Origin of the sequence: Amycolatopsis alba DSM 44262, from assembly GCF_000384215.1 — a bacterium.
Taxonomy (GTDB): Bacteria; Actinomycetota; Actinomycetes; order Mycobacteriales; family Pseudonocardiaceae; genus Amycolatopsis; species Amycolatopsis alba.
This window is the reverse complement of sequence record NZ_KB913032.1, coordinates 1,420,238-1,878,598: the sequence shown is the minus strand read 5'-3', so window position 1 is coordinate 1,878,598 and position 458,361 is coordinate 1,420,238. Positions and strand designations below refer to the sequence as shown.

General features: G+C 69.4%; 415 protein-coding genes, 2 tRNA genes, 2 pseudogenes and 1 riboswitch (3 of these 420 cut by a window edge). Of the genes and pseudogenes, 262 read left to right on the top strand and 157 right to left on the bottom strand.

Going from position 1 to position 458,361, the window contains the following annotated elements:
• Together AMYAL_RS0108610 and mnmA are read left to right on the top strand one after the other, a co-directional pair.
• Positions 1-586, top strand: the final stretch of a protein-coding gene (locus tag AMYAL_RS0108610) for a cysteine desulfurase family protein (protein WP_020630898.1). It extends 611 nt beyond the left edge of the window; only the last 586 of its 1,197 coding nucleotides appear in the window; its start codon lies beyond the left edge, outside the window; the stop codon is at positions 584-586.
• Between the two features lie 5 nt (positions 587-591).
• Positions 592-1,683, top strand: coding sequence for a tRNA 2-thiouridine(34) synthase MnmA (gene mnmA, locus AMYAL_RS0108605; RefSeq protein ID WP_026466868.1), 1,092 nt, complete (start codon positions 592-594; stop codon positions 1,681-1,683).
• 164 nt (positions 1,684-1,847) lie between these two features.
• Here mnmA and AMYAL_RS0108595 read toward each other — a convergent pair whose 3' ends face one another.
• From AMYAL_RS0108595 to AMYAL_RS0108585, 3 genes are all read right to left on the bottom strand, one after another.
• Positions 1,848-2,291, bottom strand: coding sequence for a GNAT family N-acetyltransferase (locus tag AMYAL_RS0108595; protein WP_020630895.1), 444 nt, complete (start codon positions 2,289-2,291; stop codon positions 1,848-1,850).
• A complete protein-coding gene (locus tag AMYAL_RS0108590) occupies positions 2,288-3,325 on the bottom strand; it encodes an MBL fold metallo-hydrolase (RefSeq protein WP_020630894.1) in 1,038 nt (345 codons plus the stop codon). Before AMYAL_RS0108590 ends, AMYAL_RS0108595 begins: the two co-directional genes overlap by 4 nt.
• Positions 3,326-3,445: 120 nt before the next feature.
• Complete coding sequence (locus AMYAL_RS0108585) at positions 3,446-4,255, bottom strand: LURP-one-related family protein (RefSeq protein WP_026466867.1); 810 nt, start codon at positions 4,253-4,255, stop codon at positions 3,446-3,448.
• Between the two features lie 120 nt (positions 4,256-4,375).
• On the opposite strand from AMYAL_RS0108585, the gene AMYAL_RS0108580 reads away from it, so the two are divergent.
• Genes AMYAL_RS0108580 through AMYAL_RS0108565 form a run of 4 tightly spaced genes read left to right on the top strand, consistent with a single transcriptional unit; the run spans position 4,376 to position 8,773 of the window.
• Positions 4,376-5,413, top strand: a complete 1,038-nt coding sequence (locus AMYAL_RS0108580) for a methionine synthase (RefSeq protein WP_020630892.1) — start codon at positions 4,376-4,378, stop codon at positions 5,411-5,413.
• Positions 5,414-5,435: 22 nt separating this feature from the next.
• Complete coding sequence (locus tag AMYAL_RS0108575; protein ID WP_020630891.1) at positions 5,436-6,140, top strand: hypothetical protein; 705 nt, start codon at positions 5,436-5,438, stop codon at positions 6,138-6,140.
• Between the two features lie 10 nt (positions 6,141-6,150).
• On the top strand, positions 6,151-8,283 hold the full coding sequence (ligA, locus tag AMYAL_RS0108570; RefSeq protein ID WP_020630890.1) for an NAD-dependent DNA ligase LigA: 2,133 nt from the start codon (positions 6,151-6,153) through the stop codon (positions 8,281-8,283).
• Positions 8,276-8,773, top strand: a complete 498-nt coding sequence (locus AMYAL_RS0108565; RefSeq protein WP_020630889.1) for a GNAT family N-acetyltransferase — start codon at positions 8,276-8,278, stop codon at positions 8,771-8,773. The genes ligA and AMYAL_RS0108565 overlap by 8 nt, the downstream gene beginning before the upstream one ends.
• Positions 8,774-8,863: 90 nt before the next feature.
• Here AMYAL_RS0108565 and AMYAL_RS0108560 read toward each other — a convergent pair whose 3' ends face one another.
• Positions 8,864-9,517: an ACT domain-containing protein gene (locus tag AMYAL_RS0108560; RefSeq protein ID WP_020630888.1), complete on the bottom strand. Its 654-nt coding sequence runs from the start codon at positions 9,515-9,517 to the stop codon at positions 8,864-8,866.
• A 234-nt stretch (positions 9,518-9,751) separates the two neighbouring features.
• Here AMYAL_RS0108560 and gatC point away from each other — a divergent pair, with 234 nt between their 5' ends.
• The 7 genes from gatC to AMYAL_RS0108525 all read left to right on the top strand — a co-directional run bounded on the left by gatC (position 9,752) and on the right by AMYAL_RS0108525 (position 16,439).
• Positions 9,752-10,051, top strand: coding sequence for an Asp-tRNA(Asn)/Glu-tRNA(Gln) amidotransferase subunit GatC (gene gatC, locus AMYAL_RS0108555; protein WP_005162012.1), 300 nt, complete (start codon positions 9,752-9,754; stop codon positions 10,049-10,051).
• Positions 10,048-11,565 (top strand): Asp-tRNA(Asn)/Glu-tRNA(Gln) amidotransferase subunit GatA, encoded by a 1,518-nt coding sequence (gatA, locus tag AMYAL_RS0108550; RefSeq protein WP_020630887.1) that lies wholly within the window; start codon positions 10,048-10,050, stop codon positions 11,563-11,565. The genes gatC and gatA overlap by 4 nt, the downstream gene beginning before the upstream one ends.
• Entirely contained in the window at positions 11,562-13,067 is a 1,506-nt protein-coding gene (gene gatB, locus AMYAL_RS0108545) for an Asp-tRNA(Asn)/Glu-tRNA(Gln) amidotransferase subunit GatB (protein WP_020630886.1), read from the top strand. The genes gatA and gatB overlap by 4 nt, the downstream gene beginning before the upstream one ends.
• Positions 13,060-13,560, top strand: a complete 501-nt coding sequence (locus AMYAL_RS0108540; RefSeq protein WP_020630885.1) for a hypothetical protein — start codon at positions 13,060-13,062, stop codon at positions 13,558-13,560. Before gatB ends, AMYAL_RS0108540 begins: the two co-directional genes overlap by 8 nt.
• Before the next feature lie 197 nt (positions 13,561-13,757).
• Positions 13,758-14,819, top strand: coding sequence for a Gfo/Idh/MocA family protein (locus tag AMYAL_RS0108535; RefSeq protein WP_020630884.1), 1,062 nt, complete (start codon positions 13,758-13,760; stop codon positions 14,817-14,819).
• Positions 14,816-15,733 carry a DUF6807 domain-containing protein gene (locus AMYAL_RS0108530; RefSeq protein ID WP_020630883.1) on the top strand — a complete coding sequence of 306 codons (918 nt, stop codon included), beginning with the start codon at positions 14,816-14,818 and terminating at the stop codon, positions 15,731-15,733. The genes AMYAL_RS0108535 and AMYAL_RS0108530 overlap by 4 nt, the downstream gene beginning before the upstream one ends.
• 10 nt (positions 15,734-15,743) lie before the next feature.
• Positions 15,744-16,439 (top strand): cupin domain-containing protein, encoded by a 696-nt coding sequence (locus AMYAL_RS0108525; protein ID WP_020630882.1) that lies wholly within the window; start codon positions 15,744-15,746, stop codon positions 16,437-16,439.
• Here AMYAL_RS0108525 and AMYAL_RS0108520 read toward each other — a convergent pair.
• Positions 16,436-17,668 carry a PQQ-dependent sugar dehydrogenase gene (locus AMYAL_RS0108520; protein WP_026466865.1) on the bottom strand — a complete coding sequence of 411 codons (1,233 nt, stop codon included), beginning with the start codon at positions 17,666-17,668 and terminating at the stop codon, positions 16,436-16,438. The two genes, AMYAL_RS0108525 and AMYAL_RS0108520, sit on opposite strands and share 4 nt — an antisense overlap.
• Before the next feature lie 63 nt (positions 17,669-17,731).
• Between AMYAL_RS0108520 and AMYAL_RS0108515 the strand changes: the two genes are divergently transcribed.
• The 3 genes from AMYAL_RS0108515 (at position 17,732) to AMYAL_RS0108505 (ending at position 20,114) form a co-directional block, all read left to right on the top strand.
• The gene (locus tag AMYAL_RS0108515; RefSeq protein ID WP_026466864.1) at positions 17,732-18,637 is read left to right on the top strand and encodes a 2-hydroxyacid dehydrogenase; all 906 of its coding nucleotides are present in this window, start codon (positions 17,732-17,734) and stop codon (positions 18,635-18,637) included.
• A 32-nt stretch (positions 18,638-18,669) separates the two neighbouring features.
• On the top strand, positions 18,670-19,494 hold the full coding sequence (locus AMYAL_RS0108510) for a DUF72 domain-containing protein (protein ID WP_020630879.1): 825 nt from the start codon (positions 18,670-18,672) through the stop codon (positions 19,492-19,494).
• Positions 19,495-19,571: 77 nt separating this feature from the next.
• On the top strand, positions 19,572-20,114 hold the full coding sequence (locus AMYAL_RS0108505) for a DoxX family protein (RefSeq protein ID WP_020630878.1): 543 nt from the start codon (positions 19,572-19,574) through the stop codon (positions 20,112-20,114).
• 118 nt (positions 20,115-20,232) lie between these two features.
• On the opposite strand, the gene ilvD is transcribed toward AMYAL_RS0108505, so the two are convergent.
• Both ilvD and AMYAL_RS0108495 read right to left on the bottom strand, forming a co-directional pair.
• Entirely contained in the window at positions 20,233-22,077 is a 1,845-nt protein-coding gene (gene ilvD / locus AMYAL_RS0108500; protein ID WP_020630877.1) for a dihydroxy-acid dehydratase, read from the bottom strand.
• Between the two features lie 73 nt (positions 22,078-22,150).
• The gene (locus AMYAL_RS0108495) at positions 22,151-22,621 is read right to left on the bottom strand and encodes a PH domain-containing protein (protein ID WP_020630876.1); all 471 of its coding nucleotides are present in this window, start codon (positions 22,619-22,621) and stop codon (positions 22,151-22,153) included.
• 320 nt (positions 22,622-22,941) lie between these two features.
• Here AMYAL_RS0108495 and AMYAL_RS0108490 point away from each other — a divergent pair, with 320 nt between their 5' ends.
• The 4 genes from AMYAL_RS0108490 to AMYAL_RS0108475 all read left to right on the top strand — a co-directional run bounded on the left by AMYAL_RS0108490 (position 22,942) and on the right by AMYAL_RS0108475 (position 26,776).
• On the top strand, positions 22,942-24,810 hold the full coding sequence (locus AMYAL_RS0108490; RefSeq protein WP_039793889.1) for an acetolactate synthase large subunit: 1,869 nt from the start codon (positions 22,942-22,944) through the stop codon (positions 24,808-24,810).
• Positions 24,807-25,313, top strand: coding sequence for an acetolactate synthase small subunit (gene ilvN, locus AMYAL_RS0108485; protein WP_005162051.1), 507 nt, complete (start codon positions 24,807-24,809; stop codon positions 25,311-25,313). Before AMYAL_RS0108490 ends, ilvN begins: the two co-directional genes overlap by 4 nt.
• Before the next feature lie 97 nt (positions 25,314-25,410).
• Entirely contained in the window at positions 25,411-26,424 is a 1,014-nt protein-coding gene (gene ilvC / locus AMYAL_RS0108480; protein ID WP_026466863.1) for a ketol-acid reductoisomerase, read from the top strand.
• Positions 26,425-26,512: 88 nt separating this feature from the next.
• Positions 26,513-26,776 (top strand): DUF397 domain-containing protein, encoded by a 264-nt coding sequence (locus AMYAL_RS0108475; protein WP_026466862.1) that lies wholly within the window; start codon positions 26,513-26,515, stop codon positions 26,774-26,776.
• Here AMYAL_RS0108475 and AMYAL_RS0108470 read toward each other — a convergent pair.
• From AMYAL_RS0108470 to AMYAL_RS0108455, 4 genes are all read right to left on the bottom strand, one after another.
• A complete protein-coding gene (locus AMYAL_RS0108470; RefSeq protein ID WP_020630872.1) occupies positions 26,773-27,666 on the bottom strand; it encodes a nuclear transport factor 2 family protein in 894 nt (297 codons plus the stop codon). The genes AMYAL_RS0108475 and AMYAL_RS0108470 overlap by 4 nt on opposite strands.
• A gap of 319 nt (positions 27,667-27,985) precedes the next feature.
• Entirely contained in the window at positions 27,986-28,942 is a 957-nt protein-coding gene (locus AMYAL_RS0108465) for an ankyrin repeat domain-containing protein (protein ID WP_020630871.1), read from the bottom strand.
• Positions 28,926-29,762: a TIGR03620 family F420-dependent LLM class oxidoreductase gene (locus AMYAL_RS0108460; protein ID WP_020630870.1), complete on the bottom strand. Its 837-nt coding sequence runs from the start codon at positions 29,760-29,762 to the stop codon at positions 28,926-28,928. Before AMYAL_RS0108460 ends, AMYAL_RS0108465 begins: the two co-directional genes overlap by 17 nt.
• Positions 29,759-30,667, bottom strand: coding sequence for a TIGR03620 family F420-dependent LLM class oxidoreductase (locus AMYAL_RS0108455; protein WP_020630869.1), 909 nt, complete (start codon positions 30,665-30,667; stop codon positions 29,759-29,761). The genes AMYAL_RS0108460 and AMYAL_RS0108455 overlap by 4 nt, the downstream gene beginning before the upstream one ends.
• Positions 30,668-30,765: 98 nt before the next feature.
• Between AMYAL_RS0108455 and AMYAL_RS0108450 the strand changes: the two genes are divergently transcribed.
• From AMYAL_RS0108450 to AMYAL_RS0108425, 6 genes are all read left to right on the top strand, one after another.
• Positions 30,766-31,332, top strand: a complete 567-nt coding sequence (locus AMYAL_RS0108450; protein ID WP_020630868.1) for a TetR/AcrR family transcriptional regulator — start codon at positions 30,766-30,768, stop codon at positions 31,330-31,332.
• A gap of 139 nt (positions 31,333-31,471) precedes the next feature.
• Positions 31,472-33,070, top strand: coding sequence for a phosphoglycerate dehydrogenase (gene serA, locus AMYAL_RS0108445; protein WP_020630867.1), 1,599 nt, complete (start codon positions 31,472-31,474; stop codon positions 33,068-33,070).
• A 294-nt stretch (positions 33,071-33,364) separates the two neighbouring features.
• Positions 33,365-36,769, top strand: coding sequence for a S8 family serine peptidase (locus AMYAL_RS0108440; RefSeq protein WP_020630866.1), 3,405 nt, complete (start codon positions 33,365-33,367; stop codon positions 36,767-36,769).
• A gap of 236 nt (positions 36,770-37,005) precedes the next feature.
• Positions 37,006-38,049: a 3-isopropylmalate dehydrogenase gene (locus AMYAL_RS0108435; RefSeq protein ID WP_020630865.1), complete on the top strand. Its 1,044-nt coding sequence runs from the start codon at positions 37,006-37,008 to the stop codon at positions 38,047-38,049.
• A 283-nt stretch (positions 38,050-38,332) separates the two neighbouring features.
• Complete coding sequence (cimA, locus tag AMYAL_RS0108430; protein ID WP_020630864.1) at positions 38,333-39,958, top strand: citramalate synthase; 1,626 nt, start codon at positions 38,333-38,335, stop codon at positions 39,956-39,958.
• 19 nt (positions 39,959-39,977) lie between these two features.
• Positions 39,978-40,751, top strand: coding sequence for a fumarylacetoacetate hydrolase family protein (locus AMYAL_RS0108425; RefSeq protein WP_020630863.1), 774 nt, complete (start codon positions 39,978-39,980; stop codon positions 40,749-40,751).
• Between the two features lie 56 nt (positions 40,752-40,807).
• On the opposite strand, the gene AMYAL_RS0108420 is transcribed toward AMYAL_RS0108425, so the two are convergent.
• Complete coding sequence (locus AMYAL_RS0108420; protein WP_020630862.1) at positions 40,808-42,046, bottom strand: FAD-dependent oxidoreductase; 1,239 nt, start codon at positions 42,044-42,046, stop codon at positions 40,808-40,810.
• Positions 42,047-42,599: 553 nt separating this feature from the next.
• On the opposite strand from AMYAL_RS0108420, the gene AMYAL_RS0108415 reads away from it, so the two are divergent.
• From AMYAL_RS0108415 to AMYAL_RS0108405, 3 genes are all read left to right on the top strand, one after another.
• Positions 42,600-43,334 carry an HAD family hydrolase gene (locus tag AMYAL_RS0108415; protein WP_020630861.1) on the top strand — a complete coding sequence of 245 codons (735 nt, stop codon included), beginning with the start codon at positions 42,600-42,602 and terminating at the stop codon, positions 43,332-43,334.
• Between the two features lie 67 nt (positions 43,335-43,401).
• Positions 43,402-43,473: transfer RNA gene (locus AMYAL_RS0108410), tRNA-Gln, on the top strand.
• Positions 43,474-43,604: 131 nt separating this feature from the next.
• Positions 43,605-43,677 (top strand) — tRNA-Glu (locus AMYAL_RS0108405).
• A 563-nt stretch (positions 43,678-44,240) separates the two neighbouring features.
• Here AMYAL_RS0108405 and AMYAL_RS0108400 read toward each other — a convergent pair.
• The gene (locus AMYAL_RS0108400; RefSeq protein ID WP_026466861.1) at positions 44,241-45,344 is read right to left on the bottom strand and encodes a serine hydrolase domain-containing protein; all 1,104 of its coding nucleotides are present in this window, start codon (positions 45,342-45,344) and stop codon (positions 44,241-44,243) included.
• A gap of 200 nt (positions 45,345-45,544) precedes the next feature.
• On the opposite strand from AMYAL_RS0108400, the gene AMYAL_RS0108395 reads away from it, so the two are divergent.
• A complete protein-coding gene (locus AMYAL_RS0108395; RefSeq protein ID WP_020630859.1) occupies positions 45,545-46,822 on the top strand; it encodes an erythromycin esterase family protein in 1,278 nt (425 codons plus the stop codon).
• Positions 46,823-47,109: 287 nt separating this feature from the next.
• Here AMYAL_RS0108395 and AMYAL_RS0108390 read toward each other — a convergent pair whose 3' ends face one another.
• Positions 47,110-48,555, bottom strand: coding sequence for an alpha/beta hydrolase family protein (locus AMYAL_RS0108390; RefSeq protein ID WP_245192835.1), 1,446 nt, complete (start codon positions 48,553-48,555; stop codon positions 47,110-47,112).
• A gap of 287 nt (positions 48,556-48,842) precedes the next feature.
• Here AMYAL_RS0108390 and AMYAL_RS0108385 point away from each other — a divergent pair, with 287 nt between their 5' ends.
• The 5 genes from AMYAL_RS0108385 to AMYAL_RS45765 all read left to right on the top strand — a co-directional run bounded on the left by AMYAL_RS0108385 (position 48,843) and on the right by AMYAL_RS45765 (position 52,776).
• Positions 48,843-50,078 carry a sensor histidine kinase gene (locus tag AMYAL_RS0108385; RefSeq protein WP_026466860.1) on the top strand — a complete coding sequence of 412 codons (1,236 nt, stop codon included), beginning with the start codon at positions 48,843-48,845 and terminating at the stop codon, positions 50,076-50,078.
• Positions 50,075-50,734 (top strand): response regulator transcription factor, encoded by a 660-nt coding sequence (locus AMYAL_RS0108380; RefSeq protein WP_020630856.1) that lies wholly within the window; start codon positions 50,075-50,077, stop codon positions 50,732-50,734. Before AMYAL_RS0108385 ends, AMYAL_RS0108380 begins: the two co-directional genes overlap by 4 nt.
• 228 nt (positions 50,735-50,962) lie before the next feature.
• Positions 50,963-51,766, top strand: coding sequence for an alpha/beta fold hydrolase (locus AMYAL_RS0108375; RefSeq protein WP_039793880.1), 804 nt, complete (start codon positions 50,963-50,965; stop codon positions 51,764-51,766).
• An 84-nt stretch (positions 51,767-51,850) separates the two neighbouring features.
• Complete coding sequence (locus AMYAL_RS0108370) at positions 51,851-52,366, top strand: hypothetical protein (protein ID WP_020630854.1); 516 nt, start codon at positions 51,851-51,853, stop codon at positions 52,364-52,366.
• Positions 52,363-52,776, top strand: a complete 414-nt coding sequence (locus AMYAL_RS45765; protein WP_039793879.1) for a hypothetical protein — start codon at positions 52,363-52,365, stop codon at positions 52,774-52,776. Before AMYAL_RS0108370 ends, AMYAL_RS45765 begins: the two co-directional genes overlap by 4 nt.
• Positions 52,777-52,779: 3 nt before the next feature.
• On the opposite strand, the pseudogene AMYAL_RS45760 reads toward AMYAL_RS45765, so the two are convergent.
• Together AMYAL_RS45760 and AMYAL_RS0108350 are read right to left on the bottom strand one after the other, a co-directional pair.
• Positions 52,780-53,808: pseudogene (locus AMYAL_RS45760) on the bottom strand (NsdA family TPR-like regulatory protein); the annotation flags it as partial.
• A 180-nt stretch (positions 53,809-53,988) separates the two neighbouring features.
• Positions 53,989-57,228: a CHAT domain-containing protein gene (locus AMYAL_RS0108350; protein WP_143267677.1), complete on the bottom strand. Its 3,240-nt coding sequence runs from the start codon at positions 57,226-57,228 to the stop codon at positions 53,989-53,991.
• Between the two features lie 41 nt (positions 57,229-57,269).
• Between AMYAL_RS0108350 and AMYAL_RS0108345 the strand changes: the two genes are divergently transcribed.
• Entirely contained in the window at positions 57,270-57,620 is a 351-nt protein-coding gene (locus AMYAL_RS0108345) for a hypothetical protein (protein ID WP_020630850.1), read from the top strand.
• Entirely contained in the window at positions 57,617-58,510 is an 894-nt protein-coding gene (locus AMYAL_RS0108340) for a hypothetical protein (RefSeq protein ID WP_020630849.1), read from the top strand. Before AMYAL_RS0108345 ends, AMYAL_RS0108340 begins: the two co-directional genes overlap by 4 nt.
• 281 nt (positions 58,511-58,791) lie before the next feature.
• On the opposite strand, the gene AMYAL_RS0108335 is transcribed toward AMYAL_RS0108340, so the two are convergent.
• Positions 58,792-59,331, bottom strand: coding sequence for a cysteine dioxygenase family protein (locus tag AMYAL_RS0108335; RefSeq protein WP_020630848.1), 540 nt, complete (start codon positions 59,329-59,331; stop codon positions 58,792-58,794).
• A 94-nt stretch (positions 59,332-59,425) separates the two neighbouring features.
• Here AMYAL_RS0108335 and AMYAL_RS0108330 point away from each other — a divergent pair, with 94 nt between their 5' ends.
• The gene (locus tag AMYAL_RS0108330) at positions 59,426-60,295 is read left to right on the top strand and encodes a LysR family transcriptional regulator (RefSeq protein ID WP_020630847.1); all 870 of its coding nucleotides are present in this window, start codon (positions 59,426-59,428) and stop codon (positions 60,293-60,295) included.
• Here the strand turns inward: AMYAL_RS0108330 and AMYAL_RS45755 are convergent.
• Positions 60,258-61,568, bottom strand: coding sequence for an amidase family protein (locus AMYAL_RS45755; RefSeq protein WP_020630846.1), 1,311 nt, complete (start codon positions 61,566-61,568; stop codon positions 60,258-60,260). The two genes, AMYAL_RS0108330 and AMYAL_RS45755, sit on opposite strands and share 38 nt — an antisense overlap.
• Positions 61,569-61,685: 117 nt before the next feature.
• Here AMYAL_RS45755 and AMYAL_RS0108320 point away from each other — a divergent pair, with 117 nt between their 5' ends.
• Genes AMYAL_RS0108320 through AMYAL_RS0108305 form a run of 4 tightly spaced genes read left to right on the top strand, consistent with a single transcriptional unit; the run spans position 61,686 to position 66,431 of the window.
• Complete coding sequence (locus AMYAL_RS0108320; protein ID WP_020630845.1) at positions 61,686-62,669, top strand: ornithine cyclodeaminase; 984 nt, start codon at positions 61,686-61,688, stop codon at positions 62,667-62,669.
• Positions 62,660-64,006, top strand: coding sequence for a type III PLP-dependent enzyme domain-containing protein (locus AMYAL_RS0108315; RefSeq protein ID WP_020630844.1), 1,347 nt, complete (start codon positions 62,660-62,662; stop codon positions 64,004-64,006). Before AMYAL_RS0108320 ends, AMYAL_RS0108315 begins: the two co-directional genes overlap by 10 nt.
• Positions 64,003-65,052: a cysteine synthase family protein gene (locus tag AMYAL_RS0108310; RefSeq protein WP_020630843.1), complete on the top strand. Its 1,050-nt coding sequence runs from the start codon at positions 64,003-64,005 to the stop codon at positions 65,050-65,052. Before AMYAL_RS0108315 ends, AMYAL_RS0108310 begins: the two co-directional genes overlap by 4 nt.
• 5 nt (positions 65,053-65,057) lie before the next feature.
• The gene (locus tag AMYAL_RS0108305; RefSeq protein WP_245193379.1) at positions 65,058-66,431 is read left to right on the top strand and encodes an MATE family efflux transporter; all 1,374 of its coding nucleotides are present in this window, start codon (positions 65,058-65,060) and stop codon (positions 66,429-66,431) included.
• Here AMYAL_RS0108305 and AMYAL_RS0108300 read toward each other — a convergent pair.
• The gene (locus AMYAL_RS0108300; RefSeq protein ID WP_483413473.1) at positions 66,407-67,474 is read right to left on the bottom strand and encodes an NsdA family TPR-like regulatory protein; all 1,068 of its coding nucleotides are present in this window, start codon (positions 67,472-67,474) and stop codon (positions 66,407-66,409) included. The two genes, AMYAL_RS0108305 and AMYAL_RS0108300, sit on opposite strands and share 25 nt — an antisense overlap.
• A 165-nt stretch (positions 67,475-67,639) precedes the next feature.
• Here AMYAL_RS0108300 and AMYAL_RS0108295 point away from each other — a divergent pair, with 165 nt between their 5' ends.
• Both AMYAL_RS0108295 and katG read left to right on the top strand, forming a co-directional pair.
• Positions 67,640-68,065 (top strand): Fur family transcriptional regulator, encoded by a 426-nt coding sequence (locus AMYAL_RS0108295; RefSeq protein WP_020630840.1) that lies wholly within the window; start codon positions 67,640-67,642, stop codon positions 68,063-68,065.
• Between the two features lie 23 nt (positions 68,066-68,088).
• Positions 68,089-70,323, top strand: coding sequence for a catalase/peroxidase HPI (katG, locus tag AMYAL_RS0108290; RefSeq protein WP_020630839.1), 2,235 nt, complete (start codon positions 68,089-68,091; stop codon positions 70,321-70,323).
• A 78-nt stretch (positions 70,324-70,401) separates the two neighbouring features.
• Here katG and AMYAL_RS0108285 read toward each other — a convergent pair whose 3' ends face one another.
• The gene (locus AMYAL_RS0108285) at positions 70,402-71,562 is read right to left on the bottom strand and encodes a helix-turn-helix domain-containing protein (RefSeq protein ID WP_143267676.1); all 1,161 of its coding nucleotides are present in this window, start codon (positions 71,560-71,562) and stop codon (positions 70,402-70,404) included.
• A 268-nt stretch (positions 71,563-71,830) separates the two neighbouring features.
• Here AMYAL_RS0108285 and AMYAL_RS0108280 point away from each other — a divergent pair, with 268 nt between their 5' ends.
• Both AMYAL_RS0108280 and AMYAL_RS0108275 read left to right on the top strand, forming a co-directional pair.
• Entirely contained in the window at positions 71,831-72,322 is a 492-nt protein-coding gene (locus AMYAL_RS0108280; RefSeq protein ID WP_020630837.1) for a glycine-rich domain-containing protein, read from the top strand.
• Complete coding sequence (locus AMYAL_RS0108275) at positions 72,322-73,200, top strand: phosphotransferase (RefSeq protein ID WP_020630836.1); 879 nt, start codon at positions 72,322-72,324, stop codon at positions 73,198-73,200. The genes AMYAL_RS0108280 and AMYAL_RS0108275 overlap by 1 nt, the downstream gene beginning before the upstream one ends.
• 21 nt (positions 73,201-73,221) lie before the next feature.
• Here the strand turns inward: AMYAL_RS0108275 and AMYAL_RS0108270 are convergent, their stop codons facing one another.
• The gene (locus AMYAL_RS0108270; RefSeq protein WP_020630835.1) at positions 73,222-73,599 is read right to left on the bottom strand and encodes a VOC family protein; all 378 of its coding nucleotides are present in this window, start codon (positions 73,597-73,599) and stop codon (positions 73,222-73,224) included.
• Positions 73,600-73,707: 108 nt separating this feature from the next.
• Between AMYAL_RS0108270 and AMYAL_RS0108265 the strand changes: the two genes are divergently transcribed.
• The gene (locus AMYAL_RS0108265; RefSeq protein WP_020630834.1) at positions 73,708-74,496 is read left to right on the top strand and encodes a SigB/SigF/SigG family RNA polymerase sigma factor; all 789 of its coding nucleotides are present in this window, start codon (positions 73,708-73,710) and stop codon (positions 74,494-74,496) included.
• A gap of 56 nt (positions 74,497-74,552) precedes the next feature.
• Here the strand turns inward: AMYAL_RS0108265 and AMYAL_RS50785 are convergent, their stop codons facing one another.
• The 3 genes from AMYAL_RS50785 to AMYAL_RS0108250 all read right to left on the bottom strand — a co-directional run bounded on the left by AMYAL_RS50785 (position 74,553) and on the right by AMYAL_RS0108250 (position 76,202).
• Positions 74,553-74,678, bottom strand: coding sequence for a hypothetical protein (locus tag AMYAL_RS50785; RefSeq protein ID WP_007031507.1), 126 nt, complete (start codon positions 74,676-74,678; stop codon positions 74,553-74,555).
• An 85-nt stretch (positions 74,679-74,763) separates the two neighbouring features.
• Complete coding sequence (locus AMYAL_RS0108255) at positions 74,764-75,195, bottom strand: pyridoxamine 5'-phosphate oxidase family protein (protein ID WP_020630833.1); 432 nt, start codon at positions 75,193-75,195, stop codon at positions 74,764-74,766.
• A 245-nt stretch (positions 75,196-75,440) separates the two neighbouring features.
• Positions 75,441-76,202 carry a nucleotidyltransferase domain-containing protein gene (locus tag AMYAL_RS0108250; RefSeq protein WP_020630832.1) on the bottom strand — a complete coding sequence of 254 codons (762 nt, stop codon included), beginning with the start codon at positions 76,200-76,202 and terminating at the stop codon, positions 75,441-75,443.
• Positions 76,203-76,270: 68 nt separating this feature from the next.
• Here AMYAL_RS0108250 and AMYAL_RS0108245 point away from each other — a divergent pair, with 68 nt between their 5' ends.
• Positions 76,271-76,747 carry a TspO/MBR family protein gene (locus tag AMYAL_RS0108245; RefSeq protein ID WP_020630831.1) on the top strand — a complete coding sequence of 159 codons (477 nt, stop codon included), beginning with the start codon at positions 76,271-76,273 and terminating at the stop codon, positions 76,745-76,747.
• On the opposite strand, the gene AMYAL_RS0108240 is transcribed toward AMYAL_RS0108245, so the two are convergent.
• On the bottom strand, positions 76,740-78,050 hold the full coding sequence (locus AMYAL_RS0108240) for a type VII secretion protein EccE (RefSeq protein ID WP_245192830.1): 1,311 nt from the start codon (positions 78,048-78,050) through the stop codon (positions 76,740-76,742). The two genes, AMYAL_RS0108245 and AMYAL_RS0108240, sit on opposite strands and share 8 nt — an antisense overlap.
• A gap of 129 nt (positions 78,051-78,179) precedes the next feature.
• Between AMYAL_RS0108240 and AMYAL_RS0108235 the strand changes: the two genes are divergently transcribed.
• From AMYAL_RS0108235 to AMYAL_RS0108220, 4 genes are read left to right on the top strand one after another with little or no spacing between them, the layout of a single operon-like run.
• Positions 78,180-80,375: a fibronectin type III domain-containing protein gene (locus tag AMYAL_RS0108235; RefSeq protein WP_026466858.1), complete on the top strand. Its 2,196-nt coding sequence runs from the start codon at positions 78,180-78,182 to the stop codon at positions 80,373-80,375.
• Complete coding sequence (locus AMYAL_RS0108230) at positions 80,372-81,325, top strand: AAA family ATPase (protein WP_020630829.1); 954 nt, start codon at positions 80,372-80,374, stop codon at positions 81,323-81,325. Before AMYAL_RS0108235 ends, AMYAL_RS0108230 begins: the two co-directional genes overlap by 4 nt.
• 3 nt (positions 81,326-81,328) lie before the next feature.
• Positions 81,329-82,456 (top strand): DUF58 domain-containing protein, encoded by a 1,128-nt coding sequence (locus AMYAL_RS0108225; RefSeq protein WP_020630828.1) that lies wholly within the window; start codon positions 81,329-81,331, stop codon positions 82,454-82,456.
• On the top strand, positions 82,453-84,633 hold the full coding sequence (locus tag AMYAL_RS0108220; protein ID WP_020630827.1) for a transglutaminase TgpA family protein: 2,181 nt from the start codon (positions 82,453-82,455) through the stop codon (positions 84,631-84,633). Before AMYAL_RS0108225 ends, AMYAL_RS0108220 begins: the two co-directional genes overlap by 4 nt.
• Positions 84,634-84,825: 192 nt before the next feature.
• Here AMYAL_RS0108220 and AMYAL_RS0108215 read toward each other — a convergent pair whose 3' ends face one another.
• Positions 84,826-86,250 (bottom strand): serine/threonine protein kinase, encoded by a 1,425-nt coding sequence (locus AMYAL_RS0108215; protein ID WP_026466857.1) that lies wholly within the window; start codon positions 86,248-86,250, stop codon positions 84,826-84,828.
• 102 nt (positions 86,251-86,352) lie between these two features.
• Between AMYAL_RS0108215 and eccD the strand changes: the two genes are divergently transcribed.
• Complete coding sequence (gene eccD / locus AMYAL_RS0108210; protein ID WP_020630826.1) at positions 86,353-87,735, top strand: type VII secretion integral membrane protein EccD; 1,383 nt, start codon at positions 86,353-86,355, stop codon at positions 87,733-87,735.
• A 4-nt stretch (positions 87,736-87,739) separates the two neighbouring features.
• On the top strand, positions 87,740-89,173 hold the full coding sequence (gene eccB, locus AMYAL_RS0108205; RefSeq protein ID WP_020630825.1) for a type VII secretion protein EccB: 1,434 nt from the start codon (positions 87,740-87,742) through the stop codon (positions 89,171-89,173).
• A 95-nt stretch (positions 89,174-89,268) separates the two neighbouring features.
• Here the strand turns inward: eccB and AMYAL_RS0108200 are convergent, their stop codons facing one another.
• Genes AMYAL_RS0108200 through AMYAL_RS0108180 form a run of 5 tightly spaced genes read right to left on the bottom strand, consistent with a single transcriptional unit; the run spans position 89,269 to position 96,742 of the window.
• Positions 89,269-90,483, bottom strand: coding sequence for a hypothetical protein (locus tag AMYAL_RS0108200; protein ID WP_026466856.1), 1,215 nt, complete (start codon positions 90,481-90,483; stop codon positions 89,269-89,271).
• 10 nt (positions 90,484-90,493) lie between these two features.
• Positions 90,494-90,910: a hypothetical protein gene (locus tag AMYAL_RS0108195; RefSeq protein WP_020630824.1), complete on the bottom strand. Its 417-nt coding sequence runs from the start codon at positions 90,908-90,910 to the stop codon at positions 90,494-90,496.
• 12 nt (positions 90,911-90,922) lie between these two features.
• Positions 90,923-92,344 (bottom strand): hypothetical protein, encoded by a 1,422-nt coding sequence (locus tag AMYAL_RS47770; RefSeq protein ID WP_026466855.1) that lies wholly within the window; start codon positions 92,342-92,344, stop codon positions 90,923-90,925.
• Positions 92,345-92,353: 9 nt separating this feature from the next.
• Complete coding sequence (locus tag AMYAL_RS0108185) at positions 92,354-92,731, bottom strand: hypothetical protein (RefSeq protein WP_020630823.1); 378 nt, start codon at positions 92,729-92,731, stop codon at positions 92,354-92,356.
• A gap of 36 nt (positions 92,732-92,767) precedes the next feature.
• Complete coding sequence (locus AMYAL_RS0108180) at positions 92,768-96,742, bottom strand: type VII secretion protein EccC (protein WP_026466854.1); 3,975 nt, start codon at positions 96,740-96,742, stop codon at positions 92,768-92,770.
• Between the two features lie 130 nt (positions 96,743-96,872).
• Here AMYAL_RS0108180 and AMYAL_RS0108175 point away from each other — a divergent pair, with 130 nt between their 5' ends.
• Complete coding sequence (locus AMYAL_RS0108175) at positions 96,873-97,202, top strand: hypothetical protein (RefSeq protein WP_020630821.1); 330 nt, start codon at positions 96,873-96,875, stop codon at positions 97,200-97,202.
• A gap of 19 nt (positions 97,203-97,221) precedes the next feature.
• A complete protein-coding gene (locus AMYAL_RS0108170; RefSeq protein ID WP_020630820.1) occupies positions 97,222-97,530 on the top strand; it encodes a hypothetical protein in 309 nt (102 codons plus the stop codon).
• Positions 97,531-97,830: 300 nt separating this feature from the next.
• Here AMYAL_RS0108170 and mycP read toward each other — a convergent pair whose 3' ends face one another.
• A complete protein-coding gene (mycP, locus tag AMYAL_RS0108165) occupies positions 97,831-99,090 on the bottom strand; it encodes a type VII secretion-associated serine protease mycosin (protein WP_020630819.1) in 1,260 nt (419 codons plus the stop codon).
• A 120-nt stretch (positions 99,091-99,210) separates the two neighbouring features.
• Here mycP and AMYAL_RS0108160 point away from each other — a divergent pair, with 120 nt between their 5' ends.
• From AMYAL_RS0108160 to AMYAL_RS0108145, 4 genes are read left to right on the top strand one after another with little or no spacing between them, the layout of a single operon-like run.
• Positions 99,211-99,588, top strand: coding sequence for a YbaB/EbfC family nucleoid-associated protein (locus tag AMYAL_RS0108160; protein WP_020630818.1), 378 nt, complete (start codon positions 99,211-99,213; stop codon positions 99,586-99,588).
• A complete protein-coding gene (locus AMYAL_RS0108155; RefSeq protein WP_020630817.1) occupies positions 99,585-99,959 on the top strand; it encodes a hypothetical protein in 375 nt (124 codons plus the stop codon). Before AMYAL_RS0108160 ends, AMYAL_RS0108155 begins: the two co-directional genes overlap by 4 nt.
• Positions 99,960-99,974: 15 nt before the next feature.
• Positions 99,975-111,647: a WXG100-like domain-containing protein gene (locus tag AMYAL_RS45745; protein ID WP_039793873.1), complete on the top strand. Its 11,673-nt coding sequence runs from the start codon at positions 99,975-99,977 to the stop codon at positions 111,645-111,647.
• Positions 111,648-111,670: 23 nt separating this feature from the next.
• The gene (locus tag AMYAL_RS0108145) at positions 111,671-113,836 is read left to right on the top strand and encodes an ADP-ribosylglycohydrolase family protein (RefSeq protein WP_020630816.1); all 2,166 of its coding nucleotides are present in this window, start codon (positions 111,671-111,673) and stop codon (positions 113,834-113,836) included.
• Positions 113,837-114,232: 396 nt separating this feature from the next.
• Here AMYAL_RS0108145 and AMYAL_RS0108140 read toward each other — a convergent pair whose 3' ends face one another.
• From AMYAL_RS0108140 to AMYAL_RS0108125, 4 genes are read right to left on the bottom strand one after another with little or no spacing between them, the layout of a single operon-like run.
• On the bottom strand, positions 114,233-115,171 hold the full coding sequence (locus AMYAL_RS0108140; protein ID WP_026466852.1) for a DUF6177 family protein: 939 nt from the start codon (positions 115,169-115,171) through the stop codon (positions 114,233-114,235).
• Complete coding sequence (locus AMYAL_RS0108135; protein ID WP_026466851.1) at positions 115,156-115,512, bottom strand: hypothetical protein; 357 nt, start codon at positions 115,510-115,512, stop codon at positions 115,156-115,158. Before AMYAL_RS0108135 ends, AMYAL_RS0108140 begins: the two co-directional genes overlap by 16 nt.
• Before the next feature lie 15 nt (positions 115,513-115,527).
• Positions 115,528-116,781, bottom strand: coding sequence for a sensor histidine kinase (locus AMYAL_RS0108130; RefSeq protein ID WP_020630815.1), 1,254 nt, complete (start codon positions 116,779-116,781; stop codon positions 115,528-115,530).
• The gene (locus tag AMYAL_RS0108125; protein ID WP_026466850.1) at positions 116,778-117,443 is read right to left on the bottom strand and encodes a response regulator transcription factor; all 666 of its coding nucleotides are present in this window, start codon (positions 117,441-117,443) and stop codon (positions 116,778-116,780) included. Before AMYAL_RS0108125 ends, AMYAL_RS0108130 begins: the two co-directional genes overlap by 4 nt.
• Positions 117,444-117,603: 160 nt before the next feature.
• On the opposite strand from AMYAL_RS0108125, the gene AMYAL_RS0108120 reads away from it, so the two are divergent.
• From AMYAL_RS0108120 to AMYAL_RS0108105, 4 genes are all read left to right on the top strand, one after another.
• Entirely contained in the window at positions 117,604-118,257 is a 654-nt protein-coding gene (locus AMYAL_RS0108120; protein ID WP_020630813.1) for a helix-turn-helix transcriptional regulator, read from the top strand.
• A complete protein-coding gene (locus AMYAL_RS0108115; protein WP_020630812.1) occupies positions 118,257-119,906 on the top strand; it encodes a right-handed parallel beta-helix repeat-containing protein in 1,650 nt (549 codons plus the stop codon). Before AMYAL_RS0108120 ends, AMYAL_RS0108115 begins: the two co-directional genes overlap by 1 nt.
• A gap of 9 nt (positions 119,907-119,915) precedes the next feature.
• Entirely contained in the window at positions 119,916-120,599 is a 684-nt protein-coding gene (locus tag AMYAL_RS0108110) for a winged helix-turn-helix domain-containing protein (protein WP_020630811.1), read from the top strand.
• Positions 120,600-120,924: 325 nt separating this feature from the next.
• Positions 120,925-121,317 (top strand): hypothetical protein, encoded by a 393-nt coding sequence (locus AMYAL_RS0108105; protein WP_020630810.1) that lies wholly within the window; start codon positions 120,925-120,927, stop codon positions 121,315-121,317.
• A gap of 81 nt (positions 121,318-121,398) precedes the next feature.
• On the opposite strand, the gene AMYAL_RS0108100 is transcribed toward AMYAL_RS0108105, so the two are convergent.
• Positions 121,399-122,100: an IclR family transcriptional regulator gene (locus AMYAL_RS0108100; protein ID WP_005158149.1), complete on the bottom strand. Its 702-nt coding sequence runs from the start codon at positions 122,098-122,100 to the stop codon at positions 121,399-121,401.
• Between the two features lie 79 nt (positions 122,101-122,179).
• Here AMYAL_RS0108100 and leuC point away from each other — a divergent pair, with 79 nt between their 5' ends.
• The 3 genes from leuC to AMYAL_RS0108085 all read left to right on the top strand — a co-directional run bounded on the left by leuC (position 122,180) and on the right by AMYAL_RS0108085 (position 125,163).
• Positions 122,180-123,598, top strand: a complete 1,419-nt coding sequence (gene leuC, locus AMYAL_RS0108095; protein WP_020630809.1) for a 3-isopropylmalate dehydratase large subunit — start codon at positions 122,180-122,182, stop codon at positions 123,596-123,598.
• Positions 123,599-123,638: 40 nt separating this feature from the next.
• A complete protein-coding gene (leuD, locus tag AMYAL_RS0108090; protein ID WP_020630808.1) occupies positions 123,639-124,241 on the top strand; it encodes a 3-isopropylmalate dehydratase small subunit in 603 nt (200 codons plus the stop codon).
• Between the two features lie 253 nt (positions 124,242-124,494).
• Positions 124,495-125,163 (top strand): HU family DNA-binding protein, encoded by a 669-nt coding sequence (locus tag AMYAL_RS0108085; protein ID WP_020630807.1) that lies wholly within the window; start codon positions 124,495-124,497, stop codon positions 125,161-125,163.
• A 700-nt stretch (positions 125,164-125,863) separates the two neighbouring features.
• On the opposite strand, the gene AMYAL_RS0108080 is transcribed toward AMYAL_RS0108085, so the two are convergent.
• Genes AMYAL_RS0108080 through cofC form a run of 3 tightly spaced genes read right to left on the bottom strand, consistent with a single transcriptional unit; the run spans position 125,864 to position 129,799 of the window.
• A complete protein-coding gene (locus AMYAL_RS0108080; protein ID WP_020630806.1) occupies positions 125,864-126,799 on the bottom strand; it encodes an NUDIX hydrolase in 936 nt (311 codons plus the stop codon).
• The gene (locus tag AMYAL_RS0108075; protein ID WP_020630805.1) at positions 126,796-129,114 is read right to left on the bottom strand and encodes an RNA degradosome polyphosphate kinase; all 2,319 of its coding nucleotides are present in this window, start codon (positions 129,112-129,114) and stop codon (positions 126,796-126,798) included. The genes AMYAL_RS0108080 and AMYAL_RS0108075 overlap by 4 nt, the downstream gene beginning before the upstream one ends.
• A 58-nt stretch (positions 129,115-129,172) precedes the next feature.
• Positions 129,173-129,799, bottom strand: coding sequence for a 2-phospho-L-lactate guanylyltransferase (gene cofC / locus AMYAL_RS0108070; protein WP_026466848.1), 627 nt, complete (start codon positions 129,797-129,799; stop codon positions 129,173-129,175).
• Positions 129,800-129,865: 66 nt separating this feature from the next.
• Between cofC and AMYAL_RS0108065 the strand changes: the two genes are divergently transcribed.
• From AMYAL_RS0108065 to AMYAL_RS0108055, 3 genes are all read left to right on the top strand, one after another.
• A complete protein-coding gene (locus tag AMYAL_RS0108065; RefSeq protein WP_020630803.1) occupies positions 129,866-130,609 on the top strand; it encodes a lysophospholipid acyltransferase family protein in 744 nt (247 codons plus the stop codon).
• Positions 130,609-131,622, top strand: coding sequence for an NAD(P)H-dependent glycerol-3-phosphate dehydrogenase (locus AMYAL_RS0108060; RefSeq protein ID WP_020630802.1), 1,014 nt, complete (start codon positions 130,609-130,611; stop codon positions 131,620-131,622). The genes AMYAL_RS0108065 and AMYAL_RS0108060 overlap by 1 nt, the downstream gene beginning before the upstream one ends.
• Positions 131,623-131,884: 262 nt before the next feature.
• Complete coding sequence (locus AMYAL_RS0108055) at positions 131,885-132,364, top strand: cysteine dioxygenase (protein WP_020630801.1); 480 nt, start codon at positions 131,885-131,887, stop codon at positions 132,362-132,364.
• Positions 132,365-132,505: 141 nt separating this feature from the next.
• Here AMYAL_RS0108055 and AMYAL_RS0108050 read toward each other — a convergent pair whose 3' ends face one another.
• The 6 genes from AMYAL_RS0108050 to AMYAL_RS0108025 all read right to left on the bottom strand — a co-directional run bounded on the left by AMYAL_RS0108050 (position 132,506) and on the right by AMYAL_RS0108025 (position 137,390).
• The gene (locus tag AMYAL_RS0108050) at positions 132,506-133,516 is read right to left on the bottom strand and encodes an asparaginase (protein WP_020630800.1); all 1,011 of its coding nucleotides are present in this window, start codon (positions 133,514-133,516) and stop codon (positions 132,506-132,508) included.
• A gap of 67 nt (positions 133,517-133,583) precedes the next feature.
• Positions 133,584-134,408 (bottom strand): class I SAM-dependent methyltransferase, encoded by an 825-nt coding sequence (locus AMYAL_RS0108045; protein WP_020630799.1) that lies wholly within the window; start codon positions 134,406-134,408, stop codon positions 133,584-133,586.
• Positions 134,405-134,785, bottom strand: a complete 381-nt coding sequence (locus tag AMYAL_RS0108040) for a VOC family protein (RefSeq protein WP_020630798.1) — start codon at positions 134,783-134,785, stop codon at positions 134,405-134,407. Before AMYAL_RS0108040 ends, AMYAL_RS0108045 begins: the two co-directional genes overlap by 4 nt.
• 84 nt (positions 134,786-134,869) lie before the next feature.
• Complete coding sequence (locus tag AMYAL_RS0108035; protein WP_020630797.1) at positions 134,870-135,607, bottom strand: FAD:protein FMN transferase; 738 nt, start codon at positions 135,605-135,607, stop codon at positions 134,870-134,872.
• The gene (locus AMYAL_RS0108030; RefSeq protein ID WP_020630796.1) at positions 135,604-136,017 is read right to left on the bottom strand and encodes an FMN-binding protein; all 414 of its coding nucleotides are present in this window, start codon (positions 136,015-136,017) and stop codon (positions 135,604-135,606) included. The genes AMYAL_RS0108035 and AMYAL_RS0108030 overlap by 4 nt, the downstream gene beginning before the upstream one ends.
• Positions 136,018-136,034: 17 nt before the next feature.
• On the bottom strand, positions 136,035-137,390 hold the full coding sequence (locus tag AMYAL_RS0108025) for a ferredoxin reductase family protein (RefSeq protein WP_020630795.1): 1,356 nt from the start codon (positions 137,388-137,390) through the stop codon (positions 136,035-136,037).
• 137 nt (positions 137,391-137,527) lie between these two features.
• On the opposite strand from AMYAL_RS0108025, the gene AMYAL_RS0108020 reads away from it, so the two are divergent.
• Positions 137,528-138,226, top strand: coding sequence for a response regulator transcription factor (locus AMYAL_RS0108020; RefSeq protein ID WP_020630794.1), 699 nt, complete (start codon positions 137,528-137,530; stop codon positions 138,224-138,226).
• A complete protein-coding gene (locus tag AMYAL_RS0108015; protein WP_020630793.1) occupies positions 138,223-139,656 on the top strand; it encodes a sensor histidine kinase in 1,434 nt (477 codons plus the stop codon). The genes AMYAL_RS0108020 and AMYAL_RS0108015 overlap by 4 nt, the downstream gene beginning before the upstream one ends.
• A 54-nt stretch (positions 139,657-139,710) precedes the next feature.
• Here AMYAL_RS0108015 and AMYAL_RS0108010 read toward each other — a convergent pair whose 3' ends face one another.
• Complete coding sequence (locus tag AMYAL_RS0108010) at positions 139,711-140,382, bottom strand: pyridoxamine 5'-phosphate oxidase family protein (protein ID WP_020630792.1); 672 nt, start codon at positions 140,380-140,382, stop codon at positions 139,711-139,713.
• Between the two features lie 90 nt (positions 140,383-140,472).
• On the opposite strand from AMYAL_RS0108010, the gene pdxR (AMYAL_RS0108005) reads away from it, so the two are divergent.
• On the top strand, positions 140,473-141,831 hold the full coding sequence (gene pdxR, locus AMYAL_RS0108005; RefSeq protein ID WP_020630791.1) for a MocR-like pyridoxine biosynthesis transcription factor PdxR: 1,359 nt from the start codon (positions 140,473-140,475) through the stop codon (positions 141,829-141,831).
• Positions 141,832-141,864: 33 nt separating this feature from the next.
• On the top strand, positions 141,865-142,836 hold the full coding sequence (locus tag AMYAL_RS0108000) for a zinc-binding dehydrogenase (protein ID WP_020630790.1): 972 nt from the start codon (positions 141,865-141,867) through the stop codon (positions 142,834-142,836).
• A gap of 48 nt (positions 142,837-142,884) precedes the next feature.
• On the opposite strand, the gene AMYAL_RS0107995 is transcribed toward AMYAL_RS0108000, so the two are convergent.
• Positions 142,885-143,427, bottom strand: a complete 543-nt coding sequence (locus tag AMYAL_RS0107995) for a DUF3515 domain-containing protein (protein WP_020630789.1) — start codon at positions 143,425-143,427, stop codon at positions 142,885-142,887.
• 19 nt (positions 143,428-143,446) lie between these two features.
• Positions 143,447-143,680 carry an Lrp/AsnC ligand binding domain-containing protein gene (locus AMYAL_RS0107990; protein WP_020630788.1) on the bottom strand — a complete coding sequence of 78 codons (234 nt, stop codon included), beginning with the start codon at positions 143,678-143,680 and terminating at the stop codon, positions 143,447-143,449.
• A gap of 133 nt (positions 143,681-143,813) precedes the next feature.
• Between AMYAL_RS0107990 and AMYAL_RS0107985 the strand changes: the two genes are divergently transcribed.
• Positions 143,814-144,770 (top strand): thiamine-phosphate kinase, encoded by a 957-nt coding sequence (locus AMYAL_RS0107985; protein WP_020630787.1) that lies wholly within the window; start codon positions 143,814-143,816, stop codon positions 144,768-144,770.
• Here AMYAL_RS0107985 and AMYAL_RS0107980 read toward each other — a convergent pair.
• Positions 144,767-145,498, bottom strand: coding sequence for a GNAT family N-acetyltransferase (locus AMYAL_RS0107980; protein WP_026466845.1), 732 nt, complete (start codon positions 145,496-145,498; stop codon positions 144,767-144,769). The two genes, AMYAL_RS0107985 and AMYAL_RS0107980, sit on opposite strands and share 4 nt — an antisense overlap.
• 108 nt (positions 145,499-145,606) lie before the next feature.
• Between AMYAL_RS0107980 and AMYAL_RS0107975 the strand changes: the two genes are divergently transcribed.
• From AMYAL_RS0107975 to AMYAL_RS0107965, 3 genes are read left to right on the top strand one after another with little or no spacing between them, the layout of a single operon-like run.
• Positions 145,607-146,077 carry a GNAT family N-acetyltransferase gene (locus AMYAL_RS0107975; protein ID WP_020630785.1) on the top strand — a complete coding sequence of 157 codons (471 nt, stop codon included), beginning with the start codon at positions 145,607-145,609 and terminating at the stop codon, positions 146,075-146,077.
• Positions 146,078-146,085: 8 nt separating this feature from the next.
• Positions 146,086-146,622: a gamma carbonic anhydrase family protein gene (locus AMYAL_RS0107970; RefSeq protein WP_020630784.1), complete on the top strand. Its 537-nt coding sequence runs from the start codon at positions 146,086-146,088 to the stop codon at positions 146,620-146,622.
• A 20-nt stretch (positions 146,623-146,642) separates the two neighbouring features.
• Positions 146,643-147,320: a uracil-DNA glycosylase gene (locus tag AMYAL_RS0107965; protein WP_020630783.1), complete on the top strand. Its 678-nt coding sequence runs from the start codon at positions 146,643-146,645 to the stop codon at positions 147,318-147,320.
• A 545-nt stretch (positions 147,321-147,865) separates the two neighbouring features.
• Here AMYAL_RS0107965 and rpmB read toward each other — a convergent pair.
• Complete coding sequence (rpmB, locus tag AMYAL_RS0107960) at positions 147,866-148,057, bottom strand: 50S ribosomal protein L28 (protein WP_007031450.1); 192 nt, start codon at positions 148,055-148,057, stop codon at positions 147,866-147,868.
• Positions 148,058-148,190: 133 nt separating this feature from the next.
• Between rpmB and AMYAL_RS0107955 the strand changes: the two genes are divergently transcribed.
• The 5 genes from AMYAL_RS0107955 to AMYAL_RS0107935 all read left to right on the top strand — a co-directional run bounded on the left by AMYAL_RS0107955 (position 148,191) and on the right by AMYAL_RS0107935 (position 154,977).
• Positions 148,191-149,774 carry a DAK2 domain-containing protein gene (locus tag AMYAL_RS0107955; protein ID WP_020630781.1) on the top strand — a complete coding sequence of 528 codons (1,584 nt, stop codon included), beginning with the start codon at positions 148,191-148,193 and terminating at the stop codon, positions 149,772-149,774.
• 4 nt (positions 149,775-149,778) lie between these two features.
• Positions 149,779-151,932, top strand: coding sequence for an ATP-dependent DNA helicase RecG (recG, locus tag AMYAL_RS0107950; protein WP_020630780.1), 2,154 nt, complete (start codon positions 149,779-149,781; stop codon positions 151,930-151,932).
• Positions 151,933-152,015: 83 nt separating this feature from the next.
• Positions 152,016-152,396, top strand: a complete 381-nt coding sequence (locus AMYAL_RS0107945; RefSeq protein WP_063712231.1) for a hypothetical protein — start codon at positions 152,016-152,018, stop codon at positions 152,394-152,396.
• On the top strand, positions 152,393-154,468 hold the full coding sequence (locus AMYAL_RS0107940; RefSeq protein ID WP_026466844.1) for a caspase family protein: 2,076 nt from the start codon (positions 152,393-152,395) through the stop codon (positions 154,466-154,468). Before AMYAL_RS0107945 ends, AMYAL_RS0107940 begins: the two co-directional genes overlap by 4 nt.
• A 2-nt stretch (positions 154,469-154,470) precedes the next feature.
• Positions 154,471-154,977, top strand: coding sequence for a GNAT family N-acetyltransferase (locus AMYAL_RS0107935; protein WP_020630778.1), 507 nt, complete (start codon positions 154,471-154,473; stop codon positions 154,975-154,977).
• 194 nt (positions 154,978-155,171) lie between these two features.
• Here the strand turns inward: AMYAL_RS0107935 and AMYAL_RS0107930 are convergent, their stop codons facing one another.
• The gene (locus AMYAL_RS0107930) at positions 155,172-155,579 is read right to left on the bottom strand and encodes a hypothetical protein (protein WP_020630777.1); all 408 of its coding nucleotides are present in this window, start codon (positions 155,577-155,579) and stop codon (positions 155,172-155,174) included.
• Between the two features lie 272 nt (positions 155,580-155,851).
• Positions 155,852-156,466 carry a TetR/AcrR family transcriptional regulator gene (locus AMYAL_RS0107925; protein ID WP_020630776.1) on the bottom strand — a complete coding sequence of 205 codons (615 nt, stop codon included), beginning with the start codon at positions 156,464-156,466 and terminating at the stop codon, positions 155,852-155,854.
• A gap of 31 nt (positions 156,467-156,497) precedes the next feature.
• Here AMYAL_RS0107925 and AMYAL_RS0107920 point away from each other — a divergent pair, with 31 nt between their 5' ends.
• From AMYAL_RS0107920 to AMYAL_RS0107900, 5 genes are all read left to right on the top strand, one after another.
• Complete coding sequence (locus AMYAL_RS0107920; RefSeq protein ID WP_020630775.1) at positions 156,498-157,682, top strand: erythromycin esterase family protein; 1,185 nt, start codon at positions 156,498-156,500, stop codon at positions 157,680-157,682.
• An 18-nt stretch (positions 157,683-157,700) separates the two neighbouring features.
• Positions 157,701-158,624 (top strand): S8 family peptidase, encoded by a 924-nt coding sequence (locus AMYAL_RS0107915; protein WP_425332175.1) that lies wholly within the window; start codon positions 157,701-157,703, stop codon positions 158,622-158,624.
• Between the two features lie 88 nt (positions 158,625-158,712).
• Positions 158,713-162,090 (top strand): pyruvate carboxylase, encoded by a 3,378-nt coding sequence (locus tag AMYAL_RS0107910; protein WP_020630773.1) that lies wholly within the window; start codon positions 158,713-158,715, stop codon positions 162,088-162,090.
• Positions 162,091-162,403: 313 nt separating this feature from the next.
• Positions 162,404-163,198, top strand: coding sequence for an arginase family protein (locus AMYAL_RS0107905; protein ID WP_020630772.1), 795 nt, complete (start codon positions 162,404-162,406; stop codon positions 163,196-163,198).
• 231 nt (positions 163,199-163,429) lie between these two features.
• Positions 163,430-164,713, top strand: coding sequence for a PucR family transcriptional regulator (locus AMYAL_RS0107900; RefSeq protein ID WP_020630771.1), 1,284 nt, complete (start codon positions 163,430-163,432; stop codon positions 164,711-164,713).
• A gap of 91 nt (positions 164,714-164,804) precedes the next feature.
• Here the strand turns inward: AMYAL_RS0107900 and AMYAL_RS0107895 are convergent, their stop codons facing one another.
• Positions 164,805-166,181, bottom strand: coding sequence for a DUF6801 domain-containing protein (locus tag AMYAL_RS0107895; RefSeq protein WP_026466843.1), 1,377 nt, complete (start codon positions 166,179-166,181; stop codon positions 164,805-164,807).
• An 81-nt stretch (positions 166,182-166,262) separates the two neighbouring features.
• Complete coding sequence (locus AMYAL_RS0107890; RefSeq protein ID WP_020630769.1) at positions 166,263-166,889, bottom strand: DUF6801 domain-containing protein; 627 nt, start codon at positions 166,887-166,889, stop codon at positions 166,263-166,265.
• Between the two features lie 345 nt (positions 166,890-167,234).
• Between AMYAL_RS0107890 and AMYAL_RS0107885 the strand changes: the two genes are divergently transcribed.
• Positions 167,235-168,149, top strand: coding sequence for an RCC1 domain-containing protein (locus AMYAL_RS0107885; protein WP_020630768.1), 915 nt, complete (start codon positions 167,235-167,237; stop codon positions 168,147-168,149).
• Positions 168,150-168,725: 576 nt separating this feature from the next.
• Here AMYAL_RS0107885 and AMYAL_RS0107880 read toward each other — a convergent pair.
• The 12 genes from AMYAL_RS0107880 to AMYAL_RS0107825 form a co-directional block, all read right to left on the bottom strand.
• Positions 168,726-169,385, bottom strand: a complete 660-nt coding sequence (locus tag AMYAL_RS0107880; RefSeq protein ID WP_020630767.1) for a hypothetical protein — start codon at positions 169,383-169,385, stop codon at positions 168,726-168,728.
• A gap of 62 nt (positions 169,386-169,447) precedes the next feature.
• Complete coding sequence (locus tag AMYAL_RS0107875; RefSeq protein WP_020630766.1) at positions 169,448-170,056, bottom strand: hypothetical protein; 609 nt, start codon at positions 170,054-170,056, stop codon at positions 169,448-169,450.
• Positions 170,053-170,556, bottom strand: a complete 504-nt coding sequence (locus tag AMYAL_RS0107870) for a hypothetical protein (protein WP_020630765.1) — start codon at positions 170,554-170,556, stop codon at positions 170,053-170,055. Before AMYAL_RS0107870 ends, AMYAL_RS0107875 begins: the two co-directional genes overlap by 4 nt.
• A complete protein-coding gene (locus tag AMYAL_RS0107865; protein WP_020630764.1) occupies positions 170,541-171,734 on the bottom strand; it encodes an MCE family protein in 1,194 nt (397 codons plus the stop codon). The genes AMYAL_RS0107870 and AMYAL_RS0107865 overlap by 16 nt, the downstream gene beginning before the upstream one ends.
• Positions 171,734-172,789, bottom strand: a complete 1,056-nt coding sequence (locus tag AMYAL_RS0107860; RefSeq protein WP_020630763.1) for an MCE family protein — start codon at positions 172,787-172,789, stop codon at positions 171,734-171,736. Before AMYAL_RS0107860 ends, AMYAL_RS0107865 begins: the two co-directional genes overlap by 1 nt.
• Complete coding sequence (locus AMYAL_RS0107855) at positions 172,789-173,781, bottom strand: MCE family protein (RefSeq protein ID WP_020630762.1); 993 nt, start codon at positions 173,779-173,781, stop codon at positions 172,789-172,791. Before AMYAL_RS0107855 ends, AMYAL_RS0107860 begins: the two co-directional genes overlap by 1 nt.
• Positions 173,778-174,767, bottom strand: a complete 990-nt coding sequence (locus AMYAL_RS0107850) for an MCE family protein (protein ID WP_026466842.1) — start codon at positions 174,765-174,767, stop codon at positions 173,778-173,780. Before AMYAL_RS0107850 ends, AMYAL_RS0107855 begins: the two co-directional genes overlap by 4 nt.
• On the bottom strand, positions 174,764-175,771 hold the full coding sequence (locus AMYAL_RS0107845) for an MCE family protein (RefSeq protein WP_020630760.1): 1,008 nt from the start codon (positions 175,769-175,771) through the stop codon (positions 174,764-174,766). The genes AMYAL_RS0107850 and AMYAL_RS0107845 overlap by 4 nt, the downstream gene beginning before the upstream one ends.
• A complete protein-coding gene (locus AMYAL_RS0107840; protein WP_020630759.1) occupies positions 175,768-177,033 on the bottom strand; it encodes an MCE family protein in 1,266 nt (421 codons plus the stop codon). Before AMYAL_RS0107840 ends, AMYAL_RS0107845 begins: the two co-directional genes overlap by 4 nt.
• Positions 177,030-177,881, bottom strand: coding sequence for an MlaE family ABC transporter permease (locus AMYAL_RS0107835; protein WP_020630758.1), 852 nt, complete (start codon positions 177,879-177,881; stop codon positions 177,030-177,032). Before AMYAL_RS0107835 ends, AMYAL_RS0107840 begins: the two co-directional genes overlap by 4 nt.
• On the bottom strand, positions 177,881-178,675 hold the full coding sequence (locus AMYAL_RS0107830; RefSeq protein ID WP_020630757.1) for an MlaE family ABC transporter permease: 795 nt from the start codon (positions 178,673-178,675) through the stop codon (positions 177,881-177,883). Before AMYAL_RS0107830 ends, AMYAL_RS0107835 begins: the two co-directional genes overlap by 1 nt.
• 478 nt (positions 178,676-179,153) lie before the next feature.
• On the bottom strand, positions 179,154-180,149 hold the full coding sequence (locus AMYAL_RS0107825; protein ID WP_020630756.1) for an LLM class flavin-dependent oxidoreductase: 996 nt from the start codon (positions 180,147-180,149) through the stop codon (positions 179,154-179,156).
• Positions 180,150-180,324: 175 nt separating this feature from the next.
• Between AMYAL_RS0107825 and AMYAL_RS0107820 the strand changes: the two genes are divergently transcribed.
• Positions 180,325-184,140: an nSTAND1 domain-containing NTPase gene (locus tag AMYAL_RS0107820; protein WP_483413471.1), complete on the top strand. Its 3,816-nt coding sequence runs from the start codon at positions 180,325-180,327 to the stop codon at positions 184,138-184,140.
• A gap of 199 nt (positions 184,141-184,339) precedes the next feature.
• Here AMYAL_RS0107820 and AMYAL_RS0107815 read toward each other — a convergent pair whose 3' ends face one another.
• Positions 184,340-186,454 carry a HelD family protein gene (locus AMYAL_RS0107815; protein WP_020630754.1) on the bottom strand — a complete coding sequence of 705 codons (2,115 nt, stop codon included), beginning with the start codon at positions 186,452-186,454 and terminating at the stop codon, positions 184,340-184,342.
• Positions 186,455-186,558: 104 nt separating this feature from the next.
• On the opposite strand from AMYAL_RS0107815, the gene rsmD reads away from it, so the two are divergent.
• The 14 genes from rsmD to AMYAL_RS0107745 all read left to right on the top strand — a co-directional run bounded on the left by rsmD (position 186,559) and on the right by AMYAL_RS0107745 (position 197,152).
• Positions 186,559-187,131, top strand: coding sequence for a 16S rRNA (guanine(966)-N(2))-methyltransferase RsmD (rsmD, locus tag AMYAL_RS0107810; RefSeq protein WP_280632803.1), 573 nt, complete (start codon positions 186,559-186,561; stop codon positions 187,129-187,131).
• Between the two features lie 62 nt (positions 187,132-187,193).
• Positions 187,194-187,676 (top strand): pantetheine-phosphate adenylyltransferase, encoded by a 483-nt coding sequence (gene coaD, locus AMYAL_RS0107805; protein ID WP_020630752.1) that lies wholly within the window; start codon positions 187,194-187,196, stop codon positions 187,674-187,676.
• A 99-nt stretch (positions 187,677-187,775) separates the two neighbouring features.
• On the top strand, positions 187,776-188,465 hold the full coding sequence (locus tag AMYAL_RS0107800; RefSeq protein ID WP_020630751.1) for a ribonuclease domain-containing protein: 690 nt from the start codon (positions 187,776-187,778) through the stop codon (positions 188,463-188,465).
• Between the two features lie 67 nt (positions 188,466-188,532).
• Positions 188,533-189,048 (top strand): SigE family RNA polymerase sigma factor, encoded by a 516-nt coding sequence (locus AMYAL_RS0107795; RefSeq protein WP_020630750.1) that lies wholly within the window; start codon positions 188,533-188,535, stop codon positions 189,046-189,048.
• Entirely contained in the window at positions 189,048-189,836 is a 789-nt protein-coding gene (locus tag AMYAL_RS0107790; protein ID WP_020630749.1) for a hypothetical protein, read from the top strand. The genes AMYAL_RS0107795 and AMYAL_RS0107790 overlap by 1 nt, the downstream gene beginning before the upstream one ends.
• Before the next feature lie 119 nt (positions 189,837-189,955).
• A complete protein-coding gene (locus tag AMYAL_RS0107785; protein ID WP_026466839.1) occupies positions 189,956-190,681 on the top strand; it encodes a DivIVA domain-containing protein in 726 nt (241 codons plus the stop codon).
• A gap of 51 nt (positions 190,682-190,732) precedes the next feature.
• Positions 190,733-191,350, top strand: a complete 618-nt coding sequence (locus AMYAL_RS0107780; protein WP_020630747.1) for a YceD family protein — start codon at positions 190,733-190,735, stop codon at positions 191,348-191,350.
• A 72-nt stretch (positions 191,351-191,422) separates the two neighbouring features.
• Positions 191,423-191,605, top strand: a complete 183-nt coding sequence (gene rpmF, locus AMYAL_RS0107775) for a 50S ribosomal protein L32 (protein ID WP_005160412.1) — start codon at positions 191,423-191,425, stop codon at positions 191,603-191,605.
• Between the two features lie 16 nt (positions 191,606-191,621).
• On the top strand, positions 191,622-192,368 hold the full coding sequence (gene rnc, locus AMYAL_RS0107770) for a ribonuclease III (protein WP_020630746.1): 747 nt from the start codon (positions 191,622-191,624) through the stop codon (positions 192,366-192,368).
• A 111-nt stretch (positions 192,369-192,479) separates the two neighbouring features.
• The gene (locus AMYAL_RS0107765) at positions 192,480-193,832 is read left to right on the top strand and encodes a polysaccharide lyase 6 family protein (protein ID WP_026466838.1); all 1,353 of its coding nucleotides are present in this window, start codon (positions 192,480-192,482) and stop codon (positions 193,830-193,832) included.
• Between the two features lie 199 nt (positions 193,833-194,031).
• Positions 194,032-194,892, top strand: a complete 861-nt coding sequence (gene mutM / locus AMYAL_RS0107760; RefSeq protein ID WP_020630744.1) for a bifunctional DNA-formamidopyrimidine glycosylase/DNA-(apurinic or apyrimidinic site) lyase — start codon at positions 194,032-194,034, stop codon at positions 194,890-194,892.
• Positions 194,893-194,960: 68 nt separating this feature from the next.
• Positions 194,961-195,401: a helix-turn-helix domain-containing protein gene (locus AMYAL_RS0107755; RefSeq protein ID WP_020630743.1), complete on the top strand. Its 441-nt coding sequence runs from the start codon at positions 194,961-194,963 to the stop codon at positions 195,399-195,401.
• Positions 195,402-195,965, top strand: a complete 564-nt coding sequence (locus AMYAL_RS0107750; protein WP_020630742.1) for an ImmA/IrrE family metallo-endopeptidase — start codon at positions 195,402-195,404, stop codon at positions 195,963-195,965.
• Positions 195,962-197,152 (top strand): MAB_1171c family putative transporter, encoded by a 1,191-nt coding sequence (locus AMYAL_RS0107745; RefSeq protein WP_020630741.1) that lies wholly within the window; start codon positions 195,962-195,964, stop codon positions 197,150-197,152. Before AMYAL_RS0107750 ends, AMYAL_RS0107745 begins: the two co-directional genes overlap by 4 nt.
• A gap of 137 nt (positions 197,153-197,289) precedes the next feature.
• On the opposite strand, the pseudogene AMYAL_RS50290 reads toward AMYAL_RS0107745, so the two are convergent.
• The 4 genes and pseudogenes from AMYAL_RS50290 to AMYAL_RS0107720 all read right to left on the bottom strand — a co-directional run.
• Positions 197,290-197,520, bottom strand: a pseudogene (locus AMYAL_RS50290) (DoxX family protein); the annotation flags it as partial.
• Positions 197,521-197,546: 26 nt separating this feature from the next.
• On the bottom strand, positions 197,547-198,236 hold the full coding sequence (locus AMYAL_RS0107730) for a hypothetical protein (protein ID WP_020630739.1): 690 nt from the start codon (positions 198,234-198,236) through the stop codon (positions 197,547-197,549).
• A complete protein-coding gene (locus AMYAL_RS0107725) occupies positions 198,233-199,120 on the bottom strand; it encodes an ABC transporter ATP-binding protein (protein ID WP_020630738.1) in 888 nt (295 codons plus the stop codon). The genes AMYAL_RS0107730 and AMYAL_RS0107725 overlap by 4 nt, the downstream gene beginning before the upstream one ends.
• Positions 199,117-199,494, bottom strand: a complete 378-nt coding sequence (locus tag AMYAL_RS0107720) for a GntR family transcriptional regulator (protein ID WP_005160428.1) — start codon at positions 199,492-199,494, stop codon at positions 199,117-199,119. The genes AMYAL_RS0107725 and AMYAL_RS0107720 overlap by 4 nt, the downstream gene beginning before the upstream one ends.
• 163 nt (positions 199,495-199,657) lie before the next feature.
• Between AMYAL_RS0107720 and AMYAL_RS0107715 the strand changes: the two genes are divergently transcribed.
• The 4 genes from AMYAL_RS0107715 to aspS all read left to right on the top strand — a co-directional run bounded on the left by AMYAL_RS0107715 (position 199,658) and on the right by aspS (position 205,727).
• The gene (locus AMYAL_RS0107715; RefSeq protein WP_005160429.1) at positions 199,658-199,981 is read left to right on the top strand and encodes a PadR family transcriptional regulator; all 324 of its coding nucleotides are present in this window, start codon (positions 199,658-199,660) and stop codon (positions 199,979-199,981) included.
• Complete coding sequence (locus tag AMYAL_RS0107710; RefSeq protein WP_020630736.1) at positions 199,978-201,222, top strand: DUF1700 domain-containing protein; 1,245 nt, start codon at positions 199,978-199,980, stop codon at positions 201,220-201,222. Before AMYAL_RS0107715 ends, AMYAL_RS0107710 begins: the two co-directional genes overlap by 4 nt.
• Before the next feature lie 179 nt (positions 201,223-201,401).
• Positions 201,402-204,194: a helix-turn-helix transcriptional regulator gene (locus tag AMYAL_RS0107705; RefSeq protein ID WP_020630735.1), complete on the top strand. Its 2,793-nt coding sequence runs from the start codon at positions 201,402-201,404 to the stop codon at positions 204,192-204,194.
• Positions 204,195-204,473: 279 nt separating this feature from the next.
• Positions 204,474-205,727 carry an aspartate--tRNA(Asn) ligase gene (gene aspS / locus AMYAL_RS0107700; RefSeq protein ID WP_020630734.1) on the top strand — a complete coding sequence of 418 codons (1,254 nt, stop codon included), beginning with the start codon at positions 204,474-204,476 and terminating at the stop codon, positions 205,725-205,727.
• Positions 205,728-205,781: 54 nt separating this feature from the next.
• Here the strand turns inward: aspS and AMYAL_RS0107695 are convergent, their stop codons facing one another.
• Positions 205,782-206,306, bottom strand: coding sequence for a YflT domain-containing protein (locus AMYAL_RS0107695; protein WP_020630733.1), 525 nt, complete (start codon positions 206,304-206,306; stop codon positions 205,782-205,784).
• 228 nt (positions 206,307-206,534) lie between these two features.
• Here AMYAL_RS0107695 and AMYAL_RS0107690 point away from each other — a divergent pair, with 228 nt between their 5' ends.
• The 10 genes from AMYAL_RS0107690 to AMYAL_RS0107645 all read left to right on the top strand — a co-directional run bounded on the left by AMYAL_RS0107690 (position 206,535) and on the right by AMYAL_RS0107645 (position 219,292).
• Positions 206,535-207,899, top strand: coding sequence for a glutamine synthetase family protein (locus AMYAL_RS0107690; RefSeq protein WP_084702312.1), 1,365 nt, complete (start codon positions 206,535-206,537; stop codon positions 207,897-207,899).
• Entirely contained in the window at positions 207,880-208,593 is a 714-nt protein-coding gene (locus tag AMYAL_RS0107685) for a gamma-glutamyl-gamma-aminobutyrate hydrolase family protein (RefSeq protein ID WP_020630731.1), read from the top strand. The genes AMYAL_RS0107690 and AMYAL_RS0107685 overlap by 20 nt, the downstream gene beginning before the upstream one ends.
• Entirely contained in the window at positions 208,590-209,951 is a 1,362-nt protein-coding gene (locus AMYAL_RS0107680) for an aldehyde dehydrogenase family protein (RefSeq protein ID WP_020630730.1), read from the top strand. The genes AMYAL_RS0107685 and AMYAL_RS0107680 overlap by 4 nt, the downstream gene beginning before the upstream one ends.
• 43 nt (positions 209,952-209,994) lie before the next feature.
• Entirely contained in the window at positions 209,995-210,762 is a 768-nt protein-coding gene (locus AMYAL_RS0107675) for a 3-oxoacyl-ACP reductase (RefSeq protein WP_020630729.1), read from the top strand.
• Between the two features lie 397 nt (positions 210,763-211,159).
• Positions 211,160-211,264, top strand: a riboswitch (glycine riboswitch).
• A 43-nt stretch (positions 211,265-211,307) separates the two neighbouring features.
• Positions 211,308-214,139 (top strand): aminomethyl-transferring glycine dehydrogenase, encoded by a 2,832-nt coding sequence (gene gcvP / locus AMYAL_RS0107670; protein ID WP_020630728.1) that lies wholly within the window; start codon positions 211,308-211,310, stop codon positions 214,137-214,139.
• 8 nt (positions 214,140-214,147) lie between these two features.
• Positions 214,148-215,239: a glycine cleavage system aminomethyltransferase GcvT gene (gene gcvT, locus AMYAL_RS0107665; protein ID WP_020630727.1), complete on the top strand. Its 1,092-nt coding sequence runs from the start codon at positions 214,148-214,150 to the stop codon at positions 215,237-215,239.
• 17 nt (positions 215,240-215,256) lie between these two features.
• Positions 215,257-215,634 (top strand): glycine cleavage system protein GcvH, encoded by a 378-nt coding sequence (gcvH, locus tag AMYAL_RS0107660; protein ID WP_020630726.1) that lies wholly within the window; start codon positions 215,257-215,259, stop codon positions 215,632-215,634.
• Between the two features lies 1 nt (position 215,635).
• Complete coding sequence (gene glyA, locus AMYAL_RS0107655) at positions 215,636-216,904, top strand: serine hydroxymethyltransferase (protein ID WP_020630725.1); 1,269 nt, start codon at positions 215,636-215,638, stop codon at positions 216,902-216,904.
• The gene (lipA, locus tag AMYAL_RS0107650; protein WP_020630724.1) at positions 216,901-217,902 is read left to right on the top strand and encodes a lipoyl synthase; all 1,002 of its coding nucleotides are present in this window, start codon (positions 216,901-216,903) and stop codon (positions 217,900-217,902) included. Before glyA ends, lipA begins: the two co-directional genes overlap by 4 nt.
• A gap of 16 nt (positions 217,903-217,918) precedes the next feature.
• On the top strand, positions 217,919-219,292 hold the full coding sequence (locus AMYAL_RS0107645; protein WP_020630723.1) for an L-serine ammonia-lyase: 1,374 nt from the start codon (positions 217,919-217,921) through the stop codon (positions 219,290-219,292).
• A 30-nt stretch (positions 219,293-219,322) separates the two neighbouring features.
• On the opposite strand, the gene AMYAL_RS49850 is transcribed toward AMYAL_RS0107645, so the two are convergent.
• Entirely contained in the window at positions 219,323-219,697 is a 375-nt protein-coding gene (locus AMYAL_RS49850; protein WP_167336144.1) for a PIN-like domain-containing protein, read from the bottom strand.
• 22 nt (positions 219,698-219,719) lie between these two features.
• Positions 219,720-220,388 carry a DUF433 domain-containing protein gene (locus tag AMYAL_RS0107635; protein ID WP_026466837.1) on the bottom strand — a complete coding sequence of 223 codons (669 nt, stop codon included), beginning with the start codon at positions 220,386-220,388 and terminating at the stop codon, positions 219,720-219,722.
• Between the two features lie 130 nt (positions 220,389-220,518).
• Here AMYAL_RS0107635 and AMYAL_RS0107630 point away from each other — a divergent pair, with 130 nt between their 5' ends.
• Both AMYAL_RS0107630 and AMYAL_RS0107625 read left to right on the top strand, forming a co-directional pair.
• Positions 220,519-221,241, top strand: a complete 723-nt coding sequence (locus AMYAL_RS0107630) for a FadR/GntR family transcriptional regulator (protein ID WP_020630720.1) — start codon at positions 220,519-220,521, stop codon at positions 221,239-221,241.
• 82 nt (positions 221,242-221,323) lie between these two features.
• Positions 221,324-223,216 (top strand): transglycosylase domain-containing protein, encoded by a 1,893-nt coding sequence (locus tag AMYAL_RS0107625; RefSeq protein WP_020630719.1) that lies wholly within the window; start codon positions 221,324-221,326, stop codon positions 223,214-223,216.
• 1 nt (position 223,217) lies between these two features.
• Here the strand turns inward: AMYAL_RS0107625 and AMYAL_RS0107620 are convergent, their stop codons facing one another.
• Together AMYAL_RS0107620 and AMYAL_RS0107615 are read right to left on the bottom strand one after the other, a co-directional pair.
• Entirely contained in the window at positions 223,218-223,874 is a 657-nt protein-coding gene (locus AMYAL_RS0107620; protein WP_020630718.1) for an O-methyltransferase, read from the bottom strand.
• 53 nt (positions 223,875-223,927) lie between these two features.
• Complete coding sequence (locus tag AMYAL_RS0107615; RefSeq protein WP_020630717.1) at positions 223,928-224,746, bottom strand: ABC transporter ATP-binding protein; 819 nt, start codon at positions 224,744-224,746, stop codon at positions 223,928-223,930.
• Positions 224,747-224,888: 142 nt separating this feature from the next.
• Between AMYAL_RS0107615 and AMYAL_RS0107610 the strand changes: the two genes are divergently transcribed.
• Both AMYAL_RS0107610 and AMYAL_RS0107605 read left to right on the top strand, forming a co-directional pair.
• Positions 224,889-226,205 (top strand): aminotransferase-like domain-containing protein, encoded by a 1,317-nt coding sequence (locus tag AMYAL_RS0107610; RefSeq protein ID WP_020630716.1) that lies wholly within the window; start codon positions 224,889-224,891, stop codon positions 226,203-226,205.
• A 36-nt stretch (positions 226,206-226,241) separates the two neighbouring features.
• Positions 226,242-226,745 (top strand): cupin domain-containing protein, encoded by a 504-nt coding sequence (locus tag AMYAL_RS0107605; protein ID WP_020630715.1) that lies wholly within the window; start codon positions 226,242-226,244, stop codon positions 226,743-226,745.
• A 3-nt stretch (positions 226,746-226,748) separates the two neighbouring features.
• Here AMYAL_RS0107605 and AMYAL_RS0107600 read toward each other — a convergent pair whose 3' ends face one another.
• From AMYAL_RS0107600 to AMYAL_RS0107590, 3 genes are all read right to left on the bottom strand, one after another.
• Positions 226,749-228,554: a hypothetical protein gene (locus AMYAL_RS0107600; protein ID WP_026466836.1), complete on the bottom strand. Its 1,806-nt coding sequence runs from the start codon at positions 228,552-228,554 to the stop codon at positions 226,749-226,751.
• A gap of 113 nt (positions 228,555-228,667) precedes the next feature.
• A complete protein-coding gene (locus AMYAL_RS0107595) occupies positions 228,668-230,641 on the bottom strand; it encodes an SDR family oxidoreductase (RefSeq protein ID WP_020630713.1) in 1,974 nt (657 codons plus the stop codon).
• Positions 230,642-230,699: 58 nt separating this feature from the next.
• The gene (locus AMYAL_RS0107590) at positions 230,700-230,918 is read right to left on the bottom strand and encodes a hypothetical protein (RefSeq protein ID WP_039922712.1); all 219 of its coding nucleotides are present in this window, start codon (positions 230,916-230,918) and stop codon (positions 230,700-230,702) included.
• 195 nt (positions 230,919-231,113) lie between these two features.
• Between AMYAL_RS0107590 and AMYAL_RS0107585 the strand changes: the two genes are divergently transcribed.
• A complete protein-coding gene (locus AMYAL_RS0107585) occupies positions 231,114-232,337 on the top strand; it encodes an NAD(P)/FAD-dependent oxidoreductase (protein ID WP_020630711.1) in 1,224 nt (407 codons plus the stop codon).
• A gap of 425 nt (positions 232,338-232,762) precedes the next feature.
• Here AMYAL_RS0107585 and AMYAL_RS0107580 read toward each other — a convergent pair whose 3' ends face one another.
• Positions 232,763-234,013, bottom strand: coding sequence for a Bcr/CflA family multidrug efflux MFS transporter (locus AMYAL_RS0107580; RefSeq protein WP_020630710.1), 1,251 nt, complete (start codon positions 234,011-234,013; stop codon positions 232,763-232,765).
• Between the two features lie 230 nt (positions 234,014-234,243).
• Between AMYAL_RS0107580 and AMYAL_RS0107575 the strand changes: the two genes are divergently transcribed.
• The 6 genes from AMYAL_RS0107575 to AMYAL_RS0107550 are packed head-to-tail and all read left to right on the top strand — an operon-like array spanning position 234,244 to position 240,760.
• Positions 234,244-235,104 (top strand): fumarylacetoacetate hydrolase family protein, encoded by an 861-nt coding sequence (locus AMYAL_RS0107575; RefSeq protein ID WP_020630709.1) that lies wholly within the window; start codon positions 234,244-234,246, stop codon positions 235,102-235,104.
• Positions 235,104-236,408, top strand: a complete 1,305-nt coding sequence (locus AMYAL_RS0107570) for an enolase C-terminal domain-like protein (RefSeq protein ID WP_020630708.1) — start codon at positions 235,104-235,106, stop codon at positions 236,406-236,408. The genes AMYAL_RS0107575 and AMYAL_RS0107570 overlap by 1 nt, the downstream gene beginning before the upstream one ends.
• Positions 236,401-237,159, top strand: coding sequence for an SDR family NAD(P)-dependent oxidoreductase (locus tag AMYAL_RS0107565; protein ID WP_020630707.1), 759 nt, complete (start codon positions 236,401-236,403; stop codon positions 237,157-237,159). Before AMYAL_RS0107570 ends, AMYAL_RS0107565 begins: the two co-directional genes overlap by 8 nt.
• Positions 237,160-237,186: 27 nt before the next feature.
• On the top strand, positions 237,187-238,230 hold the full coding sequence (locus AMYAL_RS0107560; protein WP_039793859.1) for a sugar ABC transporter substrate-binding protein: 1,044 nt from the start codon (positions 237,187-237,189) through the stop codon (positions 238,228-238,230).
• A complete protein-coding gene (locus AMYAL_RS0107555; protein WP_020630705.1) occupies positions 238,227-239,747 on the top strand; it encodes a sugar ABC transporter ATP-binding protein in 1,521 nt (506 codons plus the stop codon). The genes AMYAL_RS0107560 and AMYAL_RS0107555 overlap by 4 nt, the downstream gene beginning before the upstream one ends.
• The gene (locus AMYAL_RS0107550; RefSeq protein WP_020630704.1) at positions 239,744-240,760 is read left to right on the top strand and encodes an ABC transporter permease; all 1,017 of its coding nucleotides are present in this window, start codon (positions 239,744-239,746) and stop codon (positions 240,758-240,760) included. The genes AMYAL_RS0107555 and AMYAL_RS0107550 overlap by 4 nt, the downstream gene beginning before the upstream one ends.
• Before the next feature lie 82 nt (positions 240,761-240,842).
• On the opposite strand, the gene AMYAL_RS0107545 is transcribed toward AMYAL_RS0107550, so the two are convergent.
• Positions 240,843-241,553, bottom strand: coding sequence for a FadR/GntR family transcriptional regulator (locus AMYAL_RS0107545; protein ID WP_020630703.1), 711 nt, complete (start codon positions 241,551-241,553; stop codon positions 240,843-240,845).
• A 106-nt stretch (positions 241,554-241,659) separates the two neighbouring features.
• On the opposite strand from AMYAL_RS0107545, the gene AMYAL_RS0107540 reads away from it, so the two are divergent.
• From AMYAL_RS0107540 to AMYAL_RS0107530, 3 genes are read left to right on the top strand one after another with little or no spacing between them, the layout of a single operon-like run.
• Positions 241,660-241,962: an L-rhamnose mutarotase gene (locus AMYAL_RS0107540; RefSeq protein ID WP_020630702.1), complete on the top strand. Its 303-nt coding sequence runs from the start codon at positions 241,660-241,662 to the stop codon at positions 241,960-241,962.
• On the top strand, positions 241,959-242,930 hold the full coding sequence (locus tag AMYAL_RS0107535) for an aldo/keto reductase (RefSeq protein ID WP_026466835.1): 972 nt from the start codon (positions 241,959-241,961) through the stop codon (positions 242,928-242,930). The genes AMYAL_RS0107540 and AMYAL_RS0107535 overlap by 4 nt, the downstream gene beginning before the upstream one ends.
• The gene (locus tag AMYAL_RS0107530; protein WP_020630700.1) at positions 242,927-243,751 is read left to right on the top strand and encodes an amidohydrolase family protein; all 825 of its coding nucleotides are present in this window, start codon (positions 242,927-242,929) and stop codon (positions 243,749-243,751) included. The genes AMYAL_RS0107535 and AMYAL_RS0107530 overlap by 4 nt, the downstream gene beginning before the upstream one ends.
• 133 nt (positions 243,752-243,884) lie before the next feature.
• On the opposite strand, the gene shbA is transcribed toward AMYAL_RS0107530, so the two are convergent.
• The 4 genes from shbA to AMYAL_RS0107515 all read right to left on the bottom strand — a co-directional run bounded on the left by shbA (position 243,885) and on the right by AMYAL_RS0107515 (position 245,907).
• Positions 243,885-244,541 carry an RNA polymerase sigma factor ShbA gene (gene shbA, locus AMYAL_RS0107525; protein WP_020630699.1) on the bottom strand — a complete coding sequence of 219 codons (657 nt, stop codon included), beginning with the start codon at positions 244,539-244,541 and terminating at the stop codon, positions 243,885-243,887.
• A gap of 250 nt (positions 244,542-244,791) precedes the next feature.
• On the bottom strand, positions 244,792-245,094 hold the full coding sequence (locus tag AMYAL_RS50945; protein ID WP_084702102.1) for a DUF202 domain-containing protein: 303 nt from the start codon (positions 245,092-245,094) through the stop codon (positions 244,792-244,794).
• Positions 245,091-245,441: a YidH family protein gene (locus AMYAL_RS0107520; protein WP_020630698.1), complete on the bottom strand. Its 351-nt coding sequence runs from the start codon at positions 245,439-245,441 to the stop codon at positions 245,091-245,093. The genes AMYAL_RS50945 and AMYAL_RS0107520 overlap by 4 nt, the downstream gene beginning before the upstream one ends.
• Positions 245,442-245,451: 10 nt before the next feature.
• Positions 245,452-245,907 (bottom strand): GtrA family protein, encoded by a 456-nt coding sequence (locus AMYAL_RS0107515; protein WP_020630697.1) that lies wholly within the window; start codon positions 245,905-245,907, stop codon positions 245,452-245,454.
• A gap of 289 nt (positions 245,908-246,196) precedes the next feature.
• Between AMYAL_RS0107515 and AMYAL_RS0107510 the strand changes: the two genes are divergently transcribed.
• Complete coding sequence (locus AMYAL_RS0107510) at positions 246,197-246,508, top strand: hypothetical protein (RefSeq protein ID WP_020630696.1); 312 nt, start codon at positions 246,197-246,199, stop codon at positions 246,506-246,508.
• Positions 246,509-246,526: 18 nt separating this feature from the next.
• On the opposite strand, the gene AMYAL_RS0107505 is transcribed toward AMYAL_RS0107510, so the two are convergent.
• Together AMYAL_RS0107505 and AMYAL_RS0107500 are read right to left on the bottom strand one after the other, a co-directional pair.
• Entirely contained in the window at positions 246,527-247,651 is a 1,125-nt protein-coding gene (locus AMYAL_RS0107505) for a glycerate kinase (protein ID WP_026466834.1), read from the bottom strand.
• Complete coding sequence (locus AMYAL_RS0107500) at positions 247,648-248,613, bottom strand: 2-hydroxyacid dehydrogenase (protein WP_020630694.1); 966 nt, start codon at positions 248,611-248,613, stop codon at positions 247,648-247,650. The genes AMYAL_RS0107505 and AMYAL_RS0107500 overlap by 4 nt, the downstream gene beginning before the upstream one ends.
• 157 nt (positions 248,614-248,770) lie before the next feature.
• On the opposite strand from AMYAL_RS0107500, the gene AMYAL_RS0107495 reads away from it, so the two are divergent.
• Positions 248,771-249,289, top strand: coding sequence for a hypothetical protein (locus AMYAL_RS0107495; protein WP_020630693.1), 519 nt, complete (start codon positions 248,771-248,773; stop codon positions 249,287-249,289).
• 50 nt (positions 249,290-249,339) lie between these two features.
• On the opposite strand, the gene AMYAL_RS0107490 is transcribed toward AMYAL_RS0107495, so the two are convergent.
• On the bottom strand, positions 249,340-250,275 hold the full coding sequence (locus tag AMYAL_RS0107490) for an acetoacetate decarboxylase family protein (RefSeq protein ID WP_020630692.1): 936 nt from the start codon (positions 250,273-250,275) through the stop codon (positions 249,340-249,342).
• 171 nt (positions 250,276-250,446) lie between these two features.
• Here AMYAL_RS0107490 and AMYAL_RS0107485 point away from each other — a divergent pair, with 171 nt between their 5' ends.
• Genes AMYAL_RS0107485 through AMYAL_RS0107440 form a run of 10 tightly spaced genes read left to right on the top strand, consistent with a single transcriptional unit; the run spans position 250,447 to position 257,979 of the window.
• Positions 250,447-251,256, top strand: a complete 810-nt coding sequence (locus AMYAL_RS0107485; RefSeq protein WP_026466833.1) for a CoA transferase subunit A — start codon at positions 250,447-250,449, stop codon at positions 251,254-251,256.
• A complete protein-coding gene (locus AMYAL_RS0107480) occupies positions 251,253-252,008 on the top strand; it encodes a CoA-transferase subunit beta (protein ID WP_020630690.1) in 756 nt (251 codons plus the stop codon). Before AMYAL_RS0107485 ends, AMYAL_RS0107480 begins: the two co-directional genes overlap by 4 nt.
• Positions 252,005-253,183, top strand: coding sequence for a thiolase family protein (locus AMYAL_RS0107475; protein WP_020630689.1), 1,179 nt, complete (start codon positions 252,005-252,007; stop codon positions 253,181-253,183). Before AMYAL_RS0107480 ends, AMYAL_RS0107475 begins: the two co-directional genes overlap by 4 nt.
• A gap of 28 nt (positions 253,184-253,211) precedes the next feature.
• On the top strand, positions 253,212-253,946 hold the full coding sequence (gene pcaH, locus AMYAL_RS0107470; RefSeq protein WP_020630688.1) for a protocatechuate 3,4-dioxygenase subunit beta: 735 nt from the start codon (positions 253,212-253,214) through the stop codon (positions 253,944-253,946).
• The gene (pcaG, locus tag AMYAL_RS0107465) at positions 253,946-254,494 is read left to right on the top strand and encodes a protocatechuate 3,4-dioxygenase subunit alpha (protein WP_020630687.1); all 549 of its coding nucleotides are present in this window, start codon (positions 253,946-253,948) and stop codon (positions 254,492-254,494) included. The genes pcaH and pcaG overlap by 1 nt, the downstream gene beginning before the upstream one ends.
• A 7-nt stretch (positions 254,495-254,501) precedes the next feature.
• Complete coding sequence (pcaD, locus tag AMYAL_RS0107460; RefSeq protein WP_020630686.1) at positions 254,502-255,281, top strand: 3-oxoadipate enol-lactonase; 780 nt, start codon at positions 254,502-254,504, stop codon at positions 255,279-255,281.
• Positions 255,278-255,682, top strand: coding sequence for a 4-carboxymuconolactone decarboxylase (gene pcaC / locus AMYAL_RS0107455; RefSeq protein WP_020630685.1), 405 nt, complete (start codon positions 255,278-255,280; stop codon positions 255,680-255,682). The genes pcaD and pcaC overlap by 4 nt, the downstream gene beginning before the upstream one ends.
• Positions 255,683-255,691: 9 nt before the next feature.
• Positions 255,692-256,513, top strand: coding sequence for an IclR family transcriptional regulator domain-containing protein (locus AMYAL_RS0107450; RefSeq protein WP_020630684.1), 822 nt, complete (start codon positions 255,692-255,694; stop codon positions 256,511-256,513).
• Positions 256,506-257,075 carry a nucleotidyltransferase family protein gene (locus tag AMYAL_RS0107445; protein WP_020630683.1) on the top strand — a complete coding sequence of 190 codons (570 nt, stop codon included), beginning with the start codon at positions 256,506-256,508 and terminating at the stop codon, positions 257,073-257,075. The genes AMYAL_RS0107450 and AMYAL_RS0107445 overlap by 8 nt, the downstream gene beginning before the upstream one ends.
• 31 nt (positions 257,076-257,106) lie before the next feature.
• Positions 257,107-257,979 carry an AAA family ATPase gene (locus tag AMYAL_RS0107440; RefSeq protein ID WP_020630682.1) on the top strand — a complete coding sequence of 291 codons (873 nt, stop codon included), beginning with the start codon at positions 257,107-257,109 and terminating at the stop codon, positions 257,977-257,979.
• Positions 257,980-257,982: 3 nt separating this feature from the next.
• On the opposite strand, the gene AMYAL_RS0107435 is transcribed toward AMYAL_RS0107440, so the two are convergent.
• Positions 257,983-259,002, bottom strand: a complete 1,020-nt coding sequence (locus tag AMYAL_RS0107435; protein WP_026466832.1) for an aldo/keto reductase — start codon at positions 259,000-259,002, stop codon at positions 257,983-257,985.
• A 102-nt stretch (positions 259,003-259,104) separates the two neighbouring features.
• On the opposite strand from AMYAL_RS0107435, the gene AMYAL_RS0107430 reads away from it, so the two are divergent.
• Positions 259,105-259,671 carry a TetR/AcrR family transcriptional regulator gene (locus tag AMYAL_RS0107430; RefSeq protein WP_020630680.1) on the top strand — a complete coding sequence of 189 codons (567 nt, stop codon included), beginning with the start codon at positions 259,105-259,107 and terminating at the stop codon, positions 259,669-259,671.
• Here AMYAL_RS0107430 and AMYAL_RS0107425 read toward each other — a convergent pair.
• On the bottom strand, positions 259,668-260,726 hold the full coding sequence (locus AMYAL_RS0107425; RefSeq protein ID WP_245192823.1) for a nucleoside hydrolase: 1,059 nt from the start codon (positions 260,724-260,726) through the stop codon (positions 259,668-259,670). The two genes, AMYAL_RS0107430 and AMYAL_RS0107425, sit on opposite strands and share 4 nt — an antisense overlap.
• Positions 260,727-260,795: 69 nt before the next feature.
• Here AMYAL_RS0107425 and AMYAL_RS0107420 point away from each other — a divergent pair, with 69 nt between their 5' ends.
• Genes AMYAL_RS0107420 through AMYAL_RS0107410 form a run of 3 tightly spaced genes read left to right on the top strand, consistent with a single transcriptional unit; the run spans position 260,796 to position 264,237 of the window.
• A complete protein-coding gene (locus AMYAL_RS0107420; protein ID WP_084702101.1) occupies positions 260,796-262,007 on the top strand; it encodes an FAD-dependent oxidoreductase in 1,212 nt (403 codons plus the stop codon).
• A gap of 21 nt (positions 262,008-262,028) precedes the next feature.
• On the top strand, positions 262,029-263,132 hold the full coding sequence (locus AMYAL_RS0107415) for a vWA domain-containing protein (RefSeq protein WP_020630677.1): 1,104 nt from the start codon (positions 262,029-262,031) through the stop codon (positions 263,130-263,132).
• Entirely contained in the window at positions 263,125-264,237 is a 1,113-nt protein-coding gene (locus AMYAL_RS0107410; protein ID WP_020630676.1) for an XdhC family protein, read from the top strand. Before AMYAL_RS0107415 ends, AMYAL_RS0107410 begins: the two co-directional genes overlap by 8 nt.
• Here the strand turns inward: AMYAL_RS0107410 and AMYAL_RS0107405 are convergent.
• Positions 264,215-264,694, bottom strand: coding sequence for an Lrp/AsnC family transcriptional regulator (locus tag AMYAL_RS0107405; RefSeq protein WP_020630675.1), 480 nt, complete (start codon positions 264,692-264,694; stop codon positions 264,215-264,217). The genes AMYAL_RS0107410 and AMYAL_RS0107405 overlap by 23 nt on opposite strands.
• Positions 264,695-264,764: 70 nt before the next feature.
• On the opposite strand from AMYAL_RS0107405, the gene AMYAL_RS0107400 reads away from it, so the two are divergent.
• The 6 genes from AMYAL_RS0107400 (at position 264,765) to AMYAL_RS0107375 (ending at position 271,889) form a co-directional block, all read left to right on the top strand.
• A complete protein-coding gene (locus tag AMYAL_RS0107400) occupies positions 264,765-265,691 on the top strand; it encodes a threonine ammonia-lyase (protein ID WP_039793855.1) in 927 nt (308 codons plus the stop codon).
• 646 nt (positions 265,692-266,337) lie between these two features.
• Complete coding sequence (locus AMYAL_RS0107395; RefSeq protein WP_020630673.1) at positions 266,338-266,868, top strand: (2Fe-2S)-binding protein; 531 nt, start codon at positions 266,338-266,340, stop codon at positions 266,866-266,868.
• Complete coding sequence (locus tag AMYAL_RS0107390) at positions 266,868-269,306, top strand: xanthine dehydrogenase family protein molybdopterin-binding subunit (RefSeq protein ID WP_020630672.1); 2,439 nt, start codon at positions 266,868-266,870, stop codon at positions 269,304-269,306. The genes AMYAL_RS0107395 and AMYAL_RS0107390 overlap by 1 nt, the downstream gene beginning before the upstream one ends.
• The gene (locus tag AMYAL_RS0107385) at positions 269,303-270,157 is read left to right on the top strand and encodes an FAD binding domain-containing protein (RefSeq protein ID WP_020630671.1); all 855 of its coding nucleotides are present in this window, start codon (positions 269,303-269,305) and stop codon (positions 270,155-270,157) included. Before AMYAL_RS0107390 ends, AMYAL_RS0107385 begins: the two co-directional genes overlap by 4 nt.
• A 19-nt stretch (positions 270,158-270,176) precedes the next feature.
• Positions 270,177-270,803, top strand: coding sequence for an SRPBCC domain-containing protein (locus AMYAL_RS0107380; RefSeq protein WP_020630670.1), 627 nt, complete (start codon positions 270,177-270,179; stop codon positions 270,801-270,803).
• A gap of 27 nt (positions 270,804-270,830) precedes the next feature.
• Complete coding sequence (locus AMYAL_RS0107375; protein WP_020630669.1) at positions 270,831-271,889, top strand: NAD(P)-binding domain-containing protein; 1,059 nt, start codon at positions 270,831-270,833, stop codon at positions 271,887-271,889.
• Here AMYAL_RS0107375 and AMYAL_RS0107370 read toward each other — a convergent pair.
• Entirely contained in the window at positions 271,858-272,724 is an 867-nt protein-coding gene (locus AMYAL_RS0107370; RefSeq protein ID WP_020630668.1) for an alpha/beta hydrolase, read from the bottom strand. The genes AMYAL_RS0107375 and AMYAL_RS0107370 overlap by 32 nt on opposite strands.
• A 284-nt stretch (positions 272,725-273,008) precedes the next feature.
• Here AMYAL_RS0107370 and AMYAL_RS0107365 point away from each other — a divergent pair, with 284 nt between their 5' ends.
• The 4 genes from AMYAL_RS0107365 to AMYAL_RS0107350 all read left to right on the top strand — a co-directional run bounded on the left by AMYAL_RS0107365 (position 273,009) and on the right by AMYAL_RS0107350 (position 279,178).
• A complete protein-coding gene (locus tag AMYAL_RS0107365) occupies positions 273,009-276,827 on the top strand; it encodes a non-ribosomal peptide synthetase family protein (RefSeq protein WP_245192821.1) in 3,819 nt (1,272 codons plus the stop codon).
• A gap of 17 nt (positions 276,828-276,844) precedes the next feature.
• Positions 276,845-277,591: a maleate cis-trans isomerase family protein gene (locus tag AMYAL_RS0107360; protein WP_020630666.1), complete on the top strand. Its 747-nt coding sequence runs from the start codon at positions 276,845-276,847 to the stop codon at positions 277,589-277,591.
• A 45-nt stretch (positions 277,592-277,636) separates the two neighbouring features.
• Positions 277,637-278,215, top strand: coding sequence for a TetR/AcrR family transcriptional regulator (locus AMYAL_RS0107355; RefSeq protein WP_020630665.1), 579 nt, complete (start codon positions 277,637-277,639; stop codon positions 278,213-278,215).
• 102 nt (positions 278,216-278,317) lie between these two features.
• Positions 278,318-279,178, top strand: a complete 861-nt coding sequence (locus AMYAL_RS0107350) for an NAD(P)-dependent oxidoreductase (RefSeq protein WP_020630664.1) — start codon at positions 278,318-278,320, stop codon at positions 279,176-279,178.
• Positions 279,179-279,226: 48 nt separating this feature from the next.
• Here AMYAL_RS0107350 and iolD read toward each other — a convergent pair whose 3' ends face one another.
• From iolD to AMYAL_RS0107315, 7 genes are read right to left on the bottom strand one after another with little or no spacing between them, the layout of a single operon-like run.
• Positions 279,227-281,065: a 3D-(3,5/4)-trihydroxycyclohexane-1,2-dione acylhydrolase (decyclizing) gene (gene iolD, locus AMYAL_RS0107345; protein WP_020630663.1), complete on the bottom strand. Its 1,839-nt coding sequence runs from the start codon at positions 281,063-281,065 to the stop codon at positions 279,227-279,229.
• On the bottom strand, positions 281,062-281,952 hold the full coding sequence (gene iolB / locus AMYAL_RS0107340; RefSeq protein WP_020630662.1) for a 5-deoxy-glucuronate isomerase: 891 nt from the start codon (positions 281,950-281,952) through the stop codon (positions 281,062-281,064). The genes iolD and iolB overlap by 4 nt, the downstream gene beginning before the upstream one ends.
• Entirely contained in the window at positions 281,949-282,881 is a 933-nt protein-coding gene (gene iolC, locus AMYAL_RS0107335; RefSeq protein WP_020630661.1) for a 5-dehydro-2-deoxygluconokinase, read from the bottom strand. Before iolC ends, iolB begins: the two co-directional genes overlap by 4 nt.
• Entirely contained in the window at positions 282,878-283,663 is a 786-nt protein-coding gene (locus AMYAL_RS0107330) for an ATP-binding cassette domain-containing protein (protein ID WP_020630660.1), read from the bottom strand. Before AMYAL_RS0107330 ends, iolC begins: the two co-directional genes overlap by 4 nt.
• Positions 283,660-284,694 carry an ABC transporter permease gene (locus AMYAL_RS0107325; RefSeq protein ID WP_020630659.1) on the bottom strand — a complete coding sequence of 345 codons (1,035 nt, stop codon included), beginning with the start codon at positions 284,692-284,694 and terminating at the stop codon, positions 283,660-283,662. Before AMYAL_RS0107325 ends, AMYAL_RS0107330 begins: the two co-directional genes overlap by 4 nt.
• Positions 284,691-285,677, bottom strand: coding sequence for a sugar ABC transporter substrate-binding protein (locus tag AMYAL_RS0107320; RefSeq protein ID WP_026466831.1), 987 nt, complete (start codon positions 285,675-285,677; stop codon positions 284,691-284,693). The genes AMYAL_RS0107325 and AMYAL_RS0107320 overlap by 4 nt, the downstream gene beginning before the upstream one ends.
• A gap of 24 nt (positions 285,678-285,701) precedes the next feature.
• Positions 285,702-286,601 carry a sugar phosphate isomerase/epimerase family protein gene (locus tag AMYAL_RS0107315; protein ID WP_026466830.1) on the bottom strand — a complete coding sequence of 300 codons (900 nt, stop codon included), beginning with the start codon at positions 286,599-286,601 and terminating at the stop codon, positions 285,702-285,704.
• Positions 286,602-286,719: 118 nt separating this feature from the next.
• Between AMYAL_RS0107315 and AMYAL_RS0107310 the strand changes: the two genes are divergently transcribed.
• The 3 genes from AMYAL_RS0107310 (at position 286,720) to AMYAL_RS0107300 (ending at position 289,614) form a co-directional block, all read left to right on the top strand.
• Positions 286,720-287,724 (top strand): LacI family DNA-binding transcriptional regulator, encoded by a 1,005-nt coding sequence (locus AMYAL_RS0107310; protein WP_026466829.1) that lies wholly within the window; start codon positions 286,720-286,722, stop codon positions 287,722-287,724.
• A 4-nt stretch (positions 287,725-287,728) separates the two neighbouring features.
• A complete protein-coding gene (locus tag AMYAL_RS0107305; RefSeq protein ID WP_020630655.1) occupies positions 287,729-288,730 on the top strand; it encodes a Gfo/Idh/MocA family protein in 1,002 nt (333 codons plus the stop codon).
• Positions 288,731-289,119: 389 nt separating this feature from the next.
• On the top strand, positions 289,120-289,614 hold the full coding sequence (locus AMYAL_RS0107300) for a hypothetical protein (protein WP_020630654.1): 495 nt from the start codon (positions 289,120-289,122) through the stop codon (positions 289,612-289,614).
• Here the strand turns inward: AMYAL_RS0107300 and AMYAL_RS0107295 are convergent.
• The gene (locus tag AMYAL_RS0107295; RefSeq protein WP_020630653.1) at positions 289,611-292,598 is read right to left on the bottom strand and encodes an AfsR/SARP family transcriptional regulator; all 2,988 of its coding nucleotides are present in this window, start codon (positions 292,596-292,598) and stop codon (positions 289,611-289,613) included. The two genes, AMYAL_RS0107300 and AMYAL_RS0107295, sit on opposite strands and share 4 nt — an antisense overlap.
• Before the next feature lie 408 nt (positions 292,599-293,006).
• Between AMYAL_RS0107295 and AMYAL_RS0107290 the strand changes: the two genes are divergently transcribed.
• From AMYAL_RS0107290 to AMYAL_RS0107275, 4 genes are read left to right on the top strand one after another with little or no spacing between them, the layout of a single operon-like run.
• Positions 293,007-293,402: a GntR family transcriptional regulator gene (locus AMYAL_RS0107290; RefSeq protein ID WP_020630652.1), complete on the top strand. Its 396-nt coding sequence runs from the start codon at positions 293,007-293,009 to the stop codon at positions 293,400-293,402.
• Positions 293,399-294,262 carry an ABC transporter ATP-binding protein gene (locus AMYAL_RS0107285; protein WP_020630651.1) on the top strand — a complete coding sequence of 288 codons (864 nt, stop codon included), beginning with the start codon at positions 293,399-293,401 and terminating at the stop codon, positions 294,260-294,262. Before AMYAL_RS0107290 ends, AMYAL_RS0107285 begins: the two co-directional genes overlap by 4 nt.
• A 10-nt stretch (positions 294,263-294,272) precedes the next feature.
• The gene (locus tag AMYAL_RS0107280; protein WP_020630650.1) at positions 294,273-295,061 is read left to right on the top strand and encodes an ABC transporter permease; all 789 of its coding nucleotides are present in this window, start codon (positions 294,273-294,275) and stop codon (positions 295,059-295,061) included.
• Positions 295,062-295,075: 14 nt separating this feature from the next.
• The gene (locus tag AMYAL_RS0107275) at positions 295,076-295,996 is read left to right on the top strand and encodes an ABC transporter permease subunit (protein ID WP_020630649.1); all 921 of its coding nucleotides are present in this window, start codon (positions 295,076-295,078) and stop codon (positions 295,994-295,996) included.
• A 20-nt stretch (positions 295,997-296,016) separates the two neighbouring features.
• Here AMYAL_RS0107275 and asnB read toward each other — a convergent pair whose 3' ends face one another.
• A complete protein-coding gene (asnB, locus tag AMYAL_RS0107270) occupies positions 296,017-297,849 on the bottom strand; it encodes an asparagine synthase (glutamine-hydrolyzing) (protein WP_020630648.1) in 1,833 nt (610 codons plus the stop codon).
• A 344-nt stretch (positions 297,850-298,193) separates the two neighbouring features.
• Between asnB and kdpF the strand changes: the two genes are divergently transcribed.
• The 9 genes from kdpF (at position 298,194) to smc (ending at position 310,986) form a co-directional block, all read left to right on the top strand.
• Positions 298,194-298,295 carry a K(+)-transporting ATPase subunit F gene (kdpF, locus tag AMYAL_RS0107260; RefSeq protein WP_020630647.1) on the top strand — a complete coding sequence of 34 codons (102 nt, stop codon included), beginning with the start codon at positions 298,194-298,196 and terminating at the stop codon, positions 298,293-298,295.
• Positions 298,295-299,956, top strand: coding sequence for a potassium-transporting ATPase subunit KdpA (kdpA, locus tag AMYAL_RS0107255; protein WP_020630646.1), 1,662 nt, complete (start codon positions 298,295-298,297; stop codon positions 299,954-299,956). The genes kdpF and kdpA overlap by 1 nt, the downstream gene beginning before the upstream one ends.
• Entirely contained in the window at positions 299,953-302,046 is a 2,094-nt protein-coding gene (gene kdpB, locus AMYAL_RS0107250; protein WP_026466828.1) for a potassium-transporting ATPase subunit KdpB, read from the top strand. The genes kdpA and kdpB overlap by 4 nt, the downstream gene beginning before the upstream one ends.
• Positions 302,047-302,050: 4 nt before the next feature.
• On the top strand, positions 302,051-302,662 hold the full coding sequence (locus AMYAL_RS0107245) for a potassium-transporting ATPase subunit C (RefSeq protein WP_020630644.1): 612 nt from the start codon (positions 302,051-302,053) through the stop codon (positions 302,660-302,662).
• A 5-nt stretch (positions 302,663-302,667) separates the two neighbouring features.
• Positions 302,668-305,253: a sensor histidine kinase gene (locus AMYAL_RS45740; protein ID WP_020630643.1), complete on the top strand. Its 2,586-nt coding sequence runs from the start codon at positions 302,668-302,670 to the stop codon at positions 305,251-305,253.
• Positions 305,250-305,951 carry a response regulator gene (locus AMYAL_RS0107235; protein ID WP_005154857.1) on the top strand — a complete coding sequence of 234 codons (702 nt, stop codon included), beginning with the start codon at positions 305,250-305,252 and terminating at the stop codon, positions 305,949-305,951. The genes AMYAL_RS45740 and AMYAL_RS0107235 overlap by 4 nt, the downstream gene beginning before the upstream one ends.
• A 163-nt stretch (positions 305,952-306,114) precedes the next feature.
• Positions 306,115-306,726 carry a hypothetical protein gene (locus AMYAL_RS0107230; protein ID WP_245192819.1) on the top strand — a complete coding sequence of 204 codons (612 nt, stop codon included), beginning with the start codon at positions 306,115-306,117 and terminating at the stop codon, positions 306,724-306,726.
• Positions 306,727-307,009: 283 nt separating this feature from the next.
• Positions 307,010-307,297: an acylphosphatase gene (locus tag AMYAL_RS48345; protein ID WP_026466826.1), complete on the top strand. Its 288-nt coding sequence runs from the start codon at positions 307,010-307,012 to the stop codon at positions 307,295-307,297.
• An 89-nt stretch (positions 307,298-307,386) separates the two neighbouring features.
• Entirely contained in the window at positions 307,387-310,986 is a 3,600-nt protein-coding gene (smc, locus tag AMYAL_RS0107220) for a chromosome segregation protein SMC (protein WP_020630641.1), read from the top strand.
• A 196-nt stretch (positions 310,987-311,182) separates the two neighbouring features.
• Here smc and AMYAL_RS0107215 read toward each other — a convergent pair whose 3' ends face one another.
• From AMYAL_RS0107215 to AMYAL_RS0107205, 3 genes are all read right to left on the bottom strand, one after another.
• The gene (locus tag AMYAL_RS0107215) at positions 311,183-311,686 is read right to left on the bottom strand and encodes a DUF3455 domain-containing protein (RefSeq protein ID WP_020630640.1); all 504 of its coding nucleotides are present in this window, start codon (positions 311,684-311,686) and stop codon (positions 311,183-311,185) included.
• Positions 311,687-311,802: 116 nt separating this feature from the next.
• Positions 311,803-313,386: a sodium:solute symporter gene (locus AMYAL_RS0107210; protein ID WP_020630639.1), complete on the bottom strand. Its 1,584-nt coding sequence runs from the start codon at positions 313,384-313,386 to the stop codon at positions 311,803-311,805.
• A gap of 9 nt (positions 313,387-313,395) precedes the next feature.
• Positions 313,396-314,604: an anhydro-N-acetylmuramic acid kinase gene (locus AMYAL_RS0107205; RefSeq protein ID WP_026466825.1), complete on the bottom strand. Its 1,209-nt coding sequence runs from the start codon at positions 314,602-314,604 to the stop codon at positions 313,396-313,398.
• 153 nt (positions 314,605-314,757) lie between these two features.
• On the opposite strand from AMYAL_RS0107205, the gene ftsY reads away from it, so the two are divergent.
• Entirely contained in the window at positions 314,758-316,065 is a 1,308-nt protein-coding gene (ftsY, locus tag AMYAL_RS0107200) for a signal recognition particle-docking protein FtsY (protein WP_020630637.1), read from the top strand.
• On the opposite strand, the gene AMYAL_RS0107195 is transcribed toward ftsY, so the two are convergent.
• Entirely contained in the window at positions 316,055-317,536 is a 1,482-nt protein-coding gene (locus AMYAL_RS0107195; protein WP_020630636.1) for an MFS transporter, read from the bottom strand. The genes ftsY and AMYAL_RS0107195 overlap by 11 nt on opposite strands.
• 107 nt (positions 317,537-317,643) lie before the next feature.
• Between AMYAL_RS0107195 and AMYAL_RS0107190 the strand changes: the two genes are divergently transcribed.
• Positions 317,644-318,375, top strand: a complete 732-nt coding sequence (locus AMYAL_RS0107190; protein ID WP_020630635.1) for a TetR/AcrR family transcriptional regulator C-terminal domain-containing protein — start codon at positions 317,644-317,646, stop codon at positions 318,373-318,375.
• Here the strand turns inward: AMYAL_RS0107190 and AMYAL_RS0107185 are convergent.
• Entirely contained in the window at positions 318,365-319,141 is a 777-nt protein-coding gene (locus AMYAL_RS0107185) for an IclR family transcriptional regulator (RefSeq protein WP_020630634.1), read from the bottom strand. The two genes, AMYAL_RS0107190 and AMYAL_RS0107185, sit on opposite strands and share 11 nt — an antisense overlap.
• A gap of 103 nt (positions 319,142-319,244) precedes the next feature.
• Between AMYAL_RS0107185 and aceB the strand changes: the two genes are divergently transcribed.
• Together aceB and AMYAL_RS0107175 are read left to right on the top strand one after the other, a co-directional pair.
• Entirely contained in the window at positions 319,245-320,822 is a 1,578-nt protein-coding gene (gene aceB, locus AMYAL_RS0107180) for a malate synthase A (protein WP_026466824.1), read from the top strand.
• Positions 320,823-320,826: 4 nt separating this feature from the next.
• Positions 320,827-322,023, top strand: a complete 1,197-nt coding sequence (locus tag AMYAL_RS0107175; RefSeq protein WP_020630632.1) for a DUF6986 family protein — start codon at positions 320,827-320,829, stop codon at positions 322,021-322,023.
• Between the two features lie 65 nt (positions 322,024-322,088).
• Here AMYAL_RS0107175 and AMYAL_RS0107170 read toward each other — a convergent pair whose 3' ends face one another.
• Positions 322,089-322,430 carry a hypothetical protein gene (locus tag AMYAL_RS0107170; protein ID WP_020630631.1) on the bottom strand — a complete coding sequence of 114 codons (342 nt, stop codon included), beginning with the start codon at positions 322,428-322,430 and terminating at the stop codon, positions 322,089-322,091.
• Between the two features lie 368 nt (positions 322,431-322,798).
• Between AMYAL_RS0107170 and AMYAL_RS0107165 the strand changes: the two genes are divergently transcribed.
• Positions 322,799-323,044, top strand: coding sequence for a hypothetical protein (locus AMYAL_RS0107165; protein WP_020630630.1), 246 nt, complete (start codon positions 322,799-322,801; stop codon positions 323,042-323,044).
• On the opposite strand, the gene wzt is transcribed toward AMYAL_RS0107165, so the two are convergent.
• The gene (gene wzt, locus AMYAL_RS0107160) at positions 323,020-323,778 is read right to left on the bottom strand and encodes a galactan export ABC transporter ATP-binding subunit Wzt/RfbE (protein WP_039795344.1); all 759 of its coding nucleotides are present in this window, start codon (positions 323,776-323,778) and stop codon (positions 323,020-323,022) included. The two genes, AMYAL_RS0107165 and wzt, sit on opposite strands and share 25 nt — an antisense overlap.
• Positions 323,779-323,852: 74 nt before the next feature.
• Here wzt and AMYAL_RS0107155 point away from each other — a divergent pair, with 74 nt between their 5' ends.
• Positions 323,853-324,482 (top strand): TetR/AcrR family transcriptional regulator, encoded by a 630-nt coding sequence (locus AMYAL_RS0107155; RefSeq protein ID WP_026466823.1) that lies wholly within the window; start codon positions 323,853-323,855, stop codon positions 324,480-324,482.
• 301 nt (positions 324,483-324,783) lie between these two features.
• On the opposite strand, the gene AMYAL_RS0107150 is transcribed toward AMYAL_RS0107155, so the two are convergent.
• From AMYAL_RS0107150 to AMYAL_RS0107135, 4 genes are read right to left on the bottom strand one after another with little or no spacing between them, the layout of a single operon-like run.
• Complete coding sequence (locus tag AMYAL_RS0107150) at positions 324,784-325,260, bottom strand: GNAT family N-acetyltransferase (protein ID WP_020630627.1); 477 nt, start codon at positions 325,258-325,260, stop codon at positions 324,784-324,786.
• A 10-nt stretch (positions 325,261-325,270) separates the two neighbouring features.
• The gene (locus tag AMYAL_RS0107145; protein WP_020630626.1) at positions 325,271-325,873 is read right to left on the bottom strand and encodes a DsbA family protein; all 603 of its coding nucleotides are present in this window, start codon (positions 325,871-325,873) and stop codon (positions 325,271-325,273) included.
• Positions 325,874-325,909: 36 nt separating this feature from the next.
• On the bottom strand, positions 325,910-326,392 hold the full coding sequence (locus tag AMYAL_RS0107140; RefSeq protein WP_020630625.1) for a MarR family winged helix-turn-helix transcriptional regulator: 483 nt from the start codon (positions 326,390-326,392) through the stop codon (positions 325,910-325,912).
• 1 nt (position 326,393) lies between these two features.
• Positions 326,394-327,815, bottom strand: a complete 1,422-nt coding sequence (locus AMYAL_RS0107135; protein ID WP_026466822.1) for a PucR family transcriptional regulator — start codon at positions 327,813-327,815, stop codon at positions 326,394-326,396.
• A gap of 136 nt (positions 327,816-327,951) precedes the next feature.
• Here AMYAL_RS0107135 and AMYAL_RS0107130 point away from each other — a divergent pair, with 136 nt between their 5' ends.
• From AMYAL_RS0107130 to AMYAL_RS0107100, 7 genes are read left to right on the top strand one after another with little or no spacing between them, the layout of a single operon-like run.
• Positions 327,952-328,821, top strand: coding sequence for an FAD binding domain-containing protein (locus AMYAL_RS0107130; RefSeq protein WP_020630623.1), 870 nt, complete (start codon positions 327,952-327,954; stop codon positions 328,819-328,821).
• A complete protein-coding gene (locus AMYAL_RS0107125) occupies positions 328,812-329,282 on the top strand; it encodes a (2Fe-2S)-binding protein (protein ID WP_020630622.1) in 471 nt (156 codons plus the stop codon). Before AMYAL_RS0107130 ends, AMYAL_RS0107125 begins: the two co-directional genes overlap by 10 nt.
• A complete protein-coding gene (locus AMYAL_RS0107120) occupies positions 329,279-330,628 on the top strand; it encodes an 8-oxoguanine deaminase (RefSeq protein WP_020630621.1) in 1,350 nt (449 codons plus the stop codon). The genes AMYAL_RS0107125 and AMYAL_RS0107120 overlap by 4 nt, the downstream gene beginning before the upstream one ends.
• The gene (gene pucD / locus AMYAL_RS0107115; RefSeq protein WP_020630620.1) at positions 330,625-332,907 is read left to right on the top strand and encodes a xanthine dehydrogenase subunit D; all 2,283 of its coding nucleotides are present in this window, start codon (positions 330,625-330,627) and stop codon (positions 332,905-332,907) included. The genes AMYAL_RS0107120 and pucD overlap by 4 nt, the downstream gene beginning before the upstream one ends.
• A 32-nt stretch (positions 332,908-332,939) precedes the next feature.
• Positions 332,940-333,434 carry a nucleoside deaminase gene (locus AMYAL_RS0107110; protein WP_020630619.1) on the top strand — a complete coding sequence of 165 codons (495 nt, stop codon included), beginning with the start codon at positions 332,940-332,942 and terminating at the stop codon, positions 333,432-333,434.
• Between the two features lie 33 nt (positions 333,435-333,467).
• Positions 333,468-334,910 carry an NCS2 family permease gene (locus AMYAL_RS0107105; protein ID WP_020630618.1) on the top strand — a complete coding sequence of 481 codons (1,443 nt, stop codon included), beginning with the start codon at positions 333,468-333,470 and terminating at the stop codon, positions 334,908-334,910.
• Positions 334,901-335,272 (top strand): allophanate hydrolase-related protein, encoded by a 372-nt coding sequence (locus AMYAL_RS0107100; protein ID WP_020630617.1) that lies wholly within the window; start codon positions 334,901-334,903, stop codon positions 335,270-335,272. Before AMYAL_RS0107105 ends, AMYAL_RS0107100 begins: the two co-directional genes overlap by 10 nt.
• A 60-nt stretch (positions 335,273-335,332) precedes the next feature.
• Here AMYAL_RS0107100 and AMYAL_RS0107095 read toward each other — a convergent pair whose 3' ends face one another.
• Together AMYAL_RS0107095 and AMYAL_RS0107090 are read right to left on the bottom strand one after the other, a co-directional pair.
• The gene (locus AMYAL_RS0107095; RefSeq protein WP_020630616.1) at positions 335,333-336,022 is read right to left on the bottom strand and encodes a hypothetical protein; all 690 of its coding nucleotides are present in this window, start codon (positions 336,020-336,022) and stop codon (positions 335,333-335,335) included.
• A gap of 102 nt (positions 336,023-336,124) precedes the next feature.
• Complete coding sequence (locus AMYAL_RS0107090; protein WP_483413470.1) at positions 336,125-336,700, bottom strand: TetR/AcrR family transcriptional regulator; 576 nt, start codon at positions 336,698-336,700, stop codon at positions 336,125-336,127.
• A 123-nt stretch (positions 336,701-336,823) separates the two neighbouring features.
• On the opposite strand from AMYAL_RS0107090, the gene AMYAL_RS0107085 reads away from it, so the two are divergent.
• Together AMYAL_RS0107085 and AMYAL_RS0107080 are read left to right on the top strand one after the other, a co-directional pair.
• On the top strand, positions 336,824-337,822 hold the full coding sequence (locus tag AMYAL_RS0107085; RefSeq protein ID WP_020630614.1) for an SGNH/GDSL hydrolase family protein: 999 nt from the start codon (positions 336,824-336,826) through the stop codon (positions 337,820-337,822).
• A gap of 113 nt (positions 337,823-337,935) precedes the next feature.
• Positions 337,936-339,474 (top strand): alpha/beta hydrolase, encoded by a 1,539-nt coding sequence (locus tag AMYAL_RS0107080; RefSeq protein ID WP_020630613.1) that lies wholly within the window; start codon positions 337,936-337,938, stop codon positions 339,472-339,474.
• Positions 339,475-339,625: 151 nt separating this feature from the next.
• Here the strand turns inward: AMYAL_RS0107080 and pucL are convergent, their stop codons facing one another.
• The 4 genes from pucL to AMYAL_RS0107060 are packed head-to-tail and all read right to left on the bottom strand — an operon-like array spanning position 339,626 to position 341,851.
• On the bottom strand, positions 339,626-340,504 hold the full coding sequence (gene pucL, locus AMYAL_RS0107075) for a factor-independent urate hydroxylase (protein WP_020630612.1): 879 nt from the start codon (positions 340,502-340,504) through the stop codon (positions 339,626-339,628).
• A gap of 6 nt (positions 340,505-340,510) precedes the next feature.
• Complete coding sequence (gene uraH / locus AMYAL_RS0107070; protein ID WP_020630611.1) at positions 340,511-340,828, bottom strand: hydroxyisourate hydrolase; 318 nt, start codon at positions 340,826-340,828, stop codon at positions 340,511-340,513.
• Positions 340,825-341,316: a 2-oxo-4-hydroxy-4-carboxy-5-ureidoimidazoline decarboxylase gene (gene uraD, locus AMYAL_RS0107065; protein WP_020630610.1), complete on the bottom strand. Its 492-nt coding sequence runs from the start codon at positions 341,314-341,316 to the stop codon at positions 340,825-340,827. Before uraD ends, uraH begins: the two co-directional genes overlap by 4 nt.
• 58 nt (positions 341,317-341,374) lie before the next feature.
• A complete protein-coding gene (locus AMYAL_RS0107060; protein WP_026466820.1) occupies positions 341,375-341,851 on the bottom strand; it encodes a helix-turn-helix domain-containing protein in 477 nt (158 codons plus the stop codon).
• A gap of 103 nt (positions 341,852-341,954) precedes the next feature.
• Between AMYAL_RS0107060 and allB the strand changes: the two genes are divergently transcribed.
• Positions 341,955-343,283 carry an allantoinase AllB gene (gene allB / locus AMYAL_RS0107055; protein ID WP_020630608.1) on the top strand — a complete coding sequence of 443 codons (1,329 nt, stop codon included), beginning with the start codon at positions 341,955-341,957 and terminating at the stop codon, positions 343,281-343,283.
• Position 343,284: 1 nt separating this feature from the next.
• Complete coding sequence (gene alc, locus AMYAL_RS0107050; RefSeq protein WP_020630607.1) at positions 343,285-344,301, top strand: allantoicase; 1,017 nt, start codon at positions 343,285-343,287, stop codon at positions 344,299-344,301.
• On the opposite strand, the gene AMYAL_RS49845 is transcribed toward alc, so the two are convergent.
• From AMYAL_RS49845 to AMYAL_RS0107035, 3 genes are read right to left on the bottom strand one after another with little or no spacing between them, the layout of a single operon-like run.
• Positions 344,292-344,468 (bottom strand): hypothetical protein, encoded by a 177-nt coding sequence (locus AMYAL_RS49845; protein WP_020630606.1) that lies wholly within the window; start codon positions 344,466-344,468, stop codon positions 344,292-344,294. The two genes, alc and AMYAL_RS49845, sit on opposite strands and share 10 nt — an antisense overlap.
• A gap of 57 nt (positions 344,469-344,525) precedes the next feature.
• Complete coding sequence (locus AMYAL_RS0107040) at positions 344,526-345,143, bottom strand: (2Fe-2S)-binding protein (RefSeq protein WP_020630605.1); 618 nt, start codon at positions 345,141-345,143, stop codon at positions 344,526-344,528.
• Positions 345,143-346,003, bottom strand: a complete 861-nt coding sequence (locus tag AMYAL_RS0107035) for a putative RNA methyltransferase (protein WP_020630604.1) — start codon at positions 346,001-346,003, stop codon at positions 345,143-345,145. Before AMYAL_RS0107035 ends, AMYAL_RS0107040 begins: the two co-directional genes overlap by 1 nt.
• A gap of 175 nt (positions 346,004-346,178) precedes the next feature.
• On the opposite strand from AMYAL_RS0107035, the gene AMYAL_RS0107030 reads away from it, so the two are divergent.
• The 5 genes from AMYAL_RS0107030 to ku are packed head-to-tail and all read left to right on the top strand — an operon-like array spanning position 346,179 to position 351,631.
• A complete protein-coding gene (locus AMYAL_RS0107030; RefSeq protein WP_020630603.1) occupies positions 346,179-347,573 on the top strand; it encodes an ammonium transporter in 1,395 nt (464 codons plus the stop codon).
• Positions 347,570-347,908, top strand: a complete 339-nt coding sequence (locus tag AMYAL_RS0107025) for a P-II family nitrogen regulator (protein ID WP_020630602.1) — start codon at positions 347,570-347,572, stop codon at positions 347,906-347,908. Before AMYAL_RS0107030 ends, AMYAL_RS0107025 begins: the two co-directional genes overlap by 4 nt.
• Positions 347,909-347,917: 9 nt before the next feature.
• Entirely contained in the window at positions 347,918-350,227 is a 2,310-nt protein-coding gene (locus AMYAL_RS0107020; RefSeq protein ID WP_020630601.1) for a [protein-PII] uridylyltransferase, read from the top strand.
• 58 nt (positions 350,228-350,285) lie between these two features.
• Positions 350,286-350,720 (top strand): hypothetical protein, encoded by a 435-nt coding sequence (locus AMYAL_RS0107015; RefSeq protein WP_020630600.1) that lies wholly within the window; start codon positions 350,286-350,288, stop codon positions 350,718-350,720.
• A 50-nt stretch (positions 350,721-350,770) separates the two neighbouring features.
• On the top strand, positions 350,771-351,631 hold the full coding sequence (gene ku / locus AMYAL_RS0107010) for a non-homologous end joining protein Ku (RefSeq protein WP_020630599.1): 861 nt from the start codon (positions 350,771-350,773) through the stop codon (positions 351,629-351,631).
• Positions 351,632-351,876: 245 nt separating this feature from the next.
• Here the strand turns inward: ku and AMYAL_RS0107005 are convergent, their stop codons facing one another.
• Positions 351,877-352,758 carry an NAD(P)H-binding protein gene (locus AMYAL_RS0107005; protein ID WP_020630598.1) on the bottom strand — a complete coding sequence of 294 codons (882 nt, stop codon included), beginning with the start codon at positions 352,756-352,758 and terminating at the stop codon, positions 351,877-351,879.
• Between the two features lie 45 nt (positions 352,759-352,803).
• On the opposite strand from AMYAL_RS0107005, the gene AMYAL_RS0107000 reads away from it, so the two are divergent.
• The 18 genes from AMYAL_RS0107000 to AMYAL_RS0106915 all read left to right on the top strand — a co-directional run bounded on the left by AMYAL_RS0107000 (position 352,804) and on the right by AMYAL_RS0106915 (position 367,781).
• Entirely contained in the window at positions 352,804-353,295 is a 492-nt protein-coding gene (locus AMYAL_RS0107000) for a MarR family winged helix-turn-helix transcriptional regulator (protein ID WP_026466816.1), read from the top strand.
• A 110-nt stretch (positions 353,296-353,405) separates the two neighbouring features.
• Positions 353,406-354,947 (top strand): signal recognition particle protein, encoded by a 1,542-nt coding sequence (gene ffh / locus AMYAL_RS0106995; protein WP_020630596.1) that lies wholly within the window; start codon positions 353,406-353,408, stop codon positions 354,945-354,947.
• Positions 354,948-354,949: 2 nt separating this feature from the next.
• Complete coding sequence (locus AMYAL_RS0106990) at positions 354,950-356,023, top strand: amidohydrolase family protein (protein WP_020630595.1); 1,074 nt, start codon at positions 354,950-354,952, stop codon at positions 356,021-356,023.
• Positions 356,024-356,068: 45 nt separating this feature from the next.
• Positions 356,069-356,818, top strand: a complete 750-nt coding sequence (locus tag AMYAL_RS0106985) for a CPBP family intramembrane glutamic endopeptidase (protein WP_020630594.1) — start codon at positions 356,069-356,071, stop codon at positions 356,816-356,818.
• A gap of 57 nt (positions 356,819-356,875) precedes the next feature.
• Positions 356,876-357,682 (top strand): CPBP family intramembrane glutamic endopeptidase, encoded by an 807-nt coding sequence (locus AMYAL_RS0106980; protein ID WP_020630593.1) that lies wholly within the window; start codon positions 356,876-356,878, stop codon positions 357,680-357,682.
• 158 nt (positions 357,683-357,840) lie between these two features.
• Entirely contained in the window at positions 357,841-358,287 is a 447-nt protein-coding gene (gene rpsP, locus AMYAL_RS0106975; RefSeq protein WP_005154724.1) for a 30S ribosomal protein S16, read from the top strand.
• Positions 358,284-358,523, top strand: a complete 240-nt coding sequence (locus AMYAL_RS0106970; protein ID WP_003103110.1) for an RNA-binding protein — start codon at positions 358,284-358,286, stop codon at positions 358,521-358,523. The genes rpsP and AMYAL_RS0106970 overlap by 4 nt, the downstream gene beginning before the upstream one ends.
• A gap of 23 nt (positions 358,524-358,546) precedes the next feature.
• Positions 358,547-359,059, top strand: coding sequence for a ribosome maturation factor RimM (gene rimM / locus AMYAL_RS0106965; protein ID WP_020630592.1), 513 nt, complete (start codon positions 358,547-358,549; stop codon positions 359,057-359,059).
• The gene (gene trmD, locus AMYAL_RS0106960) at positions 359,059-359,823 is read left to right on the top strand and encodes a tRNA (guanosine(37)-N1)-methyltransferase TrmD (protein ID WP_020630591.1); all 765 of its coding nucleotides are present in this window, start codon (positions 359,059-359,061) and stop codon (positions 359,821-359,823) included. Before rimM ends, trmD begins: the two co-directional genes overlap by 1 nt.
• 184 nt (positions 359,824-360,007) lie before the next feature.
• Complete coding sequence (rplS, locus tag AMYAL_RS0106955) at positions 360,008-360,376, top strand: 50S ribosomal protein L19 (protein WP_020630590.1); 369 nt, start codon at positions 360,008-360,010, stop codon at positions 360,374-360,376.
• Positions 360,377-360,407: 31 nt separating this feature from the next.
• Positions 360,408-361,337, top strand: coding sequence for a signal peptidase I (lepB, locus tag AMYAL_RS0106950; protein WP_020630589.1), 930 nt, complete (start codon positions 360,408-360,410; stop codon positions 361,335-361,337).
• A gap of 58 nt (positions 361,338-361,395) precedes the next feature.
• The gene (locus AMYAL_RS0106945) at positions 361,396-362,175 is read left to right on the top strand and encodes a ribonuclease HII (RefSeq protein ID WP_020630588.1); all 780 of its coding nucleotides are present in this window, start codon (positions 361,396-361,398) and stop codon (positions 362,173-362,175) included.
• Positions 362,172-362,495 (top strand): DUF2469 domain-containing protein, encoded by a 324-nt coding sequence (locus AMYAL_RS0106940; protein WP_003096226.1) that lies wholly within the window; start codon positions 362,172-362,174, stop codon positions 362,493-362,495. Before AMYAL_RS0106945 ends, AMYAL_RS0106940 begins: the two co-directional genes overlap by 4 nt.
• A 194-nt stretch (positions 362,496-362,689) precedes the next feature.
• Entirely contained in the window at positions 362,690-363,076 is a 387-nt protein-coding gene (locus AMYAL_RS0106935; RefSeq protein WP_020630587.1) for a YraN family protein, read from the top strand.
• Positions 363,077-364,588 carry a YifB family Mg chelatase-like AAA ATPase gene (locus tag AMYAL_RS0106930; protein ID WP_020630586.1) on the top strand — a complete coding sequence of 504 codons (1,512 nt, stop codon included), beginning with the start codon at positions 363,077-363,079 and terminating at the stop codon, positions 364,586-364,588. It abuts the gene before it with no gap.
• Positions 364,585-365,724 carry a DNA-processing protein DprA gene (gene dprA / locus AMYAL_RS0106925; protein WP_020630585.1) on the top strand — a complete coding sequence of 380 codons (1,140 nt, stop codon included), beginning with the start codon at positions 364,585-364,587 and terminating at the stop codon, positions 365,722-365,724. Before AMYAL_RS0106930 ends, dprA begins: the two co-directional genes overlap by 4 nt.
• A gap of 105 nt (positions 365,725-365,829) precedes the next feature.
• Positions 365,830-366,825, top strand: a complete 996-nt coding sequence (locus tag AMYAL_RS0106920) for a tyrosine recombinase XerC (protein ID WP_051137648.1) — start codon at positions 365,830-365,832, stop codon at positions 366,823-366,825.
• Positions 366,826-366,845: 20 nt separating this feature from the next.
• Positions 366,846-367,781: a FliA/WhiG family RNA polymerase sigma factor gene (locus AMYAL_RS0106915; protein WP_020630583.1), complete on the top strand. Its 936-nt coding sequence runs from the start codon at positions 366,846-366,848 to the stop codon at positions 367,779-367,781.
• Positions 367,782-368,065: 284 nt separating this feature from the next.
• Here the strand turns inward: AMYAL_RS0106915 and AMYAL_RS0106910 are convergent, their stop codons facing one another.
• Positions 368,066-368,671, bottom strand: coding sequence for a murein hydrolase activator EnvC family protein (locus AMYAL_RS0106910; protein ID WP_020630582.1), 606 nt, complete (start codon positions 368,669-368,671; stop codon positions 368,066-368,068).
• 382 nt (positions 368,672-369,053) lie between these two features.
• Between AMYAL_RS0106910 and rpsB the strand changes: the two genes are divergently transcribed.
• From rpsB to AMYAL_RS0106880, 6 genes are all read left to right on the top strand, one after another.
• Positions 369,054-369,926 (top strand): 30S ribosomal protein S2, encoded by an 873-nt coding sequence (gene rpsB / locus AMYAL_RS0106905; protein WP_020630581.1) that lies wholly within the window; start codon positions 369,054-369,056, stop codon positions 369,924-369,926.
• Positions 369,927-370,016: 90 nt separating this feature from the next.
• Positions 370,017-370,841, top strand: a complete 825-nt coding sequence (gene tsf, locus AMYAL_RS0106900) for a translation elongation factor Ts (protein WP_020630580.1) — start codon at positions 370,017-370,019, stop codon at positions 370,839-370,841.
• 94 nt (positions 370,842-370,935) lie between these two features.
• Positions 370,936-371,679, top strand: coding sequence for a UMP kinase (gene pyrH, locus AMYAL_RS0106895; protein WP_020630579.1), 744 nt, complete (start codon positions 370,936-370,938; stop codon positions 371,677-371,679).
• A 51-nt stretch (positions 371,680-371,730) separates the two neighbouring features.
• Entirely contained in the window at positions 371,731-372,288 is a 558-nt protein-coding gene (gene frr / locus AMYAL_RS0106890) for a ribosome recycling factor (RefSeq protein WP_020630578.1), read from the top strand.
• Positions 372,288-373,202 carry a phosphatidate cytidylyltransferase gene (locus AMYAL_RS0106885; protein WP_020630577.1) on the top strand — a complete coding sequence of 305 codons (915 nt, stop codon included), beginning with the start codon at positions 372,288-372,290 and terminating at the stop codon, positions 373,200-373,202. Before frr ends, AMYAL_RS0106885 begins: the two co-directional genes overlap by 1 nt.
• A 47-nt stretch (positions 373,203-373,249) precedes the next feature.
• Positions 373,250-374,797, top strand: a complete 1,548-nt coding sequence (locus AMYAL_RS0106880; RefSeq protein ID WP_280632801.1) for a carboxylesterase/lipase family protein — start codon at positions 373,250-373,252, stop codon at positions 374,795-374,797.
• A 34-nt stretch (positions 374,798-374,831) separates the two neighbouring features.
• Here AMYAL_RS0106880 and AMYAL_RS0106875 read toward each other — a convergent pair whose 3' ends face one another.
• Positions 374,832-375,677, bottom strand: coding sequence for a VOC family protein (locus tag AMYAL_RS0106875; RefSeq protein WP_020630575.1), 846 nt, complete (start codon positions 375,675-375,677; stop codon positions 374,832-374,834).
• Between the two features lie 117 nt (positions 375,678-375,794).
• Here AMYAL_RS0106875 and AMYAL_RS0106870 point away from each other — a divergent pair, with 117 nt between their 5' ends.
• The gene (locus tag AMYAL_RS0106870) at positions 375,795-376,646 is read left to right on the top strand and encodes a class I SAM-dependent methyltransferase (protein WP_039793847.1); all 852 of its coding nucleotides are present in this window, start codon (positions 375,795-375,797) and stop codon (positions 376,644-376,646) included.
• Here AMYAL_RS0106870 and AMYAL_RS0106865 read toward each other — a convergent pair.
• Together AMYAL_RS0106865 and AMYAL_RS0106860 are read right to left on the bottom strand one after the other, a co-directional pair.
• The gene (locus AMYAL_RS0106865; RefSeq protein WP_026466812.1) at positions 376,580-377,215 is read right to left on the bottom strand and encodes a PadR family transcriptional regulator; all 636 of its coding nucleotides are present in this window, start codon (positions 377,213-377,215) and stop codon (positions 376,580-376,582) included. The genes AMYAL_RS0106870 and AMYAL_RS0106865 overlap by 67 nt on opposite strands.
• Before the next feature lie 105 nt (positions 377,216-377,320).
• Positions 377,321-379,183 carry a YcaO-like family protein gene (locus AMYAL_RS0106860; RefSeq protein WP_020630572.1) on the bottom strand — a complete coding sequence of 621 codons (1,863 nt, stop codon included), beginning with the start codon at positions 379,181-379,183 and terminating at the stop codon, positions 377,321-377,323.
• A 127-nt stretch (positions 379,184-379,310) separates the two neighbouring features.
• Between AMYAL_RS0106860 and rlmN the strand changes: the two genes are divergently transcribed.
• Positions 379,311-380,420, top strand: a complete 1,110-nt coding sequence (rlmN, locus tag AMYAL_RS0106855; RefSeq protein WP_020630571.1) for a dual-specificity RNA methyltransferase RlmN — start codon at positions 379,311-379,313, stop codon at positions 380,418-380,420.
• 140 nt (positions 380,421-380,560) lie between these two features.
• Here the strand turns inward: rlmN and AMYAL_RS45735 are convergent, their stop codons facing one another.
• The 3 genes from AMYAL_RS45735 to AMYAL_RS0106840 all read right to left on the bottom strand — a co-directional run bounded on the left by AMYAL_RS45735 (position 380,561) and on the right by AMYAL_RS0106840 (position 383,559).
• Positions 380,561-381,409, bottom strand: a complete 849-nt coding sequence (locus tag AMYAL_RS45735) for a DUF5829 family protein (protein ID WP_084702099.1) — start codon at positions 381,407-381,409, stop codon at positions 380,561-380,563.
• Positions 381,406-382,254: an NAD(P)-dependent oxidoreductase gene (locus tag AMYAL_RS0106845; RefSeq protein ID WP_026466811.1), complete on the bottom strand. Its 849-nt coding sequence runs from the start codon at positions 382,252-382,254 to the stop codon at positions 381,406-381,408. The genes AMYAL_RS45735 and AMYAL_RS0106845 overlap by 4 nt, the downstream gene beginning before the upstream one ends.
• A gap of 87 nt (positions 382,255-382,341) precedes the next feature.
• The gene (locus AMYAL_RS0106840; protein WP_020630568.1) at positions 382,342-383,559 is read right to left on the bottom strand and encodes an aminopeptidase; all 1,218 of its coding nucleotides are present in this window, start codon (positions 383,557-383,559) and stop codon (positions 382,342-382,344) included.
• Between the two features lie 553 nt (positions 383,560-384,112).
• On the opposite strand from AMYAL_RS0106840, the gene AMYAL_RS0106835 reads away from it, so the two are divergent.
• The 9 genes from AMYAL_RS0106835 to AMYAL_RS0106795 all read left to right on the top strand — a co-directional run bounded on the left by AMYAL_RS0106835 (position 384,113) and on the right by AMYAL_RS0106795 (position 393,934).
• Positions 384,113-385,336, top strand: coding sequence for a YcaO-like family protein (locus tag AMYAL_RS0106835; RefSeq protein ID WP_143267758.1), 1,224 nt, complete (start codon positions 384,113-384,115; stop codon positions 385,334-385,336).
• A gap of 18 nt (positions 385,337-385,354) precedes the next feature.
• On the top strand, positions 385,355-386,596 hold the full coding sequence (locus tag AMYAL_RS0106830) for a hypothetical protein (protein ID WP_020630566.1): 1,242 nt from the start codon (positions 385,355-385,357) through the stop codon (positions 386,594-386,596).
• 4 nt (positions 386,597-386,600) lie between these two features.
• Positions 386,601-388,217: an alpha/beta hydrolase family protein gene (locus tag AMYAL_RS0106825; protein WP_020630565.1), complete on the top strand. Its 1,617-nt coding sequence runs from the start codon at positions 386,601-386,603 to the stop codon at positions 388,215-388,217.
• Positions 388,202-388,801 (top strand): O-methyltransferase, encoded by a 600-nt coding sequence (locus tag AMYAL_RS45730; protein ID WP_020630564.1) that lies wholly within the window; start codon positions 388,202-388,204, stop codon positions 388,799-388,801. Before AMYAL_RS0106825 ends, AMYAL_RS45730 begins: the two co-directional genes overlap by 16 nt.
• Positions 388,788-390,167: an FAD-binding oxidoreductase gene (locus AMYAL_RS0106815; RefSeq protein ID WP_020630563.1), complete on the top strand. Its 1,380-nt coding sequence runs from the start codon at positions 388,788-388,790 to the stop codon at positions 390,165-390,167. The genes AMYAL_RS45730 and AMYAL_RS0106815 overlap by 14 nt, the downstream gene beginning before the upstream one ends.
• Positions 390,164-391,102: an alpha/beta fold hydrolase gene (locus AMYAL_RS0106810; RefSeq protein ID WP_143267759.1), complete on the top strand. Its 939-nt coding sequence runs from the start codon at positions 390,164-390,166 to the stop codon at positions 391,100-391,102. Before AMYAL_RS0106815 ends, AMYAL_RS0106810 begins: the two co-directional genes overlap by 4 nt.
• A 9-nt stretch (positions 391,103-391,111) precedes the next feature.
• Positions 391,112-392,374 (top strand): MFS transporter, encoded by a 1,263-nt coding sequence (locus AMYAL_RS0106805; RefSeq protein ID WP_020630561.1) that lies wholly within the window; start codon positions 391,112-391,114, stop codon positions 392,372-392,374.
• Positions 392,371-393,000: a VOC family protein gene (locus AMYAL_RS0106800; protein ID WP_020630560.1), complete on the top strand. Its 630-nt coding sequence runs from the start codon at positions 392,371-392,373 to the stop codon at positions 392,998-393,000. Before AMYAL_RS0106805 ends, AMYAL_RS0106800 begins: the two co-directional genes overlap by 4 nt.
• Positions 393,001-393,118: 118 nt before the next feature.
• Complete coding sequence (locus tag AMYAL_RS0106795) at positions 393,119-393,934, top strand: DUF1206 domain-containing protein (RefSeq protein ID WP_084702311.1); 816 nt, start codon at positions 393,119-393,121, stop codon at positions 393,932-393,934.
• A gap of 42 nt (positions 393,935-393,976) precedes the next feature.
• Here the strand turns inward: AMYAL_RS0106795 and AMYAL_RS0106790 are convergent, their stop codons facing one another.
• Positions 393,977-394,300, bottom strand: a complete 324-nt coding sequence (locus tag AMYAL_RS0106790) for a putative quinol monooxygenase (RefSeq protein ID WP_020630558.1) — start codon at positions 394,298-394,300, stop codon at positions 393,977-393,979.
• 71 nt (positions 394,301-394,371) lie between these two features.
• Positions 394,372-395,145: an AraC family transcriptional regulator gene (locus AMYAL_RS0106785; protein ID WP_020630557.1), complete on the bottom strand. Its 774-nt coding sequence runs from the start codon at positions 395,143-395,145 to the stop codon at positions 394,372-394,374.
• Between the two features lie 91 nt (positions 395,146-395,236).
• Between AMYAL_RS0106785 and AMYAL_RS0106780 the strand changes: the two genes are divergently transcribed.
• The 6 genes from AMYAL_RS0106780 (at position 395,237) to AMYAL_RS0106755 (ending at position 401,622) form a co-directional block, all read left to right on the top strand.
• Entirely contained in the window at positions 395,237-396,040 is an 804-nt protein-coding gene (locus tag AMYAL_RS0106780; protein WP_020630556.1) for a sulfite exporter TauE/SafE family protein, read from the top strand.
• Between the two features lie 115 nt (positions 396,041-396,155).
• The gene (locus AMYAL_RS0106775; protein WP_020630555.1) at positions 396,156-398,141 is read left to right on the top strand and encodes a beta propeller repeat protein; all 1,986 of its coding nucleotides are present in this window, start codon (positions 396,156-396,158) and stop codon (positions 398,139-398,141) included.
• A gap of 81 nt (positions 398,142-398,222) precedes the next feature.
• Entirely contained in the window at positions 398,223-399,404 is a 1,182-nt protein-coding gene (locus tag AMYAL_RS0106770) for a cysteine desulfurase-like protein (RefSeq protein WP_020630554.1), read from the top strand.
• Positions 399,405-399,481: 77 nt separating this feature from the next.
• Complete coding sequence (locus AMYAL_RS0106765; RefSeq protein WP_020630553.1) at positions 399,482-400,033, top strand: hypothetical protein; 552 nt, start codon at positions 399,482-399,484, stop codon at positions 400,031-400,033.
• Positions 400,034-400,170: 137 nt separating this feature from the next.
• On the top strand, positions 400,171-400,998 hold the full coding sequence (locus tag AMYAL_RS0106760) for a poly(ethylene terephthalate) hydrolase family protein (RefSeq protein WP_020630552.1): 828 nt from the start codon (positions 400,171-400,173) through the stop codon (positions 400,996-400,998).
• A 69-nt stretch (positions 400,999-401,067) separates the two neighbouring features.
• Entirely contained in the window at positions 401,068-401,622 is a 555-nt protein-coding gene (locus AMYAL_RS0106755; RefSeq protein ID WP_020630551.1) for an isochorismatase family protein, read from the top strand.
• 6 nt (positions 401,623-401,628) lie between these two features.
• On the opposite strand, the gene AMYAL_RS0106750 is transcribed toward AMYAL_RS0106755, so the two are convergent.
• Positions 401,629-403,065, bottom strand: a complete 1,437-nt coding sequence (locus tag AMYAL_RS0106750) for a PP2C family protein-serine/threonine phosphatase (protein WP_020630550.1) — start codon at positions 403,063-403,065, stop codon at positions 401,629-401,631.
• Between the two features lie 472 nt (positions 403,066-403,537).
• Between AMYAL_RS0106750 and AMYAL_RS0106745 the strand changes: the two genes are divergently transcribed.
• Together AMYAL_RS0106745 and AMYAL_RS0106740 are read left to right on the top strand one after the other, a co-directional pair.
• Positions 403,538-404,362, top strand: coding sequence for a GAF and ANTAR domain-containing protein (locus tag AMYAL_RS0106745; RefSeq protein ID WP_425332173.1), 825 nt, complete (start codon positions 403,538-403,540; stop codon positions 404,360-404,362).
• Positions 404,363-404,382: 20 nt separating this feature from the next.
• Complete coding sequence (locus AMYAL_RS0106740; protein ID WP_039793844.1) at positions 404,383-405,246, top strand: alpha/beta fold hydrolase; 864 nt, start codon at positions 404,383-404,385, stop codon at positions 405,244-405,246.
• Between the two features lie 37 nt (positions 405,247-405,283).
• Here the strand turns inward: AMYAL_RS0106740 and AMYAL_RS0106735 are convergent, their stop codons facing one another.
• The 6 genes from AMYAL_RS0106735 to AMYAL_RS0106710 form a co-directional block, all read right to left on the bottom strand.
• Positions 405,284-405,625, bottom strand: a complete 342-nt coding sequence (locus AMYAL_RS0106735) for a hypothetical protein (RefSeq protein WP_020630547.1) — start codon at positions 405,623-405,625, stop codon at positions 405,284-405,286.
• 164 nt (positions 405,626-405,789) lie between these two features.
• Entirely contained in the window at positions 405,790-407,322 is a 1,533-nt protein-coding gene (locus AMYAL_RS0106730; RefSeq protein WP_020630546.1) for an alkaline phosphatase D family protein, read from the bottom strand.
• Between the two features lie 81 nt (positions 407,323-407,403).
• Positions 407,404-408,366, bottom strand: a complete 963-nt coding sequence (locus AMYAL_RS0106725) for an NAD(P)-dependent alcohol dehydrogenase (RefSeq protein ID WP_020630545.1) — start codon at positions 408,364-408,366, stop codon at positions 407,404-407,406.
• On the bottom strand, positions 408,363-408,596 hold the full coding sequence (locus AMYAL_RS0106720) for a helix-turn-helix transcriptional regulator (protein WP_020630544.1): 234 nt from the start codon (positions 408,594-408,596) through the stop codon (positions 408,363-408,365). Before AMYAL_RS0106720 ends, AMYAL_RS0106725 begins: the two co-directional genes overlap by 4 nt.
• Positions 408,590-409,018, bottom strand: coding sequence for a hypothetical protein (locus AMYAL_RS0106715; RefSeq protein ID WP_026466807.1), 429 nt, complete (start codon positions 409,016-409,018; stop codon positions 408,590-408,592). The genes AMYAL_RS0106720 and AMYAL_RS0106715 overlap by 7 nt, the downstream gene beginning before the upstream one ends.
• A 96-nt stretch (positions 409,019-409,114) precedes the next feature.
• Entirely contained in the window at positions 409,115-409,498 is a 384-nt protein-coding gene (locus AMYAL_RS0106710) for a MarR family winged helix-turn-helix transcriptional regulator (RefSeq protein ID WP_020630542.1), read from the bottom strand.
• 86 nt (positions 409,499-409,584) lie between these two features.
• On the opposite strand from AMYAL_RS0106710, the gene AMYAL_RS0106705 reads away from it, so the two are divergent.
• Both AMYAL_RS0106705 and AMYAL_RS47765 read left to right on the top strand, forming a co-directional pair.
• The gene (locus AMYAL_RS0106705; RefSeq protein WP_020630541.1) at positions 409,585-411,042 is read left to right on the top strand and encodes an MFS transporter; all 1,458 of its coding nucleotides are present in this window, start codon (positions 409,585-409,587) and stop codon (positions 411,040-411,042) included.
• Between the two features lie 157 nt (positions 411,043-411,199).
• Complete coding sequence (locus AMYAL_RS47765; protein ID WP_084702097.1) at positions 411,200-411,952, top strand: LamG domain-containing protein; 753 nt, start codon at positions 411,200-411,202, stop codon at positions 411,950-411,952.
• A gap of 1 nt (position 411,953) precedes the next feature.
• Here the strand turns inward: AMYAL_RS47765 and AMYAL_RS0106695 are convergent, their stop codons facing one another.
• Entirely contained in the window at positions 411,954-413,204 is a 1,251-nt protein-coding gene (locus AMYAL_RS0106695) for a cytochrome P450 (protein WP_026466805.1), read from the bottom strand.
• Positions 413,205-413,253: 49 nt separating this feature from the next.
• On the opposite strand from AMYAL_RS0106695, the gene AMYAL_RS0106690 reads away from it, so the two are divergent.
• Positions 413,254-413,982, top strand: coding sequence for an alpha/beta fold hydrolase (locus tag AMYAL_RS0106690; RefSeq protein WP_020630538.1), 729 nt, complete (start codon positions 413,254-413,256; stop codon positions 413,980-413,982).
• Here AMYAL_RS0106690 and pdxR (AMYAL_RS0106685) read toward each other — a convergent pair.
• The 3 genes from pdxR (AMYAL_RS0106685) to AMYAL_RS0106675 form a co-directional block, all read right to left on the bottom strand.
• The gene (pdxR, locus tag AMYAL_RS0106685; RefSeq protein WP_020630537.1) at positions 413,979-415,415 is read right to left on the bottom strand and encodes a MocR-like pyridoxine biosynthesis transcription factor PdxR; all 1,437 of its coding nucleotides are present in this window, start codon (positions 415,413-415,415) and stop codon (positions 413,979-413,981) included. The two genes, AMYAL_RS0106690 and pdxR (AMYAL_RS0106685), sit on opposite strands and share 4 nt — an antisense overlap.
• 12 nt (positions 415,416-415,427) lie before the next feature.
• Complete coding sequence (metH, locus tag AMYAL_RS0106680) at positions 415,428-419,075, bottom strand: methionine synthase (RefSeq protein ID WP_020630536.1); 3,648 nt, start codon at positions 419,073-419,075, stop codon at positions 415,428-415,430.
• 382 nt (positions 419,076-419,457) lie between these two features.
• Positions 419,458-420,138: a peptidylprolyl isomerase gene (locus AMYAL_RS0106675; RefSeq protein WP_020630535.1), complete on the bottom strand. Its 681-nt coding sequence runs from the start codon at positions 420,136-420,138 to the stop codon at positions 419,458-419,460.
• A gap of 242 nt (positions 420,139-420,380) precedes the next feature.
• On the opposite strand from AMYAL_RS0106675, the gene AMYAL_RS0106670 reads away from it, so the two are divergent.
• Positions 420,381-420,998 (top strand): hypothetical protein, encoded by a 618-nt coding sequence (locus AMYAL_RS0106670; RefSeq protein WP_020630534.1) that lies wholly within the window; start codon positions 420,381-420,383, stop codon positions 420,996-420,998.
• Positions 420,999-421,010: 12 nt separating this feature from the next.
• On the opposite strand, the gene AMYAL_RS0106665 is transcribed toward AMYAL_RS0106670, so the two are convergent.
• Positions 421,011-421,280: a DUF2631 domain-containing protein gene (locus AMYAL_RS0106665; RefSeq protein ID WP_026466804.1), complete on the bottom strand. Its 270-nt coding sequence runs from the start codon at positions 421,278-421,280 to the stop codon at positions 421,011-421,013.
• A 95-nt stretch (positions 421,281-421,375) separates the two neighbouring features.
• Here AMYAL_RS0106665 and dxr point away from each other — a divergent pair, with 95 nt between their 5' ends.
• The 6 genes from dxr (at position 421,376) to map (ending at position 428,837) form a co-directional block, all read left to right on the top strand.
• The gene (dxr, locus tag AMYAL_RS0106660) at positions 421,376-422,581 is read left to right on the top strand and encodes a 1-deoxy-D-xylulose-5-phosphate reductoisomerase (RefSeq protein ID WP_026466803.1); all 1,206 of its coding nucleotides are present in this window, start codon (positions 421,376-421,378) and stop codon (positions 422,579-422,581) included.
• Positions 422,582-422,584: 3 nt separating this feature from the next.
• Positions 422,585-423,820, top strand: coding sequence for a M50 family metallopeptidase (locus tag AMYAL_RS0106655; protein WP_020630531.1), 1,236 nt, complete (start codon positions 422,585-422,587; stop codon positions 423,818-423,820).
• 118 nt (positions 423,821-423,938) lie between these two features.
• On the top strand, positions 423,939-425,090 hold the full coding sequence (gene ispG / locus AMYAL_RS0106650) for a flavodoxin-dependent (E)-4-hydroxy-3-methylbut-2-enyl-diphosphate synthase (RefSeq protein ID WP_026466802.1): 1,152 nt from the start codon (positions 423,939-423,941) through the stop codon (positions 425,088-425,090).
• A 154-nt stretch (positions 425,091-425,244) separates the two neighbouring features.
• Positions 425,245-426,099: a GNAT family N-acetyltransferase gene (locus AMYAL_RS0106645; RefSeq protein WP_026466801.1), complete on the top strand. Its 855-nt coding sequence runs from the start codon at positions 425,245-425,247 to the stop codon at positions 426,097-426,099.
• A gap of 51 nt (positions 426,100-426,150) precedes the next feature.
• On the top strand, positions 426,151-427,956 hold the full coding sequence (locus tag AMYAL_RS0106640) for a penicillin-binding transpeptidase domain-containing protein (protein ID WP_020630528.1): 1,806 nt from the start codon (positions 426,151-426,153) through the stop codon (positions 427,954-427,956).
• A gap of 23 nt (positions 427,957-427,979) precedes the next feature.
• Complete coding sequence (map, locus tag AMYAL_RS0106635; RefSeq protein ID WP_026466800.1) at positions 427,980-428,837, top strand: type I methionyl aminopeptidase; 858 nt, start codon at positions 427,980-427,982, stop codon at positions 428,835-428,837.
• Positions 428,838-428,903: 66 nt separating this feature from the next.
• On the opposite strand, the gene AMYAL_RS0106630 is transcribed toward map, so the two are convergent.
• On the bottom strand, positions 428,904-429,593 hold the full coding sequence (locus AMYAL_RS0106630) for a FadR/GntR family transcriptional regulator (RefSeq protein ID WP_026466799.1): 690 nt from the start codon (positions 429,591-429,593) through the stop codon (positions 428,904-428,906).
• 48 nt (positions 429,594-429,641) lie between these two features.
• Here AMYAL_RS0106630 and AMYAL_RS0106625 point away from each other — a divergent pair, with 48 nt between their 5' ends.
• The gene (locus AMYAL_RS0106625) at positions 429,642-430,889 is read left to right on the top strand and encodes a CynX/NimT family MFS transporter (RefSeq protein ID WP_020630525.1); all 1,248 of its coding nucleotides are present in this window, start codon (positions 429,642-429,644) and stop codon (positions 430,887-430,889) included.
• A gap of 90 nt (positions 430,890-430,979) precedes the next feature.
• The gene (locus AMYAL_RS0106620) at positions 430,980-431,456 is read left to right on the top strand and encodes a hypothetical protein (protein ID WP_020630524.1); all 477 of its coding nucleotides are present in this window, start codon (positions 430,980-430,982) and stop codon (positions 431,454-431,456) included.
• Positions 431,457-431,683: 227 nt separating this feature from the next.
• On the opposite strand, the gene AMYAL_RS0106615 is transcribed toward AMYAL_RS0106620, so the two are convergent.
• The 3 genes from AMYAL_RS0106615 to AMYAL_RS51045 all read right to left on the bottom strand — a co-directional run bounded on the left by AMYAL_RS0106615 (position 431,684) and on the right by AMYAL_RS51045 (position 433,977).
• Entirely contained in the window at positions 431,684-433,078 is a 1,395-nt protein-coding gene (locus AMYAL_RS0106615) for a mycothione reductase (RefSeq protein WP_020630523.1), read from the bottom strand.
• A 76-nt stretch (positions 433,079-433,154) separates the two neighbouring features.
• Positions 433,155-433,817, bottom strand: coding sequence for a M15 family metallopeptidase (locus tag AMYAL_RS0106610; RefSeq protein ID WP_020630522.1), 663 nt, complete (start codon positions 433,815-433,817; stop codon positions 433,155-433,157).
• Entirely contained in the window at positions 433,807-433,977 is a 171-nt protein-coding gene (locus AMYAL_RS51045) for a hypothetical protein (protein WP_020630521.1), read from the bottom strand. Before AMYAL_RS51045 ends, AMYAL_RS0106610 begins: the two co-directional genes overlap by 11 nt.
• 216 nt (positions 433,978-434,193) lie before the next feature.
• Between AMYAL_RS51045 and AMYAL_RS0106600 the strand changes: the two genes are divergently transcribed.
• Both AMYAL_RS0106600 and AMYAL_RS0106595 read left to right on the top strand, forming a co-directional pair.
• Positions 434,194-435,027 carry a S1 family peptidase gene (locus AMYAL_RS0106600; RefSeq protein ID WP_020630520.1) on the top strand — a complete coding sequence of 278 codons (834 nt, stop codon included), beginning with the start codon at positions 434,194-434,196 and terminating at the stop codon, positions 435,025-435,027.
• Between the two features lie 33 nt (positions 435,028-435,060).
• Positions 435,061-435,543 (top strand): GNAT family N-acetyltransferase, encoded by a 483-nt coding sequence (locus AMYAL_RS0106595; protein WP_020630519.1) that lies wholly within the window; start codon positions 435,061-435,063, stop codon positions 435,541-435,543.
• Here AMYAL_RS0106595 and AMYAL_RS0106590 read toward each other — a convergent pair.
• From AMYAL_RS0106590 to AMYAL_RS0106580, 3 genes are all read right to left on the bottom strand, one after another.
• Positions 435,509-436,696, bottom strand: a complete 1,188-nt coding sequence (locus AMYAL_RS0106590; RefSeq protein WP_020630518.1) for an 8-amino-7-oxononanoate synthase — start codon at positions 436,694-436,696, stop codon at positions 435,509-435,511. The two genes, AMYAL_RS0106595 and AMYAL_RS0106590, sit on opposite strands and share 35 nt — an antisense overlap.
• A 102-nt stretch (positions 436,697-436,798) precedes the next feature.
• A complete protein-coding gene (locus tag AMYAL_RS0106585; RefSeq protein WP_026466798.1) occupies positions 436,799-438,304 on the bottom strand; it encodes a DEAD/DEAH box helicase in 1,506 nt (501 codons plus the stop codon).
• A 367-nt stretch (positions 438,305-438,671) separates the two neighbouring features.
• Entirely contained in the window at positions 438,672-439,613 is a 942-nt protein-coding gene (locus AMYAL_RS0106580; protein WP_020630516.1) for a serine protein kinase RIO, read from the bottom strand.
• An 858-nt stretch (positions 439,614-440,471) separates the two neighbouring features.
• Here AMYAL_RS0106580 and AMYAL_RS0106575 point away from each other — a divergent pair.
• Positions 440,472-441,488, top strand: a complete 1,017-nt coding sequence (locus AMYAL_RS0106575; protein ID WP_020630515.1) for an alpha/beta fold hydrolase — start codon at positions 440,472-440,474, stop codon at positions 441,486-441,488.
• On the opposite strand, the gene AMYAL_RS0106570 is transcribed toward AMYAL_RS0106575, so the two are convergent.
• The gene (locus AMYAL_RS0106570; RefSeq protein WP_020630514.1) at positions 441,485-444,310 is read right to left on the bottom strand and encodes an ATP-binding protein; all 2,826 of its coding nucleotides are present in this window, start codon (positions 444,308-444,310) and stop codon (positions 441,485-441,487) included. The two genes, AMYAL_RS0106575 and AMYAL_RS0106570, sit on opposite strands and share 4 nt — an antisense overlap.
• A 309-nt stretch (positions 444,311-444,619) precedes the next feature.
• Here AMYAL_RS0106570 and AMYAL_RS0106565 point away from each other — a divergent pair, with 309 nt between their 5' ends.
• The 3 genes from AMYAL_RS0106565 to AMYAL_RS0106555 all read left to right on the top strand — a co-directional run bounded on the left by AMYAL_RS0106565 (position 444,620) and on the right by AMYAL_RS0106555 (position 448,926).
• On the top strand, positions 444,620-445,783 hold the full coding sequence (locus tag AMYAL_RS0106565) for a S8 family peptidase (protein WP_020630513.1): 1,164 nt from the start codon (positions 444,620-444,622) through the stop codon (positions 445,781-445,783).
• Positions 445,783-447,330: a S8 family peptidase gene (locus AMYAL_RS0106560; RefSeq protein WP_020630512.1), complete on the top strand. Its 1,548-nt coding sequence runs from the start codon at positions 445,783-445,785 to the stop codon at positions 447,328-447,330. The genes AMYAL_RS0106565 and AMYAL_RS0106560 overlap by 1 nt, the downstream gene beginning before the upstream one ends.
• Before the next feature lie 72 nt (positions 447,331-447,402).
• Complete coding sequence (locus AMYAL_RS0106555) at positions 447,403-448,926, top strand: phytoene desaturase family protein (protein ID WP_020630511.1); 1,524 nt, start codon at positions 447,403-447,405, stop codon at positions 448,924-448,926.
• A 64-nt stretch (positions 448,927-448,990) separates the two neighbouring features.
• Here the strand turns inward: AMYAL_RS0106555 and AMYAL_RS0106550 are convergent, their stop codons facing one another.
• Together AMYAL_RS0106550 and yaaA are read right to left on the bottom strand one after the other, a co-directional pair.
• On the bottom strand, positions 448,991-450,442 hold the full coding sequence (locus AMYAL_RS0106550) for a trypsin-like serine protease (protein WP_020630510.1): 1,452 nt from the start codon (positions 450,440-450,442) through the stop codon (positions 448,991-448,993).
• Between the two features lie 87 nt (positions 450,443-450,529).
• Positions 450,530-451,285, bottom strand: coding sequence for a peroxide stress protein YaaA (gene yaaA / locus AMYAL_RS0106545; RefSeq protein ID WP_026466797.1), 756 nt, complete (start codon positions 451,283-451,285; stop codon positions 450,530-450,532).
• Between the two features lie 59 nt (positions 451,286-451,344).
• Between yaaA and AMYAL_RS0106540 the strand changes: the two genes are divergently transcribed.
• Both AMYAL_RS0106540 and AMYAL_RS0106535 read left to right on the top strand, forming a co-directional pair.
• Positions 451,345-452,313, top strand: a complete 969-nt coding sequence (locus AMYAL_RS0106540) for a GNAT family N-acetyltransferase (RefSeq protein WP_020630508.1) — start codon at positions 451,345-451,347, stop codon at positions 452,311-452,313.
• Between the two features lie 73 nt (positions 452,314-452,386).
• Positions 452,387-453,322 carry a phosphotransferase family protein gene (locus AMYAL_RS0106535; RefSeq protein WP_020630507.1) on the top strand — a complete coding sequence of 312 codons (936 nt, stop codon included), beginning with the start codon at positions 452,387-452,389 and terminating at the stop codon, positions 453,320-453,322.
• A gap of 266 nt (positions 453,323-453,588) precedes the next feature.
• Here AMYAL_RS0106535 and AMYAL_RS0106530 read toward each other — a convergent pair whose 3' ends face one another.
• A complete protein-coding gene (locus AMYAL_RS0106530; RefSeq protein WP_020630506.1) occupies positions 453,589-454,491 on the bottom strand; it encodes a 2-hydroxyacid dehydrogenase in 903 nt (300 codons plus the stop codon).
• Between the two features lie 101 nt (positions 454,492-454,592).
• On the opposite strand from AMYAL_RS0106530, the gene AMYAL_RS0106525 reads away from it, so the two are divergent.
• Positions 454,593-454,937 carry a YciI family protein gene (locus tag AMYAL_RS0106525; RefSeq protein WP_020630505.1) on the top strand — a complete coding sequence of 115 codons (345 nt, stop codon included), beginning with the start codon at positions 454,593-454,595 and terminating at the stop codon, positions 454,935-454,937.
• Positions 454,938-455,243: 306 nt separating this feature from the next.
• Here AMYAL_RS0106525 and AMYAL_RS0106520 read toward each other — a convergent pair whose 3' ends face one another.
• On the bottom strand, positions 455,244-455,597 hold the full coding sequence (locus AMYAL_RS0106520; protein WP_020630504.1) for a VOC family protein: 354 nt from the start codon (positions 455,595-455,597) through the stop codon (positions 455,244-455,246).
• 126 nt (positions 455,598-455,723) lie between these two features.
• Here AMYAL_RS0106520 and AMYAL_RS0106515 point away from each other — a divergent pair, with 126 nt between their 5' ends.
• Both AMYAL_RS0106515 and AMYAL_RS0106510 read left to right on the top strand, forming a co-directional pair.
• Complete coding sequence (locus AMYAL_RS0106515) at positions 455,724-457,472, top strand: proline--tRNA ligase (RefSeq protein ID WP_020630503.1); 1,749 nt, start codon at positions 455,724-455,726, stop codon at positions 457,470-457,472.
• Positions 457,472-458,361 carry the 5' portion of a DUF8017 domain-containing protein gene (locus AMYAL_RS0106510; protein ID WP_020630502.1) on the top strand. It continues 28 nt past the right edge of the window, so the window shows 890 of its 918 coding nt (coding positions 1-890); its start codon is at positions 457,472-457,474; its stop codon lies off the right edge, out of view. The genes AMYAL_RS0106515 and AMYAL_RS0106510 overlap by 1 nt, the downstream gene beginning before the upstream one ends.
• On the bottom strand, positions 458,326-458,361 hold the 3' portion of the coding sequence (locus AMYAL_RS0106505) for a bifunctional lysylphosphatidylglycerol flippase/synthetase MprF (RefSeq protein WP_093976687.1). Its footprint extends 2,142 nt past the window's final position; 36 of the gene's 2,178 nt are visible here — the last part of the coding sequence; its start codon lies beyond the right edge, outside the window; its stop codon occupies positions 458,326-458,328. The two genes, AMYAL_RS0106510 and AMYAL_RS0106505, sit on opposite strands and share 64 nt — an antisense overlap.

The window sequence follows — 458,361 nt, the reverse complement described above, 5'->3', positions numbered from 1 at the left end:
GCACAAACTGGGCGGCCCGTACGGCGTCGGAGCGCTGCTGCTCGGGCGGGACACCGCGTGCGTGCCGGTGCTGCACGGTGGTGGCCAGGAGCGCAGTGTGCGTTCGGGCACCCTCGACGTGCCCGCGGTGATCGCGTTCGCGACGGCGGTGAAGGCCACGGTCGAAGGCCGCGAGGAGTACGCCAAACGCGTCGCCGAACTGCGGGACGACCTGATCGAAGCGGTCCGGCGCGAGGTGCCGGACGTCGTGCTCAACGGCGGCGAGGGCGAGCGCCTGCCGACGCACGCCCACTTCACTTTCCCCGGTTGCGCGGGTGACAGCCTGTTGATGCTTTTGGACGCCAAGGGCATCGAGTGTTCCACTGGATCGGCGTGCACGGCGGGTGTCGCGCAGCCGAGCCACGTGCTGCTGGCCATGGGTGCCGAACCCGCGGCCGCGCGCGGGTCGCTGCGGTTCTCGTTCGGGCATACCTCGGCGGCGGAAGACGTTGAAGCGGTTTCGAAGGAGATCGCGGGCGTCGTCGACAGGGCGAGGCAGGCGGGACTCGCCGGAATGCGCAAGCAGACGCAGAAGCAAGAGGTGTGAGGAAGATGCGCGTACTGGCCGCGATGAGCGGGGGAGTGGACTCGGCGGTGGCCGCCGCGCGCGCCGTGGACGCCGGGCACGAGGTCGTCGGCGTGCACCTGGCTCTGTCGGCGAAGCCCGGCACGCTGCGCACCGGCTCCCGCGGCTGCTGCACGATCGAGGACTCGGGTGACGCGCGACGCGCCGCCGACATCCTCGGCATCCCCTTCTACATCTGGGACTTCGCCGAGCGGTTCACCGAAGAGGTCATCGAAACCTTCGTCGGCGAGTACGCCGCCGGGCGGACGCCGAACCCGTGCGTCACCTGCAACGAGAAGATCAAGTTCGAGGCGTTGCTGGACAAGGCGATGGCACTCGGCTTCGACGCCGTCGCCACCGGGCATTACGCGCGACTGTCCCTTGTGGACGGTGTCCCGGAGCTGCGGCGCAGCGTCGACTCGGGCAAGGACCAGTCCTACGTCCTGGCTTCGCTGACGCCGGAGCAGCTGCGGCATTCGCTGTTCCCGCTGGGTGATTCGTGGAAGACCGACGTGCGCGCCGAGGCCGAGAGCCGTGGCCTGTCGGTGGCGAACAAGCCGGACAGCCACGACATCTGCTTCATCCCGGACGGGGACACGAAGAGCTTCCTGGAGAAGCGGCTCGGCCAGCGTCCGGGGCAGCTCGTCGACGCCGAGACCGGCGCCGTGCTCGGGGAGCACACCGGCGTGCACGGCTTCACCGTCGGCCAGCGCAAGGGGCTCGGCATCGAGGCGCCCGCGCCGGACGGGCGGCCGCGCTACGTGCTTTCGCTGGAGCCGGTTTCGGGCACCGTGAAGGTCGGTTCCGCGCGGGACCTCGGCGTGAACGTGATCGAGGCGGACCGCCCGATCTGGCCGAGCGAACGGCCGCTGGACGGGCCCACCGAATGCGTCGTCCAGGTGCGCGCGCACGGCGGGATCGTCGAGGCCGTCGCGGAGGTTTCGGGCGACTCGGTGACTGTCCAGCTGCGGGAGCCGCTGCGCGGGGTCGCGCCGGGCCAGGTTGTCGTGCTGTACCGCACCGACGCGGCCGAAGGCGATCTCGTGCTGGGAAGCGCGAAGATCTCGGGAACCCGCTAGCAGCGGACGAAACGCGGCAGTGGGCGGTCGGTCCAGGGTGTCGCGAAAGCCACTTTCGCGACGTCTGGTGTCCCGAAAGTGGCTTTCGCGACACGGCCGGTGGTCTCCACAGCCGCCCCGGCACCTCGAACTACCGCATTCAGACGACAAGACGCGGCAGCGGGTCAGAACTTCAGCTTGAAGCCGGTGTGCGTGGCCTCGAAACCGAGGCGCTCGTAGAACCGGTGCGCGTCCTCGCGTTTCACGTCCGACGTCAGCTGCACGAGAGCGCAGCCCCGGCGCCGGGATTCGTCGACGGCCCACGTCATCAGCTCGCCGCCGAGCCCGGAGCCTCGATGGCTCGCCCGCACCCGGACGGCCTCGATCTGCCCGCGCAGCGCGCCTTTCCTGGCCAGGCCGGGAATGATCGACAGCTGGAGCGTGCCGACGGCCTCGCCGTCGTCGTCGGCGACGATCAGCAGCTGCGCCGGGTCGGCGTCGATCTCCTCGAAGGCCTTGAGGTACGGCGTGAGGTCGTCGGCGGAATCACGGGTGCTGCCGATCTGGTCGTCGGCGAGCATCCCGACGATCGCGGCGACGTCTTCCCGGCGGGCTCGGCGGATGATCATGAGGCGTAGTGTCGCACCCCGTCGGTCTCGGCGGCGGTGAGTTTCCCCTGGGCCACCAGCAGATCCAGATGCGAACCGGTCTCGAGGACGGCGAGCATCTGGTTGAACGGGTCCATCTCGTCGAGTTTGCGCTTCCGGCGCGTCCAGCCCAGCCGCAGCGCGACCTCGTACGCCGTCGTGACGTCCGCGGTGATCTCGGCGCCCATGACCTCCAGCCGGTCGCGGTGGTGCTCCAGGAGTTCGTCCACGCGGGCGTGGACGCTGTCGGTGACGCGGCCGTGCGCGGGCAGCATGCGCCGGTCCGGCATCTCGCGCACCAGGCGCAGCGAGTCGAGGTAGTCGCTCAGCGGCAGGTCTGCGGGCACCGGCTGGAACCCGATGGACGGCGTGATGTGCGGCAGCACGTGGTCGCCGGAGAACACCAGCCCCGCCTCGTCGTCGACGAAGACGACGTGCCCGGCCGTGTGGCCCGGCGTGTGCACGATGTCGAACTCGCGGCCGGGCACGATCGTGCGCTTGCCGGGGGTGAGCCATTCGTCGGGCTGCTCCCACAGATGCGCCTCGGTGTGCCGGACGCCGCCGAAAGCCTTGGCGAGCACCTCGAGGACGGGGCCCGCGCCGCACCGCTCCAGCAGGCCGACCTGCGCCTCCATCGGGAAGCGGTCCGGATCGCCGGAGCGGGTCAGCGACGGCTCTTCCAGCTTCCCGAGCCCGACCTTGCCGCCGAACTCGCGGCGCAGTTCCACGGCCATCGTGTAGTGATCGCGATGCACGTGGGTGATGAGGAATTCGTCGATGTCGCCGAGTCCGGCGCCGAGCGCCTTCAACCCGTGCGAAAGCCGCTCGCGCGCCGATTCCAGCGCCCAGCCCGAGTCGACGAGGACCAGCCGGGTGCCGTCGGTGACGACGTAGACGTTGACCGCGCGCAGCGCGTCGTGCGGCAGGGGCAGCGGGATCCGGTGGACCCCCGGCGAAACCGTGTAGACGCCCGGCTCGGCCCAGTCCCGTTCGCCGTCTTCGGGTAGCGGCTCCATGGTGATCTCCGTCCCGGACGCACTCCAGCGTGCCGCCCCAGTTCCTCCCACTTTGTGCCGCCGGAAGCCGAGTGTCCACTTGAGCGGGGTGAGACCCCGGTCACTTGCCGGGGCGAGCGCTCAGTTCCTGTCGTCCTGCTTCAGCGCGGTGTCGATGGTCAGCGCCGAGGCGACCACCATCGACGCCAGCGGATCCCGCAGCGGCCGGTGGATCTCGACGACGTAGTTGTCCGCGGTGGTGAACGCGGCCTTCACGAAACCGCCCCAGGTCTTGGTGATCCGCGCGATCTCGACGTCGGCGTGGTCCTTGATCACGAAGTTCCACGCCCGCCAGTTCTCCGCGAAGATCCCGCCGACCTTCTGGCCGTTGACCAGGAAACCGAGCCGGATCTTGCCGAAGACGTTCTCCTGCACGATTTCCCCGATCGGGGAGTCGTCGGCCTTCGTCACCAGGAAGCGGGATTTGAACACCTTCGCCGGCCGCGTCACCTTCAGCACGGTGCTGTGGTTCGCGTCGCGGATTTCGAAGCGGTGGGTCAGGTACTGGTCGTAATTCGTGAGCAGCCGGATGGCCTTCTTGAACGTGCTCTGCCCGACCTGGACGACGCCGCCGAGGCGGTTGCCGTTCTGGTCGAACACCCCGAACTCATTGGACATTTCGATGAGTTTCGCGCGCTGGTTGACCACCAGCACGGGTTCGGAGAACAGGGTCCCGCCGCCGGTGACCGCGCCGCCCCGGCCTTGGGTCCCCCTCGCCACCTGCGCCCGGATCTTGTCCGGGTCGTGCGCGCCTTCGATGTCCAGCTCGATCATCTCGGCGTCGTGGGAGGGCCGCGTGTTGGCGGTCCAGGCCTGTCCGTCCCACCACCGGTACATCCGGGGGTTCTGCTGGTCGGGATACCAGCCGGCGGGCTGTGGAGAGCTCGTCATGGCAGGTCAGCGTAATGCGCCCGGTGCCGCCACGGGCTCGTCGACGGCAATTGCGTCGAATGTCCGTGTCCTCCCCGGCCCCGCCGCCTGGCGCACTCGGACCAAGGGGAGAATCCGGGTGTGAACGAACGACCTTGGTCTCTAGGCGCGGCGACCGCGATCGGTTCCCTGCCCGGCACCGACCCGGTCGAGGCCGCTTCGATCGTGTTCGGCGAATTGCCCGAATTCCCCTGTCTGCCCGAACTTCCCGCGCGCGGAGTCGGCGCCGACATGATCGGCCGGACGGCGGCGCTGCTGGTCGACCTGGCCGTCGAAGTGGTGCCGAGCGGCTATCGGGTCGCCGCCCGCCCCGGTCACGACCACCGTCGCGCCCTCGATCTGATGAGCTGGGACCTCGACGCCGTCCAGGAGGCGCGCGAAAAGGCCGGTGCCGCGCCGCCGGTGTTCAAGGCGCAGGTCGCGGGGCCGTGGACGCTCGCCGCGAACGTCGAACTCCCGCGCGGGCACCGGATCCTCACCGACCGGGGCGCGCTGCGCGATTTCTCCGCGTCGTTGCTCGACGGCCTGGCCGCCCATGTCGCGGAGCTGAAATCGCGTATCGGCGCGCCCGTGGTGCTCCAGTTCGACGAACCGTCGCTGCCCGCGGTCCTCGACGGAGACCTCCCGACGGCGTCCGGCTACGGCACGGTTCCCGCCGTGCCCGCGCCGGAAGCCCGCGAACTGCTGTCGACGGTGATCTCCGGCGCGGAACGCATCACCGGGCAGCCGGTCGCGGTGCACTGCTGTGCCGCGAAGCCGCCGATCTCGTTGCTGCGCGCGGCCGGGGCGAAAGCGATCGCCTTCGACTTCGCCCTGCTGAAGGGCGCTTCGCCCGCGCTGCTCGACGAGATCGGCGAGACGCTGGACTCCGGCACGACGCTGATGCTCGGACTCGTCCCCACGACCGATCCCGGCGTGCCGGTGGAATTGCGTGACGTGGTCGCGCCCGTGTTCAAACTCGTCGACAGGCTCGGCTTCCGCCGCGAGATCCTCGCCGAACGGGTCGTGCCGACCCCGGCGTGCGGTCTCGCGGGCGCCACGCCCGAGTGGATGCGCCGCGCGCTCACGCTCAGCCGGGAGGCGGGCAAGGCTTTCACCGAACCGCCTGAAGGCTGGTGACCGGCGCGGTAGCGTGCCCCTCATGCGTCTGTTCCGCCGATCCCGCAAAACCGAGGACGTTCCCGACCCCCGTACCGCCTGGCCGGAACAGCCGGTCCCCGAGGACGCGGCCGCCGCGGCGGTGACGTTCTGGGAGGCGTGGTTCGCGCTCCTGCCCGAGGTCAGCGCCGCGCTCGGCGACCGCGAACCGCATCGCGTGGAACACGACCTCTGCACCATCGTCGAGGCGCTGCACCCCCGGCTGCACTTCTCCCTCGATCGTGGCCACCGGGCGATCTACTCGCTGGTGCTCACCGGCCAGGAGGATCCGGAACTGCGCCCGTACACCGACGCGTGGAAGGCCGCCGCGCCGCCGGAGGACGCGATCTGGGAGTACCACGATTCGGTGCCGCCGGTCCCCGATCCGAGTGAGGTCACCGTCAACCTCGGCGAGACCCGTATCGCGCTCGCCGACGTCCGGGTGACCGCGAAGGTGGACGAATCAGCCGGGCGGGTCGACGTCACCGTGTTCCATCCGCAGATCGCGGAACTCCGCCCGGAGACCCGGACGACCATGACCTTCCTGCCGCTCGACGCCACGCTGGGTGAGCGCGTCGCGGCCGAAAGGCTCGGCAAGGTCGAGCTGGTGACCGAGGCACCGGACGGGCAGCTGACCCTCCTGGAACTGCGCGAAGTGGTCGGCCGACTCGGCTCGCCGACGGCCGGAAATGTCGGTACCCCCGACTAGGGTTACCCCCGTGAGCAGCGAACTTCCCGAAAACCTCGAGTCCGCGCAGGACATCACCGACGTGCCGGCCGCGGTCCGTGAAAGGCACGCCGAACTGGCGGAGGAGATCCGCGGGCACCAGTTCCGGTACTACGTGCTGGATTCACCCATCGTGTCCGACGGCCAGTTCGACGAGCTGCTCAACGAACTGCAGGCCATCGAGGACGAGCATCCGGGGCTGGTGACGCCGGAGTCGCCGACGCAGAACGTCGGCGGCACGTTCTCCACCGAGTTCGTCGCGTACGACCACCTGGAGCGCATGCTCAGCCTGGACAACGTCTTCGACGGCGAAGAGTTCGAGACCTGGGTCGAGCGGGTCCAGAAGGAGATCGGCGCGACGAAGTACCTCGCCGAGCTGAAGATCGACGGCCTCGCGATCAACCTGCTGTACGAGAACGGCCGCCTGACCCGCGCGCTGACCAGGGGCGACGGCCGCACCGGCGAGGACGTCACGCTCAACGTCCGCACGCTGGAGCAGGTGCCGGACAGGCTGACCGGGACGGACGAGTTCCCGGTGCCCGCGCTGGTCGAGGTCCGCGGCGAGGTGTTCTTCCGCGTCGAGGATTTCCTCGCGCTCAACGCGAAGATGGTCGAGGCGGGCAAGGACCCGTACGCGAACCCGCGCAACACCGCCGCCGGTTCGTTGCGGCAGAAGGATCCCAAGATCACGAAGTTCCGCAACCTGCGGCTGATCTGCCACGGGCTCGGGAAACGCGAAGGGTTCGAGCCGAAGCGCCAGTCCGAGGCGTACGACGCGCTCGCCGCGTGGGGCCTGCCGGTCTCGCCGCACAGCAAGGTGCTGGGTTCGGACAAGGAACTGCTGGCGCATATCAAGTACTGGGGTGAGCACCGCCACGACGCCGAGCACGAGATCGACGGCGTCGTCATCAAGGTCGACGAGGTCGCGCTGCAACGCCGTCTCGGCACGACCTCGCGCGCGCCGCGCTGGGCGATCGCCTACAAGTACCCGCCGGAAGAGGCCATCACCACCCTGCTGGACATCCAGGTCAACGTCGGCCGCACCGGCCGGGTCACCCCGTTCGCGGTGATGGAGCCGGTGAAGGTGGCCGGGTCCACGGTCGCGATGGCGACCCTGCACAACCAGGAAGAGGTCAAGCGCAAGGGCGTGCTGATCGGGGACAAGGTCGTCATCCGCAAGGCGGGCGACGTCATCCCCGAGGTACTCGGCCCGGTGGCCGACGCGCGCACCGGTGACGAGCGCGAGTTCGTCATGCCGTTGCGCTGCCCCAACTGCGACACCGAACTGGCGTACCAGAAGGAGGGCGACATCGACATCCGTTGCCCGAACGCCCAGTTCTGCCCGGCGCAGCGGCGGGAGCGGCTGTTCCACCTGGCGAGCCGGAACGTCTTCGACATCGAGGTGGTCGGATACGAGGCCGCCGTCGCGCTGCTGGATGCCGGTGTCGTGCACGACGAAGGCGACATCTTCGACCTGGACGAGGAGAAGCTGCTCGAAGTCGAACTGTTCCGCACCAAGGCGGGGGAGCTGTCGGCCAATGGACGCAAACTGCTGGACAACCTCGAAACCGTCAAGGACCGTCCACTGTGGAAGGTCGTCGTCGGGCTCTCGATCCGGCACGTCGGCCCGACGGCCGCGCAGGCCCTCGCGAGGGAATTCGGTTCGCTGGAACGGATCGAGAACGCCTCCGAAGAGGAGCTCGCCGCCGTCGACGGGGTCGGCCCGACCATCGTGCGGGCCGCGAAGGAGTGGTTCGAGGTCGATTGGCACCGCGAGATCGTCGAGAAATGGCGTGCGGCGGGGGTGCGGATGGAAGAGGAGCGCGACGAGTCCATCCCGCGCAACCTCGAAGGACTGTCGATCGTCGTCACCGGTTCGCTGAACGACTACTCTCGCGACGAGGCCAAGGAGTTCATCATGGCCCGCGGCGGGAAGGCGGCCGGTTCGGTGTCGAAGAAGACCGCGTTCGTCGTCGTCGGCGACGCGCCGGGGACGAAGTACGACAAGGCCGTCCAGCTGAAAGTGCCGGTGCTCGACGAGAACGGCTTCCGCGTGCTGCTGGAAGCCGGCCCCGAGGCCGCCGCCGAGCTGGCGCTGCCGACCGAGGAGGAGCCTGATGAGTGATCTGGAGATCCGGCCTGCCCGTGCCGAGGAGCTGACGGCGGTCGGGGAACTGACCCTGGCCGCGTATTCGGCGGAACAGAACCTCGTGGAAGGCGTCGGTTATGCCGCCGAGCTCGTCAACGCCGCCAAGCGGGCGGAGCAGGCCGAGCTCCTGGTCGGGGTGGACGGTGACGGCACCCTCGTCGGCACCGTCACCATCGCGCGGCCGGGAACGCCGTTCGCCGAGCTGTCCCGCGAAGGCGAACTGGAGTTCCGGATGCTCGGCGTGGCACCTTCGGCGACCGGGCGTGGCATCGGCGAGGCGCTGACCAGGGCGGTCATCGCGCGGGCACGGGAGCTGGCCGTGGACCGGGTGGTGCTGTGCAGCCTGGTCACGATGGAGCGGGCACACCGGCTGTACGAGCGGCTCGGCTTCGTGCGGCTGCCCGAGCGGGACTGGGAGCCGCACCCCGGCGTGACCTTGGTCGCCTACCGGTTGGACCTAGCCTGACCGTCTCGCCAATGCTATGAACGGTCCGTTCCTTGCAAAATTTGCAAGGAACGGACCGTTCATAGCGCGCATAAGGGGCGAAGGAGCGGGTCAGCTGTCCAGCACGACGGCGACGATGCCCGCGAAGTGCGCCAGGCGCGCCACCTCGGCGGCCCGGAAGTTCGGCCCGCCCGGCCGTGCGACCAGCAGCGCCTTCCCCGGTTTCCCCAGCGGTGTGGCCGCGAGTTCGGTCCCCAGTTCCTTCCACGTCTCCGGGACCCACGCTTCCTCGGCGTCGAGGATGGTGGCGCGTTCCAGCGGCAGCCACGGCAGGTCGGTGATCGGCGTCTCGGGCGCGGCGCTGGACGACGCCAGCCGCAGCGCGCCGGGCTCCGAGTACTCGACGACGACGGCCCACCCCGCCCGGATGATCCGCGGCACACCCTCGGCGAGGATCTCCAGCCCCGAAGCGGGCTTCGCGGCGATCTCCTCGACCAGTTCGAGTTCACGGTGGGTGTCCAGGACCCCGGCGTACGGGCGGACGGCGTCGACCTCGACACCGTCGACGCTTTCGGCCGCGGTGATCAGCGCGTCCGGCAGCCTGCCGGAGGGGATTTCCACGACGAGGTCGTCGATGGCGAGACCGCCGCTTCGTTCGACCACGTCCACACTCAGGATGTCGGCGCCGACGGTGCCGAGCGCGGTGGCGACCGCGCCGAGGGTCCCCGGAGTGTCCGGTAACTGGACCCGGATCAGGAACGACACACGCGCCCCTCTCGCCTCAGGCGTTCCAGCCTCGCCGTGGAACGCGCTACGCCGGGCGCCGATTGTGACAGACCGGACGGTGTAATGGGGCCCGCCATCCGGCCTTCGGGATAACGAACCAGGCAATCCGCGGCCGGAGTGCCCTGGCGTAACCCAGTCGAGTCCGCCGACACCGCCACCATAGACTTGCAGCTTCCGACAGAACCCGCACAGCACACCTCGGGAGTCACCCGCGTGCCCAACATTTCCCGCGACGAGGTCGCACACCTCGCCAAGCTGGCCAGGCTTGCCGTCACCGAGGAGGAGCTGGACGTCTTCGCAGGCCAGCTCGACCAGATTCTGGACTCGGTGGCCAAGGTGAGTGAGGTCGCAGGCGAGGACGTCCCGCCCACATCGCACGCCGTGCCGCTGACCAACGTGTTCCGCGAGGACACGGTCCGACCGGGGCTGACCCAGCAGCAGGCGCTGGCCGGTGCGCCTGCCAGCGAAGAGGGTCGTTTCCGGGTGCCGCGGATTCTGGGAGAAGAACAGTGACCGAAATCGTCAAGCTGACCGCCGCCGAGCTGGCGGAGAAGATCCAGTCCCGTGAGGTCTCGGCCGTCGAGGTCACCCAGGCTCACCTGGACCGGATCGCCGAGGTCGACGACCACATCCACGCGTTCCTGCACGTCGACACCGAGGGCGCGCTCGACGCGGCCCGCGCGGTGGACGCCGACGTCGCCGAGGGCAAGGCGCCGAAGTCGTCGCTCGCCGGGGTGCCGCTGGCGCTCAAGGACGTGCTGACCACCAAGGGCATCCCGACCACCGTCGGTTCGAAGACGCTGGAGAACTGGATCCCGCCGTACGACGCCACCGTGACGCGCAAGCTGCGCGAGGCCGGTGTCGTGGTGCTCGGCAAGACCAACATGGACGAGTTCGCGATGGGCTCCTCCACGGAGAACTCCGCGTTCGGCCCGACGCACAACCCGTGGGACCACGCCCGCATCCCCGGCGGCTCCGGCGGTGGCTCCTCGGCGTCCATCGCGGCGTTCGAGGCCGCGATCGCGATCGGCACCGACACCGGCGGCTCGATCCGCCAGCCCGGCGCGGTCACCGGCACCGTCGGCGTGAAGCCGACGTACGGCGGTGTCTCCCGCTACGGTCTCGTCGCCTTCTCCTCGTCGCTCGACCAGGCAGGTCCCTGCGCGCGGACGGTGCTCGACGCCGCCCTGCTGCACGAGGTCATCGCCGGGTACGACCCGATGGACTCGACCTCGATCGACGCGCCGGTCCCGCCGGTGGTCGCCGCGGCCCGCCAGGGCCTGACCGGCGACCTCAAGGGCGTCCGCGTCGGCGTGGTGAAGGAATTCGCCGGCGACGGCTACCAGCCGGGCGTGTTGCGGTCGTTCGAGGCCGCCGTCGAGCAGCTGCGCGCGCTCGGCGCCGAGGTCGTCGAGGTCTCGTGCCCGAACTTCACCTACGCGCTGCCCGCGTACTACCTGATCGCGCCGAGCGAGTGCTCGTCGAACCTCGCCAGGTTCGACGCCATGCGCTACGGCCTGCGCGTGTCCGACGACGGCGCGCACAGCGCCGAAGAGGTCATGTCGCTGACCCGCGAGAAGGGCTTCGGCCCCGAGGTCAAACGCCGCATCATGCTCGGCACGTACGCCCTGTCGTCGGGCTACTACGACGCGTACTACGGCTCGGCGCAGAAGGTCCGCACGCTCATCACGCGGGACTTCGAGGCCGCGTACGAAAAGGTGGACGTGCTGGTCTCGCCGACCACGCCGACCACCGCGTTCAAGATCGGCGAGCGCGTCGACGACCCGATGGCGATGTACCTGGCGGACCTCTGCACCATTCCGTCGAACCTCGCGGGCAACGCCGCGATGAGCGTCCCGAGTGGACTGTCGCACGAGGACGGCCTGCCGGTCGGCCTGCAGATCATGGCCCCCGCGATGGCCGACGACCGGCTGTACCGCGTCGGCGCCGCCTACGAGGTCGCGCGCGACGCCGCCAACGGTGGCTCGCTGGTGCACGAGGTTCCGGAGCTGGGAGGAAAGAAGTGACCGCCGTGGTTGAGTTGATGGACTACGCCGACGTCATCGAGCGGTTCGACCCGGTGCTGGGCCTCGAGGTGCACGTCGAGCTGAACACGAACACCAAGATGTTCTGCGGCTGCGCCAACGAGTTCGGCGGCGAGCCCAACACCAAGGTGTGCCCGACCTGTCTCGGCCTGCCCGGTGCGCTGCCCGTCGTGAACGCCAAGGCGATCGAGGGCGCGATCCGTATCGGCCTCGCGCTCAACTGCGAGATCGCCGAGTGGTGCCGGTTCGCCCGGAAGAACTACTTCTACCCGGACATGCCGAAGAACTTCCAGACCTCGCAATACGACGAGCCGATCGCCTTCAACGGCTACCTCGACGTGACACTGGACGACGGCGAGGTCGTGCGCGTCGAGATCGAGCGCGCGCACATGGAGGAGGACACCGGCAAGTCGCTGCACGTCGGTGGCGCCACCGGCCGGATCCACGGCGCCGAGCACTCGCTGCTCGACTACAACCGTGCGGGTGTGCCGCTGATCGAGATCGTCACCAAGACGATCGAGCACACCGGCGAGCGCGCCCCCGAGGTCGCCCGCGCGTACGTGAGCGCCCTGCGGGATCTGCTCAGCGCGCTGGACGTCTCCGACGTCCGCATGGACCAGGGCTCCCTGCGCTGCGACGCGAACGTTTCGCTGATGGCCAAGGACGCGACCGAATTCGGCACGCGCACCGAGACCAAGAACGTCAACTCGCTGCGCAGCGTCGAGCGCGCCGTGCGCTACGAGATGACCCGCCAGGCGGCGATCCTCGCCGAGGGCGGCTCGATCAAGCAGGAGACGCGGCACTTCCAGGAGGCCGACGGCACCACGGCGGCCGGCCGCACCAAGGAGACCGCCGAGGACTACCGGTACTTCCCGGAGCCCGACCTGGTCCCGATCGCGCCGTCGCGCGAATGGGTCGAGGAGCTGCGCAAGACGCTGCCGGAGATGCCGTCGGAGCGCCGCAAGCGCATCCAGAACGAGTGGAACCTGACCGACGAGGCGCTGCGCGACCTGCTCAACGTCGGCGCGGTCGACCTGGTCGCCGCGACCGTCGAAGCGGGCGCGACGCCGGACGAGGCCCGCAGCTGGTGGGTCAACACGCTGGCGCAGGAAGCCAACTCCCGCGAGATCGAACTGGCGGAGCTGGCGATCACCCCGGCGCAGCTGGCCGAGGTCATCGCGCTGGTCAACGCCGGTGAGCTGACCAACAAGTTGGCCAAGGAAGTCGTGCAGGGCGTCCTCGCCGGCGAGGGTTCGCCCGCCGAGGTCGTCGAGAAGCGCGGTCTGAAGGTCGTTTCCGACGACTCCGCGCTCATCGCGGCTGTCGACGAGGCGCTGGCCGCGCAGCCGGACGTCGCCGAGAAGATCCGCGGCGGCAAGGTGGCCGCGGCCGGGGCGATCGTCGGCGCGGTCATGAAGGCCACCAAGGGCCAGGCCGACGCCAAGCGCGTGCGCGAACTGATCATCGAGCGAGTCGGTGCCTGAACTCGCTTTGAAGAAGGTCACCTGGCGTGAGTGGCTCGGCTTCGCGGCCGGGCTGCTCGCGCTGGTGGCCTTGTTCCTGCCGTGGACGACGCTGACCGCGTCGCGCCCGGAGATCGAGGACGCGCTGACGACGCTGCCCGCCGCCGACGTCACGCGTGACGCCTGGCACGCGGGTTTCCTCGCCTGGGCGCCGCTTTTCCTGGTGTTCCTGCCCGGTCTCGCCGTCGTGCTGTTCGGCCGCGTGGACGCCGTCCGCCGCGCGGGCCTGCCGCATCTGTGGCTGATGGCGGTCGTCGGCGCGGTGCTGCTGATGGTGCTCGGCTGGGTGACCTTCGACGGGCAGTTCGACGCCGACCAGCGCGGGATCTTCACCGCAGCCGGCATCGAGCTCGGTACGGGCCTCGGCCGCTACCTCGGCATGGCCGCCGCTGTGGTCTCCGTCGTCGCCGCGTTCTTCGACGTCCGGCACCTGCGCGCCGAAACCCGCAAGTAGTCACCTGCTTGCGCGACACACACGGGGAAGTTCCTCTTCGCGTCGGGCCTGCTGGTCCGCAGTGCCGCTTCGGCCCCGTACAGCGATTCGGGCGCCGCCGGCATCCCCGCAAGTAGTCACCTACTGCGCAGGGGTTGCGCTAGAAAGCGCTTTCTGCCTACCGTATGAGGGCCTCATACGGACGGTGGAGGTCACGGGTGACGACCGGGAATCCCCTCCGGGCGGCCATCATCGGCACCGGAGCGATCGCCAAAAGCCATCTAGCCGCTTACGAAGCCCATCCGTCGGAAGTGACCGTGGTCGCCGCGGCCGACGTCGACGAAGCCAGGGTCGCCGGATTCAGCACCGGCGATATCAAGCCGTACACCGAAATCGAGCGGCTTCTCGCCGAGGAGAAGCCCGACATCGTCTCGCTCTGCACCCCGCCCGCGCTGCACGTCGGGCAGGCCGTGCGTTCGCTGACCGCCGGAGCGTGGGTGTGGTGCGAGAAGCCGCCCTGCCTGTCCCTGTCCGAGTACGACGAGATCACCGCGGCAGAGTCCGAGGGCGGGCCGTACGCGGGTTTCGTTTTCCAGCACCGGTTCGGCTCCGCCGCCGGGCATTTCCGCGAGCTGCTGGCCGCGGGCGGACTCGGGCGGCCGCTGGTCGCGCACTGTCAGACGACGTGGTTCCGCGACGCGGAGTACTACGCCGTCCCCTGGCGTGGTGACTGGGCGACCGAGGGCGGCGGGCCCGCGATGGGCCAGGGAATCCACCAGATCGACCTGCTCCTGCACCTGCTCGGTGACTGGGCCGAGATCCGCGCGATGACCGGCAGGCTCGTGCACGACGTCCGCACCGACGACGTCTCGACGGCGTTGGCACGCTTCGAATCCGGCGCGCTGGCCACCGTGGTCAACAGCGTCCTTTCACCCGATGAGGTCAGCAGGATCCGCATCGACTGTTCCGGCGCGACGGTCGAACTGACCCATCTCTACGGCTACGACAACGACGACTGGACCTGCACGCCCGCACCGCACGGGGACAAGGAATGGCGCCCGCCGGAGGCGAACATCCCCAGCTCGCACACCGCCCAGCTGACCCACGTCCTCGCCGCGATCAGGGCGGGGGAACGCCCGCCGTGCAGCGGCGCCGACGGGCGAAGGGCGCTCGAATTCATCGCCGCGCTGTACAAATCCGCGTTCACCGGGCGCACCGTCCACGCGGGCGAGATCACCTCCGAGGATCCCTTCCACTTCGCCATGAACGGGGAATCGTGAGCGCACCCATCACCGTCACCCACCGGCACGGCGAACGCGTCACCGTCGAGGCCGCGGGCGTCGAACTCCTGTCCTATGTGTACAAACCCGATGCCGCCGCCTACGAGTCGCGCAAGCCGTACACGCATCCCTTGCGGACGCTGGCCGGACGTCAGGTCAGCGCGTACCGGCCCTCGGATCACCGCTGGCACAAGGGACTCCAGATGACGTCGAGTCATCTGTCCGGCCAGAACTTCTGGGGCGGCTGGACCTACGTGCCCGGCGATCGGTACCAGGATCTGCCCGGCCTCGTCGGCTCGATGCGGCACGACGGGTTCGAGGAGTTCGCCGTCGAGGACGAAAGCCTGACACTGGGCGAGAAGCTGACCTGGGTCGAGAACGGCGGCGCGGAATGGGCCCGTGAACGGCGTGACCTCGTCGTCCATTCCGTGGCGCCGGACGAGGGCAGCTGGGCTCTCGACTGGGCGATCACCTTGACCAACATCCACGACGCGCCACTGGAATTCGGCAGCCCGACGACGGCAGGGCGCGAAATGGCAGGCTACACCGGGCTGCACTGGCGCGGGCCCCGCGAGTTCAGCGGCGGCGAAGTGCTCGGCCCCGGCGAACTGGGCGGCGAGAAGATGATGGGACGCCAGGCGCCGTGGCTGGCGTTCGTCGGCGAACACGACGAGGTCGACGCGAAGTCGACGCTGGTCTTCGCGCACGCGCCGGAGAACGACCACGCGATCCACGAGTCGCACTGGTTCGTCCGGTCGCACGACATCCCGACGGTGGCGATCTCCTGGGCGTTCTTCGACGAGTTCACCGTGGCGCCCGGCGAGAGTTTCCACTACCGCTATCGCGTGGTGGTCGCGGACGGCGACTGGGACCGCGACCGCGTCGGGCACTACCTGAAGACCCACGAATTCTGAGGAGGTCACCGTGTTCCCGCTTCCCGGAGGCATCGGCCTTTCTCATTTGCGGGCCTACGAATGGGCGGCCTCGGACGGGGTGTGCGGCGGCGGCCCGCATCTGCACCTGGCCTGCACCGAGGCCTACGTCGTCACCGGTGGCCGCGGCGCGGTGCAGACGCTCGATGTCGGCGGCTACACCGAGACCGCCCTCGAAGCCGGTGTCGTCGCGTGGTTCGCGCCCGGCACGGTCCACCGGATGGTGCAGCGCGACGACCTGCGGATCACCGTGCTCATGCAGAACAGCAGCCTGCCCGAAGCGGGCGACGCGGTCTTCACCTTCCCGCCGCCGATCCTCGCCGACCCGGATGCGTACGCCGAGGCCGCCGCGATGCCCACCGGCGACGCCGAGGCGCGCCGTCGCCGGGATCTCGCGATCGAGGGCTACCTGCCGATCCGGGAAGCTCTCGTCTCGGGAGACCCCGCCCCGCTGCGGGACTTCCACCGCGCGGCCGCCGCGCTGGTCGCGCCGAAGATCGACGCCTGGATCCAGTGCTGGCGATCCGGCGCGCTGGCCGCCGCCGAACTGACCGGAGAACACCTGAAGGCCCTGGCGAACGGCGACGCGAGCCATCTCGAACAGTCCGGTGTCCGGGTCGAGACGCCGTCCGGAAAGGACGGATACGGGATGTGCGGGCGACGGGACGAGTATCGCCTCGACCGCTAGTCCTTGCCGTTCACTCCGGCGCCTGCCGACGGTGTGACGATGACAACGCGGTCGTCGCTCGACACCGGTGCTCCGCCGTCCTTGTTGAGCGTCCCGGTCACCGCCATCTGCGGGTTGACCATGCTCATCGCGGAGAGCCTGCCGAAGGTCTTCGGCGGCTTGCCGACCTTGCCGTCCATGACCACATTGGGTTTACCGGTCACCGCGCCGTCCGGGGTGACCGGCAGGTTCTGCAGGTTGCCCGCGATCGACGTCGTGAGGGTGAGGTAGCCGGTGGCACCGACGAAGTCCGCGCAGCCCGCCACACCGGGCTTGTCGGTCCAGCTCCACGCCGGGGTGGCCAGCGGCTGACCCCCGCGAAGCCGGTACAGGACGTCCTTGTCGGCCAGCCTGTCCGTCAGCCAAAGCCGTGAACCGGTCTGGTCACGGCACATCCCGCCGGGGGAGTGCACGCCGGTCGCGAAGACCGCCGAGCCCGCCGTGGGGTTACCCGGCGCCGGTTTGCCGGAGGTGTCGATACGCAGCACCTTCCCGGCGAGCGATCCGGGATCGGCCGCGAGCCCGGCGTTGCCCGCGTCGCCGGTGGCGACCAGGAGCGCGCCCTTGGCGTCGGTGCCGATCACGCCCCGGTTGCCGGTGGTGCCCTTGGGGATGCCGGTCAGCACCGGTTTCGGCGCCTGGCCCTTCGCGAGGCGGACGACCCGGTTGTCGGACTGGGTGGTGATATAGGCGAAGACGAGCTGGTCTTCGGCGAAACCGGGGGAAAGGGCGAGCGAGCTGAGGCCGCCGTCGCTCGAGCCGTCCACGGGGATGGTCGCCCAGTCGGCCGGGTCCTTCCCGGCGGCGGCGAGCATGATCCGGCCGCTCTTGCGTTCGCCCGCGAGCGCGCTGGGCGAGGTGCCGTCGCCGGGGATCGCGGCCACGGCGGCGACGGTGTCCAGGCAGGTCGCGATGACGGCCTTGTCGAAGTCCTTGCAGCCCTGTGGCGGCGGGATCGGCGTCTGGGACTGGTTCGGCCCGTTCCCGCGGCCAGGGCCGCCGGGGCCCGAGTCGCCGGCGTCACCACCGGGCCCGACCTGCGGCGGGACCTCCGGGGACGGCGGATTGACCGGGGTGAAGTTCTGCCCGGCGGCCGTGTTGTCGAAGTCGGCGCAGCCGGAGAGCATCAGCGCGCTGCAGGCCAGCATGGCCAGCGGCGCGGTCCATTTCCGCCGGTACCGGGTACGCACGAACCCCAGCGTAGGTGGGCGTACGTGAGCCACAGGTAAGCGGCACTGGATACCGTTGCGATCATGACGGTAACCGTGCTCGTACCCGACGAAGAGGGAGTGGCCGCGCTTTCGGAGATCGAGGGCGTGCGTCCGGTGGTGTACCGCCGCGGGGAGTCAGTGCCCGCCGAGGCCGCTCAGGCCGAGGTCCTCGTGACCGGCGACCAGCCCAGCGAGGAACTCTGGCGCGAACTGCCGAACGTCAAACTCGTGCAGCTGCTGGTGGCGGGGGCGGAGGACTGGGTCGGCAAGGTGCCGGACGGCGTCCTGCTCTCCACCTGCCGCGGCGCGCACGGCGGGAGCTCGGCCGAATGGGTGGTCGCGGTCCTCCTGACGATCTACCGCGGTCTCGACGGATTCGCCGACCACCACCGGCGGAAGCACTGGGAACGCCGGATCACCGACACCCTCCAGGGCAAGAAGGCCCTCATCATCGGCGCGGGCGACCTCGGCAGGCATCTGCGCCGCCGGCTGGAGACGTTCGACGTGCGCTGCACGATGGTCGGCACGACCGCCCGCGAAGGCGTGCACGGCGTCGGCGAGCTGCCCGAGCTGCTGCCCGAACACGACATCACGGTGCTGATGGTGCCGCTCACCCCGCATACCCGCGGCCTGGTCGACGCCGGTTTCCTCGCCGCGATGCCGGACGACGCGATCCTGGTCAACGTCTCGCGGGGGCCGGTCGTGGTCACCGACGCGCTCGTCGCGGAACTCGCGTCGGGACGGCTGCGCGCCGCCCTCGACGTCACCGACCCCGAGCCGCTGCCCGACGGGCATCCGCTGTGGGAGGTGCCGGGGCTGCTGCTGACGCCGCACGTCGCGGGCGCGGTGAGCGGGAGACGGCAGCGCGCCTACGCGGTGGCTGTCCGGGAGCTGAGCCACTATATGAGCGGGGAGCTGCCGAAGAACCTGGTCCACGGCGAATACTGAGCACCGTGGCGACTCTTCATATCGGCTGCGCGATGTGGACGCACAAGGCGTGGGCCGGGCGGTTCCTGCCGCGATCGCAGCCCGCGGGGGAGCGTCTGCGGGCCTACTCCGGCTGGTGCAACGCGGTCGAAGGCAACACGACCTTCTACGCGACCCCCGCCAGGGACACCGTCGAGACGTGGGCGAAGCAGACCGGCCCCGGCTTCCGGTTCGTGCTCAAGCTGCCCAAGGTCGTCACGCACGAGCGACGGCTCACCGGCGTCGAAGTCGAGATGCGGGCGTTCCTGGACGCGATCGAACCTCTCGGCGACCGGGCGGTCCTGTGGACCCAGCTGCCCGGCTCGTTCGGCCCGACGGACGTCGACACTCTCGTCCGTTTCCTGCGCCGTCTCCCCGTCGGTCTCCGGCGCGCCGTGGAAGTGCGCCATCCCGAATTCCACACCGATGCCCGCTCGACGTCGCTGCTGGAGCGGGCGCTCATCGACGTGGACGCCGAATGGGTGCCGTTCGACACCGAGGTCTTCTTCCGGAGCCCGCCGATCAGCGAGGCCGAGCAGGACGCGTGGGGCAAGAAACCGCGGCTGCCGAGGCGGACGCGGGCGCTGACCGACCGGCCGATCGTCCGCTACCTCGGCCGGGATTCGACCAAGGAGACCGTCGAGGGGTGGCGGCCGTGGGCGGAGGTGGTCGCCGATTGGCTGCGCGCGGGCCGGTCGCCGACGGTCTTCGTGCACACTCCGGACAACGACGACGCGCCGGCGCTCGCCCGCCGCTTCCACGATGACGTGCGCGCCCTGGTGCCCGGCCTCGGCCCGCTGCCCGAACCCGAACCGGTCGAGCCGGCGACCCTGTTCTGAGCGGCTTCGGCGGTTCGGTCGCCTGACGGGCCCGTTTCGCCTACCCTTCGCGCGTGAGCGATGACTACCAGACCAGCATGATCTCGGATGTGGCCGACTCCGACAGCGGCCCCGGCCCGGCGGAGACCAGGGGTGGGATCGATCTCGGTCTGCTCGTCCTGCGGGTGGTGCTCGGCGTGACCATGGGCGCGCACGGGCTCCAGCACCTCTTCGGCGCTTTCGGCGGGCCTGGGGTCGGCGGCTTCACCAGGGTGCTCGGCAGCCTCGGCTACACCAGCCAGACCACGCTGCTTTCGTGGATCACCGGGATCAGCGAGGTGCTCGGCGGCGCGCTCGTGCTGGTGGGCCTGTTCACCCCGATCGGTGCCGCCGCGCTGCTCGGGGTCTGCGCGAACATCGTGTTCGTGAAGTTCGGCGGCGGGTTCTTCCAGAAGGACGGCCAGGGCTTCGAGTTCGAGCTCCTGCTGGGCGCCGCTTCGCTGACCGTGCTGCTCGCGGGCTCCGGGCGCCTCGCGCTGGACGCCAACACCCCGTGGCGGAAGCGGCCGCTCTCGTTCGGGCTGATCGGACTGCTGCTGGCGGCGGCCGCCTCGGTCGTGGTGATCGTTTTGTGCCGGTAGGCGTTGCGGCTCGACCCGTATTTGCCTGCCCACTGGTGGTCGGGTGTGGAGCCGACAGGCGCGGAATCGCCACCCTCGCGCAGGTCAGGCGTGGGTAGGCAAATACGGGTCCGCGCTATTACTTGTTCGGGTCGCGCACGGCGCCGGTGTCGGCCGAAGTCGCCATCCGCGCGTAGGCACGCAGAGCGGCGGTGACCTTCCGGTCCCGCGAGACCGGCTGCCATGGCCGCTCGCTCGCCTCCATCTTCGCGCGGCGCTCGGCCAGCACGTCCTCGTCGACGAGCAGTTCGAGACGGCGCTCGTGGACGTCGAGCAGGATCCGGTCGCCGTTCTGGACCAGGCCGATCGCCCCGCCCGCGGCGGCCTCGGGCGAGATGTGCCCGACCGAGATGCCCGACGAGCCGCCGGAGAACCGGCCGTCGGTGATCAGCGCGCACTTCTTGCCCAGCCCCGAGCCCTTGAGGAACGCCGTCGGGTGCAGCATCTCCTGCATTCCCGGCCCGCCCGCCGGGCCTTCGTAGCGGATCACCAGCACCTCGCCGGGCTGGATCTCCTTCTTGAGGATGGCCGAAACCGCCTCTTCCTGGCTTTCCAGCACCCGTGCCGGGCCTTCGAAGCGCCAGAGTTCCTCGTCGATGCCCGCCGACTTGATGACGGCGCCGTTCTCGGCGAGGTTGCCGCGCAGGATCGCGAGCCCGCCGTCCTTGGTGTAGGCGTGCTCGACGTCGTGGATGCAGCCGTCCGAAGCGTCGGTGTCCAAAGAGGACCAGCGGTTCTCGGTGGAGAACGCCTCCGTGGTCCGGACCCCGCCCGGCGCGGCGTGGAACAGTTCGACAGCCCGCTCCGACGGCTCCTTCGCGCGGATGTCCCAAGTGGACAGCCACGACTCCAGATCCGGCGAGTGCACGGAGTGGACGTCGGTGTTCAGGAGCCCGCCGCGGTAAAGCTCGCCGAGGATGGCCGGGATTCCGCCCGCGCGGTGAACGTCCTCCATGTGGTAGTCCGAGTTCGGCGCGACCTTCGACAGGCACGGCACGCGGCGGCCGATGGCATCGATGTCGTCGATGGTGAAGTCGACCTCGCCTTCCTGCGCGGCGGCGAGGATGTGCAGCACCGTGTTGGTCGAACCACCCATCGCCATGTCGAGGGCCATCGCGTTCTCGAAGGCCTTCTTCGACGCGATCGAGCGCGGGAGCGCGGACTCGTCATCCTGCTCGTACCAGCGCTTGCACAGCTCGACGACCGTGCGTCCGGCGTCCTCGAACAGCGTCTTGCGGGCGGCGTGCGTGGCGAGGGTGGAGCCGTTGCCCGGCAGGGAGAGCCCGAGCGCCTCGGTGAGGCAGTTCATCGAGTTCGCGGTGAACATGCCCGAGCACGAACCGCAGGTCGGGCAGGCCGAACGCTCCACAATGGACAGGCCTTCTTCGTCGACCTCGCTGCTGGCCGACGCGGCGATCGCGGTGATCAGGTCGGTCGGCGCCTGCGCGACCCCGCCGACGACCACGGCCTTGCCCGCTTCCATCGGCCCGCCGGAGACGAACACCACCGGGATGTTCAGCCGCATGGCGGCGTTCAGCATGCCGGGGGTGATCTTGTCGCAGTTGGAGATGCAGACCAGCGCGTCGGCCTGGTGCGCGTTCACCATGTACTCGACGGAGTCCGCGATGATCTCGCGCGAGGGCAGCGAGTAGAGCATTCCGCTGTGCCCCATGGCGATCCCGTCGTCGACGGCGATCGTGTGGAACTCGCGGGCGACGCCGCCCGCCTCCTTCACCGCGCCCGCGACGATCTCGCCGAGGTCCTTGAGGTGCACGTGCCCCGGCACGAACTGGGTGTAGGAGTTCGCGATGGCGACGATCGGCTTGCCGAAGTCGCTGTCGGTCATTCCCGTGGCGCGCCAGAGCGAGCGGGCGCCCGCCGCGTTGCGGCCGTGGGTGGTGGTCCGGGAACGGAGTTGAGGCACGGCTTACTCCAAGGTTCGGGATGGGGACCAGGGCCTTGCCGGGCGAACCGGCGCCAAACTGGTCCTACCAATCCTACTCCCCGGAGGCTTCGTCCTTTTCCGGAGCCGTCTCCTCGGCCTTGGCGACGTCGTCGGTCAGTCCGGAAGGGTCGGCCATGCGGCCCGCGCTGACCAGCGAGATCACCGGAAGATGACGGGTGCGCACGGCGGGGAGGGCGATCTTGGACTCGTCCTTCAGCACCGCCTGCACCTTCGCCTTGTCGGTGATGGCGAGGCCCTTGAGGGAGGTCCACGGCAGGTCCCGGTGCCCGAACATCGTGCGGACTTCCAGTCCCGCGGCGGTCGCCGTCGTGCGGGTCCGGATGACGAACACCGCCAGCGCGATCGGGAAAAGGTACAGCCACTGGAGGTACGGCACGTCGCCGAACGCGACAGGCGTCACACAGACGACGAGGAAAGCGATCGCCAGCAGTGCCGTGTTCGGAATCTTGAAGACGGCTTTGGGAGCCTCGTTCGCCTGTTCTTGCTGCTTTTCTTCGGCCACGTCAAAGATGGTGCACCGCCGCCTTCCGGGCCTCGAACGCGGGTCGCGCGATGCGCCGAAGGTGTCCAGCATGCGGAATCGCCGTCCCGCAGAGTTGACACTCTTGACGGCGACCGGCTAGCTTCACTCTCGTGACAACGCAGACCGGCCTCGTACTTCCCAAGCGCGTCGACGCTTAGGGAAGTCTCCGCTGCGTCGACGCGCGACCCTCGTGCGACCACTCCGGTCGGCGGGGGTTTTTTGTTGCCTGGAACAATTTCAACCGCCGAACCAGCAATGAATACCCGAACGAGTGACTAGACAAGACGAGGCAAACAGCGATGACTAGTGCCACCTCGCGAGCTGAAGCGAACACCCCTGGAGCGCGTCCCAAGCCGGCGCCGCCGGCCGGGACCCCGGTGCGGGTCACGGGCGCGCAGTCGCTCGTCCGCTCACTCGAGGCGGTGGGCGCGGAAGTCGTGTTCGGTATTCCCGGCGGCACCATTCTCCCGGCGTACGACCCGTTGCTCGACTCGACGAAGGTCCGCCACGTCCTGGTCCGCCACGAACAGGGCGCGGGCCACGCCGCCACCGGGTACGCGCAGGCGACCGGCAAGGTCGGTGTGTGCATGGCCACGTCGGGTCCCGGCGCGACCAACCTGGTCACCCCGCTGGCCGACGCGAACATGGACTCGGTCCCGGTGGTCGCCATCACCGGTCAGCAGTCCCGCGCGCTGATCGGCACCGACGCCTTCCAGGAAGCCGACATCTGCGGCATCACGATGCCGATCACCAAGCACAACTTCCTGGTCACCGACCCGGTGGACATCCCGCGCACCATCGCGGAGGCCTTCCACCTCGCCTCGACCGGCCGCCCCGGCCCGGTCCTGGTGGACATCCCCAAGGACGTCCTGCAGGAGATGACCTCCTTCTCCTGGCCGACGGAGCTGCGGCTGCCGGGCTACCGGCCCACGCTGCGCCCGCACGGCAAGCAGGTCCGCGAAGCCGCCCGGCTGATCAGCAAGTCACGGCGGCCGGTCCTCTACGTCGGCGGTGGCGTGGTCAAGGCCGACGCCTCGAGCCAACTGATGGAACTGGCCGAACTGACCGGGATCCCGGTCGTCACCACGCTGATGGCCCGCGGCGCGTTCCCCGACTCGCACCCGCAGCACCTCGGCATGCCGGGGATGCACGGCACGGTCGCCGCGGTCGCCGCGATGCAGCGGTCGGATCTGCTGATCGCCCTCGGCGCCCGCTTCGACGACCGTGTCACCGGGCAGCTGTCCTCGTTCGCGCCGGACGCCGCGATCGTCCACGCCGACATCGACCCGGCCGAGATCTCCAAGAACCGCAAGGCGGACGTGCCGATCGTCGGCGACTGCGCGGAGATCATCACCGAGCTGATCGAGGCCGTCCGCGCCGAGACCGACAAGTCCGCGAAGCCGGATCTGAAGGACTGGTGGACGCAGGCGAGCGCCTGGCGCGACGACTACCCGGCCGGTTACGAATGGCCCGAGGACGGGACGCTTTCCCCGCAGTACGTCATCGAGCGCATCGGTTCGCTCGTCGGCCCGGACGCGGTCTACACCGCGGGCGTCGGCCAGCACCAGATGTGGGCCGCGCAGTTCGTGAAGTACGAGAACCCGCGCACCTGGATCAACTCCGGCGGTCTCGGCACGATGGGCTTCGCCGTCCCCGCCGCGATGGGCGCCAAGTTCGGTGTCCCGGACAAGCAGGTCTGGGCCATCGACGGTGACGGCTGTTTCCAGATGACGAACCAGGAACTGGCCACCTGCGCCATCGAAGGCGCGCCGATCAAGGTCGCCGTCATCAACAACGGCAACCTGGGCATGGTCCGCCAGTGGCAGAACCTCTTCTACTCGGAGCGGTACTCCAACACCGATCTCGGTACTCACAAACACCGCATCCCCGACTTCACCCTGCTCGCGGAGGCGCTCGGCTGTGCCGGGCTCCGCTGTGAGACCAAGGAGGACGTCGACGCCACCATCCGGCGCGCCATGGAGATCAACGACCGCCCCGTCGTGATCGATTTCGTGGTGGGGAAGGATGCCCAGGTGTGGCCCATGGTGGCCGCGGGCACCGGTAACGACGAGATCATGGCCGTGCGCGGGATCCGCCCGCTCTTCGACGACGACGAAGTCGCCGCCGAGGCGGAGATCAACGCGGCAGCGGAAGGAGACGCCCGATGAGCGTGCACACCCTGAGCGTTCTGGTCGAGAACAAGCCCGGTGTCCTCGCGCGGGTTTCCGGACTGTTCTCCCGGCGTGGTTTCAACATCGAATCCCTCGCCGTCGGGCCCACGGAGAATCCCGAGGTGTCCCGGATGACGATCGTGGTCGCCGTCGAAGAGCTACCGCTCGAACAGGTGACCAAACAGCTCAACAAGCTGGTCAACGTCATCAAGATCGTGGAATTGGAAAAGTCCACAGCCGTGCAGCGCGAACTGCTGCTCGTGAAGGTCCGGGCCGACAACACCGTGCGCAGCCAGGTCCTCGAAACAGTGCAGTTGTTCCGCGCGAAGGTGGTGGACGTGTCTCCCGAGGCGCTCACCGTCGAAGCCACCGGGACCTCGGACAAGATCGGTGCCCTGCTCCGGATGCTGGAGCCCTATGGCATCCGTGAACTGGTCCAGTCCGGAATGGTCGCGGTCGGCCGGGGCTCTCGCTCGATCACCGCCACCTCCGCCCGATAATCCATCCATGCCCCCGCCACCACCCTCAACGGAGAAGCCTCGCTTCGCTGAGCCCAATCTTTAATTCAGTAAGTCAGGAAAGGAAGTAGTACCCCTCATGGCAGTGGAAATCTTTTACGACGACGACGCGGACCTTTCGATCATCCAGGGTCGCAAGGTCGCCGTGATCGGCTACGGCAGCCAGGGTCACGCGCACTCGCTGAGCCTGCGCGACTCCGGCGTCGATGTCCGCATCGGTCTGCCCGAGGGCTCGAAGTCGCGGGCCAAGGCCGAGGAGCAGGGTCTCCGCGTGCTCACGCCCGCCGAGGCCAGCGCCGAAGCCGACCTGATCATGATCCTCGCGCCCGACACCAAGCAGCGCGCGATCTACGAGAAGGACATCGAGCCGCACCTCAAGGACGGCGACGCGCTGTTCTTCGGTCACGGCTTCAACATCCGCTACGACCTGATCAAGCCGCCGTCGAATGTGGACGTCGCCATGGTCGCGCCGAAGGGCCCCGGCCACCTGGTCCGCCGCCAGTTCGTCGACGGCAAGGGCGTCCCGGCGCTCATCGCGGTCGAGCAGGACGCCTCCGGCAACGCGCAGGCGCTCGCACTGTCCTACGCGGCCGCCATCGGTGGCGCCCGCGCCGGTGTCATCAAGACGACCTTCACCGAAGAGACCGAGACCGACCTCTTCGGCGAGCAGGCCGTTCTCTGCGGTGGCGCTTCCGCGCTGGTGCAGACCGGTTTCGAGGTGCTCACCGAGGCCGGTTACGCCCCGGAGATCGCCTACTTCGAGGTGCTGCACGAGCTGAAGCTGATCGTCGACCTCATGTACGAGGGCGGTATCGCGCGTCAGCGTTACTCGATCTCCGACACCGCCGAGTACGGCGACCTGACCCGCGGTCCGCGCGTCATCTCGCCGGCGGTCAAGGAAGAGATGAAGAAGATCCTGGGCGAGATCCAGGACGGCACCTTCGCTCGCGAGTGGGTCGCCGAGGACGAGGCCGGACGGCCGAACTTCACCAAGCTCGAGAAGCAGGGTGACGAGCACCCGATCGAGGCGACCGGCAAGAAGCTGCGCGACCTGATGTCGTGGGTGGACCGGCCGATCACCGAGACCGCCTGATTTCAGACCCGAAGGGGCCCTTCGCCACGTTTTCACGCGGCGAAGGGCCCCTTCGGTTTGCACGCCGGAAAGCGATAGCGTGGGCACCATGAGTGAGCAGCCGGTGGACGACAAGGCCCACATCCGGCACGAACTGGACCTGAGCGACGCGCAGTGGATCCGGGCGGAACCGGACGGCGCGAATCTCGAAGACTGCGTCGAGTACGCGCTGGTGCCGCATACGGACGGCGTCACCTACACCGCGATGCGCCAGGCGTCGCGTCCGGAGGGCGACGTCCTCGTTTTCACGCCGTCGGAATGGGACGCGTTCGTGAAAGGCGTCCAAGACGGCGAATTCGACCTGCCGGGTTAGGCGCTGTCTTGGACGCGCGCGAGCAGGTCGTCGAGCCGTCCGGTCGCGGCCGCGAGGGCGAGATGGTCGGCGTAGTCGCGGGATTCGACGATCAGCCCGTCGCGGACACGCAGCACGAAGATGTTGGAGACACGGAATTCCGCGCTGTCCCCGACCGTGCCCTGGTAGTCGAACTCGCCGATCACGACCTCGGGGTCGAGGGTTTCGTGGATCACCAGGTCGCGGACCTGGAACCGGACCTTGCCCCGCTCGCCGAACTTGAAGTGCTCACGCAGGTCCTCCCGGCTCTTCAGGGTTTCCGCTCCCGGCAGGAACGGGTGCGTGACATGGGTTTCCTCGGCGTAGAGCTCCGGTAGCCCGGCCCAGTCGCCGTCCGCGACGCCGTAGGCGAGCCGCTCGAACACGCCGCGCGGGCTCTTCGGATCCGCCGTCGACGCGGGGCGCGGCGGAACCGGAGTGATCTCCCGTTCCGCGGTCTCGTAGCTCTTTTTCAGTGCTTCCAGGCCATCGCGCGCCGCGGTGAGGCGCAGGTAGTCGTGGTAGTCGCGCGAGTGGGCGATGAGCCCGTCGCGGACCCGGAGAAGCTGGATGTTGGCGATGTCGAAGGATTTCCCGGTGTCCAGAGCCTCGCCGACGTTGCGGTACTCGGCGATGATCACTTCCGGGTCGGTTGTCCCGTGAATCAGGACATCCGCCCTGCTCATGCGCACGTTGATTCCTCCGCTGAAGTTCTTGCGGAGCGTCTCGCGGCCCTCGAAGCGGGCCGGCACGGGCGGGCGTTGCGGGTTTTCGACGACGGCGTCTTCCGCGTAGAGGTCGAAGATCGCTTCCCAGTTTCGGGCGGTGATCTCGTCGGAAAGTGTGCCGAAGACGTCGTGGGGTGTGGTCATGAAGGTCTCCCAGTAGGACAGAAACGGAGTCTGTAGTCCGCCTCTGACGATACGGACTACAGACTCCACTTGTCCACCTGTCGGGCGGCCGTGCAGGCGTTGTGAAAGCCACTTTCGCAACGTTGAAGGTTGTGAAAGTGGCTTTCGCAACGCGGGGTACTGCCTTGCCCGCGTGCCGGCTTCGGGTGTCGCGAAAGCCACTTTCAGGACGTCTGATGCCCCGAAAGTGGCTTTCGCAACGCTTTCCGCATGGCCGCACGCCTGGCGGACCACGGGATCGGGAGCGAGCGGGGGCGGGAAGCGGGAAGGTGCCGCGGGCTCAGGCCGCCCGCAGCATCGCCAAGATCTCCGCCTGCTCGAAATGCTCGGCCCACCCCAAAGCCGACGACGAGTACAAGGAATCCTCCAGCGAAGGATCCGCCCCCGCCGCCAGCAAAGCCCGCACCGCGTCCACGTGCCCGCCCTGTACGGCCAGGTGCAGCGCCGTGACGCCGTTCCCGTGCGAAAGGCCGCCGAACGTCCCTTGGTGGTTCACCGAAGCGCCCAGTTCGGCCAAGGTGCTGATCACCGAAGCCTTCCCCTGGGCGGCGGCCCAGGTCAGCGCCGTGCCCCGGTAGACGTCGGCGTCCACGTCCGCGCCGCGCGCCACCAGGCTCCGCACCGCGGACGACCGGTCGTTCCGCGCGGCCCACGAGAGCGCCTCGTCGCGGATTTCGGCCGGATCATCGCTCGGCCGCCAGACCGGGAAACCGCTGTGCGGCCGATGGAACTCGCGATGCGCGCCCGCCGCGGGGGAGAGCGTGCCGTCCGGCGCTAGCAGTTCGTCGAGCAGGTCGGCCCGGCCGAGTCCCGCCGCCACCCGGAGATTGCCGGGGGCGAGGTCACGGGCGGCCAGGACCTCGGCGGCCTCGCGATGGCCCCAGAACAGCGCGACCACCAGCGGTGTCCCGCCGTCGCCGCGGGCGGGAACGCCGACCGGGGCGCCAGCGTCGAGCAGCATCGTGACCAGCAGTGGCAGCCCGACGTACCCGGCCTGGTGCAACGCCGTCCAGCCGTGCACGTTGGCCGACGCCGGATCGGCCCCGTGGTCGAGCAGGATCCGGCACAGCCGCTCGTCGCGGGTGGCGGCGGCCATGCCGAGCAGGTCGTTCCCGTTCTTCCCGTGCGCGTGGACGAGCGTGGGCAGGTCGCCGATCAGGCGCGCGAGTCCGGCGAGGTCCCGCGCGTCGATCAATTCCCGTGCCTGCTCGAAAGCGAGTTCAGCCGGTGACGTCACGCTTCCGCACGCTACCCCCCACCTCCGACAAAACCCGCCATTCGGCCAGCGGGATCCGCTCGTCCACGGTCAGGACCTGGAGGCAGACATGGTCCGCGCCCGCGTCCAGATGTGCCTGCACCCGCGAAGAAATCGCGTCTTCCCCGACGGCGACCAACGCGTCCACGAGCCTGTCGGAGCCGTAATCCTCTTCGGTGAACCCGAATCGCCGCAGATTTGCCCGGTGATGAGCCGCCAGTTCCAGGTACGACGACACGTGCTGCCGCGCGATCTCCCGATCCGAACCCAGCACGACCGCCTGCTCGACGGCGAGGAAAGCCTCGGGCCCCATGACCTCCCGCGCCTGCGCGGTGTGCTCGACAGGGACGAAGTACGGATGCGCCCCGTCGGCGCGCTCCGCGGCCAAAGAGAGCATCTTCGGCCCCAGGGCGGCCAGCAGCCTTCGATGCGGGGAGTCCGGTGTGGACAGTTCCGCCGCGTCCATGGCGTCGAGGTACCCGCGCATCGCTTCCAGCGGTTTCGCCCCCGGCCGGTGCCCGCCGAGCCCGAGGACGAACCGGCCGGGATAGGCCTCCGCGAGGGTCCGCCCGGCGGCCGCGGCGGTGGCCGGTTCCCGCTGGTCGAACCGCGCGATGCCGGTGGCGACGGTCAGCCGGGACGTCGCCGCCAGCAGCAGTCCCGCCTGCGTGAACGCCTCCCTGCCCAGATACTCCCCGAACCACAACGTGTCGAACCCCAGCTCTTCGACTTCCGAAGCGGCATCGCGGACTTCGCCGATTTCCTTGCCGTCGAACGAGAATGTCCAGATCCCGAGGCTCATCGGGTCACCTCCGCCAGCGCCGGGGCCAGCCGCCCCAGCCGGGTCACCAGGGTATCGAGGTCGTCGCCCACCGGGCTGACGAGAACGGTGTCCGCCCCGGCGTCGACGAGTTCCTTGATCCGCCCGGCGATCCGCTCCTCGTCGCCCCACGCGATCAGCCCGTCCACGAGCCGGTCGCTGACGCCGTCGATGTCGGCCTCGGTGTAGCCGAGCCGTTTCCAGCCCTTCAGGTAGTGCTGGATCCCGAACTGCTTCATCACGCGGACGGTCTTCGCGACGTCCGCCCGAGCCTCCTCGCGGTCGCCGAGCAGCACCGAATGGGTGGGAATGAGCAGTTTGTCCTTGCCGAGGATCTCGCGGGAATACGGCGTGTGCTCGAAAGGCTGGGCGAACGGGTGCGCACCGTCCGTCAGGTCTCGTGCGAGTTCGAGCATCTTCGGGCCCACGGCGGCGAGAATCGTCGGAAACGGGACGGGTGAAGGGAATTCCGCCGCGGCGGCCGACATGGCCGTGAGGTACTCCCTGGTCTGTTCGAGTGGCCGGTAGGCCGACCCGGACTTCGCCGCCTGGCTCTCGTGGCCGATGCCGACGCCGAGGACGAACCGGCCGGGGAAGGCGTGCGCGAGCGTCCGGCCGCCGCTCTGGGTGGTGTAGGCCGGTCGCGACCAGATGTTGGCGATCCCGGTGCCGACCACCAGCCGATCGGTGGAAGCGAGCGTGATGGCGCTGTGCGCGTACAGATCCCGGCTGCCAGGGCCTTCGCCGCTCCACACCGTGCGGTACCCCAGTTCCTCCAGCCGCCGCATCGCGCGCAGTTCCGCGTCGGGTGGCGGGGCCAAGGGCGCGAGCGGCAGCCAGACCCCCACCGGTCCCAGCCGGTCGCGAGTCTCTTCGATCAGGTTCATTATCAGTTCTCCCCAGCTAACATGAGGCAGCCTCCGGTTACCTCGCACGACTATACGGAGGCTACCTCCGATTTGTCGAGACTAGGCTCTGGAGCGCGATGGACACCGACAAGAAGCCGCTGCGGGCGGACGCCCGGCGCAACTACGAGCGCCTCCTCGAAGAGGCGAGGCTCGCCTTCGCCGCGCACGGGGTCGACGCCTCGCTGGAGGAGATCGCCCGCCGGGCAGGCGTCGGTATCGGAACGCTCTACCGGCACTTCCCGACACGGGAGGCGTTGGTCGAGACGGTGCTCCGCGAGAGGTTCGACGGGCAGGCCGAGGGGGCGCGCGAACTCCTGGACTCGCCGGAGCCGATGAGTGCGCTGAAGACCTGGCTCGCCGGGATGGGCGATCAGTCGGCGAGCTACCGCGGCCTGCCTGAACTGATGGTCGACGTCCTCGACGACGAAACCTCGCCGCTGTACGCGTCATGTCACGCCATGCGGGACGGTGTATCCCATCTGGTGGAACGGGCGAAGGCCTCGGGTGAGCTCCGGGCGGACGTCACAGCGCACGAACTGCTGGTGCTGTTGCACGCGCTTTCCTGGGCCAGTGAACATCTTTCGGGTGACAAGGGCCTCGAACGGCTCCTCGATCTCGTTTTCGCGGGATTACGGGCGAGTTAACAATCCACTGTCACCGGGTCTAAACTGCGGCGCACCGGGCACAACGGCGTGACCGTCAACCGCTTCGAAGCACTTTTTCCCGCCGAGAAGCCAATCAGCCCCGAGTCGCAGGCACAGACCAGATAGTGGGAGCCGTATCGTGACCAAGCCGAACAAGCCCGTCGTCCTCATCGCCGAGAAGCTCGCTCCTTCCGTGCTGAGCGTCTTCTCCGACGAGGTCGAGGTCCAGCATGTGGACGGTACCGACCGTCCCGCGCTGCTCGAAGCCGTGAAGACGGCGGACGCGCTGCTCGTGCGGTCCGCGACGAAGGTCGACGTCGAGGTCCTCGCCGCCACGACCTCGCTCAAGGTGGTCGCCCGCGCCGGCGTCGGACTGGACAACGTCGAGGTCCCCGCCGCCACCGAACGCGGTGTCCTGGTGGTCAACGCGCCGACGTCGAACATCGTCTCCGCCGCCGAACACGCCGTCGCGCTGCTGCTCGCGGTCGCCCGCCGGGTCCCGGCCGCGGACCAGAGCCTCCAGGGCGGCGCGTGGAAGCGCAGCAGCTACTCCGGCATCGAGATCCAGGGCAAGACCGTCGGTGTGGTCGGCCTCGGCAAGATCGGCCAGCTGTTCGCGCAGCGGCTCGCCGCTTTCGACACCAAGCTCATCGCCTACGACCCCTACGTCTCGGCCGCCCGCGCCGCGCAGCTCGGCATCGAGCTGGTCACGCTGGACGAGCTGCTGGAGCGCGCCGACGCGATCTCCATCCACCTGCCGAAGACCCCGGAGACCAAGGGCCTGATCGGCGCCGAGGCGCTCAAGAAGACCAAGCAGGGCGTCATCATCGTCAACGCCGCGCGCGGCGGCCTGATCGACGAGCAGGCGCTGGCGGACGCGGTGAGCTCCGGCCACGTCGGCGGCGCGGGCATCGACGTGTTCGTCACCGAGCCCACCACCGAGAGCCCGCTGTTCGGCCTGCCGAACGTCGTCGTCACCCCGCACCTCGGCGCGTCGACCGCCGAGGCGCAGGACCGCGCGGGCACCGACGTCGCGAAGTCCGTGCTGCTCGCGCTGCGCGGCGACTTCGTGCCGGACGCGGTGAACGTCGCCGGTGGCGGCACGGTCGGCGAGCACGTCCGGCCGTACCTCTCGCTCACCCAGAAGCTCGGCACCGTGCTGACCGCGCTCAACCCGAAGGCGCCCGCCTCGGTCACCGTCGTGGTCAAGGGCGAGCTGGCTGCCGAGGACGTCAGCGTGCTGCCGCTCGCGGCCGAACGCGGCGTTTTCGCCGGCGTCGTCGAAGACCAGGTCACCTTCGTGAACGCGCCGCGCGTGGCGGAGCAGCTGGGTGTCCAGGTCGATCTGGTCACCGAGTCCGAAAGCCCCAAATTCCGCAGCCTGGTCACCGTTCGCGCGGTCCACGGCGACGGCACGGTTCTTTCGGTGTCCGGTTCGGTCACCGGCAAGGACGAGGTCGAGAAGCTGGTCGAGGTCAACGGCCGCCACTTCGACCTGCGCGCCGAGGGCGACGTGCTGCTGCTGGAGTACCCGGACCGCCCCGGCATCATGGGCCGCGTCGGCACGCTGCTCGGCGAGGCGGGCATCAACATCGAGGCCGCGCAGATCAGCCAGACCACTGACGGAGCGGACGCGGTCATGCTGTTGCGTGTTGACCGTTCGGTGGACTCGCACCTGCTGGAGCCGATCGGCGCGACCGTCGGCGCGCACACGATCCGGGCGGTCAACTTCGGCTGATCTGAAAGCCATCTGACGAAAGCCGCGTCCCCGGACGCGGCTTTCGTTATGTGGCAACACGTTGCTCGCGTTACAGGAATACTTTTCCCCGGTAGTCAGAGCGTTGCGAAGAGCAAGATTCAATAACGGTGAAAAATGCCTACTGAAGTCGGGCTGGTCCCCGGATAGGTTCTTCCGGCGAGGCCGAACCATCGCGCCGTCAAGGGCACGGCGCGGCGCCGGGGCTCACCGTCGGGGGTGTGTTCGAGCGGCAGGCAGGTTCCGAGTCGAGGCCTCGAGTGAGGGCACATACTCATGAACAGATCCCGCGTACCCCGATGGGCCATCCGCTCATCGGCCGCGGTCTTCGCCGCGTTGCTCGCGACGTCCGTGACCGGGGCGACCGCGGCCGCACAGGATGTCCCCCTCGCGGACGGCATCACGCCGGCGAAGATCGACCGTAACGCGTTCCAGGGCAAGGTCGAGCCGAAGCTCAAGGCCGCCCAAGGCCAGATCACCGCCTTCGTCGAGCTGGCCAAGCAGCCCGCCGTCGACGCCTTCAACGCCGAGCAGAACAAGGGTGCCGGCAAGGAGAAGGCCAAGAAGGCCGCGAAGGACGCCAAGGCGAACGCCGCCGCGACGGTGAACTCCGTCGTCGGCCAGCTCAAGGCCGCCGACGCGGGCACCCAGCTGGTCACCCAGACCGCCAACGCGGTCGCGGGTGCGGTCGTCACGGCCGACGCGGCGAAGATCCGCGACCTGGCGAAGCGGCCGGACGTCGTCTCGGTCAAGACGGTCGTGCCGAAGACCCGCACCAACTCCAGCGCGGTCCAGCTGACCAACACGCTCGCGTCGTGGCAGCAGACCGGCCGCTACGGCGACGGCATCCGCGTCGGCGTGATCGACGACGGCATCGACTACACCCACGCCGACTTCGGCGGTCCGGGCACGGTCGAGGCGTACAAGGCGATCAACCGCGACCAGGCCACCCCGGCCTTCCCGACGGACAAGGTCGTCGGCGGTGTCGACCTGGTCGGCGACGCTTACGACTCGGGCAGCAGCGACCCGGCCCTCAAGACCCCGAAGCCCGACCCCAACCCGCTCGCCTGTGGCCACCACGGCACGCACGTCGCGGGCACGGTCGCCGGGTTCGGTGTGGACGAAGCGGGCAAGACGTTCACGGGCGACTACAAGAAGCTGAACAAGAAGAAGCTCGAAGCGATGCAGATCGGGCCTGGCACCGCGCCCAAGGCCCTGCTGTACGCGATCAAGGTCTTCGGCTGCGCCGGTTCGACCAACGTCACCTCGCAGGCGCTCGACTGGTCGCTCGACCCGGACGGCGACGGCGACTTCACCGACCACCTCGACGTGGTCAACCTGTCGCTGGGCGGGGACTTCGCCACCCCGGACGACCCGGACTCGCTGTTCGTGCGCAAGATCGCCGCGAACAACGTCGTCCCGGTGTTCTCCGCGGGCAACGGCGGTGACCTCAACGACGTCGGCGGCGCGCCGGGCAACACGCCCGAGGCGCTGACCGTCGCCAGCAGCCGTGACGCTTCCGTCCTGCGCGACGCCGTCGAGGCCGTGGCACCCGAAGGGGTCAAGGGCTCGAAGACCGGTCAGTTCAGCCAGAACTACGAGGCCTACGACACGCTCGACGTCACCGCGCCGGTCGTCGCACTGTCCGCGGCCAACGCGGCGGGCTGCAACCCGTACTCCGACGCCGACAAGGCCAAGGTCGCGGGCAAGATCGTCTGGCTCGAATGGGACGACAACGACGCGACCCGTGCCTGCGGTTCGGGCGCCCGCTCGAACAACGCGCAGGCCGCCGGTGCCAAGGGCGCGCTGTTCTCGTCCACGCTGGAGCACTTCTCGGCGGGCATCGCGGGCAACGCGGCCACGCCGACGTTCCAGCTGACCGGCAGCGCGACCGCCTCGCTGCGCCCGGCGCTGACCGCCGGCACGCTGCAGGTCCGGATGACCGGCAAGGGTCGCGTGTCCGTGCCGACCTCCGACCAGTCCATTGTGGACACCCCGAGCTCGTTCACCTCGCGTGGCGGGCGCGGACCGGCCGTCAAACCGGACGTCTCGGCGCCCGGTGACACGATCTCGTCCGCGCTGGCGGGCAGCGGAGCGGGCCGTCTGGTCATCTCCGGGACGTCGATGGCGGCTCCGCACACCTCGGGTATCACCGCCCTGATCCGGCAGGCGCACCCGGACTGGTCGGTCGAGGAGGTCAAGGCCTCGGTCATCAACACCGCCGGGCACGACATCCACGACGCGTCGGGCCGTACCTACGCGCCGCAGCGTGTCGGAAGCGGCCGGATCGACGCGAAGGCCGCGCTGGACAACCAGGTCCTGGCCTACGTCGTCGACAACCCCGGCGCCGTCACGGTCAACTTCGGCGTCGTCGAAGCGGGCGGCCCGGTCACCCTGACCAAGACGGTCAAGGTGGTCAACAAGGGCATCAAGCCGGTCGAGTACTCGGTGGGCTACGAAGCCGTGAACGCGCTCCCCGGTGTCGAGTACACAGTGGACAAGCCGACCGTCAAGCTGAGCCCGCGCGGTATCGCGACGGTGAAGGTGACCCTGAAGATCGCCGACCCCAAGGCGCTCCGCAAGGTCATCGACCCGACCATGGCGACCACGCAGGTCGGCCTTGCCCGGCAGTTCGTGGCGGACGCCTCCGGCCGGATCGCGTTCACCCCGAAGAGCGGCACGACCGTGCCGCTGCGGCTCTCGGTGTACTCCGCGCCGAAGCCCGTCTCGTCCATCAACACCCCTGGCAACGTCAACTTCGGCGCGGGCCAGAACCAGGCCGTGCTGAACCTGACCGGCAAGGGCGTGGACCAGGGCACCGGTTCGCAGCGGTACCGCTCGCTGATCAGCGTGCTCGAGCTGCAGGCGGAATCCCCCCAGCTGCCCGAGTGCGAAGCCGGTGTCACCACCGACTGCACGCTGAACCAGACCGCCAAGGGCGCCGACCTGCGCTACATCGGCGCGGCGTCCACGGCTCCGCTGGCCAAGGCACAGGGTGAACCGGAGAACGCGCTGCTGGCCTTCGGTCTCACCACCTGGAGCGACCTGGCCAACCTGGGCAGCAACACCTCGCCGTTCGTGGACATCGACACCACGGGCGACGGGCAGCCGGACTTCGAGACCTATGTCACCAAGGTGACGGCGACCGACGTCCTGGTCGCGGTCACGGTGGCGCTGAAGCCGGGCTTCCCGCAGGTGGACATCCAGCCGGTCAACGGCCAGCTCGGCGACGTCGACACGAACGTGTTCGACACCAACGCCGTCGTGCTGCCGGTGAGCATCGCCGCGCTGGGCATCGACCCGAACGCCGCGTCGCACAAGATCAGCTACACGGTCGGGACCTCCGGGTTCTACGCGGCTCCGGGTGCGGGCTCGTCGACGATCGACTACGTCGGCACGCCGCTCGCGTTCGACGCCCTTGCTCCCGCGTACTCGGTCCAGGGCGGCGGCGACTCCGCGCTGGGCTACGTCGCGAAGCCGGGCACGGCGCTGGTGGTCAACCGCAACGCGGCCGCCCAGGACACCGTCCTCGGCCTGCTGGCGATCGATCACCACAACGCCTCGGGCAACCGGGCGAACGTGGTGAAGATCCAGACGAACAACGGCAACGGCGAATCGGGTGTCGACCGGGCGGGTAACGGCGGGCGGCACACCGGACGTCAGCCGATCGGTGTCGGCTGACGCGATCGTGCGATGACCTGCGTTCGATGAGGTGAGGGACGCCCTGGCGACATGCTTCACGCCAGGGCGTCCCTTCTTGTATTCACTCTTTTGGCTGTCTCGCTCTGTGGGAGGCTCCGGCATAAGGGTGGTGCGGCTACGGCTACCGGGCTACAGCCGGTAACCTTCCGCTGCTGGCGTTTTCTTGCGGATGGGCCATCCGGACTGCCGGTGGCCTGGTCTACGGAGGTGTGTGGATGCGGCTCGCGGTGATCCCAGGAGACGGGATCGGGCCCGAAGTGGTCTCCGAGGCGCTCAAAGTGCTCGGTGAGGTCGTACCGACGGCGGAGACCACGAACTACGACCTCGGCGCCGCCCGGTGGCACTCCACCGGTGAGCTGCTGCCGGAGTCGGTACTCGGTGAACTCCGTCAGCACGATGCGATCCTGCTGGGCGCGGTGGGCGACCCGACGGTGCCGAGCGGCATTCTGGAGCGTGGCCTGCTGCTGCGTCTCCGGTTCGAGCTCGACCACCACGTGAACCTGCGCCCCGCCCGGTTGTATCCGGGTGTGCGCGGCCCGCTCGCCGAGGGTGGCGAGATCGACATGGTCGTCGTACGTGAGGGCACCGAAGGCCCTTACGCCGGCAACGGTGGCCTGCTGCGCAAGGACACCGACCACGAGATCGCGACGGAGGTCAGCGTCAACACGGCGTTCGGCGTCCGGCGGGTGGTGACCGACGCGTTCAACCGCGCCGAGGCGCGGCCGCGCAAGCACCTGACGCTCCTGCACAAGACGAACGTGCTGGAGTACGCGGGTTCGCTGTGGTCGCGGATCGTCGAAGAGGTCTCGCTGGAGCACCCGGAGGTGACCGTCGCGTATTCCCATGTGGACGCGGCGATGATCCACCTGGTGACCGACCCGTCCCGGTTCGACGTCATCGTGACCGACAACCTGTTCGGCGACATCGTCACCGACCTCTCGGCGGCGGTGACCGGCGGCATCGGGCTGGCGGCGAGCGGGAACCTCGACATCACGCGACGGAACCCGAGCATGTTCGAGCCGGTGCACGGCAGCGCGCCGGACATCGCGGGCCAGGGTCTCGCCGACCCGACCGCCGCGGTGCTGTCGGTCTCGCTGCTGCTGGACCACTTGGGACAGAAGGAAGCGGCGCGGCGGATCGAGGCCTCGGTCGCCTTCGATCTGGCGACCCGCGACCAGGCGTCGCCCGGTGCGACGCACGCGATCGGTGACCGGCTCGCGGCGCTTGTTTCGTCGAACGTGCGCCCGGTCACACAGTAGTTCTCTCGTAAGTACATGAAGGCCCCCTTCCTTGCACCCAGGTGCGGGAAGGGGGCCTTCATGTACTTGGGGGCGGTCTCAGCGGATGGGAAGTATCGCCCGGCTTGTGGACGCCCGGTGAGACCGTGTGCCATGATGCGTTCGTGACCTCCTGCACCATCATTATCGCCGAGCGCGCCGGATAACCGCTCCACAAGAGCCCCCGGCGCGCAACCTCTCGCACCCATGCGGGAGGTTTTTTTGTTGCCTGAACCAGTTTCACCACCACCACGAGGAGTTCCCCGTGACTCGCAAGGAGCCCGCCGATACACCGCTCGGCGACGCTTTCCACCTGTACGACACGACGTTGCGCGACGGCGCGCAGCGCGAGGGGATCTCCTACTCCGTCACGGACAAACTGGCGGTGGCGAGGCTGCTCGACGATCTCGGGGTCGGGTTCATCGAAGGCGGATGGCCGGGCGCGCTGCCCAAGGACACGGAATTCTTCGCCCGCGCCGCTTCGGGTGAAGTGAAACTGAACCACGCCGCCCTCGTCGCCTTCGGTGCGACGAGGAAGGCCGGAGCCAAAGCGGAGCAGGACGCGCAGGTGCGGGCCCTGCTCGATTCCCAGGCCCCGGTGATCACGCTGGTGGCCAAGTCGGACCTTCGGCACATCGAGCGCGCGCTGCGGGTCGACGTCGACGAAGCCTGCGCGATGGTGCGGGACACCGTCGCCTTCCTCGTCGGCGAAGGACGTCGCGTCTTCCTTGACGCGGAACACTTTTTCGACGGCTACGCGTTCTCCCCGGACACCGCCCTGAAGGTGCTCGACGCGGGAATGAACGCCGGTGCCGACGTCGCCGTGCTGTGCGACACCAACGGCGGCCAGTTGCCGCTCGGTCTCGCGGAAACCGTCCGCGAGGTCAAGGAAAGGACCGGATTCCGGCTCGGAATCCATTGTCAGGACGACACTTCCTGCGCGGTGGCGAACTCCGTCGCCGCCGTGCAGGCCGGCGTGACGCACGTCCAGTGCACCGCCAATGGTTACGGCGAACGGGCGGGTAACGCCGATCTGTTCGCCGTGACCGGGAATCTGGTGACCAAGCTCGGCATGGAGGTCCTCCCGACCGGAGGCGCCGCCGAGCTCACCCGTGTCTCCCATGCCCTTGCCGAAATCGCCAACCTCGCCCCCTACACCCACCAGGCTTACGTAGGGGCGTCGGCCTTCGCCCACAAGGCGGGACTGCACGCGAGCGCGATCAAGGTGGATCCGTTGCTGTACAACCACATCGATCCATCTTCTGTCGGCAATGACATGCGGGTACTGGTCACCGAGATGGCCGGCAGGGCCAGCCTGGAGCTCAAGGGACGTGAGCTCGGGGTCGACCTTGCCGGCCAGCCCGAGGCGCTGACGAGCGCCGTACGCAAGGTGAAGAAACTCGAATCCGAAGGCTGGTCCTTCGAAGCCGCGGACGCTTCACTGGAACTGCTGCTGCGGCGGGAGGTCGACGGCCCCCAGAGCGACGTCCTCGACGAGCCGCCGTTCGAACTCGAGTCGTACCGTGTCGTCCTGGACCACCGCTCCGACGGCGAGGTCGTCTCGGAGGCGACGGTGAAGGTGCACGTCGCCGGGCAGCGCGTGATCGCGACCGCCGAGGGCAACGGCCCCGTGCACGCGCTCGACGCCGCCCTGCGCGAGGCGCTCAGCCCGCATCTGTCCTGGTTGGACAGTGTCGAGCTGGCCGACTACAAGGTGCGCATCCTGCCCGGTCACCCCGGCACCGACGCCGTCACGCGCGTGCTCGTCGAGACCAGTGACGGAGAGCGGGAATGGACCACCGTCGGCGTGCACGGCAACATCGTCGAAGCGAGCTGGCTCGCGCTGTGCGACGCGCTCGTCCACAAGTCCCTCAGCGAGGGCCCGGCGTGAGGAGTCGTACAGTGGGGGAGTGCGTCTAGCCCGAATTGCTCATCCCGGTGGTGTCGCGTTCGCTTCGATCGAAGGGGACGGCGACGACGCCCAGGTACTGGAAATCGCCGAGCACCCCTTCGGCAACAAACCCAACTTCACCGGCAAACGCTGGCCGCTCGCCGACGTCCGGCTGCTCGCGCCGATCCTGCCGTCGAAGGTGATCGCGGTCGGCCGGAACTACGCCAAGCACGCGGCCGAGTTCGGCAACGAGATCCCCAAGGACCCGATGCTGTTCATCAAGCCGTCGACCACGGTGATCGGCCCGAACGTGCCCATCCGCCGTCCGCGCGGTGTCGGCCGCGTCGACTTCGAGGGTGAGCTGGCGATCGTCATCGGCCAGCCGGTCAAGAACGTGCCCGCCGCCCGCGCGGCGAGCGCGATCCTCGGCTACACCGTGGCGAACGACGTCAGCGCGCGTGACCTGCAGAAGTCCGACGGCCAGTGGGGCCGGGCGAAGGGTTTCGACACCTTCTGCCCGCTGGGCCCGTGGATCGAGACCTCGCTCGACGCGGCCGACCTGGCGCTCAAGTCCGAGGTGGACGGTGAGCTCAAGCAGGACGGCCGGACGTCGGACCTGGTGCACAAGGTCCCCGAGCTGATCGAGTTCGTGTCCGGGGTGATGACCCTGCTGCCCGGCGACGTCATCCTGACCGGCACGCCCGAGGGCGTCGGCCCGATCGAGGACGGCCAGTCGGTCTCGATCACCATCGAAGGCATCGGCACCCTGACCAACTCGGTCCAGGACGTCTAGCCCGCTCTGAACGGCCCGTTCCTCGCAAGGGACGGGCCGTTCATGGCGTTCAGGAGCTAATCACCGGCCGGTTCCATCGCCCGCCGCGCGAAGGCCGGGGCGTGCTCGGGTCGCAGCCCCAGGCCCAGCAGCCGCGCGGGGACGTAGGACAGCACCGGGAAGCGGCTGAACAGCTTCACCATCACCGCGGGCGGGCCGTTGCGCCTGCCCTCCATCACCGGTCGCATGACGTTCTTGTGCAACAGCCGTTGCAGCCCCTGAACCAGCATCGTGGGCGCCAGGCGGCGTTTACGGACCTTCGCCAGGTCCGTCACCGACGGCCTGCCCCGGCGCAAAGGTTCGGCGAGCAGGGTGGCGGCCGCGACGGCGTCCTGCACCGCGAGGTTGATGCCGACCCCGCCGACCGGTGACATCGCGTGCGCGGCGTCACCGATGCACAGCAGCCCGTCGAGGTGCCACTTCCGCAGCAGGTTCATCTTGACGTCGAGGAACCTGACGTCGTCGGTCGTCTTGAGCTCGTCCACGCGGTCGGCGAATTCGGGGCAGACCTCGGCGACGTTCTCCCGGAACCATTCGATGCCCTTGGTCCGCAGGTCTTCGCCCTTCGGGCCCAGGTAGGCGACCTGGAAGTAGCCCTTGCGCGGCAGCGGCACGGCGAACCGGCGGTTGCGCATCTTCGGGGTCAGCCTGCCCTCCAGTTCGCCGTCCTTGCGCGAGATCCGGAACCACCACGCGTCGAACGGGGTGTCGTACTCCTTCGAGATCAGCCCGGCCTCGCGCCGGGCCAGCGACCAGCGACCGTCGGCGGCGATCACCAGGTCGGCGCGCAGTTCGCCGGTGACGCCCTCGGAGGTGCGGTAGCGGATCCCGCTCACCCGGCCCTGCTCCATGACCAGCCCGGTCATCTCGGTGCTCTGCCGCAGCGTGAACGTGGGTTCCTTCGCGCCGGCGTCGGCGAGCAGGTCCAGGAAGTCCCACTGCGGGACCATCGCGATGTACGGATGCGCCACCTTCAGCCTGGTCAGGTCGGCCAGGCGCATCATCGTGCCGTCCTCGGCGGGGAAACCGGCGTAGGAGATCTCGCTGTGCGGCAGGCTGAGGAACTTCTCGCCGAGGCCCAGTTCGTCGAGCAATGTCAACGTCGACGGGTGCACGGTGTCGCCGCGGAAGTCCCTCAGGAAGTCCGCGTGCTTCTCCAGCACCGTGACCTCGACCCCGGCCCTGGCCAGCAGCAATCCGGCGACCATGCCCGCGGGGCCACCGCCGACGACCACGCAGTTCGTGCGTTCGTTCATCCGTCCCACCCCTTCGAAACCCTTATTCATCACCTGTTGAATAAACTCAGGATGCACCCGTCCGACCGGCGCGTCAAGCGCCATCCGGCGGATACGCTGATCGGGCTATGGCCTGGGTTTCACCGGTTCGCGTGCTCTCGCCGATGATCGAGACGACTGTCCAAAAAGGATTCGATGGTGGGTGCACGGTCCTCGAAGGACGGCGATCGCGGTAATGCCCTTGTGGACGGTCCGCACTTCAAGTCACGCAAGGATTTCCGGTGTCGTCACTGCGTGTGTGCACTCTGGATCGGACCGGAGGCCGGGTATCGGCATTTCACCCGGCTGGTCGCGTTAGCCGTTGTCCGGTAACTAAAACACGTCATCTCACCAACTGGGAGTAGAGTGCCCGCGCCGGAACAGAGCAGTCTTAATCACCTCATCGGCAGAGTCGCGATCGCGCTGGGTGCCCTAGCCTCACTTGGTGGATTTCGCTCTCGTGCCCCGGACCTCGTCACGAACCACGCCGGACGCTCCGGAGGGAGCCCCCTGGGAGCCGCCGGAGTTACGCTTGGTGTGTCTGGACATCGATGACACGCTGATCGACTGCACGGCCGCGATCCGGGTCAGCCTGCGCGCGCTCACCGGCCGGAACGATCTTTGGCCACTGTGGGATCTCATCACCGAAGAGCATGTCGCGCTGGTGGTCGCCGGCGAAATCGATTACACGACCATGCATCACACGCGTACTGAATGTTTCCTCGCCGAGATCGGCATTCTCGCCGACGAAGAGCAGGTCAGCGGCTTCGAAAGACGCCGCCGTGAAATCCTCACCCGTTCGTGGCAATTGTTTGAAGATGTCCTCCCGTGCCTGGAATGGCTGCGGGCCGCCGGCGTACTCGTCGCGGCCGTCACGAACGCCTCGGGCACCCATCAGCGCAAGAAGATCGCCGATCTCGGCCTCGCCCGGTTCTTCGACCACGTGGCCATCGCCGGTGAACTCGGAGTAGCCAAACCGGACGCGGCGATGTTCCACTCGGTCTGCCTCGGCCTCGGCTGCGACCCGGCGCAAGCCGTCCATGTCGGCGACAAGCTCGACACCGACGCCATCGGCGCCCGCGACGCCGGCCTGGGGGCCGTGTGGCTCGACCGGGACGGCATCGCCGAGCGTGCCCCGGCGGGCGTGCACACGATCTCCGGCCTCGATGAGCTCCCTGAGCTGCTCGTTTCCGAGTTCGCGAAGCTCGGCGTCCCGGCCCAGCGCGCCACGGAGACCCCCGCTTTCACGGTGCGGAACAGCGTGCTCTAGTATTTCCTCTCGTGCGGTGCTGAGCCGGTCAAGACCGGCAGTGTTGGTTTACTGACCAGCACCTCACTGGGGTATGGTGTAATTGGCAGCACGACTGGTTCTGGTCCAGTTAGTCTAGGTTCGAGTCCTGGTACCCCAGCTGGAGAACTCTCCGGAGTGAAACACAGAGTGACCCCCCTGCAAAGGCGGGAAACCCGGTCTGGTAAGTTTCTCCACAGCAACACAGCAGGTGAACAACTGAAAAACCTCCTCTTAGAGGAGAAATTCCTAGCCCCCGTCGTCTAGCGGCCTAGGACGCCGGCCTCTCACGCCGGTAGCGTGGGTTCGAATCCCATCGGGGGTACGTACAGCTTCCACCCAAAAAGTCCCGACCGTTTCGGTCGGGACTTTTTGCATTTCGGCGGAAGTCATCGCGTCGCTGATCCTTTCTGCGGCCGCAGCGGTTTCCGGTACCTGGTCGACCGGCAGTTTGGTGGTAACGGTCACTTGGTCCGCTGCATCATGCATCTTCACGGTGAGCCGGGGGAGCGCTTCGAGAAGGTTCAGATCAGACGAAGTGGGTTTCGCCGTCTGCTTCTTGTCTTTTGCGTCGAGGTGCGCCGTGGCGCTGTCGTCCACTGTGGCCTGCCCGGCTTCGATATTCCGGCAAAGGAGACATGTCGAGTTCAGCGGCTCCGGGGTGTGTCAACCGACACCCCCGATGGCACGGTGACCCTCACCGCTGCCCTCGACGCCACGGGCACCGCCATCCTCGCCGTCGCCGACCGGGGACACCGGCGCGAACGCCCCGACCCCGCCAGCCCTGAATACCTGGTCCTCCTGGTTCTCTGTCGTTGCGGGACAGAGAACCAGGAGGGAGGCGCGTGGCATCCCGGCGCGAAGCGACGTCCTTTGCGCTTGCGGGCTTTAGCGTGATCGGCAGATCGCGTTGTCGACCAAGCGCGTCTTGGCTGCCATCTGGTCCTTGATTTTGCCGTCGTTCGACAGCGACACGATCACGCTGGTCCGGCCATCGTCGGTGACGGCGCCACCGGTGGCGAAGCCGGGGGTGCCGCCGTCGTGGAACCAGGTGACGATGCCACAGTTCGTCACGTGGCGGAGCACACCGAGTCCGTAGCCGTCATAGAGCCCGCGCGGGTCCGTGGTCTTCATTTCGGCCAGCTGGGCGGCTGGGAGCAGTTTGCCGCCGAGCAGCGCGCGCCAGAACTTGCCGAGGTCCTTGGTGGTCGACACGATCTCTGCCGCCGCGCCGCCCCATCCGAGACTGACCTCGGTGCTGCGGAACGCTCCGGTGCCGGTCAGCGTGTATCCCTCGGCGTGCGGCCACGGCAGGAAGGGGGAGTCGCCGGGCAAGGTCGTGTCGTGCATGCCGAGCGGCCTGATGATGCGGTCCCGTACTTCGTCACGCCACGACCGGCCGGTGACCTTTTCGATGATCATGCCGGCGATGATGTAGTTGACGTTCGAGTACTCCCACTTGCTGCCGGGTGCGAAGACCGGCGGATGCGCGACGCTCAGTTCCACGACCTTTTCGGGGGCCATCCGCTTGAATTGGTGCTTGCGGAAACCGGCTTCGGTCTGCATTTCGATTTCCGCGGTGTGCGGGTAGTCGTAGATGCCGCTCGTGTGCTGGAGCAGGTTGCGTACCGTGATCAGGTTGCCGTCGTTGCCGTTCCCTTGCACGAGATTCGGCAGCCATTTCTCGACGCTGTCGTCCAGTGAAATACGGCCTTGCGCGACAAGTTGCAGCAGCACGGTCGCGGCGAAGGTCTTGGTGTCGCTGCCGATCCGGAAGTGGCCGTTGGTCGGCACCGGCACGTGGTGGCCGCGCACGGAAGTGCCGCTGCTGCCAACACTTTCCTTACCTGGCGACACCAGGCGTGCCTGGACGCCCACGGCGCCGGAATCCCGGATGGCGTCCAGGTCACGCTGCAGATCACTGGGCGATGCCTGCGCCACACCCGCCGTCAAAACAGTTGCCGCTATCGCGACTACAAGAGCTTTTCGCATGCGGCGAGAATACTGACTTCGAAGTCTGTCGACGATCTACTGAACGCTACTTTCCAAGGTAGCGCAGGCACCACCCTGTCGTGCAGAACTCCGCTGTGGACGGTGGTGCCTACGCTACCACGGATGTGGATGCTGGCGCCATCACGCTGCCGGGCGTGACTTGCGAGGATTTCTTCATGGAGCTTAAGAGGAGAACAGTAATGGCGGCGGCGTTGGCGGCGTCGTTTTTCATTCCGGCGGTCGCGCAGGCGGCACCGGCCGACCGGCAGACTGACCCGGTTCGCGCGTTGGAGCAGATGGCCCGTCCGTTGCTGTGGACCGAGCCTGGCCGTCCGACGGTCGATTTGCGTGCGCTGGGGCAGATGATCGGTGATGCGAAGGTGGTCGGGCTCGGCGAGGCGACACATGGTTCGCACGAGTTCTTCGCGATGAAGGAGCGGGTGTTCCGGTATTTGGTCGAGCAGAAGGGATTCACCGCGTTCGCGCTGGAGGTGAGCTGGTCGGCAGGTGTGAATATCGATGAGTACCTGCAGACCGGGAAGGGTGACGTCCGCGAGGTCGTCGCCAAGAACCTGGCGGGCAGCCCGTGGGATCGTGAAGAATTCGTGAGCCTGCTGCAGTGGATGCGTGCCTACAACCGCGATCATCCCGGCCGTACCGTGCACTTCCTGGGGCACGACATCGGTGCGCCCGCGGTGGACGACGCGTTCTTCGAGCGGGTCACCGGGTACGTGCGCAGGGAGCATCCGGAGAAGCTGCCGCAGCTCACGGAGCTCTACTCCGGACTGCGCCCGATCGACGCGTTCACGTACCTGAACAAGCCGTTGGCGGAACGACGACAGCTCGCAGCCAAGGCCAAGCAAGCACTCGATCTGGTCAGCGGTATGAGTGATCCGTGGGTCGTGCAGCACGCGCGCAATATCGCCTGGACGGCTGAATTCCTCAGCGTCGACGCGGCCGACGAGGCCACAGTGCCGGAGTTCACGCGTCTGCGTGACCGGGTGATGGCGGAGAACGTCGAGTGGTGGCAGCGGCGGCTCGGGGGCAAGATCCTCACGTCGGCGCACAACAACCACGTCGGGTACCTCGCGGCCGACTACCCGGTACACCCGAAGACGCAAGGTGCCTTCCTGCGTGACGCTTTCGGCAGCGACTATGTTCCGATCGGCTTCACCTTCGAGCGTGGCTCGTTCCTGTCGACGAGCGAGTCGGTCGGCGGCGGCGACTGGCAGAAGTTCACGGTGGGCGCCGCCGCGCCGGACACGGCGGAGGCCACGCTCGACCGGGTCGCCTACGAGGACTTCTACCTCGACCTCCGCACCGCGCCCACGCGGGCACGGGCTTGGCTGGCGGCTTCGCATCCGACCCGGTTCATCGGCACCCAGTATCCGACCAAGATCCAGAACGTCAAACTGACCCAGTCGTTCGACGTCGTGATCCATCTCCACGACGTCACTGCGGCCGCCAAGCGCTCGTGACGGTTCGTCCGGCCGTACGGAGCGGTGGGTACCGCGAACGTGTGCGCGGAGAAACTGGTGCGTTATCGGCAAACCGGTGACCCGACGACGGTCAGGCCGTGAACCGCGGACAGAACTCGGGAGATCACCGATTCCCCAGACCCGTTCGTCACCACGGTGCGGGCCTGTTTCACCGGAGCAGGAAGGTGTTGACGGCAGGCGACACCTTGCCAGTGCGTGGCATTGCGCCCGCTGGACCTTGCGGGGGTTGGCGCCGACGTCGCGTGCTTTCCGCGGTGCCGTGCCGGTCAGCGGGCGGTGTCCGGGTGGTGGACTCTGAGGTCGCCGTAGGCGGGTAGCGCGACGGCCAGGTCGGTGGGAGCGCCTCGGAGAACGGTGTCGAGGAAGGCGAGAGTGGCCGCGGCGACGACCCGCGGGCTTTCGGTGCGGCCCAGTGAGCCGACTATCGAGGGCACCGGCGGCAGGTACAGGGGGCCGTCGGTGAAGGTGAGGTGGGCCGCGCCGGGGATGGTGAGCCGGTAGCTCGTCGCGGTGCCGCGTTCGAGCGCCTCGGTGAGGCGGGGCAGGTAGCGCGGGTCGGTTTCCGGGGTGATGGCTTGGGTGAGCACGAGCGCGGGCCGGTCGAGGGCGGGCGATACTGGGCCGTGCGGGTAGCCGTCGAGATCGATGACGGCCGCGAACCGGTGGTCGTTCCGGACGGCCTGCAGGGCGGCGGCGCCTCCCAGGGAGTGGCCGGTCGCGGCGACCCGGCCGGTGTCCAGGCGGCCGGCCAGCGGGTCGGCGCCGTCAGCGCGGTCCAGATCCGTCAACCGGGTGAGGACGAAGCCGAGGTCGGCGGCCCGGACCGAGGTCCAGCCTGCCGCCAGTTCCTCGTCCTTGTCCCGGTCGCCACTGGAGACGGTCTCGGTGGTGATCGTCCGGCCGTCGGCCAGGACGACGGCTGCGGAGTCGTACGGGTGGTCGAGGGCGGCGACCACGTAGCCACGGCTGGCCAGCTCCTCAGCCCAGGCGGTGTTCTGAGTGCGCACCCCGCTGGACCCCGGCGAGAACAGCACGATCGGGAACCGTCCGCCTTCGCGGGCCACCGGGGCACCGAAGACCGAATGGGTGCGGGCGCGCGGAACGTCGTCCATCAAGAACCCCGGCAGGCCGGTTCCGCGGGCGAGGGCTTCGGAGACGGTGCGCGCTTCGTCTTCCGTGCGTCCGAGATAGGGCGCCCGCGGTGCGTCCGCGGGGCTGTTCTGCGCGGGGTACCAGAGCTGGGCCACGACCGTGCGCCGGTCGAGCGGATCGGCGGTGAAGGTCTCGGGGCGGAGCGGGTCGGTCCACTGCAGCACGCGGGTGCCGACCGCGAACGGCCCCGAAGGCCCAGGAAATACGGGGACGGGAAAGGCCCAGGCGGCCACGACGCCCGCGGTGATCAGCCCGGTGCAGGCCAGCGATCCCGGCAACGCGAGCCACCAGCGAGCCCGACGGCCGGTACGACGTCGCAGCAAGGGAGAGAAGGCGAACGGCGCAGCGAGGAGGGCGCCTGCCAGCACCGGCAGCAGCTGCCAGCGGATCCCCGTCACGCCCAGCGCGATCGCGGACACCAGGAGCGCCGCTCCCGCAGCGATCGTGGCACGGGAGCGTGCGGCGGGCGGAAGCCAGCGAGCCATCACCAGAGCGACGGCACCAAGCAGCGCAAGGATTTCCAGGAGGGACAGGTTCAGTCCCGTGATGATCTCGGTCACCCGGCCATCGTCGGCGCCGGGGAGGCGCGGCCACATCGCTCCCCGGTCGCCATTTCCCGGCGACCGGGAGCGTAATCCGGAGCGCGTCCGGTGCGACGGCAGTGGCAATCCGGCAGGTCGGATCGGCGACCCGGTTGCGACCGCGGGAGGTGGTGGAACTCCTCCTCAGGTCGCATCCCGGCCGGATGCCGTCAGACGCCGGTCTCATGTGCGTGGCGGTGCACACGGCTTAGCATGGCGGGACTGGGTACGCGCCCTGTACGGGGCTGGATCGACAGGAACGCGTGATGACCGAGGTGGCTGCGGAACCCGGCGATCACCGGGCGCGCTCTGCGAGTACAGCCGTCTGGCCGGTGCGGTTGGGGAGAGCCGCCGGGCGCTGGGCTTCCCAGTTGCCGCCGGTGGTGCGGGGTTCGCTGCTGCCGGCGCTTCTCCTGCTCAACGTCGTGACCACCCGGCCGCCGCGAGAACTGCCGGCAGCCGTGATCTTCACCGTCGTCCTCATGCTGCCCTTGGTGTGGCGGCACCGGGCCCCGCGGACGGTGTTCGCCGCCGTGGCGGCCGCGGCTTCGGTGCAGTGGCTGCTGGACGTCCAGCTATCGGCGGACATCGCCTTGCTGGTGGCCTTCTACACGGTGGCCGTGCACTCGGAGCTGCGCGGCACCCTGGTCGCCGGGGCCGTCCTGGAGGCAGGGGGCGTGCTGGCCTGCCTGCGCTGGGCCACCGACGGCGCGTTCCTCACCCCGTTCGTCGCGGTCACCGCGATGATCGTCGCCGTCGGCGTCTTCGGTGTGCACGTGCGGGCCAACCGCGCCTACCTCGCGGCCGTCGAGGAACGGGCCGTGCGCTTGGAGCGGGAGCAGGACCAGCAGGCGCGGGTGGCCGTCGCCGAAGAGAGGACCCGGATCACACGGGAGATGCACGACATCGTCACCCACAACCTGTCCGTCATGGTCGCGCTCACCGACGCCGCCGTCTACGCGCAGCATCGGTCGCCCGGCAAGGCCACCACCGCGATGCTCCAGGTCTCCGAGACGGGCAGGCAGGCCTTGACCGACATGCGGCGTTCCCTGGGCGTCCTGCGCGCCGGCGAACCGGACGCGCTGCGCCACCCGCTGCCGGGGATCGCCCAGCTGACGACCCTCGGCGACCAGATGAGCGCCGCCGGGCTGCCGACCCGTGTCGAAGTCCACGGTGGCCACACCCACGTACCCGCGACCGCGCAACTGACCGTCTACCGGCTGGTCCAGGAAGCCTTGACCAACAGCCTCAAGCACACCCCCGCCGGCACTCACGCGAAGGTCCGGATCGAGTGCTCCCACGAGGCCGTCACCGTGGACGTCACCGACAGCGGCCCCCGACCGCCGTCCCCGGACTTCGCCCGGTCCGGCCACGGCGTCGCCGGTATGCGAGAGCGCTCGGCCGCCTACGGGGGGACGTTGCGGGCCGGGCCGCTCCCTGGCGGCGGCTGGAGTGTTCACACCCGGCTGTTCCTCGCCGGCAGCGGGGTGGCGTCCGCATGACGATCCGCATTCTGATCGCCGACGACGAAGCGCTGCTCCGCTTGGCCTTCAGCACGGTTCTGGAAGCCCAGCCCGACATGGCATCGGTGGGAGAAGCCGAAGACGGCGCTCAGGCCATCCGCCTCGCCGGGGAACTGCGCCCCGACGTCGTCCTCATGGACGTCCGGATGCCAGGGACCGACGGGATCGAGGCGACCCGGCAGGTCGTCCGGAGCTGCCCGCGGACACGGGTGCTGATCCTCACCACCTTCGATCTGGACGAGTACGCCTTCGCCGGGCTCAAGGCCGGGGCCTCGGGGTTCCTGCTGAAGAACACCAGGCCCGAGGAACTGCTCACCGCGATCCGCCATGTGGCCATGGGCGACGCGGTGGTCTCCCCGCGGATCACCCGCCGTCTGCTGGAGAAGTTCCACCCGCACATCCCTGACGGCACTACCGAACGCGACGAGCGGTTGAGCAGGCTCAGCGCCCGTGAGCACGAGGTGCTCCTCAAGGTGGGCGCCGGCCTGTCCAACTCGGAGATCGCGGCCACCCTGTACCTCGCGGAGGCGACCGTGAAGTCGCACCTGGGGCGGATCCTGCAGAAACTCGAGCTCCGCGACCGGATCCAGGCCGTGATCTTCGCTTATGAGAGTCGCCTCATCCACCCGGCGTGAGGACATTCAACGCTGGAACAGCAGAGAAGGACTACGCCTCGGCAGCCTGAAACCACCCGACTCCGGTGACAACCGCACCGGAGCTGGCCGGACACTGCTGGATAGAGTTTCCCGAGGTCCTGCCGGAGCGTCTCGAACCGCGGAACGTCTCAACGCCCAGGCCGCACTCGGTGCCCGCGCAACGGCGAGACCGATGATCGCCGAGTCTGCGTACAGTATGTTCAGAATATGGTGAATATAGCTGGGGTGCTCCGAAAGGACGGCTACGAGCTGCGGTACGGCGACCTCGCGGGGGAGCGGCGACCCGTCGTCTTCACCCATGGCGCCGGGATGGATCACCGGATGTTCGACGAGCAGGCGCGTGCCCTGCACGAAGCGGGCCATCGGGTGGTCACCTGGGATCAGCCAGGGCACGGGGAATCGAGTCTCTCGCCGGGCACTCGGTTCAGCGCGGCCCTCGCACTCGACGCCCTGATCTCCCTCCTCGGCCACCTCGGGCTCGACCGTCCGATCCTGATCGGACACTCGCTCGGCGGGAATCTCGCCCAGGCGCTCGTCCGCCGTTTCCCTGGACGTGCGTCGGGCCTGATCGTCGTGGACTCCACTTGGAATGCGGGGCCGCTGACCGCGGCAGAACGGCTTCTGCTGAAACTCGCGGCACCGTCTCTGGCGCTCATCCCCGCCGCGCGGCTCCCTGGCCTCATGGCCCGCGCCTCGGCGGTGACCCCGGAAGGGATCGCCGAGTGTGAGGCGACGTTCGCGCGGATGCCCAAACGTGTCTTTCTCGACGTCTGGCGTGCCACCGTTTCGTTCGTCGGCCCGGAGCCGGGGTACCGCTCGGCTGTACCGCTCGGCCTCATCCGGGGTGAAGAGGACCGCACAGGCAACATCGCGACCGCGATGCCACGCTGGGCGCGGGCCGAAGGGGTGACCGAACACGTCATCCCCGGCGCCGGACACGTCGTCAGCTGGGACGCCGGGGAGGCGACCACCGAGGCCATCGGGAACATCATCGAGGGGTTCGGCCCGTAACGGTGCCACTGGGTCGAACGGACCACAGTGCCCGTGGGCGCGTCGGATACTTTCGGGGAAAGCCTTCGGCGGGAAAGGTATTCGATGGGGGAGAGTCCCAAGGACCGGGCGGTGCGGGTGCTCGGACCGCGAGCCGCCAAGCGGGTGACGGTCTTCCGCGACGGTACGTCCTATGTGGAGGCCGGAGCCGGGCGGCAGTTCGTGGCCTGGCTGGTCGATTTCGCCGTGTTCGTACTCGGTGTGGTGACCGGTGTCCTTGTCCTGGCGGGAGTGGATCGCACGGCGAACCTCGACGGTGGGCTGATCGCCCTCGCCATGTTGGCGATCCTGTTCGCGGTGCCGATGCTGTATGGCGTTTGCTACGGGAACGGTCGCGCGCTCGGCGCGGTTCTCGCCGGTACCAGGCTCGTCCGGATCTCGGGGGGTGGCCGGATCGGCAAGAAGGCGCCTTGGGCGATGCTGATCAGGACGGTGCTGATGCCCGCGCTCCTCGCCGCCATGCACACCTGGGGCGGCGGGGCGCCGGGCGGCTCACTGGCCAGGGTCAGTGTGGACATCGGCGCCACCGGCCGGCTTCGTGCGGCGGATGTCACCCGGTGACGCGAGGCAAGCGAGCATGGTGGCTGCTCGCCTTGATAACGGGCGTTTCGCTGCCTGTTTCAGGGTGTTCGACAGGCGTCGCCGCCAAATGTAAGAAAGCGTTCGCTGCGGCGGCGATGTCGGTCGACGGGGTGGCCTCCGCGACGTGGGACTGCAGTGAGCAGTTCGGCGGCGGCTGGCAGCGCGGTGACGTGGTGGTCGAGGCGGCGGACAAGGCTGCGGCGATCGTGGTGATGGAAGCGGTCGTCAGGGCTTTCGCCGCGTCGCCGGATATCGAAGGTCGTTGGTCGACTCCGCAGGAGTGCAAGACTCGCGACCGGTCGATCATCGTCAGCGCGGGTGATCTGGGGTTCAGGGCGGTGCCCACGGTCAAGGAAGTGCGCGAGCGCTACGGCATCACGCCAGGGTGAGCACTACGCCGCGGTCCGGGGATCCGCGATCCGGTCGGCGAGGTCCCGTGCGTCGGCGTTGGCCCGGCGCACATGCGCCTGCGTCCACAACGGGCGCAGCCGGTCCGTGAGGCGGGAGGACTTCAAGCTTCCCGCATCGGTGAGCACCGCGTCGGCCACCTCCGCCGAACGATCGGCGTCTCCGTCGACGAGGTGGCTCGTGGCCAGCATCGTCAGGCAGAACGCCTTGCTGCGCGCCATCCCGCACGGATAGGAATCGACGACGCCGGTCAGTTCGCTGATGGCCGCGCCGGCGTGGCCGGGATCCGAGGTGGTGGCGAGTTCGTTGTGGACCGTCCCGGCCATCGCCGCGAGATCGGTCTCGCCGAAGAACGCCGCATACGGCGGAACGTCGGTCAGGTCGGCTTCGTCGAACGCCGCGCGCGCCCGGCCCAGCCACCGGAGCGCGGCCCGGCTGTCCCCGAGCTGCGCGTACGCCCAGGCCGTGTTCGCGCGCAGCACGCTCAGCATCAGCGACGAGCCGCCGGACACGGCCGCGTGCTCGCCGCGCCGGAAAGCGCCTAGTGCCTGCCGGGATCGGCCGTGGTGCAGGAAAACCCGCCCCTTGCGATAGCAGATGTTCGAGACCAGCACGGCGTCTTCGCCCGCGTCCGCCAGCCGCAGCGCTTCGTCGAACGCGGCGTGCGCGAGGTCGGCGCGGCCTGCGTCGAACGCGGTCCACCCCGCCAGATTCGCCAGATCCGCCACCGCGAGGCACAAGCGACGCCGCACCGAATCGCTGCAGCCCCGGACGAGCAAGCGCGAGGCTCGTGTCTGATAGGCAGCTACGGCGGCCAAGCAGCGGCCGCCGCCGTAGCGGTAGTCCAGCGCGCGGAAATTCCTTGTCCGCGCCTCGATCTTCCGCACGTCATCGGGTTCGACAAACATGGCGCTCACCTCGGGATTCGAGCGGTCGCTCCACCATCCCGCACGCCGAGTCCCTGCTTCGAGGGCCGAAAGTCCCATCAGACCGGTGAAAAAACACCAATCCCGAGCTTCAGGCGCCCGAGATCTGCCTGATCCAGTCGCGGTAGCGGGTCGCGGCGCGGCTGTTCCTGTCCGAGGCGACCGTCAACGCACCTGTCCCGGATGCCGGCCAAGCTCGGCCTCAGGGATCGGGTGCAGGCCACGATTTACGCGTACGAACACGCGCTCGGCCGTCCACGGCGGTAGTCAGGGGCCGTTGTGGATGAGCGACGCCCACAGATCCGGGCGGTCGGGATGTTCGGCACGCAGCTGGAGGGTGGCCCGCCGGACAGCGTGGGCGGCGGAATCCGCGGACGGTGTTCCGTCCAGATGCCGGTAGATCTCGCGGGCGGTGGTGGCCGCGACGTCGTCGGCGATCGGCCACAGGGTGGCGATGACGTGGCGGAAACCGGCCAGCTGGAACGCCGACGCCAGGTGCAGTGACTCGTCGGCCTGGGTGATGCCGGGGTTCGCGGTCGAGCAGGCGGACAGGTACGCCAGCTCGGCGTCGGCCAGCCGCAGACGGCTGATCTCCGAAAGCGTCAGGATCCCGTCGTACAGCCGGATTCCGCTGCGTGAGGGAACGAGCAGATCGGCGTCGGCGTGGCAGGCGAAATGGGCCCAGGTGGATCCGCGCAGGGCGGTGAGCACGGCGTCGGCCGTGGCGTTCTCGTCGATCAGCAGCGGCAAGCCGGGATGGGCGCCGTGGAGGTGCTCCGCTTCGCTGACGGTGGCAGGCAGCGGAGCCGCGCCCTGGGCGTCTCGGACGGCGACGGTCAGTTGCCTGCGTTCGGTCGACGGCGGGCGGGACCGGGCGTGGGACAACGTGCGCAGGGTCGCCGTGTAGGAGGAGACCACGGCGTCCAGCGCGCCCGGTTCGCCGGGATGCCCGGCCGCGTGCCACGGGAACAGGCCGAGCAGGTCGGTCGGCATCCACCACACCCGGTCCGTGTCGGGCAGGGCGGCCAGGATCGGGGCGACGGCGACGTCCCACAGCCAGCCGACGATGTCCGGGACGACCCGCCGCTGGTGCAGGACGGCGGCGAACCCGGTTCGCTGGTTGACGTCGATGAGGTGCTGGACCCGCTGGTGGAGTTCGTCGCCGCCGAGGCCGGGCAGGCGGACGTGGATCGGGTCGCCGGTGGCCGTGACGATGATCGCCTCACCCTGGCGGAGATCGGTGTTGACCAGCACCACCGCCCCGTCGGCCGCCGCCGTCCGCAGTTCGGGGAACGCCGGCGCCGCGACGGGACCGGCGCTGACACCGAGTTCGGCGGCCAGCAGGATGCCCCGGCCGCGTTCAGCCGCCTCGACGGCGCCCGCCGGATCGTCGACGGCGCAGTGCGCGGCGATGCTTTCCCGCACCAGCCCCGTGTACTGGCCTATCCGGTATTCGCGGTCGCGCCAGTTCGCGCCGGACGGCGGGAGCGACGGCAACAGCGCGGCGGCCGAGTCCAGCAGTGCCGCGGCACGGAGGTGGTCGCCGAGCACCGTCGCCACCCTGCCCGCCACGTGATACGAGCGCACTTGCTGCGTCGTCGACGCCGTGGCGGCCGATGCGACGATCACGTCGATGAGGGGGCCGAGGCGGTCCTCGTCCACGGGGCGGCCGGTGGTGGTGGCGAACTGGTGGTGCGCCTGGCCCAGGTTCGCGGCCACCAAGGCCAGGTCCGGATGGCCGGACGGCAGGCATGCCAGCGCCTGCTCCTGGAACTCGATACCGCGCCGGATGTCCGCCGCGTCGGCGGAATGCCGGTGCCGGAGCTGGTGGACGGTGTTGAGATCGGACAGACAGCGATGGCGCGTCGGATGATCGGCGGGCAGCGTGTCCAGCGCGAGCTGGGCGAGTTCGATCGCCCGGTTCAGCTGGGTGATGTCGCCGTGGTGCTTGAACTGTTCCCGGTACGCGGCGGACACCGTCCGGACGGTGACGATCCGGGTCGGATCGTCGGCGGGGATGGCGGCCAGCGCCCGCTCACCCAGTTCGATGGCGCGCGCCCGGTCCGCGGACGCCTCGGTGTGCTCCGCCCGGCTCCGGTAAGCGACGCAGAGATTGGACAGGGACGTGATGCGGGTCGGATGACCGTCGGGCAGCAGCGCGAGTGCTTCCTCGTCCACGTCGATGGCCTGCTGGAGATCCGAAAGCAGGCCGGTGTGCTCGTAGAGCCGTTGCAGCGCCGGGCTGAGATTGCCGAGCGCGCTCGCCCGATCCGGTGAACCGGCCGGACTCGCCGACACCGCCAGCCTGCCGTAGCCGACCGCGCGCCGTAGCTGGTCCAGGTCCTGCGTCGCCTCGTAAAGGTGGCGACAGGCAAGGTTGAGCATGGACGCCGGAATGGACCGGCGCGCGTCGTCGCCGGGCAGCGACGCCAGCGCCCGCTCACCCGACTCCACGGCCCGGCGCAGATCGGCGACCTCGCCGAGCCGCTGGTACCGCTCGCGATACAGCACGCACAGGTCGGTCAGCGGCTTGAACAGGTCCGGTTCCGCCGCGAGTGCCCGCTCCTCGAACTCGATCGCGTGCCGCAGGTCGGCGACGTCGCCCAACCGTTCGTACCGGCGGAAATGGATCGCGCCGACCCTCGCCAGGCAGCTCGCGTGCTCCGGGTCTCCGGCGGGTGTACTGGCCAAAGCCTGCTCGGCGTAGCCGATCGCGGCGGCCAGGTCGCCGAGGTCGCCGGTCCTGATCGACCGCTCGCAACAGGTGTCGGCGAGATTCGCCAGACAGGCCAAGCGCTGGGGATCGCCGTCGGGACACGAGTTCGCCGCCGTCGTGGTCAGTTCGATCGAGCGGTTCAGATCCGGTAACGCGTCGGTCCGCCCGAACCGGGAGCGATAGGCCACGCCGAGATTCGACAGGATTCCCGCGATTTCCGGGTGATCCGTGGCGAGAACGCGGATCGCGTGCTCGCCCGTTTCGATGGCCCGCTCCAGATCGTCGACGCGGCGGGTGCGCCGGTAACGCCATTGGTAGCCCACGATGAGCAGCGCGATCCGGCTGCCGGCGCGGGGATCCCCGGCGACCGCCGCCGACAGCAGCATGATCCCGGAGTCGAGCAGATGCGGATCGGGGGAGCGCGAACCGGTGAGCAGCAGGTCGCGCCCGATCTCGGCCTGGGTGTTCGTGTCGGCCAGCGGGCCGATGAGCGCTCGCACGGGCTCGGGCAGTGCGGCCGGTTGATCCGCCACACGGGTGAGAAAGGTGAGCGCCTTGGCCAGCTCCGCGTACTTGGCGTCCGTGTCCAGCACGGAGCAGCGGAAGAAATACAACCACCCGAGCACCTGGCACGCCGAGGCCGCTTGGTCATCCGTGCCGGACAAAGCCATCGGTGCCAAGGCTTCCGCGTCGGCCGTGATCGCCTTCGTGAACACCATTTCCGGCTTGCCCGATCCCGTGAATTCGGCCAGCCGGGCGGACAATCGATTCAGCGCCTCATAATGTGCCACCAGTCGATACGGTAACAGGACAGAGAGCGGGGGAGAACCGGATGGACGACACGGAACGGCAAGTGGTGGCACGGTTCTGTCTCGGTCTCCCGGATTTTCGCGCCGAGGTCGCGCGGCTCGACGAGACCAAACACGGGCAGCTGGCCCGGATAGAACGGGCCGCGGTCGAGGGCAGGCCGATCTCCGGACTGCTCGACCGGTACTTCGGCATCGACCCGGCCACCGGGAACCGTTCGCTGCACGGCGGACTGCCCGGCGCGGGCACCGGCCGGGCACACGAGGAACTGTTCGGCTGCCCGCACGGCCATTGTTCACGCGAGGAACGGCCGGTCCCCGCCGGGCCGGTTCCCCGCTGTCAGCTGACGGACTCCGCGATGAAGCGCCTTCGATGAGCGACTTCTTCAAGGAACTGGCGAAAACCCTCGCGCAACGCTGGGTCGGCCTCCTGCTGGTCCCCGGCGCGTTGTTCGTCGTCGGCGCCTTCGCCGGGGTCCGGCTGGGGCACGCTCACGCGCTGGACCTCTCGGCGGCGTCGAACGTGTTCACGACGGCGGCGACGTCCATCGCCGGCCGGGCGGGCACCGTGCAGGCGGTCGTGTTCGTGGTGGCCCTGCTCGCGTCGGCCGGTGTCGGCCTGGTGGTGCAAGCCATGGCTGGGGTCACCCGCGCACTGTGGCTCGGCCAGTGGCCGGGAGCGATCCTGACGGCCCGGCGGGTCCGGAAATGGGAACGGCGCCTGCGACGGCGGCTGGACCTGGAGGCCGCGGAACCGGCGGCGACCCGGAGCGCCGCGCAGCAGGACAAGATCGACCGGGCCACCGCACGGATGAACGCGGTCGCGATGGCGCGTCCGGGCAGGCCGACCTGGATGGGCGACCGGATCCACGCGGTGGAAGCGATCGCGGCCGAACGCTACGGCCTGGATCTTCCCTTCGCGTGGCCCCGTTTCTGGCTCACCATGCCGGAGACCGCGCGGGCCGAGATCACCGCCGCGAACGGGGCGTTCGCGGCGGCGGTCACGGTCTCCAGCTGGGCCTGGCCGACGCTGCTGCTCGGAGCGTTTTGGTGGCCCGCCATCGTGGTGGCGCTGGTGATCGGCACGACGGGCTGGGTACGCGGCCGGTCCGCGATCACCGACCTGACCGCACTGGCCGAGTCCGCGCTCGACCTGTACGGCTGCGCGCTGGCGGACGCGGTCGGTGTCGAGACCCGGCGCGCGGCCGGGCCGGTGGAGGTCGACGAGGGCGCCCAGGTGACCGCGATCTTCCGCAAGGGCCGCTGAGCTGCGCTGACGTTGGTGGCAGGCTTCGATGAGCGGATACGACTCGCGATGCCGCCGCTCCTGTTCGAGGGCGGCGATCGCTGTCGACCGATGACCGAGTCGGGGAAATCGCCTGCCACTGGGGCATGACCCATCCCGGCGGATTCGCCGGTGCGTACCGATCGCGGTTCAGTGGGCTTCCGTCGGCGACCGCCGCCCGGCGCTAGCGGAATTGACGAGACGAATTGTCACGACGTGAAAAGAATTGCCGGACGAATGCCTTGGTCGCAATGGGGTAATGCTCACGAGTTATAGGTCGGCGCGGACCGTACCTGGTAATTGCGGCGCACGCTGGTGCCCTTGCTGAGGTCGGCGCCGTACACGTGCAGGGTGACGGCGACGGTGTCGCCCGCGTTGTGCACCTGGTGGATGTCGTCGGGGGGCGCGACGCCGCTGACCGAGCCGGCGGGCCGTCGCCGCTGGGCCGTCCGGACCAGCCGGTCGCCTTCGATGTCGAAGATGGTCTCCGTCTCGGTTCCTTGGAGGACAAGGAATGTGCACCACACCAGATGGTCGTGGATCTCGGTGCGCTGACCGGGCCGCCAGACCAGCGCGGTGATCGAGAAGTTCGCTTCGGCGTGCAGCGTGGTGCGGGTGTACCCGCTCGCGGACCCCTCCAGTTCCTTCTCGCCGAGCAGCTCCGTTGTCGGCCGGAGCTCGGTGAGAACGGAGGCGACGGCCTGTGCGGTGACAAGGGGTTCGTTCGCTCTCCCGGTGCACTTCCGGAGCCGTTCTATCAGCTCCGCGAGGCCGGGTCTGACATTCGTGGAAGCGACGCTCATCGCTTTTCTCCTTCCGGTCACTTCCCATCGTGGTCGGCTGTTCGACCGGCGTCCAATGCCGACGTTCTCACGTTTTCATAGGTAGTCTTTATGTATGCTGAATCTGGTCCAGCTCTCGGTGCTGGCGGCTGTCGCCAGGCACGGTTCGATGACCGCGGCGGCGAAGGAACTGCATTACACCCAACCGGCGGTGAGCCACCATCTTTCGCGGTTGGAAGCCGCCACCGGCGCGAAATTGATCCAGCGGATCGGCCGCGGTATCCGGCTCACCCCGGAAGGGAAACTGCTCGCCGCCCGCGCGGCCGAGATCGTCGGCCGGGTCGAAGGCGCCGAGGTCGAACTGGCCGCGCAGGTGGGGCTGCGGGCCGGGCGGGTCCGGCTGGCCGGGTTCCAGTCGATCCTGAGCACCATCGTTCCCGGCGCGGCCGCCGCGCTGGCCCGCGCCCATCCGGGGATCGAGCTGGGGCTGATCGACGAACACCCCGGCGAGGCGCTGCGCATGCTGCGGGAAGGGCGGATCGACGTCGCCCTGATCTTCCGGTACGCCGACACACCTCGCGAGGAACAGGGACTACGGCTGGTCCATCTCCTCGAAGACCCGATCTACCTGCTCTCCAGCGAACCGGGGCAGACCATCGCCGACCACCGTGACTCCACCTGGATCGGCGGCTGCGGCCGTTGCCAGGACGAGCTCGTCACGATCTGCGCGCGCGCCGGGTTCTCGCCGCGGATTTCCCTGGTCAGCGACGACATCGTCGTCATGCAGGCGCTGGTCGCCGCGCGGATGGGGGTGACCACGCTGCCCCGGCTGGCGTTGCGCGCCCACCGGCTGCCGGGTATCCACGCCACCGAACTGGCCGGGGATCCTCGCCAGATCTACGCCGTCACGTACGGCGATCCGCCGGACCCGCCCGCCGCCGCGGCGCTCATCCACGCGCTTCAGGCCAGTATCCGAACGGGTTGATCCGCAAGACCCGCTCGACGGAATCCCCGATGGCCAGCAGTTTCCGGTCTTCGCCGACCACGCCGTCGAGCGCGAGCCCGGCGGGCAGGCCCTTCCCTCCCCGGCCCATCGGGACCGTCAGGCCGGGGACACCCGCGATGCTGCCGGGCTGGCAGTTGCGGATGAAGGTCGGGAACGTCGCGACCACACGCCCGTTGTGCACGAAACTCTCGACGTCCGTGAAGTCCCGCGCCGTCGCCGGTGTGGTGGGAAAGGCGAGTGCGTCGATGCCGCCCTCACGGAAGAGCCTCGCGTAGGTGTCGCGCAGGGCCGAACGGGTGGCGAGGGCCGCCTCGTAGACGGCCGGATCGACACCCGGTAGGACCGAGCCGGTGAAGATCGCCAGGACGTCGGGCGCGGCGACCTCGCGGACGAGCTGCTCGAACGAGACGCCGGGCACGTATTCCTCGAGGTAGGCACGAAGCCCGATGCCCGCTTCGTGGATCACCAGCGGCATTCCCTGATCGGCGCTGAGTCCGGCGAGCGTGGTGTCGTCGACGGGCACCAGGGTGACGCCCTCCGCGCGCAGCCGGGTCAGCGCGACGGCCCACAGTTCTCCGACTTCGTCGTCCAGGTCGCCGGTCAAGAAGCCGCTCGGCAAGCCCAGCCGGATCGCCGACGGCGCGATCCTCGGCAGGGTTTCCGGTTTCTCGGCCGCGAGGACGGAGTCGAGGAGCGCGAGATCGTCGACCGTGCGGGCGATCGGCCCGGCGGTGTCCCGTGTGCTGCTCAACGGGGTGATGCCGTCGGACGGGTAGCGGCCCGTGGTGGGCCGGAAGCCGCAAACCCCGTTGAGCGCGGCGGGGACGCGCAGCGATCCTCCGGTATCGGTGCCGAGGCCCGCCGGGACGATGTGCGCCGCGACGGCGACCGCGGTCCCGCCGCTGCTGCCCCCGGCGAAGCGGAACGGGTCGCAGGCGTTGCGCACCGGCCCGGCCGGTGTCGTGTCGCAGGTGATGCCGAACGCGAGTTCGTGCATGGTCGCCTTGCCGATGACGACGGCGCCCGCGTCGATCAGCCGCCGGACCACACTCGCGTGCTCGCGCGGAACGTGGTCCGCCAGCGCCGGGGTGCCCGCGGTGCTCGGCATGCCCGCGACGTGGATGTTGTCCTTGACGACCACCGGAACCCCTGCCAGCGGGCCTTCCCGCGGCGGCGAGGAGCCTTCCGGCGCGAGGTAGCCGATGGCGTGCAGATCCTGAACTTCTTCAGCCAGCGAGCGGCTTCGCGCCACGCTCCAAGGTCCTCTCACGGCCGCCAGCCTAGCGTGACAAGGACCACAGTTATCGATAAGGACAATCATTTTCATTAAGCTGCGGCCGGTTCCTGTCCACCAGAAAGGTGACCGTTCATGAACTCCGGCCCCGCGCTGCACATCCTCACGCGCTCGGATCTGCACCACCTCGAGCTCACCCCGCACGAGGCGATCACCATGGTCGAAGACGGCTACCTGGCCTACGCGGCCGGAACGTCGCGCAACCCCGCGAAACTGATGGTGCCGATGCCGGACCCCGCGCGGGACGCCGTCGCGTACTCGATGCTCGGCTACGACGGCTCGCTCGAACAGGCCGCGTTCAAGACGAGCTACCGGCAGGGCAGTACGTCGGCCGAGAAGTACTACACGACGATCACCCTCTACGACGACACCACCGGCCTGCCGTTCGCGCTCATGGACTGCCATCGCGTCGGCGCCACCCGCACGCCCGCCAGCACCGCGCTGATCGCGCGCTCCTGCGCCCGGCCGGGCGCGCGGTCCGCGCTCATGGTCGGCACCGGGGCGCAAGGGATCCGGACGCTGCCGTACCTGCTCACCGCGGTGCCGGACCTCGCACGGCTGCGGCTGTTCGGCACGCATCCCGACGGCCTGCGTGACAGCGTCGCCGCACTGAAGGAGCGGTTCCCGGAGCGCGAGGTCGAACTCGTCGACGACGTGGAGGCCGCGGCGCGTGAGTCGGACATCGTGGTCGCCGCCTCCGGCCGGGCCGCGCATCCGAAGATCCGCCTCGGCTGGCTGCCGCCGGGCGGGCTGCTGATCTCGGTCGCCAGCAAGGGAGTCCAGGAAGGGACGCTCGCCGAAGCCGACTACACCGTGGCCACCAGCGGCGCGCAGGTCGAGGTGACCGGGCGGCGGATGGCGGGGCCGGACGGCGTCTTCCGCGTCGACGCCGAACTTCCCGAGATCCTCGCCGGCCGCGCGCCAGGGCGGCGTAGCGACGAAGACCGGGTGTTCGCGTTCAGCAGCGGCATGATCATCACCGACATCCCGGTGGCGCACGCGCTGGCCGCCCGCGCCATCGCGGCTGGCCGCGGCCGCGAGGTGGCCCTGTGGACCTGATCGACACCCTGTCCCCGCCGTTGCCCGCGCTCGAACGTCCCTGGGCGCGCCGGTTGCGCGACTCGGAGACGCTGTGGGAGATCGCCCGCGGTGTCGGCGGCGGCCCGTTCCACGTGATCCATCCGGCCACGTTCGCCGGAAACCTCGGGGAACTGGTCGCGGCGCTCGCCGCCGAACGCGTCGAGGGCACCGTCTACTACGGGAAGAAGGCGAACAAAGCGGCGGCCTGGCTGCGGGAATGCACCCGGCCCGGTACGGGGGTCGACGTCGCGAGCGTGCCCGAACTCGTGCACGCCCTCGGCAACGGCGTGCGAGGCGAGGCGATCGGGGTGACCGGCGCCGCCAAACCGGACGGTCTCCTCTGGCTCGCCCTGCGGCATCGCTGTCTCATCGCGGTGGACGCGGCCGACGAACTGGAACGCGTCGCGCGACTGGCCACCGAACTGGGCGAGACGGCCGAAGTGCTGCTGCGGGTGCGACCGCCGTCCGCGCCCGACAGCCGCTTCGGGTTCGCCCCCGACGCCTTGAAGGCGGCGGTGCGGGGGTGCGCCGAACCGGTCGTCCTGCGTGGTTTCTCGTTCCACCTCGACGGTTACGACCCCGTGCCGCGGGCCGAACTCGCCGCGTCGCTGATCGAACTGTGCCGCGACGCCCGCACGCTGGGGCATCCGGCGTCGAAGATCAGTATCGGCGGCGGGATCGCGGTGTCCTATGTGGACGCCGAGAGCTGGGCGCGGTTCGAGTCCGGCAGGCACGACGGCTGGTTCCACGCCCGGCGCAACCCGGCCACGACCTACCCGTACCACCAGGCGCCGACCGGCGCGGCGATGGTCACCGCCGTCCTGCGGCACGAGATCGACGGCAAGCCGCTCGCGCAACGCCTGCGCGACAACAGGATCGAACTGCTGCTGGAACCGGGCCGGGCCCTCGTCGACGGCGCCGGGTTCACGGTTTTCCCGGTACTGGGCTGCAAACCCGCCGAAGACCACCTGATCACCACGGTCGCGGGCCTGTCCATGAGCCTGTCCGAGCAGTGGAAGGGCAGCGAGTTCCTGCCCGATCCGGTCCTCGTGCGCCGGGACGGTCCTGGCGGCACGCCGGTGCGCACGATCGTCGCGGGTTCGAGCTGCATGGAATACGACGTGCTCACCTGGCGCGCGGTGGAGCTGCCCGCGCGGCCGCGGATCGGTGACCTGCTCGTGTACCCCAACACCGCCGGCTACCAGATGGACAAGAACGAGAGCGGATTCCATCAGCTTCCCCTGCCGCCGAAGGTGGTGGCCGACGGCGACCGCTGGCACGTCGACACCGACCACCCGATCCAGGAGATCCGATGACGATCGTCCAGCGCGCGTCCGACCTGATCGGGAACACGCCGCTGCTGGAGCTCGCGCGCACCGGTACCGGGACGCGGCTCCTGCTCAAACTCGACCACCTCAACCCGACCGGCTCGTGCAAGGTGCGCATGGCGAGGCAGATGATCGACGAGGCGGAACTCGAGGGCAGGCTGCGGCCCGGCGGGCACATCGTCGAGCCCACGTCCGGCAACACCGGGAACGGGCTCGCGCTCGTCGCGCTGGAACGCGGCTACCGGTTCACCGCCGTGGTCGACCATCACGCCGCTCGCGAAAAGCTCGGGATGCTGCGCGCGCTGGGCGCGGAACTGGTGTTCGTCGAGTGCCCGCCGGACGGTGGGGTCAGCTCGGTCCAGCGGCGGCGGGTCGCGGCCCGGATCGCCGCCGAAACCGGCGCGTACCACCCCGACCAGCACAACCATCCCGGCAACGGCAACGGATATGCCGGGCTGGCGCGGGAACTGGTGCGGCAGCTCGGCCACGTCGACGTGCTCGTGGCGGCGATCGGCACCGGCGGCTCGCTGTGCGGTACGGCCCGCGCCCTGCGCGCGGCGGGAGCGGGCACCCACGCGGTGGCCGTCGAACCCGTCGGTTCGATCATCTTCGGTGGCGCGCCGGGGATCTACCACCAGACCGGGGCGGGCAGTCCCGCCGGATTCCCGGTCGGAGACAACGTGGACCGGTCGCTGATCGGCGAGGCGCACCGGGTGTCCGACAGCGACGCCTTCGCCGGTGCCCGTGTCGTCGCCCGGCGCACCGGCGTGCTGGTCGGCGGGACCACCGGCGGCGCGATCCACGTCGCGCTCCGGCGGCTCTACGCGTATCCGGCCGGAAGCGCCGTCGTGGTGCTGTGCAACGACGCCGGGGAGAAGTACCTCGACTCGGTCTACGACGACGAATGGCTGCGTGCCAGGGGAGTGCTCGACGAGCTCGCCCACCGGCGCGTGGATCGCTGGTTCACCACCTACGCCGAATCCGTGCGCGTGGCCATGCGTGACAAGGCGTTCCCGGTGGCGGTGGGCGCGTGAGCACGATGGTGGGGACACGCGGATACCGGGCGCTCGTCGCGCTGGCCGCGCCGATCGCGGGCATCCAGCTGGCACAGGTGGCGCTCACCAGCGTCGACCTGGCCATGCTCGGGCTCCTCGGGGTGACCGCGGTGGCGGCCGGCGGCCTGGCGATCCTGCTCTACAACCAGATCCGCACCATGTGCGTCGGCATGGTCACCGGCGTCGGGAACCTCGTCGCCACGGCGGCCGGGGCGAGTGAGCTCCGCACCGGCACGGACGGGCTCGACGAGCGCGCGCGGGACGAGATCCGGTCACTCCTGCGGTCGGCGCTGCTCGTCGCGACCCTGACCGCCGCGATCGGCGCCGCTGTCCTTTGTGGACTCGCGGCGGCGCTGCCTTTGCTCGGCCAGAAGCCGGAAATCGTCTCGCTCGCCAGGGCGATGATGTTCACGCTGGCCGGCGGGCTGTTCCCGATGGTGTGGCTGAACGTGCTGCGGCAGTTCGCCGTCGGGCTGCGCCGTCCGGGTTCCCTGCTGGCCGTGACGTGCGTTTCGATCGCGGTCAACGCCGCGCTCAACGCGGCCTTCATCTACGGCTGGGCCGGCCTGCCCGAACTCGGTGTCGCCGGTATCGGCCTGGCGACGACGCTGGTCCAGTTCTTCACTCTCGCCGTGTTCGCCTCGGCCGTCCGCCGGGATCCGTCGCTGCGCCCCATGGTGTCGCTCGCGCTCTGGCGCGCGGATCCGGCGGTGGTCCGGCACATCGTCCGGCACGGGACCCCGATCTGTTTCACCTACGGTTCGGAAGCGGCGATCACGTCGATCGCGACGGTGCTGATGGGTGCCTTCGGACCCGCGATGCTCGCCGCGTCGAACGTCGCGAACCAGCTCGCCTACATCGTCTACCAGGCCAATATCGGGCTGTCCCAAGGATCGTCCATTTTGGTCAGTCGCGCGGTCTCCCGCGGAGAAGAGCGGCAGGCTCCGGTGATCGCCCGTCAGGCGCTCACGCTCTCCTGGTCGGCCATGGCGGTGGTGAGCCTGGGATACCTCGTGGTGCCGCAGATCCTGGTGTGGCCGTTCCTGCACGACGAGGCCGACGCGGTGGTGCTCGGCACCGCGTCGACCCTGTTGCTGTTCGCGATCGCGCAGCAATACGGCAAGGGAACGCAGAACATCCTCATCGGTCTGCTGCGCGGGCTCGGCGACACCGTTTCCGGACTGCGCTGCACCCTCGTCGGGTACTGGGCGGTCGGTGTGCCCGCCATGGTGCTGTGCGCGTATGTGTTCGCCTGGGGCGGCTGGGGTGTCTGGGCCGGTCTGTGCCTCGGTTTCACGGCGACCGCGGCCCTGCTCGGACGGCGGTTCGCGGGCTACGTGACCGGTGCGGCGCGGTAACGGTCGATCCGGTCGAGCAGTCCGCGATCGGCCGTGCGTCCGCGCAGCAGTCTCGCCAGTGGTGCCAGACGATCCTTGGTCCGGGTGGAACCGAGGCCGTGCGCCAGGTCCACGGCCTCGGTCCCGGTGCGGACGGCCTCGTCGAAATCGCACTGGAGCGCGTGATTCTGCGCGAGCATGATCAGGGTGAGCGCCAGGCTGCGGGACATTTCCACGCCGTAGCGGCCGGTGGCGTCGCGAAGCTGGGCGATCGCTTCGTCGCTGTGCCGGGGTGTGACCGTCTGGGCCAGCTCGGTCAGGACGGTACCGCGCATCGCGGCCATGTCCGTGGCGCCGAAGAAAGCTTCCCAAGGGCGTGCGGTCGCCCAAGTGTCCGCTTTCTCGAACTGGTCCTCCGCCCGCCCGAGGGCCGCGAGGGCGGCACGCTCGTCCCCGGTCATGGCGAGTGCCCACGACTCGTTGACCGTCAGGATCGCCTGCGCCCGCCGGGAACCGGACCGGCGGGCGGCCGCCTGCCCCCGGCGGAGGTGACCCAGCCCGCCATCGACGTCGTGATGGTGCAGGGCCAGCCTGGCCAGGCGGTAACGGATGTTGGCAACGAGACTGTCGTTCCCGGCTTCGGCGGCGAGATCGAGCGCGCGGTCGAACCGGATCCGCGCCGGTATCCGGCGGCCGATGTCGAATTCCGTCCAGCCGAGCAGATTGTGCAGATCGGCGAGCACGGTCAGCAACCGTGACCGGAGCGCGCCGGGAACCGTGCCCCAATGGAGCAGGAGGCTGACCGTTTTCACGACGTGCACCGCGTCCCGGCTGAAAGCGCCGCCCTGCCGGTAATCCAGCGCGCGCAGGACGCCGACCGCGTTTTCGAGACATTCGACATCGGTGGTCCCGACGCGGTTCGGAGGCTTGCCGTTTCCGGTCTTCGTCATGAATCCACTCCGCGAGTCATGGCCCCGAAAGGGGTTTACCCGGAAGTGATCTTTTCCAAACGTCCGGCAGGTGAGGGTGGGCGTATCGAGCGGGGTGAAGGGGCCTTTCCACACGGTCGGTGCCGCAGGCCCGGTGTCGCGCAGAGTCACTGAAACGCGCACAGGCACGCTACTTTTCGCCTCAAGAGAACGAGAATCGCCACTCGCGACCACCCTGACCGGGGGAATCCGCCGCACGTCATTTGACCGAGTCCAGACACGCTCCTATCGTTTTCGGTGATGTCCGACTTCGAGGCACAGCTGCGGGCCGTCTCGTTGCGCGTGACCCGGCCTCGGCTGGCCGTGCTCGCGGCGCTGCGAGATCACCCGCATGTCGACACCGAAACGGTGATAGCGCTGGTGCGGGCCGGACTTCCCACGGTCTCGCACCAGGCGGTCTACGACGTGCTGCGGGCGCTCACCGAAACCGGTCTGGTCCGGCGTATCCAGCCAGCCGGCGCGCTCGCCCGCTACGAGACCCGTGTGGGGGACAACCACCACCATGTCGTATGCCGTTCCTGTGGCGCGATCGCGGACGTCGACTGCGCTGTCGGCCACGCCCCCTGTCTCGCCGCCTCCGGCGACCACGGTTTCGTGATCGACGAGGCGGAGGTCGTCTACTGGGGTGTCTGCCCCGGCTGCGCGGCCGAACCCATCCAGCGATGATTCGCCTGCCCGGAAGGAAGAAAATGAGTGACACCCCGGAGAAGGGCTGCCCGGTGGCCCCGGACTCCGTGACCGCGCACGGAAGTGAGAGCGAGAACCCGGCGATCGATTCGCCGAAACCCAAATCGGGCGGGCGCCCGCGCACGAACAAGGACTGGTGGCCCAACCAGCTCGACCTGTCGGTGCTGCACGCCCACTCGTCGAAGGCCAATCCGCTCGGCGTGGGCTTCAGCTACGCCGAGGAGTTCGCCAAGCTCGACGTCGAAGGCCTCAAACGGGACATCGTCGACGTGCTCACCACCTCGCAGGACTGGTGGCCCGCCGACTTCGGCCACTACGGCGGCCTGATGATCCGGATGAGCTGGCACGCCGCGGGCACGTACCGCATCCACGACGGCCGCGGCGGGGCCGGTGACGGCGGGCAGCGGTTCGCCCCGCTCAACAGCTGGCCGGACAACGCCAACCTCGACAAGGCGCGGCGGCTGCTGTGGCCGGTCAAGGAGAAGTACGGCCAGCGGATCTCGTGGGCCGACCTGCTCGTGCTCGCGGGCAATGTCGCGCTGGAGTCGATGGGTTTCGAGACGTTCGGTTTCGGCTTCGGCCGGGTGGATACCTGGGAGCCCGAGGAGATCTTCTGGGGTCCGGAAGACACCTGGCTGGGTGAAGAGCGCTACGCCAGTGAATCCGAGATGGTGCCGGACGTCGGCGCGACGGAGATGGGCCTCATCTACGTCAACCCCGAGGGGCCCCGCGGCAACGCGGATCCGGCCGCGGCGGCTCGCTTCATCCGGGAGACCTTCGCCCGGATGGCGATGAACGACGAGGAGACCGTCGCGCTCATCGCGGGCGGCCACACCTTCGGCAAGACCCACGGCGCGGGCAACGCCGACGACCACGTGGGCCCGGAACCCGAAGGTGCCCCGATCGAGGCGCAGGGCCTCGGCTGGCTCAGCGACTTCGAGAGCGGCAAGGGCGGGGACGCGATCACCAGCGGTCTCGAGGTGACGTGGACCGACGTGCCGACGCAGTGGAGCAACCGGTTCTTCGAGATCCTCTTCGGCTACGAGTGGGAGCTCACCACGAGCCCCGGCGGCGCCAAGCAGTACGTCGCGAAGGACGCCGAAGCGATCATCCCGGACGCCCACGACCCGGCCAGGAAGCACAAGCCGACCATGCTCACGACGGATCTGGCGCTGCGCGTCGATCCGGCGTACGAGCGGATCTCACGCCGTTTCCTGGAGCACCCGGACGAGTTCGCACTGGCGTTCGCCAAGGCCTGGTACAAACTGCTGCACCGCGACATGGGCCCGGTCAGCCGCTTCCTGGGACCGTGGGTCCCGGAACCGCAGCTATGGCAGGACCCGGTGCCGGACGTCGACCACGACCTCGTTGGCGACGCCGACATCGCCGCGCTCAAGGCGAAGGTGCTCGAATCGGGTCTCACGGTCGCCCAGCTGGCAGGCACCGCGTGGGCGGCCGCGGCGAGCTTCCGGTCCACCGACAAACGCGGCGGTGCCAACGGCGCCCGGATCCGCCTGGCACCCCAGCGTGACTGGGCGGTCAACGAGCCCGAGCGGCTCGCGGGTGTACTGGAGACCCTGGAAGGCGTCCGGCGCGCCTTCAACGACGCCGGTGGCGCCAAGATCTCGCTGGCCGACCTGATCGTGCTGGCGGGCTCGGCGGCCGTCGAGAAGGCGGCGCGCGACGCGGGCACCGAGGTGACCGTGCCGTTCCACCCCGGTCGCACCGACGCCGCGCCGGAGGACACCGACGTCGAGTCGTTCTCGCTTCTCGAACCGCGCGCCGACGGGTTCCGCAACTACCTGCGTCCCGGCGAGAAGCTGCAGCCGGAGGTCCTGCTCGTCGAGCGTGCCTACATGCTCGGCCTGACCGCGCCCGAGATGACCGTGCTCACCGGCGGTCTGCGTTCCCTCGGGATCAACCACGGCGAGACCCGGCACGGGGTCCTCACCGACCGGCCCGGCGTGCTGACCAACGACTTCTTCACCAACCTGCTCTCGCCGGGCACCCGGTGGAAGGTGTCGGAGGCCGAGGAGAACGTCTACGAGATCCGCGACGTGGCCACGGACAAGGTGAAGTGGACCGCCACCGCGGTCGACCTCGTCTTCGGCTCCAACTCGCAGCTGCGGGCGCTTTCCGAGGTCTACGCGGGCCAGAGCGCCCGCGAGCGGTTCGCCGCGGACTTCGCCTCCGCCTGGACGAAGGTCATGGAGCTCGACCGGTTCGACCTCGGCTGACCGCAGTACGTGAAGGCCCCACCGTTGCCGGTGGGGCCTTCTGTCGTTGTTCAAGACCGGATGTGAGTCGTAGTGGCACTAGCCGACCAATTGCTCAATATCTTCGACCCGCCGGGTAAGCCGAGCCGAGTTGATGCCCGCCGAGGTACTCCGCGCTTTCTCGATGACGTCACGTGCGGCGTCCAGCTCGCCCGCGCGGGCTAAGGACTCTGCCAGCCAGGTTCGGTAGAGGGCGACTTCACGGGCATGTTCGGAATCGTAGGCGTCGATGGCGTGGGAGAGCAGTGGTGCCGCTCTGTCGGGTTGGCCGATTTCGATGAAGCATCGACCGGCCATGACGTCGATTTCGTCCCGGTTCAGCCAGTACACCCACTCCGGTTCACCAATTCCGGCAGAGCGGCTTTCGTAGGCGTCGTCCACGGCATCCATCGCCCGGAGAGCGGACTCGGCGTCCCTGGACCGGGCGCTTGCCCACGCCACGCGCTCCAGCAGGAGAGCCTTGGCGATCGGAGGCGCGTCGTGTGCGCCCTTCACCGCGCTCTTCGCGAGAAGCGCAGCGTCAGCGGGGTTGCCGACGTTCGCCATCTGATAGGAAAGCGTCGACAGAAGCTGCCCGGCGAGTGTCCGGTCTCCGGCGTCGCGCGCGGCCGAGACACCATCGAGGTAGACATGCCGGGCTTCGAGGAAATAGCCTGCGTCGCTCGCGACCCAGCCGACGAGCTGTGACAACTCGCCGACGGCCACCAGCAGGCGACGGCCGACCGCTTCGGAGTAGTCGGCGCACTTCACCACTGCCGAGGTCTCAGCGAGTTCTCGGCGCACTAGCGGGATGAGATCCCCGCCGCCGACAGTGTCATCGAGTCGGCGGAGGTCGTTGACTCTCTGCTCCAGTTCGGTCGCGAAGCTCTGGCCGACCCGGCGGCCCGCTGATCTGTGAACTCGGGCTGGACCGTCGGCAACAAGCCACTCGTGAGCGACCCGAAGCGGGTCTTGCGGCTGCCCGTACAGCGATTCAGCCGAGACGTTCAACGCGCGTGAGTAGGTGATGACGTGCTCGCGCTTCACGGCACGTGCTCCGGTCTCCAGGTGGCCGAGTTGTGCCTTGCTCCAGTGCGTCTTGGCCGCCATTGCGGCAAGGCTCATTCCCGCAGCTTCGCGAGCTGCCCGCAACCGGCTTCCCAGGTCGCTCATGTGCCTCATCGCCTTGTAGACGCTCGTAGACGGTCGGTCTATTCCCATGACGCCGGGTAACGACCAGGCTACCTGATGAACAGGGTCATGCTAAGGAGCCGCAGCGAACGGGAGCCCGCGACGAGCGAGCCTTTCGCGGAAACTTGGACAGCCGATCGCTCCGGACGAGTTCGCCGCCGCGCAAAGCCGAAGGCACCTGACGAGCCATTCCACCCGATGGCTCCCGGTTGCCGCAACGCGGTCCTCCAGCGTGGTACGGCAACCATGCCTTGGCGCAGAAGCAAGCCCGGAAGTTGCGAACTGACAGGGAGATCGCGTGAATATCGCAGTTGAGGAACTGACCGGACAGGGTCTTGTCGCGGAAGAACTGTTCGACCGGTTGGCGAACCGGATCCGCAAAGAGCAGGAGATGTCTCAGGAGCTCGCTACCCGCATCGTGGATCAGGCGCTCGCGTTCCTGGCGACTTGCGCGGGAGCGTCAGAACCTTTGTCTCCCAGTGAAACCGTCGACATCGGCTGGCACACGTTCATCCTCTACACGCGCGAGTACGCCGCATTCTGTGAACGCCTCGCGGGTCGCTTTCTCCACCACGAGCCGACAGACACCGGCTCGGTCTCGGTGTCGCGGACTCCCGCGGAGTCGATGAAGGTCACCATGCAGGCCATCCGGGCGGCCGGGTATGCGGTCGATCCGCCCTTGTGGGACGCGTCGGCCGCGTGCAACCAGTGCTCGGAAGGGTGTACTCACTCCAGCGGCGACACGGGATGCCATCACCATCCGGTCCGCACTGTTACCGTCCTGGCGTGATGGAGCGATTCACCTGGGACGACCTGCCCAGCGCCGTGCGGAGCGCGGTCCTCTCGCACCTCGGTCCGGTCACCGCGGTCCGGGACATCGAGCAGGGACAGCACTGCAACACCGCTCTCGTCCTTCGCGGCAAGTCAGGAGACGTTTTCCTCAAGGGTGTCCGGGGAATCAGCCCGCAGATGCGCTGGCTGCGCAACGAGGCCGACGCCGCAGACCTCGCTCCCGGACTCGCACCGGCAACCCGGTTCAGTGAAGACGTCGACGCGGGTGAGCTCTGGTTCGTCGTCGGCTTCGAGTACGTCAACGGCCGTCCCGCCGACCTGACGCCCGGCTCCGCCGATCTCACGACCGTCGCGGCGACCGTCGCGCGGATCAGCGCGCTCCCCGGTGGCTCGGCTCAGCCGCTGAGCAAGCGGTGGGCGTCGGCTGACTGGTGGGCCAAGCTCGCTGCCGAGGCTCCGGACACCGTGGCCGGTCTGGATATCGACGAGCTGACCGATTGGTGCCGCGCGACCCCCGGACTGGTCGCCGGGAGCGCCCTGATCCACACCGATCTCCATGAGCATCAGTTCATGATCGGTGACGATGCGTCGTCGGTCCGGGTGATCGATTGGGGACGGCCGGCCTCGGGCGCTGAATGGGTCGACACGGCTTTCCTGGTCGTGCGGCTCATCGCGGCGGGCCACGAACCGGGCGCCGCCGAAGCATGGGCGGCGACGGTGCCGTCGTGGACCACGCGCACGGACAAGGCCGTCACCGCGTTCGCCTGCTACGTGGCCGGACTGTGGAGCTACCGAGCCGCCACGACGCCTTTCCCCGGTGCCACCAGGCTCAGCACAGCCGCCACGCGGTACGCCCGTCACCGGCTGTCGAGCTAGCCGGGCCTCCACGTACCCCGGTCAGGGGGCGACTTGGTTGCGCAGCAGGCAGAACACGTTTCCCTCGGGGTCGGATAGCACATGCCACGACTCGTCCCTGGTCTGGCCGACGTCGGCGGGCCGCGCGCCGGCGGCGAGCAGCCGCTCCAGCTCCGCGTCCTGATCACGGTCGGTGGGGTTCACGTCGAGGTGCAGGGGGAGTTTGCCGGGCTTCGGGTCGTCGCTGCGGCTCAGGATCAAGGTGGGCTGCGGGCCGCCGAAGCCGGTGCCGGGCGGGCCGATCTCGATGTCCTCGCCCTCTTTGCCGATTTCGGCGTACCCGAGGACTTCGCACCAGAACGCGGCCATCCGGACCGGATCGGCGCAGTCGAGGACGAGTTCGGTGATACGGCAGGCCATGGGGCGAGGGTAACCGGTTCATCCGCCTTCGATGTTTGCCCGGCCGGGCGCACGGGTATCCCCGAACCAGACGTGGGGAGCAGAGTCACCCGAGCCGGAGGACGTTCGATGACCGCGGTGTCCCTGGTGGAACGCCGGCGAAGCGACGACTACTCGCATTGCCGCCCCCTGTTCGACGAAATGGCGGAACTGCCCGACGGTCATCCCGAGCGCAGCCGGCTGCGGGAGCACCTGATCCTCGAGCTCCTGCCGATCGCCGAGCACATCGCGGTCCGGTTCGGCGGACGCGGCCAGCCGCGGGAAGACCTGATCCAGGTGGCCCGGATCGGGCTGATGAAGGCCGTGGACCGGTTCGACCCCGTGCAGGGCGGCGATTTCCTTGCTTACGCGGTGCCGACGGTCATGGGCGAGGTACGGCGTTTCTTCCGCGACACCGGCTGGGCGGTGCACGTCCCGCGCGGGATGCAGGAGCTGCGCACCCGGCTGTCACGGGGAACCACGGAACTCACCCAGGTCCTCGGCCGCGCGCCGACCCCCTCCGAACTGGCCGCTCATCTGGACGTCGACGTCGACACCGTCCGGGAAGGCCTGCTCGCCGCGAACAGCTACCAGACGTCGTCCCTCGACCGGCCGGTCAACGGCGGTGAGGGCACGCTTTCCCTGTCCGACGTGGTGGGGGAGCTGGACTCCCGGTTCGGGCTCATCGAGGACCGGCACACCGTGGTCCCGCTGCTCAAGCGGCTGCCGGAAAGGGACCGGGCGATCGTCACGATGCGCTTCTTCGACAACTTGACCCAGTCCCAGATCGCGGCGCGGCTGGGGATCTCCCAGATGCACGTCTCGCGTCTGCTCACGAAGATCCTTCAGGACCTGCGCGGCAAGCTCGCAAGTCCGTGAAGGCCTCCTTGAGGGACTCAGAGTCCCTCAAGGAGGCCTTCACGGACCGGTCTGCCTTACTGGCAGGCTTCGCAGTCGGGGTCGTCGATGCGGCAGGCGGCACCGTCGGTGAGCGGGAAGTCGAAGTCGTCGAGCGCGGGGACGGCCAGAGCGGTCTCTTCCGGCGTGGCGGTGGCGGACATGGCACTCCTAGAGGTACGGAACGGGTCTTATCTCTCTGTAGCGCTCAAGATCGCCCGTCATTCCGTGACCCGCGCCACACCGGGGTCAGACGGCCGCCAGCTCCTCGCCGGGCAGCATCCCGTTGGGGATGTCGGTGACCCGCCAGGTGTCCACGGCCAGCTGGACGGTCTCGATGGGCGTGTCCAGGAACGGCGCCACGTAAGGCACCTTCGCCACGAGCAGATCGCGGGCGGTCTGGGCCCGCTCGCCGTCCAGGATCTCGGCGCGGACCATCGCCTGGAGGAACGGGTCGGCAGGCGAGCCGGTGGAGACGATGACCGAGGCCACCGGGTTGTGCCGGAGCGCGGTGAGGGTGCGGCCCCGTCGCTCCAGGACGAGGACGAGGGTGAACAGGTCGGACTCGGCGAAGAACACGCCGTTCACCCAGGGGCCGGACTCGCCGGAGGTGGCGAGGTACAGCGACTGGTGCGCCGCCAGTGTGGTCCGCGCGAGGGCGGAGACATCGGTCGTGGACATGACGGAAACTAGAACCCGTGCGGCACGCGGCTTCAAATCCGACAATCCCATCGGGCGATTTTCGCTACTTGGTGGCGGAAGGCAAGGGCGTCCTGCTGGCCTTCGCGGACAGGAGCGGCGCGTGGCCTCGCAAGTAGTGTCGCGAAAGCCACTTTCGCGACCTCAGACGTCCCGAAAGTGGCTTTCGCGACACCCGGATGCGGCGCCTGGGCGACCGAGTCGACAAGGCACCTTTTCCTTACCCGTCAAGGAGCGGCGGAATCCGCCGCCCGGAACAGCGCTTCCGCCTCGTCCACCGCGTCGGCGAGGACGGCGGGATCCGCTCGCAGACCGGCGACGACCGCGTCGACCCCGCGCAATCCCGCGCGCCGCAACAGCTGCTTCTCGTTGGTGACCCATTCGCCGCGCGCCGCCAGTACCGCGTGCGCCGTTTCCATGGCGGCGGTGGCCAGCGCGCCCGCGACCTCCGTCGCCTGCCCGCGCGGGACGAAGGCGCCACGGGCGTAGCGCAGGGTCAGTTCCGCCCGGCCTCGCCATATCGGCGGCGCCGTTTCGCGCAACGCTTCCGGGTACTCCGGTCGCGGCAGGTCGCCGCGCAGCACCCGGTTGACGGCCAGTTCGGCGACCGGCAGATAGCTCGGCACACCCGCGAGGTGGAACATCAACGGCTCCCAGTGGAACCGGCCCTGCCGCGCCTCGGCCAGGTGATGTTCGACGGCGTCGAGGTCGCGATAGTGGACGTCGGCCTGTTTGCCGTCGATCGTGAGCCAGGCTCCGCCGTTGAACACCCCACCGCCCCAGGCGCCGAGCTCGGAGACCTCGCCTTCCCAGCCGACGGCGCGCAGATCCGCCGGATCGAAGCCGCCGCGGTAGTAGACGGCGAAATCCCAGTCGCTGCCGGGGCCGTGGGTGTTCTGTGCGCGTGATCCGCCGAGGGTGACGGCGTGCACGGCGGGCAGCGCGGCCAGGGTCTCGGCCACGTGGGCAAGGAAGGTTTCGTCGTTCATCGCGCGAATGACCTTAGGGGTCCTTCCTTGAGCGCGCGAGACCTTTTCCGCGGCCTTACCCTCGGAAGATGACCACGATCCCAGGACGACTCCGCGAGCCGCTGGCGTTCCTCCCGTTCCTGGCCGCGGTCGCGGTGGCCGCGCTCGTGGGCGGCCTGGCCGCGGCCGACGCCCGCTCTGTCTACAGTGGACTGGACTTGCCGCCGTTCGCGCCGCCCGCCTGGCTGTTCGGTCCGGTGTGGACGGTGCTGTACCTCGGGATCGCCGTCTCCGGCTGGCTGTACTGGAAATCCGGCGGGGAACGCCGGGCGCTGGGCTGGTACGCGGCGCAGCTGGTCCTGAACGCCGCTTGGACGCCGCTGTTCTTCGCGGCAGGCGCGTACGGCCTCGCCCTGGCCGACATCGTCCTGCTCGACGTCGCCATCGTGGTCACCGCGCTGTACTTCCGCCGCTCTTCACGGGTTTCGGCCGCGTTGCTGCTGCCGTACCTCGCCTGGACGCTGTACGCGACGGCGCTCAACGTCGCGATCGTCGTGCTCAACTGACCCCGATCGGCAAGGTGGCCGCCACGCCCTTGGCGTGCCTGCCGTCGAGCCGTTCCAGGGTGAGCCCGCCCCGGCGGACGGCGAGTTCCAGGTCCCGCACGGCGTGCTCCACCGCGTGCGCACCCGCGGCGGCGACCCGGATCGCCGCGCTGACCAGGGGTTCGGTCTCGGCGGAGCCGCGGTGCGCGGTCACGGCGAGCGTCACCGCGGCACCGGGGGCCGCGGCGAGCAGACGGCGCGAAAGATCCGCCGCGAGCACCGGTGACAGGGCGCCCCAGCCGTCGAGCCGGAAGGTCGCCTGGCAGATCGGGCCGCTGTGCCAGAACCGCCAGTCCTCCCGGATACGCGCGCGGCCCGCCGTGACGTGCGCCAGCGACGCGAGCGTGCCGAAGACCTCGTTTTCGGCGAGCGCCCGCACCGGCAGCCCGTCGCGGCGGAGTTGCCGACGCACGCGCCGGACCGTGTTCCCGAGTGCCTGCCGCACGTCGGCGTCGCGGTGGACGTCGACCGTGCGCAGCGCCTGCAGCGCGACCCAGCCCCGCGGCGGCCGTGAGCGGTCCGCGCCGACATGGTGGATGACCTGGGCGGCGACCCCCAAGGCCTGCTCCCGTGACGGCGGCAGCAACGTCAGCGGTGACGGCATCGGCTGGTCGCGGGCGGCCGATTTCGGTTGCAGTACAGCGGTGATCCCCTCGGCACGGCTGACCATGAACACCGGCTCGTCGCCGATCTCACCGGTGGTCCCCGCCGCTTCCGGCGACATCAGGCGCAGCAGCGCGCGGCCCGCCTCGCCCGCGTTCCGGAGGTCCCGGTCCCGGTCGCGCAGCAGATAGCCCGCCGCCGAACCGAGCCAGGCGTGAAGCCAGCGCCCGCGGACCCGCACGGCCGTCAGCGCGACGACCACCACGGCGGCGGTGATCACCACCGCCACCAGCGGCCATGGCCGTCCCGCGACCAGGACGAGCGCGACGAGGACGAGCTGCCAGCAGATGATCTGCGCGACCCCGATTCCGCCGGACCGGTCCGGGCGCCGCGCGGGAGCGGGCACCGCCGGATCCGGTGGCGGCGGACCAGGCGCCGGAACGGGCATCGCCGCGGACCATCGGGGCCGTTGCTCCGCCTGGCGAGCGGCGTTCAGCGCGTTCAGGGCGGCCTCGCGCGCGGCTGCCCGTGCGGCGGGCGCGGCATGGGCGAACGGATCGGGCATGGCTACGGGCCGCGATACGGCCGGTGCCGCGTGGGGAAGCGGCGAGGGCGGCGCGTGGTACCGCCCGCCCGTCCTGGCCGCGCCGAGATCGGTCATCGTCCTGCCTCCTCAGTGTCTGGCGGGCTCAGCTTGTCCCGGCGAACATGAGGTTTCGATGACACGGGCCCGCAGGCCCGAGACAGGCAGTTTCATCGAAATTTCATGGTGGCTCTCTAGCTTGATCGCGTGAACACCGATGAGCGGGACACGAAGCGCTTCAGCGTCGTGGCCAGGACCCGGATGGCCGTCGCACTGGTGGTCGCGGGCTGCCTGGCGCTGGTCGGCCTGGCGGTGACCGGGCAGGCCGCGACCCCGGAACGGCTGGAGTTCGTCCAGGTCGGGCACTGGGTCTACAACGACGCCGCCCAGTCCGCGTTCCACGTCGACGGCTCGACGAGCCGCGTCGACGCGCGGGCGGACGTGCCCGGCGTGGCGAGCGGCAGCCAGGTCGCGCAGGGGGACGACTCGGGTTACGTGGTCGAGCGGAACCGCATCACGGAGTTCGACAAGTCGACTTTGAGCGTGGAGGAGTCCAAACCGCCGCCCGCGCCGGAAACGCCGTTCGTGCTGGAGATCGCGGGTGGTCCGTACCTGGTCTACCGCAACGCCGGTCAGATCGTGCGGCTCGGCGACCCGTCCGCGACGGTGCCCGCAGGGGGGCCACTGTCCCGGCCGGTCGCGACCGCCGACGGCACGGTGTGGGTGCTCCGCATCGACAACGGTTCGATCTGCGAGCTGCCCAAGGGCGCCGCCGTCCTGACCTGCACCGCGCAGCTCCCGCCGGGACACGGCGGGGGGCTCACGCTCGTCGGCGACCGCCCGGTCGTGCTCGACATGACCGGCGACAGCCTCCACCGGGTCGGCCCTGGCGGGCTCGGCGAAGCCCTGCCCCTCGGCATCAAGCTCTCGCCGTCGGCGCAGGTGGCCAACAGCTCCGTCGGCGACCGGCTGGCCATCGCCGACCCGGAGCGCAACCAGCTCCACCTCATCGACATCAGCGGGCTCGACCAGGACCGCCCGTCCGCGAAGCCGATTTCGGTCGAGCTGAGCAAGGGCAGCCGGTTCAACGGCCCGCTCTCCTCGTCGAACGTCGTCGCCATGGTCGACGAGACCCGCGGCGAGGTGCTGACCTACGACGCCGCGGGCAAGCTCAAGGCCACCACGAAGGTGCCGAACCAGGGCACGGCGCCGAGGCTGGCCAAGGGCGAGGACAACCGCATCTACGTCGACAGCTCCGACGGCTCGCACGTGCTGGTCGTCAACGGTGAAGACGGCACGGTGGTCGACGTCGACGTCGACAAGGCGGCCAACACCCAGACCGCGGGCGCGCCGCCCGCCGATCCGGAACCGTCCGGCGAACGGCCCCCGCCTCCGCCGTCGCAGCAGCGACAGCAGGCGCCGCCGGTCACCCAGAAGGCGCCCCCGCCGGTGGCGAAGGCGACTCCGCCTGGCGCGCCGAGGAAGGTGAGCGCGACCGCGGGCGATGGCTCAGTCAAGGTCTCCTGGAGTCCCGCGGCGGAGAACGGCGCGCGGATCACCGGCTACCGGGTGAGCTGGACCGGCGGTTCCACGAAGCTCGGCGGATCGTCACGGGGGACCACGATCTCCGGGCTGGCCAACGGAACCCCGTACGTGGTCACCGTGGTCGCGGAGAACTCGGTGGGACTCGGGGTGGGTGCCAGCGCCAAGGCGGTCGTGCCGGGACCCGCCAACCGGCCGGCCGGGGCACCTGTCGTCACCGCGAACGCCACCGCGGCAGGCAAGGTGTCGGTGAGCTGGACCCAGCCCGACCTTCGCGGCGGCACGCTCGTGCATTACCTGGTGAGCGCGACGGGACAAGGCCAGCGCACGCTTTCGGCCACCTCGACGGAATTCACCGGGGTCACCGGAACCGCGACCGTCTCGGTCCGCGCGGTCACGAAGTTCGATTCGGGGTCCACGCTGACCGGGGCCACCGGCAGCCGGAAGGTCACCGTCCCGGTGCCGTCGGATCCGCCGACCATCACCATCTCCGGGGTCCGGGTCGGCACGACGGGCCTGATCGTCTCCGTCAACGCCAACGGGAAGGGCGCGTCCGCGACCTGCCAGGCGGAGTTCAACGGCGCCCTCTCGACCCCGAAGTCGTGCTCCGGCGCCACCACACTGAACATCAACAACGTGGCCTATGTCGGCGCCATCACGGTGAACGCCACCATCAAGACGACCGGCGGTACCGGCAAGGACAGCTGGACCGGCGTGCCCAGCGCGGGCGGAGGCGCCCCCGGCGGTGTCGTGCCGGACCGCGGTCCCCTCGGTGGCGGCACTCCCGGCGGCTCAGTGCTCTGGCTCGGGCCGATCGCGATGGTCGGCTTGCGCCGACGAAAGGAAAAGGAACTGCTGTGACGCTCACCCCCAGGGTCGCCTACGAGCAGATCGCCGAGAACGTGCAATCGGTGGTGCGCGGCAAACCGGAGGTCGTCCGGTTCACCGTGGCGGCACTGTTCGCCGAAGGGCATCTGCTGATGGAGGACGTGCCCGGCGTCGGGAAGACGACGATCGCGCGCTGTGTCGCCGCCAGCATCGGCGGCCGGTGGAGCCGGATCCAGTTCACGCCCGACCTGCTGCCCGGCGACATCACCGGCGTGATGGTCTACCACCAGAACGCCGAACGCTTCCAGTTCCACCCCGGCGGGATCTTCGCCAACGTCGTGCTGGCGGACGAGATCAACCGGGGGACGCCGAAGACGCAGGCCGCGCTGCTGGAGGTGATGGCCGAACGCCGGGTCACCGTCGATTCGGTCGGCCAGGCGGTGCCGCGGCCCTTCCTCGTGGTGGCCACGCAGAACCCGATCGAGCTGGAAGGCACCTACCGGCTGCCCGAAGCGCAGCTGGACCGGTTCCTCATGCGCATCTCGGTCGGCTACCCGGATCTCGAATCCGAGATGCGGGTGGTGATGGGGGACTGCGCCGGGGTCACGCCGGACGAACTGAAGCCGGTGCTGAGCATCGCCGACGTCCAGTCGGTCATCGACGAGGTCCGGAAGTCCCATCTGGCGCCGGAGATCGTCAACTACGCCGTCCGGCTGGCCGCGGCGAGCCGGTCGCATCCGGACGTCCGCTACGGCGCCAGCCCGCGCGGCAGCATCGCGCTGATCCGGGCGGCACAGGGGCTCGCCGCCACCTTCGGCCGCGACTTCGTCACCCCGGACGACGTCAAGGACGTCGCGCATCCGGTGCTCGATCACCGGCTCGTGCTGACGCCCGACGCGGAACTCAACCAGCGGCGGACCGCCGACATCGTCGACGAACTCCTGGGCGCGACGGCCGCTCCCATGGCCGCGATGGGGAGGTAGGCCGTGCGGCTCACCCGCCGCGGTGTCATCGTGCTCGCCTTCGCCGCCGGGTTCTACGCCCTCGGCGAGCTGGCCGGGTACACGTTCTTCCGCGCCTTCGCGGGGATCGCGGCGGGCGCGGTGCTGATCGCCTTGGCCACCACCAGGTTCCGGCCGCAGGTGGAGATCGGCCGGACCGTCCGGCCGGACCGGGTCGAACGCGGGAAGCCCGCGCTGGCCTCGCTCGTCGTGCGCAACACCGGATCGCGACGTCACGGCGGATTCGCCGCGGGGGACGGGATCGGGACCGAAACGCACAGCCTGCGGGTCCGCCCGCTCGCGCCCGGCGCGGAAGCGACGTATCACTACGAACTGCCGACGACGGTACGCGGGAAGCTGCGGGTCGGCCCGCTCACCGTGCACCGGCCCGACCTGTTCGACCTCGCCCGCGGCGACCGGACCGTGGGGAGCACCGCGTGGCTGTGGGTGCATCCGCGACGGCACGCGGTGCGCGCGGCGCAGGCCGGGCATCCGCGTCACCACCACGAAGGCCCGATCACCGACCCGCCGCTGCGCGGTTCGGCGGATCTGCGCGCGGTGCGGGAGTACGTGATCGGCGACGAGGTCCGGCATCTGCACTGGAAGGCGACCGCCAGGACCGGGCGGCTCATGGTGCGCGAGTACGCCGATCCGGCCCAGCCGCGGTTCACCGCCGTGCTCGACACCCGGCCCGCGTCGATGCGCCCCGCCGTTTTCGAAGAGGCCGTCGAGGTGGCGGCTTCCCTGTTCTACGCGTCGGCGTCGGCGGGTCAGCACTGCCGCCTGATCACCGCCGCGGGCGCGGACACCCTGACCGACAGCGGGGTGCGCGCGGCGAGGACGCTGCTGGACGCACTCGCGCTCGTCACCCAGGACGCGCCGGACGAGGCGCCGCTGCTGCCTTCGGCGCTGGCCGCCGCCCACCGCCCCGGCGGGGTGCTGGTGCTGATCACCGGCCCGGACGCCGACCTCGGCCACGCCGCCCGCTGGCGGCCCGACACCGTGGTCCGGCTCGGTGACCTCAGGCCGTCGGCGGGTGCCGGTGGCCTGATCGTCGCGGTCGACGCCGCCGGCGCCGCGGCACAGTGGAACTCCTTGGTGGGTAAGGCATGAGCGCCGGATTCGACCGGATCGCGGTCGCCGGGCTGCTCGGCGCGACCGGTGCCGCCGGGCTGCTGTTCGCGCCGGTGTTCGGCTGGGGGCCGCTGCTGGTCCCGGTGCTCGTGGTCGTCCTCGTCGGCTACGGCTGCGCCGAGCTGACCGCGAAGTTCCCGAAGCTGGTTCCCTACCGGCCCTTGCTCGTCGCGTTCCTGGGGCTGCTCGGCCTGATCGAGACGGTGCTGAGCTCGACCACTCTCGCCTTCCTGCCCACCCTCGCTTCACTACAAGGAGTGGCGCGCGGACTCACCGAAGGCTGGCAGCTCACCCTGCAGTCCACCTGGCCCGCGCGGCCGGTTCCCGATCAGCTCCTGTTCGTCCCGCTGTCGGTGCTGCTCGCCGTCGTGCTCGGGCTGGAACTGCTGCTGCGCCTGAAAAAGCCGCTGGTGGCACTCGCGCCGAGCCTGGTCGTCGCCGGGCTCGCGCAGGCGTATCAGGCGCTGACGGGCATCGGCGCGGTGGCGGCGGCGCTGGGGTACACGCTGCCCGCCGGGCTGGTGCTGTGGTCGGGCCGTCGCGTCCGGGCGGTGAGCCGGACACCCGGCGGAGCGTGGTTCTCCTGGCGGCTGACGGGATCGGCGGTCTGGCCCGCACTGTCCACCGTGGCCGCCTTGATTGCCGGATCGGTCGCGTTCGCCGGGCTCGACCCGATCGGCCAGGAGCCGCTGACGCTCAAGGACACCCAGGCCGCGCCGCCGCCGAGGAACAGACTCGGCAATCCGCTCGACGACATCGCCCATCGGCTGACCCAGCCGGGCGAAGAGGTGTTCCGCTACCGCAGTGACACTCCCGTCGATCAATGGCGCCTGATCGTGCTGAACGGTTTCGACGGCGCGAACTGGCTGTCCGATTCCCGGCTCCAGCGGCTCGGCACGGGGCTCGACGGCGCTCTCGGCGGCGCGAGTGGCACCGCCGAACTGAAGGTGCGCGGGCTCGCGGGACCGTGGCTGCCGAGTCATCAGGACCTCACCGGGGTGGACGGGGTGACGCCGCTGGTGGACCAGGCCGCGGGCACCCTGCTGATGGAATCGCCGTCGCCGGGGCCCGAACGGCACTACCGGCTCAGCTGGTCTTCGCCCGACGTCGATCTCGGTCCGAGAGAGGTCGACGCGCAGGCGCCGGGCGGGCTCGGCGGGCTCGGCACGGTGCCGCCCGAGGTCGAGCAGCTGGCCAAGGACGCCGTGCGCGGTCTTCGCCCGACGTTCCAGTCCGCACTGCAGCTCGAACGGTTCCTCAGCACCAATTATCTGCTCGCGGCGGGCTCGGACGAGCTGCCGACCGGGCACGGCTGGCCGCAGCTGCGGCATTTCCTGCTGGAGAGCAAACGGGGCACGAGCGAGCAGTTCGCCGCCGCGTACGTCGTCTTGGCGCGGATGAGCGGCATCCCGGCCCGGCTGGTCGTCGGATTCCGCGGTTCGGCCGAGACCGACGGCGGGATGCGCGTCGTCCGGAACCGGGATGTCCTGGCGTGGCCCGAAGTCGCGGTCGCCGGGGCGGGCTGGGTGCCGCTCGACCCGACCGCCGCGGCAGGCAAATCGGGGCAGGAACAGGCCGCTTCCGGCAAGGCCGTCGCACGGGCGCGGGCCCAGCTGCCCGCCGAACAGCAACTGCGGCCGCCCCAGCTCCCGCCGGGCACGCCCGCGGACACCGCCGAGGGCCAGAACGCCGACGCGGGCGCGAGCTGGTGGTGGCTCGCGACCGCCGCCCTGATCGTCCTTTTAGGACTCCTGTGGCTTCTCGGGGTCCCGGTGGCGAAGGTGGTCCGTGCCCGTCGGCGGCGTCGCCGGTCCGGGGCCGAAGGGGTGCTCGGCGCCTGGGACGAGATTCGCGACCGGCTGCGCGCGCACGGTGTGCCGTTCCGGATCGGGATGACGCCGCGGGATCTCGCCGAGTCGGCGGGATCCCTTGCCGGAGAAGGGATTCGCGAGCCTGTCGCCAGGCTGGCCAAGGTGCTGGACGTGACGCTGTGGTCCGGTGTCCCGGTGGGCGACGGCGCCGTCCGGAGGGCGTGGCAGGAGGTCGGCGAAGTGCGCCGGGGGCTGGCCACCAGACCGTTCGCGGCTCGGGTGCTGGCGGCACTCGAGCCGCGGACCCTGGTGCCGATCAAGGGGCGGTCCGGGAAACGCGGCTGAAGGACGCTTTACCCGCATCTCATCTCTCGTCACATGTCGCGAAAGCCACTTTCGCGACATGTGACGTCCCGAAAGTGGCTTTCGCGACACTGCTGGCCCCTGGCCCGCGGCCAAGTAGTGAAGGCCTCCTTCCCAACCCTGAAGGTAGGGAAGGAGGCCTTCACGGACTTGCCTCCGTCCGAAACGCGCGGCTCACGGGTTGCAGCGGGCGCCACGGATCGAGACCGGTTCGGTGGTGTAGATGTGGCGGCCGTCGGTCGCCCGCAGCTGGAAGCAGTACCGGCGCGCCGGGTCGACCGGGATGTCCAGGCTGCGCTGGCGGTGCGCGACGAGCTGTTTCGTCTCGAGCCGCTCGCCCGCCATGATCACGACGAAGTCCAGTTCGCCTTCCGCGGTCCAGGTCAGCTGCACGTGATCGCTCTGATCCTGAGGCGGGGCGAGGGCCAGCTTGACGTCCGGGGCAGGCGCGGAAGCCGGTGCGGGAGGCGGGGTCGCCGCCGCCACCGGGACGGCCTGCCCGCCGATCTCGGCCGGGCCGAGAAACAGCGGCACGACGGCCACCCCGGCGACGAGCACCCCGGCGCACGCCAGGGCGACGGGCCGCCAGGGAATCCCGCGTTCGGTCTTGAGGGGGCCGCTGAACTCGCGGACCAGGGTGCGGCCGCCCGGCGGCGGCGCCTGCACCACCTGGACCGGCGCCGGGGCCGCGTGCACCGGCTGGGCCGGGACGGCGGGGCGCCGGACGTTGGCGAAGTCGTCGAACTCGACCTCGGTGTCTTCTTCTTCGCCTGGCGCGTCAGCGGATTCCGGGGTGACGACCTCTCCGCCGGGCAGGCGCAGCTTCGTGAACAGCCGGGCCAGCGACGCGACGTCCTGTGGCCGGTCGGCCGGTTCCTTGGCCAGCAACCGGAGGATCGTCGCGGAGAGTTCCTGGGGGACACCGGGATCCTGGATCGGGGCGACCGGTTCCCGCAGCACCTGGAGGATCCGCTCGCCGGGCTGCTGACCGGTGTGCCGGGGAAAGGGCGGTGTGCCGGTCAACGCGGCGTAGAGCACCGCGCCGAGTCCATAAAGGTCGGACGCGGGGGAAAGCGTGTCGTCGCGCAGGGTTTCCGGCGCGGTGTACTCGACCGAGTACATCGGGTCGCGCGGGAACCGCCGCCGCAGCGCCACCCCGAAGTCGGCGAGCACGAACTCGCCGGACGCGCGGTAAAGCACGTTGTGCGGGCTCACTCCGCCGTGCACGACATCGGCCCCGTGCGCCGCGGCGAGCGCCGACGCGATCGCGGCGCCGAGGGCGAGAACGTCGGGAACACCAAGCCGGGCACCGGAATCCAGCAGATTCGCCAGCGAACCCTGGCACAGTTCGCGGCGGAAACCGGACCGGCCGTCGGGATGGGAAAGGACCTCGTCGATCTGCAGGACCGACCTCGTCGACCGCACCGCGGCCAGCGCCTTCCGTTCGCGTTCGAGCCACGCCGAGGTCTCGCGGTCGAAGGAACCGGGGAACATCTTGACCGCGAAGTCGTTGCCCGTGGCGGGATCCCGGCCCGCGTACACGGTGGCGATGGGGCCCTGGGCGAGCAGCCTCGGTCCGCCGGGGGTCTGGATGTCCATGACCCCATTGTCGCGCAAGAAGGCCGGATCCGTCGCACTTTCCCGGCGGCAGGTTCCTGCCGTGGCCGCCCGGCCGTCCGGTCGGCGGCGGACTCTTTCCCCATGCAGACTGCCGGCCTGGTCAGGGTCACCATCACCACTCCGCACCGGCGCATCGACATGGCGCTGCCGGAACACGCCTCCGTCGCCGAAATCCTCCCCGGCCTGCTCGCGCGGGCGGGCGAGGGGATGGCCGACGACGGGGTCGCCGGCGGCGGCTGGCAGTTGCGCCGCGCCGACGGGTCCGCCTTCGATCTGGACCGGACGCTGGGCGCGCACCGGGTCCGGGACGGCGAGATCCTCCATCTGACGCCGCGCCGCGCCGAATGGCCGGAGCCCGAATACGACGACCTCGTGGACGCCATCGCCACCGGTTCCGGCCTCACCGGCCTGGCCTGGGGGCCGCGGCACACGCGGCGGGCCGGGCTCGCCGTCGGCGCGCTGGCGATGTCGTTCGGCCTGCTCGCGGTGCTGCGCGCAGGCCCGCCGTGGACGTCACCGGCGTCCTGGGCGCTGGCGGTCTCCGCGCTGCTGCTGGCCGCGGGCGTCCTGCTCGCGCGGGCGCTGCGCGACGCCGGGGCCGGGGCGGTGATCGCCGCCGTCGCGCTTCCGTTCGCCTTCACCGGCGGCGGTCTGCTGCTGGCAGGTGACGACCCGATCGGGGAGCTGTCCGCCGGGCATCTGCTGCTGGGGAGCGCGGCGCTGCTGCTCGCGGCCGTCGTCGGCCACCTCGGGGTGACCGCCGCGCCGGAACTGTTCGCCGGGGCGGCCACCGTCGGCCTGCTCGGGGTGATCGGCGGCTGGCTGGCCACCTTCGACGACCTCGCGGGCTACCGGTCGGCGGCCGTGATCGGCGGCGGCGTGCTCGCGCTCTCGACCACGTTCGCGCCACTGGCGCTGCGGCTCGGCCGGGTGCCGATGCCGGTGCTGCCGAGGTCGACCGCGGACCTCGTCCGCGACGATCCCCAGCCACCGCTTGACCTCGTGCACGCCGCCGTGGCCAGAGCGGACGCGCTGCTCACCGGCATGCTCGGCGGCGCGGCGATCGTCGTCCTGTACTGCCAGCTGCAGCTGATCCGCAGCGACAGCGGGGCCGCGGTCATCCTCGTCGCCCTGCTCGCGGCCGGTTCCCTGGTGCGGGCGAGGTTGTACCCGATCCTGCGGCAGCGCTCCCTCTTGCTGGTGACCGGGATCTTCGGCGCCGGATGCCTGCTCGCGGGCCCGCTCATGACGGACCGTTCGCTGCTGCTCGTCCTGGCCGGGCCGCTGTCCTTGGCGGTGGCCGCCGGCGTGATCGCCTCCGGTGTCGTGCTGAGCACCCGCGCCGCGAACCCGTACCTCGGCCGGATCGCCGAGTACTTCGAGATCCTGGTGATGATCGCCGTCGTCCCGGTGGCGTGCTCGGTGCTCGGCCTGTACGGCTACGTGCGCGGACTGGGGGGCTGAAACCATGGCGTCCAAACGAGACCAGCTGCAGGCGTACCAATTCCTGGTGCAGCGCGCGATTTCCGCGCTCGTGACCAGGGAGACCGATCCGGAACAGCCGCCGTTCCGCCGTCCGTCGGGAGCCACCTTCGCCGGGATCGCGGTGGCGATCGTGGCGCTGGCGTGCGTCGGGGTCTACGGGATGATCGTGCCCGGCGGGAACAACGCCTGGCGCAAGAACGCCGCCGTCATCGTGGAGAAGGAGAGCGGTACCCGGTACGTCTACCTCGACGACCGGCTGCACCCGGTCGCGAACTACGCGTCCGCGTTGCTGCTGCTCGGCGAACACGGCACCACGGAACGGGTTTCGCGCGATTCGCTCGCCGGAGTCCCGCGAGGGCCCCGGATCGGCATCGCCGACGCGCCGGACGGCCTGCCCGGCCCCGAAAAACTGCTCACCGGGGCGTGGTCGCTGTGTTCCGCGCCCGCGAGCGACCTGGCGGGCAGCCGGATCGAGGAATCGGTGCTGCTGGCCGGTGCCTCGCCGTCTGGCGGCGCGGGACTGGGAGATCAGGCGCTGCTGGTGGAATCGACGTCGACCGGCGACCGGTTCGTCGTGTGGCGCGGGCACCGGCACCGGATCAACGACTACGGCGCCGTCGGCACCGGGCTGGCGCTCACCGCCGAGCCGTGGGCGCGGGTCGGCATGGCGTGGCTCGACGTGCTCCCGGAGGGCGCGCCGATCGGGCCGTTGCCGGTGGCGGCCGCTGGCGAGGTGTCCACCGCGGTACCGGGCCGGGCCGACATCCGGAACGGGATGCTGCTGATGGTGCAGACCTCCGGTGGCGGACAGCAGCACTACCTCGCCGAACGGGACGCCCTGCGGCCGATCTCCGAACTGCAGTACGACGTCCAGCGCGCGAGCGCCCAGCTGATCGCCGCCTATCCCGGTACCGAACCGAAGACCGTGCCGCTGCCGCCTTCGCTGGCGACCATGTCCCGGCAGCTGGATCCGATCCAGGCCGAAGCGGGCGCGGCGCCCGCCACGCGTCCGGCCATCGCGCGCCTGCGTGACCGGGACGCCACCGTGTGCGCCACTTTCGGTGACGGCTCCGCGGCCCCCGCGCTGACCGTCGATCCGGCACTGCCCGCCGCGGATCCGATGTCCACCACCGCCCGGCGGACCGCGGGCGGGACACCGCTCGCGGACCGTGTCCACGTGCCGCCGGGTGGTGCGATCGTCGTCGAGGCGATGCCTTCGGCGCAGGCCCCGGCCGGGACGCTGACCGTCGTGACCGACATGGGACGCCGTTATCCGCTGTCTTCACCCGAGGTCCTGAAGATGCTCGGGTACCCGGCCGCGCGTCCGGTGCGGCTGCCCGCCGGTCTGGTGGCCCGGCTGCCGGAAGGGCCGAGCCTCGACCCTTCCGCCGCCCGCCGCCAAACCCTGGGCGGCTAGCCCCCCTGCGCACTACGTATGGAAGTCCGTGAAGGCCTCCTTGAGGGACTCAGAGTCCCTCAAGGAGGCCTTCACGGACTTTGCCGACGGTGGGGTCAGCGCCGCCAGAGGTCTTCGTCCAGGATTTGCGCGGAGCCAGGCTCATCCTGCTGCCGGGCGCGTGCCAGCGTGAATCCGGTGTCCGGTTCGCCGACGGCGGCCCGGCCGCGCAGCTTCGCCGGAACCCCGTCGCTCTTGCCGGACGACGTCCGCTTGCCCGATCCGTTCCGCCCGGTCGGCTGGTCGCTCGAACCGGGGCGCAGCGTGCCCGCCGTGGCCTGGCCGCCACCGCCTTGGGGCGACATCATCGGGGGGACCCCCGTCCCCGCGGATTTCGCGCTTCCCGTGTTCGCGGCGCCGGGCTGGATCTCGGACGCCAAGCTGGGCGCACGCTTCCCGGCGACCGGCTTCGCGGCGCCACCGAGGCCGCCGATCCCGCCCGCCGCGCCGATCCCGCCGAACAGTCCCGACGGCATCGGGGGCAGACCGGAACCACCGGGCAGCCCGCCGCCGAGCCCGCCGAGCGACGGGAGCGAGCTTCCCGTGGACGGCAAGGGAGCGAGGCCCGCCAGCGAAAGTCCGGACGAGCCGTTCTGCCCGCCCAGCCCGCCCAGCCCGCTCTGCCCGCTCAGCCCCTCCGCGCCCGTCCCACCGCCGAACGAACCCGCGGTCTCGGCGAGGCCCTGCAATTCGGTGAGCGCGTCCATCCCGGCCTCGGCGGCGGCGAGGAAGTCGGTCGGGGAATTCCCTTTCGCCGAAACGGCTTCCTGTGCCGGGAGCAGATCCGACGGCGATTGGATGCCCGCGGCCGCGCAGACGCTGAGCATCGAGGTGTCGAAATGCCCGCCCAGTTCGGTCATTTTCAGGCCTGACGCCTGCTGGATCCCCAAAGCCGCCAGCGCGCCGAGCGGGTTGAGGACGGCGAGGCGGTACTCCGCGTGGAGCGCCGCCACCGCGGCCGCGGTGGCCGTGACGTCGGAGGCGAGGGTCGTCAGCGTTTCGGCGGGTTTGGCCAGGTCGATCCGGTCGCCCCAGAACTTGAGTTCGGCCAGCGTCCGCTGCGCCTTCTCTTCGTGCTGACGACCGGCGTCGTCCGTCCATTCCGGGGAGAGCTCGCCGACACGGGTGCTGACCTCGGCGGCGGTGGTGTCGATCCAGGCGCGTATTTCGGTCCACATTTGCGCGGCTTCGAGCATGGCCGGGACCTTGCCTGCTTCGGCGCGCGCCATCTCATCGTGCATTTCGATGGGGAGAAGCTGGTAGGGAATCATCGATGGCTCCTCAGACACTCGCCTGCGAGCCGTCGGCCGCAGGGGTCTCGGTGGATGCGTTCTGGGACTGCGGGGCCTGGCTGATCGAGCTCGACGCCTGCTTCAGCAGGCTCAAACCCTTCTCCGCGACCTTGAAGGACGACGCGGCCAGTTTCAGCGCGCTCGCCGCGTCCGCGGCCGTGTAGCCCGCGGCGATGGCCTTGACCTTCACCGAGTCCGTGGCGAGATCTTCGGTGATCTTCGCCAGGAAGGCCGTCATCTCGGCGGTCGCGGCCTTGTCCAGCAAGGTCATCGCGATTCCTTCGAACAACCCGGTCACATTCAGGCCGCTGCCCGGCCTGGCCAGGGAACCGGGCAACGCCGGCGCTTTGAGCTTTCCCGAATAGGCGGCCATCGCCTCGGGGTCACCGTCGACGTAATCGGGCATGAGCCCCCTCCTTTACTGTCCGGTGCGGTATTTCGGTTCGTCGTGCCCGGTCGGGCCGACCTGCCACAGTTCCTCGTCGAGCAACTGGACGGTGTTCTCGCCGTCCCACCGCCGTTCGGCGGCGGGTGGCGGGGTGGCGGGGTTCGCGCGTCCTGTCCGGCCCCGCAGCGAAACACCCGGTGTGTTGTCGGGTTTCCGCGATCGGACGGCGTTGACCTGCTCCGCGGCTCCGGGACGGATCCCGCTCGACGAAGTCCCTCCGCCGGCGTGCGGCGAATGCATGGCGGGCATCATTCCCGGAGCCGCCGTCCCGCCGCCTGTCGCGCGCGACACCCCGGCGGCTCCCGACGTCGTCCCGATGCCGGAAAGCGGCGCTCCCGGTATCGCGGCGCCGAGGCCGCTCGTGGCGGACAAGGGGGCGGAGCCCGTCGTCGAGGGAACGCCACCTCCGCCGCCGCCACCGATCCCCGCGCCGCCGGTGTCCAGACCGGCCAGGCTGGGAAGTCCCGACGAATCACCCGGCAGGCCAAGGGAATCCGGCAGACCGGGAAGCGGAGCGGGCTTGATGGGTTCGAGACCGCTGTGATCGCCGGGCAGCTCGGTGCCCCCACCGCCGAGCTGCTGCAGCAAGCTGCTCGCCGCGTCCAGCGCCCCCGAACCGCTGTCCAGCAACGACGAAGCGGCTTCCATGAGGGACTGCGGTGTTTCCTCCTCCGAGGGGGTTTCCGGGGTGACGGGGGTAGCGGGCTCGGCCGGTGTCGCGGGCTCGGCGGGCGTGCCTGCCCCGGTCTCGTCCGTGGCGGTTCCGGCCGGGCCCGTGCCGTCGCCGGTCGAGTCCTGGCTTGCCGAGGGAACGAACGCCCTCGGCCCGGTCCAGTCCCGGCCGATCGCCTGGGGCAGCACGTAGTACGAGACGAGGAAGTACTCCGACGCCAGCTGGTCCAGCTGCCCGCCGATGCGGTCGCTGTAGTCCTTCTCTTGCTTGGCCTTCTGCTCGTCGTCGAGGCGGAAGAACTCTTCGGCCTGGCCCGCGGCGTAGTCGTAGGTCGTCCGGACGTGACTCGCCAGCGTCCGGAGAAGCCGGGCCACACCGCTGAGGGCGATCCCGTCGACGGCGTCCCGGACGGCGTAGGCGTTCTGTGTCGGCGAAACCGGGATCGGGTAGTCCGTGACCTGTTTGGTCTCCACCGTCCACGTGCGCAGGGAACCGAGGTCCTCTTCCGCGCGGGCGGCGAACGCCCCGCCCGCGGAGTCACCCCAGTGGCCGTCGTGCACGAGGGTGTCGACCTCGTTGCCGAACCGGACGAGTTTGTCGTCGATCCACTGGTTCGCCTCGTCCAGCATCTTGGCCGTGCCGTCCAGTTTGTCGGCGTGCCGGACCTCGGCCCGGATCCGGTCGAACTGGTCCTTGACCCGGAAACCCTTGTAGCTCATCGGCGTCTCCTACTTCTGCACGCCGACGACGGCGACCGGGAACTGGGGGGCGACCTCGGGGAGACCGGTGTCCTGCCGTTTCGCGACGTTCGACAGGATCTCCCGTCTGGCGCTGTCCGAGGCGGCGAGATATTTCTGCCCCTCGTCCCGGACGAACAGGCCGTACGCGTGCAGCCCGTACCTGACGTCCGTGATGAACTTCTGGAGCTGGTGCGTGACCTTGGCCTCGATGTCGGTCAGATCCCCGCATTCGCCCATCCCGCCGGCGCACGCGGGTTCCACGCTGTACCGGAGAGCTTCGGGGATGTCCTGCACCAGGGTGAGGACCCGTTCCGAGAACGCCTCCATCGCCGCGGTGTCGCCGTCCGTGTGATCGCCGTATCCCATCGCCCACCTCTGAAATCGTCTGTTTTTCCGAAAGAGCTATTCACCCGGCGGCAGCCAGGCCAGCTGGACCAGGCCCTTGGTGCCGCGGCGGTCGATCAGCCAGCCCCGGCCCGGCGGCAGCACCTGAGCCCGCATACCGCCGAGCAGCGGGCCTTCGTCGCGGTCGCCGGACATCATCAGACCGGGCGCGCCGACTTCCCTGACGCGGCCGAAGAGCGGTTCGAAGATCCCGCGCCCGGCGCCGCCGGTCCGGCGGGCCAGCACCAGGTGCAGACCGACGTCCGCCCCGTGCGCGACCAGGTTCAGCAGCGGGAGCAACGGATGCTCCTTGTGCGTGGCCACCATGTCGTAGTCGTCGACCAGGACGAAGATCTCCGGTCCCGACCACCAGTTGCGCGCCCGCAGTTGCTCGGGCGTGATGTCCGGTCCGGGCAGCCGCTGTTCGCAGATCCCGGCCAGTTCGGTCAGCAGCCCCCGGCTGTGCGTATCGCCGGTGCCGTAGGCGAGCAGGTGCTCGTCCCCGACCTCGCCGAGCAGCGCGCGGCGGTGGTCGATCAGCACGATCTTGGCCTGCTCGGGCGTGTAGGCCCTGGTGATCCGGCGGGCCAGCAGCCGCAGGAAGGAGGTCTTGCCCGATTCGGTGTCGGCCAGCAGGAGGAAATGCGGGTCCGCGCCGAAGTCGAGGCGGAACGGGGAGAGATCCTTTTCGTGGATCCCGACGGCGATTCCGGCGTCGGGGCCGGTGGTCCGGTCGGATTCCGGGAGTTCCTCGTACCGCAGGACTCCCGGCAGGAGCCGGACCGAAGGCGCGGGTTCGCCCGGCCAGCCTGTGCGGACGGTCTCGACCAGCGCGGCCAGCCCCTCGGCGAGGTCGTCCGCTTCGGCCTTGCCGTCGACGCGGGGCAGGGCGATCAGCATCTGGTGTCCCTGCATGGCGAGTCCGCGGCCCGGCGCGCCGGACGGCACGCTCATCGCGGCGCGGCGGTCGATGGCCGAGTCGATCGGATCGCCGATCTTCAGTTCGAGCCTGCTGGCGAACAGGTCCCGCACGCTCATCCGCAGATCGAACGAGCGGGTGCACGAAGCCACCACGTGCACGCCGAAGGACAGGCCGCGCGCGGTGATGTCGTTGACCGTCTCCTCCAGTTCGGGGAAGTCGTTCCGCAGCGTCAGCCAGCCGTCGACCACCAGGAACACGTCGCCGTGCGGATGCTGCGGGAACTTGCCTTCGGCCCGGAGCCGCCGGTAGGTGACGATGCCGTCGATCCGGTGCTCGGCGAACATCCGTTCCCGTTCGGCCAGCAGGGTGGCCACCTCGGCGATCGTGCGGCGGACCGCGCCGGTGTCGAGCCTGCCGGACACACCGGAGACATGGGGGAGGCCGCTGATCGAAGCGAGGGTGCCGCCGCCGAAGTCCAGGCAGTAGAACTGCACCTCACGCGGGGTGTGGGTGAGCGCGAGGCTGGTGATCAGCGTGCGCACGGCGGTGCTCTTGCCGGTCTGCGGCGCGCCGAGCACCATCAGATGGCCTGCCGCACCGGACAGATCGAGGGTCAGCAGGTCGCGCCGCTGCTCGAACGGCCGGTCGACGATCCCGAGCACCGGCCGCAGCGCGCCGGCGAGTTCGGGACCGCCGGCGGTCACCCCTCGACCGGGGTGGACGGTCAGACCGGGCAGGAGCGCGTCGAGGGTCGGCGATTCGTCCAGCGGCGGCAGCCATACCTGGTGCGCGGGCGTGCCCTGGCCTTCCAGGCGGTCGACGAGGATGTCGAGGAGGGTCTCGCCGACGGCCGTGTCCTGGTCCTCCGCCGGGGCGGCTTCCTCCAGTTCGTCGAAAGCGACGTCGGGAGCGACATAGGACGTCGTGTACTCGTGCAGTTCCAGCTGCTCCCGTCCGGCCGACGGCAGCGGGATCCCGTTGTCGCGCTGGTAGACGCCCGAGACGTAGGCGGCGCGGAACCGGTCCATCGGCTCGGTGCCGACCTTGAGGAAGCCGTGTCCCGGAGCACGGGGCAGGTGGAACGCGTCGGCCACCCCGAGCACCGCGCGACTGTCCATTTCGGAAAAGGTCCGCAAACCGACGCGATAGGACAGATGGGCTTCGAGCCCGCGAAGCCGTCCTTCGTCGAGGCGTTGTGAGGCGAGCAGCAGGTGCACGCCCAGCGAGCGGCCGACGCGGCCGATCTGGACGAACATGTCGATGAAGTCGGGTTTGGCGGACAGCAGTTCCGAGAACTCGTCGCAGATCACCAGCAGGGTCGGGACCTCGGGCAGCGGCGCGCCCGCGGCCCGCGCCTTTTCGTAGTCGCGCAAGGAGGAGAAGTTCCCGGCCGCGCGCAGCAGTTCCTGGCGGCGGATGAGTTCGCCGTTGATCGCGTCGGTCATCCGGTCGACCAGATGCAGTTCGTCGGCCAGGTTGGTGATCACCGCGCTGGTGTGCGGGAGCGCGTCCAGCCTGGCGAAGGTGGCGCCGCCCTTGAAGTCGACGAGCGCGAAGTTCAGCGAGTTCGGCGGATGGGTGACGGCCAGCGCCAGCACCAGGGTCCGCAGCAGCTCGGACTTGCCGGAGCCGGTCGCGCCGATCAGCAGGCCGTGCGGGCCCATTCCTTCCTGAGCCGACTCCTTCAGGTCGATTTCGATCGGGGCGCCGTCCGCCTGGATCCCGAGCTTCACCCGCAGCCGGTCCCGGTTCGGCCTCGGCAGCCAGGTGTCTGCCGGGTCGAAGTCGTAGGGATCCCCCAGCTGCAGCAGTTCCGCGAGCCCCAGCTCCGACGTCAGCGAGGCCTCGCCGGGCAGGCCCGCGGTCAGCCGAAGCGGGGCCAGCTGCCTGGCCAGCCCTTCGGCGGCCACCGGGCCGAGCGTGTCCGCCTGCCCGAGCGGTGCTTCGCCGTCGATGGTCTCGCTGACCAGCGCGCCGCCGGCGTCCACCGCCAGCACCACCGAGGTCCGGTCCAGCGCGCGCGGCGGCATCGTGGTGAGGTCGACCACCGTCACGCCTTCGACGCCGCCGCCGGTCATCAGGTGGTCGGAGCCCGCGACCGAGCCGCCGTCGAGGACGACCACCACATGCGGGCCGGGTACCCGGACATCCACCTCGGGGTCGAAGCGCGGGCGTTTGCCCAGTTCCTCTTCCAGCATCGATTCCAGCCCCTGGATGCCCGGCGCGACCAGGCGCAGCGGGCCGAGCGCGTCGGTGCGTTCCGGATGCAGCGCGTGCGGCAGCCACTTGACCCAGTCCCAGTCGGCGTACCGGTCCTGCCCGGCGCACACCGCGATGCGGAGGTCGTCCGGGGAGTGCAAGGTGGCCAGTTGCGCCAGCATCGCGCGCAGGACGCCGAGCGACGCGGCACGGTCGCCGCGCAGGAAGATCCGGCTGAACCCGTTGACCGCGATCGCGATCGGCAGCCTGCCCACCGTGGTGTAGGTGGTGATGAACCGGCGCAAGGCCAGCGCCGACAACGGTTCCAGCTCTTCGAGCGGTTTGGTGTCCGGTGCGATCAGGCCGAGCGAAGGCGACTGCGGTCCCTGTCCGATCCTGGCGATGCCGAAGTCCTGGTCGTTCTTGCGCCGCTCCCACAGCCGGTAACTCGAAGCCAGCGACCACAACGTGGCGGGGTCCGGGTGCAGGTACTCCATCGCCTCGCGCTGCCTGCGCACCGAACGGCGCAGCCGCAACCGGTGCTGGGAAAGGTGGCGCAGGTACTTTCGCCTGGCGTAGGCCATTTCCCGTTTGCTGGGGCCTCCGCCCTGTAGGAAACCGGTGACGACCATGCCGAGCATGCCGACGCCCATCAGGCCGTAGATGACGAACCGGATCTGCCCGGTCATGCTGCCGGAGTACATCAGCAGCATCGCCGCCATCATCGCCACCATCGGCAGCACCATGAAGATCTGCGTCCACTGCCGCGCGGGCGGCGGCGGGATCTCCGGCGGCGGCTGCAGGATCAGCTCACCGGCCGGCATTTCCGGAGCGGGCCGTCGGCTCGGTCGTTTCACCATGATTGTCGCCACGTTCCCGATCGTCCGCGAAGACACGTGCCTTCCGGCGGCCTTGGCAGGAACTTGCCGCGGGCCCGAGTACGGCGGCCCGCCGACCTAGCCTCGGGAAGAGTTCGGGACAGCAAGGAAAGGAGAATCGAGCATGTCGTACTGGGATCAGATCGACGACGACACCATCGCGTTGCGTGCCCAGGCCGTGAGTCTCTCGGAATTCGGCCAGAACATGGCGGACGGTTCCAAGAAGGTCGCGTCCGCGATGGAAGAAGGAGCCGCCGCGAGCAGCGGGACCTTCGTCCCCGCCATGTGCGATGTGGACACGTCGCGTCAGGGCGCGACCGGAATGCATGTCGGGCAGGCGTCCGACACCACGGACGGGATGCACACCGCGGCGGGCATCATCGTCGACCACGACTCGGAAGCGTCGCGGGTGTCACAGGGATCGGCGACCTACGGCCTCTTGGCCAGGATGTAATTCGGAAGGGAGACTGGCAATGGTGACGCAACAGGGACGGGTGACCGCGAGCCGGGAAAACGGCGACATGATGGTGAGTTCCCTCACCGAGGACGCGAACCACCAGATCGACAACGTCAGCCAGCAGCGGAACGGTTTCGAGTTCCTGTACGACTCGGATGTCCGTTCCGGCTACGGTTTCGAGCTGAACCAGCAGGTGCAGAGCGACCTGGTCAAGGCGAACGAGAACTTCAACGTCCAGCTGGGACAGGCGAAGGGAGTGGGCGACGCCCACGAGATCCTGCTGGACGCGCCCCGGCAGGCGGCACAGCTGCTCAAGGGCCTGTGACTGAGAGTCCATTAAGGACGAAGAGGCCCCGGCGAGCTTCGGCTCGCCGGGGCCTTCTTTTCGGTCGGGTGGCAGGCGGGGCCATCGAAGGGCGATCACGCGTGATCAGGCGGCGATCACGTGTGATCAGAGACGGAACTCGCGTGATCAGACGACGATCACCGAGTTCGCCGTCTGATCACGCGTGATCCGTTCCTGATCACGCGAGTCACGTCTTCGCGCACCGCGGGTTCAGACGCGACGCCACCTCGGCCTCACCTCTCGATCACCCGAAGCGCCGGTCACGACCACCCCGAGGAGCTACTTCGGGAGCAGGAAGATCTGCTCCGGCGGCTCGACCGCGGCGGGTTCGGCGGGCAGCGGCGCCACCCTGCCGGGCCGCCAGCGACGACGGCGGCCGCGCAGCGCGACGGTCACGCCCAGCGCGGCTACCACGATCGCGGCGATCGCGGCGGCGGTGAGCCATTTCGCGACCGTTCCGGTCTCCTGGAGCCGCTCGGCCCGGTCGAGTGCCGCTTGGTCGACCGGTCCCGGTGTATACGCGGGCAGGGCCGCGGGCTTCGCCGTGTCGAGTCCGTCGGTCACCGCGCGATACGGGTCGGCCAGTCCCGCGCCGTAGGCTTCGCTCGCTTTGCCGCCCCGCGCCGGGCTCGCCGTCGCCTTCAGCCGCTGGATCACTTGCGCCGCCGACAACTTCGGCCACGCGGACCGCACCAGCGCGGCCGTCGCGGAGACGAACGGCGCGGCGAAACTGGTCCCGTCGACGTAGGCGTGACCGCCCGCCCGTGTGGTGGCGAGCACCTTCGCCCCCGGCGCGGTGATCCCGACGTAGGGACCGATCTGGGAAGCGGTCATCCGGGCTCCGTCGATGTCCACCGCGCCCACCCCGAGCACACCGGGGTAGCCGGCGGGGTAGGACGGCAGTCCGGGATTCGCGTCCCGCTGCGAGTTGCCCGCCGCGGCGACGACCACGGCGTCCTTCCAGACGGCGTACGCGACGGCGTTCCGGATGACGGGGAAGTCGCTCAGCCCCGCCAGGGAAAGGTTGATCACCTTCGCGCCCTGATCCGCCGCGTACCGGATGCCGTTGGCCACGACCTGCGGATCGATCCGCAGCGAGTCGCCTTGGTCGCTCAGGTCCCGGTCGGTGATCCGCACCGGGAGGATCTCCGCGTCCGGGGCGATGCCGTGGAATCCGACGCCCGGCACCGGATCGGCGGCGATGACACCGGCCACCCCGGTGCCGTGCGAGACGCAGTCGAAGGAGCCGGGTAGTCCGCCCGGCAGGTAGAAATCCCTGCCCTGCTGGACTTTCCCGGCTCTGCTGAGCTGGGGATGGTCCGCGTCGACACCGGAGTCCACCACGGCCACCAGCACGCCGGCGCCCCGGCTGTACGGCCAGACCCGTTCGGGCGAGAGGAGGCGCTGCGCCCAGGGCTCGGCCTGGACCTCCGCGTGCGCGGGCTCTGGATCGCGGCAGGCCCCCGCGGGCGGGGCCGCGTAGGCCGGGGCGACGGCGCCGCACTGAAGCGCGACCAGCGCCGTCGCGGCCGCGAGCATCCGATGTCTTTTCACCCTTGCGATCGTCGGACGGCGACCGGCGGACCGGCGCCCGCTGGCCGCAACCTGCCACCGGGCCTCGGCGGCCGTGCGGCGGTCGCAGACTGGGACGGAGACCAGGTGGGAGGCACCGTGAAGACGTCCGGGAACAGGTACGACGACTACCGTCGGATGGCCGAAGAGCTCCGTGCGGCCCAAGACCGGATCGCGCGACTGCGGGCGACCGCCGAATCCGACGACGGGTTGATCAGCGCGACCGTCGGCGGTTACGGCGAACTGGTCGAGCTGGTGCTGGACCCGCGCGTCTACCGGGCCCCCGACTCGGTCGCGCTGGCCCGGTCCGTCAAGGACACGATCCACCGCGCCGCCGAACGCGCGCAGGAACAGTGCGCGGCACTGCTCGCCGGCCACGTGCCGGAGAACCCCGGAGCCGCCGATCTGCGGTTCGGGCCCGCCCTGCGCCAGCTGGACCGGCAGATCGCGGGGGAGCGCCGATGACCTGGCTGAGCCTGAACGGCGACGACGTCGCCGACATGGACCCGGACGCGACCGGCTCCTACATGGGGAACCTGCGCGGCGCGGCCGCGGATCTCCGCGACGGCTGGACCCGCGACAACAACCGGATGGTCGCCGCCACCCAGATCGGTGACGGCCCGTTGGGCAAGGCGTTCACCGAGCTGCTCACGAGCAAGGACCAGCCTGCCTCACCGGGTAAGGAGCAGCCGTTCTTGCCGGACAAGGCCAGGGAGGCCGCGGCCACGGTTCCCGGCTTCTACGTCCAGGTCGCGGAACTCGGCGAACTCCTGGTGACGGTCTACGTTGCCCACGACAGCGAAGCCGCCGCCGCCATCTGGTCGTCGGTCCGCTGATCGGCGCTCGCGGTCATGGAGGACAAAGGCCCGCCGTCGGGTGATTTCTGGGATCTGATCCTTTCCGAAGGGGACGAGCCCGCCAACGTCTACTACCCGCGCGACAGCGCCGTCCACGCGCATGAGAAGGCCGAGGCGTTCAAATCCGCCGCGAACCACGTGCGGCAGGCGGTGGCGCGCACGAACGACGTCGTGACCAAACTGCACAGCACCGCTTGGCGCGACCGCGGCGGCGCGAGTATGCGCGACCTGGTCCAGAACAACAACACCGAAATCAGCCAGATCGCGACCGGACTGGACTCCATCGGCGGCTCGTACGAGTCGTACGCGAACCTTCTCGTCGACGTCAAGAACAGCATTCACGACACCTACGACCTCAACCACGTGATCTACCTGGCGCTGGGGTGCAACCTCCCCGGCATCCGGGGCTTCTACCGACGGCAGCTGGCGGAAGGGGTGGCCGGGGACATCGCCGAGATGATCCACGGCACCGCGGAGAACATGCTGAACCCGGTCGAAGACGTACCGGAGCAGCACGGCGGGTTCTTCGACGGCCTCTGGGACTCGGCCGTTGTCCAGGTCAAGGCCCTGGCCGGGCTGGCGGGATTCGGCAAAGGCGGCTGGTCCTTCTACAACGGCATCCAGGCGTGGGGGAACCTCGGCATCCTGGTCGGCGGCGCGGCTTTGTACGGCCTCGACCCGAATCTCGGGAAGTTCGTCGACGACAAGATGTTCAGCGGTGTGCTCGGTGACACGCTCGTCGAGTTCGGCAAGAACTTCATCGCCTACGACCAATGGACGGCGAAAGACTGGCAGCACGCTCTGGGCTACAGCACCGGCAACGTCCTCGGCGTGCTCGGCAGCCGCGGTATCGGCGCCGGGATCATGCGCGGCGCGCGCGTGCTGGGCAAGGGGGCGAAGGCGGCAGACCTCACGGGATGGCCGAAAGGGATCCACAAGGTCGGGGACGTGGTCCGCCAAGCCAATCTCACCGGATTGGCCAAATACGGTCTCGGCAAGACCCCGCATGTCGTCGACGGTCCCCGGCCCGTCCGCCATGGGGACGGCCTCACGACCGATGTCCCGCGTGGCAAGGAAACCACTCCGCGACCGGATGATCCGGGGCAGGCAGGTGCCCGTCCGGGCGGCGATCCGGGCGGGACCCCGCCGCCCGGCCCCAAACAACCTCCGGGTCCGCCGGGAGGGCCTCCCGCCGAGCCGCACAGCCGAGGGCCCAGCGGCCCGGAGAACCACCCGTCCGCCGAAAGGCCTCCTTCCCCGCAGGAACGGGAAGGGCATCCTCGGTCCGAGGCGCCCGCCGGCGGGAAATCACCCGAGACGGACGCGCCGCCGAGGGACGTGCGAGACAGCCGGTCACCTTCGCCCGCCTCTCCAGGGCAGGGGGAGATCCAGCGTTCGCCGGGCGGTTCCGTTCCCGAACACGCTCCTGAACGGGTGACGCCCGCCGCGGACGCGGCCAAGAGCGAAGCCCTGTCGAACAGCTCTCGTGGCGCGGACGGCGCGTCACCGTCCGTGCACGGCAAGGCCGAGGGAACGCCCGCCCCGATGACACGGGAGGTGCCCGGCCAAGCCGACGTCGGGCCCGGCGCGCGGGGAGCGGAAACCCCGCCGCATCAAGTGATACAGCGCGGGGACACGCCACCACCCGGTCGTCCGTCCGCAGTGGACAGACCGGTCAAGGGGGAGCCGTGGGCCGAGGCGGCCAAACAGCGGCAGGCCCTGAAGGACATGCGTGACCAGCTCGACGCGATGGCCAGGGAGGTGCGAGCCGCCGAGAACGTCCGAGCGGGCGAGGCCGAAAAGCCTGCCGGGCGAACGGCCGAACCGGCACCCTCGCGTGAGATCAGCCCGGCCGAACGCGGCCGGTGGGAGCAGGCCTGGGCCCGGCTCGACGAGATCCGGCCCCGGCTCGACGAACTGCGGGACCGGCTGGGCGGCCTGCCGGGTGAGGCTTCGGCGTCGCTGAAACTGCTGGACGAGCTGCTGACGGGCGGACTCCCCGATGCCGCGAACAAGGCGGGCTGGAACGCTCTCGGGGATCGGATGCGGGAGGGGCCCGGTTCGACCGCGCCGCGCGGTCATCCGGAGCCTGCCCGGCAGCGGTTCGACACGATGTGGCGCGACCTGGACGGGATGAAGGCCGAGCTCGACGGGTTGCTGGAGAAGGCACCCGCTCAGGGGGCGCGCGCCAAGGAGGTGATCGGGCCGAGGGAAAGCGCCGCCGTGGAGCGGACCCCGGCCCCCGCTCCGTCGCACGGGCTCTCCGGGCAGGAGCTGGCCAAGGCCGAGCGGATGATGAAGGCGGATGTCGAAGCCGCTTTGAACCGTACCGGCGAGCCGGTGCCCCCGCGTGCCGTCAGCGCCGCGGAGCGCGCGCGGTGGGAGGAGGTGTCGGCCCGGTTCGACGAACTGCGTCCCCGGCTGGACGAACTGAGGGACCGTCAGGGAGGACTGCCGAACGAGGCTTCGGAAGCAGTCCGGCTGCTGGAGAAGATGATGTTCGGCGGCGAGGGGAAGGCCGCGGGCTGGCGTTCGCTGGACGAATGGGTCAGAGGAGAGACGCGGCCCACCGGGGCTCACGGTGCCGAGTCGGCGGCGAAACGGCTCGACGGGCTCTGGTCCAAACTGGACGGTGTCAAAGCCGAGCTGGACGGGCTCCTGGAGAAGGCTCCCGCGGCGGGAACGCACGCGGAGCGAGCGCCTGTGCCGAGGGAAGGTGCCGCACCGGAGCGGGCGGCGGGCGCCGGTCCGGCGCACCGGGCCGTCGACGCGCCGAACCGGCCTGCTCCAGAACCGGCGGCGAAACCCGGTGGTGGCGGGCCGCCGGTCCTGACCCGGCCCGCGGATCCGTTCGGCATCGTGGACGCCGTCAACCGGGCACAGGAGCTGGAGCGAAAGGCCGCCGAGCAGAGCATCAAGGACCAGATGGCCGCGGCGTCCGACAGTCCGCCTCGCACACCCGGTGCCGGAGAACGTGCCCGGTGGGAGTCCGCGCGGGCGACGCTGGACGAGATGAAGTCCCGCTTCGGTGAGGTGCGGGGTGAAGGGGCCCAGCTGCCGAAGGGGGCGTCGGACGCCCTGCGCCTGCTGGACGAGTGGTCGAACGGTGGCCTGTCGGACGCCGCACGGGAGGCCGGTAGCCGGTCACTCTCGGACTGGATCAGAAACGAGACGAAACCCGCCGAAGCAGGCTCGCTGCGGAAGCGCTTCGACGATCTGTGGCCCAACCTGGACGGGCTGAAGGCCGAACTCGACGGCCTGCGGGAGAAGGCGCCCGCGCCCGAGAGCGTGCCCCGGCTCCGTGCCGCCGGTGCCGAACCGGGTTTGCGGCGGGCCGTCGGCGATGGAGTCGTCCCGTCCAAGGCGCGAGAGCTCCAGGACGTCCCCAAACCGGAGCGATCCCTTTCCGGCCTGCCCTCGCACAAGGGCGAGCTGAACGTCAGCCCGAAGGACAAGCTCGATCTCCTCGACTCGCGACTCCGTGACTTCCGCGCGGGGCGTTTCGATCCGGCGGCGGAGCCGTTCCTCCGGGCGTCGATCGACCAGCTCGGCACCTGGCTGGGGCAGCGGGCCGCCGAGCAGCTCGATGTGGGTCCGCCGACCAGGGCCGTGTACGACGAGATCGTCGGGTCGCGGAACAGGCTGGTCGGGATGGCGGCCGAGTTCCGCGGCGAACCGGCCGCTCCGCATGTGGAACCCGCAGCCGCCAAGCCTGGGACGTTGTCCGCCCGGATCCGGGAGGCGCTGGGCGCGCTGGACGAACTGAAAGCGGGCACGCTGAAGTTCCTGCACGAAAACCGGGACAGGTTCGGCACGGACCTGCCCGCCCCCTGGTCACCCGAGGCGTTGTCGGCCCTCATCGACGAAGACCTCGCGCGACCGCCTGCCCCGAGGCCTGTCCCGAGCGAGACGGTCATCACCCGTCCCGGTGGCATGAACGAACCGGCGCACCACACCGGCCCTGACCGCGGGGCACGGCCGGTCCCCGGTTGGACCCGGCCCCCCGAGGTCGGCCGCCCCGCGGCACCGGACGTCGGCCACCCGGTCCGGCCAGTCCCCGGTGACCCCGAACTCCCCGTTCCCGGCGTACCCGCGCATCCGGGGCCGGGTTTCCCCGAGCCGCCGTCCACGAACCCGGTCCGGCCCGACCCCGTGACCGACCCGGCCGACCCGGCCGACCCGGCGATCCCCGGTGCCCCGGAGGAACCGGATCGTCCTCCGGTGCGGGCACCGGAGAAGCAGCCGGACGTCGTACCGGCCGAACCAGAGGTCCCGGTCCGGCCGCTCACCCCGTTCGGTCCCGATCGCCCCGGTCCGGAAGAACCGGTGCGGCCGATGGAGATTCCGCCGCTGCCCGCCTTCGTCGGTGACCGACCCGGCGGGCCACCGGCCCCGGTCCGGCCGCTGACGCCGGGCGGGCGGGAGCGCCCGGAACGGGAGATCCCCACCGAGATCCCGATCGAGCTCGATAATCCCGAGGTCCCGCCGGAACTGACCGCGCCGGACCCCGACGTGAGCCACCGTCCCCCGGCCCCGGCGCCCGACCCCCGGTGGCCGTTCCCGGCGCCGCCCCGCGCGTCCGCCGATCCGGAACCTCCTGCCGCCGTCGACGAAGCGGCCGAAACCCGGCTCGACAAGGCGGCGCTCGGGCTGGAGCCCGGTCAGGACCTGACCCCGGAGGAAAGCGCGGCGGTGGCGGCGCGGGATGTCCAGTCGCCCGAGCTGCCCGCGCTTCGCCGCGCCCTAGACGAGTTCCTGCGCCTGCTCGAAAAGGCGTTCCCCGAAGACCATCCGAAGATCGTCGCCGATCTCTCGGACGACAAGTACCCGATGGAGGAACGAGTCCTCCTCGCGGGCAAGTACCTCGACCTCTTGTCGCCGAAGAGGCCCGGTTCGCATCCGCCGGACGAACTGCCGAGCCAGGTCGAAGCGGCTGCTTCGGAAGCGCTCGCGCGGCTGGACCGAGAACTCGCGGACGGTTCGTTGACGAGCGAAGAAGTCCGGCTTCGCAAGGAGGCGTGGGCCGGATTCACCCGGCAGGCCGCCGGGATACGCGACGCGATCGCCGCCGCGGAGCGCACGCGGGACGTACGGCCGCTGCTGGACGAACTCCGCGCGTTCAGCGAATCCTTGCGCGCGTATGCCAGGGAGCACGCGGATTCCGCTTGGGCGGAGGTCATCGCGTTCGATCTCCTGGACCCGCACCGCATGCGGTTCCTGCAGCCGTCGGTGACGGCCGACGGCCGGTTCGACGTCGCGACCCAGGCGATCGTCCTGCACTGGCTCGAAAAGATCTTCGGCGGTCCGGGCGCGCAGTTCGCGCACCGCATGATGGACGCCGTGGTGCCGTGGGACGCCGAGTCCATCGCGAAGCATCCGAAGCACCTGGAGATCCTGAAAACGCTGGAGGAAGCGGGTGATCTGCAGCGTTACGGGGTGGCTTTCCCAGAGCTGGGTGTCGGCCTGATCCGGCCGCGGATGGGCATGGGCGAGTTCCTCACCACCTTCCTGCACGAGTTCACCGTGCACCTGCTGCAAGAGCCGAAACCCGTCCTGCCGCACGGAGACGTCGACGCCGCGTGGCTCGCCGCCCTGATCCACGCCTCACACGAGTTCCAGGGCCGCAGCGGGGAACTCCTGGCCGTCGAAGCGTTGCGGGCCGCCGCGGAGACCTCTGTCGTACCTCGGGAACTGCGTGGCGAAGTCGTTCCCCGTGGACTGCGAATTCCACTGAGCGACTGGAACGCCACGTGGATGAAACGCGTCGTCGACCTCGAGTTCGGCGGGCTCCCCGAAGCACGCCGGGCGGCTCTTTTCGAGCAGCTGCGGGCGATCGGATTCGATCACGCAAGCGACATCGAGCAGATCCGCCGGGCCGTCACCGACCCAGGGCATCCGCCGATCCTGACTCCGGCCGGCCAGCGGTTCAAGGCCGGTCCGGCGGCCTTCGCGGCCGAATATCCCCGGCCCGGCAACCCGCCCCGGCCGTACCTCGGCCAGGTGGATTTGCCCTGGCCGGATCCCATGATCGACGGGCACGGCTCCCCCTTCGGACGGCAGCCCCGGCATCCGCAACGGCAGGCACCGCATCCGCAGCGGCGCGATGTGCCCGCTCCCAAACCGCCGGTCCCGTCCGGGCTGCCCGCCGAACTCGGACCGCTGTGGGAGGCACTGGGCGCGGAGGAGCGAAGCACCCTCGCGGATCTCACGGCCGAGGTGGGTCCCAAGGCCGGACTGCCGATGTTGAAGACCTTCACCACCTTGCTGGCGCGGAAGAACGGATTCGACGAAGAGGCGGGTGCCGCCTTGGCCCAGTGGCTGGCGCGGGTCGCCCCGCCGACCGGGTTGCCCGCCGAATGGGCGCTGGTCTGGCACGCGCTCCCGGCCGCCGCGCAACAGGCCTTCGCGACGTTGATCGCCGCCGTCGGCGGGGCCGCCGCGGCAGCGGAGCTGGCAGACCGGGTCAGCGGCCTGACCACCCACCGGGGCGGGATCCTCGACCAGATCGTGGAGCTGCAAGGACATCCGGAACGGTTCGACACCCTCGGCAGGCAGCTGACCGAGTCCGTCGTCCCGCTGTCGGCAGGTGTGCCCACGGCGGTTTGGGCGGTGCTGAACGACACCGAGCGAAACGCGCTCGCCGGCATCGGCCGTGCGGACGGCTTGAACGCTCTCGGCACGCTGGCCGCGCTGACCGCGGTCGTCGCCCGGCTGGCGAAGCCTCCGGCGACCGCCGAACTGCCCGCGTTGCTGGCTTCCTTCCCGCCCGTGGCGCGCGGAGAACTCACCCGCCTGCTGGCGAACTTCCTCGGCGAGGGTGCCGGGGGAGCCCTGCCCACGCGACCGGCGGAGCCCGGCACGCCGGGTCCCGTGCCCATCAAGGCGGGAAAGCCGGTCACCGGGAAGACGGATCCCGCCGCTGTCGAGCGGGCGCTGTGGCAGGCACTCGCCGAAGCGGCGCGTGCCGCCGGGATGACGATCGAGGGCCAGTACCCCCGGTCTGCCATGGTCGTCGACTCGGAAGGACGCCGGTTCAGCGTCATCCTCGACGTCGCCGAGCTCGCCGACGTGGCGGGCCAGTGGTCGGTGCCGCGACGGTTCGCGGGGAAGGACATGCTGGGCACCGTCAGGGTCACCGCGTCGAGCCGGATGCCGCTCGACGCCGCGCTCCGCGTGGTCGTCCACGGCCTCGTCGCCGGGTACGAGAGCCTGAAAGGCGACCGCGCCGCCGATCCCGCCGCGCGGTTCCTGAGCGTGGAAGGGAATCTGGACGCGAAGCCGGATCCGACCCCCGCCGATCGCGGCTATCTGGCCCAGGTCGCCGTCCTCGGGCGCGCGCTCGACGGAGCCCGGTGGAATCTGCCGCGGCGTTTCCGCCTGCGCAAGCAAATCCGCGAGGTCCTGACCGAACTCGGCCTCGATCCCGCGCTGGCCGACAGCGGGTACCGGCAGGCCGCGCTGGAGAAGGAACCGGTCAGGTGGGTGGTCACGCGGAACCTGCCGCCCAAGGTGACGGGCGGCTATCCGGTGACGCGGACCCACGTCGTCACGGGTCTCATCACCGGTTTCCTGCCTTCCGGGACCGCGGCGGTGGTGTTCACCGCGGCCGGTTCGCCCGCCAGCGGTATCGCCTGGGGCGTCTACGGTCTGGTCAACGCCGTCTACGGCGGTTTCCTCGCCCGCGAGTGGGAGATCAAGAAGGACGAGCAGGTCGCCGAGGGGCGGAAGTACGACGCCAAGGCCCGCGAGATCGACGCCGCCGCGGCGCCGGCCGCACGAGCGCGCTCGCTGCTGGCGATCTTGGGCTGGGCTCCCGGCGAAGGGCCCGACGCTCCCGCGGCCGAGCCGGTGGACGAGTCGGCGATGGGGCCCAAACCCGACCTCGCCCAAAGCCTGCGCAAGCACGGAGCCCGGTTCAGCGTCCCGCCGCTGGCGTCGCTCGTGGCGGGGACCGCGGCCGCCGTGCCGTTCGAAATCTGGGCGGCCGACGGCATCGGGCTGCCGTCCTGGCTCAGCCTCGGCGTGTACGCGGTCGGCGCCGCGGTCTGGCTGCCGTTCGCCGAGCGCGCGCGGACGCGGCTCCAGAAGGGAGCGGAGCTCGAAGAGATCGACAAGCGGGCCAGGGGACTCGACAAGGCCGAAGCGGATGTCTACGCCGCCATGGGGCAGCGGCTCGGGGTGGAGCGGCCGCCCGGACCGGGTGAGGTCCTCGGCCCGCACGATCACCATCTGCCGGTCCCCGAGCTGAGCGTCGCGGCCAACCTGCCGGACTTCGTCCAGTACGTCAGCGAGATCCTGCGGCGGGGCCTGCGCCCGACCGCGGCGGGCACGATCGACAACACCGCGCTGCTTTCGCAGCACTTGACGCTGTTCCAGGGCCTGGCCGCCTACGGGGCGGGGAAGAGCCTGCTGATGCTGCCGATCGCGATCTGGCAGCTGAACCGGCTCGACCAGCTCGAACTCGGGTACACAGTGGACAGAAGGGCCTTCGACGAGCGGGACATCCGCAGGCTGATGCGGCCGGAGGTGTACGCGGAGCGGATGGCGCTGCTCGAACGCGTCGAGAAGATGGTCGGCCCCGCACGGCCCGGCCTGCTGCGACGGCTGCGCGAGGCCCTGCCCTTCTTCGGCAGGCCACGGCCGGAGCCGGTGCGCCCGGTCCTGCCGGGCGAACCCCCGGTGGAGACCCGTCCTGGCTTCACGCCGCGCGTCGAATTCGTGAAGGCCTACACGAGACTTTCGGTCGGCAGCGCGGGGGTGACGGTCGGGTTCGTGGAGTTGTTCGGTGTCAGCCCGTCACTCGCGCTGGCCGCGCTGGCGGTGGGGTTCACCGGGCCGCTGGTCGGCTGGCGCAAGGCGTGGCACCGAGGGCACGAACTGGAACTCGGCGACAAGGACATCGCCGAGACCAACCAGGGGAAGGCCGCCGATCGCGCGGCGGCGCAGACGGCCACCTCGGCTTTCGTGGACTCCCAGGTGATCCTCTCCGCCGCGGCGGTGGCGGCCGAGCTGGGGCGGGCGAGCCGGTCGGCCGTGCCGTCGAGCACGACGGCACCGACGTTCACCGCGATCAGGATCAAAGCGCACGAATATCCCTACGGCGACTGGGCGAGCGCTTATCAAGAAGCGCTCCGGGAGCTGCGGCGTTCTCTCGACGCGGAAGCAGCCAGGCTGGAGCCGGGCAAGCTCCGCCGGGACTGGGGCGACTACCGGACGCTCGGTGAGCGGCGGCTGGCGATCAAGGAGCTCGTCGCGCTCGCCGAGCGGGCGGCCGCCTACCTCGAGGCCGGGAAGGGCTCGCTGGTCTGGGAGGCGAACGCCGACCTGAGCAACGCCGTCGACAAGTACCTCTGGCTGAACTCGCCGGAGTGGCCGAAGGAACTCGACCCGGCCCCGAACGCGCCCCGCCATCCCGGCGAGGATCCCGAAGCGAAAGCGGCCGAGGAAGCCGCCGTCCGGCATCTCCGGTACCGCGGCGGATGGCAGGGCTCGTCCGATCGCTATGTCGACCCGCTGATCGGGAGCACGGAACTGCACTCCCTGCCCGCGATCCACGCGGGTGTCCCGAGCGCGGGCAGGTACGGCATCGCGCGGTACATCCGGGAACACCATCCCGAACTGCCCCGGACCAACCCCGGCTACCACGAGCCGGACGCGTACCGGGACGGCTACCGGACCAACTGCACCCGCGACGTCGTCTACTACGTGCGGCGGCAGCGCGGCGAGGACGTGACCGCTCCGCCGCTCCGGCCCGCGGATTCGGTGGTGCTGGGCAACCTCGCCTACATCTCGGACCGGCTCGGCGGGATCTGGGACGAGAGCCACGGCGCGAGTTACGACAGTGTCATCGCCGCGATGATGGACCGGCCCTCCGGCGCGATGGCCGTGCTGGCCATGGAGTACATCGCGGCGAACGGCGCCACCAGGCGGCACGTCGCGCTGGTGGCCAACGACGACGGCAGGATCGTGTTCCTCGACCCGCAGGACGGCTGGTTGCTGAGCCTGCCCGAACACCCCGTCGAACTCTCTCTGCTGCCCTTCACCGACGTGGATCTTCCGCCCGTCGGCGTGCCGAAGGGCGTCCAGCCGCCGAGAGGGGATCTCCACCTGCCGGAGCCGGAACTCCGGCCGCGGTCACGGGTCGTGGTCGTCTCGCCGGAGGGAGACGCCCGATACCGGTCGTTCCTGGAGCTGGGCCGGGAACAGGGGTACAACGGCAAGGACGACGAAGTACGGCTCGGACCGTCCGAAGTGGACGCCGTGCTCAAGCGGGAGGCGGCCGCCGAGGTCGCGGAACGCGGCGCCGAGGCGATCCTGCGCGAGAGCGTGCTGCTGCCCCCGCCGGGCTCGATCGAGCTGACCGACGCGCAGTGGGCGGCGGTCCGGGCCGTGCGTGAGAGCATCGACGGTTTCCCGGACAGCCTGCCGTCGGAACCTGTCTCCCCGCTCCGGCAGGAGGATCGGGAGCTGCTGAACGAGCTCGCCTGCTGGCTGGCCGAAGCCGCCGGTGGCACGGCTGGTCACGGTGACACCGCGTCCGTGGCGTTCGACAAGATCTCCTGGGTCTATCAGGCCCTGGACGTGCTGCGGGAGCGGCTCGCCTCCGATCCGATGGAGATCGTCGGCCTCGAAGACCGGTTCTTCCGGCCGTGCCACGACGGCTACCGCGACCTCCGGCTCATCTTGCGGACGCCGAACGGGCAGCTCGTCGAGCTCCAGCTGAGGCTGAAAGCGATAGAGGAGGTCGCGGACACCGCCCGCGAGCTCGACGATGCCGTCGCCGAGCTCGTCGGCCGGGCCGAGGAAGAGGGGCGCCCGCTCTCTCGTGACGAGGAAGCCCTGGAGGTGGCGATCCAGCGGCGACAGGCCGAGCTGTTCGACGAGGCGACGAAACGCGGCCTGCCGTCGCCCCCGCCGTCGGAGCCGGAATCCTTCGGTGACGCGGCCGAAGCGGCCATGGCCGCCGCCGAACCGGTCGGCTGCGTCGAGTTCGGTGACGGGCGGCAGAGCGCCAACACCACCTATCACCTGACCTACGAAGAGCATCCGCGCACGATCTACAAACCGGCTTCGGGGGAGACGCGTGCGCTCGGTTCGCATCTTCCCCAGGCGGGACAGGGCTATCGCGAGAACGCGATGTACCGGCTCGCCAAAGCGGTCGGCTCGGACGCCGTTCCCCCGACCGCGTACATCGACGGCCCGTCGGGGCCGGGGTCCAGCCAGGTGTGGCGGGACGACGCGGGTCCCGCCCTCGAAGTGTCGGCGTATCCGCGCGAGCAGCAACAGCTGATCGCCTTCCTGGACTACGTCGCGGCCAGCCTGGACAGGAGCGCGAACGACACCCTGACCGGTCCCGCCGGGGAAGCGATCGTGATCGACAACGGCCAGTCCTTCCCGGACTACGCCGATCCGCTCGGCGGGATCAGATCCGGTTTCGTGGCCGCCTGGTTCGATGAACCCTTCGACGCGGACGTGCTCGCGGCGATCCGGGCGATCGATCCGGCCTGGCTGACGCGGATGCTCGTCGCGACCGGGATCGGCGAAGAGGCGGCAGGCGGGGCCCGCGACCGGCTGGAGGAGATCCAGCGGCTGGGCCGGATCGCCGGGCAGACCTGGCCCGCCCGGATCTGGGACCACGAGTGGAAACTGGTGAGGGAGTTCAAGTGAGGGACACGGCGGGAGGATCGATCGTGCGGGCTTCCGAAGCGATCGCCAAGGTCGAACAGTGGCTGCGGGCGGGCAATCCGGTCGATCTGACCAGCGGGGAGCACGCGGTCCGGGTCGATCACGAGAACCTGCTGCGGATCCCGGAGGGCTGGCTGGTGCCCTACGACGCTGTCCGCGCGCTGGACGGCGGAGAACGGCTCGCGGCCCTCGTCCCCAAACCCGCGTTGATCGTGCGCGGGGACGGCAGTCTCCGGCATCCGGATCCCGGCCCCGACGGGACCGGGCCGAGTGTCGCGGTGGCCGTCGCCGGTCAGGACGACTGGCAGGAGATCGTGGAACCCGAGTTCGCGCGCGGCGGCGTCGCCCACCTCGGCGTCCCGCCCGATGCCGTCATGGCGTGGCGGAACGGCGGAAGCGGCGAGATCAGGGTCAACCCCGCTTACCGCCTCGGCCCCGAACGGCTCGGCCACCCGGCCATGGACACCGCCCTGGAACAGCTGCTCGGCTGCCTGACGACGGGACGGTTCGACCGGCCGCGCTATCTCGCCGGGCTGCTGCGCGCGGAGGTCTACTACCCGGTCGACCACCGGACCGAGCAGCCGGTTTCCGGGCTGTGGCAGGAGAACCCGCGCACGATGACGGTGTTCAGCTCTCGCCGGAGGCTGCCGCCGGGCACCTCGAAATGGGTGCGGGCGGACGTGCTGTCTTTCGCCGCGGAGTTTCCGGGGGCCGGGTTGTCGATCAATCCGGGGACGTTTCCGTCGGACGTGGTCGGCGACGGTGAGCTGGCGCGTGCCCGTGAGCGGTGGCCGGACTTCCGGGCGGAGATCCGGGTCGTGGAGCTCTCGCCCGAGTACTCCGAGGAAGTGGCGATCGCGGCGGAGGGGATCCGGGTGGAAGCGGGGCTCGCCGAGCCCGTCTCCGGACTCCCGGAAGCGGCGGCCAAGGCCAGGGCCGCCGGATTCGAACTGTCCGTCGAGGACTGCGAGCGGTTCGTCCGCGGCCGGGCTTGGGAGCTGCGCAACAGCGTGGCGTCCGTCGGTGTCCCTTCGCCGGACGACGACGTCTCCGCGCAGCGATGGCCGTCCGACCTGCGGGCCAACGGCCTGGCCAGGGGATACGACGCGGCGGGGCGGGTCCGGCCGCAGGCGGCGTCCTCCGGCAAGTTCTTCCGCCAGGACGCCGACGGTCACGGTTTCGCCTGGCACCGCGTCGTGGGCGCGTTCGCCGGATTCGCCATCGGCGAGTCACTGGGCTCGGCGGTCGACACGATGAGCCTGCCCGAGATCAGGGCACGGTTCGGCGAAGACGGCGTCCTCGAACCCGCCGGGACGATCGGCCCGCTGACCCGGCAGCTGCTGTTCCACACCGAGGGTCTGATGCGGGGCCTGCCCGCCGGGTTCAGCGGCGCCGCGCCGGGCGGCCTGATGGCGATGGGCGCGCTGTCCGTGCAGCGCTGGCAGGACGCCCAGCGCGGGGAGTACGACGGCTGGCTCTCCCAGGTCCCGGAACTTCGGGTGCCGGGGGAAGCCGGGCCGTCGGGCGGATCCGACGTCGCCTTCCTGGTGCCCGGAATGGTCGCGGCGCTCTGCGGCGGTGGCCCCGGTGCCGATGCGGACGCGGCGGCACGGGTGGCGAGCCTGCTGGCGGCGGGCGGGGGCGCCGACGGGCCCACCGCCGAAGCGGCCGCGGCGGTGGCCGCGCTGTTCGGCCGGTTGTTCCGGCACGGGGACCCGCTGCCGCCGCACACCCTGCTCCGGGAGATCCTGCGGCGCGGGCCGGCCCGCGGTCCGGTGACCGACACGCTGGCCAACGCGGTGCGCGCGCGAGGGGAGCTGGTGCGCGCCGATCCCGACGAACTCGACGCCGTCGGCACGGGACACACCGCCGTCGACGCCTTGGGCCGGACCATGATCGCGGTGTCGCGACGGTTCTTCGACCCCCGGTGGGCGATGCAGGCCGCCGTCGACCATTCCGGCCGCAGCGCGATCACGGGCGCGATCGCCGGCGCGGTGGTCGGCGCGCGGGCCGGGATCCCCGGCCTGCCGCCGGAGTGGCTCGGCAGGCTGGAAGCGGCCGACCTGGTGGAAACCGTCGCAGGGGACGCTTTCTGGCACTTCTCGGCGCAGCCGCCGTCGGAGGACCGACGCTATGCCGCTGAATGGGCGCGGCGCTACCCGCGCACCTGAGCCCCAGCCCGTTGCTTCGGGTAGTCCGTGAAGGCCTCCTTGAGGGACCAGTATTTGCTTACCCGTTGGTGCGGTTGGCGGTCGGGTGTGGAGGATTTGGGACGTTCAGCGTCCTGAATCCTCCACGCTCGGTCTCGTTGATGAGGGGATTTGGGATAGTGAACGTCTCAATCCTTCACAGGCGGGCGCTGTTTCGTCTTGGTGCTGGGCGGGGCTTGTGCTGGGCGGCGGTGTGGTCGACGGGGGAAGATTCAGGCCGTTGAACGTCCGGAATCTTCCCCCGTCGGGTAGGTGAACAAATACCGGGCCTCCTTGAGGTCCATCCATGCCCCCGCCGCCACCCTCAACGGAGACGCTGCGCGCCACTGCATGGATTCAAGTCCCTCAAGGAGGCCTTCACGGACTTGTGTCCTGGCCCGCGGCGCCGACGAAGTGCCGCAGGACGTCGTCGAGTTCCTCGAACGGGGATCGACGGCCGGAGTCGAGCCGGAACCAGGCGGCCTCACGGCCTTCGGAGCCGAGCATCCTCACTTCGGCGTCCGGAAGTGACTTCTTCTTGCCGAGGATCTCGTGGCCGATGAGGACGCCGTAGGGCACGGCGGGCAAGGTCGGCGTACTGGTCCGCAGGCCGTCCCGCCTGCCGGGGTGCGCGGCGACCACCATCGACCGGACGAGCCCGGCGAGTGCCCCGGCCAGCGCCTCGATGACCTCTTGCCGCACCGTTCCGGCAGGCGGGCCGCTGAGCTCGATCTCTTCGAGCACGCCGCCATCCACTGTGGACACTCCAAGCCGTCCGGTGACACCGGGGCCGACGAAGACCAGACCGCTCGATTCGGGCGCGCGATCCCGGCAGAACGCGGCGAGGTCGTCCGCCGACCAGGGTTCCGTCGCCGGCTCGGCGACACCCCAGCCCGCCGGTCCGGCGCCGGTGAGCACCGTCGCGACGGCCTCGACGATCTTGCCAAGCCGAAGCGGTTCCCCGTCCGGGTGCAAAGCGGCGATCCGCACCTCCAGCTCACCCGAATCCGGTGCGGGGCCGAGGGGAGAAGCAGGTACGCCGGGATCACGCGCGTAGCGGCCGCCGTCCCAGGTCAGCGGGATCCCGCTGAGTCCGTCGCGATGCCGCCCACGGTCGTCGCGCACCACCCACTCGCCGCGGATCTCCCCGAGCAGCTTTTCCAGCGGGTACGTGATTTCGCTGTGCCCGGCGGTGACCACCTGCAGGGTCCGCCCGGACTCGACGGCCGTCCACGCGGCTTCGATCAGCCTGGGGGAAGCGGGGACCACGGTGCGGAACTGCTCGAAGACCACCGCTTCCTTCACCGGTTCGACCACGACAGGCCCCCGGTCCCGGCGACCAGCGCCGTGGTGAACGCCCTGGCGGCCGTCTCCGCTTCGGGATCGTCGCCGGGCGCCCAGACCTCCACCCACCACACCGGATGCGGCACCTCGACGTCTTCGCCGATGCCGAGCAGCCGCCGAGCTTCGCCTTCGACCCGGACCAGATGGACGTCCTCGACGGTGGTCAAGAGCCTGCCGTCGGGATGCAGAAGCCGGATGAGCGGCGGCTCGTCGCGGATGTCCGCCCGCAGCTCCCCGCCCGCCGCCGCCAGTGCCGGGACGACGGTGGCGGGGCCGGGTTCCTCGCGGCACAGGCCGATGATGTCGAAGGTCATCCGTCGCTCCTTCACTCAGGAAGTACTGACCGGGAACCGCAGTTCGAAGATCGCGCCGCCCTCGTCGGCGTTGTAGACCGCGAGAGTGCCGCCGTGCGACTGCGCGACCCACCGCACGATGGACAGCCCGAGCCCGGAAGACCCGCCGGTGCTGGCGAACCGGTCGAAAGCCTCGTCCGCCATCGTGGTGTCGATACCGGGGCCGTGGTCCGCGACGGTCACGGTGCCACCGGCGACGGTCAGGTGCACGAACGCCTTCGCGCCCGGATGGCGGCCGTAGCGCACGGCGTTGTCCAGGAGGTTGCCGATCGCGCGTTGCAGGAGCGCGGGATCCGCGTTGACCTTCGTGGGCGCTGCCGTGACGGTGACTTCCGCGCCTTCGGTCGCGGTGTCCTCGACCACGCCCACCACCAGCTGGTCGAGCCAGATCGGCTGGATGTTCAGCTGTTCCACGCCCGCGGCGAGCCGGGCGCGGACGAGAAGGTCGTCGATGATCCCGCCCATTCTCGCGGCCAGCCGCACCGTGCGCGGCAGCAGTTCCGCGGACTGGGCGGGGTTGGCCATCGCGGTTTCCGCGAGCGCGCGCAGGGCGGCGACCGGGGTCCGGAGGTCGTGCGCGGTTTCGGCGAGCAGGACCTCCTGCTGCTGCAGGGCCGCGGCCGCGGGCCGGATGGAGCGGCCGGACAGCAGGTGGCCCGCGAAACCCAGGACGGCGACCAGCAGCACGGTGCCGCCGATCACCAGCAAGGTGAACCGGGTGTGCGCGGTGTCCTCGGCCTCGGTCGACTGCACCGCGACCACGGCGGCGAACGCCTTGCCTTCGCCGTCGCGCAACGGTTCGGCGCGGACCTTGACCACCGCGCCGTCGGTCGCCTTTTGATGACCCTGCACCAGTTTGCCGCCCCGGACCGCCTCGGTGGCGAGGCCGTTCAAGAGCTGATCGCTCATCGGGACGCAGGTCACCCGCGAAAGGTGCGCCTGGAACGCCGGCGCGCCGCCGGGCAGGATCGCGAACTGCGGGCAGCGGTCGTTCAGGACGTCGGTGTTGACCAGCCCGAAGTCGACGGTGCCGTCGAAGGCGACCAGCCTGCTGACCGACGACGTGACCTGGGTGAGGTCGGCGTCGATCCGTTCCTCGCCCTGTTCGCCGTCCTCGGTGATGAGCAGCCACGCGAAGAGGACCAGCCCGACGGTGTTCATCACGGTGAACAACGCGGTCAGCGTCCAGCGCAGCCTGCGCAGCCGGTCGGCCGAGGAGTGGGTGGTCATCGGGTGCCCAGCCGGTAGCCGAGCCCGCGGACGGCGTGGATCAGTTCGGGTTCCTTCAGTTTGCGGCGCAACCGCTTCACCACCACGTCGACCACATTGGACATCGGATCGGCCTGCGCGTCCCAGCAGTGCTCGATCAGATCCGCCCGCTGCACCGGCAGCCCGGCCCTGGTCAGGAGGTATTCGAGCACCGCGTACTCCTTGTTGGTCAACGTGAGCAGCACGCCCGCCCGGCGCACCTCGCGCCGCGCGCAGTCCATCACCAGGTCTTCGTGATGCAGCACCGAGGGCCGGTCGAATGCGGACCGGCGGCAGAGGTTGGCCACCCGCTCGGTCAGCTCGGCCATCACGAACGGTTTCACGAGGTAGTCGTCGCCGCCGTGCTCGAAACCGGCCACCCGGTCGGCGAGCGCGTCGCGGGCGGTGAGGAACAGCACCGGTGCCCGCCAGCCCAGCTGCCGTCGCATGTGGACGTATTCGATGGCGTCGCCGTCCGGCAGCATCCGGTCCAGCACCACGCAGTCGTGGTGCGTTCCGCGCAGCAGCCGGTCCGCGGTCGCGATGTCTCCCGCGCCGTCGACGGCGAAACCCGCCGATCGCAGCTGCGTGACCAGCGCGAGCCGCAGATTCTCGTCGTCTTCGACGACCATCACCCGTGTCATCAAAACCTCATGTTCGGACAGCGAAAGTAGACGCGTGCAGTTCCGCGGTGCCCCTGAACGCTAACGCGTCGGGTGGCCCATCCCGCCCGGACGGCGGGGAACTGGCATGAACAGGACGTCGTCGGCGGCACCGCGCCGGGGGAAGAGGGAGGTACCTGCGATGACCGTGCAGACCGGCCAGCTCAGCCTGGTCACGGGAACGGGCCCTGGAAGCGACCGGGCGGGGCTCGGCGAGCTGCTCGCGGAAGCGACCGGCGAAGTGCTCGTCATGAGCACGGGGACGGACACCGCTTTCCAGCGGATCGCGCTCGCGAACGTGCGCCCCGGTGTCCGCCACAAGGTGCTCTTCCCCGACTCCGCGCGGATGTCGGGGGCGCTCAACCGGCTTTCGCGGGCAGGCGCCGAGGTGCGGACCGACGCCGAGGTCCCGATGGACGCGCTGGTGATCGACCGGACCTCGGTCGTCCTGCCCGCGGACGGCAGGCAGGCCGGTTCCGCGGTGTTCCGGCTGCCCGGCGTGGTCACCGCGACGGTCGGGCTGTTCGAGCGGATCTGGCAGGCCGCCGCCCCGCTCGTCCCGCTGGACCTCCCGGATCCCGAGGACGCCTCGATCCTGACCTGCCGCGAGCAGGAGCTGCTGACGCTGCTCTTCTCCGGCACCACCGACGAATCCGCCGCCGCGCGGCTCGGCGTCTCGGTGCGCACGGTGCGCCGGATGGTCGCCGACATCATGAACCGGCTCGGCGCCCGCAGCCGGTTCCAGGCCGGCGCCAAAGCCGTCGACCGCGGCTGGCTGATGGCGAAGGCGGGCTGATGACCATCTCGACTCCCGGCCGGGCCCTGCTGGTGGCGCGGCGGCCCGGCGCGTACCCGACCATCGGCGACGCACTGGCGGAGGCGTCCGACGGCGCCGTCATCACCGTCGAGGGCGGCGAATACGCGGAGACCGTCGAGCTGACCGGCCTGCGGGTGACACTGGCCGCGACGGACGGCGCCTCCGTCGTCGTCGACGGCCGGGGCGCCGACAGGCCCGTTTTCCGTAGCACCGGCGGAGCGCTCGTCCTCGAAGGGATCGAAGTACTGGCAGGCGGCGCGTCCGCGATCCAGTCCGACGACACGGAGCTGACCGTCCGGCGCTGCACCGTCTCCGGCGGGCGCGGACCGGCGATCGCGATCCGCGGCACGACGGCGTTCACCGTGACGGGCTGCGTGATCTCGGCGGCGGAGCAGGGGATCCTCGTCGACGGCTCGCCCGGCAGGATCGAGGACACCACCGTCGAAGACGTGACGGGGGACGGGATCACCCTCGGCCAGGGCGCCGATCCGGTCGTGGCAGGCTGCACGGTGACCGGCTGCGGGCTGCGCGGCGTTTACGTCTACCAGTACGCCCGGCCGGTCATCGAGGGCTGCGTGATCTCGCACACCGGTCACGAGGGGATCGCCGTTGCGCACCACGGGGCGCCGGTGATCAGGCGCTGCACGGTCACCGGCACGCGCGGTCCGGGGATCGCGTTCGCGGCAGGCTGCGGCGGCGAGATCTCCGCGTGCCGGGTCGCCGACACCGCGGAACCGGGGATCGCGATCGCCGAAGGCGCGACGCCGACCGTCAGCGAAACCGCGGATCCCGGCACGGCGGGGAACAGCGCCTTGGACGAGATGCTCGCCGAACTCGACGGGATGATCGGCCTTCCCGAGGTCAAGGAAGAGGTCCGCGCGCTGGTCGACGAGTTGCAGGTCAACGAATGGCGCCGCCGGGCCGGGCTGCCGGTCGGTGCCGCCGGGCACCATCTGATCTTCGCGGGCGCGCCCGGCACCGGGAAGACGACGGTCGCGCGGATCTACGGCAAACTGCTGAAGGCGCTGGGAGTCCTGCCGATCGGCCAGTTCCGCGAGGTGTCCCGCCGGGATCTCGTCGGGCAGTACATCGGGCACACCGCGGAGAAGACCGCGACCGTGTTCGAGGAGGCCAGAGGCGGCGTCCTGTTCATCGACGAGGCGTACACGCTTTCGCGGCTCGCCGGTTCCGGCGGCGACTTCGGCCAGGAGGCGATCGACACCCTGGTCCCGTTGATGGAGGAACATCGCGACGAGGTCGCGGTGATCGTGGCCGGGTACACCGACGAGATGGTCGACTTCCTCGCCGCCAACCCCGGTCTCGCGTCCCGCTTCGGCAAGACGGTCGAATTCGGGAACTACAGCCCCGGCGAACTGCTCGCCATCTTCGGGCGCATGGCGGCCGCGGGGGACTACGAACTCGAATCCGGCGCCGCCCCGGTGCTGACCGAGCATTTCCGGGCCGTTTCAGGGGACGTCAACTTCGGCAACGCGCGGGACGCGCGCCTGCTGTTCGAGAAGGCGCGCACGGCCCAGTCGCAACGCCTGCGGCTGCTGGGCCGGATGCCCGTGGTCGAAGAACTGCGCGGGTTGCACGTCGCGGACGTGGAGGCCGCCATCTCGCGATAACGTGCCCGTGTGCGGGTGCTGGTGACCGAAGACGACGAAAACTTGCGGGTGGCGCTGGAATTCGCCCTGCGCGGCGACGGTTTCGCGGTGGACACCGCCGCCGACCTGCCCGGCGCCGACGAGGCGCTGTCGGTGAACGCCTACGACTGCGCGGTGTTCGACCGGATGCTGCCTTCGGGCGACGCGTTGCGGTACGTGCAGAACCGGCGCAGCGCGGGATGGCCGTTGCCGGTGCTGTTCCTGACCGCGCGCGACAGCGTCGCCGACCGGATCGACGGATTGCGAGTCGGCGGCGGAGACTACCTGGTCAAGCCGTTCGCGATGCCGGAACTGATCGCCAGGGTGCGCAGCCTGTGCCGCCGCGACATGGCGGGGCAGGCGACGATCCTGCGCTGCGCCGACGTCGAACTCGACACCGGCAGGCACCAGATCGCGCGGGCGGGCGTGCTGCTCACCGTGACCCGCAAGGAGTATCTCGTCATGGAACGGCTGATGGCCGCGTCCGGACGGCCGGTCTCGCGCCGGGAACTCATCCGCTACGCGTGGGACGAGATGGCGGATCCGGCGTCGAACGTACTGGACGTCGTGATCGCGCGGCTGCGGCGGAAGCTGAAGGAACCGCCGCTGATCCACACCGTACGAGGATCGGGCTACCGCATGGCACCCGTTCAGCCTCTGGTGGCAAGTCCGTGAAGGCCTCCTTGAGGGACTCTGAGTCCCTCAAGGAGGCCTTCACGGACTCGGCGATCGCCACTCCCGCCCCCTGAGTCCCTTGAGTCCCAGCCTTGCCACTCACGACGCCCGGTCGTGGTTGTCAGGTACGCGATCCCGCCCAGCGTGTTGTGAAAGCCACTTTCGCAACCTTCAACGTTGCGAAAGTGGCTTTCACAACGTGTCCGAAGACGCCACCTTTGACTTGCCCCTGGAACGCACTCACGACCGAGCCGGGCAGCTGGACCCGCCCCGGATATGCCATGCTCGACAGCGCACGAAGTGGCGAAACCGAGAGGTGACGAGGGTGTCCATCTGGGCAGGCGTGATCAATTTCGTCCGGGCGCGGTACGAGGTGCTCGAAGAGCGGGACGGCTGGCTCCGGTTCCGGGTCGACACCGGAGAGGGCCGCGGGCAGCAGGTGTCCTTGCACCACTTGCCCGACCACGACGGCGCGGAATGGGTGGAGATCTCCTCACCGGTCGGCTGGGCGGACAAGATCGATCTGCGGCGCCTGCTCGAGCTGGCGGGCGGTGACTCGGTCGGCGGCGCGGCGGTGGTGGACGGTGTCGCGCTGCTCAAGCACACGATCCCGCTGGTCGATCTGAACCTGCGGAACGAATTCGAACATCCGCTGAAGTCCCTCGTCATCCGTGCCGACACGCTCGAACACGAGCTGACCAAGGCCGACGAGTTCTGATAGGACGGTCCCGAAGTACATGAAGGCCCCCTTCCTTGCGCCTGACGCAAGGAAGGGGGCCTTCATGTACTTCCAGCAGGCTCAGAGGCGCTCTTGCAGCGCGTCCGCGGCGGCGAGCAGGTCCGCGGCCCAGCGCGCCCCCGGTTTACGCCCTATACGTTCGATGGGCCCGGAAACCGACACCGCGGCGACGACGGTGCCCGTCGAATCCCGCACCGGCGCCGAGACACTCGCCACACCCGGCTCCCGCTCGGCCACGCTCTGGGCCCAGCCGCGGCGGCGGACTTCGAGCAGGGTGCGCTCCCCGTACACGGCTTCGGAAAGGATCGTCCGCTGCGTGTGCGGATCCGACCACGCGGCGAGCACCTTCGCTCCGGAACCCGCCGTCATCGGCAGCCTTGAGCCGATCGGCACCGTGTCACGGAGTCCGCTGGGCGGTTCCGCGGTCGAAACGCAGACGCGCTGGACGCCGTCGCGGCGGTAGAGCTGAACGCTTTCCCCGGTGATGTCGCGCAATTTCGGCAGCACCGAACTCGCCGCGTCGAGCAGCGGGTCGGTCGAACCGCCCGCCAGTTCCGCGAGGGCCGTTCCCGGCCGCCAGCGTCCGTCGGGGCCGCGGCGCAACAGGCGATGCACCTCGAGGCCGACCGCGAGCCGATGCGCCGTCGCGCGCGGCAAACCGGTCCGCGTGCACAGTTCCGCCAGGCCACAAGGATCTTCGGCCACGGCCTGAAGCACGGCCACGGCCTTGTCGAGTACTCCGATACCGCTATGCTGTCCCACAAGCCGATACTATCTTCCCGAAGTTTGAGATGTCCAGATGGTGGGAAGTACCGATTTCACCGCATGTGAGGAGCCGGAAATGCCCCGGACACTGGCCGAGAAAGTGTGGGAGTCGCACCTGGTGCGGCGCGGCGAGGGGGCCGAGCCCGACCTGCTCTACATCGACCTTCATCTGCTGCACGAGGTCACCAGCCCGCAGGCCTTCGACGGACTCCGCCTGGCCGGCCGGAAACTGCGCCGCCCCGACCTCACCATCGCGACCGAGGACCACAACGTCCCGACGATCGACATCGAGCTGCCGATCGCGGATCCCGTTTCCCGCACCCAGGTCGACACCCTTCGCACCAACTGCAAGGAGTTCGGCGTCCGGCTCCACCCGATGGGCGACGCCGAACAGGGAATCGTGCACGTCATCGGCCCGCAGCTGGGCCTGACCCAGCCGGGGATGACCGTGGTGTGCGGCGACAGTCACACCTCGACGCATGGCGCCTTCGGCGCGATGGCCTTCGGGATCGGCACCTCCGAGGTCGAACACGTGATGGCGACCCAGACCCTGCCGCTCCGTCCATTCAAGACGATGGCCATCACGGTCGACGGTGCCCTGCGGCCCGGTGTCACGGCCAAGGACATCATCCTCGCGGTGATCGCGAAGATCGGCACCGGCGGCGGGCAGGGCTACGTCCTCGAATACCGCGGCGAAGCCATCGAAAACCTGTCGATGGAAGCCCGGATGACGGTGTGCAACATGTCCATCGAAGCCGGTGCGCGCGCCGGGCTCATCGCGCCGGACGAGACGACGTTCGCGTATCTGAAGGGCCGTCCGCACGCGCCGAAGGGCGCCGACTGGGACGCCGCCGTCGAGAACTGGCGCGAACTCCGCACGGACGACGACGCCGTCTTCGACGCCGAGGTGCGCCTGAACGCCGACGAGCTCACGCCTTTCGTGACCTGGGGCACCAACCCCGGCCAGGGTCTCCCGCTGGGCGCCGAGGTGCCCGACCCCGAGCGCATCGGCGACGAGAACGAGCGCATCGCCGCTGAAAAGGCCCTGTCCTATATGGACCTGAAGCCGGGCACCCCGCTGCGGGAGATCGCGGTGGACACCGTCTTCCTCGGCTCGTGCACGAATGGCCGTATCGAGGACCTGAGGGCCGCCGCGGACGTCCTGCGCGGGCACAAGGTCGCCGAGTCGGTCCGGATGCTCGTCGTCCCCGGTTCGATGCGGGTCCGCCAGGCGGCCGAAGCCGAAGGGCTGGACCGGGTCTTCACCGAAGCGGGCGCGGAATGGCGTCAGGCGGGCTGCTCGATGTGTCTCGGCATGAACCCGGACCAGCTCAAGCCGGGCGAGCGCAGCGCGTCGACCTCGAACCGCAACTTCGAAGGCAGGCAGGGCAAGGGCGGCCGGACGCACCTGGTCTCGCCGCTCGTGGCGGCCGCCACGGCCGTGCGGGGAACCCTGTCCAGCCCCGAAGACCTGCAGCCCGCCACCGTCCGCTGACATCGCTGACATCGCTGACATCCGCGAAGGAGTTCCCACCATGGACGCGTTCACCCACCACACCGGCGTCGGGGTCCCGCTGCGCAGGTCCAACGTGGACACTGACCAGATCATCCCGGCGGTCTACCTCAAGCGCGTGAGCCGCACCGGCTTCGAGGACGGGCTCTTCGCCGCCTGGCGTTCCGACGAGTCGTTCATCCTCAACCAAGAGCCCTTCACCGGCGGTTCGGTCCTGGTCGCGGGCCCGGACTTCGGCACCGGTTCCTCCCGCGAGCACGCGGTATGGGCCCTGATGGACTACGGCTTCCGCGCCGTGATCTCCTCCCGGTTCGCGGATATCTTCCGCGGTAACTCGGGCAAGCAGGGTCTGGTCGCCGCTCAGGTCGAGCAGGCGGACGTCGAACTGCTGTGGAAGCTGCTCGAAAACGAGCCCGGCACGGAGGTCACGGTGGACCTCGAGTCGAAGACGGTACGAGCCAAGGACTTCACCGCGCCCTTCCAGATCGACGACTACACCCGCTGGCGGCTCCTCGAAGGGCTCGACGACATCGCCCTGACACTCCGCCACGCGGAGGAGATCGACACTTTCGAGATCCAGCGCCCCTCCTGGAAGCCGGTGACCCTCCCGGCGGCCACCTCCTAGGCCCGGTCGAAGGGGGCGGATTCCCTTGCTGAGCAGGGAATCCGCACCCCGGCCGAGGGTCCTTCGCGCAGCCCCGAAACCACACCGAACGGCACCTCCAGAGGCCCCTGAGGGGCCCCGAGAGAGGCGGAACAGCCCCCGAGACAAGGGAAATTTCCGCGCGTCGTTTGGAATTTGTGCTGCATTGGTAATACCGTGTGCGCTAAGTCGGCCGACGGGGCCGTGTACAACAAGTTCTTCTTGGAGGACTGGAATGGCCAACAAGGCCCAGCTGATCGAGGCGCTGTCGGAGCGCCTGGGCGACAAGAAGGTCGCGTCGGAGGCCGTCGATGGCCTTGTCGACATCATCATCCGTACGGTCAACAAGGGCGAGAAGGTGAACATCACCGGCTTCGGTGTGTTCGAGAAGCGCGCCCGCGCCGCCCGTACCGCGCGGAACCCGCGCACCGGTGAGACCGTTCGCGTCAAGAAGACCAACGTGCCCGCCTTCCGCGCCGGCACGACCTTCAAGGACGTCATCAGCGGCTCGAAGAAGCTGCCGAAGGCCACCGCTGTGAAGCGCGCGACCGCCGGCACCACCACGACTCGGGCCGCCGCCACCCGCGCGACGACGACCCGGACGGCCGCCAGCCGCCCGGCCGCGACGCGTACCACCACCACGCGGACCCGCGCCGCCGCTGCCACCAAGGCCGCCGCGAAGCCGGCCGCCAAGGCGACCGCGACCAAGGCCCCGGCCAAGGCGACCGCCGCCAAGGCAGCGCCGAAGACCGCCGCCAAGGCCACCACGGCTCGCGCCACCGCGGCCAAGAAGGCGACCGCCACCAAGGCCGCCGCGAAGCCGGCCGCCAAGGCGACCGCTGCCAAGGCCCCCGCCAAGAAGGCTCCGGCCAAGCGGACTTCGGCGGCCGCGAAGAAGAAGTAAGCTCTCTCCTCACGAGTGAGCCAACGGCAGGGCCCCGCGCACGGCGCGGGGCCCTGCCGCATTTTCGCCGTCGGTGCGCTCCGGCCGTCTCCTTTCCCCGCAACGCCCTTGAACGTCGTCCTGGGAATGAAGTCACTCCGGAACGGCTCAGCGGCGCTCTGGGGACGAATGCGCCGCCATTGTGGCGCCGCGACTCTTCGTGGATCCACACGGGCGTCCGGCGGGTACCCGATCACTCCGATGGCGCATCGCCGCGGTCCGGCCGGACGGCCCTCCACAATGGAGCGACGATCGGCCGCGGCGGGCCGTCGCCGCTGGACAGCGCCCCGCGCCGCGGGCCCCGGAGCGGTGGCGGAACTCGCTTCGCCGCGGATCCGCCTGCCTCGCAGGAACTTCGGACCGGGCGGGCGCCACTTCCCCGCCACACGGCCGGAGTAGCGGCTGGTCACCCACGTGGGGGAGTCGCGCCGGGAAGGCCGGCTCGGGTGGTGAGTAGTGAACCTGGACACTCAGTGGTCCGCTTGTCCGGGCACGCGACCCTCACTCGAAAGCGTTGCGAAAGCCCCTTTCACAACGTTCAACGTTGCGAAAGGGGCTTTCACGACTCCGCTATCCGGCCGGACCGCAGGGGAGTGAGGGGGGCGTGACCCGGTGCCGCTCGGCGGAAAGTGGCTTTCGCGACATCCGCTTCGTAAAAGCGTCAGCGATGTGCGGGAGCCGGAGTGGGCAAAGGCGACGCGAAGTAATCCGCGGCCACCAGCACCGGCCCGTCCTCTTCGGTCGCCGCCCGGAAGGACAGCACCCAGAACGAGCCCTTCTTCGACGGCACCACGCCACCGCGCGCGGCGGGCAGGTCGACGCCGTCGCGGTCGGCCAGCGCGCTGACGACGTCCGGGATCACGCCGCCCTGACTGGAGATCACCGGTGTCCCGCCGTCACCGGCGATGGCCAGCAGCCGCGCGAGACCGAGCACCGGGTCCGGCCAGTAGCCCTCTTCCGACAGCAGCGATTCGTGCCGGATCTCGACCCCGAGATCCTCGGCGAGCCCGTTCACCGTCTGGACACAACGAAGCCGCGGCGCCGACAGCACCCTGCCGGGCGCGTAGTGCCGCAGCAGCGAACGCAGCGCTTCGGCCTGACGCTGACCGGCGTCCGACAGCGGCCGCAGATCGTCGTCACCGTTCCACTCGTCACGTTTGCCTGCCTTGGCGTGCCGCACGAGGATCACCGTGACGAGGTCCGGCGGCAGCGCGGAGAACTCGCGCAGTACCCGGACGTCCTCCGGCCGCGTCAGCAGTTTCTCCGCCGTCTCCGCGTCGAGCCAGCGCAGTTCGTCGACTTCCTCGTTCGGCGCGAAAGCGCCGGAAACCGCGTGCGCGGAGAAGTAGTCGACGGTCTTCGGCGCTCCGGTCACGGTGTATTCGGTCCGGTACAGATACCGGCCGAGTACCGCTTCGAAGCCGGTCTCCTCACCGATCTCGCGGACCGCGGCCCGCGCGATGGTCTCGCCGGCGTCCAGCTTTCCCTTCGGCAGCGACCAATCGTCGTAACGCGGCCGGTGGACCAGCGCGACCTCGATCCGGTCCCCGGCACGACGCCAGAGGACGGCGCCCGCCGCCCGGATGATCCCGCTCATCCGGCTGCCCCGTGCCGCTTCGCCAGTTCGACCTGGTGATCGCGGACGTCGTCCCCGGACGCCGGGAACGGGGTCCACTCGCCGGTCGAGTTCAGCACCCAGCACCGGGTGGAAGGATGCAGCGCGGATTCGAAGATGTAGTCCAGCTGCGCCGTCAGTTTCGGATCCTTGACCCGCACCAGCGCCTCGATCCGGCGGTCCAGGTTGCGGTGCATCATGTCCGCGCTGCCGATCCATCGCGTGCCGCCCGCGCGGAAGGTGAAGATGCGCGAGTGCTCCAGGAACCGGCCGAGGATCGAGCGCACGTGAATGTTTTCGCTCAGTCCCTCCACACCCGGCTTCAGCGCGCAGATCCCGCGCACCACGATGTCGACCGGCACCCCGGCCTGTGACGCGTGGTACAGCGCGTCGATCACCTGCTCGTCGACGAGCGAGTTGCATTTGATCCGGATCCCGGCGGCCTGGCCCGCGCGGGCGAGTTCGATCTCCTCGCCGATCGCGCGCACGATGCCGCGGCGGATCCCGTGCGGCGACGTGAGGATGTTGCGATAGGTGTCCTGACGGGAGTACCCGGTGAGCACGTTGAACAAGTCCGTCAGGTCCGCGCCGATCGTCGGGTCGGCGGTCAGGATGCCGAGATCCTCGTACAGGCGCGCGGTCTTCGGGTTGTAGTTGCCGGTGCCGATGTGGCAGTACCGGCGGATGGTCGAACCCTCCTGGCGCACCACCATCGAAACCTTGCAGTGCGTCTTCAGCCCGACGAGCCCGTACACCACGTGCACGCCCGCGCGTTCCAGCGTGCGGGCCCAGGTGATGTTGGCCTGCTCGTCGAACCGCGCCTTGATCTCGACCAGCGCGACGACCTGCTTGCCCGCCTCGGCCGCGTCGATCAGCGCGTCGACGATCGGGGAGTCGCCGGAGGTGCGGTACAGCGTCTGCTTGATCGCCAGCACCTTCTCGTCCGCGGCCGCCTGTTCGATGAACCGCTGGACGCTGGTGGAGAACGAGTCGTACGGGTGGTGCACGAGGACGTCGCCCTCGCGCAGCGTCGCGAACACCGACTTCGGCGTCTCGCGCTCACCGAAGGCCGGATGCGTGGCCGGAACGAAGGGGCGGTCCTTGAGTTCCTTCCGGTCGACACCGGACAACTGGTGCAGACAGGTCAGGTCCAGCAGACCGGGGACCTCGACGACGTCGCGCGGATCGACCTCCAGTTCGCGCAGCAGCAGTTCGAGCATGTGCTCGCTCATGTCCTGCGCCACTTCGAGCCGCACCGGCGGGCCGAACCGGCGCTGGGCCAGTTCGCGTTCCAGCGCCTGGAGAAGGTCCTCGTCCCGGTCCTCTTCGACCTCGAAGTCCGCGTTGCGGGTGACCCGGAAGGCGTGGTGCTCGGTGACCTCCATCCCGGTGAACAGCTCTCCGAGGTGCGCGGCGATCAGTTCCTCCAGCGGAAGGAAGGTCGCGGTGCGGCTCTCGCGCGGCTGCTGCTCGATCCGCATCAGGCGCGGCACGTTGCTCGGCACCTTGACGCGCGCGAACCGTTCGGTGCCCGCCTCGGGGTCCCTGACGGTGATGGCCAGGTTGAGCGAAAGGCCCGAGATGTAGGGGAACGGGTGCGCGGGATCCACGGCCAGCGGTGTGAGCACCGGGAAGATCTGCTCGCTGAAGTAGTTGGAGAGCCGGAGCTGGTCGGCGCCGGTCAGGTCGTTCCAGCCGACGATGTGGATGTCCTCGTCGGCGAGCTGCGGCCGCAGGTGCAGTTCGAAGGCGTTCGTGTGCCGCTCGACCAGGTCCTGGTTGCGTTTGGCGATGTAGGCCAGCTGCTCGCGCGGGGTGAGCCCGTCCGCGCTGCGGACCGGGAGACCGGTCTCGTCGCGGCGCTTCAGCCCGGCGACCCGCACCATGTAGAACTCGTCCAAATTGGACGCGAAGATCGCCAGGAACTTGGCGCGTTCGAGCAGCGGCTGCGACTCGTCCTCGGCCAGCGCGAGCACGCGGGCGTTGAAATCCTGCCAAGACAGCTCGCGGTTGAAATACCGGTCGTCGGGCAGCGTCTCGACCGCGGTGGGCGCCGACGTCACCGCGGGAGGCGCGGCGGGAAGCGCGCGGAACTCCTGTGCGGGACGGCTCGCCGAACCGCCGCGGGTGGCGCGGACCGCCGCGCGCGGGCTGCTGTTCGTCTTCGCCGCGGGTGTGCTCTTCCTCGCCCGTGCCGGTTTGGTCGTGCCGTTGTCCGGTTCGGGTTTCGCGGCGGAGGTCTTCCGCTTCCTTGCCGAGTTCGGGGTGCCGCCGTCATTTGTGCTCACGCGCTTCATTGTTCACCACTCAGGGCGATTATGTGCGCCGCGCACTGGTCGACAGGGTGAACTCTCGTCACATCACCACGCAGGGTGTTCCCAACAGGGTTGAACTGCGCTTTCCGACACCCAGGGTGCGGACGTGAGCGAGATCATCCGCGGTGTCGACGTCCGCGCGGAGTGATTCCGCGGCGATCGTGAGCGGCGTCGCACCGGACGCGGTGTGCGCCCGCGCGGACCCCTCGCCGAACCGGGGTTCGAGCGGTCCGGCCCCCGCGAGCAACAGGGTCGTGCCCGTTCCCTGCCGGTCCGCGACGAAAGCCCGGCGACCGGCGGCCTCGGCGAGGGCGGCGGTGAGGTCTTCGGTCCGCAGCGCGGGCAGGTCGGCCTGCAGGGCACCGACGAGACCGGACGGCGTGTCCCGGCGCAGCAGTGCCGCGCCGTACCGCAGTGCCGAGTTCAGCCCGCCCCCCGGCGGCTCGGTGACGATCTCGACGCCAAGCTCGGTGAGATCCGCCACGGACGCCGGGTCGGCGGCGACCACGAGCACCCGCCGGATCCCGTCCGCCGAGGTCGCCGCGGACAGCGTGTCGTAGGCCAGCGCCAGCACCAGTTCGGCGTGCCGCTCGGGCACGACGGCGCCGCGAAGCCGCGACTTGCCCTCCGCCGGGCGTTTCATCGGCACGATCAGGTCGATGCCCACACAGTCCACATCTGCATTCTTACCCGACCCTCCCTGGACCGCGCTCGCGTGCGCGCGGCAGGATCAGTGGCCTGGGACGACACGTGTGACTTCGAGGAGGACGAATTGGCCCGGCGTGAGAAGGGCGGCATCTGGGTTGGCATCGCCGCCGCACTGTTCTACCCGGCGACGGCCATCGGCAAGCGGGTCTACCGCGACGCCGGGCGGATCCCCCGCGAAGGCGGCGCGCTGCTGTTGCTCAACCACGTGTCCCACATGGACCCGGTGGTGGACGCGGTGTTCGTGCACCGCCAGAAGCGGGTGCCGCGGTTCCTCGGCAAGGAGAGCCTGACCAGGACGCCGCTGTTCGGCAAGATCTTCGTCGGGGCGGGGCAGATCCCGGTTTCGCGGGGTTCGAAAGCCGCCGGTGACAGCCTCAAAGCCGCTCACCAGGCCTTGCGTGACGGCAAGATCGTGGTGATCTATCCCGAGGGGACGATCACCAAGGACCCGGACGGCTGGCCGAAGAAGCCGTTCACCGGCGCCGCGCGGCTCGCGCTGGAGACCGACGTGCCGGTGATCCCGATCGCCCGCTGGGGCACGAACCACATCTTCAACGGCTACACGAAGAAGTTCACGCCGTTCCCGCGCAAGAAGATCACGCATCTGGTCGGCGAGCCGATGGACCTGTCGGCCTACAAGGACGGGTCCACGCGCAGCGCGTCCAAGCTGCGCGAGGTCACCGAGCTGATGATGACCGACATCACCGGCCTGCTCGCGGAGATCCGCCAGGAGGAACCGCCCGCGAAGAAGCCGGAGGACGACGCCTGATGGCCGAGGTCCAGCGGGTGACCGTGCTCGGCGCCGGATCGTGGGGGACGGCGTTCGCCAAGGTGCTCGGCGACGCCGGACGCGACGTGACCATCTGGGCCCGGCGGCCCGAGGTCGCGGCCGAAATCCGGGATCGGCATCGCAATTCGTCCTATTTGCCAGATATCGAGCTGCCGGAGCGGATCACCGCGACGGCGGATCCGGCCAGGGCCCTCGACGGCGCGCAGGCCGTGGTGCTCGCGGTGCCGAGCCAGACGTTGCGGACCAATCTCTCGGAGTGGTCCGGTCTGCTGCCGTCCGACGCGATCCTGGTGAGCCTCGCGAAGGGCGTCGAACTCGGCACGCTCAAGCGGATGAGCGAGGTCATCGCCGAGATCGCGCGCGTGGACGACGGGCAGATCGTGGTCGTGTCCGGGCCGAACCTGGCGAAGGAGATCGCGCTGGGGCAGCCGGCGGCGGCGGTGCTCGCCTGCACCGACCACGACAACGCCAAGGCGATCCAGCAGGCGAGCTTCAACCAGTACTTCCGGCCCTACACCAACACCGACGTCGTCGGCTGCGAGCTGGGCGGGGCGTGCAAGAACGTCATCGCGCTCAGCTGCGGCATGGCGGCGGGGCTGGGCCTGGGCGCCAACACGGTGGCCACGCTGATCACCCGCGGCCTGGCCGAGATGGCCAGGCTCGGCGCGAAACTCGGGGCCGACCCGCTGACCTTCGCCGGGCTGGCAGGCGTCGGCGACCTGGTGGCGACGTGCTCTTCGCCGTTGTCGCGCAACCGGACCTTCGGCGAGCGGCTCGGCCGCGGCGAGACGCTGGAGCAGGCGCTGGCGGCCACCGGCGGTCAGGTCGCCGAGGGCGTCAAGTCGTGCACGTCGATCCGGGAACTAGCGCTGAACCTCGGCGTCGACATGCCGATCACCGACGCGATGCACCGCGTCTGTCACGAAGGGGTCGACCCGCGGCACGCGGGAGCCGAGCTGCTCGGACGGTCGCAGAAGCACGAGTGGTCCTGAGAAAGACCGCAGGATCGCGACAGACCGCGCCCGATTCGTGCTGCCAGCATGGTCGTCAGGTGCAGAACTCACGGTCCACGGTGTGAGATCGGTTGACCGCCGGGCTCCGCACTGGTTCGCTGAGAGCATGTTCGCACGTGGGATGACTGTGTCGCGGGGCCTCTCGGGTCTTGGCGCCGTCTCGTGTGCGTCGTGTCGCTGTTGTCGGTGAACCCCGCCCCGGCCCAGCTCGACACCTTCTTTCTCTTGCGAGGACTTCTTCATGTTCGCCGTCCCGGACAACACGCTCGTCATTCCCGAAAACCCCGCCCTGCGCCACCCGGTGCGCGTCGCGCTCGAGTTCGCGGCGGACCGCGAGAGCTGGCGGCACCTGCTGCGCTATGACCCCGACGAGCGTTTCTCCGCCCTCGTCGAGCAGGACGACCTTCAGCAGATCTGGCTGATGAGCTGGCTGCCCGGCCAGCACACCGACCTGCACGACCACGAATTCGCCGCGGGCGCGTTCACCGTGGTCAGCGGGAAGCTGAGCGAGACCGTCGCCCGGCGCGCGTCCGACGGCCGGGCGGTGACGGAGCTGCATTCGCTGTCGGAAGGCCAGTCGCGCGTCTTCGGCCCCGGCTACATCCACGAAGTGCGCAACGACGGGCCGGACCCCGCCGTCAGCGTCCACGTGTACCGGCACCAGCCCCGCGCCATGCGGCCGTACCACCTGGACCCGATCACCGGCCCGATCCGGGACTGACCCCTCCCGCATTCAGTCCTCCGAATGCGTTCCTTGCGCGCATCGGGGCGACTGCCGCGTTCCTCGACCGTGTCGCGAAAGCCACTTTCGGGACATCAGACGTCGCGAAAGTGGCTTTCGCGACGCACCTCAAACGCGGCGTCAGGCGAGGTCGCCGCGAAGCCGGAACTCGGCCTCGACGCGCTCCCGCGAGGCGCCGGTGGCGAGCAGGGTGTGCAGCAGGAGCCGGGATTTGCGCGGGTCCAGCCAGCCTGCCATCGTCGCGCCCATCGCGATCAGATCGGACTCCGAGCCCCGGAAACCGTAGGTGCCGCGGAACGTCGGTCCCGCGCCGGTCCGGCCGGCGACCACGACCGGCACCTCCGGCAGCACACGCTCGATCACGTCGGCGGATCCCGCCGAAACGTGCCCGGCGCCGTTCGCGGCGAGCACCACCCCCTTGACCCCGGCCTTGACCAGCGTCTCCAAGAGTTCGCCGGAGTCCTCGACGCCGCTCTCGACGATCGGCACCAGCCCGGAGAAGTCCGCGTTCACCAGCGGCAACGCCGCCGGACGGTCGGCGACCGGGTGGAAATAGTGCACCAAGCCCTCGCTGACCAGCGCGAGCGGCCCGGCGGGATTCGAGGAGAACGCCTCGACATGGCTCGAGTGCGTCTTGCGGACCCAGCGTCCGGCGTGGACGTCGTCGTTGAACACGACCAGCGAGCCGCGGCCCCGGCTGCGGGGATCCGCGGCGACGGTCAGTGCCGCGAGCAGGTTCCCCGCGCCGTCCGCGCTGGGCAGACTGGGGTTGCGCATCGCGCCGGTGACCACGATCGGGGCTTCGGAAGCCCACGTCAGTTCGAAGAAGTACGCGGTCTCTTCGAGCGTGTCCGTGCCCTGGACCACGACGACACCTTCAGCGCCTTCGTCGACGGCTCGGGCGGCCCAGTCCAGGGTCCTGATCAGCGTCGCGAAGTCCATCGACGCGCTGGAGATCCCCGCGAGCGTCTCCGCGCGGACGTCCATCGCGAGGTTCTCGCCAAGGCCGCCGAGCAGGTCTTTCGCGCTGAGCCGGGGGACGGCGCGGTCCTCGCCGTCGCCGGGGACCATGGAGATGGTGCCGCCCAGGGCGGCGACGGCGACAAGGGGCCGTCGGGGATCACTCGACATGCGTCGCATTCTTCAAAGTGGACTGGGCCCGCCGCAAGTAGTCACCTGCTTGCGGCGTACGCGGGATTCAGGGTCGCTTCACGGCCTCGATCGTGAAACTCGCCGCCAGCCGCTGCGGATCCTTCGACAGCCGCCATTCCTCGGTGGCCCCGACCGGGGACATGAACCCTGGCAGCGCGTTCCACGGCACGCTGTCGTGCTCCACCAGCCGCGTCAGCGTCAGCCCCGCGTCGAGCAGGGAAGTGACGATCTCGCCCAGCCCGTGGTTCCACTCGTGCGTCCGGTTGTTCTCGAACGCGACGTCGGTGTCCACATAGGTCCCCGGCTCGTCGAACACCAGCGGCTCGGCCTGCTCGAAGTACGGGTAGCGCGGCGTGATCTGCGGCTGGGTCTCGTCGAGGGTGCCCAGCATCGGGTGCATGTCCCGGATGAACAGCCGTCCGCCCGGCCGCAGCAGTTTCCCGACGACCTGTCCCCAGCGGGCGATGTCCGGCAGCCAGCAGATCGCGCCGATTCCGGTGTAGACGAGGTCGAACTTCCCCTCGCCCAGCACGTCGGTGGCACTGTACACATCGGACTGGTGGTAGTCGATCTCCGCGCCCGTCCCGGCGGCCAGCCCTCGCGCGATCTCCAGCGCCGGGGCGGAAAAGTCGAGCCCGGTCATCCGCGCGCCGAGGCGGGACAGGGAAAGCGTGTCCGTGCCGATGTGGCACTGCAAATGCACCCCGCGCGCACCCGAGACGCCGCCGAGCAGCGGCCGGTCGAAGGTGACCACGCCGCTGAGATGCGCGGGGTCCGCGACGAACTTTTCGTAGCCGTAGTCCGCCGACGCCGCGTGCGCCGGAGCGCGTTCGTCCCAGTTCGCGCGGTTGACGGTGAGGTAGTCCGTCATGAGGTCGCGGCCTTTTCGGCCGCGCTGCGCAGCACGCAGAATTCGTTGCCTTCGGGGTCGCCGAGGACGGCCCAGCCGGTGCCGTCCGGGTTGCGCCGGTCGTGCAGGAGGGTCGCGCCGAGCTTCAGCACCCGCTCGACTTCTTCGTCGCGCGGGATGTCGGGTTCGAGGCAGAGGTGGATGCGGTTCTTGACCGTCTTCGGTTCCGGGACCTGCCCGAAGAACAGCGTGACCCCGTTGTCCAGCAGGATGATCGCCTCGGGATCGCCGGGCTGATCGTCGTCGTGGAGCGGTTTTCCGGTGACGCCGCTCCAGAAACGCCCCAGTTCGTAGGCGTCGGTGCAGTCGAAGAAGAAGTTTTGTACGACAGAGGCCATGAGTCCGCAGTCTGCCTGAGCCCGCGAACCCCTGCCAGCGGTTTACGCGGGGTGCCGAGTGCGTGCGGACTTGCCGCCCGGCACTCAAGCGAGCCGCAGCCCCGGCGACCGGTGCACCCGCCGGTCCGCGTCGACGATCAGCACCTGGCAGCCCGGCTGCGACGCGACCCAGGCGATCCCCTCGGTCCCCATCGCGAAAGCGGCCGTGGCCAGGGAATCCGCCGTGACGAGATCCTCGGCGGTGACCGTGACGCTCAGCAGCCCGACGGGCGGGCGCCCGGTCCGTCCGTCCAGGATGTGCGCGCCGCGTTCGTATTCCGCCGACGTCGCGACGGCGCCGCCGGACGATTCCACCACGGCGCAGACCGTGCCGGGCTGTTCGGGATGCCGGATGCCGACCCGCCACGGGCGGCCGGGGGCCGGTTCGCCGGAGGTGACGACGTCCCCGCCGGCGTTGATACAGAACACGTCCAGCCCCTCGGCCAGCAGCAGGGTCGCCGCCCGCTGCACCGCCCAGCCCTTGACCACCGCGTTCGGGTCGAGCCTGCGGCCGGGGAGCCGGGCGGTGAACGCCCCGCCGGAGAGCCGTTCGTAGTGATCGCACAGCGAAAGCACTTCGAGCAGGTCTTCGCTCAGTTTCGACGGCGCGAGTTCACCCCGGTCGTAGCGGCGGACCTCGCTGTCGGCCTTGAACGGGCTGAACCGGGCGTCGACCTCCCGCAGCCAGCCGAAGACGCCGTCGATCGCGAGGTCGACGAGTTCACCGCCCGCCCGGACGTCGACCGACACCGGCAGCCCCATCACCTGCTCGACCCGGTTCATCTGGCGTCCAGCGCCGCCTGCAGCGAGTCGATGTAGGACTCGCTCGTCGACGTCGCTCCGGAGACGGTGTCGATGTCGGCGCTCTGCGCGGTCAGCGTCTCCTCCTGAAGGACCGGGATCGCGTCGACGCCGCGGCCGCTGGTCGGCTGCCGCAGCAGGCGGACCTCGAAGATCTTGTCCTCGGCCGAGATCACCAGCCGCACCTGGACGGTGCCGTACCGGTTGCTTTCCACCGAGCCGTCGACGGTGCGTTCCGCGCCTTCTGAGGCGCCACCGTCCGAAGAGGACACAGTGGGCGGCGCGGCGACGGCGACAGGCTCCGAACCGAGCGGGCCCGGTTCGTACAGCCAGACCCCGAGGAACCCGGCGGCCGAAAGGGCGACCGTGGCGGCGACGATGGTCTTCTTCATGATCGGGACTCCCTGACTCAGGCCGCGAGGCTGAAGCGTTCGGCGTGGACCTGCTGGTTCGGCACCCGCAGTTCCCGCAGGCTGCGCAGCGTCGCCGAGGTCATCCCCGGCGGGCCGCAGACGAAGACGTCGCGATCCTCGATGTCCGGCACCATCTGCCGCAGGCTGTGCGCGCCGAGCACCGGGCCGTGCGGACCGGCCTGATCGGACGGTCCACTGAGGACGTGGACGACGGCGCCGCGCGCCTGCGCCAGCCCTCGCAGTTCCGGCAGCAGGACGGCGTCGTGCTGGGTGCGGACGCGGTAAAGCACCACGACGTGGCCGGAGATCTCCTCCAGCAGCGCACGGATCGGCGTGATCCCGACGCCGCCCGCGATCAGCAGCGCGTCCGGCTTCCGTTGGTGCATCGTGGTGAAAGCGCCGTACGGGCCCTCGGCGAACACCCTCGTGCCGACCTTCAGCGAACGCAGCGACGCGCTGCCGTCACCGGCGGCCTTCGCGGTCAGCCGCAGGGTGCGGCCGTCCGGCGCGGCCGACAGCGAGAACGGATTGGCCTGCCACCAGCGATCCCTGGTCATGAAGCGCCAGAGGAAGAACTGGCCAGCCCTCACGGGCATCTTGTCGAGGTGTCTTCCGGTCATGTACACCGAGACGACGTCATGGGATTCGGGGACCACGGCGACGACCTTCAGCCGGTGCCGCAGGTTCCGCGCCAGCGGCAGCACCACGCGGCCGGCGAAGACCGAGCCGAGCGCGACACCCCACATCGCCCACCAGTAACCCTGCGCGCCCGGCGACGACGCGAACGATCCGCCCAGCGCGATCTGATGGCTGAACGCCAGCACGACCGCCGCGTAGGTGTAGAGGTGGATGAAGTGCCAGGTCTCGTACGCGAGACGTCGGCGGGCGAAGCGCGCGGAAACGGCGCCGACGAGCAGGATCAGCCCGAGCGCGACGACCGCGCGCAGGATCCCCTCCAGTTTGGTCACCATCGTGACGAACTCGTCCGCCACGCCGTTGTCCTCGACCTGCGCGTAGCCGAACACGATGAAGACGAAATGGGTGAGCAGCGTCCACAGGAGGCCGAACCCGGTCCAGCGGTGCCAGACGGTGAGCCGGTCCATGCCGAGACGGCGGTCGAGCCACGGCAGCCGGGCGACGAGCAGCAGCTGGAACGCCATCGCCAGCGCCCCGTACAGCCCGGCGAGCCTGCCGACGCTGATGAGGACGTTGTCCGACGGCCCGGCGGCGAAGAAGAGCATGGTCACGGCGGCCACGTTGGCCACGATGAAGGTGAAGAGCCCGGCGCGTGCGGCGATCCTGGGACGGATCGCCGGGCGCGGTTTCACGGCGGTCTGCGTCATGGTGGTCACACGTGGTTCCTTCCCGTCCGGTTCAAGTACCGAGACTGCTGGGTCAACCTGTGACCTTTCTTGGCGGAAGCTGTCGTCTTCCTGTCGTCCGCGCTCCCGCCTCGCTCTCGCGCGCGCGTTCACGGAGGATGGGCCTTGTGCACACCGAGAACCCCGTTCGCCTGCTCGTGGTGGACGACGAGCCGCATATCGCCGATCTGGTGGCCACCGTGGCCCGCTACGAGGGCTGGCAGGCCGTCACCGCCGGTTCGGGCGAGGCCGCGCTCGTCAAGGCCGCCGAATTCGCGCCCGACATCGTCGTGCTCGACCTGATGCTGCCCGGCATCGACGGGTTCACCGTGCTGGACAAGCTTCGCGAGGCCGGGACGGCGGTGCCCGTCGTCTTCCTCACCGCGAAGGACGCGACAGCGGACCGTGTCGCCGGGCTCACCCGAGGCGGCGACGACTACCTCGTCAAGCCGTTCTCCGTCGAGGAACTGATGGCGCGGCTGCGGGCGGTCCTGCGGCGCAGCGCCCCTCAGGCGAAGACGGAGGCGGTGCTGCGGGTCGGCGACCTGATCCTCAACGAGGACACCCGCGTGGTCGCCCGTGACGGCGCACCCGCCGAGCTGACGCCGACCGAGTACGAGCTGCTGCGCTACCTCATGCGCCGTTCGCCTTCGGTGATGACCAAGGCGCAGATCCTCGACCACGTCTGGGAGTACGACTTCGGCGGCCGGTCCAATGTGGTCGAACTCGTTATCTCGCATCTGCGCCGCAAACTCGACGCGGGCCACGAACCGCTGATCCACACCGTGCGCGGGGTGGGCTACGTCGTCCGGCGGGCGGCGAGATGAAAACGCTGTACCGGTGGTATCACGCCTGGCGCCGGTCGAGGCTCGGGACCCGGCTGGCGCTCGGGCTCGGCGTGCTGGCGCTGGTCGTGTTCGCCGTCGTCGGCACGGTGATGGTCGGCATCATGAAGGGCTATCTGAACGACCGGCTCGACGAGCAGCTCGCCAAGACCCAGATCAGCCAGGTGCCGTCGCTGCGCACCACGCACGGCGGGAAACCGCAGCAGGCCTACGGCTGGTTCTCCGCCGTTTTCGCGGTGAAGGACGGCAACGCGCTGCCGCAGGACGGCGGTCTCCTGCCCCCGGACTCGAAAGCGCTCGAAAAGGTCGCCGAGGACGCGACGCGGACCGAGGTGCTGCGCACCGTCTACATCGAGGACAAGGGCACGTACCGGGTCCGGGCCTGCCCGATCGAGCCGACCCGGAACATCGTGCTGGTCAGCGCCGCGCCGCAGGCGGATCTGGACCGGACGGTCAGCCAGCTGATCATGGTCGAGGTCGTCGCGTTCCTGCTGGCGCTGGCGGTGCTGGTGATCGCGGGACGGCTGGTGCTGCGGCGCGGGCTGCGGCCGCTGAGCGACATGGCCGGGACGGCGCACGACATCGCGTCGCACGATCTGACCACGAACGCCGATCTCCCGGTGCGCGCGCGGGCGAACGGCGGCGGCGCCGAGGTCGAGGAACTGCGGACGGCGTTCAACCTGATGCTGGCGCACCTCGATTCCTCGCTGGTCGCGCGCAGGGAGGCGAACGAACGGCTGCGCCGGTTCATCGCCGACGCGTCACACGAACTGCGCACCCCGCTGACGTCGATCCGGGGTTACGCCGAGCTTTTCCGCTACGCCGCGGCGAACGAACCCGCGGAACGCGAGGCGCACCTGTCGAAAATCCGTGAAGAGACACAGCGGATGAGCGTGCTCGTCGACGACCTCCTGCTCCTCGCGCGCCTCGACGCGCCGGAGACCGAGGCGCCGCTGCGGCTGGTCGGCGTCGACCTCGCCGAGCTGATCACCGACGCGGGGGAGGCCTTCGCCGCCGGACGGCCGGAGCATCCGCTGAGCCTCGGCCAGCTCCCGGAAGGTGTTGTCCTGCAAGCGGATCCGGTACGGCTGAGGCAAGTGCTGGACAACCTGCTCGCCAACGCCGCCGTGCACACGCCGCCCGGCACCCCGGTCACCTTGTCGGGCGCGGCCTCGGATTCCGAGGTCGTCCTGCGGGTGAGCGACGCCGGACCGGGGATCCCGCCGGAAGCGCGGGAGCGGATCTTCGACCGGTTCTTCCGCGTCGACACCGCCCGCACGCGGGGCAACGGCGGGACCGGGCTCGGGCTCTCGGTGGTGCTCTCGCTGGTCTCCGCGCACGGCGGGACGATCGAGGTCGAGAGCGTGCCGGGAGCGACGACGTTCACCGTGCGGCTGCCGCGAACGCGCTGAGCTGAAGGACGCTTTCCCCGCGTCTCATGCAGGGAAAGCGTCCTTCGCCGCGTCTTACGTGGGGAAAGTCCCCTTCAGCTCCCGGTCACGAACGTGCACGGGGACCTCCCAGGTGCTCACCAGGTCCGCCGACGGCTCCGGCTCCCCGAACACCGTCCGCACCGGCAGCACCCCCGCCCACGAGAGATCGGCCGCGACCTCGTCCTCGGGATCGTCGGGACCCTCGCCGCGCATCTTCACCGAAGCCTCGGTGAGGTCCAGTGCCAGCACCGAAACCGACGCGAACTCCTTCGCGTTGACGTCCCGCGCGTGCTCCCACGAGCCGGGCGCGAGGTGATCGGTCAGCACCCGCAGGCCGTGCATCTTCCGGTCGGCGTCGGTGACCGCGGCCGCCTTGCCCAGGATCATCGCGCTACGATAGTTCATCGAGTGGTTGTTGATCGAGCGCGCGTAGACGACGCCGTCGAGCAGGGTCACCGTGACGCACACCTCGACGCCGTCGGAGTCGCGGATACTCCGCGCCCCGGTGGATCCGTGCAGGTAGAGCGTGTTCCCGTCGCGGCCGTAGCCGGTCGGGACGACCAGCGGGACGCCGTCGCGCACGACGCCGAGATGGCAGATCAGGCCTTCGTCGAGCACCGCGTACAGGGCCGAGCGGTCGGTGAGCGCGCGGTTCTTCTTACGATTGAGAGTGGTCCTGTCGGTGGGGGACAGCGGTGTGGGCATGCGAGCAGTCTCACCCACGAGAGTGGCCTGTAATAACGTCCAATTCTCCTATACTTGAGAAGGCCACTTCCCGGAGAAGCGGAGTACCGCATGTCCGACACCGCTCTGCCGGTCAGTCTCGACCGCGATTCGCCCGTCCCGCTCGCGGTCCAGCTGGCCGACGCGCTGCGCGCGGCCGCCGGCGACGGGCACCTGCGCGGCGGCGACAGGCTGCCCTCGACCAGGGCACTCGCGAACCGGCTCGGCGTCAGCCGCACGGTGACGTCGGCGGCGTACGAGCAGCTTCACGCGGAGGGCTGGATCGCGGGCCGCCACGGCTCCGGCACCTACGTCACCACGACACCGCCCGCGGACAGGCCTGCGAAAGGCCCCGCGCCGGGCGTCGCCGCCGCACCGCAGACGCTGGTCGACCTCACCCCTGGCGTCCCGTGGGCCGACGGCGTCGAAAGGGCGGCCTGGCGCCGCGCGTGGCGGGCCGCCGCCGATCCGCGCCCGACCTATCGCGAGGACAGGGCCGGTCTGCCCGCGTACCGGGACGCGGTGTCCGAGCATCTGCTGCGGCACCGCGGGCTCGCCGCCGGGACGGTGCTGGCCACCGGCGGGACGACGGCGGCGGTGATCGAGCTCGCGGGCGCGATGCTCTCGCGCGGTGACCGGGTCGCGATCGAGGAGCCGGGCTACCAGCGCGCGGTGCAGGCGTTCGGGCGGGCGGGGATGGTGGTCGTGCCCGTCCCGGTCGACGAAGAGGGCCTGCGCCCGGACGCCGTCCCCGCCGATGTCCGCGCGGTCTACTGCTCGCCCGCCCATCAGTACCCGCTCGGCAGCCGGATGAGCGCGTCCCGCCGGGTCGAACTCGTCGAACTCGCCCGTGCCGAGGGCATGCTGGTGATCGAGGACGACTACGACGGCGAGCTGCGGTTCGACGTCGCGCCGCTGCCGCTGCTGGCCGCGCTGGCACCCGACGTCGTCGCGCATCTCGGGACCACGAGCAAGATCCTCACCCCGGCGCTGGGCGCGGGCTGGATGGTCGCGCCGTCACCGGTCGCGGCCGCGGTGCTGGAGTACCGCGAAGCGACCGGGACGCGCCCGTCGCCCGCGGGGCAGCGGGTGCTCGCCGAACTGGCGCGGCACGGCGATCTGGGGCGGCATCTGCGGAAGCTCCGGCGGGAACTTTCGGAGCGCCGGTCACTGGTCTCGGCCGCGTTGACGTCGGCGGGGATCCCGGTGCTCGGCGACGACGCGGGCGCGCATCTGGTCGTCCCTTGCGGATCGGCGGCCGAGGAGACGGCGCGGATGGCGGCGGCGGAACGCGCCGGGATCCGGCTCGACGGACTGGCCCGGCACTTCGCCGGGACGCCGACGGTGTTCGGGAACCTCATCGGCTACGCGGGTTGTTCGCGCGAAGCGCTCCAAGCCTCGCTCAAACCCCTTGTTTCCGTGCTGGGTTGACCTCCAGCAAACTGGAGGTCGTAACTTGCGATCATGCGTGCGATCACAGTGCCCCGATTCGGCGATCCCAGTGTTCTCGAACAGGTCGAACTGCCCACCCCCGAGCCCGCGGAGGGCGAGCTCCGCATCGCGGTGACGGCGGCCGGGGTCGGCTGGCTCGACACCCTCATCCGGCGGGGTGACGGTCCCGACGTGTTCGGGGTCGAGCCGCCGTACGTGCCCGGTGGCGCGGTGGCGGGCACCGTCGAGGCGGTGGGTGCGGGAGTCGACGAGAGCTGGCTGGGCAAGGTGGTCGTCTCCACTGCGGTGGGCGGCTACGGCGGGGGATACGCGGACACCGTCGTCGCGGTGCCCGGCGAGACCTTCCCGGTTCCGGCCGGCCTCGATCCCCAGCACGCCTTGGCCCTGCTCAACGACGGCAGTACCGCGTTGGCGCTGCTGGAGAAGACCCCGGTCGCGGCGGGGGAACGGATTCTGGTGGCGCCCGGCGTCGGCGGTCTCGGCAGCCTGCTGGTGCAGCTCGCCCGTGCGGCGGGGGCGACGGTCTTCGCGGCGGTCCGCGGCGCGGAGAAGGCGGCGATCGCCCGGAAACTGGGCGCCGAGCCGGTCGACTACTCGGTGGCGGACTGGACGGGCGAGACCCTCGCCCGCACCGGGGGCAAGCGGCTCGACGTCGTGTTTGACGGTGTCGGCGGCGAACTGGGCAAGGCTTCGCTGGCGCTGCTCGAGAACGGCGGCCGGTTCTCCGGCTATGGCATGTCCAGCGGCGCCGAGACCGTCATCGGCGACGCGGACCGGGCCCGGCTGTCCCTTGTGGACATGGCGCAGCTGGTCGGTTTCTGGCCCGACAATCCGCGCCGGGTACGCGAAGTGCTGCGGCTGTCGGCCGAAGGGAAACTGACGCCTGTCATCGGCCGGACGTACCCGCTGGCGGAGGCGTCCGCCGCGCATTCGGACATCGAGGCGCGGCGATACACCGGCAAGACCCTGCTGGTCGTTCCCTGATCAGAAACGCAGGCGGTCAGAAACTCAGGCGGTCAGAAACGCAGGCGGTCAGAAACGCAGCGGCACCGCGGGGAGGTTGGCGGCGATGACGTCCGAAACGGTCTGGAGCGGCCCAGTCCCCGCGGTGTCCGGCACGGTGAGTGCCGTGTAGACGGACCGGTCGACCACGAACCACGTCGCGCTGCCCTCGCCCTCGACCTGCAGCCACTGGACGGTGTTGATCGTCCGCAGCTGCGAGGTCCGGGTGAGCTCCGGCGGTTTGCCGAGCCCGCAGCGCAAGACCACCGGGTCGCCGGTGCCCCAGCCGATCGTCGCCTCGGGGGCGGGATCGGCCAGCTTCCGCCGGACCAGCGTGTTCCCGGACGACGTGAGCTCGTGCGGGAGCGCGCCGACGAGCTTCGCACAGTCGGGTGAACCTGACTCCGGCGCCGGGACCGGGACGAGCGGGAGCGGGCCGTCGGCGGCCGGGGCCACGGGGTCCGCGCCGCGGGTCAGCCCGAAGACGGCCACGCCCGCGACGAGCAGCACCGCCAGGCAGGCGGCCGCGATCAGCAGTGGTTTCGGGGGAGCGCCGGTGTCCGTGTCAGCCACCCGACCACTACACCACCTCTTACAGATGCACGACCGGGCAGGTCAGCGTACGAGTGATGCCCTCCACGTTCTGCACCTTCGCGACCACCAGCTGACCGAGCTGATCGACGGTTTCGGCCGCGGCCTTGACGATGACGTCGTAAGGACCGGTGACATCCTCCGAACTGGTGACACCGGAGATGGTGGAGATCTCCGCGGCGACCGCCGCGGCTTTGCCGACCTCGGTCTGGATGAGGATGTATGCGTGGACCACGGCGCGCCCCTTCGTAAAAGTCGGCTCAAGGTAGGAACGTTGTAGCAACGTATCGCCAGCCCCCGGAAAAACCTAGGGCTTCCGACTATCGGTGATCGACATTTGTCCGGACAAGGGAAAGTGGAGGTGACGGGTGTCACCGAACGACGGCACGGTCGCCGGGACCGGTGAATTCCGGTTGATCGAAGCGGTGACGGCCGGCCGGAAACAGCCGGAGACGACGCTGCTCGGACCAGGGGACGACGCGGCCGTCGTGGCCACCCCGGACGGCCGGACGGTGGTCAGCACCGACGTCCTCGTGCAGGGCGTCCATTTCCGGCTCGACTGGTCCAGTGCCGAGCAGGTGGGCCGCAAGGCGGTCGCGGTGAACCTCACCGACATCGCCGCCATGGGCGCCCGCCCGACGTCCGTCCTCATGGGATTCGCCTGCCCGCCGGACACCGAGACGTCGCTCGTCACGGAACTCACCCAGGGCATGTGGACCGAAGCCGACCGCGCGGGGATCGGGATCGTCGGCGGCGACATGGTCCGCGCCGACCAGATCGTGATCAGCGTCACCGCGCTCGGTGACCTCGGCGGACGGGAACCGGTCACCCGGTCCGGCGCCCGGCCCGGCGACGTCGTCGCGGTCTGCGGACGGCTCGGCTGGGCGGCCGCCGGGCTCGCCGTGCTCGGGCGCGGGTTCCGCTCACCGGTCAGCGTGGTCAACGCGCAGCGCTGTCCCGAACCGGACTACGAGGCGGGCATCCGCGCGGCCGACGGCGGCGCGACGTCGATGATCGACGTGTCCGACGGGCTCCTGTCCGACCTCGGCCACATCGCCACCGCCTCCGGTGTCGGGATCGACGTGCGGACCGCGGATCTCGACGTGTCGAGCAGGCTCACCGAGGTCGGCACCGCGCTCGGCGCCGACCCGCTGAAATGGGTCCTCACCGGCGGCGAGGACCATGCTTTCGCGGCCACCTTCCCCGCGTTCGCCGACCTGCCGGAGGGCTGGAGCGAGATCGGCGTCGTGACCATGCCGGATTCGGGTGTGACGGTGGACGGGAAGCGGTACGGGCACAACGGCGGCTGGGAGCACTGGCGCTAGGAGCGTGAAGCCCACCAGGTCGCTTGGCCCACGACGGTGAAACCGAGGGATTCGTACAGCGGCCTGCCCGCTTTCGAGGCGGTGAGGGTGACCGGCAGCCCGGCCAAGGGAGCGAGACTGCCGAGCATCACGGCCCGGCCCACGCCACGGGAGCGGAAGGCAGGCGGCGTGCCGACCCAGTAGTGGCTGCCGAAGCCGTCCTCGACGGCCGTGACGCACGCCCCGGCGACCTCGCCGTCGAGCCGCGCGACGAACACCTCGATCCCTGGCTGTCCGAGCAGGGCCATGGGGAACATCTCACCCTCGGCGTAGGGCTCGAACCGGGCGAGTTCGAAGCCCGCGATCACCGCCCGTTCGGCCGCCCACAGGTCCGCCTCCCCGTGCACCCGAGCCACCTCCATCGAGGGTTCGGCGACCGGGGTCGGCGGGCGCAGCATGACCGGCATCTGCCAGCTCCGCATATCCCCGAGATGGCTCAGATCGGTGACGCTGAAGGGATCCTCGGCGTCCACCGGGCCCTTCGCCCGCGCGGCCAGCTCGGTGATCTCCGCCACCTCCTCGCCGGTGAGGCCGGGCTCCTGGATCAGGACGCGAAGTCCCGCGCGCTCGTCACCGGCGACGGCGAGAAAGCCGCGACGGCGGAGCACCTCGTGACCGCGGGACCGGCCGGTCGCGGCCCAGAACGCGGCGGAATTGCGGGCCTGGCGCAGGGGCGCTTCGATCGACATGATCGGAATCCAAGCAGGGGAACGGAGCAGGCGACAGTGCCGATCACGCGGCTTCCGCATGGGCCAATACTCCTTTCCCGTGACCCGGCCGCTCGCTAATCTCGCGCCATGGACATCCGTGTGCTGCCCTTCGACCACCCCGACGCGGTGAAGCTGCTGGCCGAGGCCCAGATCGAGCTGGCCGCCCGGTACGGCAGCGAAGACGAGACACCGATGGACGGGTCGCAGTTCGCGTCGCCGAAGGGGCTTTTCCTCGCCGCCTACCTCGACGACGTCCCCGTGGGCTCGGGAGCGTGGCGGGCACACGACGGCCCGGACCCCCTGCTGCCCGGCGACGCCGAGATCAAGCGCATGTTCGTGATGACCTCGGCGCGCGGGCGAGGGGTCGGCCGGGCGATCCTCGCCGACCTGGAGCGGACGGCCGCCGAGGCCGGACGGCTGCGCATGGTGCTGGAAACCGGCCACCGACAGCCGGAAGCCATCGCGCTGTACGTGTCGGCCGGTTACCGGGAAATGCCGGGATTCGGGTACTACAAGGACGAACCGGAGAGCATCTGCTTCGGCAAGCCGCTGGTCTAGGAGAACGCATGCCGATCTACGCACTGGGCGACCTCGAACCCTCGATCCACCCGGACGCCTACGTCCACCCCGACGCGACGGTGATCGGCGACGTCCGCATCGCGGCGTTCGCGTCGGTGTGGCCGCAGACCGTGCTGCGCGGCGACCACGGCCACATCGAGATCGGCGAGCGGTCCAACGTCCAGGACGGCTGCGTCCTGCACTGCACCCGCAAGGAGCCGACGGTGATCGGGAACTCCTCCGCCGTCGGGCATTCCGTGCACATCGAGGGCGCGCGGATCGGCGAGGGCTGCCTGATCGCGTCGGGATCGGTGGTGCTGAACGGAACCGTCGTCGAGGACGGCGGGATGGTCGGCGCGGGCGCGGTTCTCTCCTATGGGTCCTATGTGGACAGTGGGGAGATCGCGCTCGGCGTCCCGGCGAAGACCCGGCCGAACACGTCTTTCGGACCGGACATGATCAAGCTGGTGGTCGACGGTTATGTAGAGCGTGCGGCCCTTTTCCGCAGAGAACTCCGTCGGGTCGAAATCCGGCGCATCGGGTGACGTGAGTAAGCTCGCACGCCGTGACCGCACGACCGCTGCAGGACATCGTCGAAGCAGGCTGGGCGCAAGCCCTCGAACCGGTAGCGCCGCAGGTCGCCGCGATGGGGGAATTCCTCCGCGCGGAGATCGCCGCGAACCGGACTTATCTCCCGGCGGGGGAACATGTGCTGCGAGCCTTCCAGCAGCCGTTCCACGACGTCCGGGTGCTGATCGTCGGCCAGGACCCGTACCCGACGCCGGGGCACGCGGTCGGGCTGAGTTTCTCGGTGGCGCCGGACGTCCGGCCGATCCCGAAGAGCCTGATCAACATCTACAAGGAGTACTGCGAGGACCTCGGGCACCCGTTGCCGTCGAACGGCGACCTGACGCCGTGGGCCGATCAGGGCGTGCTGCTGCTCAACAGGGCGCTGACGGTTCAGCCGGGCAAATCGAACTCGCACCAGGGCAAGGGCTGGGAAGACGTCACCGAGCAGGCCATCAAGGCCCTCGCCGCGCGGGACGAGCCGATGGTGGCGATCCTGTGGGGCCGCAACGCGCGGAACCTGAAGCCGATGCTGGGGAAGGTGCCGTGCATCGAGTCGGCGCACCCGAGCCCGCTTTCGGCGCACGCCGGCTTCTTCGGCTCGCGACCGTTCAGCCGGGCGAACCAGCTGCTGGCCGACCAGGGCGCCGGCCCCGTGGACTGGAAGCTGCCTTAAGACCGCTTGAAGTACTTGGCGGAGGACCCCGCGTGACAGCAGTGGCCGGTGTGGCTCCTGGGGCGAGGCGAAAGTCCGTGAAGGCCTCCTTCCCTACTCTCAAGGTAGGGAAGGAGGCCTTCACGGACAGTCCGGCTGAGCCTTCGGCCGGGGTGGTCGTGAGTGGCAAGTGGGGTTAGAACGACACTTGCCACTCACGACCTGGGCGAAGGTGGCGGTTCCGCGGCCGTCGAGCGGGTCGCCAGGTCTTGAATCTTGATCGACGGAAGATCCGGGACAGTCACCGTCCCCAATCCTCCGTTGATCAAGGTCGCACCGGTCACGACCGGTGGCAGATACGCGACGGGGGCAGCTTCCGGACGTTCAACGTCCCAAAACCTCCACACTCGACCGCCAGGCACACCAGCGGGTAGGCAGATACGGGTCGGGTTAGAACACGAATCGCCACTCACGACCACCCGACCCACGCCACCTCCACGCGGTACGTGCCCATAAAAAAATGGCGGGTGCTCCGGAGAGCGCCCGCCATTCCCCAAAAATCCGGCTCAGCCGCGAACGACCTTGCCCGCCTTGATGCACGAGGTGCAGGCGTTCAGGCGCTTGCGCTGGGACAGACCGATCTTGGCGTGAACGGTCTGGATGTTCGGGTTCCACCGGCGGTTGGTACGCCGGTGGGAGTGCGAGACCGACTTGCCAAAGCCCGGTCCCTTGCCACAGACGTCGCACACGGCAGCCACGTCGAACTCCTCTGGATCTGGGACAAAGAATGATGCGCCCAGCATGCTGGGCAACTCGACCATAGTAACCAGTGGCTCAGAGCCCTCCGGCACCGGGTCGATACCCTCGCTGGAACAGCTAGGAGGTTACGGCGTGCGGGTGCTGGACGTGGCGGCGGTGTCGGCTTGGTCGGCGGCCTGTGTGCACAGTCTGTCGGTGCTGCGGCCGGCGATCGACGGCATCAACGTCTACCCGGTCGCCGACTCCGACACCGGCTCCAACCTGCTGTTCACCATGACCGCGGCCCGCGACGCGCTGGCGGAGGCCGAGCCGGGGACGACCGCCGAGGCGCTGGCGGTGTTCGCCAAGGGCGCGGTCGCGGCGGCCAAGGGCAACTCCGGGGTGATCATGTCGCAGGTCGTGCGCGGGATCGCCGAGTCGGCCGCCGCCAGGGAGCTCGACGGGCCGGGGCTCGCGGACGCGCTCGGCTGCGCGGACAGGGCCGCCACGGGGGCGGTGAGCCGTCCCGTCGCCGGGACCATCCTGACCGTCCTCCACACCGTCGCCGCGACGGTCCGCGACGCGACAGGGTCGCTCGAAGAGGTGGCGGCCGCGGCCGCGAGTGTCGCCGCCGAAGCGCTCGAAGAGACCCCGAAGCAGCTGCCCGTCCTCGCTGTGGCCGGGGTGGTCGATGCGGGCGCCCGCGGCCTGGTCGCGGTCCTCGACGCCCTGTCCGGCGTGATCTCCGGCGGCGTCACCGAACCGGAGCATCCGCTCGAAGCGCATCACCACCACACGGTCGACGCGCCGACGGCCTGGGAGGTCATGTACCTGCTCGACGGCGTCGACGAAGACAGTCTCCCCGCGCTTCGCAAGACCCTCAGCGGCCTCGGCGACAGCGTCACGGTGGCCGGTGACGGCGCCGGCGCGCACGCCGTCCACGTGCACTGCGCGGACATCGGCGCGGCGCTGGAGGCCGGGATCGAGCTCGGCCGCCCCCGCAAGGTCCGGGTCGAGCCGCTGATCACGCCCACCCCGGTCGAGGTCGGCGGCGGGATCGACCGTTCCGTGGTCGCCGTGGTCCACGGCGGGCCGCTGGCCGAGCTGCTGCGGGCGGAAGGGGTCGCGGTGCTGTCCGTGCCGCCGGGTGTCTCGCCGACCGTCGAGGAGATGCTCGGCCTGATCAACGAGGCCGCCGGTCACCATGTCACCGTTCTCCCTGGCGGCCATCAGCTGACCGCGGCGGCCGACGCGGCGGCCGGGCACGCGATGGCCGCGGACCGCGACGTCGTCGTCATCCCGTGCGTGTCACCCGTCCAGGTGCTCGCCGCGCTGGCCGTCCACGACAAGGACCGCCGCACCAACGACGACGTGGTCGCGATGGCCGAAGCGGCCGCCGCCACCAGGCGTGGCGAACTGCGGATCGCGCAGGAGGAGTCGCTAACCTGGGTGGGCCGGGCGCAGGCCGGTGACGTCGTCGGCCTGGTCGACGGCGAGGTCGTGCTGATCGAGCCCGCGCCCGCCTCGGAGGCGAGCCTGGTCGCGGCGGCGGTCGGCGTGCTGAACCGGATGCTGGCCCTCGGCGGTGAGCTGGTCACGGTGCTGACCGGCGTCGACGTCCCGGTCCGGCTCCCCGGCGAGCTGGCCGACCGGCTCCGCCTGGAACATCCTGAGGTCGAGTTGACGAGTTACGCGGGCGGCCAATCCGACGCCGTGCTGCTGATGGGGGTGGAGTGACCGCATGACCAACCTGCGCGCGGACCTCAAGCTGGTCGTGGGCGCGGCGACGGCGAAGGCACTCGCCAAGGGCCTCAAGATCGAGACGGTCAGCGACCTCCTGCGCCACTATCCGCGCCGCTACGCCGAACGCGGGCAGCTCACCGACATCGCCGGGCTCGAACTCGGTGAACACGCGACGGTGATGGCGCGCATCGAACGCGTCAACACGCGCCGCATGAAGGCGCGCAACGGCACCCTGCTCGAAATGGTGATCACCGACGGCAAACGCCGCCTGCAGTGCACCTTCTTCAACCAGGCCTGGCGCGAGAAGGACCTCGTCCCCGGCAAGAACGGGCTCTTCGCGGGCAAGGTCACCGCCTTCCGTGACGTCCTGCAGCTGGCGAACCCCGAGTACGAGCTGTTCGAAGCGGACCGGGAAGCCGAGGCGATGGACGACTTCCTCGCCGAGATCATCCCGGTCTATCCGGCGGCGCAGGGGATCCCGACCTGGGTGATCGCCAAGAGCGTGCGCCAGGTGCTCGACGTGCTGGAGGTCGACGAGGACCCGATGCCGATGGAGCTGCTCGCCCAGTACGGCTTGCCCGACCTGGAGAGCGCGCTGCGCGGCATCCACCGCCCGTCGGGCTGGGACGCGCTGAACTCCGCGCGCCGCAGGCTCAAATGGGACGAAGCCATGGCGGTGCAGCTGATTTTCGCGCAGCGAAGGCATTCCCTCGTTTCCCGGCCCGCGAAAGCCTGTCCGCACACCGACGGCGGCATCCTCGACGCCTTCGACAAACGCCTCCCGTTCGCGCTGACGTCAGGCCAGCAGGAGATCGGCGAGGAGATCGCGCGGGACCTGTCCACCGAGCATCCGATGAACCGGCTGCTGCAGGGCGAGGTCGGCTCCGGCAAGACCGTGGTCGCGCTGCGCGCCATGCTGCAGGTCGTCGATTCCGGGCGGCAGGCGGCGCTGCTCGCGCCGACGGAGGTCCTCGCCGCGCAGCACGCGCGGTCGCTGCGCGAGATGCTCGGCGACCTCGGGCAGGCGGGTGAACTCGGCGGCGCGGAGAACGCGACCAGGGTCACCCTGCTCACCGGTTCGATGGGCGCCAAGGAGCGCAAGAAGGCGTTGCTGGAGACGGTCAGCGGCGAGGCCGGGATCGTCGTCGGCACCCACGCGCTCATCCAGGACACGGTGTCCTTCGCGGACCTCGGCCTGGCCGTGGTCGACGAGCAGCACCGCTTCGGTGTGGAGCAGCGGGACGCGCTGCGGTCCCGCGGTGCCGACGAGACCAGCCCGCACGTGCTCGTCATGACGGCGACTCCCATCCCGCGCACGGTCGCGATGACCGTGTACGGCGATCTGGAGATCTCCGCGCTGCGCGTGATGCCGGTCGGCCGGTCGCCGATCAAGACGTCGGTGGTCCCGGTCGCGGAGCGGCCGGCGTGGCTGGACAGGGCGTGGCAGCGGGTCCGCGAGGAATGCGGCAAGGGACATCAGGCGTACATCGTCTGCCCGCGCATCGGCGACGAACCGGCGTCGGACAAGGGCGACAAACGCCCGGCGCTCGCGGTTCTCGACGTGGCACCCGAGCTGGCCGGTGGACCGTTGAAGGGTTTGAAGATCGCGGCCCTGCACGGCCGGATGCCCGCCGACGAGAAGGACGCCGTGATGCAGGCGTTCTCCAGGGGCGAGCTGGACGTGCTCGTCGCGACCACCGTGATCGAGGTCGGCGTGAACGTGCCGAACGCGACCGCGATGGTGATCATGGACGCCGACCGGTTCGGCATCAGCCAGCTGCACCAGCTGCGCGGCCGAGTCGGCCGGGGCAGCGTGCCGGGGCTGTGCCTGCTGGTCACCGAAACCCTGGACGGGACGACCACCCGCGAGCGGCTCGCCGCCGTCGAGTCCACGACGGACGGTTTCGAACTGTCCAGAATGGACTTGGAACTGCGCCGCGAGGGCGACATCCTCGGCGCCGCGCAGTCGGGGAAGAAGTCGACGCTGAAACTCCTGTCGCTGCTGCAGGACGAGGACGTCATCGCCGAGGCGAGGGCCCGCGCGCTGGAAATCGTCGGGAAGGATCCGGCTTTGGGTAATTACCTGGGGCTGGCGCATATGATCGCCGACGTCGTCGACGAAGATCGTGTGGAGTACCTGGAAAAAAGCTGACGTGAACATCTCTGCCCGATCGGACCTTGTCGACGGACGGGCGCAGGCGTTTCCTCGTTTTGTGCGGGCGAGGGAGGCCGGGGATGACGTCAGCAGTGCGGGTCCAGCTCGGTGAGGACGGGGCCGACGCCGAGCGCGTCGAGCAGCTCGCCGGGTACCTCCGAGGGGAACTGATCGATCGCGGGATCGCCGATGTCCAGGCGCTGCCCGCCGGTCCGCCGCCGCCCGGCTCGCGTGGACTCGACGCCGTGACGGCGGGCGGGCTGCTCGTCACGCTGGGGAAGTCCGCCGAAGGGCTGCGCTCGGTCGTGACGGCCGCGCGGGAATGGCTTTCGCGCGGCGGACGGGTGAAGCGCACGGTGCGCCTCGAGATCGACGGCGACGTGCTGGAGCTGACCGAAGCGACCCTCACCGCTCAGGACAAGCTCGTCGACCTGTTCGTGAGCAGGCATTCGGCGCCATGACCGGCGAGCGGCGTGCCCTGATCATCGCCAACGGCGAGTACGACAACCCCGGACTGAGCGCGCTGCGGTCCCCGGCGGCCGACGCCGAGGCGCTCGCCGAAGTCCTTGCCGACCGGAACATCAGTGAGTTCGACGTCCAGGTGGTGCGCGACGAGACCGCGCACGTGATCGCGAGCCGGGTCGAGGACCTGTTCGCCGACAGCGCGCCGGACGACGTCCTGCTGGTGCATTTCTCTTGCCACGGCTTGAAAAGCGAGTCCGGCGAGCTGTTCTTCGCCGCCCGCAACACCCGGCCGGAGCGGCTGGCGTCGAGTGCCGTTCCCGCCGACTTCGTCCAGCGCTGCCTGCGGATGAGCCGGTCGCGGAGCATCGTCCTCCTGCTGGATTGCTGCTACGGCGGTGCTTTCGGCCAGGGGGTCGCGGTCCGCGCCACCGGCGAGGCCAACGTGCTCGACGCGTTCCCCAGTGGCGGTTTCGGCGGCCGCGGGCGTGCGGTGATCACCGCCTCGAACTCCATCGAGTACGCCTTCGAGGGTGATCACCTCGCCGACGACCACGCGCGGCCGTCGGTGTTCACCTCGGCACTGGTCGAGGGTCTCCGGACGGGGGACGCGGACCGCGACGAAGACGGCTGGATCGCGCTCGGCGAGCTGTACGACTACCTGTTCGACAGCGTCCGGGAGCGGAACCCGAACCAGACGCCCAGCCGTGACATCGAGATGCAGGGCGAGCTGTACCTGGCCAGGAGCAGGCGCCGCCGGATCAAGCCGTCGCCGGTCCCCGCCGATCTGCTCGCGGCGAGCGAGGATCCGAACATGTTCACCCGCCTCGGCGCGGTGACGGAACTCCAGAGACGGCTGACGAGCGAAAACCTCTCCGTCGCCATCGGAGCCCACGAAGTCCTCACCACGATGGCGCAGACCGACATCCAGCACATCGCCGAGGCCGCCGGCGTGGCGCGACGGGAAGCCAGGGTACGCACCGAGCCCGGCGTGGTGCGGTTCGGCGAGGTCGTCCGGGGAACGCGGCCGGTGGCGCGGATCCGGCCTGCCGGACCGCCGATCGCGCGGGCCTGCCGGTTCGCGTCGTCGGATTCCTGGCTGAAGGTGACCGAAGTCGACGGCGGGGCCGAGATCGCCCTGGACCTGGCGGAGATCGGGCCGTTCGACGGGCGGATCACCGTGACCGGACCGACCGGCGAGGTGGTGGTGCGGGTCGAGGGCCAGGTCGTCGAGGAACCGGTGCCGGAGCCGCGACCAACGCCGAGCCCGCCGCCCGAGCCTGAGCCCGAGCCTGAGCTGGTGCGCGATCCGGCTCCGGAGACGCCGGAACCGCCCGCCGAGGTGCCTGCTCCACGCCCGAAGCCCGACCCCTTCGCCGTCGCCGCAGGTCTGTTCGCGTTCGCGGCCGCGGTGTACCTGGTGGTGATCGCGTTCCAGCTCAGCAGCAGCGCGGAGGACTTCTTCGAGGACGGCGGCTGGACCGTCTTACCGCTCATCGCGTTCGCGATCGGGGCGGGGAGCGCGATGTTCCCACCGAAGACGCGGCGGATGGCGGGTCCGGGGCTGCTGTGCGGACTGGCGCTGCTTTCGGTGGCCCCGTACGGCCCGGTCGTCCTCGTGCTCGCCCGCGGTTGCCTGATCGTCGCGGCCGCCTGGGCGATGGTTTCGCTGCGGCGCGACCGGATCTTCCGGCTCGGGCTGGGGAAACCGCGGGGCGCCTACGCCGTCGCGGCGCTCGTGGCCGGGATCGGTGGCGCGGCCGGTCTCGTGATCGAGGCAGGCGAACTCTTCGCCTACTCGTCGAGCCGGGCCGACGAGGGCGCGATCTATCTCGTGGTCGCGGTGCTGGTCCTGACCGGGACCGTGCTCGGCGCGTTCCTGCGGCCCGTCGCGTTCGGACTGGCCTTCCACGGCGGAGTGGCAGGCGGCGGCATCGTCATGGTGTGCATGCTGTTCTACGCGATGCCGAGCAGTTCGCGGGTGACCGGAGCGGGCTGGGGGATCGCACTGGCGATGATGATCTGCCTCGCCGTCGTGACCGGTTTCGCCGCCCGCAAAGCGAAAGGCTGACGATGCCCGCGATCCGCCTCGCTACCGTCGAGGACGCCTGGCCCATCGCCGAGGTGAACGTCCGGTCGTGGCAGTCGGCGTATCAGGGCCTGCTGCCCGAGCTCTATCTGCGCGATCTTTCGGTCGAGGGCCGGGCCGCCCGGTGGCAGCGGATCCTCGCCGATCCCGCCAACCGCGGCGACGTCCTGGTCCTCGTCGAGGACGGTTCGGTCGTCGGCTTCACCGCCGTCGACCGTGAACGCGGGGAGCTGCGCGCGATCTACGTCGAACCCGCGCACTGGGGAACGGGACTGGGCAGGCTGCTGCTCGACACCGCCGTCGCCGCGCTGCGGGATTCAGGACACCGTGAGGCGACGCTCTGGGTGCTCGACTCCAACGAACGCGCCCGGCGCTTCTACGCGGCCGCGGGATGGACGCCGGACGGCGCGGAGAAAACCGACACCATGCCCGGCGAAGACGTCCCATTGTGCGAAGTGCGCTACCGGATCGAACTCGTCAGCGTCCCGTAAGTCTGTCGAGGGACAGGGCAAAGGTGACGTGTCCGGGCAGGATGGGCGATCTCGCGTGACCAGACGTCGCACGCCCGAGATCGCCGTCTGATCACGCGTGTCGTCCGGCCGGTCACGCGAAACACCGGGTCGGTCCAGGACTCGTGAGAGCCGACAGCCGAGCAGGACACGTTTGCCTGCAGGGCACGAACTCGTCAGCGCGTGAACCAGGCGCGTTCCTCGGGCTTATTGAGGACGATGATGATGCCGATCGCGATGCCCATGCCGATCAGCTGGGTGATCGCCCCGCCGCTGATCAGGCCGATCACCGCCAGGACCACGGACAGCCCTTCGACACCGATCACCGTGGGTCGCACCCAGGCCGAACCGCGCGAGATCCGGATCGCGCACGCGATCAGCACGGCGGAGACCACGAAGCCGAGGATCGCCAACGCCAGTGCGAGTCCCGCTTCCTCGTTGCCGTGGTCGAGTTCGTTGATCGCGAGGGCGGTCACGAGCACGCTGGCGAGGAGATTGAAGACCGCCTGGATCCATAGGAAGACGCGGACCGTCTTGAGCTGGCGCGGCATCTCCCGCGCCTTGTTCCGGACTTCCTCGGTCATGAAGGGCTCCCTCGTTCGGCACGGAGAGACCAGTGTGGACCCGGAACTCCTTGGCGCTGACGGTAAAACTGTCCTCAGCCCGTGACCAACACTCCCGCAGCCAGCGGGTCTCGGGTGTCGCGAAAGCCACTTTCGGGACACCAGGCGTCCCGAAAGTGGCTTTCGCGACACCTCCTGCGAGGCCGCGTACCCATCGTCGACACCCGTTCAACGCGCTGGCGAACCGCATCCAGAGGACTAAACGCGGCGGTTGGCATCACGAACTACCGCGTTCAGTCCTCTGAATGCGGCTCGCGGACGAAGGAACCAGCGGCGGCAGCGGCGGCCACCGCCCGCGCCGTGACCCGCGCGTCCGCCACCGTGACACTTTCCCGCGAAAGGAACAGCCGGTAGAACATCGGCCCGCACACCGCCCGCACCAGCTCGTCGCCGTCTGTACCGGGGGGAACCTCGCCCCGCGCGACTGCCCGTTCCGCGATCGGCGCCATGCGCACGTGCCTGTCCGCGTAGAAGTCGTGCAGCGCCTCGGCGGCCAGCGGCGACTGGAAAGCCGCCAGCACCGACGCCGTCGGCAGTTCCTTCAGCGCGGGTTCGGTGAAGTACCGCACGACCTCCGCCGCCACTCCGTACAGATCGTCTTCGAGCGACCCGGTGTCGGGCGCTTTCCAGTCGTCCTCCGCGCCCATCTGCAACGCGGCGGCGACGAGACCGTCCGGTGAGGACCAGCGCCGGTACACCGTGGTCTTGTGCACTCCGGACCGTTCGGCGACCGCGTCCACGGTCAGTTCGCCGAAGCCGCGTTCGGCGAGCAGGTCGAGGGTGGCGTGCAGGACGGCCTGGCGGGTGCGTTCGGTCCGGCCGCCGGGCCGCTGGAAACCGGTTGCCAATTGCTACTCCTGTTGCGTTAGTGTGGCCAGTATGTCAGACCCAGCGAAGATCGCCGAACTCATCGGGGACGCGAAGATCGTCGCCATCGGTGAGAACAACCACCACATCCACGAGTTCGGAGACCTGCGCAATCGTTTGCTTCGCCATCTCGTCGAGCACCACGGCTTCCGGGTGGTCGGTTTCGAATCCGGCTTCGCCGAGGGCAGGCTCGTCGAAGACTGGCTGAACGGCTCTTCCGGAGACGTCGCCGACATCGGCCGTGACGGCTTCACCTTCTCGCTCGGGGAGTCGCCCGAGGCGCACGAAATGCTGACGTGGCTCCGCGAGCGTGGCGACGTCCGCTACTACGGCCTCGACGTGCCGAGTTCCGCGGGCTCGCCCGTGCCGTCGCTCGAAGCGGTCCGCGCGTATCTGTCCACTGTGGATGAATCCGCCGTGGCCCTTGCTGACGCGGCGATCGAGGCGACCAAGGGATACGCGTCGGTCAGCAGCGCGGAAGCGCCCGCCAAGTACGCCGCCCTCGACGACGCCGCCCGTGACAAAGCGACCGCGGCGCTCACCCGGCTCAAGACACACCTCACCTCGTTGCGTCCGGTCTACGGGAACACCGCCGTCGCGGAGCACCACGTCGAAGGTGCGCTGCGTGTCGACGCCTACCTCGCCGAGGTGGCCGCGATGATGTCCGGCACCGCGCCCGCCTTGCAGAGCGGTTCGCGCGACGCGTACATGGCCGAGAGCGTCCGCCTGATCCGGCGCCTTCACGGCGACGACACGAAGATCGTCGTGATGCTCCACAACGGACACCTCCAGCGCGTGCCGTTCTCGCCGTTCCCCGGCCTCACCTCGCCTTCGGCCGGGACGCATCTGGCCGCCGAGTTCGGCGACGACTACTTCGCGCTGGGGCTCACCGCGGTCGAGGGCGAGACCACCGGCCTCAAACCGGATCCGGCCGCGCGGCTCGGGTTCACCGTGTACCGCCAGGACCTGGACGCACCCGCGGACGACAGCGCCGAAGCCGAAGGGCCGGGGCTGATCGACCTCCGCCCGCGACGCGGAACCGAGGGTCCGAGGAGCATCCGCCACGCGCATCTGTTCAACCCTGTCGACGTCGTCGACGCCTTCGACGCGCTGGTCTGCTTCCCGAAGTCGACGGTCAGCGGACACCTCCGACCGGCCCCAGCCGATCGAGTGGTTGAGGTTGCCACTGGCGGGTGACAGGCGTAGGCCCGAGGCATGATCATTCGACTGGTACGGGTCATGGCCGCGCTCGCCCTCCTGGTGTTCGTGGCGCAGCCCGCCTCCGCGACGGAAGTCCAGCAGAACCCGCCGAACTGGGGACTGGACCGGATCGACCAGCGAACGGGCCTCGACCAGCTCTATCACTACGAGACCGACGCCAAGGACGTCACGGTCTACGTGATCGACAGCGGCGTCGACGCAGGCCATCCGGACTTCGGCGGCCGGGTGAAGCCGGGCAAGGACTTCCTCAACGGCGGCACGGACACCACCGACACCAACGGGCACGGCACGTACCTGGCCGGTGTCGCCGCGTCGAAGAGCTACGGCGTCGCGAAGGCCGCGCAGATCGTGCCGGTCCGGGTGATCGACGCCCAGGGCGGCGGCGCGACGGACAAGATCATCGCCGGTATCGACTGGGTGACGCAGAACGCACACCAGCCCGCCGTCGCCGTTCTCGGCATCGGCGGCACCGCCAACGACCAGCTCGACGCCGCCGTCCGCGCGCTCGCGGCGGTCGTCCCGGTCGCCCTCCCGGCCGGTGGCGAGGCCACCGACGCGGGACAGTTCTCACCCGGCCGGGTGACCGAAGCGCTCACCGTCGGCTCGACCGACGCCAGTGACCAGGTCGGTTCCACTTCGAACTACGGCGAGGTCGTCGACCTGTTCGCCCCCGGCGTCGACGTGCCGGGACCCAACGCCGGGGGCAGCGGCGGCCGGGTGCTCAGCGGGACCTCGTCGGCCGCCGCGCATGTCGCGGGCGTGGCCGCGCTGTACCGGGGCCTGCACCCCGAGGTGTCGGCGCCGGACGTGACGAAGGCGCTCGTCGACCTCGCCGCGGTCGACGTGCTGACCGGCGTCCACGCGGGTACCGCGAACCGGTTGCTCCAGGCTCCCGGCGCGCAACTCAGGCGGGGATGACGTCCATCACCTGGGCAACAACTCCCGTCCTGCGGGAGCGAGCAGGTAACGTGCCTCACCTACCGATCCGATGATGGGAAGGACCGGCATGTTCCGCAAGGTACTGGTCGCCAACCGGGGTGAGATCGCCATCCGCGCGTTCCGCGCCGGATTCGAGCTCGGCGCGGGCACGGTGGCTGTGTTCCCGCACGAAGACCGCAATTCGCTCCACCGGCTGAAGGCCGACGAGGCCTATGAGATCGGCGAACCCGGTCATCCGGTGCGGGCCTATCTGTCGGTCGAGGAAATCGTGGCGGCCGCCAAGAAGGCGGGCGCAGACGCCGTCTACCCCGGCTACGGCTTCCTCTCCGAGAACCCGGACCTCGCGCGCGCGTGCGAGAACGAAGGCATCACCTTCGTCGGGCCGAGCGCGGACATCCTCGAGCTGACCGGGAACAAGGCCCGCGCGGTCAAGGCCGCGCGCGAGGCCGGAGTGCCGGTGCTCGGCTCCTCCGAGCCGTCCTCCGACGTCGACGCGCTGATCGCCGCCGCCGAGGAGATCGGCTTCCCCGTCTTCGTCAAGGCCGTCGCCGGCGGTGGCGGACGCGGTATGCGCCGCGTCCTGGAACCCGCGCAGCTGCGTGAGTCCATCGAGGCCGCCGCGCGCGAGGCCGAGTCGGCCTTCGGCGACCCGACGGTCTTCATCGAGAAGGCCGTCGTCGAGCCGCGGCACATCGAGGTCCAGATCCTCGCCGACGGCGAGGGCAACGTGATCCACCTCTACGAGCGCGACTGCTCGGTCCAGCGCCGTCACCAGAAGGTCATCGAGCTGGCCCCCGCGCCGAACCTGCCTTCGGAGCTGCGGGACCAGATCTGCGCCGACGCGGTGAAGTTCGCCCGCCAGATCGGCTACCGCAACGCCGGCACCGTCGAGTTCCTGCTCGACAAGGACGGCAACCACGTCTTCATCGAGATGAACCCGCGGATCCAGGTCGAGCACACGGTGACCGAAGAGGTCACCGACGTCGACCTCGTCCAGTCGCAGCTGCGCATCGCCTCCGGCGAGACGCTCGAAGACCTCGGGCTCTCGCAGGACAAGGTGTACCTGCGCGGCGCCGCCCTGCAGTGCCGCATCACCACCGAGGATCCCGCCAACGGCTTCCGCCCGGACACCGGGATGATCAGCGCGTACCGCTCGCCCGGCGGCTCCGGCATCCGCCTCGACGGCGGCACCGCGTTCTCCGGCACCGAGATCAGCGCGCACTTCGACTCGCTGCTGGTGAAGCTCACCTGCCGCGGCCGTGACTTCAAGACCGCCGTCGGCCGCGCGCGGCGCGCCGTCGCCGAGTTCCGGATCCGCGGTGTGGCCACGAACATCCCGTTCCTGCAGGCCGTCCTCGACGACCCGGACTTCCGCGAAGGCCGCGTCACGACGTCGTTCATCGAGGAGCGCCCGCATCTGCTCACCGCGCGCCATTCGGCCGACCGCGGGACCAGGCTGCTGACCTACCTCGCCGACAAGACGGTCAACAAACCGCACGGCGACCGTCCGCGCACCCTCGACCCGCAGGTCAAGCTGCCCAAGCTGGCCAAGGACCTCGAACCGGCGCCCGGCTCGAAGCAGAAGCTCACCGAGCTCGGCCCGGAGGGCTTCGCGCGCTGGCTGCGGGAGTCGCCGACCATCGGCGTCACCGACACCACCTTCCGCGACGCGCACCAGTCGCTGCTCGCCACCCGCGTGCGGACGAAGGACCTGCTCGCCGTCGCGCCGGTCGTCGCGCGCACCACGCCGCAGCTGCTCTCGCTGGAGTGCTGGGGCGGCGCGACCTACGACGTCGCGCTGCGCTTCCTGGCGGAGGACCCGTGGGAGCGGCTGGCGAAGCTGCGGGAAGCGGTGCCGAACATCTGCCTGCAGATGCTGCTGCGCGGCCGCAACACCGTCGGCTACACGCCGTACCCCACCGAGGTGACCAACGCCTTCGTCGAGGAGGCGACGGCGACCGGCATCGACATCTTCCGGATCTTCGACGCGCTCAACGACGTCGAGCAGATGCGCCCGGCGATCGAAGCCGTCCGCGAGACCGGGTCGGCGGTCGCCGAGGTGGCGCTCTGCTACACCTCGGACCTGTCGGACCCGTCGGAGAAGCTCTACACGCTGGACTACTACCTCAAGCTGGCGGAACAGATCGTCGGCGCGGGGGCGCACGTCCTGGCCATCAAGGACATGGCGGGCCTGCTGCGGGCACCGGCGGCGGTGCGGCTGGTTTCCGCGCTGCGCAAGGAGTTCGACCTCCCGGTGCACATCCACACGCATGACACCGCGGGTGGGCAGCTGGCGACGTACCTCGCCGCGATCCAGGCCGGGGCGGACGCCGTCGACGGTGCCGTCGCGTCCATGGCGGGCACGACCTCGCAGCCGTCGCTTTCGGCTCTCGTCGCGGCCACCGACCACTCGGACCGGCCGACCGGGCTGGACCTGCAGGCCATCGGCGACCTGGAGCCGTACTGGGAGAGCGTGCGCAAGATCTACGCGCCGTTCGAGGCCGGTCTCGCGTCGCCGACCGGACGCGTCTACCACCACGAGATCCCCGGCGGGCAGCTGTCGAACCTGCGCACGCAGGCGATCGCGCTCGGCCTCGGCGAGCGGTTCGAGGACATCGAGGCGATGTACGCGGCCGCGGACCGGATCCTCGGCCACCTGGTGAAGGTCACGCCTTCGTCCAAAGTGGTCGGTGACCTCGCGCTGCACCTCGTCGGCGCGGGCGTCTCGCCCGCCGACTTCGAGGCGGAGCCGAACAAGTTCGACATTCCCGACTCGGTGATCGGCTTCCTGCGCGGCGAACTGGGCGACCCGCCCGGCGGCTGGCCGGAGCCGTTCCGCACCAAGGCCCTCGAAGGCCGCGCGCAGCCGAAGCCGGTGCAGGAACTGTCCGAAGAGGACCGCAAGGGACTGGCCGAGAACCGGCGCCAGACGCTGAACCGGCTGCTGTTCCCCGGCCCCACGAAGGACTTCGAGGCGCATCGCGAGCAGTACGGCGACACCTCGGTCCTGCCGTCCAAGGACTTCTTCTACGGGCTGCGCCCCGGAGAGGAGTACTCGGTCGACCTCGAACAGGGTGTCCGGCTGCTGATCGAGCTGGAGGCCATCGGCGAGGCCGACGAGCGCGGGCTGCGCACGGTGATGTCCACGCTCAACGGCCAGCTGCGCCCGATCCAGGTCCGCGACACCTCGATCGCGTCGGACATCCCCGCGACGGAGAAGGCCGACAAGGGCGACCCGAAGCAGATCGCCGCGCCGTTCGCGGGCGTGGTCACGCTGCAGGTGTCCGAGGGCGACGTGGTCGAGGCCGGTGCGACGGTCGCGACCATCGAGGCGATGAAGATGGAGGCGTCGATCACCGCCTCCGCGGGCGGCAAGGTGTCGCGGCGCGCGATCAACGCCGTCCAGCAGGTGGAAGGCGGGGACCTGCTGCTCGTCCTGGAGTGATCCGGCTCGATTGAAGTACGTGAAGGCCCCCTTCACTGCGCCAGGCGCAATGAAGGGGGCCTTCACGTACTCCACCGGGCGGCGGGGCGCACGGTGGTGTCGCGAAAGCCACTTTCGGGACATCAGACGTCCCGAAAGTGGCTTTCGCGACATGCTCGCCGGGCCTTGGGGTGACCGCTCGCTCCCAGCCCGCCGCCGAGGTTGCGAAAGCCACTTTCGCAACCTTCAGCGTTGCGAAAGTGGCTTTCGCAACGTGCCACCACACCCCGGCCGCCGGCCTTCACGGACTTGCGGCCGCCGCTAACGTGGACCGGTGCTGATCAACGCCGTACCCCAGTTTCAGGGCGCGCTGACGAAGCGCGCGCCGGAGATGCCCGACGGCTGCGTCGCGCTCGCCGAGCTCGCGGGCCACGTGCTGGGCGTACCGGTGCACCACATCCGGCAGACCCGCGAGACCTCACCCGCGGTCGACGGGATCGCCAACCGCGAGGTGCTGACCGGCGGGAACCGGGCCGCGCAGCTCGCCGCGCTGGAGGCGCCGGGCGGGCCGGTGCTGACCATCGGCGGGGACTGCGGCGTCGAACTGATCCCGATCGGGGTCGCGCGTTACCGCTTCGGTCCCGGTCTCGGCGTCGCCTGGTTCGACGCGCACGCCGACCTCAACACCGCGGGGACGTCGCCGTCGGGCGCGTTCCACGGCATGGTGCTGCGGTCGCTGCTCGGCGAGGGCGACCCGGATTTCGCCGCGAACCCGCCGCTCGAACCCGGTCGCGTCGTCCTGGCCGGGACCAGGGCTTTCGACGACGCCGAGCGTGCCGCGATCGACCGCGGGCTGGTCGTCGAAGCCGACGACGTCGCCGCCGGGCTGGCAGGCTCGGACAAGATTTACGTCCACCTCGACCTCGACGTGCTCGACCCTGGCGAGTTCGACGGACTGAACTTCCCGGAACCCGGCGGCTTGACGATCGAGCGTCTGGTGGCGATGCTTCGCGGGCTGAAGGGCTTCGAGGTCGTCGGCGCCGGGATCACCGAATGCGTCGGTACCGAGGTGCGCGCGCTGGAGCCCGTGCTCGAAGTACTCGGTGAATTGCTCACCGAAACGCAGTGACACTCCGTCACGAACTTGGTCGCTTCGGCCGTTCGTACGTATGACACGGGGCGTTTGCCGGGCACTTGTCATCAAAATTCAGGGATGCACCGTGATTTTGTCACGGCTTTGACAAGAAAACGGTTTCTTCTGCGAAAGGTGACACATTCAAGAGCGACATCGCGATGTGTTCGTTGTCACCTCACGACGATCGTGGGATGGCGGGACGCTGGGCGGAGCAAAGGAGCTGCGATGTCGGTGGAGCGCGGGATCGAACACGCTGCGCAGCATCCTGCGTCGCTACCTCGCAAGCTTGCCGACATTTTGCGACCGGAACTGGGCAGTCTCGCCAACGAGATCGTCGACGAGATCCGGGCGACCATCCCCGCGTACGCGCGCCCGCTCGACGGGCCCTACGGCAAGTCGATCCGCGCGGGCGTCGAGTACGCGATCACGCTGTTCGTCGCCCAGATCGCCGATCCCAGCGTCTCCAAGGAGCAGTCGCACGAGGTCCATCACCGGCTCGGGCAGAACGAGATGCGGGAGGGCCGGAGCCTCGACACCCTCCAGTCCGCGTATCGCGTCGGGGCACGGGTCTCGTGGCGGCGCATCATGCGGGTCGGCCGCCGCAGCGGGCTTTCGTCCGCGGTGATGTCGCAACTGGCCGACGCGATGCTCGCGTTCATGGACGAACTCGCGTCCGTCGCGCTGGACGGCTACCTCGAAGCCAAGGCGCGCACCGCGGGCGCGCTGGACACGTGGCGCCGCAAGCTGCTGCACCTGGTGCTGGAAACCCCGCCCGCGCCGTCGAAGGCGATCGCGGAACTCGCGCAGCTGACCGGCTGGCCGGTGCCTGAACGCGCGACACCGGTGGTGCTGCACCCGATCGACGAAAACGTCAGACCGCGGCGGCACAACGCCGTGGATTCGGACGTCCTCGCCGAACTCGACTGCGCTGAGCCGCGTCTGCTCGTTCCCGGCGAGATCTCCGGAGCCCGCCTCGCCACCCTGCAGGCCGCGCTGCCGGACTACCGGCTGTCGATCGGCCCGTGCCGCCCGCTGGACTCCGTCGCCGATTCGCTGCGCTGGGCACGAGACGCCCTGCGTCTCTCCGGACGCGGGATCATCCCGGTCCGGCGCGTGATCCGCGCCGAAGAGCACCTCGCCACCCTGCTCGTGAACGCCGACTCCGTGCTGACCCGCCAGCTGCGCGACCGCCTGTTCGCCCCGCTCGCCGACATGACCGGGAAACAGCAGGAACGGCTGCTCGAAACGCTTCGTGCCTGGCTCGACAGCCAGGGCAACGTCGTCGACATCGCCGAGCGCCTCCAGGTGCACCCGCAGACCGTCCGGTACCGCATGCGGCAGCTGCAGGCGACCTTCGGCGAGCACCTGCGCGACCCTGGCGCGCGGTTCGAAATGGAGCTCGCGCTGCGGGCCGGTGTCACTCCTGCCTCGGCGCCCGAGGGCTATGCGCTGCCGGAGGTTCTTCCGGCGCCGCGCAAGAGTCCACAGTGGACGCCGAGCGGGTCCTAGCCTGCTTGTGCGAGTACGTTCGGAAGTCCGTGAAGGCCTCCTTGAGGGACTCTGATTCCCTCAAGGAGGCCTTCACGGACTTTGCCACCGCTCAGCGGCGCGCCACCGGCGGTTCGACGTTGGGGCATTTGCGTTCCGGGTCCCACGGCAGGCCGACCTGGTTGATCCCGACACACGCCTGGTTGCCCGGCCCGGACGCCATCCCGGTCAGCAGCGAGTCGAGGTCTTCCTTCACCCCGCAACCGGAGAACGCGGGCAAGGTGAAGTCCTTGTAGGCGGGGTCCTCCCACTTCGGATCGGTGCGCACGACACCGCCGGTGAACATCCCGTATTTCTCGCCGCGAAGATTGATCTTGATCGGCTCGGCCGTGAGGCAGTGGTCGCCGACGTCGAGGACGACCCCGTTGATGGTGACTTCGCTCAGCTTCCCGTAGACCCTGAGCGGAGTGAGGACCGTCGAGCTCCCCGACGGCTCCGGGATCGCCACCCCGTTGACGTCGATGATGTGGTTGCCGGTGGCGTAGTCCTCGGGCAGCAGTTCCATGGTCGCGCTGATCGGGACGAAGCCGTAACCGAGGAACGTCATCCGGCTCGGCGGCATGATGAGCGAGCCGGTGACCTTTCCCGGCCCCTCGGTGTTCTCCAGGTCGACTTCCCAGACGGCGTTGATCATGATCGCGGGCTTCAGGCGCGCGAACGCGCCGAGTTTCGCGACCGACGACGTGCCCTGCAGTTCGAACGGCTGCAACGCGATGGGGAACAGGCCGCTGGCGTGGATGTCGTCCGCGGCTCGCGTGCCGTCCCCTTGCTTCTTCTGCTCACCGGGCTTGCCGGGCTGTGGCTTGGGTTTCCCGAGAGGCAGGAGCGCGACACTGCCGAGCAGGGTGTCCTGATCCGGCGCCTGGGTGCAGGTGATCGGCTTGAGCGGGGTTTCGGCGGCGGTCAGCGCCAGTGACGGTACCCCCGTGCTCAGCCGCAGTTCGGACGGCACGTTCAGCAGGATTTCGGGAACCTTGCCCGTCGCGACCAGTTTCAGTTCGCCGGTGGCGGGTACCTTCGTCGCCGGGATCGTCAGGGACACCGGCACCGGGGTCTTCTTGTCCCCGTTCGCGGCCGTGAGCTCGACGGCCGCTCCACCCACGACCTCGGTGGCTGCCCCGAGCGCTCCTTCGCCGATGGTGAAGGTCAGGGAGAAGTCCTTCACCTGTACGGGTTTCCCGGTGGGGACGACCTTCGGCAACGTGGCCTTGGTGTCCACTGTGACCGGTCGCGGCCCGACGGGATCCGGGAAGACACAGGTGTTCGCCAAGGTTCGCTGCGCGGTGGCCGTGCCCTCCAGCGGCGGCGTGGCCGGTGCCGTCGGGTCGGTCGCCGCCGACGAGACCAGCGCGCCGTTGACCCCCGCGAGCAGGATGACGCCCACCAGAACGGGAAACCTCCCGAGTGCCCGGCGAACCTGCTGCGTCATGGGGGTTCCTCTCCTGCCTTGAGCCATTGTGTACGTGGTGACCGTGCGGGGCGGGCGTCCCCGCCCCGCACGGAGGGTTCATCAGGTGATCGGGATCGCCGGGCTGAACGCGCGGTTCTGCGCCGGGTTGGTGTTCTTCACGGTGCAGTTGAAGTTCCAGGTGGTCCAGGAACCGTCCTTCTTGTGGAAGTCCAGCGGAGCGTTGATCGTGGTGCCGAGCGACGCGGTCGCCGAGCCGGGTGCGCCGGCGGTGAACGTCGGGACACCGGTGCCCGCGTCCTGGACGATGTTGAACGTCCGGGGGCCGGGCACGTACGGGTTGATCTGGGTCGGGACGTTCAGGTTCGACACCGTCGCCGAGGCCGGGGTGGCGTTGGTGATGGTGATCGGCATGTTGGCCTTGCCGCGGACGCCGTCGTAGTTGGCGGCGTTGAGCAGGGCGTTGATGGTGGCGTTGATGGTCGCGCTGCCCGAGATGTTCGTGGGCGTGGCGGTGGCGCCCGAGGCGATCGACGCCGGGCCGTCGAACTGGGCCTTCACGTCCAGCTGCTGCTGGCCGATACCGGGGAAGTTGCACATGTAGGCGACCGTGCCGGTGGCATAGGTGGTCGCGGCGGCGGCCGTGCCGGCGGTGAGCACGGCGACCGCGCCCATCACGATGCCGGTGGTGGCGACGCCTGCTGACAACTTGCCAAGTCTGCGGGACATACCTGTCATCTCCTTTGATCCAGTTTACGTCTCGGGCGGCTTTCCCCATGCGCCTTTCGGCGGATTTTTCTGATCAAATATGCTCGACCTGAGCAGCTTTCTCGGTGGTGGGGTAAACCGAGGTTACCCGCGAGTTATGTACGTAACAAGGATTCATGTCGACATGTTTCGGAGTGGGTGAGTAGCCCGTTCGTTCTTGTCAGTGCGCGCTGAATGCGATTATGAAGTTTGTCCGGCGGTGACAAAGACGCGGCCGATCGGCGGAGCCGGGTTAACATTTCGCGCATGGCTTCCGAGAATCGACGATCCACGACACGGCGCGTGACGAGTTGCGCGATAGCCGTAATGATCGCCACGGTTTCCCTTTCCGGTACCGCCCACGCCGCGCTCACCGGCGAAGTGCGGCCGTGGGGGAGCAACGACTACGCGCAGGGGACCATTCCCTCCGCGGCGCTCGGGGCGAGCGCGGTCTCCGCGGGTGCGATCACGCACCTGGCCCTCAAGGACGGGGGCGTGATCGCCTGGGGCAACGACAGTTACGGCCAGCTGGCCGTTCCGGCCGCGGCCACGTCCGGGGTGTCGGCGATCGCCGCGGGATGGGCGCACGAACTCGCGCTCAAGAACGGCGGCGTCATCGCCTGGGGCAATGGTTTCTACGGCCAGAACGTCGTCCCGGCCGCCGCGACCTCGGGGGTCACCGCGATCTCCACCAGCGCGTACTTCAACCTGGCGCTCAAAACGAACGGCAGCGTGCTGAGCTGGGGTTCGCGAACCGCTGTTCCCGCAACGGTTTCGTCCGGCGTCTCCGCGATCTCGGCCGGCGGCGACCACGGGCTCGCGCTGAAGAACGGCGGCGTCGTGGCCTGGGGCAGCAATGGAAAGGGGCAGATCACCGTGCCCGCGGCGGCGACGTCCGGGGTATCGGCGATCTCCGCGGGCTTCCGGCACAGCATCGCGCTGAAGAACGGCGGCGTCATCGCCTGGGGTGACAACGGCTACGGCCAGGCCACGGTCCCGCCGGAGGCGCAGTCAGGCGTCGTCGCCATCGACGCGGGTTTCAACCACAACGTCGCGTTGAAGTCCGACGGCAGCGTCTTCGCCTGGGGCAGCAACGTGAAGTCGGAAAGCCGGGACACCAGCACGGAACCGCCGACGGACTTCTGGAAGTTCTCCGGCGTTTGCCCTGCGGTCTACGCCATTTCCGCAGGTGACAGCACCGGCGTCGCGCTGGTCGACCCGACCGCGCCGTACTTCTGTTGAGACTGCGAGGCCGTCGAGTGTGGAGGCCGAGTGGTCTCGCGACGATCCGTGAAGGCCTCCTTCCCTCGGCTCAGCTGAGGGAAGGAGGCCTTCACACCCGCCTATGTACCTGAAGCGAGAACCTCGTGAGTGGTGAGGCCGGTTCTGACGGACCCGTATTTACACCCACTGGTGCGACTGGCGGTCGAGTGTGGAGGATTTGGGACGTTCAACGTCCTGAATCCTCCACACTCGGTCTCGGTGCGGGGTGAAGCCTGTGCTGGATGGCGGCGCGGTCGAGCGGGGAAGATTCCGGACGTTGAGCGTCCGGAATCTTCCCCTGTCACGCCGTCTGCCCCAGGGCGTGACCGGCACGACCTTGATCAACGGAGGAATGGGGACGGTGAGTGTCCCGGATCTTCCGTTGATCAAGAACCGAGACCGGCGTGAGCCCGCGACGGTGAAGGAATCAGGACGTTCAACGTCCTGATTCCTTCACCGTCGGGCCCGGCAGCCGCGGAACCGCCACCCACGCGCAGGTCAGGCGCAGGTAGGCAAATACGGGTCCGCCCTAGCCGTCCTCACCACTCACGAACGTCAGGACAGGTTCGACTTCATGTTCAGGTTGATCGTGTTGCCCGGACCGGAGATCAACGCGCCCAGCGCGAGGTCGTTGATGAAGCAGTCCTTGAACTCGGGGATCGTGAACACGCCCGAAGACGGGATCGTCTCCGCGAACAGGTCGACGTTCTTCGACACCAGGGTCAGGTCGAGCGGCTTGACCGTCTTGCAGGCGTTCGGCACCGTCGGGAGCGGGATGACCGGGTAGAACAGGCCGACGACGATGTTGTCGATCAGCATGTTCGCCTGCGAACGGGTGGTCAGGTCGCCGTTGGCCAGCGTGCCGGTGACCGGGCCGGTCGGCTGGATCCGCACGCGGGCCTTGATCTTGAAGACACCCGAGACCAGCGAGATGTTCGCGGTGGACGGCGGTAACGCGAGATCGCCCCGGATCCCGACGTTGTCCCCGTCGATGACCAGTGCGCCGTTGAGCTGGCCGGGGCCCAGGTCGAGGGTGCCGCCGGTCTTCTTCACCGTGGTCTTCCCGGTGACCGTGTACGACACCGGGATCTCCACCGGGTCGTCCGCCAGGGCCGGGGTGGCGGCAAGGGAGCCCGCCATGGCGGCTGCGGCGGTGAGTGCGACTACCGTGCCGAGGCGACGGCGGACGGTTTTCGGGCGCGTTCGACCGAACATGGGTTTCTCCTCGTTTTCTCTCGTGTTCTGCAAAGCGGACGAAATGGGGAAATGACGTTTTGTCACCGGGGGACGAGATCGGTGATGACCCAATTGTCGCCTTCGCGTTCCGCGGTGATCGAAAGCTGGGCCGCGGCCGTTGTCGACGAATTGTTGTCGGCGCGTGTCGCCGCTTGATCGAGGAATACCAGCAGTCGCGCTTTACCGCCGCCGAGTTCCTGGACGGCGGATGAGGAGACGCGAGTGGTAAGCACGAGTTTCTGTGCCGGAGCCTTTTCCCTGACCTGGGCGAACAACTGGTTGTACGACTCCAGCGCCTTGCCTCTCAGCGCCGAAGCTGCCGCCTTTTCGGTGACGTCGGTCCGGTCGTAGGAATAGGAGAAGACCTTGTTGAGCGCCACCGTCACCGCGGAGTTCACCTCGGCGGTGGCCCCGACGTCGGTGAGCGCGGTGTTGGCCGCCGACGGCGCGGCCGAGATCGACCTCGCCTCCAGGGTGAACCACACCCCCGCCGCGACCAGCACGGCCGCCGCGACCAGCAGGATCAGTGACAGCTTCGGCCGCCGGGACGGCTGTTCGGCGGTCTCTTCGGCGACGGATTCGGCCGTGGTCTCGGTCTCGGCTTCGGTCTCGGTGACATCGTCGGCTTCGGTGTCGGCGGTGGCGGTCATCGCGCACCCACCGGAAGCTGGTCGAGCGCGCTGAGCTTCCAGCCCTCGCCGGTCCTGGTCAGCCCGGCGGCGAACCGGTTGCGTTTCGTCGTCGGCGCCGAGCCTTCCTTCGCCATCGTGATCTCCACCGAAGCCAGCATCTTGGCCGTTCCCGCGTGGTCGTCGAGTTCGCTGATCGCCGCGTCGAGCACCTTGCCCGTCGAGACCGTCGCGTCCTTGGTCAGCGTCTGCTTCGTCGCGTCGTCGGTCTTGCCCAGCTGATCGCGCAGGGGACCGGTCGACGCGGCGAGCCAGTCGGCGATGCCCTGATCGACGCGGTGGTGGTCGAGGCTGGTCAGCCGGGCGACCAGTTCACGCCCGGTCTTCAGCGCTTCGTCGCGCGAGTTCCCGTAGGACACGGCCTCGGAGCCCGTCGCGGTGAACCAGGTGTACCCGGCCCATCCGGCGAACGCGCAGGCCGCGGCGAGCACGGCGATCGCGATCTTCAGTTGCGCAGCCACAACATCTCCTCGAGGCTCGTGGACGTCGGCTGGCCGTCGGCGCCGAAGCCGCCGGGGATCGAGGCGGGCGGGACGCCGCCCTTCGGCGCGTTCTGCGAACCGCGGACCGAACTCGGGTTGCCCTTTTCGAGCGTGCAGGCGGCACCGGTGTTGAACGGCAGCGCCGAGAGATCCGCGCTGCTGCGGATCTTCGTGCCCTCGTAGCCCTTGGTGCACGGCATCGGCTCGAAGAAGGTCAGGACCAGCCCGACCTTCCCGGACTCCCCGTCGACGGCCGCGTCGACAGCGGAGACCGCTTTCGGCATGTTGATCAGCAGCTGCCGCAGGCCGTCGGTGCGCGCGGAGAACACATGCGACGTGGTGAGCAGGTTCGCCAGCAGGATCGGCAGGCCGGGCTCGTTGTCCCGCAGCAGCCCGGAGAGCTGGGTCGCCGCGCCGGGCGCGGTCGCGATCAGCTCGCGCAGGTCACCGTCCGAACGGGACAGTTGCTGGGCGAACTGCCTGGCGTTGTCGCTGAACTGCCGCCACGCCTGCGACGAGTCGACCTGGGTCTTCAGCACGGTCGAGCCGTCGGTGAGCAGCTTCTCCGTCTGCGGCAGATGGTTCGCGGCCCGCTTGGTGAAGTCGGTGGTGGAATCCAGCAGCACCTGGAGGTTCGCGCCGGAGCCGCGCAGGGCGTTGTCGAGTTCGTCGACCACGATCCGCAGGTCCTCGGTCGGCACGGACGCGGTCAGCGAGTCCAGGTCGGTCAGCAGGTGCTGCACCGGCAGCGGCACACTCGTCGCCTCACGCGGGATGACCGAACCTTCGGCGAGGAACGGCCCGTCGCCGGTCCGCGGCTGCAGGTCGACGAACTGCTCGCCGACCGCGGACCGGTTCGCCACGACCGCCCGCGAGTTCGCGGGGATCGGCGGCGCGTCGTCGTCGATCAGCAGATCCGCTTCCATGCCCCCGGCGGTGAGCCGGAGTTCGCCGACCCGGCCGACGGCGACGCCGCGGTAGGTCACCTCGCCGTTGGTGAACAGGCCGCCGCCGTCGGTCAGCGCGAGCTTCACGGTGTAGCCGCTCGCCCCGAAGAGCCTGCCGAGGCCCGCGTAGTTGGCCCCCACGAACGCCGTCGTCGCCAGCGCGATGATGACGAACGCGAGCACCTGGATCCGGACACGGGTGGTGAGCATCAGCTACCTCCGGAAGACGGCAGCGGGAGGGTCGGGAGCCCCGGTGGGACCCCTTCGCCGGGAGGAGGCAGTTCGACGCCCGGTCCGGGGATCATCGAGGCGTAGACGTTGAGGTAGTCGCCCTTGATCCCGTCGCGGACGGCGTCGGTGAACGGGAACGTCGGCAGGATCTCCAGCGACTTCGGCAGGTTCTCGCCGGCGTCGGCCAGCCGCTTGAGGATCGGCGCGAGCGCGGTGAGATCGGCGACGAGGTCGGCCCTGCTCTTCTTGATCACGTCGACCCCGACCCCGGAGAGCCGGTCCAGCGACTGCAGCATCGCGACGAGCTGGGTGCGCTGCTCGGAAAGGCTCTTCAGACCGGGGGTGAGGTCGGTCAGCGCGCCTTCGACCTGGGTTTTCCGGTTCGCCAGCGTCGTCGAGAGCCGGTTGAGCCCGTCGAGCGCCGAGGTGATGTCGGAGCGATGCGAGTCCAGATTGGACACCAGCTGTTCCACAGTGGACAGGAAGGAGCGGATCTCCTCCTCGTTGCCGTCCATCACCTTCGACAGCTCGCGGTTGATGGTCTGCAGCTGGCCGATCCCGCCGCCGTTGAGCAGCAGGGACAGCGCGCCGAAGATCTCCTCGAACTCCGGGTTGCGGTTCGTGCTCGCGACCGGGATCACCCCGCCGTCGCCCAGCCTGCCCTCGGCCTTCGCCGCGCTCGGGGCGAGTTCGATGAACTTCTCGCCGAGCAGGCTGGACTGCCGCAGCCGCGCGATGGCGTTGGCGGGCAGGTGGACGTCGCCGTTGACCGCCAGGACGGTTTCGGCCGTCCAGCCGTCTTCACCGAGCTTGATCGTCTCGACCCGGCCGACCGGGACGTCGCCGACCTTCACCGCGGCCTGGGGGACCAGGTCGAGCACGTCGGCGAACTGCACGGTCACCCGGTACGGATGGTCACCGATGTCCGCGCCGCCGGGCAGCGGCAGGTCGTAGACGCCCTTGAAGTCGGCGGAACAGGCGGTGAGCGCGAGGCAGCACGTGGCGAGCACCGCGATCGTCCGGTTCGTGGTCATCAGCGCCCCCCGGTGTAGGTGGCGCCGGCGACCGGCAGCGGGAGCGGGGCGTAGTCGAGCAGGAGGCCGCGGCTCTGCAGCTTCCCGGTCTTCGGGTCGACGGCTTCGAGCACGTTCGTCACCGCCAGCGGGATCGTGTCCAGGGTCTCGGCCAGCGCGGCGCGTTTGTCGACCAGTGTCCCGGTCGTCACCGCGAGCTTGTCCACATTGGACTTGATCAGTGCGCGGTTGTCGCGGATGAACTGCTGGATCTGCGCCAGCGCGCCGCCGAGGCCCTTGAGCGCGCCTGCGAGCTCTTCCTTGTTCTGTGCCAGCGTCCCGGTGACCGACGCGAGCTGCTTGTTGACCTCGCTGACGTTCCGGTCGTTGGTCGCCAGCATCGAGGTGAACCGCTGCAGTTCGTCGACGGTGGCGAACAGGTTCTCCGAGTTCCCGGACAACGTCCTGGCGAGGTCGGCGAAGTTGCGCACCGACTCGTTGAACGGCTTTCCGTTGCCCTGAAGGTTCTTCGCGCCCGTGCGCAGCAGATCCGAAAGCGCGCCGTTCGAGTTCGCCCCCTGGGGGCCGAGCGCCTTGGCGAGGGTGTCGAGGCTGGAGTAGAGCTGGTCGAGCTCCACCGGGGTGCCGGTGCGCTCCACCGGGATCACCGCGCCGTCGTCCAGCCGGTTGCCGGAGCGGGTGAGCTTGGTGAACTGGACGTACCGGTCGGCGACCACACTCGGCGCCACGACCAGGGCGTTCGTGTCGTCGGCGATCGGCGTCGCACCGTCGACGGTCAGCACGACCTTGACCTGTTCCCCTTCCGGGGCGACCGATTCGACCTGGCCGACCCGGACGCCGAGCACCCGGACGTCCGATCCGCTGTAGACACCGACCGCGTGCGAGAAGTACACGGTGACACGGTCGAGCCCGCTGCCGGAGAAGATCCACCACAGGCCGCCGACGACGGCCAGCGCGAGCACGAGCGCCAGGGTGACGAACCTGCTGATCACCGTCGGCCTCCCGGAATCGGCGGGGTGCAGGGATCCCGGTTCTCGGGGATGAGCCCGCACAGATAGCTGTCCACCCAGCGCCCGTTGCCGAGCGAGTTGTTCACCACGCGGAAGTACGGCCCGGCGAGGTCGAGGCTCTTGGCAAGATTGTCGTTCTGCCGCTGCAGGATGTCGGTCACCTCTCCGAGCTGGCTGAGCGCGCCGCCGAGCTGCTCCTTGTTGTCCTGTACCAAACCGGAAAGCTGGGTGGCGAGGTCCTTCGAGCCGGTCAGCAGGTCGTGGATCGCCTGGCGGCGGTTGTCCAGTTCGGTCAGCAGCAGGTTGCCGTCCGAGAGGAGCTTGGCGAAGTCGTCGTTCGAGTCGGCGAGCGTCGTGGTGAGGCCGTGCGCGTTCGACAGCAGGCTGGCGAGTTCGTTGTCCCTGGAGGACACGGTCTTCGACAGCGACGTCAGCCCGTCGAGGGCCTTCCGGATGTGCTCCGGCGAGTTCTTGAACGTGTCGGACAGCGTGGTGAAGCTCTCCGCGAGCTGATCGGTGTCGATCGCGCCCGCCGTGTCGGCCAGCCCGTTGAACGCCTCGGTGACGTCGTAGGGCGTCACGGTCCGGGTGCGCGGGATGACCTGCTTCGGGTTCTGCACCGTCTCGCCGGTCGGGCGCAGCGCCAGGAACTTCCGGCCGAGCAGGGTCTTGATCTTGATCTCGGCGGCGGTCTTGTCGCCGACCCAGGCGTCCTTGACCCGGAAGCTCACCACGACGTGGTCCTCGGCGAGCTGGACCTCGCTCACCTCGCCGACCTTGATCCCGGCGATCCGCACCTCGTCGTCGGCCTGCAACCCGGCCGCCTCGGAGAACTCGGCCTGGTAGGTGGTCCCCGAGCCGATGATCGGGAGGTCCTGGTAGTTGAGGGTCGCCGTCAGCAGCGCGGCCGCGACGGCGCTGCCGACGAACCCGATGACGATCGGGTTCCGTTCCTTGAAGGGTTTCACGACGTGCACCTCTCCGCCGTCGCCGGGACCCCGCGAGGAGGGTCGCTCCGGAGGACGGCCGAGCACAGGTAGAAGTTCATCCAGGATCCGTACGAGCTGATCCGGCCCAGGTCGTTCAGCTTTCCCGGCAGCACGGTGAGGAACTTCTCGACCTCGGCCTTGCCGTCTTTTGCCGTCAGCGCGCCGGAGAGCAGGCCGAGGCCCTCGATGCTGTCCTTGAGCGGCTTCCTGCCCTGTTCGAGCAGGCCTGCCGTGGCGGTGGTGAGATCCGCGATCCCGGAGACGGCGTCCCCGATCTCGGCGCGGTCACCGGCGAGGCCGGACACCAGGTCCTTCAGCGTCGAGACCAAAGTGGACAGTGCGTCGCCCTTGCCGTTGATGGTCTTCAGCACCGTGTCCAGGTTCGTGATCACGTCGCCGATCACCTTGTCGCGGCCGGCGAGCGTGGTGGTCAGCGAACCGGTGTGCGCCAGCAGGCTTTCCACCGTGCCGCCCTCGCCCTGCAGTACCTGGACGATCTCGCCGGAGAGCTGGTTGACGTCCTTGGGGGACAGGGCCTGGAACAGCGGTTTGAAGCCGTTGAACAGCTCCGTCAGGTCCAGCGCGGGAGTCGTGCGCTCCAGCGGGATCTCGGCGCCCGGCTCCAGGAGTTCGCGAGTGCCCTTGCCGCGTTCGAGTGCGATGTAGCGCTGGCCGACCATGTTGCGGTACTTGATCACCGCGTTGACGTCGGCTGGCAGCCTGCGCTGCGAATCGAGCGAGAACTTGACGCGGGCGAGGCTGTGGTCGGCGATCTCGAGTTCCTCGATCTGGCCGACCCGCACCCCGGAGATCCGCACGTCGTCGCCCACGTTAAGCGATGTCGCGTCGAGGAATTTGGCGCTGTAGGACTTGGTGTCGCCGAGGCCGGTGTTCGTGATGGACACCGCCAGCAGCACCGTGGCCAGTGTCGTGATGACGACGAAGATCAGCCCCTTGATCAGGGGGCTCACGAAGTTCCTCATCGCAGGGTCACCTCCGTGCCCCGGTAGAGCGGTCCGACGAGCACGCTGCCCCAGGCGGGCACCTGGGCGGCGGGGATGCCCGCCGACGGCGCGACCAGGGCGGAGATCAGTTCCCGTTCCTGCGGCGAATTCGCCAGGCCGAGGTCGCCCTGAACGCCAGGGAGCGCGACGGTCGTCTCGCCGGTCGCGGCGATCCCTTGGCTCATCAGGCCGTTCGACGGGTAGCAGCGGGGTTCGCCGGAGGCGTTGTAGACCGGGTCGTCCTTGCCGGGGACGTATTTGGCGCGGGGCTGGGTGACGGTGATCTCCGCGTGGAGGCCGGGTTCGTCGGTGCCCTTGCCCAGCACCTTGTCCATCTGAGGCTTCAGCTTGGCCAGCGCGTCGATCGTGCAGGCGAAACTCGGCGAGTACTTCGCGGCGATCTCGAGCGGTGCCCGGCTGTCGGCGGCGAGCGCGATGATGTTGGCGCGGTTGTTGGCGAGGAACGTCGTGACCTGCTGGGAGGACGACGTCACCTGCTGGTACACCGTCGCCAGTTCGGCGCGTTTCTCCTTGACCGTGTCCAGGGTGACCGCCGAAGCGCTCAGCGAGTCGAGCAGATCCGGCGCGATGTCGCCGTACAGCTTGGAAACCGTGGCGAGGTCGCGGATGTTGTCGTTCAGCGCCGGGAGGTTCGGGTTGAACTTCTCGAGGTAGCCGGCCGCGGTGGCGAAGGTGTCGCCGATCTGGTCTCCGCGGCCTTCCAGTGCGGAGGCGACCGTGGTCAGCGTGGTGGCGAGCTTCTGCGGCTGCACCGCCTTGAGCAGCGGCAGCAGATTGTCGAAGACCCGCTCCAGTTCGATCGCGTTGGCCGAGCGGTCCTGGGTGATCACATCGCCCGACGTCAGCGGCTGTGCCGTCGATCCGTCCGGAATGGACAGTTGCACGTACCGCTCACCGAACAGGGTCTTCGGCACGAGCAGCGCGGACACGTTCTTCGGCAGCTGGGAGACCTTGCCCGGCTCCATGGCCAGGTCGATCTCCGCGCCTCGCGGCGTGGCGCGGACACCGCGGATCTCGCCGACCACCACCCCGCGCGCCTTGACCTGCCCGCCCGCGCGCAACTGGTTGCCGACCCGGTCCGCCTGCAGGGTCACCGGGACCGACGTGACGAAGTCCTTCTGATAGATCTTGATCGACAGCAGCACGAGGGCGGACATCACCACGACGAACAGCACCCCGGCCGTCCTGACCCCGGCCTTGCGCAGCCCGCGCCTGCTCATCCGGCCACCTGCACCGTCGTGGTCGCGCCCCAGATCGCGAGACTGAGGAAGAAGTCCAGCACGCTGACCGCCACGATCGCGGTCCGCACGCCACGGCCGACGGCCACGCCGACGCCCGCGGGCCCGCCGCTCGCGCGGAAGCCGTAGTAACAGTGGGCGAGCACGATCACGACACTGAACACCAGCACCTTGCCGAACGACCAGAGCACGTCACCGGGCGGCAGGAACAGCAGGAAGTAGTGGTCGTAGGTGCCCGCGGACTGGCCGTAGAACCAGACGGTGATCTGGCGCGACGCGAGATACGAGGTCAGCAGGCCGATCGCGTACAACGGGATGACCGCGAGGAAGCCCGCGATGATCCGGGTGGTCACCAGGTACGGGACGCTGGGGATGCCCATCACTTCGAGCGCGTCGATCTCTTCCGAGATCCGCATCGCGCCCAGCTGGGCGGTGAACCCGCAGCCGACGGTGGCCGAAAGCGCCAGCCCGGCGACGAGCGGCGCGATCTCGCGGGTGTTGAAGTACGCGGAGACGAAACCGGCGAACGCCGACGTGCCGACCTGGTTGAGCGCCGAATAGCCCTGGAGCCCGACGACCGTGCCGGTGAACACGGTCATCCCGATCATCACGCCGATCGTGCCGCCGATGACCGCGAGCGCGCCGCTGCCGAAACTGACTTCGGCCAGCAGACGGGTGATCTCGCGCAGGTAGCGGCGCACCGCGCGCGGCACCCAGGCCAGCGCTTTGAGGAAGAAGAGGATCTGGTCGCCGAGCGTGTCCAGGAAACCGAACCGGCGGTCCACCGCCTCGCGGACCCGCGTGACGCGGGTGGGTGTCGTCGTCGCCATCAGCTGCCCTTCGCCGGGACGAGCTGCAGGTAAAGCGTCGTCAGCACGAGGTTCAACAGGAACAGGAGCAGGAACGTGATCACCACGGACTGGTTCACCGCGTCACCGACGCCTTTCGGGCCGCCTTTCGGATTGAGCCCGCGATAGGAGGCGACGATCGCCGCGACGAAACCGAAGATGACCGCTTTGATCTCGCTGATCCAGAGGTCCGGCAGCTGCGCGAGAGCGGAGAAACTGGCCAGATACGCACCCGGTGTCCCGTTCTGCATGATGACGTTGAAGAAATAGCCGCCGAGGACGCCGACCACGCTGACCATTCCGTTCAGGAATGCGGCGACCCCCATCGCGGCGAGCACCCGCGGCACGATCAGGCGCTGGATCGGGGAGACCCCGAGCACCTCCATCGCGTCGATCTCCTCGCGGATCGTGCGCGACCCGAGGTCCGCGCACATCGCCGATCCGCCGGCGCCCGCGATCAGCAGTGCCGTCACGATCGGGCTCGCCTGCTGGATGATCGCCAGCACACTGGCCGCGCCGGTGAACGACTGCGCGCCGATCTGCGCGGTCAGCGAACCGATGTGCAGCGCGATCACCGCGCCGAACGGGATCGCGACCAGCGCCGTCGGCAGGATCGACACACTCGCGATGAACCAGAACTGCTGGATCAGCTCGCGGGCCTGGAACGGCCGCCGGAAGGTCAGGCGGACGACGTCGAGGCCGAGTGAGTACAGCCTGCCCGTCTCCCGGATCGCACCCGCGCCGGGGAATGAGGGTGCGTTAGTCCGGACGCCCACGCCGACCCTCCAGTTTTCCGGGCACGGCGAATACACCCCAGGTTGCGCAATTCCTTTGCTCCGAATGGCGGAACGGAATCGTTGAATAGGATCAACGGGGTGTTACCGTGCTGTTTGCTACTGGTCGGTACGCTAATGACGAGCCTGCTTGGTGACAAGAACTTCGGTCCGATCAAGACGTCACGTCCTGGTAACCGGTGAATTCTTGTCCCTTTGTGACAAAGGCGGACGCGGATCTTGTCCGTTCTTTCGCGATCTATGGCGCGTCAGGGCGTTCGGCGCTCCGGGGTGGGTGAGGCGCGGGACGGTCACCCACTTGGAGTCTCGATCGATCCTCGAGCGCCTTCACGGACCGGTGCTCGGAGCGCGGGCGTGGTGGCGACGGGAGTGCCCCGAGCGCCACGTGCGAGACACTCATCGTCTCAAGCGTGGCGCTCGGGGCGTGCGCCCGGAGGGGCGGAGCGTGCGGGCGGAGCGGTCAGTGCGCCAGTTCGGAGACCAGTTCGTAGGAGCGGACCCGGTCCGCCTGGTCGTGCACCATGGTCGTGATCATCAACTCGTTCGCGCCCGTGTCGGCCAGCAGCGTCTCGAGTCCCTTGTGGACCGTCTCGGGTGAACCGATGATGCTGCTCGAAGCCCGGTCCTCGATGAACACGCGCTCGATGTCGGTGTACGGGTAGGCCGCGGCGTCTTCCGGCGTCGGCAGCGGGATGGGGCGTCCCTTGCGCAGGCTGAGGAACGTCAGGCCGCTGGGCGCGGCCAGGTACTGGGCCCGCTCGTCGGTCTCGGCGGCGACCACGGAGACGCCGAGCATCACGTACGGCTCGTCCAGGACGTCCGACGGCTTGAACGCGTCGCGGTAAAGCGCCACGGCGGGAAGCGTGTTCTCGGCGCTGAAGTGGTGCGCGAAGGAGAACGGCAGGCCGAGTTCGCCTGCCATGCGCGCGCTGAAGCCGCTCGAACCGAGCAGCCACACCGGCGGCTTGTTGCCTTCGGCGGTCACGGCGTTGACCGCGCGCTGGTCGGAGTGCTCGAAGTAGGCCAGCAGTTCCGCGAACTGCTGCGGGAAGTTCTCCGCGGTGAGCCCGCCGGGGCCGCGCAGCGCCAGCGCGGTCCGCTGGTCGGTGCCAGGGGCGCGGCCGATGCCGAGGTCGATCCGGCCGGGGTGGAACGCCTCCAGGGTGCCGAACTGCTCGGCGACCACCAGCGGCGCGTGGTTCGGCAGCATGACCCCGCCGGAGCCGACCCGGATGCGTTCGGTGGCGGCGGCGACCTGGCCGATCATCACGGCGGTCGCGGAACTCGCGATACCGGGCATGTTGTGGTGCTCGGCGAGCCAGTACCGGTGATAGCCGAGCGCCTCGGTCCGGCGGGCGAGGTCGAGGGTGTTGCGCAGCGAATCGCCCACACCGCCCCCGGCCACGACGGGCGAGAGGTCGAGCACGGACAGCGGGATGTCAGGCAAGGAGGTCACGCATCGGTACAACGCGGCGGGCCCCCGATCCCTTCCCGTGACATCGGGCACCCTGTCGAACGATCGAAATTAACCGACTCGATGTGCCCGGTACCCGGCGGACTTCCGCCGTTTCCACGGTACGGTTGCCCCCGAATGTGAAGGTGGGAAAACCACTGAAAAGAAAGGATTGAGGGTGCCGCGTCCGGAGCGACCTTTGGACCATGGGGACGATCCGTTACTCGAGTTCGCCGCCGATCTCCGGCGATTGCGGGAGAAGGCCGGAAACCCGACGTACCGCGAGCTGGGCAGGCGTGCCCACTACTCGGCGGGCACCCTCTCCGAAGCCGCCGGCGGGAAGAAGATGCCCAGCTTGGCGGTCACATTGGCCTACGTCCGGGCGTGCGAAGGGCCCGAGGCGGAGTGGGAGGCCCGATGGCACGACGTGACCGAGCGGGCGCGCACCGGAGTCGGCGATTCACCGGTTGCCCCACCGAATGGGGAATCGGCACCTTATATCGGCCTGACCGCATTCGGGCAGGGTGACGCGGGGCGATTCTTCGGTCGCGAACGACTTGTCGAGAAACTCGTTACCAGGCTTTCGGGCCAAAGATTTCTGGCTGTTCTGGGAGCATCCGGTTCCGGTAAGTCCTCGTTGCTCCGGGCGGGTCTCTTGCCCGCCGTCGGAGAGAACTCGACGACGGTCCTGATGACCCCCGGTTCGCGGCCGCTGCAGGAGTGCGCCGTCCAGTTCGGCGCCGCGCTCGGGCTCGCGCCCGGCGGGCTGCTCGCGGAGTTCACCGAGCATCCGCGCAACCTCGGCCTCGCCGCCCGTCAGCTGGTCGCCGACCGCGAGGGCGACGTCTTGCTGGTCGTCGACCAGTTCGAAGAGGTCTTCACGCTCTGCCAGGACATCGAGGAGCGGGCGGCGTTCCTGACCGCGCTGGTCACCGCGACGACCGAGCCGGACAGCCGGACGAGGGTCGTCCTCGGCATCCGCACCGACTTCTACACGCACTGCGCGCGGCATCCCGAACTGGTCGAGGCCATGCAGGACGCGCAGATCCTCGTCGGCCCGATGAGCACCGAGGAGCTGCGGCTGGCCATCTCGCGCCCCGCGATCGACGCCGGGTACCGCGTCGAGAACGCACTGGTCTCGCGGCTGGTCGCCGACGCGACCGGGCAGCCCGGCGTGCTGCCGCTGCTCTCGCACGCCCTGCTGGAGACCTGGCGCCGCCGTCACGGCAACACCCTCACCCTCACCGGCTACGAGTCCACCGGCGGGATCGAACGGTCGGTCGCGCAGACCTCCGAGCACACCTTCACCGCGCTGAGCGAGCACCAGCAGCGCCTGGCGAACCAGATCTTCCTGCGGATGACCGCGCTCGGCGAAGGCACCGAGGACACCAAGCGCCGAATCACCCGCGACGAAGTGGACGCGGACGACCCGGACGTCGCCGTCGTGCTGGACAGGCTGGCTTCGTCTCGGCTGGTCACCCTCGACGACAACGGCATCGAGATCGCGCACGAAGCGCTGATCCGCGGCTGGCCAAGGCTGCGCGAATGGCTCGCCGAAGACCGAGAGGGCCTGCGCGTGCACCGCCAGCTCACCGAGGCGACCGACGCGTGGGAATCGGTCGGCCGCGACGACGGCTGGCTCTACCGCGGCGCGCGGCTGTCCATCGCGATGGAGTGGGCAGGCGAGCACGACAGCGCGCTTTCCCAGCGTGAACGCCGTTTCCTCGACGCGAGCGAGGCCATCGAGAACCACGAACAGGCCATCGCGCGCCGCCGCACCCGGCGGTTGCGTCAGCTGGTCGCGCTCCTGGCCGTACTGCTGGTGCTGGCGACGGCCGCGATGGTGTACGCCGTCCGCGCCGAGCAGACGGCGACCAGCCAGCGCAACAGCGCGCTCGCGCAGAAGGTCGCCGGGCAGGCCTTGGAGATGCGGGCGACGAACCCGGCGCTGGCCGCGCAGCTCGCGCTGGCGGCGTACCGCGTCGATCCGGGCGTGGAGACCCGCAGCAGTGTGCTCGGGATGGTCGCCTCGCCGTACTCGACCCGCGTCGCCGGGCACGCCAACCGGGTCAACTCGGCCGCCCTGCGCGGCGACGGTCAGGTGATGGTGACCGGCAGCTGGGATCAGACGGCGAAGCTGTGGGACGTCAAGGATCCCCATCGCCCGGTCGCACTGGCCACGCTGTCCGGGCATACGGACAACGTCAACTCGGTGGCGTTCAGCGCCGACGGTGCCACGGTCGCGACGGCTGGCTGGGACAAGACGGCCCGGTTGTGGAACGTCGCCGATCCCGCGAAACCCGTGCCGGGGGCGATGGCCGGGGAGCATCCGAGCCGGGTCAACGCGGTCGCGTTCAGCCCGGTGGCGCCGGTGCTGGCCACCGCGGACGGCGACGGCACGATCCGCCTGTTCGACGTCCGCGACCTCGCGAAACCGGTGCTCGTGGCCACCCTCACCGGCCACACCGGCAACGTCAACGGGATCGCCTACGCCCCCGACGGCCGGACGCTCGCCTCGGCGGGCGCAGACAAGACCGCGCGGCTGTGGGACGTCGCCGAACCGGGCAAGGCCAGGCCGCTCGGCGTGGTGACCGGGCATTCCGCCGGGGTCCACGCAGCGGCGTTCAGCCCGGACGGCCGGACGCTCGCCACCGCGAGCATCGACCAGACCGCGCGGCTGTGGAACCTCGCCGACCCGATGGCGCCCGCGCCGCTGGCGACGATGCCCGCCCACAAGACCATCGTGCGGTCCGTGGCGTTCAGCCCCGACGGGTCGACGCTGGCCACCACCGGTTTCGACCGCAACGCACGGCTGTGGGACGTCGCCGATCCGAAGAACCCGCGCGAGAAACTGCCGCTCTCCGGGCACACCGCGGCGGTGGTCTGGGCGGTGTTCTCCCGCGACGGCCGCACGCTGGTGACCGCGAGCGACGACCAGACGGTGCGGCTGTGGGAGCTGCCGGGGCCCGCGGTCAGCGGCCCGACGAGGTCGGCCTGCCGGGCGGTGTTCACCGCCGACGGGAAACTGCTGGCCACCGGGAGCCAGGACGGCGTGGTGCGGCTGAACGACGTCGGCGATCCGCGGAACCCGCGTGAGCTCGGCAAGATCACGGGCTTCGGGAACGGCGCCTGCGGTCTCGCGTTCAGCCCGGACGGACGCTCGCTCGCCGTCGGCTCCTGGGACCACACGATCCGGCTCATCGACGTCGCCGATCCGCGGAAACCGGTCGACCTCGGCGTCTTCAGCCGTCCCCCGGAGGACGTCGACGCGGTCGCGTTCAGCCCGGACGGCCGGACCCTCGCGACCGCGGGCACCGGTCACACGGTGAAGCTCTGGGACGTGGCGGACCAGCGGAAACCCGTCGAACTCGCGACACTGACCGGGCACGAGGACGACGTCCACTCACTCGCGTTCGGCCCGGACGGCCGCACTCTGCTGACCGGAGGCTGGGACCACACCGCGCGGCTATGGGACGTCTCCATGGTGAAGGCGCCGAAGCAGCTCTCGGTACTGAAGGGACACACCGACACGGTGTTCTCCGTCGCCTTCAGCCCGGACGGCAAACTCGCCGCGACCGGCGGCGCCGATCGCACGTCGAGGGTCTGGGACGTGTCGGATCCGGCGGCCCCGAGGGAGACCGCGCTGCTCACCGGGCACACCGACATCGTCATCTCGGTGGCCTTCAGCGGCGACGGGAAGATCCTCGCGACCGGCAGCTACGACCGGACCGTGCGACTATGGGATGTCTCCGCACCAGGGACGGCCCGCGAATCGGCGACCCTGGCCGAGGATGTCGACAGGGTCAACGCGGTGACGTTCGCCCCGGACGGGCACACGCTCGCGGCCTCCGCCGCGGACGGCAGCGTGCGGCTGTGGGAGACGAGCGCCGAAAGCGCCGCCGAACGCGTCTGCGCGACCGTGTACCCGCGGATCACGGCGGACGAGTGGGAACAACGCCTGCCGGGGCTCGATTACCGGCCTCCGTGCCCGTGACCACCGCCGATTCGTTGTTCGGCGTTGTTGTTCGGTGAAAGCGCGGTGACACCGAACAACGATTTGGCGCTAGAAATACCCCTGGACGTGCGATGCGTCCCCACATCGTTCACTCACCGGGGGTCTGAAGGGCTCCTTCAGGACATTCACCAGTGCCCTGAAGGAGCCCTTCAGCTTTTCGCGTTCGGGGAAAGAGGGATCAGGCGGCCGGGATCCAGTCCGGGTTGGAGGCCAGTACGGTCAGCTGCTGGGTCGCGCGGGTCAGCGCCACGTACAGCACCCGTCGCCCGGTGGTCGACTCCGTGATGAGGTCGTTGGGTTCCACCAGGACGACCGCGTCGTACTCGAGGCCCTTGGAATCGAGGCTGCCGACGACCTTGAGCCGCTCGTCCGAAAGCTCGGACAGCCAGCCCTCGACCTCGGGCACCCGGTCCATGGCGGTGATCACCCCGACCGTGCCTTCGACGACTCCCATCAGTTCCTTCACCGCGGCCTGCGTCGCCGCTTCCAGCCCGGCGGCCTCGACCGGCCGGACCTCCGGCGTGATGCCGGTCTGCCGCACCGCGCGCGGGAGCTCGTCGGCTTCGGCGTGCCCGGCGACGACCTTCGCGGCCAGGTCGAAGATCTCCGCCGAGTTCCGGTAGTTGGTGCGCAGGGTGAACCGGCGCCGGGTGGTCTTGAGCCCGAACGCCTGGTCGCGCGCCATCGCGGCCTCGGCCGGATCCGGCCAGGAACTCTGCACCGGGTCGCCGACCACGGTCCAGCTCGCGTACTTGCCGCGCCGCCCGACCATCCGCCACTGCATCGGCGAGAGGTCCTGCGACTCGTCGACGACCACGTGCGAGTACTCGTCGTAGTGCTCCGGCCGGGTCGGGGCGCCGCCGCGGTCCGGGTTGACCTCGATGTTCTGGCGGGCCCGGCGGCTCTTCGGCGGCTGCCCGATCAGGACGCGCAGCTCGTCGAGGAGCGCGACGTCGGCGATGGTCCAGCCACGCGAGCGGTCCGCGAAGTCGGCGGCCAGCATGCTGATCTCGTTGCGGTTGAGCAGGCCCTTCGCCGCGGAGGCGAGCCGCTTCTCGGTGCCGAGCCACCGCAGGATCTGCGCCGGGTACAGGATCGGCCACCAGACCACCAGGAACCGGTGGAACTCGATCCGCTCGCCGAGTTCGGAGACCAGCTCGGCCTTGTCGATCTGCCGCCCGTCGTCCTTCGCGTGCTGCTCGGCCTTCGCGGCGAGCGCGTCGAGCAGCAGTTCCGCGGCGCGGATCCGCGACCGGTTCGGCGGCCCGCCCGCGGTGTGGACCTTGCGGCGCACCTTGTCGAGTTCGCGCGCGTTCAGCCGCAGCACCTCGCCGCGGTAGACGATCTTCATGTCCTCGGGCGCGTCCGACGGCGTGTCCCGCAACGCGCGCAGCAGGATCTTGCGCATCCGCAGCGATCCCTTGATCGCGGCCAGCGGCGCGGCGTCCTGCCGGGTCGCTTCGAGGCCGTCGAGGACCTCGCCGAGCGCGCGCAGTTCGACGTTCGTCTCACCCATCGACGGCAGCACCCGCGAGATGTAGCTGGTGAACACCCCGGACGGGCCGATCACCAGCACGCCCGCGCCGCCGAGCTGGCGGCGGTGGCGGTAGAGCAGGTACGCCGCGCGGTGCAGCGCGACCGCGGTCTTGCCGGTGCCGGGACCGCCGGTGATCTCCGTGACACCGCGCCACGGCGCCCGGATGACCTCGTCCTGTTCCTTCTGGATGGTCGCGACGATGTCCCGCATCTTCTCGCCACGAGACCGTCCGAGCGCGGCCATGAGCGCGCCCTCGCCGACGATCTGCATGGTCTCCGGGACCGCGTCGGCGATCAGCACGTCGTCGTCGACGTCGAGCACGTTCTGCCCGGAGCACCGGATCACCCGGCGCCGGACGACGTCCATCGGCTCCTCGGCCGTCGCCTGGTAGAACGCGGCGGCGGCGGGCGCGCGCCAGTCGGTGACGAGGTTGTCGAACTCGGCGTCGCGGATCCCGAGACGGCCCACGTAGATGTGGTCGTTGTCGAGATGGTCGAGCCTGCCGAACACCAGCCCCTCGTACTCCGCGTCGAGAGTCTGGAGGGTCTGATTGGCGTGGTAGACCATCATGTCCCGTTCGAACAGCATCGACGCCTGCTCGAAGATCGCTTCCCGCCCGGCGCCATGGCCGATCTCATAGCCCTTGGTACGCATGGCCTCTGCCTGGGCTCGCAATTCGGCGAGCCGGGTGTAGACCGTGTCCACATGGGCTTGCTCGATGGCGATCTCGGCCCGTCTGACCCGAGGTTCGGACACGCAACGCTCCTAAACGCTTCTATCGCCTCCGAGGGCGAAGGACGACTCTACGCGAGCTGGGCGGCGGCTTCACCAAGTCCCGGCCAACGTCACGGTGGAAGCCGTTGAGGCACGATGCTGCAATGACCAGGATCGTGGCGGGGACCGCGGGCGGCAGGCGGTTGAAGGTCCCTCCGAAGGGCACGCGGCCCACGTCGGAACGGGTGCGCGAAGCGCTCTTCAACGCGCTGGAGGTCGCCGGCGAGCTGCAGGGGACCCAGGTCCTCGATCTCTACGCCGGTTCGGGCGCGCTCGGTTTGGAGGCGTTGTCCCGCGGTGCGTCGGGCGCGCTGTTCGTCGAGTCGGACCGGCGCGCGGTCGAAGTGCTCAAGGGCAACGTCGCCGCGCTCGGGCTCGGCGGCACTGTCCGGGCCGGGGCCGTCGAGTCCGTCGTGGCCGCTCCGGCGCCGGAAACGTTCGACATCGTCCTCGCCGATCCGCCGTACGCGGTGGATTCCACCCGCCTGGGGGAGGTCATGGCCGCGCTCGCGGCGGGCCGGTGGGTCACGGACGGTGCGCTGGTGGTGATCGAACGAGCCGCGCGGGACGGCGAGCCGGACTGGCCGCCGGGTTTCGAGCCGATGCGGACGAAGCGCTACGGCGACACCGCGCTCTACTGGGCCGAATATCAGGTGTGACGCAGCACTGAGAAAGCGCGCAGGACGCGCAAGGGGCCCTCGGCCTTGGTAGCGTCCGCGCCATGCGGCGTGCGGTCTGTCCCGGTTCCTACGATCCGGCCACCAATGGACATCTCGACATCATCGAGCGGGCGGCCAAGCTGTTCGACGAGGTCGTCGTCGCGGTGGGGGTGAACAAGAGCAAGAAGGGCCTGTTCACCACCGAGGAGCGGATGGACATCCTTCGCGAGATCACCGCGAAGCTGCCGAACGTGCGCGTCGACTCCTGGCAAGGACTCCTGGTCGACTACTGCCGCGAGAACGACATCATCGCCGTCGCGAAGGGCCTGCGGTCGGTCAGCGACTTCGACTACGAGCTCCAGATGGCCCAGATGAACCGCGAGCTGACCGGGCTCGAAACGCTGCTGATGGCGAACAACCCGGCGTACGGTTTCGTGTCGAGTTCGCTGGTCAAGGAGATCTCCGCGCTCGGTGGCGACATCGAGCACCTGGTGCCCCCCGTAGTGTTCAAGCGTCTCGCGGAGAAGTACTCCGAACGAGGTTGACCCGAACGGCCGAAGCCGTTGGTCGGTCAGCGGTGAGCGGCGGTGGAGAGTTCATCTCGACGCCTTCTGGCGAACACACGATCGGGTTACGGTCCGAAAATGACCAACAAACGATCGCGGGCCGCCGCCGCGCTGCTCGTTCTGCTTGTCACGTTCTTCGGCGGGGTCGGTGCCGCGCAGGCCGCGACGCCCGTCTCCATCCAGCAGAACCCTTGCGGGGATCTCGCCGGGTTCAAGCACGTGTCGCTCCCGTCGCTGCCCGCCGAGGCGACGACGACGTACAACCTCATCCAGAAGGGCGGGCCGTACCCGTACCCGGACAACGACGGGACGGTCTTCTCGAACCGGGAGAACATCCTCCCGAAGTGCGCTTCGGGCTACTACCACGAGTACACCGTCCCGACCCCTGGCTCGTCGAACCGCGGCACGCGCCGCATCGTCACCGGGACCGGCGGGGAGTACTTCTACACCGGCGACCACTACAAGACCTTCTCCGTGATCGACGTCAAGGGCACCCCGGCGCCGACCTGCGGTGACACCTCGAAGCTGGCGAAGACCGGCTACTCGACGCTGTCCTCCGCGGCGAAGTCCGTGGTGGACAAGGCCCGCGGCGGCGCGACCGGCACGGTCTACGAGAACCGCGAAGGCGTGCTGCCGTCGTGCGCCGCCGGCTACTACCAGCTGTTCCCGGTGGGCTCGAACGACCGCGTGATCTCCGGCAAGGGCGGCGAGATCTTCTACACGCCCGACCACTACGTGACCTTCAAGCTGGTCAATCTCAACGGCTGAGCCGTCCGTGCAACGTTTCGTGCCTCCCCGTCCGTGAGATACACCGGAACACGGATGAGGAGGCACGATGCGGTCTGGGGACGATGCGAGTTTCAGGGAGTTCGCCAGAGACAAAGCGCTGCCGCTGCGGCGGACGGCGTACTTGCTCTGCGGCGACTGGCATCTCGCGGAGGATCTGGTCCAAACCGCGCTGATACGCCTTTACCGGGTCTGGCCGAAGGTCCGCCGGAAAGGCCCCGTCGACAACTACACGAGGCAGATCCTGATGCGCTGCTGGCTCGATGAGCGGCGGCGACCGTGGCGGAGCAGAGAGAACCGCGACGGCGTCTTCCCCGAAGAGCCCGTGGCCCCGGCGAACACCGGTATTTCGGATTCGCTGCTTCGCGCCCTCGCCGAAGTTCCGCCGAAACAGCGCGCCGTCGTCGTGCTGCGCTATTGCGCCGATCTCCCGGTCGCGGAGGTCGCCGTCGCGCTGCGCTGTTCGGAAGGGACGGTCAGGAGCCAGGCCGCGCGGGGACTCGACGTCCTCCGCGCGGCCCTGCAGAGACAGCACGACGAGGCTGTCTCCGGGAGGAGCGTGTGATGGACGAACTCGAGAACAGGCTGCGCGGGATCAAGCTGGCCGAGCCCCCGCTCGGCTTCGATCCGGACGAGGTCGCCGGGGCGGCGGCGAAGAAGGCGCGAAACCGGCGGGCGGTCGTTTCGACGGGGGTGGCGACGCTGGCGGTGATCGCGGCGGCGATGGTGTTCGTGGCGCCGGGGGAGGGTCCGGCGCCGGTCTCGCCCGCCGCCCCGGCCACTTCGGTGCTCCCGCCCCAGATCCGGCCGGACGAGAACACGCCGCGCATGGACCTGACGGCGCAGAAGACCCGCAATCTCGAACATCTGAAGAAGGTGGTCACGGCTCTTCTGCCCGGCGCGACCGAGCTCACGGTCGGCGAGTTCCAGCAGGACTACCCGGACCAGTGGGACCTGATGACCGCGAGCGTGCGTTACCGGGACACCTCGAAGAAGGAACGAGGGTTCAACGTGACGCTCAGCGGTGTGGTCTCCACCAAGAACGGATATTCCCATCGGACCGCCTGCCCCGAGGTCAAGGTCACGTTGCCGGACGGGAAACCCCTGCGGTGCGAGGTGCTGCCGCAGCCGGGCGGGGCGCGAGTCTTGATCGAGGAGAAAGGCCTGGCAGGCCCGGATCTGAAGGGAACGACCGTCGAATCGGTCGTCGGCCGCGACGCGATCGCGTTCCAGGCCGACGGCACCGCGGTCGCCGTGACGGACATCGGCGCGCTGCGCGTCCGCGGCACTCCGTCGCTGACCGACCAGCAGTTGCTGGCGCTCGTCCTGGATCCGGAGCTGACCCTTCGGTGATCATGGCGCGCGGTATCGGGCGGGACACGCCCGGTACCGCGCGCTTTCACCCCTTACGGCGGCGATGAGGGCAAACTGAGTTCAGGGAATGTGGGGATCGCTGTAGGTAGGGAGTGGCCGTGTACCGGGTTTTCGAGGCGCTCGACGAGCTCGTCACCATCGTGGAGGAAGCCCGCGGCGTGCCGATGACCTCCAGTTGCGTCGTACCGCGCGGGGACACCCTCGAGCTGCTCGACGACATCCGCGACGCCCTTCCGGGTGAAGTGGACGACGCGCAGGACGTCCTCGACAAACGTGATCAGCTGATCCAGACCGCCCGCACCGAAGCGGCGGAGACGGTCACCACGGCGAACACCGAGGCCGACCGCACGGTCGCCGACGCGCAGGCGGAGGCCGAGCGCATCCTCGCCGACGCCCGCGCCCGCGCCGAGCAGATGATGGGCGACGCGCACGGCGAGGCCGAGCGCATGGTCGCCGCCGGGCAGGCCGAGTTCCAGAACCTCACCGACCGCTCGCGGGCCGAGTCGGAGCGCATGATCCAGGCAGGCCGCGACGCCTACGATCGCGCCATCGAGGACGGCCGCGCCGAACAGGCCCGGCTCGTCGCGCAGACCGAGGTCGTGCAGGCCGCGCACGGCGAAGCGGCGCGCATCGTCGACGAGGCGCACGTCGAGGCCGACAAGCAGCGCACCGACTGCGACGCCTACGTCGACGGCAAGCTCGCCGAGTTCTCCGAGCTGCTGGCGACCACGCTGCGGACGGTCGACTCCGGGCGCAACCACCTGCGGTCCCCGGTCAACCTGCCGGGCAACAGCCGGACGTCGCTGTACGACTACCAGGCTTGACGGGGACCGTGCCGGTAAAGAGGTGGCGGCACCTGCGTACCCTGATCACCGATGTCTGAGAACAAGTCGCCGCAGGCCAGGCCTGCGCAACTGGACGACCGGAACCCGTGGGTGCTCGACACCCGTGAACTCGGCCGTCACGCCGGCCTGAGCAAGGCCGTCCAACGCGCCATTCCCGTCGAGACCGCGCTCGGTGTGCCCGACGTCATCACCATCGACGCCGGCTCCAGCCTCGAACTCGACCTGATGCTCGAATCCGTCGTCGAAGGCGTGCTCGTCACCGGCACGGCGTCGGCCGTCGCGACGGGGCACTGCTCGCGGTGCCTCGACCCGATCACCGTGGACGTCGAGGTCGACCTGACCGAGCTCTTCGCCTATCCCGGCTCCTCGACCGAGGAGACCACCGACGAGGACGAGATCCCCCGCCTGGTGGACGACCGGATCGACCTCGAGCCGACGGTCCGCGACGCGGTGGTGCTCGCGCTGCCGCTGGCCCCGCTGTGCACCGAAGACTGCCAGGGACTGTGCATCGAATGCGGTGTCAAGTGGGCCGATCTCGAGCCTGGGCACGGGCATGAGAAGATAGACCCTCGGTGGGCCACGCTGGTGAAGCGTTTCGGCGACGAAACGGCAGATGACCAGGCTGATGGCCCCGGAAAGCAAGCCTGACGAGCACCAGCTCGTTCCGGAGAAGCAAGTTCGCTCGCGACCGCGGGCAGACCGTCTGAAGGAGATCTACTCGTGGCCGTCCCGAAGCGGAAGATGTCGCGATCCAACACCCGCGCGCGCCGCAGCCAGTGGAAGGCGGCTCCGGTTCAGCTGGTGCCCTGCTCCAACCGCGCCTGCAAGCAGCCGAAGCTCCAGCACATCGCGTGCCCGGCCTGCGGCCAGCACAACGGTCGCCAGGTCGTCGAGCCCGCCTGATCGGCAGCTGACCGACATGGGGGGCAAATCGGCCGGTGGACCGCCCGCTGACCCCGCACCACTGCTCGAAGCGCTCGGGATCACCATCGAACCCGAGCTGCTGACGCTGTCGCTGACCCACCGTTCTTATGCCTATGAGAACGGTGGGTTGCCGCCGAACGAGCGTCTGGAGTTCCTCGGGGACGCGGTGCTGGGTCTGGTCGTCACCGACCACCTCTACAACACGCATCCCGACCTGGCCGAAGGTCAGCTCGCGAAGCTTCGTGCCAGCGTGGTCAACATGCACGCGCTGGCGCGGGTCGCGCGCGGCCTCGGTGAGGGCGGGCTGGGTACGCATCTGCTGCTGGGCAAGGGCGAAGAGCTCACCGGCGGCCGGGACAAGGCGAGTATCCTCGCCGACGGGCTCGAAGCCGTCATCGGCGCCGCGTACCAGCAGCACGGCATCGAGATCGCGCGCCAGCTCGTGCACCACCTGTTCGACGGCCTGCTCGCCGAAGCGCCGCTGCGCGGTGCCGGCCTGGACTGGAAGACCAGTCTCCAGGAGCTGACCGCGTCGGCAGGGCTCGGTGTGCCCGAGTACAAGGTCGAGGACACCGGTCCCGACCACCGCAAGGAGTTCAGCGCCACCGTCCTCGTCGGCGGTCGCGAACTCGGCTACGGCTCGGGGACGACCAAGAAGGAAGCCGAGCAGAAGGCCGCCGAGACGGCCTGGCGCCAGCTTTCGGCCGAACTCGACATCGAGCAGCCGCCGAAGACGACCTGAGTCCTCCTCAGCGGGACGACTCGTTGACGTCTCAGTCGGTGAATCAGTAACCTCAACGCAGTCCGCCGCCACTGATGCGACCTTCCCGGTCGCCTATCGAGAGGTCGGCGGATGCGTCTTTTCTGCCTTGTCACAGCGACCGCGCTGGCACTGACGGCAGGTCCTGCCACGGCTTCGGCCGCTCAAGTCGTGCGAGTGACGTCGCTCGGCGCGTTGCAGTCCGCGATCGACAAGGCCCAGCCGGGCGATGAGATCCGGCTGGCCGACGGAAGCTACTCGGCGAGCTCGGCGATCTCGATCAAACGGTCCGGATCGGCGAGCGCGCCGATCACGATCACCGCGGAAAACGTCGGCAAGGCCGAGATCAAGGGATCCGCGGGCTTCTCGTTCTCCTCGAACGCGTCGAACGTCGTCCTGCGCGGCTTCAAGCTGCGGCACGGCGGTTCGCTGAGCGTGCCCGCCGGCAGCACGCACAACCGGCTGACCCGGCTCGACGTCCAGCTCACCAGCGGCGGCAACTGGGTCACGCTCAACGGCGACGACGCCGAGTTCGACCACAACGTGCTGCAGAACCGCACCAGCCAAGGCGTCTTCCTCCAGGTGCTCGGGCGGTCGGACGACATGGCGAAGCGCGTCCGCGTGCACCACAACTACTTCTTCAACCACCAGTTCACCGGGTCGAACGGCGGCGAGTCGATCCGGTTCGGGCTGAGCAACCACCAGAAGTACCCGGCAGGCGGGATCGTCGAGTACAACCTGTTCGAGAAGGCTGACGGGGACTCCGAAGCGATTTCCGTGAAGTCTTCGGACAACGTCGTCCGGTACAACACGATCCGCGACAGCCGCGGGTTCATCGTGCTGCGCCACGGGGATCGCAGCGTGGTCGAGGGGAACATCCTGCTGGGCAAGTCCGGGATCCGCTTCCACGGCAACGACCACAAGATCGTCGGCAACTACGTGAACTCCACGGCGAACCGCGGGATCGTGTTCGGCTCGGGCGACGAGGCCGACAGCGGACCGGACAGCAAGCTCCACGACCGGCCCGACCGCGTCGTGGTCGCGTACAACACCGTGGTCGGCACCACCGACGGCATCCACGGCGACGGCGGTGCTTTCAAACCCAAGGATTGCGTGCTGGCGAACAACATCCTGCAGGGGACGGGAACGCTCGTGAGCATGCCGGGCGGTTCGGAGGTGAAGTACGAGGGGAACATCGCCTGGGGCGGGCCCGCCGGGATGCCTTCGAGCGGGTACGAGGCCGTCGATCCCAAGCTGACGCAGGGCTTCCGGCTGTCCGCGGGAAGCCCGGCGATCGACGCCGGCGTCGGGTCCTATCCCTTCGCGGGGACCGACATCGATCTGCAGGCGCGGTCGGGGAAGTTCGACGTCGGGGCCGACGAGTTGCTGGCCGGTGGGACGCGGAAAGCGTTGACGAAGGCGGACGTGGGGCCGCTCGCTCCCTGATCCCCACACACCCCTCACTGACCGCAGGTACGCGCGTATTTGCCTACCTGCGCCTGACCTGCATGAAAGGCGAGCGCCGGAGTCGACGGTGAAGGAATCGGGACGTTCAGTGTCCTGATTCCTTCACCGTCGCGGTCTCGGTTGGAACCGTCCTCACCACTCACGAGGCTGTCCGCCGCCCAGTGGGAGAATCGACGGCATGCCCGAACTCCCCGAGGTCGAGGTGGTCCGCGCCGGGCTCGAGGCGCATGTCGCCGGCCGGACGATCACCGACGTCGAAGTCCTGCACGCCCGCGCGATCCGCCGTCACGAACTCGGCGCCGAGGATTTCACCGGACGGCTCTCCGGCACCAAGATCGTCGCCGCCCGGCGCCGCGGCAAGTATCTGTGGCTGGAACTCTCCGACGGCCAGGCCATGCTCGCGCACCTCGGCATGAGCGGCCAGATGCTCGTCCAGCCCGACGACGCGCCCGACGAGAAGCACCTTCGCGTGAGGTTCCGCTTCGCCGACAACGGGCCCGAACTGCGCTTCGTCGACCAGAGGACCTTCGGCGGGCTCGCGCTCGCGGAACTCACCGAGGTCGACGGGACAGCCTTGCCGGGCACCATCGCGCATATCGCCCGCGACCCGATGGACCCGCGCTTCGATCTCGATCAGGCCGTCCGCGCGCTGCGGTCGAGGCGGACCGAGATCAAACGCGCCTTGCTCGACCAGACTCTCGTCTCCGGCATCGGCAACATCTACGCCGACGAGGCTCTCTGGCGGTCCAAGCTCCACTGGGCTCGCCCGACCGACAGGCTCACCGCGGCGCACGGGCGCACGGTGCTCACCGCCGCCAGTGAGGTCATGGCCGCCGCGCTCGTCGCGGGCGGGACGTCGTTCGACGCGCTTTACGTCAACATCAACGGTCAATCCGGCTATTTCGACCGTTCCCTCGACGCGTACGGTCAGGAAGGCCTGCCCTGCGGCCGGTGCGGGACGGCGATCCGGCGTGACCCCTTCATGAACCGTTCGTCGTTCTCGTGCCCGCGATGCCAGCCACGCCCTCGCGTGAGGTGAAAACTGTCGTGTATGAATGCGGGTACCGCGTCAACTAGCATGAACGGGCATGACATGTAGGGAGTGGGATGGTGGCCGCGACCGAGCCCGGCAAGACGACGCTCGCCGAAAAGATCGACAAGCTGTTCCAGATCGTGCTGAGACCCGATCGTGAACCGTACAGCCACGAGGAGGTCGCCAAGGCCTGCCGAGAGGCCACCGGCGAGAGTTTCTCGACGACGTACCTGTGGCAGTTGCGCACCGGTCGCCGCGACAACCCCACGAAACGCCACCTCGAGGCGCTCGCCCAGTTCTTCGGCGTCTCGCCGGCGTATTTCTTCGACGACGTGCAGAGTGCCAAGATCGCCGAGGAGCTCGCGCTGCTCGGCGCTCTCCGTGACGCCGGTGTCCGCGATGTCGCGCTGCGGGCCGTAACACTTTCCCCCGACGGACTCGACACCATCAGCGACATGATCGACGCGATCGCCCGCAGGGAATCCGGACGGGGCGGCCCGAAGAGGGAGGCGTGAGTGGACCGCCGCCGTAAGGAGTTGTGGCGCCGCTGCCGGAGTCTCGCCGACGGTGTGAGCCTTCCCGAGCCCTTCGACGCCGACGCCTTCATCGCCGAACTGGCCGCCGAACGCGGCCGCCCGATCGAATTGATGCAGGTCAACGTCCCCTCCAGCGGTCCGTGCGGGCTGCTGATGAGCACCGAACGCGCCGACTACATCCTCTATCCGACCAACACCACCGCCCTGCACCGGCGGCATATCCTCCTGCACGAGGTCGGCCACCTGCTGTGCGGCCACGTCGGTTCGGACGCGGGCGCCGACGGGATCGCGCTCGACGCCGCCGCCAGCAAGACCCTCATGCCGAACCTGTCGCCCGAACTCGTCCGCCGTGTCCTGGGCCGCACGGGATACAGCGCCGTCGAGGAACAGGAGGCCGAGCTGCTGGCGAGCCTGCTGGCGCAACGCGTCTCCCGGACGGCGGTGCGCGGCGCGGCGCACCTCGACGAGAGCGGGAGCGATCTCGCCGGCGGGATGGCCAGGGTCGACAACCTCTTCGGCAACCGGAAGCGTCGCCAGCCGTGACCGAGACCATCGCGTACTTCTGCTGCGTGGTGGCTTTCGCGGGCTTCGGATACAAGCTGATCCAGGCTCGCCACACCCAGCCGCTGCGGCGGATGTGGTTCCTCAGCGCGTTCGGGACGTGCATCGCGGGCGGCATCATGCTGCTCACCCCGGCCATGGAGAACGCGGTGGGGGTCGAGGAGCCCATCGGCAGTCTCCTGAATCTCGCCGCGGATGTGCTCAAGATCGGTGCGATGGCCTTCGCGGTGGCGTTCGCGCATTCGCTGAAACTGGGGGAGGGCAAGCGGATCGGCTGGCACGCGTTGCTGTCCTGGGCCGTCGTGGCCGCCGAGATCGTGCTCTTCTTCCTCTCCGACAGCTATCGCGTCGGCGAGCACACCGCCGCCGGACCGGGCAGGCTCGGCTGGTTCGTCGCGTACAACGTCCTCTTTCTCGTTTACGGCCTGATCAGCCTGCTGACCTTCTCGATCGTCTTCGCCCGCTTCGCGCGTCATGCCGATCCCGGTCCGCTTCGCACCGGGCTGTGGCTGCTCGTCGGTGGCGGGGTGTCCGCGCTGGCCTGGACCTTCTGGGACGTCGACGACATCTACGTCCTCGCCACCACCGGCGAGGTCAACGCGGGTGAGGACACGATCTCGGCGATCTTGGCGGCGCTGAGCGTCGGGCTCGCCGGGGCGGGCGCCACGCTCAGCGTGTGGGGGCCCGCGCTGGCGGCCCCGTTCCGCCTGATCGGCATGTACCGGACCTACCGCCGCATCGAGCCGCTGTGGACCGCGCTGCGCGAAGCCGTCCCCGGAATCGCGCTGGACCCCGGTCCCGGTATGCCCGGCGGTGTCGAATTCGCCTTGTACCGCAGGGTCATCGAAATCCGGGACGGTCATCTCGCGCTGCGCCCCTACTTCGACCCGGACGTCCCGCCGGTCGCGGAAGCCGAGGCCCGCAAGGCGAAGATCCCCGAAGCCCGTGTCCCGGCGACGATCGAGGCCGCGGCACTGGCCGCCGCGCTCGTCGCCTCCGAGGCGGGCCGCCGGTACGCCCCCGACGACGTTCCGGCGACCTACCTCGACGAGCCGGACATCGCCACCGAGGCGGCGTGGCTGGTGGAGGTCACGCATGCCTGGCGACGGTCCACAGTGGTCGGTCGCATCCGGGACCGGGCGCGGGAATCCGTTGCCGTCCAGGCATGACTGCCACGAACGCCGCAGCCTCGGCCCGGTGTCCGCCGGCCGCGCCCCCGTGGCGCGAAAGCCACTTTCAGGACGTCAGGTGTCTCGAAAGTGGCTTTCGCGACACCCGAAGTCGCCGTTCGCCAGCCGGAAAAGACCCCGGTGAGGCCGATCGCCGCGGCGATCCCCAGCGGGAGCCGGAAGAACCCGCCGACCAGGCCCGCGGCCCCGGCGATTTCGAGAGCGCCGATCCCCTGGATCTCCCGGACCGAGAAGCCGAGCCTTTCGGTCCGGGAGATCGACGACGGCTGACGCAGGACCTTCGCCACCCCCAGTACGGCGAAGATCGCGGCCAGCAGGACGGAAAGCACGACGGAAACCACAGCCATCACGAACTCCTTGGTGCGGAAGGACTTCAGACCGTGACGCGGCGGATCGTGGCGAATCCGCCGGCACCGGCGACGCAGACCAGCAGCGCGAGCACCCCGGTCAGGCCGCCGACGGTCAGCGTGCCGAAGAACGTGCCGAGCTTCGACCACGAGTCGGTCCAGCTGAGCACCAGCACCGCGCCCACCAGCACCAGCACCTGCGCGGCGGCGAACAAGACCACGCCCAGCACCGAAGCGCGCCGGTAGATCAGGCCGTACCACATGCCGTAGAGGAACATCAGCGTCAGCAACACGAACGCCGTGAGCAGGGTCAGGTACCAGGGGCCGTCGAGCACCCAGGGCACCCGGAAGTAGTTGAGCCCGAGCCCCCAGCCGCCGGTCGCGTCCTCGATCGCCTGGAACACGGCTATCCCCGCCGCGTACACCGCGGAGAGCCCGGCGACCAGCAGGACCGTGCCCAGGTAGTACGACCGCCGCGACACACCGAGCGTCAGCCCGAACGGCAGCGACTTCGTCATGCTCAAGGCACCGCAGACGAGCATGAACACGAACAGCGTGAGCAGGCCGCCGGAGTAGTTCTGCTCGGGTTTTTCGGGGATCACCGAGAAGATGACGAGGTTCACCGAGAAGGCGAAGAGGGTGACGCCGACCGGGAGGACCAGGTACTGCAGCCGGTCCACCAGGTGATAGCGCGCGACGTTGATCAGGGTGTTCATGCGGACGCCTCCTCTGCGGTCTGTCCGTTGGAGGTGTGCACCATCAATTGCTGCAGTGACAACGGTTCCAGCTTCAGGTGCAGGGCCTGAGCCCGCGCCTTCGCGGCGGCGTCGAACGCGTCGGCGACGGTGACCGAAGCCCGCGAGCCGATCTTGCGGCGGTGCAGCACCCGGCGTCCGGCGACGAAGTCGTCCACCGCGAGGGCGGGCCCGCTGACCGTGGCGGCCGAGCCGCGCAGGTCGTCGGCGGGCGCGTCGAGGACGACGCGGCCCTTGTCGATCATCACGACGTGCTCCAGCAGATCGGCCACTTCGTCGATCAGGTGCGTGGAGAGCAGGACCGTGCGCGGGTGGCTCGAATAGTCGTCGAGCAACCGGTCGTAGAACAGTTGCCGCGCGACGGCGTCGAGACCCGCGTACGGCTCGTCGAGCAGCGTGAGTTCCGCTCGGGCCGCGAGCCCGATCGTGATCGACAGCGCCGAGCGCATCCCTCGCGAGAGCTTCTTGATCGGGCGCTTCAGCGGCAGATCGAAGTCGGCCAGCAGCGTGTCGGCCAGCTCGGCGTCCCAGTTCGGGTAGAACCACGACGCCGTCGTGATGGCGTGCCGGACCTTGAAGTCCGGGAACTGCTGGTCCTCGCGGACGAGCACCATGCGCCGGAGCACGCGCTCGTTCTCCACCGGGTTCTCCCCGAACACGCGGACCGAGCCCGCGCCGGCGAACTCCTGCGCGGTGACGATGCGCAGGAAAGTGCTCTTGCCCGCGCCGTTGCGGCCGAGCAGGCCGGTGATCTTGCCTTCTTGGATGTCGACCGAGACATCGCCGAGCGCGAGGTGGTCGCCGTAGCGCCGGGTCAGGCCGGTGGTCGAAATGGTCGGCGTCATGCGGCGGGTCCTCCGTTCCGGTGTCCGTTCCCGCGGATGAGCGAGATCAGGGTTTCGTCGTCGATGCCGAGGCGTCTCGCTTCGATGAGCATCGGGTCGAGGTACTGCTCGGCGAACCGTTGCCGCCGGTCGGTGAGCAGCTTCTGCCGCGCGCCGCCGGCGACGAACATGCCGATACCGCGTCGCTTCTCCAGCAGCCCGTCGTCGGCGAGCACGTTGATTCCCTTGGCCGCCGTCGCCGGATTGATCCGGTAGAAGGCGGCGAGTTCGTTGGTTGACGGCACGCGTTCCCCCTCGGCCAGGCTTCCCTCGGCGATGTCGTCGGCGATCTGTTCGGCGATCTGCACGAACAGCGGTGTTCCTTCGTCGAGCACGACACCTCCGTCCCCAGTCGCAGGCACCCTTCGTGGGTGCGGTGGTTCATTACTGGACTAAGTAACCCATGAACCACCGGATGAGCGCAAGTGGCTTCCGCCTTGCGCACTACTGTGCAATGCGTGGTACCTTCTGTTGCGTAAGACTGGGAGGGACGCGACTGTGGAGATCAGTCAGCTACTTAAAGGCGTGCTGGACCTCGCCGTTCTCGCGGTGCTTCGCGGGGAGGACGGCTACGGCTACGACGTGCTCCGAAGACTCCGGGTCGCGGGGTTGCAGGAAGTGGGCGACGCTTCGGTCTACGGGACGCTCCGGCGGCTGTACAAGGCAGGCCTGCTGACGTCCTACGTGGTGCCGAGTGAAGAAGGCCCGCACCGGAAGTACTACAGCCTCAACGAGCCCGGACGTCAGCGCCTCGAAGAGTCGGGGCAGACCTGGCGGACTTTCGCCACGACAATGAACAGCCTGTTGGGAGAGGCAGCATGAGCACGCAGAATCCGACCGCCGTGCGGGTGTATCTGGCGAGGGTCAGGAGCGCGCTCGCCGACCTGCCCGAGAGCGAAGTCGAGGAGATCCTCGAAGACGTCCGGCCCCACCTCGCCGAAATGGAGGCGGAGCTGGGGGACAACCCGAAGGTCGACGCCCTGATCGAGCGTCTGGGCAGCCCTGAGAGCTACGCCGCCGAACTGCGCGCGTCCGGTGGATATCCGCCGCGTCCGGCCGAGACGGGCGACAAGCCCGCCATCCTGAAGGTGAAGACCGGGATCGGCGGAGCACGGTTCGCGTTCTGGGGCCTGGTGTTCTCCATGGGCGGGTTCGCGTTGTTCGGCTTCGCGGCCGCGATGCTGCTCCGGGTGGAACCGTTGCTGGGCCTGCTTTTCATCGCCCCCGTGCTCGCGATCAGTGTCGCCTACGTGGTCCGGCGAGGTGTCGCCTCGATCGCGGAACTGCCTGAGGTGATCAAGCTCCGCGAGATCGTGACGTCGTTCCAGAGCAACCGGAACGGCAAGGGACTGGACTACTTCCGCGCGCTCAAACCGGCGTGGTGGGTGCTCTGCGCGGCGGTGCTGGTCGGGTTCGGCCTGCTGCTCATGCTTCGGCACACCGAGGCCATTCTGTTGCTGCCGTTGATGTTGCTGGCGGCCGTCGCGGTGGTCTGGGCGGGGCCGAAACTGAAGACGGACCGGCGGCTGCTGTGGCTGGCCGTGCCGATCTCGGCGTTCGTCATCGGCAGCATGTTCGGCGGGGTGGGCGCTGCCGTCGATCTGGCCGCGAAGCGCTCCTACTCCGACGGTCCTTACACAAACGGCTACACGCCGTACAACGACACCTACGGCAACCCGCAGCTGAACTACGGCAGCCAGGAAGTGGAGAACATCTACGCGTTCGACGCCGAGGGCAAACCGCTGACGGATGTCTATCTCTACGACGAGAACGGCCGCCCGCTCAGCACGACCCGGTACGCGTGTGAGAGGTACACGGGCGAGAAGCGGAAGGTCGGCGACGACAACCGCTACCCGCGCCCGCGCGTCGAGCGGGGTGTCCAGGACGACCAGGGGAACGTCAACGGCTACAACGGTTCCCGCGCCTTCTGCCAGGAAAAAGCCGACGTCCCGTTCAGCGCGGCGATCCCGAAGATCGCACCGGTGCCGCCTTCCGCGACTCCCCAGGCGCCGCCGTCCTCGACCCCGGCGCCGCCGTCGAACTCCACCCAGCCGACGCGCTAGGTGGTCCGGGTGGAGGCGGGCGTCGGGGGCCGCCTCCTCCCGATCCGGGGAGAGCCGCGAAAGTCACTTTCGAAGATGTCGGGGATGGAGAAAGTGACTTTCGCGGCATTCCCATTTCTCGCCGGAATGTGACCTGTCGGAGCTCTTTCGGCTCGCCGCGTGACCGCTACCCTTTTCGAATGCCTCATCGCGACGAGCCGACCCTCGAACGCGAATGCGAACTCGGGAGGATCGAAGCGGCCCTCGACTCCGCCACGGCGGGCGAGGGCCGGGTGGTGGTCATCGAAGGCCGGGCCGGTATCGGCAAGACCCGGCTGGTCCAGGAAACCCAGGCGCTGGCGAAGGGCCGTGGGTTCGGCAGGCTGCAGGCTTTCGGTGACGCGCTCGAAGCCGCGATGGCCTGGGGCGTCGTCCGTCAGCTCGTCGAGCATTCGGTTTCGCGCCACAGCACGAAGATCCTCGACGCCGCGGCCGCCGATCCGGGCGAGGCCGAACTGGCGAGAACGCTGCACGCGTTGTGGTGGGTCGTGGTCGACCTCTCGTCGGCCCGGCCGCTGCTGATCACGGTCGACGACGCGCACTGGGCGGACCCTTCGTCACTGCGATTCCTCGTCTACCTTTCGCGCCGGATCGCCGACCTGCCGATCGTGCTCGTCGTGGCGACCCGGCCGCCCGCGGAGCACACCGGGCCGCTGACCCAGCTGAGCGTTTCCCGGCAGACCGAACGTGTGGTGCCGAAGGCGCTTTCGCCCGAAGCGCTCGCTGAACTCGTGGCCGCCCGTGAGGTGCTCCCGGCCTGGGCCGTGGTCACCGCACTGCATGCCGCCAGCGGCGGGAACCCTTTCCTGACAAGGGTTCTCGTCGGCGAACTCGACGCGCTCGGGCTGCCCGTCGACAGTGCCGCGACCGCCTCCAAGATCGGGAAACTGGGCCCCAGCGCCGTTTTCCGCGCGGTGCTGGGCAGACTGCCCGCCGAGGCCGTCGCGCTCGCCGGCGCGGTCGCGATCCTGGGCACCGGCGGCGATCCGTGGCAGGCCGGAGCGCTGGCGAAACTGGACGTCACCGGGCTTTCGGCGGCCGTCGAGGCACTGAGCTCGGCGAACGTGTTCGCCGCCGACGGCGACCATCTCGTCTTCGTCCATCCTGTCGTCCGGGAGGCCGTTCTCGCCGACCTGGGCCCGGTCGCCCGCGCGGCATTGCACGGTGGCGCCGCAAAGGCGCTGTACGCGGCGAAGGCGCCGGCGGACCGGGTCGCCGCACATCTCGTGCGGGCGCCGAGAGGCACCTTGCCGGGCTCGGCCGTGATCCTGCGCGAGGCCGCGGCCGCCTTGCTTTCGGCGGGCGACCCGAGAACAGCCGCCGCGCATCTGCGCCGGGCCGTCGAGGAGACCCCGGACAACGCGGCGCTGCGGGCCGAACTCGGCCGCGCGCTGCTCCGCACAGGTGAGGCCGTCGAAGCGCGACGGCAACTCCTGCTGGCGGCGGCCGGTGTTCCCGACGCCGAACTCGTCGCGGCCGCCGCGTCAGCCACGACGGTCGTCGACGGGCCCGAAGCCGCCGTCGCCGAACTCCGCGAGGCGATCGCCGCCCGCCCTGGCGGTCCGCGCGATCCGGGCCGGATGCACCTGGAGGCGCGGCTCGCGGTGATCCGCTCGTTCCTGCCGCACCATCGCCGGACGGCGTCCGATCACCTGAGCGCGTACGCGAGCTTGAGCGGCGGCACCCCCGACGAGCGCACCCTGCTCGGCCTGCTCGCGCAGATGGGACGGTACGAGGTCCGGCCCGCGGACGAGGTCGCCGAGACCGCCTGCCGCGCGCTGGCCAACGGCGCCTTCTTCGAAGACGCAACCGGAAGCATCGACGTGATGGTCGGCTGGGTGGTCGCGATGCTCGCGCTGATCTCCGCCGACGGGATCGACGAAGCCGGACGGGAGATCGAGCGCGCGCGGCAGCGGGTGCGGGAGCACGGTTCGCCCGTCGAGTTCGCGATGGTCGCCAACGCCGCGTTGTTCCTCGAGTGGCGGCTCGGCAACTTGACCGTCATGGAGGCCGAAGCCGAGGGCGCGCTCGCCGCCATCGGCGCCGAAGAACCGTCGCCGCAGGTGGTCGCGCTGAGGGCGACGGCGACGCATTTCCTCGCCTACGCCGCTTTGGAACGCGGTGACCTGGAAGCCGCCGCCGACGTGCTGGCGCGGTTCGACGGCGACCACGGCGACGGTCCGAGGATGATGCCGACGATGTGGCTGCACGAACCCCGCGCGCTGATCGCGCTCGCCGTCGGGAATCCCGTGCTCGCCAGGACGCAGGCGTTCCTGCAGCGCGACGAGATGCGCGCGGTGGGCGTCGACCCGCCGACCATTCCGTGGCGGGTCCCGGCCGTGCGCGCCGCGCTGCTGCTCGGCGAGTCGGACCACGCCCTGAAACTGGCCGAGGAACAGGTGGTCATCGCGCGGAAGTGGGGGACCGCGACGGAGATCGGCGCCGCGCTCCGGTTGCTCGCGCACGCCGACGGTGACCGGCGGCTGGACCTGCTTTCCGAGTCGGTCGGGGTGCTGGAGCGGTCCCCGGCGCGGCTGCACCTCGCCCGTTCGCTGATCGACCTCGGCGAGGCGATGCGGGCCGCCCGGCGGGGCACGGACGCGCGGAGCCCGCTCAACCGCGGGATCCGGCTGGCCGCCGAATGCGGCTCGGCGGTGTTGCGCACCCGCGCCGGCAAGGCGTTGGAAGCCTTGGGGGACCGGCCCCGACGGGCGATCGCCGCCGACCCGTCCTCGTTGACCGCGAGCGAACGGCTGGTCGCGGATCTGGCGGCGTCCGGACATGCGAACCGCGAGATCGCGCAGGAACTGTTCGTCACCCCGAAGGCGGTCGAGAAGCACCTCGGGCGGATCTACGCGAAACTCGGCATCGCCGGGCGGCGAGGGCTGGCGCGGGCCGAATTCCGGATGCGGGAACGGCGCCGGAGGACGTAGCCTCCCCGGCAACGCGTTGACGGAGACGAGTAGCCGAAGGAACCCGCGAGACCCAGAGAGCCGCCGGTAGCTGGGAAGGCGGCCTCGCGCCCTTCGGTGAAGACCCTCCCGAGTGCGGGGAGGAACGGCGTCCGCGCCCCATGCCCCGCCGTCCGGCCCTCGTCATCGGGCCTTCGAGGCCGCCGCTCGTCCAGGGCGGCGGCGAAAGTGCGGTGGTACCGCGAGTTCCCTTCTCGCCCGCACTCCCAAGGGGTCGCGCATATCCGTACAGGAGTTGTGATGATCTCGCGTGTCCTCGTCGCCGACCTGCCCCGGCACGTCGGCGGCTCTGTCCGCATCGCCGGCTGGGTGCACCGCCGTCGCCGTCTGAAATCCGTCACCTTCCTGGTGATCCGGGACCGATCCGGGCTCGCCCAGGTCGTCCTCGCCGAACCGGGTGGCCCGCCGGAGGAGACGGTGGTCGAGGTCGAAGGCCTCGTCACCGCGAACCCGCAGGCGCCCGGCGGCCTGGAACTGACCGGGCCGTCGATCGGGCTGCTTTCCGAACCCGCCGAACCGCCGCCGTTCGACCTCTACCGGCCCACGGTGCAAGCCACGTTGCCCACGGTGCTGGACAACGCCGCCGTCGCGTTGCGGCATCCGCGGCTGAAGGAGGCTTTCACGATCGCGGCGGCGAGCGTCGCCGGATTCCGGTCGGCGCTGGACGGGCTCGGGTTCACCGAAACCCAGACGCCCAAGATCGTCTCGTCGGCCACCGAGTCCGGCGCGAACGTCTTCGGCATCGACTACTTCGGGAAGCGGGCCTTCCTGGCGCAGTCCCCGCAGTTCTACAAACAAGCCCTGACCGGGGTGTTCGAGCGGGTCTACGAGGTCGGCCCCGTCTTCCGCGCCGAACCGCACGACACCGCGCGGCATCTCGCGCAGTACACCAGCCTCGACGCGGAACTCGGCTTCATCGACGGTCACCACGACGTGATGGCGGTGCTGCGGGAGGCGATCGCGGGGATGGCCGCCGCCGTCCCGGAGACCGGGGTCGTGGTGCCGGAGGAGATCCCGGAGCTCCACTTCACGGAAGCCCAGGAGCTGATCGCGCGGCTGTCCGGTGAGGACCCACGCGGGGAGCCCGACCTCGCGCCCGCCCACGAGCGGCTGCTTTCGGACTGGGGCTTGCGCGAACACGGGTCGGACTTCCTGTTCGTCACCGGCTATCCGATGGCGAAACGGCCGTTCTACACGCATCCGGACCCGGCGCGGCCGGAGTACTCCAACAGTTTCGACCTGCTCTTCCGCGGGCTGGAACTGGTGACCGGGGGCCAGCGGCTGCACCGGCACGCGGACTACGTCGCCGCGCTGGCCGCCCGTGGGGAGCCCGCCGAGGCGTACCGGGACTACCTGTCCGTCTTCGCGCACGGGATGCCGCCGCACGGCGGCTTCGCGCTCGGTCTCGAACGCTGGACGGCCCGGCTGCTGGGGCTGCCCAACGTCCGGCAGGCGACGCTGTTCCCGCGTGACCTGCACCGCCTGACCCCGTGAAAGCCGCGAGCCGGCACCTCCCGAAGAGGCGCCGGCTCGCGTGTGGGGTGAGGCTCAGTGGATGAAAGCGCTCCTGGCGGCCAGGTCGGCCAGCAGGGCGCGGCCCTTCTCGGCGTTGCGCGGCTGGGCCAGGACGTCGTAGCGCCGGGCGACCAGCTGGCTCTGCGAGATGAACCCGCGCTTGTTCTTCGAAGCCGCGTACCCCAGCGCGCCGAACAGCAGGTTGAACCCGATACCGCCGACGAGGCCGACGAGGATCGGCACCAGTCCGGCGCCGGGGTTCAGCAGGCTCAGCACGAGGCCGAGGAACACACCGAACATCGCGCCCGACAGCGCCGAGCTGGTGAGCACCTTGCTCCAGCCCATCCGCCCGGCGATCCGCTCGACGAGGATCGGTTCGACACCGACGATGGTGACGTCGGTGATCGGGAAGTCCGTTCCCGCGAGGTGGTCGACCGCACGCTGCGCTTCGGAGTACGACTCGTAGGAGCCGATCGGCCACCCGCTGGGCAGCGTCGGGAGCTGAGCCCGCCCCTGGGGCTCGGTGAACGTGGTCTGCTGCGTGAATGCCTGTGTCATTCCTTCTCACCTCTCTTGATCCGTACAACGTCCCGGATGCGCGGATCTCCTCCCGATGCGGCGGGATTCACAGCATCTTCTCAGCCGGGCATCGCAGACAATCCGCCCAGGGACCGACTACGGTACGAAATGGGTAACGAATCAGACCATTGGCTGAGTTGACCGGGTCGGACTGACCCGGTAGGAAGAAGCCGCAAAGGTACCGCTTCGAACCTTTAGGTGAGGCTGATGGGGAACAGGCGCGGCATGCTCACGCTGGATCGACTCCGGGAACTGGTCGAGGACGGCACCGTCGACACGGTGCTGGTGGCGATCACCGACATGCAGGGCAGGCTGCAGGGCAAACGCTGCGCGGCCGAGTACTTCCTCAACGAGGTCGTCGAGAACGCCACCGAAGCGTGCAACTACCTGCTCGCCGTCGACGTCGACATGAACACCGTGGACGGCTACGCGATGTCGTCCTGGGAGACCGGCTACGGCGACTTCGTCCTGCGCCCGGACTTCGACACGCTGCGCCTGCTCCCGTGGCAGGAGGGCACCGCGCTCGTCCTCGCCGACCTCGAACGGGTGCAGGGCGGCGCCGTGGCCCCCTCACCCCGCCAGATCCTGCGCGGGCAGCTCGACAGGCTGGCCGCGCGCGGTCTCGCCGCCTACGTCGGCACCGAACTGGAGTTCATCGTCTTCGACGACACCTTCGAGTCGGCCTGGGACAAGCGGTATCAGGACCTCCGCCCGGCCAACCAGTACAACGTCGACTACTCGATGCTCGGCACCTCGCGGATCGAGCCGCTGCTGCGCCGGATCCGCAACGACATGGGCGGCGCGGGCCTGTACGTCGAGTCGGCCAAGGGCGAGTGCAACCCCGGCCAGCACGAGATCGCCTTCCGCTACGCCGACGCGCTCACCACCTGCGACAACCACAGCATCTACAAGACCGGGTCCAAGGAGATCGCCGCGCAGGAGGGCAAAAGCCTCACGTTCATGGCGAAGTACAACGAACGTGAAGGCAACTCCTGTCACATCCACATCAGCCTGCGCTCCACCGAGGGCGAGGCCGTCCTGGCCGGTGACGGTCCCGGCGGGTTCTCCCCGCTGATGGAGCACTTCCTCGCGGGCCAGCTCGCCGGACTGCGGGAGCTGACCTATTTCTTCGCGCCGAACATCAACTCCTACAAGCGATTCGTCCCCGGCAGTTTCGCGCCGACGTCCGTCGCGTGGGGCACCGACAACCGCACATGCGCGCTCCGCGTCGTCGGGCACGGAGACTCGCTTCGCACGGAGAACCGGGTCCCCGGCGGCGACGTGAACCCGTACCTCGCGGTGTCCGCGCTGATCGCGGCCGGGTTGCACGGCATCGAGAACGAACTGAAACCGGAGCCCGAGTTCCACGGCAACGCCTACGGTTCGGACAAGCCGACGGTGCCGGCGACCCTGCGGGAGGCCGCGGTCCTGCTGGACCGGAGCGAACTCGCCAGGACCGCGTTCGGGGACGAAGTCGTCGACCACTACCTGAACGCGGCGAAGGTCGAGAACGCCGCGTACGACGCCGCCGTCACCGATTGGGAGAGGATCCGTGGGTTCGAACGTCTCTGAGCCCCTGATCGGGCTCACGTCCTATCTGGAGCCCGCGAAGTTCCTGGTGTGGGAGACCGAAGCGGCCCTGCTCCACCGGGTCTACGTCGACGGGATCGTCGCGGCCGGCGGCGTCCCGGTCCTGCTGCCGCCGGTGAGCGGCGCGCACGACCGGCTGATGTCCGCTGTGGACGGTCTCGTGCTGGTCGGCGGCGCCGACATCGACCCGGCCCGCTACGGCCGGGAGCAGCACGCGACGACGTACACGAGGCCGGACCGGGACGAGTTCGAGTTCGGGCTGCTGCGGTCCGCTTTGGACGGTGGCAAACCGGTGCTCGGCGTCTGCCGCGGGTTGCAGGTGCTCAGCGTCGCCTTCGGCGGGACGCTCGCCCAGCATCTGCCGGACACTTTGGACACCAAGGATCACCAGCCCGCGCCCGCGACCTTCGGCACGACTACCGTGACCCTCGCCGAAGGCAGCCGGGTCGCGTCGATCCTCGGCACCGAGACCAAGGTGCCGTGTTATCACCACCAGGCCGTCGACAAGCTCGGCGACGGGCTGGTCGCCACGGGCTGGGCCGCCGACGGCACCATCGAGGCGGCGGAACGGCCCGGCGACGGGTTCGTCCTCGGCGTCCAGTGGCATCCCGAACAGAATCCCGACGACATCAGGCTTTTCGAAGCGCTGGTGAAAGCCGCTAAGGAGCGCGCATGACCACGTTCGAGGTGATCAACCCCGCCACCGAAGAGGTGGTGAGGTCGGTCGAGCTGACCTCGGCCGAGGAGACCGACGCGGCGATCGCCCGCGCGCAGGCGGCGTTCCCCGCCTGGCGTGCGGTGGCCCCCGGCGACCGGGCGCGGCTGCTGCGCCGGTTCGCCGACGCCGTCGACGCGGACATCGAGAACCTCGCCCGGCTGGAGGTCGTCAACGCCGGTCACACGATCGGCAACGCGCGCTGGGAAGCGGGCAACGTCCGCGACGTGCTGACGTACTACTCGGCGTCACCCGAACGGCTGGCAGGCAGGCAGATCCCGGTCCCCGGTGGCGTGAACATGACGTTCCACGAGCCACTCGGCGTGGTCGGGGTGATCGTGCCGTGGAACTTCCCGATGCCCATCGCGGGCTGGGGGTTCGCGCCCGCGCTCGCCGCCGGGAACACCGTCGTGCTCAAACCCGCCGAACTCACCCCGCTGACCGCGATCCGGCTCGGCGAACTGGCCCGTGAGGCCGGGATCCCCGCGGACGTCTTCCAGGTACTTCCCGGCAAGGGCTCCGTGGTGGGACAGCGGTTCGTGGACCACCCGGCGGTGCGGAAGGTGGTGTTCACCGGCTCCACCGAGGTCGGCAAGCAGATCATGGCGGGCTGCGCCGCGCGGGTGAAGCGCGTGACGCTGGAGCTCGGCGGCAAGAACGCGAACATCGTCTTCGCCGATTCCGATCTGGAAAAGGCCGCGGCGAAGGCGCCCTACGGCGTGTTCGACAACGCCGGGCAGGACTGCTGCGCGCGGTCGCTGATCCTGGTCCAGTCGAGCGTGTACGAGAAGTTCATGGAGCTGCTGGAACCCGCCGTGAACGGGGTCGTCGTCGGGGACCCACGGCTGGAAGTGACCGAGATGGGGCCGCTGATCTCGGCGGGACATCACGCGAAGGTGTCGTCCTATGTGGACGACGCCGCGCCGGTCGCGTTCCGGGGCAGCGCGCCCACCGGACCGGGATACTGGTTCGCGCCGACCGTCGTCACCCCGCCGGACCTGCGGCATCCGCTGGCGTCGGACGAGATCTTCGGCCCGGTCGTCGCGGTGGTCCCGTTCGACGGCGAGACGGACGCGATCACCATGGCCAACCAGACCGAGTACGGCCTGTCCGGCTCGATCTGGACCCGCGACGTCGGCCGCGCTTTCCGCGTCGCACGCGGCGTCGAAGCCGGGAACCTTTCGGTCAACTCGCATTCGTCCGTCCGGTACTGGACGCCGTTCGGCGGATTCAAGCAGTCCGGGCTGGGCCGCGAGCTCGGCCCGGACGCTGTCGACGCCTTCACCGAGACCAAGAACCTCTTTATCAGCACAGAGTGAGCAGGTCTCTTTTCGTATCAAGACCATCAGCACGGAGGAATAAGTGGTGCAGCGTTTCGAAGGCCGCGTCGCGGTCATCACCGGCGGCAGCGGTGGCATCGGCCTCGCCTCCGCGCGGCGGCTGGCGAGCGAGGGCGCGAAGGTCGTCATCGGCGACATCTCCGCCGATGCGGGCAAAGCCGCGGCAGACGAGGTCGGCGGCCTGTTCGTGCAGGCCGACGTCACCGACGCCGACCAGGTCGAGGCCCTGTTCCAGACCGCCGTGGACGAATTCGGCTCGGTCGACGTCGCGTTCAACAACGCCGGCATCTCCCCGCCCGAGGACGACTCGATCCTCACCACCGGCATCGACGCCTGGGAGCGGGTGCAGAAGGTCAACCTGACCTCGGTGTACCTGTGCTGCAAGGCGGTGCTGCCCCATATGCGGCGGCAGGGCAAGGGCTCGATCATCAACACGGCTTCGTTCGTCGCGGTGATGGGCGCGGCGACGTCGCAGATCTCCTACACCGCGTCCAAGGGCGGGGTGCTGGCGATGAGCCGGGAGCTGGGCGTGCAGTTCGCGCGGGAGAACATCCGGGTCAACGCGCTGTGCCCCGGTCCGGTGAACACGCCGCTGCTGAAGGAACTCTTCGCGAAGGACCCCGAACGGGCGGCGCGGCGGCTGGTGCACGTGCCGGTCGGGCGGTTCGCGGAACCGGACGAGATCGCGGGCGCGGTCGCCTTCCTGGCGAGCGACGACGCCTCGTTCATCACCGCTTCGCAGTTCCTGGTGGACGGCGGCATCTCCGGCGCCTACGTCACCCCCCTCTAACCCGCTGCCCTGGTCGCGCTGCCCAAGTCCGTGAAGGCCTCCTTGAGGGACTCTGAGTCCCTCAAGGAGGCCTTCACGGACTTGATGGAGAACGCGTGACTCGCGTGATCAGGCCCGTGACTCGCGTGATCAGAGCCGTGACTCACGAGTTCCGGCTTCCGTCACGCGAGTTCCGGCTCTGATCACGCGAGTGCCGTCCGGGCACCGCGGGTGTCCGGGCGAACGGGACAAGTGACGTGCCCGGCCTGAAGTAGACGGGCGCTGAACACGCCAGGTACGGTGTGCGCACAACTGCAGATCGGGCCGTCGAGCTGGAGCGGGAGAGCCCCCACGAACGTGGTGGGGCACCGAAGGAGCAAACTCCCCGGAATCTCTCAGGTAGCCACTACCGCTTCCGCGAGGCCACTCTGGAAAGCAGGCGCGCAAGTGCGCCTCACCCAAGGTGAAAGCCACCCTTCCCACGGGTGGTGAAACTCTCAGGTGCCATGACAGAGGGGGAGTTCCCAGCGCACCGGTCTATCCGGCGCCTGAGTAAAGGAGCTCCCTTGACCAGTACGTCCTTCGACGACCGGCACATCGGCCCCTCGGAGTCCGAGCAGGCCAAGATGCTCGCCGAGGTCGGCTACGGCAGTCTCGATGCCCTGGTGGCCGCCGCGGTCCCGGCCGCGATCCGGGTCACCCGTGACCTCGAACTTCCCCCCGCCGCGTCCGAAGAGGACGCCATCGCGGAGCTTCGCGCGCTCGCCGCGCTCAACAAGCCGATGACGCAGATGATCGGCCTCGGCTTCCACGACACGGTCACCCCGGCGGTCATCCGCCGCAACGTGCTGGAGAACCCGGCCTGGTACACGGCGTACACGCCGTATCAGCCGGAGATCTCGCAGGGCCGTCTCGAAGCCCTCCTCAACTTCCAGACCATGGTCTCCGAGCTGGCCGGTCTCGCCACCGCGAACGCCTCGCTGCTCGACGAGTCCACCGCCGTCGCCGAGGCCGTCATGCTGATGCGCCGCGCGTCGAAGGCGAAGTCGAACAAGGTCGTCCTCGACGCCGAGTGCCTGCCGCAGACCATCGCCGTCGTGCGCACCCGCGCCGAGGCGATGGGCGTCGAGGTCGAGGTCCGCGACCTGCTCACCGGCCTGCCGGAGGAGTTCTTCGGCGTCGTCGTCCAGTATCCGGGCGCGTCCGGCGTACTGCGCGGGGCGGGCTTCTACTCCGCCATCTCCGAGACGGCGAAGGCCGCCGGCGCGCTGTACACCGTCGCCGCCGACCTGCTCGCTCTCACACTGGTCACCGCGCCGGGTGAGTTCGGCGCCGACATCGCCGCCGGTTCGACCCAGCGCTTCGGTGTCCCGCTCGGCTACGGCGGCCCGCACGCCGGGTTCATGGCCGTCCGCGCCGGGCTCGAGCGTTCGCTGCCGGGCCGCCTGGTCGGGGTCTCGGTCGACGCCGACGGCAACCCCGCGTACCGCCTCGCCCTGCAGACCCGCGAGCAGCACATCCGCCGCGAGAAGGCGACCTCCAACATCTGCACCGCGCAGGTCCTGCCCGCCGTGCTCGCCGCGATGTACGCGGTCTACCACGGTCCGGACGGCCTCAAGCGCATCGCGACCCGCGTCCACGAGCTCGCCGCCGGACTGGCAGGCGCCCTGCGCGCCGGTGGCGTCGAGGTCGTGCACGAAGGCTTCTTCGACACCGTCCTCGCGCGCATGCCCGGCCAGGCCGAAGCGGTCGTCGCGGTCGCGCGCGAGAACGGGATCAACCTCGGCCCGGTCGACGCCGACCACGTCCGCATCGCCGTCGACGAGGTCACCACGCCCGCGATCATCGCCAAGGTCCTCAACGCCTTCGGCATCGAGAACAAGGCCGAAGACGCGCAGGCCCTGCCCAGCGGCTTGAACCGCGAGAGCGACTACCTCACCCACGAGGTCTTCCACTCGCACCGCTCCGAGACCGCGATGCTGCGCTACCTGCGCAGCCTTTCGGACCTGGACTACGCGCTCGACCGCGGCATGATCCCGCTCGGTTCCTGCACGATGAAGCTCAACGCCACCACCGAGATGGAGCCGATCAGCTGGCGCGAGTTCGCGGGTATCCACCCGTTCGCCCCCGCCGACCAGGCCGAGGGTTACCACGTGCTGGTCGAGCAGCTGTCGAGCTGGCTGGCCGAGGTCACCGGCTACGACAAGGTGTCGCTGCAGCCGAACGCGGGCAGCCAGGGCGAGCTCGCCGGCCTGCTCGCGATCCGCGCGTACCACCACGCGAACGGCCAGGCCGAGCGCGAGGTCTGCCTGATCCCGTCGTCCGCGCACGGCACGAACGCCGCCTCCGCGGTGATGGCCGGGATGCGCGTCGTCGTGGTCAAGTGCACCGACGAGGGCAACGTCGACCTCGAAGACCTGCGCGCCAAGGTCGAGGCCAACCGCGACACGCTGTCCGCGATCATGGTCACGTACCCGTCGACGCACGGCGTGTACGAGAACGGCATCGACGAGCTGGCCAAGATCGTCCACGACGCGGGCGGCCAGGTCTACGTCGACGGCGCGAACCTCAACGCGCTGCTGGGGCTGGCCAAGCCGGGTGAGTTCGGCGGCGACGTCTCGCACCTGAACCTGCACAAGACCTTCTGCATCCCGCACGGTGGCGGCGGCCCCGGCGTCGGCCCGGTCGCGGTGCGCGCGCACCTCGCGCCGTACCTGCCGAACCACCCACTGCTGGAGAAGGCTGGTCCCGAAACCGGTGTCGGCCCGATCAGCGCGGCCCCGTACGGCTCGGCGTCGATCCTGCCGATCTCCTGGGCGTACGTCCGCATGATGGGCGCGGGCGGGCTCACCGCCGCGACCCAGGTCGCCGTCCTCGCCGCGAACTACGTGGCCAAGCGCCTCAACCAGCACTACCCGGTGCTCTACACCGGCCAGGACGGCCTCGTCGCGCACGAGTGCATCCTCGACCTGCGCGGGCTCACCAAGGAGACCGGCGTCAGCGTGGACGACGTCGCGAAGCGCCTGATCGACTACGGTTTCCACGCCCCGACCATGTCGTTCCCGGTCGCGGGCACGCTGATGGTCGAGCCGACCGAATCCGAGGACCTCGGCGAGATCGACCGCTTCATCGCGGCGATGATCGCCATCCGCGCGGAGATCGACGCCGTCGCGCAGGGCAAGTGGGCCGCGGACAACAGCCCGCTGCGCAACGCCCCGCACACCGCGGAAACCCTGGTCGGCGACTGGGACCTGCCGTATGACCGCGAACTGGCGGTGTACCCCGCCGGAGTGAACCGCAAGGCCAAGTACTGGCCCCCGGTGCGTCGCATCGACGGCGCCCGCGGGGACCGTAACCTCGTCTGCTCCTGCCCGCCGCTCAACGCCTACGAGAACTGAGGCACTTGATGTCGAAAGAGACGTCCCTGCACGGAGTCCACAAAGGACTGGGTGCGCTGTTCACCGACTTCGCGGGCTGGTCGATGCCGATCCGCTACAGCAGCGAACTGGCGGAGCACAAGGCGGTCCGCGAGACCGCGGGCCTGTTCGACCTGTCCCATATGGCCGAGATCGAGGTGACCGGCCCGCAGGCCGCCGACGTCCTCGACTTCGCGCTGGTCGGGAACCTGTCCGGGGTCAAGCCGGGCAGGGCGCGCTACACGATGATCTGCGACGAGACCGGCGGCGTGCTGGACGACCTGGTCGTCTACCGCCTCGCCGACGAGAAGTTCCTGGTCGTGGCCAACGCGGGCAACGCCGCCGTGGTCGCGGAGGCGCTGGCCGAGCGGGTCTCGGGCTTCGACGCCGTCGTCGACGACAAGTCCGAGGACGTCGCGCTGATCGCCGTCCAGGGGCCGAAGGCCGTCGAGATCCTCGGCGCCGTCACCGACGCCGACCTGGGCGCGCTCAAGTACTACGCGAGCGTCCCGGCCGTCGTGAAGGGTCACGACGTCCTGCTCGCCCGCACCGGCTACACCGGCGAGGACGGCTTCGAGCTGTACGTCCCGGCCGGTGAGGCTCCCGCCGTCTGGCGCATCCTCACCGAGGCCGGTGAGCCGCACGGCCTGCTCCCGGCCGGTCTCGCCTGCCGCGACACGCTGCGTCTCGAAGCCGGTATGCCGTTGTACGGCAACGAACTCAGCCTCCAGCTGAGCCCGTTCGAAGCCGGTCTCGGCCGCGTCGTCAAGTTCGAGAAGCCCAACGACTTCGTCGGCAAGGCCGCGCTGGCGGAACTGTCCAAGAAGGACGTTCCCCGCGTCCGCGTCGGGCTCAAGGGCTCCGGCCGCCGCGCCCCGCGTCACGGCTACACCGTCCTGTCCGGCGAGACCGAGATCGGCGAGGTCACCAGCGGTGCCCTGTCGCCGACCCTGGGCTACCCGATCGCCATGGCCTACGTGGACCGGGAGCACGCCGAGCCCGGCACCGAGCTTTCCGTCGACATCCGGGGCCGTATCGAGCCCGTCGAGGTCGTCGCCCTGCCCTTCTACTCCCGCGCCTGAAAGGCCCTTTCACCATCATGAGCATCCCCCAGGAACTGAAGTACACGAAGGAACACGAGTGGCTGAACGTCGTCGACGGCGTCGCCACCGTGGGCATCACCGCCTTCGCCGCCGAGTCGCTCGGTGACATCGTGTTCGTCCAGCTCCCCTCGGTCGGCGACACCGTCACCGCGGGCGAGGTGTTCGGCGAGGTCGAGTCGACCAAATCGGTCAGCGAGCTGTACGCACCCGTGGACGGCGAGGTCGTCGAGGTGAACGAGGCCACAACGGACACCCCCGAGCTCATCAACTCGGACCCGTACGCCGAAGGATGGCTCCTGAAGGTGCGTCTGTCCGGCGACGTGCCCGCCCTGCTCGACGCCCAGGCGTACGCCGTCCTCACCCAGGAGAACTGAGATGTTCAACGCCGCCCTGTCCGACGTGGACCCCGAGGTCGCCACCGCCGTCGCGGCCGAACTCGACCGGCAGCAGTCGACCCTGGAGATGATCGCCTCGGAGAACTTCGCCCCGGTGGGCGTGCTCGAGGCGCAGGGTTCGGTGCTGACCAACAAGTACGCCGAGGGCTACCCCGGCCGCCGCTACTACGGCGGTTGTGAGCACGTCGACGTCATCGAGCAGTTGGCGATCGACCGCGCGAAGGCCCTGTTCGGCGCCGAGCACGCCAACGTCCAGCCGCATTCGGGCGCGCAGGCCAACGCCGCCGCCATGGTCGCGGTGCTCAACCCCGGCGACACCATCCTCGGTCTCGACCTCGCCCACGGCGGGCACCTGACCCACGGGATGAAGATCAACTTCTCGGGCAAGCTCTACAACGTCGTCGCCTACCACGTCGACAAAGAGACCGGGATCGTCGACATCGAGGAGATCGAGCGCCTCGCCAAGGAGCACCAGCCGAAGCTGATCATCGCCGGCTGGTCGGCGTACCCGCGTCAGCTCGACTTCGCCGAGTTCCGCCGCATCGCCGACGAGGTCGGCGCGAAGGTCATGGTCGACATGGCGCACTTCGCCGGTCTCGTCGCCGCCGGGCTGCACCCGAGCCCGGTGCCCTACGCCGACATCGTCACCACGACCACGCACAAGACCCTCGGCGGCCCGCGTGGCGGCATCATCCTGTCCCGCCAGGAACTCGCCAAGAAGATCAACTCGGCGGTGTTCCCCGGACAGCAGGGCGGACCGCTGGAGCACGTCATCGCCGCCAAGGCCGTCGCGCTCAAGATCGCCGCGACCGAGGAGTTCCGCGAGCGTCAGCAGCGGGTGCTCGAAGGCGCGAAGATCCTGGCCGACCGCCTTTCGCGCACGGACTGCGCCGAAGCGGGCGTCCGCGTGCTGACCGGCGGCACCGACGTGCACCTGGTGCTCGTCGATCTGGTCAACTCCACTTTGGACGGTCAGCAGGCCGAGGACCGGCTGCACTCGGTCGGCATCACGGTCAACCGCAACGCCGTCCCGTTCGACCCGCGCCCGCCGATGATCACCTCGGGCCTGCGCATCGGCACCCCGGCCCTGGCGACCCGCGGCTTCGGTGCCGAGGACTTCGCCGAGGTCGCCGACATCATCGCCGAGGCGCTGCGCCCGGACTTCGACGAGGCCCTGCGCCAGTCGCTGTCCGCCCGTGTCGAACTGCTGGCCAAGAAGCACCCGCTGTACGCGGACCTCAACCGATGAGCGCGCTCCCCGAGGGGCGCAAACTTCTCCGGCTCGAGGTCCGCAACGCGCAGACCCCGATCGAGAAGAAGCCGCCGTGGATCAAGACCCGCGCGCGGATGGGTCCCGAGTTCACCGAGCTCAAGGGCCTGGTCAAGCGGGAAGGCCTCCACACCGTGTGTGAGGAGGCCGGTTGTCCCAACATTTATGAATGCTGGGAAGACCGCGAGGCGACGTTCCTGATCGGCGGGGACCAGTGCACGCGACGTTGCGACTTCTGCCAGATCGACACGGGCAAGCCCGAGGCGCTGGACACGACCGAGCCGCGCAAGGTGGCGGAGTCGGTGCAGGCGATGGGTTTGCGCTACTCGACGGTGACCGGTGTCGCGCGTGACGATCTCGAAGACGGTGGCGCGTGGCTGTATGCGGAGACTGTCCGTCAGATCCACGCGTTGAATCCGGGTACCGGTGTCGAGTTGCTGATCCCGGACTTCAACGCGGATCCCGATCAGCTGGCCGAGGTGTTCGGTTCGCGGCCGGAGGTGCTCGCGCACAATGTGGAGACGGTGCCGCGGATCTTCAAGCGGATCCGCCCCGGTTTCCGGTACGCGCGATCGCTGGAGGTCATCACGAAGGCGCGTGAGGCTGGTCTGGTGACGAAGTCGAACCTGATCCTCGGCATGGGCGAGACCCCCGACGAGGTCGCGCCCGCGATGAAGGACCTGGTCGACGCGGGCTGCGAGATCCTGACGATCACCCAGTACCTGCGTCCTTCGCCGCGGCACCATCCGGTGGACCGCTGGGTCAAGCCCGAGGAGTTCGTCGAGCACTCGAACACCGCCGAAGCGATGGGTTTCGCTGGTGTGATGGCCGGACCGCTCGTACGCTCGTCGTATCGCGCCGGCCGCCTGTTCGCGCAGACGAAGGCCCACCGCGGCGAAGCACTGTCGGAGAACCTGGCCCATCTCGCCGCCGAAGGGCCCGCGGCCCAAGAAGCCAGCTCATTGCTGGCCAGATAGGAAGGAGGGCAGATCAATGGCGATCAGCGTCTTCGACCTGTTTTCGATCGGCATCGGCCCCTCCAGCTCCCATACGGTGGGCCCGATGCGCGCCGCACTGACCTTTGTGGACGGTCTGGCCGCCGACGGTGATCTGACGGCCACGACGCGTGTCCAGAGCGAGCTTTTCGGCTCGCTCGGCGCGACCGGGTTCGGGCACGGCAGTGACAAGGCCGTGCTGCTCGGGCTGTCCGGGGAGCGGCCGGAGGAGATCGACACCGGCACGGTGCCGGGCAAGATCGCCGAGATCCGGGAAACGGGCAGGCTGCGCGTGCGAGGCGAACACGAGATCGTGTTCGTCGAGGACACCGACCTGACCATGCACCGGCGGAAGTCGTTGCCGGCGCACCCGAACGGGATGATCTTCCGCGCTTTCGACGCCGACGGGAAGGTGCTGCGCGAGCGCACCTACTACTCCGTCGGCGGCGGGTTCGTGCGCGACGAGTCCTACGAGACCGACACTGTCGTCGTCGAGGACTCGACGAAGCTGGAGTTCCCGTTCCGCACCGGCGCGGATCTGCTGAAGCACTGCGAGGACACCGGGCTGTCGATCAGCGAGGTCATGCTGCGCAACGAACTCGCGTGGCGCACACGCGAGGAGATCCGCGAGGGGCTGCTGGAGATCTGGCAGGTCATGGTGGAGTGCGTGCACAACGGCTGTGAGCACGAGGGCGTCCTGCCGGGCGGGCTCAAGGTTCCTCGGCGCGCGAAGGCGTTGCACGAGAAGCTGCTCGCCGAAGACGGTGTCGGCGACCCGTTGTACGCGATGGACTGGGTGAGCCTGTACGCGCTGGCCGTCAACGAGGAGAACGCCGCGGGCGGCCGGGTCGTCACCGCGCCGACCAACGGCGCGGCGGGGATCATCCCGGCGGTCCTGCACTACTACCAGCGGTTCATCCGGGGTTCCTCGGACGACGGCATCGTGACGTTCATGCTCACCGCGGGCGCGATCGGCTCGATCCTCAAGCAGACGGGCTCGATCTCGGGCGCCGAGGTCGGCTGCCAGGGCGAGGTCGGATCGGCCAGCGCGATGGCCGCGGCCGGGCTCACCGAGGTCCTCGGCGGTTCACCCGCTCAGGTGGAGAACGCCGCCGAGATCGGCGTCGAACACCATCTGGGGCTGACCTGCGACCCGGTCGGCGGGCTGGTGCAGATCCCGTGCATCGAGCGCAACGCCGTAGGCGCGTCGAAGGCGATCCACGCCGCGCGGATGGCGATGCGCGGCGATGGTTCGCACGTCGTGACGCTGGACAAGGCGATCAAGACGATGCGCGAGACCGGTGCGGACATGAGCGTGAAATACAAGGAGACCGCGCGCGGCGGCCTGGCCGTCAACGTCATCGAGTGCTGACGCCGCGGGGCTGGAGGGGTGCGAGTCTCTTCAGCCCCGCCGCTTCTTGAGAGGAAACCGCTCGACACCACGCTCGGTGATCTTCCAGACATCGGGATTCCGGTTGGCGGCATACGTGATCACGTCTTGGAGATTGACCTCTACCAAGTGGAGAAGATGATCTCGGGTGGCTTCCCCAGGCAGATAGAACATGTGGACCTTCGCGGCACGGTACGCGCTCAACTCGTGAGGTCTCTCCATGATTTTGGCGTCGCGATTCAGTACGACCCAACCTGTGTTGGCGATCTTTCCGAGCCATTCGGTATCTGCTGCTCCTAGGGATTCGGCTCTGGTGCCGAATACCTCCGGTGGCGTATGGCATGGGTAGCCGAGTCCGACAAGAAAACGCCGGACTGATCGAGTCACGGCGTTCTCGTCGAGGTGGAACTCAGGCGGCGCGGCCCAGGAGGACGCGTGCGGCGGCCCGGACAGCTTCGATGCCGATCCCGTGCTCTTCGGCGACGATGGCAGGTTCTTCACCTGCTTTCAGCATCGCGGCTACGTTCGCGACTCGTGCGCCGGAGTCAACGAATACAGGTTGTCCTGAGGATCGATAAGGATCAATGGCCACCGCTGAGGGCTCGAAGACCTTGAGCTTGAGACGGTTGGGGAGATTGTCGGAACCGAATCCGACGTACGTGAGGTAGTCCTGCACGATCTCGCGAATCACAGTCTGACCCGAGCGACCTTCGATCAGGCCGGCTCCAGCCTCAGTTCTGGAAAAGTCCCACAGCACTGAGATTCCATCAGTTACGAGGGCAGGCGACACGAGTACGTACTCTCGTCCAAACTCGCGTTGGAGTTTTTCCAGCGCGGGGCGGATCCGCTGGGGGCGCACACCGGCTTGACGCAGTCCTTCAAGAACCCACGCCTCTGCTAGCGCGATAAAGGGAACACTTGCCTGCCGGATGCTATCCGTCGCGGAGATGTGAAGCAGGGGGCCGCCGCGTGGGTAGCCTCGTGCCCAGCGGTGGAAGGTCTGCTGAGGAACACCGAGATGGCGGGCAGCATCAGTCATGCTCATCAGGGCGCGGGTAAACCTCACATCGTCGTCCACGTCGTCCTCCTCTCTTGGAGACCATATCCGCTCGCTGGCTTCGTGTGATCGACAGACACTCTGGTTGCGGTACATGCGTGCGCAAGTACCGCAACCAGGTGCCGAATCGCGGGCGGCCTAAACTCGAAGGGTGGAGTCGAGCACGGTCGCGAACGCGGGTGACGCGCTGTTCCGCCCGGTGCGCGCGGGCAACGCCTTCGAGGAGACCGTCGAAAGGCTGCTCCAGGCGATCCGCCTCGGCGTGGTGGGCGGGGGCGAGCGGCTGCCCTCCGAGCGTGAACTCGCCGAGCGGCTCGGGGTCAGCCGGGTGACGCTGCGTGAGGCGATCCGCGCGCTGGCCGACGCGGGCTACGTCGAGTCGCGGCGAGGGCGCTACGGCGGCACGTTCGTCAACGAAGTGCTGCCCGATCCGCCCGCCGCCGACGGCCGGAACGTCGACGACGTCACCCTCCAGGACGCGCTGGGCCTGCGGCATGTCCTGGAGACCGGTGCCGCCGAGATGGCGGCGTCGCGCTCGCTCAGCCCGGCCGACCGGCAGCATCTGACCAGCACGCTCGCCGAGGCCGCGGCGGCCGACGTCGGCGACTACCGGCGCAAGGATTCGCGGCTGCACCTGGCGATCGCCGAGGTCACCGCGTCCGGCTCGCTGACCACGGCGATGGCCGACGCGCGGATGCGGGTCAACCAGCTGCTCGACATGATCCCGCTGCTGGAGCCGAACCTGGAGCACTCCAACGCCCAGCACGAGGCCATCGTCGACGCGATCCTCGCCGGCGACTCCGAGGCGGCCCGCCGGGCGATGGCTGAGCACGTCGAAGGCACCGCTTCGCTGCTTCGCGCCTTCCTCGTCTGACGAAACGCGGTGGGTGCAGACCCAGGACACGATCAGGTGATTTTCCCACAACCTTTTCACTCGTCCGGGCGTCTAACCCGGTGTGGAAAACCCGGATGAGGAAATCGCACCCGAGTCGGAAACCACGGCCGCCCCCGAGCCGAAAGGGAAGAAACGCAGGTGGCGCCGGATCGCCGCCTGGTCGCTCGGTCTTCTGATCGGCATCCCGGTGGCCGCGTTCGGGATCGCGTACGTCCTGCTCGACGTCCGCAGCCCGCAGGAGGTGCTCGCCGATCTCGACAAGACCGTCATCCTGCAGAACGCGGACGGTTCCGAGCTGCTCAAGGTCATCCCGCCCGGTGGCGACCGGCAGTTCGTGTCCTACGACGCCATCCCCGCGAAGCTGCGCGACGCGATCATCGCGACCGAGGACCCGACGTTCTGGGACAACGAGGGCTTCGATCCCACCGGCGCCCTCCGCGCGCTGGTGACCGGCGTCGGCGGAGGTTCGGGCATCACCCAGCAGTACATCAAGAAGTCCACCGGGAACGACGACGCCACCCTCCTCCGCAAGTTCTCCGAACTGGTGCTCGCCACGAAGATCACCCAGCAGCAGACCAAGAAGGAGATCTTCGAGAGCTACGTCAACATCATCTCGTTCGGCCGCGGCACCTACGGTCCGGCGTCGGCGATGAACGCCTACTTCGGCAGGCCGCTCGACAACTCGATGACCTGGAGCGAGGCAGCCTTCCTCGCGGGCATGATCCAGTCGCCGTCGGTGCACGACCCGTTCGCCTCCTCCCACGACCACGCCAGAAAGCGCTGGTCCTACGTGATGAACAAGCTGGTCACGCGGGGCTACGTCGGTCAGGCCGAGGCGGTCACCATGGCCTACCCAGGAGATGCGATCCAGCCGCCGTCGGAGACCCGTGCCGGTCGCGTCACCTACGAGAAGTACCACCTCAAGCAGCAGGTCCTCGCCGAGCTGGAACAGATCGGCTACCCGCTGGACCGGCTCCGCGGCGGCGCGATGAAGGTCGAGACGACCATCGACCCGCGTGCCCAGGACGAAGCCGAGAAGGTGGTCAAGGAGCGGCTGCAGGGGCAGCCGGAGCACTTCCGGGCTTCGCTGGTCGCGGTCGAACCGGGGACCGGCGCCATCCGCGCCTACAACGGCGGGGGCTGGAGCGTGCACGACTACGCGGGCACCCCGTACGGCACCGGCTCGGTCTTCGACCCGTTCACCCTCGCCGCGGGTCTCGAACGGGGCGTCAACGTGGACGAACCGCTGAAGCCGCCTGCCAAGGTCGACTTCCTCGGCGAGACCTTCGAGTTCGACGACCAGTGCGGCGAAGCGGGAAAATGCACGCTGCGCGAGGCGATCAGGCGCGACGCTGAGGGACCGTTCGTCGACCTGGCGAAGAAACTCGGCGCGGAAACCGTCCGGAACGGCGCCCGCGCGGCGGGGATCCCGGAGTCTGTCGACGGCGCGGTGACCCTGCGCGAGAAGGACGGGTTCCTGATCGGGCCCGGCATCGCGGTCGGCCGGTATCCCTTGCGGCCCAGCGACATGGCCGGCGCGTACGCGACCTTCGCGGCAGGCGGCATGCGCGCCACCCCGCATCTGGTGTCGAAGATCCGGGACGAGCACGGCGAAGTCGTGTGGGAACGGCCCTCGGACAAGACGCCCGCGTTCCAGGGCGACGAGGCGCTCAGCCGCCGGATCGCCGGCACGATCAGCCAGGTGCTGAGCACCGGGCTGAAGGACCGGCAGGCGGCGTTGAAGACCGGCGCCTTCCAGTACAACGAAACCGACGACAACGCCGGTGGCTGGGCCGTCGGGTACACGCCGCAGCTTTCGACGGCGGTCTGGGTCGGCTCGGACGAGCCGCGCCGGATGCGGGACGCCGCCGGGCAGAAGCTGACCGGGAAGACGATCCCGGCCGACCTGTGGCAGCGCTTCATGAACGGCTTCCACCAGGGGCGTCCGCGCTAGTTCAGGAGGTCACCAGCACGACGGCCAGCCCGTCGTGCCCCTTCTTGCCGACGGTCTGCAGCGCGGTCGCGTCGACCCGCGGTTCGGCGGCGATCAGTTCGTGCATCCGCCGCAGTCCCCTGATCTCCTCGGAGGTGTCCGACGGGTCGGCCACCGCGCCCGCGCGCACGACGTTGTCGATCACGATCAGCCCGCCCGGACGGCTCAGCCGCAGCGCCTCCTGGAAGTAGGCCGGATTGTTGACCCTGTCCGCGTCGATGAACGTCAGGTCGATCGGGCCTTCGATGCCGGGCAGCATGTCCAGCGCCTTCCCGAGCCGGATGTCGACGAACTCGCCGACGCCGGCGGTGTCGAGGTTCTTCCGCGCGACCTCGGCGAATTCCGGGGAGTACTCGAGGGTCACGAGACGCCCGCCCGGCGGGAGCGCGCGGGCGAGCCAGATGGTGCTGTAGCCGCCGAGCGTGCCGATCTCGAGGATCGAGCGGGCGCCGATCATCCTGGCCAGCAGGTGGAGCAGCTTGCCCTGGTTCGGAGCGACGGCGATGGGCGGCATCCCCGCCTCGTCGGAGGCGAGAAGAGCCGCTTCGAGAGCGGGATCGGACGGGACGAGCGCATCAGTGATGTACTCGTCCACTTTGGACCAGATTTCCTGGGACATGGCACCTCGACTTAGGTCGCCTGACGGAAAAGCGGATGCCCGACGGGCGCACCTCAGGCCGCGCGGCGCCCGGCCTTCGGGATGACCAGCGGGGTCCCGGTTTCGGGACAAGGCATGACGCGGCACGGCAGTTCGAAGATCTTTTCGACGTTGTCCGCGGTCACGACCTCTTCGGGGGTGCCTGTCGCCAGGACCTCTCCGCCCCGCATCGCGATCATGTGGGTCGCGTAGCGCGCGGCGTGGTTGAGATCGTGCAGTACCGCGACCAGCGTCCGGCCCTGTTCCTGATGCAGTTGCGCGCACAGGTCCAGGATGTCCATCTGGTGCGCGATGTCCAGATAGGTCGTCGGCTCGTCGAGCAGCAGGAGGTCGGTCTCCTGCGCGAGTGCCATCGCCATCCACACACGCTGCCGCTGGCCGCCCGACAGTTCGTCGACCAGCCGCTCGGCGAGGTCGTCGACGCCGGTCGCGCGCATGGACTCCGAGACCACGGTGGCGTCCTCGCGCGACCACTGGCGCAGCAGGCGCTGGTGCGGGTACCGGCCGCGCGCGACGAGGTCGGCGACGGTGATGCCGTCGGGCGCGATCGAGCTCTGCGGCAGCAGGCCGAGCCTCCGGGCGACCTCCTTGGCGGGAAAGGAGCTGATCGCCTGGCCGTCGAGGAACACCGAACCCTGGCGGGGTTTGAGCATCCGCGCGAGCGCGCGCAGCAGGGTCGTCTTGCCGCAGGCGTTCGGGCCGACGATGACGGTGAACGACCGGTCGGGGATGACCACCCCGAGGTCTTCGGCCACGGTCCTGCCGTCGTAGGCCAGCGTCAGGGCGTCCGCGTGCAGTCGTGACGTCGTGCGCTGCTCGGTGAGGGTTTCCACGCAGGTTAGGCTAACCTAGGAGTCCGCCGTTGTGGTGTTCCGTAGGTCGCAGTCGGCTCACACCGCCCTTCGATGGCATCATCCGCAGTGCGCTTTCGCGGTGCAATCCCGCGAGCGATCTCGGTGCGATCGAAGGGGCGGCATGGAGGACTACCGGATAGTCGCGGACGAGATCTCCGCCGATGTCGAGGCGGGCAGGCTCCGCCCCGGAGACAGGCTGCCCCCGCAGCGGCGGTTCGCCCGTGACCGCGGGATAGCCAGCTCGACCGCCGCCAGGGTCTACGGCGAACTCGTCCGGCGAGGTGTCGTGGTCGGCGAGGTCGGCCGGGGCACGTTCGTCCGCGCCGGAAGGCCGCCGCTGGAGACGGCGCTCGCCGAGCCGGGCGGTGCGACGGTCGACCTGGAGCTCAATTTCGCCGTCCTCCCGGAGCAATCGGCGCTGGTCGGGAAGGCGCTGGAGCCGCTCCTGCGTGAAGACGTCCTGACAGCGGCGCTGCGGCCGGGGAGTGTCACCGGTTCGAAGCAGGCGCGTGACGCCGCCGCCGGGCTGTTCGCGAAGGAAGGCTGGACGCCCGAAATCCTCTTCGCCGGAAGCGGCCGTGAGGCCATCGCGGCCGCCATCGCCGCCTTCGTGCCGATGGGGGAACGCCTCGCCGTCGAAGCGATCACGTACCCCGTGGTCAAGGCGCTCGCCGGGCGGCTCGGCGTTCAGCTGGTCCCCGTCGAGACCGATGACCTGGGCCTCGTTCCCGAGGCGCTCGAAGCCGCGTCCGTCCGCGCGCTGTACGTCCAGCCGACCCTGCACAACCCGCTTGGGTCCACAATGGACGAAGGGCGGCGCGTCGCGCTGGCGGAAACCGTGCGCCGGATGGACATCCCGGTGATCGAGGACGGGATCTACACCTTCCTGCGGCCCGAGGTCCGCCCGTTCGCGGCGTACGCGCCGGAACGCACGGTGTTCACCGACAGCCTGTCCAAACGGCTCGCCCCTGGACTGACCACCGGATTCCTCGCCGTCCCGGCGGAATGGACGGAGCGGCTGGCCGCGGCGGTGCGCTCGGGCGGCTGGGTGGCGCCCCGGTTCGCCGTCGAAGCCGCCACCCGCTGGATCACCGGCGGCACCCTGGAAACCGTCGAACGGGCGAAACGGCTCGACGCGGCCGAACGCCTGCGGATGACTGCGGACCGGCTGGCCGGGTTCACGCTGCGCGCCGATCCGCGCGCGTACCACTGCTGGTGGGAACTCCCGGAGCACTGGCGCGCCGAGACCTTCGTCGCCGCGGCCGCGCGACGCGGGATCGCGGTCACCCCGGCGGCCGCGTTCGCCGTCGTACCGGGGCACGCCCCGAACGCGGTCCGGCTCGCGGTGTCTTCGCCGCCCTTGGAGACCCTCGGCGCCGCTCTGGACGTCCTGGCAGGGCTCGCTTCCGGGCGCCCCGAGGACGCAGGCGTCGACTGACCCCCTGCCTGGTCGTTCCGTGGCACGCTGGAAACCATGACCATTCCCTTGGACGACCCCGAACGGCGACTGGTCGTCGCCTCGAAGAACTCCGAGAATGCCGAGCACCTAGCGCTGGCAGGCGGCATCTACACGATCCTGGTCTCCGGCGAACAGACCAACGGTCGCTACACGCTGATCGAAATGCGGGTGCCCCCGAACGGCGGGCCCCCGCCGCACCGGCACGATTTCGAGGAGATGTTCACCCTGCTGGAAGGCGAACTCGAGTTCACCTTCCGTGGCGAGCGGGTGCGGGTGCGGGCGGGTGAGACGGTCAACGTTCCCGCCAACGCCCCGCATTTCTTCCGCAATGTCTCGGACGAGCCTGCGCGCATGTTGTGCATGTGCGCGCCTGCCGGGCAGGAGGAGTACTTCCGGCAGGTCGCCGACCCGGTCGACCGCGCGGACTCGGCACCACCCGTGCTCACCGAGCAGGAGCAGCGGGAACGCCGGGCGAAGGGCAAGGAACTCGCCGCGAAGTACCGCACCGAAATTCTCTGACCCCTACTTGGGCATCCACTTGCCGACGAAGCTGCCGCAGGTGACGGTCTGCCCGGTGAGCCGCGACCGCAGCGCGTTCTCCAGCCCGAGGTAGTCGAAGATCGGCGTGTCGCCCGTGACCTCGGCGGGCACCGGCCCGCCTTTGGCCAGCGTCGGCATGCTGACCGTCTGGAACAGCACCAGGTAGTCGCCGTCGCGGTTGAGTTCGTCGGCGGTCGCGAGCATGCGCTGCGGGGCGTCGGCGACGATCTCCAGCGGCAGCGGCCATTCCAGCGGAAACGGGTTGTGCAGGCCGAAAGCGGGGTAGGCGAACGGATTGTCGGGCAGGACGGCCGTGCGTCCCGCCGGGAAGCGCGTGACGCAGTCCTGGATCTGGGACACGTAGGTGAAAGTGCCGGGGTTCGTCCGGATCCCGCGCATCGACGGTGTCACCGCGCCGAGGTCGCCGGTCAGTTTCTCGCGCGCCATGTCGAGGTACGCGGCATCGTCGTGGTGCGTGATCACGGCCCAGCCCGAGGCCAGCACGGCGACCAGCCCCATCGCCGTTGCCCCCGCCAGCCGGATCCGGCCGGACGGCTCGGGCAGCGGCGGCAGCGCGTCCGAAAGCTCCAGGATCGCCGTCAGCGCCAGCGTTCCGGTGAACAGCGTCGGGGTGTCGTTGCCCCAGGACAGACTGGTCATGAACCCGGTCGCGAAGACCAGCGCGCCCATCTTCGGGAACCGCCGGTTCGCCGCCCAGTTCACCAGGAGCGCCACACCGAGGATCCACCAGAGGACGTCCGCCCAGCGCGACGCGCCGGTGAAGTGTCCATCGACGACAGTGCCGACCACCACCGCCACCCCCGCCAGGAGCAGCAGCCGCGCGAGGAGCGCACCGGTGAATCCGGCGCGGTCGCGGAAGTACCCGAGCAGCGCCAGAAGCACACCGGCGATGGCGAAGAAGGTCAAGCCCCGCACCGGTGGCAGCAGCAGGGTCTCGGGATTTTCCAGCCACAGCCCGAGAAGTCGTTCGCCGTAAGCGGGAAGGCCGCCGGTGAGCTGTTCGGCCATTGCGCCGAGCCCGCCGTCGAACGTGACGATTCCGAGGTAGAACACCAGGAAAGCGCCCAGCGCCAGCAGATCCCAGGCCAGGCGCGCCCACCAGCGGCCGGTGCGGAACGCGCCGTCGCGCAGTGACGGATGCAGCAGCAACCAGCACAGCGCGATCAGCGGGACCGGCGCGAAACTCTGCTTGACGAACACCGCGGTGCCCAGCAGCACCAGGCCGAGGCGCCGCGGCCAAGCCGACTCGCGGCGCAGCCCGGAATCCAGCGCCCAGGCGCCGCAGGCGGTCAGGAAGATCCCGTCGATCGTGTGCCAGGCCATCAGCGGGAACGCGTTGAGGTTCAGCAGGGACGCGGCGGCGGTCAGCCCGGTGAGGCCCGGCCCCCAGTCGCGGACGCGGCGCCGGGTGACCAGCACGGCGAACGCGATGGTCGCCAGGATGATCTCCAGCATGCTGAGCACGCTGGAGACGAAGAACAGCGGCCCCGGCACCACGAAGTCGACGACGTGCAGGTACGCCGAACCCAGGGGGCGCGCGGAGATGATGTCGGAGTGCGGGACCTCGCCGTGCAGCACCCGCCACGCCTGGGCCAGGATGAAACCCTGGTCCGACGGGTGGAAACCGAAGCGCCCCACCCGGAGTTCGGTGACGACGGCGAGCGCGAGCACCCAGGCCGCGTGCAGGGAAAGCCGCAGCACTGTCCTGGACGGACGTACCACTGCCGTGTCCGGTCCGGTCGACAGCGGGGGACTGGCGACGTCCACACTGCCCCTTCCCGCTGTCCCTGCCTCGGCCCGTGCCCGCCGACCCCACGGCGTATCGGAAACCGATGGTAGCGGCCGGGGGCGTCCCCCGATCGAGCCCGGCGGCGAGGACGTCAGGGACGGCGGCGCCAGAGAAGCCTGGTGACCGCGCCCGCCACCGAGGCGAGCGGAGCCTTCCGGGGCAGGCCACGGGATTCCGGAGCGGACTCCGGCATCGCGCGGTAGACGAGGTGGGCGAAGAACCGCGCCGTCTTCGGTGCGACGAGCGTCACCAACTCGGCGGCCGTGCCTTCGGGCAGATTCAGGATCTCGGGTCGTTTCTCCAGTGCCTTCACCACGAGAGCGGCGGCGCGTTCGGGGGAGCTGGACGGCATGCCGCGGTAGGACCCGGTCGGGGTGATCATGTCGGTGCGCACCAGCGGCATCCGGACCGAGGTGAAGGTGACGCCGTCGGAAAGCGTTTCCCGGCCGGCGGTCAGCCCGAACTCCTCCAGCGCGGCCTTCGAGGCCAGGTAAGCGGAAAACCGTGGGGTGTCGGTCTGCAGCCCTTGCGTGGTCACGTTGACGACGTGGCCGAACCCGCGCGCGGTCATCGACGGCAGCAGGCCCAGCGTCAGCCGCACGGGGCCGAAGTAGTTGATGGCCATCGTGCGCTCGTAGTCATGGAACCGTTCGGTGGACAGTGAAAGCGAGCGCCGGATCGAGCGGCCGGCGTTGTTGACCAGCATGTCGACGGCGCCGTGCGCGGCGAGCACGTCCTTGACCAGAGCGTCGACCGCGCCGCCGTCGGTGAGGTCGCACGGATACGCCGAGGCCTTCCCACCCGCCGCGACGATCTGCTCACGGACCTCTTCGAGTTCGTCAGCACGCCTGGCCACCAGGATCACTTCGGCGCCCTTCGCAGCGACGGCCAGCGCGGACGCGCGCCCGATGCCCGACGAGGCGCCGGTGATCAGCACCTTGCGGCCGTCGAGCGGTTCCGGCCCCGGACGGCGGCGGCCGCGATCGGGGTCCAGGTGCGCGAGCCAGTAGCGGTAGAGCGGACCGGCGTACTCCTTCAACGGCGGCAAGGTGATCCCGCTGCCTTCGAGGGCCGCGGTGGTCGCGCTCGTGTCGAAGTCGACCTCCATGCTCAGATGGGGCAGGACTTCGAGCGGGACGCCGAGTTCCGCCAGTACCGCCGCGCGGGCCGGACGCCCGCCGGGGACCCGGTCGAACCCGGCCGCCGCGGACTTCGCCAGCCGGGTCCCGGCCCGCTTCAGCGCGCCGGACGGTCGCGGGGGAAGGACGGCGGAGATCTTCGGGCCGCCCGCGGCCCGTGCGAAGGCGTTGTAGACCTCGTGCAGCGGCTGGGGCCGAGGCGACGCGAGGTGGTACGTGCTGCCGGTGGGCGCGTCGACGTGCATGAGGTGTTCCATCGCTTCGACGACGTAGTCGACCGGCACGATGTTCGTGGCGCCGAGATCAGGGGCGGCCAGCGGGAAGCGGCGAGGCAGGGCGGCGAGCCGCGAGATCGCGGGGAGGAAGTAGTACGGACCGTCGATCTTGTCCATCTCACCGGTGCGCGAATCGCCGGCCACGGCGGACGGCCGGTACACGCGGAACGGCGTTTTCCCATGCCGTCGCACGAGTTTCTCCGCCTCGAACTTCGTCGCGTGATACGGCGACGCGAAGGACTGGCCGAGGTCGAAGTCGGCTTCGGTGAAGCGCCCGGCGTACTGCCCGGCGACCGCGATCGAAGAGACGTGGTGAAAGAGTCCGGCGTTCGCGGCGGCGGCGAACTCCAGGACGTTGCGGGTGCCGTCGACGTTGGCCGCGCGGTTGGCGGCCTCGTCCGCGGTGAGGTCGTAGATCGCGCCGAGGTGCACGACGTGGTCGAGGCGACCCAGCCGGGCGGGGTCGATGCCCAGCGAAGGTTCGGTCAGATCGCCGGTGACGGGAACGAGCTTCTCGTGGCTCGGGAGCTTCCCGCGTGAGGTCTCCCTCACGAGAACATGGACGGCTACGGTCTCAGGTCGCCGCAGTAGGCGCGCGACCAGGCGTTTTCCCAGAAAACCCGTCGCGCCCGTCACGAAGTAGGTGGTCATGGCCTGCTCCTTCCGAACGGAGCCGACTCTACCTACTCAGAAGTAGGAACGGTAGTTGTCATTCACTGTGATCCGGATGTTCGGCCACCGCGACCACGGCGTCGCGGAGCGCGGCGCGCAGGCGCCCCACGTCCAGCGGCCCGAGTACGGCGGCTTCGCCGGGCGGCGCCACGAGCACGATCTTGTCGCTGCTCACGAACACCGTCACGTCCCGGCGCCTGCCCGCGAGATCCCGGCAGCCGACCGACCATTCGTCCCGCGGTGCCAACGTCCTCATCCTCCCGTAGCCCATGATCTCCCTTTCTCGTCCGAGGCTGGGACGAGGTGATTTCGAGGCCGTGACGCGGGTTACGCCACATTCCTACTGATGGGTTAACCGGCCACGCATTCCGTGATCGACTTCGGGTTTGGCTAGGCCGGACGTGGGGGAACCGGAGTAGCGTCCGGGGGAAAGCCTGCTCGGGAGGTCTTTGTGTCCGAACCCAGGAAGATCGTCATCGTCGGTGCCGGCCTCGCGGGAGCGACGGCCGCCGGGACGCTGCGAGAACGTGGCTACGCGGGTGAAATCCTGCTGCTCGGCACCGACAAGCATCGCCCGTACGAATTACCGCCCTTGTCCAAAGGGCTGCTGATGGGCAACACCGATGAACCCGATTGGGTGCACGACGCGGGTTTCTACGAAGAGAAGGACATCGCTTTCCGGAGCGGCGCGACCGCGACCAAGATCGAACTCGGCTCGCGCCTCGTGCACGACGACGCGGGCGGCGAGCATCGCTTCGACCGTCTCGTGCTCGCGACCGGCTCCCAGCCGCGCTCCTTGCCGGTGCCCGGCGGCGACCTGCCCGGACTGCGGACCCTGCGCACCCTCGACGACGCGCTGGCGCTGCGTTCGGCGTTCAAGGACGCCGAACGGGTGGTGATCGTCGGCGCGGGCTGGATCGGCACTGAGGCCGCGGCGGCCGCCAGGGAGCATGGCGCTGAGGTGACCGTGGTCGACCAGGTCGGCTCGCCGCTGCTCGCGGTACTGGGCGAGGAGGTGTCCGGCGTCTTCAAGGACCTTCACACCACCCACGGGGTGAACTGGCGTCTCGGTGAAGGCGTCGCCGGGTTCACCGGTGGCCCGGACGGGGTGACCGGCGTACGTCTTCAGAGCGGGGATGAGCTTCCCGCGGACGTCGTGCTGGTGGCCGTCGGCGCCGCTCCCCGCGTCGACCTCGCGCACGCCGCCGGGCTGGAACTGTCCGACGACGGCGGTGTCTGCGCCGACGCGGGCCTGCGGACCGCCGCGCCCGACGTCTACGCGATCGGCGACATCGCCGCGCATTTCCATCCCCGCTACGGAAAACGCGTCCGCGTCGAGCACTGGTCGAACGCGAAATGGCAGGGCGAGCACGTCGCGGCGAACCTGCTGGGAGAGAACGAGCCGTACCTGAAGAGCCCGTATTTCTTCTCGGACCAGTACGACCTCGGCTGCGAATACCGAGGCCTCGCCGATCCCGAAACCGATCAGCTGGTGGTGCGCGGCGACCTCGCGGCGCGGGACTTCACGGCGTTCTGGCTGCGGGACGGGCAGGTGACCGCCGCGATGAACGTCAACCAGTGGGATGACGGGGACGCGTTGAAGGCCCTTGTCGAGGGACGCGCTTCGGTGACGGCGGAGCAGCTGAAGACGGCCGATCTCAAGGGACTCGCCTAGGTACATGAAGGCCCCCTTCACGCACCCCCCAACCCGCCACCGGAACGTCGAGGTGGAGTTGTGAAAGCCACTTTCGCAACCTTCAACGTTGTGAAAGTGGCTTTCGCAACGTCAGCGGGAAGCGGAAAGTGGCGGTTCCGCGGTTGTAGGGCTTGACGGTGAAGGAATCAGGACGTTCAACGTCCTGATTCCTTCACCGTCGAGCGGGTCGCCAGGTCTTGAATCTTGATCGACGGAAGATCCGGGACAGTCACCGTCCCCAATCCTCCGTTGATCAACGTCGTACCGGTCATGACCGGTGGCGGATACGCGACGGGGAAGCTTCCGGACGTACAACGTCCCAAATCCTCGACACCCGACCGCCACTCGCACCAGTGGGTAGGCAAATACGGGTCCGTCAGAACCCGATCGCCGCTCACGAGCCCCTACGCCTGCTGGAGTGCCAGGGTCTCCGGTGCCGTCGACCGCGTCATGGTCCCGAAGGCCAGCAGAGCCAGCACGCCGAACCCCGCCATCACGATCCCCATCGGCACGGCGGTGCCCGGACCGCCCAGCCCGACCAGCGGCGTCGCCAGCCCGCCGACGACGAACTGCAGCACGCCCAGCAGCGCCGACGCCGAACCGGCGGACCGCGCCTGTTCGGCCAGCGCCAGCGAACTCGCGTTCGGCGCCACCATGCCGATGCTCGACACCAGGATGAACAGCGGGATCAGCAGCCCGATCAGGCCGAGGTCCAGCACCGTCGCGGCCAGCACGCCGAACCCGGCCACCGCCGCGATGCCGAGGCCGACGGTCAGCAGCGTCCGCTCCGGGAAACGTCCGACGATGCGCCCGTTCAGCTGGCCGACGGCCACGATGCCGATACCGTTGAGCCCGAACACCAGGCTGTACGCCTGCGGGCTGAGCCCGTAGACACCCTGCAGCGCGAAGGACGAGCCGGAGATGTAGGCGAACAGGCTGCCGAACATGAGCCCGGAAGCCAGCGCGTAGCCGAGGAAAGCGCGATCGCGGAGCAGGCTTCCGTACTTCCGGAGCACCGAGCCGAAGCGGGCCGGGGTACGGCGTTCCTCGGGCAGCGGTTCCGGCAGCAGGAAGAAGACGACGGCGAGCAGGAACGCGCCGAACACGGTCAGGCAGACGAACACGCCGCGCCACGAGGTCCAGTTCAGGATCTGGCCGCCGATGATCGGCGCCAGGATCGGGGCGAGCCCGTTGACCAGCATGAGCAGCGAGAAGAACTTCGTCATCGCGGTGCCGGAGTAGAAGTCGCGCACGGTCGCCCTGGCGATCACGATGCCGGCCGCGGCACCGAAGGCCTGGACACCGCGCGCGGCGATGAGCAGTTCGGCGCTCGGGGCGAGGGCGCACAGGATCGAGCCGACCATGTAGAGCGCGAGCCCGGCCACGAGCGGTTTGCGGCGGCCGATCGCGTCGGACAGCGGTCCGAGGATCAGCTGCCCGATGGCGAGCCCGATGATGAACGCGCTCAGCGTGAGCTGGACGGTCGCGTCCGCCGCGCGCAGTTCGCCCGCCATCTGCGGGAGCGCGGGCAGGTACATGTCGATGGACAGGGGCCCGAAGGCGGACAGGCCGCCGAGGATCAGGACGAACCGGGCGCGGCCGGTGGTACTCGGTCGCGTGACGATTTCTTCCACTCGCTCGGGCGCGATGGTCATGCTCGTTCCTTCCCCAGTGATGGTTCCGCGAGGAACAACTTGCTTAGAGTAGGTAACTATTCCCGTTGTGACTCAGGGCACCCTAAGTTCAGACTACTGATCCGATCAATTTTCGACACAAATCGCAGCGACCTCTAGATCTTGCCGGAGGTCGTCGGGTATACATCGGATGTATGTTCGTTGCTGTTGGAGCCGTCGAATGCTGACGGTTCGGCCGGAAGGGAAAATCCGTGCAGCTGTTGCGTCTCGGGGAACCGGGAAGTGAGCGTCCGTTCGTACGTGCCGGGGACGGCACGGTGCGCGACCTCTCGGGGCTGACTTCCGACATCGATGGCAGCTTCTTCGCGAGCGACGGTGTCGCCAGGGTCGCGGCCGCGCTGGCCGCCGGTGAGCTGCCTGAAGCCGGTCCTGAACTCGCGCGCGCCAGGGTGGGCGCGCCGATCGCGCGGCCCGGCAAGGTCGTCTGCGTCGGCCTCAACTACCGGCAGCACGCAGAGGAGTCCGGTGCCGAGGTCCCGACCGAGCCGGTCGTCTTCATGAAGGCGCCCGACGTCGTCGTCGGCCCGGAGGACGACGTGCTCGTGCCGCGTGGTTCGACCAAGACCGACTGGGAGGTCGAGCTCGGCGTCGTCATCGGCAAGACCGCGCGCTACATCGAGAGCGTCGAAGAGGCCCTCGAGTACGTCGCCGGGTACACCGTCTCGAACGACGTGTCCGAGCGCGAGTTCCAGCTGGAACGCGGCGGCACGTGGGACAAGGGCAAGTCGTGCGAGAACTTCAACCCGCTCGGCCCGTGGCTGGTCACCGCCGACGAGGTGCCCGATCCGCAGGCCCTCGGCCTGCGGCTTTGGGTCAACGGCGAGAAGAAACAGGACTCGTCCACCAAGGACATGATTTTCACGGTCGCCGAGATCGTGCATTATCTGAGTCGGTTCATGGTGCTGCGCCCTGGCGATCTCATCAACACCGGTACCCCGCAGGGCGTCGCGCTCGGCCAGCCCGATCCCAAGCCGTACCTGCGGGAAGGTGACGTCATCGAGCTCGAGATCGACGGCCTCGGCCGCCAGCGCCAGAGCACGAGGCAGGCGTGATGGCGAAGATCGTGGGCATGGAGGTGCTCGACGTCCGCTTCCCCACCTCGCGGGAGCTGGACGGTTCGGACGCCATGAACCCGGACCCGGACTACTCGGCCGCGTACGTCGTGCTCCACACCGACGGCGGACCGGACGGCTACGGCCTCGCGTTCACCATCGGACGCGGCAACGACGTCCAGGCCGCGGCGATCCGCGCGCTGGAACCGCATGTCGTCGGCCTGGACGTGCCGACCGACGCGGCCGCGCTCGGCGCGCTGTCGAGGGCGCTGGTCGGCGACTCGCAACTGCGGTGGCTCGGCCCGGAAAAGGGTGTCGCGCATATGGCGATCGGCGCCGTGGTCAACGCCGCCTGGGACCTCGCCGCGCGCATCGCCGGGCTCCCGGTCTGGCGTTTCGCCGCCGAGATGTCGCCGGAGGAACTGGTCTCCCTCGTCGACTTCCGTTACCTGTCCGACGCGCTGACCGAGCAGGAGGCGCTCGACATCCTCCGCGCCGCCGAGCCCGGCCGCGCCGAGCGGATCGCCAAGATCGAGCGTGACGGATACCGCGCGTACAGCACTTCCCCCGGCTGGCTCGGGTACTCGGACGAGAAACTCGCCCGGCTCGCCGAGCAGGCCGTCGCGGACGGCTTCGAGATGATCAAGCTGAAGGTCGGCGGCGATCTCGAAGACGACGTCCGCCGGATGAAGCTCGCCCGCGAGACCGTCGGCGCGGACATCCGGGTCGCCGTCGACGCGAACCAGCGCTGGGACGTCTCGTCGGCGATCGCCTGGATGACCGAGCTGGCGCCGTACGACCCGTACTGGATCGAGGAACCGACCTCGCCGGACGACGTGCTCGGGCACGCCGCGATCGCCAAGGCCCTGTCCCCGATCCGCGTGGCCACCGGTGAGCACGTCCAGAACCGCGTGGTGTTCAAGCAGCTGCTGCAGGCCGGTGCGATCTCGGTGCTGCAGCTGGACGCCGCCAGGGTCGGCGGGTTCAACGAGAACCTCGCGATCCTGTTGCTGGCGGCCAAATTCGACGTCCCGGTGTGCCCGCACGCCGGCGGGGTCGGGCTGTGCGAGCTCGTGCGGCACCTGTCGATGTTCGACTTCGCGGCGGTGTCCGGTTCCGACGTCGACCGGTCCATCGAGTGGGTCGACCACCTCCACGAGCATTTCACCGATCCGGCCGTCGTGACCCGCGGCCGCTACCTGGCGCCCTCCGCGCCGGGCTTCTCGGCACGGATGCACGACGCCACCCTGCGCCGGTTCACCTTCCCCGACGGTCCAGAATGGACGGAGATCGACAGTGAGTGAGTTCGAAGGCCTTGTCGCCGCCGTCACCGGCGGTGCCTCCGGTATCGGCAGGGCCACCGCCGACCTGCTCGCCGCACGCGGGGCGAAGGTCGCGGTCCTCGACCTGAAGCCGGACGACCTTCCCGAAGGTCTCACCGGATTCCGGTGCGACGTCGGCTCCGACGACGAGGTCCGCGCGGCGATCGACGCGGTCGCGGAGCGTTTCGGCAGGCTCGACGTCCTGGTCAACAACGCGGGAATCGGCGCGCAGGGCGACGTCACCTCCAACAGTGACGACGAGTGGCACCGGGTCCTCGACATCAACGTCGTCGGCATGGTGCGGCTCGCGCGGGCCGCGTTGCCGCATCTGAAGAACTCGCCGTCGGCCGCGATCGTCAACACCTGTTCGATCGCCGCGTGGGCAGGCCTGCCCAACCGCGCGCTGTACTCGGCCAGCAAGGGCGCGGTGCTCTCGCTGACCCTGGCGATGGCGACCGACCACCTCGCCGACCGGATCCGGGTCAACTGCGTCTGCCCCGGTACCGCGGACACCCCGTGGGTCGGCAGGCTGCTCGACTCCGCCGGCGACCCGGAGGCCGAACGGGCCGCTTTGGCCGCCCGTCAGCCGATGGGCAGGCTGGTGACCGCGGACGAGGTCGCGAACGCGGTCGTGTACCTCGCCAGTCCGCTGTCGGCTTCGACCACCGGCACGGCACTCGCCGTCGACGGAGGTATGTACGGGCTGCGTCCGCGCGGCCCGGTCCAGCACTAGGTTCCCGCTGTCATCAAGGAGGATGCGGTGCGTACGAGGGTGATCAGGGTGGCCGCCGCGGCCACCGCGCTCGGGCTGGCGCTGTCGGCCTGTGGGTCCACGAAGGACAACGCTCCGAAACCGGGTGCCGGTGGAGCGCAGGGCGGGAAGGTCGGCGCGACGATCCCGCTGCTGACCTCACCGTTCTGGCAGGCCTACAACAACTACGTACCGCTGAAGGCGAAGGAACAGGGCGTCGACGCGCTGCCGACGGTCAACGCGGACAGCGATTCGGCGAAGCAGATCACCGACGTCAACACCTTGCTCAATCAGGGCGTCAAGGGCCTTGTCGTGACCCCCATCGACTCCGCCGCCGTCGTGGCGGGCCTCAAGGCAGCGGAGAACAAAGGCGTCCCGGTGGTGGCGGTCGATGTCGCGCCCGAGAGCGGCAAGGTCGCGATGGTGGTGCGCGCGGACAACAAGGCGTACGGCACCAAGGCCTGTGAAGCGATCGGCGCGAAGGTCACGTCGGGCAAGGTCGTGCAGGTCATGGGCGATCTCGCCTCGGTCAACGGCCGCGACCGCTCCGAGGCGTTCCGGGAATGCATGAAGGCGAAGTTCCCCGGCGTCCAGGTGCTGGAGGTCGCTGCCGAGTGGAAGGCGGACAAGGCGTCGTCCGGTTTGGACAGTCTGCTGACCGCCAACCCGGACATCAAGGCCGTGTACATGCAGGCGGGCGGTGTCTACCTGGCGCCGACGCAGCAGGCGCTCAAACGCAAGAACCTCTACTTCCCGGTCGGCGACCCGAAGCATGTCGTGCTGGTCAGCAACGACGGCATCCCGCAGGAGCTGGCCGCGATCCGCGCGGGCGAACTCGACGCGACCGTGTCCCAGCCCGCCGACGACTACGCCAAGTACGGCATGTACTGGGTCAAGAAGGCGATGGAGGGGGAGACCTTCAAGGCAGGGCCGACCGACCACGGCAGCACGATCGTCGAGGTCCGGCCCGGCATCCTGGAAGACCAGCTCCCCGCGCCGGTCGTCACCAAGGACAACGTCGACGACAAGGCTCTCTGGGGGAACAACCTGTGAGCGCGCTGCCCGCCGGGTCCGCCGCCGTGCCGGTGGTCAGCGCACAGGGCGTCGGCAAACGCTACGGCCCGACCGTGGCGTTGTCCGACGTCAGCATCACCGTCAACCCCGGCGAGTCGCACGCGCTCGTCGGCCGCAACGGTGCCGGGAAGTCGACGCTGGTCTCGATCCTCACCGGACTGTCCAAAACGGACACCGGACGGGTCGAGTTCGGTGGCGTTCCCGCACCGCCCTTGTCCAAACAGGACGACTGGAAGCGTGCCGTCGCCTGTGTCTACCAGCACGCGATGGTCGTCCCGCAGCTGACCGTCGCGGAGAACCTGTTCCTCAACCGCCAGTCGGGTAAGGGCTTCGCGATCGGCTGGCAGCGATTACGCCGCCAGGCACGGGAGCTGCTCGACTCCTGGGACGTGGGTGTCGACGTCGACACCCCGGCTGGCGAGCTTTCGGTCGAAGACCGGCAGTTCGTCGAGATCGCCAGAGCGCTTTCCTACGGTGCCCGGTTCATCGTGCTCGACGAGCCGACGGCGCAACTGGACAGCCAGGCGATCGAGCGGCTCTTCGCGCGGATGCGCCAGATGCAGGCGAACGGGGTGACGTTCCTGTTCATCTCGCATCACCTCCACGAGGTGTACGAGGTGTGCCAGGCGGTCACCGTGCTGCGCGACGCCAAGCACATCCTGACCGCGCCGGTCTCGGAGGTCGGCCGCGCCGAGCTGATCGACGCGATGACCGGCGAGCAGGGCGGGCTTTCCGTCCGCGACGCCTCGACGCGTGAGGCGCTGGCCGAGGACGCCGACGAGGTGCTGACCGTCGACGGGCTTTCCGGTGACGGCTTCGAAGACGTGACGTTCCGGATCCACCGCGGCGAGGTGATCGGGCTCGCGGGCAGCAACGCCAGCGGCAAGCACCAGGTCGCCGAAACCGTGTACGGCCTGCTGTCACCGAGCGCGGGCACGATCCGGGTGGACGGGAAACCGTTGAAACCGGGCGACATCCCGGCCGCGATCCGCGCCGGGATCGGCTGTGTGCCCAGAGACCGGCACCACGAAGGGCTGGTACTCGAACACTCCATCGCGGACAACGCCACACTGTCCATTTTGGATCGCATGGGCAAGGGCGGTGTCGCGTCGCCGGGCGCGCGGTACGCGAAAGCGTCAAAAGCTTTGCGGGACTACGACATCGTCGCGGCCGACGCCGACCAGCCGGTGTCCGACCTTTCCGGTGGCAACCAGCAGAAGGTCGTCCTTGCCCGTGCGCTGGCCGGTGATCCGCGCCTGGTCGTGCTGATCAACCCGACCGCGGGGGTGGACGTGAAATCGAAGGAGGCGCTGCTCGCGGTCGTCGACCGGGTGCGGGCCGAGGGCAAGGCGGTGCTGATCGTCAGCGACGAACTGGACGATCTCCGCCTGAGCGACCGGGTGCTCGTGCTCCGCGCGGGTGCCGTGGTCGCCGAACACCGGGCGGGCTGGTCCGACGGCGACCTGGTGGCCGACATCGAAGGAGTCGAGCGGTGACTGAACTCATGACCGATCCGAAGACTTCGTCGCTGCCTGCCCCGCCGCGCCGCCGGAAGTTCCGCTGGCTGCGCGAACTCGCCCTGATTCCGGCGCTCGTCGTGGTGCTGATCATCGGAGGACTGATCAGTGACACGTTCCTGACCTTCGGCAGCATCGTCGGGATCCTGTCCGCCTCGGCGGCGCTGTCGATGGTGGTGCTCGGCGAATCGCTCGTGCTGCTGACCGGGAAGTTCGACCTGTCGCTGGAATCGACCATGGGCATGGCGCCCGCGCTCGGCGCGATGCTGGTCATCCCGGTGGCGTCTTCGGGCTTCGGCACCGAATTCCCCGGTTTCGCCGGCATCCTCGCCGTGCTGGTGGCCGGTGCCGCGGTCGGTTTCGTGAACGGGTTCCTGATCGTCAAGCTGAAGCTGAACGCCTTCATCGTCACGCTGGCGATGCTGACGGTGCTGCGCGGCACGCAGATCGGGTCCACCCAGGGGAAGACGCTCTTCGACCAGCTGGACGTGTTCACCGCGCTGGCGACGACGACGTTCATCGGGCTGCCGATGTCGGTGTGGCTGGCCGCGGCGCTGTTCACCGTGTTCGGGCTGGGGCTGCGGTATCACCGGATCGGCCGGTCGCTCTACGCCATCGGCGGGAACCGGGAAGCCGCACGGGCCGCCGGTATCCGCGTCGACCGGATCTCGTGGGGTGTGTTCGTCGTGGCCGGTGTGCTGGCCGCGATCGGCGGGCTCGCGTACACCGGTTACGTCGGTGCGCTCGGCGCCGATCAGGGCGACGGGCTCATCCTCCAGGTGTTCGCGGCTGCGGTGATCGGCGGTGTCTCCCTGGACGGTGGGAAGGGCACGCTGGTCGGGGCGCTCACCGGCGTGCTGCTCCTGCAGACGGTCACCAACCTGCTGCAGGTCGCTCAGGTGCCGCCTGAGTGGCTGAAAGCGATCTACGGCGTGATCATCCTGGTCGCGCTGATCATTTCCCGCTACGCCGGCGGGAAAGCCCAGACTTAGCCCGAAAGTCCGTGAAGGCCTCCTTCACTACCTTGAGGGTAGGGAAGGAGGCCTTCACGGAGCATCCATGGAGGTTGTTGTGTCAGGAAGGTTCGGTGGCCGCGGTGGGATCATCGGCGGTGCCGAGGGCGTTGCGGAGCCATTGCTCCACGCCCGCGACGTGCACGGTGGCCCACGAACGCGCGAGTTCGGGCTCGCGGGCGGCGATGGCCTCGTAGATCGCCGTGTGCTGCTCGCGGGTCTTCGCGACCGCGCCCTCCTGGGTGAGCCCGCGCCAGATGCGGGCGCGCGCGGTGGGGCCGGACAGGCTGTCCAGCAGCGAGCACAGCACCGGATTCCCGGACCCGTCGGCGATCTTGCGGTGGAACTGCAGGTCGTTGGCGACCAGTGCCTCCACCGTCGGCGAGTCGGCCAGCTCGTCGAGCAGGCGGCCTAGTTCCGCGATGTCCTCGTCGCCCATGTGCATCGCGGCCATCGCCGTCGCCGCCGGTTCGAGGATCCGGCGGACGGCGAGGAAGTCCAGCACGGTGTCGTCGCGGTGGAAGTCCACCACGAACGTCATCGCGTCGAGGAGGAGATTCGGTTCGAGGCTGGTGACGTACGTCCCGTCGCCCTGGCGGACGTCGAGCACGCGGATCAGGCACAGCGCCTTCACCGCTTCGCGCAGCGAACTGCGGGACAGGCCGAGCCGCTGGGCCAGTTCGGCCTCTTTCGGCAGCCTGTCGCCAGGAGCAAGCTCGCCGGAGATGATCATGTCCTTGATCTTGTCGATCGCGACATCGGTGACCGGCATGTTCCACCGCCCTCCCCGAAGACCTCGGATGTTTGAGTGTCAGTTGACAGAGTGCCATGTTTCGAGCTGAGGAGGCGCGGTGACCCACGGTGTCGCACTACAAAGAGTGGCACTCCACACCCGGTTGAAGCCGGGGAAGGAGGCCGAATACGAGTCGGTCCACGCCGTCATCCCGCCTGACCTGGACGAAGCCCTGCGTGGCGCGGGCGTGCGTTCATGGCGGATCTGGCGTGACGGACTCGATCTGTTCCACGTCGTCGAGGTGGAGGATTACGCGAAGATGCGCGCGGTCCTGCGTGACCATCCGGCCAACATCCCCTGGCAGGCCCGGATGTCGGAACTGCTCGACGTCGAAGACGACTACTCCGGCGGCGATTCGGGCGTCGGCCTGGTCTGGGAGCTTCCGTGAAGATCTCTTTGTCCCCATTGGGGCTCGGCTGCGCGCAGCTGGGCAACCTGTACCACGCCATCACCGACGAGACCGCCGAAGCGACCGTCCGGCAGGCGTGGGACGAAGGCATCCGGTACTTCGACACCGCGCCGCACTACGGTCTCGGCCTGTCGGAACGAAGGCTGGGCGCTGCGCTTTCGGCGTATCCCCGCACGGACTTCGTGGTGTCGACCAAGGTCGGCCGGGTACTGGAGCCGAATCCGGCAGGCGTCTCGCGCACCGACTCGCAGGGTTTCGTCGTTCCGGCGGCGTACAAGAGACGCTGGGACTTCAGCCGTGACGGGATCCTCCGGTCGCTCGAGGACAGTCTGACGAGGCTCGGGCTCGATCGCGTGGACGTCGTCTACGTGCACGACCCGGACGAACATTTCGAAGACACCGTCAACGGCGCGTTCCCCGCGCTGCTGGAGCTGCGGGAGCAGGGTGTCGTCGACGCGATCGGGGCCGGCATGAACCAGGCGCCGATGCTCACGGAGTTCGTCCGCCGGTTCGATCTCGACGTGATCCTGCTGGCGGGCCGGTACACCCTGCTCAACCAGCCCGCCCTCGACGATCTTCTCCCGCTCTGCACGGAACGCGGGGTGGACGTGGTGGCCGGGGGCGCCTTCAACGCGGGGATCCTCGCCACCGCGTCGCCGGGCACGATGTACGACTACGCCGAGGCTCCGGCCGAGCTGGTCGAGCGGGCCCAGCGGATCGCCGAGGTCTGCGAGCGGCACGGTGTCGAACTCCCCCAGGCCGCTTTGGGGTTGCCCGCCGCGCATCCGGCGGTGGTGTCCGTCGTCGTCGGCGCGCACGATCCCGGCCAGGTCCGGCTCAACGCCGAACGCTTCCGCCGTCCGGTGCCCCGCGAGTTGTGGACGGAGCTGATCCGTGCGGGACTGTTGCGTGAGGACACCGTGCTGCGACAGGAGGAACGGCCTTGATCGACGCGCATCACCATCTCTGGGATCCCTCGCGGCGGGACTACCCGTGGATGACGGGTCCGGCGCTGGAACCGATCCGCCGTCCGTACACAGTGGACGATCTCCGCGCGGTGACCAAGGCGGCCGGGGTGAAGGGGACCGTGCTGGTGCAGACGGTCTCGTCGGAGGAGGAGACGCGCGAGTTCCTTTCCGCCGCCGAGGCCGAACCGCTGATCGCCGGTGTCGTCGGCTGGACCGACCTCACCGCTCCCGATGTCGCCGAACGCCTGGCCGCGTTTTCCGGTCCGCTGGTGGGAATCCGGCACCAGGTGGAGGACGAGGCGGATCCGTCGTGGCTGACCCGGCCCGAGGTCCTGCGTGGTCTCGCCGCTCTCGGCGAGGCCGGGCTGGCGTACGACCTGCTGGTCAAGCCACCCCAGCTTCCCGCGGCCCTCGCCGCCGCGAAAGCGTTGCCGGATCAGGTTTTCGTCCTCGATCACGCCGCGAAGCCGCCGATCTCCTCGGGGGAGTGGCAGCCGTGGGCGGACGGCGTCGCGGCGCTGGGCGAGCTGGACAACGTCTACTGCAAGCTTTCGGGGCTGGTGACCGAGGCGGACTGGGCGCGGTGGAAGGTCGGGCAGCTGGCGCGCTGGGCGGAGCACGTGCTGGAGTCCTTCGGGGCTTCGCGGCTGATGTTCGGTTCCGACTGGCCGGTCTGCGAACTGGCGGCCGCGTACGAAGTCGTCGTGGACACGGCGTTTTCGCTGACGGGCTCGTTGAGCGACGCCGAGCGGCTGGACTTCTTCGACGGCACCGCGCGGCGCGCCTACCATCTCGCGTGATCGCCGTTCAATCGCACGAGTTCGGGTATGACAAAGAACCGGCGGGAAGCCGGTTCGAGGAAGAAAGTGGGCGGCGCGGGGTCCGGGCGCCTGAGAACCGCCGATCAACGACCTGCGGCAGGGGGAGAAAAGATCAGAACTCGTCTTGCTTGACCATCGTCCGCAGGCGGGCCAATGCGCGGTGCTGCGTCACGCGCACGTTGCCGGCGGAGATCCCGAGTGCCTCGGCGGTTTCGGCGGCGGAAAGGCCGACGGCGATGCGGAGGGCGAGGATCTCCTGCTGCACTCGCGGAAGGGTCGAGAGCAGCCGGTTGAGCCGGGCACCGAGGTCCAGGTGCAGGGCGTGGGTTTCGGGTTCGTTGTCGGCGATGGGCCGTTCCGGCAGTTCGGGTACCGGCTCCGACCGGTCGCGGGAGACCGCGCGGTAGGCGTCGGCGACCTTGTTGGCGGCGATCGCGTGCACGAGATAGAGGAACGAACCGCCGCGATCCTGGTAGCCGGGCAGCGCCTTCAGCACCGCCATGCACACTTCCTGCGCTACGTCGTCCGCCGACAGGTAGGACAGGTCGCGGCCACCCATTCTGGCCCGGCAGTACCGGACCACGACGGGCCCGATCATTCTCAGCAGTGACTGGATCGCGGCGGGATTCCCGTCGCCCGCGTCTTTGACGAGGGGATCGAGGTCTTCCTTCGTCAGCCGTCCGCCCGGTCGAGGCAGGTTCTCCGGAGTCGTGTATCCGGGGACCGCATCGGGGGTGACGGTTCTGGACGCGCTTGTAGTTGCTTGCATGGTCGTCCTCCCCGGCCGACCCTGCGACCGTCGCTGTCTAGGGGTCAACACTCCGTAACGATTGAGGGCGGCAGGTGCTCCGTAAGATCAGATTCACCTGCCGCCGTTGCGACGCAGCGTAATCGTAGGCGTCGATCGGACGGCAGTAAAGATTTCAACTAGAGATAGCCCATTAGACGGAGTCGGCTTAATACAACCGAGACTCTGCGTCGCGAAAAAGGACTTCGGTGTCGCAGCATGTGCGCGGCACTTAGCGTACCGCGACCAAGGCGACCGCGGTCGCTACGACGAGTGCCGACGTTGTGACGGCAAGGATTGGGTGAAGGGGTTTCGGGGTTTCCGGCCCGCGCAGTGCTCGTTCACGGATCGCGCCGACGGCGACCAAGGTGATCACCATGGCGCCCGCGAACGCGACAGGGACGACCGTCGCCCCCCAGCCCCGTCGTGCGGCCGTGTGCAGAAGCAGGAGTGTGCAGGCAGTAGCCGCGAGTGCCGTCCGGCGCCAAGCCAGCCCGGTCCGTTCCGCTTGCGCTCCGTGATCACCCGAACTCATGAGAAGACCACCAGGGCCGCGGCGGTCACGGTGATCACGAGGATCCCGGCGGTCAGCAGGACCAGCAGCCCGCTCTTCGGCAGTGGCTTTCCCGCCCGCATCGCGGCCTGCACCTGTCGCCAGCGCGGGTACGCGCTCGCCGCGAGCACGGCGGCCAGCACGACGCACAGCCCCGCGAGGAGGGTGCTCAGCGCTGTCGGGGCGGGAACCAGCTGATGGACGGCGACGCCGCCGGCGAGCAGGCCCAGTGCCGTCCGGAGCCAGGCGAGGAAGGTCCGTTCGTTGGCGAGCGTGAATCGGTAATCGGGTTCCGAATCGCCTTCGCGCGGTCCGTTGATCTCAGCCACGCGTCGAACACTAAGCCTTCCGGCGCGCGAAGACCCACCAGCGAAGAACCGCGAAGCGCGCGATGCCGCCCACGACGCTGGCCGCGAGCAGTGCGCCGGTCTGTTCCAGTGCGGTCGGCTCGGTGATCACCGCGTCGAGGGACGCGAGCACGATCGAGCCATACGCGGCGTAGAAGGCGAACGTCACGAGGTCTTGGAAATGCCGTTTGCCCGCGTGACTCTTCCGGGTGGCGAAGGTGACCCGTCGGTGGAACTCGGTGTTCCCGACGGTCGTGACCGCGAGCGCGACCAGATTGGCCACCTGGGGGCCGAGGACCGGCTGCAGGAGAAGGAACAGCACCGCTTGCAGGCCGGTGGCGGCGACGCCGGCGACGACGTACCAAGCGGCATGGTGGCCGAGCTCGTGGTGCCGTTCCGGCGCGCGCCGGATGATCCGGTGCCCTGGCGCCCACCTGGTGGTGGTCATACCGACGACGCTACTCCTTGTTTCACAAATTTGTGAAGCTATTGAACCAGCTGAGAGATTGTGATCCTCGCGACAGCACTGCCGTTTGGCCTGCGGAGACGTCGGGTAAGCCACGGGTGACCGGGTCGAGTACAGCACGTCCCGGCCAACGTCCGACGAGGAGGGCGTGGCCGGTGAGCGACTGTGAGACGGCCGGGCCGGAAAATGATCTTCACTCAGACGGCGGGCCATGCCGGGACCCCCTAGCGTGGTCGGTCAAGTGCAAGACCGCGACGAAGGAAGGGCAGAGATGCTTACAGTCACCGAAGCCGCCGCCGAGGCGATCACCGCACTGACCGGGCAGGAAAACGGGCAGGACGGAGGCGGGCTGCGGTTCGCGATGCATTCCCAGCAGGGGGACAGTCCCCAGCTCGCGGTTTCCGTCGCTCCCGAACCCGAAAGCGGCGACAAGGTCCTCGGCGCCGACGGCGGCCCGAAGGTGTACTTGGAGCCCGAAGCGGCCGCGTTGCTCGACGACAAGGTGCTCGACGTTCAGCAGGACGAGACCGGTGAAGTCGCCTTCGCCGTACTCCCGCAGGCTCAGCCCCAGCCTGGCAGCTGAGCCCGGCGGGTTCAGGCTTTAAGTCCGGGCCCAGGCACGGACCAGCTCGCCGGCCCGCTCGCGCAAGAGCGTCGCCGCGTGCGCACGCGCGTGGTCGAGCGAAGGCGCGTGGTCGATGAGGGCGGCGCTGCCCACGACCCCGAGGCCGGCGAGCTGGCTCTCGTCCAGCTGGATCCGTCCGGCCAGCACCATCAGCGGTACCGCGTGTTCCCGCGCGCGGGCCGCGATGCCCGCCGGAGCCTTGCCGTCGAGACTCTGCTCGTCGAGTGACCCCTCGCCGGTGATGACGAGGTCGGCGCGTTCGATGGCGCCCGCGACCCCGGTGAGCCCGGCGATGAGCTGGAAACCGGATTCGACCGTCGCGCCGAGTCCCGCGATAGCCCCGGCGGCGACCCCGCCGCCCGCCCCTGCGCCCGGCAGGTCGGAGACGTCGAGAGTGCCGGCGTTCCGCAACGCCTGTGCCCAGCGGGACAGTGACTCGTCCAGCTGCTCGACCTCGCGTGGGCCCGCGCCTTTCTGCGGGCCGAAGATCGCCGCCGCGCCACGGGCTCCGAGCAGCGGGTTCGTCACGTCGGTGGCGACGGCGACCTCGACGGAACCGAGCCTGTCGCGCACCGGGCCGAGTTCGGCCGAAGCGACGCGGCCCAGTGTGCCGCCGCCGAGCCCGACCGGCGCGCCGAACGCGTCGAACACCCCGGCGCCCAGTGCCGCCAGCATCCCGGCGCCGCCGTCGGTGCTCGCGGTCCCGCCGACGGTCAGCACCAGCCGCCGCGCGCCGTTGTCGAGCGCGTGCGCGAGGAGTTCGCCGACGCCCCAGGTGTGCGCGGCGAGCGCCACGTCCGGGCTCGGCTCGACGAACTCGATCCCGCACGCGCGGGCCGACTCGACGTAGGCCGTTCCGTCCAGCAGCACGTAACTCGCGTCGACGGTGTCGTCGAGCGGCCCGCGGACCGGAAGTTCCACGAGACGTCCGCCCGCCGCGACGAGGACGTCCAGGGTTCCCTCGCCGCCGTCGGCGACCGGGCAGGCGGAGACCTCGGCCTCGGGCAGCGCGTCGCGGACGCCGTGCGCGATCGCCTGCGCGGCCTCGACCGCGGTCAGGCTTCCCTTGAACTTGTCGGGCGCGATGACCACGCGAGTCATGGACGAACCTCCGTCAGCGGTTTTCCGCCGGTGAGCACCGACGCGACGTTCTCGGCCGCGAGCACGGCCATGGCAGTACGGGTTTCGACCGTCGCCGATCCGAGGTGCGGCGTCAAGACGACGTTTTCGCGGTCCAGCAGGCGCGGTTCGACCTCGGGTTCGGCCTCGAAGACGTCGAGGCCCGCTCCGGCGATCTCCCCGGCTTCGAGCGCGTCCGCCAGTGCCGCTTCGTGGACGACGGGACCGCGTGTGGTGTTGATCAGGTACGCGCCCGGCTTCATCGACTTCAGCGCGTCCGCGTCGATGAGATGCCTGGTCTCCGGTGTCAGAGGGCAGTGCAGTGAAACGACATCGGAGCTCTTCAGCAATTCGCCGAAGGACACGTACTTCGCGCCCAAGGCCTTCTCGACGTCTTCGGCGGCCCGCGATCGTCCCGAGTAGACGATCCGCATGCCGAAACCGAGCGCCCGCCGCGCGACCGCCTGCCCGATCTGGCCGAGCCCGACGATCCCGAGCGTCTTGTCCTCCAGTCCGGAGCCCAGCAGGAACCCCAGGTGGAACGACCATGGCGTGCGCGAGCGGATCAGCCGTTCGCCCTCGCCGAGCCGTCGCGTGACCGCGAGGATCAGCCCGAACGCCAGATCCGCGGTGGCGCCGGTGAGCACGCCGGGGGTGTTGGTGACGGTGACTCCGCGTTCGGCCAGCGCCGGGACGTCGACGTTGTCGTAGCCGACGGCCACGTTCGCCACGACCTTCAGTCCGGGGCCCGCCGCGTCGGCGACCGTGCCGTCGATCCGGTCGTGCAGCATGCCGACGATCGCGGACGCGCCCCGGACGAACTCGCGCAGTTCGTCCGGCGTCAGCGGCCGGTCGGCGCGCGACAGTTTCACCTCCCCGGCTTCGGCGAGCACTTTCAGCGCTTCGTCGGGAATCCACCGGGTCACCGCGATCGTCGAGGTCACCCCGTCAGCCTAGTGTGCGGAACTTGGTATCCCAAATACGCGAATCCCCGTTATGAGGGAGGCGCTTCCCCTGCGCGGGGGAGTCGTCACGGCCGGGCGTCCCGAGATGGTTGGAGCGCGGAATGGTTCCGCGACCAGGGGATTCCAGGGGTGGAAAATGAAACGATCACGAGAACTCGCCGCCGTCGGCGCCGCGATGGTCCTCGCCACGACACTCGTCGCGGCTGGCCCGGCGTCGGGGGCCGAGGAAGGCAAGGGGAAGCCGTCCGAACCGAGCCTGGTCGGCAGCGCCAAGATGCTGCGCAAGGACGGCCAGGACGTCCGGTTCACCTTCGACGCGCACGGTCTTTTCCCGGAGAGCAGGGGGACGTTCCGGGTGAGCCACGCGGGCGGCGGGATCTCCGCCTACTTCCAGGGCCGGATCGACTGCCTGGTCGTGGGCGGCCCGGTCGCCGTGGTCACCGGCATCGTCGAGGACACGAACGTCCCGGAACTCAAGGACCGCAGGGTCGGGATGTCGGTGTACGACCACGGCAGGCGCGACCGGGTCGGCTACAGCTGGGGGCCCGATCCCGACCGGAAGTTCGTCGTGCCGCCCTGTATGAGCAGTGCGACGGTCGAGACCGGTGACTTCAAGGCCGTCGAATGGTTCCCGCCCGGCAGCGGGATCGGCTGAGCGCGACCGCGTCCTGCCGGCTTCGAACCCGGCAGGACGCACTCCGCCGGTCACGGAAACGCGCGGCCGGTCATTTTCCGGGCCTCCCGGTGTCGGACGGAGGTAGGGACCGGCATGTGGAGCGCGAGCTGCCCTTCCGTCATCACGTCGAGGCGGACCGGCCTGCGGGGGCTGAGCGAGCGGACGTCGTCGGAGAGGCGGCCTTCGCCCAGCCGGAGATCGATGTCGCGCGGGAACGTCGCGCTTCCGGCCGACAGGACGTTCGTCTGGCTGAGCGTCGAGTGCCAGGCGTCCCCGATGGTGGTGTACGAGGTGAGGTTCGAGACCCGCTCTCCGGTCGGCCGGGCGCTCTGGCGGGGTGTGGCCGCCGAGAGCGCGAGGTCGGTCCCGCCGTGGTCGTTCGCCACGTGTGCCTCGGTGCGCTCGCCGTCGATGTCGACGTCGAGGCTCGTCACCCATTTCGGGAAGCCGTAGCCGTCGCGGCCGCGGATCCGGGCGATGTCGCTGCTGACCGGCAGGGACAGCACGTAGGAGTGGAGATGGTCGTTCTTGAGGCCGGTCACGAGGTCGAAGAACCCGAACCCGCCGTGCCGGGCTGGCCGGACGGCGACGCCCACCGCGGCCTCGGTGTAGAAGTCGATGTCGCAGACGTCGTACCGGAACACCATCACCGACACCAGGCCGAGGCCGGGCGCGACCTCCAGGGATGACAGCTCGTCCGGGAGCCGTCGCCGGATCGCGCGGGAGGGGGCGGGCAAGGTCAGCCGGGCCGTCGAGATCCGGTAGTAGAAGTTGGGGGTCAGCGTGGAGCCGATCGGCGAGTCGACCCGTGTCTTGGGAAGCCGCCGGAAGAAGTCGACGCCGCTCACGCGCGGGTCGGCGGCGACGGTGTCGAGGTCGGTGTCCATGCGGTAGCGGTCGTACAGGCCGCCCTTCGGGACGTCGACCGGGTGTCCGCCCAGATCGACCCGTGTGCTCGGCGCCATCGGAGACCTCCTGAATGTGTGCAGTGCTTACATTGGGAGGCTAGAACTCGATGTGCGCACTGTCAACATTGGCGGGACCTGCCTTCTCGTCGCGGGTGCCACAACCGGAGCTCTTGTGCTATGTTCGTCTGAAGAACAAGTGTGCGCGATCCGAACAGTCCGGGAGTGGGGATGGCAGAGCTACTGTCGTTGAAGGAGGCCGTGGCGCGGCTGGTGCGTGACGGGGACACGGTCGCGCTCGAGGGCTTCACGCACCTCATTCCCGTAGCCGCCGGCCACGAGATCATCCGTCAGCGACGCACCGGCCTGACACTGGTCCGCATGACCCCGGACATCGTCTACGACCAGCTCATCGGCGCGGGCTGCGCGCGCAAGCTGATCTTCTCGTGGGGCGGCAATCCCGGTGTCGGCTCGCTGCACCGTTTTCGTGACGCGGTCCAGCATTCGTGGCCGGTGCCCTTGGAAATAGAGGAACACAGTCACGCGGGCATGGCGAATCGGTACGTCGCAGGCGCCTCGGGGCTGCCGTTCGCCGTCCTGCGGGGCTACACCGGCACCGATTTGCCCGCGCAGACGGACACGATCAAGCCCATCACCTGCCCCTTCACCGGTGAGCGGCTCGCCGCCGTCCCCGCCCTCAACCCGGACGTGACGATCGTGCACGCCCAGCGCGCCGACAGGTCCGGCAACGTCCAGATCTGGGGTATCACCGGCGTGCAGAAGGAGGCGGTGCTGGCGGCGAAGCGTTCGCTGGTCACCGTCGAGGAGGTCGTGGACGAACTGGAGCCCCGGCCGGGCGCGATCGTGCTGCCCTCGTGGGCGGTCACCGCCGTCGCCGAGGTTCCCGGCGGCGCGAGGCCGTCGTACGCGGCGGGTTACTACGAACGGGACAACGACGCCTACCAGGCATGGGACGTGATCGGCCGGGACAGGGAGAGTTTCACCCGCTGGCTCGACGAGCTGACGGGAGTGAAGGCATGACCGGCTACACCTCCGACGAGATGATGAGCGTCGCCGCCGCCCGCGCGCTCGGCGACGGGATGTCCTGTTTCGTGGGTATCGGCCTGCCCAGCACGGCCGCGAACCTGGCCCGTCGCGGGCACGCGCCGGATCTCACGCTGATCTACGAATCCGGCTGCCTCGGCGCCAAACCGACCAGGCTCCCGTTGTCCATCGGCGACGGCGAACTCGCCGACACGGCGGACGCCGTGGTCAGCGTGCCCGAGGTCTTCAACTACTGGCTCCAGCCCGGCCGGATCGACGTCGGTTTCCTCGGCGCCGCCCAGCTGGACAAGTTCGGCAACATCAACACCACCGTCATCGGCCCCGACTACGCCAACCCCAAGGTGCGCCTCCCCGGAGCGGGCGGGGCGCCGGAGATCGCCGCGTCCTGCCGCGAGGTGTTCGTGGTGCTCCGGCAGAGCACCCGCACGTTCGTCGAGAAGGTCGACTTCGTGACCTCGTTCGGCCACGGCTCCGGCAAGGGCGACCGCGAGCGCCTCGGCCTCCCCGGCGCCGGGCCGACGCTGGTGGTCACCGACCTCGGACTGATGCGGCCCGACCCCGAGACCGCCGAGCTCACGCTCACCGAACTGCACCCAGGGGTCGAGGTGGATCAGGTCGTCGAGGCGACCGGGTGGAAACTGAAGGTGTCCGGCGACCTGGCGACCACCCCGGCGCCGACCGAGGCAGAACTCCGCATCCTCCGAGACCTCAAAAGGGCGAGCGCATGACCGACGTCTTCCTGTTCGACGCCATCCGTACCCCGTTCGGCAAGTACGGCGGCGCCCTGTCCGGGGTCCGCCCGGACGACCTCGCCGCCACCGTGCTGCGGTCGCTGGCCGAGCGCAACGACCTCGACCCGGCCACCGTGGACGAGGTCGTGCTCGGCGACGCCAACGGCGCGGGCGAGGACAACCGCAACGTCGCGCGGATGGCGGCGCTGCTGGCGGGCTGGCCGACGACCGTGCCCGGTGCCACGGTCAACCGGCTGTGCGGCTCCGGCCTCGACGCGGTCATGCAGGCGAGCCGGTCGGTGCAGGTCGGCGACGCTTCGCTCGCCGTCGCCGGCGGGGTCGAGTCGATGAGCCGCTCACCGCTGGTCATGCAGAAGCCGGAGAAGGCCTTCCCCGCGGGCAACCAGACGCTGCATTCCACCGCGCTGGGCTGGCGCATGGTCAACCCGAAGATGCCCGAGCAGTGGACGGTCTCGCTCGGTGAGTCCACCGAGCTGCTCGCCGAGCGCTACGGCATCGGCCGCGACGAACAGGACGCGTTCGCCGTCCGCAGTCACGTCAACGCCGCCCGCGCCTGGGACGAGGGGTTCTACGACGATCACGTCGTCCCCGTCGAGGGCGTCGAACTCACTCGTGACGAAGGCATCCGGCCGGACTCCAGCCAGGAGAAACTCGCGAAGCTCAAGCCCGTCTTCCGTCCACAAGGGACGGTCACGGCCGCGAACGCGTCGCCGCTCAACGACGGCGCTTCCGCGCTGCTGCTCGGTGACGAGGCGGCGGGGAAGCGGCTCGGCAAGGCTCCGCTGGCCCGGATCGCCGGCCGGGGCGCGGCGGGCGTCGACCCCGACGTCTTCGGCATCGGCCCGGTCCGCGCGGCCGAGATCGCCCTGGAACGGGCCGGGATCGGCTGGGAAGACCTGGCGGCGGTCGAACTGAACGAGGCCTTCGCCGCGCAGTCGCTGGCCTGCCTGCGCGACTGGTCGAAGCTCGACCCGGAGATCGTCAACGTGAACGGCGGCGCGATCGCGATCGGGCATCCGCTGGGTGCCTCCGGCGGCCGGATCCTCGGCACCCTGGCCCACCACTTGCGCCGCACCGGTGGCCGGTGGGGGCTGGCGGCCATCTGCATCGGCGTCGGCCAGGGGCTGGCCGTCGTCCTCGAAGCCCGGTGACCCACTGACTCGCGCTGGAGGGAACAGCATGTCCGCACCCGCAGAACTGAGGCTCCCGCGCTACCGGCGCGATCCGGAGGGCACGCATCCGCCGCTCGACCACGCCGGTTACCGGTCGACGGCGCTGAGGCACCCTCAGGAACCACTGATCGTGCTCCCGCATCTGCTGACCGAGGTCACCGGGCCCGCACTGGGGCCGGGACGGATCGGCGAGTTCGACAACGACCTCACCAAGGGACACCCCGGTGAGCCACAAGGACAGCGGATCATCGTCACCGGACGGCTGCTCGACGGTGACGGGCGGCCGATCCGGGACTCGCTCGTGGAGGTCTGGCAGGCGAACGCGGGCGGCCGGTACCGGCACACCGGCGACCGCTGGCCGTCGCCGATCGACCCCAACTTCGACGGCGCGGGCCGGACACTGACCGACGGTGAAGGCCGCTACACCTTCACCACCATCAAACCCGGCGCGTACCCGTGGAAGAACCACGACAACGCCTGGCGGCCGGCGCACATCCACTTCTCCGTCTTCGGCAGCGCCTTCACCCAGCGGCTGGTCACCCAGATGTACTTCCCGGAAGACCCGCTGTTCTCGCAGGACCCGATCTTCAACTCCATCCCGGACGAGAAGGCACGGCAGCGGATGATCGCGCGGTTCGACCTGGACCGCACCGAAGCCGAGTGGGCGCTGGCCTTCCAGTTCGACATCGTCGTCCGCGGCCGCGAAGCGTCGGTCTTCGAAGACGAGGAGGACGAGCACTGATGCCGGAGACGACGCCTTCCCAGACCGTCGGCCCGTACCTGTCCATCGGCCTGCCCTGGCCGGACGGGCCGGACGTCGTCCCCGCGGGTGAACCGGCCGCGATCCGTATCCACGGCCGGGTCTTCGACGGCGCGGGCGACCCCGTCCCGGACGCGATGATCGAGACCTGGCAGGCCGACGCCGACGGCCGGTTCGATCACCCCGACGACCCGCGCGGAGCCGTCGCGAGCGGGTTCCGGGGCTTCGGGCGCTGCCCGACCGACCCCGGCGGCCACTACGAGATCAGGACGATCATGCCCGGCTCGCTGCCCGGTCCGGCGGGCAGCACACAGGCGCCGCATATCGACGTCTCGGTGCTCGCCCGCGGTCTCCTGCATCGCGTCGTCACCCGGATCTACTTCGAGGACAACGACAACTCCGAGGATCCGGTGCTGGCCTCGGTCCCGGAATCCCGCCGGGGCACCTTGATCGCCACGAAGACCGGTGAGGGCTACCGGTTCGACGTCCGGCTGCAGGGCGAGGGGGAGACGGTGTTTTTCGATGTCTAGGTTTTCGATGTCCGGGCCGGTCAAGGTGTACAGCGTCGCGGAAGGGCCCGCGGACGGCCCTGCCGTGGTGTTCAGCGGATCGCTCGGCAGTGACCACCGCATGTGGGATCCGCAGGTGAAACCCTTGGTGGAAAAGGGTTTCCGGGTGATCCGCTACGACACCCGCGGGCATGGCGCGTCCCCGGTCCCGCCGGGGCCGTATGCGATCGAGGATCTCGGCGGTGACCTGCTCGCGCTGCTCGACGAGCACGGCGTCGCCAGCGCCCACGTCGTCGGGCTTTCGCTCGGCGGGATGACCGGGATGTGGCTCGGCGTGAACGCGCCGGACCGGATCGGGAGTCTCGTGCTGTGCTGCACGTCCGCGAAACTCGGGCCGCCGGGAATGTGGGCGGACAGGGCGAAGACGGTCCGGGAGAACGGCACCGGCTCGGTCGCCGAGGCCGGGGTCGGCCGCTGGCTCACCCCTGGCCACGTCGCCGCGCATCCCGAGCGGGCCGAGTTCCTGCGCGAGATGATCGCGAACGTCCCCGCCGAGGGATACGCGGCGTCCTGCCAGGCCATCGAGCGGATGGACCTCGTCGACGACCTGCCCAAGATCACGGCGCGGACCCTGGTCATCGCCGGTGCCGAGGATCCGGCCACCCCGGTCGAACACGCCGAGGTGATCGCGGGCGGCATCCCGGACGCGCGGCTCGAAGTCGTCGAAGGCGCCGCGCACCTGGGAAGTTACGAACAGCCGGAGCGGTTCACCGCGCTGATCCTCGAACACCTGGAGGTGGCTCGATGAGCGAAGACCCTTACGAGACCGGCATGCGGGTGCGCCGCGAGGTCCTCGGGGACGCGCACGTCGATCGGGCGGTGGCGCGCACCACCGAGTTCAGCCGCCCGTTCCAGGACTACATCACCCGTGGTGCGTGGGGCTCGGTCTGGTCGCGTGACGGGCTCGACCGCAAGACCCGAAGTTGCGTCACGCTGGCCGCGCTCACCGCGCTGCATGCCCACGACGAGCTCGCGATGCACGTCCGGGCCGCGGTCCACAATGGACTCAGCGCGCAGGAGATCTCGGAGGTGCTGCTGCACACCGCCGTCTACGCGGGTGCCCCGGCCGCCAACGCGGCGTTCGCCGTAGCCCAGCGGGTGCTGGCCGAACTAGGTGAGCCTGCGGCTCAGGAGAAGGAGGGCGGTTAGGGTTCTTCCATGGACGAAGGCGAGGTGACCGAGCGCGGAGCGCACCATGTCCAGTCGCTGGAGCGCGGGCTGGCGGTGATCAAGGCGTTCAACGCGGAGGCGGCGGAACTCACGCTGAGCGACGTCGCCCGGTCCACCGGGCTGACCAGGGCGGCCGCCCGCCGGTTCCTGCTCACCCTCGTCGACCTGGGATATGTGCGCACGGACGGCAAGTACTTCTCGCTCACCGCACGGGTCCTCGAACTCGGCTACTCATACCTGTCGAGCCTGTCGCTGCCGGAGGTCGCCCAGCCGCATCTCGAACGGCTGTCCGCCGACGTGCACGAGTCGAGTTCGGTCTCGGTGCTCGAAGGCCTGGACATCGTGTACGTCGCGCGGGTGGCCGTTTCACGGATCATGACCGTCAGCATCAACGTCGGCACCCGGTTCCCGGCCCACGCGACGTCGATGGGACATGTGCTGCTGGCCGACCTCGAAGGCGAAGACCTGCACGGCTACTTCGACGCGGCCAAGCTCGAGAAGCTGACCGCGTACACGCTGACCAGGCAGAAAGACCTCATCGCCGAGCTGGAGCGGGTGTACCGGCAGGGCTACGCGATGGTCGACCAGGAACTCGAAGAGGGTCTCCGTTCGATCGCCGCCCCGATCCGGGACCGGCGCGGCAAGGTCGTGGCCGCGGTCAACCTCTCCACCCACGCCAGCCGCACGACGCCGGAATCGGTCGAGCGTGAACTGCTGCCGTCGCTGCTCGCGGCCGCACGCGCCATCGAGACCGACCTGGCCTCGGCACCGCCGGCCAGGGCCGGAAACACGAAGGCGAGGCATGGCTGAGGTCGCCGGGCTGCTGCTCGCGGCCGGGGCCGGGCGCCGGTTCGGCGGGCCGAAGGCACTGGCCGTCCTCGACGGCGAGCCGTTCGTCGTCCGGGCGCTGCGAGTGCTCACCGACGCAGGCTGCGCGCCGGTCCGGGTGGTGCTGGGTGCGTCGGCCGACGAAGTCCGCGCCCTTCTGCCCGAACCCGAGTGCGCCGTCGTCGCCGAAGACTGGGAGTCCGGCATGGGCGCGTCCCTGCGCGCGGGGCTGAGAGCCTTGGAGCCGACCGGTGTCGAAGCCGCCGTCGTGCACCTCGTGGATCTGCCCGGCGTCGGCGCCGAAGTGGTGCGCCGGGTCGCGGCCGGGGCAGGCGAGAACACCGTCGCGCGCGCCGCCTACGACGGCGTCCCCGGCCATCCCGTCGTGCTCGGCCGCCGCTGGTGGCCGGAGATCGTGGCGGGCGCGTCCGGGGACAAGGGTGCGCGGGACTGGCTCAGAGGGCGTCAGGACCTGCGCCTCGTCGAATGCGGCGACCTCGGCACCGGACACGACGTGGACCGCCGCGAGGATCTTCCAGGCTGATCTCCGGCCCGCCGGGGCTTACGATCGGGACGTGACCGTCGAATCTCCGGAGAAACTGGCCGAAGCCCTCGAATCGGTCGGCTATCTCGCCGACGACGGCATCGCCACGGCGGGGTTCCTCGCTCTCCGGCTCGGCCGCCCGCTGTTCTGCGAGGGCGAACCGGGCACCGGAAAGACCTCGCTCGCCTTGGGACTGGCCGAAGCGCTCGGCCTGCCGCTCATCCGGCTCCAATGCCACGAGGGAATCGACGCGGCACAGGCACTGTACGAATGGGACTTCCCCCGCCAATTGCTGCATCTGCGGGCGCTCGAAGCCGCCGGTGACGGCGGTCTCGACGTCGAGACCGCGGAACAGTCCCTCTACACCGAACGTTTCCTGCTTTCCCGGCCGCTGCTGAAGGCCTTGCAGACAGCGCCGTGTGTGCTGCTGGTCGACGAGATCGACCGCGCCGACGACGAGTTCGAAGCCTTCCTGCTGCAACTCCTCGACGAGAACGCGGTGACGATCCCCGAGTTCGGCGAGGTGCGCGCCGAACATCCGCCGCTCGTGGTGCTCACCTCCAACCGGACGCGGGAGGTGCACGACGCGCTGAAGCGCCGCTGTCTCTACCACTGGCTCGAACACCCGGACCTCGGCCGCGAGATCGAGATCCTGCGCCGCAAGATCCCGGACCTGGGCGAAGAGCTCGCGGCGCAGGTCGCGACGGCGGTGCACCGGCTCCGGGCGATGGAGCTGCTGAAGCCGCCAGGGGTGGCGGAATCCCTGGACTGGGCTCAGGCCCTGCTCGCCTTGGGAATGTCCGCATTGGACGCCGCGGCCGGCGCGCGGACGCTCGGCTCGGTGCTCAAGTACAGCGAGGACCTCGACAGGGTCCGCGCCAAACTGGACAAACTGCTCGCCTGAACGTCAGCGGCGTCGCAGTGACGCGTCGAGCAGGGCGGGCGGGGTGTCGTTCTTCTCCTCCGGGGCGAGATCGGTGCCGGGGGCGACGATCTCGTCGATCGCGTCCAGGATGTCCGCCGAAAGCACCGTGTCCGCGGCGGCGAGCTGCGACTCCAGATGCGTCAGGGTGCGGGGTCCGATGATCGCGCTCGTCACGCCCGGATGCGCGACGACGAAGCCGAGCGCGAGCTGGATCAGGCTCAGTCCCGCCTGGTCGGCGACCTTCGCCAGCCGCTCGACGGCTTCGAGCCGGGCCCGGTTGCCGGGCCGGGTCAGATCGAAACGCTGCGGCAGGACCGCCGAACGATGCGTGCTGATCTCGCGGCCTTCCCGGATCGCACCGGACAGCCAGCCGGACGCCAGCGGGCTCCAGACCAGCACGCCCATCCCGTATTCCTCGGTCACCGGCAGCACATGCGTTTCGCTGCCGCGCTGCAGGATCGAGTAGCCGGGCTGCTCGGTGACATACCGGCCAAGGCGGTGTTCGCGGGCGGCCCACTGTGCCTGCACGATCCGGTACGCGGGGAAGGTCGACGAGCCGAAGTAGCGGATCTTCCCCTCGCGCTGAAGATCGGTCAGCGCCGAGAGCGTCTCCTCGTCGCTGGTCTTCGGATCCCAGCGGTGGATCTGGTAGAGGTCGACGTGATCGACCCCGAGGCGGCGCAGGCTGTTGTCCAGTTCGGTGACCAGCCAGCGGCGTGAAGCGCCCTGATGGTTGCGCTCGACGCCCATCGGCAGGGTCGCCTTCGTGGCCAGCACGATGTCTTCGCGGCGACCGGCGATGGCCTTGCCGACCATCTTCTCCGACTCGCCGGCGCTGTACATGTCGGCGGTGTCGATGAAGTTGATCCCGCCCGCCAGCGCGGCGTCGACGATGGCGGTGGCCTCGTCCTGGGTCGTGCGCCCGATCGCGCCGAAGTTCATCGCGCCGAGCGCGAGGGTGCTGACCTGCACGCCGGTCCTGCCCAAGGTGCGGTACTGCATGACGGTGTCCTCCATGGCAAGATGAGCAAGCGGAACGTTGCTCCGCTAACGATACGGAGCACTGTTCCGTTTGGCAACCGGTAGCGAAGAAGGAGTGGCGTGATGGGCGAAGAGGGCACCAAGGCCAAACGTGCGGACGCCCGGCGCAACGAGAAGACCCTGCTCGACGCGGCCGCCGCCGTCTTCGTCACTTCGGGCGTGGAGGCACCGGTCCGCGACATCGCGGCCGAGGCGGGGGTCGGGATGGGCACGATCTACCGGCATTTCCCGACCAGGGCAGATCTCATCATCGCCGTCTACCGGCACCAGGTCGACGCCTGCGCCGAAGCCGGGCCGGAACTGCTGGCGTCGAGCGCTTCGCCATACGAGGCTCTACGCCGCTGGATCGACCTCTTCGTCGATTTCCTGGTCACCAAACATGGCCTCGCGGCGGTGCTGCAGTCGGACAACGCCGGGTTCGAGACGCTGCACGCCTACTTCCTCGACACCCTCCTGCCCGTCTGCGCCCGGTTGCTCGACGCGGCGGCGGAGGCCGGCGAGATCCGCTCCGACCTGCAGGCGATCGAAGTCATGCGCGGGGTCGGGAACCTCTGCATCGGCGCCGAAACCGATCCCCGCTACAACGCGCGCAAGATGGTCGGGGTGCTCATCGCGGGCCTGAAATCCTAGCCGTTGAGCATCTTCAGGTACCCGTTCTCCCACGCGACGGGGTCCGCGTCGTAGCCGACGTACTGCGAAGTTCCCTTCGGTGTCACGTAAGTACGGCCCGCCGCGGCGCCGTCCTGTCGCACGTCGACCTTCGCCCGCCGCAGCTTCACGGGGCTCACGGCGTCGAGCACCTCGGACGAGGTGAGCGTGTCCCACCAGAACGCCGACCCGTCCTGGACGTAGGGTGCGAGATCAGGCTGCGTGACGATCGCGTGCACCAGTTTCGCTTCCGCGGTCCGGCCTTCCCGGCCCAGTCGCTCCACATAGGACGGTGTGATCGGGACGTCGTTCGTGGCGTCCAGCGGAACGATGTCGACGCGGCGGAGCCCGGCGAAGACCTTGCCCGCCGAAGCGGGGTCGAGCCACATGTTGACTTCCTGGGTCCCGTCGAACTTCGCCGCGTCCGGGCCGAACACGTTGCCGGGGACGTCGAAAGCGCCGCCCATCACCGAAAGCCGCGAAATCCGCTGTGCCACACCGGGAACCTCCATGGCCTTCGCGACATTCGTGAGCGGGCCGGTCGCGATCACGACGACCGGCCGGGCGGACTTCAGCACCGTCGCGGCGAGGAGCGTCGACGCCCGGATCCGTGACGGACGATCAGGGACGCCCGCGTCGCCGAGCGCGCCGTTGAGGATGCTTTCGGTCCAGGCGCGGCTGTCCGCGGGCATCGGGTTCACGCCGGTGTCGGAACCGTCGGCGACCGGAATGCCGGAGAGGCCGCATTTCCCGAGCGTCGTCCGCACGTGGGTCAGCGCCCGTCCGGGAATCCCTGCGCCGTTGTTGGTGACGGTGACCGCGCGAAGGTCGATACGGTGTTGTTTGTGCGCCTGGCAGAGATACGCGAGCGTCGCGATGTCGGCGAAGTCGGAGTCGCCGTCGTACACGACCGGGACCGGCGAAGAAGCTGGGGCCGCCGAGGCGGCGGGGGCGGCGGACGCGCCGACGACACAGGCGAGCAGGACGGCGAGCACGGCACGGGGCGGGAACATGGCGTCACCGTAGCGAGAATCCACGCCAGGACCTAGGTCCTCTTCTGAACCGGATACGTGGCGACGGCCCATCCGGCGCGCTACAACTCGACTATGGAACGTACACAGTGTTGTGTGGTGGGGGGCGGTCCGGCGGGGATGGTGCTCGGGCTCCTGTTGGCACGAGCCGGGGTCGAGGTCACCGTTCTCGAGAAGCACAAGGACTTCTTCCGGGATTTCCGCGGCGACACGGTGCATCCCCCGACGCTGATGCTGCTCGACGAACTCGGGCTCGGTGACCGGTTCGCGGAACTGCCGTCGAAACGGCTGGAGAAGATGCGGATGATGTTCGGCGACGCGACGATCGTCGCCGCCGACTTCAGCCGGATTCCAGGGCCGCACAAGTACATCGCGATGGTCCCGCAATGGGACTTCCTGAATCTGCTCGCCGAAGCCGCGGCCGGGGAACCGACGTTCACGCTGAAGATGGGGGCGGAGGTGACCGGCCTGCGCGAGGGCGGCGGCGTGCGCTATCGCGATCCGGACGGCGCCGAGCGGGAACTGGCCGCGACGCTCGTGGTCGGCTGCGACGGCCGCGATTCGCTGATCCGCGCGGAAGCGGGACTCGTGCCGCGGGAGTACGACGTGCCGATGGACGTCTGGTGGGTCCGGGTCCCCAAACTCGAAGACACCGGCAAAGAGGCCCAGGTGTTCGGCCGTTTCGCGAACGGCCTCGCCGGTATGACGATGGACCGCGGCGACTACTACCAGACGTCGTACCTGATCAGGAAGGGGCAGGACGAGGCGCTGCGTGCGGAGGGGATCGAGAAGTTCCGCGAACGGATCGGCGGCCTGTTCGGCTGGGGAGCGGGCGAACTCGCCGCGATCCGCGATTGGGACGACGTCAAACTGCTGAAGGTCCGGATGTCCAAGCTCCGGCACTGGTACTCCCGGCGGGTGCTCTGCATCGGTGACGCCGCGCACGCGATGTCGCCGGCCGGCGGGATAGGTGTCAACATCGCGGTCCAGGACGCCGTGGCGGCCGCGCGGATCCTCGCCGCCCCGCTGCGGCGCGGCACACTGACCGCGCGAGACCTCGCCCGCGTGCAGCGACGGCGCGCCGCGGTCGTTTCGCTCCTCCAGAAGCAGCAGTTGGCGGAGCACAAGATGCTCATCGAGCCCGCCCTCGACGGGACTCTGAACGAGCGGACCGTCCCGCTGCCGCTCCGGGCTTCCGATCGCTTTCCGCAGCTCACCGCCATCGCGGCGGTCCTGGGCGGAATCGGCCCTCTTCGCGAGAAAACTCCGGCCTTCGCGCGCCGCTGACCTCGTGGGCACAATGGAGGGGTGAGCGATCCACTGGCGGGATTCGTCGGCTTCGCGGAGGCCTTGCGCGAAGCCGGTTTGCCGTGCGACGCGCACCGGGTCCAGGCGTACCTCGCGGCCGTCGGCGAGGTCGATCTCGCCGATCCCGAGCAGCTCTACTGGGCCGGACGGCTGACGCTGTGCGCCGACCCCGACGACCTCCCTCGTTACGACGCCGCTTTCGACAGCTGGTTCACCGAAAAGAAAGCCGGACCACGACGCCGAGCGCGGGCGACGCCACCGAAGCGCGTGAAGATCGCCGCGCTCGCGCAAGCACCGGGCCAGGGCGAGTCCGGCGCGGAGCCGGACCAGCTCCGCGTGGCGGCGAGTGAGGACGAGCTCCTGCGTCACCGAGATCTCGCCGAGCTGAGCGTGGCCGAACGCGCTCATCTGCGGGAACTGCTCGCGAAGCTGCGCCCGGCCCTTCCGCCGCGGTCGTCACCGCGCCGCCGCGCCGCCCGGCGGGGCACTCTCGACCCGTCGCGCACGCTCCGGGCGATGCTCGCGGGCGGCGGCGAGCCTGTGCACCTGGCTTATCAGCGAAAGGGCACCAAACCCCGTCGTCTCGTCTTCCTGATCGACGTGTCCGGCTCGATGGGGCCGTACGCCGACGCCTTGCTGCGGTTCGCGCACGTCGTCGCCCGGCGTGCTCCGGGCCGTGTCGAAGTGTTCACCTTGGGTACCCGGCTCACCAGGGTGTCCCGCCAGCTCCGGCTCCGCGATCCCGAGCACGCGATGCTCGCCGCGGCCGCCGCGGTCCCGGATTTCGCGGGCGGGACCCGGCTCGGCGAGACCTTGCGGGCCTTCCTCGACCGCTGGGGACAACGCGGCGTGGCCAGGCGGTCCGTGGTCACCGTGTTCTCCGACGGCTGGGAACGGGGCGACCCCGGTCTGCTCGGCGAACAGCTCGCCAGGCTGCGACGGCTCGCGCACGTCGTATTCTGGGTGAATCCGCACGCGGGGCGGGCAGGTTACGCTCCCGTGCAGTCCGGCATCGTGGCCGCGCTCCCGTACCTCGATCGGCTGCTCGCCGGGCACAGCATGGCCACATTGGAACGACTGCTGGTGGAGATCGCCGATGCGTGACGTACTGGACGAACTGCACCGCCGCTGGGCGGCAGGCGATACGGTGGGGGTCGGCACGGTGGTGGCGACGTTCTCGTCGGCGCCCCGGAGCCCCGGCGCGGCGATGCTCGTCGCCCCGGACGGCACGGTCACCGGAAGCGTCTCCGGCGGCTGCGTCGAGGGCGCTGTCTACGAACTCGCGCAGCAGGTGGTCGCCGATCGCGCGCCCGTGCTGCAGCGCTACGGCGTCAGCGACGACGACGCGTTCGCCGTCGGGCTGACCTGCGGCGGGATCATCGACATCTACGTCCAGCACGTCGACCGCGACTCGATGCCGGAACTCGGCGACGTCGTCGAATCGGTCCACAGTGGAGAGCCGGTCGCCGTGGTCACGGTGATCGAGCACGAACAGGAGGGCCTGGTCGGCGAGCATCTGATCGTCTGGCCGGACCGGGTCGCCGGTTCGCTCGGTTCGTCGCGGATGGACGACGCCGTCGTGGACGACGCGCGCGGCATGCTCGTCGCCGGCCGCACGGGCACCCTGCACTACGGGCCGGACGGGCAGCGTCGCGGCGAGGGCATGACGGTCTTCGTCAACTCCTTCGAACCGCCCGCGCGCCTGCTGGTCTTCGGCGCGATCGACTTCGCGGCCGCGATGGCCAAGATGGGCGCGTACCTCGGCTACCAGGTCACCGTCTGCGACGCGCGGCCCGTGTTCGCGACGAAGAGCCGCTTCCCCGACGCGCACGAAGTCGTCGTCGACTGGCCGCATCGCTACCTGAAGGCCGAGGCCGACGCGGGCCGGATCGACCGCCGCACCGCGATCGCCGTGCTCACCCACGATCCGAAGTTCGACGTGCCGCTGCTGAAAGTCGCGTTGCGCCTCGACGTCGGTTACGTCGGCGCGATGGGTTCGCGCAAGACGCACGATGACCGATTCTCGCGGCTGCGCGAGGCCGGGGTCACCGAGGCGGAGCTCGAACGGCTGTCCTCGCCGATCGGCCTCGACCTCGGCGCGCGAACCCCGGAGGAGACCGCGGTGTCGATCGCGGCGGAGATCATCGCGCTGCGGTGGAGCGGTTCCGGATCACGGCTCGCCGAACTCACCGGCCGGATCCACGGCTGACACCGGGCACCGGGACGGCCTGGCTGGACTTGACCACCTCGAAGGCTGGCAAGGTCTCGAACCGTTTGACGTGCTCCTCGAACAGTTCCCTGGCCAGGTACCGGCTCGCCTTGAGATCCGCGGTGAGCAGGACGACGACGTAGTCCCACTGCCCGACGATGCTGTAGCAGTGCTGGACCCGCGGTTCGGCCAGCATGCGCTCGCGGAACGCGGTGTGGTGCTTCACGTCGTCGTCGGTCAGCGCGACCAGGACGACCGACGTCATCCCGGCGCCCAGCGCCTCCGGATCGAGCACGGCGACCTCGGCGCGGATCACGCCCGAGGCGCGCAGCCGGGTCAGCCGCCGCTGGACGGCGCTCGGGGAGAGGCCGACGGCGTCACCCAGGTCGTGCAGCGGGCGGGCCGCGTCGGCCTGGACCAGGTCGAGCAGCAGGTGGTCGATCTCGTCCAAGGTCACGCAAGAATATTGCACGCGGGCGGGAAAATTTACAATCGGCGTGATCGTCTTCCGGCCTAGCTTGGGCGTCATGACCGACATCGACCTGCAACTGGACCACGTCGCCGAGGCGGCGAAGGTGATCGATCCCGTGTTCCTGGACTCCCCGCAGTACGAAGACGGACAGCTGAACGACCGGCTCGGGCGGCGTGTCCTGGTGAAGGTCGAGACGCTGAATCCGTTGCGCAGCTTCAAAGGCCGCGGCGCGGACTACTTCGCCGCCGGGCTGGAGCCGGGTACGACGATGGTGTGCGGCACCAGCGGCAACTTCGGGCAGGCCGTCGCGTTCGCCGCCCGGAAGCACGGCCTGCGGGCGGAGGTCTTCGTCCCCGCCACCGTCTCCCCGGTCAAACTGCGCCGGATCAAGGCACTGGGCGCGCGGGCGCGCCGGGTCGACGGCGAGGTGAAGGTCGCCGCGGCCGCCTTCGCCGCCGAAGCCCCGGACCGCGTCTTCGTCGTCGACGGCCGGGAGCCCGCGATCTCCGAGGGGGCGGGCACGATCGGCCTGGAACTGGCTCGGGAAAGCGGGATCGACATGGTGGTCCTCCCGGTCGGCGACGGCGCGCTGATCGCCGGGGTCGCGCTCTGGCTCAAGGCGCATTCCCCGGACGTCCGGATCGTCGGCGTCGGGAGCGAATCCGCGCGGGCGATGATGACGAGCTGGCGGGCGGGGGAGCCGATCACCGTCGACCGGACCGGCTCGTTCGCGGCCGGTATCACGATCACGTCGCCGGAGCCGGAATCCGTGCGGCGGCTGGGGTCGCTGGTCGACGACTTCGTGCTGGTCGGCGACGACGATCTCCGCGCGGCCATGCGGCTGGGCGCGGAAACCCTCGGCGTCCTCCCGGAACCCGCGGGCGCCGCCGGTCTGGCCGCGCTGACCGTGCACGATCTTCCGGGGGACCGGGTCGCCACCGTGATCACGGGCGCGAACGCCGAGCTGCCTCGTGAGTGGTAAGTGTCGTTCTCTTGAGAGGTAAGGCGAACGTGGCGTGCTCGCCCGCTCGCGTGGCTGCCGGTTCCGGGTGTCGCGAAAGCCACTTTCGGGACGTCTGATGTCTCGAAAGTGGCTTTCGCGACACGGGCTTTCGCGTCGCTGGGTGCTGCCGGAGCGCTGGGTCGTGAGTAGGCAGGTGAATGCCTCCGGGAGCTGGGTGTTGCGAAAGCCACTTTCGCAACGTTGAAGGTTGCGAAAGTGGCTTTCGCAACGCCCCCGGCGGGGCCATCTGCCCGGCGGCAGCGGTCACCCGGACGACACGCGGCGGCACCCGGCTGCGTCGTGTGTCGTCCCTCCGGTCACGCGTGTCGTCCGTCTGATCACACGTGCCGTCCATCCGGTCACGCGAACCCGCCCGACGCGACCAGTATCGAATGGACACTCGCCCTCTTCCGCATCTGCGCCCCTTTCCCGTCGCTGGCAACGCATCTGCGGACTCGCGGTCGAGTCACCCCTGTCGGGGGTTGTCCCCGCCGAGTAGAAGTAGCACGCTCGGCTGTGAGTCCGATCACGGTCGCTCCGGGGTCGGTGCGTGACAACCGAATGAACCGGCCGCTCCCGAACGACCCCGGACCAGCGCGGGGTTTCTCTTGCTTTTGGAGGCCTGATGCGCATCACCGTCACCGTCGACGGCACCAGCTACACAGACGACGTCGAACCCCGGACCCTGCTCGTGCACCATCTGCGCGAACGGGTCGGGAAGGTAGGCACCGTGGTCGGTTGCGACACCAGCAACTGCGGGGCCTGCACCGTCCACCTCGACGGGCACAGCGTGAAATCCTGTTCGGTCCTCGCGGTCCAGGCCGACGGCTGCGAGGTCACCACTGTCGAAGGACTGGCCCGTGACGGCGAACTGCATCCGGTGCAGAAGGCCTTCCACGAGAATCACGCGCTCCAGTGCGGTTTCTGCACTCCCGGCATGATCATGCAGTCGATCGACCTCCTCGCCGACAATCCCGATCCGGACGAAAAAGCCGTCCGAGAAGGACTCGAAGGGAACCTGTGCCGCTGCACGGGTTACCAGAACATCGTCCGCGCGGTGCGTGACGCCGCCCATCAGATGCGGCCCGGCGCCGGTCCCGAAGCCGAGCGGCTCGCCTCGGACACCGCTTCCCGTGTCGGCGCGGGTGGTGAGTGATGACCTCCACGATCGAGCCGGAGGTCGGGAAGGCCCGCCGCCGCAAGGAGGACGAGCGCCTCATCACCGGCAGGACCCGCTGGACCGACAACCTGACCCTCCCCGGCATGCTGCATCTCGCAGTGCTCCGCAGTCCGTTCGCGCACGCCAAGATCGTCTCGATCGACGTCGGCGAGGCGAAGTCCGCGCCAGGAGTGGTCGCGGTGTTCACCGGGAAGGACCTCGACCCGGAAAGCGCCATCGGCATGCCGTGCGCGTGGCCGATCACCCCGGACATGAAATCGCCGCGCAGGCCCATCCTCGCCTCGGACACGGTGAACTTCGCCGGCGAGGGCGTCGCGGTGGTCGTGGCCCGGACCTCGGCCGAAGCGCATGACGCGCTCGAAGCGATCGACGTCGACTACGACGAACTGCCGGTCGTGCTCGGTCTCGAGAACGCGCTCGCCGAGGGCGCGCCGCTGGTGCACGAAGATCTCGGGACCAACGAGAACGCCGTGTGGGTCTTCGACTCCGCCGCGGCGGGCACGGGTTCCGACGTCGAGGACGCGATCGCGAACGCCGAGGTCGTGCTCAAGCGGCGGTTCCGTCAGCAGCGGCTGGTCCCGGCGTTCATGGAGCCGCGGGCGTGCGTCGTCGACCCGACAGGCAGCCAGCTGGTCATGTGGTCGGCCACTCAGGTCCCGCACATCCTCAAGACGATGACCGCGGCCACGCTCGGCCTGCCCGAGCACAAGGTGCGGGTGATCGCGCCGGACGTCGGCGGCGGTTTCGGCGGCAAGATCGCCGTCCTGCCCGAAGAGATGATGGCGACGCTGATCGCCCAGCGGCTCGGCAAACCGGTCAAGTGGACCGAGTTCCGTTCGGAGACGATGGTCGCCGCGCACCACGGCCGCGACCAGATCCAGGACCTCACCATCACCGCGAACCGCGACGGCACGGTGACCGGCCTCAAGGTCGAACTGCTCGCCGACATGGGCGCGTACCTCGGTCTCGTCGGCCCCGGTGTGCCGATCCTCGGCGCGTTCATGTTCAACGCGATCTACAAGTTCCCGGCGTATCACTTCGCCTGCACCAACGTGTTCACCAACACCACGCTCACCGACGCCTATCGCGGCGCCGGGCGGCCGGAGGCCACGTTCGGGATCGAACGGATCATGGACGAACTCGCCGTCGAACTGGGCATGGACCCGATGGAGCTGCGCGAGAAGAACTGGATCAAGCACGAGGAGTTCCCGTTCACCACGGTCGCCGGGCTGACCTACGACTCGGGCAACTACGAAGCCGCGACCCAGAAGGCCAAGGAACTCTTCGACTACGACGGCCTCCGCCGCGAACAGAAGGAGCGGCGGGACTCGGGTGACCCGGTCCAGCTCGGCATCGGCATCTCGACGTTCACCGAGATGTGCGGTCTCGCGCCGTCGCGGGTGCTCGGCTCGCTGGACTACGCGGCGGGCGGCTGGGAACACGCCGAGATCCGGGTGCTGCCCACCGGCAAGATCGAGGTGATCACCGGCGCCTCCGCGCACGGCCAGGGCCACGAGACGGCGTGGAGCCAGATCGTCGCCGACAAACTCGGCGTCCCGTTCGAGGACATCGAGGTCATCCACGGAGACACCCAGTCCTCGCACAAGGGCATGGACACCTACGGCTCCCGGTCGCTCGTGGTCGGCGGGATCGCGGTGGTCAACGCGGCGGACAAGGTGCTCGCCAAGGCCAAGCCGATCGCCGCACATCTGATGGAATGCGCGGAGGACGACCTCGAATTCGCGGCGGGCAAGTTCTCGGTCAAGGGCACGGATTCCGCGACGTCCATCCAGGACATCGCGTGGGCCGTGTTCTCGGCGCACAACCTGCCGGACGGCGTCGAACCCTCGCTGGATTCGGCGGACACGTTCGATCCGGAGAACTTCTCCTTCCCGCACGGCACGCATCTGTGCGCGGCCGAGGTCGACACCGAGACCGGACGCGTGAAGCTGCGCTCGTACGTCTGCGTTGACGACGTCGGCGTGGTCGTCAATCCGCTGATCGTCGAGGGCCAGGTACACGGCGGGCTCGCGCAGGGCATCGCGCAGGCGCTGTTCGAAGAAGCCGTCCACGACGAAGGCGGGACGCTGACCACCGGGACGTTCGCCGACTATCTCCTGCCGTCGGCGGCGGATCTGCCCCATTTCACCACCGACCGCACCGAGACCCCGTCGACCACGAATCCGTTGGGCGCCAAGGGAGTCGGCGAGGCGGGAACGATCGCCTCGACCCCGGCGGTGGTCAACGCCGTGGTCGACGCCGTCCGGCACTTCGGGGTGAACGACATCGAAATGCCGTTGACCCCGATGCGGGTCTGGCACGCCGTCCGGCACGGGTCGTCCGCCGAGGGCGGGCTGGGCTCCGAAGCAGGCGGCGGTCTCGGTTCGATCGACGCCACCGGAGGTGTGCAGTGATCCCGGCCCCGTTCGACTACGTCGCTCCGTCCACAGTGGACGAAGCGGTCGCAGCCCTCGCCGAAGCGGGCGAGGACGCGAAAGTGCTGGCCGGCGGGCAAAGCCTGCTGCCGGTGCTGCGGATGCGGCTCGCCACGCCGACCACGCTGGTCGACCTTGGGAAAGTCGGCGAGCTGCGCGGGGTCCGCGAGGACGGCGACGCGCTGGTCATCGGCTCGATGACCACGCATTACGACGTCCAGCGGGACACGCTGGTCGCCGAGCACGCCGCGCTGCTCAAGGCCGCCACCGACACGGTGGCCGATCCGCAGATCCGCCATCGCGGCACGTTCGGCGGCGCCATCGCGCACGCCGACCCCGCCGGTGACCTGCTGGCTCCGGTCCTCGCGCTCGGCTGCGAACTCGTCGTCGCCGGGCCAGGCGGGCGGCGGACGATCGCCGCGGCGGACTTCTTCCAGGACATGTTCACCACCGCGCTCGCCGCGGACGAGATCCTGGTCGAGGTCCGGGTGCCGAAGCACACCGGCTGGCGCGCCCACTACGAGAAGTTCAACCGGGTCGCGCAGGCGTGGTCGATGGTCGCGGTCGCGGCCTGCGTCCGCACCGAGGCGGGCACCATCGAGGAGGCGCGGGTCGCGCTCACCAACATGGGCTCGACACCGGTGCGGGCGACCGCGGTCGAGGCGGCCTTGGTCGGCTGCGCGGCCACCGCCGAGGCGATCCGCGGGGCGGCGGAACACGCGGCCGAGGGCACGAACCCGACGGCCGACGGCAACTCCGACGTCGAATACCGGCAGCACCTCGCGCGCGTGCTGACCGGCCGGGCGGTTCTCGCCGCGGCAGGGTCCTAGAGAGAAGGGAGGTCGGCCCGTGCGGCTCGACCATGAGTTCACCGTTCCCGCCCCGGTCGGCGAGGTCTGGAAGGCCGTCGTCGACCCGGAACGGGTGGCGCCGTGCATGCCGGGCGCCACCGTCACCGAGGTCGACGGGGACGCCTTCAAAGGCACGGTGAAGGTCAAGCTCGGGCCGATCTCCCTGCTCTACAAGGGCGCCGGCCACTTCGTCGAGAAGGACGCCGAAGCAAGGAGAGTGGTGATCAAGGCTTCCGGCAAGGACGCGCGCGGAGCGGGTACGGCGTCGGCGACGGTGACGCTCACGCTGACGGAGAAGGACGGGCTCACCCACGGCGCCGTCGCCACGGAGCTGGCGGTCACCGGTAAACCCGCGCAGTTCGGCCGCGGGATGATCTCCGAGGTCGGCGGCAAGATCCTCGACTCGTTCGCGGACTGCCTGTCCGGCAAGCTCGCCACCGCTCCCGAGCCGGAGGAACGGCCGCCGTTGAAAGCGGTCAAGCCGGTCACGGAGGGCGAGGCCATCGATCTGATGGAGTACGCGGGCGAGTCCGTGGTCAAACGGGTGGCACCGGTGCTGGTGGCCCTCGCCGGAGTGCTCCTGATCGTGGCGATCGTGCGGGCTGTGACGCAACGCGCGAAATAGCGTGGCCCCTCCGCTGTTGAACCCGGTATGAAGGCGGATCACGAAGTCGACGTGGCGGTGATCGGGGCGGGCCAGGCCGGTCTGTCGGCGGCGTATCACCTGCGCCGCGCGGGATTCGCCAACGAGGCGGGGTTCGTCGTGCTCGACCACGGCAAACGGCCCGGCGGCGCGTGGCAGTACCGCTGGCCCTCGCTGATCGTGGAGAAGGTCCACGGCATCTACGACCTGCCGGGGATGGCTTTCGGCACCCCGGATCCGAAACTGCCCGCCGCCGACGTCGTCTCCGAATACTTCGGCCGCTTCGAGCGCACCTACGACCTCCCCGTCCATCGCCCCGTCGACGTCCTGTCGGTGAGCGCCGAGGGCGAACGGCTGGTGGTGGCGAGCGCGGCCGAAACCTGGGCGGCGCGTGCGGTGATCAGCGCGACCGGCACCTGGGACCGGCCGTTCTGGCCGTACTATCCCGGCCAGGAGACCTTCCGCGGCCGCCAGCTGCACACCGCCGACTACACCGGCGCCGGCGACTTCCGCGGCAAGCGCGTGGTCGTGGTCGGCGGCGGCGCGTCGGCCGTGCAGCTGCTGCTGGAGATCGCGCCCTTCGCGCGTTCGACCCGCTGGGTGACCCGGCGGCCGCCGGTTTGGCGCGAAGAGCCGTTCAGCGAGGACTGGGGTCGTGAAGCCGTCGCCAAGGTCGACAGGCGGGTCCGGGAGGGCCTGCCGCCGAAAAGCGTCGTCAGCGTGACCGACCTGGCCGTGACGCCCGAGGTCCGGGCGGGCCTGGACGCGGGAATCCTCGACCGCCACCCGATGTTCCAGCGGCTCACCCCGGACGGTGTGCGGTGGGCGGACGGCACCTTCGAACCCGCCGACATCATCCTGTGGGCCACCGGGTTCCGTGCCGCCGTCGACCATCTCGCGCCGCTGCACCTTCGCGCGTCCGGCGGAGGTATCCGGATGGACGGCACCCGCGTCGTCGCCGAACCGCGCCTGCACCTGGTCGGCTACGGCCCGTCCGCCAGCACCGTCGGCGCGAACCGGGCGGGCCGCGCGGCCGTCACCGAGATCCGGCGCCTGCTCGGACGCTGAGGTCGTCGAGGATCGCGGCGAGTTCGGCGGGCTCGCGGAAGAACCCGGCGTGACTGCTTTTGAGCTCGCGCACGTCGAACGGGTTGTCCGGGGTGAGCGCGTCACCCTCGGCGATGTAGAGCTCCTGGATGGCGAGCGGCATGGAACGGTCCTCGGTCAGTTTGACGAACGTGTGCGGGATCCGGCCCCAGGAGTCCTTGTCGGCGCGATGATCCCACTCGGGCCCGGCAAACCAGAACACCTCGTCCGGCTGGCTCGTGACGACGACCCGGAGGAACTCCTCCTCGGTGAGTTCACCGGAGATGGCGTCCCGCAGCGCGGCCCGCTGCGCGCGATCGGCGCCGCGCCAGTTCACCCGGATGAAGCCCTGGCGCACCGGGTCGCCGATCATGAGCGGCGCCGTCGCGGCGAACAGGGCGGCGGACGACCACGCGGGCAGCGCCGGGTACTCGCCGGGATGGCGTTCCACCGGGCACTGGGCGGCGACGTAGACGACCCGGTCGATCAGTTCGGGGATCGCGTTGGCGGCGGCGGTGACCGGGAGCCCGCCGAAGCTGTGCGCGACCAGGACGACCGGGCCGTGGTGACGCACCCGCTGGACGGCGTCGACGACCGCCCCGGTGAAGTCGTCCGCGGTCAAGCCGCTCATGGCCGACGGCTCCGCCGCGAAGGTCGCGAGGTCCTGTTCGTGATAGGCACGGGTGAATCCCGCGCCCCGGCCGGGGAGGTCGAGCGCGAGTGTCCGATGCCCGCGTGACGCCATCTCCCGCTGGGTGGCCGCCCAGGCGTGTGCCGAACTTCCCGAACCGTGCACGAAGACGAAAGTGGGAATCATGCCTTCGAGTGTGGCGGATCGGGTGCACCCGGAGAGATTCTCGGCCCCAAAGGGCGGAAAAGAATGGTCGGCCGGGCGCGCTCATTCCGTTTATCGGCATGCGAGAAGCGGTTTTCCGCCTGGTGAATACACCGCCCTCGTTTGTCAGGGAAATTCCAGTCGGAGAACTTTCGGGCGGTTCTCCTCGCCGCCCGTATCTCGGGAAGCCCCGTGTCACTCCTTTGCTTCGTGGTTCGCGAGCAGCGCGTCGGAACGGCGCGCGGCCACGGAATTCGTAATGGGGGATGGCTTTGCCACAGGAAAAGATCATGATGCCCGCCGACAACGGCACGTCGTTTCACCGCGTCCGTTCCGCCACCTGCCTTCCGGAGCTGCTCGGTCAGTGGTCGAGAACGCGGCCGGAGGCGGTCGCCGTCGTCGATGGCGACCGTGAATTGACCTTTCGCGAACTCGAAGAAGCCAGTGCGGGACTAGCCGCGCAACTCGCCGGTCTGGGGATCGGCACGAATGATCTCGTCGGCCTTCACGTCGAGCCTTCCGCGGACCTGATGGTCGGCGCGTGGGGAATTCTCGCGTCCGGTGCCGCTTATCTGCCGTTGTCCCCGGAGTACCCGGAAGAGCGGCTGCGGTACATGCTCGAGGACAGCCGCGCCGGTGTCGTCGTCACACAACCGCACCTGGCCGGGCGGCTGGCCGGGCTGGTGCCCGCCGGGACCCGGATCGTGTCCGTGGCCGACGTGCGCGACGAGACCGGCGAGATCCCGCGCGGGCCCCGGCCGGACTCGCTCGCCTACGTCATCTACACCTCGGGCAGCACCGGCAAGCCGAAGGGCGTGATGATCGAGCAGCACAGCGTCGTGTCCCAGCTGCGCTGGCTGCAGGCTTGTGGTCACCTGGACCCGAGCGTCACGGTGCTGCAGAAGACGCCGATGAGTTTCGACGCCGCGCAATGGGAGATCCTGGCGCCCGCCGCGGGGGCCCGCGTGGTGATGAGCCCGCCGGGGAGTTTCCGGGACCCCGAACTGCTGATCGACACGGTGACCGGGCACGGCGTCACCACCCTGCAGTGCGTTCCGACGCTGCTGCAGGCACTGCTCGACACGGAACGCTTCGGGACCTGCGCCTCGTTGCGGAAACTGTTCTCCGGCGGTGAGGCGCTTTCGCGTCAGCTGGCCGGGGAACTCGCCCGTGAGCTGCCGTCGGCGCGGCTGGTCAACCTCTACGGGCCGACCGAATGCACGATCAACGCGACCGCCCACGTCGTCGACCCGGACACGATCGGCGAGGGCGCCGGGACGGTCTCGATCGGCGTGCCTGCCGACAACACCCAGTGCTTCGTGCTCGACGCGGAACTCGCCCCTGTCGACATCGAGGAGACGGGCGAGCTGTACATCGGCGGTGTCCAGCTGGCTCGCGGCTACCTGAACCGGCCGGAGCAGACGAGCGAGAAGTTCGTGCCGAACCCGTTCGTGCCGACCGAACGGCTGTACCGCACCGGCGACCTCGCCTACTGGAATCCGGACGGCACGCTCCAGTTCGTCGGCCGCGCCGACAACCAGGTCAAACTGCGCGGCTACCGGGTCGAGCTGGACGAGATCGCGGTGGCGATCGAGGAGCACACGTGGGTGCGCCGCGCGGCGGCGGTGGTGACCGACGACGAGCGGACCGGCTCGAAGTCGCTCGTCGCGTGCGTGGAGCTGAATCCGCGTGAAGCCGCGGTGATGGATCAGGGCAACCACGGTGGGCACCACCAGTCGAAGGCCAGCAAGCTGCAGGTCAAGGCGCAGTTGTCCGATCCGGGCGTGCGCGACGATCTCGCCGCTCGTCCGGCCGTCACCCTGGATGGCAAGCGGGAGACCGCCCGTCAGCGGCGAGAAGTCTTCGCTCGCAAGACTTATCGTCACTACGAGGGCGGCGACGTCACCCGCGACGACCTCGTCGCGCTCCTGGCAGCTCGCCCTGTCCGTACGTACTCCCGCGAACCCGGTGAGCTCGCGTTCGCCGAACTGGGTGAGCTGCTGCGCTGGTTCGGCCGGTTCCAGAGCGACGAGCGGCTGCTGCCGAAGTACTCCTACGCCTCGCCGGGCGCGCTGTACGCGACGCAGTTGTATCTGGAGACCAGCGGTCTCGACGGTCTCGGCGCCGGGATCTACTACTACCACCCGATCGACCACACGCTGGTCCTGCTCGGCGAGAGCGCGGGCAGCGGGCATTCGGTGCACTTCATCGGCCGTACCGGGGCCATCGAACCGGTCTACAAGAACAACATCCGCGAGGTCCTCGAATTCGAGACGGGCCACATGGTCGGTGTCTTCGAGGACGTCCTGCCCGGATACGGCCTCACGATCAGCCCGTCGGCGTTCGACCCGGCGGTGGCCGTCCGCGTCGGTGCCGCGGCCGAAGACCACTACCTCGGCACGTTCGCCCTGCACGCCGACGACGGCGAGCTGCACTGGGACGACATCGAACTGTTCGTGCAGGCCCATCCGGACCGGGTCGAGGGCCTGCCCGCCGGCACCTACCGCTGGCGGGCCGGGGATTTCGAGCGGCTCTCCGGCAAGCTGATCGAGGCCAAGCACGTGATCGCGATCAACCAGCAGGTGTACGGCCGCGCGGCCTTCGGCGTCACCGCGGTCAGCCGCACCGCCGACGAATGGCTTGAGTACGTCGGTCTCGGCGCGAAGCTGCATCACCTGCAGCGCAACGGACTGGGCTTCGGCTTCATGTCCTCGGGCTACAGCTCCAAGAGCGGCAACCCGTTGCCCGCCGCGCGGCGGATCGACGACATCCTCGCCGGGCAGGGGGTCGCGCCAGGTCCGTCGTACTTCTTCGTCGGCGGAAAGGTGAGCCCGGAGCAGACGCGCAGCGAGGGGATGCGCGAAGACGCCGTGCACATGAAGGGGCCGGCGGAGCTCATCCGCGACGAACTCGCGACCACCCTGCCCGACTACATGATCCCCAACCGGGTGCTGGTGCTGGACGAGTTGCCGTTGACCGCCAACGGAAAGGTCGACGCGCACGCGCTGGCGGCGGCCGACGCCGTCCGCGCCACGAGCGGCGCGCCGTACGTCGCGCCTTCGACGAGCCACGAGCGGTGGCTGGCCGGGGTGTGGGGCAAGGCGCTGAAGTACGACGACGTCTCGGCGATGGACGACTTCTTCGCCGTCGGCGGCAACTCGCTGACCGCGGTCGCCCTGGTGAACCGGATCAATCGCGAGTACGGCAGCCGGCTGCCGTTGCAGGTCGTCTTCGAAAGCCCGAAGCTGGCCGATCTGGCCGCCCGGATCGGCGAGGACTCCGCCCGGCCCTCGTCGCGGCTGGTCCCGCTGGCGACCGGCGGCGGCGACCCGGTGTTCTGCTGGCCGGGACTCGGCGGCTATCCGATGAATCTGCGGCTGCTGGCTTCGGAAAGCGGTCTGGGACGGCCGTTCTACGGAGTGCAGGCCCACGGCGTCAACGCGGGCGAAAAGCCGTACGCCACCGTCGAGGAGATGGCGAAGGCCGACGTCGCCGAGATCAGGCGTGTCCAGCCGGAGGGCCCGTACACGCTGTGGGGTTACTCGTTCGGCGCGCGGGTCGCGTTCGAAACGGCGTGGCAGCTGGAGCGGCAGGGACAGCGGGTGGACGACCTGCTGCTGATCTGCCCCGGCAACCCCGAGGTCGCGGGCGGCGGGGAGCGGGTGGCGAGCTACACGAATCCGGCGTACCTGACGATCCTGCTGTCGGTCTTCCTCGGGTCGATCTCCGGGCCGGAACCGCTGGCCTGCAAGGAGACCGTCCGTGACGAAGACGGCTTCGTGGCCTTCGTGGCGGAGCTGCTGCCCGCCCTCGGCGAACAGCTCGTCCGGCGCGTCGTCCGGATCGTCGAGGAGACCTACGAGTTCGACTACACCTTCCGTGAACTCGCACGGCGGCGGATCGCGGCACGGGTGACCCTGTTCAAGGCCGCGGGCGACGACTACTCGTTCGTCGAGAACAGCTCCGGGTACTCGGCCACGCCGCCGGAGGTGGTCACGCTCGAAGGCGATCACTACAGCGTCCTCAAGGAAAACGGGGTCGCGGAACTGGTGTCGGCGATCCGCGCCCGGCTCGCACCCCTCTGAGCTAAGGAGGAACCACCGTGCCCGACTCTCTCGGTCCCCGCCTCAAGGTCGGCGTCGTCGTCCCGTCCACCAACACCTCGGCCCAGCCGGAACTGGACGCGCTGCGCCCCGACGGCGTCACCAACCACACCGGCCGGATGGTCATCGACGACGATCCGATGCTCGACGAGCCCGGTTTCGGTCACGTCATGCACAGCATCCGGCTGTCGACACATCCGGCGATCCGGAGCGTCACCGGCTGCGGACCCGACTGCGTGATCGTCGGGGTCTCACCGGAAAGCTATTGGGAGGGAAAGGAATCGCATGGCAGTGTGCTCGATTCGATGCGGGAAGCCGCGGGTGGCCGTCCGGTGACGATGAGCCCGGACGCGATCAACGCCGCGCTCGAGGCGCTGGACGCCCGCCGGATCGCGGTCATCACGCCGTACCTGCCGGTCGGCGACGACTCGGTGGGCCGCTTCTTCGCCGACAGCGGCTACGACCTGCTGAACCTCCACGGGCTCGGCATGCCGAGCCCGGCCAGGATCTCGCACGTCTCGGAGGCCCAGCTCAGGGACGCGGTCAAGGAGATCGACAGCGCCGAGGTCGAGGCCATCGTCCAGGTCGGCACCAACGTCGCCATGGCGCGGCTCGCGGCGGTCGCCGAGTTCTGGCTGGGCAAGCCGGTCCTCTCGAACAACGTCGTCCTGTACTGGCACGCCCTGCGCCGGAACGGCATCGCCGACCGCGTGCGCGGCTTCGGCTCCCTGCTGGCCGAGCATTAGCGCTGATATTTGACTGGTCATTACAGAACGTGCGATGCTGGTGACATGCCCCGTCCGAAGGGATTCGATCCCACCGAGGCGCTCGACGCCGCGGTCGGCACCTTCTGGCAAAAGGGATACGCGGCGACGTCGGCCCAGGACCTGGTCGACGGCACCGGCCTCGGCCGGGGAAGCCTGTACAACACGTTTTCGAGCAAGCAGCAACTGTTCAAGGAGGCGCTGCGGCGCTACGAGGAAACGTCCGCCACGCGGGTGGAAGAGATGCTGGTCGCCCCCGGAACCATCCGGGAGCGGATCAGGCGCGTGCTGATGGACGTGGTCCACGACGAGATGGACACCTCGGCCACGCACCGCGGCTGCCTGGCCGTCAACGCCGCCCTGGAGCTCGGCGGCGTCGACGACGAGGTCACCGCCCGTGTCCGCCACAATTTCGAACGGGTGGAGAACGCGTTCCAGGTCGAGTTCGCCGCCGCGAGACAAGCGGGCGAGATCGGGCCGGGCCGTGATCCACGGGCGCTGGCGCGGTTCACCCTCGCCGCGATGTACGGCCTGCGGGTACTCGGCAAGACGGCCGACCGGCAGGCACTCACCCAAGTCGTCGAAACCACCATCGAGGCGTTCTGATGTTCCAGGTTTCGTAACAGACCCCAGCGTTCGACCCGGTTTTCTTGGCGCTAGTTCTTTAACGACCATTCCATTATCGAAGACGAGGAGTGAAGGCCAGTCATGACGGAAACCGTCGCGGTACTCGGCACCGGGATCATCGGTGCCCCGGTCGCCCGCAACCTGAGTAAGGCCGGGTTCGCGGTCCGGGCCTGGAACCGCACCGCGGCCAAGGCCGAAGCCCTCTCCGGGGACGGCGTCCAGGTCGCGGCGAGTGCCGCCGAAGCGGCCGAGGGCACGCGGGTCGTGATCACGGTCCTCACGGACGGCGCGGCGGTGCTGGAGGCGATCCGCGCGGCCGCCCCCGCCGCCGGGACGATCTGGGTGCAGCTCAGCACCGTCGGCGAGGCTGTCGAAGACCTGGTCGCGTACGCCGACGAGCAGGGCCTCGTCTTCGTCGACGCGCCGGTCCAGGGCACCCGCCAGCCCGCCGAACAGGGTCAGCTGATCGTGCTGGCGGCAGGCGTGGCCGAGGCGCGCGAGACCGTCCAGCCGGTGTTCGACGCGATCGGCAAGCGCACGCTGTGGGTCGGCGAAGACGGCCGCTCCGGCGCGGCGAGCCGGCTCAAACTGGTGCTGAACACGTGGGTGATCGCGCTGACCCACGGCGTCGGCGAGGCGCTGGCGCTGGCCGAAGGACTCGGCGTCGACCCTCGGCACTTCGTCGACGTCGTCACCGGCGGCCCGATGGACAACGGCTACTTCCAGGCGAAATCCGCCGCGATCCTCAAGAACGACTACACCACCGCCTTCTCGGTCGACAACGCCGAGAAGGACGCCCGGTTGGTGCTCGCCGCCGCGGCTCGCGCGGGTGTCCGGATGGACGCCGTCGAGGCCGGGCGGGCCCGCTTCGCCCGTGCTTCCGAAGCCGGGCACGGCGACGAGGACATGGCGGCCGGTTACTTCGCCAGCTTTGACAAATAGGGCGGGGGTGGGCGCGGCCGCGTCCGGTTCACTGGACGCGGCCGCGCCCTAGCTCGTCACATAGCGCACCTGCCCCGACTTCCCCTGCTCGAAGCCTTCCCGTCCGGAAAGGTGCTCCGGGACGCCGACCTCCCACCAGACACCGGCTTCGGTCCACGAGTTCGGCTGAGTCCGCACGACGACCACCGCCGGCCGTTTCTCAGCCACCGCTGCTTCTCTCGCCTTCGCGTAGGCAGCCCGCACATCGTCCAACGAGGACGCGGTGAACACCGCGCACCCCAGCGACTCGGCGTGCTTCGCGAAGTCGACCCGAGGTGGTGAGGAGTGCGTGCTCAGGCAGTCGGCGAGGAAGTTGTTGAACGGCTTCCCGCCTTGGCCCTCCTGCAGCCGGGCGATGACCGCGTAGCCGTCGTTGTCGCAGACCACCGCGACGAAGGGATGACCGGCGAAGGCGGCGGAGAACAGTTCCGAGTTCAGCATCAGGTACGAGCCGTCGCCCAGCATCGTGGTCACCAGACCGTCGGCGTGCGCCATCGCGGCGCCCCACGCGCCCGCGAGTTCGTAGCCCATGCACGAGAACCCGTACTCGACGTCCATGCTGACCGAACCCGATCCGCGCCAGCCACCGATGAGTTCCCCCGGCATCCCGCCGGACGCGGTCATCACGTAGTCGTGCGGCTCGGAGAGATCGTTGACCGCGCCGACCACCTGGGCGTAGGTCGGCACCTCACCGGAACCGGCGCGCAGCGTGTCGATGTGCTCGTCCCATCGGCCGCGTTCCGCCGCCGCCCGCTCTGTCCACAGTGGATCGGTCCGCCAGCTCTCCAGCTGGGCGGCCAGATCCGCGAGGCCCGCGTCGGCGTCGCCCACGACGGCCAGCGCGCCGTGCTTGACCGCGTCGAACCGGGCCGCGTTCAGGGTGACCAGCCGGACACCGGGCGAGAACACCGTCCAGGACGCCGTGGTGAAGTCCTGCAAGCGGGTGCCGACGGCCAGTACGACGTCGGCCTCGGCGGCCAGGACGTTCGCGGACGCCGAACCGGTGACGCCCAGCGGACCGGCGTGCAGCGGATGACCGTGCGGCACCAGGGTGCGCCCGGCTGTCGTTTCCGTGACCGGGATCCCGTGCCGCTCGGCGAAGGCCAGCGCGCGCTCACCGGCGCCGGAGTACCGGACACCACCTCCGAGCACCAGCAACGGTTTCCGCGCGGCCCTCAGCACGCCAGCCGCTTCGGTGAGCGCCCGGCGATCGGGCCGGGGGCGCGGCGGGCGATGGGTCACCGGCTCGAAGAGCGCGTCCGGGAAGTCGTAGGTCTCCACCTGGACGTCCTGCGGCAGCGCCAGCGTCACCGGGCCCGCGTCCGCCGGATCGGTCAGCACCCTGGCGACCTGCGGCAGCGTCGAGAGCAGCTGCTCGGGACGGGTGATCCGGTCGAAGTACCGGCTCACCGCGCGGAAGGCGTCGTTGACCGTGGCCGTCGGATCACCGAAATGCTCCACCTGCTGCAGCACCGGATCCGGGGCGCGGCTGACGAAGGTGTCACCGGGGAGCAGCAGGACCGGTAGCCTGTTGGCGTGCGCGACCCCGGCCGCGGTGACCATGTTCAGCGCGCCGGGCCCGATCGACGACGTCACCACGCCGACCTGCCGCCGGTGCGTCGCTTTGGCGTAGCCGACCGCCGCGAGCGCCATGCCCTGTTCGGTCTGCCCGCGCCACAAGGGGAGTTCGTCGCGCCGCTCCTCCAGCGCGGTGCCGAGACCGAGGACGTTGCCGTGCCCGAAGATCGCGAAGACCCCAGGGAACAGCGGGACTTCCAGGCCGTCGAGGGTTTCCGAGCGTTGCGCGAGCAGCCAGCGCACCAAGGCCTGCGCTGTGGTCAGCTTCATGACACCCGCCCTTCGTGCGACGTGACCGGGCAGCGCGGATCGAGTTCCTGGTCGTTCCACGTCTCACGGATCCAGCCGTGCGCGGGGTCGTCGCAGAAGGCCATCGACCGTTCTTCGGCGGGCCCGGCCAGGACGTTCAGGTAGTACATCGGATAGCCCGGCGCGGCGACGCAAGGCCCGTGATAGCCGCGCGGGATCAGGAAGACGTCCCCGTCCCGGACCGCGACGTCCTCGTCCAGTTCGCCGTCCGAGGTGTACGTCCGGTGCAGACCGAACCCTTCGCGTGAAGGGGTCACGCCATCGCGACCGGCGACGCGGAAGTAGTAGATCTCCTCGTTGACGACCTCGCATTCGGACGCCTCGTCGTGTTTGTGCGGCGGGTACGACGACCAGTTGCCGCCGGGGGTGATCAGCTCGCACGCGTTCAGCTTGTCCGCGTGGTCCCAGACACCCGGCACCCCGAAGTTGGTGACCTGCCTCGTGGCCTGTCCCGCGCCGCGTACCTCCACCGGAACGTTCTCGGCCGGTCCGTAGCGCGGTTCGAGACGGCGGCCGCAGCGTGCCATCGGCAACGCGACCTCGATCCCTTCGACTGTCGACAATTCGACTTCGGCGTCGCGCGGGACATAGGCGAAGTCCGTGACCCTGATGAACACGGAGTCCCGCCCCGTGAGGTCGAAGACCTGCCCGTCGACCCGGACGGTGCACGCCCCCGCCAGCGGCAGCACGAACGCTTCGTACTCGCCGGTGCGCACGACCCTGGACTCACCGGCGGCCAGCGAGAGAACCCGCAGGCCACTGTAGGTCCAGCCTGCCGAGTCCGGGGTGAGCCGGACCGGGTCCCGCTCGTCCGAAAGCGTCCCGAGCGGACGGTGCAGCTTGCTCACAGCAACTCCTCGATCTCGTCGGCGGTGGGCATGGCGTCGGCGCAGGCCAGCCGGGAAGCGACGAGCGCGCCGGCCGCGTTGGCGTAGGTGGCGATGCGCACCGGATCCCAGCCGGACAGCAGACCGTGGATCAGCGCGCCGCCGAAACCGTCCCCGGCGCCGAGTCCGCACACGACCTCCACCGGCTGGGGAGACACGGTCCAGCGGCCCTCGGCGGTGGCCACCAGGACACCTTCGGCGCCCTTCTTGATCACCGCGAGTTCGACGCCCCTGGCCAGCATCCGGGACGCTGCCTCGTCGGGGTCCGCCGTGCCGACTGCGACCTCCGCCTCGGTGCGGTTGCCGACCGCGACCGTGACGTGGTCGAGCATCCAGCCGATCTCCTCGCGCGCGGTTCCGGTGTCGGGCCAGAACATCGGCCGGAAGTCGAGGTCCAGCACGGTATGCGAACGGCGTCCGCGCCGCCGGAGCATCTCGCGCTGGGTGCCGCGTGCCGGTTCGACGGAGACACCGGTCCCGGTGACCCACAGCAGCGGCACCGATTCCACCACGTCCCAGGGCACGTCGGCCTCGTCGATGGTCAGATCCGGCGCGATGGGGGACCGGTAGAACAGCAGCGGAGGATCCGCGGGCGGGTCCAGCGCGCAGAACACCACCGGTGTCTGCAGTCCCGCCGACGTCCCGACGTGATCGGGGGACACGCCGAACTCCCGCAGCGCCTGTCGCACGTAGTCCCCGAATCCGTCCGGACCGACCTTCGTCAGCACCGAGGTCGAGCGGCCGAGCCGCGCGGCGGCGACCGCGACGTTGGTCGCGGTGCCGCCGAGCGACTTGGCGAAGGTGCTGACCCCGGCCAGCGGTACGCCGCTCTGTTCGGGGTAGAGGTCCACCCCGACCCGGCCGACGGTCAGTGCTTCGAGAGCGGTCATGAAGGGGACTCCGCGGCTCGCAATTCGTGTTCGAGGGCTTCCAGTTCCGCGCCGCCCGCCATCTGCCGGGTCAGTTCGGCCAGGTCGATCCCGGATTTCTCGTAGGCGCCGAGCGGCGCGCCCCGTTTGAGCAGCAGGAAACGATCGGCCACCGGGTACGCGTGATGCGGGTTGTGCGTGATCAGCACGACGCCCAGCCCGCGGTCACGGGCCTGCGCGACGTACTTGAGCACGACACCGGCCTGTTTCACGCCCAGCGCGGCCGTCGGCTCGTCGAGGATCAGGACCTTCGCCCCGAAGTGCACCGTCCGCGCGATGGCGACGCACTGCCGCTCGCCACCGGACAGCGTGCCGACCGGCTGCTCGACGTCACGCAGGTCGATGCCCATGTCGGACAACGCCTTCTTGGTCGTCGCGCGGCCCTTCTTCCGGTCCAGCGCGCGGAACGGGCCGAAGCCGACCGTCGGTTCGGAACCGAGGAAGAAGTTCCGCCACACGCTCATCAACGGCACGACCGCCAGATCCTGGTAGACCGTCGCGATGCCGCGATCGAGTGCCTCGCGTGGCGAGGCGAACCTGACCGGTTCGCCGTCGACGAGGAACTCGCCCTTGTCGTGCTGGTGGACCCCGGCCAGGATCTTGATCAGCGTGGATTTGCCTGCGCCGTTGTCGCCGAGCACGCAGGTCACCTCACCGGCGTTGACCACGGTGGACACGTCGCGCAGCGCGATCACGCTGCCGTAGGTCTTGCCGACGTCCTTGACCTCCAGGAGATGACTCATCGCCGGACCCTTTCCGCGCGCCGCCGGAAGGCGTTGTTGACCAGGACCGCGGACAGCAGCATCACGCCGAGGAACAGCATGAACCAGTCGCTGTCCCAGCGGGCGAACACGATGCCCTGCCTCGCCATGCCGAAGATCAGCGCGCCGATCGCGGCGCCGATCGCCGAGCCGAACCCGCCGGTCAGCAGGCAGCCGCCGATCACGGCCGCGATTATGTACTGGAACTCCAGCCCGATGCCCTGGTTCGCCTGGACGCTCGCGAACCGCAGGATGTTGATCGAGCCGACCAGCCACGCGGCGAGCGCGGTGGTCATGAACAGCATGATCTTGGTGCGCACCACCGGGACCCCGACCGCACGCGAACTCTGCGCGGAACCGCCGACGGCGAAGATCCAGTTGCCGAGCCGGGTCCGGACCAGCAGCCAGGCCGCCAGTACGGCGAACCCGATCCACCAGACGATGGAGATCTGGAACGCCGTCCCGCCGATGTCCACTGTGGACGCGAAGACGAAACCGGCGGACTCGTAGCCGTCGGTCGAGCGCATCCCGGAGACCTGGACGGTGCCGGTGACCAGCCGCGTGACGCCGAGGTTGAGCCCCTGCAGCGCCAGGAACGTGCCCAGGGTGACGATGAAGCTGGGCAGTCCGGTGCGCAGCACCAGCCAGCCGTTGAACGCGCCGACCGCGAGGGCGAAGACCAGGGACGCGAACAGCGCGAGCCAGACGTTCCAGCCCGCCTGCGTCGCCAGTGTCGCGGTGACGAGCGCGGTGGACGCTGTCATCACGCCTGCCGAGAGGTCGAACTCGCCGCCGATCATCAGCAGGGACACGGCGACCGCCATGATGCCGAGCGTCGAGGCGTCGTCCAGCCAGGTCGCCACGCCGCTGCCGCTGAAGAACTGGTCGGTGACGACGGTGAAGAACAGGAAGACGACGACGGCGCCGAGCAGCGAGCCGATCTCGGGCCGGACGACCAGCCTGTCCAGCAGCCGCGGTTTCGCGACCCGTTCGTCGAGGGTGGTGGTTGTCATCGCGTGCCCCTTTGCACGTACCGGCCGACGGTGTCCACAGTGGATTTATCGACCAGGTCGGGCCCGGTGAGCACCGGTTTCCCGCCGCCGACGACGTTCGCGTTGTCCCGGTAGAGCTTGAGGAACTGCACCGGGAGATAGCCCTGCTCGTACTGTTGCTGGTCGACCGCGAAGACCACGTCGCCCGCCTTGATCGCGCCGACCACGTCGGTGTTGAGGTCGAACGTGCCGACCTGCGCCGGTGAGCCGACCGCCTTGATCGCGCTCACCGCCCGCGCGGCGACCTGCGAGTTCAGCGTCAGGACTGCGTCGAGCGAGGAATCGGTCTGCACCGCGCCCCTGATCCGGGATTCGGCGTCGGTGGGATTGCTGATGTCGACCTGCAAGGTCTGCACGTCGCCCGCGAAGCCGGTCTTCGCGCCGTCACAGCGCTGGGCCTGCCCGACGTTGCCCGCTTCGTGGACCACGCAGAGCAGCTTCTTCTTGCCCAGTTCCCTGAACTTCTTCCCGGCTTCCTCACCGGCGATGGTCTCGTTCTGCCCGACGTGGGTGAGCGCGCCGTACGCCGCGCTCTTGTCCTCACCGGAGTTGATGGTGATGACCGGGATCCCCGCGCGGACCGCGTTCTCGATCGAGGTCTTGAGCGCCTCCGGGTTCGCCATCGACACCACCAGCCCGCCGACCTGCTGAGCGACCGCGTTGTCGATCAGCTTGGCCTGGTTGCCGGGGTCTCCGTCGGAGTTGTACTCGACCTGGACGCCGAGCTGCCTGCCCGCCTCCTCGGCGCCGTTCTTGACCACGTTCCAGAACGCGTCACCCGCCGTGCCGTGCGAGATGACCGCGACCCGCAGCGGCCCACTGGGCTGGGTCGTCGCCGGGCCCGCGCCCTCGGCGGGTTTCTCCTCGGCCTTCGGCCCGGTGCACGCGGACAGGAGCAAAAACCCCGCCACAAGCACCATCGCCGCCTTCAAGCGATGGGACATCGTCGTCTCTCCTCGCTTCTTCCGTTACCTGGCAGCCGGGAGCCGGCTGACGATTCCGCCGAGATGGGCCAGGCTCCTGGTCACATCCCGCTTCGGTAGATCTTCCGGGCTCCCCTCGCTCAGCGCGGTGTCCTGTTCGAGCACGTACCACCCGTCATAGCCCGCCTCGTCGACGAACCTGACCATCGCTTCGATGTCGACGTCTCCGTCGCCGAGCGGCACATACAGACCTTTGCCCACAGCTTCCGCGTAGGGAAGCCTCCCGGCGCGGACGTCCTCGGCGAGTTCGCCGCGTACGTCCTTGAGATGCAGGTGACCGACCCGTTCGGGATACCGCTTGGCCAGCGCGACCGGATCGGTCCCGCCGATCAGGAGATGCCCGGTGTCCAGGCACAGCGGGAGTGTGGAATCGGCGAGGAAGCGCTCGACCTCGTCCTCGGTCTCCGCGTGTGTCCCGACATGCGGGTGCAGCACGGTGCGGAGCCCGTGGCGCGCGGCGATTTCCCCGATCTCGCCGGAGGTTTCGATCAGGGTCGCCCATTCGGCGTCGCTCAGCTCGGGGCGATCGTCGTAGCCGTCGAGACCGGTCGCGGCGGCGAGCACGAGCATGTCGCCACCGCACGCGGCGAACAGCGCGGCGGACTCTTCGGCCTCCGCCAGCGCTGCTTCCGGGTTTTCGTGCAGGACGACGGCGAGGAAGCCGCCGACCAGGTCGAGTCGGTAGCCGCCCAGCAGTTCACGCAGCCCGGCCGGGTCGCGCGGCAGATACCCCGGCGGGCCGAGTTCGGTCGCGCGGACCCCCAGCTCCGCCATCTCGCCCAGTACGGTCCCCGCGTCGAGCACGCGGCCCCAGCCGGGGACTTCGCATACGCCCCAAGAGATCGGGGCGGCGGCGATTCGGATCCGGGACGTCGTCGCTGTCATCGGCGGCCTCCTGCGGCGGGTTCGGGTAGCGGGAGAGTGTTGGAGCGCTCTATTGATTAGAGCGCTCTAATCATGTAGTGTCCGTCACAGCAAAGTCAAGGGCAGGGGGAGACTGGGAATGGCGAGACCGACGATGGAGGACGTCGCCGCGAAAGCGGGGGTGTCCCGTGCGCTCGTGTCCCTGGTGATGAGGAACGCGCCGAACGTCTCCGACGAACGGCGGACAAGGGTGCTGTGCGCGGCGCACGAACTGGGCTACGAACCGCACGCGATGGCCAGGTCGCTGGCCAGCCGGACGTCGACGGTCCTCGGTGTGATGGTCTCCGATCTCCGCAACGCGTTCTTCGCCGACGTCGTCGAGGGGCTCGACGCGGCGGCCGAAGCGGCCGGATTCCATTTGATCCTCAACACCGGCGGCCGCAGTCCCGCGCGCGAGCGCGCCGCGCTGAAGAATCTGCTGTCCTTCCGGCCTGCCGGGGTGATCCTGCTGTCGCCGGTGGTGCCGGCGTCGGCGATCGAGGAGGCGGCCGCGCAGGGCCCCGTCGTCCTGGTGTCGCGCACCTCGCGGGTAGCGGAGGTGGACACGGTGAACGACGACGGCGAAGCGGGGTCCGCGCTCGCTGTCGACCACCTGGTCTCCTTGGGGCACCGAAGGATCGCCCATCTGGACGGCGGGGTCGCCGCCGGCGCGGCGGCCCGGCGCCGGGGTTACCAGCAGGCCATGCGGCGGCACCGGCTGCATCCGCATATCGTGCGCAGCGAGCATACGGACACCGCCGGTGAGAAAGCCGTGCACGAACTGCTCGGCGACCCTCCGCGCGAGGGAGTGCCGACAGCGTTGCTGGCGGGCAACGATTTCAACGCCGTCGGCGCCATCTCCGCGCTGGAAGAGGCGGGCCTGCGGGTCCCCGAGGACGTATCCGTCGTCGGCTATGACAACACCTCGCTGGCCGCGCTGAAACATCTCTCACTGACCACTGTGGACCAGCCGCGCACCGAAATGGGCAGGCTGGCCGTCGAAGCACTGCTCGAACGGGTCCGGGGTGAACGCACCGAACCGGTCCGGCATCTGCTGCACCCGTCGCTGGTGGTCCGTTCGACCACCGCCGCTCTGGAAAGGTAACGACATGAGGTTGGGACTCGCCGGCACCGGCCGGATCGGCACTTCGCACGCCGAAACCTTGAGGAGCTTCGACGAGGTTTCGTCCGTGGTCGTCGCCGATGTCGACGCCGGCCGCGCGGCGGCGGCCGCGGCCAAGATCGGCGTCGAAGCGGCGGCGGACATCCCCGCGCTGTTCGCGTCCTCTTTGGATGGTCTGGTGATCACGGCGGCGACGGACGCGCATCCGGAACTGATCCTCAAGGCCGTCGACGCGGGAATCCCGGTGTTCTGCGAGAAGCCGGTCGCCGCCGACATCCCCGGCACCCTCGCGGTGATCGACAAGATCTCCGGATCGGACGTGCCGGTACAGATCGGTTTCCAGCGCAGGTTCGACGCGGGCTACGCCGCCGCCCGTGCGGCGGTGGCGTCGGGCGAGCTCGGCTGGCTGCACACCTTGCGCGCGACCACGCTGGACCCGGCACCGCCACCCGCGGACTACGTCGCGCACTCCGGCGGCCTGTTCCGGGACTGCGGGGTGCACGACTTCGACGTCGTCCGGTTCGTCAGCGGCCGTGAGGTCGTCGAGGTCTACGCCGTCGGGGCGAACAAGGGCGAGCGGTTCTTCGTCGACGCCGGTGACGTCGACACCGCGGCCGCGACCCTGACGCTGGACGATGGAACGCTGGCGGTGGTCTCGTTGACACGCTACAACGGCGCGGGCTACGACGTCCGGCTCGAAGTGCTCGGCTCGGCGGGGAACGCCGTGGTGGGCCTGGACGATCGCGCACCGCTGACCTCGGTGGAACCCGGCGTCCAGCCGTTGCCCGGCCCCGCCTATCCCGGTTTCATGGAGCGTTTCCGGCCCGCGTACATCAGTGAGCTGAAAGCCTTCCTCGACGTCGCCGCCGGTCGTGCGCCGAGCCCGTGCGGAGCGGCGGACGCACTGGAGGCGTTCTACATCGCCGAGGCGTGTGAGCTCTCCCGGCGCGAGCGCCGCCCGGTCCGCGTCGAGGAGGTCCGCGCCTGAAGCACGCTCACGACCACCTGAACCGATCTGGCCGTTTCGCGTGATCAGACGGACGACACGTGTGATCAGACGGACGACACGCGTGACTGGCTGGACGGCACCAGCGCGGCCGGGTCTCGCCGCGAGTCGTCCGCCGGAACACACGTGTCGTCCCTCCAATCACGCGAGTTCCGGCTCTGATCACGCGAGTTCCGGCTCTGATCACGTGAGTTCCGGGTCCGAGCACGCGAGTCACGGGTTCGATCACGTGAGTCGCCTGTTCGGCTGCCTGGGTACTGTGAAGGCAGGTTGCTGCCAAAGGCCCATCGCCACCGGAACACTTTCGCTAACGTGATCGTCGACCATGACGGGCGGCAGGTTCACGCCGCCATAACGCGCGAGGAGCCTGGATGCAGCCGAACCCACCGCAGCACGGGTTTGCCCCGTACGGCCGGCCACCCAAGCCGAGGGCGAACGCCGGGGCGGCGGTGGTCGCCGGCAGCCTGGCGCTGCTCACCGTCGGCATGGTCGTCTGGTTCACGCTCTACAACGTCGTCTACGCCACCGAGTCGGCCGATCACGTGTCCGGCCCGGTGGCGCAGAACCTGATCGGTGGTGTCGTCGGAGCGGGGGCGCTGGCGGTCGCGGCGGGATTCACGTTCGCCCGCCGGATCGCCGGAGCGTGGACCCTGTCCGCGCTTTGCGCGCTCTACGTACTGGCGATCTTCGTGGCGGCGCCGCTGCTGTGGGGGACGCCCTTCAGCGTTCACCTCGGGTGGATCTTCGGCTTCGACAAGAGCAACGGCGTCGCTGTGGCGTTGACGGTCATCTTCGCCATCCTGACAGCGATCATGGCGGCGATCACCGGCAGCGTGAGGTCGTCCGGCGAGAAGGCACGCGGCTAAAGCTCGTCCAGGATCAGCTTCGCGCGTTCCTCCACGAGCCGGTAGCCGGAGCGCGCGGCGAGTTCCAGCGCCAGCTCCCCGTGCGTCCGGGCTTCCGTGAGTTTTCCCAGTGTCCGCAGGGTTTCCGCGAGCCCGGTCCGCGCGGCGGCCTCACACCAGAAGAAACTGGTCGTCCGCGCGATGGACAACGCGAGCCGGTGCTGCTCGGCGGCCTCCTCGGGCAGGCCTAGCCGCAGGCAGACCTCGCCGAGTCCGACGAGCGTCCAGGCCTCGGTGCCCCGGTCGCCGATCTTGCGGGTGAGTTCGACGGCTTCGAGCGCGTCCGCGCGGTTCTGCTCGCCTGGGTCGCGCCTGCTTTCGAGCACGGCCCTGCCGGACAGTGCCGTCGCCTCGCCGTAGGTGTAGCCCAGTTCGCGGTTGGCGGCGAGCGCGCGGGTGTAGAAGTCGTAGGCGTCGTCGGGAAGGCCGAGGTCGCGGTGCACGTTGCCGAGGTCGACCAGCAGGACCGCGACGCTGAACCGGGCGCCGTCCTGTTCCGCGACCGTCAGCGCGCGGGTGAAGTTGGCGAGCGCCTCGTCGAGCTGACCGGTCTGCCAGTACGGGAAACCGAGGTTCGCCAACGCCATCGAGATCCCCGGCAGGTTCAGTTCTTCGCACAGCCGCAGGGATTCCAGCCCGCAGCGGATCGCTTCCTGCGGGTCGCCGAGACGCTGGTGCACCGCGCTCAGATTGTTGAGCACGGCCGCTCGCCCGGCGTCCCAGCCGTCGAGGAGGTCCCCGCGCAAGGCGCTCGTCAGGTGTTCGCGGGCCTCGTCGTAGCGGCCACTGTTGACGCAGGCGAGCGCGATGCTCAGATGCATCGCCGCCTGCGCTTGCCCGGCTCCGCTGCGTCGGGCGGCCTTGAGCGCCGTCGACGCGGTGTCGATCCATTCCGCGTGGTGACCGCGCTGGTGGAAGAAGGCGCGGAGCGCGTCGGCGAGATGCCAGGAGAACTCCGGAGGACCGTGTTCCGCGCTGTGCTCGACCGCCGCGGCGAGGTTCGGCCACTCCGCGTCCAGCCAGGCCAGTGCCTCTTCGGTGTCGCCGAAGGGCCGCTCTTCCGGTTCTTCGCGCGGCAGGCGCAGGAAATGCGGGATGAGGACACGGCCCGCGGCGTCGGCGGTGGTCAGGTAGTTCGCGAAGAGCCGCCTCTCCGCGATGTCACGTTCGGACTTCGTGTCCTCCGCCCACGTGCGGCCCGCCGCGAAACTGCGGAGAAGGTCGTGGAACCGGTAGCGACCAGGGGTGTAGCGCTCGACCAGGTGTGCCGCCGCGAGTGCCTTGAGCTGCTGGTTCGCCTTCGAGTGCGGCGCGCCGGTCAGTGCCTGCGCGGCGGGGGCGGTGAACGTCTGGCCGGGGACGAGCGCGAGCCGCCGGAACAGCAGCCGGTGCTCCTCGGGAAGCGCGCGGTAGGAGACGCCGAACGCCGTGGTCACGGCACTTTCCTCGGCCCCGTCGACGGTCAGTTCCGCCAGCGGGTCGCCGCCGGCGAGCTCGCGGGCGAGTTCGGCGATCTCGGGTTCGCCGCTCGCGCCGAGGTTGGCCGCCGCGATCCGGAGGGCGAGCGGGAGGTGCCCGCACAGCCGGGCCAGCTCGGCGGCCGCGACGGCCTCGGCGGCGACGGTCTCGCTGCCGAGCACGGCTTCCAGCAGGTGACGAGCGTCTTCGGCGGGCAGCACGGACAGCGGGAGCGCGCGGGCGCCGGTGCGGGCGATGAGATCGCCGAGCCGCTGACGGCTGGTGACCAGGACGGTGCCCGACGGCGGCAGCAGCGGCAGCACCTGGCCGGTGTCACGCACGTTGTCGAGGACCAGGAGGACCCGGCTGTCGGCGAGGAGCGACCGCAGGAGCGCGGCACGGGTGTCGATGTCCGGCGGGATCGCCTTGGGCGCGGTGCCGAGCGCTTGCAGAAGCTGGGTGAGCGCGACGGCCGGGGTGAGCGGTTCGTGGTCGGGATCGAAACCGCGCAGGTCGAGGTAGAGCTGGCCGTCGGGGAACGCGTCGCGGACGCGGTGGGCCCAGCGGACGGCGAGCGCGGTCTTGCCGACCCCCGCGGTCCCGCTGATGACCCAGATGTCGGTGCCCTCGCTCGCGTGCCGGGTCGCCTCGTCGAGCCGCTCCAATTCGGACGCCCGCCCGGCGAACCCCCGGACGTCGTGCGGCAGCTGCGCCGGCCGCACCGGCTCGGGCCTGGTCGCGGCCGTCGTGGGCTCCAGGGCGGGGTCGGCGGCGAGGATGGCGGCTTCGAGCCGCCGCAGCTCGGGCGAGGGATCGAGACCCAGTTCGGTGCCGAGCCTGCCCCTCAAAGCGCGGAAAGCCTCGAGAGCGTCGTCGGTGCGCCCTTCGCGGTGCAGCGCGAGCATGAGCTGCCCGACGAACCGCTGCCGCAGGGGATGCGCGGCGACCAGCTCGGTCAGCTCGGCGAGGACCTGCCTGCCGCGGCCGAGCCGCAGCTGCACTTCGGCGCGATCTTCCAGCGCCGTCCAGCGTTCCTCGTGCATGCCGCCGCGGAGCCGCTGGGCGACCTCGCCGCTCACGACGTCGGACAACGCCTCCCCGCGCCACAGGCCGAGCGCTTCGTCTAGGAGTTCCACGGCGGTTTCGTCGTCGGCCTCGCGGGCTTGCGCGGTCAGCGCGGTGAAGCGGTGCAGGTCGACCTGGCTCGGGTCGACCTTGAGCAGGTACCGGGTCCCCTCGGAGACGATCTCCGGCCCGTCCGCGCCGCGGAACACCGCGCGTAGCCTGGACACCAGCGCTTGAACGGTGTTCCGGGCACTCGCCGGCGGTTCTTCGGGCCAGAGCAGGTCGATGATCCGGTCGCGGGGCACCGGCCTGCCCGCCTCCAGCAGCAGAACCGCCAGCACGAGCCGTTGCTTGGGCGAGCCGAGATCGACCGGAACGTCACCGGCCCGCGCTTCGACGGCGCCGAGGACGCGGAACTCCACCCGGCCACCTCCGCTCACCCTCGTCAGAGCCTGCAAGCGTAGTGCAAGCGCGCTGCATCCGGCCGCCGTGATCCTTCAGGGGTGTCCACCGAGGACCCGTCGCCGGAACCGTGCCCAACCAACAAGACGGGCAGGACCCCCCATTCGGTTCCGGTACGACGGTGGGCACCTTCAACTTGCACAGGCACCGCCTTCCGGGGCGGTGGGGGTTGGGGGTAGTGCCAGCTCGACGTCTTCCCCCGTGTCGTCGGACTGGCGCTTCTTCTTGACTGGGGCTGGGGTTATCCGTGAAGGCCTCCTTGAGGGACTCAGAGTCCCTCAAGGAGGCCTTCACGGTTTTCGGTATTTGACAAGCGCACCCGTCTGCCTGCACCCTTTCACTACTTAATTAGTGAAAGGGTGTTGCCAGTGGTCACCTTCCACCTGGACAAGGGCTCGGGCGTCTCGACGTACGTCCAGCTCGTCCAGCAGGTCAAGAACGCCCTCCGGCTGGGATTGCTGGAGCCGGGGGACCGGCTGCCGACGGCGAAGGAGGTGGTCGCCGAGCTGGCGATCAACCCCAACACCGTCCTCAAGGCCTATCGCGAGCTGGAACGCGAAGGGCTCGTCGAGGGAAAGCCAGGCCTCGGCACCTTCGTCCAGAAGACACTCGGAGGAGCTTCGTTCGCGGAGCGCACGCGGTTGCGCAAGAGCCTGGGTGTCTGGGTTCGCGACGCGCGGGAATCGGGTCTGGACCAGGAAGACGTCGAGGCGCTGTTCACCTCGGTGGTGGTCGATGGCTTTCGAGGGGAGCGAACCGCATGACTGACAAGCCCATCATCGAAGCGACCGGTCTCGGCAAGCGTTACCGCCGCAAGTGGGCGCTGCGCGACTGCTCCCTGTCCGTCCCGAAAGGACGGGTCGTCGCCCTCGTCGGGCCCAACGGCGCGGGCAAGACGACGTTCCTGCACCTGGCCGTCGGGCTGCTCGACGCGACTCTCGGCTCGGTCTCGATCCAGGGAACCGCCGCGTTCCTCGCCCAGGACAAGCCGTTGTACTCCGGCTTCAGCATCGCCGAGATGCTGAAATTCGGCAGGCGCCTCAACCCCGGCTGGGACGACGAGTTCGCGCTCAAGCGCATCGATTCACTCGGGCTTTCCCTGAAACACAAGGTCGGCAAGCTGTCCGGCGGGCAGCGCGCGCAGGTCGCGCTCACCCTCGCGCTGGCCAAACGCCCGGATCTCCTGGTGCTGGACGAGCCGCTCGCGAACCTCGACCCGCTGGCCCGCCACGAGGTCATGCGCGGGCTGATGGAGGCGGTCGCGGAAACCGGCATGACCGTCCTGCTCTCCTCGCACGTCGTCTCCGACCTGGAGAACACCTGTGACTGGCTGATCGTCCTCAACGGCGGCCGCGTCCAGGTCAGCGGCGACATCGACGAACTCGTCGCCGGGCACCGCATCCTTTCCGGGCCCGTGGAGGAGGCCGACGCGCTGGCCAACCGCGTCGCGGTCGTCGACGAGGCTCGTGCGGGCAGGCAGGCGACCGTCTTCGCCCGCACCGAACCGGTTCCCCTGGGTCCACAGTGGACCGAACGGTCGGCGAACCTGGAGGAGCTCGTGCTCGCCTACCTGCGGCGGCCCGAGTCCGCGAGCCTGCCGCGTCCGACACTGGCTTCGGCGTAAGGGGGAAAAGATGTTCTGGCTCACCTATCGCCAGCATCGCATGCAGTTGCTGATCACCGCAGGCCTGCTCGTCGCCGTCGGGATCCTGTTGCTGATCAACGGGAACGCCGCCGCGGACAGCCCGAATCCGGCGAAGGTCTTCTCGGATCTATACCAGTATCTGTCCTGGCTCCAGGTCGTCCCGGTGGCCATCGGCGTGTTCTGGGGCGCGCCGCTGGTCGCGGCGGAATTCGAACGCGGCACGACGAAACTCGTCTGGACCCAGTCGATCTCGCGATTCCGGTGGCTCGGCGTGAAACTCGGGTTCCTCGCGGTCCTCGCCACTCTCGCGGGTCTCGCGTTCGGCACGATGATGCAGCGCTGGGTCGCGGTCTTCCCCGCCGACCGCGGCGACACCTCGTTCACCAGCCGCTTCGACAATCCGGTGCTGTTCGCGATGACCGGCGTCGCGCCCGGCGCGTGGTGGCTCTTCGGCTTCGTGCTCGGCACCGCCGCGGGTGCGATCGTCCGCAAGACCCTTCCCGCCATCGCCGTCACCATCGCGGTGACGGTGGGCCTGATGATCGGCGTGACCAACATCCGTGATCTCTACGCCGATCCCGAGCTCGTCCCTCTGGGCACCGAACCCGTCGGCAGGGTCCTCGAAATGATCACGGACGCCGCCGGGGAGGTCACCGCGCTCAAGGTCCTGCCGCAGGACTGGTACTGGCGCTTCCAATGGACCGAAGCCGCGATCCTCGCGGGTGTCTCGCTTCTGCTCGCCGCCACCGCGACCTTCGCCATCCGGCGCCGCTCCTAGAAAGGAACACGTTCTTGCTCTGGCTCACCTGGCGGCAGCACCGTACCCAGCTGCTCGTCACCCTGGGGTTCCTGGCCACCCTCGGGGCGATCCTGTTCCTGTCCGGGCAGGCCGCCATCGACGCTTCGAACGGCAAGACCGCTATGTACTGTCATGGAGGCGGCATCCCGTGCCGTGAGTACGACGCGGGACTGGAGGACCTCTATCAGCAGATCTACCCACTGATCGCGATGATGCCGTTCGTCCCCCTGCTGGCAGGTGTCTTCTGGGGCGCGCCGCTGCTGGCCAAGGAGTACGAGCGCAACACCCATCAGCTCGCGTGGACGCAGTCGGTCGGCCGCGGGCACTGGCTGGCCGTCAAGTTCGGCGTCCTCGCCGGATGCGCGGTCCTGGCCGGATTCGGTTCGGGGCAGATGTTCGGCAGGTGGCTGGAAATGTTCCCCGGCAAGGCGGAGACCTTCGCCGAGACGTCCTACTTCGGTGCGGTCGGGGTCGCGCCCGCCGCCTGGTGGCTGTTCGCCTTCGCCCTCGGGACGGCGGCCGGGGTGCTCGTGCGCAAGACCTTGCCCGCCATCGCGATCACGGTCGCGGTGTTCCTCGCGGCTTCGATCACCTTGCTGCTGCTGAGGCCGCATTACGCCGAGCCGGTGCGGACGACCGGCTCTGATCCGGCGACGTTGGGGGCTCTGATCGTGAAGGTGGGCCGCGTCGCGCCGGACGGCCACGACCTGGGTTCGCTGGACGAGGTGCCCGGTTGCCCGCTGGGGCTGGGGAAGAACGCGTGCGCCGAGGCCGCGGGCTACCGGGACTTCACCGTTTACCAGCCCATCGGGCGGTTCTGGCGGTTCCAATGGACGGAGGCCGGAATCCTGCTCGCGGCGACCGTGGTGCTCGGGGGCGTCGCGGCCGGGGGAACGGTCCGCCGCCGTCGCTGAGACGGCGGCGGACCAGGGGCTCAGTCCAGCTGGAGTTCGGGCCGGTACAGGTCGAACCAGTGGTAGAGGTCCAGCGCCCGGTCGATCCCGGCGCGCTGGGCCGAGGGCATCGTCGCCGGGTCCACTTCGGACGCCCGGTGCAGCCAGTCCCGGTCCAGCAGGGAGAACACCGGGTTGTCCCGTTCGGCCAGGGCTTCCTTGGCCTGCTGCTGCAGCGCCGCCGCGTAGCCGGGGTCCTGTGTGGACGGATACGGGCTCTTGACCCGGTCGCGCACCGACGCGGGCAGCACATGCTTGGTGGCGTGCCGCAGCAGGCTCTTTTCCCTGCCGTCGAACGTCTTCAGCGACCAAGGCGTGTTGTAGACGTACTCGACGAGCCGGTGGTCGCAGAACGGCACGCGCACCTCGAGCCCGACAGCCATCGACGCGCGGTCCTTGCGGTCCAGCAGCATCCGCACGAACCGGCTCAGGTGGAGGTTGCAGACCGTCCGCATCTTCCGGTCCTGCTCGCTCTCGCCGTCGAGGTGCTCGACCTGGGCGACCGCGGTGGCGTACTGGTCGGCGATGTACCCGGTCAGGTCCAGCTTCTCTCGGACCTCGCCGCGCAGGATGGTGCCCCGTTCACTGGTGAGCCCCATCCGGAAGGCGAGCCAGGGGAAGGTCCCCGAGTTCACCGCGGCTTCGTCGTGGAACCAGCGGTATCCGCCGAAGACCTCGTCGGCCGACTCGCCGGACAGCGCCACCGTGGATTCCGCGCGGATCGCCTTGAACAGCAGGTACAGCGAGGCGTCCATGTCGCCGAGCCCGGCCGGGATGTCCCGCGCGGTCAGCACCTTGCGGCGGATCTCGGGGTCGCTGAGCTCGGCCGGGTTCAGCACGACGTCCTTGTGGTCGGAGCCGACCAGCTGCGCGACGTCGCGGATGAAGGGCGAGTCCGGGGTGTCCCGCACCTCGTCCGGCTGGAAGTTCTCCTCCTGGCCCTGGAAATCGACCGAGAACGTGCGCAGCCGTTCGCCCTGTTCGGCCAGCCGTGTGGCGGCGAGACCGGTGACGGCGCTGGAGTCGAGCCCGCCGGAGAGCAGGACGCAGCGCGGCACGTCGGCGACGAGCTGACGGTGGACGATGTCGGTCATCAGCTCGCGGACCCGCTCGACCGTGGTCTCCTGGTCGTCCGTGTGCTGCTTCGCGTCGAGCTTCCAGTACGTCCGCGTGCGGATCCCGGAGCGGTCGACGGTGACGATCGTGCCCGGCCCGACCTCGTGCATGCCCTTCCACAGCGACCAGCCCGGCGTCTTGGTCATCGACATCAGCTCGCGCAGGCCGTCGGTGTCGATCACCTTGCGCGCCAAGGGATTCGCGAGGATCGCCTTCGGTTCGGAACCGAAGAGGACGCCGTCCGGGGTCGGGTAGTAGTAGAACGGCTTGATGCCCATGCGGTCGCGGATCATGACGAGCTTCTCTTCGCGCTCGTCCCAGATCGCGAAGGCGTACATGCCGTTGAGGTGGTCGACGACCTCGTCGCCCCACTCCAGGTAACCGTGGAGCACGACCTCGGTGTCGCTGTCGGTCTCGAATTTGTGGCCACGCTTGGAAAGCTCCGCGCGCAGCTCGGTGAAGTTGTACGCCTCGCCGCTGTAGACCATGGCCGCCAGCCCGGCTTCGGCCATCGGCTGCCTGCCGCCCGGCAGGTCGATGATCGCGAGACGGCGGTGACCCAGCGCCACCTGGGGCCGCACCCAGGTACCCGAGTCGTCAGGCCCGCGGCACGCCATGGTCGCGGTCATCGCGTCGACGACCTCCCGGCGCTGCGTCAGATCCGTGTCGAAGGAGACCCACCCTGCGATTCCGCACATCGCTACCTCCTGGTGATTAGTTAGCACATACAACTATCCGTAACACCGGTTTAACACGCTTCGGTCGGCTTGTCTGCCCGAATTGCACGCTCCGTCCGCAGTGCGTCACCGTCTGTGGGCCACGTCACCGGGCATCAAGAAGTCGTAAAGGCACCCGTTCGGGGCATCAAGAGGCCGTCAGTCGATCACCGGAAACGCTTTGACCAGGCGCACTGTTGCGGAGTCCTGGTCACCGATGGGGTGACCTGTCCTGAGAGGTGCCTAGTGGCCGACTTGCTCTACGCCGTGCTCCTGATCGGCGTGTTCGTGGTTCTCGCCCTGACCCTTCGCGGTCTGGAAAAGCTGTGACCGGCACGGGAACCGTGGCCAATGTCGTCGGCGGACTGCTGGCGCTGGGGCTGATCGTCTATTTGTTCATCGCACTGGTCAGGCCGGAGAAATTCTGATGTCAGACACCGCGGCAGGCCTCTTGCAGGCCGGTCTCCTCCTCGTCGCGCTCGCCGCGGTCTACAAACCGCTCGGCGACTACATGGCGCGCGTCTTCTCGACCGAGAAGCACACCAAGGCCGAACGCGGCCTGTACCGCCTGTTCCGGGTCAACCCCGGCTCGGAACAGCACTGGAAGACCTACGCGTCTGCCGTGATCGGCTTCTCGTTCGTCTCCGTCGTGTTCCTGTACCTGCTTCAGCGGCTCCAGTCGATCTTGCCGTGGAGCCTCGGCAAGGAACCGGTCTCCCCGGCGGTCGCTTTCAACACCGCCGTCAGTTTCGTGACCAACACGAACTGGCAGTCCTACAGCCCCGAAGCGACCATGGGTCACTTCGTGCAGATGGCCGGACTGACGGTGCAGAACTTCCTTTCCGCCGCCGTAGGTCTTTCGGTCGCCGTCGCGGTCGTCCGCGGCTTCGTGCGCGCGAAGACCGACCGCCTCGGCAACTTCTGGGTGGACCTGACCCGCGGCACGATCCGGATCATGCTGCCGATCGCGTTCGTGGCGGCGATCGTGCTGATCGCGCTCGGCGTCGTCCAGAGCCTCAAGAGCGGCGTCGACGTCCTCAATCCCGACGGTAGCACCAGCAAGATCGCGCTGGCGCCCGCCGCGAGTCAGGAAGCCGTCAAGGAACTCGGCACCAACGGCGGCGGCATCTTCAACGCCAACTCCGCCCACCCGTTCGAGAACCCGAACGCCTGGACCAACCTGATCGAGATCTTCCTGATCCTGGTCATCCCCGTCTCGCTCACCCGCACCTTCGGCAAGCTCGTCGGCAACACCCGGCAGGGTTACGTCCTGCTCTCGGTGATGGCCACGCTGTTCACCGCGATGCTCGCGGTGACGTGGCTTTCCGAGGCCCACGCGAGCGGCCCCGCGTCGCTGGCCGCCGGGGCGAACCTGGAGGGCAAGGAGCAGCGGTTCGGCATCGGGCTGAGTTCGCTGTTCGCCACCGCGACCACCGGCACGTCGACCGGCGCGGTCAACGGCGCGCACGACAGCTACAGCGGGCCCGGCGGCGGCGGGGTCCTGCTCAACATGCTGCTGGGCGAGATCTCGCCGGGCGGGGTGGGCACCGGTCTCTACGGCATCCTCGTGATGGCCGTGATCGCGATGTTCCTCGCCGGGCTGATGGTCGGCCGGACGCCGGAGTACCTGGGCAAGAAGCTCGGCAAACGCGAGGTCACCTGCGCGGCCGTCGCCATGCTGGCGATGCCGACCGTGGTCCTGCTCGGCTCCGGGATCGCGCTGATGCTGGCCGACACCCCGGCCGCCATGACCAACTCGGGCGCGCACGGCCTCTCCGAAGTCCTCTACGCCTACGCGTCGGCAGGCAACAACAACGGCTCCGCGTTCGGCGGGCTCACCGTGACGAACGACTGGTTCCAGTCCTCGCTTTCGGTGGCCATGCTGCTCGGCCGGTTCATCCCGATCCTCGCCGTGCTGTGCTTGGCCGGATCCCTTGCCTCGCAGCGAAAGGTCCCGGAGACCGCCGGCACGCTGCCCACCACCGGACCGCTTTTCGGCACGATGCTCGCGGGCACGATCGTGCTCGTCGCGGCCCTCACCTTCATCCCGGCGCTCGCGCTCGGGCCCATCGCAGAGGCACTCGCATGACCATGACTCAGGAACGCACTCCCGAGGAGATATCGCAGCACCACGTGGAGAACACCGGCCGGGTCGGTGCCGGGATCTTCAGCCCCAGGCAGCTGCTGACCTCCCTGCCGGAGGCGCTGCGCAAGCTCAACCCCAAGCACCAGCTGGCCAACCCGGTCATGTTCGTGGTGTGGATCGGCTCGGCGCTGACCACGGTCTTCGCGATCACCGACCCGAGCGTGTTCACCATCCTCATCACGATCTGGCTGTGGTTCACCGTCCTGTTCGCGAACCTCGCCGAGGCCGTCGCGGAGGGCCGGGGCAAGGCGCAGGCGGAAACCCTGCGGCGCAGCAAGAAGGAGACCATCGCGCGCCGTCTCACCGAGGACGGCGACGAAGAGAACGTGCCGGGCGCCGACCTGCGCGTCGGCGACCTCGTGGTCGTCGAGGCCGGACAGGTCATCCCCGGTGACGGCGACGTCGTCGAAGGCATCGCGACCGTCGACGAATCGGCCATCACCGGCGAGTCGGCCCCGGTCATCCGCGAATCGGGCGGAGACCGGTGCGCGGTCACCGGCGGTACCACGGTGCTCTCGGACCGCGTCGTCGTGAAGATCACCACCAAACCCGGCGAGTCCTTTGTGGACCGCATGATCGCTCTGGTGGAAGGCGCTTCCCGGCAGAAGACGCCGAACGAGATCGCGCTGACGATCCTGCTCTCGACGCTCACGATCATCTTCCTGCTCGCCGTCGTGGCGCTGCAGCCGATGGCGGGCTACTCCGGCAGCCAGCAGTCCGTGATCGTGCTGACCGCGTTGCTGGTCTGCCTGATCCCGACGACGATCGGCGCGCTGCTGTCCGCGATCGGGATCGCCGGGATGGACAGGCTGGTTCAGCGCAACGTCCTCGCGACGAGCGGCCGCGCGGTGGAAGCCGCGGGCGACGTCTCGACCCTGCTGCTGGACAAGACCGGCACGATCACCTTCGGCAACCGCAAGGCCACCGAGCTGATCCCCGTCGGATCGTCCACTTCGGACGACATCGCCAAGGCGGCGAGGCTCTCCAGCCTGGCCGACGGCACGCCGGAAGGCCGCAGCATCGTCGAACTCGTGGCGAGGGAGCACGGTCTCGCGGAGACGGCGTCCGGCGACGAGAAGCTCGCGGACTTCGTCGAGTTCACCGCGCAGACCCGGATGAGCGGCATCGACATCGGGGAACGCCAGGTCCGCAAGGGCGCCACCGCCGCCGTGCGGGCGTGGGTCCGCGAACGCGGCGGCGACATGCCGGACGAGACCGAACAGGTCGTCGACGAGATCAGTCAGCAGGGCGGGACCCCGCTGGTGGTCGCGGAGTACGACGGCGCGAAAGCGTTCGTGCGCGGCGTGATCCGGCTGTCCGACGTGGTCAAACCGGGGATGAAGGAGCGGTTCGTCCAGCTCCGGTCGATGGGCATCAAGACCGTCATGATCACCGGGGACAACCCGCTGACGGCCAAGGCCATCGCCGCCGACGCGGGTGTCGACGACTACCTCGCCGAGGCGAAGCCCGAAGACAAGATGGCGCTGATCAAGAAGGAGCAGGAGGGCGGGCGGCTGGTCGCGATGACCGGCGACGGCACCAACGACGCCCCCGCGCTGGCGCAGTCCGACGTCGGCGTCGCGATGAACACCGGGACCTCCGCCGCCAAGGAGGCGGGGAACATGGTGGACCTCGACTCCGACCCGACGAAGCTGATCGAGATCGTGGAGATCGGCAAGCAGCTGCTGATCACCCGCGGCGCGCTGACCACCTTCAGCGTCGCCAACGACCTCGCGAAGTACTTCGCCATCCTGCCCGCGATGTTCACCGGCATCTTCGCCCAGCTCGGCGCGCTCAACATCATGCAGCTCGCGACGCCGAAGTCGGCGATCCTGTCGGCGGTCATCTTCAACGCGCTGATCATCGTCGGGCTGATCCCGCTCGCCCTGCGCGGCGTCCGGTACAAGCCGTCGTCCGCCTCGGCGCTGCTGCGCCGGAACCTGCTGGTCTACGGCCTCGGCGGCATCGTCAGCCCGTTCCTCGGGATCTGGCTGATCGACCTGCTCGTCCGTCTCATCCCTGGAATCGGGTAACGCCATGAACGCACTGCTGAAGCAGACCCTCGCCGGGCTGCGCGTCCTGCTCGTGATGACCGTGCTCCTCGGCGTGGTCTACCCGCTCGGCGTGTGGGCCGTCTCCCGGATCCCCGGCCTCCAAGGCAACGCCGAAGGCTCGATCATCACCCAGGACGGGCAAGCCGTCGGTTCGTCCCTGATCGGCGTCGACCCGGTCGCGGCCGACCCGGCCAAGGACCCGTGGTTCCACAACCGCCCGTCCGCGGGCTCGAAGGACGCGCTCGGCCCTGGCGACCCGTCGTCGTCCGGCGCGTCGAACAAGGGCCCGTACAACGAGGACCTGGTCGCCGCGATCGGCGAACGCAAGAAGCTCATCGCCGCCCGCGAAGGCGTCCAGGAGTCGCAGGTGCCCGCCGACGCGGTGACGACGTCGGGATCGGGGCTGGACCCGGCGATCAGCGTCGCCTACGCGGACCTGCAGGTCCCGCGGGTGGCGCGGAACACCGGCCTGTCCGAGGAGAAGGTCCGGCAGCTCGTGGCCGAGAACACGAGCGGCGCCGGGATCGGTGCGCCGGGTGTCACTGTGCTGAAGGTCAACTTGGCCGTGCGCGACGCGGCCGGAGGAGCACACTGACAGACGTGGACGAGAACACGACCAAGCCGCGCCGGGGTGAGCTGAGGATCTACCTCGGCGCGGCCCCCGGCGTCGGCAAGACCTACGCGATGCTCGGCGAGGCGCGGCGCCGCCTCGACCGGGGCACCGACGTGGTCATCGGCCTGGTCGAGACGCACGGGCGCAAGAAGACCGCGGAGCTCGTCGAGGGGCTCGAGACCGTGCCGCGCCGCCGGTCCGAGCACCGCGACCACGAGTTCGACGAGATGGACCTCGACGCGCTGCTCGCCCGCGCGCCCGAGGTCGCCGTCGTCGACGAACTCGCGCACACCAACGTGCCGGGTTCCCGCAACGAGAAGCGCTGGCAGGACATCGACGAACTGCTCGCCGCCGGGATCGACGTCCTCTCCACGGTCAACGTGCAGCATCTGCAGAGCCTCAACGACGTCGTCGAGCGGATCACCGGCGTCACCCAGCAGGAGACGGTGCCCGACGAGGTCGTGCGGCGGGCCGGGCAGCTGGAGCTGGTCGACATCACGCCCGAGGCGCTGCGGCGGCGCCTGGCACACGGCAACGTCTACCCGGCCGAGCGGATCGACGCGGCGCTGGGCAACTACTTCCGGCCCGGCAACCTCACCGCGCTGCGGGAGCTCGCGCTGCTGTGGGTCGCCGACCAGGTCGACGTCGCCCTGCAGCGCTACCGGGCCGAGCAGAAGATCACCGACACGTGGGAAGCACGCGAACGGGTGGTCGTCTCGATCACCGGCGGCCCGGAGAGCGAGACGCTGATCCGCCGCGCGAGCCGGATCGCGAACCGCGCGGGCGCCGAACTGCAGGTGCTGCACATCCTGCGCGGCGACGGGCTCGCCGGGATGGGGCCGACGGCGGTCGGCAAGTACCGGAAGCTGACCGAAGAGGTCGGCGCGACCTTCCACACCGTCGTCGGTGACGACGTGCCGACGGCGCTGCTCGATTTCGCGCAGGGAGTGAACGCGACCCAGCTGGTCGTCGGGACCTCGCGGCGGTCACGGGTGGCCCGGTTGTTCGACGAGGGCATCGGCGCGGCCGTCGTCCAGCGGTCCGGCCCGATCGACGTCCACATGGTCACGCACGCCCAGGCGGGCGGGCGGTTGCGCGCCCGGTTCGCCCGGAGCCCGCTGACGCCTTCGCGGCGGCTGTCGGGCTGGGCGCTCTCGCTGGTGCTTCCGTCGCTGGCGACGTTGCTCGGAGTCCTGTTGAGGGATCAGCTGGACTTCTCCACCGACGTGATCGACTACGTCCTCGCGACGGTGCTGGTCGCGCTCGTGGGCGGGCTCGGGCCCGCGCTGCTCGCGGCGGTGATCTCGGCCGGGCTGCTGAACTTCTTCTTCACGCCGCCGCTGTACAACCTGACCGTCCACGAACCGCGCAACGTGATCACGCTGGTCGCGATGGTGCTGGTGGCGATCCTCGTCGCGGCGGTCGTCGACACCGCCGCCCGGCGCGCGACGCAGGCCGCGCGGGCGCGGACCGAAGCGGCGCTGCTCGCCTCCTACGCGCGGACAGTGCTCACGCACACCAACCCGATCGAGCGGCTGCTGGAGAAGGTCCGCGAGAACTTCGGGATGATTTCGGTGACCCTGCTGGAAAAGCGGGACGGCAAGTGGAAACGGGTGGCGAACGCCGGCACGGATCCCTGCGCCGACCCGGATCAGGCCGACGCCGACATCGCCGTCACCGCCGACGTCCACCTGACGCTGCGGGGCCGCGCGCTGCCCGCGTCGGACCGGGGAGTGCTCGAAGCCGTCGCAGGGCAGGCGCTGCTGGCCCTGCGGCAGCAGCGGACGGCGAAGGCGGCCGTCCGCGCCGAACGCAAGGCCGAGGCGACCGAACTGCGCACGGCACTGCTTTCGGCCGTGGGACACGACCTCCGGACGCCGCTGACGTCCATCAAGGCGTCCATCGGCAGCCTGCGCGCGACCGACATCTCACTGTCCGAAGAGGACACCGACGAGCTGCTCGAAGCGATCGAGGAATCGGCGGACCGGCTCGCCGGGCTGATCGACAACCTGCTCGACTCGTCGCGGCTGGCGACCGGCGCCGTCCGCCCGCTCCTGCGCCCGGTCGGCTACGACGAGGTCGTCGCGCACGCGCTGTCCAATGTGGACAACTCGGAGTCGGTCGTGGTCGCGATCGACTCGCGGCTGCCGTCGGTGTGCGCCGACCCCGGCCTGCTGGAACGGGTCGTGGCGAACGTGGTCGACAACGCGCTGCGGCACGGGGCGTCCGGCGAGCCGATCTCGGCGCGGGCCAGCACGCATTCGGAGCACGTCGAACTGCGCATCATCGACCACGGGCGCGGGCTCAAGAAGGGCACCGCGGACTCGGCCTTCGCGCCGTTCCAGCGGCTCGGGGGAGACCGGGACAGCGTGCCCGGCGTGGGACTGGGGCTGTCGGTCGCCAAGGGGTTCACCGAGGCGATGGGCGGGCGGATCCGGGCGGAGGACACGCCGGGCGGCGGGCTCACCGTGGTCATCTCGCTGCCCGCATATGTTGGTCAGGATCCGGAAAAGAGCCTCCTCGCTTTCGATGACGAGGGCCTGGAAAACGAAGAGGAGGAGCGAGTGCGATGAGCGCCGACACCGCGTCGGCGACCGTTCTGGTCGTCGACGACGAACCGCAGATCGTGCGAGCCCTGCGGATCAACCTGTCCGCCCGCGGCTACAAGGTGATCACCGCGCACGACGGGACGGCCGCGCTGAAGGCCGTCGCCGAGACCAAACCCGACGTCGTCGTGCTCGACCTCGGCCTGCCCGACCTCGACGGCACCGAGGTGATCGCCGGGCTCCGCGGCTGGACGACGGTGCCGATCATCGTGCTGTCCGCGCGCGGCGACTCGGCCGACAAGGTGCAGGCCCTCGACGCGGGCGCCGACGACTACGTCACCAAACCCTTCGGCATGGACGAACTGCTCGCGCGGCTCCGCGCCGCCGTCCGGCGTTCGGCGACGTCCAGTGTGGACGGTGCGGACGCGGTGGTGGACACGGGTTCGTTCCGCATCGACCTCGCGGCGAAGAAGGTGCGCCGGGACGGCAAGGAAGTGCACCTCACCAAGACCGAATGGGGCGTGCTGGAACTGCTGGTGCGCAACCGGGGCCGTCTGGTGGCACAGAAGCAGCTGCTGCACGAGGTGTGGGGTCCGACCTACGAGACCGAGTCGCACTACCTGCGGGTGTACCTCGCGCAGCTGCGGCGGAAGCTGGAACCGGAACCCTCGCGGCCGCGGCACCTGCTGACGGAACCGGGAATGGGCTACCGCTTCGAAATGTGAGCCCCGGTCGTGCGTGATCAGAGCCGGATCTCGCGTGCTTGGAGGCCGATCACGTGAGTTCCGCCTTCAAGCACGCGAGTCACGTCTTCTAGCACGTGAGTCACGCCTTCGAGCACGGCGACCGGAATCGCGCTCACGACCAGCCGGCATCCGGCTCCGGGAAGTGGTGAAGGCCTCCTTCCCTACCCTCAAGGTAGGCAAGGAGGCCTTCACGGACCAGAAGTCTTACCGGGCGCTGCTGGTGGACGTGTCGGTGCCCGAGGTGCTCGACCGGCCCGGCGACGAGTCCGGGGCACCGCTGGAGCTGGAGCCGCCACCCGGCGGGCTCGACGACGGATCCGGTGACGGCGTCGAGGTCGGGGTCGTCGGTGTGGGCGTCGTCGTCTTCGTCGGTGTGGGGGTGGGCTTCGGAGTGGTCGGCGTCGTCGGCGGCACCACCACCGGCGGCTCGCCGCCACCGGGCGGGGGCACCACCGGCGGGGGCGGGGTGACGACGCTCGTCGTCTTCTTGCCGTCCGGGCCGACCGAAGTCACCGTGGTCGGCGGCGCCGTCGAACTGGAGGGCGCGCCAGGGGTCGGCGAGCCGCTGACGGTCATCGGGCCGCCGGGGACGGCGTTGCCGGGGACCAGCTGGGCACCGGCGGGAGCGACACCTTGCCCGCCGCCGGGGACGCCGGTGCCACCCGCGGTGGCCGAGACACCGGGGCCCGCGAGTTCGGCGATCGCGGCGAAGGCCGTCGCCACCACGAGGCCGCTGACGCCGAGTACGGCGTAGCCGGCGCGGTTGAGCTTGCCGGTGGCGCCGCGCGGGGGTGCCACGGACACGCGTGCGCTCGGATCAGACCCGTCGGGACGGGGCATGGCTGACTCCTCGGATGGGGGACTTCGGGGAGTGAAGCGACTGGTGAGAGACACCGAGACGTTTCCGGCTACCTGGGTGACGTAGCCCAAAGTGGGGACCCGGCGCGGAGATTATCACCGTGACCTCACTGTCTGCGAACCGCTGCGAACGTTGTGTTCACCCTCCGCGTTCATCCGCATGGTGCACGATAGGGGGTGTGAGTGAAGAAGTAACGCGAATCCGGCTGACCGCGTGGGTGCACGGCCGGGTGCAGGGGGTCGGTTTCCGCTGGTGGACCCGCAGTCGGGCGCTTGAGCTGGGGTTGGTCGGCAGCGCGGGCAACCTCGCCGACGGACGTGTCGAGGTGATAGCGGAGGGTGTTCGGGAACACTGTGAGCGGCTTTTGGCGGCTTTGAGATCCGGCGAATCACCCGGAAGTGTGGATCATGTCGTCGAGCGCTGGTCGCCCGCGAAAGGTGGGATCCGCGGGTTCGTGGAGCGCTGACGCCCCCGCGTCCCACGATCACCCAGGGCACACAGGTAGCCTGGGCCGATTGAACGACCGGTTCCCGCAGCCAGAGGGGTCAGCACGCCGTGCACCTGAAGAGCCTGACGCTCAAGGGCTTCAAGTCCTTCGCCTCGGCGACGACGCTGCGTTTCGAGCCGGGTATCACCTGTGTGGTCGGGCCGAACGGCTCCGGTAAGTCGAACGTCCTCGACGCGCTTCGCTGGGTCATGGGCACCCAGGGCGCGAAGGATCTGCGCGGCGGCAAGATGGAGGACGTCATCTTCGCCGGGACCGCCGGCCGCGCCCCGCTCGGGCGCGCCGAGGTCACCCTCACCATCGACAACGCCGACGGCGCGCTGCCCATCGAGTACTCCGAGGTCTCGATCACCCGCCGGATGTTCCGTGACGGCGCGAGCGAATACGAGATCAACGGCGACCGCTGCCGTCTGATGGACGTGCAGGAACTGCTGTCGGACTCCGGTATCGGCCGCGAGATGCACGTGATCGTCGGTCAGGGTCAGCTTTCGGCGATCCTCGAATCCAAGCCCGAGGAGCGCCGCGCCTTCATCGAAGAGGCCGCGGGCGTCCTCAAGCACCGCAAGCGCAAGGAACAGACCCTGCGCAAGCTCGCGAACATGCAGGGCAACCTCGACCGCCTCGGCGACCTCACCACCGAGCTTCGCCGTCAGCTCAAACCGCTGGGCAAACAGGCCGAGATCGCCCGCAAGGCGCAGTGGGTGCAGTCCGAACTGCGTGACGCCCGGCTGCGGCTGTTCGCCCACGACCTGGTCTCCCAGCGCGAGGGCATCGCCAAGGAAGAGGCCGACGAGCGCGTCGCCCGTCAGCGTCGCGGTGAGGTCGAGCAGGCGCTGGAGATCGTCGCGGCCGAGGAGGCCGAGCTCGAAGCGTCGCTCGCCGAGGACGCGCCGCGCCTGGCCGCGGCCCAGGAGACCTGGTACAAGCTTTCCGCGCTGACGGAGCGGTTGCGCGGCACCGTGCGGCTCGCGCTGGAGCGTCAGCGGCACCTGTCGTCCGACGTGCAGCAGGCGAGCACCGGCCGCGACCCGGACGAGCTGCTGGCCGAGGCCGAGCACGTCGCCGAGCAGGAGCAGGAGCTCAACGAGGCCGTCGCCGAGGCCCGGATGGTGCTTTCGGAGACCGTCCAGAAGCGTGAGCAGCTCGAACACCTCGTCCAGGCCGCCGAACGCGCGCATATGGCCGCTGTCCGCGCCATCGCCGACAGGCGGGAGGGGCTGGCGAAGCTCGCCGGGCAGGTCGAGGCGCTGCGCAGCAAGAACGGCGCCACCTCCGACGAGATCGACAGGCTCACCGTTTCGCTCGAAGAGTCCGCCGAGCGCGCGGAAATCGCCGTCGAAGAGCTGGAAGAAGCCAAAGCCGAAGGCGGCGTCGAAGAATCCGACGACGTCGACCTGCAGGCCCATCACGACCGCACGGTGGAGGCCAACAACGCCGCCAAGGCGCGGGTCGAGGAACTGGTCAAGGCCGAGCGCGCCGCCGAACGCGAGATCGCGTCGGAGAAGGCGCGCGTCGAGGCGCTGTCGATGGGCTTGCGCCGCAAGGACGGCGCCGGGGCGCTGCTCGGCGCGCAGCACGAGCTGCCGGGACTGCTCGGCTCGGTGGCCGCGCTGCTCACCGTCGAGGCGGGCCACGAGGTCGCGCTGGCCGCGGCGCTCGGCCCGGTCGCCGACGCGGTCGCGGTCAACGGTGGTGCCGACGCGCTCGACGCGCTGAAGTTCTTGAAGGACAACGACTCCGGCCGCGCCGGCATCCTGCTCGGCGGGCTGGGGTCCGTTGTGGACACCGGATCCTGGCCGTCGCTGCCCCAGGGCGCGCGCTGGGCACGCGAAGTGGTCACGGCGCCGCCAGCGCTGCGGTCCGCCGTCGAGCACGCGCTCGACCGGGTGGCCATTGTGGACGGTCTGGAGTCCGCGCGCCGTCTCGTCGAGGTGTATCCCGAGGTCAGCACGGTCACGCCCGAGGGCGACGTCTTCGGGGCCCGCTGGGCGGCCGGTGGTTCCGCCCGCAGCGAGAGCGTCATCGAAGTCCAGGCCGCCGTCGACGAGGCGGGCGACCGGTTGCACGCCGCCGAGCGCGCGCTGGAACGCACCGCCGCCGAACTCGAAGGCGCCCGCGCCGGACAGCAGGCCCGGCGCGAAGAAGTCGGCAGGGCCAAGGAAGCGCTCGGGGACGCGAAGGTCCGCAAGGCCCGCTCGTCCGAGCGGCTGAACAGGCTGCAGCAAGCCGCGCGCGGCGCGCAGGCCGAGATGGACCGGCTGAGCACTCAGCGCGCCAAGGTCGAGCAGAGCCGGGAGCAGGCGCTTCAGCAGCTCGCCGAACTCGAAGAGCGGCTCGCCGCCGTCGCCGACCAGGAGGTCGACGAGGATCCGGACACCGCCGAGCGCGACCAGGCCGCCGAAGACCTCGGCACGGTCCGCCAGGAGGAGATGGAGTCCCGCCTCGCGCTGCGCACCGCCGAGGAGCGCGCGCGGAGCATCCAGGGCAAGGCCGAATCGCTCCGCCGTGCCGCGCACGCCGAGCGGCAGGCCCGTGAACGTGCCGAAAAGTCCAGGGCCGCGCGGAAACGCGGCGCCGAGATCGCCAACGCGGTGGTCAACGGCGGCGAGATCGCGCTCGAACGCATCGAGGTCTCCGTGCAGCGCGCCGCCCACGAACGGGACGAGGCGCAGGCGCAGCGGCAGTCACGGGAGACCGCGCTGACCCAGGTCCGCAGCAAGGTCCGCGAGCTGACCGGCGAACTGGAGAAGCTCACCGACGCCGTCCACCGCGACGAGGTGCTGCGTGCCGAGCAGCGGCTGCGGCTGGAGCAGCTCGAAACCAAGATCGCCGAGGACTTCGGCATCGGCCTCGAGGACCTCGTTTCCGAGTACGGCCCGGACGTCCCCGTCCCGCCGAGCGCGGGGGAGATGGCCGAGTACGAGGCCGCCAAGGAACGCGGCGAGGACGTCACCCAGCCGCCGCCCATGCCGTTCGACCGTGACACCCAGGCCCGCCGGGCGAAGCGCGCGGAGAAGGACCTGAGCCTGCTGGGCAAGGTCAACCCGTTGGCGCTGGAGGAGTTCGCGGCGCTGGAGGAGCGCTACAAGTTCCTCTCGACGCAGCTCGAAGACCTCAAGGACACCCGCAAGGACCTCGAAGCGGTCATCAAGCAGGTCGACGAAAAGATCCTCGAGGTCTTCGAATCGGCGTACGAAGATGTCGCGCGCGAGTTCGAGACCGTGTTCGGCGTGCTGTTCCCCGGCGGCGAGGGACGCATGGTGCTCACGCAGCCGAACGACCTGCTCTCCACCGGTGTCGACGTCGAGGCGCGCCCGCCGGGCAAGAAGGTCAAGCGGCTCTCGCTGCTCTCCGGTGGCGAGAAGTCGCTCGTCGCCGTCGGCATGCTGGTCGCGATCTTCCGCGCCCGGCCTTCGCCCTTCTACGTCATGGACGAGGTCGAGGCCGCGCTCGACGACACCAACATGCGACGGCTGATCGGGCTGCTGGAGCAGCTGCGCGATTCTTCGCAGCTGATCATCATCACCCACCAGAAGCCGACCATGGAGATCGCCGACGCCCTGTACGGCGTGTCGATGCAGGGCGACGGCATCACCAAGGTGATCTCGCAGCGGCTCCGGACCGCTGAAGAGGACCCTGTTCCCGCGTAGCGTTTGTTTGCGGGGTAAGGCAAAGGTGCCGGCTCACTCGCGTGCATGTCGGCCTCGGATGTTGCGAAAGTGGCTTTCGCAACACCGCCTTCCACCAGCCCGCCCGCTTGCGTCCGTCGATGTCGCGAAAGCCACTTTCGGGACACCTGACGTCCCGAAAGTGGCTTTCGCGACGCTTCCGAGCCTCCGTCACCGACTACTTCGCGACCCAGAAGGCGTAGTCGGCCGAGTACCGGACGGCCGTCTGCGCGCCGTTCGCGCAGGTGCCCGCCGGAGCGAGTCCGCCGTGGGTGTCGAGCCGCTGGACATAGGTGACCTTGCCGAAGATCCCGTCACCGCTGTTCAGATTCGCCTTCAGCAGCAGTTCCGGCACCGCGTTCGGCCGCGGGTTCGACGCACCGGGGACGGCCGCCGCCCCGACCGTGCTGCCGTCCACAGTGGACGTCCACACCGGACCCTTGCTGTGCAGCGCGATCGTCCGCCCGCGGTGGCTGAGCGTCGCGGCGGGCTGGATCAGCGCCCACGCCCCGTTGGCGCAGCCGTAGATCTGTACGCCCTCGCCCAGGTAGGTGGCGATCCGCTTGTTCCCTTCCGGCACTTTGATCGCGTCCGGCACGCCGGTGCTCGTCGCGGCGTAGGCGGTCGTGCCACCGCCGATCAGCAGTGCGCCGACGGCGATGGCCACGGTCGTTCGCTTCATGATTTCGCCTCTCCTCAGCCCGCCGTGTGCCGGCGGGTCCCATCGCCGACACGGAGATGACCAGAGGCTTGTTCATGACTGTGACGCAGGTCACATATAGTCAGAAACCGTTGTGATCAAACGGGTTCCGGTTCTTTGCTCACCTCTTCGGTGAGCGGATCCGGCGTGCTGTGCCGCAGCGAGAGCAGTCCGCCCACCACGAGCGTGATCACCACGCCGCACAACGTGTACCAGGGCCAGGCCAGTGCCACCGTGTTCCCCGACGCCTTGCCGAAGTCGATACCGATCAGGCTGCCGTCCGGTTTGTTGAACTTGACGCCGAGGATGATGAAGGCCATCACGATCACCGTCGCCACGAACGCCACGATCGCGTCCGCCTGCCTGGCCCGCTTGATCAGCAGACCCAAGAGGAACGCGCCGAGCAGCGCGCCGTAGGTGTAGCCGGTGATGCCGAGCGCCTGCACCACGATCGGGTCGGCCGAGGTCTTGTTGGACGAGGCGAAGAACCCCGCGCACAGGATCAGCGCGCCCGCCCAGACGATCGTCCAGATCCGGCCGTGCCGCAGCCGGTCCGCTTCCGGCAGCTCCCGGCCGATCACCCGTTCGTAGACGTCGGTCACTGTCGACGACGCCAGCGCGCCGAGCGACGAACTCAGTGCGGCGGCCAGGATCCCGGCGATCACGAAGCCCGAAAGCCCGCTCGGCAGGTCGTTCACGATGAAGTTCGCGAACAGCTCGTCCTTGTTGGCCAGCCCGAGCCCTTCCGGCTTCGGCTTGGTCGGGGCGAGGCCGTTGTACAGCGCCCACAGCAGCACGCCGATGAACAGGAACAGCGCGAACTGGATGAACACCACGAAACCGCTGGCGATCAAGGCCTTCCGCGCGGCGCGCAGGTCGTTGGTGGCCTGCAGGCGCTGCACGATCAGCTGGTCCGAGCCGTGTGACGCCATCGAGAGCACCGCGCCACCGATCACCGCGGTGAGGAGCGCGTACTGCCCGGTGAGCATGTTCGAAGAGAGGTCGAGGATCTGGAACTTGTTGGCGTCGAAGGCTTTTCCGAACCAGCCGTCCGGAAGCCTGCCGGCGATCACCCAGATCACCACGACCGCGCCGAGGATGTACCAGAGCATCTGGATCGCGTCGACCCAGACGACCGCGCGGACCCCGCCGAAGAAGCTGTAGAGCACCATCGCGATACCGAGCCCGACCACGATGGTCCAGTACGAGACGTTCAGGCCGTAGGCCGCCATCACCACCTTGATCGGGATCGCGGTGGCGAACAGCCGGATCCCGTCGGCGAGTGTCCGGGTGAGCAGGAAGGTCACCGACGCGGTGCCCTGCAGCCCGCTGCCGAACCGTTTGCCCAGGAAGGCGTACGCGGTGACCAGGTTGCCCGCCACATAGCGCGGCAGCAGCACCATCGACACCACGATCCGGCCGAGGATGTACCCGATCGCCAAGGCCAGGTACGTCATCCCGCCGTCGCCGGGGGTGGCGATGTAGGCCACCGTCGGCACGGAAAGCACGGTGAGGGTGGACGTCTCCGCGGAAACCACCGAAAGGCAGGCCACCCACCAGGAGATCTTGCCTTCGCCGACGAAGTAGTCGGAGCCTGACTTCTGTTTTCCGCCGATCCAGACGCCCAATAGGGGCATACCGACCAGAAAAAGCCCGATGATCGCGAGGTCAAGTGCGCGCATCCGTATCTCCTATCGCTCGCCGGTCGTCGCCGCCACCCGTAGCCGGGTCACGGTTGAGGTATGCGGGGCGGGAAGCCGCAGGGGACCCGCACCAGGGGTGATGTTGCCGAGCAGCCGATCGCCCCTGGCGCCGGTCGCCGACGGGAGGTTCCCCGTGACACCGGACCAGGTGAGCCAGCCGAGCAGAATGGTCAGGTATGCCTCTTTGCCCGCGCGTGGCAGCCCGTGGTCGTCACTGGTTTTCAGTGCGGTATCGGACAGGTTCCTGTCGAGCGCGGCCATCAGCGCCGGGTTGTCGGCGCCGCCGCCGGAGACGATCACCGTGGTGACGTCGTGGCGACGGCATTCCGCGGCGATCGTCACCGCGGTCAGTTCGGTCAGGGTCGCCAGGAGGTCTTCCGCGCCGACCGGCGGGAGTCCGTCGAGCGCCTCGTCGAGGTACGCGCCGTGAAACAGTTCCTTGCCGGTGGATTTTGGTGGCGCGGCCGCGTAATACGGGTCCAGCAGCAGTTTCGCCAGCAGGTCGGACCGGACGGCGCCGCGCAGGGCCAGCTCGCCGTCGATGTCGGCACGCCTGCCGGTGACGCGGTGCGCGGCGATGTCCATCAGCGCGTTGCCGGGGCCGGTGTCGTAGGCGAGCACATCACCGTCGGCGGGGACGACGGTGATGTTCGCGATCCCGCCGATGTTGAGCGCCGCGACCGGGCCGAGCGCGGCCATGTCCCGTAGCCACAACGCGTCCAGGGTGCTGGCGAGCGGCGCGCCGTGCCCGCCGGCGGCGACGTCGCGCACGCGCAGGTCCGCCACCACCGGCAGTCCGGTGCGCTCGGCGATCCACGCCGGGTTCCCCAGTTGCAGCGTGCCGCGAGCGGTCCCGTCCTCCACCCAGTGGAACACCGTCTGGCCCAGCGAGGCGACGACGTCCGCTTTGCCGCCTGCCAGTTCCTCGACGCCGCGCGCGGCAGCCTCGCCGAAAGCCTGTCCCACCAGGGTGTCGAGTTTCGTGAGCTGTTCGGCGCTGCACGGATTCGGCGGCAGGGCGCCGAGCAGGGCCTCGCGGAGCGCTTCGGGATACGGGATTTCGAGTTTGCCGAGCGGGGACAGCACCACCGTGTCGCCGTCGGCGCGCAGTTCGGCGGCCGCCACGTCGATCCCGTCGATCGACGTGCCGGAGATGAGCCCGATCATCCGGACCCCAGAGCCGGAGAAAACTGTCATTCGAAGTGGTCTAGCGCTCGTTCCGGAGAACGCGCAAGCGAGACTGTTTCTTCTTGTCCGAAATGAGTCCTATCCAGTGGGTGTCTGACAAGATCGGCTTCCTTCCCGTGGGGCGTCTACGTCGTGCCGTGCGCGGATGCGAGGATTGGCGCCGTGTCGAGCACCCCCTGGTTCTGGATCGTTGTCGTTGCCGTCGTGGTACTGGTCGCCGTTCTGGTGGCCGGGCTCCTCATCGCGCGCCGCCGCCGGATCAGCCTGGACGAGTCCAAGGCTGCCGCCGCCGTCGAACGCGAGAAGCCGAAGGGTGGCGGCTACACCGCGGCGGGCGGGATCGCGCTCGCTCCGGGCGGCGAGAAGACCGAAGAGGCCGACGAGCCGGAACATCCGGTCGAGGATCGCCCGGAGACCGACGGCCAGCCCGCCGTCGGGGACGACGCGTCGGTGCCGAGGGATTCCGCGCAGCGCACGGTGCGCGACGTCGAACTTCCCGAACCGGCCGAGGAAGCCGCGCCCGCCGAGGAGATCGCCCCGGCGTCCGGACGACTCGAGCGGCTGCGCGGCAGGCTGGGCAAATCCCGTTCGGTGTTCGGGCAGAGCCTGCTCGGCCTGCTGGGCGCCGGTGACCTGGACGAGGACTCCTGGCAGGACGTCGAAGACACGCTGCTCATGGCGGACTTGGGCGCCGCCACGACCACCGAGATCGTCGAGCGCCTTCGTGAGGAGCTGAAGCGCCGCGCCGTGCGGACCTCCGAGGAGGCACGCGCGGTCTTGCAGGAGGTGCTGACCGCCGCCCTGTCGACCGACGCCGTCCGGGCCGTCCGCGCCCTGCCGCACACCGTCGACGGCGTGAAGCAGCCCGCCGTCGTGCTGGTCGCCGGGGTCAACGGCACCGGCAAGACCACCACCACCGGCAAGCTCGCACGGGTGCTCGTCGCACAGGGGAGCACCGTCGTGCTCGGCGCGGCCGACACCTTCCGCGCCGCCGCCGCGGACCAGCTGCAGACCTGGGCCGAGCGGGTGGGCGCGGAGGTCGTCCGCGGCAAGGAAGGCGCGGACCCAGCGGCGGTCGCCTTCGACGCCGTCAAACGCGGCACCGAGGCGGGGGTGGACGCCGTCCTGGTCGACACCGCCGGCCGCCTGCACACCAAGACCGGCCTGATGGACGAGCTGGGCAAGGTCAAACGAGTCGTCGAGAAGCAGGCGAAGGTCGACGAGGTGCTGCTGGTGCTCGACGCCACCACCGGGCAGAACGGGCTGATGCAGGCCCGCGTGTTCTCCGAGGTCATCGACGTCACCGGCATCGTGCTGACCAAACTGGACGGCACCGCGAAGGGCGGCATCGTCTTCCAGGTGCAGCGTGAGCTCGGGGTGCCGGTCAAGCTGGTCGGCCTCGGCGAAGGGCCGGACGACCTGGCCCCGTTCGAGCCCGGCGCCTTCGTCGAAGCCCTGCTCAGCAACTGACGAGCGCAGGTTCCGCCTGCTTGTCCCGCATCACCACGAACGCGACCACCGCCGCCACCAGCACCCCGGCCGCGCTCACGACGAACGTCGTCGACATCGCCGAGGTGAACGACTCGCGGGCCGCCGCGATGACTCCGCTGTCACCGGTGGCGAAGGCGTCGCCGATCGAAAGCCGCGCCTGAGCCGGTGCGGAGTCGGGCATGTGCGCGGTGAACAGGCTGGACACGACGCTGCCCAGGATCGCGATGCCGAGCGCGGCGCCCAGCTGCTGGATGGTGTCGTTGAGCGCGGAGCCGACACCGGCCTGCTCCTGAGGGACCTCGCCCATCAGCGCCGAGATCGCCGCGGGCATCGCCAGCCCGCCGCCTGCGCCGAGCAGGAACAGCGCGATCGCCGTCAGCAGGAAGCCCGAAGTCGTCGACAGAGTCCCGAGCAGGCCGAATCCGGCGGCCATCACGGTCATCCCGGCCGTGGCCAGCGCGCGGTTCCCGATCTTCTGGCCCAGTGTGGCGCCGAGGGTGTTGCAGAGCAGCGACGCGACGGCCATCGGGATGAACGCCAAGCCCGCTTGGGTCGGGGTGTAGCCGAGCACGAACTGCAGGTACTGGGTCAGGAGCAGCAGCAGCCCGCCGTTGCCGATCTGCACCAGCGTGAGCGAGAGGCTGCCGCCGCTGAAGTTGCGCTTGCGGAACAGCTTGAGCGGGACCATCGGCGACGGCGTGTGCCGTTCCCAGAAAACGAAGCCGGTCAGGCTCACCACCGCGATCGCCAGCGGGACCAGGGTGCCTGCTTCGGCGATGCCGTGCTTGGGCAGTTCGATGATCGTCCAGACCAGCGCGACCATGCCGGTCGCGGACAGGATCGTGCCGAGCGGGTCGGGCTTCTGCCACGGGCCACGGGATTCCGGCATCAGGGTGAGCGCGGCGAGCACGGCGATGACGACGATCGGCACGTTGATCAGGAACACCGCGCCCCACCAGAACCACGCGATCAGCACGCCGCCCAGTACCGGGCCGCCGATCAGGCCGAGCATCGCGACCGCGCTCCACGCCGCCATCGCCTTCCGGCGTTCGGCGTCGTCGAAGACGGTGATCAGGATGGACAGGGTGCTCGGCATGATCAGCGCGCCGCCGACGCCCATCGCCGCGCGGGACAGGATCAGTTCCAGGGGATTCGAGGCCAGCGCGGCGACGAGTGAGGCCACCCCGAACAGGAGCAGGCCGATGATCATCACCTTCCGGCGGCCGAACCGGTCCCCGAGACTTCCCGAGGTGAGCAGCAGGCCGGCGAACACCAGGATGTAGGAGTCCAGGATCCACTGCGTGTCCTGGGCGCTCGCCTTGAGGTCTTCGGCCAGCGGCGGCACGGCGACCGTCAGCACCATGTTGTCCACGACCAGCACGAGCGTGCTCAGGCACAGCACGATCAGGATCCACCAGCGGCGCGGGTCACGCGTCGGCGTCTCGTTCATTTGACTACCCCCAGAGGCGGTTGCGTACGTTGTTCTACTAATGCGCACACTGTACGCAGAACGTGACAGCGTTCGCAATGGGGCACGTCGTGCGCTAGAGTGGGCGCATGACAACCGAGGAGCAGCCGATCCAGTCGGTGTGGACCCGTCCCCGTCGCAAACGGGATCAGCCCGCGCTGAGCCAGGCGCAGATCGTCGGCGAGGCGGTCCGGCTCCTGGACGTCGAAGGTGTGGACGCGCTGAGCATGCGCAGGCTGGGCACCGCGCTGAACGCGGGCGCGACCTCGCTCTACCGGCATGTGGCCAACCGTGACGAGCTGATCGAGCTGGTCGTCGACGAGGTCTACGGCGAGATCACCGTGCCGGACGGTGACGATCCGGCGCGGTGGCGCGAGGCGGCCGTCGTCGGGGCGCAGAGTGTCCGCGCGATGATCCTGCGGCACCCCTGGGTCGCTTCACTGCTCGGCTCGGTGGGCCTGTCCTACCTCGGGCCGAACGTCATGCGGCTCAACGAGCGGCTGCTGGCCGTTTTCGTGACCGCGGGCTTTCCCGGCGACGAAGCGGAGCAGGCGATCAGCGCGGTCATCTCCTACGTCATCGGCATGGGGACGAGCGAGGCGGCCTGGCTCACCATCGTCGCGAAGAGCGGCCAGAGCGAACGCGAGTGGGCGGAGCGCTTGCGGCCGGCCGTCGAGGCGGCGGCACAAGAGCATCCGCACCAGCGGGAACGGCTCGTCCACGACGACAGTGAGGCCGACCCGGAGCGGCTTCGCGACGAGAAGTTCCGCTACGGGCTGGACAGGATGCTCGACGGTTTGGAGACCAGGCTCAAACGGTGACCCCGTCACGCGAAAGGGTGGAGCCGAGCGAGGTCGCGATCCGCTGGACGACGGGCGCGATCCGCTCGACGGCCTCCATCGTGAGCCGTCCCGAAGGCCCGGACACCGAGACCGCCGCCGGCACCGGCGCGCCGGGGACCGCGACGGCCACGCAGCGGACGCCCAGTTCCTGCTCGGCTTCGTCGAGCGCATAACCCTGCTGGGCGATCCTCGCCAGCTCACGCAGAAGCGCGTCCTGGTCGGTGAAGGTGTGCTCGGTGTACGCGGGCATGCCGGTCCTGACCAGCAGCGCCGTGACGTCGTCGGACGGCAGGTGCGCGAGCATCGCCTTTCCCACGCCGGTGCCGTGCGGCAGGAGACGGCGCCCGACCTCGGTGAACATCCGCATCGAGTGCTTCGACGGCACCTGGGCGACGTAGACGACCTCGTCCCGTTCCAGGACGGCGAGGTTCGCGGTCTCGCCGACCTCGTCGACCAGCTCCGCGAGCAGCGGCCGCGCCCACGAGCCGAACTGCATGCTGGCGTTCTCACCCAGCCGGATGAGCCGCGCGCCCAGCGCGTACCGGCGGTTGGTGTTCTGCCGGACGTAACCCAGGTCCACCAGCGTCCTGATCAGCCGGTGGATGGTCGGCATCGGCAGCCCGGACAGGGTCGCCAGCTCCGAGAGGCTGGCCTCGCCGCCGGTGTCCGCGAGATGCTCGAGGAGCTCGAAGGCTCGCTGAAGTGACTGGACGCCGCCATCGCGCCCGTTCTTCTCCGCTGCCACCGTGGTACTCCTTACGTCGGCGTTGATGTTCCGCTATGCAGAAACTATAGTCCGTCATGTAAAACCGTAGGGACGTTATTTATCCGAACTCGGGGTGTTACTCATGTCTGAAGCTCAGGTGCTCGGCGATCCGGTCGAGCGCGGGGACGAAATCCTCACGCCGGAGGCGCTCGCCTTCCTCGCCGGCCTGCACGAGGCTTTCGCCGCCCGCCGCGACGAGCTGCTGCAGGCCAGGAGCAAGCGCCGTGAGGAGGCCAGGACCACCGGCAAGCTCGACTTCCTGCCCGAGACCGCGCAGGTCCGCGAGGGCGACTGGAAGGTGGCCGAGGCCCCGCCCGCGCTGCGCGATCGCCGCGTCGAGATCACCGGTCCGACCGACCGCAAGATGACCATCAACGCGCTGAACTCCGGCGCCAAGGTCTGGCTCGCCGACCTCGAGGACGCCAACACGCCGCACTGGGCGAACGTCGTCTCCGGCCAGGTCAACCTGTCCGACGCCGTCCGCGGGACCATCACGCTGGAAAGCGGCGGCAAGAGCTACGCGCTGAAGGACGACGTCGAGCACGCGACCATCGTCGTCCGCCCGCGCGGCTGGCACCTCGACGAGCGTGGCCTGTCCTTCGGCGGGCGCCAGGCTGTCGGCGCGCTGGTCGACTTCGGGCTTTACTTCTTCCACAACGCGAAGGAACTGCTCAGCCGCGGCAAGGGCCCGTACTTCTACCTGCCGAAGATGGAGAACCACCTCGAAGCGCGGCTCTGGAACGACGTCTTCACCCACTCGGAGAAGACGCTCGGCATCGAGCACGGCACCGTCCGCGCGACCGTGCTGATCGAGACCATCCCGGCCGCGTTCGAGATGGACGAGATCCTCTACGAACTGCGCGAGCACGCCTCCGGCCTGAACGCAGGCCGCTGGGACTACCTGTTCAGTGTCATCAAGTATTTCCGTGACGCGGGCGAGAAGTTCGTGCTGCCGGACCGCAACTCGGTCACCATGACCGCGCCGTTCATGCGCGCGTACACCGAACTGCTGGTGCGCACCTGCCACAAGCGCGGCGCGTTCGCCATCGGCGGCATGGCCGCGTTCATCCCGAACCGCAAGGATCCGGAAGTCACCGCCGCCGCGCTCGACAAGGTCCGCGCGGACAAGAGCCGCGAGGCAGGCGATGGCTTCGACGGCTCCTGGGTCGCGCACCCCGGCATGGTGGACATCTGCCGCGAGGAGTTCGACAAGGTCCTCGGCGACAAGCCGAACCAGCTCGACCGCACCCGCGACGAGGTGTCCGTCACCGCCGATCAGCTCCTCGACGCGGCTTCGACGCCGGGTGGCGCCACCGCTGCCGGTCTGCGTGCCGCCGTCGACGTCGGCATCCGCTACATCGCCTCCTGGCTGAGCGGGAACGGCGCCGCCGCCATCCACAACCTGATGGAGGACGCGGCCACCGCGGAGATCTCGCGTTCGCAGGTGTGGCAGTGGGTGCGCAACGGCACGCAGCTCGACACCGGTGACAAGGTGACCGAAGAACTCGTGCGCGGTGTGCTGGCCGAGGTCCGCGGCGAACTCGCCGCCGAGATCAAGCCGGAGCTGCTGGAGCCCGCCGTCGAGCTGTTCGAGCAGGTCGCGCTCGCCGACGAGTTCCCGGACTTCCTGACCCTGCCCGCCTACGAACGGATCAAGTAGACAAATGGGGAACGGGCGGCTCACCGAGGACGTCTACACCGCCGCTGACGCGCGCCTCGCCGAGGCGGACGCGCGCGTCGCGGCCGAGTATCCCGGCGAGCCGCCCGGCCGCCAGCCCGTGCACACCGTGTACGTGCCCGCGTCGAAGTACAAGACGCGGCTCGTGGCGGACTGGGGCAAACAGGCCCTGCGGGTCTTCGGCGAACACGCCGATCAGCTGGGCCTGGACGCGGACATCGCCGATCGGGTCAGGACCAAACTCCTGACGGAGCCGATCGAGGATCTGCGGATCGACTTCGAAGACGGCCTCGGCAGGCCGGGCGACGACGAGGAGGACGCCACCGCGCTCGCCGCGGGGCGGACCCTCGCCGTCACGGGCGGGACGCCGTTCGTCGGCATCCGGTTCAAGAGCTTCGAGCAGGCGACCCGGCGCCGCGGCATCCGCACTCTCGACCTCTTCCTGGCCGGTCTGCTGGAAAGCGCGCCGCTGCCGGACGGTTTCGTCGTCACGCTGCCGAAGGTGACCGCCGTCGAGCAGGTCGAAGTGGCGGCGGATGTCCTGGAGCGCCTGGAATCCGCGTACGGCCTGGCTGACGGGGCCTTGCGGTTCGAGGTCCAGATCGAGACGGCGCAGTCCATTGTGGACATCGACGGGACGGTGGCGGTGCCGCGGATCATCCAGGCCGCGCGCGGCCGGTGTTCGGGACTGCACTACGGGACGTACGACTACAGCGCCGGTCTCGGCATCGGCGCCGAGTACCAGAGCATGGAGCATCCGGCCGCGGACTTCGCCAAACAGCTCATGCAGGTTTCGGCCGCGGGGACCGGCGTCCGGCTTTCGGACGGCTCGACGAACAAACTGCCCGTCGGCGACGCGATCCTCCCGGCCTGGCGCGAACACCTGCGGCTGGTGCGGCGCTCCCTGGAAAACGGCTTCTACCAGGGCTGGGATCTGCATCCGCATCAGCTGCCGACCCGGTTCGCCGCGACGTACGCGTTCTTCCGCGAGGGATTCCCGGCGGCGCTGGGGCGTTTGAGGGACTACGCGGACCAAACCGGCCGCGGCGTCCTGGACGAGCCTGCGACCGCGCAGGCTCTGGCGAGTTTCTTGTTGCGTGGCTTGGACTGCGGCGCCGTGGACGCGGAGGAGCTTTCGTTCTCACGGGCAGAACTGGACGGATACGCGCGGCGAAGCGGTTGAGCAGCGGCTGAGGGAACGCCTTTCGAGGCAGGCGCTCCCGCAGCCGCTGCTCAACCCGTCCCGCCTCAGTCCGTCGGCAGCGGGCCGGTTTCTTCCCGGCGGTGGACGGACCTCGCGACGAGCGCCAGCATGGCGAGCTGACCCGCGATCGTCCCGGCCGCCGCCCACGTCGGGAAGGCGGCCGGAACCACCTGCAACGTCAGCGTCGGGCCGAGAACGACTCCGAGCACCACCAGCGTGTCGAGGATCGTGGTGAGCAGCCGGTGTGCCTGGCTCGCGGGCACCGCCGCTTCCGCCTTCAACTCCGACGTCTCGATCCTGACGCGCGCGAGCCGGGTCGGTGTCCCTTCCCAGCTCGTCATCTCTTCTGACGCCGTGTCGTCCACGCCGTCGATTTCGGCACCCATGCGTCGTGCCCTTTCTTGCCCAGACAGGCGAGCCCTGGTTGGCGCGTCAAGCTGGGGACCACTGGGGCAGCCGATCTCTGGGCTGCCGGAACCGGACGATTCCCCTTCAACTCGCGGTCGTCCGGTTCTCTTCGGGCACCTCATACGTGAAGGCCGTGGCCGAACCTTCGATGGTGATACCCGCCGCATGGGGACGGGCCTGTACGAGGTTTGTTGCTGTACCGCGAAGCCGGTACGAGAACTGTAGCGCCGATCACAGTCGCGCGGCAACCGTAGCGCACATATTCGCTGCCAAAAATGTGGTGAACCTGCGCTGTCTGTGACACGATGAGGTGTGCGGCGTGCAGCCGCAGGGGAAGGGAGCGGGTATGCCATCGGTCGAGGAGACCGCGACCGGCCGCCCCGCGGTGGTCGATCGCGTCAATGTCGCGCTGATCGCCGAGGCGGTCGACGCGCTGGGCAAACTGCAGGCGCGCACCGGGTTGAAGAAGGTCGACCTGGTCAATCGCGCGTTGCTGATCTACGAGTTCGTCGACGCGGAAATCCGTGCGGGCAAACAGGTCGTGCTGCGGGATCCGGACGGGCAGGATCAGCTGGTCAAGATCTTCCTCTGAATGCCGTGATAGGTCGCGAGAACCTCGTCCAGTGATCCGTGCGCGCGGATCCGGCCCTCGTCCAGCCAAAGGGCGGTGGTACACAGCTCCCGCAGCAGTTCGTCGGAGTGCGAGGCGAACACCAGTACGCCGGAGCGGCGGGCGAGGTCGACCAGTCGTTCGCGTGCCTTGGCGAGGAACGCGGCGTCGATCGCGCCGAGCCCCTCGTCGAGGATGAGGATCTCGGGGTCGATGGTGGTCACCACGCCGAGCGCGAGCCGCACCCGCATGCCTGCGGAGTAGGTGCGCAGGGGAAGGTGCAGGTAGTCGCCGAGTTCGGTGAACTCCGCGATGTCGTCGACGCGTTTCGCCATCTGCTTGCGGGACATGCCGAGGAACAGGCCCCGGATCAGGATGTTTTCGTGCCCCGAGACCTCGGGGTCCAGTCCCACGCCGAGATCGAACACCGGCGCGATCCTGCCGACGACCCGCGTGCTGCCCCTGGTCGGTTCGTAGATTCCGGACAGCAGGCGCAGGAGAGTGGACTTCCCGGCGCCGTTGTGGCCGACCAGGCCGACTCGGTCGCCGTCGCTCAAGGAGAGCGAGATGTCCCGCAGGGCCTCGATGATCGGGACTTTCGCGTCGGTGCCGATCTTGCCGCCGACCTTGCCGAGCACCTGTTTCTTGAGTGACCGGGTCTTGGCGTCGAAGATCGGGAAATCGACGTAGGCGCTCTGTACCTCGATGCTCACCATGATGCCGCCCTTCACGCTCCGTCAGATGCGAACGGAAGTTATCATTCGCATTTGGGTGGGGTAACGTGCGGTCGGTGAGCCAGCAGACCGTCGATCAAGGTTTCCGTCCGCCGCAGCAGGCCCGCAGCCGGGAGTCCTTGCAGAAGGTGCTGGCCGCGGCCGAGCATGTACTGGCGAGCCAAGGCATCGAGGAGTTCACCGTCGGCGCGGTCGCCGAGCAGGCCGGAATGTCGGTGGGGGCGATCTATCGCCGATTCGCGGGCAAGAACCAGCTGCTGTACGCGGTGAAAGACCAGCTGCTCGGACAACTGGAGACCAGCGTCAGCGAAGCCCTTCGCGCGGCGGAGCCCGGTCTGAGCGGGATCGTCGGCGCGTTCGTCCAGGCGCTGGCGGACACCTTCGCCCGCCACGACCGGATCTTCCCCGAGCTGCTCGACAATCAGCGCGCCGAGGGACGCGATCGCGGCCTCCAGGCACTGGCCACGATCCAGGACGAGTTCGTCGAAGCCGCTCGCTCGTGCGCCGGGGCGGATCGGGAGCGGGCCGTCCGCGTGGTGAGCCGGACGATCATCGGTTCCTGCGTGCACCGGGCCGCCAGTGGCCGGTTCTGGCCGGACGACCTGAGCTGGAGTGAGTGGGCTGGTGAAACGACCGGGATGGCGCTGGCATACCTGGCTTCGCCCTCCGGGTCTCGCGTTTATTGAGGGGAAAGGCAAACGTGTTGTGTCGTTGGGGACGACCGGGGATCGGGTGGCTCGACGTCATGTCTTGAAGGCCACCTGTGGGACGTTCACCGTCCTGAAGGGCCCCTTTGAGACATCCCGAAGCGCGGCGCGGGGGCACCCGAACCCCGGCGGGGCGTGACGCGGCACCGCCCGTGACTACTGGTGTCACTGAGACCACAGGCGGGTTCGGGTGTCCGTCCGACAGGACACTTTTGCCTTTCCCTTCACCGCAATTAGCCGACTAATTGCGGTGGCACCGAAGGGGCGATTCGTCGATCGCTTACAAATCCTTCACGTAACGGTGACACGGCACCGAAATCGGACCGTCCGGACCGAAAGCCTGATTGTCGAACAATCCCTCATCGACCCACCCGCACCGCTCGTAAAACCGCCGCGCCCGCGCGTTACCCGGCGCGACGGCGAGCCAAGCGCAGGAATGCCCACCATCGCGCACAAGCCGTTCGGCCTCCGCGAGCAGTGCTCCGGCCACGCCGCTCCCGCGGTGATCCGACGACACGAAGACCTGCTCGACCTCTTCGCCTGCGACCATCACGAACCCCGCCACCTCGCCGGTCACCTCGGCGACAGTGGTGTCGCAGACGTGGTCCGAGGCGCGCTCCCGGAACGATTCGCGCGTGCGGACCCGGACAAGCGCGTCGGGCACGTTGCCGAGATGGCCGTCCTGCCAGCCGTGGTACCAGATTTTCGCCACGGCGTCGGCGTCCGCGGGGGTCGCCGGTCGAATCGTCAAAGGCATGACGCCGAGTTTAGGAAACCAGCGCGCCGATCCGCTGTTCCACCTCGTCCGCGCTCGCGTTCCCGGCGACGAGGGTGACGACCTGTTCCCCGATGGAGGCGAGCAGCGTCGGGTAACCCGTGACCCCCAAGTCCCGTGCCCGCCGGAAATCGGCCGCCGCGGAAACGCGGTCCAGCGCGGCCTCGACAGCGTCCCCGTCCAGACCTGCCCGCTGCGCGACCATGCGGTAGGTCGAGACCTCGGACAGGCTCAGTCCGTCGAGGTAGAAGGCCTCCTGCAACAGGGCCGCGAGCCGCACCGCGCGGTCCGGCCCGACTTCGCGCAGCGCCGCCATCCCGCAGGCGGCGGCCTCGGAGTCCATGACGAACTCGCCGTCCGCGATGAGCCGTTCGTAGCTTTCCCCGAACGGCGCCCCGGTGCGGCGCGTGATCTCGGCGTTGGCTCCCTGGACGTAGCCGAACTGCCGGATCGGCACACGCCGTCCGCCGAGGAACAGGCCGCCGGAAACCACTTCGACCGGCAGGTCCGGATGCCGGTGCGCGACGTCGGCCATGGTCCTGGCGAAGCCGTAGGACCAGCCGCAGTACGCGTCGAAGACATAGATGAGCCTCATGACGATACCCAACAATGTCTGACCAGTCAGATATTCCTACCGGAGCCGGGGGAGCGCGTCACGCGCGGAATGGCTCAGCGCCCGCAGGTCCTGCGCGAACCGTTCGCGATGGTCCGCGGGCAGCGGGTCGAGGAAGAGCCGCTGGATGTTCTCGACGTGGACCAGCGCGGCCCGGACGGTCGTCTCCTCGCCCTGCTCGGTCAGCCGCACGAGTTGCACGCGGCGATCTTCGAGGTCGGCGGCCCGGATGACCAGGCCGAGCGTCGTCATCCGGTCGACCAGCCGGGTCGCGCCGCCGGTGGTCAGCACCTGCTCCTGCGCGATCGCGCGCATGCTCATCCCGGCCTCGCCCGATCTGCCGACGATCAGCAGGACCTCGAACATCAGATGCGAGATCCCGCATTCGGCCTCCAGCGCGCGGCCGAGCAGGTATTCCAGCCGGTTCGCCGCGCCCATCATCCGTCCGAAAGCGACCACACGCGGGTCGTAGGCGGCTTCTTTCGCCGTGGTGATGCCCATTTCAGCTCCCTGCCGACAAGGCCAAATAGACGTCGAGCTGTTCGGTGAACTCGGTCAGATCGGTGCCGAGCAGCTCGCTCGCCCGGCCGATCCGGTACCGCAAAGTGTTGACATGGACGTGCAGTTCCCGCGCGGCCCGCGTCGGCGAGCCGGAGCATTCGAGGAAGACGCGCAGGGTGTGCACCAGATCGGTGCCCTGTTCGGCGTCGTAGCTCAGCAGCGGGCCCAGCACCCGTCGCCGCAACGCCGCCCGGAGGTCGTCGGGCGCGCCGGCCAGCAGCAGCCGGTGCATGCCGATCTCGCCGCCGGGGACGACCTCGATCGTGCCCGGCCGGTCCGCCGCCACGGCCAGCGCGTAACGCGCGACCTCTTTCGCGCCCCGCAGCATCGACACCGGGGAACGGTCGCTGATCCCGATCAGCACCCGGCGGCAGGGCAGCAGCGGCTCCACTGTGGACAGTGCGGTGGCGACCGCGGCCGGCCAGTCTTCCGGCCACTCGCCGTCGTCCTCGGCTAGCGCCCAGGTCGTTTCCCCGGCCGGCCCGACGAGGGCGCCTGGTGGCAGCAGCTCGGTCAGGATCCCGCGTGCGGCTTCGGAGCCCTCGGTGCGGGCGACGACGACGCGCAGATCGCCGCGCAGCCCGGTCGCGGTCAGCGCCGCGTGCGGATCGCTTCCCTCGTCGAGCGCGGCGAGCAGTGGTTCGAGCACCCTGTCGGTGACCGCGCGGACCTCGTCCGCCCGCGTGCGCGCGAGTCCGATCAGTCCGGCGAGCTCCTCCGCGATCTCCGCCTGGGTGGCGGTCAGCGCGCCGCCGATCGCGAGCAGCCACGGCAGCGCGTGCCTGCCGCCGACCGGCCGGACGGAGACGTCGTCCGCCTCCAGGGAACGTCCGCCCGCCGCGACGAACCGCCGCACCAGATCCGACGGCGTGCCGGCGGGCACCACCCAGCAGGGGAGACCGATCTCCGCGCGTGCCCGCTCCAGCAGTGTTTCCACCGACGCGTCTTCCGTCGCCGCTGAAAGCAAACGTTTGCGAGCGCCTTCCGCGGCCGCGGCCAACGCCAGGACGACGCGTTCGGTGACAACCGAGAACGACAGATCCGTCGGCACCTCCAGCAACGGAATCCCGTGTCGCGTGCAGGCTTCGACGAGATCTTCGGGAATCCCGTCGGAATCCGCTCCGGATGCCGCCAGCGCCGCCGCCCCGGCCTTCGTCAGCGCGGCGACGAAGGCCTCGGAATCACCGGGCCCGCGCCACCACAGCAACCCGCTCAGGACGAGTTCGCCCGCCGACACGTACCGCCCCGGATCGGGCAGCTCGGTGACGTAGATCCGGGACACCGGACGGTCGAGCAGTGCCGTCCCGGCACGCACGCGCAAGCGCAACCCCGGAAGCGCGAGCAGAGTTTTCACGGTCGTCATCAGGTTTGTAGGAAAGCACAAAACGACCCGGCCGGGCAGGGGAGATTTCATGCTTCGGCACCGTTGCCGCCATACGGGGGCAGGGCGTCTACTGAGTCAGCCGTCACAGCACTCCGCCGAACCGAGGAGCCCGAGAGTGGATTTCCTGCGCCCCAGCTCGCTGACCGAGGCGCTCGCCGTGAAGGCCGAGCGACCCGACGCGGTGCCCATCGCGGGCGGCACGGACGTCATGGTGGAGCTCAACTTCGACCACCGCCGCCCCGGCGCGCTGCTCGATCTGAACCGCGTCACGGAACTCGCCGAGTGGACCGAAAGCGACGGCAAGATCCGGCTCGGCGCGTCCGTGCCCTACGTCCGGGTGATCGCTGAGCTGGGTGAAGTTCTCCCCGCGCTGGCGATGGCCTCACGCACCGTCGGTTCGCCGCAGATCCGCAATCGCGGCACCGTCGGCGGGAACCTGGGCGCCGCCTCGCCCGCCGGCGACACGCATCCCGTGCTGCTCGTGCTCGGCGCCGAGGTCGAGGCCGCGTCGGTGCGCGGAACGCGGCGGATCCCGGCCGAGGAGTTCTATCTCGGCGTCAAACGCAACGCCCTCGAACCCGACGAGCTGATCACCGCGGTGCATCTGCCCGCCGAGGTCGGTCCGCAGCAGTTCGCCAAGGTCGGGACGCGCAACGCGATGGTCATCGCGGTCTGCTCGTTCGCGCTGGCCCTGCATCCCGACACCCGCGAGATCCGCGCGGCCGTCGGATCGGCGGCCCCGACCCCGCGCCGGGCGAGCGCCGCCGAAGAATTCCTCTCCGCCGAACTTCCCTGGTCCAGCAAGGCGGCGATCGCGGATTCGGTGAAACGCCGGTTCGGTGAGCTGGTCTCCCAAGCGTCGTCGCCGATCGACGACGTCCGCGGCAGCGCCGACTACCGCAAGCACGCGTTGTCCGTCCTGGCGCGGCGGACGCTGACGTGGGCGTGGAACGACTTCCAGAAGGGTGAACGCGAGTGCGCGTGAACGTGACGATCAACGGCGAATCCCGCCAGGCCGACGACGTCTGGGAGGGCGAAAGCCTGCTCTACGTGCTCCGCGAACGGCTCGGCCTCCCCGGTTCCAAGAACGCCTGTGAACAGGGTGAATGCGGTTCTTGCACGGTGTACCTCGACGAGGTCCCGGTGTGTTCTTGCCTGGTCGCGGCCGGTCAGGTCGAGGGCCGCGAGGTCCGAACGGTCGAAGGGCTCGCCGACGGCGACAAGCTGGACCGCGTCCAGCAGTCCTTTGTGGACGCGGGCGCCGTCCAATGTGGCTTCTGCACCCCCGGCCTGGTGGTGGCCGCGCACGATCTGCTCAACCGGGTCGAAAACCCCGCCGACGAGGAGATCCGCGAGGCGCTGGCGGGCAACCTGTGCCGGTGCACCGGGTACGAGAAGATCCTCGACGCCGTCCGGCTGGCCGCGACCAGGGGAGAGACCGCGTGAGGACCGTCATCGAGAACGCCGCGATCGCGACCGTCGACGGCGCGGGCACCGAGCACGCCTCGGGTCACGTCGTCATCGAGAACGACCGCATCGCCGCGGTCGGTGCCGGGAAGGCTCCCGACGGTGAGTACGACGAACGCGTGGACGGCTCCGGCTGCCTGGTCACACCGGGGCTGATCAACACCCACCACCACCTCTACCAGTGGGCCACGCGCGGTCTCGCCGCCGACCACACGTTGTTCGAATGGCTCGTCGCGCTGTACCCGATCTGGGGGAGGCTCGACGCCGAGATCACGCACGCGGCGGCCACCGCCGGGCTCTCCAGGCTCGCGACCACCGGCTGCACGACCGTCGCCGACCACCATTACGTCTTCCCGCGCGACGGTGGTGACCAGGTCGCGGCCCTCGCCGCCGCCCGGATCCGCGTCGGCGTGCGGCTGCACGTCGTGCGCGGTTCGATGGACCGCGGCGAGTCGCAGGGCGGGCTCCCGCCGGACAACCTCGTCGAGGAGACCGAGGCCGCGCTGCTCGGCACCGAGGCCGCGATCGACCGGTTCCACGACGCCTCGGCAGGCGCTCATCTGCAGATCGCGGCCGGGCCGTGCTCGCCGTTCTCGGTGAGCGAGCGGCTGATGACCGGCGCGGCGGAATTGGCGCGGCGCAAGGGGGTCCGGCTCCACACACATCTCGCCGAGACGGTCGACGAGGAGAAGCAGTGCCTCGCCGAAGTCGGCTGCACACCGGCCGAGTACGCCGACAAACTCGGCTGGCTCGCCGAGGACGTCTGGCTCGCGCACTCGATCCACCTCGCCCCGGAAGCGATCCGGCGGATGGGCGCCACCGGGACCGGTGCGGCGCACTGCCCGACGTCCAACGGGCGGATCGGCGCCGGGATCGCGCCGGTCCGGCAGCTGCTCGACGCCGGGGTGGCGGTCGGGCTCGGCGTCGACGGCGCCGCGTCCAACGAGTCCGGCGGCCTCGGCGAGGAACTGCACCAGTCCCTGCTGCAGGCGCGGCAGCGCGGCGGGCCACGTGCGCTGACCACGCGCGAGGCGCTGTGGATGGGCACGATGGGCGGCGCTCGCTGCCTCGGCCGGGAAAACGACCTGGGTTCGGTCGAGGTCGGCAAACTCGCCGACCTCGCGGTCTGGAACCTGAACGGCCTGAACTACGCCGGGATCACCGACCCCGTCGCCGCCCTGGTGCTCGGCGCCACCCCGCCGGTCGAGCGGCTCTTCGTGGGCGGCGCGACCGTGGTGACCGGCGGCTCGCTGCGCGAGGAATCCGAAGACGAGATCGCCCGCGAGCTGGCCGTGGCCAGTGCGCGGCTGAGGGAGACGGTATGACCACCACTGAAGTCTCCACGCAGACCACCGGCAACGGGGTGGGCACGAGCCCGCGGCGGCCCGACGGCACGGTCAAGGTGCGCGGCGAATTCGCCTACTCCTCGGACCTGTGGCACGAGGACATGCTGTGGGGCGCGACGCTGCGCAGCCCGCATCCGTACGCGCGCGTCACCGGCATCGACATCACTGACGCCCTTGCCGTGCAAGGGGTTTACGCGGTGCTGACCCACGAAGACGTGCCCGGCCTGAACAAGTACGGCCTGGAACACTCCGATCAGCCGGTGCTCGCCGTCGACGTCGTGCGCTACCAGGGCGAGCCCGTCGCGCTCGTCGCCGCGGATCATCCCGAGACGGCGCGGCGCGCGATGAAGCGGATCAAGGTCTCCTACGAGGTCCTCGAACCGGTGACGGACTCCGAGAAGGCCGCCGCAGGCGAGGGCGCCGAGCTGCACCCCGGCGGGAACGTCGTGCGACACGCCAAGATCCGCCACGGTGACCAGTCGGTGAAAGCCGACGTCGTGGTGTCCGGCGTCTACGAGGTCGGCATGCAGGATCAGGCTTTCCTCGGTCCCGAGTCCGGCATGGCGATCCCGGACACCGAAGGCGGTGTCGACCTTTATGTCGCCACGCAATGGCTTCACGTCGACCAGCAGCAGATCGTCGCCGCCCTGGGCCTGCCCAAGGACAAGGTGCGGCTGACGCTCGGCGGGGTCGGCGGCGCGTTCGGCGGCCGCGAGGATCTGTCGATCCAGGTGCACGCGTGCCTGCTGGCGCTGCACACCGGCAAGCCGGTCAAGATGGTCTACAACCGCGAGGAATCCTTCTACGGCCACGTGCACCGCCACCCGGCGAAGATGTACTACGAGCACGGCGCGGACAAGGACGGCCGGCTCGTCTATGTGAAGGCGAAGCTGTACCTGGACGGCGGAGCGTACGCCTCGTCGACCGGCGCGGTGGTCGCGAACGCGGCCACGCTCGGCGTCGGCCCGTACAATGTGGACAGTGCCTCTGTCGACTGCTGGGGTGTGTACACCAACAATCCGCCCTGCGGCGCGATGCGCGGCTTCGGCGCTGTTCAGGCGGGCTTCGCCTACGAGTCCCAGATGGACAAACTTGCCAAGGCCTGCGGTATCGACCCGGTGGACATCCGGATCCTCAACGCGATGGAGGAAGGCAGTCTCATGCCGACCGGGCAGGTGGTCGACTCGGCCGCGCCGGTCGCGGAGCTGCTGGAACGCCTGCGCGCCAAGCCGTTGCCGGTCCAGCACGAAGATCTGGACCTGCGCCGGATGCCGGGCGGCGTTTCCAACACCACCCACGGCGAGGGTGTCGTCCGGGGCGTCGGCTACGCGGTCGGCATCAAGAACATCTGCTTCTCCGAGGGTTTCGACGACTACTCGACGGCCCGCGTGCGGCTGCAACTCGTCGGCGGCGAACCCGCGGCGACCGTGCACACCGCCGCCTGTGAGGTCGGCCAGGGCCTGGTGACGATCATGCAGCAGATCGTCCGGACCGAACTCGGCATCGAGCAGGTGACGATCCTGCCGATGGACACGAACATCGGCAACGGCGGTTCGACGTCGGCGTCGCGGCAGAGCTATGTCACCGGCGGCGCCGTCCAGGCCGCCTGTGTCGCGGTCCGCTCCGGGCTGCACCAGCACCTGGCGGGCAAACTCGCCGCGGACGGCAAGCTGAACGTCGTCGCGAACAAGGTCGTCTCCGTCGACGGCAGCGTGCTGGCGGACCTCGCCGACGTCCTCGGCGACGAGGTCTTCGACGAGACCGTCGAGTGGCGTCACCGTCCGACAACACCCATCGATCCCGAGACAGGACAAGGGAACGCGCACGTCCAGTACGGTTTCGCGGCCCACCGCGCGGTCGTGGACGTCGACACCGAACTCGGGCTGATCAAGGTCGTCGCACTCGACTGCGCGCAGGACGTCGGCAAGGCGCTCAACCCGCAGGCGGTGCTCGGCCAGATCCAGGGCGGCTCCGCGCAGGGCCTCGGGCTCGCGGTGATGGAGGAGATCCAGACCGTGGACGGGAAGATCCGGAACCCGTCGTTCACCGACTACCTCATCCCGACCGTGCTGGACATGCCGCCGATGGACATCGACGTCCTGGAACGGCCCGACCCCAACGCGCCGTACGGTCTGCGCGGGGTCGGCGAACCGCCGACGATCTCGTCCACCCCGGCGATCGTCGCGGCCATCCGCGCGGCCACCGGGCTGGCGCTGCCGCGTGTCCCGGTGCGTCCCGAGCACCTCACCGGCACCTGACATCCGTACTTTTTCGAGCTAGGAGCACATCCGTGGGTACCCGTCTGTCCATTTCGGAGTCCGACGAGCAGAAGTGGCTCGCCGAAGCGGTCCAGCTGGCGACGACGAACGTCGAACGCGGCGGTGGCCCGTTCGGCGCGATGATCGTCCGCGACGGTTCGGTGCTGGCCACCGGGACCAACCAGGTGACGCCGACGCTGGACCCGACGGCGCACGCCGAGGTCGTCGCGATCCGCGCGGCCTGCCAGGCGATCGGCGACTACAAACTCGACGGCTGCGTGCTCGTCACCTCCTGTGAACCCTGCCCGCTCTGCCTTTCCGCCGCGCTCTGGGCGCGCGTCGGCAAGGTCGTCTACGCCGCGGACCGCCACGACGCGGCCGAGGCGGGCTTCGACGACCGAGAGTTCTACGATCTCTTTTCCCGCCCGCGCGAGACCTGGTCACTACCCGTCGGCCAACTGTCCCTTCCGGACTCTTTCGCGCCTTTCCAGGCCTGGCTGTCGAAACCCGACAAGAAGGCTTACTGAGTTTCTCCCGCCCCACAACGTTGTGGAGTAGGCATGACCCAATTAGGTACAGAGCGTCCCCACCCGTCCTCGGCCGAGCCGAGCCGGCTGTCCGGGCTCGACCGCTGGTTCAAGATCTCCCACCGCGGCAGCACGATCGGCCGCGAGGTGCGCGGCGGGATCACCACGTTCGTCGCGATGTGTTACATCGTGTTGCTCAACCCGCTCATCCTCGGCGCGTCGGCCGACATCACCGGCGCCCGGCTGAGCACCGAGGCGATCACGACCGCGACCGCGCTGGCGGCGGGCGTCACCACGATCCTGATGGGACTCGTGGGGAACGCGCCACTGGCGCTCGCGGCCGGTCTCGGCGTCAACGGCGTCGTCGCGTTCCAGATGGCGCCGGCCATGACGTGGGCACAGGCCTTCGGACTCGTCGTCCTCGAAGGCGTCTGCATCGTGTTCATGGCGGTTTCCGGGATCCGGGAACGGATCATCAACGCGATCCCGATGCCGCTCAAGGTCGCGATCACCGTCGGCATCGGGCTCTACATCGCGCTGGTCGGCCTGGTCAGCGCCGGATTCGTCACCCGGACACCGGACTCCGCCCAGTCGACGGTGCCGGTGCGGATGGGCATCGGCGGTCATCTGGTCGGCTGGCCGATCGCGATCTTCTGCCTCGGCCTGCTGCTGATGATCGTGCTCGTGAGCCGCGGCGTACCGGGGGCGGTGCTGATCAGCATCGCCGTCGCGACCGGGCTCGCGGTGCTGGTCAACAGCGTGTTCCACGTCCAAGGCTGGGGGCTGGTCGAGCCCAAGGTGCCCGACCAGGTCGTGGCGCATCCCGACTTCAGTCTCCTGGGGGACATCGACCTCTTCGGCGGCTTCGCGTCGGCGGGCGCTGTGACGGCGGCGGTCTTCCTGTTCACGCTGGTGCTTTCCGGGTTCTTCGACGCGATGGGCACGATCACCAGCGTCTCGGAGGAAGCGGGCCTGACCAAGGACGGCAAGGTCGAGGGGATGGGCCGCATCCTGCTGGTCGACGGCGCCGGCGCGCTCGCGGGCGGCGTGACCGGTTCGGCCCCCAACACCGTGTTCCTCGAATCGGCCGCCGGTGTCGGTGAAGGCGCGAGGACCGGGCTGGCGAGCATCGTCACCGGCGGGTTGTTCACCGCGACCCTGTTCCTGACGCCGCTCGCGGCGGTCGTCCCGGCGCAGGCCGCGGCACCCGCGCTGGTCGTCATCGGCGGGATGATGATGGCCCAGTGCGCGCGGATTCCCTGGCGGGACCTGGACTTCGCGATCCCGGTGTTCCTGACCATCGCGTTGATCCCGTTCACCTACTCGATCACCAACGGGATCGGCGCCGGGCTGGTCGCCTACGTGCTGATCAAGATCTGCAAGGGCAAGATCCGCGAGATCGGCTGGATCCTCGGGATCCTGGCCGCGGTGTTCGGGGTGTACTTCGGGATCGAAGGGATCATGTCGTGGTTCTGATGTTCCTCAACGGCGGCGGCATGCGTGGCGGACCGCTGCACGAACAGTTGCAGGGCGCGCCGCTGTGCTGCGTGGCCCGGTCGGCACCGAAGTACCACTACTTCTCCGTGGGCGACCGGTTCCCGGCGATGCACGAAGGCGGTTCCGGATCCGTGGTCGGCGAGGTCTACGACCTGCCGCTTTCGGTGCTGCGGGATCACCTCGTCCCCGCCGAGCCGCCGGAACTGGAGCTGGGCGTCGTCGAACTGGAGGACGGCGCGGCCTGCCTCGCGACCGTCCTGCGTTCATCCTTTGTGGACTCACCTGGGCTGACCGACATTACTGCCGTCGGTGACTGGCGGGCCTACCTCTCGTCCCTCTAGCCGTCCGTGAAGGCCTCCTTCCCTACTCTCAGGGTAGGGAAGGAGGCCTTCACGGCAACGTCAGAGCACGAAGACGAGGTCGCTCGCCGCGGCCTGGAACATCTCCGGCGCGCCCGCGTAGAAGGCCCGCCAGACGCCGGGCTTGCGGTACTCGGCCGAGGCCGCGAAGGCCCAGGTGGTGCCGTTCCAGGTGGCTTCGACCGTCGCCGCCGTGGTCCAGCGGTAGGTGCCGAACGAGAAGTACTGGAGTTCGACCGGGATCGGGTTCGCGGTGTACTGGCCGGGGAAGTCGATCGTGCCGGAGCCGGTCACGGCCTTGGCCGCGTTCCGGCCCGCCGCGAACGACGTGATCTTCGCCGGGTGGAGCACGACGATCTTCGGGGTGTCGGCGTGCGAGTCCGCGATCGCCGGGTCGGTGGGGAAGAAGTCGGCGTGGTAGTTGCCGGTGCGGATCGGGGTCAGCTTCGCGGTGTAGACGCCGGCGGCGTCGGTGACCGGCTTGGCCTGGGCCTCGCCGCAGAAGCCGTTGAAGCAGAAGGAGATGCCCACCTCGGCTCCCGCGATCGGAGTGGCGTCGGCCTTGGTGAGCTTCCCGGAGATCGTGACGGTCTTGCCCGCGTCGATCTTGGTGCTGCTGGTGGACGTGGTGAGGGTGGACGGCTGGACCTCGGCGGCGGTCGCGGGCACCGCGCCCGCGGTGAGCAGCGCGGCCGCGGCGATGGTACCGATCACGAGCTTCCTGATGATCATGTGCTCCCCAAAGGCATTCCGGAGTTGACGACCGCTAGGTCGGCCGGAAGTCGTTGCCCGTTGCGGGGAAATCCCGGTGTTCAGCAACCGGCCGTCGGTGCTTCACGCATCGGGGAGCAGCGTGCGCGCCAAGGCGACCGTCGACGCGCCCGCGACCTCGAGCGCTTCGGTGTTACGCAGCGATCGGCTCAACACGAACGCTCCTTCGAGGCTGTTCACCAACGCGATCGTGAGCTGCCGCGCGGCCTCGGGGCCGAGGCCGTATTTGCCCAGCTTCCCGGCGCCGGTCTCGATCCACGCCGTGAACACGTCGGCCGTCGCGATGCGCAGCTTCTCGTTGGTGCTGGCGACCTCCAGCGCGACCGTCGCGATGGGGCAGGCGTCGGCGTAGCCGGTCGCTTCGAGCGTGTCGGCGGCACTGGCGAAGGCCGCCTCGATCCCGTGGATCAGGTCCGGCTCGTCGGCGAAGAAGATCTCGAACAGCGCGAGGTACATCATCCCGGAGGTCCGGATGACCTCCTCGCCGAGTTGCTCCTTGCCGCCGGGGAAGAAGTGGTACAGCGAGCCGAAGGGCGCGTTCGCGGCCTCGACGATCTGCTTCACCCCGGTGCCGGTGTAGCCGTTCCGTCTGAGCAGCTCGGCCCCGGCGTTCACGATGCGTTCCCGTGTTCCAGTCACGCCCTCATGATAGAGCGTTCTATCAAACCCCCTGAAACGTGAAAGATGCTCACTTCTATTGTGGACGGAGGTGGGAACTTGTCAGGATCGGCCGGTAGTCCAACGACGGATCACGAGGTCGCCATGCGCCGCACCACCCGATTTGTCCTCGCCACGCTGCTGGCGGTCTTCTCACTAGCGAGTTTGGGGACACCGGCGAGCGCCGCCGAGACCCCGTCGTTCCGCAAATACGTCGCTCTTGGCGACTCCTACACCGCCGGTCCGCTGATCCCGTGGCAGCAGGCGAGCTGGTGCTTCCGGTCGAACAACAACTACCCGGCCTGGCTCGCCACCAAGCTCGGGCTCTACTACAGGTCCGGCGCCTTCACCGACGTCAGCTGCTCCTCGGCGGACACCACGAACATGCTCAGCCCGCAGACGGTCCCCTCGCCGAGTCTCGCGCTCGGGTCGGTGCCGCCGCAGTTCGACGCGCTGACCCTGGACACGGACCTGGTGACCATCGGCATCGGCGGCAACGACTACGGCGTCTTCGGCAGCCTGATCGGGACCTGCCCCGAGTTGCGTGACGACGATCCGACCGGTTCGCCGTGCAAGGACCACTTCACGATCAACGGCACCGACACCCTGCTCGCCGCGCTCAAGAACACCCAGCGGAACCTCGAACGCGTCGTCAAGGGCGTCCGGGAGCGTTCGCCCGCGGCCACCATCGTGCTGGTCGGCTACCCGCGGATCGCGCCGTCGAAGGGTTACTGCCCCAGTGTCCTCCCGTTCGCCGACGGCGACTACGCCTGGGCCGACGAGGTCGAACGCGCGCTCAACAAGGCCGTCTCCACCGCCGCCCGGAAGCAGGGCGCCCGCTACGTCGACACGTATGGGCCGAGCAACGGTCACGACGCTTGCGCGGGTGACGCGGCCTGGGTGAGCGGCAAGGACACCAACCTGTTCCGCGCGGTCGCGTATCACCCGTACGCGGCGGGGATGAAGGCCGAAGCCGACCTGATCTTCAAGGCACTCGGCGGCACCACCGCGACGTCCACGGAGGCGCCGGACGCGCGGAACGCGAGCACTCCGGCCGAACTCCAGCGCAAGGCCGCCGCGGCCGGGCTTGTGCCGCGGACCTAGCCGTCCCTTGAACCTTGGTTCACCTTCCGGCGCTACCTGCGGTCGATGTTCGCCGGGTGTGCCCCGCCCTAGCGTCGGGAGCCGTTGGGAATCAAGGAAGAAGGGGGCAGCAGATGAAGCGGCTACTGACCGCCGGGGTGATCCCGGTGGTCGTGGGCGGACTGCTCGCCGGAGCCGTGCCGGCTTCGGCGAGCACGCTGAACACGACGGGCATCCCCGGCTATTACAGCGGCCAGACCCTGGATTGGCATCCCTGCGCGGCGGACGAACTGGTCACGTTGCCGCCGGGCACCGACATCGGCGGACTCGAATGCGCGTCCTATCGCACCCCTCGCGACTGGGACCGCCCGAACGAGCGGCAAGACCTGACCATCGCGGTCAGCAGGCTGAAGTCCACCGGGCCGTCGACGGCCTCGGTGCTGACCAACCCCGGTGGTCCCGGCGGGCCGGGCCGCTGGTTCCCGGTGACGTTCCGCGGGCAGGACAAGCTGCGCGAACACCAGGACGTCATCGGCATCGACGTCCGCGGGACCGGCAAGAGCACGAACGTCACCTGCCGGAATACCGCCGACCTGGTCAATCAGCTGGATCCGCGTGACCGGGACCCGCGCAACCTGAACCAGATCCTGGCGAACGCGGAGCACGTGGCCCGATCCTGTCAGAACGCCAGCGGCGAACTCGGGCCGCTGATCACCACCTACCAGACGATCAAGGACTACGACCTGCTCCGGGTCCTGCTGGGCCGGGAAAAGATCAACTGGGTCGGCTACTCTGGCGGCACCTGGCTGGGAGCGCACTACGCGCAGCAGTTCCCGCAGCGGACGGGACGGTTCGTACTGGACTCGTCGACGGAGTTCACCACGACCTGGCAGAAGTCGTTCGATCGGCAGGCCGTCGGCTTCGAACGGCGCTGGCGGCAGGACTTCCTGCCGTGGATGGCGCGCTACGACGCCAAATACCACTTCGGCACCGGCGGCGAAGAGGTCCGGCAGGCCTACGAGCGGCTTCGGTATGCCTTGTCGCGCAACCCGATCAACGGGAACGGGCCGATGCAGCTCGAGTACGCGATGATCTACCTGCTCTACAAGAAGGCGTCTTTCCCGGCGCTGGCCGACCTGCTGGTCAAGGTCCGGGCGGGGCTGGAGAACGGGGCGCCGGAACAGGCCAAGGCCGAAGCCCGTGCCGCGGTCAAGGGCGCGGGTGACTTCCCCGACGCGCAGGACGGCACGTTCTGGAACACCGTCTGCGGCGAGGGCCGGTTCACCGGCACCCGCGAGTCGCTGATCCGCGACTCGCAGCGGAACCTCGACCGCGGTCTGCTACTGGCGGGCGGCGGTACGTTGAACGCGTCGGTCTGCCTGTTCTGGGACAAGCAGCCGCGTCCGTTGCCGAAGCTCGACGGGAAGGGGGTCCCGCCGGTGCTGATCGTCCAGTCCGAGCACGATCCGGCCACCCCGATCGAGGGCGCCAAGAAGGCACACGCCGGATTCGCGAACTCGCGGATGCTGACCGTGACCGGCGAGGGCGACCACGGGCTTTACGCGGGTGGCAACCCGGCCGTGGACAAGGTCGTGGACGCCTATCTGGTGGACGGGGTCGTCCCCGCCGACCAGAGCGTCACCGGAATGCCGCTGCCCACTCCTGCTCCGTGATGACGTCGGGGTCCTGCCCGGTCGGCAGGGCCCCGGCCTCGCTCACCGGTGTGCCGGCTTTGGAGGTTGCGAAAGCCACTTTCGCAACCTCCAACGTTGCGAAAGTGGCTTTCGCAACGCCGCCGCCCGCGAGAGACGTCCAATGTCCCGATCAGAAGGCGGCGAGGGTGTGCCAGGCCAGTCCCGGCTCCTCCGCGTCATCGCGGAGGACCACACCCTCGATCAGGCCGTACGGGCGGTCGGCGGCGAAGAACACCTCGTTGTCGTTCTTCAGCCCGAACGGCGAAAGATCCACCAGGAAGTGGTGCTTGTTCGGCAGCGAAAGCCGGACTTCGGCGACCTCTTCGCGTTCCTGGAGCACAGCCTCTCCCATGGCGTACAGCGTCTGCTGCAGGGAGAGGCTGTGCTTGTCCGCGAAGGTCTCCAGCAGGATCCGCCGGACCTCCGCGTGGCTCGTGGCCCAGTCGATCCCGTCGCCCTGGTAGCGCCAGCGCGCGGTCACGGCGGTCGCGAGGATCCGGTCGTTCGTCTCGGCCAGCGTCGTGTACTCGTCGCGCGGGAAGCCGTGGAACTCCGATCCGGTCGACTTGAGCACGACGAGATCGTCCAAACCGGACACCACCCAGGCCTGACCGTCCTGGACGGTCACCGCGGTCGTCCGCTTTTCGCTGCCCGCCTGGGAGAACGCGTGATCATGACCGGAGATCCGGTTCCAGCCGTGTTCGTCGATCAGGATCCGGGCACCGGAGATGTGCTGATGCGAGTCGACGAAATGCCGTCCGAGCCGCAGCGCGAAGTCCTCTATCTCACCGACCGGGGACTCCTTGGCGAAGGCGTAGACGGTGTTCTTCTGGGTGTCGGTCGCGACGACGCCGGCGTTGTCGCCGGTGAGGTGCGTGGCCGCGAGATCGCCGCGAAGCGACGTCGAGACGGTGAGGTCCTTGAGGTGGTGGACGGTGCCTTCGCGCCGCACGGTGACGAGCCGGACTTCGGCCTTGCCGTACTGGTTGGGGCCCAGGGTGATGGCCACGGGCGATCAGCTCCCTCGATAGGTGGAATAGGCGAACGGGCTCAGCAGCAACGGCACGTGGTGGTGCTCGGTCCCGTCGGCGACGCGGAAGGTCAGGGTGACTTCGGGGAAGAAGGAGTCCGGGCCGAGGTAGGCGCCGGTGTCGAAGGTCAGCCGGTACACGCCTGGTTCCAGGGTTTCCGGGCCGAGGTCGCGGATCCGGCCGTCGGCGTCGGTCCGGCCTTCGGCGACGGGTTCGCCCGCGCCGGTTTCGAGCCGGACCCCGACGCCCGCCGCCGGTCGCCCGGCCGCGGTGTCGAGGATGTGGGTGGTCACGAGGCTCACGCCGTCACCGCCTTTTCCAGCCGCAGCGCGGCGATCTTGGCCAGTTCTTGACCGGCCACTTCGAGTTCCTTCTCCGGATCGTTCGAAAGCCTCGAACGCAGGTTCTCCAGCAGTTCGGCACCGCTCCGGCCGCTCGCGCAGACCAGGAACACATGCCCGAACGCCGCCTCGTATTCGGCGTTGGCCGCGGCGAACTCGCGCGCCGTGTCACTGTCCACTCCGGACTGTTCCGAACGCGACCAGCCGGCTTCGGTGCTTTCGCCGCCTGCTTTCTCCCCGATCCGGGGATGGGCGGCCATCGCCTGCCGGACCTCGCCGGGGCGCAGTGGGGTGAGCGCCTCGGACGCGGCGAGCAGGGTGGCCAGATCGCCGAAGGGGCGCCTGGCCAGCAGGGTTTCCACCCAGCGCGGCACGTCGAGGCAGGCGGTCAGCACCGGCCGGACGTCCTGTGCGGGAGCCTGGTCGAACTCTCGGATGGTGAGCGGCACGGGAGCTGACGGTACGGCGACGATTCCGTCGCCGTCAACATTTTGTTGAATCTGCTCTTCAGTCTTGGTCGCGGTTGAGGTAGTTGTAGACCGTGAACCTCGTGACCCCCAGTGCCTCGGCGACGGTCGACACCGACTTGCGGAGGCCGAACGCGCCGCGTTCCTTGAGCAACCGCACCGCGCGCTGCTTGGCGGCGCGGTCGAGGGTGTCGAGCTTGCCGCCGAGTTCGCGTTCGACGTCGCCGATGAGGCGGGCCAGCGCGCTGTGCAGTTCGACGGGCGGTTCGGCCGAGTCGTCGCCGACCTGCCGGAGCTGGAGGGTCACGCGGGTCGCGCCGCCGTTCAGCGCCGCCCTGGCGATGGACGGGAGCGCGTCGAGCAGGGTGTCGGCGTCGCCGCGGACGAGGGTGCCGAGCGGGCCGAAGTCGGCGGACAGGCCCGCGTCCTCCGCGGTGTCGCGGGCTTTGACGGCGTGCTCGGGCGGCGGACCCTCGCCGTGGAACGGTTCGCTGGTGAACTCGGCTTCTAACTGCACCAAGCGAAGGTAGCGCCGCTGAGGCTCATTGACGAGCACGGTGGCCAGAGTTAATGTCGGAGTGCGAAACCTCGATTCCACCCAGTGGAAATTGGGAGTATCTATGGACTTGGTGATCAAGGCCGCCCGAGCTGTGACGGCCGCCGGAGAGGTACCCGCGACGATCGGTGTCGACGACGGCCGCATCGTCGCGGTGGAACCCGCCGGAGCCGCGCTGGACGGCGATCGGGTACTCGAACTCGGCGAGGACGTCGTCCTGCTGCCGGGTCTCGTGGACACGCATGTGCACGTCAACGACCCCGGCCGCACCGAATGGGAGGGTTTCGCCTCGGCGACCCGCGCGGCCGCGGCCGGCGGGGTCACCACGATCGTGGACATGCCGCTGAACAGCCTGCCGCCGACGGTCGACGTCGCGTCGCTGGAGGTGAAGCGCAAGACCGCCGAGGGGCGCGTGCACGTCGACGTCGGGTTCTGGGGTGGCGCGATCCCCGGCAATCTGGCGGATCTGCGCGGCCTGCACGAGGCCGGGGTGTTCGGCTTCAAGTCCTTCCTGCTGCATTCGGGTGTTGACGAGTTCCCGCCGCTGGACGCGCGCGGGCTCGAAGAGGCGATGACCGAACTGCGGACCTTCGACGGCATGATCATCGTGCACGCGGAAGACTCCGACGCGATCGACCACGCGCCCGACCCGCACGGCGAGAAGTACGAAGACTTCCTGCACTCGCGTCCGCGTGGCGCTGAAAACGTGGCGATCGCGCAGGTCATCGAGCTCGCCAGGAAGACCGGCGTCCGCGCGCACATCCTGCACCTGTCCTCTTCGGACGCGCTGCCTATGGTCGAGAGCGCGCGGCGCGACGGTGTCCGGCTGACCGCCGAGACCTGCCCGCACTACCTGAGTTTCACCGCGGAGGAGATCGGCGACGGCGCGACGCAGTTCAAGTGCTGCCCGCCGATCCGCGAGGCCGGGAACCGTGAACTGTTGTGGCAAGGCCTCGCGGACGGCGTCATCGACTGTGTGGTGACCGACCATTCGCCGTGCACGCCGGAGCTGAAACGCTTCGACAGCGGCGATTTCGGGCTCGCCTGGGGTGGGATCGCGGGGCTCCAGCTCGGCCTGCCCGCGGTCTGGACCCAGGCGCGGCAGCGCGGGTTCGCGCTCACCGACGTCGTCCGCTGGATGGCGGAACACCCCGCCGTGCAGGCGGGGATGCGGCGCAAGGGGCACCTCGCGCCGGGCTACGACGCCGACTTCAGCGTGTTCGCGCCCGACGAGGCTTTCGTCGTCGACGTCGCGAAGTTGAAGCACCGCAACCCGGTCAGCGCCTATCACGGGCGCCCGCTCGCGGGCGTCGTCCGGAGCACGTGGTTGCGGGGCGAGGAGATCACCGGTGAAGACCCGGCAGGCGTTCTGCTGAGCCGGGGTGACTGCTGAGATGGAGGAGACCGTGAACGACCGTCCTGAGTGGACAGCCCTGCCCGATCTGGCTTCGCGCAAGTTCGGCGGGACCGTGATGTGGGCGACGGACGAGTTGTTCGCCGAGAAGGAGAACCTGGTCAATCCGTGGGTTCCCGCGCACCAGACGGAGACGTTCGGGCCCAAGGGGCAGGTCTACGACGGCTGGGAGACCCGGCGGCACCGCGAGCCCGGTGACGATCAGGCCGTCGTCCGGCTCGGCCTGGCGGGCGCTGTCACCGGTGTCATCGTGGACACCGCGTTCTTCAAGGGGAACTACCCGCCGTTCGTCTCCGTCGAGGCGTGCGCCGTCGAGGGGTACCCCAACGCGGCCGAACTGTCCGAAGCGGACTGGGACGTGCTGGTGAAACGTGGCGCGGCCGCGGGACACACGGAGAACTTCTTCGAAATCGGCGGGAGCAAGCGCTACACGCACGTCCGGCTGACCATGCATCCGGACGGCGGGGTGGCCCGGCTGCGGGTGCACGGCACGCCGATCCCGGATCCGCGCCTGCTCGACCCCGGCGCGCTCGACCTCGCGGCGCTGGAGAACGGCGCGGTGGTCACCGGCTGCAGCAACATGTTCTATTCCTCGCCCAACAACCTGTTCTCGCCGGGGCTCGCCGCGCATCAGGCCGAGGGCTGGGAGACGGCGCGGCGGCGGGACGACGGGAACGACTGGGTCACGGTGCGGCTGGCAGGCGCGGGCGTCGTCCGGTTCGCCGAGTTCGACAACAGCAACCTCAAGGGCAACGCGCCCGGCTGGGCGGCGCTGAGCGGCCGGGACGGCGACGGCGAGTGGGTCGAGCTGCTGCCGAAGACACGCTTGCAGCCCGACACGCGGCATCGGTTCGCCCTGGCTTCGGGACCTGAGGTGACTGAAGTCCGTCTCGACATCTATCCCGATGGCGGCATGGCGCGCCTACGTCTCTTCGGAGCCCTTTCCGAGCGAGGCCGCACTGAGATCGCTTCGCGCTTCGAGGGCGCTCAGGGCTGAGCGCCGGGCCGGTTCAGGTACGCGGAGAACAGCGAAAGGACGATACCGACCGAGAAGATCGCGGTGAGCCACCAAGCGCCGCTGATGGACAGATTCCACACCAGGGCCCCCGCCATGAGCACTGCCATGACGATGTTCCTGAGCTGCAGAGGCGTCGGTTTGGCCATACCGCCACCCTCTCACGCGCCGCCCCCGGCCCTGGTCAGGGGGCGGACCGCGGTGTTCTAACCGAGGGCCGCGCGAAGACGGCGGTCCCGTTCCTCGGGCGTCTGCCGGGGACAACTGGCGCACTTCGGATTGCCTGCTTCGTAGATCAGGCAGCAGGAAGCACGGCGCACCACGGTGTTCCGCCCGACCCTGGAGAACCGCGGCTCCGGCATGCCGAGCCCGATCGCGGCCACGAGCGGCGCCGCCAGCGCGACCGCCCGTTCGGTGTCGCCGGTCCACAAGAGGCGGTTGCCGATCGAATCCGTCGCGATCGCGCCCAGCGCGCGCGGATTCGCCCCCGTGACGGCCGAGATCGTCCCGATCGCCGTGCCCAGCGTCGAGGCGAAGGCCTCGCCGAGTTCGGCCAGGCCGCCGTCGAGTGGCCGTGACGATCGGGCGCCGGTGAAGCGGCCGTCCGGGACGAGGTCGATCGTGACGGCGTCGAGCGACGGGTCCAGGGGCGTGCTGTCGCGCACGAGTGATTCCACCGAGGGGGCGACGAGGACCGAAGACAGCGAGTACCACCAGATCGTGCCGAGTACTTCGGGCGAGGAGCAGCCGTAGAGCTTCGCGGCGCCGCCGATGCGGGCGCTGACCCATGCGGCGTCGGCGAGCAGGGTCGCGGGCGCCTCCATCAGGGCACCGGCCGGTACAGCGTGACGCTGAACGACGTCGTGACGTCCACCGGCCCGGTGATCGCGTCGAGTCGTTCACGGCGTCCTTCACGGTGGAGATGGTGCGCGCTCGGGCCCATCTCGACGACCTGGCGGACCTGGGCGGGCGACAACGTCACCCGCTGGGTGACGTCGAGCCGGTCCACCCGGCTGAACCGCTCGCCCAGGGTCTCCTCCAGCCGCGCGTCCTTGCCGCCGTCGACGGAGATCACCAGGTCGCCCAGCTCCCGGAGGTGACCGGGGTTCGGCGTCGCGACGACCAGCAGCCCGTCCGCGGTCAGGACGCGGTGGAACTGAGGGGCGTTGCGGGGCGCGAAGACGTTGAGGATCAGTGACGCGCTCGAGCTCGCCACAGGCCAGGGTTCCCACAGATTCCACACGGCCGCGCCCGCGCGCGCGTGCGCGCGAGCGGCCCGGCGCAGGGCGACGGCGGAGACGTCGAGCGCCAGTCCACACGCGGCCGGGACGGCGTCGAGCACGCGCGCGAGGTAGTACCCCGTGCCCGCGCCGGCGTCGATGATCAGCCCGTTCTCGACGTGCTCCGAAGCCACCTTCGCGAGGGCGTCGGCGAGAGGGCGATAGGCGCCCGAAGAGAGGAGGTCGACGCGAGCCGCGACCATCGGCGCGGTGTCCGCCGTACCGGCCGGTATGCGCGCGTGCAGGAGATTGACGTAACCCTGCTTCGCCACGTCGAACGAGTGGCCCCGTCCGCAACGCACCGTGCGATCGGCTGCCCCGACCGGGTCACCGCACACCGAGCACCGCAGCGACCGGACGACCTCCGGTGGCAGTGGGTCATTGCCGTGCTCACGCGCGCTCATGGGGATATTCGACCACGGCGTTTCGCAACCGGACAGAACGCACCCGGTCTCCGGAAACCTGCACGTAACAACGCCGCACCGACAGTTCACGCGGGTGAAACCTGAATCGCCGCCCGAGGAAACACCCCGGTCCAAGGATTCCTGCGCAGTACACCCCAGGCACGGGAGGAAGATTGTGCTGAACGCAGGAGACACCGCATGGGTGTTGATCAGCGCCGCGCTGGTCATGCTCATGACACCGGGATTGGCGTTCTTCTACGGCGGCATGGTCCGCGCGAAGAGCGTTCTGAACATGTTGATGATGAACTTCATCGCGCTGGCCGTCGTCGGTGTCCTCTGGACGCTGTACGGCTTCACGATGGCGTTCGGCAACGACGTGGGCGGAGGGCTGCTCGGTAACTTCGACTTCGCCGGCCTCTCGAACATTTCCGGCAAACTCGCCGGGTTCGCGACCGCCGCGACCGACACCGCTCCCGCGGTCGCCTGGCCCGGCTCGGACGGGCTGCCGCTGTTCGCCTTCGTGATGTTCCAGCTGATGTTCGCGATCATCACGCCCGCGCTGATTTCCGGTGCCATCGCCGACCGCGCCAAGTTCTGGGGCTGGACGCTGTTCGTCGCGGTGTGGGTGACCATCGTGTACTTCCCGGTGGCGCACTGGGTGTTCTCGTTCGACGGCTTCATCGGCGCCGACTCGGTCGGCGGCTGGATCGCCAACCAGCTCAAGGCGCTCGACTTCGCGGGCGGTACCGCGGTCCACATCAACGCCGGCGCGGCGGGTCTCGCGCTCGCGATCGTGCTCGGCAAGCGCAAGGGCTGGCCGAAGGGCACCGGACGCCCGCACAACGTGCCGTTCGTGCTCCTGGGCGCCGCGCTCCTGTGGTTCGGCTGGTACGGCTTCAACGCCGGTTCGTCGCTGGCCGCCAACGACCTCGCCGCCGTCGCGTTCACCAACACCACCGTCGCGACCGCGGCCGCGATCCTCGGCTGGCTGGTCGTCGAGCAGATCAAGATCGGCAAGCCGACCACCCTCGGCGCCGCCTCCGGTGCCGTCGCGGGTCTCGTCGCGATCACCCCGGCCGCCGGTTTCGTCAGCCCGCTGGGCGCGATCGCCATCGGGCTCATCGCCGGCGCGCTGTGCGCCCTGGCGATCAGTCTCAAGTTCCGCTTCGGTTTCGACGACTCCCTCGACGTCGTCGGCGTCCACCTCGTGGGTGGTCTCGTCGGTACGCTGCTCATCGGTTTCTTCGGCACCACCAGCGTCAACTCGCTCGGCGTCGACGGCCTGTTCTACGGCGGCGGCCTCGGCCAGCTCGGCAAGCAGGCCCTCGCGGCCGCCGTGGTCCTCGGCTACTCGTTCGTGCTCACCTTCGTCATCGGCTGGGTGATCAAGAAGCTCGGCGGGTTCCGCGTCAGCGCGGAGGACGAGGTCAGTGGTATCGATGAGGCCCAGCACGCGGAGAGCGCGTACGACTTCACCGGATCGGGCGGCGGCCTCGGCCAGCCGACCAGCATCCCGGTCAAGGCGCCCACCGGAAACGCGGCCACGAAACTCGAGGAGAGCAAGGCATGAAGCTGATCACCGCGATCGTCAAGCCGTTCACGCTCGACGACGTCCGCTCCGCGCTGGAACAGCTGGGCGTGCTCGGCATGACGGTCAGCGAGGTACAGGGCTACGGCAGGCAGAAGGGCCACACCGAGGTCTACCGGGGTGCGGAGTACTCCGTCGACTTCGTGGCGAAGCTGAGGGTCGAGGTCGTCACCGACGATTCCAACGTCGAGAAGGTCCTCGACGCGATCACCACCGCCGCCCACACCGGCAAGATCGGTGACGGCAAGATCTGGGTGACGCCGGTGGAGACGGTCATCCGGGTACGCACCGGCGAGCGCGGCTCGGACGCGCTATAGGCGCCCACGATGGCCGACGGGGGTGAGCTGGTCAAGGCCACCGAGCGTTTGCTCGAGGGCAGGCACGGGAGGCTGGGCGCGACCGCACTGCGGGCCGCGTGCGTCGACCTCTACGAATTCTGGTTGGGAAAGGGCGCCGCGACGGCCGGCGTCGACACCGCTGAACCCGGTGTCGCGCTGGCCGCCGTCGGTGGCCTCGGGCGCAGCGAGCTGGTGCCCTTCTCCGACCTCGACCTGTTGTTGCTGCACAACGGCAACTCTCGCGTCGGCGAGATCGCCGACGCCATCTGGTATCCGTTGTGGGACGCCAAAATCGGCCTCGATCACTCGGTCCGCACGCCGGGTGAGGCGCTGAAGGTGGCGTCCGAGGACCTGCGGACCGCGATGGGGCTGCTCGACATCCGCCACATCGCCGGGGACGCCGAGATCACCGCCAGGCTGGCGGCCGCGGCGCGGGACCAGTGGCGGCGGACCGCCCGGAAACGGATGGGCGAACTGTCGGACGCGGTGCGGCAGCGCTGGGCTCGCAGTGGCGAGATCGCGCAGTCCGCCGAGCCGGATCTCAAGCACGGCCGAGGCGGGCTTCGCGACTTCGCCGTCCTGGAGGCGCTCGCGGCGGCACAGCTGACAGCGAGGCCAGGCGAGGAACTGCTGGCGGCCAAGGGCCTGCTGCTCGACGTCCGGACGGAGTTGCGCCGGGAACTGCGCCGGGAGCGGGACATCCTCAGCGCGCCCGAGGCCGGGACGGTCGCGGCCGAACTCGGGTTCGGCGACAGGTTCACCTTGGCGCGCAAGCTTTCCGGCGCCGGCCGGACGATCGCGTACGCGGTCGACGTGGCGCTCCGGTCCACTGTGGAGCCACCGAAGGCCAGGTTCGGGCGGCGGCCCGTGCGGACGCCACTGGACGAAGGTGTCGTCCTGCACGGGAACGAGGTCGCGCTGGCGCGGGACGCGCTGCCCGCCAAGGATCCGGCGTTGCTGCTGCGGGTCGCCGCGGCGTCGGCGCGGATCCGGAAGCCCATCGCGCACGGGACTTTGCGGGCACTCGCCGATACCGCGCCGGAACTGCGCGCGCCGTGGCCGGCCGATGCCCTCAAGGCGCTGGTGGAACTGCTCGGCGCGGGCGAAGGCCTCGTCGACGCCGTCGAGGCGCTCGACCGCACTGGCCTGTGGGCGCGGCTGTTCCCCGAATGGGGTGCGGTGCGGGATCTCCCGCCGAGGTCGCCGGTGCACGCGTGGACCGTCGACAGGCATCTCGTGCGCGCCGCCGTCGAGGCGTCGAAACTGACGACCACCGTTTCGCGGCCGGACCTGTTGCTGATCGGCGCGCTGCTGCACGACATCGGCAAGGGCCGCGACACGGACCATTCCGAACTCGGCGCGAAGATCAGCGCCCAGGTGGCGGCCCGGCTCGGGCTGCCGTCAAGCGATGTGGCGCTGGTGTCGGCGATGGTCCGGCATCACCTGCTGCTGCCGCATACCGCGACACGGCGGGACATCAGCGATCCGGCCACGATCCAGCGCGTGACGAAAACGCTCGACGAGAACCTGGTCCTGCTGGAACTGCTGCACGCGCTGACGACGGCCGATTCGCTGGCCACCGGGCCGGGCGTGTGGACCGACTGGAAGGCCCGCCTGCTCGCCGAACTCGTGTCGGGTTGCGAGGAAGCGTTGCACGGCAAGGGTTTCGTGCCACCGGAGCCGATGGGCGCCGAACAGCGGGAGCTCGTCGCCGAAGCCGTCGCGTCCGGCCGCGGGGAAGTGCGGATCACCGCCGTCGGCAAGATCGTGACTGTGGTGCTCGCGGTACCGGCCCGCGCCGAACTGCTGGCGCCCGCCGCCGGGGTGCTCGCCCTGAACTCCTTGGAAGTCCACGCGGCGGTGCTGCGCGGGCACGACGGGGGACGGGCGGGGGTGTTCACGGCGTCACCGAAGTTCGGCTCGCTGCCCGACGTCACGTTGCTGCGCGAGCAGTTCGCGCGGGCCGTGGCCGGGACGATGCCGCTCACCCAGCGGCTCGCGGCGAAGGAACGGGACTACGGCGAGACTCCCACGGCGAACGCGAAGGTGATCTGGTTCGACGACGAGACCAGCGGGCGGGACACGGTCGTGGTCGAACTGCGGGCCGCGAACCGGATCGGGCTGCTGTACCGGGTCGCGGGCGCGCTGCGCCGGTGCGAGGCCGAGGTGCGCTGGGCGAAGGTGGCCACCCTCGGCGGCGCCGTCGTCGACTCGTTCGCCGTCGCGCCGCGGACAGGCCGGGTCGACCAGGCGTGGCGGTCGAAGATCGAAGCCGCGCTGCTGGCGGCCGCTTCGTGACGCCTTCTCGCCCGGTCCGGGGTGTCGCGCGAAGAGCGGAGGGTGACGGTGGCAGGATGTGCGCGGTCGAAACCCGACGGATCCGGAGGGCGGTGAGCGCGTGCTCGATCACGGGCAGAACTCGCCAGGACCACACCGGATCACACTGCCGCCGACCGTCGTCGCCTCTCATTTCCAGGCGTGCGCGGACGACCTCGCCGTCTCGCTGACCGCGTCCGGGACCGCCGCGACGGTACCCGAACTGCTCAAGGTCGTCCGGCATCTCGTCGCGGGCCAGCAGGCGCTGGCCATCGCGCTCGAAGGCATGGCGGGCCGGGTCGAAGTGGGCGGCGAGGGCGCGCTGTCCACCGCCCCGATGGTCGACGTCGAGGTGGTCGCGGAAGTACTCCGAGCGGCCGCCACCGCTGTCGGCTGTTCGGCCGACGCGCTCGCCGAATCACGGCCGTCATTCGAATGTGTGAGCGAATCGGTCGCCCCTGACACCCGTTTGTAGCTGTTCCGCCGCTTCGGCGCGTGGTTACGCTGATCGGGCGGAGGTGGGCCATGCGGGCGGTGTGGAAGGGCACGATCGGATTCGGGACCTACGCCATCCCGGTGAAGGCGTACAGCGCGACCGAAGAGCGCACCGTCCCCCTCCACCAGGTGCACGAGCCGGACGGCGGCCGGGTGCGGGTGAAGTGGGTCTGCGAGGTCGACGGTGCCGAGGTGCCCGCGGCCGAGATCGCCAAGGGACACCCCGTGCCCAACGGCGACGTCGTCCTCCTGACCGGCCGCGACTTCGCGTCGCTGCTCGGGCCGACCACCCAGTCGATGGACGTCGTCGGGTTCACCCCGGCCGAGCAGGTCGACCCGACGTACTTCGCACGCACTTACTACCTCGAACCGGAGCCGTCGGGCACCAAGCCGTACGTGCTGCTGAGCGAGGCGCTGCAGCAGTCCGGTCGGATCGCGATCGTGAAGGTGACGCTGCGGCAGCGTGAGACGCTGGGCGCGCTGCGCGTGCGGGACCAGGTGATCCTGCTCGAGACGATGCTGTGGCCCGACGAGGTCCGGCGGCCCGATTTCCCGTTCCTGCACGAGGACGTCGACCTGCGCCGCGGGGAACTGCGGAACGCCGTCTCGCTCATCGAAGACCTCACACAGGACTTCGACCCCGGCCGCTACACCGATCACTACCGGGAAGCGCTCGAAGCGCTCATCCAGGCCAAACTGGACGGGGACGACGTCCTCCAGCCGACCGCCGCCGAGCAGGCCGATGGCGTGACGCGGCTGCTGGCGGCCTTGCAGCAGAGCGCTGTCGAGGCCGACCGTGCCCCTGTCGAAAAGGCCAAGAAGGCGGCCGACAAGGCGCGCCAGGCGCGGACGCGGGCGAAGCGGGCTTCGTCGTCGGCCAAGACCAGTTGAGTAGTTCTACCCAGGGACAGTTGAGGGTCTTCACGCTCCCGTGACTCCACGGTGACCGGGCATTGTTATGCCATCGCGAGGAGAGAGCGCGGGAAGCGAATCGCCCGGTACTGGGGGTCCGGCGATACGAAATCCCGTGCGGCTCGCCAAGTGTGCTTACGGTCGGCTCGCGGGGAGGTGAGCCTTCCGTAGGGGCTCCGGTACCGGTCTGCGAGGGGCGACCGGTCCCGGAGCCCTGTTTCGCGTCAGACCCGGAACGCCGCGGCGTTGTCCGCGACCCAGTCCGCGTAGCTCCGCGGCGGGCGCCCGAGCACTTCCGCCACTCCGTCTGTGACGAGGCCGGGCTGTCCGGAAAGCCTCCGGTATCTGTTCATCAACGCCTCGACGAAGGCTTCGGGAAAGCCTCGCGCGATCATGGCCGCCGCGGCCGAGTCCGCCGGAATCTCCCGGTACCGCAGGGTTCTGCCGAGAACGGTGCCGATCACCTCGACCATTTCCGCGTGGGTGAGCGAACGTGCGCCGGTCACCTCGAGTTTCCGGCCGGTGAACCCGTCGGTCAGCAGGGCGCGGGCCACCACCTCGGCCAGGTCCCGTTCGTGCAGCGGCGCTTCGGCGAAGTCCGGGAACGGGCCGAAGACGTCATCACCGGCACTGATCTGGCCCGCCCACGTCAGCCGGGTGTTGGCCGCGAAGAAGGAAGCCCGCACGCTCACCCAGTCCAGTCCGCTGTCCATGGCGGCCTGTTCGACCTCCTTGTTCCGGTCGCCCTGGAAACGTGACGGCTGGTGCTCCGCCGGTTCGTCGACGTTGGTGGCGGACAACGCGACCACTCGCCGCACGCCGTGCTCCTTGGCCAGGGCGAGCAGTCCGGCGGGTGCGGCGGCCGCGGCTCGCGAATGCAGGAAGACGCCGGTGACGCCTGTCAGGAAGGGTGCGACGGTTTCGGGAAGCGATGGGTCCCCTTCGACGACTTCGACTCCCGAAGGCCATTCAGCCGCGGACTTGGCGTCGCGGGTCAGGGCGCGTACGCGGGCGCCCGCCCCGACGAGGCTGTCGATCAGCGGCCGCCCGACGGTGCCGCTCACTCCGGTGATCAGGTACACGGCGTCCTCCTCGATGAGTGCCATACAATATGAAAACCGTATCACTTATGAGCATGGAAACGAGATTATATGAATTCCGTAACACCTGGCGGCAGGTCCTGGCGCCGGAAGGTCGCGGTGATCAAAGAGGGGTTGCGAGAGCTGAACAACCAGCTCGCGCTCTTCAACCACCAGGTCAGCGCCAAGGTCGCGCTCAAACCGGTGGACTTCGACTGTCTCGAACTGCTCAACCTGAACGGCCCGCTGAGCCCGAGCGCGCTGGCGAAGCACGCAGGCCTGCATCCCGCGACGATGACCGGGGTGCTGGACCGGTTGCAGCGCGCGGGATGGGTCACCCGTGATCGCCCGGCGGACGCGACGGACCGCCGGGCTGTCGTCGTCTCGGTGACCGGCGACCGTGACGGTGAGATGTACCGGCACCTCGCCGGGATGAATTCGAGGATGGACGACCTCTGCGCCGGCTACAGCGAAGCCGAACTGGACCTGATCGCCGACTTCCTGCGGCGCACCACCGAGGCGGGGAAGGGCGCGGCAGAAGACCTCGCCGGGGAATCCGGATAGGCGGGCCCGTCCGCAACCGCCTCAGACGCCGGCCCCGGACACCGACTACCCTGGGAAGCCGCCGGTTCGTACCGGCGAGCCACAACGACCCAGCTGGAGCGTGCACACCCGTGTTCGACACCCTCTCCGATCGGCTCACGTCCGCCCTGCAGACCCTGTCTCGCAAGGGCAGGCTCTCCGACGCCGACATCGACGCCACCGCGCGCGAGATCCGTATCGCGCTGCTCGAGGCGGATGTCGCGCTGTCGGTGGTCAAGGACTTCATCGCCCGGATCAAGGAACGCGCCAAGGGCGCCGAGGTGCACGGCGCGCTGAACCCGGCGCAGCAGGTCATCAAGATCGTCAACGAGGAACTCGTCACCATCCTCGGCGGCGAGACCAGGCGGCTCACGTTCGCGAAGAACCCGCCGACGGTCATCATGCTCGCGGGTCTGCAGGGTGCCGGTAAGACCACCCTCGCGGGCAAGCTCGCGATGTGGCTGAAGAAGCAGGGCCACGCGCCGATGCTGGTCGCCTGTGACCTCCAGCGCCCCAACGCGGTCACGCAGCTGCAGGTCGTCGGCGAGCGGGCCGGGGTCGCCACGTTCGCGCCGGAACCCGGCAACGGGGTCGGCGACCCGGTCGACGTCGCCCGCCGCGCCATCGACGAGGCCAAGCGCGCCCAGCACGACATCGTCCTGGTCGACACCGCCGGCCGTCTCGGTGTCGACGAAGAGCTGATGAAGCAGGCCGCGGACATCCGCGACGCCGTCTCGCCGGACGAGACGCTGTTCGTCGTCGACGCGATGATCGGCCAGGACGCGGTCACCACGGCCGAGGCGTTCCGCGACGGCGTCGGCTTCACCGGTGTCGTGCTCACCAAGCTCGACGGTGACGCCCGCGGTGGTGCCGCGCTGTCGGTCCGCCAGGTCACCGGCCAGCCGATCCTGTTCGCGTCGAACGGTGAGAAGCTCGAGGACTTCGACCTCTTCCACCCGGACCGGATGGCCAGCCGGATCCTCGGCATGGGCGACATGCTCAGCCTCATCGAGCAGGCCGAACAGCATTTCGACCAGGAGAAGGCCGAGCAGACCGCGGCCAAGCTCGGCAGCGGCCAGCTCACCCTCGAAGACTTCCTCGAGCAGATGCTCGCGGTCCGGAAGATGGGCCCGATCGGCAACCTGCTCGGCATGCTGCCCGGCGCCGGGCAGATGAAGGACCAGCTCGCGCAGGTCGACGACAAGCAGCTCGACAAGCTGCAGGCGATCATCCGCGGCATGACCCCCGCCGAGCGGGCGGATCCGAAGATCATCAACGCGTCGCGCCGCGTCCGGATCTCGAAGGGGTCGGGTGTCGCCGTCCGCGACGTCAACGACCTGGTCAACCGGTTCTTCGAAGCGCGCAAGATGATGGCGCAGATGGCGGGCCGCTTCGGCTTCGGCGGCGGAGGCGGCGGCAGCAAGAACCGCAAGGGCAAGAAGGGGAAGAAGGGCAAGGGGCGCGGTCCGACGCAGCCCAAGGTCCGCGGCGGCTTCCCCGGCGGCATGCCGATGCTTCCCCCCGGCGGCGGGATGCCCGGCGGCGGCGGAATGCCCGACCTGTCCCAGCTCGGCGGCATGAACGACGTACCGGGGTTCGACCCCACGAAGTTCAAGTTCCCGAAGGACAAGTAGCCGTGGAGGCTCTGCATCTGGCGGGGATCGTCCTGCCGGACGGCGAGCACCGCGAGCTGTGGGTCACCGGCGGCCGGATCACGACCGAACCGGTCGCCGGAGCGGAAACCGTTGTCCGTGAAGGCTTTCTCGTTCCTGGCCTGGTCGACGCGCATTGCCATCCAGGGATCGGGGTCGGTGGCCCGACCACGCTCGAGGAGGCCGCCGCGCAGACGATCACCGATCGCGACGCCGGGACGCTGCTGATCCGCGACTGCGGACTGCCGATCGACGTCCGGCCGCTGCAGGAGCGCGCCGACCTGCCGCGGATCATCCGCGCCGGACGGCATCTCGCCCTGCGCAAGCGCTACATCCCCAACCTCGGCATCGACCTCGAAGATCCTTCCGAGCTGCCGAAAGCGGTCGCCGAGCAGGCCCGTGACGGCGACGGCTGGGTCAAGCTCGTCGGCGACTGGATCGACCGCGGTGTCGGCGACCTCGCGCCCCTATGGCCCGAAGACGTCCTCGCCGAGGCCATTGCCATCGCGCACGCCGAGGGCGCCAAGGTGACGGCGCACGTATTCGGCCAGGACGCGTTGCCGGGCTTGATCGACGCGGGCATCGACTGCCTCGAACACGGCACGGAACTCTCCCCGGATCAGCTGGGCGTTCTCGCCGACCGCGGGATCGCGCTCGTGCCGACCCTGATCAACATCGAGAACTTCCCCGGCATCGCCGACAAGGCGGGCAAATACCCGGTCTACGCCGACCACATGCGGGCGTTGCACGCGGGCGTCGGCGACATGGTCTCGACGGCGATCGAGGCCGGCGTCCAGGTGTACGCCGGAAGCGACGCGGGCGGCATGGTCGAGCACGGCAGGCTCGTCGACGAGATCGAGGCGCTGCACAAGGCGGGCATGTCCGCGGAGCAGGCTCTGGCGTCGGCTTCGTGGGCGGCGCGCGAATGGCTCGGCGTGCCAGGGATCGTCGACGGCGCTTCGGCGGATCTCCTTGTCTACCCCGAGGATCCGCGTGAAGACCTCGCGGTGCTGCGCCATCCGAGTCATATCGTGCTGCGTGGCAAGATCTACGCCTGACCCGACTCCACCTGTGACCGGAGCGGCACTTAGCGTGGAGGCGTGGTGGACGACGGGCAGGCTCGTGAGCGTCTGGTGCTCGGAGCGCACTGGGGGTTCGTAGCGTTCTTCGCGGGCATCGCCGGGTACCACCTCGTCACGCTCGTCATGAGCTTCGTGATGTCAGGCCGCTTCGACGGCTACGACCCTCTCGAACTCCGTGACGTCGGCCCGCTGCTGATCCTCGCTTTCCTGCCGACCCTCGTCCTCGGTCTCGGCCCCGCGATCGGCTCCCGCGTCTGGGGGAAAGGGCTCCGCGAGGACTTCGGGCTCAAGCCCACCTGGCGTGACGTCCGGATCGGGGTCGCCTGCGGAGCGGCCGCGCTCGCCGCCGGCTACCTCCTCAACCTGCTCCTGCTCGCCGTCTACGGGACGGACGGCGAGGACAGGACCTTCTCCGACGTCTCGCCGAGCCCGCTCACCGAACTGTCCGGAACCGCCGACGGCGACACCGTTTGGCTGGTGCTGGCCGCGGTCATCGTCGTCCTCGCCGCCCCGGTCACCGAAGAGCTGCTCTTCCGCGGCACGCTGTGGAACGCCATGGGCTTCCACCGCCTGCCGTCGTGGGTGATCCTGCTGGTCACCGCGCTGATGTTCGCCCAGTTGCACGGGGAGGCCGCGCGCACGATCGCGCTGTTCGGCCAGGGCATCGCCATCGGCCTCGCCCGCTATCTGTCCGGCCGGGTGAGCGCGGCGGTCATCGCGCACGCGGCCAACAACCTCCCACCGGCTGTATTGCTCTTCGCGGCGAGGTGATCGCCGCCTGAGGCGGTTAGAGTCTGTGAGTAACCGAACGATCACCGGAGGATCGGCGTGACCGTATCTCAGCCCAGGGAGCCGATCCCCGAGGCCGCGCCGCCGGACGAACTCGCTGCCGGAGGTGAGGTGGCCGCGCCCGACACGCCACCGCCGCATCGCTGGGGATTCGGGGCCTTCCTCCTCGTGGAGGCGGTCCTGCTGGCGTCGGCAGCGTTCATCAGCGTCCTGCTCGGTGACGTCCAGCCCGGTCAGCCCCTGCCGATGCGCATGGTGCTGCTGGGCACGATGGTGCCGACGATGATCGCCGCCGGGGTCGCGCTGCTGATCACCCGCGTGCGTGGCAACGGCCCGGTCATCGACCTGCGGATCGGCTGGAGCTGGGCCGACGTCAAGGTCGGCCTCAAACTCGGCGTGCTCGGGCTCGGGTTCACCTCGCTCGCCGCGTGGGCCTGGACGCAGGTGGTGGGCAACGAGAACGCCACCTCGGCGATCAGCGCGCTGGTCGAAGACCGGCGGATGTCGGTCTCGGCGGCCATCGTGATGTTCATCTACCTGTGGCTGGTCGGGCCGATCTGCGAGGAGATCATCTACCGCGGCCTGCTGTGGGGCGCGGTCGAGCGGCTGACCTGGCGCACCGAACGCTGGGGGAGGATCGCGGCGTTCCTGGTCTCCACGGCTGTTTTCGCGGCGAGCCACCTCGAACCGCTGCGCACCACGCTGCTGCTGGTGATCGCGATCCCGATCGGACTGGCCAGGGTGTTCACCGGGCGATTGCTCGGCAGCGTGGTCGCCCACCAGGTGAACAACTTCCTCCCGGCCGTGACGATCCTGCTCGCGTCGCTCGGGATAGCCGCTTTCTGACGTCTCGCCGTCGTCTGGCAGAATGTACGCTTGCCTGCTTTGGCCGGACCCTCTCACCGCGCCCGAGCTTCGGACCTTCGGGTGTGCGTAGCCGTTCCCCACTCGGCTCTCGTACGCCTTCCACATGCATCAGAGAGAACTGAGGAGTACCCACACCCGTGGCCGTCAAGATCAAGCTTCAGCGTCTCGGCAAGATCCGTGCGCCGTACTACCGCATCATCGTCGCCGACGCGCGCACCCGCCGTGATGGCAAGGCCATCGAGACGATCGGCAAGTACCACCCGAAGGAAGAGCCGAGCTTCATCGAGGTCGACACCGAGCGGGCCCAGCACTGGCTGTCCGTCGGCGCCCAGCCGACCGAGCCGGTCCAGCGCATCCTCGAGATCACCGGTGACTGGCAGAAGTTCAAGGGCCTGCCGGGCGCCGAGGGCACCCTGAAGGTCGCCGAGCCGAAGCCGTCGAAGCAGGACCTGTTCAACGCCGCGCTCGCCGCCGCCGGTGACTCGGCCTCCGCCGAGGCCACCACGCCGAAGAAGAAGTCCGCCCCGAAGAAGGCCGAAGCCGACAAGGCCGAGGCCGCCGAGGGTGACAAGGCCGAGGCGTGAGCTTCCTCGCTGACTCCCTCGAGCACCTGGTGCGCGGGATCGTCGACAACCCGGACGAGGTCCGGGTCGAGCTGCTGACCACACGCCGTGGCCGCACGCTCGAGGTGCACGTGCACCCCGACGATCTCGGCAAGGTGATCGGCCGGGGCGGTCGTACCGCGACCGCCCTGCGCACCGTCATGGGCGGCATCGGTGGCCGCGGCGTCCGCGTGGACGTCGTCGACACCGATCGCTGACCAAGGACAGAGACAGATCGGGAATGGACGTCGTAGTCGGCCGTATCGCCAAGGCGCACGGAATCCGCGGGGAACTCGCGGTGGACGTGCGCACGGACTCGCCGGAACAGCGGTTCGCGGTCGGTTCGGCCGTCACGACGAAGCTGCGTGACGGCAGCAGCAGGAACCTCACCATCGCAGCCGCCCGCGAACACAGCGGGCGGCTGCTGGTGCGTTTCGAAGAGGTGCTGACCAGGGACGTCGCGGAGACCCTTCGCGGTGCGCTCCTGATCGCCGACACCTCGACGCTGCCGCCGACCGAAGACCCCGACGAGTTCTACGACCACGAACTCGAAGGCCTGCGGGCCGAACTCGCCGACGGAACGCTCGTCGGCAAGGTGCTCGAAATCGTGCATTCACCCGCCGGGGAACTGCTGTCGATCGAACACGACGGACGCGAGGTGCTGGTGCCGTTCGTGAAGGCGATCGTCCCGGCCGTCGACGTCGCGGGCGGCCGCGTGGTCCTCGACCCGCCGGAAGGCCTGCTGGACGCCTGATGCGCCTCGACGTAGTCACGATCTTCCCCGAATACCTCGACCCGCTCCGCGCCGCGCTGCTCGGCCGCGCGATCGACCGCGGCCTCATCGAGGTCGGCGTGCACGACCTGCGTAACTGGACGCACGACGTCCACCGCGCGGTCGACGACGCGCCGTACGGCGGCGGACCCGGCATGGTGATGAAACCGCAGATCTGGGGCCCCGCCCTGGACGACGTCTGCGGCGAGAACACCCGCCTCGTGGTCCCCACCCCCGCCGGGCGCCCGTTCACCCAGGCCATGGCCCACCAGTACGCCGCCGAGGAGCACCTGGTGTTCGCCTGCGGCCGCTACGAGGGTATCGACCAGCGGGTGATCGACGACGCCGCGAAACGGATGCCCGTCGACGAAGTCTCGATCGGCGACTACGTGCTGGTCGGCGGCGAGGCCGCGGTACTGGTGATGGTCGAAGCCGTCGTCCGGCTGCTGCCGGGGGTCCTCGGCAACGCCCGCTCCGCCGAGGAGGACTCCTTCTCCGATGGCCTGCTCGAAGGCCCCAGCTACACGCGGCCGGAGGTCTGGCGAGAGCTGGCCGTGCCGGACGTCCTGAGATCGGGCAACCACGCGCTCATCGACCGTTGGCGCCGCGACCAGGCACTGGAGCGGACGGTCCAGCGCAGGCCCGAACTGATCGGCCTGCTGCCGGAAGGTAGTCTCGACAAGCACGATCTCAAGGTCCTCGACCGCTTGGACGAGGGCACCGGCCAGGCCGGGTCAACCACCTGAGTCCTGGTCTGCAATACTTGACAGGTTGGCGTGAGCAGACGCGCGAAACTTGACGTTCACCTCAGGTGAATCGCAAGGCCGCGATGTCGGCCGGAACGCCATCAGCCCCCTGGGTAGGTCGCAGTGCCCGACACTGCGCGCCCAAGCTGCACGTAAGCCATACGAAGACGAGGACGGACCACCGATGAACACCCTGGACGCGCTGGACGCGCAGTCACTGCGTTCCGACATCCCGGACTTCCGACCGGGCGACACGCTCAAGGTTCACGTCCGCGTCATCGAGGGCAACCGCGAGCGTAACCAGATCTTCCAGGGCGTCGTGCTGCGTCGCCAGGGCGGCGGCATCCGCGAGACCTTCACGGTCCGCAAGGTGTCGTTCGGCATCGGCGTGGAGCGCACCTTCCCGGTGCACTCGCCGAACATCGCCGAGGTCGAGGTCTTCAAGCGCGGCGACGTCCGCCGGGCGAAGCTGTACTACCTCCGTGAGCTTCGCGGCAAGGCCGCCAAGATCAAGGAGCGCCGCGAGAACCGCGAGACGACCTCCTCCAAGTAGGTAGCCACTCGGTTACAGGTAACCTGGCGTCGTGGTCGAACCCGTGTCCCAGAACACCTCCGAAGACGAGCCCGATCGCCCCGATGAGGAGCGCCCCACCAGGGCCTCCCGGCGGGGCCGATCCGGCTCCAAGAAATTCGGCAAGGTCAACAAGAAGCGGTCGTTCTGGAAGGAACTGCCGATCCTGATCGTCGTCGCACTCGTGCTGACGATCTTGATCCAGCAGTTCCTCGCCAAGGTCTACATGATCCCCTCGGGATCCATGGAGACCACCCTGCACGGCTGCGCGGGGTGCACGGGCGACCGGATCCTGGTCGACCGGATCACGTACGACTTCACCGATCCGAGCCCCGGCGACGTGGTGGTCTTCAAGGGCCCGCCCGCCTGGGTCGGCGAGATCGAGACGCCGGAGTCCAGCAACATCTTCGTCACCGGCTTCCGCGCGCTCGGTTCGCTGATCGGGTTCGCGCCGCCGGACGAGCGCGACTTCGTCAAGCGGATCATCGCGGTCGGCGGCCAGACGGTGCAGTGCTGCGACAACAACCGGGTCGTCGTGGACGGCAAGGCGCTCGACGAGCCCTACGTCCACTGGGAAGAGGGCATGGCGCCCACCGAGAAGACGTTCGAGCCGGTCAAGGTGCCCGCCGGATACGTCTGGATGATGGGCGACAACCGCAACAACTCGAGCGACTCCCGGTTCCAGGGCAACGGCGGCGTCAACGGCGCCGTGCCGGTCGACAACATCATCGGCAAGGCGCGCATCATCGTGCTGCCGCCCGGCCGCTGGGGTGGCGTTTCGGACCACAACCCGCAGGCGAACGCGCAGCCCCTGGCACTCGGTGCGCCGGCCTGGCAGCAGGGGCTTCCCCTGGGCGTCGGCATCGCCGCGGCGTGGCCCGTGGTGTTCCTCGGCAGGCGGATGTCGTCCGGAGTCCGCAAGGCGGTCGACCGGAGGCGGTAAGGCCTTGAGAGTTCCTGTACCGCTCACACCGGCCGATCCGCTTCGGCCGCCGCGGGCAGTGGTGCGCGGCGACCTCTTCTGGGGGTTGCAAGGCGCGCTGGACCGGCGGGGCCTCGGGCCCGTCGCCGGAGTCGACGAGGCAGGGCGCGGCGCTTGCGCCGGCCCGCTCGTCGTGGCCGCTTGCGTCCTGCGTCCCGGCGACGCCGCCCGGCTGCCCGAGCTCACCGACTCGAAGGTGCTCACGGCCAAGGCCCGCGACCGGGTCTACGACAGGGTCGTCCAGCGTGCCGTCGACTACGCGGTCATCGTCATCCCGGCGGCCGAGGTCGACCTGTTCGGCATCCACGTCATGAATCTCGAAGGCATGCGACGTGCTGTCTCGGCGTTGCGGAACACGCCGGGCTACGTCCTGACCGACGGATTCCGGGTGTCGGGGCTGCCCGCCCCGAGCGTTCCGGTGATCAAGGGGGACAAGGCCGTCGCGTGTGTGGCGGCGGCGTCCGTGCTGGCCAAGGTCACGCGGGACCGGATCATGGGCGACCTGCACGACGTCCACCCGCAGTACGGCTTCGACGTGCACAAGGGGTACAGCACCACCGACCACAGCGCGGCGCTGACCGCGCACGGTCCGAGCCCGGTTCATCGCTGGTCGTACGCCAATGTGGCCACCGCGGCCGCCGCGCACCGGGCCCGTCCGCCTCACCCGGTGGTGCTGACCGTCGCGGCACTGGAAAACCCGAGCGTGCCGATACGTGCCCTGGGCCCGTACGTGGGTAACAATGAACGCTCCGCCGCTGGAGTAGCAGCAGAATCGCGAGGAGGGGCGCGGATTTCATGAGCGCAGAGGATCTCGAGAAGTACGAGACCGAGATGGAGCTCTCGCTTTACCGCGAGTATCGCGACATAGTCGGCCAGTTCTCGTACGTGGTGGAGACCGAGCGGCGGTTCTATCTGGCCAACGCCGTCGACGTGCAGGTGCGCGACGGCGGCGGTGAGGTGTACTTCGAGGTCCGGATGTCCGACGCGTGGGTCTGGGACATGTACCGGCCCGCCAGGTTCGTCAAGCATGTCCGGGTCATCACGTTCAAGGACGTCAACGTCGAGGAACTCGACAAACCCGATCTTCGCCTGCCTGAGGACGGTCCGTTCTCAGGCTGATCTTCGTAAGTACGTGAAGGCCCCCTTCACTGCGCCAGACGCAGTGAAGGGGGCCTTCACGTACTTGTGGGGCGCTCGAGTTATCCACAACACCCCAGTTATCCACAGGCTGACGAATCGGCCCTGTCCGGCGGCCGGTCACCCTGGCAGCGTTGATCGCACACGCACTGTGATGATCGCTGAGGGGGATCGAGATGATGAGCACGGCCGAACAGCCGTCCGCCGGGGCATCGCCTGCCGAGCTGGGCAGGTGGGGGGAAGAACTCGCGGTCCGGCATCTGGAGAAGACGGGCTACGTCGTCCTGAGCCGCAACTGGCGTTGCCGTGACGGTGAGCTGGACCTGGTCGCGACCGACCGGAAGCGCCTCGTGTTCTGCGAGGTCAAGACAAGGTCGGGGCTGGGCTTCGGCAGTCCCGCCGAGGCGGTGACCCCGGCCAAGGCGGACCGCATCCGCCGTCTCGCGCACCAGTGGCAGCGCACGTTCATGCTCCGCTGGTGCCCGGTCCGCTACGACATCATCGCGATCGTCGCCCGGTCCGACGCCCGGCCGCGCGTGCGGCACATCAAGGCGGCGTTCTGAATGGCGCTGGCGAAAGCCTGGTCCGTCGCGCTGCTCGGTGTCGACGGCCGGATGATCGAGATCGAGGCCGACATCGGCGGCGGGTCGCCGAAGGTGACGATGGTCGGGCTGCCCGACACCGGGCTGAAAGAGGCCAAGGACAGGGTCCGCTCCGCCGTCCGCAATTCAGGGCAGCAGTGGCCGGACGAGAGGGTGATCCTCGGCCTTTCACCGGCGAACCTGCCGAAGGTGGGTTCCGGCTACGACCTGGGCATCGCGGCGGCGGTACTGGCCGCGACGGGGTCGGTTCCGGCCACCAAGCTGCTGCACACCGTGCTGCTCGGCGAACTCGCCCTCGACGGCCGGGTCCGGGCCGTCCGCGGCGTCCTGCCGGGACTGCTGGCGGCGCGCAACGCCGGGTACCGCCGGGCCGTCGTGCCCGCCGAGTCGTTGTTCGAAGCCGCTCTCGTGGACGGACTGGAGGTCGGCGGCGTTGCCCGGCTGAGCGATTTCGTGGACTGGCTCAAGGGTGAAGGCGAACTCGCCAAGCCCGAGCCGTTCGCCGCCCAGGAGCCGACGTCGGTACCGGACCTCGCCGACGTCGTGGGACAGCCGGATGCGCGGTGGGCACTGGAGGTGGCCGCTGCGGGCGGGCATCACCTGCTCATGACGGGTCCTCCAGGGGTGGGCAAGACGATGCTCGCGAAACGCCTCCCCGGACTCCTCCCACGGCTGACAGCCGAAGAGTCGTTGCAGGTCACCGCCGTTCATTCGATCGACGGTTCGCTCTCCCGGACCGAGCCACTGGTCACCGTGCCGCCGTTCGTCTCGCCGCACCATTCGATCAGCGTGCCCGCCCTGATCGGCGGTGGCAGCGGCCTTGCCGTTCCCGGCGCCATCAGCCGGGCGCACCGCGGCATCCTCTTCCTCGACGAGGTCTGCGAATTCGGCCCGGAACGGCTGGAGTCGCTGCGCACTGTCCTCGAAGAGGGCGAGGTGCGGATCGCGAGGGTCAAGGGGGCCGTGCGGTACCCGGCACGCTTTCAACTGGTGCTGGCGACCAATCCTTGTCCTTGCGCCCCGGCGAAGGACGCCGATTGCATCTGCTCGGCGTCCGCGCGACGGCGGTACTTGGGCCGACTGTCCGGGCCACTACTCGATCGGGTGGATCTGCGGGTTCGGTTGCGCCCGCTTTCCGCGCTCAGCGCGCACCTGAGCGAGGCACCCGAAGCGACGGCGGCCGTCCGGGAACGGGTGCTGGAAGCGCGTGAGCGAGCCGCGAAACGCTGGGTGGACCATGGCTGGCCGACGAACGCGGAGGTGCCCGGCCCGGCGCTGCGCCGCGAGTTCGCCCTGCCAGCGCGGGCCACGGCGTTGCTGGACCGCGCGCTGGAGCGAGGCGCGATCACCGCGCGCGGCGCGGACCGCTGCCTCCGCATCGCCTGGACGCTCGCCGATCTGAGAGGGGCAGGCAAGCCGGAGGCGGACGAGGTGGCGGCGGCCTTGGACTTCCGAGAGAGGTCATCCGGATGAGTGAACTCGAAGCCGAACGGATCGCGCGGTCGTACCTTCTGCGCGTGGCCGAACCCCCGGCGCCCGCCTTGGTCGGCTTCGTCGGCGAACACGGCCCGGTCGTCGCCGCGGAGCGGGTGTCGCGGGCGGATTGCCCGCCGAAGGTGCGTGACGAGACGGCCGCCCGGCGAGCGCACGACTACGCCGAGCGGGATCTTGAGCGGGCCGCCGCCACCGAGACCAGGCTCGTCATCCCGGAAGACGGCGAATGGCCTGCTTGGCCGTTGCTCTCGCTGGCCGTCGCCCAGGGCAGGGGCGTTTCCGGCGCGGCGCCTCCGCTTGCCCTGTGGGTACGCGGTCCGGCCAGGCTCGACGAGGCGGTCGACCAGGCGATCGCGATCGTCGGCGCCCGCGCGGCGACCGAGTACGGCGAGCACAACGCGGCCGAGCTGGGATATCACCTGGCGAGCCGAGGGATCCCGGTGTTCTCGGGGGCGGCGTACGGCATCGACGGCGCTGCCCACCGGGGTGCGCTGAGCGCGGACGGCACGACGGTCGCGCTGCTCGGCTGCGGGATCGACGCCGGGTACCCGGCGCAGCACACGACCTTGCTGCGCATCATCGGGAAAACCGGCGCGGTGGTCAGCGAGTACCCGCCGGGTACCTCGCCCGCGAGGCACCGCTTCCTCGTCCGGAACAGGCTCATCGCAGCGCTCACGGAAGGGACGGTCGTGGTCGAGGCGGGCAGGCGCAGCGGCGCGCGGAACACCGCCGGTACGGCAGGGGCGCTGGGCAAGGTCGTGATGGCGATGCCGGGACCGGTGTCGTCGGGGATGTCCGCCGGCTGCCACGCGCTGATCCGCGAAGGCGAGGCCACGCTGGTGACCTCCGTCGACGAGATCCTCGAGACCGCCGGGCGGCTGGGGCAGCCGGGCACGGATCCGTCGAAACCGCGCCGCCACACCGACAGGCTCGGCCCGGAGGCGCTGCGAGTGCACGACGCGCTGTCCGAGCGGTCGCCGCGCCCGGTGGAAAGGATCGCGGCCGAATCCGGCGTTCCGGTCGAGCGTGTCCGCTCGCTGCTGCCCGAACTGGAACTCGACGGTTTCGCGGAAAGGAGTGACGCAGGGTGGCGAAGACGGCCCGCGAAGACCTGACTGGCCTACCCCCGAGACGCCATCCCGGCACGATCCGACCACGGACACCGCAACAGGGTGCGGCGATACTTGACCATCCGCCGTACATCGCGCAGCGTGATCGGCATGCCGTCGACCGAAGGTCCCCGCGGCACGGGAAAACGCGCCCGCAGACCCGATCTGCGCGCCGCCCGTGCGGCGCTGCCGGAGCCTGTCCGGAAGCTGATCGACGACTACGAGCGGCACCTTTCCCTGGAACGCGGGCTCTCCGCGCATACGGTGCGTGCCTATCTCGGCGACGTGGTCTCGCTGACGGGGTTCGTGGATGGGAACGGCGGCCGGTTCGAGGATCTCGACATCGGGACGTTGCGTGGCTGGCTGGCCCGGCAACGCGAGGAAGGGGCCAGCCGCACGACGCTGGCCAGGCGGGCGGCCGCGGCCCGCACCTTCACCGCCTGGGCGCACCGGGGAGGGGCGCTCGCGTCCGATCCGGGCGGGCGGCTGGTGGCGCCGCGCGCGCACCGCAAGCTCCCAGGGGTCCTCCGGGCGGAACAGGCGAGTGAGGTCATGCGCTTCTCAGCCGCCGGTGCCGAACAGCGCGACCCGGTGGCCTTGAGGGACAGTGCCATCGTGGAGCTGCTGTACGCGACCGGTGTGCGGGTCTCGGAACTGTGCGGGCTGGATGTGGGCGACGTCGACTTCTCCCGCAGGGTCGTGCTCGTGCTGGGCAAGGGCGGGAAGGAACGTGTCGTGCCGTTCGGCGTCCCCGCCGAAGCGGCATTGCGGGTGTGGCTGGACGAGGGCAGGGGGAAACTCGCCGTCGAAACCCAGGGGCAGGCCGAAGCCGCGCTCTTCCTGGGGGCGAGGGGCGGCAGGCTCGACCCGCGGGCGGCCCGCCGGGTCGTCCATGACGCCGTCGGCTCGGTTCCGGGCGCGAACGACATGGGGCCGCACGGCCTGAGGCATTCGGCGGCCACTCATCTGCTCGAAGGTGGCGCTGATCTTCGAAGCGTTCAGGAACTGCTTGGTCACGCTACGCTGGCTACCACGCAGCTCTACACTCATGTGACCGTCGATCGGCTGAAGGCGATCCACGACCGCGCGCACCCCCGGGCCCGATGATGCCGGGGAGGACTCGGCAGGTGACCCGGCGGCCCGGACCGGCGGCGCACGCGCATCCGCACGAGCACGGAGAACACGCTGAGTCGCATGCTGAGAACGGCGGTCCGATGACCGCCGACCCACATGTCACCGAGGCCGCCGGGAAACACCGTCCCGGCGGTGGCGGTCCTGCCGTTGCGCCCGAAGCGCGGACGGCCTACGAGGTGGACGCCGGGATCCAGGCGTTGTGGCGGGAGTTCACCGAGTCACCGGACCAGATCGTGCGCGACAGGCTCGTGCTGCACTACGCCCCGCTCGTCAAGTACGTCGCGGGCCGGGTCGGCACCGGACTGCCGACCCACGTCGACGTGGGTGACCTGATCCAGTCCGGGATCTTCGGCCTGGTCGACGCGATCGAGAAGTTCGAGCCCGCGCGGGGCCTGCGGTTCGAGACCTACGCGATGCAGCGCATCCGGGGCGCGATCCTCGACGATCTCCGGTCCCAGGACTGGGTGCCCCGAGCCGTGCGCAGCAAGGCCCGCGAGGCCGAGCGCGCGCTGGAACGCCTCGGCGCCCGCCTGAACCGCACACCGACCGATGCCGAACTGGCTGCCGAGCTCGAAATCAGCGTCGACGACCTGCGCGAGTTCTACGGCCAGCTGCAGCTGACCAGCGTCATCGCGCTGGAAGACCTCGTCGCCGCGGGCAAGGACAGCGGCTCGCTGGTCGACACCCTGCCCGACGACGGGGCCGTCGACCCGGTGGCCGTCCTGGTCGACCAGGACAACCGCCGTCAGCTGGCGCAGGCGATCGCCCAGCTCACCGAACGCGACCGGATCGTGGTCGGCCTCTACTACTTCGAGAGCCTGACCCTCGCTGAGATCGGCAAGGTCCTCGGCGTCACCGAGTCACGGGTCAGCCAGCTGCACACCCGTGCCGTCATGCGGCTGCGCGCGAAACTGGTCGAACAGGCCTGACGGCACCGTCCCGCCGGACGGTGCCGTCCGTCCACACACGCGTGTCGTCCGTCTGATCACGCGTGCCCGCCTATAGAGACCGCCACGCCGACGCGGCCACGGAACACCTCCTCGGCACCCGCCTGCAAGACGTGCTCACAGCCGTGATCAGACGCGGAACTCCAGTGACCAGAGGCGGAACTCGTGTGATCAGAGGCGAGGCTCACGTGATCGAAGGCGGAACTCATGTGATTGGGCGGGCGGCTCGCGTGGCTGGGCGCAGGGGAGGGTGTTCGGGACTGGGCTCAGTCTCCTTCCCAAGGTTTGAGGCGGATTTCCGAAGGTTCACCGATCAGCGCGAGTGGATCGACGTACTCCTCGCCGCGCCGGACACCGAAATGCAGGCAGGCCTGTCCGGGGCAGTCCGGATGGCCGGCGGCGAGCGTTCCGAGCACCTGGCCCCGGTAGACCTGATCACCCGCGGTGACCGTCGGGGCGAGTGGCTCGTAGGTGGTGCGCAGGCCTCCTTCGTGATCGATCGAAACCACCCCGCGGCCCGCCACCTGCCCGGCGAACATCACCACCCCTTCGGCGGCCGCGAGCACGTTCGTGCCCGGTGCCGCGGCGAGGTCGACGCCCCGATGACCGGGGCCGTACGGCGTGGACGGCGGCTCGAAGTACCTGGTGACGCTCGGTGCCGGTGAAAGCGGCCAGGAGAAGCGCCCCTGCGGAGAGGGCGCGCCTCTGGCCGTTCCCGGCATCGCCGACGCGGTCAGGAGCGCGAGCACGGTCGCGAGGATCGCGAGGCGGGGAAGGCGTCGAGGATGTCCCGGCAGGCGGTGCCTGCCGCCGGTGCGGTCGATCGCGAAGGAATGCCTGGTGACAGGGTGGGAACAGGGTGTCGTGGTCATGTGTTCCAGCTTGGGGGCGCGGCGTGGCGAGTGGGGCGCGCCGGTGGAATCTGTGGATAACCGAGCCGGTTGTGGACAACCCCTCTCATCAGGGGCTGCCGGTGCGGTACCCGGTGGCGACAGGGAGTAGACTCTTTTGCGCGGTCCGCGGCAGCGGACTGACTTCGCGTGCACGTGCGCGCTCCCGATGGCCGATCTCCTCACGGAGGGTCAGGACAGGCGGGGGCACACGGCCCGGCGGTCCCTGAGGTCACTTCGCTCACGGGTCCGGGCCCGAGCATCTGCACCAGGGCGATCGGCCACCCGGCCGAGAGCGACGAACCGAGCAAGCGCGACCCGGCGGAGCCGGGTCCGCACGACACAGAAGAGGTTGATTCCGGCAATGGCCGTCGTCACCATGAAGCAGCTGCTCGACAGCGGCGTGCACTTCGGGCACCAGACCCGTCGGTGGAACCCGAAGATGAAGCGCTACATCTTCACCGAGCGCAACGGCATCTACATCATCGACCTGCAGCAGACGCTGACGTACATCGACCGTGCGTTCGAGTTCATCAAGGAAACCGTCGCGCACGGCGGCACCATCATGTTCGTCGGCACGAAGAAGCAGGCTCAGGAAGCCATCGCCTCCGAGGCCTCCCGCGTGGGCATGCCCTACGTGAACCAGCGCTGGCTCGGCGGCATGCTGACCAACTTCCAGACGGTGCACAAGCGTCTTCTCCGCCTGAAGGAGCTCGAGTCGCAGGAGCAGACCGGCGGCTTCGCCGGCCTGACCAAGCGCGAGATCCTCACGCTCACCCGTGAGAAGGACAAGCTCGAGAAGACCCTCGGCGGTATCCGCGACATGGCCAAGGTGCCGAGCATCGTGTGGATCGTCGACACGAAGAAGGAGCACATCGCCGTCGGCGAGGCTCGCAAGCTGAACATCCCGGTCGTCGCGATCCTGGACACCAACTGCGACCCGGACGAGGTCGACTACCCGATTCCGGGTAACGACGACGCGATCCGTTCGGCCGCGCTGCTGACCAAGGTCGTGGCCGAGGCCGCCGCCGCCGGTCTGATGGCCCGCTCCAGCCGCAACGGTTCCTCCGCCGACGCCAAGCCCGAGGCGGGCGTCGCCACGGACGAGCCGCTGGCCGAGTGGGAGAAGGAGCTGCTCGCCGGCTCCGAGACCGCCGCCGCGGACGCCAAGGAAGCCGCCGCCGCGACCGAGGCGCCCGTCGAGGCTCCGGCCGAGCAGGCCACCGCCTCCTCCTGATCCACCCGCTCGCGGGGCCGCCTCCGGGCGGCCCCGCGGGTACTTCCCCAAAAGACTTCTCGTACCTGAAAAAGGACGGACACACCCACGATGGCGAACTACACCGCCGCAGACGTGAAGCGTCTCCGCGAGCTGACCGGCTCCGGCATGATGAACTGTAAGAAGGCGCTGGAGGAGAACGACGGCGACTTCGACAAGGCCGTCGAGTTCCTGCGCATCAAGGGCGCCAAGGACGTCGGCAAGCGCGCCGAGCGCGCCACCGCCGAAGGCCTTGTCGCCGGTGACGGCGGCGTGCTGATCGAGCTCGACTCCGAGACCGACTTCGTCGCGAAGAACGAGGACTTCCAGGCCCTCGCCGCGAAGATCGTCGAGGTCGCGAAGGCCGAGAAGACCAGCGACGTCGAGAAGCTGAAGGCCGCCTCGCTCGACGGCAAGACCGTCGACGAGCAGGTCCAGGAACTGGCCGCCCGCATCGGCGAGAAGCTCGAGCTGCGCCGCGTCGCCGCTTACGAGGGCACCACCACCACTTACCTGCACCGTCGCGGTGCGGACCTTCCCCCCGCCGTCGGCGTGCTCATCGAGTTCACCGGTGAGGGCGAGGCCGCCGCCGAGGCCGCTCGTGGCGCCGCCATGCAGGTCGCCGCGCTCAAGGCCAAGTACCTCACCCGTGAAGAGGTCCCGGCCGAGATCGTCGAGAACGAGCGCCGCGTCGCCGAGGCGACCGCCCGCGAAGAGGGCAAGCCGGAGCAGGCCATGCCCAAGATCATCGAGGGCAAGGTCAACGCCTACTACAAGGACAACGTCCTGCTCGAGCAGCCGTCGGTCAAGGACAACAAGAAGACCGTCAAGGCCCTGCTCGACGAGGCCGGCGTGGCCGTGAGCCGGTTCGCCCGGTTCGAGGTCGGCCAGGCCTGATCCAGGCGCGGAACACAAAGAACCACCACTGTGCCCCGTCTCCGTCCATCGGGGACGGGGCACAGTCGGGTTTCAGAGCATTAGGGAGGGCGACATGGGTGTCCGGGTCGAAGGCGGATACCGGCGGGTGCTGCTGAAACTGGGCGGCGAGATGTTCGGCGGCGGTTCCATCGGGGTTGATCCGGATGTGGTGCACTCGGTCGCCCAGCAGATCGCCGACGTCGCACGCACGGGTGTGCAGATCGCCGTCGTGATCGGCGGCGGCAACTACTTCCGCGGCGCGGAACTGTCGCAGCGCGGCATGGACCGCGACCGCGCCGACTACATGGCGATGCTCGGCACCGTCATGAACTGCCTGGCACTGCAGGACTTCCTGGAGAAGGAGGGCCTGCCGACCCGCGTGCAGACCGCCATCACCATGGGGCAGGTCGCCGAGCCGTACATCCCGCGCCGCGCCGAGCGTCACCTGGAGAAGGGCCGCGTCGTCATCTTCGGCGCCGGGGTCGGCATGCCGTACTTCTCGACCGACACCGCCGCCGCGCAGCGCGCGCTCGAACTCGGCTGCGAAGCCGTCTTGATGGCGAAGGCCGTCGACGGCGTCTACACCGCGGACCCGAAGAGCGACCCGACCGCCGAGATGTTCCACGAGATCAGCCACCGCGAGGTGCTGGAACGGGACCTCAAGGTCGCCGACGCCACCGCGTTCAGCCTGTGCATGGACAACAACATGCCGATCATCGTGTTCAATCTGCTCACCGAGGGGAACATCGCCCGCGCGGTCAGTGGTGAGAGGATCGGCACCCTGGTGGACACCCCCGCCGACGGGGCGTCGGCGTAGTCCTGCTCTGATCTCCGTAATCGGTACGCATACACAACAACGGGAGTTGCCGTGATCGACGAGACCCTCCTCGACGCCGAGGAGAAGATGGAAAAAGCGGTGTCCGTCGCCAAGGAGGACCTGTCGTCGGTACGCACCGGCCGGGCCCACCCTGGGATGTTCTCGCGCGTTGTCGTCGACTACTACGGCGCGCCGACCCCGCTGAACCAGCTGGCGGGCGTCAACATCCCCGAAGCCCGGATGGCGCTGGTCAAGCCTTACGACCAGACCTCGCTCAACGCCATCGAGAAGGCGATCCGCGAATCGGACCTCGGCGTGAACCCGAGCAACGACGGCAACGTGATCCGCATCGTCATCCCGCAGCTCACCGAAGAGCGCCGCAAGGAGATGGTGAAGGTCGCCAAGGCCAAGGGTGAGGACGCCCGCGTCTCGATCCGCAGCGTCCGCCGCAAGGCCAAGGAAGAGCTGGACCGGATCAAGAAGGACGGCGAGGCAGGCGAGGACGAGGTCGTCCACGCCGAGAAGGAACTGCAGAACCTCACCGACTCGTACACGCACAAGGTCGACGAGCTGGTGAAACACAAGGAAGCCGAGCTACTCGAGGTCTGATGAGCCAGGTGAGCGAGGAACGCGAGGACCGGGTGGACGCCCCGGAACCGGCTCCGGCGGCGACGCCGGAGCCCGAAACCGTGCCGGAACCGGCGCGGAAGGTTTCCCGCGCCGGCCGCAACCTGCCCGCCGCGATCGGGGTCGGGTTGCTGCTGGGGGCGGCGATCGTCACGTCTTTGCTCACCGTGCGCTTCCTGTTCATCGGCATCATCGCGATCGCGATCGCGGTCGGCACGATCGAGCTGGCCGGGGCGCTGAAGCGTGCGGCGGGCATCCGGATCGCGCTGGTCCCGGTGCTCGTCGGCGGTCAGGCGATGATCTGGCTGGCGTGGCCGTTCGGCCGTGAGGGTGCGCTGACGGCGTTCGTGCTGACGGTGCTGGTCTGCCTGCTGTGGCGGTTGCCCGGCGGGGCGGACGGCTATCTGCGCGACATCAGCGCGTCGGTCTTCGCCGCCGCGTACATCCCGCTTTTCGGCGCTTTCGCCGCCATGCTCGTGCCGCCCGAGGACGGCGTCGGCCGCGTGCTGGCGTTCATGATCGGCGTCGTCGCCTCGGACACCGGCGGCTACATCGCCGGAGTGCTGGGCGGCAAGCATCCGATGGCGCCCAGCATCAGCCCGAAGAAGACCTGGGAAGGCTTCGCCGGTTCGCTCGTGGCCGGTGTGGTCGCCGGCGCGCTGACCCTGAGCCTGCTGCTCGACGGGCACGCCTGGCAGGGTGTGCTGTTCGGCGCGGCGATCGTCTGCACCGCGACGCTGGGTGATCTCGTCGAGTCGCTGATCAAGCGCGACCTCGGGGTCAAGGACATGGGGAACATGCTGCCGGGGCACGGCGGGCTGATGGACCGGCTCGACTCGCTGCTCCCGTCGGCCGTGGTCTCCTGGCTCCTGCTCTCGGCCTTCGTTCCCGTCTAGGCGAAGCCCATGTGACAAGATCGAAGCGTTGGGCCAAGGTCGGAAGTATGCGAACTCGACGGAAGAGTAAGCGACTTCTGACCCTGGCTCTGAGCGTGGTGACGCTCGGCGCCCTGACGACAACCGTGGCGGAGGCGGGCGTGAGCCCGGTCGTCCGCACGGATTCCGGTCCCGTTCGAGGAGTGAGCACCAGCGAGTACCGGAGTTTCCAAGGCATCCCGTTCGCCGCGCCACCGGTCGGCGAGCTGCGCTGGGCACCGCCTGCCAGGCCAGAGCCGTGGACGGCCGTGCGGGACGCGGACAAGCCCGGACCTCGGTGCACGCAGGGAGCGGGAATCGGCTCGGCACCGAGCGACAGCGAGGATTGCCTGTACCTCAACGTGATCAGCCCGGCCAAGCCGACGTCCAAACCGCGTCCGGTGATGGTCTGGGTGCACGGCGGCGGCTTCACCTCCGGCGCGGGCAGTGACTACGACTTCAAGCGGATGGCCCTCGGCGGGGATGTCGTCGTGGTGAGCGTGAACTACCGGCTGGGTGTGTTCGGCTTCTTCGGTCACCCGGAACTCGGACGCGATTCCGGCGTCTTCGGCCTGCAAGATCAGCAGGCCGCCCTTCGCTGGGTGCAGCGAAACGCCCGCGCCTTCGGGGGAGATCCCCGGAACGTCACGCTGTTCGGTGAGTCCGCCGGCGCGATGAGCACCTGTGCCCAGCTGGCCTCCCCGTCGGCCGCGGGACTGTTCCACCGCGCGATCATCCAGAGCGGTCCGTGCACCCTGACCTGGCCCGAAGGTGGATTCTTTCCGGGAGCGCCCGCGGGATCGCCGTACCTTCCCCGCGCCGAAGTCGAGGCGGCGGGTGCCGACACCGCGAAGAAACTGGGCTGTGCCGACGTCGCCTGCCTTCGCCGCGTCCCGGCCAAGGATCTGCTGAGCCAGCCGTCAGGGGCGCCCACGTTCGGCACCGATCTGCTGCCCGAGCATCCGGCCACCGCGCTCAAGGCAGGGCGGTTCGCACGCGTCCCGGTGCTGACCGGGGTCACCCGGAACGAGTCGAGGCTGCTCGTCGCGCTGTTCCCCGGACATCCGTTCACCGAGGAGCATTACCAAGAGCTGCTGCGCACCGCGTTCAAGGACAAGGCGCCGCTCGTCGCCGCCGAGTATCCGTCGGCGAAGCACGGTGGCCCGGCGATGGCGTTCGCGGACGCGATGACCGACCGGAGCTGGGGTTGTTCCCAGACCGGGACCGAGCGATTGCTACGCGAGCGCACCTGGACTTTCGGCTACGAGTTCGCCGATCAGGACGCACCACCGCTTTTGCCCGCGCCGCCCGGAATGCGGCCCGGTGCTTCCCATGGATCCGAATTGGCCTATTTGTCTGATATGACCCCGTCGCCGGGGAAATTGACGCCTGCCCAACAGAAGCTCGCGGCGCAAATGATCCAGTACTGGACCGGATTCGCGAAGACCGGGAATCCGAACGGCGACGGACTGCCGAAGTGGCGTCCTTCGCCGCGGACCCAGTCGCTGGCACCGGGCGAGATCCACCCGGTCGACCTCGCTGCCGTGCACAACTGCGGTTTCTGGGCGGGAATCTGACGCAAGAGCCGGGGTGACGTGGTCACCCCGGCTCTCAGTCGTCGTAAGGATCGTCGACTTCGGCGCTGCCCCAGCCCTCCACGGCGCGGGAGTGGTCGATCACGGCGAACACCGAACCGTCCGGGTCGGCGAGGATCGCCATCCGGCCGTACGGGGTGTCGTAGGGCTGGACCACGACGGCGCCGCCGAGCATCAGCGCCTGCCCCGCCGTGGCGTCCGCGCCGCGAGCCGGGTCCAGTTCGAGGTAGACCATCCAATGCGGTGGCGTGTCCGGCCGGTACTCCGAGCCCATCACGTACCGGTACAGCACCGGTTCGTGCTCGATGAGCCATTCGGCGTAGTCGAGCGAAGTGCCGTCGCCGATCTGGTGGCTGGTGTAGTCGAAGAGGCGGCAGTAGAAGTGGTCCGCCGCCGCGCCGTCGTGGGTGTTCAGGTCCGCGCCGCTGAAGGTGTTGGGCACGCCGGTCGCGAACTCCCAGGTGGCGGGTGGTTCCCAGAAGACGACGTGCGCGCCGCACGCGTCGACGGCGTGGATGATGTTGCCGCGGTGGGGAATCGCCATCGGCCCGAGCGTGACCCGGCCACCGAGACTGTCCACCCATTCCGCGGCCGCGGCCGCCTGGGGCACCGAGATGTGGATGCTCCAGCCGAAAGGGCCTTCCGCGCCCGCGCGGTACAGGCCACCGGTCGGGACGCCGTTCAGCGTAGCGATCGAGTAGCGGCCGTTCGGCGTCGCGGGATCACGCTGAACGGTGTACTCCCAGTCGAAAAGTCCGCTGTAGAAGGCTTGGGTGGCCGCTTCGTCTCTGCACGCGAGTTCGATCCAGCACGGGATTCCTGAAGGGATGACGGAAGTGTGGGTGGCCGAGCCAAGCGACATGCGGTTCTCCCTTGCCGGTGAGGGAGTAAAGTCTAGTCGCTATCCGCATTGTTTCCGTGAAAGATTTCGAACCGGATGGACCGGAACCCGGCCCGGTGTCCCATCGTTGGAGCTTCCGTGCGCTGGTTTCCCCGAGCTGTCTCCTCCTTCCGCCGCGGCGGTGACGAGGTGCTGCCGAGCCCGAACATCTGGTACTACCAAAAGGCTTACGAAGTCGAGAATCGCGCACAGGACGTCGACGGCGAGATCTGGCGGGTGCTCGCCGAGCGCCGTGACTGGTCCGGTGCGGACGTACTCGACATCGGCTGTGGTGACGGGTTTCACCTGCCCCGGTTCGCCGCGAAGGCGCGGTCGGTGCTCGGGATCGAACCCCATGAGCCGCTCGTGCGTGACGCGCGGCACCGCGTCGGGGACCTGCCGAACGTCGAGGTGCGGCAAGGTCGTGCGCAGCGCCTTCCGGTGCCGGACGCGGCTTTCGACGTCGTCCACGCGCGGACCGCGTATTTCTTCGGCCCCGGCTGTGAACCGGGTCTTCGCGAGGCGGAGCGGGTGCTGCGGCCGGGCGGGACGCTGCTGATCGTGGATCTCGATGTGGCGAGCGAGCCCTACGGCCGCTGGATGCGGCTGGATCTGCCGCGCTACGACCCGCCGGGAGTCGAGAAGTTCTTCGCCCGTCAGGGATTCGACTGCCGCAAGGTGATGACGCGGTGGCTGTTCGATGACGCCGCCGCGATGGAAGAGGTGCTGAAGATCGAGTTCAGCGCTCCGGTCGCGGCGAAGGCGATCGCGGAGGTCCGGCGCCTGAACGAGGTTTCGTCAGGCACCGGCACGAAGCAGGTGACGCTGCCGGTGGGCTATCGCGTGCATACGCGCACCAAGCCCACCGGCCTCGTCGTGCCAGGTCACTCCGTGTCCCCGGCGGAAGCCGCGTCCGGAGTGCCGTCCTCGGCCTCGCCCAGGAGGCCGTAGATCGTCCGGCGTGCCTCGTTGAGCACGTCGACGGTGCGAGCCTGCTGGCTCTCGCTTCCGGCATGCATGACCTGCGCGACCGCGGCGGCCAGGGTCGCCCCCGCCTTGCGCAGGTTCACCTCGACCGGGTCGACGTCGTGGGCGATCTGCTCCCACGGCGGGACGGCGTCCTGCTGCTCGGCCGCGGCGCGGCCGGATTCGGTGAGTTCGAACAGCTTCTTGCCGCTCTCGTCCTTGCTGATCACCAGGCCTTCGTCGGCCAGCAGCTGCAGGGTCGGGTACACCGAGCCGGGGCTCGGCTTCCAGAAGCCGCCGCTGCGTTCGCCGATCTCGCGGATGATCTCGTAACCGTGCCTCGGCTGCTCGGAAAGCAGCGCGAGGATCGCGGCGCGGACGTCACCGCGCCTGCCGCGCCGTCCGCCGGGCCCCCCGCGGCGGCCGTGCCCGCGCCGATGCCCCGGCCCGCCCGGACCAGGGGGGAAGTCGCCGAAGCCGCCGCGAGCCCAAGGCCCGAAGGCGGGTCGGCCGTGTTCTGGAGGGAAAGGTCGTCCTCGTCCTCGTCCTCGCATGATGTGAATCCTCTCTACGTAATGTTCCGACTCGTTCACGATATATCGGAAACGGTCGGACGACAACCTCCTTCCGGTGAGTTGGGTCTCAGTGGCTTGCGGTCGTCAGGCGCGGGGAAGCGGCAGGACGAGGTCTCGCGCGGCGAGCCTTCCCTTGCCACGCAACGGGAATCCGGCGGGAAACGGCGGCACGAGGCCCGGCACCAGCGTATGCGCGACGTGATATCCGGCGGCCGCGACGTCACAGGTCGTGAGATCGACGCTGATCACCTCGAAACCGCGGGCTTCGACGCGGTCCTGATACGCCTTGAGCCGGCGTTCCCCGAGCGCGGGCAGACCGTCCCAGGGCCGGTCCGGCAGCGCGCGCAGCCACGGCGCGACCCTCCCGCCTGCCCGAGGGTCAAGGTGGATCTGGTGCTGGCAAAGAAGATCGGTGACGTCGGCGAAGTCATCGCGGTAGGAGTCGAGGTAGCGCCGGTCCGCCCGGTACGGCTTGAGATCGCCATGCTCCCGCCGCAGGGCGGACAGTCCGCGTTCGCTGTCGAGGATCCGGTAGGTGTGCTGCAGCCTGAACCCGTCGGCCAGCGCTCGTCTGGCGGCTCCGAGCGCGTCCGGCCGGGCGGCGAACCCGAAGGACAGCCGACGTGTCACGCGGTCGAGTACCGCGGCCGCGACGACGGGGACGTCGAATTCGTTGTCGAGCGGGAGGAGCGTGACCTCGTGGCCGTCCGCGGTGTCGGCGATGAGCGACCGGATGCCGGCCGGGATCGGCAGCCTCCCGAGCCGGGGCGGGTTCGCCCACCAGCGCATGGTGGTGTCACCTTCGAGGACCTCTTCGAGGCCGGACGTGACGGCGTGTTCTCCGGAGGTCCCGCCGGCGAGACCGGCGGACAGGGGATCGGCGAAGCGGGCTTCTCCGGCTTGCCGTTCACGGGAGACCAGGAACGCCGGAACCCAGACGGGTTCCCCGGTGGTGTGGGAAAAGCCCTCCACCCACGAGCAGTCCGAGTCTGTCGTCAGCGGGGCGAACGGGAAGCCGGGGGACCGGTACTGCCCAGCCGAGTAGAGGTTGAGCCGACGAGGGTCGAGAGCCGGGACGCCATAGCGGGCGAGTTGCTCGTAACTGCCGAAGCGCACTTCGCGGTCCGGAGCGAGCCAGCTGCCGCAGTACCGCTTCACCGCTTCGCCGATGGCGGCTTGCCGGGCGAGGTCGAAGTCGTGCCAAGACGTGCCGACGACCTGGCGGTCGTTGGGCCAGTTCGTGACGCGGCGCATGTCCGCGACGTCGGCCACGCACACGCGCAGGCGGGCGGGCATCCCCGGTGCCGGTGGCACCTCGCTGATCCCGGTCACGATCCCGGTCCGGTCGTCGACCAGCGGTGCGGGTGCGGCGACGGACCGCGCGCGATCCGGGACCGGAAGGATCGGGTGGCGGAGCTCGGTCAGGTCCGCCGGGTCCAGGTCGATCTCGCCGGTGGTGATCGCCGTCCGCCCGCCGGAAAGCCAGCGTTCCAGATGGGCGAGGAGGTGTGCCAGCACCCAGCGGACGTCGCCGGGACTCATCGCGGGCTGGGGTGTGCCGGGCTTCTGGGGATCCGGTGCGGCGGAGCGGCGGCGGGCGACGACGTCGGCGAAGTCGATCCCGCCGGGCGTGATCGCGGGCCCGGCTATCACTCGTCCGTGTTCACGGCGCAGGGGCAGCCAGCGCACTCCGGTCTCGGCGCACAAGACGTCCAAAGCGGTCAGTTCGACGTAGGCGGGGTGGTCGAAGGCCGCGAGCACGACGGTGTTCGCCGTGTCCACTTCGGACAGATCATGGACGGACGGGACGGTCTCGACCCCCGTGTACCCATGGGCGGCGAGCAGCTCCGCCAGCGGCACCGTGAGTGCCGGGGATCCGGTGAGGAGAACCGTGGTTTCGGGAATGATGTCGCACCACCTCCGCTGACCGAGTCTCGGACGGCACATGACGGGCACGCGTCTCCTCGTATGCGATCCGCACGGGGCCGGCCGGGCACGTGTCACGTGACCTGGGGAACAGTGATCCGGGGCGGCCCAGGCGCGTCGGAGGTGGACATGGGACACTCAGTGAGCTATGACTGCCCTCCCTCTCGTCTTCGACGCGCCCAAGCGCGGCCTCCCGCCGCGCCACCTCGCCGACCTCACCGCCGCCGAGCGGGCCGAGGCCGTCGCCGAGCTGGGGGAGAAGCCGTTCCGCGCGAAGCAGCTGTCGAACCACTACTTCTCGCGGCTCACGGTGAACCCGGAGGAGATGACCGACATCCCGGCGGCGTCACGGGAGAAGCTCGTCGGCGATCTGATGCCGACGCTGCTCACCGAGATCAAGGCGCTCGCCGCCGACGACGGCACCACCCGCAAGACCCTGTGGCGCGCGCACGACGGGACGCTGCTGGAGAGCGTGCTGATGCGCTACCCGGATCGCGCGACCCTGTGCATCTCGAGCCAGGCGGGTTGCGGCATGGCGTGCCCGTTCTGCGCGACCGGACAGGGCGGTCTCGACCGGAACCTCTCGACGGCGGAGATCGTCGACCAGGTCCGTTCCGCCGCCGCGGTGATGCGTGACGGGCTGATGCCCGGCGGCCCCGGCCGTCTGTCGAACATCGTCTTCATGGGCATGGGCGAGCCGCTGGCGAACTACAAACGCGTGGTGGCGGCGGTCCGCCGGATCACCGACCCTTCGCCGGACGGCCTGGGGATCGGCCAGCGTTCGGTGACGGTGTCGACGGTCGGCCTGGCGCCCGCGATCCGCAAACTGGCAGACGAGAAGATGCAGGTGCGGCTGGCGGTTTCGCTGCACACGCCGGACGACGAGCTGCGGGACACGCTGGTGCCGGTGAACGAGCGCTGGTCGGTGGACGAGGTCCTGTCCGCGGCCCGGTACTACGCGGACACGTCGGGCCGCCGGGTGTCGATCGAGTACGCGCTGATCCGGGACATCAACGATCAGCCTTGGCGGGCCGAGCTGCTGGCGAAGCGTCTTCGGCAGCACCTGGGCCAGCTGGTGCACGTGAACGTGATCCCGCTGAACCCGACGCCGGGCAGCAAGTGGGACGCGTCGCCGAAGCCGGTGGAGCGGGAGTTCGTCCGGCTGGTGAACGCGGGCGGAGTCGCGTGCACGGTGCGTGACACGCGGGGCCAGGAGATCGCGGCGGCTTGCGGTCAGCTGGCTGCCGAAGAAGGCTGAGCCGCGGCGGCCTGATCTTCGTGACGGGTAGAAGCTCGCTCGGCGGGTGCCCGCGATCTCCTCGCCGGGCTCCTGCTGATCCGCGGCCGGGTGCTGGGCGTCGAGCACCCTGACACCGTCGCGACCCGTGAGGCGCTCGACTACTGGCGCGCATCCGGGTCGCCGCCGGACCGGAAGGTCCACACCGCGGACGGTCCGGGACCGACGGTCAGGGTGGAGTCGCCGATCTTTTCGCGGTGTGTGCCCGGCGCGGGTCCGGTCAGTGCCAGGTCCACCTGACGCAACCCGGTCGCCGCGCGCGGCACCGCGTCGAACCTCAGCACGGTGTCGTCACCCGTCGCGACCACCCCGTCCGGCCGCTCGCTCACGGTGTACCCGCCCGCCCGGAGCAGCGGCACGGTGTTCGCGAGGTCGTGCGCGGTGACGGCGACCCGGACCCCGGCGACGTCCCGCAGCAGGCAGGGGCGGTAGTAGTCGACGAGGTAGCGCTCGCGGCCGACATCGCCAGGGCGGGCCGCGGGTTCGGTCTTGCTGCGGGGGTCGGCGAAGTACGACTCTTCGTATTCCATGGCCCATGGCTGGAACGCGTCGTGATTCCGCGTGGTGAAGACGGCTTGAAACCACGGAATCGGCAGACCGTCGCCGAAATCGCGGGTCTGCCGGTGCTCGACCGGCGTCGCGACCCCGAACGAGGGCATGCGGCAGGCGACCGCGCGCAGTTCGCCCGCGTGCTCCACCGAAAGGCCCATTCCCGCCGAACCCGGCGCGGATTCCGGGCCGGGCACTTCGCCGACCCGGAACAGTTCCAGATAGGTCGTCCGGCCCATCAGATAGCGACCGGTCCAGGAACGGCTTTCGTCCGTCGTGGTGCGCACCTGAAGACGGGCGAATTCACGAAGATACTCGGAATTGTCGATGGCTTCGGCGGTAATCGCATCCAGGACGCCGTAGCAATGATTAAAACGCAGTAACTGCCGGGGTAGCGTCATTCGGTTCGCCGCAGATGCTCGAGGATCGCGCTGATGTTGTCGTCCGCCAGCCCGTCCCGCACGGCCGAGCCGAGCCGATTTCGCGCCCCGGCGGCGACACCGTCCGGCACGCCGCCTGCTTCCAGCACCAGGCGCAGGTCTTTTTCCGCGAGCCCCAAGGAGAACAGGGTGGTCCCCGGATCGGCGAGTTTGGCTCGCGCGTGCGGGACCATCGGGCTGATCACCGTGCCTTCGAGCAGATCCAGGGCCAGCCCGGTGTCGACGCCGAGCCGGTCGGCGAGAGCCAGGGTCTCGCCGACCATCACGTAGGACGCGCCGAGCACCAGGTTCAGGAGGAGCTTGACCGAAGCGCCCGCGCCGAGCGGTCCCACATGACGCACTTTCCCCAGTACGGCAAGGATTTCGGAAGCCGCGGCGACATCCTCGGCGGAACCTCCCGCGAGAATGCCGAGTTCTCCGGATTCCGCGGCGGGGAGGCTGCCTTTCACCGGCGCGTCGACCAGCCGGACCCGTTCGGGAAGTCGTTCGCGCAGCGCCGCGACCGCGTCCGGCCCGATGGTGGACATCTCGATGACGACGGCACCGTCGGCGAGTCCGGCTGCCGCGCCGCCCTCGCCCCAGAACACTTCCCCGACCGCGTCCGGGCCGGTCACCATGGAGATGACGGCCTGGGCGCCTTCGGCCGCTTTCCCCGGTGTGTCAGCGGTTCGCGCGCCCGCTTCGACCAGGGGCGCGGCACGGGACGGCGTCCTGTTCCACACGGTGACGTCATGACCTGAAGCCACCAGCCTGGCGGCCATGAGAGAGCCCATCCGGCCCAGTCCGAGAAACGTGATCCGAGGCATGGGCTGAACACTACTGCGAAACGGCGGTGCCGCCGCCGGCTTCCGGCTCGTGCGGCGGCGGCATCTCGTTGCCCGGCAAGGGATCCCTCAGTCGCCCAGCCGCCATTCGTCCCCGTGGACCAGCGGAACCGCGGTGCCGTCCGCCTCGATGCCGTCCACCTCCACCTCCGGCCCGCCGACCATGAAGTCCAGGTGGATGCTCGATTGGTTGATGCCCAAGGCTTTCAGCGCCGCCGGGTCGTCCGCCGGCGCGTCCTCGATCGCGAACGGGGCACCGTTGCCGAGGGCCAGATGGCAGGTCGCGTTCTCGTCGAGGAGCGTGGTCCGGAAGAGGAGATCGAGTTGCCCCACCCGCGATGTCGCGTCCACCAGGGCGACTTCGCCGAAACGGGAGGCTCCCTCGTCCCTGGCCAGCACCTGATGGATCGCCTCTTCACCGGTGGCCGCGCTCGCCTTCCGCACCTGCCCGCCCTCGACGCGCAAGGTCAGATCCTTCACCTCGACCCCGGAGACGAGCAACGGACGGGTGGCGCGGACGAAACCGTCGGCGCGATGGGCGTCCGGTACCGTGCCGATCTCCTCGGTCGGAAGATTGGGCAGATGTTTCTGGCCCCAGACGGTCTCGAAGACCGCGGCCCCCCAGCGTGCGGCCTGCAGCAGTCCCACCGTCAAATCGGTGCCGGGACCGCGGAACCGGATGGCGTCGAAACGCCGCTCGGTCAGCGCTCGTGCGCGCGCTTCCAGCCGTGCCATGTGTTCCCGCCACGCCGCGACCGGGTCGGGCTCGTCCAGCCGCACCACTCGTTCGATCACGTCCCACAGCCGGTCGACGTCGGGTTCGCCGAACACCGTTTCGGCCCATCCTTCGGTGGGGCAGGCGATGATCGACCAGGACACCGTGCGCTCGTTCAGGCCGCGGAGATGGGCTTTGCGTACCTCGACCGCGTCCGCGCGCGCGACACGGGCGCCGTCGAGGCCCGCCATCGGATTCGGGTCGCCGACGATGATGAGGCGGCACATGTGGCCGCGCATTGCCTCCTCGAGCCGCGCGACCTGCCAGGGCGGCGCCCAGCCGAGGCCTTCGTCCGCCCCGAGTTCCACTTGCGCGCGCACGATCTGCCGGTCGTGGTAAAGGACATCCACGTACCGGGCGCCTGCGGCGTAGGCCGCGCGTGCCACGCTGCGCGCGAGCGGCGCGTGTTCCACCGCGGCTTCGACAAGCAGGTCCTGGCCGCGGCGGAGGCACACTCCGACCTCGACGGCCAACTTCGCGTAGCGGTTCAACCGCTCTTCGGTGCTCACCATCGGCCCACCCTTGTTAGACGGATCTGAAACCAGTGCAAAGATTTCGCAGCTGTACCGGCAATGGGAAAGAAGATAACCGTATGACCCGGAAAACGAATTCTTGATCATTGGTGCAGGTGTCCCCGATGGTCACGGTGATCACCATAGCGACTCGAAGACGGGATTCCTATGGGCGCATGATCGCGAAATCGAGATACGATGATATTGCCCAGTGCTCCCTTTGGACTAGGTAATTTGGTCTCTACCGCGCAAAAAGGAAGCATATCGGACAAAAGTCTTCAACATACTGGCGCGACGATGGAACTGTGGCTAGCATCTGGGTTGTGGCCGCGGTTGGGTCCTTAGGCCATTAGGGGGCCGGGGCGCGAGTTCACAAATCTGATTCACCAATCGATAGTTATTCACCATTCGGAGGTATTGAAATGGTCGACTTCGAGCTGGACATCGTCGAAGACACGCAGGACTTCCCCGTTCTTCTGTGCACCGCGTACTAGGGGAAACAGCTTGCCGATGACATTTCGGGTCTAGTGGGGGCGACTGTCGATCAAGCCAGGTGATCGCTGGCGTCAATTCGATACGTTCTTGCGCGAGGTTGCATTGGGCCTTTCGGTGGTGCGCGGCCGGCGGGCGGTCAATCCATGGCGAATCGTGCCGCTTCTTCCTGGGCGGATGTCGGGTACAAGCTAACTGCACGCGGACGGGCAGGCCTTTTCGCGAGGCCTGCCCGTCCTTCAGAACGGAGCATCTTTCGGTGGACGCCAGGCCGATTCTCGATGAGCAGCTGTTCCTTGGGCTGGATTATGTGGATGCGCCGTCGGGTCGTTTCGCGGGTGGTGCTTGCGACGATTTCCCGGAACGCGCGATGGTGCGAGCCCATGGTGAGGCCACCGAGCGGGCCAGCCTGATCGACAATGGTCCGCGCATGGTGATTTCACGGGATGAAGCGCTGGAACGTGGTCTTTTACTGTTCACTCCGCACGACATCCTCGATGACACAGAAGATTGGATTCCGGCCCGCCGGGCGACGGACGACGAGGCCGCCGGTGTACCGGCGGACGTCGCCTTGCTCCGCAGGGTGAGTTCGAAGCTGCGCACACTCCCGTGGCGGCAGAGTTCGGTCGGTACCGCCGCGCATCCGGACCGTGCTGTCGCCGGCGTCAGCGGGATCTTGGAATGCCTGGAACGCCTGGCGATCAGGCGGGTCTGGGCGGGGACGGTCACCCTGGAGCCGGTCTCGGACCGGCTCGAAGAGCTGATGACGCCAGGGCTGGCGAAGGCGCTCGCGGATCGGCAGCTGGCCGTGCACGCGTGGGTCGTGCGTGAGATGGCGCCGATCGAGGTCACGCTCGTGATGGTCGGCCGTCGTGATCGGGCTCAGGCGACTTTCGGTGCCGGTGCGGGATTCGAGCGGGATCCGGCGCTGCTGCACGCGTTGCACGAGGCCGTGATGGTGCGGGTCTCACTGGGGAATCCGGCCAACCGGAGCGAGCCCGAATTCCTGCGGGGCGCCCGTTCGGCCGCTCATCAAGAAGCGTTCCTGACTTTCCTGCGCACCCTCGAACGGCCTTCCGGCGAGGGTGCGGTGGCGGATCCGCCCACGATCACCTCCGCCGAGCTGCCGTCCTTCGTCGAAGAGCGCTTCGGTGTCGCGCCCTTGCTGATCGACGTGCCGTCGCTCAACGCCATCGCCGTCGTCAAAGCGGTCATCCCGTCAGCGGAGTTCCTGACGCCGCGGCCGGGCGGCGACTACATCGTCGCTCCGGGCTATCTGGAATAGAAGAAGGGAACCCCCACGATGACTTCGACCGTCGAACGACGTCCACCGCTGTCCGACTATCCCCGGTCCGAGGACACGGCACTGGCCACGGTCACCCTTTCCGACGACAACCGCGCGTTGGTGCGGCGGCGCCGTGAGTTGTGGTCGGCGTACCTGCGCTGCGACCGCAACGACGAAGCGGCCGTCGCCACGCAGTTCGCCCCGTTGCTGCTCGACCTGATCCGCGCCCGGTCCGGCGAACCTCTCCTGGTCGTGCCAGGGTCCTACTACCCGCCCGGTTTCCGCCACCACGTCCTTGGCCACGCCGCCTTCCCGGACGACGGCATCGATCATCGGCTGAGCGCGAAGGACGAGAGCGGGCTGCCGTTCCTGGCGGAGCTGCGGGCCATGCTCCAGCCCGATTCGGACGCTTCCGTCACGACCCTCACTTCGCTGGCGCAGCTGCTGAACGTGCTGGGCCTGTTCAGCCTCTCCGCCAGGGCACTCGGCGGGCGCGCCGCCGAAAGCGGAGATCCCGTGCTGACCTACGAGGTGGCCCGCTCGTTCTACGGACTCGTGGTCGACGCGGACAAAGCGGCCCAGCCGTTCCACAGCCTGTCCGCGGACACCGGCACCCCGCGGGGGGTGCGGCTGTGCGCCTATGGACGGCTGATCGCGCATTACTGCCGCCGCGACCGCGATCTCGGCGAATGCGCCGACGTGGCCGCCGACGTGCAGGCGTTGATCGACGACACGGAGGCCGACACCTTCGCGATCCGCTTGTACATCAGCAGGATCTACCGGGCGCTCGCCTTGTACGCGGTGCGCCGCCGCGACATGACGGACATCGCCGGGAAGATGCAGGTCGCCGTCGACCTCGCCCGTGGCCTGAGCGCCGAAGCCCGCACCCCGGTCGAGAAGGTGGCGGCCGCCCAGAACGAGCGGTTGAGCCTGGAAGCGAGTCTCAAGGCCTTCATCAACTCCAAGGGCCGGGCCATGGTCATCGACATGGAGCCGCACGCGGCGGTCGACAGGCTCCTCGAACTCGACCCCGGCGACCCCTACACGCAGCTCTACACGGGCGACACGCTGTGGATGCTCGGCCAGGACGAACGCGCCCTCGCCTGTTTCACGGCGGGCGGCACGCTCGGGACGTTCCCCGGCGCGCTGGCCGCCGCGCGAGCCGGAGTCGCCTTCGCGATGCTGGGACGCAAGGAAGAAGCGGAGACTTGGTCCGCCGTCGCCGCGGAGCTGGACCCCGCCGCCGCCGCGGTGGCCTGACGAGATGACGACGGCACCCCGGTTTCTCGTTGATCTGCCGGACCGCCCGGACGACGTCGTCCGGGGGCTCTCGGCCGCCTTCCGGCTGTCCCAAGTGGACTATCTGCCGAATTCTGTTTGCCGGTACCGCGATCGATGGCTGATCTCCACCGACGCCTGGGGCGATCGCAGGCTGGGGCAGTTCGATCCGGCGGCCCGTGCCTGGACGGAGTTCCCCGCGCCTGCCGGCTGGATCCGGCGGCCCATGTCGGACGGCGGCGAGCACCTGAGCCTGCTGCGGCACGAGCATCACGCCGACGACGGCGCGCAGCTCGCCCTGCGCGACGGCCGCTGGGACGTGATCGAGGAGGGCGTCGAGGAGGGCGGGATCAGCGACTGGGACGGACGTCTCCTTGCCCATCGCAGCGCCGCGGGCAACGCCGCCGCCCTCACCTCCGGCGGTGAACTCGTGCAGGCCGTCCCGCGGCCGGACGGCACTTCGGCGATCATCGGCCCCGGCTGGAACATCCCGATGCCGCGCGGGGCCACGCTGTCGCATCTGTCGCCGTCACCGGACCGCGAGGCCGTGCTGGCCGTGATCCGCAGCGGTAGCAGCTATCAGACCGTCGTGTTCGCCTGCGGAACCGGCCGGGTGCTGAGCTCGGGATCCCTGCGGAAGGTCCTGCTGCCGACCTCGGCGTGGCTGGACGGCACCCGCGTCGTGGTCTGCGCCGAGGAATGGCCGAGCGTCGTTCCGTACGTCTGGGACTGGTCGAGCGGGAGCGTGGAGCCGGTGTGGGCGCCCGGCGCGGTCGGATCCGTCCGGTCCGTGGCCGCCGCGCCGGACGGCACGTGTGTCGCCGCCGTCGGCGCCCCCACGCTGCGGCGTTCGCTCCGGGCGCTCGGCGACACCTCCCTGCCGGATCCGGGCGGCGAGGTCCGCGACGTGATCGTGCGGCGAGGGGATCAGCTGCTGCCGTGCCTGGTCCACGAGCCGCCTGGCGCTCGCCGCGGGACGGCGTTCTTCGTCCCCGGCGGTCCGCATGTCCCGGTGTGGGGCGAGTTCACGTCGCTGGCGACGGCGCTCGCCGAAGCCGGCTGGCGGGTCGTGCGGGTCAACCTGCGGTCCAGCGGTCTGCGCCAGCCCGAGTTCCGGCCGAAGGGACCGGTCCGGTACGGGGCGGACGACGTGGCGGACCTGTGCGCGGTGATCGAGGAACTCGGCGACGGTCCGGTGGTCACGATGGGGATGAGCTACGGCGGTTACGTGGCGGGCCTCGCGGGAGAACTGTCGGACCGGTGCGTCGGCGTGGCCCTGCTGGGTGGCTTCCTGCACCACGACGACCTCGCCGGGACGACGCATCCCGGCGTCCGCCAGTTCGCCGGATTCGCGTTCCGGGACCGTGCGCCCCTGGGGGCCGCCCGGCTGCGCAAACGCTATTTCCTCGCGCACGGCGAACTGGACAACCGGATTCCGATGAGTGCCGTGCTGCGGCATATCGACCGGATGGACCAGCAGGCCACCTTCGTGGAACTCGACGGCGAAGGCCATGCCATCCGCACCGATCGCGGGGCTCGCTTGGCCTATCCGCCGTTACTGCAGTGGATGGACGACGTGGAGGAAGCATGCCCGAAGAGTTGAAGGTCCCGCGGCTGGTCACGGTCGCCGAGAAACGCGCCATGGAAGAGGACTTCCACATGTCCAGCGCCCGTGACACGGGCCAGCTGCTGCGGACGCTGGCCGCGAGCAAACCGGGCGGCAGGCTGCTGGAGATCGGCACGGGCGTCGGCGTCGGCGCGGGATGGCTGCTGGACGGCATGGATCCCGCCGCGCGGCTGATCACCCTGGAGGTGCATCCGGAGGCGGCCCAGATCAGCAAGGAGATGCTGGCTTCCGATTCCAGGGTGGAAGTGGTGCAGGCCAACGCCGTCGACTGGCTGCGGGCCTACGACGGCCCGCTCTTCGACCTGATCTTCGTCGACGCCAGTGTGCCCAAGTACGAGGAGCGGGCGCTGACGCTGTCCAGGATCGCCCCTGGTGGCTTGTTCGTCTGCGACGACGTCATCTGGTCGGCGGCCTGGGATCCGCAGGTGCGGCCGAGCAAGGACCGCGTCGACAAGTTCCGCGCGGAGATCCACGGCGAGCCGGACTTCCACGTGTCCTTGCTGGACTGGGGTCCGGGAATCTGTGTCGCCACGCGGATCACGGCCGATGCCGGCCATTGAGGACAGCGTCGAACCCGGTAAGGCGTTCGGGCCGGGGTTCGGCGGGACGATCATCGACCGGCACCATCCCGGATACGACCGCGCGCGTGGCGTCTGGAACGGGCTGATCGACCGGCGGCCCGCGGTGATCGCGCGCTGCTCCAGCGTGGCGGACGTGGTCGAAGCGGTGCGTTTCGCCGGGGAACACCGTCCGCCGGTGAGTATCCGGGCAGGCGGCCATCAGGTCGCAGGCAGCGCGGTCTGCGACGACGGGCTCGTGATCGACCTGTCGGCGATGACGGGCGTGGACGTCGATCCGGCGCGCCGGACGGCCCGCGTGCGGGCCGGGACGACCGTCGGCAGCCTGGACACCGAGACCCAGGTCTTCGGGCTGGCCGTGCCGGGCGGGGACGTGACGGGCACCGGGGTGGCGGGTCTCGCGCTGGGCGGCGGGATCGGGCTGCTGGCGCGGGCGCACGGCCTGACCTGCGATCACCTGCGCTCGATCGAGATCGTGACGGCGGACGGGCTGGTCAGGACCGCGGGGCCGGGCGAGCACACGGACCTCCTGTGGGCGGCGCGCGGCTGTGGCCGCGGGCTCGGGGTCGTCACCAGCCTGGAGTTCGACCTCGTCGACCTCGGGCCGTCCGTCTCGATCGTGGAGGTGTATTACCCGGCGGAGCAAGGGGAATCCGTGTTGCGGGCCTGGCGCGACGCGGTGTCCGCCGTGCCGGACACGGTGTCGCCGATGGCGATCCTGCGCGGTATGCCGCCGTATCCGCAGGTGCCCGCCGAACTGCACGACACGCCGATCGTCGGGGTCGGCGCGGTGTTCGCGGGCCCGCCGGAGCGGGCGGAGGCGGCGCTCGCGCCACTGCGACGGCTGGGCACCCCCTTGCTCGACGTGAGCGGGACCGTCGGTTACGAGCAGTCGCCCAGCCCGCCCGCGGGGGCGACGCGGTCCTTCATGAAGTCGCATTTCCTGGACGAGCTCACCGACGACGCGATCCGGACCCTGCTCGATCAGCAGGCCCGGTCGACCGCCGCGGGCGCCGAACTGGTGATCCGCACGATGGGCGGCGCGATCCGGGCCGTGCCGCCGGAGCGGAGCGCGTTCCCGCACCGCGGGGCGGGATTCAACGTCAACGTCAACGCGATCTGGCGCGACGCCGGACTCGACGACGCGATCCTGGACTGGTCCCGGTCGGCATGGGCGGCGCTGGGGCCACACGCGAACGGGGGCGTCTACCTGAACTTTTCGGGCCTGGACGAAGACGCGGAAGCCGTGCACGACGCCGTCTACGGCCCGAGCGCGGCCCGGCTGAACGCGATCCGCGCCGCGTTCGACCCGGACGGGCTCTTCTCGTGGGCGGCCCGCCGGCCATGACCTCTCGTGCCGACCGCGTCCTCGCCCGGCTCATGGAGGCGTACGAACAGGAGGAGCTGACCCAGGTCGACGCCTTGGCCACACGGCTGGGGACCGAGCATCCAGGGCTCTGGGTGTGGTCGGCTTACATCCGCGCCGGTGTCCTGGCGTTGCGCGGCGACCCGGACGCCGGTCTGCGCCTGCTCGCCGAAGCCGACGAACGTGGCGGCTGGTGGAGCCCGCCGCTGCTGGCGGATCCGGCGCTGGCCGCCATCTGGCCGCTCGACGAGGCAGGCATCCGGGCCAGGTCGGAACTGCGCTGGCGGGCGGCTCAGGAGCGCGCCGAGGTCGCGTGGACGGTCTTCCGCCCGCCCACGCGGCCGGCCGGGGTGGTCATCTCCTTGCACGGCAACGGTCCGGCGCCCGCGGACCTGTTCGCCTCGCTCTGGGCCGAGCTCGGGTCGTGCGCGGCGTTCCTGGTGCGCTCTCCGCAGCTGGTCGCCGAAAACGTCTACGAGTGGCGAGATCGCGACCGCGCCCTCGCCGACGTCCGGACCGTCGTGCGGGCGGCGAGGGCCGAATACGGATCCGCGATACCGATGGTCCTCGCCGGACTCGGGGCGGGCGCCCGGATCGCGGTCGAGGCGGCGCTCACCGGTGCCGTCGCGGTGGACGGCGCGCTCGCGTTCGCGCCGCATATGCGGCCGCTCACGGAAAAAGTGATGATCGGGCCTCGAATTCGAATCTTCCCTGGCGGAACACCGGAGTCGACGGCATCATGTGAAAGCTTCGCCGTATGGGCTCGCGCTCAAGGGATCGACTGTTCTCTCAGTTACGAAGAGGGAATGGGACATGCGTTCCCGGAGCGATTCCATACGACGGTTTCCGGGGTTGTCGCCGCTGTTTTCGACGAAAATCCGATCAGCGCGGGTGAAGATTCGCTCGCCGGTTCGTAAGGGGTCCGTATGGCGGAAGTTGGGGCTGAGCAGAAACCGGGTGTCTGGGAGACTTTCCGCGACGCGCCGGCGGCGGCGAAGACGATCATGGTCGGCGTCGTGGTGAACCGTCTCAGCGGCTTCCTCGTGATCTTCCTGGTGCTGTTCGTGTCCGCGCGCGGCTTCTCGACCGCCCAGGCCGTGTTCGCGCTCGGCGCCTACGGGGCGGGCGGGGTCGTGGGCACGGTGGTCGGCGGGGCACTTTCGGATCGGTTCGGGCCGCGGGTCGCGACCGCGATCAGCATGGGGGTCAGCGGCCTGCTGATCGCGTTCATGCTGGTGCCGAGCCAGTATCCGCTGCTCGTGGTGGCCAGTGCGCTCGTCGGGGTCGCCTCGCAGATCTTCCGGCCCGCCTCGGCCACCCTGCTCTCGGACCTCACCCCGGCGGACAACCAGGTGATGATCTTCGCGATCTGGCGGTTCGGCCTCAACCTCGGCACCGCCGTCGCGCCACTGCTCGGATTCGCTCTCTACTACCTGGACGACAAGCAATACACCCTGGTCTTCCTGACCGAGGCGGGGGTGGCGGTCGCGTACGCGGTGGCGGCCTGGTTGCTGTTGCCGCACCGGGAGGCGGCGCGGGCGATGGCGGAACCCGAAGACGGCGAAGCCGAAAGCAAACCCGCCCGCGGCGGTTACCTTGCCGTGCTCCGGAATCGCCGCTACGCGATTTTCCTGCTGGTGGCCGCCGTGCACACCATCGTCTACCAGCAGTATCTGTCGACGCTGCCCCTCACCGTGAACGAAGCGCGCCTGGACATTTTCTGGTACACCCTCGCGGTGTCGGTGAACGGCATCGTGGTGATCCTGCTGGAATTGCCCTCGACCAAGCTCGTCCAGCGGATGCCGATGCGCTTGTCGATCGCCATCGGCCTCGCGCTGGTCGGGCTCGGCGTCGGGTTCTACGGGCTGCCGATGGTGCCGCTGGTCATCCTGGGCGGCACGCTGCTGTGGACGCTCGGCGAAATCGTCAGCGCGCCTTCGCTGTTCGCCTACCCCGCTGTCGTCGGTGCCGGGCGGCTGAAGAGCCGGTACATCGGGAGTTTCCAGTTCGCCTTCGGTCTCGGCAACACCGTCGCCCCGCTGGTGGGCGGCTGGCTGTTCCTGGTTCTCGGGACCTCGGTGCTGTGGCCGCTCCTCGGCGCCGTCGAGGTCTTGGTCGCGGTGGCCATGCTCACCCTCGTCCGCGTGCCGAAGAAGGAGTCGCCCGAAGTATCGGCCGGAACGGCGTGATCGACCACATCCTGTACGCCACGCCGGATCTCCCGGCGACCGTCGACGAGCTGAACCGGCGGTTCGGGGTCCGGCTTTCCCCCGGCGGCAGGCATCTCACCCTCGGTACCCGGAACTATCTCGCCGATCTCGGCGGGCGGACGTATTTCGAGGTGCTGGGCCCGGACCGGGACCTGCCTGATCCGGAGAACGGGCGGCCGCTCGGGATCGACCGGCTGACCCGGCCGCGGCTGGCCACGTGGGCGGCGAGGGTGGACGACGTGGACAAGGTCGTCCGCGAGGCGGGCGAGCGCGGGTTCCGGTTCGACCCGGTCGTGGCCATGTCCCGCGACCGGGGTGACGGTGTCCGCCTCGCGTGGCGGGCGGCCGTCCCCGCCGGCGGGCTGACGTTCGGCGGGGTCGTCCCGTTCCTCGTGCAATGGGAGAGCGACGCGTACGCCGCCGAGTTGTCGGTCAAGGGGGTCGGACTGGTGTCCTTGACCGTGTCTCATCCCGAGGCCGCGACGGTGCGGGAGCACCTGGCGCTGCTCGGCCTGGCGGATTGCGTCACGGTGGGGGAGTCGGCGGAACCTTCGTTGCGGGTGACGCTGCGGACACCGGCGGGGGAAGTCGCTTTGGGGCGCTGATCGTTTCGGTGACGGACCTCGAGGCGAGTGGGTCGTTCGGCCGGATGGCCCACTCGCGCGGCGGCAAGGGCTCCCGGCGGCGAGACTCGGAGGAAGACTCACGAGGAGGGTGGACCGGATGCCCGCGACCAAGGCGAGACAGGTGCGCCACAACAAAGCCGTCCAGGTGCTCGGCCGGATCGGGATGGGCTGCTACGGCTTGGTGTACCTGCTCATCGGCTACCTGGCGGTGCGGATCGCCGTCGGCGGCGGCGGTCAGGAGGCCGATGGCCGCGGCGCGGTCGCCGAGGTCGGTTCGACCCCGGTGGGCGGTGTCCTGCTGTGGGTGCTGGCGGCGGGACTCGTGGCGTACGGGCTGTGGCAGGCGCTGCTGGCCGCTACCGGGTACACCTGGATCGACAAGCAGGAGCGCCGCACCGTCAAGCGGGTGACCTCCGGAGTGCGCTGCCTGGCCGGGATCTCGCTGGGCGTCTACGCGGCCCGGCTCGCCGCGGGAGCGGGAGACCAGGGCAGCACCGACCAGAAGCAGCAGGAGTACACCGCGATGCTGCTCGGGTTGCCTGCCGGCCCGTTCCTGGTGATCGCGGCGGCCGTCGTCGTGTTCGGTGTCGCCGTCGCTTCGGTGGTGAACGGCGTGCGCCGCACCTTCGTGCGGGATCTCGACCTCTCGAAGTTGCCTTCGGGGACGCGGCGATGGGTCGAGAGGCTCGGCAGGATCGGTTACGCGGCAAGGGGTGTCGTATTCGGCGTGGTCGCCGTGCTCCTCGGCTACGCGGCGCTGGAGCACGACCCGTCCCGCTCCGGCGGGCTCGACGCCGCCCTGCGCACCTTGGCCGCCCAGCCTTTCGGCACGGTGCTGCTCATCGTGGTGGCCGTCGGAGTCGCCGCGTTCGGGGCGTACTGCGTCGGGGCGGCACGCGCGCAGCGTGCCTGAGTCCCGCCCTGGTCCGGCGGGAACCGGGGCGGGAAGCGGAACCTACTCGACGGCGAGTTCGCCCAGTTCCGACCAGCCGTCCTGATCGACCTTCGCGTTGACGATCCGCGGCGTCTCGGCCAGGTACTGCGGCAGCTCACGTTGTGCCGCGCGGAAATGCTCCGAACCGACGTGGGCGGCGCCCGCGTCGTCGTCCTGGAACGCCTCCACGAGAACGTACTCGTTCGGGTCGTCGAGGCTGCGGGACCAGTCGTACCAAAGGCAACCGGGCTCGGCGCGGGTCGCCTCGGTGAAGTCGCGCGCGATTTCCGGCCACCGGTCCGCGTGTTCGGGACGAACCCGGAACTTCGCCGTGATGAAGATCATGATCGTCCTGCTTTCCTGCTCAAGGGAAGGTCCCACATTGCGGTCCCGACGATACCTGGGCAGTTCGGCGGTCAGAGCGCGGACGCCGCGCGATAGTCCCTCGGCGGTGTGCCGAGAAGCCGGGTGAACATCGTGGAGAACGCGGCCGGGCTCTCGTAGCCGAGCGAGGCGGCGATCCCGGCGATGGGAAGGCCGTCCGACAGCAGTGACAGGGAATGCAGGACGCAGGCCCGTTGCCGCCAGCGGGCGAACCCCATCCCGGTCTCGGCGGTGAAGATCCGGTTCACCGTCCGCTCGCTCACGTGCAGCCGGGATGCCCAGGCGCTCAACGGGTCGTGGATGTCCGGATCCTCCAAAAAGGACTCGCACAGCGCGCGCAGCCGTTCGTGCTTCGGCAGGGGCAGATCGAGCCGGACCGGGGCGGAACGGCGGATCTCGTGCAGGATCAGGCCGATGACCGCGGCGTCCCGCCCGCGCGGGGCGTACAGCTCGGGCACGTCGACGGCCTCGTTCAGCAGTTCCCGGAGCAGCGCGGAGACCTCGACGACCTGGCATCGCCGCGGGAACCACGGCACCGCTTTCGGTTCGATGTACAGGCTCCTGGTGCTCACGGTCGTCGTGAAGACCTGGTGACCGGTCTCCGGCGGGACGAGTACCGCGCGCCGGGTCGGGATGGTCCACGTGCCGTCGGCCGTTTCGACCCGCATCGATCCCGTCGCGCTGTAGAGGAACTGCGCCCGCCGGTGCCGGTGCGGGGGAATCCGGTGTCCCGGCGGGTAATCGGTGCGGATCGCGACCACCGCGCGGTCGAGATGGTCGACCTCGTCGATGGGGATGTCGCGCACGTCACCCAGGCTACTCCGGCTGTCCGATACGCGAAAGAAAGTGGCGTCCTTTCGAATGCCCGCCGTATCGGGAGCGCCTACCGTCGAGGGAGTGTTGATCGAGATCGCGGTGCTCCTCGGATTCGGCTGCCTGAGCGGCGTCACCACCGTCCTGTTCGGATTCGGCGGCGGATTCATCACCGTGCCGGTCGTTTACGCCTTCGCGCTCGCCGAGCCGGAGCACGCCCTTGGCGCGATGCACGTCGCGGTGGCCACCTCGACCGCGGTGATGGTGGTCAACTCCGGGAGCGCGACCCTCGCCCAGCTGCGGACCGGACGGCTTCGCCGCGACTACCTGTGGCCGCTCATCGCCTTCATCGGCCTGGGCGCCGTGCTCGGCTCCTTCGCCGCCACCGCGGCCGACGAGAGCGTCCTGCGCTGGCTCTTCGTCGCCTACCTCGCGCTGACCATCGTCGACAGCCTGGTCCGCAAGGGTTTCGTGAGCAGGCGGGACGACACCCGGCCCCGTGCGCTCGGCGGGCTCACCGTCACCGCGGGCGGGACCGGGATCGGTGCCGTGGCGAGCTTTCTCGGGGTCGGGGGCAGCGTGCTGACCGTCCCGCTCCTGCGCCGCAAGGGGTTGCCGATGGCCGACGCGGCCGCACTGGCGAATCCGCTGAGCCTGCCGGTGGCGGTGATCGGCACCGCCGTCTACGCCTTCGCGGCGACGGGGACGTCTTCGAGCGCCGCTCACCTCGGCTACATCGACCTGGTGGCCGCGGGCGCGTTGCTGTGCGGGTCGCTGCCGACCATCGCGGTGACGCGCCGGGTGGTCGGCCGGATCCCGGACCGCGCCCATGCGATCGCGTACCTCGGCCTGCTCGTGGCCGCGCTGATCGCGATAGTGATCCGATGAGTTGACCCAAAGTCAAGTCTTGACAAGTGTCTGAGCGGGATGACACGGCTAGTTGTCCAGTAAAGATCCGATGAATCTCTATCCCTTTGGCGGATCTTGCGCCAAGATCTCCCGCATGAAACTGAGATCGATCACCAAACGCATGTTCGTTCTCGGGCTGCTGACGGTTCTCGGGACCACCGGGGCGACGTCGGTGGCCACCGCCGAACCCCAGCAGCCGCCCTCGGACGTCAACGCGACCGGGCTGCCGCGCGGCGGCTGGGAACCGATCGGCCCGAACAGCGTCGGCGGCCTGCTGGCCGTTTCGCCTGCCGGGCTCGCGATGATGCAGCCCAGCCCGCCCGCGCTCTGGTTCTCCGGCGATCGCGGCGCCTCCTGGAGTGCGCGCCGGGGACTGCCGTCGGACACCTCCATCCAGGGATTCTTCGTCGATCCGGTGAATCCGGACCGGATGCTCGCGGTGGGCAACAAACCCGCGGGCATGGTCGGCGAGTGGCACGGGATGCTGCTGCGCACCACCGACCGCGGCCAGACCTGGGAGACCCTTCGCGAGTGGTACCCCGACGGCGCGTTCGGCATGGCCACGGATCCCACCGGCCGGGTCGTCGTGGTGCAGAACCTCGACACGCTGAGCGTCAGCACCGACGGCGGCGAGAACTGGAACGACGTGCCGAGGACCTGGCCGCGTGAGGGGATCGCCGCGCCGGTCGGCGCGCTCAAGCTCGTCATGGTCGGCGACGACGCCTACTTCACCACGGTCTATCCCGAGTACTCGCTGTGGGCGGTCCGCGGCGTCAGCGGCAAGGAACCGCGCGCCGAACTCGTGTACCGGACGAACGGCGAGATCAATCAGGTCGCCTCCGACGGCAAGCGGTTCGTGGTCACGGTCGGCCCCGAGCTGCACGGTTCCACCGACGGCGGCAAGACCTGGACGGTGCTGCGGCGCGAACCGGGCGGACAGCCCCTGCGCGAACCGCACTTCGTCGGCGGGCGCCTGTACGTCGCGACGTATAACGACATAGACGTCAGCGCGGACTTCGGCCGCACCTGGACCCGCAAGCCGGTACCCGCCGCGGGCGAGGGCGTCAGCGACATGATCGAACTCCCCGCTTCGGCGGGCAAACCCGCCACCACGCTGATCTCCGCGATGTACCGAGGGGTGTACGCGGACGGCGGCAAGAACGGCTACCAGCAGATCGGCGTGCCCGGCGAATCCATGCGCGACCTCGTGACCACCGGGAACATCCTGAAGGAGAGCGTCGTCGCGGCCGGTGTGCAGGAGATCTACAACACCCCGCTCCCGCGCGGCAAGATCGCCGCGGCGGACCGGGCCTGGCAGTCGCACCCCGCCGACCGGCTGCACGAAGACGCGCGTCTGTCCGTCTCGCCGAGCCGCCCGGACGTCGTCTGGCAGGTCACCCGGAACGGGTTCGCGCTCGACGTGCTCCGCAGCGGCGACGGCGGCCGCACCTGGCAGTTCGCGGCGAAGGCGAAGGAAGGAATCCCCAGGACGATCTTCGCGCATCCCGCCGACCCGGACCGGATCTTCGTCTCGGCCTTCGCGCCCACCGGCTACGTGCTCTACCGCAGTGACAACGCCGGGAAGACCTGGGAAAAGCTCACGACCGACATCGGGTTCATCGCGTTCGCGGGCGACCCGTGGAACGCGAACCGGGTCTGGGGCGGTGACTCCGGCGGCCTGAACCGGTCGGACGACGGCGGCAAGACCTGGACCCACGTCTCCGACGAACCGGTCAGTTCGATCTCGGTCAGCCGATGGGGTGGCGGGCGCGTCCTCGCCGGTGGCGCGGGCATCCTGCTCAGCGAGGACAACGGCCGGACGTTCCGGCGGGTCCTCGACGGCGGCGACTCCCGCGAGATCAGCCGGATCCTGCCGCATCCGTTCGACTTCCGGGTGTGGTTCGCGAGCAGTTCGACCGGGGGAGGCGTGCTGCGCAGCACGGACTTCGGCCGTACCTGGTCGCCGGTACCGGGCGCGCTTCCCGACGCCAGGGTGCTCTCGCTGGCGATCAGTGCCGATGGCCGGTACCTGTTCTCGGGCACCGCGCAGTCCGGTGCGTACCGGCTGACGCTGTACTGAGCCTGAGCCGCTTCGTGGCCGGAGAAACTTCCGGCCACGAAGCGTTTACCCGGCCCCCCGCCGGATGCCAGAGTCGAGGTCATGGCCATCGACGTCGCCGCCCTCCGGCATCACTTCCCTTCCCTCGCCGACGGAACAGCCTTCTTCGACGGACCCGCGGGTACCCAGACACCCCGTGCCGTCGCCGACGCCATCACCGGGACGCTGACCGCTCCGCTGTCGAACCGGGGGACGGTCAGCCCGTCCCAGCTCAACGCGGAGACCGCCGTCGCGGGCTTTCGCGCCGCCTACGCCGACTTTCTCAACGTGCCAGCCGAAGGTGTCGTTCACGGTCGTAGCGCCACTCAGCTGACGTACGACTTTTCCCGCCACCTGGCCAAGAACTGGCGCGAAGGCGACGAGATCGTCGTCAGCAGGCTCGACCACGACGCCAACATCCGGCCCTGGGTCCAGGCCGCCGAACGGGCGGGGATGACCGTCCGCTGGCTCGGCATCGACCCCGAAACCACCGAACTCGACGTCGATTCCCTCGTGTTCACCGAGCGGACCAGGCTGGTCGCGGTCACGGCGGCTTCGAACGTCCTCGGCACCAAACCGCCGATCCGCCGGATCGCCGATCTCGCCCACGACGCCGGAGCGCTGGTGTTCGTGGACGGCGTGCACTACGCCGCCCACGACCTGGTGGACGTTCCCGCGCTGGGAGCGGATTTCTTCGTCTGTTCGCCGTACAAGTTCCTCGGCCCGCACTGCGGTGTGCTCGGCGCTTCGCCCGCGCTTCTCGAAACCGTCGAGCCGGACAAGCTCATGCCGTCTCCCGCCACCGTGCCCGAGCGGTTCGAATTCGGCACCCTGCCCTACGAGATCCTCGCGGGCGCGTCGGCGGCGGTGGACTTTCTCGCCGAACTCGACCCCGGAACGGGCGGCTCACGGCGGGAACGGCTGGCGAACTCGCTCGATTCCTTGCACGAACACGAAATCTTGCTGCGTACCAAACTGGAAAAGGGACTGGGCGACGCGGTCACCTTGCACGGCAAGGCGGCCGACCGGACCCCGACCCTGCTGATGAGCCTCGGCGGCCGCGAGCTCGAAGCGGAACGGCATCTCGCCGAAAGGAAGATCGTCGCCCCGGCGGGGTCTTTCTACGCCTACGAGGTCTTTGCGGCTTTGAAACTGAAGGACCCGGCGCTCCGGGTCGGGCTCGCACCGTACACCAGTGCCGACGACGTCGACAGGCTCCTGGCCGGTTTGTCGACGTTCGGGTGACCACAGTGGACAGACGGGCGTAACTCGAACAGGTTGGTTTTCCCGGCTGCCGTCCATGGCAGTACTACCGTGCGTTCATGATCGACAACGGGAGGTTCGCGATGCGTTTCCGGTCGATGGCCGCTTCTGTCCTGCTCGGCTGTGCGGCGTGCGTGGCGCCGGCGGCACTCGGCGCCGGCGCCCAGGCACTCGCGATCCAGCCCTGCCCCGAGGTCAACGATCCGCCCGGCTACACGATCTCCAACGGCGCCAAGGCCTGGATGAAGACGAACCTGCGCAGCGACTACCTGAAAGGGCCGGGGACGATCACCTACAACAAGACCACGACCTCCTCGGTCAACGCCTCCATCACCGGCACGACCAGCGCCGAGGCGGGCGTCATCTTCGCCAAAGCGAGTGTCTCGCTGGCGGTGACCGTCGGCGCGAGCTATGCGAAGTCCGATTCCTGGTCGTACGCCGCGACGGTGCCCGCCGGGAAGACGCTGCGGCTTCAGCAGTACAAGGAAGGCCGTTCGTTCACCGTGCAGAAGTACCGGATCGTCCCGCCCTGCAAGGTGAAGTACCTCTGGAAGAAGAAGGCCGTCGCGCCGGTGACGAGCCCGAGCTACCTGTGGCAGCTCGTCAGCTGACCCGGTTTGGGACCGGTTACAAGACCTTCGCGTCCGATCTTGTGATCGGTCCCATGGACCTGCGGTGACCGGACCGACACCCTGGGAAGGGAACGTCGCGGGCAACGGGGCGCTGGCGGAACGGGACGGTGACCACCATGGGGAGACTGCGCGCACGGACACTGATCGTCGGAATGGCCGCGCTGGCGACCGTGGGCATCACGCCCGCCGCGTCGGCCACGACCGGGATCTCGGACCGGTGGAGCGCACCCGGTCCCTTCGCGGTGACCGTCGAAGCCCTCGACAGCACGCACACCGTGTACCGGCCTTCGCGGCTGGAGAAGCATCCAGTGATCCTGTGGGGCAACGGAACCGGCGCGAACCCGAAGATCTATGACGGCCTGTTGCGCCACCTGGCCTCCCATGGCTTCGTGGTCGCGGCGGCCGACACGCCGAACGCGGGCTCCGGCGCGGAGATGCTGGCCGGAGCCACCACCCTGATCGCCGAAAACTCCCGTCCGGGCAGCGTTTACCAGGGAAAGATCGACACCGCGCACATCGGCGCCACCGGCCACTCCCAGGGCGGTGGCGGGGCGATCGCCGCCGGCGCGGATTCCCGCGTCACCACCACGATCCCGATCGAGCCGGGGCCGCAAGGTTCCGCCGCGGCCCTGAAGGGACCATCGTTGTTCCTCGGCGGCCAGCTCGACACGATCGTCGTTCCCTGGCTGCTGGTCATCCCGCGCTACCGGCTCGCGGACCAGGTGCCCGCGATCTACGGCGAACTCGGCAAGGCGACCCATTTCACGCCGGTCGGTGACGGTGGCGGGTTCCGCGGCGCGATCACGGCGTGGTTCCGGTTCTGGCTTTCCGGCGACGAACGGGCCCGCGCCGAGTTCTTCGGCCCGTCCTGCGGGGTGTGCCGTGACGGGGCCTGGTCCGACATCCAGCGCAACACGAAGGCTCTGGCGGTTCCAGGAGCTTGATCGCCGGTTCTTGTCGGTGCTCCGGGTTAAGGTCTGCCGCAGCAGCCTGACCTGGAGGGATACCCCATCATGACCACACTCGACAACCGGCCGAACACCGCGCTCCTGGTCGTCGACGTCCAGAACGGCGTGGTCGACGAGGGCCACGATCGCGACGCCGTGGTCGCGAACATCGGCGCTCTCGTCGGCAAGGCACGTAAGGAAGAGGTCCCGGTCGTCTGGGTTCAGCATTCCGATGAGGAACTCGTGCGGGACAGCGAGGAATGGCGCATCGTCGGCGAGCTGACCCCCGAGGACGCCGAGCCACGCGTCCACAAGTCCTATGGGGACTCTTTCGAGGACACCGATCTGGAGAAGGTGCTGGCCGAACGTGGCGTCGGGCGGCTCGTGGTCGTCGGGGCGGAGACCGACGCCTGCATCCGCTCGACGCTGCACGGCGCCCTGGTCCGCGGATATGACGCGACGCTGGTCGGCGACGCGCATACGACGGTGGACAAGTCGGGCTGGGGAGCACCGGCGCCGGAGCAGGTCATCGCGCACACGAACCTGTACTGGCGATACCAGGCCGCACCGGGCCGGAAGGGAGGCACCGTCACGACGGAAGAAGTCGAATTCAGCGGCTGAGCCTGCTCAAGGACGGGCAGGCAGACGGGCGATCAGCAGGCAGGCGTCTTCGGTGAAGCTGTTGCGGCAGTGGGATCTCGCCTTCTGAAGCACGCGTCGGACGATCTCGGGTGGCACGTACCCGGCGTTGGCGTCCAGGCATCCGGCGAGCGCGAACCGTTCGCCGTCGATGTCACGCGCACTTGAGAGACCGTCGGTGTGCAGGGCCAGGAGATCTCCGGGCCTCAGCCGGGCGCTCGCGATCCGGCGAGGCGTCCCGGCACCGAACGGCGGGCGCCGTGCACTGTCCACTGTGGTCGGTTCGTGGCCGGTGCCGAGGACGATCGGCGGTTGCCCCTCCGCCTGGAGACAACGAAGAGTGCCCTCGGCGAGGTTCATTTCGACCAGCGTGCCGCGAACGGCGGCGCCGTCTCCGAACTGGGTCATCAGGGCTTGGTCCACGGCGGCCTCCTGGTCGCGGAGCCCGCGGCCCTCGCGGCGAGCGGATCGATAGGCCGCGAGTGCGGCCGAGACCATCAGGTTCGCGTGCGCGGCGTAGCGACCGGCGTCGAAGATCGCCAGCCGCGCTGTCGTTTCGGAAAGGGCGTAGTCGAAGGTGGCGCCACGAACGTCGTAGACAGGCTCGATACCGCCCGCCACCACGACGTCACGCGTCGCCGCCGTCGACGGGGGCAGGTTCTGCTGGAGCAGTTCCGCCGCAGGACCGCGCCGCTGCTGCCATAGCGGGCTGTCGAGGCCGTCGCCGTATCTCCTCGCCACGGCGAGAAGATGGCCGGACAGCGACGCGAGCCATCGGAACTGGGCTCGCAGGGCGGGGTCGTGGAGGTCGGTTTCCTCCTCGGCTTCGGCTTCGAGCACGCCCAGGCGTTCGTCGCCGTCCAGCAGCACGGTCCACAACCGCGGTACCCCCTGCTTCTCGTCCGGCACGGTGTCGGCGTGCCGGTACGCCCGGCCGGCGGTACTGGCCTCGATGGCCAGTGGCACCCGGCCGGATGCGGACCCGTCGGGAAGCGGGATCAGCTGCCGCTGGTCGTGGTCGACGAGGTAGACAGTGATCTTGAGATCCAGTGAGAGGCCCGCCGCGGCGATGATCCAGGGCAAGCGCTCCGGCGGGGCCCGGTGGGCGCCGTCGAGGAGCCCCACCAGCGCGGCCAACGGACCGCGAGGACGGTTGTTCTCTCCGGTCTCACGGCTGTAGGGCGCCTGGTGCACCCCGGAGACCTCTTCGAGCCGCTCGTTGATCGCGTGAGCCACCATGTCCCGCTGGATCCTGGGCAGGGGAAGCAGCCCCTGCAAGAACGCCTCCAGTTCGAGTTCGCTGACGTCGCCGCCGAGTGCGAAGTACCGCAGCCACAGTTGCTCCAGGGTGAGCCCGGCCCGCTCGAAGCACGCTGCGACGATCCGGCGTTGCTCCTCTGCCCGGAGCGAGGTCACGGCGATCACCTCCGGTTCTCGGCGACATGAGACCTGGATACCAACCGGCGCCCGGTGTGAAACATGAGTCGGCGCTCGAACGGGTAATTCTTCGGAAAAGGGGGTATGCGAGGCTCCGGCCGGGGTCGCGGGCGTGCTCATGGCGGCGTGACGGGGCGGGTCGGCGAAGACGGGCGTTCTCGTCGCCGGTGGTCCGGCCCCAGCGGGGGAACGGCGCGTTACGCCAGGTGGCCGAGCGGTTTGTCGTCGGAGCGACCGGGCGAGGCGAGCCGGGACCGGCCGAACGTGGGTCGCGGTAGGCGAGGTGATCGCATTCGGCTAAGGTCGCCTTCAGAAAGCGGTTCTGAGCGTTGAGAAGTTAGCGCCGATCCGCCGGTAACCGGGTTGGTTGCGGCGGTTGATGGTGCGCGCTCGGCGCCGGTTCCCGCCGGTGACTCCCGTGGTGCATCACGCCGATGTGCAGAAGTGGGAGAGGCGGGCTTTGGCCGATGAAATCGACTGGCAGCAGGACAAGAACCGATTCGTCGAGGATGCCGGCGACGGCGAACTGCCGGTGAGCTCCGAGAACGGCGCTCGGCTCCTGACCGGGCCACTGGTCACTCAGTTCGTCTCCCTCACCAGGGCGTTGCTGGATTCCGGTTCGGTCGCGGCGGTGCTCGAACGAGTGGTCTTCGCGACGCGGGACCTGGTGCCGGGCGCGGATCTGGTGAGTGTCACCCTCCGCGATCCCGACGGCGGATTCCACACCCCGGTGCGGACCGACGAGATCGCCGGCGAGCTCGACCAGTTGCAATACCAGTACGGCGAGGGTGCCTGCGTCGAAGCGGCGCGGGTCTCGGGACCGGCGGCCGCCTTCAGCGACAACCTCGCCGAAGACGCTCGCTGGCCGCGCTTCGGCCCTGCCGCCGCCGCGCTCGGCTTCCACTCGCTGGTTTCGACGGCCTTGCTGCCGGAGGAGTCGACGTCGCACCTTTCCGGCGCGCTGAACGTCTACTCACGACGTCCGTACGGGATCGCCAGGGCCGACCGCGACGTGCTGTTGCTGCTGGCGACACACGCGTCGCTGGCGCTGGCGACCACGCACGCTGTCACGCGCGGTCAGCTGCAGGAGGAACAGCTCCAGCAGGCGCTGGACAGCAGGGACGCGATCGGGCAGGCCAAGGGCATCCTGATGGCGCGCCGCGGGATCGATGCGGCGGAGGCGTTCGAGGTGCTGCGGCATACGTCGCAGAACATGAACATCAAACTCCGGGAACTGGCGGAGATGCTGTCCAAACGCCATACGGAGCTGCATCTGCCCGATTGACCGGCACTACGATCGCGATCATGGGTTTCGGTGAGCTGGAGCTGTCGCGGACGTACGAGTGGCGAGGCCGTTCGGTCGCGTGGGAACGTCTCGGCGAAGGCGCCCCGGTGGTGCTGTGCCACGGGACACCGTGGTCGGCGCAGCTGTGGGCGCCGTTCGCGCGGGCGCTCAGCAAGGAGTTCGCCGTCCACGTCTGGGACATGCCGGGCTACGGCCGCTCGTCGAAAGAACCCGGTCACGCCGTCGATCTCGGGACGCAGGGTGAGCTGTTCGCCGATCTGCTCGGGCATTGGGGGCTGACGGCCCCGCACGTGATCGCCCATGACTACGGCGGCGCCGTTTCCCTGCGCGCGAAGCTGCTGCACGGCGCCGAATACGCCTCCCTCGCCTTGGTGGACGTCGTCGCGCTGCGGCCATGGGGTTCGGAGTTCTTCCGGCTGGTCGCGGAGAACTCCGAGGTCTTCCAGGCGCAGCCACCGACGGTGCACAAAGGCGCTCTGGAGTCCTACATCGGGACGGCCTCCCATCGTGGTCTCACCGGCGCGCAGCTGGCCACGCTGACCGGACCGTGGCTGGACGTGGAAGGGCAACGTGCCTTCTACCGGCAGATCGCCGAGGCCGACGTCCGGTACACCGACGAGGTCCAGGACCGTTATCCGGAACTCGCGTTGCCGGTGAAGGTGATCTGGGGCGCGGACGACACGTGGATCCCGGTGGACAGGGCGGAACAGCTCGCGAACGCGATTCCCGGTGCCCTCCTGGACGTCATTCCGGACGCCGGGCATCTCATCCAGTTCGACGCGCCGGTCGAGCTTGCCTTTTCCCTGCATCGGTGGCTCACCGCGGAAGTGGACCGGTGGGGACCCGCCGGGAGCGGACGCTGAAACGCCCAGGGAAGATCAACATCGTTTCATCGAGATATTAGAAGTCCTCTACGTGATATCCCGCGACGTAGGCGTTCGCGAGCAGTCCGCCGTGACATTCCGCGGTCGACGGGCCGAAGCCGATCGGAACCCAATGTCCGACGGTGAACCACAGTGAAGCGCCCGACGCGCAGTGGGCGACCACCCGATAGGTTTCCGAGTATCTCGGCAGGGAGAAGCAGGTCGTGGAAATCGCCTCGCCGAACAGGACTCCGTAGCGGTTGCTGTCGCATCCGTAGGGCGGGAACTGGCCTTCGGTCGCCGCGGAGGCCGGTGAAGCGGCCAGGAATCCGGCCGCCGAAAAGGCGGCCATGACTAAAGCGGCGATTTTCTTCTTCATTGCTTTCTCCCGCTGATCGTTCCCAATGGAAAGCTCAGATTAGCCGCACGGAAGAATTGTCGTGAATTCATCGGGCAGGTGAAATGAGAACGCGTGCGGTGAACCGCGCTGCTCCGAAAGAGCGTCCCCCGACCCTCTTCTGAGTTCTTCGCGCCCCTTTTGGCCTAGCGCCGGTACTGCGCGGGAGACGTGACCGTGGCGCGGTCCTCGTAGGATCCCGGCTTGCCGCGGTCGACGTGGAACGTCGTCAGGGTGCTCACCGGCGAACGCGGGTCGCGCCGGTCGCCGATCACCCGCATGTGCGTGCTCCAGCGGCGAGGCGTGACCTCGTAGACGTCGTAGCCGTACCGGTCGCCCTCGAAGTACTTGAGGTGCGGGTTCGCCGCGCCCATCTTCGGCCCGTTCGTGGCGTTCCACTCGGGGGAGTACGCACCGGAGGTGACCGAATGCGCGGTGAACTCCGTGCCGATCACCGGGGTGGACGGATCCGCGAAGTCCGGGCGGATGTCGTCGACGAACGCGGAATGCCAGTCGCCGGTGATCACCACGAGATCTTCGAGGCCGCTCTGGGCCACGTGGGTCAGTACCTCCTTGCGTTCGGCGAGGAAGCCGTCCCACTGGTCCGTGAACATGTAGCCGCCGCCCGGCTTCGCCAGCTGGCTCAGCATGATCGAGTTCACCCAGCAGTGCCACGCTTCGCCGGCGCCGGTCACCTGATCCTTGAGCCAGCCCTTCTGATCGGCGCCGAGGATCGTCCCGCCGGGCAGGTTCTGCGCCGACCGGTACTGCCTGAGATCCAGAATGGACAGCTCCAGCAGGTCGCCCCAGCGGCGCTGCCGGTGGATCCTCGGTGTCGAGGGGTGGTCGGGCCGCACCGGCATGTGCTCGAACCAGGCCTGGTACGCCGCCGACCGCCGTGCCAGCAACGACGGGGTGGTCCCGCTGTAGTCGTTGACGACCTCGTGATCGTCCCAGGTGATGAACCACGGGTGCGCCGCGTGAGCGTCCCGGAGCGAGGGGTCGGACTTGTAGAGCGCGTGCCGCCGCCGGTATGCGGGCAGCGTCAGCACCTCGGGACCTTCGTGGTCGCGCAGCGGGTTCCCGCCGACCTGACCGTGCTCGTAGACGTAGTCACCGAGGTGGACGACGAAATCGAGCTCCTCGCGCGCGATCCCGGCGTGCGCCGCGTAGAACCCGTCGTGGAACGCCTGGCAGTTCGCCGAGGCGAACCGCACCCGCCGGACCGGCCCGACCGGCGCCGTGCGGGTGCGGCCGACCCGGCTGACCTTGCCGAGCGCGTGGAAGCGGTAGTAGTACTGCGAGCCCGGCTCCAGGCCGGACACCGGGACGTGCACGCTGTGCCCGAGCCCTGCCGTGGCCGCCGTCGTCCCGCGGGCCACGCGGCGCCGGAACCCGCGGTCGGTGGCGACCTCCCAGGCGACCTCGACGGTGTCGTCCAGCGGCTGCTCGAACTCCATCGGCTTCGGAGCGAGCCTGGTCCAGAGGGCGACACCGTGCGGGACCGGGTCGCCGGACGCGACGCCGAGCGTGAACGGCGCCTCGTCCCACGTCGCGCCCAGCGCCGCCGCGGCCTCCTCGGCCTGCGCGACCGTCATCCGCGAGCTCAACGGCCAGGCCAGCCCCAGCGCGCCGGCCGTGGCGGCGCCTCGCAACAGGTCCCGGCGGTTGACGGACATCGGTGGTCTCCTCGGTTCGGCGGATCGCTCTCCGACACCGAACACGGCCGAGATGGCCGGAGATGAACGTGAGGACGAACATCAGACGGTGATGACGACCTTGCCGCGCGTGTGCCCGTCCCTCGCGTAGCGGATGGCCTCGGGCACCTCGGCCAGCGGGAACGCGCGGTCGATGACCGGCTTCACTTTCCCCGCCTCGATGAGCGCGCGCAGCGTCTGGAGATCGTCCTGGTTCTCCGTGGAAAACAGGCCTCGGAGCTTCTGCTTCACGAACGGCCCGAGGAGCAGTGCCCGAAGGGTGCGCGCGACCGGGCCGATCCACTTCCCCTTGCCTTCGGCGCCGACGATCACCAGAGTCCCTTGTCGGGTAAGGGATTTCCGCAACAGCGTCAGCGATCGGTTGCCCGCAGTGTCGAGGATGAGGTCGTAGCCGCCACCGAACTCTTCGCGCGTGTAGTCGAACACCGTGCCCGCGCCGAGCGATCGGACGAGGTCCACCTTGCCCGGACCGCAGACACCGTCCACCTCGGCGCCGAACGCTGTGGCGATCTGTACGGCGAACGTGCCCACGCCGCCGCCCGCGCCGATGACCAGGACCTTCTGCCGGGGCGCGACCTGTCCCCGATCCCGGAGCGCCTGGAGCGCGGTGAACGCGGAGATGGGGACGGCGGCCGCTTCCTCGAAGCCGAGCCGTTCGGGTTTTCTCGCGAGTTTGTCCACTGTGGTCAGTGCGAACTCGGCGAAAGAGCCTTGGCAGGTACCGAAAACCTCGTCACCTGCCTGAAATCGCGTGACGTCGGCGCCGACAGCGTGCACGACACCTGCGAAGTCGAGGCCGCGGACGCGGGTCTTCGGTCTCCGCACTCCGAAACCCATCAACCGCACCAGATACGGCGTGCCCTCCATGAGGTGCCAGACGCCGGGATCGACGGCCGCCGCCCGGATCCGCACGACCACGCCGCCTGGTCCCGCTTCGGGTTCGGGAAGATCGGTCAGCTTCAAGACGTCGGTGGTGCCGTATTCGTGCTGGACGATCGCCTTCATGGCGGCCTCGTTTCCTGGTCCGGATACTGGAAGACGTCGTCGAGCCCGACGCCGAACACCCTGGCGATCCGGAAGGCCATCTCCAGGGACGGTGAGTAGCGGCCCTGCTCGATCGCGATGACCGTCTGGCGGGTGACGCCGACCCGGTCCGCGAGTTCCGCCTGGGTCATCTCGCCCTTGGTGAACCGCAGGGCGCGGATGGAGTTCGTGACCTTGGTCGGTTTCACCATGTCTGGAATCCCCGGCGGTACGCGGCGATCTTCGCGATCGAACCGAGCAGGGACGCGCATACGAAGGCGAGGTACACGGTGTTGGCGATCCAGAAGTGGTCCAGTTCCGCCATCGCCATGACGAGCGCCGCGACGCCGCCGATCACGGCGAACGACTGTCCGATGTGCTCACCGAACCGGCCGATCTCGCGGTCCCGCTGGTCTTTCCGGCCCGCGTCACGCGGCGACGCGATCGACGCCGCGACGTGCAGCACGATCGAGGCCACGATGGCCGCCGCGACGGTCCACAGCAACGTTGCCACGTAAGGGACATCGACGAGTGGTCCGGGGCCGGACCGGCCGAGGACGACGATCAGGTACACCGTGTAGGCGCAGACCGTGACCACGGCCATGATCCACGCGCGTTTCTCTTCCAGTGCCACGACGTCCAAAGTAAAGAATTCCAGACATGGTGTCAAAGGTTCTTTACTTCACGGACTTGCCGAACGAAAGGGGGCGGCAAGGGGGGAGAGAGGGGGTTAGGTGTGGAGCAGGGTCTCTTCGAGGGTCGCCCGGTGCGTCGGCTTCGCCTCTTCGTAGCGACGGCGGCCTTCGTCGGTCACGACGACGAAGATCCCGCGCCGGTCCGACTCGCACAGCGCGCGCTGGACGAGCCCCTCGCGCTCGAGGCGGGCGACGAGCCGCGAGGTGGCGCTCTGGCTGAGGTGGACGACCTCGGTCAGATCGGCCGCCCGGCATTTGCCGACAACGCAGTTGACCAGGCGCTCCAGGGCTTCGAACTCGGTGACACCGAGGCCGTGGCGCTCCTGGAGCCTGCACTCGAGGCGGCCGAACACCGCCGCGTGCCGGGCGGACAGGTCACGCCATTCCCGCAGCAGGTCTTGTTCGGCGACGTCGCTCACGCGGCCCAAGATAGCATGCACGTGAATTTTATGCAAAGTCATTAAATGCACTTGCATTAGATGCGTGTGCATGTAGTGTACCGATCATGAGTTCTTCCGTGCAGCTGTCCACCAGCTCGACAAGGTGGGACGCGCGCCTCTGGGGTGTCCTGCTCACCGTGTCCGTCGTCGTGGGCCTCGACGCGCTCGACGTGTCGATGGTCGCCGTCGCCCTCCCGTCCATCCAGGCCGAACTCGGCCTCTCCACCGGTGCCCTGCAATGGGTCATCAGCGCCTATGTGCTCGGCTACGGCGGCCTGCTGCTCCTCGGCGGGCGCACCGCCGACCTGCTCGGCAGGCGCCGGGTCTTCCTCGTCGCCGTCGCGGTCTTCGCGGTCGCTTCCCTGCTCGGCGGCCTCGTCGACGACGGCGCCCTGCTGATCGCCACCCGCTTCATCAAGGGGCTCGCCGCCGCGTTCACCGCGCCGGCCGCGCTGTCCATCATCACCACGACCTTCCACGAAGGCCCCGCCCGCAACCGGGCGATCAGCATCTTCGCCGTCTTCGGTGCCAGCGGGTACTCGGCGGGCCTCGTGTTCTCCGGTCTGCTCACCGAGGTGGGCTGGCGCTGGACGTTCCTGCTGCCGGTGCCGATCGCGCTCGCCGCGCTGGCCGCCGCGATCAAGCTGATCCCGTCCTACCGCCCGCAGGAAGGTGGCGGCTACGACTTCCCCGGTGCGATCACCGGTGCCGCCGGTTCGCTCCTGCTGGTCTTCGCCGTGGTCGAGGCGCCGGAGATCGGCTGGGCCGCGCCGCGGACGCTGATCACCTTCGTCCTCGCGCTCGCCCTGCTCGTCACCTTCGTGTTCATCGAGAAGCGCAGCAAGCACCCGCTGCTCCGGCTCGGCATCCTGCGGTCCGGTCCGCTGGCCCGCGCCAACCTCGGTGGTGCGACGTTCTTCGGTGCCTACATCGGGTTCCAGTTCGTGGTCATGCTGTACCTGCAGACCGTGCTGGGCTGGTCCGCGCTGCAGACCGCGCTCGGTTTCCTGCCCGCCGCGCTGATCGTGGCCTTCGGTTCCCCGCGGATCGAGCCGCTGATCGACCGCCTCGGCACCCCGCGCACGATCCTCGCCGGTGTCGTCGCCCACGTCATCGGATACGCGCTGTTCCTGCGGATCGACGAGAGTTCCAGCTACGCCGGTTCGGTGCTGCCGAGCATGATCCTGCTGGGCATCGGCTTCATGCTGGCGTTCTCCTCGCTGAACATCCAGGCGACCAACGGCATCTCCGACGACGAGCAGGGGCTCGCCGGCGGTCTGCTGAACACGTCGATCCAGGTCGGCGGCGCGATCGGCCTCGCCGTGGTGACCGCGGTCCTGACCGGCAACGCGGGGGGCGCCACCGGCCCGGCCGCGCTGCTGAACGGCTTGGCGCCCGCGCTGACCGTCGTCACCGGCATCGCCGTGATCAGTGTCCTGGTGGCGCTGTCCGGAGTCGTCGGCCTGCGCAAGGCCGAAGCCCGCTCCACCGTCGCCGAACCGGAGTTCGCCGCGGCCGAATGAGCAGGGGGTGAGGTGCCCCTTCCCACACTCGGGGGTGGGAAGGGGCACCTTTGTCATCAGCGGATCGGTGTGGCCTGGCCGAGTGATCCATTCGGTCGCTTGTGGTCGAGCCGGGTTTCGCGAAAAGTTGTGCTCACACAACACTGGGGGTAGCACCATGAGAGTTCGTGCCGTGTCCCGCCGCGCCTTCGTCCTTGCGGCGTCCGCTCTGCTCGTGCTGGCCGGCGCGCCGGTCGCCACCGCCGCGCCGGTACTTCCCGCGCCCGCGAACCACTGGCCGCTCGACGAAACGTCGGGTACCGAGGCTCACGACGTCGTCGCCGGGCGGATCGCGTCGCTCCACAACGGAGCGTCGTTCAGCCAGGGGCGGCAGGGGAACGCCCTCTGGTTCGACGGTGTCGACGACCAAGCCACCGGTGACCAGGTCGACTTCCGGACCGATCAGAGCTTCACTGTCAGCGCCTGGGTGAACCTGGCGCAGAAGACTCCCGGCACGGTCACCGCGGTCAGCATCGACGGTGATCGGACGAGCCGGATCCAGCTGGGGCACAACATCGACGACGACAACAACCCGCTCGGTCGCTGGGTGTTCCAAGCGGCTGAAAACGACTCGGACAGCGGGTACCCGACGAGGGTCGCCTCCAGCGTGCTGCCGTCGGAGGAGGGCACCTGGACACATCTCGTCGGTACCTACGACGCCGCGATCGGGCAGCTCTGGCTGTATGTCGACGGAAAGCGGGTCGGTGACGGCACGCTCAACACGCCGTGGCAGGCCTCAGGCGGTGTCCGCGTCGGGGCGGCGAAGGTCGCGGGAGCGCCCGCACGGTTCTGGCCCGGTGGCGTCGACGATGTGCGGTTCTTCTCGCGGGCACTGGACCGCGCCGAGGTGAGCGAGCTGTACCGCGGCTGACTCACCAGCGGATCGGCAGGGACTTCAGCCCGTTCTGGAAGTTCGACCGCAACCGCACCGGCTCACCGGCGAGTTCGACCTCGCCGAGCAGGTCAAGGACCGCTTCGAACATCGCGCGCAGCTGCACCCTCGCGAGCTGCGCGCCGAGGCAGAAATGCGGGCCGTGCCCGAACGTCAGGTGATCGTTGGGCGTACGGCCGATGTCGAAGCGGTCCGGATCCGCGAAAACGGACTCGTCGCGGTTCGCGGCGGAGAACCAGACGACGACCTTGTCGCCCGCCCGGATGTCCACATCGGACAGGACGACGTCCTCGGTCGCGGTCCGGCGGAAGTGCATCACCGGGCACCACCAGCGCAGCATCTCTTCCACCGCGCCGGGAAGCAGCGAACGGTCGGCCAGCAGCCGCCGGTACTGATCCGGATGCGACAGCAGCGCGAGCATCCCGCCGGGGATGCCGTTGCGCAGCGTCTCGTTGCCCGCCACGGAAAACAGCCAGAACAGGTTCTCGAACTCGGCGATCGAGACCCGGCCGCCGTCTTCCACGTGGCCCATCAGATTGCTCATCACGTCGTCGCCGGGACTACGGCGTTTGTACTCGCCGAGCGCGGTGGCATAGGCGTAGAGATCCGGCATCCCGGCGCGGGTGCGCGGATCGGGCATCGCGCCGTCCGGTCCCGGAACCGGTCGCACGGCCAGCGCCGCCCGCGCCAGATCGGTGACGTCGCCCGCGTCGACGGTCGCGCTCACCGCGTAGTCGGCGTCCTGATAGCCGATCACGCGATTGCTCCAGTCGTACATCAGCCGCCGGTCCTGTTCGGGGATCCCGAAGACCTCGGCCAGCGTCAGCAGCGGGAGATCGGCGGCGACGGCCGCGAAATCGCAGTGGCCATCGGCCTTGACCCCGGCGATCAGCGACCGTGCCCAGCCTTGGATCCGCTCGGTCAGCCTGCCGACCGCGCGCGGCGTGAAAGCCTTGGTGAGCAGGCCCCGCAGCCGGGCGTGCTCGGGCGGGTCCATGTTGAGCATCATCCGCCGGACGTAGCCGAGGTCCTGTTCGGTCGCCGGGTCCCGGATCTGCGTCCCGCCCAGGCGCGACGAGAACAGCTTCGGGTTCTTCAGCACCTGCTTGACGTCCGAATGCCGCAGCACGGCCCAGAAATCGTCCACCCGTACGACCGGCGACTCCCGGCGCAGCGCCGCGAGGTGCTCGTACGGCACGCCACGGGTGTAAGTGTCCGGATCGGTGATCACGGCTTCGAACACTAGCCCGGCGACGGGGGACTGCGGAAAGATCCGTCCGGTGGAACCACTGAAGATGCGCACCGCCGGAACCGACGGCCCGGCCGTGCTCCTGCTGCACGGCCTCGGCGCGACGGGCGCGGTCTGGGACGGCCTGATGCTGCAGCCCGGCTACCGCTGGCTGGCCCCCGACCTGCCAGGGCACGGGGCGTCACCGCGCTTGGCGCACTACTCGTTCGGAAGCCTCGCCGGGGCGGTCGCCGACGCCCTGCCGGAACGCGGTCCGCTGCTGGTGATCGGCCATTCCCTGGGCGGTGTGGTCGGGCTCGCCCTGGCCAGCGGGTGGTTCGGGCTTCCGGTCGAAGGGCTGCTCGCGGTCGGCGTCAAAGTCGAATGGAGCGAATCCGACCTCGCCAAAGCGGCCGACATGGCGGCGAAACCGCCCAGGGTGTTCCTGACCAGGGAGGACGCCGAACGAGCGTTTCTCAAGATCGCCGGCCTGACCGGGCTGGCCGAAGCGGATCCTGACGGCGTCGTCGAAACCGAAGGCGGCTGGCGGCTGGCCCTGGACCCCCACGCGTTCGCCGTCGGCGCGCCGGACATGCCCGGCCTGCTCGGCGCGGCGCGCTGCCCGGTCGCCCTCGCCGCCGGGGAGCACGACCCCATGAGCCGCATCGACCAGCTTCGCGCCCTCAGCCCGGCTTCCGCCGAACTCCCCGGTCTGGGCCACAACGCCCACGTCGAAGACCCGGCCGTGCTCCTGGCCTTCCTCGCGCAGTTCGCGGGCTAGCGCCTGATCTTGCCGAGGGTGGCGATGCCCTCGGCGATGTCGCTCGCCGGGCTGGACCCGTAGCCGAGGACGAGACCCGGATTCATCGGCCGCTGGCAGTGCCACGACAGCGGCTGCACCTTCACGCCCTGCTCCAGCGCGGCGGCGGCGAAGTCGAGGTCGGAGAACTCGGCGTCGAAGGTGATCGTCAGGTGCAGCCCGGCGGCCGCGCCGTGCACGACCGCGTCCGGGAGATGCGCCCGGAGCGCGTCGATCATCGCGTCCCGCCGTCGGCGATGCCGTTTGCGCACGAACCGCAGTTGCCGTTCCATCTCGCCGGATTCCATGAGATGCGCGAGCACCAGCTGCGGGAGGACGGCGTTGCCCAGGTCGGCGAACCGTTTGGCCGCGACCACCTCGTCCCGGTAGCGCGGCGGCACCAGCATCCAGCCCACCCGGAGCGCGGGCGCGAGCCATTTCGACACGCTCCCCGCGTAACAGACCTGTTCGGCGAGCATCGAGCGCAGCGCGGGGACCGGCGGGCGGTCGTAACGGTGCTCGGCGTCGTAGTCGTCCTCGATGATCAGCCCGCCGTCCGCGGCCCAGCGCATGAGTTCGCGGCGGCGTTCCCCGCCGAGCACGACACCGGTCGGGAACTGGTGCGCGGGCGTGAGCAGCACGGCGGGCGCACCGCTGCGGACGAGCTCGCCGACGTCGATCCCGTCTTCGTCGACCCGGATCGGCGGGGTCGCCAGCCTCCGGTCGTGCAGATGCTGCCGCGCGCCCAGCGAACTCGGGTCCTCGACGGCGATCTCGGAGATCCCGTTGTCGCCCAGCACCTGGGCCAGCAACCCGAGACCCTGCGCGACGCCGGCGACGATCAGGACGTCGTCGGCGTCGGCGGTGATGCCGCGGGTGCGGGCGATCCAGTGCGCGATGGCCAGCCGTAACGCGGGCGCGCCCCTCGGGTCGCCGTAGCCGAAGGACGCCGCCGAAAGGTCGTTGAGCACGGTGCGTTCGGCGCGGAGCCAGGCCGTCCTGGGGAAGGCTGTCAGGTCCGGGACGCCGGGGGACAGGTCGATCTTCGCCGGGGTCGACCGCAGGGAGTCGAAGACGCCGATCCCCGGAGCGGGCTGGAAGATCGTGCCCGCCGACGGGGGTCCGTGCGTCGTTTGCTCCTTCGTCCTCGCGGGCGCCGCGACGACGACGGTGCCCGCGCGGCCACGTCCGGCGACGTGGCCGTCCTCGACCAGCCGCTGGTAGGCCTCGGTGACCACGCCGCGGGAAACCCGCAGGTCCGCGGCCAGCGCCCTGGTCGCGGGCAGCCTGCTGCCGACCGGCAGGCGCCCGTCGGAGATGGCGTGCCGCAACCGCGACGCCAGCCAGTCCGACCGGCGCCCCGGTGGTGCGTCCCCGATGTCCAGCTGCAGGAAGTCCGAGCCCTCGGCAGTCACCCGATCATTGTGTCATTCGGGCTCGTAGGCGAGGTTCGGGCGCAGCCACTGCTCCACAGTGGACAGTTCGACGCCGCGGCGGACCGCGTAGTCCTCGACCTGGTCCTTGCCCAGCCGTCCGACGGTGAAGTACCGCGCGTCCGGGTGGGCGAAGATCAGCCCGCTGACGCTCGCCGCCGGCGTCATCGCGAAGGACTCCGTCAGCGCCATGCCGAAGCTGCCCGCGTCCAGCAGGTCGAACAGCTCCTGCTTCTCGCTGTGGTCCGGGCTCGCCGGGTACCCGAGCGCGGGGCGGATGCCGCGGAACCTTTCGGCGTGCAGATCCTCCAGCTTCGGCTCGGCGTCCGGTTCGAACCACTCCCGCCGTGCCTGGAGGTGGATGTACTCCGCGAACGCTTCGGCGAGCCTGTCCGCGAGCGCCTTCACCATGATGGCGCGGTAGTCGTCGTGCTTCGCCTCGAACTCGGCGGCGAAGTCCTCGGCACCGAGGATGGTGACCGCGAACCCGCCGAGGTGGTCGCCCGCACCCGCCGGAGCGATGTAATCGGACAGGCAACGATTCGGTCGCTGCAGGGGCTTCTTGGTCTGCTGGCGCAGCATCGGGAACTTGAGACCGCCGCCCGAGGCACTCTTTCCCGCCGAGGGCGCATCAGCGCAGTCCAGGATGATGTCGTCACCCTCGGAGTGCGCGGGCCAGAACGCGTACGCGCCCTTGGCCTGGAACCGCTCCTCGGCGATGATCTGATCCATCAGGGTGCTCGCGTCGTCGAACAGCTCCCGCGCCACCGGGTTGTCCAGGATCGCCGGGTACTTGCCCTTCAGCTCCCAGGCCAGGAACAGGAAGGTCCAGTCGATCATCTCGCGCAGTTCGGTGAGCGTCGGCGAGACGTACCGGACGCCGGTGAACGCGGGCGTCGGGACCTCGTCGAAGGGGACCTTCTCCGGGTTGGCCCTGGCCTGCTCGACCGTCAGCAACGGGGTCCGCTGCTTGTTCGCGTGCTGCACGCGCAGCTCTTCCTGGTCCTCGCGGTTCTTCTTGTCGAGGAGCTCCGCGCGGTCCGGGTCGAGCAGCTCACCGACGACACCGACGACACGGGAGGCGTCGAGGACGTGCACGGTCGTCTTCTCGTACGCGGGCGCGATGCGGACCGCGGTGTGCTGGCGTGACGTGGTCGCGCCGCCGATCAGCAGCGGCAGCTTCAGCCCGCGCCGCTCCATTTCGGTGGCGACGTTGACCATTTCGTCCAGCGACGGCGTGATCAGGCCGGAGAGCCCGATGGCGTCGGCGCCTTCGGAGACGGCGGTGTCCAGGATGACCGAGGCCGGGACCATCACGCCGAGGTCGATCACCTCGTAGTTGTTGCAGCCGAGGACGACGCCGACGATGTTCTTGCCGATGTCGTGCACGTCGCCCTTGACCGTCGCCAGGACGACCTTTCCGTTGCCCTGGCGGGTTTCGACCCGGCCTTCGAGACGGGCCTTCTCCTTCTCGGCCTCCATGAACGGTTCGAGGTAGGCCACCGACCGCTTCATCACGCGCGCGCTCTTGACCACCTGGGGCAGGAACATCTTGCCGGACCCGAACAGGTCGCCGACGATCTTCATGCCGTCCATCAAGGGACCTTCGATGACTTCGAGCGGCCGCGGGAGCTTCTGGCGCGCTTCCTCGGTGTCCTCTTCGATGTAATCGACGATGCCGTGCACCAGCGCGTGGCTGAGCCGCGCCTCGACCGGGTTCTCCCGCCAGGAGAGGTCGACGACGCGCTGGGTTCCCTTGCCACTGACCGTTTCCGCGAACGTGACCAGCCTGTCGGTGGCGTCCTCGCGGCGGTCGAAGAGCACGTCCTCGACCAGTTCCAGCAGATCCTTGGGGATGTCCTCGTAGACCGCGAGCTGCCCGGCGTTGACGATGCCCATGTCCAGCCCGGCGCGCACCGCGTACAGCAGGAAGGCGGAGTGCATCGCCTCGCGCACGACGTTGTTGCCGCGGAAGGAGAACGAGAGGTTCGAGATACCGCCGCTGATGCGCACGCCGGGACAGCGTTCCTTGATCCGCGGCAGCGCGTCGATGAACGCCTTGGCGTACCCGTTGTGCTCGGAGATACCGGTCGCGACCGCGAGCACGTTCGGGTCGAAGATGATGTCCTCGGCGACGAAACCGGCCTTCTGCGTCAGCAGATCGTAGGCACGCCCGCAGATCTCGACCTTCCGGTCGGCGGTGTCGGCCTGGCCCTGTTCGTCGAAGGCCATGACGACCACGCCCGCGCCGTAGTCGCGGATGCGCCTGGCCTGCTGGAGGAACTGCTCCTCGCCTTCCTTGAGGCTGATGGAGTTGACGACTCCCTTGCCCTGCACGCATTTCAGCCCGGCTTCGAGGACCGTCCAGCGCGAGCTGTCGATCATGATCGGCAGCCGGGCGACCTCGGGTTCGGTGGCGATGAGGTTCAGGAACGTGGTCATCGCTTTTTCGCTGTCGAGCAGGTCGGCGTCCATGTTGACGTCCAGCAGGTTCGCCCCGCCCCGGACCTGCTCCAGCGCGACGTCGACGGCGGCCTGGTGGTCGTCGGCCTCGATCAGCTTGCGGAATTTGGCGGATCCGGTGACGTTGGTCCGCTCGCCGATCATGACGAACCCGGTGTCCTTGCCGATCTCGAACGGCTCCAGGCCGCTGAACCGGGTGTGCGGCTTCGGCTCCGGGACGTGCCGCGGCGCCATCCCTCGGACGGCGTCGGCGATCCCCTTGATGTGTGCGGGGGTCGTGCCGCAGCAGCCGCCGACGACGTTGACCATCCCAGCCGTGGCGAAGTCGCCGAGCAGCGCGCCGGTCTCGTCGGGCGTCTGGTCGTAGCCGCCGAACGCGTTCGGCAGGCCGGCGTTGGGGTGACAGGCCGTGTAGGTGCCCGCGAGGTTGGACAGCTCGGCGATATGCGGGCGCATCTCCTCGGCACCCAGCGAGCAGTTGACGCCGACCAGCAGTGGCTCCGCGTGCTCGATGGAGCTCCAGAACGCCTCGACCGTCTGCCCGGACAGCGTCCGGCCGCTCAGGTCGACGATCGTCACCGAGATCCACAGCGGCAGATGCGGTGCGACGTCGCGGGCGGCGGAGATCGCGGCCTTGCAGTTGAGGGTGTCGAAGATCGTCTCGATCAGCAGCAGGTCGACGCCGCCTTCGGCGAGCGCCTTGATCTGGTCGGCATACGCCGCGTACACCTCGTCGAAGGTCACCGCGCGGAACGACGGGTCCTCGACCTTGGGCGACAGCGACAAGGTGACGTTCAGCGGTCCGACGGATCCGGCGACGAACTTCCCGCCCGCGGCGTCCGCCGCCTCGCGTGCGATCTGGGCGCCGCGGAGGTTCATCTCGTACGCGAGGTTTTCGAGCCCGTAGTCCGCCTGGCCGATCGTGGTGGCGGTGAACGTGTTCGTCGTCGTGATGTCCGCGCCCGCGTCCAGATACTGGCGGTGGATGTCGAGGACGACGTCCGGTCTGGTGATGTTCAGCAGATCGGGGTCGCCGGTGATGTCACGGGGGTGATCCTGGAACCGCTCGGTGCGGTAATCCTCGGGTTTGAGACCGGCGTTCTGGAGCATCGACCCCCAGGCGCCGTCGAGCACCACGATGCGCTCGTTCAGCAGCTTTCGCAGGGCGGTCGTTTCCATCCAGCGCTCCTCCCAATTGGTGGGAGGCGCCCTTGCGGTGAAGTCCGGGGCCGAGCGTGGCGGACCCCATGGTCCGTTGCAGCGCCTCTCGACCTTGGCGACCAGAGTACCGGATCTCCACAAGGGCACTTCGCCTGAATTGCTCAGCCGCTGGCCAGGGCCGGTTCGGCCTCCCGCACTGTGGGACGGGGCGGCGCGGGCCTGCGCCGGGCGACCACGGTCGCGGCCACCCCTCGCGACGATTTACCTCTGGTGCAGCGCTTGTCTGCACGGCCTTCAGATATCGCGCGCGCGGGCCCCGGAAGGGGTGCCGATTCAGTCCTTCCAAGACGCGGAAGGGATTCCTGACTTCGTCCGCTGTGAGCCGTGATGCGAGCCAGGATCAGAAACCGACGGTCGCCTTCTGGATCTTCACCGGCTTCGCGGGCAGCCCGTCCTGCGGACCGTTCGGATCCGTCGGGATGATGCCGTTCGCCACGATCTTGTCCAGCACGTCCATGCCCCGTACGACCTTGCCCATCACCGAGTAGTTCTTCGGGATGTTCGCGAACGAGTGCACGATGAAGAACTCGCTGCCGTTCGTGCCGGCGCCCTGGTTGCCCATGGCGATGGTGCCGCGTTCGTAGGTCTCGGTGCCGTCGACCTCGTCCGGGAACTTGTAGCCCGGCCCGCCCTTCTCGGCTTCGTAGATGTCGCCGCACTGCAGGACGCCGAGGCGGGAGGAGTTCGTCAGGCGCCAGCACTGGCTGTGGTCGTAGAAGCGCTGCAGCGCCAGGCTCGCCAGGTTGTGCGCGGCGCACGGAGCGGCGCCCGCGCGGTTCAGGCGCACGGTCACCGGGCCGTAGTTGAAGCGGAACGTGACGTCGATCGTGCCGCGGGTCAGCGTGAAAGGGATCGGCCGGAACACCGGGCGGGCCGCGGGGTTCTCGGGCGTCGGCGTGAACTCGCAGCGCACGATCGGCAGCGAACCCGCAGAGGTTGCGGGGGCGGCCGAGGCCACACCGGGCAGCACGACGGCGGCGAGAGCGGAGACGACGGCGGTGACACCCCAGCGCAGCTTCATGAGGGGGAACTTAACCCAAAAGGGTGGTCGCCGGGTAGCGCTTCACGCGCGCGCACCGCACTTGCCGCGGGTTCGGTCCGTGAAGGCCTCCTTGCCTACCCTGAAGGTAGTGAAGGAGGCCTTCACGGACTCGGGCGGGTGAGGCGCGCGGTGCAGGCGTCGGTCCAGGTGGTCGTGAGTGGCGATTCGGGTTAGAACACGATTCGCCACTCACGACCCACCGCACCGAACGGCCACCGCACATGCTGAGCTCACTCGCCGCCCTGTACCTCGCCGCCGCCGTCGGCCTGACCCCGCTGCCGCCGACCGAGATCCAGCCCGACCAGGTCGACCACATCGCCCTGCCCTGCGCCCAGGCGGGCGCGTCCGCCGACGACAACGACGTCGCCCAAGACCTCAACCAGCAACTCGCCACCAAGATGCGCGGCTACATGAACCCGTACAACACCTCGTGCGCCAGAGCGGTCGTCGAAACCGTCCAGAGATCGGGGTTCAACGAACGCGCGGCCGCCATCGCGATCGCGACGGTGATCGTCGAGTCGAGCATCGCCAACCTCGACGGCGGCCTCGGCGACTCGGTCGGGCTCTTCCAGCAGCGCGCGAGCTGGGGGAGCTTCGAGCAGCGGACGGACCCGGCGTGGGCGACCAGCCGGTTCCTCGCCGTGATGCGGCAGTTCTTCCCGAACGGCGCCTGGAACGACGTCGCCATCGGGGACGTCGCCGCGGCGATCCAGCGGCCGGCGGCGAAGTACCGGCATCGCTACGGGGTCGAGGCCGACGACGCGGTCAAGATCGTCGGCGAGCTCTGGGCCCGGAACGGCGAATGGCCCCTGCCCACCAGAGTGGACAAGGGCCATTGAGCCGTGAAGGAACTACTTGCGCCAGGCCGTGCGCTGCTTGCGGATGTCCAGCACGAGGCCGAACATCAGCGTCAGCGACAGCCCGATCAGCCACAGGTTCTCGGTCCAGCCGTGGTGGTTGCCGTACAGCATCACCAGCAGGATGATCGCGCTCAGCCAGCCCGCGATCCGCGTTGCCTTCGGGAAGGAACCGTGCCAGCCCCACTCGGCCGACGGCTCGTCGCGGGGGTCGACGGTGTCGACGCCCACCCGGCCGCGCTTTTCGACCGCTTTGCTCGCCACGATCAACTCCTCAAAACCCGATGGTTCGCTTGCCCGCGAATGATCCCACACCTGGCTGCACGCGCCCGACGGGCCCCGCGCGACAATGACACCCGATGACTACCTCGCGAAGTGTGCTCGTGCTCGGTTCGACCGGTTCGGTCGGCGCCCAGGCCCTCGACGTCGCGGCCCGCAACCCGGACCTGTTCCGGGTCGCCGGGATCGCCGCGGGCGGCTCCGATCCCGCCGCGCTGGCCGCGCAAGCCCTGGCGCACCAGGTCGACGCCGTCGCCGTCAGCAGGCCGACGGCCGTGGAAGACCTGCAGCTCGCGCTGTACGCCGAGGCGCAGAAGCGCGGCTACAACCGGGGCGACTTCAAGCTCCCGCGCATCTTCGCCGGGGCCGACGCGGTCGTCGAGATGATCGACGCCGTCCCCGTCGACGTCGTCCTCAACGCGCTCCCCGGATCCCAGGGGCTCCCGCCGACCCTGCGCGCGCTCGCCACCGGCGCCACGCTCGCGCTGGCCAACAAGGAGTCGCTGATCGCGGGCGGGCCCCTGGTCCTGGCCGCGGCCAAGCCCGGTCAGCTGGTCCCGGTCGATTCCGAGCATTCCGCGATCGCCCAGGCCCTGCGCGCCGGCCGCGAGTCCGAGGTCGCCAGGCTGGTGCTCACCGCCTCGGGCGGCCCGTTCCGCGGCCGCAAGCGCGAGGAGCTGGCAGACGTCACCGTCGAGCAGGCGATGGCGCATCCGACCTGGTCGATGGGCCCGCTCATCACGATCAACTCGTCCACCCTGGTCAACAAGGGGCTGGAGCTGATCGAAGCGAAGCTCCTGTTCGACATCGAGACCGATCGCATCGACGTGGTCGTCCACCCGCAGTCGATCATCCACTCGATGGTGACCTTTGTGGACGGCTCGACGATCGCCCAGGCCAGCCCGCCCGACATGCGGCTGCCGATCGCGCTGGCCCTGCACTGGCCGGATCGCGTTCCCGGCGCCGCGGCGGCGTGCGTCTGGGACAAGCCCGCGAGCTGGACCTTCGAGCCGCTGGACAACGAGGCGTTCCCCGCCGTCGAGCTGGCGAGGCACGCCGGAACCGTCGGTGGCTGCGTCCCGGCGGTCTACAACGCCGCGAACGAGGAGCTGGTGGCCGCCTTCCTGGCACAGAACACCGGTTTCACCTCGATTGTGGACACTATTGCCCAGGTGGTGGAAGCCGCCGACGAATGGCGTCGCGAACCTCGCGACGTGGATGACGTACTGGCCGCCGAGCGCTGGGCTCGCGCGCGTGCCGGTGCGCTGATCGGTAAGGGGAAGTAGCGCGTGGTCTTCATTCTCGGGATCGTGCTGTTCGCGCTGGGCATCTGCCTGTCGGTCGCACTGCACGAGGCCGGTCACATGTGGGCGGCCAGGGCCTTCGGCATGAAGGTCCGGCGCTACTTCGTCGGCTACGGGCCGACGGTCTTCTCCTTCCGTCGCGGCGAGACCGAGTACGGCTTGAAGTGGATCCCGCTCGGCGGGTTCTGTGACATCGCGGGCATGACCGCGCTCGACGAGGTCACTCCTGAGGAGTCGAAGCGCGCGATGTGGCGCTTCAAGACCTGGAAGCGCACCGTCGTCATGTCGGCGGGTTCGGCGATGCACTTCATCCTCGGTTTCATCATCCTCTACCTGATGGCCGTCACCATGGGCCTGCCGAATCCGGCGGCGCAGGCCGCCCCCGTCGAGCCGGTGATCAGCGCCACATCCTGTGCGCGGGCGGCCACCACCGTCGAGCAGCTGAACGACAAGTCCTGCCCGCCCGGCGCCCCCACCCCCGCGAAGACCGCCGGCCTTCAGACAGGCGACAAGGTCATCTCCGTCGCGGGCAAGCCGACCCCGGCCTGGACCGACATGCTCGCCGCCGTCCAGGTCGCCAACGGCCCGACGCCGTTCGTCGTCGAGCGGAACGGACAGCGGCTCAACCTGACCGTCGACGTGCCGCGTGTGCAGCGGCTGGTGGCCGACGGGGAGAACAAGACCACGGTCAAGGACGTCGGCATGATCGGCGCCTCGCCGGTGGCGAAGTCACTGGTGGCGACCTACGGTCCGGTCGACGCGATCGGGGCGACCTTCGACTTCACCGGGACGATGTTCTCCGAGACCGCCAAGCGGCTGATCGAGTTCCCGTCTCGGATCCCCGCCGTGGTGGACTCCATCTTCGGCGGCGAGCGTGACCCGAACACTCCCGTCAGCGTCGTCGGCGCCAGCCGGATCGGTGGCGAGGCCGCCGAGCGCGGGCTGTGGGAGGTCTTCGTCCTCCTGCTGGCGAGCCTGAACTTCTTCATCGGCGTGTTCAACCTGCTGCCGTTGCTCCCGCTCGACGGCGGTCACATCGCGGTCGTCTGGTACGAGCGGGTCCGGGACTTGTTCCGGAAGATGCGGGGCAAGGGGCCGGGCGGACCGGTCGACTACACGAAGCTTTCTTCGATCACGATGGTGCTCGTCTTCATCGGTGGCGCGGTCACTTTGCTCACCGTCACCGCCGACATCGTGAATCCGGTCAAGCTGTTCCAGTGACGCGGAGGGGCGATCACGGAGCGCGCTGTCAGCACGGTTGGGCTGCCCAGGTAATGCTGCTCACCGTGACGGCTGACGTCGTGGATGTCCGCCGATCGGGGTAGGTACGCTTGACGTCGTGACTGTCGCTCTAGGTATGCCAGCGCTTCCTCCTCCCGTCCTCTCCGAGCGTCGCAAGACCCGACAGCTGCAGGTCGGGCCGGTCGGCGTCGGCAGCGAGCACCCGATCTCGGTGCAGTCGATGACCACCACGCTCACCTCGGACGTCAACGCGACCCTGCAGCAGATCGCCGAGCTGACCGCTGCGGGCTGTGACATCGTGCGCGTCGCGTGCCCGTCGGCGGACGACGCCGAGGCGCTTCCCGCGATCGCGAGGAAGTCGCAGATCCCGGTGATCGCCGACATCCACTTCCAGCCGAAGTACGTCTTCGCCGCGATCGAAGCGGGCTGCGCGGCCGTCCGGGTGAACCCCGGCAACATCCGCAAGTTCGACGACCAGGTCAAGGAGATCGCGCGGGCCGCGAAGGACCACGGCACCCCGATCCGGATCGGCGTCAACGCGGGTTCGCTGGACAAGCGGATCATGGACAAGTACGGCAAGGCGACCCCGGAGGCGCTCGCCGAGTCCGCGCTGTGGGAGGCGTCGCTGTTCGCCGAGCACGACTTCCACGACGTCAAGATCTCCGTGAAGCACAACGACCCGGTGGTCATGGTGCGCGCGTACGAGATCCTCGCCGAGCAGTGCGACTACCCGCTGCACCTCGGTGTCACCGAGGCGGGCCCGGCGTTCCAGGGCACCATCAAGTCGGCCGTGGCCTTCGGCGCGCTGCTGCGCCAGGGCATCGGCGACACCATCCGCGTGTCACTCTCGGCGCCGCCGGTGGAAGAGGTCAAGGTCGGGATCCAGATCCTGCAGTCGCTGAACCTCAAGGAGCGCAAGCTCGAGATCGTCTCCTGCCCGTCGTGCGGCCGCGCGCAGGTCGACGTCTACACCCTCGCCGAGCAGGTCACCGCCGGACTCGAGGGCATGGAGGTCCCGCTGCGCGTCGCGGTCATGGGCTGCGTCGTCAACGGCCCTGGCGAGGCTCGCGAGGCGGACCTCGGTGTCGCTTCGGGTAACGGCAAGGGCCAGATCTTCGTCAAGGGCGAGGTCATCAAGACCGTGCCCGAGCACGCGATCGTCGAGACGCTGATCGAAGAGGCGATGCGGATCGCCGAGGAATCCGGTCAGACGATCGGCGAGGGAGAGCCCACCGTCACCGTCGGCTGAATGGTCGAGACCACGCCGGGAACGGTCCTTTCCTTGCAAAACTTGCAAGGAAAGGACCGTTCCTGGCGCTTGTGGGGTCCGACCTGCTGAGGTTCTCTCAGCGTGTCGCCAAGCTTGCGTTCCGTTTACGCCGCTCATCTGGCACCCTGGAGTGGTGTTGCGGCTTGCAGGTGCACGGCTGCTCGATGATCGGGACTATCCGGCGGTCCGTGCCGCGCTCGCCACAGACCCGGTCGGCAGCTGCATGGTGAGTGCCAGGGTGGAGACCGCGGGTCTCGACCCCTGGCGGCTCGGTGGTGAGCTCTGGGCCGCCGATTCCCGGCCGGTGCGCGCGGGCAGGCTCCAGGGGCTGTGCTTCTCCGGGCCGAATCTGATCCCGTTGCGCGGCAACGTCTCCGCCTTGCGCTCCTTCGCCGATCGCGCCCTGCGCCGCCAGCGGACCTGTTCGTCACTGGTCGGCCCGGCCGAGCAGGTTCTGGGGCTCTGGGACGAACTCGAGCCGGAATGGGGCCCCGCCCGCGAAGTCCGGCACGACCAGCCGCTGATGGCGCTCGACGGGGTCCCGTCCGTCGCCGCCGATCCGGCGGTCCGCGCGGTGCGCCCGGAAGAACTCGACAGGTATCTCCCGGCCGCGATAGCCATGTTCATCGAAGAGGTCGGCGTCGACCCCCGCAACGGCGACGGCGGCGCCGGTTACCGCGCCCGCGTCGCGGAGCTCATCGCCGGCGGCCGGGCGTTCGCGCGCTTCGAGGACGGCGAGGTCGTCTTCAAGGCCGAGATCGGCGCGATGTCTTCCACCGTCGGCCAGATCCAGGGGGTCTGGGTGCATCCGGAACGCCGGGGCGGCGGCCTCGGCACCGCCGGGACGGCGTCCGTGGTGACCAGGCTCGTCCGCGGGATGAACCGCACCGCGAGCCTGTACGTCAACGCCTACAACAGCCCGGCGCTCGCCGCCTATCGCAAGATCGGCTTCCAGCAGGTCGGGCAGTACGCGACGGTTCTTTTCTAGAACGGCGTTGCGTCCGGTGGGAAACCGCCGGGACTGGCAGGATCTCCGGGTATGCCAGCAGGTCGTCGTCTCGCCGTCGTCGTGCTCGCGGGGGTGGTGGGCCTCTCGGCCGCCGGGTGCGGACTCTTCGCCGACTCCGGTCCCGAAGACGCGATCACGGGCTTCCTCGACGGACTCTCTTCCGGTGACGTCGCCGCCGCCGCGTTCTTCACCGATTCCCCGGACGCCGCACGCGCCTCCATGGAGATGGTTCGGAAGGCGCTTTCTCCCGAGTCGATCAAGGTCGCGGCCGACAAGGTCCAGCACGCGTCCGGAGCGGACAACGCGACGGCGACCTATCAGCTCACCTGGAACCTCCCGCGCGGCCGTGCCTGGACGTACAAGGCCGACGCGCAGGTCCATTCCACTCAGGACGGCTGGAAGGTGCGTTGGCTGCCGACCGCGATCCATCCGCAGCTGGCCGCGCAGCAGAGCATCGCGCTGAAGTCCGAGCCGCCGGATCTCGCGCCGGTGCTGGACCGCGACGGGATGCCGTTGCTGCGCCCGCAGACCGTCGTCAGCGTGGTGCTCGACCCGGCGAAGGCGGGGGACCTGGTGGCGGTCTCCGACAAACTCGGCGCGGCGCTCAACCGGTTCGAAGCGTCGGTGACCGGTCAGTCGATCCGCGACGGTGTGAAGGCGCTCAAGCCCGGAGCCGGCTATCCGGTGGTGAGCCTGCGGTCGAGCAGCTACCAAGAGGTGAAACCCGAGATCTACGACTTGCCCGGTGTCCGGTTCAGCCAGCAGGACAGGCTGCTGCCCGACGACAAGAACTTCGGCAAGCAGGTGCTGCCCGCCGTCCGTTCCCTCGTCGAGGACCAGGTGGAGGGCTCGGCGGGCTGGCGCGTCGTCACCCTCGACACGGCAGGCGGCGAGAGCGTCGACCTGCACACCGAGCAACCCAAACCGGCCCCCGCGGTCGTGAGCACGCTCAGCGTGAAGGCGCAGGGTTCGGCGGAGCGGGCGCTCGCCCCGGTCCCGACGGCCTCCGCGCTGGTCGCGATCCAGCCGTCGACGGGTGAACTGCTGGCCGTGGCCCAGAACGCCCCGGCCGACCCCCAGGGCGCGATCGCGCTCACCGGCCGGTTCCCGCCCGGCTCCACGATGAAGATCGCCACCGCCGTCGCCGCGCTGTCCGCGGGCTCGGTGCGCGCGGACAGCCCCGTCGACTGCCCCGGCACGGCCACCTTCGAGAACCGGACGGTGCCGAACGAGGGCAAGTTCGCCCTCGGCGTCGTCCCGCTGTCCAAGGCGTTCGCCAAATCCTGCAACACGACGTTCGCGAAGCTCTCGACCGATCTGCCGCCCGCCGCGCTGACCGACGCCGCGCGCGACCTCGGCGTCGGCGCCGACTTCGTGATCCCCGGCCTGACCACGATCACCGGTTCGGTGCCGCCGGCGAACACCGTCGCGCAGAAGGCGGAGAACGGCTTCGGGCAGGGGACCGTGGTGACGAGCCCGTTCGGGCTGGCGGTCGCCGCCGCGACGGTCCAGGCCGGGAAGACCCCGGTGCCGACGCTGGTGCGGGGGATGGCCTCGACGTCGTCCGGGCTCGGGAAGCCGATCCGCCCCGAGGTGCTCGACGCGCTCCGCGGGATGATGCGTGAGGTCGTCACCGACGGCACGGCGACCCTGCTCAAGCCCCTGCCCGAAGTCCGGGGCAAGACCGGGACGGCCCAGTTCGGCGACGGCACGCATTCGCACGGCTGGTTCGTCGGCTACACCGGAGACCTGGCCTTCGCGCTGCTGACCACCGACGCGGGGACGTCCAAACCGGCGGTCGAAGCCGCCCAGCGCTTCCTGGCGGGCCTCGGTTAGCCGTCAGGTCGTAGGCTGGACTCATGTCCGTTCGCTCCCCCTTGAAGCCCGGCGTTCAGACGCCGAGGCGAGTCGTCCCCGCCAGCATCGCCCGCCCCGAGTACGTCGACCGGCCGGCGCCGAAACGCGACACGGGCAACGGGGTCCGCACGCCCGAGGTGATCGAGGCGATGCGCGTCGCGAGCCGGATCGCGGCGCAGGCGCTCGAGGAGGGCGGCAAGGCCGTCAAACCCGGCGCGACCACCGACGACATCGACAAGGTGATCCACGAGTTCCTGCTGGACAACCACGCGTACCCGTCCACCCTCGGCTACCGCGCGTTCCCGAAGTCGTGCTGCACCTCGCTCAACGAGGTGATCTGCCACGGCATCCCGGACTCGACGGTGATCGAGGACGGCGACATCTGCAACATCGACGTCACCGCGTTCATCGGCGGCGTCCACGGCGACACCAACGCGACGTTCCTGGCGGGTGACGTCTCCGAGGAGGCGCGGCTGCTGGTCGAGCGCACGCGTGAGGCGACCGCACGCGCCATCAAGGCCGTCCGTCCCGGCAGGCAGCTCAACGTCATCGGCCGCGTCATCGAGGCATACGCGAAGCGGTTCGACTACGGCGTCGTGCGGGACTTCACCGGTCACGGTGTCGGCCCGGCGTTCCACACCGCGCCGACCGTCCTGCACTACGAGGAGCCGTCAGTCGACACGGTCATCGAGCAGGGCATGACCTTCACGATCGAGCCGATGATCACCCTCGGCACCATCGATTACGACATCTGGGCCGACGACTGGACCGTCACCACCAAGGACAAGAAGTGGACCGCCCAGTTCGAGCACACCCTCGTGGTGACCGAGACCGGCGCCGAAATCTTGACGCTGCCGTAGGGCAAGTACATGAAGGCCCCCTTCCTGCGCCAGGCGCAAGGAAGGGGGCCTTCATGTACTTCAGGGTCAGGCGTCTTCGTGCTCCACGCGGGCCAGGAGCTCGTCCAGGAAGCCGCACGCCTCACTGGCGGCCCGCTCGGCGTCACCGTCGGCGATGGCCTCGGCGAGCCCCTCGTGGCCGATCTCCGGCAGGTACTCGTGCCCCGGCGTCACGTTCGACGTCGCGGCCACGCTGGCCGTTATCACCTCGGTGAGCCCGCGGTACATCTCGGTCAGCAGGGTGTTATGTCCACTTTGGACGACGGCGAAGTGGAATTCCGCGTCGAGCCGGGCGAAATCCTCCCAATGCCCCTCCCGCAGCTCCGCGTTGCGGCGGTCGAGCAGCGAGCGCAGCTCGGCCACTTCCTCCTCGGTCCGCGACGCGGCCGCGAGCCGGGCGCCTTCGACCTCGAGGATGCGCCGCACCTGCAGCACCTCGCGCAGTTCCGAACCGCACAACCGCCGGATGGCGCCCGAGACTTCGCTCGTCGCCCGCACGTAGGTCCCGTCGCCCTGTCGGACTTCCAGTAGTCCCGTGTGCGCGAGCGCGCGAACGGCCTCGCGGACGGTGTTGCGCCCGACCCCGAGCTGTCCTGCCAGCTCGGGTTCGGTCGGAATCCGCTCGCCGATGGGCCATTCTCCCTGCGTGACGGCGTCACGCAGCTGCTCGATGACCTGATCGACCAGGCCGGCACGGCGCGTGGTGGCCAATGGCACAGCGTTGTCCCTTCATCCAATCATCCTATGTATGTGATACTAGCCGACGTGCGTGTCGACTCCCAAGAATCCGTTGCCCCGTTCGATGACCGTCTTGAACTCGAAGGGTCGATCGAAACGGCGTGGCGGCCGGGGGTGATCACCGGCGGTCTCCTGCTCGGCGTCGCGGTGGTCCTGGTGGCACTCAATCTGCGCCCGGCGATCACCAGTGTCGGTCCGATCCTCGGCGAGATGCGCGACGACCTCGGCGCCACGGCCACCTGGGCGGGCGTGCTGACCACGCTCCCCGGCCTCTGTTTCGCCGCAGCCGGGCTCGCCGCGCCCCTGCTGGCCCGCCGGTTCGGCATCGGCGCGGCCATCGCTTCCGCGCTGTCTGTGCTGGCCGTCGGCCTGGTGCTGCGCGTGGTCGACGGACCGTACGTCGTGCTCGGGGGGACCCTGGTGGCCACGGCGGGAATCGCCTTGGCGAACGTGCTGATCCCGGTCGTCATCAAGGACTCCTTCCCGGCTCGTGTCGGCATGATGACCGGCGTCTACACCGCCGCCCTCCAGGGCGGAGGCGCACTGGGATCCGCGCTCACCCCTCCCCTGGAGAACGCGTTCGGCGGCTGGCGTCAAGGCCTCGGTGCCTGGTCTGTGCTCGCGGTGCTCGCACTCCTCGTCTGGATTCTCGCAGCCCGCGGTGCGGGGCGGGCACCTGTTGCCGAGGCAGGCAAGCAGGGTAGCGGGCGATCGCTCCTGCGTAGCCCCCTTGCGTGGATGGTCACGCTTTTCTTCGGCACTCAGGCCTTTTTGGCCTACGTCGTGATGGGCTGGCTGCCGGAAGTGATGATCGACGCCGGGGTGAGCAAGGGCGATGCCGGGCTGTTGCTCGGGCTGATCTCGCTGATCGCCGTCCCGATCAGTCTCGTGGTGGCGCCGATGGCCGCGCGGGCGGGCAGCCAGAGCCTGTGGATCGTCGGGTTGGGTGTCTTCGGCTTCGTCGGGATGGTCGGCATGATGGTCGCCCCGAGCGCTTCGCCGCTGCTCTGGTGCCTTCTCATCGGGCTCGGGATGAGCGTCTTCTCGCTCGCGCTGACCGTGATCGCGCTGCGGGCGCGCACCGGTGAGGACACCGCGCGGCTGTCGGGGATGGCCCAGGGTATCGGCTACCTGATGGCGGCCGTCGGGCCGTTCCTCTTCGGCCTGCTTCACGACCTCACCCGCGGTTGGACCGTTCCCTGGATCATGATGCTCGTGGTCTTCCTCGCGCAGATGACCTTCGGCGCACTTGCCGGTCGCCGCCGCTTCGTCTGAACGCGTTCAAAAAATTTCTTGACCCCGTGCCGGGCGGAGCCTTAGCCTGATTGAGTTGAACCTGTTCAAAACTCGGTTCTGGGGGTCGGCGTGGTGGAGGAACTGGCGTACGGGACGGCGTTGGCGTGTTTCGCCGCGGTCTGCGTCGCCTTGGCGCCGGAACGGCCCGCGGCGGCGGTCTCGCCGCACGAGTTCTACCGCGCCGTCGACCGGGTGTGCATACAGGTGTGGAAGGACAGCGGCGCGGAGATCCGTCGCTACTGGCCGGACGCGAAGGGGGACGCCGCGACCGAGCTGCGCAAGTCGCAGCACTACGTCGCGGTGAAGGCGGACGGCGCCAAGGACGTCCTCAAGGGGGCGATGGGGGTCCGCACGGTGCCGGGAGGGGCGGCATCGGCGCGGGAGGAGTTCTTGGCGGCGGTCCGCCGCTACATCGAGGCGGGCGAGCGGTTCTCGGGGGAGGGGGCCCGCTCGCCCGCCCTGATGGCCGTCCTGGACGACAGGATGGACGCGGCGCGCGACCTCGCGTTGCGAAACGATTCCCACGCCTGCGCTCTCATCGTCTGAGGGAGTGCGCCGGCTTCGGACGTTGCGAAAGCCACTTTCGCAACCTTGAACGTTGTGAAAGTGGCTTTCGCGGCACCGTCGACCCACGAGAGCGCGCTGGGCCGAGGAGGCCGTGAGTGGCAAAGATGTCCTGTCGGGTGCCAAGTCCGTGAAGGCCTCCTTGAGGGACTCAGAGTCCCTCAAGGAGGCCTTCACGGACCCCCGATAGCCGACTGAATGCGCCGGTCTCAGTCCAGCGGAAGGTTCAGCAGCGCGTTCTCGACCAGCTCCGGCATCGCCGGGTGGATCCAGTACTGCCCGCGCGCCATGCTCTTCGCGTCCAGGCCGAAGCTCATCGCCTGGATCAGCGGCTGGATCACCGAAGACGCCTGAGGGCCGATGATGTGCGCGCCCAGCAGCTGCCCGGTGGCCGGGTCGGCGAGCAGCTTCGCGAAGCCGGTGGTGTCCTCCATCGCCCAGCCGTAGGCGATGCCGGCGTAGTCCTGATGCGACGTCACGTACGACACGCCACGTTCCTGGGCCTCGCGTTCGGTCAGCCCGACCGAAGCGACCTGCGGCGAGGTGAACACCGCGTGCGGGACGAACCGGTGGTCGGACTCGATCCGCTCGTCCGGATGCAGCAGGTTGTGCTGCACGACGCGCTGCTCGTGGTTCGCGACGTGCTTCAGCTCGAAGACCGACGAGATGTCGCCGAGCGCGTAGATCCCGTCGACCACGGTCTGCTGGTACTCGTCGACCACGACGTGCCCGCGCCCGCCCGTCGTCACGCCGGTGGCCGCGACGTCGAGGATGTCGGAGTTCGGCGTGCGGCCGGTGGCGACCAGCAGCACCTCGGCTTCGACGGTCTCGGCGCCCTGCGGGCCTTCGAGGTCCAGCGCGACGCCCGACGAGGTCTTGCGCGCGCGGATGGTCTTCCGGTCCAGCCGGACGTCGAACCGCTGCGCCGCCAGTTCGGTGAACCGGGCGCTGACGTCGTCGTCCTCGGACCGCAGCAGCGCGCCGGACCGGTTGACCACGGTCACCTTCACCCCGAACGAGGCGAAGACGTGCGCGAACTCGGCCGCGATGTACCCGCCGCCGAGGATCACGATGCTCGCGGGCAGCTCGTCGAGCCGCATCACCGTGTCGGAGGTGTGGTACCCCGTCTCGGCGAGGCCGGGGACGTCCGGGATCACCGGACGCCCGCCGGCGGCGAGCACGAAGCGGTCGGCGGTGATCGTCTCGCCCGCGCGGCCGTCGGGGTAGCTGACCCGCAGCTCCTTGTGCCCGGTGAAGCGGCCTTCGCCCTCGTACACGGTGACGTTCTTGTTGTCCTCGTGCTGCACGCGGTACTCGCGTCCGCCCGCGGCGATCGGGTCGATCCGCCCGAAGACCCGGTCGCGGATGTCGCGCCAGCGGACCCCGGTCAGCTCCTCGTCCACCCCGAACTTCGCCGAAGACGCGGGGGTGGCCGCGACGTTGGCGGCGTGCACGAACATCTTCGTCGGGATGCAGCCCACATTCAGGCAGGTGCCGCCGAACGTGCCCTTCTCCACGATCGCCGTGTTCCAGTCGGCGAAACGCGGGTCGAGGATCGAGTTGCCCGATCCGGTACCGACGATCACCAGGTCGTAGTGGGGCACGCTGTCTTCCTTTGCGGCGGGGGAGCGGGGTGGTTCCGACTCTAGCCAACTTCTCCCGGCGGCCGGTTGTTCCCGGTCAGTGCCCGTTGGAGCTGAAGTGCATCCGGTCCTTCGGCGTCGTCCAGGTGCCGCCCCAGGTCCAGCCGATCGCGGAGAACGCGGTCGCGGCCGGATCCCCTGGGGTGATCATTCCCGGCCTCCGGTTTCCCCGATCGAGGTACGCCGACGCCAGTTCGGGCAGGACGAGATCACCCTTCGTGTACGGGTTGCAGAACGGGTTGACGTCGATCGCGAGCCCGTAGGCGTGCGCGGACCAGTTCGTCTGGCCGCGGGCCGGACGGCAGACGAAGGCGTTGGTGTTGTTCCCGTCTCCGGTCGGGGGAGCGGTGAGTTCGGCGGGGGTGGTCACCCGCATTTCCTCGAGCGGGAATTTCGCGGCGAACAACCGGTCGAAAACGGTCACGACGGGATTCGCCACCGAAGCGTTCACGAGCATTTCACCGGTGTGCGCGCGACCGTCGAAACCCCAGAACGACAACGTGAGATAGCGCAATTCGCCTGCTTTGACCGGGCACCCCGCTTGCCAGGTGCTGCGGGCGAGCACGTCCGCGGGGACCGGATTCACCGTGCCGGCGAACCGGTTCCCGGCGGGCGGGGGAAGCAGGTCGGCGGTCGGCAGGGACCGATCGGCCAGTACCGGAGGAGTCGGGAGGATCTGCCCGAAACCGTCAGGGCGCAAGGGAAGCGGCTTCGCGCCGACCTGCCAGGCCGGTGCGGGCGGCGCGGTCGGCGGGGCTGGCTGGGCCGACGTGCTCGGAACCGGTGCTGTCGAAGAGGTTCTCGCGGGACCGCTGGTCACCGCCGGGGTGGACGGTGCGGGCGGAGCCGGGCTGGAACACGAAAACAGAAGAAAAGCCGTACCCGCCAGAATCGTCGCCGTCGCCCGCACGAGGTCCAGCCTGACAGATGCGGTGGGTGAGCACAGGTCCACCCGTTTCAGTGACACCGCATCGGGCTTTCGCCGATTAGGGTATTTGCGATCGCTTGTGTACGCGCTGGAGTCGAAGGACTTCCCAGGGCTTGACCATACGTACGCCCCGGTGAAGGGACAGAAAATGCCGAAAAAGTCACGTCGCACCCTGCTGCTCGCTGCCGGAGCGGTACTGGCGACGGCCGTGATGGTGCCGGTCGCGGTCAGCAGCGCGTCGGCGGACGACAGCGCGGTGAGCGGCCCGGACAAGGCCGCCCAGCCGAGGATCGTGGGCGGCGGCAAGGCTTCGGTCTCGCAGTACCCGTACGCGGTCTTCCTGACCGATCGCAGCGGCAACCAGTACTGCGGCGCGGTGATCGTCAGCTCCACGACGATCGCGACGGCGGCGCACTGCGCGGTCGCGGTCAAGAAGAACGACGTCCGCGTGGTCGCGGGCCGCGACGACAAGAGTTCGCGGGACGGGATGGAACTGCGCGTTGCGAAGGTCTGGGTCAGCCCCGACTACAGCGGTGACCCCGGCAAGGGCGACGACATCGCGGTGATGACGGTCAGCGGTCAGCTGCCGTACCGGCCCGCGAAGGTCGCGGACAACGGCAACGCCGACCTGTACAGCGAAGGCACGAAGGCGACAGTGCTCGGCTGGGGCCGCGTCGCCGACGGCGGCGCGCGGTCGGACTACCTGCGCAGCGCGGTCGTCCCGGTGGTCAGCGACAAGACCTGCCGCACCGCGTACTCGGGCTACGACCCGAGCGACATGGTGTGCGCCGGTTACCCCGAAGGCGGGGTCGACGCCTGCCAGGGCGATTCGGGCGGGCCGCTGATGGTGGGCGACACGCTGATCGGGATCGTGTCCTTCGGCGAAGGCTGCGCGAAGGCGGGCAAACCGGGTGTGTACACCCGCGTCTCCCACTTCGCGAACGAGATTTCCCAGCAGAACGGCCGGGGCCTGATCGGCTGATCGATGCCTTCTTCACGTCCGATGTGCTAACAAGTGGGCGTGAGCACCGACACCCCGATCATCGAGACCTCGTCGTTCCCGCTGTCCGTCGCCGGTGACGAGATCACCGCCGCGCAGCTGCACGGCATCCTCCGACTGCGCGTCGACGTGTTCGTCGTCGAGCAGAACGTCGCCTATCACGAGATCGACGGGCGTGACCTCCTGCCCGGCACCCGGCATCTCTGGATCGGCGGTTCCGTCGCGGTCGACTCGTACCTGCGGGTCCTGCAGGACGCGGGCGGCACCTTCCGGATCGGCCGGGTGTGCACGGCCGTCCGCTCACGAGGCAAGGGACTGGCGGGACGGCTGATGGAGACCGCGCTCGCGGGCATCGGGGACGCGCCGTGCGTCCTCGACGCGCAGACGTACGCGAAGGACTTCTACGGCAAGTACGGCTTCGTGGCCGAAGGCGACGAGTTCATGGAAGACGGGATCCCGCACCTCACGATGTGGCGCCGGGAGGCGCCGCAGCCGTGATCACCGCGACCGCGCGGTCCACATCGGCCTCGGTGAGGTCGGCCCGCGCGGTCAGGCGCAGGCGGGAGATGCCGTCGGGTACGGACGGCGGCCGGAAGCAGCCGACCCGTACGCCCTGATCCGCGCACGCGGCCGCCCACCCGACGGCCGATTCGGGCGACGGCGCCTGGACCGAGATCACTGCGGCGTCCGGGAGACCGACCCGGAAGCCCGCCGCTTTCAGTTGCATGGCAAGGTTTCCGGCGGCTTCGGTCACCTTGGTGGCCAGCTCGGGCTCGGCCTTCAACGCGCTGAGTGCGGCCAGCGCGGCGGCGGCACTGGCCGGCGCGAGCGCGGTGTCGAAGATGAAGCTGCGCGCGGTGTCCACGAGATGCTTGATCACGCGACGCGGCCCGAGCACCGCTCCGCCTTGCGCCCCAAGGGATTTCGACAGCGTGATCGTGGTGACGACGTCCGGCGCGCCGGAGAGCCCCGCCGCGTGGACGGCACCGCGGCCACCCTCGCCGAGGACACCGAAGCCGTGGGCGTCGTCGACGAGCAGCGACGCGCCGTGCTCCCGGCAGACCCCGGCGAGTTCCTCCAGCGGGGCGATGTCACCGTCGACGGAGAACACGGAATCGGTGACGACGAGAGCGCGCGGTTTGCGGCGGGTCGCCAGCGCGTGCTTGACGGCGCTCGGCTCGCTGTGCGCGACGGCGGCGATGTCCGAACGGGACAGCCGGCAGCCTTCGATCAGCGACGCGTGGATGTATTTGTCCGTGACGATCGCGGAATCCGCGCCGGACAGGGCCGTGACGGCGCCGAGGTTCGCGGTGAAACCGGACGAGAAGACCAGCGCCGCCTGCGCGCCGCAGAAGCGGGCGAGTTCGTGCTCGAGTTCCGCGTGGACCTCGGTGGTGCCGGTGACGAGCCGGGAGCCGGTCGACCCGGCGCCCCAGCGCAACGCGGCCGCCGCGGCCGCACCGGCGACCCGCTTGTCACGGGCGAGCCCGAGGTAGTCGTTGCCCGCGAGGTCCAACTCGGCTTCCTGGGCCTGCCGGATGCGCAGCTTGCGCACCAGCCCGGCCTCGGTCCGCTTCTCCGCTTCCACGTCGAGCCAGTCGAAGACCTGGTCGGGCGGGAGGTTCTGGGAAACGGGGCCGGGAGAAGTCACGTCCCGCAGTGTCCCATCCGCGCACCCCAAGTACATGAAGGCCCCCTTCCTTGCGCCAGGCGCAAGGAAGGGGGCCTTCATGTACTTCTAGCGAGGGTTACCTCAGCTGTCGTAGCTGCGACGCGGGCGTCCGTTGCCCGGACGCTGCGGGCGGCCGCTGCCGCCACCGGACTCGCCACGACGCGGGCGGCCGCGGAAGCCGCCGGGACGGCCGCCTTCGCGGTGACCGTGACCCTCGCGCGAACCCTGGTAGCCGCCGCGGTCGCCGCCACCGTAGCCGCGGCCACCGCCACGACGCGGGGACTCACGACGACGCTCGACGACCGGCTCGCCACTGGGCTGCTGCGCACCGGTGATCCGGGAGAGCTCGGCGTCGCCGGGGCGGACCGTGGTCTGCTCGGCGCGGACACCGGCGCGGTCGGTCATCCGGCGCACCATGCGGCGCTGGTCGTGCGTGACCAGCGTGACCACGACACCGGACGCCCCGGCGCGCGCGGTGCGGCCGGCGCGGTGCAGGTAGTCCTTGTGGTCGGCGGCCGGGTCGACGTGCAGCACCAGCGAGATGTCGTCGACGTGGATACCGCGCGCGGCGACGTCCGTGGCGACGAGGACCGGGGCGTAGCCCTCCTTGAAGTCCGAGAGGACCCGGTTGCGCTGGCCCTGGGTCTTGCCGCCGTGCAGAGCGGCCGCGTGGACGCCCTTCTCGCGCAGGCGCTCGGTGAGGCGGTCCACGTGGTGCTTGGTGCGGACGAACATGATCGTGCGGCCCTCGCGGGCACCGATCTCGGTGATGATGTCCTGCTTGTCCTGGTGCGACACCTGGAACACGTGGTGGTCCATGGTGGTGACGCTCGCGGTCGACGGGGCAACCGAGTGGGTGACCGGGTTCGTCAGGTACGCCCGGACCAGGCGGTCGACGTCACCGTCGAGGGTGGCGGAGAACAGCAGGCGCTGGCCGTCACGCGGGGTCAGGTCGAGGATCTCGCGAACCTGCGGCATGAAGCCCATGTCGGCCATCTGGTCGGCCTCGTCGAGCGCGACGAAGTCGATGTCCGAAAGCGACGCGGTGCCCTGGCGGACGTGGTCCGACAGCCGGCCGGGGGTGGCGATCAGCAGGTCGACGCCGCGGGAAAGCGCGTCGGCCTGGCGGGTGAAGGCCATCCCGCCGACGGCGGTGCGGCACCACAGGCCGAGGGACTTGGCCAGCGGGGTGAGCGAGTCGGCGACCTGCATGGCCAGCTCGCGGGTCGGGACCAGGATCAGCGCGCGGGGGTGCTTCGGCCGGGCGCGGCCGCCGTTGAGCCGGGTCAGCATCGCGAGGCCGAAGGCCAGGGTCTTGCCGGAACCGGTCTGGGCGCGGCCGAGCACGTCGCGGCCGGAGAGCGCGTCGGGGATGGTCGCCGACTGGATCGGGAACGGGGTGGTGATACCGGCGTCGGCCAGCGCCCGCAGCAGCGGGTCGGGAAGGCCGAGTTCCGCCCAGGTCGTCGCCTTGACCGTCTCGACGGCGTCTTCACGCAGCATCGCGTCACCCGTGGGGCGAGTGCGCGGCTTGCGGTGCTGACGCGCCGACGGTGAGGTGTGGCCGGAGTTGAACGTGACTGTCACAAATGCCTCTCGGACGTGGCACGTCGCAAGGAGGCCCTGGGCTGCCCGCGCGCAGGCAGGGCAAGATGGTGTGCACAGATGGGCGTTCACAGGGACGAACCCGGCACACCGCGTCTGCATGACACCGCGCGCCTATTGGTTGATACGGATACCGCGAGCCATTCGGTTGGCTTTGGAGGCGACGGACACCACTCATCCACGCCGCCGGTTGCGGTCTAGTACTACTGTACCGGACCGTTGTCCAGCCTCCCAACCGGAGGGACCGATTGTGGGCAGGGTCTCCGCCACGGGTTCTCCCGGCGTGTCATGAAGGGGTCGTTCCCGGCGTGATCCGTCGGAAACGACCCCTTCATGACACTGTGGACGGTCAGCGGAGACCGGCGATCTCTTGCAGTTCCTCGATCAGCTCGGCGACCGACGTCAACTGCTCCGGCAGTCCCCGTGAGTGGAACCACGCGGCGATGTTCCGCACGTCCCGCGCGAGGAACTCGAGTCCGCCGGGGTTGGCGACGATGTCGACCACCTGCGGCAGGTCGATCACCATGATCTGCCCGTGGTGGACGAGCAGGTTGTACGCCGAGAGGTCGCCGTGCGCGAGCCCCTGCGACGCCAGCAGTTCCAGCATCGCCGAGGTCTGGAACCACAGCTCCCGCAATTGTTCCGGCTCCGGCCGGACCTGCGCCAGCCTCGGCGCGGCCACCTCGCCGTCGCCGAGGAACTCCAGCAGCAGCTCGGTACCGTCGCGCTGCACCGGGTACGGCACCGGGGCGCCGACCGTCCACAGCCTGCTCAGCGCGCCGAATTCGGCCACCGCCCACTGCTCGGCGATGAGGTTGCGGCCGAAGCTGCTGCGCGACTCCATGGCCCGCATCTCCCGCGAACGCCGCATCCGCCTGCCTTCGAGGTAGCCGGCGTCGCGATGGAACAACCGGTGCTCGCCACTGCGGTACCGCTTCGCCGCCAGCACCGTGCCCTCGGTTCCGGGCAGGTTGCGCCGGACGAGGTGGACGTCCGCCTCCTTGCCGGTTTTGAGGATGCCGAGTTCGGTGTCCACCGCCGCCAGTTCGGTGAGCACCCAGTCGGGCCGGGGCTGCGGCCCGTGCTCGGCCTCTCCCCAGGTGCTCCAGCGGTCGGCGCCGTCGGGGATGGCCGTTTCGGTGTAGGCGTCCTCACGCAGCCGGGCGAGCCGGACGCGTTCGGCTTCGGTGAGCCGCCCGCCGCGGGCGGGTTCGGGCTCGTCGTCGAAGCGGGCTCGACGGGCGCGCCGAGGACGTTGTTCGTAAGACTCTTCGAGATCGTGCTTGCGCACTGGTGGGTTCTCCTAGTCAGGGGTGCCCCACCGGGCGAGCGTCGTGTACTCCGCGCTCAGCCGCGAGGGGCGAGTGGATGGGGGCGGACAACGCCCCGGACAGTCATCAGCACGAGGCACCTCCCTGTCGCATCCACCGGCTCCTGCCGGATCGCGGACGATCATCCCGGACTCCGCCGGACGCGCGCAACCGAATTAACCCGAAGGCGAGTCGAAAGTCCGTGAAGGCCTCCTTGCGGTCCATGCCCCCGCCGCCACCCTCAACGGAGACGCTGCGCGCCACTGCATGGATTCAAGTCCCTCAAGGAGGCCCGGTATTTGTTCACCTGTGCCTGACCTGCGCGAGGGTGGTAGTTGCGCGGGTGTGTTCCGGTCACAGACCTTGATCAACGGAAGATTCGGGACGCTCAGCGTCCCCGATCCTCCGTTGATCAAGGTCGTGCCTGCCATGAACCTGACGGGGGAGGATTCCGGACGTTCAACGGCCGGAATCCTCCCCCGTCGACCACACCGCCGCCCAGCACAAGCCCCGCCCGGCACCAAGACGAAACAGCGCCCGCCTGTGAAGGATTGAGACGTTCACTATCCCAAGTCCCTCATCAACGAGACCGAGCGTGGAAGATCCAGGACGTTGAACGTCCCAAATCCTCCACACCCGACCGCCAACCGCACCAATGGGTAAGCAAATACTGGTCCCTCAAGGAGGCCTTCACGGACTTGACACCTGGCGCGACGACTTCGCGCCTCGATCCTTGGAGTACGGGTGACGTACACCGGTGACGTCGTCCGACGGTCGCCGCGTCCACCGCCGCACCCTTAATTTCATCCCGTACCAGGCGTTTCGCGGGAGGACTCAGGATGCTCAGCAGGAGAAGGTTCGCACAGGCCGTCGCCGCCGCGGCGGCGGGAGCCACCGTGGCAGGCTGTTCGGCCCAGCCCGCGGCCGCACCGGCGGCGGCATCTGCCACCACCGGCGGGAACACCTCGTTCGGCCCGCTCAAGCAGATCGACGCCGGGGAGCTGAGCATCGGGTACGCCGAAGCCGGTCCCGCGGACGGTCCGGTGGTGGTCCTCCTGCACGGCTGGCCCTACGACATCCACAGCTACGTCGACGTCACCCCGCGCCTGGTCGCGGCCGGGTACCGGGTGATCGTGCCGTTCCTGCGGGGCTACGGGCCGACGCGGTTCCTGTCGAAGGACACCTTCCGCAACGGCCAGCAGTCCGCGATCGCCGCCGACGTCGTCGCGCTGCTGGACGCCCTCAAGATCGAGAAGGCCGTCTTCGGCGGCTTCGACTGGGGCGCCCGCACGGCCGTGATCATCGCCGCGCTGTGGCCCGAGCGCTGCAAGGCGCTCGTCTCGGTGAGCGGCTACCTGGTCACGAACCGGGAGACGAACAAGGAACCGCTTTCTCCGGCCGCCGAGCTCGGCTGGTGGTACCAGTACTACTTCGCCACCGAGCGCGGGATCCTCGGCTACACGAAGAACCGCCACGACTTCAACAAGCTGATCTGGAAGGTCGCGTCGCCGAAGTGGGCCTTCGACGACGCGACCTACGACCGTTCGGCCGCCTGTTTCGACAACCCGGACCACGTGGCCATCGTGATCCACAACTACCGCTGGCGGCTCAGCCTTGCCGACGGCGACCCGAAACTCGACGCCCTCGAACAAAAACTCGCCAAGGGCCCGGCGGTTTCGGTGCCCACCATCACGATCGGCAGCGATTTCGACGGCCCGAACACCGACGGCAAGGCCTACCGGTCGAAGTTCTCCGGCAAGTACGAGCACCGGATCCTGAACGGGATCGGCCACAACGTGCCGCAAGAGGCACCGGAGGAGTTCGCCAAAGCGGTCATCGACGTCGACAGGTTCTAGGCCGACCGAAGGCCGGCCAGCTCATTCCGCGACCGCACCTTCAGCTTCCGCAGCACACTCGCGACGTGCTGTTCCACCGTGCGCCGCGACAGGAACAGCACCTCGGCGATCTCCCGGTTGGTGTGCCCGGCGGCCAGCAGACGGGCGACGTCGCGCTCGCGCGGGGACAGCTCGTCGCCGTAGCCCCGGCGGCCGCGCCGGGAGGGGGCGACCGCACCGGTGGACCGGAACGCGTGGCGGCAGCGCGCGGCGTCGCGGGTGGCGCCGAGGTGGTCGAACGACTCGGCGAGCGCGGCGAAGGTCTCGGCGACGTCCTCGTTCCCGGCCAGGCGGCAGCGCGCGGCCCGTTCGGCGATCAGCGCCGCGTGGTACGGCGCCGGGAGGGCCTCGAACAGCGTCCGCGCCTGCTCGAAGGCCTTGATCGCGTCCGCGTGGTCGCCGCGGGACGCCGCGATGAGCCCGCGGTTCGCCGCCAGCGCGGCACGGGTCGACGGCGCGTCGAGGCCGCCGATCTCGCGTTCGAACTCGTCGGTCAGCGTCTGCGCCTCATCGTCCCGCCCGGTGGCGCAGTAGGCGTCGACGGCGGCCACGAGCAGATCCGCGCCCCAGGCCCAGACTCCCTTGGCACGCAAGAGTTCCAATCCCTTTTCGGCCTGGGTGACGGCGGCCTCGCCGAGGTCCTGGGCGAGCAGCATGCCCGCCATCCCGGCGTGCGCGGCGATCGCGACCGGCGTGAACGCGTTCTCCGGCTGATCCGCCGCGGTCCCGGCGAACCGGGCCGCGGCTTCGTCCCATTCCCCTCTGGCGGCGGCGAGCAGGCCGAGCACCAGGCACAGTTCGCTGGTCACCGGCAGGAGGTCGCGGTACTCGTCGATCAGCGCGTCGGCCCGTTCGGCGAGGCCGTCCCAGTTCCCGGTCAGCCAGTCGGTGTGGACGGCAGTCGCGCTGGCGGTGCTGACGACGTACGGCGCCCCGCAGTCGGCGGCCAGCTGCATCCCGCTGTGCAGGAGGCTCCTGGCCCGCCGGTGGTGACCCGTCCAGGCGCAGGCGTCGGCGCTGTTGCAGTGCAGCCGTGACAGATGCCGCTGTTCGTCGGGCGAACCCACGCTGGTGGGCGCCCGGTCCAGCATGTCCCAGCCGCGCGCGTCCCCGATGTGCAGCCGGGACGCCGCGTTGTTGGCCAGGAGGATGATCTTCAACCGGCGATCGGTCGCCTGGTGGATAAGCTCGTCCACCCGGTCCATCCACCGCCGGTGCTCCCGCAGCGGAGTCGCGCCGACCCACGGCTGGGCGAGCACGCCCATCCCGCGTCCGGCCAGGTCGGGCCGGTCGGCGAGGTCGTTGACGGCGATCTCGATCTCGGTCCTCGCCGCCTCCAGCCCGCCTGCCTGGCGCACCAGCAGCAGCCCGAGCCCCAGCCGGACCTCGCCGCTCAGCCGTCCGGACAGCCTGCCGTCGGTGAGCAGCCGCTCCAGTGCCGGGACGACCTCGGTCTGCGCGAGGCCGTTGCACGCCACCGAACTGAACTTGACCGCCAGTCTGTCCACATCGGACGGTTGCAGTCCCGGTTCGTCGAGCAGGGTGCGGAGCAGATCCGTCGCGGTGGCGAGATCGCCGACCGTCGACGCCTGATCCGCCGCCGCTTCGCCGTACTTCAGGGCACCGGCCCGGTCGCCTGCCTTGCGGCAGTGTTCGGCGAGCCGCACCAGGGACTGCGGGAGGCGGTCGCGCAGCAGCCGCGCGGCCCGCCGATGCAGTTCCTGGCGGTCGGGGCCGGGAATGGCCCGGTAGACGGCTTGTTGGGCGAACGCGTGCCGGAAGCCGTACGTACCCTCGCCGGTCTCCACCAGGACGTTGCGTTCGAGCGCGACGACGAGCGCGCGGCGGGCGCGTTCGGGGGCGATCGCGGCCGCGGCCGTCAGGAGGTCCGAAGTGGACGGTGTGCCGAGGACGGCCGCCGCCTCGGTGATCCGCCGGGCCGTCGACGACAGCGCGGTGAGCCGTTCGACCGTCGCCTCCCTCAGCAGCGCCGGGACTTCGACCGTGTCCAGCAGGCGCCGCGCGGTCGCGCCGTCGGCGTGCACCGCGCCCTCGACACCGCCGATCGCGTGCACGACCTCCTCGACCACGAACGGGATCCCCGCGGTCCGTTCGTGCAGCCGCGCGGCGAACTCGGCCGAGACGTTCGCCTCGCCGAGCAGGGCCGACACCTGCGCTTGGACGCCTTCGCGGTCGAGCGGGCGAAGGGTGACGAACACGTGCGCGGTGCCGGGCGCCGGGCGATAAGCACTGCCGAGCGGGATGCCGCCGGGTGTCTCTTCACGCCGGTAAGTGAGCAAGAGGGTCAGGCCCGCGGGCGGGTCGGTCATCAGGAACCGCAGCAGGCGGCGGGAGCCGTCGTCCGCCCAGTGGAGGTCCTCGATGAGGAGGACGTGCGGGCCCAGCGCCCCGAGCAGTTCCCGGACGGCGCGGAAGAGCCGGTGCCGTTCGGCGCGGGGATCGCCGAGCCGGGGTGGTGGCGCGGGCAGGCAGGCCGCGAGTTCCGGCAGGTAGGGCCCGAGCACGCCGGTCACGGGGTTGAGTTCGCGAGCCGGGCGGACGTCCTTCAGCGCGTCGAAGACCACGCCGTACGGGAAGGGTTCGCGCAGCGGCTGGCAGTTTCCGCTGAGGACCGGCCGTCCGGCGAGTTCGGGGCAGGCCAGCAGCTCGGTGGCGAGCCGGGTCTTGCCCACCCCGGCTTCGCCTTCGAGCATGATCACCGACGGCGAGCGCATCGCGCCGTCGAGAAGCTCGTTCAGTTCCGCATCACGGCCGACGAGCACTGGCGAACTCGTCCTGCGTCGGCAGCCACCGATCACCATGCCGGGTCACCCCCGCTTCACGAACAACACCGTTCGAGTGAACGCAGCTTATGCGCGGGTTCGGTGATCACGGAACCCGCTCGGACGGTCACACAACTTTCGTAGGGACGGTGGGTTTCCCCATTAGATACGTAGTCCTACGGACTGTTGCCTCGCTTGTTCGCGCAGGTGTTACCACCCGAAAGTGATTCCAGCGTGACTGCTCGTCACGGCGCCGGTCGGGAATCACGCCGGCGCGAACCACCTGTTCGAGTGAACGGAGCTCAGGAAATGCGTGGAGAACTTCGACGTCACCGGATCGCGGGTGCGGTACTCGCCGGGGCCTGTGTGACGGCCTCGCTGGCCTTCGCCGGATCGGCGACGGCCGCCGAGGGGCAGATCCTCGGCGCCGGTGTGCCGGGCGCGGTCACGGACGGGTACATCGTCTCGTTGAAGAGCGGCGACGCCGGTCTCGCGGCCAAGTACGGCGGCCAGGTGAAGGCGACCTACAGCGCCGCGCTGAACGGCTTCTCGGCGAAGATGACCGAGGCTCAGGCCAAACGGCTCGCCGCCGACCCCAATGTCGACTTCGTCCAGCAGGACGCGGTCGCGCACATGACCGGTACCCAGAACAACCCGACCTGGGGCCTGGACCGGATCGACCAGCAGAAGCTGCCGCTGGACAAGAAGTACACCTACCCCAATGACGGCGCGGGCGCGACGGTCTACGTTGTCGACACCGGCGTCGACTACGGCCAGTCCGAATTCGGCGGCCGCGCGTCCAGTGGCTACGACTTCATCGACAACGACAGCGACGCCAAGGACTGCCAGGGGCACGGCACGCACGTCGCCGGCACGGTCGGCAGCGCCACCTACGGCGTGGCCAAGGGTGCCAAGATCGTCGCGGTCCGCGTGCTGAACTGCCAGGGCAGCGGCCAGTACTCGCAGATCATCAGCGGGATCGACTGGGTCGTGAAGAACGCCAAGGGCCCGTCGGTGCTCACCATGAGCCTCGGTGGCCCGGCCGACAACGGCGTCGACTCCGCCGTGCGCCGCGCGGTCTCGGCGGGCATCACGAACACGGTGGCCTCCGGGAATTCCAACACGAACGCCTGCTCCACCAGCCCGGCCCGTGTGAAGGAGGCCATCACCGTCAACGCCACGCAGAACGACGACCGCCGGTCCACGTTCTCGAACTACGGCACCTGCACCGACATCTTCGCGCCCGGCACCAACATCACCTCGCTGCGCAACGGTGGCGGTACCCAGCAGATGAGCGGCACCTCGATGGCGACGCCGCATGTCGCAGGCGCGGCCGCGATCTACCTGACCTCGCACCCGACGGCGAACCCCGCCGCCGTGGCCTCCGGTCTGGCCGCCGCCGCCACCAACGGCGTCGTGACCAGCCCCGGTACCGGTTCGACCAACAAGCTGCTGAACGTGGCAGGTCTCTGATGCGCCGCGGCGTGCGCGGCGGTGTGGTGGCCTTCGCGGTCACCGCACTCGCCGCGCTCGCCGCCGGCAACGCCGTCGCCGCGCAGGCGGAAGGCGTTGTCGTGCAGGCGAACCAGCACTACGGGAACCAGTACATCGTGGTGCTCCACGACGTCGGCACCCTGGCCGTCGAGCAGTCTTCGGCGGCGCTGACGAGCCGCTACGGCGGTGAGGTCCGGTCGGCGTACAAGAACGTGCTCCGCGGGTTCTCGGTCAAGGGCATGTCCGAGCAGCAGGCCCGGCGCCTCGCGGCCGATCCGGCGGTCAAGGCGGTGTATGAGGACGGCACCGCGCGTGCCGTCGGCACCCAGGCCAACCCCACCTGGGGCCTCGACCGGATCGACCAGAAGAACCTGCCGCGCGACAAGAGCTTCACGTACCCGAACACGGGTGAAGGCGTCACCGCGTACGACATGGACACCGGCATCAACCCGGACAACCCGGAGTACGAAGGCCGCGCGTCCATCGGCAAGGACTTCGTCGGCGGTAACGGGAAGGACTGCAACGGGCACGGCAGTCACACCGCGGGCACCATCGGCAGCAAGACCTACGGCGTGGCGAAGAAGGTCAAGATCGTCGGGCTGAAGGTGCTCGGCAACGACTGTTCGGGCAACGGTCCCGACTCCGCCATCGTCGACGCGGCCGAATGGCTGACCGCGAACGGCACCAAACCGGCGGTGGCGAACCTGAGCCTGAAGATGGACCAGGTCGGGCTCGGCGACGACGTCATCAAGAAGTCCATCGCGGCGGGCTTCGTCTACGCGGTGGCGGCGGGCAACGAGAACCAGAACGCCTGCAACGTCAGCCCCGCCCGCATCCCCGAGGCGATCACGGTCGGCGCCTCGGACGAGAACGACAACAAGTCCTCGTTCTCCAACCACAGTTCGTGCGTGGACATCTTCGCCCCTGGCAGCAACATCACGTCGCTGTCCACGTCCAACGGTGGTTCGGCGAACATGAGCGGGACTTCGATGGCCACACCGCACGTGGCGGGCGCGGTGGCGCTCTACCTGTCAGCCAACTCCGGCGCCACCCCGCAGCAGACGCGGGACGCGCTGGTGAACAACTCCTCGGACGGCGTGCTCAAGGGCCTGCCGAGCGGAACGGTGAACAAGCTGCTGAACGTCTCGTTCATCGGCGGAGGCGGCCCCGGCCCGAAGTGCGGTGCCAAGTCCAACACGACACCGGTGTCCATTCCGGACGCGGGTGACGCGGTGACCAGTTCGGTGACGCAGGAAGGCTGCGACGGCAAGGCGTCGGCGACGCTGCCGGTCAAGGTCGACATCGCGCACACCTACACCGGTGACCTGGCGATAGACCTGATCGGGCCGAGCGGTGCGGTGTTCGGCCTCAAGCAGGCGGGAGGGATCGGCGAGGCGAGCGGCGTGCACACGTCGTACACGGTGAACGCCTCGTCCGAACCGGCGAACGGGACCTGGAAACTGCGGGTCCGCGATGTCTACCGGTTCGACAGCGGGACGATCGAAGGGTTCTCCATCACCTTCTGAGTCCTTGCGAACGGCGGTGCGCCGCGGTCACCATGACCGCGGCGCATTGTCGTTTTCGCTGGGAGGCCTTGGATGGAGTCGTACGACGCCGTGATCGTCGGTGGCGGGCACAACGGCCTGGTGGCCGCCGCCTATCTGGCCGGGGCGGGCCGTTCGGTACTGGTGCTGGAACGCCGGGACGAGGTCGGCGGGGCAGCGGTGTCGTTCCGGGCCTTCCCCGGTGTCGATGTCCGGCTTTCGCGGTACTCGTACCTGGTGAGCCTGCTGCCGCGCAAGATCATCGCGGACCTCGGTCTCGGGCTCGATCTCCGGCGGCGGCGGATGTCGTCGTACACGCCTGTCGGCGACGGCGGTCTCCTTGTCGACACGGGCGACGACGGCCGCACTTCGGCGTCGTTCTCCGCGCTCACCGGGTCCACAAAGGACTTCGAGGCTTGGCAACGGTTCTACGCGATGACCGCACGGGTCGCCGAAGCGACGTTCTCCACGCTGACCGAACCGCTGGTCTCCAGGGAACACTTACGTTCGATGATCGACCCGGAGGCCTGGGACGCGCTGTTCGAACGGCCGATCGCGGAAACGCTCACCCGGATGTTCGGCGACGACACCGTGCGCGGTGTCGTCCTGACCGACGCGCTGATCGGGACCTTCGCCGACGCCGGTGACTTCCGGCAGAACCTGTGCCTGCTCTACCACGTGATCGGCAACGAGACCGGCGATTGGGACGTGCCGGTCGGCGGGATGGGCGCGGTGACCGGGGCGCTCGCGTCGGCCGCGCGGACGGCGGGGGCGCGGCTGGTGACCGGTGCCGAGGTGCTGTCCCTCGATCCGGACGGCTCGGTGCGCTATCGGCTCGGCGACGACGAGTTCACCGTGCGCGGCGGGCACGTCCTGTCGAACGTCGCGCCGCGGACGCTCGCGCGCCTGCTGGGGGAGGAGCCGCCGGAAGCCCCGGAAGGCGCGCAGCTCAAGGTGAACATGGTGCTGTCACGGCTGCCGAGGTTGCGGGACGCGGGGGTCGATCCGCGAGAGGCGTTCGGGGGCACGTTCCACGTCAACGAGGGTTACGGGCAGCTGGCGAAGGCCTACGCGGAGGCCGCCGCGGGCAGGATCCCGTCGTTGCCGCCGTGTGAGATCTACTGTCATTCGCTCACCGACCCGTCGATCCTCGGCCCGGCCGAACGCGCCGCCGGGGTGCAGACGCTGACCCTGTTCGGGCTGCACATGCCCGCGCGGCTGTTCGAGGGACGCAACGACGAGGCGCGCGAAGAGGCGCGGCGGGCGACTTTGTCCTCTTTGGACAGTGTGCTGGCGGAGCCGATCGAGGACTGCGTGCTGCGCGCGCCGGACGGCCGGTTGTGTATCGAGGCGAAGACGCCGCTGGACCTCGAAGCCGAACTGGGACTGCCCGCGGGACACATCTTCCATCGCGATCTGTCGTGGCCTTACGCGGCCGATGCGGCTCAGGTGGGTCTTTGGGGTGTCGAGACCGCTCACGAACGGTTGTTGCTCTGCGGTGCCGGAGCCGTACGAGGCGGCGGTGTCTCCGGCATCCCCGGTCACAATGCCGCCATGGCAGTGCTATCCCGACCCTGAAGTCCGTGAAGGCCTCCTTGAGGGACTCAGAGTCCCTCAAGGAGGCCTTCACGGACTTGACTCCTTACTGGACGGTCAGGGTGTAGGTGGCGGTGGCGGTCTTGCCCGCCGAGTCCGTCGCGGTGACGGTCACCGGGTAGGTGCCGCGCTGGAAGGGCGCGGCCACCTGCATGGTCGAGCTGCCGCCGCTCGAGATCGTCTTCGGGTTGAAGAACGGCGCGAACGGCAGTCCCTGTCCGGCCGCCGAAAGCGTGATCGTGCCGGTCCCGCCGGTGGCGGAAACCGTGACGTTGCTGAAGAACCCTGGCTGGACGGTCCCGCTGCCAGGGCTCACGCTGACCTTGAGGTCGCCGGGCTGCGGACCGCCGTTGCCCACGGTCAGCGTCAGCTTCGCGGTCGCCGTGTCGGCGGTTCCCTTGCCTGAGATCGTGACGGCGTAGTCCTTTTCGGCCGTCCCGGCGGGAACCTCGATGCTCACCTTCGCCGACTCACCCGAGTTGATGGACGCGGGCTGGAACGTGGCCTTCGCGCCGTCCGGAAGTCCCGACGCGCTCAGATCGACCTTCTCCGCGCCGTTCTTGCCCGGTTTGCTGGTCACCGTCGCCGAAACGTACTTGCCCGGCTCGACCTTGAGCGAGGACGGCGTCACCGCGAGGGAGAACGTCTCCGGGTTCTGGGGCTCGCCGATCTGCTGCTTGACCCAGTCGCCCATGTCGTTGTTGAGCCTGCCGTAGACGCTGTACCACTTGAAGTCGCTGCGGCTCCACGATGCGACGCCGACGACCTTGCCGTCCACGATGAGCGGGCCGCCGCTGTCACCCGGCAGGATGGTGACGTGGCCGTCGCTGTAGCCGCTGCAGATCATCGTCGCGTCTTTGAAGCCCGCGCCGACCCCGTTGCAGCTGCTGCCCTGCACGATCGGCAGGGTGAACTTGTGCAGTTCGACGTTGCGGGTGTCGTCGTTGAAGTCCTTCTTGCCGTAGCCGAGGCCCAGCCCGGACTTGCCCGGCTTGTTCAGGTCCGTGTCGGCTGACGTCGCGACCTTCGCGTATTGGCCGCCCGGCACCGGGATGTCGGCGTCCGTGGTGACCACCGCGACGTCGTAACCCTGGTCGAAGTTGACGTACTTCGGGTGGGTGTCGTAGCTGACGACACCGATCCGCGTTCCGCCACCGGCGTTGAGATCGTCCAGTCCGTACAGGAAACTCTTCTCACCCTCGGCCGCCTTGCAGTGCGCGGCGATCAGGATCTTGCGCGGCGCGACGACCGAACCGGTGCACGTCTGGCCCTGCGGCCGGGAGCCGCCCTGGCGCAGGCCCGCGATGATGAACGGGTGGTCCTTGACCGAGGCGGGCGTGCCGCCGACGGAGTTCGTGTGCGGTCCACTGGGGACGACAGCTTGATCCGTCGGGGTGACCGCGGGCAGGTTCGCGGCGGCCGCGGGCGCGGGCAGGAGGACCGAGAGGCAACCGAGGGCGGCGGTGGCGATCCCCAGCAGCCGTTGTCTTCTGTTCACGGTGGTTCCTTTCCAGGTGGCTGGAAATCACTTTCCGCATCCGTGCCTGGTGGAACAACCGAGGAAGAAGCCCGTAGGGGTACGGAACTAATGCACGCCGTCACCGGTGAGTAGTTCGATGCTGTGGTCGCCGGTGCGCTCGACGTCGAGACCGGCCTTCGACAGCACCCGCAGCAGCTGTTCCACAGTGGACGGTTCACCGCGGGACTTCACCAGCTCCGCGGCCAGCCGTCCCTTGTAGGCCTTGTTGAAGTGGCTCACCGTGGTCCGGTTGCCCTTCGCGTCCTCGGTCACGACACGCACGGTCACCGCGTCCGGGCGGAGTTTCGCGAGGCCCGAGTACGTCCCGGAGCGCAGGTCGACGACGAGCCCTTCGATGCCCTGGAGCACCGGTTCGAGCACCGGCTTCCACACACTGCGGACGGTCCCGAGCGACGGCAGCGCGTTCCCGCCGGAAAGCCGGTACGCGGGGATCGGGTCGGTCGCCGCGACCACGCCGAACAGCGCCGAAGCGACGGCGAGGCGCTTCTCCGCCTTCGCCAGCGTCGCCTTGGTGAAGGACTTCACGTCGAGCGCGTCGTAGAGCACTCCGGTGTAGCGGCGCAGCCCTGGCATCGTGGGCGAGGTCCACAGCTCGGCGTTGCGGGCGACCTCGTCGGCCTGCCGCGGCGTGATGCCGAGCGCGGCCACACTGGCCGGGACGTCGGCCGCCAGCTCGGACAACGCGTCGGCCAGTTTGGCCCGTGTCGGGTTCAGTTCCGGGAACGACAGCGCGCCGAGATCCAGCGGCGCGCCGGTGCCACCGGCGGCCTTGGTTTCGGAAGGGGGGAGCAGCACGAGCACCACGGAAGCGTAACTAAATGGAGTGCGTCACCCCGAGGCGCGGGCTTAGCCTCCTCCGCATGAGCCTGACCTGGCGCCCGCTGACCATGGACGACATGCCGCGACTGGCCGAGACCTTCGCCGCTGCGGAGCGTGTCGAGCCGATCGAAGAGCACTACAGCGCGGAGGACCTCGCCGAGGAGATCGGCTCGCCGAACATCGACCTGCCGACCGCGACCACCAGCGCCTGGGACGGCGACAAGCTGGTCGCCTACGGTGTGCTCAGGCGCCGTGACGCGGCGAATCCGGCGCATATGGTGCGGGTCGAGACGCTCGTCCATCCCGAGTACCGCGACGACGCGATCGCCGCGCGTCTCACGGGGTGGTTCGAGAAGACGGGCAAAGAGGTCCACGCGAAGTCCCATCCGGACGCGCTGCTGGAACTGCACGCCGCCGCCAACACCAAACAGCGCTGGCTCACCGAGGTCCTCGTGGACGCCGGGTACGAGCACGCCCGGTGGTTCGTCGACATGCGGGCCGACCTCGGCTCGATCCCGCCGGTCAAGCCGCTGCCCGAGGAGTTCCCCTTGGTGGCTTACGAGGACAAGTACGAGGAACTCACCCTGCGGTCCCGCAACGAGACCTTCGCGGACCATTGGGGGAGCACGGCGCAGTCGCCGGAGGCCTGGCGGCATCTCGTGGTCGGCGCGAAGGATTTTCAGCCGGATCTGTCGTTCCTGCTGCTGAGCCCTGGCAAGGACAGGGTGGTCGCGATGGTGCTGACCGCGTTCTTCGCCTCCGACGAGGCCGCGACGGGTGTGAAAGACCTGTACGTCAGCCATGTCGCGACGGACGCGGGCCTTCGCGGACGCGGCATCGCCGGCGCGCTGCTCGGGCACACGCTCGTCAAGGCCAAGGCGGCGGGTTTCCAGCGGGCCTCGCTCAACGTCGACCAGGACAACACTCACCGCGCTCTCGGCGTCTACGAGCGTGTCGGGTTCAGTGAGCATCAGCGCTGGGCTGGGTACGTGAAGCCCGTTCCTACCTGACCGGTTGTCACCCGAAAGGGCGTATTTCGGTACAGTCGATCTTCTCGGAGAGATCGCTGGGGGTGGTAGGGCGTTGCCGGTTTCCGCACGCCTCGGCTGGCATGACCTGCCGTCGGCGACGCGTGACGCCGTGGAGCGTGAGCTCGGGTCGGCGGTGCGTCGTTCGCTGTGGCAGACCCCCGAATTCGACGGCGGGGTCGCCGCGAGGCTCGAACTCGAACGCGGTCAGCGCTGGGTCTTCCTGAAGGCCATCCCGGCGAGCAGTCCGCGAGCGGGCGGCTACCGGACGGAGGCCGCCATCGCGCGGCGGCTGCCCCCGGAGGCTCCCACGCCGAAGCTGCTGTCCTTTGTGGACGGCGACTGGCCGGTGCTCGTGTTCGCCGACTTCGACGGCACCAGGCCGAACCTGCGCCCTGGGTCGCCGGACCTCTCCGCCGTCCTGGCCACCTTCGGCGCGCTCGGCCGCACGCTCACGCCGTGCCCGTTGCCCGACGTCCCGGACGCGCTCGACGATCTCGGCCCGCTCTTGCGCGGCTGGCACGAACTGGCGAAGGAGCCGCCGGACGACCTCGACGGCTGGGCCGTCCGCAACCTCGACAGGCTCGTCCAGCTGGAGACCTCCTGGCATCCCTGGTCGGCAGGGGACACCTTGCTGCACAACGACATCCAGCCCGAGTATCTGGTGCGGACCGGGCCGGGCCGGGTGCTCGTCACCGACTGGCGCTATCCGGCGAGGGGCGCGGGCTGGCTCGACCTGGTCGCGCTCGTGCCGTATCTGCTCGACGCCGGGCACGAGCCCGCCGACGTCGACCGCTTGTTGCGGCGCCGCCCCGTGCTCGCCGGGGTCCCGGTCTGGGCGGTCACGGCGTTCGGTGTCGCCTTGGCCGGGCACGCCGAACGAGCGTCCCGGCTACCGGAACCACCCGCGACGACCGGGGTCCGCGCGGCGCAGCGCCGTCTCGCCGCGGCCATGCGCGGCTGGCTCGCGTACCGCACTCACTGGCCCTAGGCCAAACCGCATTCAGAGGACCAATTGCCCCACGGGCAACCGGCGACCTGGGGTGACGCGGCGCCGAACTCGCGTGATCAGACACGGAACTCGCGTGTTTGGAGCCGGATCTCGCGTGCTCGGACGCCGCACGCGTGAGTTCCGCCTCCAGTCACGCGAGTTCCGCTTTCAAGCACGCGAGTTCGCCGTCTGATCACGCGAGTCACGTCCGCGTCCTGGCCGCGAGCCCGGCGGACGAGCCGGGCAGAGGCACCGCGTCGAGTGCGTCAGCCGACGACGTGCAGCGGTTCTTCTCCGGCGGCGTAGCGGCGCAACTGCTCGGTGACCAGCCGCTTCGCGCGCGGGTAGAACGACGCCGACCCGCCCGCGACATGCGGCGTGATGATCACGCCCGGCGCGGTCCACAGTGGATGCCCGGCGGGCAGCGGCTCCGGGTCGAGGACGTCCAGCGCGGCACGCAGCCGTCCGGAGACGGCCTCCGCCGTCAGCGCCGCGGTGTCGATCGCCGAGCCCCGCCCGACGTTCACCACCAGGGCGTCGTCCGGCAGCGCGGCGAGTTCCGCGGCACCGAACAAGCCCATGGTCGCGGGCGTTTCGGGCAGGATCAGGACCACGATGTCGGCGGACGGCAGCAGTTCCGCCAGTTCATCGACACCGTGCACGCGGTCCGCGGGCCGGGCCGTGCTCGCCACCCTGGTCACGACGGCCTCGGCCGCGACCAGTTGCCGCTCGATGGCCTGGCCGATCGAGCCGTGGCCGACGAGCAGCACCCGGCTGTCCGCCAGTGAGCGCGTGTGCTCGCGCTCCCACGACGCCTTCACCTGCTGCGCGAACCAGCGCGGCAGATCCCGCTGGGACGCGTGGATCAGCGCCAGCGCGTGCTCGGCCACGCTGAGGTCGTGCAGGCCGCGGCCGTTGGCCAGCTTCACCCCCGCCGGCACCAGCGGGACCAGCTTCTCCACCCCGGCCGAAAGCGCCTGCACGAGTTTCAGCGACGGAAGCCGGGCGATCAGCTTCGACGGCTCTGAACCGGCGTCGTACGGCAGCACGTAGACCTCGGCGTCATCGAGTCCACCGTCCGGCAGCGGACCGGTGCCATCGTAGAGCCGCGCGCTCAGGCCCTCGGGCAGCTCGATATCGGACCAGGGCAGGATGGCTCGCTCCGTCATGCCGCCATTCTGACCAGAGGGCCCGCCGCGGAATCCGTTGCCCTTCCACAGCCGAAGGTACGAGACTCTCTTCTCTGGCCGGGGAGACAAAGGAGTCGGAAGTGACCAAGTACCTGATCTCGTTCGACGAAGGCACGATGCGGATCTCCGAGGAGGATCTGCCCGCCGTGACCGAAGCGTCGGTCACCGTGGTCCGGGCCGCCATGGACGCCGGTGTGTGGGTGTTCGGGGGCGGACTGACACCTCGGCAGGGGACGAGCGTGGTGGCCACCGACGGGACGGTCACCGACGCCCCGCCCGCGGCGGGCAAGCAGTACCTCGGCGGATTCTCGATCGTCGACGTGCCCACGCGCGAAGAAGCGCTGGAGTGGGCGGCCAAGATCGCCGTCGCCTGCCGCTGCGCGCAAGAGGTCCGCGAGTTCATGCCCGAGCCGGACGACCTCTGACCGAGGCCGGACGTGACCGGTACGCCTGGCCCGATGGTCTCGTCCGGCTGATCACGTGTGTCGTCCACTTGATCACGTGTGTCGTCCGGCTGATCACGGCTGCGCGCACGTCTTCCCGGACAGCGCCGATTGCCGCCCCGTGGGCCTACCGGTGCGGTGATGATCGTCAACGGATCTCACGCGTGACCAAACGGACGACACGCGTGATCAGACGGACGACGCTCGGGACCAGACGGACGACGCTCGTGACCGGATGGACGACACGCGTGATCAGACGGACGACACCGGCGATCGGCGGGACGTGACTCAGCCGTGGGTCGCGACGCAGAACTCGTTGCCCACCGGATCGGCCAGCACCGTCCAGGCGATGCCCGGCATCTCGTGCTCGTCCACCTTCTTCGCTCCCAGTCCGATCAAACGTTCCACCTCCTTCTGCCTGTCTTCGCTGACGAAGTCCATGTGGACCCGGTTCTTGGCGACGCGCGGCTCCGGCACGCGCTGGAACGCGAACACCGGCCCGGCCCCGGCCTTGGGGTGCAGGATCAGGAACTCGCCCTCGTAGTCCTGATCCACTCCCACCCCGAGCGCCTCCGTCCAGAACGCCGCGAGCCCGCGCGGATCCGCGCAGTCGATCGTGATCATGCCCAGTTCGATACCCATGCAGGCACGCTAGCGACACCCACCGACAAAACCGGGCGCCCGCGATAACCGGTTGAACCGTCCCTGGGTGGGGTGACTACGCTGCGCAGAACGTCTAAGCAGGTAATTCCAGCGAGGAGCCCAGAAGTGATCACCAGGATGTCGTCGTTGTTCCTTCGCACCCTGCGCGAGGATCCGGCGGACGCCGAGGTACCGAGCCACCGGCTCCTGGTACGCGCCGGCTACGTCCGCCGGGTGGCCCCTGGCGGCTACTCCTGGCTGCCGCTGGGCCTGCGGGTGCTGCGCCGCATCGAGAACGTCGTCCGTGACGAGATGAACGCGTTCGGCGCGCAGGAGCTCCAGTTCCCCGCGCTGCTGCCGAGGGAGCCCTACGAAGCCACCGGCCGCTGGACCGAATACGGCGACGCCCTGTTCCGTCTCAAGGACCGCAAGGGTGCCGACTATCTCCTCGGCCCGACGCACGAGGAGCTCTTCGCGCTCACCGTGAAGGGTGAGTTCAACTCGTACAAGGACTATCCCGTCGTCCTGTACCAAATCCAGACCAAGTACCGCGACGAGGCGCGCCCCCGCGCCGGCATCCTGCGCGGCCGTGAGTTCGTCATGAAGGACTCCTACTCCTTCGACCTCGACGACGAGGGCCTGGCGAAGTCTTACGAGCTGCACCGCCAGGCCTACACGAGGATGTTCGACCGCCTCGGCATCGAGTACGTCGTCGTGAAGGCGACCTCCGGCGCGATGGGCGGCTCGGCCTCCGAAGAGTTCCTCGCCGTCGCCGAGACGGGTGAGGACACCTACGTCCGCAGCACCGAATCGGGTTACGCGGCCAACGTCGAAGCGGTCACCACGCCCGTGCCCGAGGCCAAGCCGGTCGAGGGGCTGCCCGAGGCGAAGGTCCATCACACGCCGGACACGCCGACCATCGAATCGCTGGTCGCGTTCCTGAACAACGCGGACCTCGGGCGCACCTTCACCGCCGCGGACACGCTCAAGAACGTCCTGGTGAAGGTCCGTCAGCCGGGCGCGAAGGAGTGGGAGCTGCTGGCCATCGGCCTCCCCGGCGACCGCGAGGTCGACACGAAGCGCCTCGAAGTGTCCCTCGAGCCCGCCGAGTTCGAGCTGCTCGATGAGGCCGACTTCGCCAAGAACCCGTTCCTCGTCAAGGGCTACATCGGCCCGAAGGCGCTGAAGGACAACGGCGTCCGGTACCTGCTCGACCCGCGCGTCGTCGAGGGCACTTCCTGGGTCACCGGCGCGGACGAGCGCGACCACCACGTGGTCGACCTGGTCGCGGGCCGCGACTTCACCGGTGACGGCACGATCGAGGCCGCCGAGGTCCGCGAAGGCGACGCCTCGCCCGACGGCAAGGGCACCCTGGTCGCCGCGCGCGGCATCGAGATCGGGCACATCTTCCAGCTGGGCCGCAAGTACGCCGACGCGTTCTCGCTGGACGCGCTCGGCCCCGACTCCAAGCCCATCCGCATCACCATGGGCTCCTACGGCGTCGGTGTCTCGCGGCTGGTCGGCGTGCTCGCCGAGCAGAACCACGACGATCTCGGCCTCGTCTGGCCCCGTGAGGTCTCGCCGTTCGACGTGCACGTCGTCATCGCGGGCAAGGACGAGACGATCGCCGCCGGCGCGGAGAAGCTGGCCGCCGAACTGAACGCCGCCGGGATCGAGATCGTCCTCGACGACCGCAAGGCTTCCCCTGGCGTGAAGTTCGCGGACGCCGAACTCGTCGGCGTGCCGACGATCCTCGTCGTCGGGCGTGGCCTGGCGAACGGTGTCGTCGAGGTCAAGGACCGCCGCACCGGAGACCGCGAGGAGATCGCCGTCGACGCGGTCGTGGAGCATCTGGTCAAGCTCGTCCGCTCGTAATGTTCGGCAAGAAGCGCGGGGATTCCCCCGGCTACGAGGACAACGCGGCGCTGGACGGGTTCGGGGGCTATCAGCCCTCGGACTCGTCCGGCTACTCGCCCGCTCCCGCAGAACCGGAACCCGCGCCGAAGCCTGCGAAGCAACCGATGTCGCGAAGCGGGCGAAGGGCCATGTACGGCTTCTTCGCCACGCTGGGTGTCATCGCGGTCGCCGCCCTCGCGAACAACAGCGACCGCTCGTCGGACAGCAGCGCCCCGACGCCCCGGACCCCGACCGTCTACACGCCGTCGCCGCAGGTCATCGCGCCGCCGGTGACCGAAGGCTGGCAGTCGGTCGCCGGGAAGGACGGCGTCTACGCCTACGACGTCCCGCCGAACTGGACGCCGAAACCCGGCACGATCCACGGCTGGGAGAAGGGCACCCAGGTCCCCGGCATCACGATGGTCGCCAGTGCCTTCGTCGGTGAAGGTTACTGCCCGCAAGAGAAGCGAAGCAGGATCGGCGGCAGTGGCGTGGCGAACGTGAAGGTCGCCGACCCAGCCGCCGCGGCGCGGAAGGCGGTCGACGACCTCGCCGTCAGCGCCTACAACCCGGAGAACGGCCCGCTCACGGCCAAGATCACCCTGGAACCGCCCCAAGCGGCCGAGTTCACGCTCGGTTCCGGCAAGAAGGTCCCCGCGAGCATCCTGCTCGCCGAGGTCGTGACCCCGCCGGGACCGTGTGGCGAGCGGCGCGCCCTGATCGGTGTGCTCGCGCCGCAGCTGGGCGACGCCTCGGCGGCCCTGGCCGTCTATTCGGGCCAGGACACGCCGGGCGGAGCCGACCGTGAGCAGATCCTGAAGATCCTCAAGACCTACCGGGGTGTCCCGGAAGCGGACCGCAAGACCAT

Excerpts from the sequence above, each read along its gene's own strand:
- AMYAL_RS0107680 (WP_020630730.1), top strand. The coding sequence starts at position 208,590 with ATGACCACGTTCGAGGTGATCAACCCCGCCACCGAAGAGGTGGTGAGG.
- AMYAL_RS0108590 (WP_020630894.1), bottom strand. The coding sequence starts at position 3,325 with ATGGAGCCGCTACCCGAAGACGGCGAACGGGACTGGGCCGAGCCGGGC.
- aspS (WP_020630734.1), top strand. The coding sequence starts at position 204,474 with ATGATCTCGCGTGTCCTCGTCGCCGACCTGCCCCGGCACGTCGGCGGC.
- katG (WP_020630839.1), top strand. The coding sequence starts at position 68,089 with ATGAGTGACACCCCGGAGAAGGGCTGCCCGGTGGCCCCGGACTCCGTG.
- AMYAL_RS0108010 (WP_020630792.1), bottom strand. The coding sequence starts at position 140,382 with ATGCCCACACCGCTGTCCCCCACCGACAGGACCACTCTCAATCGTAAG.
- AMYAL_RS0107175 (WP_020630632.1), top strand. The coding sequence starts at position 320,827 with ATGGGGAACGGGCGGCTCACCGAGGACGTCTACACCGCCGCTGACGCG.
- eccB (WP_020630825.1), top strand. The coding sequence starts at position 87,740 with ATGGCGTCCAAACGAGACCAGCTGCAGGCGTACCAATTCCTGGTGCAG.
- AMYAL_RS0106790 (WP_020630558.1), bottom strand. The coding sequence starts at position 394,300 with ATGATCTTCATCACGGCGAAGTTCCGGGTTCGTCCCGAACACGCGGAC.
- AMYAL_RS0107395 (WP_020630673.1), top strand. The coding sequence starts at position 266,338 with ATGCGCATCACCGTCACCGTCGACGGCACCAGCTACACAGACGACGTC.
- AMYAL_RS0107515 (WP_020630697.1), bottom strand. The coding sequence starts at position 245,907 with ATGACCACCACCAGGTGGGCGCCAGGGCACCGGATCATCCGGCGCGCG.
- AMYAL_RS0107725 (WP_020630738.1), bottom strand. The coding sequence starts at position 199,120 with ATGACGCCGACCATTTCGACCACCGGCCTGACCCGGCGCTACGGCGAC.
- AMYAL_RS0107370 (WP_020630668.1), bottom strand. The coding sequence starts at position 272,724 with ATGATTCCCACTTTCGTCTTCGTGCACGGTTCGGGAAGTTCGGCACAC.
- map (WP_026466800.1), top strand. The coding sequence starts at position 427,980 with ATGTCCGTTCGCTCCCCCTTGAAGCCCGGCGTTCAGACGCCGAGGCGA.
- AMYAL_RS0106815 (WP_020630563.1), top strand. The coding sequence starts at position 388,788 with ATGCCGGCCATTGAGGACAGCGTCGAACCCGGTAAGGCGTTCGGGCCG.
- AMYAL_RS0107410 (WP_020630676.1), top strand. The coding sequence starts at position 263,125 with ATGCGTGACGTACTGGACGAACTGCACCGCCGCTGGGCGGCAGGCGAT.
- AMYAL_RS0107510 (WP_020630696.1), top strand. The coding sequence starts at position 246,197 with ATGCTTACAGTCACCGAAGCCGCCGCCGAGGCGATCACCGCACTGACC.
- AMYAL_RS0108200 (WP_026466856.1), bottom strand. The coding sequence starts at position 90,483 with ATGATTCCCTACCAGCTTCTCCCCATCGAAATGCACGATGAGATGGCG.
- AMYAL_RS0107930 (WP_020630777.1), bottom strand. The coding sequence starts at position 155,579 with ATGACCGAGGAAGTCCGGAACAAGGCGCGGGAGATGCCGCGCCAGCTC.
- AMYAL_RS0106885 (WP_020630577.1), top strand. The coding sequence starts at position 372,288 with ATGAGCCAGGTGAGCGAGGAACGCGAGGACCGGGTGGACGCCCCGGAA.
- AMYAL_RS50785 (WP_007031507.1), bottom strand. The coding sequence starts at position 74,678 with ATGTCCGCCACCGCCACGCCGGAAGAGACCGCTCTGGCCGTCCCCGCG.
- AMYAL_RS0108575 (WP_020630891.1), top strand. The coding sequence starts at position 5,436 with ATGCGTCTGTTCCGCCGATCCCGCAAAACCGAGGACGTTCCCGACCCC.
- AMYAL_RS47765 (WP_084702097.1), top strand. The coding sequence starts at position 411,200 with ATGAGAGTTCGTGCCGTGTCCCGCCGCGCCTTCGTCCTTGCGGCGTCC.
- AMYAL_RS0107505 (WP_026466834.1), bottom strand. The coding sequence starts at position 247,651 with ATGACTCGCGTGGTCATCGCGCCCGACAAGTTCAAGGGAAGCCTGACC.
- AMYAL_RS0107970 (WP_020630784.1), top strand. The coding sequence starts at position 146,086 with ATGCCGATCTACGCACTGGGCGACCTCGAACCCTCGATCCACCCGGAC.
- AMYAL_RS0107420 (WP_084702101.1), top strand. The coding sequence starts at position 260,796 with ATGGAACGTACACAGTGTTGTGTGGTGGGGGGCGGTCCGGCGGGGATG.
- AMYAL_RS0108420 (WP_020630862.1), bottom strand. The coding sequence starts at position 42,046 with ATGAACGAACGCACGAACTGCGTGGTCGTCGGCGGTGGCCCCGCGGGC.
- AMYAL_RS0106555 (WP_020630511.1), top strand. The coding sequence starts at position 447,403 with ATGGAGTCGTACGACGCCGTGATCGTCGGTGGCGGGCACAACGGCCTG.
- AMYAL_RS0108045 (WP_020630799.1), bottom strand. The coding sequence starts at position 134,408 with ATGACGGACTACCTCACCGTCAACCGCGCGAACTGGGACGAACGCGCT.
- AMYAL_RS0107145 (WP_020630626.1), bottom strand. The coding sequence starts at position 325,873 with ATGAGGCTCATCTATGTCTTCGACGCGTACTGCGGCTGGTCCTACGGC.
- AMYAL_RS0107435 (WP_026466832.1), bottom strand. The coding sequence starts at position 259,002 with ATGCAGTACCGCACCTTGGGCAGGACCGGCGTGCAGGTCAGCACCCTC.
- AMYAL_RS0108040 (WP_020630798.1), bottom strand. The coding sequence starts at position 134,785 with ATGGCCTCTGTCGTACAAAACTTCTTCTTCGACTGCACCGACGCCTAC.
- AMYAL_RS0107945 (WP_063712231.1), top strand. The coding sequence starts at position 152,016 with ATGACGTCAGCAGTGCGGGTCCAGCTCGGTGAGGACGGGGCCGACGCC.
- AMYAL_RS0108080 (WP_020630806.1), bottom strand. The coding sequence starts at position 126,799 with ATGAGCGGGATCATCCGGGCGGCGGGCGCCGTCCTCTGGCGTCGTGCC.
- AMYAL_RS0106825 (WP_020630565.1), top strand. The coding sequence starts at position 386,601 with ATGACGACGGCACCCCGGTTTCTCGTTGATCTGCCGGACCGCCCGGAC.
- AMYAL_RS45735 (WP_084702099.1), bottom strand. The coding sequence starts at position 381,409 with ATGACGCTACCCCGGCAGTTACTGCGTTTTAATCATTGCTACGGCGTC.
- AMYAL_RS0107590 (WP_039922712.1), bottom strand. The coding sequence starts at position 230,918 with ATGAGGACGTTGGCACCGCGGGACGAATGGTCGGTCGGCTGCCGGGAT.
- shbA (WP_020630699.1), bottom strand. The coding sequence starts at position 244,541 with ATGCAAGCAACTACAAGCGCGTCCAGAACCGTCACCCCCGATGCGGTC.
- AMYAL_RS0107005 (WP_020630598.1), bottom strand. The coding sequence starts at position 352,758 with ATGGCACTCATCGAGGAGGACGCCGTGTACCTGATCACCGGAGTGAGC.
- AMYAL_RS0107780 (WP_020630747.1), top strand. The coding sequence starts at position 190,733 with ATGTCTGAGAACAAGTCGCCGCAGGCCAGGCCTGCGCAACTGGACGAC.
- AMYAL_RS0108335 (WP_020630848.1), bottom strand. The coding sequence starts at position 59,331 with ATGAGCGTCGCTTCCACGAATGTCAGACCCGGCCTCGCGGAGCTGATA.
- AMYAL_RS0107610 (WP_020630716.1), top strand. The coding sequence starts at position 224,889 with ATGGAGGACTACCGGATAGTCGCGGACGAGATCTCCGCCGATGTCGAG.
- AMYAL_RS0107790 (WP_020630749.1), top strand. The coding sequence starts at position 189,048 with ATGGACGAACTCGAGAACAGGCTGCGCGGGATCAAGCTGGCCGAGCCC.
- AMYAL_RS49845 (WP_020630606.1), bottom strand. The coding sequence starts at position 344,468 with ATGGCCAAACCGACGCCTCTGCAGCTCAGGAACATCGTCATGGCAGTG.
- AMYAL_RS0107000 (WP_026466816.1), top strand. The coding sequence starts at position 352,804 with ATGAATTCCGTAACACCTGGCGGCAGGTCCTGGCGCCGGAAGGTCGCG.
- AMYAL_RS0107330 (WP_020630660.1), bottom strand. The coding sequence starts at position 283,663 with ATGAGTCATCTCCTGGAGGTCAAGGACGTCGGCAAGACCTACGGCAGC.
- AMYAL_RS0107570 (WP_020630708.1), top strand. The coding sequence starts at position 235,104 with ATGGCGAAGATCGTGGGCATGGAGGTGCTCGACGTCCGCTTCCCCACC.
- AMYAL_RS0108310 (WP_020630843.1), top strand. The coding sequence starts at position 64,003 with ATGACGATCGTCCAGCGCGCGTCCGACCTGATCGGGAACACGCCGCTG.
- pcaH (WP_020630688.1), top strand. The coding sequence starts at position 253,212 with ATGTCCGCACCCGCAGAACTGAGGCTCCCGCGCTACCGGCGCGATCCG.
- AMYAL_RS0108015 (WP_020630793.1), top strand. The coding sequence starts at position 138,223 with ATGAAAACGCTGTACCGGTGGTATCACGCCTGGCGCCGGTCGAGGCTC.
- AMYAL_RS0108155 (WP_020630817.1), top strand. The coding sequence starts at position 99,585 with ATGACCTGGCTGAGCCTGAACGGCGACGACGTCGCCGACATGGACCCG.
- pdxR (WP_020630791.1), top strand. The coding sequence starts at position 140,473 with ATGTCCGACACCGCTCTGCCGGTCAGTCTCGACCGCGATTCGCCCGTC.
- AMYAL_RS0106765 (WP_020630553.1), top strand. The coding sequence starts at position 399,482 with ATGATCGACAACGGGAGGTTCGCGATGCGTTTCCGGTCGATGGCCGCT.
- AMYAL_RS0106795 (WP_084702311.1), top strand. The coding sequence starts at position 393,119 with ATGCCCGCGACCAAGGCGAGACAGGTGCGCCACAACAAAGCCGTCCAG.
- AMYAL_RS0107730 (WP_020630739.1), bottom strand. The coding sequence starts at position 198,236 with ATGAACACCCTGATCAACGTCGCGCGCTATCACCTGGTGGACCGGCTG.
- AMYAL_RS0108035 (WP_020630797.1), bottom strand. The coding sequence starts at position 135,607 with ATGAACCGGGTCGAGCAGGTGATGGGGCTGCCGGTGTCGGTCGACGTC.
- AMYAL_RS0107025 (WP_020630602.1), top strand. The coding sequence starts at position 347,570 with ATGAAGCTGATCACCGCGATCGTCAAGCCGTTCACGCTCGACGACGTC.
- AMYAL_RS0106830 (WP_020630566.1), top strand. The coding sequence starts at position 385,355 with ATGACTTCGACCGTCGAACGACGTCCACCGCTGTCCGACTATCCCCGG.
- AMYAL_RS0107595 (WP_020630713.1), bottom strand. The coding sequence starts at position 230,641 with ATGACCACCTACTTCGTGACGGGCGCGACGGGTTTTCTGGGAAAACGC.
- AMYAL_RS0107915 (WP_425332175.1), top strand. The coding sequence starts at position 157,701 with ATGATCATTCGACTGGTACGGGTCATGGCCGCGCTCGCCCTCCTGGTG.
- eccD (WP_020630826.1), top strand. The coding sequence starts at position 86,353 with ATGCAGACTGCCGGCCTGGTCAGGGTCACCATCACCACTCCGCACCGG.
- AMYAL_RS0108330 (WP_020630847.1), top strand. The coding sequence starts at position 59,426 with ATGCTGAATCTGGTCCAGCTCTCGGTGCTGGCGGCTGTCGCCAGGCAC.
- AMYAL_RS0106930 (WP_020630586.1), top strand. The coding sequence starts at position 363,077 with ATGGCGCTGGCGAAAGCCTGGTCCGTCGCGCTGCTCGGTGTCGACGGC.
- AMYAL_RS0108125 (WP_026466850.1), bottom strand. The coding sequence starts at position 117,443 with ATGACACGGGTGATGGTCGTCGAAGACGACGAGAATCTGCGGCTCGCG.
- AMYAL_RS0108245 (WP_020630831.1), top strand. The coding sequence starts at position 76,271 with ATGACCACGATCCCAGGACGACTCCGCGAGCCGCTGGCGTTCCTCCCG.
- AMYAL_RS0107450 (WP_020630684.1), top strand. The coding sequence starts at position 255,692 with ATGGACGAAGGCGAGGTGACCGAGCGCGGAGCGCACCATGTCCAGTCG.
- AMYAL_RS0107580 (WP_020630710.1), bottom strand. The coding sequence starts at position 234,013 with ATGACCATCGCGCCCGAGCGAGTGGAAGAAATCGTCACGCGACCGAGT.
- pucD (WP_020630620.1), top strand. The coding sequence starts at position 330,625 with ATGACCACCACTGAAGTCTCCACGCAGACCACCGGCAACGGGGTGGGC.
- gcvH (WP_020630726.1), top strand. The coding sequence starts at position 215,257 with ATGAGCATCCCCCAGGAACTGAAGTACACGAAGGAACACGAGTGGCTG.
- AMYAL_RS0107400 (WP_039793855.1), top strand. The coding sequence starts at position 264,765 with ATGACCGACATCGACCTGCAACTGGACCACGTCGCCGAGGCGGCGAAG.
- dprA (WP_020630585.1), top strand. The coding sequence starts at position 364,585 with ATGAGTGAACTCGAAGCCGAACGGATCGCGCGGTCGTACCTTCTGCGC.
- AMYAL_RS0107430 (WP_020630680.1), top strand. The coding sequence starts at position 259,105 with ATGGGCGAAGAGGGCACCAAGGCCAAACGTGCGGACGCCCGGCGCAAC.
- AMYAL_RS0108320 (WP_020630845.1), top strand. The coding sequence starts at position 61,686 with ATGAACTCCGGCCCCGCGCTGCACATCCTCACGCGCTCGGATCTGCAC.
- pyrH (WP_020630579.1), top strand. The coding sequence starts at position 370,936 with ATGGGTGTCCGGGTCGAAGGCGGATACCGGCGGGTGCTGCTGAAACTG.
- AMYAL_RS0108115 (WP_020630812.1), top strand. The coding sequence starts at position 118,257 with ATGACCATCTCGACTCCCGGCCGGGCCCTGCTGGTGGCGCGGCGGCCC.
- AMYAL_RS0107920 (WP_020630775.1), top strand. The coding sequence starts at position 156,498 with ATGTCAGACCCAGCGAAGATCGCCGAACTCATCGGGGACGCGAAGATC.
- AMYAL_RS0106705 (WP_020630541.1), top strand. The coding sequence starts at position 409,585 with ATGAGTTCTTCCGTGCAGCTGTCCACCAGCTCGACAAGGTGGGACGCG.
- AMYAL_RS0108250 (WP_020630832.1), bottom strand. The coding sequence starts at position 76,202 with ATGAACGACGAAACCTTCCTTGCCCACGTGGCCGAGACCCTGGCCGCG.
- rimM (WP_020630592.1), top strand. The coding sequence starts at position 358,547 with ATGGACGTCGTAGTCGGCCGTATCGCCAAGGCGCACGGAATCCGCGGG.
- AMYAL_RS0108585 (WP_026466867.1), bottom strand. The coding sequence starts at position 4,255 with ATGACGAGCTCTCCACAGCCCGCCGGCTGGTATCCCGACCAGCAGAAC.
- AMYAL_RS0106540 (WP_020630508.1), top strand. The coding sequence starts at position 451,345 with ATGAGCCTGACCTGGCGCCCGCTGACCATGGACGACATGCCGCGACTG.
- AMYAL_RS0108385 (WP_026466860.1), top strand. The coding sequence starts at position 48,843 with ATGACCGAGGTGGCTGCGGAACCCGGCGATCACCGGGCGCGCTCTGCG.
- AMYAL_RS0108275 (WP_020630836.1), top strand. The coding sequence starts at position 72,322 with ATGGAGCGATTCACCTGGGACGACCTGCCCAGCGCCGTGCGGAGCGCG.
- kdpB (WP_026466828.1), top strand. The coding sequence starts at position 299,953 with ATGACCATGACTCAGGAACGCACTCCCGAGGAGATATCGCAGCACCAC.
- AMYAL_RS0107165 (WP_020630630.1), top strand. The coding sequence starts at position 322,799 with ATGCCATCGGTCGAGGAGACCGCGACCGGCCGCCCCGCGGTGGTCGAT.
- AMYAL_RS0107910 (WP_020630773.1), top strand. The coding sequence starts at position 158,713 with ATGTTCCGCAAGGTACTGGTCGCCAACCGGGGTGAGATCGCCATCCGC.
- recG (WP_020630780.1), top strand. The coding sequence starts at position 149,779 with ATGACCAACCTGCGCGCGGACCTCAAGCTGGTCGTGGGCGCGGCGACG.
- AMYAL_RS0107445 (WP_020630683.1), top strand. The coding sequence starts at position 256,506 with ATGGCTGAGGTCGCCGGGCTGCTGCTCGCGGCCGGGGCCGGGCGCCGG.
- AMYAL_RS0106730 (WP_020630546.1), bottom strand. The coding sequence starts at position 407,322 with ATGTCCGTCAACCGCCGGGACCTGTTGCGAGGCGCCGCCACGGCCGGC.
- AMYAL_RS0106565 (WP_020630513.1), top strand. The coding sequence starts at position 444,620 with ATGCGTGGAGAACTTCGACGTCACCGGATCGCGGGTGCGGTACTCGCC.
- AMYAL_RS0106910 (WP_020630582.1), bottom strand. The coding sequence starts at position 368,671 with ATGACCACGACACCCTGTTCCCACCCTGTCACCAGGCATTCCTTCGCG.
- AMYAL_RS0108475 (WP_026466862.1), top strand. The coding sequence starts at position 26,513 with ATGAGTGAGCAGCCGGTGGACGACAAGGCCCACATCCGGCACGAACTG.
- AMYAL_RS0108255 (WP_020630833.1), bottom strand. The coding sequence starts at position 75,195 with ATGTCCACGACCGATGTCTCCGCCCTCGCGCGGACCACACTGGCGGCG.
- AMYAL_RS0107695 (WP_020630733.1), bottom strand. The coding sequence starts at position 206,306 with ATGACACAGGCATTCACGCAGCAGACCACGTTCACCGAGCCCCAGGGG.
- AMYAL_RS0107285 (WP_020630651.1), top strand. The coding sequence starts at position 293,399 with ATGACTGACAAGCCCATCATCGAAGCGACCGGTCTCGGCAAGCGTTAC.
- AMYAL_RS0107940 (WP_026466844.1), top strand. The coding sequence starts at position 152,393 with ATGACCGGCGAGCGGCGTGCCCTGATCATCGCCAACGGCGAGTACGAC.
- rpsB (WP_020630581.1), top strand. The coding sequence starts at position 369,054 with ATGGCCGTCGTCACCATGAAGCAGCTGCTCGACAGCGGCGTGCACTTC.
- AMYAL_RS0107210 (WP_020630639.1), bottom strand. The coding sequence starts at position 313,386 with ATGCGCGCACTTGACCTCGCGATCATCGGGCTTTTTCTGGTCGGTATG.
- AMYAL_RS0107605 (WP_020630715.1), top strand. The coding sequence starts at position 226,242 with ATGACCATTCCCTTGGACGACCCCGAACGGCGACTGGTCGTCGCCTCG.
- AMYAL_RS0106810 (WP_143267759.1), top strand. The coding sequence starts at position 390,164 with ATGACCTCTCGTGCCGACCGCGTCCTCGCCCGGCTCATGGAGGCGTAC.
- pcaG (WP_020630687.1), top strand. The coding sequence starts at position 253,946 with ATGCCGGAGACGACGCCTTCCCAGACCGTCGGCCCGTACCTGTCCATC.
- AMYAL_RS0108395 (WP_020630859.1), top strand. The coding sequence starts at position 45,545 with ATGGCGGCGGCGTTGGCGGCGTCGTTTTTCATTCCGGCGGTCGCGCAG.
- AMYAL_RS0107315 (WP_026466830.1), bottom strand. The coding sequence starts at position 286,601 with ATGACAGCGACGACGTCCCGGATCCGAATCGCCGCCGCCCCGATCTCT.
- AMYAL_RS0108400 (WP_026466861.1), bottom strand. The coding sequence starts at position 45,344 with ATGCGAAAAGCTCTTGTAGTCGCGATAGCGGCAACTGTTTTGACGGCG.
- AMYAL_RS0108450 (WP_020630868.1), top strand. The coding sequence starts at position 30,766 with ATGGACACCGACAAGAAGCCGCTGCGGGCGGACGCCCGGCGCAACTAC.
- iolD (WP_020630663.1), bottom strand. The coding sequence starts at position 281,065 with ATGAAGCTGACCACAGCGCAGGCCTTGGTGCGCTGGCTGCTCGCGCAA.
- AMYAL_RS0108270 (WP_020630835.1), bottom strand. The coding sequence starts at position 73,599 with ATGGCCTGCCGTATCACCGAACTCGTCCTCGACTGCGCCGATCCGGTC.
- AMYAL_RS0107375 (WP_020630669.1), top strand. The coding sequence starts at position 270,831 with ATGAAGGCGGATCACGAAGTCGACGTGGCGGTGATCGGGGCGGGCCAG.
- lipA (WP_020630724.1), top strand. The coding sequence starts at position 216,901 with ATGAGCGCGCTCCCCGAGGGGCGCAAACTTCTCCGGCTCGAGGTCCGC.
- AMYAL_RS0107095 (WP_020630616.1), bottom strand. The coding sequence starts at position 336,022 with ATGATCATCAGGAAGCTCGTGATCGGTACCATCGCCGCGGCCGCGCTG.
- allB (WP_020630608.1), top strand. The coding sequence starts at position 341,955 with ATGGACTTGGTGATCAAGGCCGCCCGAGCTGTGACGGCCGCCGGAGAG.
- AMYAL_RS0106530 (WP_020630506.1), bottom strand. The coding sequence starts at position 454,491 with ATGACGGAGCGAGCCATCCTGCCCTGGTCCGATATCGAGCTGCCCGAG.
- rlmN (WP_020630571.1), top strand. The coding sequence starts at position 379,311 with ATGACTGCCCTCCCTCTCGTCTTCGACGCGCCCAAGCGCGGCCTCCCG.
- AMYAL_RS0106560 (WP_020630512.1), top strand. The coding sequence starts at position 445,783 with ATGCGCCGCGGCGTGCGCGGCGGTGTGGTGGCCTTCGCGGTCACCGCA.
- AMYAL_RS0108240 (WP_245192830.1), bottom strand. The coding sequence starts at position 78,050 with ATGACCGATCTCGGCGCGGCCAGGACGGGCGGGCGGTACCACGCGCCG.
- pcaD (WP_020630686.1), top strand. The coding sequence starts at position 254,502 with ATGTCCGGGCCGGTCAAGGTGTACAGCGTCGCGGAAGGGCCCGCGGAC.
- AMYAL_RS0107310 (WP_026466829.1), top strand. The coding sequence starts at position 286,720 with ATGGCGAGACCGACGATGGAGGACGTCGCCGCGAAAGCGGGGGTGTCC.
- AMYAL_RS0107140 (WP_020630625.1), bottom strand. The coding sequence starts at position 326,392 with ATGGGCATCACCACGGCGAAAGAAGCCGCCTACGACCCGCGTGTGGTC.
- AMYAL_RS0107795 (WP_020630750.1), top strand. The coding sequence starts at position 188,533 with ATGCGGTCTGGGGACGATGCGAGTTTCAGGGAGTTCGCCAGAGACAAA.
- AMYAL_RS50945 (WP_084702102.1), bottom strand. The coding sequence starts at position 245,094 with ATGAGTTCGGGTGATCACGGAGCGCAAGCGGAACGGACCGGGCTGGCT.
- AMYAL_RS0106920 (WP_051137648.1), top strand. The coding sequence starts at position 365,830 with ATGCCGTCGACCGAAGGTCCCCGCGGCACGGGAAAACGCGCCCGCAGA.
- AMYAL_RS0106760 (WP_020630552.1), top strand. The coding sequence starts at position 400,171 with ATGGGGAGACTGCGCGCACGGACACTGATCGTCGGAATGGCCGCGCTG.
- AMYAL_RS0107490 (WP_020630692.1), bottom strand. The coding sequence starts at position 250,275 with ATGGCGCCGAGCACACGGGTCGATCTGGGCGGACACCCGGTCGACGTC.
- AMYAL_RS0107320 (WP_026466831.1), bottom strand. The coding sequence starts at position 285,677 with ATGTCCCATCGCTTGAAGGCGGCGATGGTGCTTGTGGCGGGGTTTTTG.
- AMYAL_RS0108440 (WP_020630866.1), top strand. The coding sequence starts at position 33,365 with ATGAACAGATCCCGCGTACCCCGATGGGCCATCCGCTCATCGGCCGCG.
- AMYAL_RS0107710 (WP_020630736.1), top strand. The coding sequence starts at position 199,978 with ATGAGCACGCAGAATCCGACCGCCGTGCGGGTGTATCTGGCGAGGGTC.
- leuC (WP_020630809.1), top strand. The coding sequence starts at position 122,180 with ATGCCCCGGACACTGGCCGAGAAAGTGTGGGAGTCGCACCTGGTGCGG.
- AMYAL_RS0107845 (WP_020630760.1), bottom strand. The coding sequence starts at position 175,771 with ATGAGGAACTTCGTGAGCCCCCTGATCAAGGGGCTGATCTTCGTCGTC.
- AMYAL_RS0108375 (WP_039793880.1), top strand. The coding sequence starts at position 50,963 with ATGGTGAATATAGCTGGGGTGCTCCGAAAGGACGGCTACGAGCTGCGG.
- AMYAL_RS0107935 (WP_020630778.1), top strand. The coding sequence starts at position 154,471 with ATGCCCGCGATCCGCCTCGCTACCGTCGAGGACGCCTGGCCCATCGCC.
- AMYAL_RS0106865 (WP_026466812.1), bottom strand. The coding sequence starts at position 377,215 with ATGCGAGGACGAGGACGAGGACGACCTTTCCCTCCAGAACACGGCCGA.
- AMYAL_RS0108175 (WP_020630821.1), top strand. The coding sequence starts at position 96,873 with ATGTCGTACTGGGATCAGATCGACGACGACACCATCGCGTTGCGTGCC.
- tsf (WP_020630580.1), top strand. The coding sequence starts at position 370,017 with ATGGCGAACTACACCGCCGCAGACGTGAAGCGTCTCCGCGAGCTGACC.
- pcaC (WP_020630685.1), top strand. The coding sequence starts at position 255,278 with ATGAGCGAAGACCCTTACGAGACCGGCATGCGGGTGCGCCGCGAGGTC.
- glyA (WP_020630725.1), top strand. The coding sequence starts at position 215,636 with ATGTTCAACGCCGCCCTGTCCGACGTGGACCCCGAGGTCGCCACCGCC.
- AMYAL_RS0107495 (WP_020630693.1), top strand. The coding sequence starts at position 248,771 with ATGAAACGATCACGAGAACTCGCCGCCGTCGGCGCCGCGATGGTCCTC.
- ilvN (WP_005162051.1), top strand. The coding sequence starts at position 24,807 with ATGAGCGTGCACACCCTGAGCGTTCTGGTCGAGAACAAGCCCGGTGTC.
- AMYAL_RS0106720 (WP_020630544.1), bottom strand. The coding sequence starts at position 408,596 with ATGGTGAAACCGACCAAGGTCACGAACTCCATCCGCGCCCTGCGGTTC.
- AMYAL_RS0107975 (WP_020630785.1), top strand. The coding sequence starts at position 145,607 with ATGGACATCCGTGTGCTGCCCTTCGACCACCCCGACGCGGTGAAGCTG.
- AMYAL_RS0107035 (WP_020630604.1), bottom strand. The coding sequence starts at position 346,003 with ATGAGCGCGCGTGAGCACGGCAATGACCCACTGCCACCGGAGGTCGTC.
- AMYAL_RS0106770 (WP_020630554.1), top strand. The coding sequence starts at position 398,223 with ATGGCCATCGACGTCGCCGCCCTCCGGCATCACTTCCCTTCCCTCGCC.
- AMYAL_RS0108490 (WP_039793889.1), top strand. The coding sequence starts at position 22,942 with ATGACTAGTGCCACCTCGCGAGCTGAAGCGAACACCCCTGGAGCGCGT.
- AMYAL_RS0107900 (WP_020630771.1), top strand. The coding sequence starts at position 163,430 with ATGTCGGTGGAGCGCGGGATCGAACACGCTGCGCAGCATCCTGCGTCG.
- AMYAL_RS0108075 (WP_020630805.1), bottom strand. The coding sequence starts at position 129,114 with ATGAAGCGCGTGAGCACAAATGACGGCGGCACCCCGAACTCGGCAAGG.
- AMYAL_RS47770 (WP_026466855.1), bottom strand. The coding sequence starts at position 92,344 with ATGAGCTACAAGGGTTTCCGGGTCAAGGACCAGTTCGACCGGATCCGG.
- AMYAL_RS0108265 (WP_020630834.1), top strand. The coding sequence starts at position 73,708 with ATGACCGCGGTGTCCCTGGTGGAACGCCGGCGAAGCGACGACTACTCG.
- AMYAL_RS0108435 (WP_020630865.1), top strand. The coding sequence starts at position 37,006 with ATGCGGCTCGCGGTGATCCCAGGAGACGGGATCGGGCCCGAAGTGGTC.
- AMYAL_RS0108380 (WP_020630856.1), top strand. The coding sequence starts at position 50,075 with ATGACGATCCGCATTCTGATCGCCGACGACGAAGCGCTGCTCCGCTTG.
- AMYAL_RS0108195 (WP_020630824.1), bottom strand. The coding sequence starts at position 90,910 with ATGCCCGATTACGTCGACGGTGACCCCGAGGCGATGGCCGCCTATTCG.
- AMYAL_RS0107245 (WP_020630644.1), top strand. The coding sequence starts at position 302,051 with ATGAACGCACTGCTGAAGCAGACCCTCGCCGGGCTGCGCGTCCTGCTC.
- AMYAL_RS0106740 (WP_039793844.1), top strand. The coding sequence starts at position 404,383 with ATGGGTTTCGGTGAGCTGGAGCTGTCGCGGACGTACGAGTGGCGAGGC.
- AMYAL_RS0107860 (WP_020630763.1), bottom strand. The coding sequence starts at position 172,789 with ATGACCACGAACCGGACGATCGCGGTGCTCGCCACGTGCTGCCTCGCG.
- AMYAL_RS0106755 (WP_020630551.1), top strand. The coding sequence starts at position 401,068 with ATGACCACACTCGACAACCGGCCGAACACCGCGCTCCTGGTCGTCGAC.
- AMYAL_RS0107305 (WP_020630655.1), top strand. The coding sequence starts at position 287,729 with ATGAGGTTGGGACTCGCCGGCACCGGCCGGATCGGCACTTCGCACGCC.
- AMYAL_RS0107800 (WP_020630751.1), top strand. The coding sequence starts at position 187,776 with ATGACCAACAAACGATCGCGGGCCGCCGCCGCGCTGCTCGTTCTGCTT.
- AMYAL_RS0107475 (WP_020630689.1), top strand. The coding sequence starts at position 252,005 with ATGACCGACGTCTTCCTGTTCGACGCCATCCGTACCCCGTTCGGCAAG.
- AMYAL_RS0108215 (WP_026466857.1), bottom strand. The coding sequence starts at position 86,250 with ATGGACATCCAGACCCCCGGCGGACCGAGGCTGCTCGCCCAGGGCCCC.
- AMYAL_RS0108085 (WP_020630807.1), top strand. The coding sequence starts at position 124,495 with ATGGCCAACAAGGCCCAGCTGATCGAGGCGCTGTCGGAGCGCCTGGGC.
- AMYAL_RS0108460 (WP_020630870.1), bottom strand. The coding sequence starts at position 29,762 with ATGAGCCTCGGGATCTGGACATTCTCGTTCGACGGCAAGGAAATCGGC.
- rnc (WP_020630746.1), top strand. The coding sequence starts at position 191,622 with ATGGGGGGCAAATCGGCCGGTGGACCGCCCGCTGACCCCGCACCACTG.
- AMYAL_RS0107390 (WP_020630672.1), top strand. The coding sequence starts at position 266,868 with ATGACCTCCACGATCGAGCCGGAGGTCGGGAAGGCCCGCCGCCGCAAG.
- AMYAL_RS0108135 (WP_026466851.1), bottom strand. The coding sequence starts at position 115,512 with ATGACCTTCGACATCATCGGCCTGTGCCGCGAGGAACCCGGCCCCGCC.
- AMYAL_RS0108295 (WP_020630840.1), top strand. The coding sequence starts at position 67,640 with ATGTCCGACTTCGAGGCACAGCTGCGGGCCGTCTCGTTGCGCGTGACC.
- AMYAL_RS0108565 (WP_020630889.1), top strand. The coding sequence starts at position 8,276 with ATGAGTGATCTGGAGATCCGGCCTGCCCGTGCCGAGGAGCTGACGGCG.
- AMYAL_RS0107205 (WP_026466825.1), bottom strand. The coding sequence starts at position 314,604 with ATGACAGTTTTCTCCGGCTCTGGGGTCCGGATGATCGGGCTCATCTCC.
- AMYAL_RS0106675 (WP_020630535.1), bottom strand. The coding sequence starts at position 420,138 with ATGAAGCTGCGCTGGGGTGTCACCGCCGTCGTCTCCGCTCTCGCCGCC.
- ku (WP_020630599.1), top strand. The coding sequence starts at position 350,771 with ATGCGGGCGGTGTGGAAGGGCACGATCGGATTCGGGACCTACGCCATC.
- AMYAL_RS0107875 (WP_020630766.1), bottom strand. The coding sequence starts at position 170,056 with ATGACCGCCACCGCCGACACCGAAGCCGACGATGTCACCGAGACCGAA.
- AMYAL_RS0107190 (WP_020630635.1), top strand. The coding sequence starts at position 317,644 with ATGACAACCGAGGAGCAGCCGATCCAGTCGGTGTGGACCCGTCCCCGT.
- AMYAL_RS0106845 (WP_026466811.1), bottom strand. The coding sequence starts at position 382,254 with ATGCCTCGGATCACGTTTCTCGGACTGGGCCGGATGGGCTCTCTCATG.
- AMYAL_RS0108000 (WP_020630790.1), top strand. The coding sequence starts at position 141,865 with ATGCGTGCGATCACAGTGCCCCGATTCGGCGATCCCAGTGTTCTCGAA.
- AMYAL_RS0108470 (WP_020630872.1), bottom strand. The coding sequence starts at position 27,666 with ATGACCACACCCCACGACGTCTTCGGCACACTTTCCGACGAGATCACC.
- AMYAL_RS0106735 (WP_020630547.1), bottom strand. The coding sequence starts at position 405,625 with ATGAAGAAGAAAATCGCCGCTTTAGTCATGGCCGCCTTTTCGGCGGCC.
- AMYAL_RS0107080 (WP_020630613.1), top strand. The coding sequence starts at position 337,936 with ATGAAGCGGCTACTGACCGCCGGGGTGATCCCGGTGGTCGTGGGCGGA.
- AMYAL_RS0107300 (WP_020630654.1), top strand. The coding sequence starts at position 289,120 with ATGCAGCCGAACCCACCGCAGCACGGGTTTGCCCCGTACGGCCGGCCA.
- leuD (WP_020630808.1), top strand. The coding sequence starts at position 123,639 with ATGGACGCGTTCACCCACCACACCGGCGTCGGGGTCCCGCTGCGCAGG.
- AMYAL_RS0106935 (WP_020630587.1), top strand. The coding sequence starts at position 362,690 with ATGATGAGCACGGCCGAACAGCCGTCCGCCGGGGCATCGCCTGCCGAG.
- wzt (WP_039795344.1), bottom strand. The coding sequence starts at position 323,778 with ATGGTGAGCATCGAGGTACAGAGCGCCTACGTCGATTTCCCGATCTTC.
- AMYAL_RS0107280 (WP_020630650.1), top strand. The coding sequence starts at position 294,273 with ATGTTCTGGCTCACCTATCGCCAGCATCGCATGCAGTTGCTGATCACC.
- AMYAL_RS0106875 (WP_020630575.1), bottom strand. The coding sequence starts at position 375,677 with ATGTCGCTTGGCTCGGCCACCCACACTTCCGTCATCCCTTCAGGAATC.
- AMYAL_RS0107235 (WP_005154857.1), top strand. The coding sequence starts at position 305,250 with ATGAGCGCCGACACCGCGTCGGCGACCGTTCTGGTCGTCGACGACGAA.
- AMYAL_RS0108510 (WP_020630879.1), top strand. The coding sequence starts at position 18,670 with ATGTGGACGCACAAGGCGTGGGCCGGGCGGTTCCTGCCGCGATCGCAG.
- dxr (WP_026466803.1), top strand. The coding sequence starts at position 421,376 with ATGACTACCTCGCGAAGTGTGCTCGTGCTCGGTTCGACCGGTTCGGTC.
- AMYAL_RS0107325 (WP_020630659.1), bottom strand. The coding sequence starts at position 284,694 with ATGACAACCACCACCCTCGACGAACGGGTCGCGAAACCGCGGCTGCTG.
- AMYAL_RS0106940 (WP_003096226.1), top strand. The coding sequence starts at position 362,172 with ATGAGCGCAGAGGATCTCGAGAAGTACGAGACCGAGATGGAGCTCTCG.
- AMYAL_RS0107020 (WP_020630601.1), top strand. The coding sequence starts at position 347,918 with ATGGCCGACGGGGGTGAGCTGGTCAAGGCCACCGAGCGTTTGCTCGAG.
- mutM (WP_020630744.1), top strand. The coding sequence starts at position 194,032 with ATGCCCGAACTCCCCGAGGTCGAGGTGGTCCGCGCCGGGCTCGAGGCG.
- AMYAL_RS0108220 (WP_020630827.1), top strand. The coding sequence starts at position 82,453 with ATGAGCGCCGGATTCGACCGGATCGCGGTCGCCGGGCTGCTCGGCGCG.
- AMYAL_RS0108305 (WP_245193379.1), top strand. The coding sequence starts at position 65,058 with ATGGTGGGGACACGCGGATACCGGGCGCTCGTCGCGCTGGCCGCGCCG.
- mnmA (WP_026466868.1), top strand. The coding sequence starts at position 592 with ATGCGCGTACTGGCCGCGATGAGCGGGGGAGTGGACTCGGCGGTGGCC.
- AMYAL_RS0108170 (WP_020630820.1), top strand. The coding sequence starts at position 97,222 with ATGGTGACGCAACAGGGACGGGTGACCGCGAGCCGGGAAAACGGCGAC.
- AMYAL_RS0107895 (WP_026466843.1), bottom strand. The coding sequence starts at position 166,181 with ATGACGCAGCAGGTTCGCCGGGCACTCGGGAGGTTTCCCGTTCTGGTG.
- AMYAL_RS0107835 (WP_020630758.1), bottom strand. The coding sequence starts at position 177,881 with ATGGCGACGACGACACCCACCCGCGTCACGCGGGTCCGCGAGGCGGTG.
- alc (WP_020630607.1), top strand. The coding sequence starts at position 343,285 with ATGGAGGAGACCGTGAACGACCGTCCTGAGTGGACAGCCCTGCCCGAT.
- metH (WP_020630536.1), bottom strand. The coding sequence starts at position 419,075 with ATGGAAACGACCGCCCTGCGAAAGCTGCTGAACGAGCGCATCGTGGTG.
- AMYAL_RS0106880 (WP_280632801.1), top strand. The coding sequence starts at position 373,250 with ATGCGAACTCGACGGAAGAGTAAGCGACTTCTGACCCTGGCTCTGAGC.
- aceB (WP_026466824.1), top strand. The coding sequence starts at position 319,245 with ATGTCTGAAGCTCAGGTGCTCGGCGATCCGGTCGAGCGCGGGGACGAA.
- AMYAL_RS0107690 (WP_084702312.1), top strand. The coding sequence starts at position 206,535 with ATGGGGAACAGGCGCGGCATGCTCACGCTGGATCGACTCCGGGAACTG.
- AMYAL_RS0107980 (WP_026466845.1), bottom strand. The coding sequence starts at position 145,498 with ATGTCGATCGAAGCGCCCCTGCGCCAGGCCCGCAATTCCGCCGCGTTC.
- AMYAL_RS0108185 (WP_020630823.1), bottom strand. The coding sequence starts at position 92,731 with ATGGGATACGGCGATCACACGGACGGCGACACCGCGGCGATGGAGGCG.
- asnB (WP_020630648.1), bottom strand. The coding sequence starts at position 297,849 with ATGTGCGGAATCGCAGGGTGGGTCTCCTTCGACACGGATCTGACGCAG.
- AMYAL_RS0108455 (WP_020630869.1), bottom strand. The coding sequence starts at position 30,667 with ATGAACCTGATCGAAGAGACTCGCGACCGGCTGGGACCGGTGGGGGTC.
- AMYAL_RS0106840 (WP_020630568.1), bottom strand. The coding sequence starts at position 383,559 with ATGGTGAGCACCGAAGAGCGGTTGAACCGCTACGCGAAGTTGGCCGTC.
- AMYAL_RS0107645 (WP_020630723.1), top strand. The coding sequence starts at position 217,919 with ATGGCGATCAGCGTCTTCGACCTGTTTTCGATCGGCATCGGCCCCTCC.
- AMYAL_RS0108060 (WP_020630802.1), top strand. The coding sequence starts at position 130,609 with ATGGCCGAGGTCCAGCGGGTGACCGTGCTCGGCGCCGGATCGTGGGGG.
- AMYAL_RS0106805 (WP_020630561.1), top strand. The coding sequence starts at position 391,112 with ATGGCGGAAGTTGGGGCTGAGCAGAAACCGGGTGTCTGGGAGACTTTC.
- AMYAL_RS0107765 (WP_026466838.1), top strand. The coding sequence starts at position 192,480 with ATGCGTCTTTTCTGCCTTGTCACAGCGACCGCGCTGGCACTGACGGCA.
- AMYAL_RS0107480 (WP_020630690.1), top strand. The coding sequence starts at position 251,253 with ATGACCGGCTACACCTCCGACGAGATGATGAGCGTCGCCGCCGCCCGC.
- AMYAL_RS0107865 (WP_020630764.1), bottom strand. The coding sequence starts at position 171,734 with ATGCTCACCACCCGTGTCCGGATCCAGGTGCTCGCGTTCGTCATCATC.
- iolC (WP_020630661.1), bottom strand. The coding sequence starts at position 282,881 with ATGACCGCTCTCGAAGCACTGACCGTCGGCCGGGTCGGGGTGGACCTC.
- AMYAL_RS0107350 (WP_020630664.1), top strand. The coding sequence starts at position 278,318 with ATGACGGAAACCGTCGCGGTACTCGGCACCGGGATCATCGGTGCCCCG.
- AMYAL_RS0106670 (WP_020630534.1), top strand. The coding sequence starts at position 420,381 with ATGCTGAGCTCACTCGCCGCCCTGTACCTCGCCGCCGCCGTCGGCCTG.
- AMYAL_RS0108055 (WP_020630801.1), top strand. The coding sequence starts at position 131,885 with ATGTTCGCCGTCCCGGACAACACGCTCGTCATTCCCGAAAACCCCGCC.
- AMYAL_RS0107880 (WP_020630767.1), bottom strand. The coding sequence starts at position 169,385 with ATGTTCGGTCGAACGCGCCCGAAAACCGTCCGCCGTCGCCTCGGCACG.
- AMYAL_RS0108505 (WP_020630878.1), top strand. The coding sequence starts at position 19,572 with ATGATCTCGGATGTGGCCGACTCCGACAGCGGCCCCGGCCCGGCGGAG.
- AMYAL_RS0107215 (WP_020630640.1), bottom strand. The coding sequence starts at position 311,686 with ATGAAGCGAACGACCGTGGCCATCGCCGTCGGCGCACTGCTGATCGGC.
- AMYAL_RS45730 (WP_020630564.1), top strand. The coding sequence starts at position 388,202 with ATGCCCGAAGAGTTGAAGGTCCCGCGGCTGGTCACGGTCGCCGAGAAA.
- AMYAL_RS0107365 (WP_245192821.1), top strand. The coding sequence starts at position 273,009 with ATGGCTTTGCCACAGGAAAAGATCATGATGCCCGCCGACAACGGCACG.
- AMYAL_RS0106640 (WP_020630528.1), top strand. The coding sequence starts at position 426,151 with ATGCCAGCAGGTCGTCGTCTCGCCGTCGTCGTGCTCGCGGGGGTGGTG.
- AMYAL_RS0108030 (WP_020630796.1), bottom strand. The coding sequence starts at position 136,017 with ATGAAGAAGACCATCGTCGCCGCCACGGTCGCCCTTTCGGCCGCCGGG.
- AMYAL_RS0106860 (WP_020630572.1), bottom strand. The coding sequence starts at position 379,183 with ATGTGCCGTCCGAGACTCGGTCAGCGGAGGTGGTGCGACATCATTCCC.
- AMYAL_RS0108130 (WP_020630815.1), bottom strand. The coding sequence starts at position 116,781 with ATGACCACCCACTCCTCGGCCGACCGGCTGCGCAGGCTGCGCTGGACG.
- gcvT (WP_020630727.1), top strand. The coding sequence starts at position 214,148 with ATGTCGAAAGAGACGTCCCTGCACGGAGTCCACAAAGGACTGGGTGCG.
- AMYAL_RS0106575 (WP_020630515.1), top strand. The coding sequence starts at position 440,472 with ATGCTCAGCAGGAGAAGGTTCGCACAGGCCGTCGCCGCCGCGGCGGCG.
- AMYAL_RS0107705 (WP_020630735.1), top strand. The coding sequence starts at position 201,402 with ATGCCTCATCGCGACGAGCCGACCCTCGAACGCGAATGCGAACTCGGG.
- ilvC (WP_026466863.1), top strand. The coding sequence starts at position 25,411 with ATGGCAGTGGAAATCTTTTACGACGACGACGCGGACCTTTCGATCATC.
- AMYAL_RS0106520 (WP_020630504.1), bottom strand. The coding sequence starts at position 455,597 with ATGGGTATCGAACTGGGCATGATCACGATCGACTGCGCGGATCCGCGC.
- AMYAL_RS0108370 (WP_020630854.1), top strand. The coding sequence starts at position 51,851 with ATGGGGGAGAGTCCCAAGGACCGGGCGGTGCGGGTGCTCGGACCGCGA.
- AMYAL_RS0107840 (WP_020630759.1), bottom strand. The coding sequence starts at position 177,033 with ATGAGCAGGCGCGGGCTGCGCAAGGCCGGGGTCAGGACGGCCGGGGTG.
- AMYAL_RS0107195 (WP_020630636.1), bottom strand. The coding sequence starts at position 317,536 with ATGAACGAGACGCCGACGCGTGACCCGCGCCGCTGGTGGATCCTGATC.
- AMYAL_RS0106775 (WP_020630555.1), top strand. The coding sequence starts at position 396,156 with ATGAAACTGAGATCGATCACCAAACGCATGTTCGTTCTCGGGCTGCTG.
- AMYAL_RS0108050 (WP_020630800.1), bottom strand. The coding sequence starts at position 133,516 with ATGTCGAGTGATCCCCGACGGCCCCTTGTCGCCGTCGCCGCCCTGGGC.
- mycP (WP_020630819.1), bottom strand. The coding sequence starts at position 99,090 with ATGCTCGCGGCCGCGACGGCGCTGGTCGCGCTTCAGTGCGGCGCCGTC.
- AMYAL_RS0107545 (WP_020630703.1), bottom strand. The coding sequence starts at position 241,553 with ATGCCGGTCACCGATGTCGCGATCGACAAGATCAAGGACATGATCATC.
- AMYAL_RS0108340 (WP_020630849.1), top strand. The coding sequence starts at position 57,617 with ATGAGCGACTTCTTCAAGGAACTGGCGAAAACCCTCGCGCAACGCTGG.
- AMYAL_RS0107150 (WP_020630627.1), bottom strand. The coding sequence starts at position 325,260 with ATGCCTTTGACGATTCGACCGGCGACCCCCGCGGACGCCGACGCCGTG.
- kdpA (WP_020630646.1), top strand. The coding sequence starts at position 298,295 with ATGTCAGACACCGCGGCAGGCCTCTTGCAGGCCGGTCTCCTCCTCGTC.
- AMYAL_RS0107170 (WP_020630631.1), bottom strand. The coding sequence starts at position 322,430 with ATGGGTGCCGAAATCGACGGCGTGGACGACACGGCGTCAGAAGAGATG.
- AMYAL_RS0106725 (WP_020630545.1), bottom strand. The coding sequence starts at position 408,366 with ATGAAGGCGATCGTCCAGCACGAATACGGCACCACCGACGTCTTGAAG.
- AMYAL_RS0107040 (WP_020630605.1), bottom strand. The coding sequence starts at position 345,143 with ATGGAGGCGCCCGCGACCCTGCTCGCCGACGCCGCATGGGTCAGCGCC.
- AMYAL_RS0106600 (WP_020630520.1), top strand. The coding sequence starts at position 434,194 with ATGCCGAAAAAGTCACGTCGCACCCTGCTGCTCGCTGCCGGAGCGGTA.
- AMYAL_RS0108595 (WP_020630895.1), bottom strand. The coding sequence starts at position 2,291 with ATGATCATCCGCCGAGCCCGCCGGGAAGACGTCGCCGCGATCGTCGGG.
- AMYAL_RS45745 (WP_039793873.1), top strand. The coding sequence starts at position 99,975 with ATGGAGGACAAAGGCCCGCCGTCGGGTGATTTCTGGGATCTGATCCTT.
- rplS (WP_020630590.1), top strand. The coding sequence starts at position 360,008 with ATGAACACCCTGGACGCGCTGGACGCGCAGTCACTGCGTTCCGACATC.
- AMYAL_RS0108345 (WP_020630850.1), top strand. The coding sequence starts at position 57,270 with ATGGACGACACGGAACGGCAAGTGGTGGCACGGTTCTGTCTCGGTCTC.
- AMYAL_RS0108285 (WP_143267676.1), bottom strand. The coding sequence starts at position 71,562 with ATGGGAATAGACCGACCGTCTACGAGCGTCTACAAGGCGATGAGGCAC.
- AMYAL_RS0107085 (WP_020630614.1), top strand. The coding sequence starts at position 336,824 with ATGCGCCGCACCACCCGATTTGTCCTCGCCACGCTGCTGGCGGTCTTC.
- AMYAL_RS0108515 (WP_026466864.1), top strand. The coding sequence starts at position 17,732 with ATGACGGTAACCGTGCTCGTACCCGACGAAGAGGGAGTGGCCGCGCTT.
- AMYAL_RS0107620 (WP_020630718.1), bottom strand. The coding sequence starts at position 223,874 with ATGTCCCAGGAAATCTGGTCCAAAGTGGACGAGTACATCACTGATGCG.
- coaD (WP_020630752.1), top strand. The coding sequence starts at position 187,194 with ATGCGGCGTGCGGTCTGTCCCGGTTCCTACGATCCGGCCACCAATGGA.
- AMYAL_RS0107355 (WP_020630665.1), top strand. The coding sequence starts at position 277,637 with ATGCCCCGTCCGAAGGGATTCGATCCCACCGAGGCGCTCGACGCCGCG.
- trmD (WP_020630591.1), top strand. The coding sequence starts at position 359,059 with ATGCGCCTCGACGTAGTCACGATCTTCCCCGAATACCTCGACCCGCTC.
- AMYAL_RS0107135 (WP_026466822.1), bottom strand. The coding sequence starts at position 327,815 with ATGACGACCGTGAAAACTCTGCTCGCGCTTCCGGGGTTGCGCTTGCGC.
- AMYAL_RS0107755 (WP_020630743.1), top strand. The coding sequence starts at position 194,961 with ATGGTGGCCGCGACCGAGCCCGGCAAGACGACGCTCGCCGAAAAGATC.
- AMYAL_RS0107105 (WP_020630618.1), top strand. The coding sequence starts at position 333,468 with ATGACCCAATTAGGTACAGAGCGTCCCCACCCGTCCTCGGCCGAGCCG.
- AMYAL_RS0108120 (WP_020630813.1), top strand. The coding sequence starts at position 117,604 with ATGACCGTGCAGACCGGCCAGCTCAGCCTGGTCACGGGAACGGGCCCT.
- AMYAL_RS0107890 (WP_020630769.1), bottom strand. The coding sequence starts at position 166,889 with ATGTCCCGCAGACTTGGCAAGTTGTCAGCAGGCGTCGCCACCACCGGC.
- AMYAL_RS0107485 (WP_026466833.1), top strand. The coding sequence starts at position 250,447 with ATGGCAGAGCTACTGTCGTTGAAGGAGGCCGTGGCGCGGCTGGTGCGT.
- AMYAL_RS0107885 (WP_020630768.1), top strand. The coding sequence starts at position 167,235 with ATGATCGCCACGGTTTCCCTTTCCGGTACCGCCCACGCCGCGCTCACC.